The organism is Lentzea chajnantorensis (genome assembly GCF_054300775.1).
Genome location: NZ_JBSDZT010000002.1, coordinates 6060942 through 6522314 on the forward strand (window position 1 = coordinate 6060942; position 461373 = coordinate 6522314).

338 protein-coding genes and 12 pseudogenes (2 of these 350 running past the window's edge) are annotated in these 461373 nt (G+C 71.6%); 167 read left to right on the forward strand and 183 right to left on the reverse strand.

Features of this window, described 5'->3' with window-relative positions:
- Nucleotides 1–1218 carry the 3' portion of a thiopeptide-type bacteriocin biosynthesis protein gene (locus tag ACVDFE_RS29595; RefSeq protein ID WP_458432733.1) on the forward strand. The gene continues 288 nt to the left of window position 1, outside the view, so 1218 of the gene's 1506 nt are visible here — the last part of the coding sequence; its start codon lies beyond the left edge, outside the window; it ends in the stop codon at nucleotides 1216–1218.
- Nucleotides 1219–1428: 210 nt separating this feature from the next.
- Nucleotides 1429–2028, forward strand: a complete 600-nt coding sequence (locus ACVDFE_RS29600; protein ID WP_458432735.1) for a DedA family protein — start codon at nucleotides 1429–1431, stop codon at nucleotides 2026–2028.
- Here the strand turns inward: ACVDFE_RS29600 and ACVDFE_RS29605 are convergent.
- Complete coding sequence (locus ACVDFE_RS29605; RefSeq protein WP_360384646.1) at nucleotides 1991–2710, reverse strand: SDR family NAD(P)-dependent oxidoreductase; 720 nt, start codon at nucleotides 2708–2710, stop codon at nucleotides 1991–1993. The genes ACVDFE_RS29600 and ACVDFE_RS29605 overlap by 38 nt on opposite strands.
- A gap of 111 nt (nucleotides 2711–2821) precedes the next feature.
- Between ACVDFE_RS29605 and ACVDFE_RS29610 the strand changes: the two genes are divergently transcribed.
- The gene (locus tag ACVDFE_RS29610; protein ID WP_360384648.1) at nucleotides 2822–3664 is read left to right on the forward strand and encodes an alpha/beta fold hydrolase; all 843 of its coding nucleotides are present in this window, start codon (nucleotides 2822–2824) and stop codon (nucleotides 3662–3664) included.
- On the opposite strand, the gene ACVDFE_RS29615 is transcribed toward ACVDFE_RS29610, so the two are convergent.
- The 8 genes from ACVDFE_RS29615 to ACVDFE_RS29650 all read right to left on the reverse strand — a co-directional run bounded on the left by ACVDFE_RS29615 (nucleotide 3639) and on the right by ACVDFE_RS29650 (nucleotide 12720).
- Nucleotides 3639–4745 carry a macrolide family glycosyltransferase gene (locus ACVDFE_RS29615; protein ID WP_458432737.1) on the reverse strand — a complete coding sequence of 369 codons (1107 nt, stop codon included), beginning with the start codon at nucleotides 4743–4745 and terminating at the stop codon, nucleotides 3639–3641. The genes ACVDFE_RS29610 and ACVDFE_RS29615 overlap by 26 nt on opposite strands.
- 41 nt (nucleotides 4746–4786) lie before the next feature.
- Nucleotides 4787–5701 carry a Gfo/Idh/MocA family protein gene (locus ACVDFE_RS29620; protein WP_458432738.1) on the reverse strand — a complete coding sequence of 305 codons (915 nt, stop codon included), beginning with the start codon at nucleotides 5699–5701 and terminating at the stop codon, nucleotides 4787–4789.
- Nucleotides 5702–5716: 15 nt separating this feature from the next.
- Nucleotides 5717–6781, reverse strand: a complete 1065-nt coding sequence (locus ACVDFE_RS29625; RefSeq protein WP_458432739.1) for an ABC transporter permease — start codon at nucleotides 6779–6781, stop codon at nucleotides 5717–5719.
- A 1-nt stretch (nucleotide 6782) separates the two neighbouring features.
- Nucleotides 6783–7652 carry an ABC transporter ATP-binding protein gene (locus ACVDFE_RS29630; RefSeq protein ID WP_360384656.1) on the reverse strand — a complete coding sequence of 290 codons (870 nt, stop codon included), beginning with the start codon at nucleotides 7650–7652 and terminating at the stop codon, nucleotides 6783–6785.
- 125 nt (nucleotides 7653–7777) lie between these two features.
- A complete protein-coding gene (locus tag ACVDFE_RS29635) occupies nucleotides 7778–9217 on the reverse strand; it encodes an alpha/beta hydrolase (RefSeq protein WP_458432740.1) in 1440 nt (479 codons plus the stop codon).
- A gap of 331 nt (nucleotides 9218–9548) precedes the next feature.
- Entirely contained in the window at nucleotides 9549–10691 is a 1143-nt protein-coding gene (gene galK, locus ACVDFE_RS29640) for a galactokinase (RefSeq protein ID WP_458432741.1), read from the reverse strand.
- A 125-nt stretch (nucleotides 10692–10816) separates the two neighbouring features.
- Nucleotides 10817–11467, reverse strand: coding sequence for a response regulator (locus ACVDFE_RS29645; RefSeq protein ID WP_458432742.1), 651 nt, complete (start codon nucleotides 11465–11467; stop codon nucleotides 10817–10819).
- Complete coding sequence (locus tag ACVDFE_RS29650) at nucleotides 11464–12720, reverse strand: sensor histidine kinase (RefSeq protein WP_458432743.1); 1257 nt, start codon at nucleotides 12718–12720, stop codon at nucleotides 11464–11466. Before ACVDFE_RS29650 ends, ACVDFE_RS29645 begins: the two co-directional genes overlap by 4 nt.
- Nucleotides 12721–12876: 156 nt before the next feature.
- Between ACVDFE_RS29650 and ACVDFE_RS29655 the strand changes: the two genes are divergently transcribed.
- Complete coding sequence (locus tag ACVDFE_RS29655) at nucleotides 12877–14190, forward strand: alpha-lytic protease prodomain-containing protein (protein ID WP_360384667.1); 1314 nt, start codon at nucleotides 12877–12879, stop codon at nucleotides 14188–14190.
- A gap of 73 nt (nucleotides 14191–14263) precedes the next feature.
- The gene (locus tag ACVDFE_RS29660) at nucleotides 14264–15010 is read left to right on the forward strand and encodes an MBL fold metallo-hydrolase (RefSeq protein ID WP_458432744.1); all 747 of its coding nucleotides are present in this window, start codon (nucleotides 14264–14266) and stop codon (nucleotides 15008–15010) included.
- Here the strand turns inward: ACVDFE_RS29660 and ACVDFE_RS29665 are convergent.
- The 5 genes from ACVDFE_RS29665 to ACVDFE_RS29685 form a co-directional block, all read right to left on the reverse strand.
- Nucleotides 14997–15419: a VOC family protein gene (locus tag ACVDFE_RS29665; protein ID WP_360384671.1), complete on the reverse strand. Its 423-nt coding sequence runs from the start codon at nucleotides 15417–15419 to the stop codon at nucleotides 14997–14999. The genes ACVDFE_RS29660 and ACVDFE_RS29665 overlap by 14 nt on opposite strands.
- A gap of 10 nt (nucleotides 15420–15429) precedes the next feature.
- On the reverse strand, nucleotides 15430–15864 hold the full coding sequence (locus ACVDFE_RS29670; protein ID WP_458432745.1) for a helix-turn-helix transcriptional regulator: 435 nt from the start codon (nucleotides 15862–15864) through the stop codon (nucleotides 15430–15432).
- Nucleotides 15865–15943: 79 nt separating this feature from the next.
- Nucleotides 15944–16837: a helix-turn-helix transcriptional regulator gene (locus ACVDFE_RS29675; RefSeq protein WP_458432746.1), complete on the reverse strand. Its 894-nt coding sequence runs from the start codon at nucleotides 16835–16837 to the stop codon at nucleotides 15944–15946.
- A 55-nt stretch (nucleotides 16838–16892) separates the two neighbouring features.
- Nucleotides 16893–17696: an SDR family oxidoreductase gene (locus ACVDFE_RS29680; RefSeq protein ID WP_458432747.1), complete on the reverse strand. Its 804-nt coding sequence runs from the start codon at nucleotides 17694–17696 to the stop codon at nucleotides 16893–16895.
- Nucleotides 17697–17861: 165 nt separating this feature from the next.
- Nucleotides 17862–20132 (reverse strand): glycosyl hydrolase family 18 protein, encoded by a 2271-nt coding sequence (locus ACVDFE_RS29685; RefSeq protein WP_458432748.1) that lies wholly within the window; start codon nucleotides 20130–20132, stop codon nucleotides 17862–17864.
- Nucleotides 20133–20313: 181 nt separating this feature from the next.
- Here ACVDFE_RS29685 and ACVDFE_RS29690 point away from each other — a divergent pair, with 181 nt between their 5' ends.
- On the forward strand, nucleotides 20314–20760 hold the full coding sequence (locus ACVDFE_RS29690; protein ID WP_458432749.1) for a hypothetical protein: 447 nt from the start codon (nucleotides 20314–20316) through the stop codon (nucleotides 20758–20760).
- A 57-nt stretch (nucleotides 20761–20817) separates the two neighbouring features.
- On the opposite strand, the gene ACVDFE_RS29695 is transcribed toward ACVDFE_RS29690, so the two are convergent.
- The 9 genes from ACVDFE_RS29695 to ACVDFE_RS29735 all read right to left on the reverse strand — a co-directional run bounded on the left by ACVDFE_RS29695 (nucleotide 20818) and on the right by ACVDFE_RS29735 (nucleotide 26709).
- Complete coding sequence (locus tag ACVDFE_RS29695) at nucleotides 20818–21270, reverse strand: DUF4396 domain-containing protein (protein ID WP_458432750.1); 453 nt, start codon at nucleotides 21268–21270, stop codon at nucleotides 20818–20820.
- Between the two features lie 210 nt (nucleotides 21271–21480).
- Nucleotides 21481–22476 (reverse strand): YdcF family protein, encoded by a 996-nt coding sequence (locus ACVDFE_RS29700; RefSeq protein ID WP_360384683.1) that lies wholly within the window; start codon nucleotides 22474–22476, stop codon nucleotides 21481–21483.
- Nucleotides 22477–22498: 22 nt separating this feature from the next.
- Nucleotides 22499–22699, reverse strand: a complete 201-nt coding sequence (locus ACVDFE_RS29705; RefSeq protein ID WP_458432751.1) for a hypothetical protein — start codon at nucleotides 22697–22699, stop codon at nucleotides 22499–22501.
- A gap of 32 nt (nucleotides 22700–22731) precedes the next feature.
- The gene (locus ACVDFE_RS29710; RefSeq protein WP_360384687.1) at nucleotides 22732–22884 is read right to left on the reverse strand and encodes a hypothetical protein; all 153 of its coding nucleotides are present in this window, start codon (nucleotides 22882–22884) and stop codon (nucleotides 22732–22734) included.
- Between the two features lie 40 nt (nucleotides 22885–22924).
- Nucleotides 22925–23656, reverse strand: coding sequence for a phosphotransferase (locus ACVDFE_RS29715; protein ID WP_458432752.1), 732 nt, complete (start codon nucleotides 23654–23656; stop codon nucleotides 22925–22927).
- Nucleotides 23657–23702: 46 nt separating this feature from the next.
- A complete protein-coding gene (locus tag ACVDFE_RS29720; protein WP_458432753.1) occupies nucleotides 23703–24149 on the reverse strand; it encodes a general stress protein in 447 nt (148 codons plus the stop codon).
- A 37-nt stretch (nucleotides 24150–24186) separates the two neighbouring features.
- Entirely contained in the window at nucleotides 24187–24618 is a 432-nt protein-coding gene (locus ACVDFE_RS29725) for a DUF2243 domain-containing protein (RefSeq protein WP_458432754.1), read from the reverse strand.
- Entirely contained in the window at nucleotides 24618–25832 is a 1215-nt protein-coding gene (locus tag ACVDFE_RS29730) for an Nramp family divalent metal transporter (protein WP_458432755.1), read from the reverse strand. Before ACVDFE_RS29730 ends, ACVDFE_RS29725 begins: the two co-directional genes overlap by 1 nt.
- A gap of 13 nt (nucleotides 25833–25845) precedes the next feature.
- Nucleotides 25846–26709 (reverse strand): manganese catalase family protein, encoded by an 864-nt coding sequence (locus ACVDFE_RS29735; RefSeq protein ID WP_458432756.1) that lies wholly within the window; start codon nucleotides 26707–26709, stop codon nucleotides 25846–25848.
- A 200-nt stretch (nucleotides 26710–26909) separates the two neighbouring features.
- Here ACVDFE_RS29735 and ACVDFE_RS29740 point away from each other — a divergent pair, with 200 nt between their 5' ends.
- The 3 genes from ACVDFE_RS29740 (at nucleotide 26910) to ACVDFE_RS29750 (ending at nucleotide 31979) form a co-directional block, all read left to right on the forward strand.
- Nucleotides 26910–27590, forward strand: coding sequence for an AfsR/SARP family transcriptional regulator (locus ACVDFE_RS29740; protein WP_458432757.1), 681 nt, complete (start codon nucleotides 26910–26912; stop codon nucleotides 27588–27590).
- A 36-nt stretch (nucleotides 27591–27626) separates the two neighbouring features.
- Nucleotides 27627–29072: an aminotransferase class I/II-fold pyridoxal phosphate-dependent enzyme gene (locus ACVDFE_RS29745; protein ID WP_458432758.1), complete on the forward strand. Its 1446-nt coding sequence runs from the start codon at nucleotides 27627–27629 to the stop codon at nucleotides 29070–29072.
- Nucleotides 29073–29426: 354 nt separating this feature from the next.
- Nucleotides 29427–31979, forward strand: coding sequence for a glycoside hydrolase family 97 catalytic domain-containing protein (locus ACVDFE_RS29750; RefSeq protein ID WP_458432759.1), 2553 nt, complete (start codon nucleotides 29427–29429; stop codon nucleotides 31977–31979).
- Between the two features lie 23 nt (nucleotides 31980–32002).
- Here the strand turns inward: ACVDFE_RS29750 and ACVDFE_RS29755 are convergent, their stop codons facing one another.
- The 5 genes from ACVDFE_RS29755 to ACVDFE_RS29775 form a co-directional block, all read right to left on the reverse strand.
- The gene (locus ACVDFE_RS29755; RefSeq protein WP_360384697.1) at nucleotides 32003–32191 is read right to left on the reverse strand and encodes a DUF3072 domain-containing protein; all 189 of its coding nucleotides are present in this window, start codon (nucleotides 32189–32191) and stop codon (nucleotides 32003–32005) included.
- Nucleotides 32192–32244: 53 nt separating this feature from the next.
- Entirely contained in the window at nucleotides 32245–32538 is a 294-nt protein-coding gene (locus ACVDFE_RS29760; protein ID WP_360384699.1) for a hypothetical protein, read from the reverse strand.
- A gap of 397 nt (nucleotides 32539–32935) precedes the next feature.
- Entirely contained in the window at nucleotides 32936–33139 is a 204-nt protein-coding gene (locus ACVDFE_RS29765) for a hypothetical protein (RefSeq protein WP_458432760.1), read from the reverse strand.
- A 397-nt stretch (nucleotides 33140–33536) separates the two neighbouring features.
- Nucleotides 33537–34601: a CU044_5270 family protein gene (locus tag ACVDFE_RS29770; protein WP_458432761.1), complete on the reverse strand. Its 1065-nt coding sequence runs from the start codon at nucleotides 34599–34601 to the stop codon at nucleotides 33537–33539.
- Complete coding sequence (locus ACVDFE_RS29775; protein WP_360384705.1) at nucleotides 34594–35181, reverse strand: RNA polymerase sigma factor; 588 nt, start codon at nucleotides 35179–35181, stop codon at nucleotides 34594–34596. Before ACVDFE_RS29775 ends, ACVDFE_RS29770 begins: the two co-directional genes overlap by 8 nt.
- A 174-nt stretch (nucleotides 35182–35355) precedes the next feature.
- Here ACVDFE_RS29775 and ACVDFE_RS29780 point away from each other — a divergent pair, with 174 nt between their 5' ends.
- The 8 genes from ACVDFE_RS29780 (at nucleotide 35356) to ACVDFE_RS29815 (ending at nucleotide 42435) form a co-directional block, all read left to right on the forward strand.
- On the forward strand, nucleotides 35356–36360 hold the full coding sequence (locus ACVDFE_RS29780) for a LacI family DNA-binding transcriptional regulator (protein ID WP_360384707.1): 1005 nt from the start codon (nucleotides 35356–35358) through the stop codon (nucleotides 36358–36360).
- 10 nt (nucleotides 36361–36370) lie between these two features.
- Nucleotides 36371–37969, forward strand: a complete 1599-nt coding sequence (locus tag ACVDFE_RS29785) for an FAD-dependent oxidoreductase (protein ID WP_360384709.1) — start codon at nucleotides 36371–36373, stop codon at nucleotides 37967–37969.
- A gap of 15 nt (nucleotides 37970–37984) precedes the next feature.
- Nucleotides 37985–39178 (forward strand): ABC transporter substrate-binding protein, encoded by a 1194-nt coding sequence (locus tag ACVDFE_RS29790; protein WP_360384711.1) that lies wholly within the window; start codon nucleotides 37985–37987, stop codon nucleotides 39176–39178.
- Nucleotides 39175–40062: a carbohydrate ABC transporter permease gene (locus tag ACVDFE_RS29795; protein ID WP_458432762.1), complete on the forward strand. Its 888-nt coding sequence runs from the start codon at nucleotides 39175–39177 to the stop codon at nucleotides 40060–40062. Before ACVDFE_RS29790 ends, ACVDFE_RS29795 begins: the two co-directional genes overlap by 4 nt.
- Nucleotides 40052–40870: a carbohydrate ABC transporter permease gene (locus ACVDFE_RS29800; protein WP_360384715.1), complete on the forward strand. Its 819-nt coding sequence runs from the start codon at nucleotides 40052–40054 to the stop codon at nucleotides 40868–40870. The genes ACVDFE_RS29795 and ACVDFE_RS29800 overlap by 11 nt, the downstream gene beginning before the upstream one ends.
- Nucleotides 40867–41751 (forward strand): alpha/beta hydrolase, encoded by an 885-nt coding sequence (locus ACVDFE_RS29805; protein WP_458432764.1) that lies wholly within the window; start codon nucleotides 40867–40869, stop codon nucleotides 41749–41751. Before ACVDFE_RS29800 ends, ACVDFE_RS29805 begins: the two co-directional genes overlap by 4 nt.
- A gap of 161 nt (nucleotides 41752–41912) precedes the next feature.
- The gene (locus tag ACVDFE_RS29810; protein ID WP_458432766.1) at nucleotides 41913–42191 is read left to right on the forward strand and encodes a hypothetical protein; all 279 of its coding nucleotides are present in this window, start codon (nucleotides 41913–41915) and stop codon (nucleotides 42189–42191) included.
- An 88-nt stretch (nucleotides 42192–42279) separates the two neighbouring features.
- On the forward strand, nucleotides 42280–42435 hold the full coding sequence (locus ACVDFE_RS29815) for a hypothetical protein (protein ID WP_458432767.1): 156 nt from the start codon (nucleotides 42280–42282) through the stop codon (nucleotides 42433–42435).
- Between the two features lie 14 nt (nucleotides 42436–42449).
- Here the strand turns inward: ACVDFE_RS29815 and ACVDFE_RS29820 are convergent, their stop codons facing one another.
- Entirely contained in the window at nucleotides 42450–42923 is a 474-nt protein-coding gene (locus ACVDFE_RS29820; protein ID WP_458432768.1) for an MSMEG_6728 family protein, read from the reverse strand.
- Nucleotides 42924–43000: 77 nt separating this feature from the next.
- On the opposite strand from ACVDFE_RS29820, the gene ACVDFE_RS29825 reads away from it, so the two are divergent.
- Nucleotides 43001–43279 carry a hypothetical protein gene (locus tag ACVDFE_RS29825; RefSeq protein ID WP_360384725.1) on the forward strand — a complete coding sequence of 93 codons (279 nt, stop codon included), beginning with the start codon at nucleotides 43001–43003 and terminating at the stop codon, nucleotides 43277–43279.
- Between the two features lie 61 nt (nucleotides 43280–43340).
- On the opposite strand, the gene ACVDFE_RS29830 is transcribed toward ACVDFE_RS29825, so the two are convergent.
- Complete coding sequence (locus ACVDFE_RS29830; protein WP_360384992.1) at nucleotides 43341–43736, reverse strand: RidA family protein; 396 nt, start codon at nucleotides 43734–43736, stop codon at nucleotides 43341–43343.
- Nucleotides 43737–43827: 91 nt separating this feature from the next.
- Between ACVDFE_RS29830 and ACVDFE_RS29835 the strand changes: the two genes are divergently transcribed.
- Nucleotides 43828–44793: a helix-turn-helix transcriptional regulator gene (locus tag ACVDFE_RS29835; RefSeq protein ID WP_458432769.1), complete on the forward strand. Its 966-nt coding sequence runs from the start codon at nucleotides 43828–43830 to the stop codon at nucleotides 44791–44793.
- Here ACVDFE_RS29835 and ACVDFE_RS29840 read toward each other — a convergent pair.
- Nucleotides 44784–44909 (reverse strand): annotated as a pseudogene (locus ACVDFE_RS29840) (family 2 encapsulin nanocompartment cargo protein terpene cyclase); the annotation flags it as partial. The gene ACVDFE_RS29835 and the pseudogene ACVDFE_RS29840 sit on opposite strands and share 10 nt — an antisense overlap.
- A gap of 415 nt (nucleotides 44910–45324) precedes the next feature.
- On the opposite strand from ACVDFE_RS29840, the gene ACVDFE_RS29845 reads away from it, so the two are divergent.
- Nucleotides 45325–48039, forward strand: a complete 2715-nt coding sequence (locus ACVDFE_RS29845) for a CHAT domain-containing protein (protein ID WP_458432770.1) — start codon at nucleotides 45325–45327, stop codon at nucleotides 48037–48039.
- 237 nt (nucleotides 48040–48276) lie between these two features.
- Entirely contained in the window at nucleotides 48277–51078 is a 2802-nt protein-coding gene (locus tag ACVDFE_RS29850; protein ID WP_458432771.1) for a right-handed parallel beta-helix repeat-containing protein, read from the forward strand.
- Between the two features lie 74 nt (nucleotides 51079–51152).
- Here ACVDFE_RS29850 and ACVDFE_RS29855 read toward each other — a convergent pair whose 3' ends face one another.
- Nucleotides 51153–51926: an ion transporter gene (locus tag ACVDFE_RS29855; RefSeq protein WP_360384994.1), complete on the reverse strand. Its 774-nt coding sequence runs from the start codon at nucleotides 51924–51926 to the stop codon at nucleotides 51153–51155.
- 64 nt (nucleotides 51927–51990) lie between these two features.
- On the reverse strand, nucleotides 51991–52944 hold the full coding sequence (gene zapE, locus ACVDFE_RS29860; protein ID WP_458432772.1) for a cell division protein ZapE: 954 nt from the start codon (nucleotides 52942–52944) through the stop codon (nucleotides 51991–51993).
- Between the two features lie 124 nt (nucleotides 52945–53068).
- Here zapE and ACVDFE_RS29865 point away from each other — a divergent pair, with 124 nt between their 5' ends.
- From ACVDFE_RS29865 to ACVDFE_RS29880, 4 genes are all read left to right on the forward strand, one after another.
- Nucleotides 53069–54010 (forward strand): pirin family protein, encoded by a 942-nt coding sequence (locus ACVDFE_RS29865; RefSeq protein ID WP_458432773.1) that lies wholly within the window; start codon nucleotides 53069–53071, stop codon nucleotides 54008–54010.
- Nucleotides 54011–54108: 98 nt separating this feature from the next.
- Nucleotides 54109–55725 carry an amidohydrolase gene (locus ACVDFE_RS29870; RefSeq protein WP_458432774.1) on the forward strand — a complete coding sequence of 539 codons (1617 nt, stop codon included), beginning with the start codon at nucleotides 54109–54111 and terminating at the stop codon, nucleotides 55723–55725.
- 63 nt (nucleotides 55726–55788) lie between these two features.
- Nucleotides 55789–56640 (forward strand): helix-turn-helix domain-containing protein, encoded by an 852-nt coding sequence (locus tag ACVDFE_RS29875; RefSeq protein ID WP_458432775.1) that lies wholly within the window; start codon nucleotides 55789–55791, stop codon nucleotides 56638–56640.
- A complete protein-coding gene (locus ACVDFE_RS29880; protein WP_458432776.1) occupies nucleotides 56615–56791 on the forward strand; it encodes a DUF397 domain-containing protein in 177 nt (58 codons plus the stop codon). Before ACVDFE_RS29875 ends, ACVDFE_RS29880 begins: the two co-directional genes overlap by 26 nt.
- Nucleotides 56792–56796: 5 nt before the next feature.
- Here ACVDFE_RS29880 and ACVDFE_RS29885 read toward each other — a convergent pair whose 3' ends face one another.
- The 4 genes from ACVDFE_RS29885 to ACVDFE_RS29900 are packed head-to-tail and all read right to left on the reverse strand — an operon-like array spanning nucleotide 56797 to nucleotide 61055.
- Complete coding sequence (locus ACVDFE_RS29885) at nucleotides 56797–57093, reverse strand: hypothetical protein (RefSeq protein WP_360384745.1); 297 nt, start codon at nucleotides 57091–57093, stop codon at nucleotides 56797–56799.
- 22 nt (nucleotides 57094–57115) lie between these two features.
- Nucleotides 57116–58726, reverse strand: a complete 1611-nt coding sequence (gene glpD, locus ACVDFE_RS29890) for a glycerol-3-phosphate dehydrogenase (protein WP_458432777.1) — start codon at nucleotides 58724–58726, stop codon at nucleotides 57116–57118.
- Between the two features lie 22 nt (nucleotides 58727–58748).
- Entirely contained in the window at nucleotides 58749–60266 is a 1518-nt protein-coding gene (glpK, locus tag ACVDFE_RS29895; protein ID WP_458432778.1) for a glycerol kinase GlpK, read from the reverse strand.
- A gap of 33 nt (nucleotides 60267–60299) precedes the next feature.
- Nucleotides 60300–61055: an MIP/aquaporin family protein gene (locus ACVDFE_RS29900; RefSeq protein WP_360384751.1), complete on the reverse strand. Its 756-nt coding sequence runs from the start codon at nucleotides 61053–61055 to the stop codon at nucleotides 60300–60302.
- 243 nt (nucleotides 61056–61298) lie between these two features.
- Between ACVDFE_RS29900 and ACVDFE_RS29905 the strand changes: the two genes are divergently transcribed.
- Both ACVDFE_RS29905 and glpK (ACVDFE_RS29910) read left to right on the forward strand, forming a co-directional pair.
- The gene (locus ACVDFE_RS29905; RefSeq protein ID WP_360384753.1) at nucleotides 61299–62063 is read left to right on the forward strand and encodes an IclR family transcriptional regulator; all 765 of its coding nucleotides are present in this window, start codon (nucleotides 61299–61301) and stop codon (nucleotides 62061–62063) included.
- A 25-nt stretch (nucleotides 62064–62088) separates the two neighbouring features.
- Nucleotides 62089–63582, forward strand: a complete 1494-nt coding sequence (glpK, locus tag ACVDFE_RS29910) for a glycerol kinase GlpK (protein WP_360384996.1) — start codon at nucleotides 62089–62091, stop codon at nucleotides 63580–63582.
- A gap of 63 nt (nucleotides 63583–63645) precedes the next feature.
- On the opposite strand, the gene ACVDFE_RS29915 is transcribed toward glpK (ACVDFE_RS29910), so the two are convergent.
- Nucleotides 63646–65022 carry an aminopeptidase P family protein gene (locus tag ACVDFE_RS29915; protein WP_458432779.1) on the reverse strand — a complete coding sequence of 459 codons (1377 nt, stop codon included), beginning with the start codon at nucleotides 65020–65022 and terminating at the stop codon, nucleotides 63646–63648.
- A gap of 107 nt (nucleotides 65023–65129) precedes the next feature.
- Here ACVDFE_RS29915 and ACVDFE_RS29920 point away from each other — a divergent pair, with 107 nt between their 5' ends.
- Entirely contained in the window at nucleotides 65130–66071 is a 942-nt protein-coding gene (locus ACVDFE_RS29920; RefSeq protein ID WP_360384757.1) for a LysR family transcriptional regulator, read from the forward strand.
- A gap of 141 nt (nucleotides 66072–66212) precedes the next feature.
- Here the strand turns inward: ACVDFE_RS29920 and ACVDFE_RS29925 are convergent, their stop codons facing one another.
- Nucleotides 66213–67790 carry an MFS transporter gene (locus ACVDFE_RS29925; protein WP_360384759.1) on the reverse strand — a complete coding sequence of 526 codons (1578 nt, stop codon included), beginning with the start codon at nucleotides 67788–67790 and terminating at the stop codon, nucleotides 66213–66215.
- Nucleotides 67791–68217: 427 nt separating this feature from the next.
- On the opposite strand from ACVDFE_RS29925, the gene ACVDFE_RS29930 reads away from it, so the two are divergent.
- The 9 genes from ACVDFE_RS29930 to ACVDFE_RS29970 all read left to right on the forward strand — a co-directional run bounded on the left by ACVDFE_RS29930 (nucleotide 68218) and on the right by ACVDFE_RS29970 (nucleotide 92985).
- Nucleotides 68218–68979 carry an ESX secretion-associated protein EspG gene (locus ACVDFE_RS29930; protein WP_360384761.1) on the forward strand — a complete coding sequence of 254 codons (762 nt, stop codon included), beginning with the start codon at nucleotides 68218–68220 and terminating at the stop codon, nucleotides 68977–68979.
- Nucleotides 68980–69321: 342 nt separating this feature from the next.
- Complete coding sequence (locus ACVDFE_RS29935; protein ID WP_360384763.1) at nucleotides 69322–69702, forward strand: hypothetical protein; 381 nt, start codon at nucleotides 69322–69324, stop codon at nucleotides 69700–69702.
- Nucleotides 69703–69745: 43 nt separating this feature from the next.
- Nucleotides 69746–71395, forward strand: coding sequence for a PPE domain-containing protein (locus tag ACVDFE_RS29940; RefSeq protein ID WP_458432780.1), 1650 nt, complete (start codon nucleotides 69746–69748; stop codon nucleotides 71393–71395).
- Nucleotides 71392–72147 carry an ESX secretion-associated protein EspG gene (locus ACVDFE_RS29945; RefSeq protein ID WP_360384767.1) on the forward strand — a complete coding sequence of 252 codons (756 nt, stop codon included), beginning with the start codon at nucleotides 71392–71394 and terminating at the stop codon, nucleotides 72145–72147. The genes ACVDFE_RS29940 and ACVDFE_RS29945 overlap by 4 nt, the downstream gene beginning before the upstream one ends.
- A gap of 41 nt (nucleotides 72148–72188) precedes the next feature.
- Nucleotides 72189–72566, forward strand: coding sequence for a YbaB/EbfC family nucleoid-associated protein (locus ACVDFE_RS29950; protein WP_458432781.1), 378 nt, complete (start codon nucleotides 72189–72191; stop codon nucleotides 72564–72566).
- Between the two features lie 184 nt (nucleotides 72567–72750).
- On the forward strand, nucleotides 72751–74544 hold the full coding sequence (locus tag ACVDFE_RS29955; RefSeq protein ID WP_458432782.1) for a hypothetical protein: 1794 nt from the start codon (nucleotides 72751–72753) through the stop codon (nucleotides 74542–74544).
- Nucleotides 74545–74730: 186 nt separating this feature from the next.
- Nucleotides 74731–90021, forward strand: a complete 15291-nt coding sequence (locus tag ACVDFE_RS29960) for a hypothetical protein (protein WP_458432783.1) — start codon at nucleotides 74731–74733, stop codon at nucleotides 90019–90021.
- Nucleotides 89972–92131, forward strand: a complete 2160-nt coding sequence (locus tag ACVDFE_RS29965) for a hypothetical protein (protein WP_458432784.1) — start codon at nucleotides 89972–89974, stop codon at nucleotides 92129–92131. The genes ACVDFE_RS29960 and ACVDFE_RS29965 overlap by 50 nt, the downstream gene beginning before the upstream one ends.
- Nucleotides 92132–92136: 5 nt before the next feature.
- Nucleotides 92137–92985, forward strand: coding sequence for an XRE family transcriptional regulator (locus ACVDFE_RS29970; RefSeq protein WP_360384775.1), 849 nt, complete (start codon nucleotides 92137–92139; stop codon nucleotides 92983–92985).
- Nucleotides 92986–93070: 85 nt separating this feature from the next.
- Here ACVDFE_RS29970 and ACVDFE_RS29975 read toward each other — a convergent pair whose 3' ends face one another.
- The 13 genes and pseudogenes from ACVDFE_RS29975 to ACVDFE_RS30035 form a co-directional block, all read right to left on the reverse strand.
- Nucleotides 93071–93799: a hypothetical protein gene (locus ACVDFE_RS29975; protein ID WP_458434419.1), complete on the reverse strand. Its 729-nt coding sequence runs from the start codon at nucleotides 93797–93799 to the stop codon at nucleotides 93071–93073.
- Nucleotides 93800–93999: 200 nt separating this feature from the next.
- Entirely contained in the window at nucleotides 94000–94455 is a 456-nt protein-coding gene (locus ACVDFE_RS29980) for an SRPBCC family protein (protein WP_360384777.1), read from the reverse strand.
- Between the two features lie 55 nt (nucleotides 94456–94510).
- Nucleotides 94511–94741 carry a hypothetical protein gene (locus tag ACVDFE_RS29985; RefSeq protein ID WP_458432785.1) on the reverse strand — a complete coding sequence of 77 codons (231 nt, stop codon included), beginning with the start codon at nucleotides 94739–94741 and terminating at the stop codon, nucleotides 94511–94513.
- 32 nt (nucleotides 94742–94773) lie between these two features.
- Nucleotides 94774–95994: a salicylate synthase gene (locus ACVDFE_RS29990; protein WP_360384781.1), complete on the reverse strand. Its 1221-nt coding sequence runs from the start codon at nucleotides 95992–95994 to the stop codon at nucleotides 94774–94776.
- A gap of 113 nt (nucleotides 95995–96107) precedes the next feature.
- A complete protein-coding gene (locus ACVDFE_RS29995; protein WP_458432786.1) occupies nucleotides 96108–97361 on the reverse strand; it encodes a cytochrome P450 in 1254 nt (417 codons plus the stop codon).
- Between the two features lie 62 nt (nucleotides 97362–97423).
- Entirely contained in the window at nucleotides 97424–99388 is a 1965-nt protein-coding gene (locus ACVDFE_RS30000) for an oxidoreductase (protein ID WP_458432787.1), read from the reverse strand.
- The gene (locus tag ACVDFE_RS30005; RefSeq protein ID WP_458432788.1) at nucleotides 99385–100350 is read right to left on the reverse strand and encodes a thioesterase domain-containing protein; all 966 of its coding nucleotides are present in this window, start codon (nucleotides 100348–100350) and stop codon (nucleotides 99385–99387) included. Before ACVDFE_RS30005 ends, ACVDFE_RS30000 begins: the two co-directional genes overlap by 4 nt.
- 32 nt (nucleotides 100351–100382) lie before the next feature.
- Entirely contained in the window at nucleotides 100383–103697 is a 3315-nt protein-coding gene (locus ACVDFE_RS30010; RefSeq protein WP_458432789.1) for an amino acid adenylation domain-containing protein, read from the reverse strand.
- Between the two features lie 5 nt (nucleotides 103698–103702).
- Nucleotides 103703–105205: an acyltransferase domain-containing protein gene (locus ACVDFE_RS30015; RefSeq protein WP_458432790.1), complete on the reverse strand. Its 1503-nt coding sequence runs from the start codon at nucleotides 105203–105205 to the stop codon at nucleotides 103703–103705.
- A 52-nt stretch (nucleotides 105206–105257) separates the two neighbouring features.
- Nucleotides 105258–108257: pseudogene (locus ACVDFE_RS30020) on the reverse strand (type I polyketide synthase); the annotation flags it as partial.
- 205 nt (nucleotides 108258–108462) lie between these two features.
- Nucleotides 108463–109413: an LLM class F420-dependent oxidoreductase gene (locus ACVDFE_RS30025; RefSeq protein WP_458432791.1), complete on the reverse strand. Its 951-nt coding sequence runs from the start codon at nucleotides 109411–109413 to the stop codon at nucleotides 108463–108465.
- A gap of 47 nt (nucleotides 109414–109460) precedes the next feature.
- Nucleotides 109461–110072 carry a hypothetical protein gene (locus ACVDFE_RS30030; protein WP_360384795.1) on the reverse strand — a complete coding sequence of 204 codons (612 nt, stop codon included), beginning with the start codon at nucleotides 110070–110072 and terminating at the stop codon, nucleotides 109461–109463.
- Nucleotides 110073–110118: 46 nt separating this feature from the next.
- Nucleotides 110119–110964, reverse strand: a complete 846-nt coding sequence (locus ACVDFE_RS30035) for a polysaccharide deacetylase family protein (RefSeq protein ID WP_458432792.1) — start codon at nucleotides 110962–110964, stop codon at nucleotides 110119–110121.
- A 542-nt stretch (nucleotides 110965–111506) separates the two neighbouring features.
- Between ACVDFE_RS30035 and ACVDFE_RS30040 the strand changes: the two genes are divergently transcribed.
- From ACVDFE_RS30040 to ACVDFE_RS30075, 8 genes are all read left to right on the forward strand, one after another.
- Nucleotides 111507–113015: an AMP-binding protein gene (locus ACVDFE_RS30040; protein WP_458432793.1), complete on the forward strand. Its 1509-nt coding sequence runs from the start codon at nucleotides 111507–111509 to the stop codon at nucleotides 113013–113015.
- The gene (locus ACVDFE_RS30045; RefSeq protein ID WP_458432794.1) at nucleotides 112954–113142 is read left to right on the forward strand and encodes a hypothetical protein; all 189 of its coding nucleotides are present in this window, start codon (nucleotides 112954–112956) and stop codon (nucleotides 113140–113142) included. Before ACVDFE_RS30040 ends, ACVDFE_RS30045 begins: the two co-directional genes overlap by 62 nt.
- Nucleotides 113139–113423, forward strand: a complete 285-nt coding sequence (locus tag ACVDFE_RS30050) for an acyl carrier protein (RefSeq protein ID WP_458432795.1) — start codon at nucleotides 113139–113141, stop codon at nucleotides 113421–113423. The genes ACVDFE_RS30045 and ACVDFE_RS30050 overlap by 4 nt, the downstream gene beginning before the upstream one ends.
- Nucleotides 113420–114649 (forward strand): cytochrome P450, encoded by a 1230-nt coding sequence (locus ACVDFE_RS30055; protein ID WP_458432796.1) that lies wholly within the window; start codon nucleotides 113420–113422, stop codon nucleotides 114647–114649. Before ACVDFE_RS30050 ends, ACVDFE_RS30055 begins: the two co-directional genes overlap by 4 nt.
- Nucleotides 114646–115635 (forward strand): beta-ketoacyl-[acyl-carrier-protein] synthase family protein, encoded by a 990-nt coding sequence (locus tag ACVDFE_RS30060; protein WP_360384805.1) that lies wholly within the window; start codon nucleotides 114646–114648, stop codon nucleotides 115633–115635. Before ACVDFE_RS30055 ends, ACVDFE_RS30060 begins: the two co-directional genes overlap by 4 nt.
- A 142-nt stretch (nucleotides 115636–115777) precedes the next feature.
- Nucleotides 115778–116242 (forward strand): nuclear transport factor 2 family protein, encoded by a 465-nt coding sequence (locus ACVDFE_RS30065; RefSeq protein ID WP_458432797.1) that lies wholly within the window; start codon nucleotides 115778–115780, stop codon nucleotides 116240–116242.
- Between the two features lie 46 nt (nucleotides 116243–116288).
- Nucleotides 116289–116900 carry a TetR/AcrR family transcriptional regulator gene (locus ACVDFE_RS30070; RefSeq protein WP_360384809.1) on the forward strand — a complete coding sequence of 204 codons (612 nt, stop codon included), beginning with the start codon at nucleotides 116289–116291 and terminating at the stop codon, nucleotides 116898–116900.
- A gap of 89 nt (nucleotides 116901–116989) precedes the next feature.
- Nucleotides 116990–118009 carry an NAD(P)-dependent alcohol dehydrogenase gene (locus tag ACVDFE_RS30075; protein ID WP_458432798.1) on the forward strand — a complete coding sequence of 340 codons (1020 nt, stop codon included), beginning with the start codon at nucleotides 116990–116992 and terminating at the stop codon, nucleotides 118007–118009.
- A 26-nt stretch (nucleotides 118010–118035) separates the two neighbouring features.
- Here the strand turns inward: ACVDFE_RS30075 and ACVDFE_RS30080 are convergent, their stop codons facing one another.
- Nucleotides 118036–118179, reverse strand: a complete 144-nt coding sequence (locus ACVDFE_RS30080; protein WP_458432799.1) for a hypothetical protein — start codon at nucleotides 118177–118179, stop codon at nucleotides 118036–118038.
- A 100-nt stretch (nucleotides 118180–118279) separates the two neighbouring features.
- Here ACVDFE_RS30080 and ACVDFE_RS30085 point away from each other — a divergent pair, with 100 nt between their 5' ends.
- Both ACVDFE_RS30085 and ACVDFE_RS30090 read left to right on the forward strand, forming a co-directional pair.
- The gene (locus tag ACVDFE_RS30085) at nucleotides 118280–119620 is read left to right on the forward strand and encodes a glycosyltransferase (RefSeq protein ID WP_458432800.1); all 1341 of its coding nucleotides are present in this window, start codon (nucleotides 118280–118282) and stop codon (nucleotides 119618–119620) included.
- Nucleotides 119621–119701: 81 nt separating this feature from the next.
- A complete protein-coding gene (locus ACVDFE_RS30090) occupies nucleotides 119702–120844 on the forward strand; it encodes a hypothetical protein (RefSeq protein WP_360384815.1) in 1143 nt (380 codons plus the stop codon).
- Nucleotides 120845–120909: 65 nt separating this feature from the next.
- Here the strand turns inward: ACVDFE_RS30090 and ACVDFE_RS30095 are convergent, their stop codons facing one another.
- From ACVDFE_RS30095 to ACVDFE_RS30140, 10 genes are all read right to left on the reverse strand, one after another.
- Complete coding sequence (locus ACVDFE_RS30095) at nucleotides 120910–122391, reverse strand: multicopper oxidase family protein (RefSeq protein ID WP_360384817.1); 1482 nt, start codon at nucleotides 122389–122391, stop codon at nucleotides 120910–120912.
- Nucleotides 122300–122950, reverse strand: a complete 651-nt coding sequence (locus ACVDFE_RS30100; RefSeq protein WP_458432801.1) for a hypothetical protein — start codon at nucleotides 122948–122950, stop codon at nucleotides 122300–122302. Before ACVDFE_RS30100 ends, ACVDFE_RS30095 begins: the two co-directional genes overlap by 92 nt.
- Nucleotides 122951–122981: 31 nt before the next feature.
- Complete coding sequence (locus ACVDFE_RS30105) at nucleotides 122982–123932, reverse strand: nuclear transport factor 2 family protein (RefSeq protein ID WP_458432802.1); 951 nt, start codon at nucleotides 123930–123932, stop codon at nucleotides 122982–122984.
- Nucleotides 123933–123973: 41 nt separating this feature from the next.
- Complete coding sequence (locus tag ACVDFE_RS30110) at nucleotides 123974–125008, reverse strand: zinc-binding dehydrogenase (RefSeq protein ID WP_458432803.1); 1035 nt, start codon at nucleotides 125006–125008, stop codon at nucleotides 123974–123976.
- Nucleotides 125005–127236, reverse strand: a complete 2232-nt coding sequence (locus tag ACVDFE_RS30115) for an SDR family NAD(P)-dependent oxidoreductase (protein ID WP_458432804.1) — start codon at nucleotides 127234–127236, stop codon at nucleotides 125005–125007. The genes ACVDFE_RS30110 and ACVDFE_RS30115 overlap by 4 nt, the downstream gene beginning before the upstream one ends.
- A gap of 37 nt (nucleotides 127237–127273) precedes the next feature.
- Nucleotides 127274–127960 carry an O-methyltransferase gene (locus tag ACVDFE_RS30120; protein ID WP_458432805.1) on the reverse strand — a complete coding sequence of 229 codons (687 nt, stop codon included), beginning with the start codon at nucleotides 127958–127960 and terminating at the stop codon, nucleotides 127274–127276.
- A complete protein-coding gene (locus ACVDFE_RS30125; RefSeq protein ID WP_458432806.1) occupies nucleotides 127957–128724 on the reverse strand; it encodes an L-tyrosine 3-hydroxylase in 768 nt (255 codons plus the stop codon). Before ACVDFE_RS30125 ends, ACVDFE_RS30120 begins: the two co-directional genes overlap by 4 nt.
- Entirely contained in the window at nucleotides 128721–130232 is a 1512-nt protein-coding gene (locus ACVDFE_RS30130; protein ID WP_360384831.1) for an HAL/PAL/TAL family ammonia-lyase, read from the reverse strand. Before ACVDFE_RS30130 ends, ACVDFE_RS30125 begins: the two co-directional genes overlap by 4 nt.
- 480 nt (nucleotides 130233–130712) lie before the next feature.
- The gene (locus ACVDFE_RS30135; RefSeq protein WP_360384833.1) at nucleotides 130713–131639 is read right to left on the reverse strand and encodes a LysR substrate-binding domain-containing protein; all 927 of its coding nucleotides are present in this window, start codon (nucleotides 131637–131639) and stop codon (nucleotides 130713–130715) included.
- Nucleotides 131640–132194: 555 nt separating this feature from the next.
- On the reverse strand, nucleotides 132195–133088 hold the full coding sequence (locus ACVDFE_RS30140; RefSeq protein WP_360384835.1) for a LysR family transcriptional regulator: 894 nt from the start codon (nucleotides 133086–133088) through the stop codon (nucleotides 132195–132197).
- A 431-nt stretch (nucleotides 133089–133519) separates the two neighbouring features.
- On the opposite strand from ACVDFE_RS30140, the gene ACVDFE_RS30145 reads away from it, so the two are divergent.
- Nucleotides 133520–134131 carry a TetR/AcrR family transcriptional regulator gene (locus tag ACVDFE_RS30145; RefSeq protein ID WP_360384837.1) on the forward strand — a complete coding sequence of 204 codons (612 nt, stop codon included), beginning with the start codon at nucleotides 133520–133522 and terminating at the stop codon, nucleotides 134129–134131.
- 8 nt (nucleotides 134132–134139) lie between these two features.
- Here ACVDFE_RS30145 and ACVDFE_RS30150 read toward each other — a convergent pair whose 3' ends face one another.
- The 4 genes from ACVDFE_RS30150 to ACVDFE_RS30165 all read right to left on the reverse strand — a co-directional run bounded on the left by ACVDFE_RS30150 (nucleotide 134140) and on the right by ACVDFE_RS30165 (nucleotide 147721).
- Nucleotides 134140–134868, reverse strand: coding sequence for a helix-turn-helix domain-containing protein (locus ACVDFE_RS30150; protein WP_360384839.1), 729 nt, complete (start codon nucleotides 134866–134868; stop codon nucleotides 134140–134142).
- Between the two features lie 201 nt (nucleotides 134869–135069).
- Nucleotides 135070–140262: a type I polyketide synthase gene (locus tag ACVDFE_RS30155; protein ID WP_458432807.1), complete on the reverse strand. Its 5193-nt coding sequence runs from the start codon at nucleotides 140260–140262 to the stop codon at nucleotides 135070–135072.
- Nucleotides 140263–140486: 224 nt separating this feature from the next.
- Nucleotides 140487–146207 carry an SDR family oxidoreductase gene (locus tag ACVDFE_RS30160; RefSeq protein WP_458432808.1) on the reverse strand — a complete coding sequence of 1907 codons (5721 nt, stop codon included), beginning with the start codon at nucleotides 146205–146207 and terminating at the stop codon, nucleotides 140487–140489.
- Nucleotides 146204–147721: an acyltransferase domain-containing protein gene (locus ACVDFE_RS30165; RefSeq protein WP_360384845.1), complete on the reverse strand. Its 1518-nt coding sequence runs from the start codon at nucleotides 147719–147721 to the stop codon at nucleotides 146204–146206. The genes ACVDFE_RS30160 and ACVDFE_RS30165 overlap by 4 nt, the downstream gene beginning before the upstream one ends.
- 1207 nt (nucleotides 147722–148928) lie before the next feature.
- Between ACVDFE_RS30165 and ACVDFE_RS30170 the strand changes: the two genes are divergently transcribed.
- Nucleotides 148929–151820 carry a helix-turn-helix transcriptional regulator gene (locus tag ACVDFE_RS30170; RefSeq protein WP_360384847.1) on the forward strand — a complete coding sequence of 964 codons (2892 nt, stop codon included), beginning with the start codon at nucleotides 148929–148931 and terminating at the stop codon, nucleotides 151818–151820.
- Nucleotides 151821–151881: 61 nt separating this feature from the next.
- Here the strand turns inward: ACVDFE_RS30170 and ACVDFE_RS30175 are convergent, their stop codons facing one another.
- From ACVDFE_RS30175 to ACVDFE_RS30200, 6 genes are all read right to left on the reverse strand, one after another.
- Entirely contained in the window at nucleotides 151882–152667 is a 786-nt protein-coding gene (locus tag ACVDFE_RS30175; protein ID WP_458432809.1) for a thioesterase II family protein, read from the reverse strand.
- 55 nt (nucleotides 152668–152722) lie between these two features.
- A complete protein-coding gene (locus tag ACVDFE_RS30180; protein WP_458432810.1) occupies nucleotides 152723–153040 on the reverse strand; it encodes a hypothetical protein in 318 nt (105 codons plus the stop codon).
- A complete protein-coding gene (locus tag ACVDFE_RS30185; protein WP_458432811.1) occupies nucleotides 153009–159143 on the reverse strand; it encodes an SDR family NAD(P)-dependent oxidoreductase in 6135 nt (2044 codons plus the stop codon). Before ACVDFE_RS30185 ends, ACVDFE_RS30180 begins: the two co-directional genes overlap by 32 nt.
- Complete coding sequence (locus tag ACVDFE_RS30190; protein ID WP_458432812.1) at nucleotides 159118–166488, reverse strand: beta-ketoacyl synthase N-terminal-like domain-containing protein; 7371 nt, start codon at nucleotides 166486–166488, stop codon at nucleotides 159118–159120. The genes ACVDFE_RS30185 and ACVDFE_RS30190 overlap by 26 nt, the downstream gene beginning before the upstream one ends.
- 97 nt (nucleotides 166489–166585) lie before the next feature.
- On the reverse strand, nucleotides 166586–167227 hold the full coding sequence (locus ACVDFE_RS30195; protein ID WP_458432813.1) for a hypothetical protein: 642 nt from the start codon (nucleotides 167225–167227) through the stop codon (nucleotides 166586–166588).
- Complete coding sequence (locus ACVDFE_RS30200) at nucleotides 167227–168453, reverse strand: 2-isopropylmalate synthase (RefSeq protein WP_458432814.1); 1227 nt, start codon at nucleotides 168451–168453, stop codon at nucleotides 167227–167229. Before ACVDFE_RS30200 ends, ACVDFE_RS30195 begins: the two co-directional genes overlap by 1 nt.
- Before the next feature lie 460 nt (nucleotides 168454–168913).
- On the opposite strand from ACVDFE_RS30200, the gene ACVDFE_RS30205 reads away from it, so the two are divergent.
- Entirely contained in the window at nucleotides 168914–169576 is a 663-nt protein-coding gene (locus ACVDFE_RS30205) for a DUF6518 family protein (RefSeq protein ID WP_458432815.1), read from the forward strand.
- An 80-nt stretch (nucleotides 169577–169656) separates the two neighbouring features.
- On the opposite strand, the gene ACVDFE_RS30210 is transcribed toward ACVDFE_RS30205, so the two are convergent.
- From ACVDFE_RS30210 to ACVDFE_RS30220, 3 genes are read right to left on the reverse strand one after another with little or no spacing between them, the layout of a single operon-like run.
- Complete coding sequence (locus tag ACVDFE_RS30210) at nucleotides 169657–170859, reverse strand: beta-ketoacyl-[acyl-carrier-protein] synthase family protein (protein WP_458432816.1); 1203 nt, start codon at nucleotides 170857–170859, stop codon at nucleotides 169657–169659.
- A 32-nt stretch (nucleotides 170860–170891) separates the two neighbouring features.
- Nucleotides 170892–171137: an acyl carrier protein gene (locus ACVDFE_RS30215; protein ID WP_360384861.1), complete on the reverse strand. Its 246-nt coding sequence runs from the start codon at nucleotides 171135–171137 to the stop codon at nucleotides 170892–170894.
- A 52-nt stretch (nucleotides 171138–171189) separates the two neighbouring features.
- Nucleotides 171190–172203, reverse strand: coding sequence for a beta-ketoacyl-ACP synthase III (locus tag ACVDFE_RS30220; RefSeq protein WP_458432817.1), 1014 nt, complete (start codon nucleotides 172201–172203; stop codon nucleotides 171190–171192).
- A 202-nt stretch (nucleotides 172204–172405) separates the two neighbouring features.
- On the opposite strand from ACVDFE_RS30220, the pseudogene ACVDFE_RS30225 reads away from it, so the two are divergent.
- The 13 genes and pseudogenes from ACVDFE_RS30225 to ACVDFE_RS30285 form a co-directional block, all read left to right on the forward strand.
- Nucleotides 172406–173380: pseudogene (locus ACVDFE_RS30225) on the forward strand (carboxyl transferase domain-containing protein); the annotation flags it as partial.
- Nucleotides 173381–173501: 121 nt separating this feature from the next.
- Nucleotides 173502–174077, forward strand: coding sequence for a carboxyl transferase domain-containing protein (locus ACVDFE_RS30230; protein ID WP_458434420.1), 576 nt, complete (start codon nucleotides 173502–173504; stop codon nucleotides 174075–174077).
- A gap of 164 nt (nucleotides 174078–174241) precedes the next feature.
- A complete protein-coding gene (locus ACVDFE_RS30235; RefSeq protein ID WP_458434421.1) occupies nucleotides 174242–175408 on the forward strand; it encodes a cytochrome P450 in 1167 nt (388 codons plus the stop codon).
- A 31-nt stretch (nucleotides 175409–175439) separates the two neighbouring features.
- Nucleotides 175440–175700: an acyl carrier protein gene (locus tag ACVDFE_RS30240; protein WP_360384869.1), complete on the forward strand. Its 261-nt coding sequence runs from the start codon at nucleotides 175440–175442 to the stop codon at nucleotides 175698–175700.
- A 4-nt stretch (nucleotides 175701–175704) separates the two neighbouring features.
- Nucleotides 175705–175962: a phosphopantetheine-binding protein gene (locus tag ACVDFE_RS30245; RefSeq protein WP_458432818.1), complete on the forward strand. Its 258-nt coding sequence runs from the start codon at nucleotides 175705–175707 to the stop codon at nucleotides 175960–175962.
- Nucleotides 175959–177200: a hydroxymethylglutaryl-CoA synthase family protein gene (locus tag ACVDFE_RS30250; protein WP_458432819.1), complete on the forward strand. Its 1242-nt coding sequence runs from the start codon at nucleotides 175959–175961 to the stop codon at nucleotides 177198–177200. Before ACVDFE_RS30245 ends, ACVDFE_RS30250 begins: the two co-directional genes overlap by 4 nt.
- Entirely contained in the window at nucleotides 177197–177940 is a 744-nt protein-coding gene (locus ACVDFE_RS30255) for an enoyl-CoA hydratase/isomerase family protein (protein ID WP_360384875.1), read from the forward strand. Before ACVDFE_RS30250 ends, ACVDFE_RS30255 begins: the two co-directional genes overlap by 4 nt.
- Nucleotides 177937–178728 carry a polyketide synthase gene (locus ACVDFE_RS30260; RefSeq protein ID WP_458432820.1) on the forward strand — a complete coding sequence of 264 codons (792 nt, stop codon included), beginning with the start codon at nucleotides 177937–177939 and terminating at the stop codon, nucleotides 178726–178728. The genes ACVDFE_RS30255 and ACVDFE_RS30260 overlap by 4 nt, the downstream gene beginning before the upstream one ends.
- The gene (locus ACVDFE_RS30265) at nucleotides 178725–179954 is read left to right on the forward strand and encodes a beta-ketoacyl synthase N-terminal-like domain-containing protein (protein WP_360384879.1); all 1230 of its coding nucleotides are present in this window, start codon (nucleotides 178725–178727) and stop codon (nucleotides 179952–179954) included. The genes ACVDFE_RS30260 and ACVDFE_RS30265 overlap by 4 nt, the downstream gene beginning before the upstream one ends.
- Nucleotides 179951–180829, forward strand: a complete 879-nt coding sequence (locus ACVDFE_RS30270) for an ACP S-malonyltransferase (protein ID WP_458432821.1) — start codon at nucleotides 179951–179953, stop codon at nucleotides 180827–180829. The genes ACVDFE_RS30265 and ACVDFE_RS30270 overlap by 4 nt, the downstream gene beginning before the upstream one ends.
- Before the next feature lie 35 nt (nucleotides 180830–180864).
- A pseudogene (locus ACVDFE_RS30275) lies at nucleotides 180865–182082 on the forward strand (beta-ketoacyl [acyl carrier protein] synthase domain-containing protein); the annotation flags it as partial.
- An 82-nt stretch (nucleotides 182083–182164) separates the two neighbouring features.
- A complete protein-coding gene (locus tag ACVDFE_RS30280; protein WP_458432822.1) occupies nucleotides 182165–182626 on the forward strand; it encodes a KS-MAT linker domain-containing protein in 462 nt (153 codons plus the stop codon).
- Between the two features lie 228 nt (nucleotides 182627–182854).
- On the forward strand, nucleotides 182855–183985 hold the full coding sequence (locus ACVDFE_RS30285) for a glycosyltransferase (protein WP_458432823.1): 1131 nt from the start codon (nucleotides 182855–182857) through the stop codon (nucleotides 183983–183985).
- On the opposite strand, the gene ACVDFE_RS30290 is transcribed toward ACVDFE_RS30285, so the two are convergent.
- Together ACVDFE_RS30290 and ACVDFE_RS30295 are read right to left on the reverse strand one after the other, a co-directional pair.
- The gene (locus ACVDFE_RS30290) at nucleotides 183986–185086 is read right to left on the reverse strand and encodes a calcium:cation antiporter (protein ID WP_360384887.1); all 1101 of its coding nucleotides are present in this window, start codon (nucleotides 185084–185086) and stop codon (nucleotides 183986–183988) included.
- A gap of 118 nt (nucleotides 185087–185204) precedes the next feature.
- Nucleotides 185205–185594, reverse strand: coding sequence for an SSI family serine proteinase inhibitor (locus ACVDFE_RS30295; RefSeq protein WP_458432824.1), 390 nt, complete (start codon nucleotides 185592–185594; stop codon nucleotides 185205–185207).
- A gap of 270 nt (nucleotides 185595–185864) precedes the next feature.
- Here ACVDFE_RS30295 and ACVDFE_RS30300 point away from each other — a divergent pair, with 270 nt between their 5' ends.
- From ACVDFE_RS30300 to ACVDFE_RS30310, 3 genes are all read left to right on the forward strand, one after another.
- Nucleotides 185865–186416: a D-alanyl-D-alanine carboxypeptidase family protein gene (locus ACVDFE_RS30300; protein WP_360384891.1), complete on the forward strand. Its 552-nt coding sequence runs from the start codon at nucleotides 185865–185867 to the stop codon at nucleotides 186414–186416.
- Between the two features lie 213 nt (nucleotides 186417–186629).
- Nucleotides 186630–188054 (forward strand): hypothetical protein, encoded by a 1425-nt coding sequence (locus tag ACVDFE_RS30305; RefSeq protein ID WP_458432826.1) that lies wholly within the window; start codon nucleotides 186630–186632, stop codon nucleotides 188052–188054.
- A gap of 249 nt (nucleotides 188055–188303) precedes the next feature.
- Nucleotides 188304–190535 (forward strand): exo-beta-d-1,3/1,6-glucosidase, encoded by a 2232-nt coding sequence (locus tag ACVDFE_RS30310; RefSeq protein WP_458432827.1) that lies wholly within the window; start codon nucleotides 188304–188306, stop codon nucleotides 190533–190535.
- On the opposite strand, the gene ACVDFE_RS30315 is transcribed toward ACVDFE_RS30310, so the two are convergent.
- From ACVDFE_RS30315 to ACVDFE_RS30370, 12 genes and pseudogenes are all read right to left on the reverse strand, one after another.
- Complete coding sequence (locus ACVDFE_RS30315) at nucleotides 190519–191283, reverse strand: hypothetical protein (protein ID WP_458432828.1); 765 nt, start codon at nucleotides 191281–191283, stop codon at nucleotides 190519–190521. The two genes, ACVDFE_RS30310 and ACVDFE_RS30315, sit on opposite strands and share 17 nt — an antisense overlap.
- Complete coding sequence (locus ACVDFE_RS30320; RefSeq protein ID WP_458432830.1) at nucleotides 191280–192665, reverse strand: class I SAM-dependent methyltransferase; 1386 nt, start codon at nucleotides 192663–192665, stop codon at nucleotides 191280–191282. Before ACVDFE_RS30320 ends, ACVDFE_RS30315 begins: the two co-directional genes overlap by 4 nt.
- Before the next feature lie 348 nt (nucleotides 192666–193013).
- On the reverse strand, nucleotides 193014–194138 hold the full coding sequence (locus ACVDFE_RS30325; protein WP_458432831.1) for a glycosyltransferase: 1125 nt from the start codon (nucleotides 194136–194138) through the stop codon (nucleotides 193014–193016).
- Nucleotides 194135–194905, reverse strand: a complete 771-nt coding sequence (locus tag ACVDFE_RS30330) for an alpha/beta fold hydrolase (protein ID WP_458432832.1) — start codon at nucleotides 194903–194905, stop codon at nucleotides 194135–194137. The genes ACVDFE_RS30325 and ACVDFE_RS30330 overlap by 4 nt, the downstream gene beginning before the upstream one ends.
- Complete coding sequence (locus ACVDFE_RS30335) at nucleotides 194898–195158, reverse strand: acyl carrier protein (RefSeq protein WP_065918274.1); 261 nt, start codon at nucleotides 195156–195158, stop codon at nucleotides 194898–194900. The genes ACVDFE_RS30330 and ACVDFE_RS30335 overlap by 8 nt, the downstream gene beginning before the upstream one ends.
- A complete protein-coding gene (locus tag ACVDFE_RS30340) occupies nucleotides 195158–198823 on the reverse strand; it encodes a beta-ketoacyl synthase N-terminal-like domain-containing protein (protein ID WP_458432833.1) in 3666 nt (1221 codons plus the stop codon). The genes ACVDFE_RS30335 and ACVDFE_RS30340 overlap by 1 nt, the downstream gene beginning before the upstream one ends.
- Nucleotides 198811–200805, reverse strand: a complete 1995-nt coding sequence (locus tag ACVDFE_RS30345) for an SDR family NAD(P)-dependent oxidoreductase (RefSeq protein WP_458432834.1) — start codon at nucleotides 200803–200805, stop codon at nucleotides 198811–198813. Before ACVDFE_RS30345 ends, ACVDFE_RS30340 begins: the two co-directional genes overlap by 13 nt.
- A gap of 331 nt (nucleotides 200806–201136) precedes the next feature.
- A pseudogene (locus ACVDFE_RS30350) lies at nucleotides 201137–202828 on the reverse strand (acyltransferase domain-containing protein); the annotation flags it as partial.
- Entirely contained in the window at nucleotides 202713–205316 is a 2604-nt protein-coding gene (locus tag ACVDFE_RS30355; RefSeq protein WP_458432835.1) for a beta-ketoacyl synthase N-terminal-like domain-containing protein, read from the reverse strand. The gene ACVDFE_RS30355 and the pseudogene ACVDFE_RS30350, both read right to left, overlap by 116 nt.
- A 293-nt stretch (nucleotides 205317–205609) precedes the next feature.
- On the reverse strand, nucleotides 205610–206398 hold the full coding sequence (locus ACVDFE_RS30360) for a hypothetical protein (protein WP_458432836.1): 789 nt from the start codon (nucleotides 206396–206398) through the stop codon (nucleotides 205610–205612).
- Nucleotides 206395–207249: a protein-ADP-ribose hydrolase gene (locus tag ACVDFE_RS30365; RefSeq protein WP_458432837.1), complete on the reverse strand. Its 855-nt coding sequence runs from the start codon at nucleotides 207247–207249 to the stop codon at nucleotides 206395–206397. The genes ACVDFE_RS30360 and ACVDFE_RS30365 overlap by 4 nt, the downstream gene beginning before the upstream one ends.
- Before the next feature lie 3 nt (nucleotides 207250–207252).
- Nucleotides 207253–208005 carry a nuclear transport factor 2 family protein gene (locus tag ACVDFE_RS30370; protein ID WP_360384914.1) on the reverse strand — a complete coding sequence of 251 codons (753 nt, stop codon included), beginning with the start codon at nucleotides 208003–208005 and terminating at the stop codon, nucleotides 207253–207255.
- 55 nt (nucleotides 208006–208060) lie between these two features.
- On the opposite strand from ACVDFE_RS30370, the gene ACVDFE_RS30375 reads away from it, so the two are divergent.
- Complete coding sequence (locus tag ACVDFE_RS30375) at nucleotides 208061–208897, forward strand: helix-turn-helix domain-containing protein (RefSeq protein WP_458432839.1); 837 nt, start codon at nucleotides 208061–208063, stop codon at nucleotides 208895–208897.
- On the opposite strand, the gene ACVDFE_RS30380 is transcribed toward ACVDFE_RS30375, so the two are convergent.
- The 8 genes from ACVDFE_RS30380 to ACVDFE_RS30415 all read right to left on the reverse strand — a co-directional run bounded on the left by ACVDFE_RS30380 (nucleotide 208874) and on the right by ACVDFE_RS30415 (nucleotide 215908).
- A complete protein-coding gene (locus ACVDFE_RS30380) occupies nucleotides 208874–209746 on the reverse strand; it encodes an aminoglycoside phosphotransferase family protein (protein WP_458432841.1) in 873 nt (290 codons plus the stop codon). The genes ACVDFE_RS30375 and ACVDFE_RS30380 overlap by 24 nt on opposite strands.
- Nucleotides 209747–209919: 173 nt before the next feature.
- Nucleotides 209920–210357: a winged helix-turn-helix domain-containing protein gene (locus tag ACVDFE_RS30385; RefSeq protein ID WP_360384920.1), complete on the reverse strand. Its 438-nt coding sequence runs from the start codon at nucleotides 210355–210357 to the stop codon at nucleotides 209920–209922.
- 10 nt (nucleotides 210358–210367) lie between these two features.
- Nucleotides 210368–211300: an ABC transporter substrate-binding protein gene (locus tag ACVDFE_RS30390; protein ID WP_458432843.1), complete on the reverse strand. Its 933-nt coding sequence runs from the start codon at nucleotides 211298–211300 to the stop codon at nucleotides 210368–210370.
- Between the two features lie 12 nt (nucleotides 211301–211312).
- The gene (locus ACVDFE_RS30395) at nucleotides 211313–212062 is read right to left on the reverse strand and encodes an amino acid ABC transporter ATP-binding protein (protein ID WP_458432844.1); all 750 of its coding nucleotides are present in this window, start codon (nucleotides 212060–212062) and stop codon (nucleotides 211313–211315) included.
- Nucleotides 212059–212934 (reverse strand): amino acid ABC transporter permease, encoded by an 876-nt coding sequence (locus ACVDFE_RS30400; protein ID WP_360384926.1) that lies wholly within the window; start codon nucleotides 212932–212934, stop codon nucleotides 212059–212061. The genes ACVDFE_RS30395 and ACVDFE_RS30400 overlap by 4 nt, the downstream gene beginning before the upstream one ends.
- A gap of 104 nt (nucleotides 212935–213038) precedes the next feature.
- Complete coding sequence (locus ACVDFE_RS30405; RefSeq protein ID WP_458432845.1) at nucleotides 213039–214310, reverse strand: LLM class flavin-dependent oxidoreductase; 1272 nt, start codon at nucleotides 214308–214310, stop codon at nucleotides 213039–213041.
- Nucleotides 214307–215170, reverse strand: a complete 864-nt coding sequence (locus ACVDFE_RS30410; protein WP_458432846.1) for an LLM class flavin-dependent oxidoreductase — start codon at nucleotides 215168–215170, stop codon at nucleotides 214307–214309. The genes ACVDFE_RS30405 and ACVDFE_RS30410 overlap by 4 nt, the downstream gene beginning before the upstream one ends.
- A gap of 297 nt (nucleotides 215171–215467) precedes the next feature.
- The gene (locus ACVDFE_RS30415) at nucleotides 215468–215908 is read right to left on the reverse strand and encodes an ATP-binding protein (RefSeq protein WP_458432847.1); all 441 of its coding nucleotides are present in this window, start codon (nucleotides 215906–215908) and stop codon (nucleotides 215468–215470) included.
- Between the two features lie 327 nt (nucleotides 215909–216235).
- Between ACVDFE_RS30415 and ACVDFE_RS30420 the strand changes: the two genes are divergently transcribed.
- The 4 genes and pseudogenes from ACVDFE_RS30420 (at nucleotide 216236) to ACVDFE_RS30435 (ending at nucleotide 217639) form a co-directional block, all read left to right on the forward strand.
- Nucleotides 216236–216493 (forward strand): hypothetical protein, encoded by a 258-nt coding sequence (locus ACVDFE_RS30420; protein ID WP_360384934.1) that lies wholly within the window; start codon nucleotides 216236–216238, stop codon nucleotides 216491–216493.
- A gap of 172 nt (nucleotides 216494–216665) precedes the next feature.
- Nucleotides 216666–216752: pseudogene (locus ACVDFE_RS30425) on the forward strand (hypothetical protein); the annotation flags it as partial.
- A 262-nt stretch (nucleotides 216753–217014) separates the two neighbouring features.
- On the forward strand, nucleotides 217015–217392 hold the full coding sequence (locus tag ACVDFE_RS30430; protein ID WP_458432849.1) for an anti-sigma factor: 378 nt from the start codon (nucleotides 217015–217017) through the stop codon (nucleotides 217390–217392).
- Nucleotides 217393–217432: 40 nt separating this feature from the next.
- Entirely contained in the window at nucleotides 217433–217639 is a 207-nt protein-coding gene (locus ACVDFE_RS30435; RefSeq protein ID WP_458432850.1) for a hypothetical protein, read from the forward strand.
- A 42-nt stretch (nucleotides 217640–217681) separates the two neighbouring features.
- On the opposite strand, the gene ACVDFE_RS30440 is transcribed toward ACVDFE_RS30435, so the two are convergent.
- The gene (locus tag ACVDFE_RS30440; protein ID WP_458432852.1) at nucleotides 217682–218338 is read right to left on the reverse strand and encodes a fasciclin domain-containing protein; all 657 of its coding nucleotides are present in this window, start codon (nucleotides 218336–218338) and stop codon (nucleotides 217682–217684) included.
- A 228-nt stretch (nucleotides 218339–218566) separates the two neighbouring features.
- Between ACVDFE_RS30440 and ACVDFE_RS30445 the strand changes: the two genes are divergently transcribed.
- Nucleotides 218567–219031 carry a peroxiredoxin gene (locus ACVDFE_RS30445; protein ID WP_458432854.1) on the forward strand — a complete coding sequence of 155 codons (465 nt, stop codon included), beginning with the start codon at nucleotides 218567–218569 and terminating at the stop codon, nucleotides 219029–219031.
- Between the two features lie 44 nt (nucleotides 219032–219075).
- Nucleotides 219076–219714, forward strand: a complete 639-nt coding sequence (locus ACVDFE_RS30450; protein ID WP_458432855.1) for a carbonic anhydrase — start codon at nucleotides 219076–219078, stop codon at nucleotides 219712–219714.
- Nucleotides 219715–219960: 246 nt separating this feature from the next.
- Here the strand turns inward: ACVDFE_RS30450 and ACVDFE_RS30455 are convergent, their stop codons facing one another.
- Both ACVDFE_RS30455 and ACVDFE_RS30460 read right to left on the reverse strand, forming a co-directional pair.
- Nucleotides 219961–220344, reverse strand: coding sequence for a Sua5 family C-terminal domain-containing protein (locus ACVDFE_RS30455; protein WP_458432856.1), 384 nt, complete (start codon nucleotides 220342–220344; stop codon nucleotides 219961–219963).
- Between the two features lie 73 nt (nucleotides 220345–220417).
- Nucleotides 220418–220939: pseudogene (locus ACVDFE_RS30460) on the reverse strand (L-threonylcarbamoyladenylate synthase); the annotation flags it as partial.
- Nucleotides 220940–221193: 254 nt separating this feature from the next.
- On the opposite strand from ACVDFE_RS30460, the gene ACVDFE_RS30465 reads away from it, so the two are divergent.
- From ACVDFE_RS30465 to ACVDFE_RS30475, 3 genes are all read left to right on the forward strand, one after another.
- Nucleotides 221194–221634 carry a hypothetical protein gene (locus ACVDFE_RS30465; protein ID WP_458432857.1) on the forward strand — a complete coding sequence of 147 codons (441 nt, stop codon included), beginning with the start codon at nucleotides 221194–221196 and terminating at the stop codon, nucleotides 221632–221634.
- Between the two features lie 77 nt (nucleotides 221635–221711).
- Nucleotides 221712–222053 (forward strand): STAS domain-containing protein, encoded by a 342-nt coding sequence (locus ACVDFE_RS30470; RefSeq protein WP_458432858.1) that lies wholly within the window; start codon nucleotides 221712–221714, stop codon nucleotides 222051–222053.
- A gap of 73 nt (nucleotides 222054–222126) precedes the next feature.
- On the forward strand, nucleotides 222127–223263 hold the full coding sequence (locus ACVDFE_RS30475; protein ID WP_458432860.1) for a serine/threonine-protein kinase: 1137 nt from the start codon (nucleotides 222127–222129) through the stop codon (nucleotides 223261–223263).
- 222 nt (nucleotides 223264–223485) lie between these two features.
- On the opposite strand, the gene ACVDFE_RS30480 is transcribed toward ACVDFE_RS30475, so the two are convergent.
- Both ACVDFE_RS30480 and ACVDFE_RS30485 read right to left on the reverse strand, forming a co-directional pair.
- Nucleotides 223486–223914 carry a DoxX family membrane protein gene (locus ACVDFE_RS30480; protein ID WP_360400356.1) on the reverse strand — a complete coding sequence of 143 codons (429 nt, stop codon included), beginning with the start codon at nucleotides 223912–223914 and terminating at the stop codon, nucleotides 223486–223488.
- A gap of 91 nt (nucleotides 223915–224005) precedes the next feature.
- A complete protein-coding gene (locus ACVDFE_RS30485) occupies nucleotides 224006–226855 on the reverse strand; it encodes an AfsR/SARP family transcriptional regulator (protein ID WP_360400359.1) in 2850 nt (949 codons plus the stop codon).
- Nucleotides 226856–226979: 124 nt separating this feature from the next.
- Between ACVDFE_RS30485 and ACVDFE_RS30490 the strand changes: the two genes are divergently transcribed.
- The 7 genes from ACVDFE_RS30490 to ACVDFE_RS30520 all read left to right on the forward strand — a co-directional run bounded on the left by ACVDFE_RS30490 (nucleotide 226980) and on the right by ACVDFE_RS30520 (nucleotide 231435).
- Nucleotides 226980–227438: a hypothetical protein gene (locus ACVDFE_RS30490; protein WP_360400362.1), complete on the forward strand. Its 459-nt coding sequence runs from the start codon at nucleotides 226980–226982 to the stop codon at nucleotides 227436–227438.
- A 283-nt stretch (nucleotides 227439–227721) separates the two neighbouring features.
- On the forward strand, nucleotides 227722–228012 hold the full coding sequence (locus ACVDFE_RS30495) for a peptidase inhibitor family I36 protein (protein WP_458434422.1): 291 nt from the start codon (nucleotides 227722–227724) through the stop codon (nucleotides 228010–228012).
- A 221-nt stretch (nucleotides 228013–228233) separates the two neighbouring features.
- Nucleotides 228234–228665 carry a hypothetical protein gene (locus ACVDFE_RS30500; RefSeq protein WP_360400368.1) on the forward strand — a complete coding sequence of 144 codons (432 nt, stop codon included), beginning with the start codon at nucleotides 228234–228236 and terminating at the stop codon, nucleotides 228663–228665.
- Entirely contained in the window at nucleotides 228662–229897 is a 1236-nt protein-coding gene (locus ACVDFE_RS30505) for a PPE domain-containing protein (RefSeq protein WP_458432863.1), read from the forward strand. The genes ACVDFE_RS30500 and ACVDFE_RS30505 overlap by 4 nt, the downstream gene beginning before the upstream one ends.
- Nucleotides 229894–230166 (forward strand): type VII secretion target, encoded by a 273-nt coding sequence (locus tag ACVDFE_RS30510; RefSeq protein WP_458432864.1) that lies wholly within the window; start codon nucleotides 229894–229896, stop codon nucleotides 230164–230166. The genes ACVDFE_RS30505 and ACVDFE_RS30510 overlap by 4 nt, the downstream gene beginning before the upstream one ends.
- Entirely contained in the window at nucleotides 230159–230830 is a 672-nt protein-coding gene (locus ACVDFE_RS30515) for a hypothetical protein (RefSeq protein WP_458432865.1), read from the forward strand. Before ACVDFE_RS30510 ends, ACVDFE_RS30515 begins: the two co-directional genes overlap by 8 nt.
- Nucleotides 230831–230865: 35 nt before the next feature.
- Complete coding sequence (locus ACVDFE_RS30520) at nucleotides 230866–231435, forward strand: hypothetical protein (RefSeq protein ID WP_360400380.1); 570 nt, start codon at nucleotides 230866–230868, stop codon at nucleotides 231433–231435.
- On the opposite strand, the gene ACVDFE_RS30525 is transcribed toward ACVDFE_RS30520, so the two are convergent.
- Nucleotides 231350–232126, reverse strand: a complete 777-nt coding sequence (locus tag ACVDFE_RS30525; RefSeq protein WP_458432867.1) for a helix-turn-helix domain-containing protein — start codon at nucleotides 232124–232126, stop codon at nucleotides 231350–231352. The genes ACVDFE_RS30520 and ACVDFE_RS30525 overlap by 86 nt on opposite strands.
- A gap of 28 nt (nucleotides 232127–232154) precedes the next feature.
- Between ACVDFE_RS30525 and ACVDFE_RS30530 the strand changes: the two genes are divergently transcribed.
- Entirely contained in the window at nucleotides 232155–232928 is a 774-nt protein-coding gene (locus tag ACVDFE_RS30530) for an ESX secretion-associated protein EspG (protein ID WP_458432869.1), read from the forward strand.
- 10 nt (nucleotides 232929–232938) lie between these two features.
- Here the strand turns inward: ACVDFE_RS30530 and ACVDFE_RS30535 are convergent, their stop codons facing one another.
- From ACVDFE_RS30535 to ACVDFE_RS30550, 4 genes are read right to left on the reverse strand one after another with little or no spacing between them, the layout of a single operon-like run.
- Complete coding sequence (locus ACVDFE_RS30535; RefSeq protein WP_360400389.1) at nucleotides 232939–233253, reverse strand: hypothetical protein; 315 nt, start codon at nucleotides 233251–233253, stop codon at nucleotides 232939–232941.
- Complete coding sequence (locus ACVDFE_RS30540) at nucleotides 233250–233531, reverse strand: YbaB/EbfC family DNA-binding protein (protein WP_360400392.1); 282 nt, start codon at nucleotides 233529–233531, stop codon at nucleotides 233250–233252. Before ACVDFE_RS30540 ends, ACVDFE_RS30535 begins: the two co-directional genes overlap by 4 nt.
- Nucleotides 233528–234562, reverse strand: coding sequence for a CHAP domain-containing protein (locus tag ACVDFE_RS30545; RefSeq protein ID WP_360400395.1), 1035 nt, complete (start codon nucleotides 234560–234562; stop codon nucleotides 233528–233530). The genes ACVDFE_RS30540 and ACVDFE_RS30545 overlap by 4 nt, the downstream gene beginning before the upstream one ends.
- 1 nt (nucleotide 234563) lies before the next feature.
- Nucleotides 234564–235295, reverse strand: a complete 732-nt coding sequence (locus tag ACVDFE_RS30550; protein ID WP_458432871.1) for a transglycosylase SLT domain-containing protein — start codon at nucleotides 235293–235295, stop codon at nucleotides 234564–234566.
- Between the two features lie 234 nt (nucleotides 235296–235529).
- Between ACVDFE_RS30550 and ACVDFE_RS30555 the strand changes: the two genes are divergently transcribed.
- From ACVDFE_RS30555 to ACVDFE_RS30570, 4 genes are all read left to right on the forward strand, one after another.
- Nucleotides 235530–236378 carry a hypothetical protein gene (locus ACVDFE_RS30555; RefSeq protein ID WP_458432872.1) on the forward strand — a complete coding sequence of 283 codons (849 nt, stop codon included), beginning with the start codon at nucleotides 235530–235532 and terminating at the stop codon, nucleotides 236376–236378.
- 89 nt (nucleotides 236379–236467) lie between these two features.
- Nucleotides 236468–236611 carry a hypothetical protein gene (locus tag ACVDFE_RS30560; RefSeq protein WP_360400404.1) on the forward strand — a complete coding sequence of 48 codons (144 nt, stop codon included), beginning with the start codon at nucleotides 236468–236470 and terminating at the stop codon, nucleotides 236609–236611.
- Between the two features lie 49 nt (nucleotides 236612–236660).
- A complete protein-coding gene (locus ACVDFE_RS30565; protein ID WP_458432873.1) occupies nucleotides 236661–236975 on the forward strand; it encodes a hypothetical protein in 315 nt (104 codons plus the stop codon).
- Between the two features lie 11 nt (nucleotides 236976–236986).
- The gene (locus ACVDFE_RS30570; RefSeq protein ID WP_360400410.1) at nucleotides 236987–237211 is read left to right on the forward strand and encodes an Imm1 family immunity protein; all 225 of its coding nucleotides are present in this window, start codon (nucleotides 236987–236989) and stop codon (nucleotides 237209–237211) included.
- A gap of 18 nt (nucleotides 237212–237229) precedes the next feature.
- Here the strand turns inward: ACVDFE_RS30570 and ACVDFE_RS30575 are convergent, their stop codons facing one another.
- The 3 genes from ACVDFE_RS30575 to ACVDFE_RS30585 all read right to left on the reverse strand — a co-directional run bounded on the left by ACVDFE_RS30575 (nucleotide 237230) and on the right by ACVDFE_RS30585 (nucleotide 239929).
- Nucleotides 237230–238297: a spore photoproduct lyase family protein gene (locus tag ACVDFE_RS30575; protein WP_458432874.1), complete on the reverse strand. Its 1068-nt coding sequence runs from the start codon at nucleotides 238295–238297 to the stop codon at nucleotides 237230–237232.
- Between the two features lie 90 nt (nucleotides 238298–238387).
- Nucleotides 238388–239512 carry a hypothetical protein gene (locus ACVDFE_RS30580; protein ID WP_360400416.1) on the reverse strand — a complete coding sequence of 375 codons (1125 nt, stop codon included), beginning with the start codon at nucleotides 239510–239512 and terminating at the stop codon, nucleotides 238388–238390.
- Between the two features lie 84 nt (nucleotides 239513–239596).
- Nucleotides 239597–239929 carry a hypothetical protein gene (locus tag ACVDFE_RS30585; RefSeq protein WP_458432875.1) on the reverse strand — a complete coding sequence of 111 codons (333 nt, stop codon included), beginning with the start codon at nucleotides 239927–239929 and terminating at the stop codon, nucleotides 239597–239599.
- A 98-nt stretch (nucleotides 239930–240027) separates the two neighbouring features.
- Between ACVDFE_RS30585 and ACVDFE_RS30590 the strand changes: the two genes are divergently transcribed.
- The 4 genes from ACVDFE_RS30590 (at nucleotide 240028) to ACVDFE_RS30605 (ending at nucleotide 247769) form a co-directional block, all read left to right on the forward strand.
- Nucleotides 240028–244569: a HAMP domain-containing protein gene (locus ACVDFE_RS30590; protein WP_458432876.1), complete on the forward strand. Its 4542-nt coding sequence runs from the start codon at nucleotides 240028–240030 to the stop codon at nucleotides 244567–244569.
- Nucleotides 244566–246863: a SpoIIE family protein phosphatase gene (locus ACVDFE_RS30595; RefSeq protein ID WP_458432877.1), complete on the forward strand. Its 2298-nt coding sequence runs from the start codon at nucleotides 244566–244568 to the stop codon at nucleotides 246861–246863. The genes ACVDFE_RS30590 and ACVDFE_RS30595 overlap by 4 nt, the downstream gene beginning before the upstream one ends.
- A 16-nt stretch (nucleotides 246864–246879) precedes the next feature.
- Entirely contained in the window at nucleotides 246880–247293 is a 414-nt protein-coding gene (locus ACVDFE_RS30600; protein WP_458432878.1) for an ATP-binding protein, read from the forward strand.
- Nucleotides 247294–247364: 71 nt separating this feature from the next.
- Nucleotides 247365–247769 (forward strand): ATP-binding protein, encoded by a 405-nt coding sequence (locus tag ACVDFE_RS30605; protein ID WP_458432880.1) that lies wholly within the window; start codon nucleotides 247365–247367, stop codon nucleotides 247767–247769.
- Here ACVDFE_RS30605 and ACVDFE_RS30610 read toward each other — a convergent pair whose 3' ends face one another.
- Complete coding sequence (locus tag ACVDFE_RS30610; RefSeq protein WP_458432882.1) at nucleotides 247770–248189, reverse strand: hypothetical protein; 420 nt, start codon at nucleotides 248187–248189, stop codon at nucleotides 247770–247772.
- Between ACVDFE_RS30610 and ACVDFE_RS30615 the strand changes: the two genes are divergently transcribed.
- Both ACVDFE_RS30615 and ACVDFE_RS30620 read left to right on the forward strand, forming a co-directional pair.
- Nucleotides 248179–248334 carry a hypothetical protein gene (locus tag ACVDFE_RS30615; RefSeq protein ID WP_458432884.1) on the forward strand — a complete coding sequence of 52 codons (156 nt, stop codon included), beginning with the start codon at nucleotides 248179–248181 and terminating at the stop codon, nucleotides 248332–248334. The two genes, ACVDFE_RS30610 and ACVDFE_RS30615, sit on opposite strands and share 11 nt — an antisense overlap.
- A 328-nt stretch (nucleotides 248335–248662) precedes the next feature.
- Nucleotides 248663–249136: a hypothetical protein gene (locus ACVDFE_RS30620; protein ID WP_458432886.1), complete on the forward strand. Its 474-nt coding sequence runs from the start codon at nucleotides 248663–248665 to the stop codon at nucleotides 249134–249136.
- Nucleotides 249137–249246: 110 nt separating this feature from the next.
- Here the strand turns inward: ACVDFE_RS30620 and ACVDFE_RS30625 are convergent, their stop codons facing one another.
- From ACVDFE_RS30625 to ACVDFE_RS30650, 6 genes are all read right to left on the reverse strand, one after another.
- Complete coding sequence (locus tag ACVDFE_RS30625) at nucleotides 249247–249816, reverse strand: TetR/AcrR family transcriptional regulator (protein WP_458432888.1); 570 nt, start codon at nucleotides 249814–249816, stop codon at nucleotides 249247–249249.
- 40 nt (nucleotides 249817–249856) lie between these two features.
- Nucleotides 249857–250777: a hypothetical protein gene (locus tag ACVDFE_RS30630; RefSeq protein ID WP_458432889.1), complete on the reverse strand. Its 921-nt coding sequence runs from the start codon at nucleotides 250775–250777 to the stop codon at nucleotides 249857–249859.
- A gap of 17 nt (nucleotides 250778–250794) precedes the next feature.
- A complete protein-coding gene (locus ACVDFE_RS30635; RefSeq protein WP_458432890.1) occupies nucleotides 250795–252090 on the reverse strand; it encodes a GAF domain-containing protein in 1296 nt (431 codons plus the stop codon).
- Between the two features lie 111 nt (nucleotides 252091–252201).
- Nucleotides 252202–253443 carry a PP2C family protein-serine/threonine phosphatase gene (locus tag ACVDFE_RS30640; RefSeq protein WP_458432892.1) on the reverse strand — a complete coding sequence of 414 codons (1242 nt, stop codon included), beginning with the start codon at nucleotides 253441–253443 and terminating at the stop codon, nucleotides 252202–252204.
- Nucleotides 253440–253949: an ATP-binding protein gene (locus ACVDFE_RS30645; protein ID WP_458432894.1), complete on the reverse strand. Its 510-nt coding sequence runs from the start codon at nucleotides 253947–253949 to the stop codon at nucleotides 253440–253442. The genes ACVDFE_RS30640 and ACVDFE_RS30645 overlap by 4 nt, the downstream gene beginning before the upstream one ends.
- A gap of 111 nt (nucleotides 253950–254060) precedes the next feature.
- Nucleotides 254061–254555: a MarR family winged helix-turn-helix transcriptional regulator gene (locus ACVDFE_RS30650; protein WP_458432896.1), complete on the reverse strand. Its 495-nt coding sequence runs from the start codon at nucleotides 254553–254555 to the stop codon at nucleotides 254061–254063.
- A 107-nt stretch (nucleotides 254556–254662) separates the two neighbouring features.
- Between ACVDFE_RS30650 and ACVDFE_RS30655 the strand changes: the two genes are divergently transcribed.
- The 5 genes from ACVDFE_RS30655 (at nucleotide 254663) to ACVDFE_RS30675 (ending at nucleotide 258693) form a co-directional block, all read left to right on the forward strand.
- The gene (locus ACVDFE_RS30655) at nucleotides 254663–255829 is read left to right on the forward strand and encodes a PP2C family protein-serine/threonine phosphatase (protein ID WP_360400458.1); all 1167 of its coding nucleotides are present in this window, start codon (nucleotides 254663–254665) and stop codon (nucleotides 255827–255829) included.
- A 98-nt stretch (nucleotides 255830–255927) separates the two neighbouring features.
- A complete protein-coding gene (locus ACVDFE_RS30660) occupies nucleotides 255928–256362 on the forward strand; it encodes an ATP-binding protein (protein ID WP_458432897.1) in 435 nt (144 codons plus the stop codon).
- Between the two features lie 46 nt (nucleotides 256363–256408).
- A complete protein-coding gene (locus ACVDFE_RS30665; protein ID WP_458432899.1) occupies nucleotides 256409–256795 on the forward strand; it encodes a MerR family transcriptional regulator in 387 nt (128 codons plus the stop codon).
- The gene (gene trxA / locus ACVDFE_RS30670; RefSeq protein WP_360400467.1) at nucleotides 256786–257094 is read left to right on the forward strand and encodes a thioredoxin; all 309 of its coding nucleotides are present in this window, start codon (nucleotides 256786–256788) and stop codon (nucleotides 257092–257094) included. Before ACVDFE_RS30665 ends, trxA begins: the two co-directional genes overlap by 10 nt.
- A gap of 18 nt (nucleotides 257095–257112) precedes the next feature.
- Nucleotides 257113–258693 (forward strand): Na+/H+ antiporter, encoded by a 1581-nt coding sequence (locus ACVDFE_RS30675; RefSeq protein WP_458432900.1) that lies wholly within the window; start codon nucleotides 257113–257115, stop codon nucleotides 258691–258693.
- 37 nt (nucleotides 258694–258730) lie between these two features.
- Here the strand turns inward: ACVDFE_RS30675 and ACVDFE_RS30680 are convergent, their stop codons facing one another.
- The gene (locus tag ACVDFE_RS30680; protein WP_458432902.1) at nucleotides 258731–260023 is read right to left on the reverse strand and encodes a hypothetical protein; all 1293 of its coding nucleotides are present in this window, start codon (nucleotides 260021–260023) and stop codon (nucleotides 258731–258733) included.
- Nucleotides 260024–260250: 227 nt separating this feature from the next.
- Here ACVDFE_RS30680 and ACVDFE_RS30685 point away from each other — a divergent pair, with 227 nt between their 5' ends.
- Nucleotides 260251–261153 (forward strand): DUF1996 domain-containing protein, encoded by a 903-nt coding sequence (locus tag ACVDFE_RS30685; protein ID WP_458432903.1) that lies wholly within the window; start codon nucleotides 260251–260253, stop codon nucleotides 261151–261153.
- A gap of 122 nt (nucleotides 261154–261275) precedes the next feature.
- Here ACVDFE_RS30685 and ACVDFE_RS30690 read toward each other — a convergent pair whose 3' ends face one another.
- From ACVDFE_RS30690 to ACVDFE_RS30710, 5 genes are all read right to left on the reverse strand, one after another.
- The gene (locus tag ACVDFE_RS30690; RefSeq protein WP_458432904.1) at nucleotides 261276–263468 is read right to left on the reverse strand and encodes a discoidin domain-containing protein; all 2193 of its coding nucleotides are present in this window, start codon (nucleotides 263466–263468) and stop codon (nucleotides 261276–261278) included.
- A gap of 102 nt (nucleotides 263469–263570) precedes the next feature.
- Nucleotides 263571–264584 (reverse strand): LacI family DNA-binding transcriptional regulator, encoded by a 1014-nt coding sequence (locus tag ACVDFE_RS30695; protein ID WP_360400482.1) that lies wholly within the window; start codon nucleotides 264582–264584, stop codon nucleotides 263571–263573.
- A gap of 40 nt (nucleotides 264585–264624) precedes the next feature.
- Entirely contained in the window at nucleotides 264625–267717 is a 3093-nt protein-coding gene (locus ACVDFE_RS30700) for a PA14 domain-containing protein (RefSeq protein ID WP_458432906.1), read from the reverse strand.
- A 158-nt stretch (nucleotides 267718–267875) separates the two neighbouring features.
- The gene (locus tag ACVDFE_RS30705) at nucleotides 267876–268706 is read right to left on the reverse strand and encodes a methyltransferase (protein ID WP_458432907.1); all 831 of its coding nucleotides are present in this window, start codon (nucleotides 268704–268706) and stop codon (nucleotides 267876–267878) included.
- A gap of 91 nt (nucleotides 268707–268797) precedes the next feature.
- Nucleotides 268798–269367 carry a helix-turn-helix domain-containing protein gene (locus ACVDFE_RS30710; RefSeq protein WP_458432909.1) on the reverse strand — a complete coding sequence of 190 codons (570 nt, stop codon included), beginning with the start codon at nucleotides 269365–269367 and terminating at the stop codon, nucleotides 268798–268800.
- A gap of 48 nt (nucleotides 269368–269415) precedes the next feature.
- On the opposite strand from ACVDFE_RS30710, the gene ACVDFE_RS30715 reads away from it, so the two are divergent.
- Entirely contained in the window at nucleotides 269416–270402 is a 987-nt protein-coding gene (locus ACVDFE_RS30715) for an NAD(P)/FAD-dependent oxidoreductase (RefSeq protein WP_458432910.1), read from the forward strand.
- A gap of 186 nt (nucleotides 270403–270588) precedes the next feature.
- On the opposite strand, the pseudogene ACVDFE_RS30720 reads toward ACVDFE_RS30715, so the two are convergent.
- Nucleotides 270589–271008, reverse strand: a pseudogene (locus ACVDFE_RS30720) (NYN domain-containing protein); the annotation flags it as partial.
- A gap of 92 nt (nucleotides 271009–271100) precedes the next feature.
- Here ACVDFE_RS30720 and ACVDFE_RS30725 point away from each other — a divergent pair.
- Nucleotides 271101–271664: pseudogene (locus ACVDFE_RS30725) on the forward strand (bifunctional 4-hydroxy-2-oxoglutarate aldolase/2-dehydro-3-deoxy-phosphogluconate aldolase); the annotation flags it as partial.
- 59 nt (nucleotides 271665–271723) lie between these two features.
- Here the strand turns inward: ACVDFE_RS30725 and ACVDFE_RS30730 are convergent.
- Nucleotides 271724–272671 carry an NAD(P)-dependent alcohol dehydrogenase gene (locus ACVDFE_RS30730; protein ID WP_360400506.1) on the reverse strand — a complete coding sequence of 316 codons (948 nt, stop codon included), beginning with the start codon at nucleotides 272669–272671 and terminating at the stop codon, nucleotides 271724–271726.
- 58 nt (nucleotides 272672–272729) lie between these two features.
- On the opposite strand from ACVDFE_RS30730, the gene ACVDFE_RS30735 reads away from it, so the two are divergent.
- Entirely contained in the window at nucleotides 272730–273353 is a 624-nt protein-coding gene (locus tag ACVDFE_RS30735) for a TetR/AcrR family transcriptional regulator (protein ID WP_458432911.1), read from the forward strand.
- Nucleotides 273354–273358: 5 nt separating this feature from the next.
- On the opposite strand, the gene ACVDFE_RS30740 is transcribed toward ACVDFE_RS30735, so the two are convergent.
- Nucleotides 273359–273820: a hypothetical protein gene (locus ACVDFE_RS30740; protein WP_458432912.1), complete on the reverse strand. Its 462-nt coding sequence runs from the start codon at nucleotides 273818–273820 to the stop codon at nucleotides 273359–273361.
- Nucleotides 273821–273933: 113 nt separating this feature from the next.
- Here ACVDFE_RS30740 and sph point away from each other — a divergent pair, with 113 nt between their 5' ends.
- Nucleotides 273934–274866: a sphingomyelin phosphodiesterase gene (gene sph / locus ACVDFE_RS30745; RefSeq protein WP_458432913.1), complete on the forward strand. Its 933-nt coding sequence runs from the start codon at nucleotides 273934–273936 to the stop codon at nucleotides 274864–274866.
- 131 nt (nucleotides 274867–274997) lie between these two features.
- Here sph and lysA read toward each other — a convergent pair whose 3' ends face one another.
- The 5 genes and pseudogenes from lysA to ACVDFE_RS30770 form a co-directional block, all read right to left on the reverse strand.
- Entirely contained in the window at nucleotides 274998–276311 is a 1314-nt protein-coding gene (gene lysA / locus ACVDFE_RS30750) for a diaminopimelate decarboxylase (protein ID WP_458432914.1), read from the reverse strand.
- Between the two features lie 179 nt (nucleotides 276312–276490).
- Nucleotides 276491–276817: a hypothetical protein gene (locus tag ACVDFE_RS30755; protein ID WP_458432915.1), complete on the reverse strand. Its 327-nt coding sequence runs from the start codon at nucleotides 276815–276817 to the stop codon at nucleotides 276491–276493.
- A gap of 257 nt (nucleotides 276818–277074) precedes the next feature.
- Nucleotides 277075–278517: a flavin monoamine oxidase family protein gene (locus tag ACVDFE_RS30760; RefSeq protein ID WP_360400524.1), complete on the reverse strand. Its 1443-nt coding sequence runs from the start codon at nucleotides 278515–278517 to the stop codon at nucleotides 277075–277077.
- 231 nt (nucleotides 278518–278748) lie between these two features.
- Nucleotides 278749–280188: a collagenase gene (locus ACVDFE_RS30765; RefSeq protein WP_458432917.1), complete on the reverse strand. Its 1440-nt coding sequence runs from the start codon at nucleotides 280186–280188 to the stop codon at nucleotides 278749–278751.
- A gap of 295 nt (nucleotides 280189–280483) precedes the next feature.
- Nucleotides 280484–281290, reverse strand: a pseudogene (locus ACVDFE_RS30770) (M9 family metallopeptidase N-terminal domain-containing protein); the annotation flags it as partial.
- 995 nt (nucleotides 281291–282285) lie between these two features.
- Between ACVDFE_RS30770 and ACVDFE_RS30775 the strand changes: the two are divergent.
- Complete coding sequence (locus tag ACVDFE_RS30775) at nucleotides 282286–283374, forward strand: hypothetical protein (RefSeq protein ID WP_458432918.1); 1089 nt, start codon at nucleotides 282286–282288, stop codon at nucleotides 283372–283374.
- On the opposite strand, the gene ACVDFE_RS30780 is transcribed toward ACVDFE_RS30775, so the two are convergent.
- Nucleotides 283336–284574, reverse strand: a complete 1239-nt coding sequence (locus tag ACVDFE_RS30780; RefSeq protein ID WP_360400533.1) for a glycosyltransferase family 2 protein — start codon at nucleotides 284572–284574, stop codon at nucleotides 283336–283338. The two genes, ACVDFE_RS30775 and ACVDFE_RS30780, sit on opposite strands and share 39 nt — an antisense overlap.
- A 478-nt stretch (nucleotides 284575–285052) precedes the next feature.
- Between ACVDFE_RS30780 and ACVDFE_RS30785 the strand changes: the two genes are divergently transcribed.
- The 6 genes from ACVDFE_RS30785 (at nucleotide 285053) to ACVDFE_RS30810 (ending at nucleotide 291985) form a co-directional block, all read left to right on the forward strand.
- Nucleotides 285053–286588 carry an RICIN domain-containing protein gene (locus ACVDFE_RS30785; protein ID WP_458432919.1) on the forward strand — a complete coding sequence of 512 codons (1536 nt, stop codon included), beginning with the start codon at nucleotides 285053–285055 and terminating at the stop codon, nucleotides 286586–286588.
- 219 nt (nucleotides 286589–286807) lie between these two features.
- Nucleotides 286808–288328 carry an RICIN domain-containing protein gene (locus ACVDFE_RS30790; protein ID WP_458432920.1) on the forward strand — a complete coding sequence of 507 codons (1521 nt, stop codon included), beginning with the start codon at nucleotides 286808–286810 and terminating at the stop codon, nucleotides 288326–288328.
- A gap of 1 nt (nucleotide 288329) precedes the next feature.
- On the forward strand, nucleotides 288330–289526 hold the full coding sequence (locus ACVDFE_RS30795) for an RICIN domain-containing protein (RefSeq protein WP_458432921.1): 1197 nt from the start codon (nucleotides 288330–288332) through the stop codon (nucleotides 289524–289526).
- A 115-nt stretch (nucleotides 289527–289641) separates the two neighbouring features.
- Complete coding sequence (locus ACVDFE_RS30800; protein ID WP_360400545.1) at nucleotides 289642–290202, forward strand: EF-hand domain-containing protein; 561 nt, start codon at nucleotides 289642–289644, stop codon at nucleotides 290200–290202.
- Between the two features lie 149 nt (nucleotides 290203–290351).
- Complete coding sequence (locus ACVDFE_RS30805) at nucleotides 290352–290747, forward strand: YciI family protein (RefSeq protein WP_458432922.1); 396 nt, start codon at nucleotides 290352–290354, stop codon at nucleotides 290745–290747.
- The gene (locus ACVDFE_RS30810; protein ID WP_458432923.1) at nucleotides 290744–291985 is read left to right on the forward strand and encodes an RNA polymerase sigma factor; all 1242 of its coding nucleotides are present in this window, start codon (nucleotides 290744–290746) and stop codon (nucleotides 291983–291985) included. Before ACVDFE_RS30805 ends, ACVDFE_RS30810 begins: the two co-directional genes overlap by 4 nt.
- A gap of 51 nt (nucleotides 291986–292036) precedes the next feature.
- On the opposite strand, the gene ACVDFE_RS30815 is transcribed toward ACVDFE_RS30810, so the two are convergent.
- Nucleotides 292037–292603 carry a TetR/AcrR family transcriptional regulator gene (locus ACVDFE_RS30815; protein ID WP_458432924.1) on the reverse strand — a complete coding sequence of 189 codons (567 nt, stop codon included), beginning with the start codon at nucleotides 292601–292603 and terminating at the stop codon, nucleotides 292037–292039.
- A gap of 88 nt (nucleotides 292604–292691) precedes the next feature.
- Between ACVDFE_RS30815 and ACVDFE_RS30820 the strand changes: the two genes are divergently transcribed.
- From ACVDFE_RS30820 to ACVDFE_RS30835, 4 genes are all read left to right on the forward strand, one after another.
- Nucleotides 292692–293636 (forward strand): ketopantoate reductase family protein, encoded by a 945-nt coding sequence (locus ACVDFE_RS30820; protein ID WP_458432925.1) that lies wholly within the window; start codon nucleotides 292692–292694, stop codon nucleotides 293634–293636.
- Nucleotides 293637–293785: 149 nt separating this feature from the next.
- Nucleotides 293786–294082, forward strand: coding sequence for a DUF3040 domain-containing protein (locus tag ACVDFE_RS30825; protein ID WP_360400560.1), 297 nt, complete (start codon nucleotides 293786–293788; stop codon nucleotides 294080–294082).
- Between the two features lie 57 nt (nucleotides 294083–294139).
- Nucleotides 294140–294955: a VOC family protein gene (locus ACVDFE_RS30830; RefSeq protein ID WP_360400563.1), complete on the forward strand. Its 816-nt coding sequence runs from the start codon at nucleotides 294140–294142 to the stop codon at nucleotides 294953–294955.
- Nucleotides 294956–295178: 223 nt separating this feature from the next.
- On the forward strand, nucleotides 295179–295871 hold the full coding sequence (locus tag ACVDFE_RS30835; RefSeq protein WP_458432927.1) for a response regulator transcription factor: 693 nt from the start codon (nucleotides 295179–295181) through the stop codon (nucleotides 295869–295871).
- Here ACVDFE_RS30835 and ACVDFE_RS30840 read toward each other — a convergent pair.
- The 3 genes from ACVDFE_RS30840 to ACVDFE_RS30850 are packed head-to-tail and all read right to left on the reverse strand — an operon-like array spanning nucleotide 295837 to nucleotide 299030.
- Nucleotides 295837–297237 carry a pyridoxal phosphate-dependent decarboxylase family protein gene (locus tag ACVDFE_RS30840; RefSeq protein WP_458432929.1) on the reverse strand — a complete coding sequence of 467 codons (1401 nt, stop codon included), beginning with the start codon at nucleotides 297235–297237 and terminating at the stop codon, nucleotides 295837–295839. The genes ACVDFE_RS30835 and ACVDFE_RS30840 overlap by 35 nt on opposite strands.
- Nucleotides 297230–298477, reverse strand: a complete 1248-nt coding sequence (locus ACVDFE_RS30845) for an ATP-grasp domain-containing protein (RefSeq protein WP_458432931.1) — start codon at nucleotides 298475–298477, stop codon at nucleotides 297230–297232. The genes ACVDFE_RS30840 and ACVDFE_RS30845 overlap by 8 nt, the downstream gene beginning before the upstream one ends.
- Nucleotides 298478–298502: 25 nt before the next feature.
- Nucleotides 298503–299030, reverse strand: a complete 528-nt coding sequence (locus tag ACVDFE_RS30850; protein ID WP_458432932.1) for a hypothetical protein — start codon at nucleotides 299028–299030, stop codon at nucleotides 298503–298505.
- A gap of 117 nt (nucleotides 299031–299147) precedes the next feature.
- On the opposite strand from ACVDFE_RS30850, the gene ACVDFE_RS30855 reads away from it, so the two are divergent.
- The 3 genes from ACVDFE_RS30855 to qcrB all read left to right on the forward strand — a co-directional run bounded on the left by ACVDFE_RS30855 (nucleotide 299148) and on the right by qcrB (nucleotide 302354).
- Nucleotides 299148–299681: a hypothetical protein gene (locus ACVDFE_RS30855; protein ID WP_360400579.1), complete on the forward strand. Its 534-nt coding sequence runs from the start codon at nucleotides 299148–299150 to the stop codon at nucleotides 299679–299681.
- Nucleotides 299678–300454: a hypothetical protein gene (locus ACVDFE_RS30860; protein ID WP_458432933.1), complete on the forward strand. Its 777-nt coding sequence runs from the start codon at nucleotides 299678–299680 to the stop codon at nucleotides 300452–300454. The genes ACVDFE_RS30855 and ACVDFE_RS30860 overlap by 4 nt, the downstream gene beginning before the upstream one ends.
- A gap of 235 nt (nucleotides 300455–300689) precedes the next feature.
- Nucleotides 300690–302354: a cytochrome bc1 complex cytochrome b subunit gene (qcrB, locus tag ACVDFE_RS30865; RefSeq protein WP_458432935.1), complete on the forward strand. Its 1665-nt coding sequence runs from the start codon at nucleotides 300690–300692 to the stop codon at nucleotides 302352–302354.
- Between the two features lie 42 nt (nucleotides 302355–302396).
- On the opposite strand, the gene ACVDFE_RS30870 is transcribed toward qcrB, so the two are convergent.
- From ACVDFE_RS30870 to ACVDFE_RS30890, 5 genes are all read right to left on the reverse strand, one after another.
- Nucleotides 302397–303128 carry a hypothetical protein gene (locus tag ACVDFE_RS30870; RefSeq protein ID WP_458432936.1) on the reverse strand — a complete coding sequence of 244 codons (732 nt, stop codon included), beginning with the start codon at nucleotides 303126–303128 and terminating at the stop codon, nucleotides 302397–302399.
- A gap of 8 nt (nucleotides 303129–303136) precedes the next feature.
- Nucleotides 303137–303724, reverse strand: a complete 588-nt coding sequence (locus tag ACVDFE_RS30875) for a papain-like cysteine protease family protein (protein ID WP_360399921.1) — start codon at nucleotides 303722–303724, stop codon at nucleotides 303137–303139.
- Nucleotides 303725–303893: 169 nt separating this feature from the next.
- A complete protein-coding gene (locus ACVDFE_RS30880; protein ID WP_458432938.1) occupies nucleotides 303894–304805 on the reverse strand; it encodes a hypothetical protein in 912 nt (303 codons plus the stop codon).
- Between the two features lie 97 nt (nucleotides 304806–304902).
- Nucleotides 304903–306060, reverse strand: a complete 1158-nt coding sequence (locus tag ACVDFE_RS30885) for a S8 family peptidase (RefSeq protein ID WP_458432940.1) — start codon at nucleotides 306058–306060, stop codon at nucleotides 304903–304905.
- A 67-nt stretch (nucleotides 306061–306127) separates the two neighbouring features.
- Nucleotides 306128–307033: a tetratricopeptide repeat protein gene (locus ACVDFE_RS30890; protein ID WP_458432942.1), complete on the reverse strand. Its 906-nt coding sequence runs from the start codon at nucleotides 307031–307033 to the stop codon at nucleotides 306128–306130.
- 72 nt (nucleotides 307034–307105) lie between these two features.
- Between ACVDFE_RS30890 and ACVDFE_RS30895 the strand changes: the two genes are divergently transcribed.
- A complete protein-coding gene (locus ACVDFE_RS30895) occupies nucleotides 307106–308095 on the forward strand; it encodes a MerR family transcriptional regulator (protein ID WP_458432944.1) in 990 nt (329 codons plus the stop codon).
- Nucleotides 308096–308182: 87 nt separating this feature from the next.
- The gene (locus ACVDFE_RS30900; RefSeq protein WP_458432946.1) at nucleotides 308183–308725 is read left to right on the forward strand and encodes an ATP-binding protein; all 543 of its coding nucleotides are present in this window, start codon (nucleotides 308183–308185) and stop codon (nucleotides 308723–308725) included.
- A gap of 123 nt (nucleotides 308726–308848) precedes the next feature.
- Here the strand turns inward: ACVDFE_RS30900 and ACVDFE_RS30905 are convergent, their stop codons facing one another.
- The gene (locus tag ACVDFE_RS30905) at nucleotides 308849–309676 is read right to left on the reverse strand and encodes a S1 family peptidase (protein ID WP_458432947.1); all 828 of its coding nucleotides are present in this window, start codon (nucleotides 309674–309676) and stop codon (nucleotides 308849–308851) included.
- Between the two features lie 244 nt (nucleotides 309677–309920).
- Here ACVDFE_RS30905 and ACVDFE_RS30910 point away from each other — a divergent pair, with 244 nt between their 5' ends.
- Together ACVDFE_RS30910 and ACVDFE_RS30915 are read left to right on the forward strand one after the other, a co-directional pair.
- Nucleotides 309921–310163 (forward strand): hypothetical protein, encoded by a 243-nt coding sequence (locus ACVDFE_RS30910; protein ID WP_360399942.1) that lies wholly within the window; start codon nucleotides 309921–309923, stop codon nucleotides 310161–310163.
- 558 nt (nucleotides 310164–310721) lie between these two features.
- Nucleotides 310722–311264, forward strand: coding sequence for an Imm1 family immunity protein (locus tag ACVDFE_RS30915; RefSeq protein WP_360399945.1), 543 nt, complete (start codon nucleotides 310722–310724; stop codon nucleotides 311262–311264).
- A gap of 259 nt (nucleotides 311265–311523) precedes the next feature.
- Here the strand turns inward: ACVDFE_RS30915 and ACVDFE_RS30920 are convergent, their stop codons facing one another.
- Entirely contained in the window at nucleotides 311524–311913 is a 390-nt protein-coding gene (locus tag ACVDFE_RS30920) for an STAS domain-containing protein (protein ID WP_458432948.1), read from the reverse strand.
- A gap of 129 nt (nucleotides 311914–312042) precedes the next feature.
- Between ACVDFE_RS30920 and ligD the strand changes: the two genes are divergently transcribed.
- Both ligD and ACVDFE_RS30930 read left to right on the forward strand, forming a co-directional pair.
- Nucleotides 312043–313038: a non-homologous end-joining DNA ligase gene (gene ligD / locus ACVDFE_RS30925; RefSeq protein WP_458432949.1), complete on the forward strand. Its 996-nt coding sequence runs from the start codon at nucleotides 312043–312045 to the stop codon at nucleotides 313036–313038.
- 248 nt (nucleotides 313039–313286) lie between these two features.
- Nucleotides 313287–313718, forward strand: a complete 432-nt coding sequence (locus ACVDFE_RS30930; protein WP_458432950.1) for an ATP-binding protein — start codon at nucleotides 313287–313289, stop codon at nucleotides 313716–313718.
- An 11-nt stretch (nucleotides 313719–313729) separates the two neighbouring features.
- Here ACVDFE_RS30930 and ACVDFE_RS30935 read toward each other — a convergent pair whose 3' ends face one another.
- On the reverse strand, nucleotides 313730–314095 hold the full coding sequence (locus ACVDFE_RS30935; RefSeq protein WP_458432951.1) for an STAS domain-containing protein: 366 nt from the start codon (nucleotides 314093–314095) through the stop codon (nucleotides 313730–313732).
- Between the two features lie 258 nt (nucleotides 314096–314353).
- Between ACVDFE_RS30935 and ACVDFE_RS30940 the strand changes: the two genes are divergently transcribed.
- Nucleotides 314354–315310: a PrsW family intramembrane metalloprotease gene (locus ACVDFE_RS30940; RefSeq protein ID WP_458432953.1), complete on the forward strand. Its 957-nt coding sequence runs from the start codon at nucleotides 314354–314356 to the stop codon at nucleotides 315308–315310.
- A 33-nt stretch (nucleotides 315311–315343) separates the two neighbouring features.
- Complete coding sequence (locus ACVDFE_RS30945) at nucleotides 315344–315646, forward strand: STAS domain-containing protein (protein WP_360399963.1); 303 nt, start codon at nucleotides 315344–315346, stop codon at nucleotides 315644–315646.
- A 9-nt stretch (nucleotides 315647–315655) separates the two neighbouring features.
- Here ACVDFE_RS30945 and ACVDFE_RS30950 read toward each other — a convergent pair whose 3' ends face one another.
- A complete protein-coding gene (locus tag ACVDFE_RS30950; protein ID WP_458432955.1) occupies nucleotides 315656–317074 on the reverse strand; it encodes an amidase family protein in 1419 nt (472 codons plus the stop codon).
- Nucleotides 317075–317234: 160 nt separating this feature from the next.
- Here ACVDFE_RS30950 and ACVDFE_RS30955 point away from each other — a divergent pair, with 160 nt between their 5' ends.
- From ACVDFE_RS30955 to ACVDFE_RS30965, 3 genes are all read left to right on the forward strand, one after another.
- Entirely contained in the window at nucleotides 317235–319016 is a 1782-nt protein-coding gene (locus ACVDFE_RS30955; protein WP_458432957.1) for an N-acetylglutaminylglutamine amidotransferase, read from the forward strand.
- Nucleotides 319017–319231: 215 nt separating this feature from the next.
- Nucleotides 319232–320083, forward strand: a complete 852-nt coding sequence (gene pdxY / locus ACVDFE_RS30960; RefSeq protein ID WP_458432958.1) for a pyridoxal kinase PdxY — start codon at nucleotides 319232–319234, stop codon at nucleotides 320081–320083.
- 62 nt (nucleotides 320084–320145) lie between these two features.
- Nucleotides 320146–320343: a hypothetical protein gene (locus ACVDFE_RS30965; protein WP_458432959.1), complete on the forward strand. Its 198-nt coding sequence runs from the start codon at nucleotides 320146–320148 to the stop codon at nucleotides 320341–320343.
- A gap of 15 nt (nucleotides 320344–320358) precedes the next feature.
- Here ACVDFE_RS30965 and ACVDFE_RS30970 read toward each other — a convergent pair whose 3' ends face one another.
- Entirely contained in the window at nucleotides 320359–320577 is a 219-nt protein-coding gene (locus ACVDFE_RS30970) for a hypothetical protein (RefSeq protein WP_360399978.1), read from the reverse strand.
- A 340-nt stretch (nucleotides 320578–320917) separates the two neighbouring features.
- Nucleotides 320918–321319 carry an STAS domain-containing protein gene (locus ACVDFE_RS30975; RefSeq protein ID WP_458432960.1) on the reverse strand — a complete coding sequence of 134 codons (402 nt, stop codon included), beginning with the start codon at nucleotides 321317–321319 and terminating at the stop codon, nucleotides 320918–320920.
- Between the two features lie 216 nt (nucleotides 321320–321535).
- Between ACVDFE_RS30975 and ACVDFE_RS30980 the strand changes: the two genes are divergently transcribed.
- On the forward strand, nucleotides 321536–321817 hold the full coding sequence (locus ACVDFE_RS30980; protein ID WP_458432961.1) for a hypothetical protein: 282 nt from the start codon (nucleotides 321536–321538) through the stop codon (nucleotides 321815–321817).
- 139 nt (nucleotides 321818–321956) lie between these two features.
- Here ACVDFE_RS30980 and ACVDFE_RS30985 read toward each other — a convergent pair whose 3' ends face one another.
- Nucleotides 321957–322655 (reverse strand): hypothetical protein, encoded by a 699-nt coding sequence (locus ACVDFE_RS30985; protein ID WP_458432962.1) that lies wholly within the window; start codon nucleotides 322653–322655, stop codon nucleotides 321957–321959.
- Between the two features lie 248 nt (nucleotides 322656–322903).
- On the opposite strand from ACVDFE_RS30985, the gene ACVDFE_RS30990 reads away from it, so the two are divergent.
- The 11 genes from ACVDFE_RS30990 (at nucleotide 322904) to ACVDFE_RS31040 (ending at nucleotide 336380) form a co-directional block, all read left to right on the forward strand.
- On the forward strand, nucleotides 322904–323776 hold the full coding sequence (locus ACVDFE_RS30990) for a hypothetical protein (protein ID WP_360399989.1): 873 nt from the start codon (nucleotides 322904–322906) through the stop codon (nucleotides 323774–323776).
- Nucleotides 323777–324251: 475 nt separating this feature from the next.
- On the forward strand, nucleotides 324252–325427 hold the full coding sequence (locus ACVDFE_RS30995) for an MFS transporter (RefSeq protein WP_458432963.1): 1176 nt from the start codon (nucleotides 324252–324254) through the stop codon (nucleotides 325425–325427).
- 87 nt (nucleotides 325428–325514) lie between these two features.
- Nucleotides 325515–326621: an acyl-CoA dehydrogenase family protein gene (locus ACVDFE_RS31000; protein WP_458432964.1), complete on the forward strand. Its 1107-nt coding sequence runs from the start codon at nucleotides 325515–325517 to the stop codon at nucleotides 326619–326621.
- 106 nt (nucleotides 326622–326727) lie between these two features.
- On the forward strand, nucleotides 326728–327819 hold the full coding sequence (locus tag ACVDFE_RS31005) for a tryptophan 2,3-dioxygenase family protein (RefSeq protein ID WP_458432965.1): 1092 nt from the start codon (nucleotides 326728–326730) through the stop codon (nucleotides 327817–327819).
- Entirely contained in the window at nucleotides 327810–329186 is a 1377-nt protein-coding gene (locus tag ACVDFE_RS31010; protein WP_458432966.1) for a pyridoxal phosphate-dependent decarboxylase family protein, read from the forward strand. The genes ACVDFE_RS31005 and ACVDFE_RS31010 overlap by 10 nt, the downstream gene beginning before the upstream one ends.
- 250 nt (nucleotides 329187–329436) lie before the next feature.
- Complete coding sequence (locus tag ACVDFE_RS31015; protein WP_360400004.1) at nucleotides 329437–330462, forward strand: iron-containing redox enzyme family protein; 1026 nt, start codon at nucleotides 329437–329439, stop codon at nucleotides 330460–330462.
- 40 nt (nucleotides 330463–330502) lie between these two features.
- Nucleotides 330503–331210 carry a 2OG-Fe dioxygenase family protein gene (locus tag ACVDFE_RS31020; RefSeq protein WP_458432967.1) on the forward strand — a complete coding sequence of 236 codons (708 nt, stop codon included), beginning with the start codon at nucleotides 330503–330505 and terminating at the stop codon, nucleotides 331208–331210.
- 5 nt (nucleotides 331211–331215) lie between these two features.
- A complete protein-coding gene (gene dapF / locus ACVDFE_RS31025) occupies nucleotides 331216–332079 on the forward strand; it encodes a diaminopimelate epimerase (RefSeq protein WP_360400010.1) in 864 nt (287 codons plus the stop codon).
- A gap of 9 nt (nucleotides 332080–332088) precedes the next feature.
- Complete coding sequence (locus tag ACVDFE_RS31030; RefSeq protein ID WP_458432968.1) at nucleotides 332089–334206, forward strand: molybdopterin-containing oxidoreductase family protein; 2118 nt, start codon at nucleotides 332089–332091, stop codon at nucleotides 334204–334206.
- Nucleotides 334203–335657, forward strand: coding sequence for a pyridoxal phosphate-dependent decarboxylase family protein (locus ACVDFE_RS31035; protein WP_458432969.1), 1455 nt, complete (start codon nucleotides 334203–334205; stop codon nucleotides 335655–335657). The genes ACVDFE_RS31030 and ACVDFE_RS31035 overlap by 4 nt, the downstream gene beginning before the upstream one ends.
- Before the next feature lie 135 nt (nucleotides 335658–335792).
- On the forward strand, nucleotides 335793–336380 hold the full coding sequence (locus tag ACVDFE_RS31040) for a hypothetical protein (RefSeq protein ID WP_360400019.1): 588 nt from the start codon (nucleotides 335793–335795) through the stop codon (nucleotides 336378–336380).
- A 40-nt stretch (nucleotides 336381–336420) separates the two neighbouring features.
- On the opposite strand, the gene ACVDFE_RS31045 is transcribed toward ACVDFE_RS31040, so the two are convergent.
- A complete protein-coding gene (locus ACVDFE_RS31045) occupies nucleotides 336421–337296 on the reverse strand; it encodes an SAM-dependent methyltransferase (RefSeq protein WP_360400022.1) in 876 nt (291 codons plus the stop codon).
- Nucleotides 337297–337334: 38 nt separating this feature from the next.
- On the opposite strand from ACVDFE_RS31045, the gene ACVDFE_RS31050 reads away from it, so the two are divergent.
- From ACVDFE_RS31050 to ACVDFE_RS31060, 3 genes and pseudogenes are all read left to right on the forward strand, one after another.
- On the forward strand, nucleotides 337335–337802 hold the full coding sequence (locus tag ACVDFE_RS31050) for a hypothetical protein (protein WP_458432970.1): 468 nt from the start codon (nucleotides 337335–337337) through the stop codon (nucleotides 337800–337802).
- A gap of 673 nt (nucleotides 337803–338475) precedes the next feature.
- Nucleotides 338476–340767 (forward strand): tetratricopeptide repeat protein, encoded by a 2292-nt coding sequence (locus ACVDFE_RS31055; protein WP_458432971.1) that lies wholly within the window; start codon nucleotides 338476–338478, stop codon nucleotides 340765–340767.
- A 177-nt stretch (nucleotides 340768–340944) separates the two neighbouring features.
- Nucleotides 340945–341118 (forward strand): annotated as a pseudogene (locus ACVDFE_RS31060) (Lsr2 dimerization domain-containing protein); the annotation flags it as partial.
- Nucleotides 341119–341135: 17 nt separating this feature from the next.
- Here the strand turns inward: ACVDFE_RS31060 and ACVDFE_RS31065 are convergent.
- From ACVDFE_RS31065 to ACVDFE_RS31085, 5 genes and pseudogenes are all read right to left on the reverse strand, one after another.
- A complete protein-coding gene (locus tag ACVDFE_RS31065; protein WP_458434423.1) occupies nucleotides 341136–372461 on the reverse strand; it encodes a non-ribosomal peptide synthase/polyketide synthase in 31326 nt (10441 codons plus the stop codon).
- 64 nt (nucleotides 372462–372525) lie between these two features.
- Nucleotides 372526–375591: pseudogene (locus tag ACVDFE_RS31070) on the reverse strand (amino acid adenylation domain-containing protein); the annotation flags it as partial.
- A 76-nt stretch (nucleotides 375592–375667) separates the two neighbouring features.
- Nucleotides 375668–377107 carry a serine hydrolase domain-containing protein gene (locus ACVDFE_RS31075; protein ID WP_458432972.1) on the reverse strand — a complete coding sequence of 480 codons (1440 nt, stop codon included), beginning with the start codon at nucleotides 377105–377107 and terminating at the stop codon, nucleotides 375668–375670.
- Nucleotides 377108–377286: 179 nt separating this feature from the next.
- A complete protein-coding gene (locus ACVDFE_RS31080) occupies nucleotides 377287–377490 on the reverse strand; it encodes an MbtH family protein (protein ID WP_360400043.1) in 204 nt (67 codons plus the stop codon).
- A gap of 479 nt (nucleotides 377491–377969) precedes the next feature.
- Nucleotides 377970–378236, reverse strand: coding sequence for a UBP-type zinc finger domain-containing protein (locus ACVDFE_RS31085; RefSeq protein WP_360400046.1), 267 nt, complete (start codon nucleotides 378234–378236; stop codon nucleotides 377970–377972).
- Nucleotides 378237–378292: 56 nt separating this feature from the next.
- Between ACVDFE_RS31085 and ACVDFE_RS31090 the strand changes: the two genes are divergently transcribed.
- Together ACVDFE_RS31090 and ACVDFE_RS31095 are read left to right on the forward strand one after the other, a co-directional pair.
- Nucleotides 378293–379960: an NAD(P)/FAD-dependent oxidoreductase gene (locus tag ACVDFE_RS31090; RefSeq protein ID WP_360400049.1), complete on the forward strand. Its 1668-nt coding sequence runs from the start codon at nucleotides 378293–378295 to the stop codon at nucleotides 379958–379960.
- Complete coding sequence (locus ACVDFE_RS31095; protein WP_458432974.1) at nucleotides 379960–381372, forward strand: ATP-binding protein; 1413 nt, start codon at nucleotides 379960–379962, stop codon at nucleotides 381370–381372. The genes ACVDFE_RS31090 and ACVDFE_RS31095 overlap by 1 nt, the downstream gene beginning before the upstream one ends.
- Here ACVDFE_RS31095 and ACVDFE_RS31100 read toward each other — a convergent pair.
- From ACVDFE_RS31100 to ACVDFE_RS31115, 4 genes are read right to left on the reverse strand one after another with little or no spacing between them, the layout of a single operon-like run.
- Complete coding sequence (locus ACVDFE_RS31100; RefSeq protein WP_458432975.1) at nucleotides 381313–382716, reverse strand: glutamate decarboxylase; 1404 nt, start codon at nucleotides 382714–382716, stop codon at nucleotides 381313–381315. The genes ACVDFE_RS31095 and ACVDFE_RS31100 overlap by 60 nt on opposite strands.
- Nucleotides 382717–382746: 30 nt before the next feature.
- Nucleotides 382747–383727, reverse strand: coding sequence for an aldo/keto reductase (locus tag ACVDFE_RS31105; RefSeq protein WP_458432976.1), 981 nt, complete (start codon nucleotides 383725–383727; stop codon nucleotides 382747–382749).
- Complete coding sequence (locus tag ACVDFE_RS31110) at nucleotides 383724–384035, reverse strand: L-rhamnose mutarotase (RefSeq protein ID WP_458432977.1); 312 nt, start codon at nucleotides 384033–384035, stop codon at nucleotides 383724–383726. Before ACVDFE_RS31110 ends, ACVDFE_RS31105 begins: the two co-directional genes overlap by 4 nt.
- Nucleotides 384036–384074: 39 nt before the next feature.
- On the reverse strand, nucleotides 384075–384689 hold the full coding sequence (locus tag ACVDFE_RS31115; RefSeq protein WP_458432979.1) for a sugar phosphate isomerase/epimerase family protein: 615 nt from the start codon (nucleotides 384687–384689) through the stop codon (nucleotides 384075–384077).
- 32 nt (nucleotides 384690–384721) lie between these two features.
- Here ACVDFE_RS31115 and ACVDFE_RS31120 point away from each other — a divergent pair, with 32 nt between their 5' ends.
- Nucleotides 384722–384928 carry a hypothetical protein gene (locus ACVDFE_RS31120; protein WP_458432981.1) on the forward strand — a complete coding sequence of 69 codons (207 nt, stop codon included), beginning with the start codon at nucleotides 384722–384724 and terminating at the stop codon, nucleotides 384926–384928.
- Between the two features lie 54 nt (nucleotides 384929–384982).
- On the opposite strand, the gene ACVDFE_RS31125 is transcribed toward ACVDFE_RS31120, so the two are convergent.
- Both ACVDFE_RS31125 and ACVDFE_RS31130 read right to left on the reverse strand, forming a co-directional pair.
- Nucleotides 384983–386314 (reverse strand): D-arabinono-1,4-lactone oxidase, encoded by a 1332-nt coding sequence (locus ACVDFE_RS31125; RefSeq protein ID WP_458432983.1) that lies wholly within the window; start codon nucleotides 386312–386314, stop codon nucleotides 384983–384985.
- Nucleotides 386315–386316: 2 nt separating this feature from the next.
- Nucleotides 386317–387348, reverse strand: coding sequence for an NAD-dependent epimerase/dehydratase family protein (locus tag ACVDFE_RS31130; RefSeq protein WP_458432985.1), 1032 nt, complete (start codon nucleotides 387346–387348; stop codon nucleotides 386317–386319).
- A gap of 265 nt (nucleotides 387349–387613) precedes the next feature.
- Between ACVDFE_RS31130 and ACVDFE_RS31135 the strand changes: the two genes are divergently transcribed.
- From ACVDFE_RS31135 to ACVDFE_RS31150, 4 genes are all read left to right on the forward strand, one after another.
- Nucleotides 387614–388165, forward strand: coding sequence for an NUDIX domain-containing protein (locus tag ACVDFE_RS31135; protein ID WP_360400073.1), 552 nt, complete (start codon nucleotides 387614–387616; stop codon nucleotides 388163–388165).
- Between the two features lie 53 nt (nucleotides 388166–388218).
- Nucleotides 388219–394476, forward strand: a complete 6258-nt coding sequence (adhE, locus tag ACVDFE_RS31140) for a bifunctional acetaldehyde-CoA/alcohol dehydrogenase (RefSeq protein ID WP_458434424.1) — start codon at nucleotides 388219–388221, stop codon at nucleotides 394474–394476.
- A gap of 569 nt (nucleotides 394477–395045) precedes the next feature.
- Nucleotides 395046–395321 carry a hypothetical protein gene (locus ACVDFE_RS31145; RefSeq protein ID WP_458432986.1) on the forward strand — a complete coding sequence of 92 codons (276 nt, stop codon included), beginning with the start codon at nucleotides 395046–395048 and terminating at the stop codon, nucleotides 395319–395321.
- A gap of 60 nt (nucleotides 395322–395381) precedes the next feature.
- The gene (locus ACVDFE_RS31150) at nucleotides 395382–398240 is read left to right on the forward strand and encodes a helix-turn-helix transcriptional regulator (RefSeq protein ID WP_458432987.1); all 2859 of its coding nucleotides are present in this window, start codon (nucleotides 395382–395384) and stop codon (nucleotides 398238–398240) included.
- 13 nt (nucleotides 398241–398253) lie between these two features.
- Here ACVDFE_RS31150 and ACVDFE_RS31155 read toward each other — a convergent pair whose 3' ends face one another.
- The gene (locus tag ACVDFE_RS31155; protein ID WP_458432989.1) at nucleotides 398254–399498 is read right to left on the reverse strand and encodes a chorismate-binding protein; all 1245 of its coding nucleotides are present in this window, start codon (nucleotides 399496–399498) and stop codon (nucleotides 398254–398256) included.
- A 411-nt stretch (nucleotides 399499–399909) separates the two neighbouring features.
- On the opposite strand from ACVDFE_RS31155, the gene ACVDFE_RS31160 reads away from it, so the two are divergent.
- Nucleotides 399910–400653 carry an IclR family transcriptional regulator gene (locus ACVDFE_RS31160; protein ID WP_360400088.1) on the forward strand — a complete coding sequence of 248 codons (744 nt, stop codon included), beginning with the start codon at nucleotides 399910–399912 and terminating at the stop codon, nucleotides 400651–400653.
- 61 nt (nucleotides 400654–400714) lie between these two features.
- Here the strand turns inward: ACVDFE_RS31160 and ACVDFE_RS31165 are convergent, their stop codons facing one another.
- Complete coding sequence (locus ACVDFE_RS31165; RefSeq protein WP_458432991.1) at nucleotides 400715–401707, reverse strand: hypothetical protein; 993 nt, start codon at nucleotides 401705–401707, stop codon at nucleotides 400715–400717.
- A 272-nt stretch (nucleotides 401708–401979) separates the two neighbouring features.
- Between ACVDFE_RS31165 and ACVDFE_RS31170 the strand changes: the two genes are divergently transcribed.
- The 4 genes from ACVDFE_RS31170 to ACVDFE_RS31185 all read left to right on the forward strand — a co-directional run bounded on the left by ACVDFE_RS31170 (nucleotide 401980) and on the right by ACVDFE_RS31185 (nucleotide 406969).
- The gene (locus tag ACVDFE_RS31170) at nucleotides 401980–403692 is read left to right on the forward strand and encodes an acyl-CoA dehydrogenase family protein (RefSeq protein ID WP_458432992.1); all 1713 of its coding nucleotides are present in this window, start codon (nucleotides 401980–401982) and stop codon (nucleotides 403690–403692) included.
- Nucleotides 403679–404554, forward strand: coding sequence for an alpha/beta fold hydrolase (locus ACVDFE_RS31175; protein WP_458434425.1), 876 nt, complete (start codon nucleotides 403679–403681; stop codon nucleotides 404552–404554). Before ACVDFE_RS31170 ends, ACVDFE_RS31175 begins: the two co-directional genes overlap by 14 nt.
- On the forward strand, nucleotides 404551–405552 hold the full coding sequence (locus ACVDFE_RS31180; protein ID WP_360388308.1) for a zinc-dependent alcohol dehydrogenase: 1002 nt from the start codon (nucleotides 404551–404553) through the stop codon (nucleotides 405550–405552). Before ACVDFE_RS31175 ends, ACVDFE_RS31180 begins: the two co-directional genes overlap by 4 nt.
- Before the next feature lie 61 nt (nucleotides 405553–405613).
- The gene (locus tag ACVDFE_RS31185) at nucleotides 405614–406969 is read left to right on the forward strand and encodes a hypothetical protein (RefSeq protein ID WP_458432994.1); all 1356 of its coding nucleotides are present in this window, start codon (nucleotides 405614–405616) and stop codon (nucleotides 406967–406969) included.
- On the opposite strand, the gene ACVDFE_RS31190 is transcribed toward ACVDFE_RS31185, so the two are convergent.
- A complete protein-coding gene (locus ACVDFE_RS31190) occupies nucleotides 406898–407584 on the reverse strand; it encodes an SDR family NAD(P)-dependent oxidoreductase (RefSeq protein ID WP_458432995.1) in 687 nt (228 codons plus the stop codon). The genes ACVDFE_RS31185 and ACVDFE_RS31190 overlap by 72 nt on opposite strands.
- Nucleotides 407581–409116, reverse strand: coding sequence for an AMP-binding protein (locus ACVDFE_RS31195; protein ID WP_458432997.1), 1536 nt, complete (start codon nucleotides 409114–409116; stop codon nucleotides 407581–407583). The genes ACVDFE_RS31190 and ACVDFE_RS31195 overlap by 4 nt, the downstream gene beginning before the upstream one ends.
- 381 nt (nucleotides 409117–409497) lie before the next feature.
- On the opposite strand from ACVDFE_RS31195, the gene ACVDFE_RS31200 reads away from it, so the two are divergent.
- On the forward strand, nucleotides 409498–411072 hold the full coding sequence (locus ACVDFE_RS31200; protein ID WP_458432998.1) for an HAL/PAL/TAL family ammonia-lyase: 1575 nt from the start codon (nucleotides 409498–409500) through the stop codon (nucleotides 411070–411072).
- Nucleotides 411073–411100: 28 nt separating this feature from the next.
- On the forward strand, nucleotides 411101–411799 hold the full coding sequence (locus tag ACVDFE_RS31205) for an O-methyltransferase (RefSeq protein ID WP_458432999.1): 699 nt from the start codon (nucleotides 411101–411103) through the stop codon (nucleotides 411797–411799).
- Nucleotides 411800–411888: 89 nt separating this feature from the next.
- Here ACVDFE_RS31205 and ACVDFE_RS31210 read toward each other — a convergent pair whose 3' ends face one another.
- Nucleotides 411889–412722, reverse strand: coding sequence for an L-tyrosine 3-hydroxylase (locus ACVDFE_RS31210; RefSeq protein WP_458433001.1), 834 nt, complete (start codon nucleotides 412720–412722; stop codon nucleotides 411889–411891).
- A gap of 405 nt (nucleotides 412723–413127) precedes the next feature.
- Between ACVDFE_RS31210 and ACVDFE_RS31215 the strand changes: the two genes are divergently transcribed.
- Both ACVDFE_RS31215 and ACVDFE_RS31220 read left to right on the forward strand, forming a co-directional pair.
- Entirely contained in the window at nucleotides 413128–413349 is a 222-nt protein-coding gene (locus ACVDFE_RS31215) for a hypothetical protein (protein ID WP_360388288.1), read from the forward strand.
- Between the two features lie 77 nt (nucleotides 413350–413426).
- The gene (locus ACVDFE_RS31220) at nucleotides 413427–414071 is read left to right on the forward strand and encodes a GNAT family N-acetyltransferase (protein WP_458433003.1); all 645 of its coding nucleotides are present in this window, start codon (nucleotides 413427–413429) and stop codon (nucleotides 414069–414071) included.
- On the opposite strand, the gene ACVDFE_RS31225 is transcribed toward ACVDFE_RS31220, so the two are convergent.
- The 3 genes from ACVDFE_RS31225 to ACVDFE_RS31235 are packed head-to-tail and all read right to left on the reverse strand — an operon-like array spanning nucleotide 413963 to nucleotide 417235.
- Nucleotides 413963–414925, reverse strand: a complete 963-nt coding sequence (locus ACVDFE_RS31225; protein WP_458433005.1) for an alpha/beta fold hydrolase — start codon at nucleotides 414923–414925, stop codon at nucleotides 413963–413965. The genes ACVDFE_RS31220 and ACVDFE_RS31225 overlap by 109 nt on opposite strands.
- The gene (locus tag ACVDFE_RS31230) at nucleotides 414912–416105 is read right to left on the reverse strand and encodes a hypothetical protein (RefSeq protein ID WP_458433007.1); all 1194 of its coding nucleotides are present in this window, start codon (nucleotides 416103–416105) and stop codon (nucleotides 414912–414914) included. Before ACVDFE_RS31230 ends, ACVDFE_RS31225 begins: the two co-directional genes overlap by 14 nt.
- Nucleotides 416102–417235, reverse strand: a complete 1134-nt coding sequence (locus ACVDFE_RS31235) for a cytochrome P450 (protein WP_458433008.1) — start codon at nucleotides 417233–417235, stop codon at nucleotides 416102–416104. The genes ACVDFE_RS31230 and ACVDFE_RS31235 overlap by 4 nt, the downstream gene beginning before the upstream one ends.
- A gap of 156 nt (nucleotides 417236–417391) precedes the next feature.
- On the opposite strand from ACVDFE_RS31235, the gene ACVDFE_RS31240 reads away from it, so the two are divergent.
- The 4 genes from ACVDFE_RS31240 to ACVDFE_RS31255 are packed head-to-tail and all read left to right on the forward strand — an operon-like array spanning nucleotide 417392 to nucleotide 422505.
- Nucleotides 417392–418498 (forward strand): methyltransferase domain-containing protein, encoded by a 1107-nt coding sequence (locus tag ACVDFE_RS31240; protein ID WP_458433009.1) that lies wholly within the window; start codon nucleotides 417392–417394, stop codon nucleotides 418496–418498.
- A gap of 34 nt (nucleotides 418499–418532) precedes the next feature.
- The gene (locus tag ACVDFE_RS31245; RefSeq protein ID WP_360388273.1) at nucleotides 418533–419678 is read left to right on the forward strand and encodes an acyl-CoA dehydrogenase family protein; all 1146 of its coding nucleotides are present in this window, start codon (nucleotides 418533–418535) and stop codon (nucleotides 419676–419678) included.
- Entirely contained in the window at nucleotides 419675–421153 is a 1479-nt protein-coding gene (locus ACVDFE_RS31250; RefSeq protein ID WP_458433010.1) for an amino acid adenylation domain-containing protein, read from the forward strand. The genes ACVDFE_RS31245 and ACVDFE_RS31250 overlap by 4 nt, the downstream gene beginning before the upstream one ends.
- Nucleotides 421150–422505 (forward strand): NAD(P)/FAD-dependent oxidoreductase, encoded by a 1356-nt coding sequence (locus ACVDFE_RS31255; protein ID WP_458433011.1) that lies wholly within the window; start codon nucleotides 421150–421152, stop codon nucleotides 422503–422505. Before ACVDFE_RS31250 ends, ACVDFE_RS31255 begins: the two co-directional genes overlap by 4 nt.
- A 27-nt stretch (nucleotides 422506–422532) precedes the next feature.
- Here the strand turns inward: ACVDFE_RS31255 and ACVDFE_RS31260 are convergent, their stop codons facing one another.
- Nucleotides 422533–423165, reverse strand: coding sequence for a helix-turn-helix transcriptional regulator (locus tag ACVDFE_RS31260; protein ID WP_360388266.1), 633 nt, complete (start codon nucleotides 423163–423165; stop codon nucleotides 422533–422535).
- 265 nt (nucleotides 423166–423430) lie between these two features.
- On the opposite strand from ACVDFE_RS31260, the gene ACVDFE_RS31265 reads away from it, so the two are divergent.
- The 3 genes from ACVDFE_RS31265 (at nucleotide 423431) to ACVDFE_RS31275 (ending at nucleotide 427090) form a co-directional block, all read left to right on the forward strand.
- Nucleotides 423431–423958 carry a DUF2017 family protein gene (locus ACVDFE_RS31265; RefSeq protein ID WP_458433012.1) on the forward strand — a complete coding sequence of 176 codons (528 nt, stop codon included), beginning with the start codon at nucleotides 423431–423433 and terminating at the stop codon, nucleotides 423956–423958.
- Between the two features lie 375 nt (nucleotides 423959–424333).
- Nucleotides 424334–424834, forward strand: a complete 501-nt coding sequence (locus tag ACVDFE_RS31270) for a hypothetical protein (protein WP_360388261.1) — start codon at nucleotides 424334–424336, stop codon at nucleotides 424832–424834.
- A 147-nt stretch (nucleotides 424835–424981) separates the two neighbouring features.
- Nucleotides 424982–427090, forward strand: a complete 2109-nt coding sequence (locus tag ACVDFE_RS31275) for an Hsp70 family protein (RefSeq protein WP_458433014.1) — start codon at nucleotides 424982–424984, stop codon at nucleotides 427088–427090.
- A gap of 62 nt (nucleotides 427091–427152) precedes the next feature.
- On the opposite strand, the gene ACVDFE_RS31280 is transcribed toward ACVDFE_RS31275, so the two are convergent.
- The 13 genes from ACVDFE_RS31280 to ACVDFE_RS31340 all read right to left on the reverse strand — a co-directional run.
- Entirely contained in the window at nucleotides 427153–430497 is a 3345-nt protein-coding gene (locus tag ACVDFE_RS31280) for a right-handed parallel beta-helix repeat-containing protein (protein ID WP_458433015.1), read from the reverse strand.
- A complete protein-coding gene (locus ACVDFE_RS31285; RefSeq protein WP_458433016.1) occupies nucleotides 430497–433094 on the reverse strand; it encodes a hypothetical protein in 2598 nt (865 codons plus the stop codon). Before ACVDFE_RS31285 ends, ACVDFE_RS31280 begins: the two co-directional genes overlap by 1 nt.
- A 48-nt stretch (nucleotides 433095–433142) precedes the next feature.
- On the reverse strand, nucleotides 433143–434516 hold the full coding sequence (gene eccB, locus ACVDFE_RS31290; protein WP_458433018.1) for a type VII secretion protein EccB: 1374 nt from the start codon (nucleotides 434514–434516) through the stop codon (nucleotides 433143–433145).
- Nucleotides 434517–434519: 3 nt separating this feature from the next.
- Nucleotides 434520–435923 carry a type VII secretion integral membrane protein EccD gene (gene eccD, locus ACVDFE_RS31295; RefSeq protein ID WP_458433019.1) on the reverse strand — a complete coding sequence of 468 codons (1404 nt, stop codon included), beginning with the start codon at nucleotides 435921–435923 and terminating at the stop codon, nucleotides 434520–434522.
- Nucleotides 435920–439951: a type VII secretion protein EccCa gene (gene eccCa, locus ACVDFE_RS31300; protein ID WP_360388245.1), complete on the reverse strand. Its 4032-nt coding sequence runs from the start codon at nucleotides 439949–439951 to the stop codon at nucleotides 435920–435922. The genes eccD and eccCa overlap by 4 nt, the downstream gene beginning before the upstream one ends.
- Nucleotides 439948–443877 (reverse strand): hypothetical protein, encoded by a 3930-nt coding sequence (locus ACVDFE_RS31305; RefSeq protein ID WP_458433020.1) that lies wholly within the window; start codon nucleotides 443875–443877, stop codon nucleotides 439948–439950. Before ACVDFE_RS31305 ends, eccCa begins: the two co-directional genes overlap by 4 nt.
- Nucleotides 443878–443966: 89 nt before the next feature.
- Nucleotides 443967–444569: a hypothetical protein gene (locus ACVDFE_RS31310; protein ID WP_458433021.1), complete on the reverse strand. Its 603-nt coding sequence runs from the start codon at nucleotides 444567–444569 to the stop codon at nucleotides 443967–443969.
- Nucleotides 444570–444641: 72 nt separating this feature from the next.
- Nucleotides 444642–444944 (reverse strand): WXG100 family type VII secretion target, encoded by a 303-nt coding sequence (locus tag ACVDFE_RS31315; RefSeq protein ID WP_143091682.1) that lies wholly within the window; start codon nucleotides 444942–444944, stop codon nucleotides 444642–444644.
- A gap of 45 nt (nucleotides 444945–444989) precedes the next feature.
- Nucleotides 444990–445310 carry a WXG100 family type VII secretion target gene (locus ACVDFE_RS31320; RefSeq protein ID WP_360388235.1) on the reverse strand — a complete coding sequence of 107 codons (321 nt, stop codon included), beginning with the start codon at nucleotides 445308–445310 and terminating at the stop codon, nucleotides 444990–444992.
- 367 nt (nucleotides 445311–445677) lie between these two features.
- Nucleotides 445678–446328, reverse strand: a complete 651-nt coding sequence (locus ACVDFE_RS31325; RefSeq protein ID WP_360388232.1) for an ESX secretion-associated protein EspG — start codon at nucleotides 446326–446328, stop codon at nucleotides 445678–445680.
- Nucleotides 446329–446433: 105 nt separating this feature from the next.
- Nucleotides 446434–448665 carry an ATP-binding protein gene (locus tag ACVDFE_RS31330; protein WP_360388229.1) on the reverse strand — a complete coding sequence of 744 codons (2232 nt, stop codon included), beginning with the start codon at nucleotides 448663–448665 and terminating at the stop codon, nucleotides 446434–446436.
- Between the two features lie 50 nt (nucleotides 448666–448715).
- Nucleotides 448716–451010 (reverse strand): NB-ARC domain-containing protein, encoded by a 2295-nt coding sequence (locus ACVDFE_RS31335; protein ID WP_458433023.1) that lies wholly within the window; start codon nucleotides 451008–451010, stop codon nucleotides 448716–448718.
- 271 nt (nucleotides 451011–451281) lie between these two features.
- Nucleotides 451282–461373, reverse strand: partial view of a protein-glutamine glutaminase family protein gene (locus ACVDFE_RS31340; protein ID WP_458433025.1) — the 3' portion only. The gene runs 1167 nt beyond the window's last position; the window shows 10092 of its 11259 coding nt (coding positions 1168–11259); its start codon lies off the right edge, out of view; its stop codon occupies nucleotides 451282–451284.

Sequence of the window (461373 nt, forward strand, 5' to 3'; positions counted from 1 at the left end):
GAGACCGAGCGGTACGGCGGCCGGGAGGCGCTGCCGGTCGCTGAAGAGGTGTTCTGCCGCAGCACTGAGGTCGCACTGGCCGTGCTGCGGGCGGCCCGCACGGACAGCGCCCGCCTCACCGCGGCCATCGACCTCACCATCGCCACGGCACGGGCGCTCGACCTGAACCTGCCGCAGGCCGCGAGCTGGTTGCGCAGCCTCGGTGCGGGCTGGCGCAACGTGCAGGAGCAGGCGCCGCCGCCCACGATCGGCTCGCAGCACGCCGCCTACCAGCTCCTCGCCAAACGCGGCCGCGACCTCGCCGCCCGCTGGTACCGCGAACCCCGCGGCGCCGTCTCGCACTGGACCGCGGCGGTCACCGACGCCGGGCGGCGGCTGGGCACCTGGTTGCCGCACGTGTGGGCGTCCCAGCTGCACATGCTGCTCAACCGCGTGGGCGTCACGCCCAACGAGGAGCGGATGATCTGCTGGACCACGGCGGCCGCCGCCCTGTCGCCCACCGGCCTGACCGACTTCCACGAGGACGGCGAGACCGCGCCGGACCGCCGTTACCTGGAGGCGAGCAAGTTCCTGCCGGGCTTCACCGACCAGCTGCCCCGCAAGACCGCCCCGAACCGGCGGGTCTGGCCGGCCACCGCCACGCTGCCCTCCACGGTGGACACCGACACGCTGCGGGCCCGCCGGACCAGCCGCGACCTGACCGGCGACCTCACCTCCGAGCAGCTCGGCACGCTGCTGTGGAACGCGATGTCCCCGAAGGACGGCCGCTGGCCCTACCCGAGCGCCGGGGCCCAGTACTGCGCCCGCATCCGGCTCATCGCGCTCAACGTCGACGGCCTCGCCCCCGGCCGCTACGAGGTGAACGAGGTCGACCGGGCGCTCACCTGGTTCGGCGAGGCACCGCCGGTGCCGGACCTGGAGGCGACCTCGATGTGGTTCGGGCCGGGCACGACCGAGCTCGGTGGCACACCGGCCGTGCTCGCGCTCTACATCCGGCTCGGCTCGCTGCGGCAGACCTACGGCCTGCGGGCGCTGCGGTTCGCGTTCACCGAGGCCGGGCACCTCGCCCAGAACCTCACGGTGACGGCCGCGAACCTCGGCATCCGCACCGGGCTCGTCGGCGGGTTCTACGACGACATCGCCCACGACGTCATCGGGCTCGACGGCGTGGACGACGCGCTCGTGTACTTCCTGCCGCTGGCCTCGGACCTCGACTGACCCCGGCACCGCCTCGCACACCTGCGTCAGCATCGACGCCGACACCGGGGACCGGACCACGGAGCCGGCCGAGATCAGGGTCGGCAGCCCCCGTCCGGGTCCACCGCCCAGCTCGCCCCTGCTTGACTGGCGTGTGCAAGGTGCATAGCTGACCGCTGTCCCGGTCGACGTTCCCGGCGGATTCGGCGGATTCGGGGGAAGATCGCGGACGTGCTGTCCCACTGGCTCCAGACCGTCCCGCCGCTGCTGGTCTACGTGGTCGTGGGCCTGGTCGTGGGTCTCGAAAGCGTCGGCATCCCGCTGCCCGGCGAGATCGTGCTCGTCACGGCCGCGCTGATGGCCTCGCACCACGACGGCGTGAACCCGGTCGTCGTGGGCATCTGCGCGAGTGCGGGCGCGATCCTCGGCGACAGCGTCGGGTACGCGCTGGGCAAGCGGTTCGGGCCGCGCGTCTTCACGTGGGCGGAGGCCAAGTTCCCCCGGCACTTCGACGCAGGAAAGGTCGGCCGCGCCCAGGCGCTGTTCGAACGGCACGGCGCCCGGGCGGTGTTCTTCGGCCGGTTCGTGGCGCTGCTGCGGATCCTGTCCGGTCCGCTCGCGGCCACGATGGGCATGCACTACGGGAAGTTCCTGCTGGCCAACGCTCTGGGCGGCATCGCGTGGGCCGGCGGCACGACGGCGGCGGTCTACTTCGTCGGCGAGGCGGCCGAGCACTACCTGGCCGAGTTCTCCTGGGTGGCGCTCGCCGGCATGCTGGTGGCGGTGGTCGCCTTCAGCGTCCGAGCCCGGCTCCGCCGTTCACGCCGATGACCTGGGCGGTGATGTGCCCCGCCTCCGGTGCGGTCAGGAACGCCACCGCGGCCGCGACGTCAGCGGGCGTGCCCGCGCGGCCGTTGGCGGGGTTGCCGACGAGCTTCTTCCGGCGTTCCTCCGACAGCGTGCCGCCGAAGAACTCGGTGTCCTCGACGACGCCCGGTGACACCACGTTGACCGTGATCCCCCGCGTTCCCAGTGCGAACGCCAGGTCCGCCGTCCACGCCTCGACCGCCGACTTGGCCGCGCCGTAGGCACCCGAGCCGCGCCGGCCCGCGATCGAGCCGATCGTGACGACGCGGGCGTTGTCGGCCAGCCGCGGTTCGAGCGCGGTCGTGACGAGCACCGCGCTGATGACGTTGGACTCGTAGTTGGCGATCCACAGGTCGCGGACGTCGGCCAGGTTCCGCGGCGCGGGCAGGCGCCGGGTCATGTTGCCGCCCGCGTTGTTGACCAGCACGTCCACCTGGGACGGCAGGTCGGCCACCGCGTTCTGGACGGCGTCGGGGTCGGCGGCGTCGAAGACCACCGCCCGCGCGCCGATCTCGTCGGCCGCGGCCTTGAGCACGTCCTCCCGGCGGCCGGTGACCACGACGTCGAGGCCCTGCTCCACGAGCCGCGCCGCCACCGCCCTGCCGATGCCCGTGCCGCCGCCGGTCACCACTGCTGTTCGGGTCATGCACCCGTTGATATCAGCCGGTTTCCCGCACGTCGATCGGCTTGTCGGGGCAGCGCGGTTCACGTCTGTGACTACGCTGCTCAGGGCATCCACAGCACTGGGGAGAACACCATGACGACCCACATCCTGGACACCGAGGGCGCCGCCATCGCCTACGACGTGGAGGGCGAGGGCGGCCGGCCGCTGATGATGATCGGCCAGCCGATGGACGCGAGCGGTTTCACGGCGCTGCGCGCGCAGTTCCCCGACCGCACGGTCATCACCTACGACCCGCGCGGCCTCGGCCGCAGCACCAGGTCGGACGGCCGCACCGACAACACCCCGGAGACGCAGGCGGCGGACGTGCACGCGGTGATCCAGGCCGTCGGCGGCCCGGTGGACCTGTTCGCGTCCAGCGGCGGCGCGGTCACGGCACTGGAGCTCGTCGCGTCCTACCCGGACGACGTCGTCACGCTCGTGGCGCACGAGCCGCCGATGATCGACGTGCTGCCCGACGCGGCCGCCGCCCGGCGCGCGCGTGACGCGTTCATGGCCGCATACCAGGCCAAGGGCGGCGGCGCGGGCATGGCGGCGTTCATCCAGATGAGCTCGTGGCAGGGCGAGTACACCGACGAGTACTTCGCGCTGCCCGCACCGGACCCGGCGCAGTTCGGCATGCCGTCCGAGGACGACGGCAAGCGCGACGACCCGCTGCTCGGCACCTCGTCGCTGGCGATCACCGACTACTACCCGCGCGTCGACGACCTCAAGGCCGCGTCCACCCGCGTCGTGATCGCCGTCGGCGAGGAGACCGGCGACGCGTTCACCGCGCGCACTGCCGTCCACACGGCACGGTTGCTCGGGCAGGAGGCGGTCGTGTTCCCGAGCCACCACGGCGGGTTCATCGGCGGCGAGTTCGGGTACGCCGGCAAGCCGGAGGAGTTCGCCGTCAAGCTGCGCGAGGTGCTCGGCTGAGCACCAGGTCGGCGGCCCGCTGCACACCGCCGCCGCTGTGGACAGCGGCCCGCATCCGGTCGACGTTGCGCCGGATGCGGTCGCTGGTCGCGACCCGGTCGACGACCGCACGCAGGTCCGCGAGGTCGTGCACGCGTTCGCCCAGTCCCAGCGCGGTGATGTGGTCGGCGTTGCTCACCTGCTCGGGCGTCTGCGGGACGACCACCAGCGGCACACCGGCGTGCAGGGCCTCCATGGTGGAGTTCATGCCGCCGTGCGTGACGAACACGGCCGCGTGCCGGAGGACCGCGGGCTGCGGGAACCACGGGCGCACGTCGATCGTGTCCGGCAGCGGGCCGAGGTCGGCGCGGGCGCTCAACGCGACCTGCCACGCGCCGTCGCCGAACTGCTCGACGCACGCCCGGTAGAAGTCCTCGTCGCTGAGCAACGAGCCGAGCGAGACGTAGAGCAGCGGCAGGTCGTGCCGCGGCGTCCACCGCTCGTCCAGGCGGCGGCCCAGCAGGGGTCCGACGAAGTGGCAGGTCTCGTCGAACGTGTCCCCGGCCGGCTGGAACTCCCGTGGCACCAGCACGATGCTGCACTCCTCCGGCGCGTCCAGCGTGCTCGGCACGTCGAGCTCGACGCCCTGCTCCGCCGCGAACCGCGCGCACGGTTCCTCGACCGCCCAGGCGATCGCGGGGTCCATCAGCCGGAAGTGCTCGTTGGACACGAAGTGCGGCACGGTCCGCACCGCCGGGATGTCCAGCTGGCGTGCCACCACCCGTGCGGGCCAGTTCGTGGCGTCGTAGCAGACCACGTCGGGCCGGTCGCGGCGGCAGTGTTCGAGCAGCACCGGGTGGATCGCGGCCATCGCGGCGAAGTAGTGCGGGAACCACTCGTCAACCGGGTTCGCGGTCTTCGGCTCGAACGGCGGCAGCGCGGGCAGTTCCAGCCAGCGCGCGCCCGCCGCCGTGACCGCGTCGGCGTGCTCGGCGGCGGTCGCGTACCACACCTCGTGGCCGCGCCGGGTCACCTCCTCGACCAGCGGCAACGTCGGGGTGAGGTGGCCGTGGCCGAAGAGGGTGACGAACAGCAGCTTCACCCCGCCGATCCTGGCGGGGCGTCATGCGCGCGGCAACGCGATTACCGCAGGAACGCCTCCACGACCTCGGCCACCCGCAGGCCGCTGGCGAAGTCCGCCAGGTCACGCGGGTGCTCCCCGCGCACGGCCTGCGCGAACAGCCCGAGCCGCGCCGAGTCCGAGCCGCGCGCACCGAGCTCGACCGGCTCCCACGGCCCGCCGTCCGAACCGGACAGCTGCGCCCACTGGCTGAGCCGCAACGACCTGCGCGTGCCCCAGACCGTCCACTCGTAGACCTCGGGCCCGGCGAGCCCGGAGAACGCCGACACGTGCACCGGCACGCCATCGCCGCTGCGCAGCACCCCGCGTGCCGCGACCTCGGCGGCGCCGGCCGACGGGAAGTCCGCCGACACCGACTCCACCGCCAGCGGCCCGAGCACCCGGTCGGTGAGGTACACGAAGTGCGACAGCACCTCCCGCACGAACCCGCCCTGCCGCGACTCGGCCAGCCACAGCGCGTCCTTCTGGAACTCCCGCGGCCACTTCGGGAACTGCAGCCGCACCTCGACCCCGCGCAGCTCGCCGAGGGAAGGCAGCTGCCGTTCGACCTCCAGCGTCGCGGCCATGTCCGACAGCGCGAAGTTCACCGCGTTCGGGTGCCCGGCCGCGGCCTCGGCCATCGCCCGCGCCTCGCCGAGGTCGACGGCCAGCGGCTTCTCGCAGAACACCGCCTTGCCCGCAGCGAGCGCCTTGACGGCCTGCTCTGCGTGCACGGCAGGCGGCGTGGCGAGGTAGACGGCGTCCACATCGGACAGGACATCGTCGAGCGACGGCACCACGGGGACGTCCACCGCACGCGGCACGACGTCGACACCGGCGACCACGGTGAAGTCGGGATGTGCCTGCGCCGCCGTCAGCATCCGGGTGCCCATCGCACCCAGGCCGACGACGGCGAGGCGAATCGGATCAGCGACCATGCCGCACAGTCTCGCCTATTCGGCGGGCGCCCACGCACGGGCCAGCTTGACCCGTCCCCCGGTCTGCAGCAGCGATCCGGTGTACAGCCGCGAGGCGACCAGCAGGATCACCACGACGGTGGCGGCGAGGATGCCGAGCGACACCAGCGCCTCCCACGGTGCCGCCTGCTGGGCGAACATCCGCACCGGCATCGCGACGCCGGCCGTGAAGGGCACGAACGACATGACGCCGAGCACCGTGGGGTTGTCGAAGAAGAACTGGACGCCGAAGTACGGGCCCATCACCGCGAGCATCACCAGGCCCATGGTCGAGCCGAGGTCCTCCTGGCGGCTGACCAGCGCGCCCGCGACCGCCCACAGCGACGACACCAGCACGAACCCCAGGCACAGGAACGGCACGAACCACCCCAGCGCCGGTGCCACGACGGCGAGCAGCTCCTGCTGCCCCGCGACCCGCAGCGCGATCGGCGCGGTGAGGGCGAGCACCACCACCTGCCCCATCGTCAGGATGACGTGCCCGACGATCTTGCCGGCGAGCAGCGCCTTGACCGGCACCGTGGACACCAGGATCTCCACGATCCGGGTCTGCTTCTCGGTCACCGTGCTCTGCGCGATCGCGGCGCCGCCCATGCCGAACATGAGGAACACCAGCCCGAACACGAGCACCACGACGAACCGCTGGTCCGAGCTCACCGCCGACGGGTCGAGCAGCTCCACCGGCGGTGCCTGCACCAGCTGCGAGATCACCGCGGTCGGCGGGTCGTTGAGCGCCAGCACCTTGATGCCGGAGCCGTCGGGCACGATCGCCGCCTCGACCTCGTCCGCGCGGACCAGCTCCTGCGCGGCCTGGACGTCGGCGACCTCGCGCACGTCGAGCGGTTTGCCCTGCACGACCTGGGCAGCGGACCCGACCACCGCGACCTTCGGGTCGTCGCCGCCGAACACCGTCGGCAGCACGGTGAGCGCGAACAACCCGGCGACGGTGGCGAGGAAGCCGATCCAGAACCCCTTGGTGCTGACGAACGTCCTCATCTCCCGCTCGGCGACCAGCCACGTCGCCTTCGTGAACGTCTGCGCCACGTCAGCTCACCTCCTTGAAGATCTCGTCGAGCGTGGGCACGACCGGCGCGAACGACCGCACCTCACCGCGTTGCAGGGCCTGTTCGAGCACCGCGCGTGATGCCCCCTCGAACACCACGCGCGGCCCGTCCAGCTCCACGACCGACACACCCGGCACGTCCCGCACCCACCCCGCGTCGGTGTCCACGACGACCTCGTACCGGTCGTTCGCGTGCCGCTGCCGCAGCTCCTCCCGCGACCCGCTGGCCGCGATCCGCCCCTTGGAGATGATCACGACGTCGTCGCACAACCGCTCGACGATCGCGAGCTGGTGGCTCGAGAACAACACCGGCACCCCGTTCGCGGCGCGCTTGCGCAGCACGTCGAGCACCGTGTCCACGGCGATCGGGTCGAGCCCGGAGAACGGTTCGTCGAGGATGAGCACGTCCGGCTCGTGCACCAGCGCCGCCGCGATCTGCACCCGCTGCTGGTTGCCCAGCGACAGCTGCTCCAGCCGGTCGTCGGCCCGGTCGGTCAGCTCCAGGTCGGCGAGCAGCTCGTCGGTGTTGCGCTGCGCGACCTCCCGGTCGACCCCGTGCAGCCGCCCCAGCCACGTGATCTGCTCGCGCACCTTCATCTTGGGGTAGAGCCCGCGCTCCTCCGGCATGTACCCGAAGTGCGGCTTGTTCTGCGGCGTGATCGCCTGCCCCCGCCAGCTCACCGCACCCCCGTGCGCGGCCAGCACCCCCAGCACGATCCGCATCGTGGTCGTCTTGCCGGACCCGTTGGCGCCCAGGAACCCCGTCATGCGGCCGGGCCGCACGTCGAAGCTCACGTCGTCGAGCACCCGGTGGTCGCCGAAGCTCCGGCTGATCCCCGTCACCGTCAACATGCCGGGAACGCTATGCGGCCGGGTTCACGATCGCGTCCGCCGCGCGGCATCATCCTCGCGGAGGACGACCCGTGCCGCGTGCCCGAGCGGGCACGCGGCACGGTTCCGGCCGGTTGTTCAACCACCTAGCACTTCTGGTCGCCCGGCCGTTCCCCGCCGAGGAGGTACGACGTCACCTTCTCGTTGGCGCACGCGTTGCCCGCGAACGGGTAGGCGCCGTGCCCACCGTGGTCGAGGGTCAGCAGCGCCGCCCGGTCCCCGAACGCCCGGCGCATCGTCCGCGCACCGGACAGCGGCGTCGCCGGGTCGCGCTCGTTCTGCACCATCAGCACGTTGCGCGGCCCGCGGTCGGTGGGCTTGACCTGCTTCTCGACCGGGTCCGGCCAGAACGCGCACGGCATGATGTTCGCGCCCGCCGCACCGAACAGCGGGTACCGCACGCGGTCGACGGCCACGTTGCGCTCGTAGGTGCTGACCGCGGTCGGCCAGCGGGAGTCGCCGCACACCACGTAGAACCGGCCGGAGATCAGGCTTTCGACCCGTGCCGGGACCGGCGTGTTGTCCGGCGGCAGCGGGGTGCCGGCGTCGAGGGCCTGCCAGCGGGCGGCCAGCTTGCCGAACGACGCGTCGGTCGTCGAGTACAGGCCGCCGAAGGTCAGCAGCCGGAACAGCTGGCCGGTGACGCCCTCCGGGGACGGCGTGCGGTCGAGCTTCCCGGCGATGGCGAAGTACTTCGCGCGCACCGCCGCGGGGGTGGCGCCCAGGCCCAGTTCGGGGCGTGCGGCGGCCCACCGCGCGAAGTCCGGGAACGTGTCCTCGGTGCCGCGGCCGTAGTTGCGGCTGCCCTCGACGTCCCAGCCGCCCGCGCCGAGGTTGCTGTCGAGCACCACGCGGTCGGTCGTGCGCGGGAACAGCGTCGTGTAGACCGCGCCCAGGTTCGTGCCGTACGAGTAGCCGAGGAACGACGCCTTGCGCTCGCCCAGTGCCTGGCGCACCGAGTCGAGGTCGCGGGCGATGTTCGCGGTCGTGTTGTGCGGCAACAGGTACGCCGTCGACGACGTGGTGCACTGCTGGGCGATCTGGCGGACCTCGTCGGCCCGCTTGCGCACGTCGGCCTGCGTCACCGCGTACGGCGGCACGTTGCCGAGGTACATCTGCTCCTCGGTCAGGTCGCACGTGGCCGGCGTGCTGTAGCCGAAGCCGCGCGGGTCCATGCCGATCAGGTCGTAGCCGTCCAGCACGCTCTGCGGCATCCCGCCGAGCTTGAGGTCACCGGGCAACGTCAGGCCCTCACTGGGCCCACCGGGGTTGGTCAGCAGGATGCCGCGGCGCTTGTCCGGGTTCGTGCTGGCCAGGCGCGAGATCATCAGCTCGATCTTGCGCCCCTCGCGCTTGCGGTAGTCCAGCGGCACCTGCAGGGTGCCGCACTCCAGCCCCGGCCGCGCCACGTCCGCGGGACACTCCCGCCACTGCACGACCGGTGCCGGCGTCGCCGATGCCGCGCCCGGCACCACCAACGCCGTCGCCGCGGCCAGCGCCGCGGCCAGGGACAACGCTTTTCGCATGTCCGAATTCCTCCCCCGACGGCGCGCTGCCGAGCGCGCCCTCCACTGTGGAAACCCGGCCGTTCGATGCGGAACGACCGGGTCCCAGTCGAAACCGTGCCGTAGCGGCACGGTCAAGGCGGGAGGGCCGGTTTCAGCCGAAGGTCGACGGCAGGTGTCGACCTTCGTCGCCCCCGGGGGGTGTCGTTCGTCCTCGTTCGTCGGTACGCACGGCGACCGAGGACGCGTCGGCGTGCTCCGGCAGCCGTTGGTCACGTCGCGTGTCGCTGCCGGCCTTGCCGTGCGACTGCCCTTGCGCGACGACCCCGGCACTGCCGCACGTGGCAACCGGTCAGAGGTCGCGCCCGGCCCCGGCCGACGGCACCGCGACGAACGTCCTGGGTGCGGTGAACCCGTTCTCCGCGAACGCTTCCGCGACCCGCCGCTCGACCTCGCCGCGCACCTCCCGCGGCACCAGCGCGATGGCCGATCCGCCGAACCCGCCACCGATCATCCGCGCTCCGAGCGCACCGGCCTCCTCCGCGGTGGCCGCGGCGACGTCGAGCTCGGCGCAGGACACCCGGTAGTCGTCGCGCAGGCTCGCGTGCGACGCGCTCAGCAGCGGCCCGATCTCCTCGTACCGGTCCTGCCGGAGCAGCGCGACGGTGTCCTCGACGCGCCGGTTCTCGGTGACGACGTGCCGGACCAGCGGCCGCAGGTGCTCGGGCAACCCGTCCCAGCCCCCGGCGTCCCGCAGCGACGGCAGCCCGAGCAGCCGCGCTGCCTCCTCGCACCCCTTGCGCCGCTCCCCGTACCCGGACTCGACCAGCGAGTGGCTCACCCGCGTGTCGATCACGAGGACCTCCAGCCCGTGCCGCGCGGCGTCGAACGGCACCTGCTCCCGCTCCCCCGACCGCACGTCGAGGAACAGCACGTGCGCGTCCGTGCAGCACAGCGACGCCGTCTGGTCGAGCAGCCCGGTCGGCGCGCCCACGAAGTCGTTCTCCGCCACCTGCACCCACTTGGCGACGTCGCTCGCGGACTCCTCCCGCCCGCTCAGCCCCAGCAGCGCCAGCGCGCTCGCCACCTCCAGCGAGTGCGACGACGACAGCCCGGCCCCGCGCGGCACGTCCCCGGCGATCACGAGGTCAGCCCCGCCGGTCACGCCCTGCTGCCGCAGCACCCACGCGACCCCGGCGGGGTAGGCCGCCCAGCCCTGCACGCCGCCCGGCTCGACCTCGCCGACGGGGACGGGCTCGGCGGTCGTGGTCCGGTCGCCCTCCACGGTCGCGAGCGTGAGCAGGCCGTCCTCGCGCGGCGCCGCGGCCACCCACGTCCGCTGCGGGATGGCGAACGGCAGCACGAACCCGTCGTTGTAGTCGGTGTGCTCGCCGATGAGGTTCACCCGGCCCGGCGCGGACCACACCCCGATGGGGTCGGTGCCGTACAGCCGCCGGAAGGCCTCAGCCGCGTTGTTCGATCCTGTTGAGCTCATGCCACCCGATCCCACGCCGTCGTCCGTGTTGCCGCAGAAGTGCTGGCGATGAGGATGACGGGCGAAGGCCGGTCTTGACAATGTTGAATCTTGGTCGACAAAGTTCGATGACGTTCCCGCCCTGGTCACCCGCCGGGCGTGACGATCCCCTGCTCGTAGGCGAACACCACCGCGTGCGTCCGGTCACGCAGCCCCAGCTTCGCGAGCACGCGGGACACGTGCGTCTTCACCGTCGCCTCCCCCAGGTACAGCGCGGCGGCGATCTCCGCGTTCGACGCGCCCTTCGCCAGCTCCACCAGCACCTCGTACTCGCGGTCGGTCAGCTCGGGCGGCCGGGTGCGCGCGGGTTGCCGGGGTGCACTGAAGCGGGCGATCACCCGCCGGGTCACCTCGGGTGAGAGCAGCGCGTCGCCGCGTGCCACCACCCGCACCGAGTCGACGAGGTCCTCCGGGGAGGCGTTCTTCAGCAGGAACCCGCTCGCTCCCGCCCGCAGCGCCTCGAACAGGTAGTCCTCGCGGTCGAACGTCGTGAGGATCACCACGCGGGTGCCGCCGTCGGCCGACAGGATGCGCCGGGTGGCCTCCAGGCCGTCCATGCGCGGCATCTGCACGTCCATCAGCACGACGTCGGGCCGCAGCCGCGCGACCAGCTCGACGGCCGCGGCACCGTCGCCGGCCTCGCCGACCACCTCGATGCCCGGCTCGGTCCCGAGGATGACCCGGAACCCGGCGCGCACCAGGTCCTGGTCGTCGGCCAGCACGACCCGCAGACTCACACCTTCTCCTCTGTCGGCAGCGATGCGCGCACAAGGTAACCCGCCGAGGTGCGCCGCGGTCCCGCTTCGAGGGTTCCACCGTGCACGGCAACGCGTTCGCGCATGCCCACGAGCCCGAAGCCGCTCTCACCGGAGGGGCGCCCGCGCCCGTCGTCGGCCACCTCCAGCTCCAGTGCGCTGTCCAGGTACCGCATCCGCACGTCGACGTGGCCCGCTCCGGCGTGCTTCACCACGTTCGTCAACGCCTCCTGCACCACCCGGTACGCCGAGACGGCGACGGCCGGCGGCACCTCGCGCGGCTCGCCGTAGACGCCGTGCGAGACCTCCAGACCGGCCGACCGGGCGGTTTCGAGCAACTCGGGCAGGTCGTCGAGTCCGGGCGCAGCCTGGAAGTCCTGTTCCGCGTCGGCCCGCAGCACGCCCAGCAGCCCGCGCAGCTCGCTGATCGCGGTCCGCGCCGTCTTCTCCACGGTCTGCAACGCGTCCCGCGCCAGCACCGGGTCCGAGTCCAGCACCCGCCGCGCCGCACCGGCCTGGATGCCCATCACCGACACGTGGTGGGCCACCACGTCGTGCAGGTCGCGGGCGATGCGCATGCGTTCGGCGGCGATCGCGCCCCGCACGTTCTGCTCCTGCGACCGGCGCAGCTCGTCGGCCTGGAACCCCAGCTGCGCCTGCCGCCGCGCCGCCGTCCACGCCATCTCACCGACCACATAGGCGAAGACGAAGAAGAAGATGTTGAATTCGAGTCCATAGAGGACACGGGCGAGCACCGGGTCCAGAAGGCCGGGCACGAGGTCCTCCGGCACGTCCGGGCCGAGCAGGAACTGCACGAGGTTGAACCCGAGCCACAGGAACATGGCGGCGATCACGCCGATCCGCGACCAGCGCGCCAGCACCCGGTTCGGCTCCCACGCGCCGACGGTGAAGATCGCGAGGAACAGCACGGCCGACGGGACCAGGCTGTCACCGGCCTTGTTCACCTGGGCGGCGATGAACAGCGCCGACACGACCAGCATCACCGCGATCGGGTACCGGCGGCGCACGACCAGCGGTACCGCCAGCGCGACCATCCAGGCGAGCTGCTCGCGCAGGCCGGCCGGGTCGGAGAACGCGTACCCGCCGATGCTGTCCACGAGGACGGTGAACTCGACCCCGCCCAGCAGCACGAGCACCGCGACGCCGATGTCCCGCCGCCGCTGGGCCGGGGCGGGGCCGGGCCGGCGCCACTGCAACCACTGGGGTTCGTCCACCGGCCAACCCTATCTTTCCGGCGGGCAGCGGACGGCGTTCGCACCGGGGACCGGGCAGGGCGAACTCCCGATTTTTATGGCCAATTGGTATGTACCTATTGGTCTGGACCTCATCTTAGGGTGTGGCGGCAACCACCCTGCACGCAAGGAGCGGACATGAACCGCAAGCTCATCGCCGCCGCCACAGCGGCGATCACAGCGGCCGGACTGGCCGCCGCGGTGGCGCTGACGACCAGCGCCACCGCGGCCGACACGACCGACCAGGGCATGCTGACCGCGATGGCCCGTGACCTCGGCATCTCCCCTGACCAGGCGCGTGCGCGCCTGAGCGCCGAGAAGGTCGCCGGCCAGACCGACGCCGCGCTGAGGGCGCAGCTCGGCGCGGCCTACGCCGGGTCCTGGCTGGACGGCACCGGCCGCACCCTCACCGTCGCGGTGACCGACTCGGCACTGACGGGCGCGGTGCGCTCACGGGGCGCCGTCGCCGTCGCGGCGAAGCACAGCGCGTCCACTCTGGACAGCGCGAAGACCAGGCTGGACGCCAAGGCCACCACGGCACCTGACGCCGTTCCCGGCTGGTACGTCGACGTGCGCACCAACAAGGTCACCGTGCTCGCCCGCTCCGGTGGCGAGGCGCAGGCGAGGGCGTGGGCGGCCGAGGCGGGGGTGCCCGGCGACGTCGTCACCGTCGAGGCCAGCACCGAGGACCCGAGGCCGCTGGTCGACGTCATCGGCGGCAACGCCTACAGCATCCCGGGCGGCGGCCGCTGCTCCATCGGCTTCGCCGTCGAGGGCGGCTTCGTCACGGCGGGCCACTGCGGGTCCGCGGGTGGGCGCACCTCCAACCCCGGCGGCACCATCCAGGGCAGCAGCTTCCCCGGCAACGACTACGCCTGGGTCCGCACCGACGCGGGCAACACCCCGCGCGGCCTGGTCAACCGCTACCCCGGCACCGTCCCGGTCGCGGGTTCCCAGGAGGCCCCGGTCGGCGCCTCGGTCTGCCGCTCCGGCTCCACCACCGGCTGGCGCTGCGGCACCATCCAGCAGAAGAACGCCTCCGTCACCTACCCCGAGGGCACCATCACCGGCCTGACCCGCACCAACGCCTGTGCGGAGCCCGGTGACTCCGGCGGCTCGTGGCTGACCGGCGACCAGGCGCAGGGCGTGACCTCCGGCGGGTCCGGCAACTGCCAGTCCGGCGGCACCATCTACTTCCAGCCGGTGACCGAGATCCTGCAGGCCTACGGTCTGCGCCTGGTCACCTCCGCCGGCCCGACCACGACCACCCAGCCGACCACCACGACCACGAGCACCCCGCCCGGCGGTGGTGACTCGTGGGCCGCGTACACCTACTACGCCACCGGCGCCCAGGTCACCTACGACGGCGGGTCCTACCGCGCGCTGCAGGGGCACACGGCCCTCCCCGGCTGGGAGCCGCCGAACACGCCCGCCCTCTGGCAGCGGGTCTGACGGCACTCCCCTCCCACCGCCCCCGACGGCCACCCGCCGCCGGGGGCGGCCCGTGTGCGGCTGGGGTCGTCCGGTGGTGAGCCTGCGCCTGACCGTGCTCGGCAGCGCGACCCCGTACCCGGCGGCGGACAACCCGTGCTCGGGCTACCTGGTGTCGCACGGCGACACTCGCGTGTGGATGGACGCGGGCACCGGCACCCTGGGCCCGCTGCAACGCCACACGTCGCTGGCCACCCTGGACGCCATCTGGATCTCGCACCTGCACGCCGACCACTGCGCCGACCTGCTCACCGCGTTCTACGCCCTGCGGTACGCCGACGTCGACCGCGCACCGGTCCCGCTGTTCGGCCCGCCCGGCACCGCCGACCGGCTCGCCGCGTTCCTCACCAACGGCCCGCGGCGCAGCCCGGTCGAGGACGCCTTCGCGATCACCGAGCTCACCGACGGCCACGAGGCACGGATCGGTGGCCTGCACCTCACGTCCAGGGCGGTGCGGCACGGCCTCCCGGCGTTCGCGGTGCGCATCGAGGCGGGGACGTCCCTGACCTACTCCGGTGACACGGCACCGTGCGCCGCCCTCACCGACCTCGCCCAGGACACCGACCTGCTGCTGTGCGAGGCCGACGGCACAGTGCCCGACGAGGCGCACCACACGCCGGAGCAGGCGGGCGAGACGGCGCGGCAGGCGCGGGCGCGGCGGCTGGTCGTCACGCACGTGGGCCGCTCCCTGACCCCGCAGGACGCGGTCACCCGTGCCGGCACCCGCTACGAGGGACCGGTCGGGTACGCCGCGGCCGGCGCCGTGCTCACAGCTGGTTGATGCGCACCAGGTTGCCGGCCGGGTCGCGGAACGAGCAGTCCCGCACGCCCCACGGCTGGTCCTCAGGCTCCTGCAGCACCTCGCCGGCGCCGGTGGACTCGACCCACTTCCGCGCGCGGTCGAAGGTGCCCTGCAGGTCCTTCGTGGCCAGTGACAGCGCCGTGTAGACGCCCTTGGCCATCAGGACGGCGATGGTGCGGCGCTCCTCGTCGCTCACGCCGGGGTCGGCGGCGGGCGGGTGCAGCACGATGCCGGTCTCCGGCTGGTCGGGTGGGCCGACGGTGATCCAGCGCATGGTGCCCTGGCCGACGTCCTGGCGGACCTCGAAACCGAGTGCGTCGCGGAAGAAGCCGAGTGACTTCTCGGGGTCGTCGGCCGGCAGGAACGCCGCGGCGATGATGACGGACATGGCGGTCAACCTAATCGGACGGACCGGCCGCCGCTTCTCGATTCCTGATGGGTCGCATCACGGCCTTCGCGAGGCAGTTCGGGATGCCCTGGCCGTCCTCCGCCGCGACCTTGCGGTACTGGCTCGGCGACATGCCGACGAGCTCGGAGAACCGGGTGCTGAACGTGCCGAGCGAGGTGCAGCCGACCTCGAAGCAGACCTCGGTGACGGACAGGTCGCCGCGCCGCAGCAGCGTCATGGCCCGCTCGATGCGGCGGGTCATCAGGTAGCTGTAGGGCGACTCGCCGAACGCCGCGCGGAACGCCCGCGACAGGTGCCCGGCGGACAGGTGCACCCCGCGGGCCAGCGCGGCCACGTCGAGCGGCTCGCGGTACTCGCGGTCGATGCGGTCGCGCACCTTGCGCAGGAGCACGAGCTCCTGCAGGCGCGGGTCGGAGGCGGTCACGCCGACCAGCGTAAGACCCGCGCCTGACAGATCGCTGACTCTCTCAGCCGGGTGTCCGCGCCCGGTCGCCCGCCGGTCCTCAGCCGACTGTCCGCGCCCCGGTCGCCTGCCGGTCCTGGCCGGCCGCCCACGACGCCAGCAGTGCCAGGCCGTCCGCGGCCGGCGTGCCGGCGGGTGCGGTGTAGACGGTGAGGAGCAGGCCGGGTTCGGCGGGCAGCTCCATCGACTCGACGTCCAGGTCCAGCCGGCCCACCACCGGGTGGTGCAGGCGCTTCCGGCCGGACCGGTGGTGCCGGACGTCCTGGGTCGCCCACCGCTGCCGGAACGGTTCACTGCGCGTCGACAGCTCACCGACCAGGGCGATCAGCTCCTCGTCGTGGGGACTGCGCCCGGCCTCCAGCCGCAGCTTCGCGGCCACGTCGCCGACGATCCGGTCGTAGTCCACGAAGAACGCCCTTGCCGCCTCGGGTTCCAGGTACACGAACCGCGCGGTGTTCGCCGGCCGTCGCGCATCCGCCGGCAGCGGTGCGTACAACGCGCGGGCGAGCTGGTTCGTGGCCAGGACGTCGTAACGGCTGTTGCAGATCCAGGCCGGCGCGTCGGTGATGGCGTCGAGCACCTGCTGGAGCGCCGGACGCACCGTCACGGCGGATCGTCGGCGACGTGGACCGCCGGGGGTCCTGGACTGCCGCGCGAGGCGGAACAGGTGTTCGCGCTCGGCCTCGTCGAGCCGCAGGGCGGCGGCGACCGCGTCGAGCACCCCGTCGGATGCGCCGGCGAGGCCACCGCGCTCCATCCGCACGTAGTAGTCGACCGACACCCCGGCCAACACAGCCACCTCTTCGCGCCGCAGACCTCGGACCCGGCGGTTGCCGCCGCCGTGGGCGGGCAGTCCTGCCCGTTCCGGTGTGAGCCGCGCGCGACGCGAGCTCAGGAACTCCTTGATCTCGGTGCGGAGGCCGGTCGTCGCCATCCCTTCACCGTAGGCGCCGGCCGGACGGTGAGGGAGGTCCTGCCGGTACCCCGCACTACGTGCCTGACGCGGTCGTCGCGATGCCGCCGTCCACCGGGATGACGGCGCCGGTGAGGTAGGACGCGGCCCGGCTGGCGAGGAACACCGCGGTCCCCGCCATGTCGTCGTCGCGGCCCAGCCGGCGCAGCGGGGCCTTCGCCGCGATCCGGTCGCCGGCGGCCTCGATCGTGGACGCCATCATCTGCGACGGGAACGGTCCCGGCGCCACCGCGTTCACCGTGATGTGCTGCGGGCCCAGCTCCCTGGCGAGCACCCTGGTGAGCTGGTGGAGTGCCGCCTTGCTGCTGGCGTAGGAGTAGTTGGGTGCCTCGGCGACGTGGATGGCGGCGATGCTGCCCACGTTGACGACCCGTGCGGGGTCATCGGCGGTGCCTGCCCTGCGCAGTGCCGGGAGCAGTGCCTGCACCAGCCAGAACGGCGACTTCACGTTGAGGTCGAGCACGGTGTCCCAGCCCTCGTCCGGGAACGTCTCCAGCGGCTCGCGCCACATCGCGCCCGCGTTGTTGACGAGGACGTCCAGGCGTTCCGAGCCGGCCTGCACGAGATCCGCGAGACGCCGGCACTCGTCGTGCCGGGACAGGTCTGCGGGGATCGCCCGGACGTCGCCGAACTCGGACAGCCTGCGCTGGGCCTCCGCGCACGCGTCCTCGTTGCGCGAGCTGATGACGACGCGGGCGCCCGCCTGCAGGAGGCCGCGCGCCATCATCATTCCAATGCCCCTGGTGCCGCCGGTGACGAGCGCGTACTTCCCGCTCAGGTCGAAGAGCTCCGCGTGAGTGGTGAACCTGTTGTCCGCCATTGGTTTCCGTCTCCCCTTGGTTCGGCTGCCGCGGACACGCTGACACGCGTCCTAGGGCATCCGGGAGACCCTGCTGTGACCGGTACTGCGAGAGCCCCTGAAGCAGAACGCGGGTCCCGAGCGGTCACACCCGCCCAAGACCCGCGTCCTGACGATCACCGCCTGCTAGCAGGCGCCCTGGTCGCGCCAGACGCCCCACTCACCGGTGGTGCCGGGCTCCTCGCCCTGCGTCCACCACTGGGCCCGCCACTTGCGGCCCTTGTGCGAGACGTCGTTGCCGCCGTTGTAGACCTTGCCCCGCTCCCACGCCGGCAGCGCGCACACCGGCGGGTTGGAGGTGGTCGTGGTGGTGGTCGTGGTCGTCGTCGTGGTGGTCGAGGTGGGCGGGGTGCCGCCGCCGATCCGCGGGTGGTCGGCGGAGATGGCGTAGGACTGGCCGCCGAAGGTGAACACGAAGTTCGACGGCGTCGAGATCGGCAGCTGGTAGCTGACGGTCAGCTCGATCGACGCGCCCGGTGCGAGCGACTGCCACGACGGCAGCGCGAGCTCCGCCTTCTGGAAGTCGCCCTTGAGGCCGCCGACGTTCGGCCCGCTGTGCCCCTTCGACACGACCTTGAGCCCGAACCCGGACTGGTCGGCCATGCTGCCCGGCGCGCTGGTGCCGTAGTCGAACGCGATCTTCGTGCCACCGGGGATGGTGACGTTCGAGCGGTTCGTGAACTTGATCTTCGGCGTGATCGGGTAGTTGTTGTCGCCCAACGCGAAGCCGTGGACGTCGACGTCGACCGCGAGCACCTGCGACTGCTGGGTCGTGGCCTTCGCCGCACCGTAGGGCGCCGCGCCGTTCAGGCCGGTGTCGATCGTCGACAGCAGCGTGTCGCCGATGAAGTACTCCTTCTTGACCGGGTCGTACCGGTAGTCACCGGCGAGCTCCCAGATCATGATGCCGCCGAGGCCCTTGTCGCGGACGTACTTGGCCTTGGCCGCGATCGACTGCTCGTTCTCGGTGGAGAGGAACACCTTCTTGTCGTTGTTCCACAGCCACGGCGACTGCATGGTGGTGTCGTAGAACGGCGCGTAGGTGCCGGTGAGCCGGTCGGTCGGGTCGTTCACCGGGTCGAGGCCGTACTGCGCCGAGTACGAACCGGTGATCTTGTTCTCCAGGTTCTTCGTGTGCCACAACGGGTTCACACCCGACGGGACCTCGGCACCACCGGCGGTGACGTCGTGCCAGAGGTTGTCGATGCCGGTCGCGCCGTTGCCGCACGGCGTGGTCGAGCCGACCGCCGTGCCGGTGCCGGGCGGGCACTGCGACTGGTTGGGCAGGGCCGCGCGGCCCCACAACCCGTTGGTGCCACCGGTGACGCCCTGCCAGCCGCGCGAGTAGAACGGCACGCCGACGTTGATCCGGCCGGCCTGCATGGCACCGCGGTAGTAGTGGTAGGACCAGTCGGTGTTCAGGTAGCCCATGCCCTCGTACTGCGGTGCCGTGTACACGCCACCGGCCGCGAGCTCACCGTCCTTGCCGTCGTCGTACAGCGCCGCGTTCGGGCCCACGAAGTGGTTCCACGAGCCGTGCAGGTCGTAGCTCATGACGTTGAGGTAGTCGAGGTACTTGACCACCTGGTAGGTCTCTTGGCCGCGCAGCAGCCAGCCGGAGGCGGGCACGGCGGCGGTCAGCAGGTAGTGCTTGCCGTCGGCGGCACCGGCGCGGTCGAGCTTCTCGCGCAGCGTCTTCATGATCGCCTGGTAGCCGGCCCACAGCGTGCCGCGGTTGGCGTTGGAGATCCAGAAGTCGTCCGGGTTGCCGGCGTGGTTGTTCGACGTCGCGTACTCGTAGTCGATGTCGGCGCCGTTGAACCCGTACTGGCGCAGGAACGCGACCACGCTGTCGGCGAACGTGTCGATCGCCGCCTGCGACTGGCCGAGCTTGTAGAAGCCGCCGGAGGCGTTGCGGGTGCCGTCGGCGTTGAAGAAGCCACCGGTCTCAGCCCAGCCGCCGACCGAGATCAGCGTCTTGACGTTCGGGTGCTGCTTCTTGTACTTCGTCAGCTGGTTGAAGTGGCCCTTGTAGGGCAGCGACGGGTCCATCTCGGCACCCGCGACGCCCGGCCACTCCATGCCGATCGACGAGTTGTTCGCGTCCGGCGCACCCACGGAGATCTTGTTCTGCGCGTCGATGTGCGCGAACGCGTAGTTGAGGTGGGTGACCTTGGTCCAGGGGACGTCCTTGGCGAGGTAGCCCGGCTGCCCGTTCTTGCCGGTGCGCCAGCTGGTGAAGTACCCGATCACCCGGCGGGACTTGTCGGTCCCCATGTTCTCGCGGCCGGCGGTGTCGTAGACGGTGCAGTAGGGCACGTCGACGCCCGGCGTCTTGTACAGCCCGTCCGGCCGGCAGTCCTCGTGGGCTGCGGCTGCGATGGGCGCGTTCGTCACGGCTATCAGGGTCCCGGCTAGCAGGGCTAGCACCGGGACCACTCTGGCGAGCAGGCGCAAGGGAAGGACCTCCTGGCTAGGGCGGCGGCCACTGCCCCGAACCGTAAAATGGTCCAGACCTTTGCGTCAATACTCGATCACTGACAAGAGGTGTCAGCGGTATCGGTTCAGCATCTCCACCATGACTGCAAACGATTTCGACTTCCTCCACGGGCGCTGGCGGGTCGCCAACCGCAAGATCGCCGACATCGCCGGGCGCGGCACCGAGTGGGTCGAGTTCGGCGCGCGGGCCGACGTGCGGCCGGTGCTGGGCGGCGCGGCGAACATCGACACCTTCGACGCAGGCGACTGGGAGGGCATGACCCTGCGGCAGTACGACCCGGCCGCCGGCCTCTGGCGCATCTGGTGGGCCTCGACCCGCGCGCCGGGCCAGTTGGACCCGCCGCTGGAGGGCCGGTTCACCGGCGGGCACGGCGTCTTCCTCGGCGAGGACGTCGTCGGCGGGCACGCGGTGGCGGTGCGGTTCGACTGGACGGCGGGCCCGGCACCGGTGTGGCGGCAGTCGTTCTCCTACGACGGCGGCGACACCTGGCAGGAGAACTGGGTCATGCGCTTCGAACCGGCCTGACCGGCGAGGAGCGCGGGACGCCGGGGCGGGTACCCGGCGTCCCGCGCCCCACCCGGCTCAGTGGTGGTGCCGGTGCACGACCGCGTGCCCCTTGCCGCGCGCGATCATCCACCGGTTCACCGGCACCGTCACCGCGAACGCGACCGCCAGCGAGAACACCAGCGCCGCCCAGAACACCCAGTCCGCCAGTCCCGCGTCCATCGCACCCGGCACCAGCAGCATCACCGCGTTGTCGACGACCTCCATCACGGCGATCGACACGGTGTCGGCTGCCAGCGCGACGCCCACGGCCGCCTTGAGGGCGAGGCCGGAGCGCAGGACCGGGCGGATGGTGAGCGAGTAGCCGAACAGGAACGCCAGCGCCACGGCCAGCACGACGGTGGCCAGGTTGCCCCAGCCCAGCGCAGTGCCGATGACCATGCCGAGCACCTCGCCGATCGCACAGCCGGTGAGGCAGTGCAGCGTCGCCGAGACCGCCTGGCGGGTCAGGCTCACGGGTGCGTGGTCCATCTCGTCCTCCTCCGTCAGCGCCGAACGGTACCCCTAGGGGGTATGGGTATCAAGGCGGCGGACGGGTACGGTGGCTCACACGACGAGGCGCCTCCTCACGGCTTTCTGCGTGCTCGGGAACTGCCGAGTCCCGTCCACACGGCACCGTCCACAAGGCGCGGAGAACTCAGCCGCGAACAACGCCGCGGACGTCACGTTCGGCGGCTCGCGCTAGCCGATCTGGGTCAGCGCCAGCCCGCCCGCCATCAGCACCGTGCACGCCAGCGCGTGCACGCCCGGGTTCTGCGCCAGCAGCGCCACGAACTCGCGGATGAACGCGCTCGGCACGAAGTACCACGCCGTCGGCGCGCCGATCACCTGCATCCGCAGGCCGTGCGAGCGGGACAGCACGGCGGTGCGGAACACGTGGTAGTTGTTCGTCACCGCCACGACCGACCCGGTGAGCCCGCGTTCGACGAGCAGTTCCTTGCTGTAGCGCAGGTTCTCGTCGGTCGTGCCGGCCTGGTCCTCCAGCACGACGTCGTCCTCCGGCACCTCGCGCTCCAGCAGGTACCGCTTCATGGCGAGCGCCTCGGACACGTCCTCGTCAGGACCCCTGCCGCCGGTCACGACGATCACCGGCGTGCGTCCGGCTGAGCGTTCCCGCAGGTAGAGGCGCAGGGCGCGGTTGAGCCGGCTCGCGAGCAGCGGGGGCACCTGGGAACCGACCAGCCCGGCGCCGAGCACGACGATGCCGTCGAACCCGCTGCGCCGGCCGGTGCGGCCGTAGATCACCGAGTACAGCAGCAGGCTCACGAACAGGAACGCGATGTAGGCGGAGACGAGGAACAACCCGATCGCGCTGCCGCGGACCCAGTCGTTGGGCTGGGTGATGCCCCAGAAGAAGTAGGCCATCTCGCCGAGCAGCGCGAGACCGGCGAGGAACGACAGGAGGTTGCCCAGCGACCGGCCCTCGCGGCGGATCATCACCAGGCCGTTGGCCAGCAACGCGAGCGGCAGCAGCAACAGCCCGAACACCGCCAGCGCGAACGCGAGCAGCAGCGGCAGGCTCACCGCCGGGTTGTCCCGCCCCGCTTCGGCGAGCAGCAGCAGGAACAGCACCAGCGTGATGCCGAGCCAGATGGCGTTGCTCAGCCTGCGCCGGTCACGGACCACTCCGACGAGGAAGAACAAGGCGGGGATTACGACGAGCAGACCTACCAGCACCGGCCAAGGGTAGTACCCGTGATCACGCGCCGCTCTCGGGCAGGGGCTTCCCGGCGCCCTCGGCCTCCTCGGGAGCGGGCTGCGGCTTGGGGCGGGGCCTCAGCTGGACGACTCCGGTGGTGAGGTCGAGGGGACCGGTCTCCTCGAAGTCCTCACCGGTACCGGAGTCGCCTGCTTCGCTGCGGAGCTTGCGTCCGGGGAACAACTCACCCAACTGACCCATGCCCCGACCATACCGCTCGGACCGGCGGCGGGTCAGAAGACGGCGATGAGCAGGATGATGAACAGGACCACGACGGCGATCGGCAACCACGCGTTGAGCGGGCGCCTGCGGTAGTGGCTGCGGACCGTGGTGGAGCGGAACCAGCTGTACGGCGTGCGACGTCGGTGCCGCTGAACCCAAGGCATTTTTCCTCCCAGCGTTTCGTTGCACCAGGAATACCCAAAGTCAGAACCAGCTACTCCGGTTCTTGATGCCTTCCAGGCCGCTGGCGGCCATCGCCGGGTCGCCGTTGTCGTTGCCGAAGAGCACCTCGTACCACGGCCCGATCCGGTGCCACAGCAGCGAACGCTCCCGCAGCTCCGGCGTGACGCCGTAGGTCGCCGCCAGCGCGCCGGCGAACTCCGGCGGCGTCGAGTGCAGCGCCCACGCCAGGTCGATCGCCGGGTCGCCGACGTGCACGTCACCGAAGTCGATCACGCCGGTCAGCACGCCGTCGCGGCCCAGCACGTGCTCGGGGCCGAGGTCGCCGTGCACCAGCACGTCCGCCGGTGCGGCCGCGACCGCGTCGAGCAGGTCGGCCTGGTCGGGCACGAGCGGCAGCACCTCCGCGCGGAACCGGTCGAGCGGCACCGGCGGTGTCCCCACGCCGCGCGCGACCGCCCCGGCCACCGGGACGGCGTGCAACGCCAGCAGGAACTCCCCCAGCTGCTCGCCCTGCACCGCGTTCAGCGTCGCGAGCTCAGCACCGGGCACGAGCTCGTGCCGCACCACGAACGGGTCCACCGAGACCAGCTCCGGCACCGGGACGGGCAGCGGCAGCAACGGCGCGAGCCACGGCATCACGACCGTCTCGCGCCGCAGCACCGCCTCGATCGCGGGGCGCTGCGGCCGCCGTTCCACCCAGCGCTCGTCGACGAGCGTCGCCGTGCTGTCCCAGCCCTGTCCCAAGAACGTCACGGCGCCAGTGTGGCAAGCAGGTCCCGTGCGCCGGAAGCGAATTTCGTCAGAGCACGTACTTGCTCGCCCGGCTCGCGTGCTCGCCGTCGACCAGCACGTCGTAGCGCTTCGCCTCCAGGGTCATGACGCTGGAGAAGTCGCGCTTGCCGCGGGTGGTCCAGTGCGCGGCGAACCCGAACACGGCTCCCCAGAAGGCACCGATCACCAGGCTGAGCACCAGCATCCACACCCAGGCCACACCGGAGGTGAACAGCCCGAACAGCAACCCGATGAGCACGCCGAACCAGGCTCCGCCGGCCGCACCGGAGACCGCGGCCTTCGCGCGCGTCATCCGGCCGGTCACCTGCTCGACCGTGCGCACACCGTCACCGATGATCCGCACGTGCTCGACCGGGAACCCGTCGTCGGACATCCGGTCCACCAGCCGCTGGGCCTCCGCGTAGTCGGAGAAGCTCGCGAGCAGGCTCGACCGCGCCGCCGACTGAGCAGGCACAGGCACGGGGGTGGTCGCCGGTTCCGTCGTTCCAGCCTCAGGAGTCACGGTCTACGACTAACCGGTCCGGCCGCCGCGCAAACACCAGGCCGAGCGCCAGCAGCGCCGCTCCGGAGGCGAGGAACGCCAGGTCGTAGGCGAGCTGGTCGGGGCCGGGCCGGACGTGGTGGATGCCCAGCACCTGGTGGTCGACCACGCCCTCGACCAGGTTGAACACGCCCCAGCCGACCAGGACGCCGCCGAGCAGCACCCGGTCCGGCAGCGGTGCGCGCCGGTTGAGCAGCGCGGTGCCGACGAGCACGAGGACGAGGCAGAGCAGGTGGAACAGCCCGTCACCGACCATCATCAGCCGCATGTCCTCCTCGGGGTACCAGCCGGACAGCACGTGGTGCCAGCCCAGCAGCTGGTGGATCACGATGCCGTCGAGGAAACCGCCGATCCCGAGCCCCAGCACGATCGCCGCGAGCATCAGCCCACCACCGTCCGGACGAGCAGGAACAGGTTCAACGCCGAGATGACGCCGGCGGCCGCACCGCCGGCCACCGTGACGCGGCGCCGGTTCGCGGCCGCGCCCATCACGTCCTTGCGCCGGGCGAGCAGCACCATCGGCACCAGCGCGAACGGGATGCCGAACGACAGCACGACCTGGCTCAGCACCAGCGCCCTGGTCGGGTCGACGCCCAGCGCGAGCACGACCAGGGCGGGCGCCATGGTCACCGCCCTGCGCAGCCACAGCGGCATCCGCCTGCGCAGGAACCCCTCCATCACGACCTGGCCGGAGTAGGTGCCCACGCTGGACGCCGCGAGACCGGAGGCCAGCAGCGCGAGGGCGAACGCCAGTGCCGCGCCGGGGCCGAGCAGCTGCCCGAGCCCGGAGTGCATGTCCTCCAGCGACTCCCGCGGCGCACCGGCCTGGTGGAACGCCCCGGCCGCCACGACGAGCATGCTGACGTTGACCACGCCGGCGACGCTGAGCGCGACGACGATGTCGGTGCGGCTGGCCCTGAGCACCCCGCGGACGTCACCGGTGCCGTGGTGCCGCTGGGTGAGCGCCGAGTGCAGGTAGATGACGTGCGGCATGACGGTCGCGCCGAGCATGCCGGTCGCGAGGAGCACGCTGTCGACCCCGGCGAAGCCCGGCACCAGACCGGCCGCCGCGCCGGTCAGGGGCCCGAGCTGCAGGGTCTGGTAGAGGAACCCGCCGAGGACGACGGCGAGCAGGCCGATGATCACCGACTCGAACCGCCTTCGGCGCAGCGGTGCCAGTGCGAGGATGCCGAACGACACCACCGCGGTGATCAGGGCGGCCGGCAGCAGCGGTACGCCGAACAGCAGGTTCAGCGCCACCGCCGCGCCGACGAACTCCGCCAGCTCGGTGGCCATGGCCACCAGCTCCGCCTGCACCCACAGCAGCCGGGTCACCGGCCGCGGGTAGTGCTCCCGGCAGAGCTCCGGCAGGTTGCGGCCGGTCACGATGCCCAGCTTCGCGGACTGGTACTGGATGAACATCGCGAGCAGGCTCGCGGACACGATCACCCACAACAACAGGAACCCGTGAGTCGCGCCGCCCGCCATGTTCGTCGCGAAGTTGCCGGGGTCGACGTAGGCGACCGCGACGACGAACGCGGGTCCCATGACGACGGCGGCGGTGCGGACGCGAGCTGGCACCGTGATGCCGACCATCGGTGGAGCCTCCTCACGTGAGCTTGCGGATGGCCTTCTCGATCAGCCCGAGGTTCGCGGGGCTGGTGGCGTAGAGCAGCGGGTCGGGCATCGGCGCGGACGCCTTGCCACCCAGCGGTTCGGGGTTCATGACGTAGGAGAACTCGTGCTGGCCGTCCGGTGCGGTGCCCGAGGCCCAGCCGCCCTCGGCGCCCGCGGGGCCGTCGGAGTTGTGCCAGATCGTGCCCGCGTGCTCGGCGTGCTCCTCGTCGAACAGGGTGCTCGGCGAGATCGGGCCTTCGAGGCCGTCCTCCTGCAGCTCCTCGATGGCGGCGAGCCACATGTTCTGGTGGGCGGTGTCGCGCGCGAGGTTGAACTTGAGCATGTCGCGCACGCCGGCGTCGTCGGTCATGTTGTAGAGCCGCGCGGTCTGCAGCCGGCCCTGCGCCTCGGCGGCGACGTTGGCGCGGAAGTCGGCCATGAGGTTGCCGCTCGCGACGATGTAGCGGCCGTTCCACGGCACGCCGTTCGAATCGGACAGCGTGGGCCCGCCGCCGCTCACGATGGCCTGCTGCGGGTCCATGCCGCCGATCACCGCGGCGACCACCGGGTCGTCGGCCACGGCCTTCGCCGTCACCTCGGACGGTGCGCCTTCGAGCAGCCGCGCGACCATCGTCGCGAGCATCTCGACGTGACCGATCTCCTCGGTGGCCACGTCCATGATCAGGTCCTTGTACTTGCCCTCCATCCGGCAGTTCCACCCCTGGAAGAGGTACTGCATCGTGACGGTCATCTCGCCGAACGCGCCGCCGATGAGCTCCTGGAGCTTGCGGGCGTAGTGCGCGTCCGGCCGGTCCGGCTTGGCCTCGAACTGCAACCTGCTGGTGTGCAGGAACATGTCGCCTCCCGTGTGCTTGAGAACTGCACGACGAAGCTAGGAAGCGCATGTGACCCGCACGGTGCGAAGACACCACCCGCACGACACGGCCGCGTCACCGCGGCTGGTCAGGACGGAGCAATTTCTCCGGTGGACGTGTGAGGCGGCAACCACCGGGCACTCGGCGACTCCTGATGTCGGTGGTATGGCGGGTGACTCACATGGCGCAGTTGCACCTCCAACTGCTGGGTGGATTCCGGTTGGACTGCGATCACACGCCGATCCACGTGGTGCCCGCCGCCCGCAGACTGCTCGCGCTGCTGGCGCTGCGGGACACCCCGGTGCCCCGTCCGGTGGCCGCCGCCCTGCTGTGGCCCGCCGCGACCGAACGACGCGCCGGCGCCTGCCTGCGCTCGTCGCTGTGGCGGCTGGTCAAACCGACGACGCCGCTGGTCGTGGTCGCCGAGGACGCACTGGAGCTGAGCCCTGCGGTCTCGGTCGACTTCCGCCAGGCCAGCGCGTACGCCGCGGTCCCCGGAACGCACCCGGAGGTGCTGACGCAGCTCACCGCCGACCTGCTGCCGGGCTGGTGGCAGCCGTGGGTGCAGACCGAGCGGGACTGGTGGCGGCAGGCCCGGCTGCGGGCGCTGGAGGCGTTGAGCGACCGGTTCCGCGTGTCCGGCGACCACCACCACGCCCACCAGGCGGCACTCGCGGCGGTGCAGGCCGACCCGTTGCGGGAAAGCGCTCACCGCACGCTGGTCGAGCTGCACCTGGCCGACGGCAACCCGGCGCAGGCCGTGCGGCAGTACGAGAGCTACCGCCGCCGGCTGCGCACCGAACTCGGCCTCGAACCGTCGGACCACATCCGGGCCCTCGTCCGCCCGCTGCTGCGCGCCTGAGGTTCGAGCCTCGGCCGGACGGGTTACTCCCCGTCCATGGACCACAGCAAGGCACCGGTGCTCGAAGCGCTGCAGGACTTCCGCTCACGCGGCTTCGTGCCGTTCACCCCGCCCGGCCACCGCCAGGGCCGCGGCGTCGACCCGCGCGTGCTCGACGTGCTCGGCGAACAGGTGTTCACCGCCGACGTGGTCGCGCTGAACGGCCTGGACGACCGGCTGATGAGCGGCGGGGTGATCGAGGAGGCCCAGCAGCTCATGGCCGACGCCGTGCACGCCGAGCACGCGTTCTTCTCCACGTGCGGCAGCTCGTTGTCGGTCAAGAGCGCGATGCTCTCGGTGGCCGGCCCGCACGAGAAGCTCATCGTCCCCCGGCACGCGCACAAGTCGGTGGTGTCCGGCCTGGTGCTGAGCGGCGTCAGCCCGGTGTGGTTGAGCCCGCGCTGGGACGCCGACCTGCACCTGTCGCACCCGCCGGGCCCCGACGAGGTGCGTGCCCTGCTGGAGGCCGAGCCCGACGCCAAGGGCGTGCTGCTGGTGACCCCCACCGACTACGGCACCTGCGGTGACATCAAGGCCATCGCCGACGTGTGCCACTCGTTCGGCAAACCGCTGATCGTCGACGAGGCCTGGGGCGCGCACCTGCCGTTCCACGCCGACCTGCCGCCGTGGGGCATGGACGCCGGCGCGGACGTGGTGGTGACGAGCGTCCACAAGTCCGGCGCCGCCGTGGAGCAGAGCTCGGTGTTCCACCTCCAGGGCGATCTCGTCGACCCCGCGGTGCTGAAGTCCCGCGAGGACCTGCTCGGCACGACCAGCCCGACCTCCCTGGTCTACGCCACCCTCGACGGCTGGCGCCGGCACATGGTGGAGCAGGGCGAGTACCTGCTGACGGCCGCACTGGCACTGGCCGGCGCGACCCGTTCCGCGATCTCCGCACTCCCCGGTCTCCAGGTCGTGGACTTCACCGGCCTCACCCACTCCACCGACCCGCTCAAGATGGTCATCGACGTGTCCGGCCTGCACATCAGCGGCTACCAGGCTGCGGACTGGCTGCGCGCCGAACAGCGCGTCACGGTCGGCCTGTCCGACCACCGCCGCATCGTCGCCCAGTTCACCCACGCCGACGACCAGCGCACCGCCGACATCCTCGTCGAGTCGCTGCAGGCGCTGACGCGGGCCGACCTGCCCACGCCGAAGCCGGTCGACCTCCCCTCCCCCGACGACCTGCAGCTGGAGACGGCGATGCTGCCGCGCGACGCGTTCTTCGCCGAGGTGGAACAGGTGCCGGTCGAGAAGGCCGCCGGCCGGGTGGCCGCCGAGATGATCACGCCGTACCCGCCGGGGGCGCCCGCGGTGCTGCCGGGTGAGGTGATCAGCGAGGAGGTGCTGGCCTACCTGCGGAGCGGGCTGGCGGCGGGGATGGAGCTGCCGGACCCGGCCGACTCGGAGCTGGAGACCGTGCGGGTGGTGGCACGGGGCTGACGCCGGGGGAAGTGGGCGGCTCGCGCTGAGGGCGACCGCGCCGGTAGCGGCTCGCGGTGGCGGCGACGACCTGCGTGGAAGACGCGGCTTGCGGTAGCTGGGACGGCTCGCGGCGGCTGGCGTGGCTCGGGTTCGCGGCGCCACCGCGTTCGCGACGCGGCTCGTTCGCGGCGCGGCGCGGCGCGGCTCGTTCGCGGCACGGCTCGTTCGCGGCACGGCTCGTTCGCGGCACGAGCCGCCCCTCCACCGGACAATTCCTGTCCTGCCCGACACCGCCGCCGGCGTTGACCGCTCCTCCTACCCCGCGCCAAGGTGAGAACGTTCTCACCGCCGGACTCCGGGGAGCTGACAACGATGTCAAGGCTGCTGGCCGCCCTCACGACCGCCCTCCTGCTCGCTCCGACCCCCGCCACCGCCGCACCCTCGTCCAGATGGCAGGTCCACGGCCCCTCCGCGCTCACCGCCACGGTCGAACTCACCAACGGCTCGCCGACGCTGGGCGTCACCCGCGACGGCGTCCCCGTCCTCGCCCCCGCCCCGGTCGGTCTCCGGACCACCACCGCCGACCTCACCACCGGCCTGCGCCTGACCGCCAGGAAGGACCGGACGGTCACCGAGCGCTACTCGATGACGACCGGCAAGGAACGGCAGCGGTCCACGACCATGACTGAGACGACGCTGACGTTCGAGGGCGCGGGCCGGTTCGACCTGGTCGTGCGGGTGGCCCCGGACGGCGTGGCCTACCGGTACGTGCTCCCGGCCGCCCACACCGTCACCGGCGAGGCGTCCGCGTTCCGGCTGCCCGCGGACGCGCCGGCCTGGCTGCTCCCCTACAACGCGTGGTACGAGCAGAACAGGGTGCGCACGACGGCGGGCGCGGCCACCGGTGAGTTCGGCTACCCGTCGCTGTTCCGGGCGGACGGCGCGTACGTGCTGCTCACCGAGTCCGATGTGGACGGACGGCACTCGGGCAGCCGGTTGCAGCGCACCACCGGCGACTACGAGGTCGTGCTCGCCGACGCGCAGGTGACGCTGACCAGGACGCCGTGGCGCACGGCGGTCATCGGTGACCTCGCGACCGTCTCGACGTCCACGCTCGTCGACGACCTCGCCTCACCGTCCGAGCTCGCCGACACGTCGTGGGTGAAACCCGGCAAGGTCGCGTGGTCGTGGCTGAGCGAGCACGACAGCCCGCGGTCGTTCGAGCGGCAGCAGCGGTACGTGGACTTCGCCGCCCGGTCCGGCTGGCCGTACGCGCTGGTCGACGAGGGGTGGAGCGCGCAGTGGGTGCCGGAGCTGGTCCGGTACGCCCGCGCCAAGGGGGTCGAGGTCCTGCTGTGGCTGCACTGGACCGACCTCGACACCGCCGAGGAGCGCGACACCCTGCTCCCCCGCTTCAGGCAGTGGGGCGTGAAGGGCGTGAAGCTCGACTTCATGGAGTCCGACTCGCAGGCGCGGTACCAGTGGTACGACGCGGTGCTCGCCAAGACCGCGGAGCTGCGGCTGATGGTGAACTTCCATGGCTCGACGATCCCGCACGGGCTCGCGCGGACGTGGCCGCACATCATGACCATGGAGGGTGTGCGAGGAGCGGAGAACTCGCCGCCTGCGGGCAACAACCCCGTGCAGTTCTTCACCCGCAACGTCGTCGGCTCGATGGACTACACGCCGGTGTCGCTGGAGGTCGGCACGCGGGAGGCGTCAGTCGCGCACGAGGTGGCGTTGCCGGTGGTCTACGAGTCGGGCTGGACGCACTTCGCCGACAAGCCCGAAGCCTACGAACGGCACCCGCAGGCGTTGCGGTTCCTCAACCAGGTGCCGACCACGTGGGACGAGACGCGGCTCATCAGCGGTGACCCCGACACGCACGCGGTTGTCGCACGGCGCAACGGCGCGCGTTGGTTCATCGGTGCGATCTCGGCCGACGCGCGCACGCTCGACGTGCCGCTGTCGTTCCTCGGTGGCGGGCAGTGGCTGGTCGAGACGGTCCGGGACCCGGCTGTCCGCGGTGACGTCACGCGTGACCGGCAGGTGGTGTCGTCGGCTCAAACGCTGGCGCAGGCGGTGCAGCGCAACGGCGGGTTCGCGGCGGTCGCGTGCCGTTACCGGCCCGGTCTGCAGACCTGTGACCAGGTGATTCCGCAGGTGCCGGTGACGTCGTTGACGATCACGCCGACCGAGGTGGACGTCGCGCGGGGTGCGTCGTTCGAGGTGTCCGGGACGTTCACGAGCACCGCGGACGTGTCCGACGTGGTGCTGACGGCGGCCCCTCCCGCGGGCTGGATGGTCACCGGTGCGCCGGTGACCAGGACGAAGCTGCGGGCGGGCGAGACGGTGACCGGCACCTGGACGGTGCGGGCGGGCGGCCCGGTGGGGTTCACGGACGTGCCGGTGTTCGCGGAGTTCCGCGCGCATCAGACCGTGCACGTGGAACGGGCGGTGCGTGCGTTCGTGCCGCCGCCGGTGCCGAGCGGGACACCGTTCGCGAGCGACCTGCCGTTCGTCAGCGAGTCGAACGGCTGGGGTCCGGTGGAGCGGGACCGGTCCAACGGTGAGACCGGCGCCGGTGACGGGCGGCCGTTGCAGATCGCGGGCGTCACCTACGCCAAGGGCCTCGGCACGCACGCCCCGGCTGAGGTCACCCTCTACCTGGGTCGCGGGTGCCGGGCGTTCGACGCGCTGGCCGGCCTCGACGACGAGACCACGTCGCCCGGTTCGGTGAGCTTCCAGGTGTTCGGCGATGGGCGGTTGCTGCACGACAGCGGTGTCGTGCGCGGCGGCGACCCGGCCCGGCCGGTCTCGGTGGACACGACCGGGGTCCGGATGCTGGGCCTGCGGGTCACCGACGGTGGCGACGGCCGCGACTTCGACCACGCCGACTGGGCGGACGCCCGCCTGTCCTGCTGACGCACGGCAACGGCCGGGGCAGGTCAGGTGCCCCGGCCGGTCTTCTCCTGCAACCGGTCGATGAGCTGCGACGCCTCGACCTTCGTGAGCTCGCCCGGCACCTCCTCGCCCGCCTCCTGTGCGAGGGTGTGCAGGTACGACTCCTGCGGCCCGGTCATCGGCTCGTCACCGGTCGTCCAGTCCTGCGGGTCCTTCTCCGGCGTGCGGTTCACGATCGTCCCCTTTCACTCGAACGCCCGTTCGAGATACCCGAGGGGACGCCGGTTCACACCCGGATCGGGGTGGTGGGCGGCACGGCCTGGCTCGGCAGCACCACCGCGGGCTGCCCGGTGCCGGACTGCGCCAGCAGCCGGTGGGCCACCGTCAGCAGCGTCCGCGCCTCCATCAGCTCGCCGTGCGCGAGGTGGTCGTCGGCTGCCCTCACACAGGCCAACGCCTGCGGCGGCACCGCTCCTGCCAGGGACAACGCCTCCCGCAGGTCCTGGACGGCCGGTCCGGGTGCCCCGGTGCGGAGGTGGGTGAGTGCCGAGGTAACGGCATCGTCGAGATGCACGGTCATCGCCGCCTTTGAACAGCCGAAGGTACCGCGCCGACTGCTTGACGCGCCGGACGCGAGTACCCGGTCCGATCCACCTCAAACCACGACTTCACCCGTTCCGGTCACGGTGGCGGACGTGGGTGGTGGCGAACTGGCGCGAGAACAGCATGCCGTGGCGCGGTGAGCCCACCTCCTGCCCCGACATGCGACTGATGGCCGTCTGCCGGCTCGCCCACGCCCACGGCACCCACACTGCCCGCCACCCTCCCTCCCCAACCCCCCGCTTGACCGCACGCGGGGCCCTTTCGTGCGCTCCTGTCGCACGCGGGGACCTTTCGTGCGATGCCCGCGCGCGAGGGCTACCTGCGTGCGCAACGAAAGGGCGCCCTCCGAGGAGGGCGCCCTTGGGGAGCGAGGGTCAGAGCTCGTCGAGCGGGCGGCGGGTCACCGGCGGTGTGACGTCGCCGAGAACCGGGGAGGCGGGACCGGTCGCGGGCACCTGCTGCTCGGCCACGACCCCGGTCGAGGTCTCGGCCGGCACGTGGCCGCGCGCCGTGTCCCCGCGACCGCGCCGGTACGCCTGCGGGAGCACGGCCTCGGCGCGACGAGCCAGCCCTCCCACCGCCACTCAACGCTCACGAAGCCGGCCGCAGGTCCCGATCACTCGCCACCAGGTCGCTCCACGTGCGGCCGCGCTGGCTCGGCGGGGCGGACCCGTCCGCCGCGCAGATCGGGTACACCAGACCGAAAGGAACCGGCTGATCGAACTCGTCACCCGTGTGGACGTCTACCAGCCGACGCACGTGTGCCATCACAACCACTCCTCACGACCGAACAGGGCCGCACGCATCCGGGCAATCGCCGGGGCGGGGGGACCGGGGTTTGGAATCACTGATTACCCCGCGAGCTGCGCGAACATGCGCGCAAACGTTGCTGCATAAGAGTGAAACAAGTGTCCTAAGTGGACAAAGTCACGGCGGGGACACCGCTGTGCCGCACAAGATCACCCCTCGACGCGATCACTTCGGCGCATCCCCCGCGCGGTCGACCACGGCGAAGTCCACCGCGGAGGAGGAGACCTCGGTGCCCGGCTCCAGGCCCTCCCACGCGCCGGTGCCGGGGCGGAGCAACACCCACCGCGTGCCGATGTACCGGCCGGTCGCCGGGTCGATGATGATGTCCTCGCGGGCGTCCGCTCGCGCCAGGCCGAGGGCGGTGCCGGCCTTGCCGTCCAGGTTCGCCGTCTCCTCGGTGACCCGCAGGTCCGGCAGGTGCTGCAGCGCCTGGTAGAGCGCGGACCTCAGCTCCGGCGACGCGTCGGGTGCCGCCAGAACCGTTGCGGCGTGGGACAACGCGTTCGCGGCGTCGTTGCGCGCATCGGCCCACAGTCGGTCGTACAGCGCCTGCGGAGCGGTCGGCAGCGAGGTGAGGAACCGGGGGTTGGGCCGGTACCAGCTGCCCGCGCGCTCGGTGCACGGCTTGCCCCAGTCCGGATCTCCGCCGAGCTCCTCGTTCACGTCGGGGTAGTCGCCGCACGGTCCGCGGCGCTCTTGCACCGGCGGGTTGCCCGCGAACAGCCCCCCGTCGCCCTCGGCCGCGACGAGCTCGTCACTGCCGACCAGCCACCGGCTGCCCAGCGTGGAGCGGCGTTCCAGCCACTCGCCGGTGCGGTCGGCCGGGACCCAGACCTCGACGAGGGTGTGGATCAGTGCCGAGAGGGGCTTGCCCGTTCTGGTCGTCGCACTGCCCAGGTCCCAGGAATGCTTTGCCACGTAACGGTACTGGCCCTCCGACGGCGCGGTGTGCGCGGTCGTGGCCGCGGCGGCGCGGCGCAACGTCTCCGCGGCGCTCGCGGCGGGACCCGAGTCGTCCGACCACAGCGGGGGGACGGCGACGAGGGCGCCGACGACGAGCGTGACCGCCGCCGCGGCGACCAGCCAGCGCTTCCTGCCGGGCCGCGGCGCCTCCGCCGCCAGCATGCGGGCGAGCGCCCGTTCCCGCGCCGCCGCGCTGAACGCCGGACCGGCCGGCTGGTCGGCGATCGCCTGGTCGAGCTCGTCGTCGGTCCACATCTTCTCAGTCATCGTTGTTCTCCAGGACGATGTCGGGACACGCGGTGCGCAGCTGCCGCCGCACGCGGTGGAGCCGGGACCGCACGGTGCCGACGGGGATGTCGAGCGCCTGTGCGACCTCGGCGGAGTCCAGCCCCGCCCAGCCGGTGAGCAGCAGCACGTCGCGGTCACGCGGTTCGAGCCGCTGCACCGCCACGGCGAACTGGCGTGCCCGGACCTCGGCGTCCACGGTGTCCACGACGCGGCTCTCGTGGCTGTCGCTCTCCCGCCCGTGCACGAGGCGCGCGTACGCCTCGCGTTCCCGCCGGCGCCCGCGCAGGTGGGTGTGCAGCAGGTTGGTCGCGATGCCGAAGAGCCACGCTCGCGCCGATCCGCGCGAGGGGTCGAAGCGGGCACGGCTGCGGATCGCCGAGACGAACACGTCCCCGACGAGGTCGTCGGCCGCCATCGGCACCCAGCGGGCCAGGTAGCGGTGCAACTCGTCGGCGTGGCGGGTGAACAGAGCTGTGAAGTCCTCCCCGTCCGAGTGCTCCGCCGAGCGCTCGTCGTCTGGGGGGACTCCGTCCCGCGAACTGCGGTTGATCACGGTCATCACACAGGTACTTAGCCGCAGCCCGCTTCCACGTTCACCGGAGTGGCCCCAGCGTACCGGCAAGCTGGGCCACCCACCGCACCCGTCAGCGTGCTAATTCGAATTATTACAAGGGGTTGACGACACCTGGGCCGCCGCAGCACAATCCGTGCCAATTCGAATTGGCAGGTGGTCATGGCCAAGCGGCTCACCCAGCAGGACATCGCCAGGATGGCAGGCGTCAGCCAGGCCACGGTGTCGCTGGTGCTCAACAACCGCCAGGACGGCGGCGTCCGGATCGCGCCGGAGACCCGCGCACGGGTGCTGGAGGTGATCCGCAGGACCGGCTACGTCGCGAACCCGATCGCGCGCAGGCTGCACGACCGGCGCAACCAGATCCTCGGCGTGTTCACCTACGAGGCGGTCTTCCCGAGCACCCGCGCCGACTTCTACCAGCCGTTCCTGGAGGGCATCGAGGAGCAGGCCGAGGCGGTCGGCTGCGACCTGCTGCTGTTCACCGGCGCCAAGGCCGTCGGCGGGCAGCGGCGGATCTTCAGCGACGACAGCCGGGTGCGGCTGGCCGACGGGTGCCTGCTGATCGGCCGCACGGTCGACCGCGACGACCTGGCCCAGATGCTCGCCGAGGGCATCCCGTTCGTGTCGATCGGCCGCCGCGACGACGCCGGCGCGGCCGTGCCGTGCGTGGGTGCCGACTACCGGGCCGCCGTGCGCGACCTGGTCGACCGGGCCGTCGCCCACGGCCACCGCAGGATCGCCTACGTCGGACCGGGCACCGGTGCCGAGTCGTCCGCCGACCGGTTGCGCGGGTTCCGCGACGCCGTCGCGGCCCACGGGGTCGAGGGCACGCACCTGCCGGCCACCACGCTCGGCCACGTGCGCGGTGCGGGCGTCACGGCCGTGCTCGCCGAGGAGGTCTCCGACGGTGCCGCGCTCGTGCTCGCCGCCCGCGAGCACGGCCTGTCGGTGCCCGGCGACCTGTCCGTGCTCATGCTCGGCGCGGCCACCCGGCCCGCACCGGGCGACGTCGACCTGACCGGGTTCCGCATCCCCCGCCGCGAGATGGGGCGCAGGGCGGTGCAGGCGCTGACCGAGGTGCTCGAACACGGCACCACACCGCGGGAACTGCTGCCGTGCGCGTTCGTCGAGGGTTCGACGCTCGGCGCACCGGTGGACCACTGAGGAGGAAGCTTTGCCGCACCACACGGACGTCGTCGTCATCGGCGGCGGACTCGGCGGAGTCGCCGCGGCGCTCGCACTGCTGCGCGCCGGCCGCCGGGTCGTGCTCACCGAGGAGTTCGACTGGCTCGGCGGGCAGCTCACCAGCCAGGCCGTGCCGCCGGACGAGCACAGCTGGGTCGAACGCTTCGGCGTCACGGCTTCGTACCGCGCCCTGCGCGAGGGCATCCGCGACCACTACCGCCGCAACTACCCGCTGACCCCGCGGGCACGGGCGTGGCGCGAGCTCAACCCCGGCGCGGGCAACGTCAGCCGGTTGTGCCACGAGCCGCGCGTCGCCGTGGCGGTGATCGACGAGATGCTCGCGCCCTACCGCGGCAGCGGCCGGCTCACGGTCCTGCAGCCGGCGCGGCCGGTCAGCGCCCGCACCGACGGCGACCGGGTCGTGTCCGTCACCGTGGAGCACCACGGCAGCGAGGTCGAGCTGTCCGCGCCGTACATCCTCGACGCCACCGAGACCGGCGAGCTGCTCCCGTTGACCGGCACCGAGTACGTGACCGGGTTCGAGTCCACACTGGACACCGGTGAGCCGAGCGCACCGGAGGTGGCGCAGCCGGCGAACATGCAGGCGATGTCGGTGTGCTTCGCGATCGACCACGTCGACGGCGACCACACGATCGACAAGCCCGCGCGCTACGACTTCTGGCGCGAGTACCAGCCGGACTACTGGGGCGACCGGATGCTGTCGTTCCGCTCCCCCGACCCGCGCACGCTCACCACCGCCGAGCGCACGTTCACGCCGAACCCGGACGACGACCCGCTGTCCGTGCTGTCGGACCAGCGGCTCAGCGCGGGCGACAGCAACCTGTGGACGTTCCGCCGGATCGCCGCGCGGCGCAACTTCGTCGAGGGCGCCTACGACAGCGACATCTGCCTGGTGAACTGGCCGATGATCGACTACTTCGAGTCGCCGGTGATCGACGTGCCGGACGCCGACCACCACATCGCGGCGGCACGGGAGCTGTCCAGGTCCGTCCTCTACTGGCTGCAGACCGAGGCACCGCGCCCGGACGGCGGCACCGGCTTCCCCGGCCTGCGGCTGCGCGGTGACGTCACCGGCGGCGGCGCCGACGGCCTCGCCCAGGCGCCCTACATCCGCGAGTCGCGCCGGATCAGGGCCGAGTACACGATCGTCGAGCAGGACCTGTCGCTGGCCGTGCGCGGCGACAAGGGCGCGGTCCAGCACCACGACGCCGTCGGGGTCGGCATGTACCGCATCGACCTGCACCCCTCGACCGGTGGCGACAACTACCTCGACGTCGCGAGCTGCCCGTTCGAGATCCCGCTCGGCGCGCTCATCCCGCAGCGGGTGGAGAACCTCCTGCCCGCGGGCAAGAACATCGGCACCACCCACATCACCAACGGTTCCCACCGGCTGCACCCGGTCGAGTGGAACGTCGGCGAGGTCGCGGGCGCGCTCGCGGACTTCTGCCTCGCGCACAACACCACCCCCCGTGCCGTGCGCAACACCCCCGGCCTGCTCGCGGACTTCCAGCACCGGCTGGACCGCGACGGCGTCGAGCTCCGCTGGCCGGACGTGTCCGGTTACTAGTCCAGGGAGACAACGATGTCCCGACTGCTCGCCCTCATCTGCACCGCACTGCTCGCCCTCACCGCCTGCGGCGGCTCCTCGGCCCAGTCCGGTCCGAAGACGCTGCGCATGACCGTGTGGACCGCCAACGAGGCACATCTCAAGCTGCTCACCGAGATCGCCACCGAGTACAAGGCCGCGCACCCGGACGTCACCGAGATCAAGTTCGACTCGGTGCCGGCCGACGGCTACACCACCACGCTCACCACCCAGATCGCCGGCGGCAACGCACCGGACCTGGCCTGGCTGCTGGAGGAGTCCGCGCCGGACTTCGTCTCCTCCGGCGCGCTCGCCCCGATCCGCGGCAAGGTGGAGAAGGCCGACGAGCTGGTGCCGTCCGCGACCAAGCTGTGGGAGAAGGACGGCGAGCTGTACGCCTACCCGTTCTCCACCTCGCCGTTCGGCCTGTTCGTCAACACCGACCTGGTGAAGGAGCTGCCCACGACCTGGGAGCAGGCCGTGGCGGCGTCGGCGGGCAAGAACCTCGTGCTGCCGGACTTCAAGTACCAGAACTGGGCAGTGCTGTCGACCATCTGGCGCGGCTGGGGCGCCAACGCCTGGAGCGAGGACGGCAAGAGCTGCGGGTTCGCCGGCCAGGAGATGAAGGATGCCATGGCGTTCGTGCACAAGGCGATCTTCACGGACAAGGCGATCCCCGGACCGGGCACGACCGTCGACTTCTTCGCGGGCAACGCGGCGATGGCCGTCAGCCAGATCTCGCGCGCCGGTGCGTTGAAGGACGCCAAGTTCGGCTGGACGCTGCTGCCGCTGCCCCAGGGCCCGAAGGGCGACTACGCGGTGATCGGCCAGGCCGGCGTCGGCGTGCTGAAGCGCTCGAAGAACGCCGACGCCGCCGCGGACTTCCTCGGGTTCCTCACCAACCCCACCAACTCCGCGAAGCTCGCCCAGTTCTTCCCGCCGGCCAGGCAGTCGCTGCTCAACGCCGACACGCTGGCCAAGTCCAACCCGCTGCTCAAGCCCGAACAGCTGCAGTCGGTCGTCATCGACGGCATCAACAAGGGTGTCGTCAAGCCCAGCCACCAGGGCCAGGAGGAGCTGAACCAGACGATCCGGGCGGCGCTCGACCCGCTGTGGAAGCCCGACGCGAACGTCGGCCAGGTGCTCGACGGGGTGTGCGCGAAGATCAAGCCGCTGCTGGAGCGCCCGTGACGTTCTGGACCTACCGCAGGCGCGACAACCTGGTCGGCTACCTGTTCGTCGCGCCCGCACTCCTCGGCAGCATCGCGTTCGTGCTGGTCCCGCTGGCCCTGGTCGGCTGGTACAGCCTGAACGAGTGGAACGTGCTCGGCGGCACCTTCGAGTTCATCGGCGCGGAGAACTACGAACGCCTCCTCGCCGACGAGAAGCTGCGCGACTCGCTGGTGGCCACGGCGTGGTTCGCCGGCGGGCTGGTGGTGCTGAACCTGTCGCTCGCGCTGCTGCTCGCGGTGCTGCTGAACCAGAAGCTGCGCGGCACCACGTTGTTCCGCACGCTGTTCTTCTCACCGGTGCTGGTGTCGCTGGTGGCGTGGACGCTGGTGTGGCAGCTGATGCTGCAACCGGAGGGCAGCGTGAACGGTCTGCTCGGGTTCTTCGGGGTGGACGGGCCGAACTGGCTGCGCGGCGAGTCCACGGCGATGGTGTCGGTCATCGTCGTGCAGGTCGTCAAGAACGTCGGCCTGAACATGGTGCTGTTCCTGGCGGCGCTGCAAGGTGTCCCGGCGCCGCTGTACGAGGCCGCGAAGCTCGACGGCGCCGGGGCGTGGACGCGGTTCCTGCGGATCACGATCCCGTTGATCAGCCCGACCATCCTGCTCACCTCGATCATCACGATCGTCGGCTCGTTGCAGGTGTTCGCGCAGATCGCCGTGCTCACCCAGGGCGGGCCCGGCACCTCGACCACCGTGCTGATCTACTACCTGTACCAGCAGGCGTTCCAGTTCCACCACTTCGGCTACGGCGCGACGATCTCGGTGCTGCTGTTCGCCATCGTCGCCGCGCTGACGCTGGTGCAGTGGCGGATGCGCCGGAAGTGGGTGCTCCATGAGTCGTAAGGTCTGGCTGTACGGGTTGCTGTGCCTGCTGTGCGTGCCGTTCGTGTTCCCGACGTGGTGGATGGTCACCTCGTCGATGAAGCCGATCGGCGAGATCTTCTCCGTGTCGCTGCTGCCGTCCGACTGGACGTTCTCGACGTACTCGCAGGTCTTCGAGCTGCAACCGTTCGGGCAGCAGTACTGGAACAGCCTCTACATCGCGGTGGTCGTCACGATCGGCACGATGGTGGTGGCGGCGATGGCCGGGTACGCGTTCGCCCGCATCCGCTTCCCCGGCCAGAACGCGCTGTTCGTGGTGGTGCTCGTCGGCCTGCTCATCCCGAGCGAGGTCACCATCGTGCCGCTGTTCCAGCTCTTCCAGCAGCTCGGCCTCACCAACACGCACTGGCCGCTGATCATCGTGCCGATCTTCGGGGCGCCGTGCGTGCTGGCGATCTTCATCATGCGCCAGTTCTTCATCGCCCTGCCCGCCGAGCTGGAGGAGGCCGCCCGCATGGACGGCCTGGGCAGGGCCGGCATCTTCTACCGGGTCGCGCTGCCGCTGTCGCGGCCGGCGCTGGGCGCGGTCGCGATCTTCACGTTCCTGCACTCGTGGAACCTCTACCTGGAACCGATCGTGTACCTGTCCACACCGGACATGTTCACGCTGCCGCAGGCGCTGACCCAGTTCGTCGACATCTACGGCGGTCCGATGTGGAACGTGCAGCTGGCCGCCGCGACGATGACCGCCGTGCCGATCCTCATCGTGTTCGTGCTGGCACAACGGCAGTTCATCGAGGGCCTCGCGCACACGGGCGTGAAGGGGTGATCGACCGGGAGATCGCGGCCGCCGCCGACCTGTCCCGGCCGCCGCTGACGCCCGGCGGCATCCCGGAGCGGCGCCGCACCGGCCGGGTGGTGACCGACGCGGAGCTCACGCGGGGCGGTGCGGTGACGTTCTCGGAGGAGGACGCGGACGGGGTGCCCGTGCTCGTGCTGCGGCCCACCGGCGGTGACGGGCCGCCCGTGCTGCACCTGCACGGCGGCGGGATGGTCGCGGGCACCCGCCGCTCCGACCTGCACGTGCTGGCCGAGTGGGTGGAGGAGCTGGGCGTCACGCTGGTCTCCCCCGAGTACCGGCTGGCGCCCGAGCACCCGCACCCGGCACCCGTGCGGGACTGCTATCGGGCGCTGACCTGGATGGACCGGGCGGGTTTCGCCCCACCGGTGGTCGCGGGAACGTCGGCGGGCGGTGGTCTCGCGGCGGCGGTGACGCTCATGGCCCGCGACCGCGGCGGCCCGGCCGTCCGCGGTCAGCTGCTGATGTGCCCGATGCTCGACGACCGGTGCGAGACCCCGTCCAGCCACCAGTTCCTCTCCGGGACGACGTGGGTCCGTGAGTCGAACCTGACCGGCTGGACGGCGTTGCTCGGCGCGGCCCGCGGCGGCCCGGACGTGTCGCCGTACGCCGCACCGGCCCGCGCCACCGACCTCTCCCGCCTGCCGCCGACGTACGTGGACGTCGGCTCGGTGGACGTCTTCCGCGACGAGGCGGTCGACTACGCGGCCCGGATCTGGCGCGCGGGCGGTGACGCCGAGCTGCACGTGTGGCCCGGCGGCTGCCACGGCTTCGACCAGCTGGTGCCGGACGCCGTGCTGTCCCGCAGGGCCCGCGCGGCCAGGATCGAGTGGCTGCGCCGCGTGCTGTAACCGCGGCTTCGGGCAGCGGGGCCCGGCCGGTGCCGGCCAGACGCGTGCCGCGGCGGTGCCGTTCCCGAAGACCGCTGACTAGTGGGCGGATTCTCAGCGGAGAGCATCAATAATCCGCCCGTTGCGGGTACCCCGAGCCCATGACTGCCACCACCCGCACGATGCAAGCCGACGCAGACATCGTGTTCAACACCGCGTCGGACGACACCCGCGCCCTGGCCTGGCTGCCGCCGTCGCTGCGCACCTGCGAGACCGTCGTGCACACGGAGGAACGAGCCCTGGAATGGCGGCGCGACGACGTGCAGCAGGCCTACCTGCGCGTGGCGCCCGGCGGCGCGGGCACGAGCGAGGTCGAGCTGCGGATTCCGGACGACACCGACGGCGACGGCGCGTTGCGCGCGCTGGAGGCCGAGGTGGCGGACAACTTCACGGCGGGCTGAGGGTGCGACCGTCCGCGGGCCAGCCTCGCGGCGGTGTGAACTTCCCCGCGGGCGGCATAGCGCCCGGCCCGCGGGGTAACCGCGCGGCATGACCGATCCCGTGAACCCGGAGGCCCCGCACTCGCCGGGCACCCCCGACCTGGACGACCTCGACACGCCGGAACCCGATGTCACCAGGGGTGGCGCCGACACCGAGCCCGAGGTCCCGCAGGAGAACCCCGACGCCCCCGAACCCCCGGACTGACCGCCGGGACCCGTTCAGACCCGGACCTCCCGGTCCGACCTCGGCCACACGTACGGCAGGTCGTCCGGGACGTCCGGGAAGAACCGCCGGTAGAACTGCGGGTCCTTGCGCACCAGGGCGGACCGGTGGCTGCGGTGCAGTCCCTCGTCACCCAGCCACCACGGCAGGTCACCGGACGCCGCCAGCTGCTCCTGGGTGCGCACGACCGTGATCTCCTTGGCCCGCGCCAGGTCCGCGCGCATGGTGGTCTCGCACGTGTCGCGGTAGCCGCCCGCGCGCCACTGCGCACAGATCTCGATGCCGTACCGCACGAGTGCTTCCTCGTAGCCCGCCCACATTCGCACGGCCGGGTGGTTCCGCCAGCCGTGACCCGGCACGACCAACGCGCGCTGCACCTGCAGGGTCTCGACGCGTTGTTTGCCGAGCCTGCGCTGGTCCAGCACGCGGGCCGTGAAGGTGAAGTCCTCGTAGGGCAAGAAGGTCTGCACGACAAAGGCGTACCCGCACAGCCCCGTCGCAATCCCCGCACAGGTTTTCGGGGTCACCGCACGGGTAGCCGAGCGACATGAGCACGGATGTTCGAGTCATGCCGATGGCCGCCCACGAGTACGCCGCCGAGGTGCGCGAGGGCACCGAGACGACCCGGCACCACGTGGTGCTGTCCGAGGGGTTCTTCGACGACCTCGCACTGGTCGAGCCCGACGAGCCCGTCCTCGTCAGCGAGATCATCCACTACCTGCTCGACCGCGAGCCGAACACGTCGGTCCCGCACGAGCTGGACGCCGCCCGCCTGGTGGCCGAGGACCCGGAGTTCCTCCCGGAGCTGCGCCGCCGCCTCACCTGACCAGCCGAGTGGGGCACCCGGGCTGCTCGTGCCGCACGAGGGCACGAGCAGCCCGTCCACGTCACGCCACCGCGGTCCCCTCCAGCTCCACCACCAGCCCCGGCACCGCCAGCCGCGACACGCCGAGCATCGTCGTCGCCGGCGCCACGCCCGCGGCGCCCAACCGGCCGGCCAGCACGCCGTAGTGCGCGAACAGCGCGTCCACGTCGGTCGTGTACACGGTCAGGCGAACCAGGTTCGCGAGCGCCATCCCCGCGGCGGCCAGCACCGCCTCCAGGTTGTCCAGGCTCAACGCCAGCTGCGCGCCCACGTCACCGGCGTGCTCGGGCTCACCGGAGGCGTTCATCGCGGCCTGCCCGGAGCAGTACAGCGTCCGGGTCTGCCCCGACACGACCTCGCCCTGGTTGTACCCCAGCTCCACCGACCACTCCCACGGGTTGACGGCGGTCCTTTCCACTGCCACTTCCAGCTCCATTCGTCGAATCCGAAAAGGAGCTTCGCAGGCAATACACGACACCCTGTGTCATGTATTGCCGTACGGTTCGGGCATGCGCGCCGATCGCCTGGTGAAGCTGGTACTGCTGCTGCGCCAACGCGGACAGCTCTCCGCCACCACGATCGCCCGCGAGCTCGAGGTCTCCACGCGCACGGTTCTGCGTGACGTCGAGGCGCTGTCGACCGCGGGCGTCCCCGTTTACGCCGAACGCGGGCGCAACGGCGGGTTCGCGTTGCTGCCCGGCTTCCGCACCGAGCTCACCGGGCTCGGCCACGACGAGGCGCTCGCCCTGCTGATCGCGGGCTCACGGCGGGGCGCGCAGGTGTTCGGGCTCGGCTCGGCGCTCGCCTCGGCCGTGCTGAAGGTGGCCGACGCGTTGCCGGCGGGTCACCGCGACCTCGCGGCCGGTGCCGCCCGGCGGCTGCTCGTCGACCCCGACACGGACCTGCTGGAACGCCGCACCGCGACCGAGGAGCTGTCCGACGCGCTCGTGACCGAGGTCCGGCGCGCGGTGGTCGCCGGGCACAAGCTCAAGATCCACTACGCCGCCCGTGACCAGCAGCCGCGGTGGCGGACGGTCGACCCGATCGGGTTGGTCACCGTGCGGGGCCAGGGCTACCTGCTGGCCACGGCGGACGGTGCCGACCGCACCTACCGGCTGGCGCGCATCAGGGCGGCGGAGGAACTCGACGACCCGGCCGACCGCCCGGACCACGTCGACCTCGGCAAGACCTGGCAGGAGCGCGGCACCCGGTTCCGCACCGGCGGCGAGCAGACCACGGTCCTGCTCCTGCTCGACCCGGCGCGGCGGCAGCAGCTCGCCGACACCGCGCTGACCGTCCACTCCGAACACACCGAGGCCGACGGCCGGCTGCGCGTGGAAGCCTCGTTCCAGGACGCCTGGCACGCCGAATGGGCGCTGTGGCAGCTCGCCACGGGCGCGGAGGCCCTGTCACCGCCGTGGCTGCGCACCGCGCTGCACGACCGGGCCGTCGCGATTGCCGGTCGCTACCGGTAGCGCGGGTGCGTGGTGTGCCACTCGAACCCGCCACCCATCCAGGCCTTCACGCCCCTGAGGAACCGGTGCAGCTCCACCGACGGCACCGCCAGCAGCGCCCGGTGCCCGGCCTCGAAACGGCTCGTCGACACCGGTCGCGACGTTCGACTGCGCCCGCAGCTCCCGGTACGGGATGGTGTCGGGCATCAGGGCAGCCTGTTCTCCCACGGCGACGCGGGTGCTCCTGTTCGTTGGAACGCTCACTGCCGAACAGCGACTGACCCTTGCACCTTTCGCAGCAGTCGGCGATACACCGTTCAGGGTTGTTTCGGCCGCGAACGTGTCGGTCGGCTGACCGCGCGGGTAGGTGCCTTAACGCACACTTCAGGTACGGAAGCCCCGCTTCTGATGGTTTGCTGCACCCGTTCGCATGACAACGCTCCGCGTTATTCCACGCGACCTGACAGCACCAAACGGGGGAAACAACGGCAAAGCACCACACGGCGCCCGGTCGGCGCACCAGGCTGTGAGCGGATGACTCTAGGAGAACCGATGGCGGACGCGGTCGCCGTGCACAACCAGGGCGGTGCGCTGATCGAGCAGTACCAACGCACGGGCGACCACCGCCTGCTCGACGAGGGCGTGTCGGTGCTGCGCGACGCGTTGCGGCTGGGCGGTCTCACCGAGACGATCAGCACCCTCGCGTCGTCGTTGCTGCACCGCTACGAGACCGCGCACGACCCGGCCGACCTCGACGAGGCGATGGACCTGCTGACCCGCCTGGTCGACGGGCCGGGCGTGAACCTCACCCAGGCCACCGAGATCGTCCGCATCCAGCGCCACCGCTACGAGCGCGACGGCGACCTGAGCAGCCTGAACGAGGCGATCGCGCTCGCGCAGGGCGTGGTCGGCCAGACCGGTCCCGGCCAGCGCGACTACGACCTGATGCAGCACCTGCTCGGGCTGGCGCTGGCCGAGCGCTACGACCGCACCCGCCACCTCACCGACCTCGAAGGCGCGATCGCCGCGCACCGCATCGCCGCCGACAACGCCCGTGACGAGCTCCGGCCGGGCATGCTGCTGAACCTCGCGGCCACGTTGCGCGCCCGGATCGCGGCGACCGGCGACCTGTCGATGCTGGAGGAGGCGGAGGCGATGGTCGGCGGTGCGCTCGCCGCCCTGCCCAAGACGGACCCCGAACGCGGCAACGCCGAGTGGCTGATCGGCGCGCTGGCGCAGTTCCGCGCCCAGCTCAACCGCGACACCGACGTGCTGACCGACGGCATCGGGGCGTTGCGCAGGTCCGTGGAGTCCGCGCGCGACCCGGAGTCGCTCGGCACCCGGCTCGACAGCCTCGCCGGTGCGCTGCTGCAGCGGTTCGAGCAGGCCGGTGAGCCGGGGGCGCTGGACGAGGCGATCGAGGTGCTGCGCCGCACGCCGCCGACCGCCGAGCACCTGACGAGCCTGGGCAACGCGCTGCGGCTGCGCTACCGGCACCTCGGTGACGTGGACTCGTTGCGCGAGGCGGTGCGGGTCCTGCGCGACGCGGTGGCGGCGGCCGTCGACCCGCACGCGCACACCGCGGCCGCGACCAGCCTGACGCGCGCGTCGACCGAGATGGCCGAGCGGTTCCCCGAACTGGTCACCGACGCCGTCAACGCCGCACGGGCCCTGGTGGCCGCGACGCCCAGCGCCGACGCGAACGAGATGCTCGCCGTCGCGCTGCGGATGCGGTTCGACGTGACCGACGCCCGCGAGGCGCTGATCGAGGCGGGTGAACTGTTCGAGCAGGTGCTGCGGCAGCGCCCGGCCAAGGACCCGCTGCACCCGCGGGCGCTCGCGAACCTCGGCGGGTTCTGGCAGCAGATCTACGAGCTCACCGGCACGCCGGAGACGTTGAACGAGGCGGTCATCTACTACGGCAGAGCCGCGCGCGCCGACCCGCAGCAGGCCTCCTACCAGCACTGCTTCGCCCGGTTGCTGCTGCGCCAGGCCGAGCAGGCCGGTGACTCCGGCCGGCTGCGCGCGGCGGCGCGGGCGCTGGCGGAGGCGGCGGCGAGCGAGGCGCTCGACCCGGTGACGCGGGTGCTGGCCGCGCACACGGCGTCGGTGACGTCGGCGGGGATCAACGACTGGGAACAGGCGCTGCGCGGTGCCGAGCGGGCGATGGCGTTGCTGCTGCGGCTCCGGCGGGCCGACGTCGAGAACGGGCTGGCCGAGCTGACCGGGCTGGTGGCTGACGCGGCGGCGTGCGCGGTGCAGGCGGGACAGCTGGCGCTGGCGGCGCAGTGGCTGGAGTACGGCAGGGACCTGTTGCTGGCGCGGGTGTTCGAGGACGACCGGCAGGTGGCGTTCCCGTCCGTCGGCGACCTGCAGCAGTCCGCAGTGGACGGTCCGGTGGTGCTGGTCAACGTGAGCCGGCTGCGCTGCGACGCGCTCACGCTGTGGCCGGGCCGGGTGGAGCTGCTGCCGTTGCCGCGGCTGCGCTACGACGACGCGGTCGCGCACGCCGAGCACTTCGGCAGCGACGACCGGGCGTTCGCCGAGACGCTGGAGTGGTTGTGGGACACCGTGACCGAGCCGGTGCTCGAAGGCGTGCCCGAGCACACGCACGTCTGGTGGTCGCCGACAGGCCCGCTCGCCGGGCTGCCGCTGCACGCGGCCGGGCGGGACGGGCGGACCGTGCTGGACCGCGTGGTGTCCTCCTACACGCCGACGGTGCGCGCGCTCACCTGGGCCCGTGCCCGCGCCGCCGCACCCGTGGGCGCGCCGAGCATGGTCGTGGTCGCGCCTGCCGACGCGCCGTACGAGGTCGCGGTGCTGGCCGAGCTGTGGGAGGCCGCCGCGCTGGAGGGCCCGCTCGCAACGCGGGAGAACGTGCTGGCGGCGCTGGAGCACCACCCGTACGTCCACTTCGCCTGCTCCGGCTCCCCCGACGACAACCCGGCGCGCAGCGGGCTGCGGTTGCACGACGGGCCGTTGACCGCGCTCGACGTCGCCCGGCTGGGACTGCCGGCCGCCCGGCTCGCGGTGCTGTCGTGCGGGCACCTCGCCGGTGCGTTCCTGCTCGCCGGCTACCCGAGCGTCGTCGACACCCTGTGGGAGGTCGGCGAGCAAGCGGCGGCGGACGTGAGCGTCGCGTTCCACTCGGCCCTGCTCGACCACGGCCTGAGCCTGCCCGCGAGGGCGCTGCACGCCGTCGTTTGCGAGCTGCGCGACCGGTATCCGGCGCGGATCTGGGCGGCGTTCACCCACACCGGAGCCTGAGCCCGGCCGACCGCTCGCTCGATTCAGCAGCGTGAGCTGGCGGTGCCCGCGGGCGGTTTCGGAATTCAGTAATTGAAACCCTTTGCAGGAAGACAATTTCAGTCACGTGAATGTTTGACACATTCCGCGGCTGTCGGCTACAAAGATTTTGCCCCGCCCTGCCGAAGGGTTCCCGCAAAGATGCGAACTCCGATAGCTCTGCTGTCCGCGGTTGTGATAGCCGGTCTCGCCCTACCCGTGACCGCGACGGCCACACCTGCGGTGACCGGCCTGGACGTCTCGTCCGGCAACCGGCGGGCCGCCATTCCCGGCCTCTACGACTGGTCGAAAGCCGGTTATCGCGGCACCGGCGTGCTGCCCGGCGACAATGACGTGAACCCGAGCGCGAGCTGCCGGATCACGTCTGCGGAACTGGCTTCCCGGTTCGGCGTCCGGCCCGATGACGCGGCCGACGACACCGCCGGGCTGCAGGCCGCGATCGACTTCGTCCGCACGTCGTGCTCACCGGGCGCGAGCTACTCCAGGCTGAGCCTGATCACCCTGCCCACCGGGGTGCTGAAGGTGTCGAAGGAGCTCCACGTCGATGCCGACCACCTGGTCATCAGGGGCGCGGGCGCGACCGCGACGAAGATCGTCTACACCCCGGACGCGACCACCCGCTACGACGCGCTGACCCCGGACGGCTCGGACTGGGACGAGGACGGGATGACGTTCGGGCAGGGGAAGGGCGGCTGGCTGTGGCCGGGCCGCGGCCTGTTCCGCGTGCAGTCGCGCGGCGTTCACCCCGGCTACGCGAGCGACCACTCCCAGGCCCCGGAGAACCGCAAGGACATCTTCGAGGGCACGGTGAACGTGCACTGGAAGGCCGGCACGAAGGTCAGCGCCGCCGCGAAGACCGGTGACCGCACGGTGAAGGTGGCGTCCACCACGAACATCACGGCCGGGTCGCTCGTCAACGTGCGCGCGGCGAACTCGGTGAAGTTCTACGAGCAGCAGAACGCCACCGGCACCCCGCACCCGTTGCTGAACATGCACATGCGGCAGCAGATCTTCACCGTCGCGTCCGTCTCGGGCACGACGGTGACGCTGGACAAGCCGCTGGAGTTCGACGTCCCGGTCAACTCCACCTCGGACGGTTCGCCCGCGATCGACGGGACGACGTACGACTCGAAGGTCTCGCCGCTGGTGGACCCGGTCCTCGGCGTCGGGTTCGAGAACTTCGGCTTCACGCAGGAGATACCTGGTCTGGACCCCGCTGCGGCCGTCCACGACTACGGCAACATGGCGCCGGCCGACGAGATGCACGGCATCGTGTTCAAGTGGGCGGCGAACTCGTGGGTGCGCGGTGTCCGCGCGGAGATGACCGGGTCGCACCCGATCGTCACCGAGGAGGCCAAGAACCTGCAGATCGTCGACAACGTCCTCGACGGCGCGTGGAACAAGGGCAAGGGCGGCAACGGCTACTTCCGCGGCTCGCGGGTGTGGGACTCGCTCTACGCCGGCAACACCTCCCGCAACCTGCGCCACTTCACCTTCCAGTGGTCGGCCTCGGGCAACGTCGTGATCGGCAACGACTTCGACTCCGACCTGAACCTGCACGGCGGCTGGGAGCGCAACAACCTGTTCGAGAACAACACGGTCCGCGTCCCCCACGCCCACCGCTCCGGCAACTGCCGCGCGAACTGCGGTGAGGAGGGCGGCGGCGGTCCCGACGACTCGAACTGGTTCCCGATCTGGTGGGGCGCGGGTCAGAAGGCCGTGAAGTGGTCGGGCGCCTCCGGTCCGCGCAACGTCTTCTTCAACAACGCCATGACCAAGCAGCTGTCCGCCGGCGGTGGCTACGAGCCGTTCTACGCCGACCGCCGGCGCGTCTACCAGTTCGGCTGGAACGGCAGCGGGTACCGGCACCTCGACGTGAACGGCACGCCGATCACCGACTGGGCGAAGAACGAGCAGCGCGACTACACCGGCGGCCACGGCGTGGACGCGACCAGGACCGACGCGGCGAAGTCGTTGTTCCTCAAGAACGTCCCCGACTCGACCACACCCGTCGAGGAACCGGCGGGCACGGTCCCGGTGTCGACCGCCGGCCAGCTCCAGGCCGCACTGGCGAACGCCCGGCCCGGTGACGTCATCAGCCTGGCGCCCGGCACCTACCGGGGTTCGTTCGTCGCGCAGAAGGCCGGTACCGCGAGCAACCCGATCACGCTCACCGGCCCGTCCTCCGCGGTGCTGGTCAACGACGGCCCGTCCGGCACGGCACCGACCCCCTGCCCGGTGCCGGCAGCGGGCTGGGACTCCGGTTACGGCCTGTGGTTGTTCGACGCGCCGCACTGGACCATCAGGGGCATCACCGTCGCGGAGTCCAAGAAGGGCATCGTCCTCGACAACTCCCACCACGTGACGATCGACGGCGTCACCGTGCGGAGGACCGACGAGGAGGGCGTGCACTTCCGCCGTTCCTCCGCGGACGGCGTGCTCAAGGGCTCGACGATCACCGACGCCGGTGTCGTGACGAAGGACTACGGCGAGGGCGTGTACATCGGCTCCGCGAACTCGAACTGGAAGTGCCACGGCAACTCCGGCGGCGTCGACCGCTCCGACCGCGTGCAGGTGCTGGACAACCGGATCGGCCCGAACGTCTCCGCCGAGCACGTCGACGTCAAGGAGGGCACGCAGGGCGGCCTGATCGCCAGCAACACCTTCGACGGCACCGGCATCAGCGGCGTGAACTCCGCGGACTCGTGGGTCGACGTGAAGGGCTCCGGCTACCGGATCGAGAACAACACCGGCACGTTCACCGCACCCGGCACGTTCAAGAACGGCTACGAGACGCACAACCCGAGCACCACGCCGTCGTTCGGCAACGGCTGCGGCAACGTGTGGCGCGGCAACCGTTCCGACCTCGGCGGCGTCGGTGAGTACGGCGTCCACGTCAGCTCGACGTCGAAGTGCAAGGACAACCCGAACGTCGTGCACGCCTCGAACACGGTCTCCCGCGCGACGAAGGGCCTCACGAACATCCCGGTCACCCCGTGACCCGGGGTTGAGGTGGTCCGGCCGGTGCACGGCGGCGTCACCGGCCGGACCACGTCGCGGCTCTCAGGCGGGGGTCACACGTTCGCCTTCAACGCTCGCACCTCGTCGCGCAGCGCGCGCACCTCCTGCAACAGCAGGTCGTCGTGTGCGCCGGAACGGGGTGCGGGCAGCGTGACCTCCTCCTGCATCGCGCTGCACACCACCGCGATGAACAGGTTGAGCATCGTGAACGTGCCGACCAGCAGGTAGACCAGGAAGAAGATCCACGCGTACGGCTTCTGCTCCATCAGGTCGCGCATCACGTCGGACCACCCGTCACCGGTGGTGATCTGGAACAGCGTCAGCAACGTCGATCCGAGCCCGGAGAATCGCGGGTCACCGGTGTCGCCGAACAGGTTGCTCGCGATCACGCCGCCCACGTAGACGAGCAGCACCAGCAGACCCGACAGCGACACCAGGCCCGGGATCGACCGCACCAGCGCCGTGACGACGCGGCGCATGCTCGGCACCATCGCGACGAGGCGCAACGCGCGCAAGATCCGCAACGCGCGCAAGACCGACAACGGGCCCGCGGACGGGATCAGCGCGATGGCCACGATCACGAAGTCGAACACGTTCCACGGGTCGCGGAAGAACCTCCAGCCGAACGCGTACAGCCGCGCGCCGAGCTCCAGGGTGAAGATCATCAGCGCCAGGCGGTCGACGAACGTCAGCACGGGACCCAGCTCCGCGTGCAGCACCGTCGTCGTCTCCGCGCCCAGCGCCAGCGCGTTGACGACGATCACCGCGACGATGAACGCCTGGAACCGGTTGCTCTCCACTGCCGACGCGACACGGGCGCGCACCATCTTCACTTGCTCGCTCCTAGCACAGGGGTTTTGGGTGCTATCGGCGGTGGAGGCGCTCCACTGTTCACCCGATGGAGTTGATCAGCTCCAGCCGGCTGGCGGTGCGGGCGAGGTCGAGGGCCCGGCCGCCGACGATCTCGGCCAGCGGGTGGTCGCTCACCAGGGTCAGCCGGGCGTCGCGGTCGACGAGGACGTCCACGACGTTCGCGAACCGCTGCTGCGCCTCCCGGTCGCACGTCTCCAGCCGCGGCACGCCCACGACCACCCAGTCGTCGTGGTGGTCGGCGAGCGCCAGGTAGTCCGCTGTGGACGTCGGCTTCTCGCACAGGTCGCCGAAGTCGAACCAGATCCGCCGCCCGTCGACACCGAGCGCGGTGATCGCCCGGCCGCCCACGTCGAGCACCACCGGGACGGCCGGCAGCTCCACCGCACGCACGACCGCCCCGGTCTCGAACCGCGAGCGGGCCCGTCCGCGCAGGTGCCGGTAGTCGGTCGGGCCGTCGAGCTCGACGGTGTCCATCAGCTCCTCCACGAGCGCGATGCCCGGCAGGAAGTGGTCGTGGTAGAGCGGGTTGGGCAGCAGGCCGTCCGGCGGGTAGTTCGAGGTGGCGATGATCATCACCCGGCGTGCCCGCAGCTCCTCCAGCAGCCGCGTCATCAGCATCGCATCGCCGACGTCGTGCAGGTGGAACTCGTCAAACGCGAGCACGTCACACCGGCCGATGAGCTCCTTCAGCGCGTGGGCCACCGCACCGCGTTCGTGCAGCCGTGACGAGATCCGGGCGTGCAACTCGTGGAAGAACGCGTGGAAGTGCACGCGCCGTTTGTGCCGCACGGGCAGCACGTCGAAGAACGCGTCGGCGAGGAAGCTCTTGCCCCGCCCGACCGGCCCGTGCAGGTAGACGCCCCGGCGCCGCTCCCCCAGCCCTGCGAGCCGCTCGACCGCCCGCACCTGCGCCTCGTCCAGCTCGTACCCGCTGCTCGCCACGCGCGCGAACAACCCGTCCCGAAGATCCACCACCGCTGCCCCCAGCTCTCACCTGCGTGGCCCCATGCTGCCCCCACCGGCCGGACGCCGAGCCCGCCGGGGGTGCTCGGCTCGGGAGCCACGTGCGCGCCGAACCACGCCTACGATCACCGGCGTGAGCAACGTCGAGGTCGAGCCCGCCGAAGTCACCTGCACGCCCACGCCGGGCGGGGTCGAGGTCCTCCAGCCGCGCGACGTGCCGTTGGGTGGCCCGCGGGCGATGTCAGTGCGCCGGACGCTGCCGCAGAAGCAGCGGTCGTTCATCGGCGCGTGGTGCTTCTGCGACCACTACGGGCCCGACAACCACAAGATGGACGTGGCGCCGCACCCACACACTGGGCTGCAAACGGTCAGCTGGTTGTTCACGGGCGAGATCGAGCACCGCGACAGCCACGGCGTGCATGCCTACGTGCGGCCCGGTGAGCTCAACCTGATGACCGGCGGCCGGGGCATCTGCCATTCCGAGGTGTCCACGGCGGCGTCGACGGTGTTGCACGGTGTCCAGCTGTGGCTCGCACTACCCGATTCCAACCGAGATGCGGCACGTGATTTCCAACACTACGTGCCACCCGCCGTTCAGCTGAACAACGCCACCGTCAAGGTGTTCCTCGGTGAGTTGGCGGGTTCGAAATCTCCCGTTCACACGTTCACCCCGCTGCTGGGCGCGGAGATCGTTCTCGCACCGAACAGCAAGATCACTCTTGGTACCAAGACCGACTTCGAGCACGGCGTGCTGCTCGACACCGGCGACGTGAAGATCGACGAGACCGCTCTCACGCCGGGGCAGCTCGGGTACGTCGGCACTGGTCGGAGCACCCTCACCCTCACGACGGAGGCCGGTGCGAGGGTAGTTCTGCTGGGTGGCACGCCATTCGGGGAAGAGATCGTCATGTGGTGGAACTTCGTCGGCCGCACCCACGACGAGATCGCCGCCTATCGCGAGGAATGGCAGGCGGAGACGGACCGGTTCGGCCGCGTCGAGGGCTATGCCGGAAGCCGCCTGCCTGCGCCTCCGCTGCCCGGTGGCCGTCTGCGCCCGCGCGGCAACCCGTCGTGACCAATGTCAAAAGTCATATTCGGACCGCTTGAAAGTCGCGTTGTCATCGATTTTCCTGATGGAGGCATCCAGGGAGGATGTCGCACGTCTTAGGAGGCATGACGAACGTGACACGAGTGGGCGCCGAGTCGGTCTTCGCCTTCATCGCACCGTCCGGGCGCCCCATGCCCGTCGAGGTCGAGCTGGGCTACCGCGCCGACGACCCGCACGCCGTGACGATGACGTTCCGCATGGGACGCCAGGAGACGGTCTGGCTCGTCAGCCGCGACCTGCTCGCCGACGGCCTCATCACCTCGGCCGGCGCCGGTGACGTGCGGCTGCGCCCGCACAACTCCACGACCGCCGTGCTCGAACTGCAGTCCGACGTCTCGCACGCGGTCTTCCACGTGCGCTCGACAGAGCTGCAGGAGTTCCTGAACTCCACCTACGACGTCGTCGCCCCCGGTCGCGAGACCGACCACTTCGACTTCGACGCCGAGCTTCCGCAAGCTGCTCGACTAGAACTGGGTTGGAACTGTGGCGTGACCCTCGACCTCGCCGCGCTCTACCGCGACCTGCACCGGCACCCCGAGCTGTCGTTGCAGGAGTTCCGCACCGCCGGAGTCCTCGCCGACGCACTGCGCCCCCTGGGCTACGCCGTCACGACCGGGGTCGGTGGCACCGGTGTGGTCGGCGTGCTGCGCAACGGTGACGGGCCCACCGTCCTGCTGAGGGCCGACATGGACGCCCTGCCGGTGCGCGAGGAGACCGGGCTGCCCTACGCCAGCACAGCGCGCGCGGTGGACGCCAACGGCGACGAACAGCCTGTGGCGCACGCGTGCGGCCATGACATGCACGTCACCTGTCTGGTCGGCGCGGCCGAAGCGCTCGCGAACACCCGTGACGAGTGGTCCGGCACGCTGCTCGTGGTCGGTCAGCCCGCCGAGGAGCTCGGCCGGGGCGCCCGGGACATGGTCGAGGACGGGCTGTTCGACCGGTTCGGCACGCCGGACGTCGTGCTCGCCCAGCACGTCGCTCCCCTGCCCGCCGGGATGCTCGCCCACGGCAGCGGCCCGTTGATGGCGGCCAGCGACACCGTGAACGTCACCCTCTTCGGCCGCGGCGGTCACGGTTCGTCGCCGGAGACCGCTGTCGACCCCGTGCTGATGGCCGCGCACGTCGTCGTGCGGCTGCAAGGGATCGTCGCGCGCGAGATCTCCCCCAGCGAACGTGCGGTGGTCACGGTCGGCCAGATCCACGCCGGGACCAAGGAGAACATCATCCCGGACACCGCCGAGCTGGGCATCAACATCCGGACGTTCAACGACCACACGAGCGGCATCATCCGCGACGCCGTCGAACGGATCGTGCGCGCCGAGGCCGCGGCCTCCGGTGCGCCGCGGGAGCCCGAGTTCGAGTGGCGGGACGCCATGCCGCCGCTCGTGTCGGACCCGGACGCCACCGCACGGACCGTGGCCGCGTTCACCGAGCACTTCGGCACCGAGCGCCTGATCCCCGGCGCGGTCGTCAGCGCCAGCGAGGACGTCGGCGTGTTCGGCACGGCCGCCGGCGCACCGACGGTCTTCTGGTTCCTCGGTGGAATCGACTTCAACGCGCGCACGCCCGACCCCGTGCCGATGAACCACTCCCCCGCCTTCGCACCCGATATCGAACCAACGGTGAAAACCGGCGTTGAAGCACTAGTGGTCGCCGCGAAAGCATGGCTTGATCACTAGCCCGCTGTTTTCACCCGAATGTGGCTATTACTTGTTCCAAAAACAAGCCATAGCGTATTTGGCATGACCGCGATGACCTCTACGGCCTACAGCCGAGACCTCGGCGACGAACTGCGCCGACTCCGGGAAAAGTACACGACGATGACGGGCCGCGCGCTCGCGACCCAGCTGGGGTGGGACCCGAGCAAGGTCTCCAACGTCGAGAACGGCAAGGCGCGGGCGAGCGAGATCGACCTCGTCCAGTTCCTCACGGCCTGTGGCCAGAGCCTGGACTTCATCGAGACCTTCCGCCGCCGCTACACCAACGCCTTCAACACCTACTACGCGCAGATTCCTGACAACCTGCGCACGCTGGCCATGACGGAGTCCATGGCCACGAAGATCACGAGCTTCGAGGTCCTGAAGGCGCCCGGCCTGCTCCAGACGCGGGAGTACGCGCGCCAGCTCCTCCTCGACACCGCATACCACGAACCGGCGGAAGTCGAGAAATTCGTCGACCTCCGCATCGAACGGCAGACGATCCTCCGACGCCCCTTCCGCCCGGAATGCTTGTTCTACGTCCACGAGCTTGCACTGCAACTAATCCTGGGCGACGCGAAGCTCATGGAGGACCAGTACCTGCGTCTGCTGTTCAACACCCACATCATGCGAATCGTGCCCGACCGCTATCGGGCCGTCGCACTACAGGGAAAGACCACGTTGTACGAGTTCGACAAGGCCGACCCGATCACCTACAGCGAGTCGGACCTGGTGCAGGTGTTCGCGCAAGACCGTGCGGCCGTCGCGCGCACACGGCAGCTGTTCGACCATCTGGATGCTATCGCCTTGGACGAGGAACAATCGAAGAGCATGCTGACGGAGTACATCAGCGCTCTTCGAAAGGACTCCGATGACCCAGGACCGGACGTGGCGTAAGAGCACCTACAGCGGCGGCAACGGCTCGACTGACTGCGTGGAGGTCGCGCTGACCCAGGACGCGCTCGTGCGGGACTCGAAGAACACCGGTGCCGAACTGACGTTCTCCGGTCCCGCCTGGCGCGCCCTGGTCGGCTGGGTCGCCGAGTAGTCCGCTCAGCGGGCCGTGAGACCTGGCTGCAGCGGCAGCAGCGGTGCGACGACCCGCGCGAACGGCCCGCTCTGGGCCGTCGCGCCGGTCGGCACCGCGAACGGTGCGGCGGCGTCGAGCACGTCGGGCAGCCGGGCGTAGACCGCCCAGTGCTCGTCCCACGCCTGGATCACGTCGAGGTGGCCGCCGGGCAGGAACCGGGTCAGGTGCACCCCTGCGACCTGACCGGTGTTCCCGAGCAGTGGCAACAGCCGGAAGCCACCCTCCCGGCGCAACCTCTCGATCAGCTCCGTGCTCTGCATCGCACCGTCACATCTCCTACGCCTAGTGGGCGGCCAACTCTGCACTCTCCCGATAAGCGCGCACGGCGTCATCACGTTCGGCCGTGGTCCACCCGAGCGGACCAGCGACCAGATCGGCCACCCGGTCGACGACCGAGGCGCCGCCGTCGAGGTGTTCCACCGCGATTCGCGTCCGCCTGGCAAGGACGTCGTCGAGCGAGAGCGCTCCCTCGTGCGTCACGGCGTAGACGACCTCGGCGGCGAGGTGGCCGGCCACGTCCTCGGTGAGCACCGGGTCCCGGGAGACCAGCGCGAGCACGTCGGAGATCGCCGAACCGTAGCGGCGCAGCAGTCGCTCCACAGTGGATGCGGACAGGCCGGACTCGGCGGCGACACGGGTCCGGTCTGCCCACAGCTCTTGGAAGCCAACGGCTCCGCACAGCGGCAGGCGCGCGGTCAGCGACGGCGCGACGGCCTTGCCGAGACCCGCGACGGCGGCGTTGACGACGTCGGCGGCCATCACGCGGTAGGTCGTGTACTTGCCGCCCGCGATCACGAAGAAGCCCGGTTCCGGCTGGGCCACGGCGTGTTCGCGCGACAGCTTCGCGGTGTCGCCGGACGCGCCGTCGAGCAGCGGGCGCAAACCCGCGTACATGCCGACGACGTCGTCGGCTGACACGCTGTCGCGCAGCACGGCGTTGACGTGGTCGAGGATGTACGACACGTCCTCGGGGGACGCCGACACCGCGGCCGGGTCGCCGTCGTAGGGCGTGTCCGTGGTGCCGATGATCCAGTACGCGCCCCACGGGATCACGAACAGCACGCTCTTCTCGGTGCGCGTGATCAGGCCGCCGTCGAGCTGGATCCGGTCGCGCGGGACGAGGACGTGGACGCCCTTCGACATCCGCACGTGGAACGGCGGGGTGCCGGGGCTCATCGAGTTCAGCGAGTCGGTCCACACGCCGGTCGCACTGATCACGCGCCGCGCGCGCACCACGTGCGTCACACCGGTCAGCTCGTCGCGCACGGACGCGCCGGCAACACGGCCGCCGTTGCGCAGCAAGGAGGTGACCTTGGCGCGGGACAGCACGGTGGCGCCGTGCTGCGCCGCCGTGCGCACCAGCGTGGTGACGAGGCGAGCGTCGTCCACCTGCGCGTCGTAGTAGCGGATGGCGCCGGCGAACGCCGAGGTGTCGAGCGAGGGCGCGACCTCGGCCATCCGCCTGCGGGACAGGTGCCGGTGCATCGGGACCGCACCGGCACCGCCGATCGAGTCGTACAGCAGCACGCCCGCGCCGACGTAGGCGCGTTCCCACTGCTTCTCCAGCGGGAAGAGGAACGGCACCGGCCGCACCAGGTGCGGTGCGAGCCGGCGCAGCAGCAACCCGCGTTCCTTCAGCGCTTCGCGGACCAGCTTGAACTCCAGCTGCTCCAGGTAGCGCAGCCCGCCGTGGACGAGCTTGCTGGACCGGCTCGACGTCCCCGCCGCCCAGTCGTGGGCCTCGACCAGTGCGACCGAGAGACCTCTCGACGCCGCGTCCAACGCGGCACCCGCACCGACGACACCTCCACCGACGACGAGCACGTCGAACTCGGTGCCGTCCAGGGCAGCCAGCGAGTCGGCACGTCGAGCCGGATCCAGCCTTGCGAACACCTTCAACTCCCTCAGCAGAAAATCAGCGGACGTCGGCGTCGACCCAGTCGAACGACTTGGTCACGGCCTTCTTCCAGTTGCGGTACTGGCGCTCGCGCTCGTCGGCGTCCATCTCGGGCGCCCAGCGCTTGTCCTCGGACCAGTTGGCGCGCAGCTCGTCGAGCGAGGACCAGTAGCCCACCGCGAGACCGGCGGCGTAGGCGGCGCCCAGCGCGGTGGTCTCGGCGACGACCGGCCGGATCACCGGCACGTCCAGCACGTCGGCCTGGAACTGCATCAGCAGCTCGTTGGCCACCATGCCGCCGTCGACCTTCAGCTCGGTCAGCGGCACGCCGGAGTCGGCGTTCATGGCGTCGAGGACCTCGCGCGTCTGGAAGGCGGTGGCCTCCAGGACGGCGCGGGCGATGTGGCCCTTGTTGACGAACCGGGTGAGGCCGACGACCGCACCGCGGGCGTCGGAGCGCCAGTACGGCGCGAACAGGCCGGAGAACGCGGGCACGAAGTACGCGCCACCGTTGTCCTCGACCGACTTCGCGAGCGTCTCGATCTCCGGCGCCGAGCCGATGATGCCGAGGTTGTCGCGCAGCCACTGCACCAGCGAACCGGTGACCGCGATCGAGCCCTCCAGGGCGTAGACCGGGGCCTCGTCGCCGATCTTGTAGCAGACCGTGGTGAGCAGGCCGTTCTTCGACGCGACCTTCTCCGTGCCCGTGTTGAGGAGCATGAAGTTGCCGGTGCCGTAGGTGTTCTTCGCGGTGCCCGGCTCGTAGCAGGCCTGGCCGAACGTGGCGGCCTGCTGGTCGCCCAGGATGCCGGCGATCGGCACGCCCTTGAGGATGCCGCCGGGGCCGCCGTGGCCGTAGACCTCCGAAGAGGACTTGATCTCCGGGAGCATGGACAGCGGGATGCCCATCTCCTCGGCGATCGTGGCGTCCCACTGCAGCGTGTCGAGGTCCATGAGCATGGTCCGCGACGCGTTGGTGACGTCGGTGGCGTGCACACCGCCGTTGGGGCCGCCGGTGAGGTTCCACAGCGTCCACGTGTCGGTGTTGCCGAACAGCAGGTCGCCGGCCTCGGCGCGCTCGCGGGCACCCTCGACGTTGTCGAGGATCCAGCGGATCTTCGGGCCGGAGAAGTAGGTGGCGAGCGGCAGGCCGACCTTGGCCTTGTAGCGGTCACCACCGCCGCCGAGCCGGCCGAGCTCGTCCACGATGGCCTGGGTGCGGGTGTCCTGCCAGACGATCGCGTTGTAGACCGGCTGCCCGGTGTTCTTGTCCCACACGACGGCGGTCTCGCGCTGGTTGGTGATGCCGACCGCGGCGATGTCGCTCGTGTTGAGGTCGGCCGTGGCGAGCGCCTGGCCGATCACGAACCGGGTGTTCTCGGAGATCTCCACCGGGTTGTGCTCGACCCAGCCGGCCCGCGGGAAGATCTGCTCGTGCTCCTTCTGGCCCACGGAGACGATGGAACCGCTGTGGTCGAAGATGATCGCCCTGGTGCTGGTCGTGCCCTGGTCGACGGCGAGGACGTACTGCGTCATCGAAACTGTCCTTTCGGGATGGTCAGAACACGGTCAGAACGCGAGAGCTGCGACGACACCGGCGAGCGCGCCGCCGAGGAGCGGGCCGACGACCGGCACCCAGGCGTACGCCCAGTCGGAGTCCTTCTTGCCGACGGCCTCACCGTCGGTGCCCTTGTAGGACAGCGGCAGGATGGCGTGCGCGATGCGCGGGCCGAGGTCACGGGCCGGGTTGATGGCGTAACCGGTGGGGCCGCCGAGGGAGGCACCGATGCCGACGACCAGCATCGCGACGGCCAGCGGGCCGAGCTGGGTCGGGGTCTTGCCCAGTGCGAGGATCACGAAGACCAGGACGAACGTGCCGATGATCTCGCACACCAGGTTCCAGGCGTAGCTGCGGATCGCCGGGCCCGTGGAGAAGACGGCGAGCTTGAGGCCCTCGTCGGGCGTCTCGTCGAAGTGCGGCTTGTAGGCCAGCCACGCGAGGACAGCACCGAGGAACGCGCCGAGCATCTCGCCGGCGAAGTAGACGAGCGTCGAGCCGACGCCGACCGGCACACCGGGTGCGAACTCGGCCGCACCGCTGGTGAGGATGCCGACCGTCACGGCGGGGTTGAGGTGTGCCCCCGACTTGTACGCGATGTACACACCGGCGAAGACCGCGAGACCCCACCCGAAGTTGATCAACAGCCAGCCGCCGTCGAACCCCTTCGACTTGGCGAGCAGCACGTTGGCCACCACGCCCGCACCCAGCAACAGCAGGATGCCCGTACCGAGCACCTCGCTGAGGAACACTGTCCCGAGACCCACGCTGGCCTCCCATTCGTCCTTGAACGGCTGATCACCCCGTGGTGACTGCCGCGGAACGTAATGACCCGCGTCACGCCTGCTCAACGGGTGCTGTTCGACAATGTCGACACCGACCGGGTGCACTGCTGTGACCGACCGGTCACGCTGCGCTCAGACAAGGTGTTTCAGGCGCGTGTCCAGCGGTGACGCGGGTCGTAGCCGTTCGACATTGCCGACACGGGTCGTCTCAATTACGTTGCTCGCGTGCCGGGACCCATCCAGTCGATCGAACGCGCCGCAGCCGTGCTGCGGCTTCTCGCGCGCGGGTCCGGCCACCACGGTCTCACGGAGATAGCCGCCTCGCTCGGTCTGGCCCGCGGCACCGCGCACGGGATTCTCCGCACGCTGCAACGGGTCGAGTTCGTCGAGCAGGACTCCGCGACCGGCCGCTACCGGCTCGGCGCCGCCCTGCTGCACCTCGGGACGAGCTACCTCGACGCGAACGAGCTGCGTTCCCGATCGATCAACTGGGCCGACACGCTCGCCGCGCGCTCGGGTCAGGAGGTGCGGATCGGCATGCACCACGACGGCGCCGTGCTCGTCGTGCACCACGTGTTCCGCCCGGACGACTCGGTGCAGACGCTCGGCATCGGCGCGATGCTGCCGTTGCACGCGACCGCGCTGGGCAAGGTGCTGCTCGCCTACGACCCGGACCTGTCGGCGGCCGCGCGCAAACGGGAGCTGACGTCGCTGACCCGCCGCACGATCACGCGCACGCAGGCGTTGGAGCGGGTGCTGACCGAGGTGCGCGCGCAGGGCTGGGCGGGCGAGGCGGAGGAGTACATGCCGGGTGAGGCGAGCATCGCCGCGCCGATCCGCATCCCCGGCGGCCTCGTGGTCGGCGCGATCGGCATCTCCGGCGCCGTGGACCGGCTCTGCGACTCCACCGGCCGGCCGCGCACGGCGCTGGTGCGCCAGGTCGTGCAGGCCGCCGACGCGGTCACCACCTCACTGGTCGACGAGAACTGAGAGGACCGGCGTGCAACGCTTCGTGATGGCGATCGACCAGGGCACGACGTCGACCCGGTGCATCGTGTTCGACCAGAACGCCCGCCTGGTCGCGGTCGCCCAGCGCGAGCACCGCCAGTACCGCCCGCGGCCGGGCTGGGTCGAGCAGGACGCCGTGGAGATCTGGCGCAACGTCGACCGGATCATGCCGCAGGCGTTGCGGCAGGCGGGGATCACCGCCGACCAGGTCGTGGCGCTGGGCATCACGAACCAGCGCGAGACGTTCGTGGCGTGGGACCGGCACACCGGTGTCCCGGTGGGACGCGCGATCGTGTGGGAGGACATCCGCACCGAGGAGCTCGTCGCGCGACTGGAGGGGCAGCCGGGCATCGAGGAGGTCCGCGAACGCTGCGGCCTGCCGCTCGCGACCTACTTCTCGGCGCCGTCGCTGCGGTGGCTGCTCGACACCGTGCCGGGCGTGCGCGAGCGGGCGTCCCGCGGTGACGTGCTGTTCGGGACGATGGACACCTGGCTGATCTGGAACCTCACCGGCGGTGTGAACGGCGGCCTGCACGTCACCGACGTGACCAACGCGTCCCGCACGATGCTGATGAACCTCAGCACCCGCCAGTGGGACCCGATGCTGCTGGACTTCTTCGGCGTGCCCGCGGCGATGCTGCCGGAGATCCGGCCGTCGTCGGAGATCTCCGGTGTGACGGCGCGGGTGGTGCCGGGCATCCCGATCACGGCGGCGCTGGGCGACCAGCACGCGGCGCTGTTCGGGCAGACGTGCTTCGAGAAGGGCTCGATCAAGGGCACGTACGGCACCGGTGGGTTCCTGCTGATGAACACCGGCACCGAGCTGGTGCGGTCGAAGCACGGCCTGCTGACCACGATCGGGTACCAGATCGGTGGTGAGCCGACGTACGCGCTGGAGGGCTCGATCGCCGTCGCCGGGTCGCTCGTGCAGTGGTTCCGCGACAACCTCGGCCTGATCCACTCCGCGCCGGAGATCGAGACGCTGGCCCGCACGGTGAAGGACAACGGCGGCTGCTACATCGTGCCGGCGTTCTCCGGGTTGTTCGCGCCGCACTGGCTCGCACAGGCGCGTGGGATCGTCGTCGGCTTGACGTCGTACATCAACAAGGGGCACCTGGCGCGGGCGGTGCTGGAGGCGACCGGGTGGCAGACGCGTGAGGTGGTCGACGCGATGAACGCCGACCTGGGCGCGCCCACGCCGGTGCTCAAGGTGGACGGCGGCATGACCGCCGACCACCTGCTGATGCAGTTCCTCGCGGACGTGCTGGACATCCCGGTGATGCGGCCGCTGGTGGCCGAGACCGTGTCGCTGGGCGCGGCCTACGCCGCCGGGCTCGCCTCCGGCTACTGGCCGGACCTGGAGGGGTTGCGGCGCAACTGGCACCTGGCCGCGCGGTGGAACCCCGTGATGGACGCGGCGCACCGGGAGAACGAGTACGCGAACTGGAAGCGGGCCGTGGAACTGACGTTCGCCTGGGCCCGCTCGACCCCGTCCGCTTAGGCATCTGCAAGTACTGCCAACCACCACGTTGGTAGTACTTGCAGATGCTCCAACAGCAGGGGGCTAGGCGCGGTTTGACCGCACCCAGGCCGCGATCTCGTCCGCGTCGATCGGCAGCGCGTCCGACAGGACGTCGGCGCCGTCGCCGGTCACGACCAGGTCGTCCTCCAGCCGCACGCCGATGCCGCGCAGCTCCGGCGGCAGCGTCTCGTCGTTCGGGTGGAAGTACAGGCCCGGCTCGACGGTCAGCGCCATGCCGCGTTCGAGGATGCCCTGCTGGTAGGTCTCCTGACGGGCGTCGGCGCAGTCGTGCACGTCCAGGCCGAGGAAGTGCCCGGTGCCGCAGACGATGTAGCGGCGGTGGTGCTGGCCGGACGGGTCGAGCGCCTTGTCGACGCTCACCGGCAGCAGGCCCCAGTCGTGCAGGCCCTCGGCGAGCACGCGCATGGCGGTGTGGTGGAAAGCGCTGTAGTCGTTGCCCGGCTTGATTTCCGCGAGCGCGGCGACGTGCGACCTGAGCACGAGGTCGTACACCTGGCGCTGGGCCGCGCTGAACTCGCCGCCGACCGGCAGCGTGCGGGTGACGTCGGCGGTGTAGAGGGTCTTGGTCTCCACGCCGGCGTCGAGCAGCAGCAGGTCGGCGTCGCTCACCTTGCCGTCGCAGCGGGTCCAGTGCAGCACCGGGGCGTGCGGTCCGGACGCGACGATGGAGGTGTATCCGGGCCCGTTGCCCTCCGTGCGCGCGCGGCGGTCGAACGTGCCCTGCAACCAGCGCTCTCCCCCGCCGCGCACGGCCTGGCCGAGCTCGCCCGCGACGTCGAGGAAGCCCCTGACCGTGGCGTCCACGGCCTGGCGGAGCTGGTCGACCTCCCAGTCGTCCTTGATCCGCCGCAGCTCGGACAGCACGGTCCGCAGCTCGTCGCTGTGCGAGCCGGTGAGCGCGTCCAGCAGCGGGTCGACGCCCTTGGCGGTGAGCGTCTCGGGGTGGCGGCCCTGGAGCGCGCGCGGCAGGTCCTCGATCGGGCGCACGGTGAGGTCGAGGGCCTCGGACCACTCCTTCGTGCCCGCCGCGGCACCGATCCAGAATGGGCTGCGGTCCGCGTCACCGAAGAAGTCCACGGTGTGCGGCTCGGACGGCGTCGGCACGAACAGCGTGGCGTCGTCGTTCTCGACCACGACGACCGCGCCCTCGACCTGGCAGCCGGTCAGCCACACGAAGTCGCTGTCCGCGCGGAACTCGTGGAACGTGTCGTTCGAACGCACGTGGGCGCGTCCGGCGGCGAGGGCGATGCGCCGGCCGGGGAGCTGCGCGGCGAGCTTGGCCCGGTGCTGCGCCGCGGCCTCCTTCGCGCCCGCCGGGAGGTCGATGGGGTTGTCCCACTCGCCCCAGCCGTCGCGGATGTAGGTGCGGAAACCGTCCGCGTCCACCAGTTTCGCCATGTCACGGCGTGTGCGGGCCAATTCTCGTCCTTCCGGGGGTCTGTTTTCCCACAGCCTCCGCCGAACGGAGGGCTTCCGCCCATCCGACTTGGAGATAGCCTCGTCCTATGGAACTGGAGATCCGCCACCTGCGGGCCATCTGCGCCATCGGCGACGCGGGCAGCCTCTCCCGCGCGGCGACCCAGCTCGGCATCTCCCAGCCGTCCCTCACCACCCTGCTGCAACGGGTGGAACGCCTGGTCGGAGGCCGGTTGTTCGACCGAGGACGGGCCGGCGCGGAGCCCACACCGCTGGGTGCGCAGATGCTGCAACGCGCGCGGTTGCTGCTGGTGGAGCTGGACGCGTTCGGTGCGTCCGTGGCCGGTCGTGGCGGGCCGGTGCGGTTCGGTTCCGTGCACATGGAGTGCGTCACGAGGTTGTACACGCGCCTGGAGGAAGCGCTGGAGGACGTCACGCTGCACGTCGATCCGTCGTCCACGGGCCTTGCGCTGGCGTTGGCCAACGGCCACCTCGACGCCGCCGTGATCGCGGTCGACGAGGACGGCGACCTGGGCTTGCCACGCGGCGTGGCGCAACGGGTCGTGGTGCCGTGGGTGCCCGTGCACATCGCATTGCCCGCCTCCCACCCGTTGGCCTCTCGGTCCGAAGTCGAGCTGGCGGACCTCGCCGGTGAGGCGTGGGTGGGGCCGCCGGGTGCCGAGGACGGGTCGCTGACGGCGTTGCGCGCGGCCTGCCGGGCCGTCGGGTTCGTGCCGAAGATCCGGTTCGAGGTGCCCAGCGGTGCCGGACGGCAGCTGATCGCGGCGGGCAAGGCGGTGCAGCTGGTCGAGCCGACCTCGCGGGGCGGACAGGGCGTGACCGTGCGGCCGTTGGCGGGGGCGCCGATGCGGCTGAGGGTGGTGTTCTGCTGGCGGCGGGAGCGGCTGACCTGGGACCAGGCCAGCCGCATGTTCACCGACGTGCTGGAGGCGTACGCCGCCGCCGCGCTGGCCAGCCCGGCGTTCCGGCCGTGGTGGGAGGAACGCGGCGCGGCCCTCACAGCGAGCTGAGCCAGCCGTACTGCTCAACGCGTACGAGGCGGCTGATCGCATCGAGGTCCTCCGCAGGGGTGTGAGGTGTTCGGTAGCGTCACACCGCCCGCCGGCCGGGGAGCATCTCTACTCGGCATAGCCTGCCACTATGGGAGCGTCTCACTCCGGCTTCGTGGGCTGCGCGAACAGCAGGTGCCGCACCCGCGGCTCCTCGCGCGCCAGCTCACGGGCGATCCCCTGGTTCTGCTGGTCCACGACGGTCCCGCGCTCCAGGTGCTGCCGCAGGTGCTCCTGCCAGGTGGCCACGGTGAACGTCTCCAGGAACACGTCCGGCTGCTCGGTGTCGCGGAACAGCCCCCACATCGTCGCCCCGGTGCGGCGGCGGGCGCGGCCGACCTTCTGCATGGCGTCGACGAACCGGTCGTGGTTCTCGGGGGCGACGGGCCATTCGACGGTGACCAGGACCGGACCCGCGTCGGTGTCGTCGAGCTGGGGCGGTTCGTTCCAGTAGGTGGCGGGGGTGACGTCGAGCGGGCGGTCGATCAGGGGCCACCAGCGGGTGGCGACCAGTGCCAGCACGGCCATCGCCACCGCGGGGACGATCATGGCGGGGTGCAGGCCGTAGACGTCGGCGACGGTGCCCCACAGGACGGCGCCGAGGGCCTGGCCGCCCATCAGGATCAGCTGGTAGTAGGCGAGCGCGCGAGCCCTGGTCCAGGCGGGGAGCAGGACCTGGGCGATGGCGTTGAAGGTCGACAGGGTGGCGATCCAGCAGGCACCGGTCAGCAGCATCGCGACGATGACCAGCGGGAAGCTGCCGACCAGCACCGAGGTGCTCGTGGCCAGCGCGTAGACCAGCGTGGCGCCCAGCACCATGCTGTTCTTGCTCATGCGCTGCAACAGTTTCGGCACGACGAAGGCGCCACCGATCGCCCCCGCGCCGACGCTGCCGAGCAGGACGCCGTAGCCGCCGGCGTCGAGACCCAGGGGGCCGCGGGCGATGGCGGGCAGCAGGGCCCACAGCCCGCTGCCGAAGACGATGAACACCAGCAGCCGGGTGAGCACCCGGCGGAACAGCGGTGAGCTGGCCACGTAACGGGCACCGGTGCGCACGGCGGTGGCGATGTGCTCGGTCCCGAGTGGACGGTGGTCGGACGGGCGGCGCCAGCGGGCCAGGACGATCAGCACGCCCAGGAACGACACGGTGTTGAACGCGAACGTCGCCTCCGGACCGGCCAAGGCGATCAGCAGACCGCCGAGCGCGGGGCCGATGGCGCGGCCGACGTTCATGTTGACGCCGTTGAGCAGCGCGGCCTGCGGGATCTCCTCGCGGCTGACCAGCTCCGGCTGGATCGCCTGGAACGACGGCATCGACAGCGCCTGGCCCATCGCCATCAGTGCGAGCAGCGCGAGCAGGCTCGACGGGGTCGCCCGGTCGGTGCCGGTGAGCAGCATCAACCCGGCGGCGCCTGCCAGCATGAGCGCCTGGCCCGCGAGCAGGACCCGGCGGCGGTCGAGGATGTCGCCGAGCGCGCCGGAGGGCACCACCAGCAGGAACACCGGCAGGGTGGTGGCCGTCTGGACGAGCGCGACCTGCAGTGCGCTGCCGCCCAGGTCGCCCATGAGCCACTGGGCGCCGACGGTCTGCGCCCACGTTCCGATGTTGCTGGCGAACTGGGCCAGCCACAGGGCCCGGAAGGCGCTGCGGCGCAGGGGCGCCCACGCGGAGACGGTCACGCTCCGATCTTCACACCTGCGGGTGCGGGTCGCCGACCGCCAGGACAACACCTTCGGTTTGCGCTGAAATCATCAAACGCACGAGAAATGAGATTCGGGCACCCCCGTTGTCGCTAACGGGTTCGTATCGGCGACCCCCCAAATGGATGTGATTTGCATCACTACGACTCACCTGAAGCACCCCGCCGGAATCGACGAGCAACCAGTTCGCGTCGACACGGAGCGCGACTTGGCAGCGCTCCCAGACCCTGGTCTCACGCGGGCTTCCCAGGCCTGGCGACACGGAAGCGGGCCGAATGCGGGCAGTGCGGCGGATCGTGAACATTCCGTCTCAACCGGGTACGCAACCCCACAATGATGAACGCCCGAGCCGTTCCTGCTCGATACTGCGCGCAACGCAGGCAGAGCAGAAAGGTTCCGAGCACTCGTGATCACGCCCGAGTACTTGCTGTCGACCCGCGAGTTCGAGGTGCTGTGGCAGACGCTGCGGCTCGGCAGAATGCCGTACCCGCTCGACGTGCCCAGCGAAGGAGCTACCGCGAGCGAGCTCACAGCGTTGCAGGAACGGACGATCGCGGACCTGCGGAGGCGCGGGCTCGCCGATGACGCGCGGCTCGAGGACCTGATGCGCCTGCTCGGCGAGCACGACGTGTCCGTGGACGCCGTCGCCGGGCTCGACCGGACCGTGCGGGCGCTGGCCGCCTCCGACGGCAACGAGGGCGTGCTGGCCGTGATCGACGGTGACGCCGTCGGCCTGTCCGAGATCAGGCCCACCGCGCTGGCCCGCGAGATCGTGCGGGTCCTGCCCCACGGCGTTGCCGGACCCGGCAGCGCGCTGTCGGTGCGGCTGGAGACGTTGCAGCAGGCCGTGGCGCTGCAGGAAGCCGAGCAGGACGAGGAGTCCGAGGACCCGTGGGGTGCGGCGGACGACGAGCTCGACGACCGCCAGGCACTGCTCAGGGCGGGGTTGTCAGCGCAGGACGCGCGCCAGATGGACGAGCTCGCGGCGAACCGCGTGGCAGGCGGCCAGTTCGGCGTGACGCACGGCCGGCACCGCGCCGACGTGGTGATCAACTGGTTCGACACCCACCAGGGCCGCTACCTCATGGTCCGCTCCGACGGGTGGCTCAGCCTGTCCCCCACCGACAACGACCGGATCGCCATGCGGATCGACTCCGTGCTGACGTGACCGGCCGCGGTCTGATCGGATCGGGCAAGTCGGGCTTCCACGGGAACGCCCGCGTTCCGCTAACCTCAAGACAGCCCTAAATCACACATTCAGACCACTGTGACTTCGGTCACACCGGCCCTGTCGAGGGCAGATCCGATGGCGTGGACGGAGATCGAAAGCCCGAGCGGGCAACGTCCCGAGAGCGCTTCCACAACCTGCGGAAACGACATGCTTGTTACAGTCCGTTCATCTGGAGCCGGCGGTTTCCCTCCACTGCAACGCTTTGCGCGGACAAGTCTCAATTGGGACAGGCCTGGAACGGAACGCGCGATGTGCGAAAAGACCCCCGATACTGCCCGCATGTACATCGTCGGTGACAAAGAGGCTGTCCCGCTCGGCGAGACCGTCTCCTCGGGGCAGGTTCAGCTCGACCCGGCAGCGGGTGAGGAGCTCCGCAAGCAGTTCCAGGCCCAGATAGACCAGGTCGACTCCTGGATCGAACGCGCGACCAGCAGCATCGCCCGCCCGGCTCCGCTCGGAGCGAACCCGGTCGGCGACAAGATGCGCGACAAGTTCACCCACCGCGCGGACGGCGAGCAGTACTCGTTCGTCAGCGTCATGACCGCGTACCGCACGGTTCTCGAGCAGACGAAGAACTCGATCGTCGAGGCGATCGAGAACTTCACCCGCCTCGACGAGGACCAGCAGGCCGAACTGAAGAAGCACATGGGCAACAGCTGATCTTGTGGCCAGTTGACCCAACGACGTGAGAGGCGAGCCGGTCATGCCCCCCGAGACCGTCCCGAGCGACATCGAGAACGTCCCGGTCCTCACGGACCCGCAGAACTGGGCGTCTCGTTCGCACCAAGAGCTGTACGCCGCGGTGCACAACAACAACGACCCCGGTCAAGCCGGCCAGATCAGCTCCGACTGGGGCAAGTACGGCACCGAGCTGACCGAGGCGTCGCGCACCATCAACTCGGTCATCGCGGCGTCGGAGTCCAGGTGGACCGGTGACGCCGCCGAGGCCGCCCGAGCCGCGATGAAGAAGCTCGGGGACTGGGTCGACGAGACCGCTCGCACCGCGGTCGAGGTCGGCGCCAAGGTCGCGGACCAGGGCCGCGTCATGGAGAACGCCCGCGCGCAGATGCCCCAGCCCGTCCAGTTCGACTGGAACAAGGCGGCGGCCGCGCTGTCGCAGCCGGGCACGCCCGCGTTCGTGCTGGCCTCAGCGGACATCGCGCTGGCCAACGCCGCCTCGCGCGCGGCGCACGAGCAGGCCGTCACCGTGATGACGGACATGGAGAACAACTCCCGTCAGATCGACTCGACGACCCCGACCTTCAAGCCGCCGTTCAACCCGAACACCGGCCAGGTCGAGCAGCCGGTGATGGCGGTGCGGCGCATGGGAGACGTGCCCACGCTCAACGGCAACGCGGACGCTCTCACGGCGACGCACGCGCAGAGCGGTGCCGGTGTGGCCGCTCCCCCGTCCCCCGCGGGTGCCGGAACCGGAGCCGGCACCACGACCGGGACCCAGCCCGCCGCAGCGGCCTACACGCCGACCGCGCCCGGCTACACCGGTGCCGGAAACGGCGGTGGCGGTGGCGCCGGCGCGAACTACACGCCGCAGATGCCCGGCTACAACCCCGGCAACACGAGCACCAACACCTCGGCGGCGTACACGCCGACCGCGCCGGGCTACACCCCGCAGCTGGGTGGCAACTCCGGCAACACGTACCCGAGCGGCAGCGGTGGCGGCGGCGGCAGCTACACCCCGACCGCGCCGGGCTACACGCCGCAGCTCGGCGGCACCGGCACCGCCAGGCCCGGCGGCGGCCAGAACCAGAACATCCCCAGGACCCCGGTGGTCGGCAGGGACATCGCGAACCCGAACTACACCCCGCAGAACCCCGGCTACACGCCGCAGAACCCCAAGGGTCCCGCGGCGTACACGCCCACCGCGCCCGGCTACAACGGCCCCGGCGGTGCGGGCGGTGGAGCCGGCGGTGGCGGCGGAGCCGGTGGCGGTGGCGGCATGAAGGGCGGCCCGATGCCGTACACCCCGCAGATGGGCGCGGGTGGCGGTGGTGGCGCCGGCGGCGGTGCGTTCGGCGGTGGCGCGGGTGGTACCGCGGGTGCCGGTGGCGCGATGCAGTCCGGTGGCGCGGCGGGTGTCCAGAACGCGGCCCGCGGCGGCATGCCGATGGGCATGGGTCCCGGTAGCGCCGCGGCGGCCGGTGCCGGCATGGGTGCGGGCGCGCCGATGGGTGGCGCTCCGGGCGGCGGCGGCAGGGGCGAAGAGGACAAGGAACACCGCTCCGCCAGCTTCATCATGGGCGGCGACCTGTTCGAGGTCCCCGGTGAGAACCTGCCCCCGTCGGTGATCGGTGCCGCGAAGGTCAAGAAGCCGAAGGGGGCAGAGCCCGCGTGATCACGCCTGAGTTCCTGCTCACGCCGCGCGAGTTCGACGTCCTGTGGCACGCGCTGGACCTCGGCAGCGTGCCCTACCCGCTGGACGTGCCCAGCGAGGGCGCGACGGAGCAGGAACGCCGTGTGCTGACCGAGAGGACGCTCGAGGACCTGCGCTCGCGCGGTCTCGTCGACAACGAGCGCCTCGAAGGTCATCTGCGGCTGCTCGACGACCACCGGGTGTCCGTGGACGCCGTGGCCGGACTCGACCGCACGGTGCGGGCGCTCGCCGTCTCGAACGGCGAGCGCGCCGCGCTCGCGATCATCGACGACGACCGGGTGGGGCTGCTCGGAATCCGGGAGACCGGCATCGCCCGCGAGATCGTCAAGGTCCTGCCCGACGCCGTGCCCGGTCCGGGCACGGCGGTGAACGTGCGGGTCCAGTCGCTGCAGGACGCCGTGGCGCTGCAGGAGACCGAAGGGGCCAAGTCCGCGGACGACCTGTTCGGCGAGGGCGGGGTGGACGACCAGGAGGCGCTGCGGCAGGCCGGTCTGTCCGCCCAGGACGCCAAGCAGTTCGACGAGCTGGCCTCGAACCGCGTCGCGGGTGGCCAGTTCGGCGTCACCCTCGGCCGGGAGCGGTCGGGTGTCGTCATCAACTGGTTCGACACCCACCAGGGCCGTTACCTGATGGTCAACTCGGACGGCTGGCTGAGCCTCTCGCCGACCGACAACGACCGCATCGCAACCCGTATCAACGCTGTGCTCGCGTGATCTGACGCGTCTCAGTTGAACCGCCGCCGCCGGAGGACCGTGTGAACCCCGCGAACCCCACCCAGTGGGTCGAAGAGTACGAGGCCAAGCTGGCCGACCTGAAGAAGAAGTCGGAGGACCTCACGGAGAACTTCGCGGCCGCCTCCGCCACCGTGTCGTCCAAGGACGGCTCGGTGACCGTCACGGTGGGCCCGAACGGAGGCCTGCAGAACCTGCAGCTCGGGCACCGCGCGGTCGAGCTGGGCGCCGCCCGGCTCACCGCGGCGATCCTGGAGACGGCGCGGCAGGCCCAGAAGCAGGCGGCGTTGCAGGTCCTGGAAGCTCTTCAAACCGCTCGGCGAGGGCACCGAGGCCTACCAGATGGTCTCGGACTCCATCCCGGACGACGACGAAGCCGAAGACACCGGCGACACCTATGACGAGATCGACGACGACCCGGAACCGGCCCCTGCGGCACCGCCGGCGTCCCGGCCCGCGGCGGCTCCCCAGCCGCCGCCCGTCCGCGGCAGGCGCCGCGCGGACGACGACGATGACGACGACAACCAGCCCTGGTAAGGAACAGCGATGACCGCGCCGGAAACTCCACTCCCGTCTCCTCCCGGGATGAACATCACCGAGGAGAACAAGCTCAAGGGCTCGCTGTTCATCGAGGCCTACGGCAGCCTGATCGACGGCATCAGCAAGGACGCCGAGAGCGAGACCGAGAAGGCCCTGGACATCACGTTCAACGCCATCGGCGCCGCCTCCGCCACGGTGATGCTCGCGATCGACCCGCTGGGCAGCATCATCGGTGCCGGCGTCGGCTGGCTGATCGAACACGTGTCGTTCCTGCGCGACGCCCTGAACCAGCTGATGGGCAACCCGGAGGAGATCCAGGCCAACGTCGAGGCGACCAAGGCCCGTGCCGCCGAGCTGCGCGTGCTGGCCGAGGACCACAAGAGCGGTCTCGCGACGTTCGACGGCTGGACCGGTCAGTCCTCCGAGCGCTTCAAGACGTCCATGGACTCCATGTACCAGGAGCTCGACGACCTGGCCAACGCCGTCGAGACCAAGGCCAAGATCACCGCGATCATGGGCATGCTGGTCACGGTGCTGCGCGACATCGTGCGCGACCTGATCGCCCAGCTGATCGGTTCGCTGATCGGTGGCGCGATCCTCGCCGCCGCCGCGATGATCCCGACTTTCGGCGCCTCGATCCCGATCTTCATCGGCTTCGCCGTCGGCAAGGCCGTCGCGCTCGGCGTCAACATCGCCTCGCGCGTCGCCCGCGTCGTCGCCGCGCTCGCCCGTCAGATGAAGCGCATCGGCGACCTCGACGAGATCATGAAGAAGGTCAGCAAGGGCTGGGAGCGGTTCGAGAACTCCGCCGACGCCGCCGAGATCACCTACGAGGGCTACAAGGCCCAGGACGGCGTCAACGACAAGATCGACGAGGCGCTCCAGAACAAGCAGGGCGGTGGCAGCGGCACGGCTCCGAGTGCCACCACCGGTGAGACCACCACGGGCACGACCGGCACCGCCACGGCGACGCTGCAGAACTCGGTGCGCCTCGCCGACGCCGAGCCGACGCAGGCCCGCATGGCGGTGCACCAGGCAGAGCAGTTGCAGCCGACCCATGCCGTGCGGGCGATGCAGGCGGAACCGCTCCAGGCGACTCACGCCGTGCGGGCCATGCAGGCGGAGCCGTTGCAGCCGACTCACGCCGTGCGGGCGCTGCAAGCGGAGCCGTTGCAGCCGTTGCAGCCGTTCCAGCACGCCGAGCCGATGCAGCCCCTGCAGCGCGTTGAGGCGATGCACGCCGTCGAGCCGATGCAGGCCGTGCACCGCACCGAGGCGGTTCAGCCGTTGCAGCCCATGCAGCGCGCCGAGGCCGTGCAGGCGCCCATGGCGTTCCAGCGCGGCGAGGCCGTCGAAGCGCCCATGGCGTTCCAGCGCGCCGAAGCGGTCCAGGCCCCGATGGCGTTCCAGCGCGCGGAGGCCGTGGAGGCTCCTGTGGCGTTCTCCCGCGGCGTCGCTTCGGACTCCACGATGGTGTCCGGCGTCAGCATGACCTCGGGCGGCTCGCTGCACGAGGCCGTGCAGCCGATGCAGGCGCGTGAGGCCTACACGAGCGCGGACACGCAGTCCGAGCCGTTGCAGCAGACCACGGCCTATGAACCGCTCGCGCGCACGCAGGTGTCGCACGCGTACGACGGTCTCGAACCGTCGCAGCCGCGTGAGGCCTACTACGCCACGGGCATCGAGGCCGAGTCCGCCGTCTACGAGAACGTCAACCCGCTCGTGGCGAACGAGCCGTTGCGCGCGGTCGCCGCCTACGAGGTGGACGCTCAGGCCAGCGGTGCGGCGGCGGAGCCGGTGCGGCCGACGTTCCAGCGTTCCGTCCGGCCGACCGAGTAAGTCCAGCCAACAGCCGGGATCCGAGGTCCCGCCTTGTTCTGACGCAGTACTGGAGAAGCACCGCCCATGGCCAAGGGGAACGTCAATCCCAACCCGTCGCCGAACCCGGGAGCGAACCCGCCCCCCTCGGCGCCACCGGCCGGCACCGGTACGGGTGGTGGTCCCACCGGCAACAGCGGTTACTCCATGAGCGACTCCTCGATGCAGGGGTTGCAGAACAAGGCAGGCGACCTCGGGTCCCGCCTGGCGAGCATCTCGAGCGGCCTGCGCGGCCTGAGCTTCAGCGGCAACGCGCTCGGCCCCATCGGCCTGTTCGCGGTGCCCGCGCTCAACGCGTCCAACGACAACGCGGTCGCGCAGGCGGACAGGGGCGCCAAGGCGTTCACCGACGTCCAGTCCGGCCTGAAGGCCACGCACCAGACGTCGACCACGACGGACACCAACCAGAGCTCCAACCTCCGCTCGATCGACACGAGCACCAACGCGAAGCCGCCGGCCGGCACGACCGCGCCGCCGCCCTCCGGTCCGAGCACGTCGGGTGGCAAGGTCAGCGACCCGGGGTCGGTCAAGGGAGGCGGCAGCTCCACGCCGGGCCCGAACGGGCAGAGCGGCCCGAAGGTGTCCGGTCCCGGCACGGTCAAGGGCGGTGGCGTCAACCCCAGTTCCACCCCCGGCCCGCAGGGCGGCGGCAAGGTCACCCCCACCCAGGGTCCCAAGGGCGGTGCGAACTTCACGCCCACCCTCGGCTCGGCACCGGGTGGTGGCAAGGTCGGCGACGTCCAGGGTCCCAAGGGCGGCGGCGCCAACCCCGGCTCCACCCCCAACTCGCAGGGTGGCGGTGGCAAGGTCTCCCCCACCCAGGCCCCCAAGGGCGGCGCGAACTTCACGCCCACCCTCGGCTCGGCACCGGGCGGCGGCAAGGTCGGCGACGTCCAGGGTCCCAAGGGCGGTGCCGGCTTCACGCCGACCGCCGGTGCCGCTCCGGCGGGTGGCAGCAAGGTCAGCCCCACCCAGGGCCCCAAGGGCGGCGGCGCGGGTTTCACGCCCAGCGTCGGCCCCACGCCGGCCGGCGGCGGCAAGGTCAGCCCCACGCAAGGCCCCAAGGGCGGCGCGAACTTCACGCCGAGCCTCGGCAAGTCGCCGGGCGGTCCCGCGGCCGGTGCGCCGCCGGTCGTCGGTGGCACGCCCGGTGCTCCCGGCGCCTCCGGTTCGAAGGGCGGCGGGTCCGGCGTCAAGAGCCCTGCGGCCTTCACGCCCTCCGCTCCCGGCAGCGCCGGCGGCAAGGGCGGTGCGACGCCTGGCGCGACCCCCGGCTCCACTCCCGGCGGCAGCGGGACCAAGGGTGGCTCCACTCCCGGCGGCTCCACCCCCGGCGGCGGCGCGAAGACCCCCGCGGCGTTCACGCCGTCCGCGCCCGGCTACAAGGACCCCGGTGGCGCGGCGGGCACCAAGCCGTCCACGGGCGTTCCCGGCTCGCAGGGCGCGGTGACGTCACCTCCGCGCGGCGGCGCGACGCCTCCCCCGATGGCGCCCGGCATGGCCCCGCCGGCGGGTGGCGCGACGCCGGGTGCGACCGGCGGCGAGCGCGGCGGCAGCAAGGTTCCGATCAGCGGTCAGAAGGGCGTGTTCGACGCGCCCAAGCCCTCCACGCCCGACAACACCATCACCAAGGCACCGGGAACGTCCCCCTCGACCCCGCCGCCGGCGCCGAAGCCCAACGCCAACATCCCGCTGACGCCCGGTTCGACGCCCGGCTCCACCCCTGGAGGTTCGACTCCGGGCGGAGCGAACCCCGGTGGCAGCGCGAACCCCGGTAGCGGCGCCAAGGCTCCCGCGGCGTTCACGCCGTCCGCGCCCGGCTACAAGGACCCCGGCAACACCCCCGGCTCGCAGAGCGCCGTCAGCACCCCACCGCAGAGCACGGGCTCGCGCGGCGGCACGGCTCCGAGCGTGACGCCTCCCGCTGCGGGCGCACCCCCCGTGGCCCCGCCGATGGCACCAGGCGGAACCCCCGGCGCGACCGGCGGTGAACGCGGCGGCAGCAAGGTTCCGATCAGCGGTTCGAAGGGCGTGTTCGACGCGCCCAAGGCCCCCACGCCCGACAACACCATCACCAAGGCACCGGGAACGTCACCCTCGACCCCGCCGCCGGCACCGAAGCCGACGCCGACGACCCCGCCTCCCTCCAGCACGCCGTCCGCTTCCCCGGCGGCGAACCCGAACACCGCGCCGCCCGCCCAGTCCCGGCCGGGCACGCCGCCCGTGTCGTCCCCGCCGGCGTCACCCGCGCCCAACACCAACGCGCCGTCGCCGCGCCCGGACGCCACCCCGGCCGCACAGCCGCCGCGTTCCGACGCACCGCCCGCGCAGACCCGTCCGGCGCCACTGACCAGCGCACCGCCGGTCACAACGCCTGCGGCCAACGCTCCCTCGCCGAACCCGGCGACCACCGTGCCGCCGGCCAACACCCCGGCACCGCGCCCGGACACGACGTCGACACAGCCGCCCGCGCAGACGCGCCCCGCACCACCGACCAGCGCACCGCCGGTCAACACCCCACCGGTCAACACCCCACCGGTCAACACCCCGCCGGCTGCGACCACGCCGAAGCCCGAGACCAGCGCTCCGACGACCACGCCGCCACCCGCACAGACGCGACCGGCTCCCCCGCCTCCCACCGGCGTGACTCCAGCTCCTGCCGCGGCCGTGACCCCGAATCCCGCCACCGACTCCGGACGCGGCAGGCCCGAGGACGCGCAGCCCCGTCGTGCACCGGTCAACTTCAGCCGCCCGACGCCGCAGAACCCGGAGGCGGGTCCCGCGGGACAACAGGTCCCGGCGCCGATCAACTTCAGCCGCCCCACGAGGCACAACCCGCAGACGGGTCCCGTGGAGCAGCAGACGGCGGCGCCGATCAACTTCAGCCGCCCGACGAGGCACAACCCGCAGATGGGCCCTGCGCAGCCGCAGACTCCGGCTCCCATCAACTTCAGCCGCCCCACGAGGCAAAACCCGCAGATGGGCTCCGCAGACCCGCAGTCGTTGGCCGACTACGGGGACATAGTGATCGGCTACGACCACGAGATCGCCGTGGCGGAGGGCATCGCCGGCCCGGACCACGACGCGATGGTGGACCACCTCGCCAACCGCGAATCGGCCTACGACCTGCTCGACTCGATCATCGACGACTACACCGGCCCGGTGACGACGCGGGACTACGAGTTCGCCAGTGACGGTGTCGAGCCGCAGTTCGTCTGGCAGGGCACGAAGGTGGTGCTGGAACCGCGTCCGGGTCAGTTCCCGTCCGTGGTGCCGGTGGTGGAGACGGGCGTGGCGGCGAAGCCGGAGATGATGTTCTCCTCGGACAACAGCCTCGCTCTGCCGCTTGCTCGTGGCGGCAACCAGTTCAGGGAGTTCTACGCGACACCGGAGGTGATCGCGGACGCTCAGGCGCGGTTGAAGGAGGTGGGCAGCAAGCTCGAACTGAAGGTGGCACCCGGCAACACGGTGCGTCATGGGGACACAACGCTGGTCATGGTCAAGCCGCACTTCGCGAGCAGGCCGCCCGGAGTGTGCAGCGAATTCTCCCAAGGCATCATCGGTGGCACGCACAGCCAGGCGGTCATGCGGCCACCGGATGGTGCGCCGGTCGTCGCCAAGGTCGGCAACGGTGGTCCGCTGAAGTTCAACGGAATGCACGAGATGGCCTTCGCGCTCGCCCACGCGGCGAGGCAACCCTCGTCACCGTCCACCACGCTCGCCCCGCAGCAGGTGGCCGACGCCATGGTCGCCCCCTCGACGAACCCACCGCCGGTGGGTGCTCAGTACGGCTCCGCGCTGATGCCGGGCACCGAGCAGCGGGCCAAGCTCGACCAGGCGGCCGAACAGCTGGGTGTCAACCAGTTCGCCTGGGCCAAGCCGGGCGAGGCGTACATGATCCAGTCGATCGCGGCCCCCGATCCGGCTGGCGCCAACTACGGTCTGAACTACACCCGCACGGGTGACGGGCAGCAACTTCCGCAGGTGTGGGGCTACCACCTCGGTTCGGTCGTGGTGAACAGCGCCGCGGACGACATGCAGATCAGCGTCGAAACCGTTCGGCAGGGCGGTTACCGCAAGGAGCTGCTGAACCAGGCGATCGGTGAGAACCTGCGCAGGCACCAACACGAACTTCCCGGTATCGAGGCGGAACTTCGCAAGCAGCCACCGGGGACGGTGGACGCGGAACTCATGCTCGCCGAGGCGCTCACGAAGATCCAGGACAGCCGTGCGGCCCTCGACGACCCCTCGGTCCAGGGCGGCGATCGCCAGAGCGCGGAGACCACGCTGAACCAGGCCACGTTCCAGGCGCGGCTGGCGATCAACAAGATCGCGGGACCTCAGCTGCCGCAGCCGGGTGAGATGTGGTTCTTCAACGACTACAGCAAGCAGCCCGGCCAGTCGTTCTTCGACAAGTGGGGCCATGTCGACGACGTGAACACGCCAATGCAGTTGGCGAACCCGTTGGTGGCTGTCACGACGTCTCACCAGAACACGACGAGCTACCAGGTGCCGATGGGCGAGACCAAGGACCTGGACGCGGAGCAGGTCGCGGCCGGCGTGCAGAAGTTGCCCGGAAACGCGACCAGCATGCTGACCGGTCTGGCGCAGCAGACAGTCGAAGCGGCGCTGTGGCGGCATCGCAACGGAATGCCCCTGCCTGAGATCCAGTTGCACGGCTACAGCAACAACCTCCTCAACAGCGACGCGGCAAGTCAGCAACGCGCTGATGTGGCCGCCGCGTGGACCAGGTCCGAGGTCGCGCGTCTGCTGGACGAGCTGCAACGCGACGTGCCGCCCGAGCGGCGGCTGGATGCCGGACAGATCCGCGTCGATCCGATCTCGCACGGTCGCGAGGTCCCTCCGGACTCGAAGAACCCCAAAACCGATCGCCGCAACGTCCGCGCGGAAGTGGTCATCCCGGACACCACGACTGCCGATCGACAGTCGGCCCCCCGCGACGTCCCCGTTGCCGACGCCACGAACACCGCGGCGGACATCAGGGAGAAACCGCTGCCCCCGCTGCCCGCGGAGGCGTTCGCGGCGGAGAGCAGCCGTGGCGGTGCGGACACGAACGCACTCAGGCCTGCTCCGGCCAACACCGGAGTCCCGGGTCAGGGCCGCGACGGCGGTGTGCCGCCGGTCCCGTCCACGTCATCCGCCGGCACGGCCACGAACACCACAGCGGACGGCAGTGGGAAGTCCGTGCCCACGCCGCCTCCGCTGCCCGCGAAGCCGTCCGCGGCGGAGAGCAGTCAGGGCGGTGCGGGGACGAACACGCCCGGTGCTGCTCCGGAGACTTCCACGGAGCCGAAGAAGGTCCGCGGCGGTGGCGCGCCGCCGCGGATGACGCCGCCCACCCCGGAGTCGCACCAGGGCAAGGACGTGCTGTCCGACGAGTCGTGGCGGCACGACCCCGCCCGGACCGCGGAGTGGTCCGAACCGGACAGCCCGGCCGACCGCAGCACGTGGGCCGATCGCCGCAACGACACCGACGTCCGCACCGTCGACCTCGACGTCCGCGACGTGCGCACCGACAGCACGCCGTCGAAGATCGAGGCCTACAAGGGCCTGATCAACTACGACCTGCGCCGCATCGAGACCAGCCCCGGCAAGTTCGTGCAGGAATACACCGTCAAGGTCCACCTCGAACCAACCGGCAAGACCACCGCCGAACAGCTCGCGCAGATCAGGGACAACGCCACCAACGGCGTCAACAACCTGCTCAACCAGGGTTTCCGGCTGCCCAGCGGCGACCAGTTCCACGTCAACCTGGAGTTCACCGACAACAAGGCCGACGCCCACACCACCGTCCAGGTCGACCCGAACGACCCGAAGGTCAACCAGGACCACTGGAACCCCGACACCAGTCCCGAGGTCCTGGCCCACGAAACCCTGCACTACCTCGGCATCCCGGACGAGTACAAGGACACGACCCGGGTCCTGCAGCAGCACGAGACGAACTCCGGCGTGCACGAGAACGACGGCGGCCTCATGGGCTCCGCCGTCCACCTGCCCGACCCCGGCATCCTGCCCCGTCACCTCTGGCTGATCGAACGCACCGCGAACAGCCAGGTCATGGTCCCGGACACGAGGCTGGAACCGCCCGGTCCCGCCACCGTGCCGCCGCCCGCGGGCTGGACGCCCAAGCCACCGTCGAGCGACGGCCCGGTGTCCACGCCCGGCACCGACGGCACCGTCGACACCAAGACGGACTCGGATTCGAGCCTCGACACCGACCTCGACCTCGAAACCAGGCCGGCGACCATGCCCGGCCGGTTCTTCGACTCGGACAGCGACGTCGACGTCGCTGTCGACGCCGCCGCCGCCCGTCCGAACCAGACGCACCTGCCGAACCTGGACCGCGTCGGTCTGGTCGAGTCGGTGCTGCGCAGTGCGGCGTTCCAGAACGCGCCGGTCCCGAACGCCTCGCCGCTGGTCGGTTCCACCGACGTCAAGTCCACTGTGGACACAGTGCTCGGCGATGTCCGGCAGAACCCGCGCAACCACAACCACTCCGGTCTGACCCCGCCCGCTCTGGCGAAGTGGGTGGCGAACCAGGTCAGCCAGGAGACCCTGGCGAAGTTCCACCCCGACCTGGAGCCGAACCTCCCCGGCCTCAGCGCCGACGCCAAGGCCGACCAGTGGCGGGCGAACCTCGCCGACGACCTGGCGAACGGGTCGTCGAGGCGCTGGGACGTCGTGAACGCCGGTCCCAAGGCCGCCGGCACGAACCCCGGCGACGTCGAGGTGATCAACCACCTGACCCAGCAGCTGAAAGCGAACGGCGCGTTGCCGTCGCCCGCCGACCTGGTGGACAAGGCGCTGCAGACGCCGTCGTGGGCCGACTCCCACGTCGGCTCCCACCTGCCGGCGTCGATCGCGCAGGCGTTGGACGTGCAGCTCGTCGTCGACAACAACGGCGTGCAGACCGTGCACGGCCCGGGCGGCGCGACGCAGGTGCAGATCAGCTCGCAGAACGGCACCTTCGGCGCGCTCGGTGCCCCGTCGGCCCAGGAGGTCCGCGCCGGCATGGAGGCGTGGCTCGCGGGCAAGTCCTCGGCGGAGGTCAACCAGACCATCGCCGATCTCTACAAGGGCCGCCAGGACGAGGGTCTCTACAAGGCCGCGCAGACGGTCCAGCTCGTCAAGCGCGCGGCCGCGCACCCCGGTGGCCCGCAGGCGTTCGTGAACGCCCTGCGGGAACGGGCCTCGACCCTCGAGAACCGCATCGCGGAGGTGAAGTCCCAGGCACCCCGCCGGCCCAGCCTGTGGAAGACGCCGCAGCACACCGCACAGCTGGCGCAGATCGACGCGCAGGTCAAAACCCTCACCGACCTCCTCGACAGCACCAACAGCCAGATCGAGACCATTGCCGCGCAGGGGCCCGCGCTGGGCACCACGCACCTCATCGACAAGTTCGTCGCGGGACCGAACGCGGACAAGCTCGAACACGTCCCCGCTGACGTGCTCCCCCGGCTCGACAACCAGCTGACCGCGCAGATCACGGCGGCCGAGAACGCCGGGTTCGACGCCTCGGACCTGAAGGTGTTGCAGGAGCGGGTGCGCAACGAGGCGGACGTGCGCATCGTGATCAACCACGCCTCCACGCGTGGCCTGGACGGCCTGAGCGCCCAGTTGGAGGACGCCAAGGAGGCGTTGCAGAACTACCGCGACGGCAAGTCGTCGGCCACGGGTGTCCAGGGCTTCCTGAACCAGATGCTCGGGCACGAGGTCGACACCTCCGTCGACTTCGACCAGAAGATCGCCCAAGCCGAAGCCCTGGTGCAGCAGGCAGAGCGCAACCTGGCGTTCACGAATGATCCCGACTACGGCAACCGCTTCGAGAAGGCCGCGGAGAAGTACGCGCAGCTGCAGGCGACGATGCAGCGGTTGGAGCGGTTCAACGCCGAGCTCGATGCGCGTGCGGAACGCCTGCGCGATCTCGGGGTCAGGACTCGCGAGTTCCAAGTACGCCAGCTCGCCCGCGCTCTCGAAGAGCAACGCACGCAGCGGGACACCGCAAGCATTCACAGCGCTCCCGGTTTCGACACGCAGTCGGATGTCGACGCGCGGTCCGACGCCGATGCGCAGTCCGACGTGGACGCGCGGCCGGACAACCGCGTGCTGACCCCGCGGCACGAGCACGCGGCGTTCCGGGCCTCGCTGTACGGGAAGTCGCAGGCCGAGCTCGCCGATCTGGCCGCGCAGCACAGCACCCACCCGGACCGCTCGTTCGAGATCGAGCAGATGTCCCGCTACCAGGAGATCGCCCACAAGGAAGGCGGCCTCCAGCAGCACCTGCGGGACCTGCAGAGCGAGATCCGCCAGACCCGCGAGGAGGCCCGTGACCTCAAGCGGACCACCGACGCCCTGCCGGACGTGTTCAAGTCCGAGCTGATGCGCACGGACCAGGCGCAGCGGCAGGCGGAGCAGCAGCGGCTCACCGACCATGCGCGCCAGCTCGACCAGGAGCTCATGCGGCTGCAGTACGACCGCACCGACGCGCTGACCACCTACGCGCTCAACCTGCCCGCCGACACGACGGCACCCGAGTGGCAGGCGGTGACACCGGCCGACGCCGAGATCATCGAGAACCGCGTCACCGACCTGATCCGTGACGCGCGCATCGGCGGTCTCCCGACCCCGGAGCTCGACCGCCTGTACGACCAGATCCGGGAAATCCGGATGATGGAGACGCCGTCGCCGTCCCGGCCCGACACGCCGGTGCCGTCCCGACCCGACACGCCGACGGCCGAGGTGGACGACTCGGCGTCCGTCCGATCGGACGACTCCTCGTCAGCTGGTTCGGACACCGACGCGCGGGACAGCGACACCGCCCCGCCGGTCGAGGCCCGGCAGGAGCAGGCCGCCCCCGCGGCCGAGCCGCGGCCGTTCATGCAGGACCCGTCGGCACGGTCCGCGGCCCCGGACATGGACCTCGTCGTGCCCGGTGGCTTCGGCCCCGTCCACGAGGGCACGCCGCAGCGGTCGTTCGAGGCGTCGCTGTACGGCCTGGACACCGCGGCGCTGCGGGACCTGCAGCAGACGTACGGCCGTGACGCCGCGCGCTCGGCGGCGATCGAGCACATGATCGAGGTGTCCCGGCAGGCGGGCCCGCCCGCGATCCACGACCAGCGCACGCAGATCGCCGAGCAGCGCCTCGACGAGATGAAGACGGCCCGCGACCGGTGGAACGCATCGGACCTGGTGCCCGACCGCCTCAAGACCCAGGCGATGCTCGACGAGCAGGCGGCCAGGCGGGCGGCAGCGGACCGCCAGGTCGAGTACTACCAGCAGCGGGTCGACCAGCTCACGAACAACCGCGACGCCGCTCTCACCACGCACGCGCTGCAGCTGCCGGCCGACGTGGACGCGCCGGCCTGGCGGCACTTCGGCGACGCCGACCTCGCGGCCGTGCGGAACCACGTCGACCAGCAGATCCGGGACGCGCAGGCGGGTGGGCACAACACCGCTCACCTCGAAGCCTTCCTCGACTTCACCACCGAGCTCCAGGAGACGCGTCAGAACGAGAACGCGGACACCCGTCCCGCGCCCGAACCGGACACCCGTCCCGCGCCGCCCAGGCCGACGCCCAACCCCGTCATCCCGATGACGACGATGGCGCCACAGCCGGTCGGCCAGCTCCCGGACACGAACCTGCCGAGCTTCTTCCAGGACAACAAGGCGCTCGGCTCGATCGTGCCGACCGACGTGCGCGGCGCGGACGCGGTGGTGCGGGAGATCAACGGGCTGAAGCCCGACGACGCCGCCCGCATCAAGAACGCGATCGAGAACGACTTCGAGACGTTCCTCGGCGACGGCCGCAACTTCCAGGTGAAGATCGGCAACGCCTGGTTCGAGGCGAACGTCCGCGCCGAGATGCACGCGGACGGGAGCAGCACCACCGACGCCGCGACCACGAAGGTCGACAAGAACTACCAGGCCGCCGCCGCGTCCACGACGACGAACAGCATCTCGACGTCCAACGACGTCGGCGGTGCGGTGACGGCCGGCGTGGCGATGGGACCGTACGGCTCGCTGGGTGGCAAGGCCGCGCTCGCGACACCCGCGGTGTCGCAGGCCACCAGCACCTCCGTCACCGAGCAGCGTGCGATCAAGGGATCGGACTCCGGGTCCAAGAAGATCACCGTGCCGGTCTCGTACGAGATCACGCTGTACGACGCGTCGGGCAACCCCGCGCTGTTCTCGACGCTCAGCACCGGTCCCGACGTGACGCTGCAGGTGCCGACGGACCTCAGCACGATCGTCGACTCCGGCAAGTCCTCCGCGGCGGTCACGCCGTCCGACGCGGCGTGGGGCGTCAAGGCGGAGAACGTCGTGCCGGAAGCCGTGGTGGTCAAGGACTCCGGGAAGCTGTTCAACGACGTCGCGGAGAACCTGCACCCGTCGATCACCAAGATCGGTTCGCCGGGGCGCGAGGCGCTGCAGAACTTCCTGAGCCCGACCTCGATCCGCAACAACCTGCCCGCCATGCTCGGCGGCTTCGTCACCTCGCCGGACCTCATCAGCCCGCACGCCGGCAAGGGCGCCGCGGTGCAGATGAAGGCGACGCTCAAGGACGCGAAGCTCGTCGGCACGCACGCCGACGCGGCGCTGGACCTCAAGGACACCTTCTCCTGGGGCAGCAGCGTGTCCGCGGCCAGCAAGACCGGGTTCGACGTCACCGCCGGCTTCGGGGGCAACATCGGTGTCCCCGGCCAGGTCGGCGGCACCGTCGGCGCGACCGGCGGGTACTCCGCGCGCACCGCGGAGGGCGTCAACGCGGGGACGAGCTCCAGCCGCAAGTCCGGCATAGGGGTCAAGGCCGAGACCGGTCTGTACGAGGTCACCGCCGAGGTCGAGGTCCAGGGACCCGCGGGCAAGCCGGTGACCATGGAGGTCACGACCCACATGCGCATGGGTCTGGGCGAGGCCGGCTCGGTGGGCCTGCCGACCGTGGGCAGCGCCCTCAACACCACGACCGACCCGGCGACCGCGGACACCAGGTTCCTGCCGCCCTACGTCGCCGACACGCTCGCCGCGGGCAACGCGAAGGTGGGTGAGTTCGTGCCCGCGACGCAGGTGCAGGGCCAGGTCGAGACGAAGCTGCGCGAGCTGCCCGGGTTCGAGAAGTTCCTGCCGAAGTGGAACAACCCGGACGCGAACCCCCGCTCCAGCAAGGGCCAGGGGTTCGGTGACGTGGCCGTGCAGCTCGCGAACCAGCGCAAGCTGGACGCCAGCCTGTCCCCGGCCGCGCTGAAGGCGAACATGGACAGCCTGCTCGGTCCGGGCGTCCAGGTGCAGCTGAAGAACTCCGGCAAGACGACGAACACCTACGTCAACGTCACGGTCAAGGCGAAGCTGACCAACCCGAAGCACCTCGGCAAGGCCGAGGGGCGCGCGGTCAGCGACTCCACCACGAGCGGCCCGAAGCTCGACGCCAACACCAGCACCACCAAGGGCTGGACCGGTGGCATCACCGGCAGGGCCAACATCCCGGTGAAGACCGGCGTCGCCTCGCTGACCCCGATGCCGCAGGCCGGTGTGTCCTACAGCCACTCGTGGACGGACAAGACCTCGGCGGGACCGGCGGTGAGCGCCACCTCGTCGAACCCCGGCAGCGCGGACGCGCAGGTGTTCCAGGGCGACGTGGAGTTCGAGGTCGAGATCACCACGTTCACGCGGCCCCGGACGTGGGTCCGCACGATCGTGCCGGGCGCGCCCGGTCAGCACGCGCCGGACGTGAAGACCGTCGCCAAGACCGGCGCCGGCCTGGGCAAGATCGACGGCAAGGTCAACCTGTGGGTGTCGGACTCCTCGACGCTGAAGGACGACCCCGGTGACGGTTTCAAGCCGGGTGATCCGAAGGCCACGCCGATCAACAACTCCCCGACCGTCAAGGACCTGCTGAACCCGGGAGAAGCCCGGCAGAAGTCGCCGGAGTTCCTCAACGTGGAGGCGGTCGCCAACACGACGGAGCTGCGGGACCAGGCGATCGACGCGCTCAACCGCGCGGCCAAGGGCGACTCGGCGCTCACCACGCCGGGCACGGCGTCACGGGCGCAGATCGACAAGATGTTCGCCCCGGAGAACATCAAGGCGAACCTGCAGCGGCTCATCGAGACCGGTGTGCAGGAGCAGGGCCTCAAGTACGACCGCCGCGTCACCGACCGCTCCGGCGCGATCGGCATGTCGGTCAAGCTCGGTGCGGCGAAGCTGGTGTCCATCTCGGACGCCACCGGCACCGACAACTCGGTCAGCGGTGGGTACAAGGCCGGTGGGTCGTCCACGACGAGCCGGTCGGTCGACCTCGTCGCCGGCATCAACGTCCCGGTGCGTCCCAACGTCACCCCGCCGCCCGCCGGCCAGCCGTCGAACCCCAGCGGGTCCGGCGGTGTCGCGGTCACCGGCAGGTGGACGCCGTGGTCGGACAACAAGACCACGTCGAACGAGATCGGCGGCAACGTCGACCGCGGCCAGACCACACCGGACGACGCCAGGACCGTGCTGGTCCAGGTCGACGCCGAGTTCACGATCGTCGGTGAGAGCCGCGCCGAGAACTTCGTGCACGGCGGCACACCGAACGCCGAGGGCGTGAAGGTGGACCTGCCGAAGTCCGTCTTCGTGCGGGTGTCCGAGGACGTCGCGCGGGAGATGGGCGTGCTGCCGAAGGTGGCGCCGAACGTCCCCAAGCCCGAGTTCCCGAAGATGGCGCCGCCGTCGACGGTGGCACCGGGCGAGCCCGGCGCGCTCGGGCTGTCCAACGTGGAGAAGGTCCCCGACCTCTCCGCGGCGGTCAACGAGCTCACGACGAAGCTGTCCACGAACACCAAGAAGTTCGGCAGCGCCCCGCTGATCCCGGACTCCGTGCTCAAGGACTCGATGAGCAACCTGCAGCGCATCGTCGACCTCAACTCGCCGTCGAGCGTCAAGGCGATGATCGACAGCGCCCTGGACGGCGGCGTGCCGCTGCTGGTCCACCAGCCCGGCACGTTCGGCAAGGACTCCTACCAGGTCACGCTGCGGGCGAAGACGGGCGAGCCGAAGTTCGACCAGGTCGTCAACGACGGCGTCGACATGTCCCACAACGACGGCGGCTCCCGCAAGGACGGCGACGGCAAGGGCCGCGGCACCGGCTGGGGCCTCGGCCTGCGGGCACCTGGCCTCGCCGCGCCGGGGAGCGCGAACCCGAACGTCTCCGGCACCGCGGGTCTCAGCGCCATCGCGAACGTCGGCTCCGCCCAGAGCACCTCGGTGACGACCTCGACCAGCACGGCGTTCGGCCACAACCGCACGGCGAGCGGTCCGGCGGCGCGCTACAACGTGCCGGTCGAGTTCGAGCTCGTCGTGGAGAAGGGCGCCAAGGAGGTCGCGAAGGTCCGCAGCGCCGAGCAGGACATGGTCGTCCGCACGCACGCGGACAACCAGAAGGTCTCGGCGCCGACGACCGGTCGCGGCGCCCCGCAGCCCTACATGTCGGCGGCGAGCAGGCGTAGCAGTGAGTTCGGCACGCCGGACGCGACCTACGCGTTCCAGCAGGACAGCCGGGCCACCCAGCTGCCGGCGACCGCGTCGGTGGAGAACCTGCGCGGCGCGGGCGACCTGCGCGACGCCGCCGTGAAGGCGATGACGGAGGCCGGCGCGGGCAAGGGCCTCACCGGCAAGGGCACGGGCTCGCTCAACAGCCTGCTCTCGACCCTCAGCCCGGAGAACCTGCAGCCGCACCTGCCCGCGATGCTGTCCGGACCGCTCGACGTACCTGGCCTCAAGGAGGCGGCGCTGACGTTCGGCCAGGACGCCGACGTGAAGGTCTACGCGAAGCTCGTGAACCCGCAGCTGGGCTCGCTCAGCGACGGCGTCAAGATCGAGACCCCGCTGACCACCAAGACGACCGACGTCTCCAGCGAGGCCAAGGTCGCCGACTCCTCCGACGTGGCCGTGGGCCTCGCCCAGGGCAGCGCGGCGGTCAAGCAGGGCGACCCCGCGGACACCGTCAACGTCGGCTCCGGTGGCGTCGAGCTGAGGCACGCGAACGAGGAGTCGTCCGCGGTCTCCGGCGGCCCGGCGCAGGCGCAGGGCGGCGGTGTGAAGCCCAAGGACCCGTCGCGCACCGGTCTCGTGCAGTTCGACGTCGAGTACCGCGTCGTCGCGACGGTCGGCGGCAAGACCGGCGTCGTCGACCTGACGGTGCCCGGCTCGGCCGGCGTGCGCATGCCCGCCACCGAGGTCGAGTCGATGCTGAACCAGAACTTCAGCGACTCGCTGAAGGACGCCCAGACCGAGGTCAAGAAGACGGCCGACGACTGGCGCGAGGCGGAGAAGAAGGTCGACGAGGCCCGGCACGAGGCCCAGGAGGTCATCAACTCCGCGGCCGCGGTGCTGGCGAGGACCGACCAGCCGCTGGGTGACGCCGCGACGAAGCTGAACACGGCGATCGAGAACCACGTCAACGCCGAGGCCGAGCTCCGGACGCGGCAGACGGCGTTCGACACCGCCGTGGCGGACGTCGCGCAGACCCGCGCGGCGATCCAGGACCTGACGCCGCAGATCTCGTCGCTCAGCCAGGACGCGCTCACGACCAAGGACGCCCTGGACGACGCCCAGATCAGCGGAGCGCCGAAGGCTGAGCTGGACCGGCTGGGCCAGGAGGCCGACGCGGCGCACACCGCGTTGACCGACGCCCAGCAGCAGCTCACCGACGCCCACGCGCAGCTCGACGTGCAACGCAAGGCCGCCGTCGACGCCCGCGAGGAGCCTCCAGGCGCAGCAGAAGGCCGTCGCCGACGCCGAAACCGCCCGCACCGACGCCGAGGAAGCCCACAAGGCGCTCTCGGCCGAGCGCGCCGCGGCCGAGAACAAGATCAAGGAAGCGGAGACCAAGCTCGACGACGCCCGCAGGGCCGCGGACGCGGAGCAGAAGAAGTGGTGGGACGCGAAGGCGGAGGCGGACCGCCAGGTCGACCTCTACAACTCGACCCCGCCCGCACCGCCGACCCCACCGGCGCCGTCGGCACCGCCCGCACCGTCGGGCCCGTCCGCGTCACCTGGCGACGCGAGCACGCCTGGCCGCGACGCGACCACGAACACGCCTGCCCGCGACACGACCACGAACACGCCACCCGGCAACGCGACCACGGACACCCCACCCACCGAGGTCACCAACACCGCAGCGGGTGCGAGCCAGAAGCCGCTGCCCACGCCGCCTTCGCCGCCCGCGGAGTCGTCTGTGGGCAGCGGGGGCAGTCGCAGCCGTGCGGAGACGGGCACACCCAGTCCTCAGGTCGCCGCACCGGCCACCCGCAGCAACGCCGAAGCGTCACTTCCGCGACAGACCACGGTGATCACGGGCCCTGCGGACGTCCAGCCCGCGGCGCCGAGCCCCACCGTGCACTCGACGACCGCTTCCGCCGAGGCCAAGGCCGAGGTCGAGGCTGAGCCGCAGGCCATGCTCGACAACGAGCCCGAGGCCGCAACCACGAACCCCAGGACGAACGAGGCACCACCAGCCACGTCGACTCCTGACACCACCGACAACCCGCACGCCGGCCCAAGCGAACCGCCACGCGAGACCACCGAACCCGGCGCGGCAACGACCGCTTCCGCCGAGGCCGAGGTCGAGGTTGAGGTCGAGGTCGAAGCTGAGCCGCAGACCGTGCTCCACAACGAGCCCGAAGCCGCGACCACGAACCCCAAGACGAACGAGGCACCACCAGCCACGTCGACTCCTGACACCACCGACAACCCACACGCCGGCCCAAGCGAACCGCCACGCGAGACCACCGAACCCGCCGCGGCAACGACACCGGAGCAAAAACCCGAGGCCGAGATCGAGGCCGAGCCGCAAACCGTGCCCGACAACCCGCACGCCGGCCCAAGCGAACCACCGCGCAAGACCACCGAACCCGGCGCGGCAACGACGCCGGAGCAGGAAGCCGGCGCCGCGGCGGTCAGCAGCGCGCTCACCGGCCCCCCGGCGGACCAGGACGCAACCGGGTCCAGCCGTGCCGGTGGTGCGGGTGAGCGGACGACCCCGGGTCAGCCGGTCGAGCCGCAGCTGCCGGAACCGGACCTCGGCAAGCCGTTCGTCGAGGACCTCTTCGACGAGATCGACGCCAAGACGTCCGCCGCGCCGCGTCCCGCGCAACCGCGGGACTCCGTGCAGTGGCGGGTTCCGGACGACGCCGCGCCGCTCACCCCTGACCGGCTCGAAGGGGAGTTCGGCATCCCCAAGCGCAACCAGGAGCGGTTCCAGAACTTCGTCGACCGCTTCAACATCGTGCTGGACGTCCGTCCCACGAACCCGGACTCCGTTCGCTGGCTCCACGACGGCGCGATGCCGAAGCCCAAGGACATCAAGGCGAAGACCATCAACCAGGCCGACGTGCTGCTCGGTGCCGACGCGGAGCACGTCGGGCTCGTCGGGTTCTTCCAGCCGGACCCGGACCCGGACCTCTCCGGCGTGGACCCGGCGATGCGGGACAAGGTCGCCAAGCGCTTCCACGAGCGCACCGCCGAGTTCGCCGAGCTGATCGGCACGATGGAGCAGTACGAGCAGGAGGGCAAGTTCAAGGTCATCGACGGTGTCGTCCACGGGTCGAACTCGCGGGGCGACCTCATCTGGATGACCGGTGACGCCGACATGTACGGCATGTACGACCCGGAGGGCAACCGGCTCGGCGAGGAGGACTACGAGAGCATGGTCTTCCTGCTGGTCAACCGCAACGTGGGGGTCCAGCACGGAGCACACCTGTACTGGGACCCGGCCACCGACTTCGACCGGAAGATCTTCGACACGATCGTCAACAGGCACGTGACCGAGGAACCGCTGGTCCGGTTCAGCCCTGGCCGGTCGGCATCCCTGGTGCTCGCCGACCCGGTGTCACCGCGCGTCGACTCGGTGCCCCCGCTCGCCGACCCGGTGCCACCGCGCGCCGACGCCGACGGCCAGGTCGCGCCGACCGGTTCCGGAGGACCCGAACAGCCCGAGGTGGCGGAGGCCGCCCCGTCGAGCCGGCTCAGCGAGTACGAGGAACACGTCAGCAGCACGCGGCGGCACCTGCGGCACCTGGCGTTCGACGTGCTCAACCGGCCCGCTCCCCCGCCCGTCACCTCGGACGGCCTGTACGCGGCGGTCGCGGAGGTGGTGCGCCAGGACCCGGCCGCCCTGCGTGCGCAGGTGCTGAACCAGGCCGCCACCACCGCGGCGGTGAGCCGGGCGGTCGCGGACTTCACCTCGTTCAGGCCGGCTCACACCGGACACCTGACCGGTGCGCTCGTCGAGAACGCCAACTGGGCGCTGCACCCCGACGCGAACGAGAACACCGGTGCGGGGAACGCGCGCGACCTGCTCGGCCACCTGATCGCCACCCGGCTGGGCACGACCTTGGTGATCCACCAGGGCACGGGCACCGCACCGCTGGTGCTGGCACCGATGGGCGAGCACACCGGAGCTTCCCGTCGAGGTCGACGTGGTGGTGGTCGACGGCCGCGTGACCTACCGACCTCACCAGCCACTTCAGCCGGGCAGGTGAGTGCGTTAGCGTGACCGGCGTGGACGAGTTCGCGCAGGCTCTCCGGACGGCGATCACGAATCGCGGTCTCGGTCTGGAGCGCCTGCGCGAGCACCTCTCGCACAACGGCGTCTCCGTCTCGATGGCGACGCTGAGCTGCTGGCAGACCGGTCGCAGGCGGCCAGAGCGGCAGAAGTCGCTGCAGGCCGTCGTCCACCTCGAGCACATCCTGCGGGTGCCTCCCGGCCACCTGTCGGAGCTGCTCGACCCCCCGCGCTCACGCGGCCGCTGGCTGCGCGGGGCACCGGCGCCGGTGTCCGCGTTCTGGCCGGTCCCCGCGCCCGTCGAGCACGCCCTGCACGACCTGGACACGCAGTGGGACGACCAGCTCCTGCGCGTGAGCCAGCAGGACTTCGTGACGATCGGAGCGGACCGCACCGAACGGGTCTTCCGCTCCCGGCAGGTGCTGTCGGCGTTGATGAACGGGCCCGACCGATGGGTCGTGATCCTGCACGCCGACGACCGCGACCGCCCGCCACCGCTGGTCAAGGCCTTGAAGAACTGCACGGTCGGACGGGTCGTCCAGGAGCCGGCCGAGGGGTTGCTGGTCGCGGAGCTGCTGTTCGAACGGCCGCTGCGCAAGGGTGAGAGCGTCGTGGTCGAGCACGAGATCGTGAACCAGGCGCCCTGTCCTCCCGCGACGAGCTACGAGCGCAAGTTCCGCCTGCCGACGCGGGAGTACGTGCTCGAGGTGACGTTCGAGGGTGCCCCTCCCGCCTCCGCCGTCCAGCTCGCGGACGGGTCCGAGGTGGCTCCCGGGCGCACGTTGCTGGACGTGGCTTTGAACGTGCGGCCCGGTGTGCGCGGGTTCAGCTGGTCGTGGTCCTAGCGCGACATCGCCGAACGCGCGGAACGGCTGTTCCCCCGTGCCTCGGGAGAACAGCCGTCCTGCGTCGACCGTCCGGTGTGGACTCTCAGCCGATCTTCTCGATCAGTGCCCGGCGGATCAGGAACTTGCCGGGCTCCCGCACCTGTTCGAAGGCTGCGTTGTTCAGCAGCGCGCAGCTGCCGGACACCGACGCGACCTTCACGGTGGTGGACTTGTCGTTGTCCAGGTTCGTCACCTTGAGCGTGGTGCCGATCGGGAACTCACCGCTGGACGCGGCGGGCGCGCCACCCTCGCCGGACAGCGTGACGGTCGAGCCGGCGCAGACCTGCTGCCCGGACGCGCCACCGTTGCCCTGACCAGTGCCGGGCTGCTGGGGAGCGGGCTGGGCCTGGTCGGCGTTGCCCGCGCCACCGTCACCCGCGCAGCCCGCCGCCTTGCGCCGCTGCTGGATGAGGTTGACCACGGCCTGCCGGTTCGCGATGCGCGCCTCGGACTGCGCGTCCGGGTTCGCCTTCTGGCCCGCGATGAAGGTCAGGTTGTTCTGCAACGCCTTGGCGAGCCCGCCGCAGTCCTCACCGGACGTGGCGGCCTGGCCCTTCTCGGGTTGCGCCTGGACGTTGCCACCACAACCGGCGGCAGCACGTCGCTGGTTGATGAGGTTCACGACCGCCTGGCGGTTCGCGATGCGGGCGTCCGACTGGGCGTCGGGGTTCGCCTGCTGACCGGCGATGAAGGTGAGGTTGTTCCGCAGCGCCTGGTCCAGTCCGCCGCAGTCCTCGGCCGCGTTCGAGTTGGTGCCGCCGAAGGCGAAGATGCCACCGGCGACAGCGGCGACCGCGAGCACAGCGCCCGCGCCGATCATGGCGGGCTTGCGGTGTCGAGCGCCCATCCTGTGTCTCCTCGGGGTGGATCGGTGTTGTACCGATGACTACGGGGAGATCACGGGGCGGGTTCAGAATTCGGTTGTGGGCAAAGGGTTTTAAATCGGTTTAAGGTCCGTGGAATTCTGCGCGGTCAGCCCGACTCCGCGACCTTCTTCAACCGCTCCAGCGTCGCCTCGATGTTCCGCTGGTTCGTCACCGCCCGGTCCTTCACGCCGGTGGCCAGCCGCGTGATCGGCACGTACCACCCCGGCCGGCGGTCCCAGGTCGACTCGGTCACCCGGCACCCGCCGGCGGTCGGCTCGATGTCGTACTGCCAGCGCGCCACCGCAAGCCCCAGCGACCTCACCTCGAACGCGAACCGGGTCACGGAGCAGTCGGTCACCGTGGAGGTCGTCGGCCACACCCGCCGTCCGCGCCGGTTGACGCCGCGGAACCGCGCGCCGACCGACGGGCCGGAGCCGTCCAGCCACTTGCCGCCCGCGTACTCCTCGGCGACGCCGCTCAGGTTTCGCAGGTCACTGACCAGTTCGAACACTCGCTGCGGTGAGGCGGCGACATCGACGTGCGCGGTGGCGTCCGGGGTCATGCAGGCGAACCTACTACGGGTAGGTTCGCTGCACCAGCAGCTGATCTCCTGCTGATCAGTCCGTACCCCGGACGACCCCCGCTGCCGGGTTTTCTTCCTCGTCGTCGAACCATTCCGGCCGCAGCGGAACACTGCACAGCGTGGGGAAGTCGTCGAGATCCGGTGCACCGCCGCGCAACTGCTCTTGAACGCTCATGGTCACTCCTGGTGAAATCCCCCGCTGGCTTTGTTGAACGATGGCAATGAATGTAGTCGAAAGGGTGTGACCCAGATCGCTGAGTTCCACGGGGTGGAACGCGGGTTCTCCGCCGGCTCGGTTCACTCCGCGGACGGCACGAGGAAGCGCGACACGCTGCGCAGCTTCTCCCGCGTCTCCTCCAGTTCCCGTTCAGGGGTGGACTGGGCGACGATGCCCGCGCCTGCCCGCAGCCAGATGTCGCCGTCGCGGCGGAACACGCTGCGGAGGACGAGAGCCGCGTCGATGGCGCCGTCCTGGTCGACGGTCAGCACGGCGCCGCTGTAGAGGCCGCGCGGCTGCGTCTCGGCGCGCCGGATCAGCTCGCACGCGGAGGCCTTGGGGATGCCGGACGCCGTGACCGCGGGGAAGAGGGCGGCGAACGCGTCCCAGCCGGTGCGGTCCGGTGCGAGCGAACCCGAGAGCTGGGAGGCGAGGTGTTGCACGCTGCCGCGTTCCTTCACGCTCATGAACTCCTCGACGCGGACGGTCGACGGTCTGCACACGGTCGACAGCTCGGTCGCGGCCAGGCGCACCGAGATCGCGTGTTCGAAGACCTCCTTGGCGTCGCGGTAGAGCTCGTCACGCCGCACCCGGTCGGCTTCGTGATCACCGAAGAAGGCGCGCGTGCCGGCCAGCGGCTGGGTGACCACCTCGCCCTTGGAGCTCACGCTGATCACGATCTCCGGGCTGAACCCGAGGACCTCCCAGCCCTGAAGGCGCAGGAGGAACGATCGCGCCGGGTTGTTGGCAAGACGGCCGGTGAGGTACGTCGTGGGCATGTCGATGTCTTCCTGCACCGGCACCACACGGGAGAGGATCACCTTGTCCAGCGCGCCGGAGCGGATCTCCGCGATGCCCGCCGCGACCGCGGCCCGGTAGCTCTCCGCGTCGTGGCCGTCGACATCGACCTCCACGCGCGCCTCCGCCGGCTCGACCCCGCCGGTCAGCACGGCAGCCGCGAGCCGCGACTCCAGCGCGTTCACGTCCGCCGCCGTGAGTGCGCGCAGGAGGGCGATGCCGTTCTCGAAGCGCACCTCACGCCGCGGGATCATCAAGGTGACCGTGTCGGTCGTCGGCGCGTCGTCCAGTCCGTACAACGCGTAGGACAGCTCGAAGGTGGCCCAGCCGTAAGCGCGCCAGTTGTCGACGTCGACCTCCGCGAGCCGGGTGGCGAGCGCCGACAGCGGTTCGCCCGCCCGCGTGGTGACGGTCGCATGGGCGCCCTCACCCCAGCAGATCGAACCTTGGTTCTCGTAGAGCACGTTGTCCTCGGTCGACGTCGCCGCGAGCGTGGCAGCCACGCGAAGAGGATCGGCCGGCAGTGCGACGTGACGTTCCCAGTACCTCAGTGCAGTTCTCCTAGATCGAGTCGGTTCGCAGCTCGCCCGCGTCCGGGCGCGTGGGTCGTGGTGGCTCAGGCCGCGGCCGGGTTGTCCACCCACAGCCGCACGGGGCCGCGGAAGCACGCGTTCTCGTGGTAGCGCACGACTTCACCGTCCGCGAGCCGGAGGTGGGGCAGGCGTGCCGTCAGCTCCTCCAGCACGACCCGCATCTCCAGCCGAGCCAGCGGAGCACCGAAGCAGGCGTGGATTCCCCTGCCGAAGGTGAGGTGCTGCTGGGGGTTGGACCGGTGGACGTCGAACCGGTCCGGGTCGGCGAACCGTGCCGGGTCGTGGTTCGCGGAACCGATGAGGAGCAGGAGCTTGGCCCCCGCCGGGACGGTGACCCCGCCGATGTCGACCTGCCTGGTGGTGATCTTGCGCCAGGTGTGCAGGCTCGGGTCGAAGCGCAGACCCTCCTCGACCGCGTTCGGGATCAGCGACGGGTCGGCGCAGATCGCCTCCCACTGCTCCCGGTGCGTGAGCAGCCGCTGCAGCGTGCTCGACGACGCGTTGGTCGTGGTCTCGTGGCCGGCGAAGCTCACCGCGTGGATGACGTTGACGATCTCCTCGACCGACAGCGCGGCGGGATCCGCGAGGTGCGAGCGGAGCAGGTCGCTGGTGAAGTCGTCCCGCAGGTCCTCCTTGCGCGCGGCGACGAAGTCCGTGCAGTACCGCCAGTACTCGACCATCCTTCCCGCGATCCTGACCTGTTCGTCCGGTGTGGACCGTCCCCAGGTGAAGGCCATGCGGTTGAGGGCGAGCGCCTTGAGCGCTTCCGAGTCCGACTCGGGAAAGCCGATCAGGCTGAACACGATCTTGGCGGGCAGTGGTGCCGTCAGCTCGTGCACCAGGTCGAACCGCGACTTCGAGGCGGCACCGTCGAGCAGTTCGGTGGTGCAGGCGCGGATGACCGGTTCGAGCCCCGCGATCCTCCTGGCGGAGAACGCCTTGACGTTGAAGGCGCGCACCCTGGTGTGCTTGGGCGGGTCGCAGTTGGAGACGGTCGGGGTGGCGTGGAACCCGGCGTCGAGGATCTCCTTCGCTTCCTGTGCAAGCGGGTAGAAGGGCGTCTGGGTGATCGCACCGGAGAAGCTCTCGTGATCGGTGAGGACGCGCTTGACGTCCTCGTGGCGGGTCACCGGCCACATGTCGAGCTGCGGTTCGTAGAAGACCGGGCTTTCCTCGCGCAGGGTGGCGAGCGCCGGGTACGGGTCGGCGAGGTAGTCGGGAGCCAGCGGGTCGAACCGCCCCTGCACAGGGCAACGGCCCGTGCTGCTGTTCAGCATCTCATCTCCACGGAGTTGGCTGGGTGAACCGGAAGCCCGGAGGAACAACCGCTGAGGCGCGCTCACAGCCGCCTGCCGAGCACCTCGGCCTCCCGGATCGACGTGAGCATGGTTCCCGGCGCGTACGCGTCCCCGATGACGTGGACTGGCACCCCGCTCGCCGACAGCGGACCCGACAGCTCGTCGACCGGCTGACGCGGGGTCGACCAGGTGAACAGGGCCACGTCCTCGATCTCGGTGAGCCGCCCGGTGAAGACGTTCGCACAGCGCAGCACGCGGTCCTCGTACAGCAGCGGTTCGGTCGACAACTCGATGCGCACGCCCGCCTCGTGCAGTCTCCGGTGGACACCAAGGCGGCTCACGTACGGCACCGCGTCGCCCAGGGACGCCCTGGGCGTCATGAGCACCACGTCGCGGTACCGCCGCGCCAGGAGGTCGGCCACCGCGTAGGTCCCGGCCGAGTGGTCGAAGTCGAACAGCACCGCTGTGCCGTCGCTGCCTCCGCCGTCGCCGTGGACCAGGTGGTCGCGCACGCTGACGCCGTCCTCGCCGTGGGCGGCCAGGGTGGGCGGTCGCATCATCCGCGCCCCGGTGGCGAGGACGACGACGTCGGGACCGGTCGCGAGGACCATCTCCTCCGTCACGCGCGCACTCCGCTCGACGCGCACGCCGTTGCGTTCCACCAGCCACAGGTGGTGCTCCAGCGTGGTGGCGATGTCAGCACGTCCCGGCAACAGCGACTCCACCCTCGCCTTGCCGCCGAGGTGCGGTCCGGCCAGCAAGGTCACCCGGTGCCCTCGTTCGGCCGCCGCCGCGGCGGCCCGAAGACCTGCCACACCGGCGCCGACCACGGTCACCGCACGCTTCGTCGACGACCCGCGCACCCGGCCGGCGGCTTCACCACCGGTGCCGAGGTCGGGGTTGACCACACAGGCGATCGTGCGGCCACTGGTGACCTCTCCCCAGCAGACGTTGCAGTAGAGGCACGGCCGCACCTCCTGCTCGCGGCCCGCCCGCACCTTGGCCGGGAAGCCGGGATCGGCCACCAGGAGACGTCCCAGGCCGACCAGGTCACCGACCCCGTCCCTGACCACGGCCTCGGCTTCGGCAGCGGAGGTGACGCGGCCGAACGCCACGACCGGGACGTCCACCGCTGCCCTGAGGTCGCGCTGGATCCCGAGGTACGGGCCGGGCGGGTAGTGCATGTCGGGCACGTGGTCGCCGAAGCTGAGCGAGGAGTTGCCCTGGCCGAACGCGAGGTAGTCCGGCGGAGTCTCCTGGCCCACCCGGTTCGCGATGCGAGCCGACTCCTCCGCGGTGATGCCTCCCCGCACCAGCTCGTCACCCGGCATCTTCAAGCCCAGCAGGAAATCCGTCCCGCACACCGACCGGATGCCGGCCAGGACCTCGCGCAGGAACCTGGTCCGCCCGTCCAGGTCGCCGCCGTACTCGTCCTGCCTGGTGTTCGACCACGGCGACAGGAACTGCGTGATCAGGTGACCGTGCGCCGCGTGCACCTCGACGCCGGAGAACCCCGCACGCTGCAGGACGGCGGCCGAAGCCACGAACGACTCGGCGATCATCCGGACCTCCGACGTGGACATCACGTGCGGAACCGTCCAGCTGTACGGGTCCGGCAGGGGCGACACCCCGATCGAACTGTCCGACACCGGACCTCGCACCTGCTGCCTGCCCGAGTGCAGGAGCTGACCGACCATCCGGCAGTCGTGTTCCTCGACCGCGGCCGCGAGGCGCTCGAAGCCCGCGGTGTTGGCGGGTTCGTACGCCGCGAGACCCGTCTGCGGGGGCACCGAGCTCGGGTGGACGAACAGCGCCTCGGACACCACCATCGCCGCGCCACCGGCCGCGCGCTCGGCGTAGAAGGTGACCGTGCGGTCGGTCACCAGCCCCTGGCGCGCGTAGTTGTTCATGATCGCCGGAAACACGATCCGGTTCTTCAGCCGCGCGTTGCCCACCCGCAACGGGGAGAACAGGTGCGGATACCGGTCCTGTTCCTCGGTGGTCACGCCCTGGTGCCTTCGCCCGCCGCGGAGACGATCTCGCGCAGCTCGCGGCCGATCTTGCCGATGTCCGGCTCGGCACCGTCGAACAGCGCGCCGCCGTCGGCGTCCACGAAGACGGTGGTGATCCGGTCGCGGTGGATCGACCGCAGCGGTGCGGCGTAGGGCGACATCGCGTGGATCGCGGTCTCCTGCCGGCTGGCCTCGCCGACGGCGAGGATCGTGATGCTGCCGTCGAAGCCGGTCGGCGGGTCGTAGGTGAGCATCGCCGAGAGGTTCGCCTTGTAGATGGCCATCCGGTTGCGGAAGACGTCGAGGTCCATTCCGGACAGCAGGTCGTGCTCGTCGACGTAGCGGACGACGAACTCGACCTGTGCGTCCTCGTCGAGCTCGTTCAGCTCGTCCCACGGCAGGTCGATCCGCACGGCCAGCAGGCGTTCGATGATGTAGACGTAGTCCATGATCGCCCGCTGCTGCAACGAGGCGCTGTCGACCGGCAGCTCCTTCCAGGGGCGGTTGAAGTTCGGCATCAGGTGCAGGACGAGACCGGTGCGTTCACCCTGCTCGTGGAGCTGGCGGGCCGTCTCGTACGCGGGCAGTCCGCCCATGCAGTTCCCCGCGACGTAGTAGGGGCCCTCCGGCTGGACGCGGCGCATCTGGCGGATGCCGTGGGCGGCCAGCTCCTCGACCGTGCGGTACGGCGCCTGCTCACCGTCCATTCCCGGGGTCTGCAGGGCATACACGCCCCAGGTCTCGGGGATGTGCGGCAGGTAGTTGTTCATGTAGCTCACGCTGCCGTCCGTGGCCGGGTAGAGGAACAGGATCGGGGTGCCCTCCCGCAGCACCTTGACGTTCGACCCCTCCAGGGTGAGCAGCCGGTCGTTCCCGATGTTCTTGTTCTCCAGCAGCCGCAACAGCGCCAGTCGCTTGGTGTCGGACAGCTGCTGGAGCCGGTCGGTCGTGTTCACACTGTCTCCTGGTTCGCTGGTTCGCTGGTTGGTCAGTGGAGGCCGTCGAGCAGGCGGGCGACGTCCTCGTCCGACATCGACTCGAGCTGGTCGAGCGCGGCGCTGATGGCGAGGTCGTCCCGGACACCGCGGGTGAGGTCGTCGTCGATCCGTGCGGCGAGCGCCGACACCGTGGGGTGCGCGAAGAGGTTCTGCAGCTCCACCCGCACGCCGAAGCGCTCCTCGACCTGGAACAGCGCCCTGGTGGCCAGCAGGGAGTGCCCGCCCAGGTCGAAGAAGCTGTCGTGCCTGCCGACCCCGGTCCGGCCGAGGAGGTCGCCGTAGATCTCCGCGACGACCGCCTCGGTCCCGCCGGCCGGCGGTTCGTGCGCGGTGGCGCTCGGAGCCGGCTCCGCGACCATCGACGACAGCGCCGTGCGGTCGACCTTGCCGTTGGGAGTCATCGGAAGCGCGGTGTGCAGGACGAAGCGCTGCGGCACCATGTAGGCGGGGAGGACAGGAGCGAGCAGCTCTCTGAGCCGACCCGCGGAGACGGTGTCGCCGTCATGCGCGGCCAGGTGGGCGACGAGCACTCCGTCCGCCGCCAGGGTGACCGCGGCGTCGACGACCGCGGGGTGCCGGCGCAGCGCGTGTTCGACCTCGGCGGCCTCGACGCGGTGACCGCGCACCTTGAGCTGCTGGTCCGTCCTGCCCAGGAAGGTCAGCGTGCCGTCCGCCGACTCGCGGACCAGGTCACCGGTGCGGTAGACGCGCTCGGGCGCGTCGGCCACCCCCGCCAGGTCCGCGAATCGCCGCTCGGTCTCCTCCGGCCGGTTCAGGTAGCCGTTCGCGACGCCCTCCCCCGCGATGCACAGCTCACCCGGCACTCCGGGCGGCACGAGCAGGCCGCGTCCGTTGACGACGTAGAACCGGGTGTTCTCGATCGGCTCCCCGATGCGCACGGGATCGGTCGCGTCGACCTTCCAGCGGGCGGACCAGATGGTCGTCTCGGTCGGACCGTAGAGGTTCCACACCTCCCGGCACCCGGCCAGGAGCTGGTCGGCCAGGTCGCGGCTCATGGCCTCTCCGCCGCACAGCGCGGTGAGCCGGGAGAGCCCCTTCCACCCGGAGTCGAACAGCATCCGCCACGTGGAGGGCGTCGCCTGCATGACGGTGGCACCGCTGGTGTCCAGCAGGCCGGCCAGGCGAGCCGGGTCCGCCGCCTCCTCCGCGGTGGCGACGACGACCGCCGCACCGGTGACCAGCGGGAGCAGCAGCTCCAGCAGGGAGATGTCGAACGACAGGCTGGTCACCGCGAGGAACACGTCGTCCTGCCGGATTCCCGGCTTCACCGCCATCGCGTGCAGCAGGTTCAGCAGGTTGTCGTGCCGCACCTCGACACCCTTGGGCCGGCCCGTCGACCCGGACGTGTGCAGCACGTAGGCGGGACTGCCGGCGGTGGGCGGATCGAGCGGCCGGTGCGGCGTCGCGTCCGGTGACCCGTCGACCAGCAGCGGCCGGACCCGCTCGGGCAGGCGGGCGGCGAGGTCCGATCGCGTGACCGCAAGGGACATGCCGGTGTCCTCGACGATCCAGGCCATCCGCTCCTCGGGCAGATCGGTGGCCAGCGGGACGAAGACCGCTCCCGCGCGGACCGCTGCCAGCACCGCCACCACCATGTCGGGGCTGCGGTCCAGGAAGATCCCGAGTCGCCGGCCACGACCGCCCGCGGCATCGATGCGGCAGGCCAGCGCCGACACCGCGCGGTCGAGTTCCGCGTAGCCGAGCTCACGGCCGTCGCAGCGGACGGCGACGCGCTCGGGGTCGGCTTCGGCCCACGCCGCCACGAGCCGGTCGACCGTCGTGTCCCGTGCGTGGTCCGATGCGGTGCTGTTGCGCCTGCGGAGGTTCCGGCGCTCCAGCTCGGTCATCAGGGAGACGTCGCCGATCGGCAGGTCCGGGGAGCCGACCAGCAACGCGGCGAGGTGCTGCCAGCGGCGGGCCATGGCCTCGACCGTCGACCGCTCGAACAGTGCCGTGTCGTAGTAGAAGCTCCCCAGCAGTCCCCGTTCGCCGGCGTCGGGGTGGAAGTGCAGTTCGAGGTCGAACTGGACGCTGCCGGTGTCGAACGGGCGCAGCTCGGCCGTGGCGCCGGGCAGCCTCAGCGGGTGGAACGCGTCCTGGAAGGCGAAGAACGCCTGGAACAGCGGACTGCGGCTGAGGTCGCGGCTTCCGGCCACCTCGCTCACCAGCTTCTCGTACGAGTAGTTCTGGTGGTCCCAGGCGTCGGCGCACACGGCGGCGGTCCTGCGCACCAGCTCGCGGAAGCTCAGCTCGGCGGACAGGCCGACGCGCAGCACCAGGGTGCTGACGAAGCACCCCGCGGTCCGCTCGAAGCCGGGGTCCAGCCGGTTGGCGCACGGCGTGCCGATCGAGATGTCCTCGCGCTCGGTGGAGTGCCACAGCAGCACGAGGTACACGGCGAGCAGCGTGGCGAACCGGGTTGCCGCTTCCTCCCTGCCGAGCTCCGTGAGCCCGGTGGTGAGCTCCGGTCGCAGGACGAAGTCGACCCGCGCGCCGACGTGGCCGCGCCGGGGCGGGCGCGGGTGGTCCTGCGGCAGCTCCAGCGGGGTGCTTCCCGACAACGCACCCACCCAGTGGTCCAGGTTCCCGGCCGAGGCGGGGCTGTCGGCGTGTGTGCGTTCCCACTCGGCGTAGTCGGTGTAGTCCAAGCCCGCGTCCGCACCGCTCTCGCCGTTGAGGATCTCGGAGACCTCCCGCACGACGAGCCCGGTGGTCCACCCGTCGGCGACCAGGTGGTGCAGGGTCAGCCCCCACACGTGTTCCCGCTCCCCGGTGCGCACGAGCACCGAACGCGCCAACGGGCCACGAGCGAGGTCGAACGGCGCGATCAGGGCCGCTCGCAGCTCCCGGTCGACTTCCTCGGCATCGGCGCCGAGGAGATCGGCACTCCTCAGCACGGGTGCCGACTCCGGGTCGATGAACTGGACCGGCACTCCCCCGATCTCCTCGAAGGTCGCCCGCAGACCGGGGTGGCGGCGCCAGACGGTCTCCAATGCGGTGGCGAGCGCCGGCGCGTCGACCGGCCCCTCGATCCGGTAGGTGACGGTGAACGTGTACGCCACTCCCGTCGGGTCGAGCCTGTCGAGGAACCAGATGCGGTTCTGCACACCGGTCAGCCGGCAGGCCGAGCGCCCGCCGAGCAGCTCCAGCAGCTCGGACCTGTGCTCCCGCACCGCATCCCGCTCGGCGGGGTCGAGGGTTCCCGGAGCGGCCCGCAGCCGCAGCCGGTCACCGGCCGGCGTCAGCTGCACGCCCCGCCTCAGCAGTTCCACCAGTGAGGTCATCGCGTTCACAGCTCCATCCAGTCCATCGATCCCACGAGCGCCGCCGCGCCGGGCGCCGGCTGGCCGGCACCGGTCGACGGCTGGGCCTCGGCCGCGAGTGCGGAGACCCCGTCCGCCCGCAGCACGCGTGAGACCGGGATCTCCACGGCCAGATCACGCAGGACCAGGTTGCGGAGTTCCATCGCCATCAGGGAGGTCATGCCCAGCTTGCTCAGCTGGACGTCGCGCTGGACCTCGTCCTGCCGCAGGCGCAGCACCCTGGCCACCCGGTTCGCCAGCCGGTCCTCGAAGGCCGCACCGTCGTCGGAGCTGCTCGCGGCCTCCTGCGGGACGACTTCCTCCGGCTCCGAGCGCGAACCGTCATCGATCGCGCTCGTCATCTCGCGGCGAGTGCCACGTACGCGGTCGAGCCAGTACCGCTCGCGCTGCCAGGGGTAGGCGGGCAGCGGAACCGTGCGGCCACCGGCGGGCTGCACCCGGTCCCAGTCGACCTCGCACCCCGCCGTGTAGAGCGCCGCGACGGCTTCCAGCAGGCCTGTCCGCTCACCGCGCTTCCTGTGCGCCTTGGCGACCGTGGTGGCCGTCGCGCCGACCGAGTGGAGCGTCGCGTCGATCGCCGGGCCGAGCACGGAGTGCGGGCTGATCTCCAGGAACACCTGGTGCCCCTGCTCGGCGAGCAGGGCGACGGCCGGGCAGAGCATCACCGGTTCACGCAGGTTCCGCAGCCAGTACGACGTCCCCAGCTCCTCGCCCGCGCTCAGCGCACCGGTGACGCTGGAGCAGAACGGCACCGAGGTCGCGGCGGGCCAGACCCCGCGCAGCTCGGCGCGGAGCTCGCCGAGCAGCGGCTCCACCTGCCGGCTGTGCCCGGCCACGTCGACGACCATGCGCCGTGCGAACACCTCCGTGCGCTCGAGCTCGCCCAGCACCTCTTCCACCGCCTCGGGACTCCCGGCCAGCAGTGTCGAGGACGGGCTGTTGCTCGCCGCGACCTCGACCTGGCCGTCCCACCGGCCGATGAGCTCCCGCGACTCCTCCAGGCCGAGCTCGACCAGCGCCATCGCACCCTGCCCGCGGATCGACGCCAGGAGCGTGCTGCGGCGGCAGATCACGAGTGCGGCGTCCTCGAGGGACAGTGCGCCGGCGGCGTGTGCCGCGGCGATCTCCCCCATGCTCTGCCCCACGACCGCGGCCGGTTCGACGCCCCAGGACCTCCACAGGGCCGTCAGCGCGACCTCCATCGCGAACAGGGCCGGCTGCACCTCCTCGATCAACGGGATGTCCGCTTCCCCGTTCTCCCGCCGCAAATAGTCGAGGACGGAGAACCCGCTGACCCGCCGGATGGCCGCGGCGCAGTCCTCCAGCGCATCCCTGAACACCGGCTCCGTCGCGGCGAGCTTCCAGGCCCATGCCCGCCCAAGCGGCGCCGTGGCCTGGAAAGACGAACACGACGGACGGCTTCTTCCACGTCGGCGCCAACGGCCGTTCCGCGGCTCCTTCGAGTGCATCGGCCAGCTCGGTCCGCGAAGCACCCGCGACGGCCAGTCGTCGCGCGTGCGGAGAGCGGCGGGCGGCCGTGTGGGCGATGTCCCCGAGGTCAGCGGCGGTCCGCACGACCTCGGCGAGTGCCGTGGCTCCCTCGGCGAGCGCGGCCGGGGTGTGCGCGGACAGGGGCAGCACCACCGGTTCCCGCTCCTGCCCGTCCGGTGCGTGCGGGCGTTCCGCCGGCTCTCGGCCGGTCCGGGCGTGCACACGGGACCAGTTCACGTCCTGCCCCAGGCAGTACAGGCGGCCGAGGGAGTCGAGCAGCACCGGGCGGCTCGGCTCCGCCCGCCGGGAGGACGGCAGCACGTGACCTTCGCGGCCCGCCTCCGCCAGGCACTCGGTCACGTTGTGCACGAGGAGCGGGTGCGGGTTCACGTCGATGAAGTCACGCCGCCCTTCGGCGACGAGCAGCCGCACCACCTCCGCGAAGAGGACCGGCTCACGCAGGTTGTCGCACCAGTACTCGGCATCCAGCTCGTCACCGGCCACGTCCTGGCCGACGACCGTGGAGTAGAAGGGGATGACACCGCGGTGGGGACGCACACCGCTCAGCGCCGACCGCAGCTCGGGCAGCAGCGGGTCCATCTGCGGTGAGTGCGACGCGTAGTCCACCTGGATCGGCCGCAGCGTGACGCCCGACCGCGCGAGCTCGGACGAGAGGTCCCGCACGGCGTCAGCAGCTCCGGAGATCACCGTCGCGTTCGGACCGCTGCTGACGGCGATCGAGATCTCGTCCGCGCGGCTCGCGATCACCCGGCGAGCCTCCTCGACCGGCAGGTCGACCACGGCCATCGCGCCCGAGCCGGACGCGGCGCCGTGCACGATCGTGCTGCGGACGCAGACGATCCGCACCGCGTCCTCCAGGCTCAGGCACCCCGCCACGTGGGCTGCCGCGATCTCTCCCAGGCTCTGCCCGGCGACCGCGCCGGGGTGCACTCCCCAGGAGCGCCACAGAGCGGCGAGGGCGACCTGCACGGCGAAGATCGCCGGTTGCACCAGCCTCAGGTCCTCCAGCCAGGCCGGGTCGTCCGCGAGCACCACGTCCAGCACCGACACGTCGAGGTAGGGGCGCATCGCGCGGTCGCAGCGCCGCATCGCGGCCAGGAAGGCCGGTTCGAGCACCAGGTCCCTGCCCATGCCGAGCCACTGCGATCCCTGACCGGCGAACAGGAAGACGGGGTTGCCGCGATCCGCTTCCACGAGGCCGGTCACCGTGCCGGGCAGGGGACGGCCGTCGAGGTGCGCGGTGAGCCGCCTCGCCAGATCGGCGGGGTCCTCCGCGGTGACCGCCAGCCGCTGTCCTTCCCCCACTCCCCGTGCCACGGCACCGGAACGCAGCGCCGGCATCGTCGCACCGGGGCGCTCGCACGCTTCGAGCAGCTCTGCCGCCGCAGCGCGCAGCCCGTCTTCGTCACGGGCCGACAGCGGCACCAGGTGCGGCCCGCCCGTGCCCGCTTCCTCCAGGACCACGTGGCAGTTGGTGCCGCCGAAACCGAAGGCGCTCACCCCGGCGAGCCCGGGACGGTTCCGCCGCGGCCACGGCGTGCGTCGTGCAGCGACCCGCAGCCGCAGGCCGTCGAAGTCGATGTGCGGGTTCGGGGTCTCGAAGTGCAGGCTCGGCGGGATGGAACGGCGGCTCAGCGCCAGAACGGTCTTGATGAAGCCCGCCATCCCCGCGGCCGCTTCGAGGTGGCCGATGTTGGTCTTCGCCGAGCCGAGCAGCAGTGGGCGGTCGGCCGGGCGCCCCGCCCCGTGCACCGCGCCCAGCGCTCCCGCCTCGATCGGGTCGCCGAGCATCGTCCCGGTGCCGTGCGCCTCGACGTAGTCGACGTGCGCGGGGTCGATCCCGGCGTCGGCGCAGGCGTCGCGCAGGACCTCCACCTGGGCGGCCGGGCTGGGGGCGGTCATGCCGTTGCTGAAGCCGTCGTTGTTGATCGCGCTCCCCCGGATGACGCAGTGGACGGGGTTGCCGTCGGCCAGCGCGCGGGACAGCGGTTTGAGCACCACCACACCGCCGCCCTCACCCCGCACGTACCCGTTCGCCCTGCTGTCGAACGCCTTGCACCGCCCGTCGGGCGCCATCGCGCCGAACCGGTCCATCGCGACCATGCTGTCCAGCGCGAGGATCAGGTTGACCCCGCCGGCCAGTGCGAGCGACGACTCGCCGAGCAGGAGGCTCTGCCGTGCCTGGTGGATGGCGACCAGCGCGGACGAACAGGCGGTGTTCAGGGTGATGGCGGGTCCGCGCAGCCCGAGGAAGTAGGAGATCCTGGCGGGGATGATGCTGAGGTCCTGCCCCGTCGCGGTGTGCTGCGTGGTTCCGGCGAGGTCACCTGCGGCCAACTGGGCGTAGTCGTGCCACATGGCGCCGAAGAAGACGCCGGTCCGGGTGTCCCGGAGGCTGTGGGGCGCTATGCCCGCGTCGTCGAGCGCCTCCCACGACAGCTCCATCGCCAGCCGCTGCTGTGGGTCCATCTCGGCCGCCTCACGCGGTGAGATGCCGAAGAACTGCGGGTCGAAACCATCGACCCGGTCCAGGAAACCACCCCGCCAGCCGTCGGTCCCGGCCGGAGCGTCGCCCGCGTGCCACCGCTCCGACGGCACGGTGCCGACGGCGTCGACCCCGTTCGACAGCAGCGACCAGTACGCGTCGAGATCTCCGGCCCCCGGGAACCGGCAGGACATGCCGACGACGGCGATGGCCTCGTCGGAGCGGGCACCGCGCGTGGCCGGAGCGGGAACCGGGCTCGGCTCCCCGTGCCGCACGGAGGCGCTCACCGCCTGGGCGAGTGACCTGACGGTGGGGTTCTCCCACATCATCGTGGGCCGCAGCGGCCTGCCCAGCTCGGTCCCGAGATCGGTCAGGAGCCGGACCATCTGCACCGAGTCGCGGAGGTAGCGGTTGATCCGTTCGTCCACGTCGACGAACTGAGCGGGTGTGCCCGTGAGCTCTGAAAGGCGTTCCACGAGCCGCTCTTCGACTGCGGTGGCGGAAATTTCCAAGTCGGAGGACATCGCTCGGTTCCTCAGCTCTCGATGAGTCGCAGACACTTCCCGCGTGATCCACTCTGGAAGTGGATCATGACTCGGTCAACGAACCGTCCCGCGTACCGGAACGCGGCAGCCCGACCGGGCCGGTCATTCCGCTCGGCGCGGAAATCGTTGTCCTGCCTGGAAAACCAGGCAACGGCGCCGGGGTCGACCGGGACCCGGTGAACCGTCAAGCGGGACCCAGGCTCCTGACGTGCCCAGCAGGATCGTCACCGGTCGGGACCAGTGCGATGATCGGTGTCGTCAGGCCGTTGTCCACATAGGATCGAATTCGCTCGCGGCAGTCTTCGGGCGCGCCGTGCACGACGAGATCGTCCACGACCTCGTCGGAAACCAGCTCCAGCGCCTCACGCCGGTCACCGCGGTTCCAGGCGTCGTGCACCGGCTTGAGCGCCTCGCCGCGGCCGAGCCAGTCCTGGAACGCCGCATAGGCGGGCACGGTCAGGTACTCCGCGACGAGTCGGCGGCCGAGCCTGCGTGCCAGCGCCCTGTCCGCGGTGGGGCAGACGAAGATCCTGGCGGCCAGCTCGACGCCCTGGCCGACCTCCTCGCGCACCCGGCGCACGTCACCGGGAGCGAGCCAGTTGGTGATCACACCATCGGCCTCCTCCGCGGCCAGCCGCAGCATTTCCGGCCTCAGGGCGGCGAGCGCGATGGGAGGCGGCGGATCGACCGCGTTCTGCAGGCGGAAACCACTGACGGAGAACGTCTCATACGCCTCGGTCACCTTCTCACCGCCCAGCGCGGCCCGCAGGAACCGCAGCGTGTCCCTGACTCTGCGGAGAGGGGTGGTGTACTCCGCGCCGTTCCACTGCTGCACGATCACCCGCGACGAGGCGCCGATCCCCAGCACGAACCGGCCGGGGGCCAATCCTGCGAGGGTCGCCGCGTTCATCGCGAGGAGCGCCGGACCACGGGTGTACACGGATGCCACCGCGGTGCCCAGGCGCAGTTGCTCCGCCCACTGGGAGACGAGCGCCAGAGGGGTGAAGGCGTCGGTGCCCGCCTTCTCGGACGTCCAGACGTCGGTGTACCCGAGGTCCGGGAGCTCCTCGACGATCTTCCGGTGGAGCGCGAGAGACATCCCGGGCAGGGGAACGGTGATGCCCCACCGGCTCACAGGCCCTCCTGGAGTTCCACCGCCGGCCATGCCACGCCCTCGCCGCCTCAGGGCTTCGCGCCGCGCTTGCTCGCCTGCGGCCGCCAGATCGGGTACAGCGACGGACCACCTCGCAAGGTGATGGGCTCGCCCAGCCGCACCTGCCCGAGCCGTTCGTACAACGCGAGGTTGCGCAGGCAGCTCGCTTCGCCGTACACGCCCGCGTCCGCATCGTCGGCGATGGCGAACTGGGCGTTCTTGAGCACGGTTCCGAGCCCTTTGCCCTGCCACGCAGGGACTGTCGAGAGGAAGGTGCCGTACAGGTGCGGTGGCACGTTCCGCGGGTGGTTGTCGTTCAGCAGGTCCACGAAGGCCACCGCCCGCTCGGCCTGGTCGCCCAGCCGCTCCGTCAACCGCCTGACGACCTCGGCGTGGTCCTCCGCGGTGGGCAGCACGGACGGCGGGTAGAACAACGAGACCGCGCTGAAGTCCTCGACCTGGAGCGCGAGTCCACCGCCGGCGAACGTCGTTTCCACGATGACGGTGAAGAACTCCCGGTTGGCGTCCATGCGGCGGTCCGGGTCCGGGAAGATCCAGGAGAACACGGGGTCGTCGTGGAAGGCTCGGGCGTAGACCTCGACCAGGGACTCGGCCTGGTCCTCGTGAACCGCGTTGATCATCGACACGGGTGCTCTGTCCTCTCGGTTCGCGACGAACGGGCGGGGCTCAACTCGCTGCGGGCGAACGGTGTGCCGCCGCGTGTCGCGCGATCTCGGCACAGGTGGCCCACCAGACGCCGGTGCGGGCAGCGATGTGCGCCAGCAGCTCGTCCAGCACCTTGACGCGGGAGCGGTGCCCGATGATGTGCGGGTGGAGCGCGAGGGTGAACAACCCGCCTTCGGCGTAGGCCGCGTCGAACTCGTCCTGCCACGTCCGCAGCACTTCACGCGGCGCCAAGACCTGCTTCCCCAGAGCGTCGTCGGGGAAGTAGGGGGCGTCGTCCCGGATCCAGGACACCGGGATCTCGGTCACCCCGGTCGCCTCACCCCGGTGCAGGAGCTCGTAGGGCTGGTCATCGGCCATGAGGGAGGAGTCGTACTCGAGCCCGAGCTCCCTGATGATCGGCAGCGTGTGCACGGTGAAGTCCCAGTACGGCGTGCGCAGACCGACCGGACGGACGCCGGTTGCGGCCTCCAGCCCGTCCGCGCTGCGCAGGGCCAGCTCCCGTTCCTGTTCCGCGGTCAGGTCACCGCACTTCTCGTGGATCCAGCCGTGCAGACCGATCTCGTGCCCGTCCGCCCGCACCGCGGCGAGCCCGGCGGGATCCAGCAGGGTCGAGACGACCGGGTAGAAGAACGTCGCAGGTGCGGAATGCCGGCGGAGCGTTTCGAGAACGCGCGGCAGGCCCACACGCGCACCGTACTGGCCCTGCGAGAGAAGGCCGGGTCCGGTCTCACCACGGGAAAGGGGAAGCGTCTCGTTGTCGACGTCGACCGAGATCGCGACGGCCACCCTCGCGTTCTGCGGCCAGTTCCCCGGGGCCAACCGGGCACCCGCGCCCACCTCGTCCACCGCGGATCGCCATTGCCATTCAGCCCACTCCCAAGGCGAGGAATCCACATCAGGCATTCTCAGAACCCTTCTTGCTCATGCCACAGGGGCGTCGAAGCGCCACTCACCGGCAGGTGATCTCGGGAATCCCTGAATGATGATTTCGTGCTTTCAGGATTTCCACGCTAGTTTGAGCGGAAATCAGCGTCAATGAGACGTTCCGGTGTGCGGAACCTGTCCCGGATTCGCGCACCAGCTCTTCACGATGTGCGCCAAATGTGAACGCAGGCTCCCGCGCGAGCCGCGAATGCCGAGGTTCAGGTGACCGAACTGCGGCCTTCCGCAGCACCGGGGAACCGGTGACCTGCGGCGTGGCGGACCTGCGGACCGCAGCGGCGCTGTGGATGTCCACAGTCACACGACATTGCGCTGCCCCTACACTCGCTCGAAGTTGAGCGACGGCTTCACCGCCGCACTGGAAGCTTTGTGAAAACAGATTCGCCTGTCACCGGTCAGCACCGGTTGCACGACTTGACACCGCACCGCGACAACAGGGACAACGCATGGCGATCGACATTTCCGGCACGCTCGTGGACGCGATCAACTGCGCACCCGGTGACCGCGGTCGGATGTTCTTCCCGGAGTCCACGACCGTCCTGACCCGTGCCGAACTCGGCCCCAGGGCCAACGGCGTCGCCGCCGCACTGCTCGCCGCCGGTGCCGGACCCGGCGAGGTGGTCGGCGTGCTGCTGCCCGCTGTTCCGTCCTTCCCGCCGGCGCTGCTCGGCGTGCTCACCACCGGCGCCGCCGTCAGCGTGCTACCGCTGCCCGCCGTCGCCCACGACGTCGACAGCATGGCCGACGACCTCGCCGCGTTCATCCGCACCGTCGGCATCCGGCACGTCGTGACCGGTGACCTCTTCGCCGCCGCGCTCGAACCGCTGCAGCGCCGGTGCCCCGGACTGCGCGTCGTCAACGCCGACCGGTGCCCGCCGGCCACCCGCGTCCCGACCACGCACACCCCCGGACCGGATGACCGCGCCGTCGTGCAGTTCACCTCCGGCACCACCGCCCGGCCGCAGGGCGTCGTGCTGTCCCACCGCGCCGTCCTCAACGGCGTCCTCGCCCCGGTCGCACGCTGCGAGCTCACCCCGGCCGACGTCGGCTACCAGTGGCTGCCGCTGTTCCACGACTTCGGCATGATCGGTCTGCTGATCTCGCTGTGCGCCGGGTTCGACACCCACCTCGTCTCACCGGCGGCGTTCATCCGGCGCCCGGTGGACGCGTTGCGCTACCTCGGCGAGCACGGCGTCACGATCTGCACAGGACCGAACTTCGCCTACGACCGGCTGGCCGAAGCCGCCCGCACCGCGGAGCTCGACGGGCTCGACCTCGGACGCTGGCGCCTGGCGCTCAACGGCGGTGAACCGGTCTCCCCGGCCACGGTCCGCGCCGTCACCGAGGTGCTGGGCCGGCACGGCCTGCCGGCCAGCGCGATGACCCCGGCTTACGGCATGGCCGAGTACTGCGCCGGCATCACCATCGACCTGCCGGCGCTCGCACCTCGCACCATCACGCTCGACCGGGCCGCGGCCACCGACGGCCGGGTCGTGCCCGTCACCGGGGACTCCGGCTGGACGATCGTGTCGCAGGGTCCCCCGTTGCCCGGCACCGAAGTGAGGGTCGTCGACGCCGGAGGCACCGTCCTGCCCGAGGCCGGCGTGGGCGAAGCTCCAGGTGCGTGGCCCCAGCCTCATGGACGCCTACCTCACCGATGCCCCTGCAGCCACCTCAGGGGTCCTGGACGACGGCTGGCTGCGCACCGGCGACCGGGGCTTCCTGCTGGGCGGGGAGGTGCACGTCGCGGGCAGGCACAAGAACATGATCATCGTGCGTGGCCGCAACGTCCACGCCGAGGAGGTCGAGCACGTCGCCCGGCACGTGCCGGGCGTCTACCAGCGCCACTGCGTCGCGGTGGCCGACCAGGAAAGAGAGCGGGTGGTCGTGGTCGTGGAAACCGTCGAAACCGACCGGGCGGCGGTGGCCGAGGGCGTGCGGCGAGCCGTCGGTGAACGCCTCGGCATCACCGACGCCGACGTGCGCACCGTCGACCGCCGCTGGCTGCCCCGCACCACCAGCGGCAAGTGGAAGCGCGACGAGCTCCGCCGCCGCCTGTTCGGAGAGGAGAACGCGGCATGACCGGACCGGTGCACGGCAACGAGTCCTCCGCGCTGGCCGTGGTGGTCCAGGAGCTCGCCAGGGTGCTGGAGATCCCCGCCGACCAGTTGTCGCCGGACGACCGGCTCGCCTACCTGCCCAACGTCGACTCGCTGCGGCTGCTGGACGCGATCACCGCCGTGGAGAACACGAGCCGCGTCAAGCTCAGCGAGGACGACCTGGTGACCGCGCGGACGGTGGCGCAGCTCGCGGCGCTGGTCGAGTCCGCCGAGGCCGCGGCTGTGGAGAGGGACCGGTCATGAGCTTGCCCACCCTGGTCTCGCTGCCTGACGACGACACCAACACCGCCTACTACGCGCGACTGCGTGAAGCCGCATCCGTGCAGCGGGTGCAGCTGCCCAACGGGTTCCCGATCTGGCTCGTGACCAGGTACGACGACGTGCGGGACTGCCTGCGCGACGAGCGGCTCGCCGTCGACCCCCGGCTGCTGAGCTCGCCCGAGCACAAGTTCGGCGGACGGCGCGTTCCCGAGGACACCCTCAGCTCCACGGGACGGCACATGCTCAACACCGACGGGGCCGAGCACCGCAGGCTGCGGTCGCTGGTCAACGCCGAGCTCTCCAGCGGTGCCGTGGGTCGCTGGCGCGCGACCGTCGACCGCATCGTGCACGAGCAGCTCGACCACCTCGAGCACCAAGGCGCCGCCGCGGGTGGCGGGCCGGTCAACCTGATGACCGCCTTCGCCAACCAGGTCCCCGTCACGGTGATCAGCACCGTGCTCGGCCTGCGCCCCGCGGACACGCCGGTCGCCGCCGCGCTGCTGCGCGAGCTGCTGTCCAGCAAGCCCACCGACAGCCCCGAGATGATCGGCTATTACCACGAGCTCGTCGACCTCGTCCTCGCCACGGTCGAACACCGCAGGAACGACCCCGGCGACGACCTGATCTCCATGCTGCTCGCCCGGTCGGAGTCCGTCGGGGTGCGCGACCTGCTCAGCACGGTCATGGCGCTGTTCGTGGGAGGACCACCCACCACCGCCACCGCCATCGCCCACGGCGCCGCCACGCTCGGCGCCAGGCCGGACCTGCGTGCTGAGGCCCTGGGCAGCGAGGCGTCCACCGCGCGGATCGTGGAGGAGCTGCTGCGCCACCACCCGCCGTTCCAGTTCGCGATCTGGCGGTTCGCCACCGCCGACGTCCGCGTCGGCGACGTCGTCATCCCGAAGGACGCGACCGTGCTGCTGTCGCTTGCCGCTGCCAACCGCGATCCTCGTGTCTACGACGATCCCGACGTGGTCCGTTCCCACCGCGACGGTGAGCCCAGCCACCTGTCGTTCGGCAGCGGCGTACACCGCTGCATCGGCGCGCCGCTGGCCCGCATGGAGATCACCGTCGCGGTCCGCTCGCTGTTCCTCCGCTTCCCGCGGCTGCGGCTCGCCGTCGACCCGCACGAGCTGTGCTGGAGCGACATGGTGTTCGACCGCAGGCTGGAGTCGATGCCCGTCGACCTCGGCGGTGTGCGCGCATGAGGGTGTCCGGACGGGTGCGCATCTCCGCCGCCACGACCTGGCTGCCCGCAGGACGGTCCCGCGCCGCTGATGCGGTCACGGCGGGCACGCTCAGCGACATCGACGCCCGGTCGGCCGTCTGCCACGAGGTCGCGGTCGCCGACGGGCAGCAGGCGTGGCAACTCGGCCTGACCGCCTGCCGAGACGTGCTCCCCACCGCCGGGATCACGCCGGAGGAGATCGGTTTCCTCGCCTACGCGGGCATGTCCGCGACCGACGAGGAACCCGCGTCCCCGGCACACCGGCTCGCCGCCGCGCTGGGGACCACCCACGCCGTCGCCGTCGGCCTGAGCCAGATGTCCAGCGGCGGCGACGCGGCGCTGCACGCCGCCATCACCACCCTGCTCACCGAACCCGACACCCACCACGCTCTCGCGTGCACCGGCACCGACACCCGCGAGCTGCCCTACGACCGCTGGCGCACCGCGCCGGAGGTGGTGCTGGGCGACGGGGGCACCGCCGCTCTCCTGCACCGCGACCGGGGCCCGCTGGCCGTGCTGGCCACCGGCCGGGCCGGCAACCCCCGGCTGGAAAGCGCCTTCCCCCGGTTCCACCCCTTCCGGCCGCTGCCACCCCCGCTCGACAACAGCGCCGCCCTGCTGGAGTTCCGCACGACCGCCCAGGAAATCCGCACCACCGTCGCCACAGCGGTGCAGCGAGCGCTGTCCGACGCCGACCTGCACGACGCCGATCGCATCCAAGTCGTCTGCACAGCGCGGTTGCGTCCGGACACCATCAGGTACACCGTGCTCCCGGTGCTGCCCGAAGCCGTGCGTGACCGTCTCGTGGTGTTCGGGGACACCACAGGTCACCTCGGTGCAGGCGACACGATCGCCAACCTGGACGACCTCCTCCGCCTCGACGGGTTGGCCATCGGCGACTGCGCCCTGCTCATCGGCCTCGGCGCCGGGTTCACCGCGACCGCGCTCGTCGTCGAGCGGTGCTGATCGTCCGTCCACAACAGACAAACGGGCGCACGCTCCGGTCGAACCACGCTCTCCCGTCCTCCCCAGGTTGCTGTTTGCGACAGACTGTCGTAATGTTTGCGACAGATCGTCGTAAACATGCAGACCACGGGAACGGGGACACATGACCACGCTGAACGATCGGGCCGAGCTCATCGAAGTGATGAGCCACTACGCCGACATCGCAGACCTGAAGGAGTTCGACGCGCTGCCCGGCAGGGTCTACACCGACGAGGTCTCGTTCGACTTCTCGTCCGTCACGGGCACTCCGCCGATGACGATCGCCTTGAGCCAGTACGTGGAAGTCCTCCGTGCGAGCTTCGCGGCGTTCAAGGCGACGCACCACGCCATCACCGGTCATGTCATCGAGATCGACGGCGACAAGGCCAGGATTCACGCCCACGTCCGCGCCGAGCACTGGCTGCCGGAAGAGCTCACCGCCGATGGCGCCGGTCCGTGGCTGGTGGTCGGCTTCTACGACAACGAGGCGATCCGCACGCCGGAGGGCTGGCGGCTCACGCACGTCACGCTGACCGCGATCCACCAGGAGAACCAGCCCCGGCTGCCGGACGCCGTGCCGACGGCGTAGGACGAGGTCATCCGGCCGGAGCCGGCTTTCCGAGGAGAACGAGCAGATGCCGCGGATCAAAGCCGCCACCATCGAGGAACACCACGAGGTGGTGTGGGCCGACCTCACCGAGGCGGTGCGGCAGCTGCTGCTCGAACGCGACTACGACTCCATCACCATGGGCCACATCGCCGCGCAGGCAGGACTCGCGCGCAACACCCTCTACAACTACGCCGGCGACAAGCGCGAGCTGGTCCTCGAACTGGCCCGGCGGGCCGGCCGCCCGCTGGCGCACCAGGTGTCCGCGATCGCCGCACGCTCCGCGGAACCGGCTGCCGGCAGGATGCTCACGATCATCGAAGCGATCCTGTCGGCCTCCACGAACCACGCCATGCGCCTGATGTTCCTCCCCAACTCCACACCGCTGGTCGCCGAGCTCCCAGCAGGGCGGGAGAACCCGTTCACCGCCCTTGTGACCGAGGTGGAGAACGTCGTCCGCGACGGCATCGGCACCGGCGAGTTCCGTGCGGTCGACGACGTCTCGCTCACCGTCGACCTCCTGACCGGCGCCGTCCGCGCCGGCATCCACCGGATCAGCAGGGACCCCGGCGCACTTCCCATGACCGTCCACGCGGTGCAGCACGTCGTCCTCGCTGCGATCACCCGCGAACAAGGCTGATCCCGGCTCCGCAGAGAGCACGTCCACCAGTTCCACCGATCACCGCACGGGTGATCGGTCGCCATCGGCTGTCCTGAGAGGAATTCACCATGAAGGTCATCGCCTATGCGGCCCGCACCGCCGGCGGCGCCTTGCAGCCCTACGAGTACGACTCGGGACCGCTGGGGCCCAACGAGGTCGACGTGCGCGTGACACACGGCGGCATCTGCCACACCGATCTCGCCGCCATCGACGACGAGTGGGGCCTTGCGCGGTTCCCGGCCGTGGCCGGACATGAGGTCGTGGGCGAGGTGGTCGCCATCGGCTCCGCCGTCGACGAGGCGGCGTTGCCGATCGGGCGGCGCGTCGGCGTCGGCGCACTCGCCGGGTCGTGCTTCCGGTGCGAGTCGTGCCTCAGCGGGCGCACCAACCTGTGCCCACGTCGCGACGCCCTGGTGCTCCGCGGCGACCGCGGCGGCTTCGCCCACCACGTCAGGGCGAGCGATTGGCGCCACGTCCACCCGATCCCCGACTCGATGCCGTCCGAACACGCCGCACCGCTGATGTGCGCCGGCACCACGGTGTTCTCACCGCTGCTCGCCAACCGGGTACTCCCGACGCACCGCGTCGCCGTCGTGGGCATCGGCGGCCTCGGCCACCTCGCGCTCCAGTTCTTGACCAGGTGGGGTTGCGCGGTCACCGCCATCTCGACCACCAAGGACAAGCAGGCCGACGCCGAACGCTTCGGCGCCACGGACTTCATCGCCTCCCGGGAGCCAGGAGCCCTGCGGGCGGCAGCCGGCTCGTTCGACTTCGTGCTGTCCACCGTCTCCGGTGACCTGCCCTGGGACGACTACCTGGGAATCCTTGCTCCACAAGGCCGTCTCTGCATCGCGGGGGTGCCGGAGCGGCCCATCTCCGTGTCGGCCCTGGGATTGGTGTCCGAGGCGAAGGAGATCACCGGAGGCATCGTCGGGACGGTGACGGAGACCCGGCAGATGCTCGACTTCGCGGCCCGCCACGCCATCCGTCCCCAAGTGGAGACGTTCGCGCTGACCGACTTCGAACAGGCACTCGACCGGGTTCGCAAGGGCAACGTGCGCTATCGCGCCGTCGTCGACTTCACCTGAGAACAGCCCACGCCACTCGTATCACGTCAAAATTGACGGTCTTGTTGTTCCACAAGGCGGAATGACGCCTTGTTCACCACTGACGCGAGGGCAATATTCGGAGAGAGCACACCGATGAGGGAGTTTTGTGAACCAGCAAAGCGCCGACCCGGTTTCTCTTCGCCGGTCACGGCGGTCATCTCCCGGGCGCCCTGCACGAGTCGGCGACCGAGATTCCGGCACCGTCCGCCGACGGGCTTCTCCCCGAAACACACCTCCGGAGGTCAAGGTATGACGCGCGTGGTCATGGCAGCGATTCCCTTTCCCGGACACGTGAACCCGCTGCGCCCCATCGCCGCCCACCTCGTGGCCCGGGGGTACGACGTCACCTTCGTCACCGGCACCAACCTGCGCGACGCGGTTCTCAGCACGGGCGCCACCTTCCACCCGCTCAAGGGGCACGCCGACTACGACGGCCCGAACGTGTACCAGACCTTCCCGCAGCTCGTCGCCGCCGCGCCCGGTGTCGAGCAGATCTCCGTCTACCTCACCGAGGTGCTGGCCAAGCCCATGCGGGAGCAGCACGAGGCGATCCAGGAAGTTCTTGCCCAGCAACCGGACACGCCCACGGTCGTGCTGCACGAGATGTACTTCACCGGTCTGTGGCCGATCCAGCTGGGCGCGCCGGGCATCCGGCCCGCGCGGGTGCTCGGTCTCGGTGTCACGGTGCTTCCCCTGTACAGCGTGGACACGGCGCCTTTCGGGATGGGTCTGCCGCCCGACGCGTCGCCGAGCGGACGGGAGCGCAACGCCCGGCTCAACGCGGAGGTGCGCGCGGCGTTCTCCTCCGCGCAACGCCTCGCGGAGCAGCTGGTCCGCGACTGCGGCGGCACCGGCACGCTGCCGTCCTACTTCGACGCCCAGGTCGTGGTGCCCGACGAGTGCCTGCACCTGTCCATCCCCTCCCTGGAGTACCCGCGCAGCGACCTCCCCGGCTCGGTTCGCTTCGTGGGCGTGCCGTGGGAGGCCGACCACCAGGACGTGCCGCTGCCGCAGTGGTGGGACGACGTGCTCAACGCCGACAAGGTGGTGCTCGTTTCGCAGGGCACCGTCAGCAATGACGACTACTCCGAACTGATGCTGCCCACGATCGAGGCCCTGGCCGGCCAGGACTGCCTCGTGATCGCCACCACCGGCGGCCGTCCGGTGAGCGACCTCGGCGCCCTGCCGGACAACGTGCGTGCCGCGGAGTACATCCCGTACACGCAACTGCTCCCGCACGTCGACGTGTTCGTCAGCAACGGCGGGTTCGGCGGGATGCAGATGGCCCTCAGCCGCGGTGTGCCGCTCGTCCTGGCGGGCGAGACCGAGGAGAAGAAGGACGCCACCGCGCACGCCGCGTGGACCGGCGCGGCCATCAACCTCGCGACGGGCCGGCCGCGCGCCTCTGACATCGGCGCAGCGGTGAACGAGGTGCTGCGCGACAACAGCTACCGCGCCGCCGCGCAACGGCTGCAAGCCGAGTACGCGGAGTACGACGCGCTTCGCACCATCACCGAGATCGTCGACAGTGCGGGTAAATCCCCGATTTCTCAGGAAACCGGTCCGGTCGGCGATCTCCTCCACTCCTGACCTGCGGGACGCCGGGAACGTTCGCGCGGGACCGGCGCACCAGGTGAGGCCTACCGACACTCAGCAGAACGGCATGTGAAGATGCACATCTCGCGCACCAGCGAGCGTCACCGGCAGAACTTGCTGGCGGAACTGCTCTCCGACGACAAGGAGCTGATCACGGCGTTGGAGACGACGCTCACCGAGAGCGACGTCGCGGGCAACGTCGAGAACTTCGTCGGCGCCGTACCGGTACCCCTCGGGCTTTGCGGTCCCGTGCTGGTCAACGGGCAACACGCCGCAGGCGAGTTCGTGGTCCCCATGGCAACGCTGGAGGGCACCCTCGTGGCCTCCTACAGCCGCGGTGCGAAGATGCTCAAGGCGTCGGGGGGCTGCGAGGTCGTCGTGACGGCCGACCGCTTCCTGCGGGGCATCCACTACCGGGTGAGCAGCCTCCGCGCGGCGCAGGACCTCGTGACGTGGTGCCGGACCCAGGAGCAGGTGCTGCTCGCCGTGGCGGAGAGCACCAGCGGTCATCTGCGTGCGCAGCGCCTCAGCTTCGACCACGCCGGCTCCACCGTGCTGGTCTCCGTCGAGTTCACCACCGGTGACGCCATGGGCAGCAACATGGCGAGCAAGGCGATCGCCGCGGTCTCGGAGCACGTCGTCCGGCACAGCGGCATCGAGCTGGAGGAGTTCCTGCCGTACCCGGAGGACAAGAAGCCCATCCCGGCACGCCTGAAGGGCAAGTCGGTGACCGCTCGGGCGGTTCTCCCGGCGGACGTCGTGGCTTCGCAGGGGCGGACGGACGTGCTGCGGCTGGACCGGTACGTCCAGGCCTACCGGAGCACGCTCGCGCTGCACGGCAGCTCATCGCTCAACATCCACGTCGCCAACGGCATGGCCGGCCTGTTCCAGGCGTTCGGGCAGGACATGGCCTACCTGGGCGAGTGCGCGAAGGGAATCGTGGACTCGCGCGTGACGAGCAGTGGCGACTGGGAGGTCTCCCTGACGCTGCCGACGCTCGTCGTGGGGACGGTCGGTGGCGGGACCGGCCTGCCGGCCTTCCAGGCGACGCTGGGAATGGTCGGCTGCGCCGGCGCCGGCAAGGTGGCCAAGCTCGCCGAGATCATCGCCGCGGTGTTGCTGGCGGGCGAGGTCGGTTGCGCGGTCGCCCAGTGCGCGAACGAGTTCGTCTCCGCGCACGAGTCACTGGGGCGCAACCGTCCGGACAGGTCGGACTGAGCTCCCACGTCGAGCTGGACGCGGGTGGTGACCGGCAGTGCGGTCACCACCCGCGTCCAGCTCCCTCATCGTCTCGGCACGACCTCGAACTGGCCCATCATCGAGTGGGTCGCGTGGTCGAGGAAGTGGCAGTGGAACGGGTACCGGCCGAGGTGGGAGTCGAACGTCGCCTGGATGCGGACCACGTCGCCGGGGAACAGGCGGACGGTGTCCTTCGGGTATGAGTCGTAGGCGGGCTCGGGCTTGCCGTTCCGGTCGAGGACCCTGAACTGCACGAGGTGCAGGTGCAGCGTGTGCTGGATGCCGAGAGCGGCGTCGTCGTTCACGACCTCCCAGATCTCGGTCGAGCCGTGCTCGATCGTCGCGTCCACGCGGTCCGGGTCGAACCCCTGGTCGTTGATGACGAACTGGCCGCGCTCGAGGTCGAGCCGCAGGACGAAACGGCGGGTTCTCGTGACCCGGCCGCGCAGCGGGTCGTGCGCCGGCCATCCCGGGATCTGTCCCCCCACCGACGGAACCCGCGCGCGGGACCAGCCGGGGATGGCGATCTCCGGCTTGGCCCACGCACCCCCGTCGCCGACCCGGAACTGCAGGACGTCGCGCTTGTCCTCGGACAGGGCCGCCACGTTCTGCAGCGCGATGGCGGTGCCCGGCGGAACCGACCGGAAGTCCACCAGGACCTCGGCGCGCTCCGCCGGCCAGACGTCGACCTCCTGCCGCGCCGCAGGCACGCGCAGGAAGCCGCCATCGGACGCGATCTGCAGGAACGGCGCTCCGGTGGAAAGCCGGAACTTGAACATCTCCAGGTTCGAGCCGTTGATCAGCCTGAGGCGGTACAGCTTCCGCTTGACCTCGAAGTAGGGCTGCGGCCGTCCGTTGACGAGCACCGTCGGCCGGTTCAGGAAGTCGTCCGGCACGAAGACGAGCTGGCCCCTGCTGTCGAACTTCGCGTCCCTGAGCATGAGGGGAACGTCGAACTCGCCACTGGGCAATGGAAGCAGCGCGTCCACGGGGTCCGACAGCAGGTACGCGCCGGAAAGGCCGCGGTAGACCCGTTCAGCTTCGAGGTGGTGCGTGTGGTCGTGGTACCAGAGCGTCGCGGCCCGTTGGTCGTTCGGGTACCGGTACTCCCTGGACCGGCCGGGTGCGATCGGGTCCATCGGATGCCCGTCACTCGACGCCGGGACGTCCGCGCCGTGCAGGTGGACGGTGGCGGGGCCGGACAGGCCGTTGAACTGCCGGACCACGACGGCGCGACCGCGCCGGGCGCGGAGGGTGGGGCCGGGGAAGCTCCCGTTGAAGGTGAGCGTCCTGGTCCGGATGCCGGGGAGGACCTCCAGCTCGGTCTCCGCGATCCGCATGTCGTAGAAGTCGGTGTCCGCCGTGCTCCGCGTGGGCTTCAGCACCGGGGGGATCGACAGCGGCAGTGAGAAGGGCGGCACCTCCGGCGGATCGTCAGAGAACGCGGAGGCCAGCTGCTTCGCCGGGAAGACCAGGGCCGCGCCGACGACGGAACCGAGTTTGATCGCATCTCTTCTGTTCAGCACGTCGATCACCTTCAGGGAGTCGGGGGGCGATCCGCGGGTGGAGGGCGACCGCGGCCAGCAGGGAGAGCACGAACGAGTGCTGCAACACGGTGATCGCCGCGGACATCGTGTTGCCGCGTGAGATCGCGTTGCCGACGGTGAGTCCCGCGAGGGGGATCGTCACCGAGGCGCTGAGGACGGCCGCCGTCGCCGCGAAGACCAGCGCGGCGGTGATGCGCCTGGTCGCCGCCCACCGCCGGGTGGCGGCGCCGGCCAGCACCACGATCGCCATCGTCACGTGCGCGGCGAGCAGCGTGATGCCGACGAAGTTGGGGACGGCGTGCGCAACGACGGCGGGAGGCGGGGCGAGGGCCCCGCCCCCTGTTCCCGCGTGGTGCCCGGCACCGGCCGGCAGGAGGGACGACTGCCGCGGCCTGACGTCCAAGTAGGACGACCAGTCCCGGATCTGCCAGGCGACGACCGCCGCGAGGACGATCGCGAGCAGAGCCAGTGGAGTCGTGGGCCGGCCACGGCCCGATGATGACGAGGACGCGGGCCGGAGTGCGAGTTCGTCCTGCATGGAGCCGCCTTTCCCGCCCGCGTCCTTCGGATCAGTACATCGTGTTGGGGTTGGCCGAAGTCGGCGGAATCGGCTGCAGGACGGCCCAGTGTTCCAGCAGTTTCCCGCCACGGACGCGGTACAGGTCGACACCTACGCCGTTCTCCATGTCGAACAGCTTCTCCAGGTGGACGAAGACCGCGACCAGGTCTCCCTCTGCGACGACGGTCTTCACGTTGGCGCGGTAGTCCGGCTGCGCGGCGTACGCGGCGTGCAGGAACTGCTGCAGTGCCTCGGTTCCGTTCGGGACGTCCGGGAAGTGCTGGTAGTAGGTGTTGTCCCCGATGTAGCGGTCCAGCGCCCGGAGGCGGAGCTCGTCATCGGGCTGGTTGACGATCTCGGAGAAGGCGGCCCGGCCGAGGCGTTCGCTTTCGGCGTCCGTGGCGAACGGCAGCGACTGGGAGATCTTCGGCGAGCTGAGCGTGGAGAACATGTCGTTGCCGATGCTCACCGGCCGGACCGCCTCGTTGACCTCCCAGTGCTCGGCGATCCTGCCCCGGTCGAGGCGGAAGAGGTTGATCTTGGCGACACCCGCGTCGCCGGGCTTCCCTGCGAAGTGGCTGTGCACCACGACCAGGTCGTTCTGGGCGATGGTCCGCTTCACGGTGAAACGGAGGTTCGGGTTCTGGTTCCGCAGGCCCGCGTGGTACGCCCGGAACGCGGCCCGGCCGTCTGCGATCGCCGGGTAGTGCTGGACGAGGTCAGGGCGCACCACCCTGTCGAGGTGTCCGAGGTCCCCGCGGTTCAGCGCGGAGTAGAGGCCGAGGACGACCGCCCTGTTCGCCCTTTCCTTCGGGGTGGCGATCGACTCGAACGCGCCTTGCCGGTGCTGGGTGGGTGCGGCGGTGACGGCCGGGCTGAAGGCGGCGATCACGGTGACGGAGAGGATGACCGGCACCACCGCACGCCAGCGGGTCCGGGATCGGTAGGTCCTTTTCGGCATCTTGGTTCTCGCTTCCTGCGATTGTGGAAGATGTGACTGCGCTAGGGCCGCACGAGCACCTTGGTGGCCGTGCGTGCGGCCATCGCCTCGTAGCCGGACGCGATGTCGTCCAGGCTCACCGCCTTGTCGAAGATCGAACCGGGGTCGAGCGTGCCGGCCAGCACCCGTTCGGCGAGTTCGGGGAGGTAGGCGCGGGCCGGTGTGAGACCGCCGGTGAGGGTGATTCCGCGGAAGAAGACCGAGGTCACGTCGCCGATCGGCGGGCTGCCCATCACGCAGGCGGTGCCGCCGGTCCGGCACAGCGCGAAAGCCGTGTTCTGCGCCTGCGGACCACCACCGCACTCCACCACCACATCGGCGCCGAGCCCTTGGGTGGCCGCGCGGACGAAATCGACGGACTCGGCATCGCTTTCGGGTCCCTGGGCTCGGAAGGTGTCCGTCGCACCGAAGTCGCGGCCCTTGCCCAACCGGGATTCGTGCCTGCCCACGAGGATGATCCGGCCTGCTCCCGCTTCCCTCGCCGCGAGCACGGCGCACATCCCGACCGGCCCGTCACCGAGGACGGCGACCGACGAGCCCGGCGTGACCCGGCCCGTCCGGACGGCGTGCAAGCCGGTCGCCATCGTGTCGGTGAGGGCGAGGAGCGAGGGCAGCCGTTCGTCGTCCTCGTCCACCGGCACCGCCACCAGGGTGGCGTCGGCGAAGGGGACGCGGACCGCCTCGGCCTGTGCGCCGTCACCGTCCACACCGAACATGCCACCCGCGGCGCAGGCGCTGTGCACACCGGCCTGGCACGCCGAGCAGGTTCCGTCGGCGAAGTTGAACGGCGCGACGACCATCATCCCGGGGCGGAGTGTGGCGACCTCGGTGCCGACGTCTTCGACCACGCCGACGAACTCGTGCCCGCAGCGAGGACCGGTGACCGGACCGGGAAGCCCGTGGTAGCCGTGCAGGTCCGTGCCGCAGATCCCGGCGACGACAACGCGGACGACCGCGTCACCGGGTGCCCGGAGCGCCGCGTCGGGGACTGTTTCCACGGTCAGCTCGTGCTTTCCGCGCAGGACCGCAGCCCTCATGAGCACACCTCTCGTCGGCTTGACCTGATCGAACCCGGCCCTCCCGGCAGCACGTCGTCCGTCCGGACGTACCGGCCCGACAGGTGGTCCGCCGCGCCCGTGACGACGGAGACCAGCGCGGCCGCGGCGTCCTCGGCGGCCGTGAAACGCCCTGACCGCCGGGCCTGCAACGTCCACGTCAGGATGTCGTCCTCCCAGCGGTTCCCCGTCCGGCCGCGGTCGAGGTGGGACCGGGTCATGCCGGCGTCGACCAGGCCGGGGTCGAACGCCACCGCAACCCGTGCGGAGCAGGCCAGCTCCCCGGCCAGGCTCGCTGTCACCGAGATCAACCCCGCCTTGGCGGCCGCGTAGGCGCTGGCGTGCGGCCAGCCGACCGCGCCGGCCCGGCTCACCACGTTCACCACGCGTCCGGTGAGCGAGGGCAGCACGGCCCGCGTCACCCGCACCGACCCGAAGAACCCGACTTCGGAGGCCCGCCGCCACTCAGCTTCATCCACCGTCCACAACGGACCGATCGGCCCTGCCACACCCGCGTTGTTCACCAGCACGTCGAGGCCACCCAGCTCGGCCACGACCTGGTCGACCCCGCGGGCCACCGAATCGTCGTCCGTCACGTCCAGGCACACCCAGGTCGCGGTTCCACCGGCTCGCCGGATTCCGTCGGCGGTCTCCTCCAGGGCGTCCCGGTCGCGGCCGGCGACGGCGACGGACAGCCCGGCGGCGGCCAGCGCCTGCGCGAACGTCCGTCCCAGCCCGCGTCCGCCGCCGGTGACCAGCACCCGCAGCGCCGGAGGCCGCAACCGCTTGCCGGTCGAGGAACGCGGGATCGCCCGTACCCGCTCGATGGCCCGCACCCGTTCGTGCGGTGCGACGCGGTCCGCGACGTGGGCCGTGATGTCCGCGAGGGGCACCGGCTCGGCCAGCACGACGTAGGCCTTCGGGACCTCCCCCGCGACCGGGTCGGGCACGCCCACGACGCAGGCTTCGGCCACCGCGGGGTGGCCGGTGAGCACTTCCTCCAGCGCGGCCGGCGACACCTGGTGGCCCTTGTACTTGATCAGCGACTTCGCCCGGCCGGTGATCCGCAGGAAGCCGTGCGCGTCCCGGCTCACCAGGTCGCCGGTGCGCAGCCAGCCGTCCGCGTCCGCCGACGTGCGGGCGATCTGCGGCCCGCGCAGCCACAGCTCGCCCGACTCCGGCTCCGTGCCGCCGGTGAACCGCACCTCGGTGCCCGGGACGAGCACGCCGGTGGAGCCGGGCGGCACCTCGACGCCGTCCGGGCTGAAGCTCACGCACCCCGCCTCGGTCATCCCGAAGCCCTGCACCACCGGGACACCGAGGACCGCGGCGCAGCGGTCGGCGTCCACCGAGGGCAGCGGTGCACCACCGGAGACGACCAGTCGCAGCGACGGCAGCGGCTGGCCGGTCGCACCGAGCTCGGTCACCACGCTCGGCACCAGGTACGCCAGCGACACGCCGTCCTCGGTGACGTCGCGGGTGAAGTCGGCGGCCGAGAACGGGGTCGCGCCGATGACCAGGGTGGCGCCCGCCCGCAGCACCGGGTTCATCGCCATCTGCATCCCGTAGACGTGCCGCAGCGGCGGCACCGACAGGACCACGTCGTCGTCGCGCACCCGGTGCAGGTGGGCGATCTGCCCGAGGTTGGCGGTCAGGTTGCGGTGCGACACCGGCACGAGCTTCGGTGCGCCCAGCGTGCCGCTGGAACTCATCAGCACTGCCGTGCGGTCGCCTCCGCGCGGAGACAGCGGCAAAGGTGGCGTGGCCACTGCCTCGTCCCACGGCGTGCCGTTCGGTGTGGGGGCGCCGACGCAGACGGTCGGCAGCGAGACCTCCGGCGGTCCGAGGGCCGTCTCCGCGACCAGTGCCTTGGCACCGGTGCCGTCGATCGCGGCGCGCCACCGCTCGGCGGTGTCCCGCGGGTCGAGCGCGAGCACCACGGCACCGGCCGCGAGGATGCCGTGGTAGGCGACCACGAACTCAGCGCTGTTCTCGGCGAGCACCACCACGGTGTCGTCATCGCCGACCCCCGACCGGCGCAACCAGGCCGCAAGCCCGGCGACGGCCGCGCGCAGCCGTCCGTACGTCCATTCGAGACGCCCGCCCCGCGAGCGGTCCACCACCGCGACCCGGTCGTCGTCCGCGGCGCCCGGCCGCAGCACGTGGTCGCCGAGGTGTGCGTCGGCGGGCACCTCCCAGGCCGCCGTCACGGCCGCACCGGCACTTCAGCGGCTCCCCGTCCGGTCCTCACCGCTCCCCCGAGCCCTTCTTGCGGGCCAGGGTGAGTCCGTCCGCGACGGTCAGCAGGACCGACTCGACGCGGTCGTCGTTGCGGACGTGCTCGTTGAACTCGCGGATGGCGCGAGCGTTTCCTTCCGCGCCGGGTGAGGCCGCCTCGCCGGCGTAGAGCACGTTGTCGGCCACGATCAGGCCGTTGGGGCGCAGCCGGGGCACGAGCTCTTCCCAGTAGGTGCGGTAGCCGGCCTTGTCGGCGTCGAGGAAGGCCAAGTCGATGAACGGCTCTTCCGGAAGGCCGCGCAGGGTGTCGGCGGCAGGGCCGAGCAGCGGGTCCACCCGCTCGGCGACACCGGCCCTGGCCCAGGCGGCGGTGGCGATCCCCGCCCAGCGGTCGGTCACGTCGCAGGTGATCACCCGACCGGTCGGCCCCACGCCCTCGGCCAGCGCGAGCGTCGAGTACCCGGTGAACGTCCCCACCTCGACCGCCACGCGGGCGCCGGTCAGCCGGGCCAGCAACGTGAGCAGCGCTCCCTGTTCCGGCGGCACCTGCATCTCGGCCACCTGGCCGAGGGCGAGCGTGGCGTCGATCAGTTCGCGCTGGACGTCGGTGAACGGCGGGAGCTGACCCCGGACGTACTCGAGCACCTGCGGGGTGAGCAGCACCGCCTTGTCGGGCTGTTCCGCTGTTGTCGTCATGCGTGGGCTCCGTCCGCGAGAGCCGCCTCGGCGATCGGGACGAGGCGGGCGATGTGCACCGGAAGGTCGGTCTGGAAGTGGTTCACCGCGTCGCGGTCGTAGATCGCGTGCACCGGCTGCGTCGCGAGGTCCGCCAGCAGCGCCGCCACCCGCGCCCGCAGCGCGGCGGTGAAGACGTGCGCGCAGACCTGGGCCCGGTCGACGAGGAAGAAGTCGTCGAGCAGTGCCTGCTCGTCCTCGGTGGGCGCCTGGTGGACGTCCCGCCCGGCATCGCGCAGCAGCGACCCGCCGACCGGCACGAGCCGGGCGGCCACCGTCATGTGCACGAGGCGGTTGAACTTCACCGCCGCCCTCAGCGCCGACCCCGGTGCGGGCCGCGCTGCGGCGAGCAGCGCAGCGGCGTGGCGGTGGTCGCGCGCCCACGTCCCGCTCAGCGCCGGGTGCCGCGCCGCCATCCGCGGCCGGATGACCGAGAGGTAGACCTCGGGGCGGCAGCTGCCCGAGTAGAGCAGCAGCGCCGAGTAGGTGTCGTGCAGGACGGCGGCCTCGTCGAGGTCACCGCGGCCGAGCGCGGCCGAGAGCAGCCGCCACACGCAGAAGGCACCGTGGTGGCCCAGCAACCAGCGGTACCAGGCGAACTCCGCCTCGCTGTCGGACGGCGGCGGGCCGACGGGTTCGTCGACGTCACCGGGGTGCCAGGCACACGGGGCGAGCGGGTTCTGCGGAAGCGGAACGGTGAGCCGGGGCAGCGGCGGAGCGGTCACGACAGCACCTCCGCGACGTGCTCGTCCAGCGCATCGGCAGCCGCGCGGATGTCCTCGTCGAGCGGACGGTCGTGGGTGATCGGCGCGACCCGCTCGGCCAGCGCCGCGACCAGGCCCGCGCAGTGCGGCGCGGTCGGCTCGCGATCACCGATGTGGGCGGCTTGGCGCACCGCGACGCCGAGGCAGCCGTGCAGCAGCCGCAGGAGGTTGGCCTGCTCGTAGGCGGTCAGCGCGGCTTGGGTGCCGAAGGGGACGACGTCCTGGTTGTGCAGGTTGGTGGGAATGCTCTGCATCGCCGCGGGCGTGCACGCCCGGCGCATCGCCACGACGACCGACGTCGCCAGCACCTGCAAGCCCTGGACCGCGTGCTGCTTGCCCGGCTCGGCCGCGAGCATCGGGGGCCGCCCTCCGTTGCGGCCGGGGTCCACCAGCAGGTCGACCTGCCGCTCCGCGAGGTTGCCGACCTGGGTCATCGCCGAGGACAGCAGGTCGGCGGCGAAGGCGGCGGGCTGGCCGAAGAAGTTCCCCCCGTGCGCGACGAGGTCTTCGTCCGGGAAGAACAGCGGGTTGTCGCTGACCCCGCGCAGGTCGTCGGCGACGGTCCGGGCCGACCACCCGGCCGCCGACCGGGCAGCGCCGAGCAGCTGCGGCGCGCACCTGATGCTGTAGGGCTCCTGCAGCGGCCGCCCCGCCACCGGCGTGGTTCCCCCGAGCCACCACGACAGCTCACGGCCGGCCGCTTCGGCCTCGGGATGACCGAACGCCTCCAGCAGGGACGGTGCCAGGAACGCGGGCGTAGCACCGAGCAGGTCGGCCAGTGCCGCCGTCAGCGCGACCGCGACCTTCAGGGAACGTTGCGCCGACAGCACCGCGAGCCCGGCGGCCGCCGTCGTCACCGACGTCCCGTTGACCAGCGCCAGCGCGTCCCGGCCGTCCAGCTCGAGCGGGGCCAGGCCCGCCGCGCGCAGGGCGTCGCCCGCGGGCATCCGATCGCCGTCGAAGTAGGCGTACCCGTGCCCGCGCAGGCTCTGCACGGCGTGCGCCAGGGGAACCAGGTCTCCGCTGGCTCCGACCGAGCCCCAGGTCGGTATGGCGGGGGCGAAGCCGCTGTCGAGCATCCGGGCCAGTGCGTTCACCGTGGACATCGACGCGCCGGACAAGCCGCGGGCCAGGGACCGCGCACGCACGAGCACCGCCGCGCGGGCGACGGGGACCGGCAGGTCGGGCCCCTGTCCGACGGTGAGGTGCTGCAACACGTTGTCGCACTGCGCGGTGCTGCTCTCCCGGCCGTCGAAGACGACCAGCGGCCCGAATCCCGTGGTGGCACCGTAAACCGGGCGTTCGGACCGCGCCAGGGTCGCCTCGACGAAGCGCCGCCCGCGCTCGACGTCCGCCACGACCTGTGCGGGCAACGTGATGCGCATCGGCCGAGCCGCGGCCTCCAGGTGGGCCAGCTCCACGGGAGCCGAGAGATCGAGGGTGGTGGTCGCGGAATCAATCGGGCTCATCGTGTCATCGCCCCTAGTTCGGCCGAAGTGGGTTGGAGCTCGTCATCAGCCACGTTGGTCAGGTCAGCGGCCGTCCGAAGTGGTCGCGCTGTTCACCGGAAGAGGTGGGCTGCCGTCGAAGCGACTTCCCACCTCGAGAAGCACTCTCACCCTGTCCGCGTAACGATTTTCGTCGCAAGTATGTAGCCGCGGAGCCGTCGCACAACCGGACATTCCAGCTACCGGAACGACGACCGCGAGCCGCAACGGGCCGACACTGTCCACAAGCGACTTCCGCGCGGCACTTCCCACAGTCACCTGTCGACCGCAGGGCGTTCGTCGCCGAACAACCGTTGCGGGAAAACGACTTCGTGGTGTAGAGCGGCCTCGACGCGACTGACCGGAGGGGTTGGCGACGATTCGATCACGTGTTGGTGGTACTTGCAGACGCCTGGGCAGCAACGAAGGGGAAGGGGGCGGACAAGGCTTCTGTCGGGGTGCTCAGCCGGCCGCCCGCGTGTCATCGCACTGCTCGCGCTGCGGCCAGTGCGCGCCGAAGGCCTTGAGCACGTTGGTCATCAGGGGCGAACACTGCGACCTGTGCCACGCCAGGGCGATCCCCACGTTCGCCCCGTCCTCGAGGGACCGGACCGTGATGCCCGACAAGGGGATGGAACGGGCGGACTCCGGCACCACACCGATTCCGAGCCCGGCTGCGACCAGCGCGAGGAGCGTCGGCATGTTCGAGACCACGTGCTTGCGCTTCGGGCTGAAGCCGGCCTTCAGGCACATCTGCAGCACTGCCTTGGCAATCCCTGCCTCCGGCTTCACCTCGGTGATGAAGGCTTCGTCGCGGAGGGCCGCGACGCTCAGCGACTGCCTCTCCGCGAGCGGGTGGTCGACGGGGAGGACGACGACCAACCGCTCGTCGCGGACGGGGAACAGTTCCACGTCCTCGCAGTGCACCGGCGGGTGCACGACCCCGAGGTCGAGCGTCTCCTCCCGGAGCCTGACGCACTGCTCCTCTGTCGAGAGGTCCGAGTGCACCTCGAACTCGACGCCGGGCAACCGCTTCCGGATCGTCTGGACGAGGAACGGCATGTGCGCCAAGGCGGCCGATCCCGTGAGCGCGATCCGGAGCAGTCCCGTCTGACCTTCTCCCAGCAGCCGGACGCCGTCGACCCCGGCATCGATCCGGCTCAGCGTGTTCAGGGTCTCGTCGAGGAAGAACCGGCCCGCCTCGGTGAGCTCCACCCGTCGCGTCGTCCGCGCCAGAAGGCACACGCCGAGCTCGTCCTCCAACTGCCGAATGGCGTGTGACAGAGCAGGCTGGGCCATGTTCAGCTTTTCGGCCGCCTGACCGAAATGACAGGTTTCGGCAACTGCGGCGAAGTACCTGAGGTGCCGGAGTTCCACCCTGCTCGCCATCAACAACCTCAATCACCCGGCCACAACAACGGCTCGCCGACTTCGCACTCCACGACCGGCAACAAAACAGCCTGTTCGAAAGTCTCGAACCGCCCGCGCAACTGCGGTGCGAGCCCTTCCAAACGATGACGTTCAGTTGTCAGCCAGCAACAGTATGTCCACTTCGACCGGGTGCCGCAACCGCTGGAGAATGTTAGCGCTCTCAATTCGGTGCACCGCCCGGCAAGCGGCCGACCTCGACAGATGACACACCTGTGACGAGCGCATCAGCAGACCAGCCGTTCGGAGCATCGACAGCGCAGACCGGCGCAGATTATTCGCGGTCAAACATCCGCTCTGCAGCACCACAGCAGCACACTCATGAATTAAAATCCGAATGATGCAACATCGATAAACCGGTCGAAAACCGGACTTGGACACGAGGGAAACGTGAAATGAAATAGGGACCGAGCCGCACCGCACCTTCTCCGCAGCGGTCACCGCACAGCTCTCCCGCCCGCCGACGAGCGGGGAGGAAAGCCTTGCCGGAGAACGAAAGTGAGGTCGAGTCCGGGACTACACCTTCGACAGAAGGCCCTCGAACGTCCTCACCACGTCGGCGAGCACCGGGGACTGCTTCGACCTGAGCCACGCCAGGGCCACCGGCACCATCGGCGCTTCGCTGAGCGGGCGGAACGTCACGCCCGGGACGGGGACCGAGCGGGCGGCGTCCGGCACCACGCCGATCCCGAGACCGGAGGCGACCAGTGCGAGGAGAGTCGGCATGTTCGAGACCACGTGCTTCTTCCGCAGGCTGAAGTCGGCGTTCAGGCACATCTTCATCACCGCGTTGGCTATGCCCGTCTCCGGCTTCGCCCCGGTGATGAAGGACTCGTCCCGCAGGTCCGCGATGCCGACCGACTTCTTCTCCGCGAGCGGGTGGTCGAGCGGGAGGACGACGATCAAGGGCTCCTCGCAGATCGGGATCAGTTCCACGCCGTCGGGAACCGGCGGGTGCACGACCCCGAGGTCGAGCGTCTGGTCACGGAGCCGGACGCACTGCTCCTCGGTCGAGAGGTCCGAGTGCACCTCGAACTCGACGCCGGGCAGCTCCCTGCGGATCGACTGGATCAGGAACGGCATGTGCGCGAAGGTGACCGAGCAGGTGAGCCCGATGCGCACGAGTCCGGACTGCCCCTCGTTCAGCAGCCTGACACCGTGGATGCCGGCGTCGACGCGCCCCAGCGTGTGCAGCGCCTCGTCGAGGAAGAACTTGCCGGCCTCGGTGAGCTCCACCCGCCGCGTGGTGCGGACCAGGAGGCTGACGCCGAGTTCGTCCTCCAATTGTTTAATCGCGTTCGACAGCGCGGGCTGGGCCATGTTGAGCCGTTTCGCGGCCTGACCGAAATGACACGTCTCGGCCACTGCGGCGAAATATCGCAGATGCCTGAGCTCCACCCTGTTGCCCACGAAGACCACCATTCACGTCGCGGCACCGGGCTGGCCGAAATCGACACCTTCGCATTCGACGACATCACCGGTCGCCAAAAACGCGACCGTCGGTTTCACTCACCCTCCGGTTGCCGGTTCACGACAGTATGTCCGCCACCGGAGGGCTGCGCAAGGTCTGGAACGTGAACGTTCTTGATTGAACTGCCTGGTCCAGGCGTTACGCTGATTCCAATTGACACGGAGATTCACCCTTTAGGGCTATCAAGATTCCGATCCAGAACCCCGTTGCAGCAAGAAACCAGAACGCCGACGTTCCTGACTGATGACGCAGTGCGACGACCGCGCGCGGCTCCGCGGTCCGGAACGCGGGTGGCGCAGATTCGCCGCCGGTGATAGGTACTGAGCGTGAGGACCACTTCGAGCCGGGAAGGACACCGGGCACCGCGCCGATGAAGCCACGAGGAGACTCCTACGGCGGAAGGTCCCGCCTCGAACGGTCAGCTCAGCGACGGGAACGACTGGTCGAGGCCACGTTGGAGCTGTTCTCGGCGCGCGCGTACGACGACGTCACGGTCGCGGACGTGTGCGTTCGCGCGCAGGTGTCGAAGCGCTACTTCTACGAGCACTTCACCGATCGCGGTGACCTGGTGTTCCAGGTGCACACCGAGCAGAACAGGTGGCTGCTCGAAGGCATGGTCGAGGCCTCGCCGCGCAACCCGTCCGGTCCGCGCGAGCTCATCTTCCCGATGATGAAGGCGCTGGTCACCATGCTGTCGGAACACCCGCAGCGGGCGCGGATCATCTACATCGACGTGCCGCGCCTCGAGTCACTGCGCCGGGAGTCCATGCGCAGGCAGGCGGAGTTCTTCGGCCGCCTGGTCCGCGGGGTCGTCGGCCCCCAGCACGACCGGGTGCTGTTCCAGCGGGCCTCGCTGGCGCTCGTCTCCGGGATCTCCCAGGTGGTGACCGAGTGGGTGACCAGGGGGTTGACCGATCCCGTCGACCCCCTGGTCGAGCACCTCACCAGGATCGTCTGCGCCGTGCTGCGCGACCTCGGCTGAGGCCTGGCTCAGCTCGCCAGACCTGCGCACAACGGCTCGTACAAGCGCGCCACGTGCGCCAACGCGGTCTGGACCTCCCCCCGCGCGACGAACGCCTGCGGCCCGGTCACCGACACCGCGGCGAACAGGGGGCCGTCCGCGACGACCGGCACGGCCGAGGTGCGCAGACCCCGGTGAGTGACCCCGTCGTCGTGCGCGACCCGGGAGGCGGGCCGGCCGGAGGAGCTCCGATGCGCCTTCAGCGTCAGCACCGCCTTTCCGGCGGCGGTCTCCAGCGCGGACCACGACCGGCCGAAGTCGACCGGACCGGACAGCAAGCCGGCACCGGGAGGCTCGAACTGCTCCACGCAGCGGACCACGTTGTCCTCCACGACCATGAGCTGCACCAGCAGGTGCGTCAGCTCGTACAGGCGCAACATGCCCTTGAGCGCGTGCCGCCGCAAGAGGGCGTGGTCGTCGCTCGTCAACCCCGCTGTCAGTCGCAGGTCGCCCAGTTCGTACCCGTTGGCGATCCGCCGGACGGCCTGCTCCGCCTCCAGCGTGCGCAGCAGCCGGTGAGCGGTCGTCTTGGCGAGCTGCAGGTCCCGTGCGATGTCGGCCAGGGAGCAGACCCCGCCCTTCCTCCCCAGGTAGCGGATGATCAGCACCGCCTTTTCAACCGCCCCCTGGGACTTTTCCGCGGAACACGTCTCGTCCACCCACGCCGTGCTCACCGAGGAACCGCGCGCAGACGTCATCCGAACCTCCGATGACCGGGATTCTGAAAATATTCATGAACGCGCCGACCCTAACCGGATTATTCCAGTCGGATCAACACGCGGTGCCATATATCGACGAGCCGAATGGACTGATCGGCCTCGACTCAACAATTGGTCTGGGATCATGAACGCACGACACGCACGCCACGGCGCGAGGCAGGGGTGATCGGCTTTCTGAGTTCACCGCGCCGCCGTCGTGACGAGGTAGCGGGTCAGGGCCGCCGGTGTGGGATGGGTCCAGAGGATGCCCGCGGGCAGCTCGACTCCGGTGCCCTGCTGCAGCTTGCCCCGGATCGCGATGCCCATGACCGAGTCCAGGCCGATGTCCGAGAACGGCCGTTCGGGTTCGATCCGGTGCTCCGGCACACCGGTCTCGGCCGCCACCACGCTGCGGATCACGGCCATCGCCGCGTCGGACACCTCGTCCGCGGGCAGGTCCCGCAGCAGGGTGGCCGATTCCGCCGCCGAGCCTCCGCGCGACTCGCCGTTCCGCGGGTCGCGGACGTGTTCGAACAGCGCGCGACGTCCCCCCGGCGGCGGTGTGGTGGGCCTGACCACCAGCGCGTAGCCGTCATCCGTGGTGTGCAGGCAGTTCCACACGCGCAGCGCCTCGGACGGGGTGATGTCACCGAAGCCCTGGGCCTCCATGCTCTGCAGTCCGTCGGCACTGAGCTTGCCCATGCCGGTGTCACGCCAGACCGTCCAGGCGATCGAGGTGGTGTTCCCGCCTCGGTGCCGGCGGTGTGCGGCCAGGCCGTCCAGGAACGAGTTGGCCGCGGCGTAAGCGGTGCAACCGGGCAGCACGACCAGCGGTGCGGTGGAGGAGAACAGCACCATCTCGTCGATGCTCCCCGGCGGGAACAGCTCGTGCAGCACCACCGCACCCAGCACCTTGGCGTGCAGCGTCTCCCGGATCGACTCCTCGTCCAGGTCGTCCACCAGGCGGCCGTGCACGGCTCCGGCCGTGTGGACCACGCCTCGGATGGGCGGCATGCGCAGGAAGTCGGGTGTCAGCACCGCTCGTGCGGCGTCGGCGTCGGTCACGTCCAGGGCGAGCGGGAGGACGTTCACCCCTTGGCCCTCAAGCTCCTCGACGACGCCGATGGCGCGCCGGGTCGCGTCGTCGTGCTGCTCCTCCCAGGTGGAACGCGGCGGCAGTCCACGCCGGCTGGTCAGGACCAGCCGGCGGGCGCCCCGTGAGGCGAGGTGCCGCGCCGCCTCCAGCCCGAGTGCCCCGAGACCGCCGGTGACCACGTAGGTGGCGTCGGGTCGCAGGGGCACCGGTGGGGTCTGGCCGCGGTCCGGGCGGGGAACGACGCGACCGGCGAGCAGTTCACCGTTCCTGACGACCAGCCAGTCCTCCGCGGGGGGTTCGTTGAGGACTCGCGCCACCAGCTCGAACGCGGCGTCGTCGTCACCTCCCTCCAGGTCGAGCACGCCACCGCGCAGCTCCGGGTGTTCGGAGGCGATCACCCGTGCGGCTCCCCACAGGGGCCGATGCGCGAGACCGGAGGACGTGGTGCAGGCCAGGGCTTCCCTGGTGAGGACCCACAACCTGGTTCCCGGCCGGTCGGCCTCGGCCGCGGACCGGGTCACGTCGGCGAGATCGGTCAGGTGGCGGACGGTGGCGTCGTACTCCTGTCCCGGTCCGGAGTACGGGGCCAGGTACACCACGTGGTGCGGCCCGTCGCCCGCGGGCGGGTAGATGTCCTGTGCGGCTTTGACGAGCGTGCACGGCAGACCGGCCCGCACGAGGTGCTCCGCGAGCTGTTCCGCGGTCGCCGAGGGTTCGGTCGAGACCAGCGTGACCGTGGCCGCGGGCGTCTCGACGGCCGGGACCTCCAGCGGCTGCCAGGAAAGCCCGTGCAGGAAGGTCCTCGGGTCGGCGATCAGCGTCTGGTCCGCGTCGAGAACGCCGAACCGGAGCCCGGTGACCCTGGCGGACGACTGTCCGCCGGTCCCCTGGAGGTCCAGGTCGATGGTGTCGGTGGTACCGCTGCGCAGGCGTGCGACCAGGTGGACCGACGACGGAGCGGGACCGGTCCACTCGACCGACTCGATGGAGGCGGGCATGCGGTAGATGCCCTGCCGGGCCAGCGGAAGCGAGGACAGCGTGGTAGCGGCGTCGAGGACCACGGCCCAGTGGGACGCACGGCCGGGCGTCGACACGGTCGCGTGCACCACGTCGTCGTCGTGCCGGAGGTGGTCCACCTGCCAGTCGAAGGCCAGACCTGACACCCCCAGCGGCCGGAGCAGGTCGAGCACCTCGTCGGTGCCGACGGGGAGCATCGGCAGCACCGGGTCTCCGACGACCTCGGCCGCGTCGGCGCGCACGGTGCCGGCACCGCCGTCGCGAGCGGAGGTGTGCGTGGTCCAGGACGTCTCTTCTGACGCCTCCTGCAGACGGGAGGAGAGCACCGCCCTGCCGTCCTGGCGGACGACCTGGACGGCGCGGTCCTGCTCGGCCGGCAGAGGGGTGCGCAGGACGACGTCGCGGAGGTGGCGCGGCTTGTCGGCAGCACCCGTGATCGCGTCGGCGAGCGTGCACAACAGCACGGCGGCAGGAACGATGTCCACGCCGTGCACGGTGTGCGGGGCGTCGTACGGCCTGTTCTCAGGCGACAGGGTCGTCTGCCACACGGCAGAAGGCGGCACGGTGGCAGCGGTCAGCCGGGAACCGAGCAGGGTGAAGGACTCCGGGTCGTGGCCTCCTGTCCCCCGGTCCAGGGGCGCCTCGGGAAGCCAGTACCGGCTGTGCTGCCACGCCGTGCGCGGCAACGCGACCGCTGCCGAGCGGGGCCAGCGGGCTCGCCAGTCGACGTCGACTCCGGCGCAGTGCAGCCTGCCCAGCTGTGCCGTGAGCTCCGGGAGCGCCGGCTGCGCGCGACGCAGCGAGTGCGCCGCGGTGACCGCCGGAACGGCCAGCGACTCCGCGATCTGAGCGATGTTGTGGACGACGACGGGATGCGGTGAGATCTCCAGGAAGTGGCGGTGTCCATCTTGGACCGCTGCTTCCACGGCCGCCGCGAACCGCACGGGGCGCCTGAGGTTCTGCTGCCAGTAACCGGCGTCCCGTGGTGCGCCGGAACGCGGGTCGTCCAAGATCGTGCCGTACAGCCGCAACGACGCCGGGCCGATCGACAGCCCGTGCACAGCGGCGCCGAGGTCGTCGACGAGCCCGTCCATGTGCGAGCTGTGGAAAGCGACGTCGGAAGCCACTCGGCGAACCACGCGGCCCTCTTCGGCCAGCACGGTCGTGCACTCCTCCACCGCGGCCACGTCGCCCGCCAGCACGGACCACCCGCGGGCCGGTTCGATCGCCGCCGTCAGGCCGGACTTGCCCGCGAGCCGTTCCTCCAGCTCGTCGAACGGCACGTCGAGCAGGACCATGGCACCGCGTCCCGCCACGGTCCCGAGCAGTGCCGCGCGGCGGCAGGCGAACCGGGCGGCGTCTTCCGCGCTCCACACGCCCGCGGTCACCGCCGCGGCGATCTCGCCCATCGAGTGGCCGAGTGCCGCCACCGGTTCGACACCCCAGGACCGCCACACCTCGGCCAGGCCCAGGTGCATGGCGAACAACGTCGCCTGGATGCGGTCCGTCCGCGTGCAGTCCCCCTCGTCGATCTCGGTGATCAGCGAGTACCCGGCCTCCTCGCGGAACACCGGGTCGAGCCGCTCGCACAGGGCCGCGAACGGTGTGCTGGACCGGAGCAGCTCATGTCCCATGCCCGCCCACTGGGAACCGTGGCCGGAGAAGACGAACACCGGTCCGGCGGCCTGCTCGGTCGCCCTGCCGTGCACCACCCCCGGCACCTTCTCGGTCGCGGACCACGCCCGGAGGCGGTCGACCGCCTCGCCGCGATCGGTGGCGACCACGGCGGTCCGCCACGGCAGGTGCGACCTGTGCAGCGCCAGCGTGGCCGCCACCGCGTCGACGTCCTGCTCCCCCGTCTCCAGCGCGTCCGCGAGCCTGGACACCGTCGGTGCGAGCGCCTCCTGGGTGGCGGCGGACAGGACGAGCAGGGACGGGGCGTCAGTGGCGTCCCGCTCTCCGTGTGGTTCCAGCGGGTCGCCTTCTGCCAGGCAGACGTGCGCGATGGTGCCCCCGTAGCCGAAGCTGGACACACCGGCCAGCTTCGGCTTTCCGGCGACCTCCGGCCAGGCGGTCGGCTCGGTCACCACCTTGACCGACCGCTCCGCCTCGACCGCGGGGTTGACACCGTCCCGCGCTCCCACCGTGGGCGGCAGGACACCGGCACGCATGGCCAGCACAGTCTTGATGATGCCGACCACCCCTGCACCCGCCTCCAGGTGCCCCACGTTGCCCTTCACCGATCCGATGAGCAGAGGCGAGTCCGGTGCCCGGCCGACTCCGAGGACGGCAGCGGCCGCGGCCGCCTCCGTCGGATCGCCTAGAGGCGTGCCGGTGCCGTGCGCTTCCAGGTAGTCCACAGCGGACGGATCGATGCCGGCGCCGGCGTAGACGGATCGGAGCATCTCCTGCTGTGCGACGCCGTTGGGCGCCATGATCCCGTTGGTGCGGCCGTCCTGCCGCACCGCGCTCGCACGGACGACGGCCAGGACGTTGTTGCCATCACGCCGGGCGTGGTCCAGCCGCTTGAGCACCACGACACCGGCACCCTCGCCGCGCCCGTACCCGTTGGCGGAGGCGGCGAACGGCTTGCTCCTGCCGTCGGCCGCCAACGCTCCCGACGCGCCCAGCGACAGGGTCTGCGCGGGTGCGGCGATCAGGTTCACCCCGCCCGCGATCACGACGTCGCACTCCCCGGAGAGCAGCGCCTGCCGTCCGAAGTGGATCGCCGCGAGCGAGGACGAGCACGCGGAGTCCAGCGCCAGGCTCGGACCGCGCAGGTCGAGGAAGTACGAAACCCGGTTCGCGACGGCGCAGTAGGCGCCGCCGATGCTGCTCCACGGACCGATCCGCTCGGGATCGTTCAGCAGCATCTGCCCGTACTCACCGCCACCCACGCCGATCAGCACGGCGGAGTTGCTGCCGGCGAGCGACAGAGGCGGGATTCCGGCGTGTTCGAGTGCTTCCCACACCACTTCCAGCACCAGGCGCTGTTGCGGGTCCATCAGGACCGCTTCTCTGGGTGTGACGCCGAAGAACTCGGCGTCGAAGCTCGCGGCGTCCTCCAGGTAGGCGGCACGGCTGACCGCCCGGTCCACCGCGGCGGCGGCCGCCGGACCGTGTGCCGGGTACGACGACCACCGGTCGCGGGGGAGGTCCCCGACCTCACTGCGTGCCGCGATCAAGCCGGCCCAGAAGTCCGCCGGTTCGCAGATGCCACCGGCCAACCTCATGCCCAGACCCACGACGGCGACGTCGTTGTCCGGGCTACCAGAACTCAAACGCGTCATTTTGCTACCTCACAGATTTCGGTCAAGCCGCCTCGATCTCACGGGGTCTCCCAGCCAGCTCCGGGAGCCGGCCGCAGGGCGGGTGCGGCCGGGCGATGATGACGAGCGCGGAGCCCACCGGCGCGACGACCTCAGCCGCCGGGCCGGTGGGGCCGGGCATCCGGGTCGGGCCGGATGCCGTGACGGCCCCGACCGAGGTGGTCGGGGCGCCACGCTCAGCTGGTGTCGCCGACGTCGAACGTCTCGCAACCGGAGATGCGGATGAGGACCCGGCCGTCCACGTTCACCGCCTCCTCGACGTTCGCGTCGTCGACGTGGATGAGCAGGATTCCGTCCGGGTTGGACTTGCTCACCGCCGCGTCGCTGCCCGTCGCGAAGAACTCGATGCGGTCGATGAAGCGGGGTACCGCCACCAGGTGGACGCCGTTGCCGTCGGTGCGCAGCAACCGGGTCCGGGCCAGTGCGTCCAGCATCACCGTGGGAACCGGCGGGTTCTCCAGGAGTGCGCGGTCGGCTTCGGTGGCGGGCGGGACCAGCACCCAGCGGGAGCTGGTGCCGTCCGGGCCCTCCCTGCCGTCGGTGCTCGCGCGGTAGACCCCGCGCAGGACCACGGCGCTGTCATCGCGGTAGTAGGGGTCCTCCGACGGCCGGTCGGTGACGACGTTCCTGGCGAGCGGCGGGACCGGAAGGGTGCCCAGCACCACGTCGCACGCGAAGTGCTGGCGGTCCGCGCGCAGCACCCGGCCACGCCGGTCCACCACGTCGCTGGTGATCCGGACGTGCACGCGGTCAGGGCCGTCCAGCCGCGCCGTCACCCGGTAGGGGTTGCCCGGCCCGGCCTTCGGCGCGACGAACGCCGAGAACCGCAGGTTCTCCAGGGTGCGGACGGGCAAGCCGGGTACCACCGCGGTCGCCGCTTCGGCCGCGATGGTGGCCAGACCGGTGCCGTGCATGGTCGGTTTGCCGTTCACCGTGTGGTCGACCAGGAACCCCGCGGTGCGCTCGCCGAGGTCCAGCAGCCACTGGGTGGTGCCGCGGGTGGTGCGGTGCGGGGTGCCGAGCATCCACCGGGTGCGTTCCGGTACCGGGTGCACGAAGCCGGGGAACTGCTCGCCGAAGGTCGCGCGTTCCTTCGCGTTGAGGAACGCCACCAGCGGTTGGGCGACCGACGGCGTGCACAGCTCGGCGGCCAGGTGCCGCACGCCCTCGGTCGGGGCGAGCGGAGCCATGATCCCCGCTCGTTCGTTGTTGCCCTGCATCAGTTCCGATCCGCCCATGCCGATCTCCGCCCAGATCGGCCAGATCAGCGTGCGCTCGTCCGCGCCGCGGACCAGTGCCGCCTGGCGGGCCGCGCCGTGGAGGAAGTCGTTGCCGGGCGCGTAGTCGGTCTCGCCGGGCAGCCCCACGAGGCCGGCCACCGAGCCGAAGTTGCACCACTGGGCGGGCTGGGCGGTGCCGAACGCGGCCTTGAGGTTGCGGTACCCGTCGACCTTGACCCCGCGGACGTGCCGCAGCCCGTCGACCGTCAGCCGGGAGATGTCGCCGCCGTTGTGCAGGCCGGCGCCGTGCACGAGCAGGTCGACGTCCGGGGTGACCTGCCGGATCGTCTCGACGGCCGAGCGGACGGCCTCGGCGTCGGTGAGGTCGCAGGTCAGGTAGTCGACCGCGTCCTCACCGCAGAGCGCGCGCAGTTCCCGCAGGTTCCGCTGCGACTCGCGGGCGTTGAGCAGGCGGTCGAACCGGGCCATGACCTCCCGCACCGTGGCACCGGGGGTGCGGGCGCGTTCGGTCTTGAGGAAGTTCGCCCGCAGGCCGGGAAGTTGCTCGTCGCCCGCGTGCAGCAGGTCCTCGGGCACGTCCTGCAGCCGCGACGAGCCCAGCAGCCACAACCGCAACGGCGTCCGGGAGGCGAGCTCCTTCGCGCAGGCCGCCGTGATGCCCCGCGCGCCGCCGGTGACCACGACCACCGACCCCGGCCGCAGCGGCGACACGTTCGAGCTCAGGTCGAGCGGTGCGGGCACCAGCTTGGTGCGCAGCCGCACACCGTCGTGGTGGAGCACCGCCGGATAGCCGCGGTAGCCGGCCAGTTCCCGGTTCAGGGTGTCCCAGGCGCCGGTCTCCGAGCTGATCACCACGGCCAGCCGCGCCCCGCGGAGGTCCCAGGCGAGGCTGCTGACGATGCCGGTGAACAGGCCGGCGGAGGAGTGCGGGACTCCGCTGCGCAGCTCGTCGACGAGGTGCACGCCGAGCGAGCCACCGGCGTCGATCCGGTCGCGGCAGGACTTCGCCGCGAGGAACAGCGCTTCGTGCGCGCGGAGAGTCCCTTCCGCAACGGTGTCGCCGGGCGCCGGACCACCGGTGGAGGCGAAGAGGCGGACGTGGCTGAACCGGCCAGCGCCCGTCGCGGCGTCGGGGAACTGGGCCTCGACCGGTGCGGTCTCGTCCAGCACGTGGATGTGAGCACCGGACGCGCGCACGTGTGCGGGCACCGACTCCTCGCACCCCGGCTGCACGACGACGAGCCAGTCCGGTCCGGGAGCGGTGGTCCACTCGGCGCCGGAAGCCGGCTCTTCGACGTAGGTGCAGACGTAGCGCTCGTTGCGCGGCGCCGGCCGGGTGGCCCGGTGTGGTGTCAGCACGATCCCGGGCGCCGAAGGGCCGGCGGCGATCACGTGGGGGGCCTTCCCCAGTCGGGTGAGCTCGCCGACGAGGTCGCACGCGCCGTTGGCGCCGAGGTAGTCCAGCGGCCGTGGGGCTCGGGTCCCGGCGCCGCCGGTGGCGACCGAGACCTGGCAGAGCACGGGCCATCCGGCGGCGGCCGCGGTGCTCTCCCGCGCCAAGGCGAACAGGAAGGCGCCTTCGCCGAGGGGGCCGCGACCGAGCAGGGTGCGCAGCTCGTCGGTGCTGTTGCCGTTGAGGCTGAGCACGAGCGCCAGGTCCAGCGCTCCGCCGAGGAGGTGCCGCACCGCCGTCTGGACCGCGTGCGCGGTGGCGTCCGGCCCGGCGTCGGCGAGCTGCACCGCACCGTTGAGGTTGTGGCGGTTGGCGATGCGCGACGCGATGACGTTGCCCATCAGACCGGGCTGGGTGTCCGGGGTGGACTCGGGGGTTCCTGCCCGCACCGCGCGGCCCACGGCTCGCGCGGCCTCCGCGAACTCGTCCGCGTCGAGCTCACCCGGCGTGACGGCGAGCAGGTCGTCGGCGTAGCAGCGCAGCGCCGACTGGTACCAGGACAGGGTCGGTCCGTAGTGCGCGGCGATGACACCGGTGGTCTCCTCGCGGCCTTCCCACAGCTGCCCGTGTTCGGCCAGGAAGCGCTCGGCCACGTCCAGCGCCATCAGCTGGGTGCGGTCGATGGCGTCCGACACCGCGGCGGGCAGCCTGCTCACCTTCCACTCCGGCGCCGGGTAGGGCATCGGGAAGGCCGCGTCGTCAGCGGGCGCACGCCCCTCACCCAGGCGCGTCGCGACTTCGGCCGAGGTCGGCGCACCCGGCAGGTGGGCGCTCCACGCGACCAGGACGACGCGGTCGTCCTTCGCCGGCGGCCGGGAGGTGGGTACGGGCTCGCCGGGGCCGGGCTCGTCACGCAGCAGCAGGTGCCCGTTGGTCCCGCCGAACCCGAACCCGGAGACGCCGACCAGGCGCGGTCCGGCGGGCAGCGGCGTGTCCTGCGCGGGGACGGTGACGTGTTCCGCGGTCGCCGCCGCGCCGGGTCGTGGCCGTTGAGCGGGGACCACACCGTGGCGCAGGGCGAGCAGAGCGTGGATCACCGACACCGCGCCCGCGGCCCACCCCGTGTGCCCGATCAGGGACTTGTTGCTGGTGCACAACACTTCCCGGCCGGCCGACTGGTTCAGCGCGGCCAGCTCGACCTCGTCGCCCGCCCTGGTGCCGGTACCGTGCCCGACCACCCAGACCGGGGCGTGCTCCTGCCCGTGCCCGGCGCGTGCGATCGCCAGTTCCTGCCCGCGGTGGTTGGGGGCGGCGATGGCCTTGCCCCGGCCGTCGGCCGCGGCACCGAACCCCGCCAGCACGCCGAGCACCTGCTGGCCGTCGCGGCGGGCGTCACCCAGCCGGCGCAGCGCCACCACCGCCGCGCCGTCGGAGAAGAGCGTGCCGTCCGCGGAGCCGTCGAACGCGTTGACCGCTCCCCGGTGGCTGAGGCCGCCGAGCTTGCTGAACAGCACGTTGAACCGCGGGGTGACCATGAAGTAGCCCCCGCACAGCGCCAGGTCGGTGCTGCCTTCCAGCAGGGCGGCCACACCCAGGTCGATGGCGTAGAGCGACGAGGAGCACGCGGTGTCCACGATCGTCACGGGCGTGGTGTCCGGCAGCAGGCCGCGCACGGCGTTGCGGACGACCCCGTCCGGCAGGTGGCTTTCCGGGTTGCCCGCGGCCAGCCGGTAGCGCTCGCGCAGCAGGGAGCGCAGCCGTTCCGCGTCCGGGCCCGCGGGCGTCGGCCAGGCCTCGGCGAGCATGCGGGCGTACCCCTCGACCACCATGGCCTGCTCGAAGTGCTGGTCGCCGTCGGAGCAGGCACCGATGAACAGCGAGGAACGGGACGACGGACCGTCCGGCAACGCCTGCCCCAGGGCGTGGCGCAGCCAGGACGACGACAGGCTGGCGTCGGGAGCGACGTCCTCGTGCCGCCCCATCCGCACGAAGCCCGCGGTGCGCGCGTACGTGCGGTCGCGGTCGCCGGGATCGGCGGCCCAGAAGGTGTCGAGCGGATAGCGGTCCCCCGGTTCGCTGAACGCGGGCTCGCCGGCGCGCAGCAGTTCCCAGAACTGCTCGGGCGACTCCGCACCGGGGACGACCAGTCCCATTCCGACGACGGCAATGGCATCGTCGTCACCCTCACGGCCGGGCGTAGGTTCCGCGGCGCGGCTCGAGGTGCGGGCAGGCGCATTGTCGGAGGCGCGGGTAGGCGCACTGTCCGAGGCGCGGACGGACGCACCGTCCGAAGTGCGGGCAGGCACATCGTCCGACGTGCGGGTGGGCGTGGTGTCCGAAGCGCGGGCGGGCTCACCGTCCGAAGCGCGGGCAGGCGCACTGTCGGCGGCGCGAACCGGCACATCGCGAACCGGCACCCCCGACGCGCTGGGCTCGACGACGTCCGCCGCCGGCCGCGGGGCGTCGCCCCACGTGCCGCCGGCGCGGATCAGCGCACCGCCCAGCCGGATCCCGCCGTCGTTGACGACGTTCTCCCCCGTGATCCACGACGCTTCCGGGGAGGCGAGGAAGGCCACGAGCTTCGCGTGTTCCTCGACCGTGCCCAGGCGGCCGAGCGGGGTTCCCGCGGCCGTCGCCTCCAGGACCTCTTCGCTGCGGGGGAACAACTTCACCGTCTCGCTGACGAGCATTCCCGCGGATGCCATGTTCACCCGGATGCCGTGCGGCCCGAACTCCACGGCCAGGTATTTCGTCAGCTGTTCGAGGGCCCCCTTGCACACCGCCACGCAGCTGTAGTTGTCGATGACGACGCTGGTGCCGATCGAACCCAGGTTCACGATCGCGCCGCCGCGGTCCTTCATGAGCGGGAAGGCGGCACGGCAGCAACGGCGCGGGCCGTGCACGTTGGTGTCGATCGCCCTTTCCCAGTCGCGGTCGGTGAGCACGTGACCGGGCTCGAACACTCCGCGGGCGGCGTTGTTGACCAGCACGTCGAGCCGCCCGTGCCGGCGTGCGACGTCGGCGAACATCTCCTCGACCGCGTCCTGCTTGGCCACGCTGGCCCGCAGGTGCTCCGCGGAACCGCCCTCCGCGAGGATGTCCGCCACGGTCTGCCGCGCGGCGTCGATGTCGTGGAACCAGTTCACGATCACATGGCCGCCACCGCGGGCCAGCTCGCGCGCGATGGCCCGGCCCTGCCCCTTCGAGCCTCCCGTCACCAGGCAGATCCGGTCGGCGAAAGCACCGCTGCGTGGACTGTTCACGCCTTCACCCGCCCGGCACCGAGCTGGGTGAGCAGCTCGGCGATCGACTCCAGGGTGGTGTAGTCGGTGATCCGGATGTCGGCCTCGGGGAGGTCGTACTTCTGGCGGGCGCGCTGGAGCAGCTCGGTCTGCCGGATGGAGTCGATCCCCAGGTCCGCCTCGAGCTCGATGTCGGCTTCGAACACTTCCTCCGGATAGCCGACGGCGGAGGCGTAGAGGGTGCGCAGCTCGTCCACCAAGCCCGGAACGTCCGCGCCCCCGGACGGCGCGGGTTCTGCGGGCTCGGGTGCCGTCGTGGGGACGGCAGCGGCGGGAACCGCGGTGTGCTGCACCTGGTGCGTGCCCGTTCGGGCGGGCTCGACCGGTGCCGCGTCCGCTCGGGCGCTCGTGATCGACGACCCGTTCGAACCAGCGCCCGCAACCGGCGACCCGTTCGAACCAGCGCTCGCAATGGACGACCCGTTCGAACCGGCCTGCATGACCGACGATCCGTTCGACCCGGCCTGCGCGACCGGCGCCCCGTTCGACGCGGCCTCAGAGCTGGAGGACGTGGCGAACGCGCCACGCAGCTCGTCGAGGGTCCGGCGCTGTCGCAGCGGTGCCGCGGTCTGCACGCCGGGCAGGCACGCACCCACGAGGTCGGTCAGTGCGGCGCGCGCTCCGCACTCGAGGAAGTGCGCGTACCCGTCACCCCGCACCGACACCAGGGCCTGCAGGAAGCCGACCTCCCGTTCGAGGTGGCTGGTCAGGATCTCGCGGCCGTCCTGCTCGGTCTCGACGTAACGGCCCAGCACCGGCGAGTACATCGGCACTCGCGGTGCGCGCACCCGGACCTCGGCCACCTCCGCCTCGAACAACCGGTTCGCCTCCGCCAGCAGCCGGTTGTGGAACGGGTACGGGACGCGCAGGCGCGTCGCTTCGATCCCGAGCAGGCCGGCCAGCGCCGTCAGCCGGTCCAGCGACTCGTGCGGGCCGGAGACCACGACCTGGTCGTACCCGTTGTGGGCAGCGACCGCCAGGCCGCGGTCAGCGAGAGAGCCGACGACAGCGCTCGCCCGCTGTCGTCCGACGCGCAGCGCGACCATTCCTCCCTCGGTGTCGCGCGAGGCGCGCAGCGCACGGTCACGCGCGATCACGAGCCGGACCCCGTCCGCCAGGTCGAGCGCTCCCGCGGCGGTCAGCGCGGCGAACTCGCCGAAGCTGTGACCGATCACGAGAGCCGGTGTGACGCCGGCGAGCTCACGGGCCAGGTCCAGGACCGCCAGTTCGGTGGCGAAGATGGCCAGGCTCAGAGCAGGGACGTCACTGGCCAGCAGCACGTCCAGGGTCGGCGCGTCCGCGCTCTCCAGCAGGGTGGAGATCGTGGGGCCGCCGTGCCGGAGGGAGATCGCGTCCACCTGACCGACAACGGCCGGCAGTGAGCGGTCGGCGCACACGCGTGAAAGACCACCGGGCAGGTACCCGCCCTGTCCCGGGAACAGGAAGACCGGCGAGGAAGACGACGAACAAGACACGATGAGATCCTTAGCGTGGAGCGGGAAAACGGGTTTCAAAGCACCCGGCGGGGGACCGGGGCAGGCTCCGGACGAAGCCAGGAGGTCGCTTGCTCGACAGGATGTCAGTGGTGCGCGTACCGCCACGAGCGCTCGTTCCGGCAGGCGGGACCGGAGCCCTTCGCGCCGTTGACGCCGGGTACTCTCACCGTCGGCTGCCGTCGTTCCAGCCGAGCACATCGGCGGGAGTCCCGGCGGCCGGTGCGCACCTGCCGGAAATCGGTGAGCACTGCCCATCGTCGCGCAGCAGGAACTCCTCGGACCGGCGCGATGAATCCTTCCACGGGCCAGGGAGGTGCTGGGGCGGGATCGGGCACCCGCACATCTCCGAATTCTTCACGACGGCGGTGTCGCCGCCGCGTCTGTGTTGCGGCATCCCTGCGGACCACATTCACCGTGCACCACAAAATGGTGAACATCGAGTGACTTGCAGTCTTCTGCCGCACCCTCCGGACGACACCCCGCGGGTCGTTCGGCGGCGATTTCTCGGAAGGGGTATCACCCTTCGAACGGCACGCGAATGAGGCTAAACAGCTTCACGACGGCATACCTGCGGAAGTCCACAGGTATGCCGCAGGAGCAGCGATCACCGAAAGACCACAGGCGCTCACCAGCGGTAACGGGGTCGAGGCGCTCCACCCCGAAGGCGGATGAGCTGCGCGCTCACAAACAGAGAGTGACGCACATCGCCGACCGCCCTCAAGAAGACTACGGATGTCCACAGCACAGACCCGCTGGATTGGTGGTCGCGCCCGCCGATCATCTGATGCAGGTCGTCCGACCGGACCACTGACGCGCCTTCCGGTGTCACACCACATCGACGAGCGGGCAGCGGACGAGGCGATCGTTTCACCACAAATACTCATCGGCAGCGCAATTCGTACGGACCCGTTCGAAACCCTACCCGCTTCCTGCCCGATCAGTCCGTCTCGCGGTGTGTGACAAATCTCGGCGCCACTCGCGCCCGGATGCGCAGCCGGCGACTGCCCGAACGGGCGTCCGACCGTTCTCACCTGCGACTTCGGCGCCAAGAAGTCTTTTCGACTCAAGGGATCGAGAACTTGACCCGATGGGTACTCATAAAGTGGAATCGATAGCAGGGCGATATGAACTGATTTGAAGCGAAAGACCACCCGATTGGGCCAGTTGACAACTACGGAGCGCATAAATGGTCGCCGACGCACACCAGCATTCAGGCAGTGCCGACACGCTCGTCGGTCGCGGCGCGGAGTTGGCACGCATCGTCGATGGTCTCGAATCGGCGAAGCGTGCGACACCCTTCACACTCCTGGTCGAGGGCACGCCCGGCGTCGGCAAGACCGCGTTGCTGGACGTGGCGTGCGAGCTCGCCCGCGAGCGCGGATTCGTCGTCTGGCGTGCGAAGGGCTCGCTGATGGAGCGGGACGTGCCCTTCGCCGTGGCCCAGCAGCTCTTCGAGCACCTGCGCGAGGAGCTGCCGCCTGGCCGGAACGGTGAAAGCACACCTCCCGGGTACGACCTCATCGCCGGGCACCTCACCGCCGAGCGGGATGACGTCGGTGAGCTCGAACTCCAGCGGGCCATCCGGGACCTCTACCGCTTCACGGCCGACTTCGCCCAGCGCGCACCGCTGTGCCTGGTGATCGACGACGTGCAGTGGGCGGACGTCTCGTCGTTGCGCTGGCTGAACTACCTCGTGCACCGCGTCGTCAAGCTCCCGGTCGTCCTGCTGATGACCCGCACACCGGGGATCCAGCCGACCGATCCCCTGCTGATAGCGGAACTGGACATCTACTCCGAGCGCATGAGGCTCGCGTACTTCACCGCGCGCAACATCGCGCAGCTCACCGAGCGGATGCTCGGGCAGACGCCGGACGAGAAGTTCGCGCAGGCCTTCGTCGAGGCCACCGGCGGCTGTCCCACGGTGACGCGGCACATCCTGGGTGTGATGCGGGAAAGATCGGTGCCGCCGGAGGAGAGCGCCGCGAACGACCTGCTGCGCCCCGAATGCGAGAAACTCGGTCAGGTGCTGCTCGCGCGGCTCAACCGCCAGTCACCCGAGCTGGTCGAGCTCGCGAAGGCGATCGCGGCCGTGGAGCCGGCGGACCTGGCCCTGCTGACCGCCGTCGTGGACCTCGACACCAGCGAGGCCGCCGATCGGGTGCGGCAGCTGGAAGGCATGGGCGTGCTCACCCCGGACGGCGGGCTGAAGTTCACGCACGCGGTGCTCAAGAACACGATCACGAGCGCGGTCGGGTACCGGGAACGCGAGCAGCTGCACGCCAAGGCCGCGCGGTTCCTGCACTACACGCGGGCACCCGCGGTCGTCGTGGCACGCCACGTCCTGCACACGCCCGCCCAGTCCGGCGCCTGGGCGGTCGAGGTCCTGCGTGCCGCCGCCGACACCGCGATCGCCGACGGCGATGCCCGCTTCGGTGCCCAACTGCTCGCCAGGGCTCTCGACGAGGACCTCTCCACCGCGCAGAGGCAGGACCTGCTGCTGCGGCTCGGTCTGGCCGAGACGTACTTCGACCCGCGGATGGCCGTGGCGCACATCGAGGAGGGAATGGTCGGCCTGGACGATCCGCAGGAGATCCTCGCGGCCGCCTGCCGGCTAGCGGAGATCCTCTACTTCGACGGTGCCTACGACAGTGCCAGCGAGGTGCTGCGCCGGGCCATGGAAGAGATCGGGTCCAAGATCCCCGCGGCCGTCGAGTCGATGCGCCTGCTGGAACGGATCACCGTGCCCTCAGGTGACCCGGAGGCCCGGCAGGTGGACTTCCGCGAGTTCGACGAGCAGCAGTGGCGCCGCGGTGACGAGCACGGCCGCAGGCTGGCCGGGCTGATCGCCGAGGACACCAGCAACCGGGGCGTGGAGCTGGCCCTGTGCCGCAAGGCCGCGCTCGCGGCGCTGTCCGGCGGCGCGACCTCCGCGATGCAGCACCCGCAACGCCTGTTCGGAGTGATCAACGCCCTGCTGCGCGCCGACGAGGCGGAGCTCGCGATGCGCCACTGCGACGAGGTCCTGCTCGAAGCCCAGCGACAGGGGCTGTCGTTGATCACCATGCTCGGTCACTCGCTCCGGTCGCGGGCGCACCACCACCACGGGTCCTTCGCCGAGGCCGCCGCGGACGCGGAGCTCGCGTTGTCCGCGGCACGGACCGCGAAGCTCGCCCCGGACCACCTGGGACACGTCTACGCCACCGACGCCTGGGTTCGCGCTCAGCTAGCCCTGGGCGACCTCGACGCGGCGAAGAACGCGCTGGCGCCCTATGGGCGCTCCAGACAACTGCCGCAGACCTGGCACCACACCGCCCTGCTGCACGTCAGAGGCGCTGTGCGCATGGAGCTCGGCGACCACGAGGCAGCGCTCGCCGACCAGCTCGAATGCGGTGAGCGGTTCCTGGCCTGGGACCGGCGCAACCCGGCGGTGCGCCCCTGGCGGTCCTTCGCGGCGCTGGCACACCTGCGGCTCGGACAGCCGCAGCCGGCCCTCGACCTCGCGTTGCAGGAGCTGACCCTGGCACGGGAGTGGGGCGCACCGACCGTGATCGGTCGCGCGCTGCTGACGGTGGGCATCGTGACCGGCGGTTCCGCCGCCGCCCCGTGGCTGGCCGAAGCCGACTCGGTGCTGCGCCGGTCGACCGCGCGGATGCTGCACGCACAGGTGCTGCTCGAACTCGCCGCGACCCGGTGGGAGAAGGGACAGCACGACGCCGCCCGGCAGCACCTCGCGGAAGCGCAGGCACTCGGCCGGCAGTGCGGCGTCGCCGTGCAACCGGGACAACGGCTCGCCGGACTGAGCTCCGCCGCCACCTCGCACACACCGGTGCCGCACCACCCCGAACCGACCAACGCCGCGCCACCCGCTCCCCGGCTCAGCGCGCTCACGCTGACGCCGCACGAGTACCGCATCGCCACACTGGCCCTCGAAGGCAACTCCAACGAAGAGATCGCCCGCGAGCTCAACGTCTCGCGGCGCACCGTCGAGTTCCACCTGACCAACATCTACCGCAAGCTCGGCGTGCGCCGGCGCATCCAGCTGTCCTCCGCACTGGCGGGCCTCGTCCCACGCGCATGACCCGGAAGCAGGGTCACCGGGCACCGCTGTGCGGTGCCCGGTCTGCACGTGGGCGCACCGTTCAGGCGCCTGCGGCTTCGGCTCGGCCGCTGCGGCCGAGCCCGCTGCCGACGTGGAGCTCGCGCCGCACGAGGTCCGCGACGGTCCCCCAGTGGTCCACCGGGAAGAAGTGGCCCCCTGGGAACTTCTCCAGCACGAAGGACCCGGTGGTGTGACGCATCCACGCGCTCGCGTCCGGCAGTGGCACGATCGGGTCCTCGGTGCCGGCCAGAGCGGTGATCGGCGCGGTGATCACCGCGGAAGGCCCGCACCGGTAGGACTCGATCGCCCGGTAGTCGTTGCGCACCACGGGCAGCACCATCGCGCGGAGATCGGCGTTGCTCAGCACGCCCGGTTGGACGCCACCCAGCGCCTCGATCACGGTGACCACGTCGTCGTCGGACATGAGGTGCACACCCGCGTTGCGGTGCAGGTGTGGCGCCGCTCGACCGGACGCGAAGAGGTGCGAGACGGGCACCGAGGCGGCCTCCAGCCGTCGCGCCACCTCGAACGCCACCACGGCGCCCATGCTGTGCCCGAACAGGGCCAGCGGCCGGCTCTTGTCCAGCACCGCGAACACCTCGTCCGCCAGCACGTGCAGGTCGTCGATCGGCTCGTCGCGGAGCCGGTCGAGGCGGCCGGGGTACTGGACCGCCGACAGCTGGACCTCGCCGTCGAGCTCCATGCGGAGCCGGGTGAACCACCCGGCCGATCCGCCCGCGTACGGAAAGCACACGAGCTGCGGGGCTTCCTCGGACGTGGCGCGGAACTTCCGCACCCAGCGGCCGCCCTGAGCAACGTTCGCCATGATCTCCCTCTTCGGGTCTTGCTGTGGGGTCGACATCGTCGTCGGCGCTGCTCGTTCAGCCGCCCAGCAGGCGGCTCAGGTCGTCCTCCGGGGTCAGGTAGCCGCCGGACAACGCGTCCGCCTCACCGGACACCAGTCGCACCAGCATCTCCGATGACTCCTCGGGCGTGGTGAACCGGCCGCTGTCGCGCTGGTCGGCCATCCACGCACCGACGCCGTCGAGGTGGCGGTCACCGGTCTCGCCGGCTTCCAGCTGCTTGCGGGTCAGGCCGAGGTCGACCAGTCCGGGGTGGTAGCTGAGCACCGACACCCCGGTTCCCGCCAGCTCCGGCGCGAGGTTCTCACCGAGCTTGATGGCGGCGGCCTTGGACACCGAGTAGCCGGAGACGTTGGGCCAGCGGTGCTTGCCCGCCGAGCTGCACGATGTTGATGACCCGCCCGTGCCCGCGCTCCACCATGCCCGGCAACGCCGCCCGGCAGGCCCGCACGGTCCCGCGCAGGTTCACCTCCACCGTCTGCCACCAGTGGTCCTCGTCGACCTCCCACAGGGGGCCGGCCGGACCGCCGACACCGGCGTTGTTGATCAGCACGTCGACCGCGCCGAACTCCTGCTCCGCCCGCTCGACGGCCCAGGTCAGCGCCGTGCCGTCGGTGACGTCGGCGACCAGCGCCAGGGGCGTTCCGCCGATGGAGTCCGCCAGCTCGTCGAGCGCGGCCTGGTCGCGTCCGGTCAGGACCAGGTTCGCCCCGGCTTCGGCGAGCTCCCTGGCGAAGAGCCGCCCGAGACCGCCGGTCGCACCGGTCAGCAGCACCGTCGTCCCGGCCAGCGAAGGACGCTCCACGTCGAGCGGCCGTTCCGCTTCCTGCTCGCCGAGCTGGATGCGCAGGTACTTCGCGAGGGCGCTCGGCGTGGAGTGGTCGAAGATCGCCGTGGGCGGCACCGACCGCCCGGTCGCCTTCTCGACGCGGTTGCGCAGCTCCAGCACCGTGAGCGAGTCGAACCCGATCTCGAAGAACCCGCGGTCGGCCTCCACCTCGTCGGCGCTCGCGAACCCGAGCACACCGGCCACCAGGCTCCGGACGAGGTCACCCAGGAAGGCCTCCTGAGCGCCTTCGTCCTTGCCGGCCAGTTCGCCCGCGATGGACGACACCGGCACCGGCGCCGCTTCCGCCACCGGACGCCGCTTCACGTGCCCGCGCAGCAGCGGGGTCAGCGGCGCCGACTCGCTGTCGACGAGCTGACGGGTGTCCAGCGCGATCGGGGCGAGCATGGGTTCCCCGGTGCGCAAAGCGGTGTCGAACGCGGCCAGTGCGTCCTCGGTCGACAGCGGAGTGACGCCGAGGCGGACCAGCCGGCGCAGGTCCGCCTCGTCGAGGTGACCGGACAGCTCGCTGCGTTCGGCCCACAGCCCCCACGCCAGCGACAGCGCGTGCTGCCCGGCGTCGTGCCTGCGCCGTGCGATGGCCTCGATGCAGGCGTTGGCGGCGGCGTAGTTGGCCTGGCCGGCCGTGCCCCACCAGGCGGCAGCGGAGGAGCACACGACGAACCAGGTGAGGTCCGCGTCCCTCGTGAGCTCGTCGAGGTGCGTCACGGCGTCCACCTTGGCCGGCAGAACGGCCTCCAGTGCCTCGGCGGTCAGCGACCGGATCGTCGCGTCCCGCGAGGTTCCGGCAGCGTGGATCACACCGGCCAGCGGCCGGTCCGACGGAATCCGCGCGAGGACCCCGGCCAGCTGCTCGCGATCTGCCGCGTCACAGGCCTCCACGGTGACGGAAGCACCCAGCTCACGCAGTTCGGCGGACAGCCGGGCCATGCCGGGTGCGTCGGCACCGCGCCGGCTCAGCAGGACCACGTCCCGAACCCCGTGCTCGCGCACCGCGTGCCGGGTCAGCGCGGAACCGACGACCCCGCCCGCACCGGTGACCAGCAGCGAACCGCCACGCCACTCGGTGGGAGCGGCCGGCCCGGCGGCTGCCGCACCGGCCAGCCTCGGCACGCGGACCTGCCCGGCGCGCACGGCGAGCTGCGGCTCGTCGGTGCCGACCAGCTTCCGCCACGCCTTGTCCGACGCGGCCGTGCCGTCGAGGTCGATCAGCTGCAGCACGCCGGGGTGTTCGGTCTGCGCGGAGCGCACCAGACCCCACACCGCCGCGGCGACCGGGTCGCCGTCCACCGCACCTCGGGTGAGCACGACCAGCCGGGCACCGGGCTCGTGGTCGCGCGCCACCCAGCCGCGGACCGAGGCCAGTGCCGCGTCCAGCGCGGTCCGGACCCGCTGCGGCAGCGGCGACGCGGGGTCACCGTTGTCGACGGTCAGCGTCAGGTGCCCGGTTCCCCGTGCCGCGGACAGCCCCTCCGGTGCCTTCCAGTCGATCCGGAACAGCGTCTCCGCCGCCTGGGCGGCGCCGATGACCTGCAGCTGCTCACGCACCACCGGCCGCGCGACGAGCTCTTCGGCGGAGAAGACCGGCATGCCCACGTTGTCCCACGCGGTGACGCTGAACGAGTCCTGTCCCTCGTCGCGCAGGCGAACCCGCAGCGACGCGGCGCCGGGCCCGTGCACCTCGACGCCCGCCCACGAGAACGGCAGGCGCAACGCGTCCGCCAGCAGCGGGTGCAACGCCGAGTCCAGCAGCGCGGGGTGCACCAGGTAGTCACCGGCTTCGCCGTGCACGGTCGTGGGCAGGACTACCTCGGCGAAGACGTCGCCGCCACGACGCCAGGCCCTGCGGACGCCCTGGAAGTCGGGTCCGTAGCCCAGGCCGGCGTCGGCGAGGCGGGGGTAGAGCCCGTCGAGGTCGACCGGCTGCGCGTTCGCGGGCGGCCATTCGGTCAGGTTCTCCCCCGAACCGGGCACGCCGGGAACGAGGCGGCCGGTGGCGTGCGCGGTCCACGGCGCGTCGGCCGAGGCCCGCGAGTGCAGGGCGAGGGCGCGGCTGCCGTCGTCCTCGGGCGCGGACACCTCCACCTGCACGTCCAGGGTGCCCTCGGCGGGAAGCACCACCGCGGTGCGGAAGACGAGCTCCGCCACCCTCGGGCAGCCGACCTGCTCACCGGCCCTGGCGGCCATCTCCAGCAGGGCCGTGCCCGGCACCACGGCGGCACCGCCGACGCGGTGGCCACCGGTCCAGGCCGGGCGCGCGGTGGACAACCGTCCGGTGAGGACGGTGGTTCCGCTGCCGGCCAGGGACATCGACGCGGTCAGCAACGGGTGCCCGACCGCATCGAGGCCGGTGCCTGCGACGCTCCCGGTGGCACGCGGGGTGTCGAGCCAGAAGCGCTGCCGCTGGAAGGCGTAGGTCGGCAGCTCCACGTGCGGTCGTGCGCCGCCGCCCAGCACAGCGGACCAGTCGACGGAGGTGCCGCGGACGAACAGCTTCGCGACGGTGTCCAGCAGTGCTCGTGGTTCCGGGCGGTCCTTGCGCAGCAGCGGCAGCGGCACGGCCGGTGCGGACACGCTCGCCGACGCCATCGCCGAGAGCACGCTGTCGGGACCCAGCTCCACGAAGGTGCTGACGCCACCGGCTTCCAGGGCGCGCACGGCGTCCTGGAACAGGACCGGCTCGCGCACGTGGCGGACCCAGTACTCCGCGGTGGTGAAGTCGCCCGCAGCGGCGGCCTGACCGGTCAGCGTCGACACCATCGGGATGCTCGGCGCCGAGAACTCGATGCGGGACACGACGTCGCGGAACTCCGCCAGCACCGGCCCCATCAACGGCGAGTGGAACGCGTGGCTGACCCGCAGGGCCTTCGTGCGGTGGCCGCGCGAGCGCAGCTGCTCGGTGATCGCCTGCACCGCGGCGGCGGCACCGGACAGGACGGTGGCCCTGGGCCCGTTGACCGCGGCGATCCCCACCTCGTGCTCACGGCCGGCGAGCAACGCGGTCACCTCGGCGGCGGCCGCCTCCACGGCCACCATGACGCCGCCTTCCGGCAGTGCGCCCATCAGCCTGCCCCGAGCGGCGACCAGCGTCGCGGCGTCGCGCAACGACATGACGCCGGCCACGTGGGCCGCGGCGATCTCGCCGATGGAGTGCCCTGCCACGCGGCCCGGCCGCACTCCCCACGCCTCCAGCAGCCGGAACAGCGCCACCTCGAGCGCGAACAGCGCGGGCTGCGCGTGCTCGGTCCGGTCCAGGCCGTCACCGGTGAAGACCAGGTCGCGCAGGCTGACACCGAGCAGCGGGTCGAGCACCTCGGCCGCGTCGTCGAACGCGACCGCGAACGGCGGGTACGCCTCGTACAGCTCCCGTCCCATGCCGGCGCGCTGGCTGCCCTGACCGGCGAACAGGAAGGCGGTCTCGCCCGCGTGCTTCTCGGCCGTGACGACCAGGTTCGGCGCGTCGTCGCCGTGTGCGGCGGCGGTGAGGCCCGCCAGCAACGAGTCCCGGTCACCGCCCAGTACGACGGCGCGCTGGTCGAACCGCGACCGGTTCGTGAGTGCCGCCGCGACGGCGTCGTCGTCGTGGCCGGGCTCCCGGTCGAGGAAGTCCGCCAGCTTGGCCGCCTGTGCCCGCAGCGCCGCCGGTGTCCTGGCGCTGAGGACCCACGGCGTGACCGCCGCTGCTCGCGGCTCCGGCACCGGGGCGGTGGCCTCGGCGGGGTTCTCCTCGGCGGGGCTTTCGAGGATCACGTGGGCGTTCGTGCCGCCGATGCCGAACGACGACACCGCGGCGCGGCGGGTTCCCCCCGGCCACGGGCGTGCCTCCCTCAGCAGCTCGACCGACCCCGAGGTCCAGTCCACGTGCGGGGACGGCTCGCTGACGTGCAGGGTCTTCGGCAGGACGCCGTGCCGCATCGCCATGATCATCTTGATGATCCCGCCTGCGCCCGCCGCGGCCTGGGTGTGGCCGGTGTTGGACTTCAGCGAACCGAGCCACAGCGGGCGGTCGCGGTCCTGTCCGTAGGTGTCCAGCAAGGCCTGCGCCTCGATCGGGTCGCCCAGCGGCGTGCCGGTGCCGTGCGCTTCCACCACGTCCACGTCGGCGGCCGTCAGTCGTGCCTGGGCCAGCGTCTGCTCGATGAGCCGGCGCTGAGCCGGGCCGCTCGGTGCGGTGAGGCCGTTGGAGGCGCCGTCGGAGTTGATCCCGCTGCCGCGGACCACCGCGAGCACCCGGTGCCCGTTGCGCTTCGCGTCGGAGAGCCGTTCCAGCAGGAGCATGCCCGCGCCCTCGGCCCAGCTGGTGCCGCTCGCGTCCGAGGAGAACGCCCGGCACCGCCCGTCGGCGGCGAGTGCGCGCTGGCGGCTGAACTCGACGAACGTGACGGGGGTGGACATCACCGACACACCGCCGGCCAGCGCCATCGAGCACTCGCCGTTGCGCAGCGCCTGCGCGGCCAGGTGCAGTGCCACCAGGGAGGACGAGCACGCGGTGTCGACCGACATCGTGGGCCCCTGCAGGCCGAAGACGTAGGAGATGCGGCCGGACGCGACGCTGCCGTGGCTGCCGAGGGTCATCATCCCCTCCATGCCGTCCGGGAGGTCCTGCACGTCGTGGACGCGGGTGGAGTAGTCGTGGAACATCACGCCGGCGTAGACACCGGTGCGGGAACCCTTGACCGACAACGGGTCGATGCCCGCGTTCTCCAGCGCCTCCCACGAGGTCTCCAGCAGCAGCCGCTGCTGCGGGTCCATCGCGAGCGCCTCGCGCGGCGCGATGCCGAAGAACGAGGCGTCGAAGTCGGCGGCGTCGTGCAGGAAACCGCCTTCACGGGTGTAGCTCGTGCCGCGGTGGGTGGGGTCGTCGTGGAAGAGGGTGTCGAGGTCCCAGCCGCGGTTGTCCGGGAACGCCGTGATCCCGTCCGTGCCGGTGGCGACCAGGTCCCACAGCTCCTGCGGCGAGCTGACCCCGCCGGGATAGCGGGCGGCCATGCCGACGATCACGACCGGGTCGTCCCCGGCCGCTTCGGGTTCGGGTTCTACTCGCTGGACCGCCTGGGTCACAGTGGTGTCCTTCTCGGTCGAAAGTTCTTCCACCAGGTGTTCGACCACGTCCAGCGCGCTGGGCCGGTCGAACAGCAGGGTGGTCGGCAGGCTCAGGCCCGTGGCGTCGCTGAGCTCGTAGCGCAGTTCCAGTGCGGCCAGCGAGTCCATCCCCAGCGCGGAGAACGGCTGCTCCACCTGGTCGTCCCGCAGCTGGGCGTACCCCAGCACGGAGGCGGCGCTGGTGCGGACCAGCCGGGTCAGCTCCGCCCGCAGCTCGTCCGCGGTCAGCTGGTCGAACGCGCCGCCGGAGGTCTCCTGCGCGGTCACGGCCGGTTCGGCCACGACCGGTGTGCGGACGAGGTCGGCCAGCAGGGGCACGGGCTGCCCGGTGACGGAGCGGACGTCCAGGCGGACGGGCGCCAGCACCGGCTCCGTCGAGCGCAGTGCGCCGTCGAACGCGGCGACGGCATCCTTTGTGGACAGTGGTGCGATGCCGGCCCTGGCCATGCGCTGGAGGTCGGCGTCACCGAGGTGCCCGGAGAGCTGCACTGCGCTCCTCCCACAGCCCCCAGGCCAGTGCCAGTGCCGGGAACCCGGCGGCGGCGCGGTCGCGGACGATCGCGTCGAGGCAGGCGTTCGCGGCGGCGTAGTTGGCCTGGCCGGCGGTGCCCCACCAGCCGGCGACCGAGGAGCAGACGACGAACCAGTCGAGGTCCAGTCCCCTGGTCAGCTCGTCCAGGTGGCTGACGGCGTCCACCTTGGACGCGAGGACGGCGTCGACGCCGTCGGTGGTGAGCGCCTCGATGACGGTGTCGGCCACCGTTCCGGCCGCGTGGACGACGCCGCGCAGGTCCGGGACGCGCGCCAGCAGACCTTCCACCTGCGAGCGCTTCGCCACGTCACAGGCCTCGACCGTGACCGAGACGCCCGTGGACCGCAGCTCCCCGGCCAGCCGCGCGACACCGGCGGCCCGTTCGCCGCGACGGCTGACCAGGACGACGTCGCTGATCCCGCGGGTGGTCACGGCGTGCAGCGTCAGTGCCGAACCGACGACTCCGCCCGCACCGGTGACGAGCAGCGTTCCCCTGTCCCACCTGATGTCCGGGGCGGCGGGCGCGGCGGTGTGGCGCACGAGGCGCGGCACCAGCGCGGTGCCTTCCTTCACGGAGACCTGCGGGTCGGGTGAACCGGCCAGTGACGACACCAGCGCGTCGGAGGCGGCACTGCCGTCGACCTCGATCAGCTGGAAGCGGCCGGGGTGCTCGGTCTGCGCCGAACGCACGAGCCCTTGCACGGCAGCGCCGACCGGGTCGGAACCGGTGACGATGCTCAGGCATCCGCCCTGCTCGCCGGACAACCAGTCCTGCACGGTGGTCAGCGCCCAGGCCAGTCCCGCACGCACCCGGTGCGGCAGCGGACCTCCGGACCCGACCGGCAGCCGCCGCGTGGTGCCCGGGGTGGGAGCCACGACGGTGGTGGGCCGCCATTCCACGCGGTACAGCGAATCGGCTGCCACGGCGTCGCGCAGCTGGGCGTCGGACACCGGCCGCAGCACGACCGAGTCGGCGTCGAGGACGGGGTTGCCCTCACCGTCCCAGGCGGCCAGCCGGACGGTGTCGGGACCGAGCCCGGTCAGCCGGGTCCTCAGCAGCGACGCCCCGGCCGCGTGGAGGCGGGTGCCCGTCCAGGAGAACGGCAGTCGCGCCGTTCCCCCGTCGGGCAACAGCTCACCGGCCGCCAGTGGTTGCAGGACGGCGTCCAGCAGTGCCGGGTGCAGCAGGTGGTCGTTCTTCGTCTCGGGCAGCCGGACCTCGGCGAAGAGCTCGCCGTCGCCGCGCCACAGGCGCCGCACGCCCTGGAAGACGGGCCCGTAGTGCAGGTTCCGCTCGGCCAGTGCGGCGTAGAACCCGGCCAGGTCGACCGGCTCGCAGCCGACCGGCGGCCACTGCACCGGGGCGGGCCCGGTGCCGGTGGCGGCGTCGACCTGGCCGGTGACGTGGAGGGTCCACTCCCCCTGCCCCGCGAGGCGTGACACCGTCCGCAGGGCACCGTCCGCCGACACGCGGACCTGGACGTCCAGCGCGTCACCGGCGGGAACGACCATCGGCGCGATCAGCAGCAGTTCGGTGACGGCGGGCCGGCCGACGTGCGCACCGGCGCGGGCGGCGAGTTCGAGCAGCGCCGTTCCGGGAACGACCACCGCTCCGCCGACCCGGTGCTCGGCGAGCCACGGCAGCTCGGCCGGGTCGAGCCTGCCGGTCAGCACCGTGGTGCCGTCGACGGACAGCGCCGCCCTGAGCACCGGGTGCGCGACGGCGTCGAGCCCGGCGGAGGCGAGGTCCGCGGCCTTGGCGACCGGGTCGAGCCAGAAGCGCTCGTGCTGGAACGCGTAGGTCGGCAGCTCCGTGCGGCGGGCGCCGGTGCCGGCGAAGAACGCCGTCCAGTCGACGGTGACACCGGCGGTGTGCAGCCGTGCCAGTGCGGACACCAGCGTGCCGGCTTCCGGCCTGCCCTTGCGCAGGGCGGGCAGGACGAGCTGGTCGGTGTCGGGCAGGCAGTTCTGCGCCATCGCCGCGAGCACGCCGTCCGGGCCGATCTCGACCAGCCGCGTCACGCCCTGCTCGCGCAGGTGGCGGACGCCGTCGTGGAAGAGCACCGCGTCGCGGACGTGCCGCACCCAGTGCTCGGGCGAGCGGAGCTGCTCGGCCGTCGCGAGGGTGCCGGTCAGGTTCGACACCAGCGGGATCACCGGCGCCGCGTAGGTGATCCGCGCGGCGACGCGGCGGAACTCCTCCAGCACCGGTTCCACCAGCGGCGAGTGGAACGCGTGGCTCACGGTGAGCCGCTTGGTCTTGCGTCCGCGTTCCGCCCACCGCGCGGCCAGCGCGAGGACGTCGTCCTCCGCACCGGACACCACGACCGCGTCGGGTCCGTTGACCGCGGCCAGGCCCACGCGGGAGGTCAGCTGCGGGCGCACCTCGTCCGCGGTGGCCTGCACGGAGACCATCGCGCCGCCAGGGGGCAGCGCCTGCATCAACCGGCCGCGCGCGGCGACCAGTTCCGCCGCTCCCGCCAGGGTCAGCACGCCGGAGACGTGCGCCGCCGCGATCTCACCGATCGAGTGGCCGGTCACGAAGTCCGGCTCGACACCCCACGAGCGCACGAGGCGGTACAGCGCGACCTCGACGGCGAACAGCGCGGGCTGGGTGTACTCGGTCCGGTCCAGCACGGCGGCGTCGTCGCCCCACATGACCTCGCGCACCGGCTTGGTCAGGTGCCGGTCGAGCTCGTCGGCGACCTCGTCCAGTGCCGCGGCGAAGACCGGGTAGGTGGTGTACAGCTCCCGGCCCATGCCCAGGCGCTGGGCACCCTGGCCGGTGAACAGGAAGGCGACGGGCTCGTCGAGCCGGGCGTGGTCGCGGGCTCCGCGGCCCTCGCACAGCTCGCGCAGCCCCGCCGTGTCCGTGGCGAGCACCGCGGCACGGTGGTCGAAGTCGCTGCGACCGGTGGCCAGGGTGAACGCGATGTCGGCCGGGTCGAGCCCGGGGTGCTCGGCGAGGTGGTCGCGCAGCCTTCGCGCCTGTGCGCTCAACGCCTGCGGCGTCTTGGCGCTCAGCAGGAACGGGACCTGCCGCTCCTCCCGCGCCCGCTGCTGCGGCTGCGGCCGGTGTTCGAGGACGACGTGCGCGTTGGTGCCGCTGATGCCGAACGACGACACCGCCGCCCGCCGGGTGCCTTCCGGCCACGGCCGTGCTTCGGTCAGCAGCTCGACCGCCCCGGACGCCCAGTCGACGTGCGGCGAGGGCTCGTCGACGTGCAGGGTCTTCGGCAGGACGCCGTGCCGCATGGCCATGACCATCTTGATCACGCCCGCGACGCCGGCCGCGGCCTGGGTGTGGCCGAGGTTGGACTTGAGCGAGCCGAGCCACAGCGGGCGGTCGCGGTCCTGGCCGTAGGTGGCGATGATCGCCTGGGCCTCGATCGGGTCGCCCAGCGACGTGCCCGTGCCGTGCGCCTCCACGACGTCCACATCGGACGCCGAGAGCCCGGCGTCGGCCAGCGCCTTGCGGATCACCCGCTGCTGCGAGGGCCCGTTCGGCGCGGTCAGGCCGTTGGACGCACCGTCCTGGTTCACCGCGGTGCCCCGGACGACGGCGTGGACGGTGTGGCCGTGGCGCAGCGCGTCGGACAGCCGCTCCACCACCAGCACGCCGACGCCCTCCGACCAGCCGGTGCCGTCGGCGGCCGCGGAGAACGCCTTGCACCGGCCGTCTCGTGCGAGACCGCGCTGGCGGCTGAACTCGGCGAACATGCCGGGCGTGCTCATCACCGTCACGCCACCGGCGAGGGCGAGCGAGCACTCCCCGCGCCGCAGCGCCTCGACGGCGAGGTCCAGTGCGACCAGGGACGAGGAGCAGGCCGTGTCGACCGACAGGGCGGGGCCTTCGAGGCCGAGCACGTAGGCGATCCGGCCGGAGACGACGCTTCCGGCGAGACCGGTGAGGAGGTGCCCGGCCACGGCGTCCGGGCTTTCGTGCAGCCTGGTGCCGTAGTCACCGGCCATGGCCCCGGCGAAGACGCCGGTGTCGGTGCCGCGCAGCAGTTCGGGGTCGATCGCGGCCTGTTCGAGCGCCTCCCAGGAGACTTCGAGCAGGAGCCGTTGCTGCGGGTCCATGGCGAGCGCTTCACGGGGCGACACACCGAAGAACTCGGCGTCGAAGTCCGGGGCGTCGTGCAGGAACCCACCCGTGCGGGCGACTTCGGCGCTTCCCGCGAACAGGTCGCGGACGTCCCAGCCGCGGTCGGACGGGTACGGCCCGATGGCGTCGGCCTCCGCGGTGACGAACCGCCAGAGGTCCTCCGGTGAGCGGATGTCACCGGGGAACCGGCAGCCCATGCCCACGATGACGATCGGGTCGTCCTCCGGCTCCTCCTCGGCCGCGGTGACCCGTTCCAGCACGGCGGGAGCCTGCCGGGTGCCGCCGGGGAGGAGCCGGTCGACCTCGGCCGCGAGCGCCGCGGGCGTCGGGAAGTCGAACGCGACGCCGGCGGGCAGCCGCAGCGACGCGGCCGCGTTGATCCGGTTGCGCAGCTCGACGGCCATGATGGAGTCGAAACCCAGCCGCTTGAACGGTTCCCGCACGCTGACCGCGTTCGGGGTCGTGCGCAGCACGGCGGCGGCGTGGGCTCGGACGAGGTCGATCCCGTGCAGCACCGGTCCCGTGTCGATCGCTACCTCGTTCTTGTCACCGATCCAGAACCGCTGCCGCTGGAAGGGGTAGGTCGGCAGGTCGGCGGCACGGACGCGCGTGCGCACCGGCGGCACCACGGCGGACCAGTCGACGTCGATCCCGCCGGTGAAGGCTTCAGCGGCCGAGGTGAGGAAGCGGCGCAGGTCGCCCTCGTCGCGGCGGAGCGAGCCGACGACGACCGCGTCGTCGATGTCCGCGGCGGTCACCGTGTCCTCGACGGCGGCGACGAGAACGGGGTGCGAGCTGACTTCGACGAAGTGGCGGAAGCCCTGTGCCAGCAGCGCTTCGGTGGCCTCACCGAAGCGGACGGGCGCCCGCAGGTTGTGCGCCCAGTACGCGGCGTCCAGCCGGTCAGCCCAGGCGCAGTCCGCGGTGGAGAAGAACGGCGTGCTGCCCTGCAGCGGCCGGATCTCGGCGAGGGCCTCGACGATCTGCCGGCGCACGGAGTCGACGTGCGGGCTGTGCGAGGCGTAGTCCACGGCGACCCGCCGCGCCCGCAGGCCCTCCTCCTTCCACTGCGCCACCAGTGCGTCGACCGTGTCCTCGTCTCCGGAGACGACGGTCGAGCGCACGCTGTTGACCACCGCGACCTCGACGCCGGGGTGGCCGGCCAGGCGCGAGCGGACCTCGTCGGCGGGCAGGTCGACCGACGCCATCGCGCCGTGCCCGGCCAGCTCGGCGGCGATGATCTTGCTGCGCAGGGCGACGACGGTCGCGGCGTCGTCGAGACCGAGCTTCCCGGAGACCACCGCGGCGGCGATCTCGCCCTGGGAGTGCCCCAGCACGGCGGCGGGCCGGACGCCGGCCGACGCCCACAACCGGGCCAGCGACACCATCACGGCCCAGGACGCGGGCTGCACCACGTCGACGCGGTCGAGGCCGTCGCCGGTGCGCAGGACCTCGGTCAGCGACCAGCTCACGTGCGGTGCCAGCGCCTCCTCGCAGGCGGCGACGGAGTCCGCGAACACCGCGGAGACGTCGAGGAGGTCACGTCCCATCCCCACCCACTGCGCGCCCTGTCCCGGGAAGACGAGGACGGGACCGGCGTCCGCCTTCTCGCTGTGGCCCAGGACGACGCCCGCGCCGGGGACGCCCTGCTCGATCCCGGCGAGACCGGAGTCGAGCTCATCGGCGGTGGCGGCGAGCACGACGGCACGGTGGTCGAAGAGCGTGCGCTGGGTGAGCAGCGCACGGGCGAGACCGGCGCGGTCGAGGTCGCCGCCCCGCAGGTTCCGGGCCTGAGCGCGCAGCGCCTCGGGCGTCTTCGCGCTGAGCACGAACGGCAAGGTCGCCTCGACGTGCTCCGGGGTGCCCTCGTCCTCTTCGGACTCAGGCGGTCCGGAAAGGACGACGTGGCAGTTCGCCCCGCCCATGCCGAAGGAGCTGACGCCGGCCAGCCGGGGCTCGGCGCTCCAGTCCGCGGTCTCGGTCTGCACCCTGATGCCCAGCTCGCCGAACGCGATGTCCGGGTTCGGCTCGGTGAAGTTGAGGCTGGGCGGAACCTGTCCCCTGCTGATCGAGAGCACCGTCTTGAGCAGCCCCGCGATGCCGGCCGCTCCTTCGAGGTGGCCGATGTTGGTCTTGACCGAGCCCACGCGCAGCGCGTCGGCCGGAGCGCGGCCGACACCGAGCACCCGGCCCAGTGCCGACGCCTCGACCGGGTCGCCCACCCTGGTGCCGGTGCCGTGCAGCTCCACGTACTGCACCCGGTGCGGGTCGACGTCCGCCGCGCGGTAGGCCGCGCGGAGGACCTCCGCCTGCGCGGTGGCGTCCGGGGTGGTGAGGCCGTCGCTCGCGCCGTCGTTGTTGACCGCGCTGCCGCGGATCACGCAGAGGACGTCGTCCTGGTCGGCCAGCGCCTTCGCGAGCGGCTTGAGGACGACCACGCCGCCGCCCTCGCCGCGCACGTACCCGTTCGCCCTGGCGTCGAAGGTGTGGCAGCGCCCGTCCGGGGAAAGACCACCGAACTTGGCCGCACCGACGGTGCTCTCCGGTGCGAGGTTGAGGTGCACGCCACCGGCCAGCGCGACCTCGCACTCACCGGTGCGGATGCTCTGCGCGGCGAGGTGCACCGCGACGAGCGCGGACGACTGGGCGGAGTCGACGGTGAAGCTGGGGCCCCGCACCCCGAGGGTGTAGGAGATGCGGTTGGCGATGAGACCACGGCTGAGACCGGTGACCGTGTGGTGCCCGACCCCTTCGATCCCCTCGCGCTGCGCGAGCGTGGCGTAGTCGGATCCGAACGCACCCATGAACACGCCGACGGCGTGCTCGCGCAGGGCAGCCGGGACCACGCCGGAGTTCTCCAGCGCTTCCCAGGCCAGCTCCAGCGCGAGCCGTTGCTGCGGGTCCATGTCCGTGGCTTCACGCGGGGAGATGCCGAAGAACGCCGCGTCGAAGCGGTCGACCTCGTCGAGGTAGCCGCCCCAGCGCGAGTTCGCCCTGCCGGGCTTCGACAGGTCGGCGTCGTACAGGGCGTTCGCGTCCCACCGCGTGGCCGGCGTCTCGGTGACGGCGCTCGAACCCGTGACGAGCAGTTCCCAGAAGGCGTCCGGGTTCGCCGCCCCGGGAAGGCGGCAGGACAGGCCGATGACGGCGATTCCATCCCGCGCGGTGGCAGCAGCGTGGTCGGGCGTGGTCATGTGCGACTGAGTTCCTTCGATTGGTGACGACGGCGCGCGGAGGTGATGCTTTCTCGCGGTACCAAGGGGTTCACCGTTGAACGCCACATGGATCGGATCAGGACTCGGGGTAACGGGAACGCAGGTGCTCCAGGTAGGCGGTGGTGTCGCGGTGCGGGTGGTCCTGGGCACCGCGGCGGTGCAGGTCGAGGCTCCCGTCGGGGTGCAGGCGCAGCGTCGTGGTGGCTCGCCGGACCGGCTCCGCCGGTCTGCTGTCCGCGAGGTCCAGCACGGGTGTACCGGGCGGGAACATCGCGAGGGCGTCGGCGGTCGAGGCCACCGGCGGGCGGCCGGTGCGGTTCGCGCTGCTCACGTACAGCAGGGGGAACGAGTCCAGCACCGGGCGCACCGGCGCCCAGCGAGCGCCGAACAGCAACGTCCAGGCGTCCCTGGTGGCGGGCGCCAGCCAGGCGGGAACACCGGGCGACGTCGGTACGAGCAGGGTGACGTGCTCGTCGCCGAGCAGCCGGTGCGCCAGGGCGGCCGCGGCGGGCGCGAGCGTCGTCGCCGAGATGATCTCGGTGAGGACGTCGGGGCTGTGCGCCCACACCGCGACGGCCTGGTCGGCCGGTCGGCCCTTGGCGGCGTTGACCGCGGCCGGGGTCGTGGCGGTGACGACGTGCGTCAGCGGGACCGGGTTCGGCAGGACCACCGCCGCGTTCCTGGCCAGTGCGTCCCGCACGCCTTCGATGTCGGTCATCACCGCTGCAACGCTCCCGCGCGCACGCCGTCGAGGTAGTGGGCGAAGGCTTGGTCGTCCACGACCGCGTGGCCCTGCTGGTAGGCGCGCGACTTGACCCAGGCCATCGCCGCGCGAGCGCCGGTGACGTCGAGCTCGTGCCCGAGGCGGCCGGCGACGGCGGTGACGACACGGGCGCTGGCCAGGTGGGTGAGCACGACGCTCGGGGTGATGCCCAGCTGTTCCGGGGCGAAGGGCTGGAACAGCTCGGGGTGCACGAACGGAGTGCCGGTGGAGATCGTGCCGACACCGGTCCCCACCACCGGGGTCGTCACCCCCAGCGGAACACCGATCTCCTCGGCGACGGCCTGGGCCAGGCCGGGCAGCCGGGTCAGGTCCGGAGGCGTGCACCACGGGTCCGCGTCCTCGCCGAGCAGCACCTTCGCCCGGTCGGCGCGGTAGGCCAGCAGGAACAGCACCTGCTCGGTCGCCACCAGACCGGAGCGCTCGGCAACGCCCAACCAGGAGGAGGACACCACCCGCGCACCGCTGCCCAGGGCTTCCAGCGTGTTGGCCAGCCCCAGGCCGAGGTCGTTGTGCGCGTGCGAAGCGAGCACCACACCTTCGGAGCGCGCGGCCGCGAACATGGCCCCCGCCTCGGCGGGCAACTGGTCTCCCACGGTGTCCGCGAGGAACACCACACCCGCTCCCGCGGCCGTCAGCTCACGCGCGGCGTCCGCGAGCAGACCGTGATCGGCACGGGACGCGTCGGCCAGGCACACGTCCACCGCGACCCCGGCACCCAGCGAGTCGCTCACGAGGGCGGCACCCGCGCGCACGGCCTCAGCGGCCCGCCGGTGCGTCATCACTTCCGACATGGCCTCCGATGCCGGGACCACGAGCATCACCCGTGCGTGCGCGACGCCGTGCACGGAAGAGATCGCTTGTCGCACGTCCGCGACCGTGCCCCGGCACACCGCCGCGGGACTCACCGTTCCCTCGGCCTCCACCGCGACCCGGCGCACGGCCTCGAACTCCTCCTTGCACACCGCGGGGAAACCGGCGGCGAACACGACGTGCCGAGGACCGTCCTCACCGAACACCGCCCCCTGCTCGCGCGCCAGCCACACCCGGAAGTCAGGGCTCATCAGCGTCTTGCCCTGCGCCCCGTCCCGCGCCGACTCCTCCCAGAGCACGACCTTGCCCGCCAACGCCGATTCCCGCACCACATCCGGCTCAGCTGTCATTGCGCACCGTTGCCAATCTCTTCTCGTCAACTCGGACGCCCGCACGCCGCCGTTGCGCGGTGTTCTCCCGGTGAAGCCGACTCTGCTCGGGAGGTATTTCGCGCAGAAAGAACTCCTCACCCGAATGCGGTGAATCGTCGCGGCGCCGACGCCTCGATCCTGAAGCGGTCCGACCGCCCGCACATCACGGAAAGCCGCAACGGCGAGAAGATCCGCCGACCCTCATCTGTGCGGGTGCCGCCCTTCGGCTGATGCGCACCCAGGCTAACCAGCGGCGCATCCGCCCTACTGCGGAACTCCGCAGTACTGGCGGCGAACCTGGACGCCGCGGACCACGACCGTGACGACATGTTCACCCACAAGCGGTGGTGACGTCGGGAAATCGTCACCGGAAGCCGAACGGAAGACCTCGCTTCAGCCGCCGGAGCGTGACACAGATCGCAGATCGGCGAACAAAGCGGTGCGGTCTTCCACGACCTCGACAACGGCTTCCCCTGGCGCGGCGAACTCCGGGCATCGGCCGAAATGCCGATGTCGCCAGTGGACGGTCACCGGCACCCTGAACCGCATGATCTACAGCTTTCCCGCCGGGCTGCTGCTCGGCGTGCTGACCAACCTCGGACAAGGCGTTCTTCCCGGCGGCTTCAACTCGCTGGCCAACTCCGGCGCCATCTGGGTCGTCGCGGCGTTCATCGCCGGCGCTCTGTCCCGGCGCCCGATCCTCGCCGGCACGCTGACGCAGGTCGGCGCGGTCGTCGGCTACTACGGGTACGCCGAACTCTTCCGCGACGGCATGGGCGACCTCTACGCGCCGTCGGTGTGGCTGGCACTGGCTCTCGTCGCGGGCCCGCTCTTCGGGACAGCCGGCGGTTGGTGGCGGCACGGCCGGAGTTGGCGGCACTGGACAGGCGCGGGAGTCCTGGGCGCGGTGTTCGGCATGGAGGGCCTGTGGCACCTGTTCGTGCTGGGTTACCGCGACACCGGGATCACCGCCTGCGCGCTCGCGGTGGTGCTGCCGTTGCTGATCTCGCGCAACCGCCGGCTCGGCCTCGCGGTCTCAGCGGGGCTCTCGTTCGTCGCACTGGGCTGCCTGCTGTTGATCTCGCTCGTGACCGGCCTGTAGGCCGCGCTTCCGCCAGATGGGCACCTGACTGACAGCACGGCCTCGGTGCAGCGCCGCGGGCCCGGTGAAGATCCGCCTCGTCATGGTGCGGTCACGACGAGAACGGCGTTCTGGCCGCCGAACCCGAACGAGTTGCTGACGGCCACCCCGTGCGGCACCAGCCGAGGTGCCTTCGCCACGACGTCGATCTCGATCTTCGGGTCGAGCGTTTCCAGGTTCGCCGTCGGCGGGACGACGCCGTCGCGAAGCGCCAGGACCGTGCACACGGCCTCGATCGCCCCCGCAGCGCCCAAAGCGTGTCCCATGACGCCCTTGGTGGAGGTCACCGCCACGCGGTCGCCGAACACGCGCTGGATCAGCCCGGCCTCCGTGGCATCGTTGATCTTCGTCGAGGTGCCGTGCGCGTTGACGTGGCCGACATCCGCCGCCCCCAGACCCGCGTCGTCCAGTGCTGAGCGAACCGCCCGCTCCACCGCGGCACCGGACGGGTCGGGAGTCGTCGCGTGATGGGCATCCGCCGACGCGCCGTATCCCCTGATCACCCCGTGCACGCGAGCACCTCTGGCCCTTGCGTCGGCGATGCGCTCCAGCACGAGGACCGCAGCCCCCTCCGCCGCCACGAAACCGTCGCGATCGGCGTCGAAGGGCCGCGACGCGGCGTTCGGGTCCGAGGTGCGGCGGGACAACGCGCCCATCCTGGTGAACCCGGTGATCATCGTTCGGCCGAGCGCGGCCTCTGCGCCTCCGGTGATCACGACGTCGCAGCGCCCGCTGCGCAACAGGTCGCGTGCTGTCCCGATCGCCGTGGCACCTGACGCGCAGGCCGTTGCCGTGACGAGGTTCGGACCGCCGGCACCGCACTCCATGGCGAGGTGGCCCGCCACCATGTTGGGTGCGCACATCGGCACGAGCAGCGGGGAGACCGCACTCGGGCCGGCGGAGTCGAGCTGGCGCTGCTGCAGTTCGTAGGTGTGCACACCGCCCAGTGCGTTGCCGAGCACCACGGCGACCCGTGCTCCGTCCCAGGTGGACTGGTCGAGACCTGAGTCGTGCAACGCCTCCCGCAAGGCCACGACCGCGAGCTGTGCCGACCGGTCCAGCCTCCAGGCCGCGCTCCTGCCCAGCACGGCATCCGGGTCGAATCCCGGCACCCGGCACGAGAAGTCGACGGGCAGGCCCGCGAGAAGCGGGTCGTGGCTTCCTGCCGCCTCCGCCGCGAGAACGCGTCGCCAGGAGGGCTCGACACCGATGCCCGCCGGCGTCACCAGGCCGAGCCCTGTCACAGCCGCTGGGAAACCCGCACCCGGCCACGACATCAGGCGGTGACCGCCCTCGCGTCGATCAGCTCCGCGACGCTCTGGACGGACTGGTCGGGGGTGATCTCCTGCTCGTCCACCTCGACGCCGAACTCCTTCTGGGCGACCATCGCCAGCTCCACCAGTGCGAGCGAGTCGAAGTCCAGCTCCTCGAAGGTGATCTCGCCGTTGACCCGCTGTTCGGACGCGCCGAAGTGCAGGACGAGCAGCTTGGTCAGCCGGTCCAGCGTGTCGTTGTTGCTCATGATGCGGTTCTCCAGGATGTGAGTGGAACTCGGTGGTGGGGTGGCGTCCGGGTCAGCCGAGGTCGACGTCGGGCCAGGTGATCACGGTGGAGCCCCAGCTGAGACCCGCGCCGAAGGAGGTGATGAGGACGCGGTGGCCGGGGACGACGTCACCTGCCGCGGCCGCGTCGGCGAGGACGAGCGGGATGGAGGCGGCGACGGTGTTGCCGACCCGGTCGACGTTCCTGACGACACGGTCTTCCGGCACCTCGAGGTTGCGCGCCACCGCCGAGAGGATTCGCGCGTTCGCCTGGTGGCAGGCGAACCGGTCCACGTCCTCGATCCGCCAGCCGGCGTGGGCGAGCACCTTGGTGGCGGACTCGCTCATCCTCGTGACGGCGTTGCGGAACACCGGCGGACCGTCCATCCGGAAGTAGACGTCCTCGGGGTCGGGAGGCCGCCCGGAACCGCGCTGTCTGGATCCACCGGCAGGCACGATGAGCAGGTCCGCGTTCGTCCCGTCCGAGCCGAGGTCGAACGGGCCGAGCGCGCCCGGCTCGTCAGCCGTCCCCGCACGGAGGACCACCGCGCCCGCGCCGTCTCCGAAGATGGCGGCGGTCGTGCGGTCGTGCGGGTCCAGCACGGTGGTGAAGGTGTCCGCGCCGATCACCAGCACGCGCTCGGCGGTCCCCGCGGCGATGTGCCCGGCGGCCGTTGCGAGTGAGTACACGAACCCCGCGCACACCGCGTTCAGGTCGAAGGCGGGCACCCCGGCCATTCCGAGACGGCTTGCGACTTCTGGGGCGGTCGACGGGCACGGGTGGTCCGGTGTCGTGGTGGCCACGACCACCAGATCCGCGTTCGCACCACCCGCGGACTTCAGCGCGCGAGCCCCCGCCTCGACCGCGAGGTCCGAGGTCGACGTGCCCGGCTCGATCACACGGCGCTCGCGGATTCCCGTCCGGGACCGGATCCACGCGTCCGACGTGTCGAGTTGCCGAGCGAGGTCGTCGTTCGTCACCACCCTCGGCGGCAACCACGTCCCGATCCCGCACAGAACTGCGGCACGGCGGTGATCCGCTGTCATGCGTTCTCCCGTTGGTCCACGGGGTCAGGCTAGGTCGGAGCCGAGCCGACCCGGCCTGCGGAAATCCGCAACCTCGTTCGCGAATCCAATCCTCGACGCCCTCACCTGCTGAATCGGAGCTCATTGGAAATCAAATGACGTGGGCAAGTCCCGAATGGACCTCAGCGCGAGCCGCTCACCTTGGACCGAAAGGATGAAAACAATGCCGCAACCTTGCATTTGGACGAAAACCCTGCCGCTCGGACCTGCGGGGCAGAGCACTGCGGTACTCCGCAGTGCGAGATCTCCCGCCCCGCCGCACTGTCGTCCTTGCTCCGGCCGCTCAGCGCACCCGTGGCGGTGCTGCACAAGGCTCGCCTGCCTTGTCACAAGATCGAGGAACGTCGCTCTCCCCGAAGTCGACAGGAACAGGAATTCCGTGACAACGACGCACACGACCGCCGCGCTGACGCCGGTCAAGCTCGGTGCCCGCAACGCACTGGGCGCACTCGTGGATCCTGGCAGTCTGCTGGAGTTCGGTGCCGAGGCGACGCACCAGTGCACCGCTTTCGGCATGCAGGAGAAGCGACCCGCCGGTGACGCCGTGGTCACCGGCACCGCCGAGATCGACGCGCGGCCGGCGGCGGTGTTCGCGCAGGACGTCTCCGTGCTCGGCGGCACCCTGGGCGCCACTCACGCGCAGAAGATCGTCCAAGTGCTCGACCAGGCGCACCGGGCCCGGTGCCCCGTGGTGGGCGTGCTGGACTCCGGCGGCGCGCGCATCCAGGAGGGCGTCTCCGCCCTGGACGGGTACGCGTCGATCTTCCGCCGCAACGTGGCCCTGTCCGGCCGCGTCCCGCAGATCAGCGTGATCCTCGGCGCATGTGCCGGTGGTGCGGCCTACTCCCCCGCGCTGACCGACCTGATCGTGATGGACCGCCGGGCCCACATGTTCCTCACCGGCCCGAAGGTGGTGCGCAGCGTGACGAGCGAAGAGGTCACCGCCGAGGACCTCGGCGGCGCCCACGTCCACTCGGCGATGTCAGGTCTCGCGCACCTCGTGACCGAACGTCCAGAGGACGCGTTCCCGTTGGTCCGCAGGGTGCTGTCCTACCTGCCCAGCTCCTGCTGGGACGAACTGCCGCTGCACCTGGCACGAGACCCGGAACTGGTTCCCGAGGTCCCCGCGGAGCAGCGCAAGACCTACGACGTGCGGCAGGTCGTCCGCGGGCTGGTCGACGCGGACAGCTTCCTCGAGCTTCCAACCGCACTACGCCCCGAACATCGTCATCGGCTTCGCGCGCCTCGACGGGATGCCGGTGGGCGTGGTGGCCAACCAGCCGAACACGTTGGCCGGCACGCTCAACACCCGTGCGGCCGAGAAGGGCGCGCGGTTCGTGCGGATGTGCGACGCGTTCGGCCTCCCCCTGGTCACCCTGGTCGACACACCGGGGTTCATGCCGGGGAAGGCGCAAGAAACCGACGGCGTCATCCGCCGCGGAGCCAAGTTGTTGTACGCCTTCGCGGAAGCCACGGTGCCGCGGGTCACCGTGATCCTGCGCAAGGCGTACGGCGGGGCGTACATCGTGATGAACTCCAAACAGCTCGGTGCCGACCGCGTTTTCGCTTGGCCCACGGCGGAAATCGGGGTGATGGGCGCGGAAGGTGCGGTGGAGATCGTGTTCCGCCGCGAGCTCGCGGCGAATCCGGACAGGCGCCAGGAGCTGCTCGACAACTACCGCGCGGAGGCACTCTCACCGGCTCTGGCGACTTCCCGCCAGGCGGTCGACGCCATGATCACTCCTGCGGAGACCCGCGACGCGATCATCAAGGTCATCCGTCCGCTGATGCGCGCCCGGAAACCTGGTCACAGTCACGACAACATGCCGCAGTGACGACACCCGAAGCCTCGGCGACCACGAGCCCATCTGGAGGCAACGTGCTTTCGCAGCAGGATGCTGCCCTTTCCGCGAAAGCGATTTCATGCTGCACCGAATGTGCTGCCGGAGCACCTGACTTCGGTTCCGCCGAGCTCTTCTCCCACGGACAGCCGCACGCCGTGCTGAGCCGGTTCCGCGAAGCCGCGGCTGTGCACAGGCTCGCGTCCGCCGCTGTCGGCGACGAGTTCTGGGGCGTCTTCCGCGCCGAGGAGGCGAAGGTCGTCCTGGGAGACGACGACGTCTTCCTCTCCGGTCAGGGTGTCTTCCCGTGGAACGGGCCCGCCAACCCGGACCCGTTGCGCGGCAGCATCCTGATCGCCACGGATGGCGAACATCGAGCCGTCGTGCGCTCCGCCATGAAGGACCTGTTCACCAAACGGCGCGTCGAGACGCGTACCGCAGCTTTGACCGATGCGCTCGAACGCCTGGTGCGGCCCCGCATCGACACCGCGGCGTTCGACTTCAACGCCGACATCGCATGGCCGCTCGCGCTGGCGTCCATGGCCGATCTCCTGGGGCTGGACGAGATGCGGATGTCCGAGGTCGGCGACCAGGTCGCGGGCATCCTCGGTGACACGGGCCCGGAGGCCTTCACCGGCACCGACCGGGAGACGGCACGCCAGGCCCTCGCCAAGGCGGCGGGCATCTTCAGCGATCTGCTGGTGGGACACCGCAACGCCGGGCAGAACAACCTGATCGGCCACCTGCACGAGGCAGAACGCGCCGGCCGGATCTCGCGCAAGGACGTGCTCTCCAACCTGATCGGTGTCGTCGTCGGAGGCACCGTCGCACCTCGTCTGGCCTTCACGGGGCTGGCCGTGCTGCTCGCCAGGGAGCCGCACTGGCACCCCCGCCTCGCCGCCGCGCCGGAGCTGGTGCCCGGTTTCGTCGACGAGGCGCTGCGCTGGACCGCACCGACCACCACGATCGGCAGGACGGCGGGTCGTGACGTGGAGCTGGGCGGACGGCACATCCGCCGCGGCGACACCGTGCGGGTGGTGCTCGGCGCGGTTCTGCGGGATCCGCGCTGCTACCGGAGTCCGGACGTGTTCGACCCGCTGCGCGGGCAAGGCACGGGCATGGCCTTCGGTTTCGGGCCGCACCACTGCCTGGGCGCCGTCGTCGCCCGGTCGCAGCTGACCGCGCTGCTGGAGTTCTTCGTGGAGAACCGGCTTCGCGTCGTCCTGACCGGACCACCGACCACGACCAGGTCCAACACCTTCACCGGCTACCGGACCGCACCTGTGCGGCTGCTGCAGGACGGACCGAACCCGGTCTCCCGCTGACCGCCACCACCACCGAACAACGGAGATCGACATGAGCGACCGCCTCGCCGGAACGAACACCGAAGCGGAGAACGTGATCATCGACGTGCTCGCCGAGCTGCTGATGCTCGCGCCCGAGGACGTCCCGCTGGACCGGTCGTTCGCCGACGTCGGCGTGGACTCGATCCTCGCCGTCGAGTTCGTCAGCATGCTGCGCACCAGGTTCGACGGTGTCATCACGGTCGACACCGTCTACGACAACGACAGCGTGCGCCTGCTGGCGGCTGCTCTCAAGCCCGTCGTCACGGGGTGACGGGGTGGGAAACCGAACCGGTCGCGAGGAGGTCTTCGCCGTGCTGAAGGAGCAGCTGCTCGAGGTGCTGCCGGACCTCGACCCCGCCGCGGTCGTGCCCAGCGCCAGCATGAGCTCGCTCGGTGCCGATTCGATGGACCGGATGGACGTCGTGGTCGGTACCGTCGAGGCACTGGGCATCGACGCGGCGTTGCACCGGTTCGGTGACGCCGCGAACCTCGGCGAGCTGACCGAGCTGCTCCTCGAAGAGGTGCCGTCATGACCGCGGTCGGCGTCGAGGACATCGGCGCCTACTTCGGCACGGCCCGGGTCGAGGTCGACGAGCTGTTCCAGGCCCGCGGCCTGGAACCGGCGAGGCTCGCGAACCTGTTGATGCGGCGCAAGAGCGTTGCGCTGCCGTGCGAGGACATAGTCACGATGGCGGTCAACGCCGCTCGACCGGTGCTCGACCGCCTCGGCGCGGAGGGCAGGGCGACCATCGAGACAGTGGTCGTGGCAACCGAGAGCGGTGTCGACCTCGCGAAGTCCGCCGCGGCGTTCGCCCACGCCTTTCTCGACCTGCCGAAGACGTGCCGGGTGTTCGAGGTCAAGCAGGCCTGTCACGGCGGAGCCGCCGCTCTCCAGATGGCGGCCGCTTCGCTCGCCGCCTCGTCGAGGCGCGGCAGGGCGCTGGTCATCGCCGGTGACGCGCCGATTCCCGTCCAGGGCAGTTACGCGGAACCCAGCCAGGGCGCCGGAGCGATCGCGGTCCTGCTCGGCGAGCCACGCCTCGCCCGGTGGCACGCGGACCGCTATGGCCTGTGGAGCTTCGACAACACCGACTTCCGCCGACCGGCGGTCGACGTCGACGTGATCAACGTCGACCTGTCCATCATGTCGTACATCGACTGCCTCATCGGCTCGTACAAGAACTACTCCGAGCACACCGAGTCCGATTTCGGCACGTCGTTCGACGCGCTGGCAATGCACACCCCGTTCCCGGGAATGGTGCGCGGAGCACATCGCACCGCGGCACGGCGACTGTCCGGGATGGACGCCGCCGAGATCGACCTGGACTTCAAGAAGCGGGTCAGCGCCTCGCTGGAGGTCCCGGCCGAGGTCGGCAACATCTACTCCGGCTGCACCCTGATGGCACTGGCGAGCTCGTTGCGCCACCATTCGACGACGACCGGTCACGAGCTCGGCGTCTACTCCTACGGGGGCGGGTGTTCGTCCGAGTTCATCGGTCTCACCGCTTCCGCGGACACCGAGGGCACTCCGGCGGCAGCACAGCTCGACACCGCGCTGTCCGCGCGAACGAAGATCAGCGTCGAACGCTATGACGCCGTGCTCGACGTTGCTCGCCGCACACTGCCGGGCACACCGGACGCCGATGACTGCCTCCGCGGCGTCAGCGACCTCGTCACCGCGGCCGCACGCACCACAGGGCCGTTGCTGATGCTCGGTTCGATCAAGGATCACCACCGGGAGTACCTGTGGTGCGACAAGGACATGACATGACATCCGACGGTCTTCGAGTGGTCCCCAAACCGGGTCACCTCGTGCTGGAGCTCAACGACGCCGAGTCCCGCAACGCGCTCACGCCGGCGTTGATCGCCCGGCTGCACGCCGCGTTCGACCAGGCAGAGGCCGACCCGGGCTGCCGCGCCGTCGTACTCCTCTCCGACGGCCCGGTCTTCTGCGCCGGCGCGCACATCACCGAGCTCGGCGAGGCCGAGTTCACGGGGTTGACCACCGGTCTGTGGCACCTGCTCACCCGGATGAGCTCGGGACCGGTGCCCACCATCGCCGTCGTGCAGGGCTGGGCCAGTGGCGGTGGGGTCGGTCTGGCCGCGGCCTGCGACGTCGTGATCGCCTCGCCCGAGGTGACGTTTCAGCTCACGGAGGTGTTCTTCGGCATGCTGCCCACCATCATCATGCCGTGGATCGCCCGCCGCGTGGGACAGCACAGGTCGCTCCGGCTGGCGATGCTCGCGGATCAGCTCACCGCCGCCGAGTCCGAGCGGATCGGGCTCGTCGACGTCGTGAGCGACGACCCGCGGGCGGCGATGCGCAAGGTGCTGCTCTCGTTGCGCCGCTCGGACCGCGACACCCTCGCGGACCTCAAGCAGGCGCACCAGGTCCTGTTCCCGGCCGACAACCGGTACGGGTTGATGGCCGAACGGATGTTCGGCGCGCGTCTGAACGATCCGAAGGTCTCCCAGCGGATCACGGCGCTGGTGGCAGAGGGGTTGTTGTGAGCGACGACAGCGCGGTTCCCGAGCAGGTGTTCGGACCGATCTCCGTGGAGTTCGAAGCGCCGATCGCCACGGTGCGCTTCGCCGATGCCGAGAACGGCAACACGTTCCGCAGGGAGTGGCTGGACCACCTCTTCCAGGCGGTGGAAGCGGCGACCGGCCACCCGGACACCCGTGTGGTCATCGCGGCCGGCATGCCTTCCGTGTTCTGCGCGGGAGCGACCAGGGAGACGCTGGTCGGGATCGCCGACGGTCTGCCGCTGCCGGAGTACCGGCGTTTCGCCAGGGTCTTCGCGACGTGTCCGCTGCCGGTGGTCGCCGAGATGCAGGGCCACGCGCTGGGCGGCGGACTCGTGCTCGGGCTCTACGCCGATGTCGCCGTGCTGAGCGAACGCTCCTACTACGCGGCCAACTTCATGCAATACGGCGTCGCACCGTACGTCGGAGCGACCTACGTCGTCCCCGCCAAGATCGGGGAGGCGCTGGGCACCGAGATGTTGCTGACCGCACGCGGTTACCGCGGCATCGAGCTCAGGCAACGCGGCTGCGGTGTGCAGGTGGTCGCGCACGACGAGGTGCCGGCCACGGCCCGGAAACTGGCCCTGATGATCGCCCGTTCGCCGCGTGCCAGTCTCGAACTGCTCAAACGCGAGCTGATGGGCAAGTGCCTCGCGGGATCGGACGCGGCGATGGACAGGGAGCTGGAGCCCCACATGACCTCCCGCGAACTGCCCGATGTCGTCTCACTGACCGAAGAGGGTTACGGCTTGCTGCGGACCACGACGTCATGACCGCGCCGGCGGCCCGGGCTGCGGTCGCGGTGCGGGCCGCCACCGTGCTCACCCCTTCGCTCAGCGGCCTCGACCAGCTCGCGGACGTGCTGCTGTCCGACGGCGAACCACCTCCGGTGCACCGGGGTTGGGTGGGTCTTCTCGACGATCCGGAGGTCCACCACCTGGATGCAGGGGACGCCGCGCGGGTGCGCCGCGCCACGAGGTGCAGCGCCGATCCGGCCAGGACGGCGGCGGTGGCCGCTGTGCGGTGTGCCCGCGAGGCCGGGCTGACGGCGTCCGAGCTCGCCGGGTGCGCGCTGATCGTGGCAGGCAACAACCTGGCCATGGACTACCAGGCGCGCACGGTGCTGGACGAGGTGCGCGGTGTCCGTCGGGTGCGTCCCACCCATGCCGTGGCCTACCAGGACACCGACACCGTGGGTGTGGTGAGCGAGCTGCTCGGCCTGCGTGCCGAGGGGTGGACCGTGGGCGCCGCGTCGGCCAGCGGAGCGGTCGCGGTCATCCAGGCGATGCGCCTGCTGCGCGCCGGCGACGCGCAGCGGTGCCTGGTGGTCGCTCCCGCAGGCGAGCTGTCGCCGACCGAAACACGCGCGCTGAGCACCAGCGGCGCACTCCACCCCGGCCCGGAACCGGTGTGCCGGCCGTTCGACGAGCACCGGGAGGGTTTCGTGCCGGGAACGGCCGCGGCGGCGGTCGTCCTGGAACCAGCCGGCCGGACGGCACGGGAACCGCTGGCGGTTCTGCTGGGTGCCGGGCAACGGCTCGACGCCCGGCGTGGTGCTGCTCCCGACCCGGCCGGGCAGGTCGAGGCCATGCGCGCCGCGATGCTCGCCGCCGGGATCGAACCCGCCGATGTCGGTTATCTCAGCGCGCACGCCACCGGTTCACGGGTCGGAGACGAGTGCGAGGCCAGCGCCATCGCCCAGGTCTTCGGCGTCGGTGCGGGGCCACTCGTCAACTCCACCAAGGCTTTCCTCGGCCACGCGCTCACCGCGGCGGGCTTGGTCGAGCTCATCGCCACCGTGGTGCAGCTGCGGAGCGGCCGGGTGCACGGCAACCCGAACACCAGCAGTCCCATGCCCGGTGTGGGCGGACGTCTGGCGGGGCGCACCTCCAGCCAGCTCGACCGGCGGGTGGCGCTCACCAACAGCTTCGGTTTCAGCGGCATCAACACCTCCATCGCACTCACCACCGAGACCATCCAGACGGGGGAAACCCGATGACCGTCGTTTTCCTGTTCCCAGGACAGGGCGTGCAGCGTCAGAACATGGGGGTCGAGCTCTTCGCGCGGTTCCCCGCCCTGACCGGAGCCGCCTCGGCGACGCTCGGCTACGACCTGCGTGAGCTCTGCGCCGATGAGGAGCGGCTCGCCCAGACCCGCTACACCCAGCCCGCAACCTACGTGGTCAGCGCCCTGGCACTGCGCGCCGCCCGCGAGGACGGGCTGAGCCCCGATGTCGTGCTGGGGCACAGCCTCGGTGAGTACAACGCCCTGGAGGCAGCGGGGGTGTTCGGCTTCCTCGAAGGGCTCGAGCTGGTCCGGCTGCGCGCCGAGATCACTTCCAAGGCGGCTGCCGGCGCGATGACGGCCGTGCAGGGGCTGGCGGAGGAGACCGTCTGCGGAGCACTGGGCGAGCCGCGGTTGCGGGGCGTCGAGGCCGTCAACTTCAACTCGCCGACGCAGACGGTCCTGGCAGGTCCCGAGAGCGCTCTCGCCTCGGCGGAACAGGTGATGCGCGACCTCGGTGCCGCGGACGTGCGGCGACTGGCGATCACCGGGGCGTTCCACAGCGGTCACATGCGGGACGCCGCGGCTGACTTCGGGGCGCAGCTGGAGCGGTTCTCCTTCGAGGAGCCCGCCATTCCGGTCGTGTCCAACGTGACCGCGCGTCCGCACAGCGCGGCGGACGTCGCCGATTCCCTGGTCCGGCACGTGCACAGCCCGGTGCGCTGGCACCAGTCCGTGACGTGGGTGGCCGAGAACTTCCAGGACGTGTCCTTCCACCAGCCGGGCGTCAGCCAGGTGCTGGTGAGGATGTTGCGGCAGATCCCCGCCGCGGCGACCCTGCTCTCCGTCACCACGGGAGGTGCGCGGTGAGCGCCGGCGGAGCAGCGCCGGTCGCCATCATCGGCATGGCCGCGCGGGTGCCCGGTGCGGAGGACGCCGACGCGTTCTGGCGCCTGCTCGCCGAGGGCAGGTGCACCTCGGCCCCCGCGACTCCCGGCCGGTTGCACGACTACCGCGCCGACCTGGGCGGCACACCGGACCCGGTGGTGTCCCTGCTGCCGGACGTGGGTGACTTCGAGCCGGGACTGTTCCAGATCACGCCGCGGATGGCCGTCTGGATGGACCCCCAGCAGCGCCTGATGCTCGAAGCCACCTGGCACGCCTTGGAGAGCGCCGGCCTGGCACCCGACTCGCTCGCCGGCCGCGACGCCGGGGTGTTCGTCTCCACCACGAGCTCCGACATGCGCGACCGCGCCGCAGACCTGCACCTCGTCGACCGGTACAGCGCGATCGGGCTTCTGCTGACCTTCGCCTCGGCACGGATTTCGCACCAGTTCGACCTGCGGGGCCCCAGCATCACGCTGGACACCGCCTGCGCGGGCGGTCTGACGGCGGTGGCCCAAGCGGTGTCGGGGCTTCGTGCGGGTGAGTTCGACCTGGCGGTCGCCGGGAGCCCGAACATCTACCTGCACGGCCACATGCAGGCCGTGATGCACCGGTTCGGCGCTCTGTCGCCGACAGGGCAAGCCCGGTGCTTCAGCGCGGACGCCGACGGCTACGTCCGCGGTGAAGGGGTGTTCTGCTTCGTCCTCAAACGCCTGGAGGACGCGGTGGCCGACGGTGACCCGGTGCTCGCGGTCATCAGGGGGAGTGCGCTGAACCACGACGGCCGGCGTGGCACGCTGACGCGTTCCGACGCCGAGTCCCAGGTGGAGCTGATGAGCCGCGCGCTGGCGCAGGCAGGTCTGCCTCCTTCCGCACTGGGGTACATGGAGTCGCACGCAGCAGGCACCGGCAAGGGCGACCCCGTCGAAGTGCAGGCCGTGGTCGATCTGCTGCGGTCGGAAGAGGGACGGACGACCGCAGCCGGACCCGGCGGCAAGCTGTGGATGGGGTCGGTGAAGGGCAACATCGGTCACCTCGAAGGCGCGGCGGGGGCGGCGAGCCTGGCCAAGGCGGTGCAGGTCCTGCGTTATCGCACGATCCCGCTCACCGCCGGTTTCACCACGCCGCACCCCGACATCCCAGCGGACCGCGATCCGGTGGACATCGCGGCACGAGCGGTTCCCTGGCCTGACGGCCCACCCCGCAGGGTCGGCATCACCGCACTGGGAGTCGGTGGAGCCAACGCCCACATCGTGCTGGAAGAAGCGCCGGAAGCTCGACAGCCGCGGCCGGCACCGGTCCGGCCGCCTGCCCGTGCCGGTGAGCGCACGCACCGAGCGCAGCCTGCACCGGTTGCTCACCGAGCTGGCCGACCTGCTCCCCCACGGCAGGCAGGACCCGTCGGGCGGACCGGGGCTCGCGCCACCGGACTTCACCGCCGCCGTGTGGACCCTCCAAACGGGACGTGCCCAGTTGGCCCAGCGGGTCGTCATCCTCGCCGAGGACGCGGGTGAGTTCGCGGTCGCGGCCCACGCGTTCCTGCGCGGCGAGCCGCATCCGTTGGTGCTGCACGACACAGTCGACCCCGCGGAGTTGGCCGCCGCTGACCACGACGTGCCGGAGCCGGAGCTGCGGGTCGCCGCTCGCTGGCTCACCGGCGAGCGCGTCGAGTGGGCCGTCCTGTGGCCGGAAGAGCAGCGCCCGCGCCGAGTTCCGCTGTCCGCCTACCCGTTCGACCGGATCTCGTGCTGGCACGAGTCCTTCGGCTCACTCGGCTCTTGAGGAGAGTGCTCTGGAACGTAGTATGAGCACGCTTCCACCGAGCGACGGCGCTGCCTCCACCGGCAGTCCACCCACAGCCTTGTGTTGACGTGACCACTGCCACCAGTGACCCCTCATCAGCCACCGGGTTCCGCCACTGCGGGCGGTCACCACGATCGGAGCACGACCTTGCGGATCCTCTTCACCGTCGCGAACTCACCGTCCCACATCCGGGCGCTGGTACCGGTCATGAGAGCCGCTCAGGCTTCAGGGCACACGGTCGGGATCGCCACCGCCGCGACCTCCGCCCAGGACATCACCGCCTACGGGTTCGACCACCTGCCGGCGGGGGTCGACATCCTGGACCTCGTCGAGCGGACGCTGGCGGAGTCCGGTGGAACGTTCGCGGAGCTCTCGGCGATGGAGAGGACGGTCGACTTCTTCATCGGCCCTCCGGCCGAGGCGATGGCGAAGGACGTCATCGCCTCGGGGTGGAACCCCGACGTCATCGTCCGCAGCACGCTCGAGTTCGGCGGTGTGCTCGCCGCGGAGGTGCTGGGCGTGCCGCACGCCTCCGTCGCGATCGGTGGCGCGATCAACGTGATCTCGCCGCCTTCCACGCTCGCGCCGCTGATGGCCCCGCTCCGGGCCTCGTTCGGCCTGCCGCCCGATCCCACCGGGGAGGCCGGCTTCCGGCACCTGCACGCCTGCCTGATGCCCGAGACCTACGACCCGGCGGAGGCAGCCGTGCCCCGCTCCAAGTCCTACCGGCACGAGCACCCCGGAAGGCGGGGCGAGGCGTTGCCGCCTGTTCTGACGGGTCTGCCCACCGACAAGCCGTGGGTGTTCGCGAGCCTGGGCACGCTGTCCGCGTTCGCGTCCGACGGCCTCTCGCTGCTCAAATCCGTCGTCACGGCCTTGGCGCAGCTGGACTGCGTCGCGGTGGTCAGCACAGGACGCGGCGTCGCGCCCGAGGCGTTCGGCTCCCTGCCGTCCACTGTGGTCCTCGTGGAGTCAGTTCCCCAGCCGCTCCTGCTGGAGTGCTGCGATCTCTTCGTCACGCACGCCGGTCACAACAGCGTCCGTGAAGCGATGCGATGTGGCGTCCCGCTCGTCTGCATGCCCATGTTCTCGGAGCAGCCGTACAACGCAGGCAGGTGCGCGGAGGCCGGCGTCGGCGAGCAACTGCGCACGGACGCCATGAGTGCCGACGACATCTTGGCCGCCTGCCGGGCAGTTCTGGAGGACCCGCGGTACCGGGGCAACGCCAGGCGGATCCAGCGCGACATGCTGGCCCTGCCGCCACTCGAGACGTTCGTCGCCGACCTGCAGTCGTTGGTGGAAGACGAAAGCGGGCGTTCGAACCGCTCCCGGTCCTGACTACGGGTTCACGGCGAGGAACAGGAACGCCGCCAGCAGCACCAGGTGCACGCCGCCCTGCAGCCGGGTCGCGCGTCCTGGCACCACGGTCAGGACGCTGACCAGGACGGTGAGCAGCAGCAGGATCATCTGCGTCGAGCCGAGACCGAGCAGCAGCGGGCCGTCGAGCCACACGGTCGCGAGCGCGATGGTCGGGATGGTGAGGCCGATGCTCGCGATGGCCGAGCCGTAGCCGAGGTTGAGGCTGGTCTGGATGCGGTCGCGCAGTGCGGCGCGTGCGGCGGCGATGGTCTCGGGCAGCAGCACCAGCAGTGCGATGACGACACCGACGAACGACTGCGGGAAGCCGACCGCGCGCACGCCGGCCTCGATCGCGGGTGACTCGATCTTCGCGAGGCCGACGACGGCGACCAGCGCGACGAGCAGCAGGAACAGCGACATCAGGGCGGCTTTGCCGGACGGCGCCTCGGCGTGCTCGTCGGCCTCGATCACGCCGTCGGCGTCGACGGGCAGGAAGAAGTCGCGGTGCCGGACGGTCTGGGTGAAGACGAACATCCCCCACAGCGCGAGCGAGGCGAGTGCGGCGAACGCGAGCTGCGGGCTGGAGAACTCGGGGCCGGGCGTGGTGGTGGTGAACGTCGGCAGCACGAGCGTGAGCGCGGCGAGGGCGATCACGGTGGCGAGCGCGCCGCCGCTGCCCTCGGCGTTGAAGAGGGTGGTGCCGTGCTTGAGCGCACCGAGCAGCAACGCGATGCCGACGATGCCGTTCGTGGTGATCATGACCGCCGCGAACACCGTGTCGCGGGCGAGTGATGCCGCCTCCGGGCCGCCGGACACCATCAGCGTGACGATCAGGGCCACCTCGATGACCGTCACCGCGACCGCGAGGACCAGAGAGCCGAACGGCTCCCCCACTCTCAGCGCCACGACCTCGGCGTGGTGCACGGCCGCGAGGACGGTCACGGCGAGCACGACGGCGATCAGGACCACGAACACGGGCCCGAGGTCGCGCCCCCACGTCACAGCGAGGAGCAGCACGCCGAGAGCGGGGGCGATGGTCGTCCAGGAGAGCAGGGGGAAGCGCGAGGTGGTGGCGGCCATGATCACACCCTCGCACACGGGCGCGACCCCACGCCATCCGAAGCGACCCCCATTCCGATGGCCGAAAATGTGAGGTGGGACGCCCCTGCCGCGCCCCACCCCACATTCTCAGTGGTGCCTAGAAATCGAACAAGGCACCGGTGTGCGCCAGCATGACGCACGAGTTCGGGAACGTGCGGACCTGGTGAACGGGCGCACCGCGCCAGAATCCGAACATCGACACCTCGACGGGTGCGTGCTCGAACGTGCACGCCCGGTCGTCCGCCGCCATCGCACCGAGGTCGGCACGAGCGGCGGCCAGTGCTGCGCAGGCCTGCGCCCCGCGCGGGTGGTCATCGGTCCTCCCGCAGGTCAGGACGGTTGCCCGGTGGGCGTTGTCCGCCACGTCGGAGTGCTGGACCTCAAGCACGAGAGCGGTGCCACCGGCCTGCGGTGCCGCCTGTGCGGTACCGGCGGTGATGAAGAGCGAGACGAGCAGTGCGGCGAACGCGAAAATGCGCGCGGACATCGGAACGGGTCCTCCTGAGACCTTCTGCAAAAACCGGGCCGGTTCTCGGCCGCCGCAGATGTTGCCACCCGGAATCAGCGTGGTGAAAGGGGCCAGGATGCGTTCACCGATCACATTTCGACGTTGCGCCGAAAGCGTGGTTGGGCCGAACGGCTGTGTTCTGCGCCACGCCGTCCGGGACGCGCCTGTCGACCGGTTGTCACCGGACGATGACGGGCACACCGTATTATCGAAATCATGTCCAAGACCTCCAGACGCGTCGTGTTCGGCGTGTTGCTGATCGTCACACTCGTGGTTTCCGCCGGCGGCGCGCTGGGTCACCTGGGCAGATTGACGCTCGTCTTCGACCGGCACGCCGGAAAGCCGCTGGCGATTTACGAGGAGGTGCCGGGCCCGCCTTCCGGGCCGCCGTGCCCGATCGACGCCCGCTACCTCGACGAAGCACCCGACGGCCTGCGCGGTGACGTGCTGCAGGCGTGGAAGTCGTTGCGCACCAAGGCAACCGAGCAGGGCGTGACGCTCTGCCTGAACGACGGCAAGCGCAGCCGAAGCCAGCAGCAGAAGGAGTTCGACGACGCGGTCGGGAAGTTCGGCAACGCGGAGCTCGCCGGCCGGTACGTGCTGCCGCCGGACAAGTCGATGCACGTGCTCGGATACGCGATCGACATCCAGCCGATCGAATCCGCAAAATGGATCGAGAAGAACGGCAGCACCTTCGGCTGGTGCCGCCGTTACGAAAACGAGCAGTGGCATTTCGAGTACAACGCCGCCTACCCCACCGGCGGCTGCCCCGCTCTGGTTCCGAGCGCGACGGGCAGCTGACTCCCCGGTAAAGGTCTAGACGCCTGGTGCGCGCGTGAGGTTGCGTCACCGCAATCCGACAACGCCCGTTACCGGATCAGAGCACCGCACGGCTCGCACCTACGCCGTCGTCGGCGTCGCTCCTGAACAGCGCCCCACCCCGGCGCTGGGCGGTTCGGGCTATCCGCGTTCATTCCCGAACGACCAGGCCCGCCCACGTGATCGGATCGGGCCGTGCGCACCTGGAACAAGATCGTCACCGCCGTGGCCGTCGTCCTCGGCTACGTCGCCCTGATGCTCGCGATCAGCGCGGGCATCGACCTGCGCAAGAGCGTCGCGTTCGAGGACGCGCCCGCCAAGGCGGCGGCGTTCCGGGCCGCGATCGACCGCAAGGACGTCGTCGAGGCGCGGTCGATCGCGAGCTGGTTCGACGTCCACCACCCCAGCGGCGGCCACTCCTACATCTCAGCCGAACTCGGGGCCGACGTCGCCGCGGAGGGCCGGTTCGAGCGGGCCAGGAGCCACGCCAACGACCTGCCCGAGGAGATCCCGGAGGACCAGGCCAAGCTCGACGCGGAGTTCGACCGGACGAGTGCGCGCGCCGTGCCGTGGCTGGTCGTGGCGGCGATAGCGGCCGTGGGGGCGTTGGCGTTCCGGTATCAGCGGCACAAGGCCAACGCCGATGTCGTCGAGGTGGTCACCCGGTTCATGCCGAAGCGGCCGGTGTGGCGGCGGCCGGTGTTCCTCGTCGTCACCGGTGCCGGGTACGTCCTGCTGACGGCCGGGTTCATCGCCGTGGTGGCCGCGACCAGGGCCAACGAGCTGCCGTGGGGGGTGCGGGGGATCTTCCTCGCCGGCGGTGTCATCGGGTTGCCGATCGCCTACTTCGTGCTGCGGTACTCACGGCCGCGGGCGGTGCGGGGTGCGGCGCAGGCGTTGCGGGCCGACTGGCGGCGGCCGGTGCTGTACCTGCGCGACTTCGGGGACGACCAGGCCGCGTCCGTGGTTGACGGGCAGGAGGAGATGGCGTGGACGGGGATGGTCAGCATCCTCTCGCGCGAGGAGCAGCTCATCGGGGCGTTGGGGGCGTACGGGCCGGTGGTGGCCGTCGGGATTCCCGGCGAGGACGTGCCACGGCTGGGCGCGGCACGGTTCTACCTGCCCGGTGACGACTGGCAGAGCGGCGTGCTGCGGCTGATGGACCAGGCGCAGCTCATCGTGCTGCGACTGGGTGATGGCGACGGGGTGTGGTGGGAGGTCGACCAGGCGTGCCGCACGCAGCCGCCGGGCAAGCTCGTGCTGCTCGTCCCCGGTGGGCGGCCCGACCTGGCGCAGCGGCTGGAGACGCACCTGCCGACACCGCTGGGTGTGCCGGTGGACGAGAACCGGTGGACCTCGGCCGTCGTCGCGTTCGGGCCGGACTGGGAGCCGCACGTGCAGCGGGTGGGGCCGTTCGCCGGGGAGAAGCGGCGCACCAACCAGCCGGCGTTCTTCGTCGCCCGCGCGTTGCAGGAGGCGCTGAAGGCGATCGGGTCGTACCGGCACGGACTGCACATGCGGACCAACGCGCACCTGCTCAAGATCTACGGCAAGGTCCTGCTGCTGGTGCCGGGACTGGTGCTGATAGTGAGCTTCCTGCGCATGGTCTTCCTCTGGTGAGCTGCCCCCGTGGTCGCCGACCGGCGGCACGAGGGCCGCTCGCCGGCCCGCGGGAGCGCGACACGCCGAAGGCGCCACTTTGGTCAGGACCAAACGGGCGCCTGAGCGGTCGGTTTGTCCAGTTCGGCTGCTCCTGGACCGATCCGTTTGTACCGGAATCCCGAAAACCGCTTCCACGCGGAACCGGTTCCATATACTTGTATGAGAGCGCTCCCACGCCGCTGCAGCACGAGCCCTTCCGGAGACCACATGGATCAGGACGAGTCCTACCTCGACGCCACCCTGCCGATCGCCGCGCGCGTCGCCGATCTGCTCCAGCGCATGACACTGCCCGAGAAGGTCGGGCAGATGATGCAGCTGGACTCGAGGGAGGACCTGGACGACCACGTGCTGCGCAAGCACGTGGGCTCGATCCTGCACACCTCTCCCGAACGGGTGCTGCGCGCGCACGACCTCACCTCGCAGACCAGGCTGCGCATCCCGCTGCTCATCGCCGAGGACTGCATCCACGGCCACTCGTTCCACGAGGGCGCCACGATCTTCCCGACCCAGCTCGGCATGGCCGCGAGCTGGGACCCCGAGCTGGTCGAACGGGTCGCGCGGGTCACCGCGGTCGAGGCCGCGGCGACCGGTGTGCACTGGACGTTCTCGCCGGTGCTGTGCATCGCCCGCGACCTGCGCTGGGGCCGGGTCGACGAGACGTTCGGCGAGGACCCGGTGCTGATCGGCGAGCTCGCGGCGGCGATGGTCCGCGGCTACCAGGGCGACGGGCTGACCGACGAGACCGCGATCCTCGCGACCGCCAAGCACTTCGCCGGGTACTCGGAGACCCAGGGCGGCCGGGACGCGAGCGAGGCCGACCTCAGCAGGCGCAAGCTGCGGTCGTGGTTCCTGCCGCCGTTCGAGAAGGTCGCGCGCGAGGGTTGTGCGACGTTCATGCTCGGCTACCAGACCACCGACGGCGTGCCGATCACCGTCAACTCGTGGCTGCTCGACGAGGTCCTGCGCGGCGAGTGGGGCTACCGGGGCACGCTCATCACCGACTGGGACAACGTCGGCCGGATGGTCTGGGAGCAGAAGGTCCAGCCCGACCACGCGCACGCCGCCGCTGCCGCCGTGAAGGCCGGCAACGACATGATCATGACCACCCCGCAGTTCTTCGAGGGCGCGCTGCAGGCCGTCGAGTCCGGGTTGCTGGCCGAGTCCGACCTCGACAGCGCGGTCACCCGCATCCTCACGCTCAAGTTCGAGCTCGGCCTGTTCGAGAACCCGCGCCGGCCCGACACCGAGCGCCAGCGCACGATGATCAACCACGCCGACCACGCCGCCCTGAACCTCGACGTGGCCCGCCGGTCTCTCGTGCTGCTGCGCAACGACGGCGTGCTGCCCGTCCGCAAGGGCAGGATCGCGCTCGTCGGCCCGCTCGCCGACGACGCCCAGACCCAGCTCGGCGACTGGGCCGGCTCGTCCGGTCAGGCCGACTGGCTGCCCGACGGCCAGCCGCGCGACATGATCACCACGGTGCTGGACGGCCTCAGGGAGTTCTCCGAGGTCACCTACGCGCGCGGGGCGGACATCCTCACGCTCGAAGCCGACCCCGAGGGCGACACGTTCCCGGACGGCCAGCCGCGCCCGCAGGTCGTCGCGCCGTGCCCGCCGAACCCGGAGCTCATCGCCGAGGCCGTCGCCGCCGCCCAGGACGCCGACCACGTCGTGGCCGTCGTCGGTGACCGCATCGAGCTGGTCGGCGAGGGCCGGTCCACCGCCACGCTCGACCTGATCGGCGGTCAGATCGCGCTGCTCGACGCGCTCGCCGCGACCGGCAAGCCGCTGATCGTGGTGCTGCTGGCCTCGAAGCCGCTGGTGCTGCCCGACAGCGCCCGCAACGCCGCCGCGGTGATCTGGGCGGCGAACCCTGGCATGCAGGGCGGCCGGGCGATCGCCGAGCTGGTGCACGGCCTGATCGAGCCGAGCGGCCGGCTGCCGATCTCGTTCGCGGCGCACGCGGGCCAGCAGCCGACCTACTACAACCAGATCCGCGGCCAGCACGGCACCCGCTACGCCGACCTGACCCAGGAGCCGGCGTTCGCGTTCGGCGAGGGCCTGTCCTTCACCACCGTCGAGTACACCGACCTGCACGTGGACACGTCGGTGCTGGGCCCGGACGAGACGGTCCAGGCCTCGATCACGCTGCGCAACACCGGGTCGCGGCCCGCGCGCGAGACCGTGCAGGTCTACGTGAGCGACGCCGTGACGTCGGTCAGCTGGGCCGACAAGGAGCTCAAGGCGTTCCGGCAGGTCGACGTGGCGCCGGGCGAGAGCGTGACGGTGCGGCTGGAGGTCCCGGTCTCGGCGTGCTCGATCGTCGACGCGCTGGGCAACCGGGTCGTCGAGCCCGGCGACTTCGTGCTGCTCGTGGGGCCGTCGTCGAAGGACTCGGCCCTGCGCAGGGCCGAGTTCACCGTCAAGGCGCCGTGCTGATCGTCAGGTAGCGGGGCGGGAGCGCCGCCGCAGCGGTGACGGCCCGCTTCACGGCCGGCACGAGGTCCGCGTCCACCAGCGCGACCGCGGGCCGGCCGGGCGGGTCCACCAGCAGGCTCGCTCCACGGGCACCCGCCCGCACCGCCGCACGCACCACCACGTCCTGCTCCTGATCGGGGTCCTGGGCGTGGTGGTAGGCGGTCAACGCGGCCCCGAGGTCGTCGGTGTCGCGCACGAAGGGCCGTTCGCGCTGCGGTTCGGCCCGGCGCACCCGCGTGTCGACGACCAGCAACCGCTGCCCCGGCAGGTCGAGCGGCACGACGGGCTCGTCCTCGAACGCCACGCCGGCCAGCTCGCGCAACGCCAGCCCCACGGCCGTCCGCAACGCCGGCCCCGCCGACAGCCCGCTCCCCTGCGGCAGGTCCACGCTGCACATCAGCGTCGCCCCACCACCGACGCCCCGCACCGGCGAAGCCCACGCGGGCACCTCGTCCGACGGCAGCAGCGCCCGTTCGGCCGGTCGGTTCACCGACACCAGCTCCAGCAGTCCGTCGTCGCGCCGGTCACCCGCGACGATCGCACCCCACCTGCCCGGCACCCGCACCAGGCCACCCAGCAGCCGCAGCACGCCGGGCGCGTACCAGACACCGGCCGCGGACCGGCCGAAGGTGCGCCGGAACGCGTGCGGCACGAGCCTCAGCTCCGGTGCGACGTCCGGCCGGTCCGCGAGGTCGACCGGGGCGTTCATGCCTTGAGCGCCAGCAGCCGGTAGGCGTTGCCGCCGTCGCTGCGCGCGGCCAGGAACCGGTTCACGGTCTGGTCCAGCGCCATCGCCACGAAGAACGCCGGAATGCCCAGCGCCCACACGCCGAAGCTGCGCAACCGGCGCAGCCGCACCCGTTCCGGCCGCCACGGCGCGGGCGTCCGCGGGGCCTTGGCGCCCAGCCACAACAGCAGCGCCAGCGTGAAGTCGTTGCACAGGTGGGCTTTCGACCGTTCCCGCGCCACGGTCACGAGACCGCGGTCGGCCAGTGCGTGCTCCAGGTTGCCGATCGGCATCATGTGCTGGTGCTGCGGCTGGAACCACGGCATCCAGTACTGCCCGAACAACCGCCCGAGCCGCCACTCCGGGTCCGGCAGCTCGATCAGCAGGTAACCGCCCTGCGGCAGCACGTCCGCCGCGATGTCCAGCTCCTCCCACGGGTCCCGCACGTGCTCCAGGTAGTGGTGCATGCTGATCACGTCGTAGCGGCCCTTGAGCTCGCCGGCGAAGTCCTTGAAGCTGCCCCGGTAGGCGTGCTCGATCCGGCCGAGCCGGGCGGCGTCCTCGATCGCGGCACCCTGGTCGAGCCCGTCGAACGCGGTGTCCGGCAGGACCTCCTTGGCGCCCAGGCAGAAGTGCGCGTGCCCGGAGCCGACGTCCAGCCACCGCTCGGGTTTCACGAACGGCTCCACCATGCGCGCCCGCCCGTAGTACGGCGAGGTCTTGCCGGAGAACACCGCGTCGGCCGACGACTCGCCCAGGCCGTCGTAGAAGTCGCGGTAGTAGAAGCCGAGGCCTTCCTCGGTCAGCCGCGGGTTCTGCCAGACGTGCGCGCACCGGACGCAGCGGTCCATGGTGAACGTGCCGGGCTTGCGCTGCACCAGGTCGTGCGCGGTCACCCACCGCCGCAGGTCGCTGCTGCCGCAGGACGGGCAGGTGTCGCGCCGGGTCTCGTGGAAGTCGCGCCCGAGTCGTTCGGTGTACCAGGGCGCGGCCTGCTCCAGCGTCTCGGCCTGCCGGAGCTCGGCGGTGGACTTCTTGCCACCGGCCGTCTTGAGCCACAGGTAGGGCGTGCGCAGGAACCGCGGCACCCACAGGTCCCTGGGCCGCAACGGGGTTCCCGCGAACACGAGGAGCGGGTGCGCCCAGTAGGCGGCCAGCGCGGCCAGGCCCCACGGCCAGTCGACGACCACGGCGGCGGCCACCACCGCGTAGCCGATCATCGAACCCGCGATCCACAGCGACGGCCGCTTGCCGATCTGCCGCAACGTCGCCGCGCGGTACCCGAGGTCGTAAGGCCCGGCCTTCAGCCCCGGCGCGACCGCGAGGTCGACCTCGGCGGGCACGTGGTCCTTGACGCGGCGCACGAACGCGACGAAGCTCGGTCGGGTCGTCCGGGTCGACCTCCTCGGCGTACCTCTCGCGCACCAGCACGGCCTGTGCCGCGCTCGCCCCGCGCACCCACCGGTCGGCCCGGTACCGCGCGGGGTCGACCGCGCCGAGCAGGTCCAGCGCTGCCGCGGTCGGCAGGTCGCGCGGCACCAGGTCGACCAGGTCGGCGTCACCGGCGTCCCAGGAGCCCTCCGGGTGGACACCGGTGGCAGTGACCAGGGCGTGCCCGCTCACGCCCGGCGCCAGCACGCGCAGTTTCGCCGCACGGGAACGCAGGCGCACGACGTCGACCAAGACGACCAGCACCACGAGCACGGTGAGGATCACCCCGCCACCACCTTCTCCAGTCGATCGGCGGCGGCTGCGGCGCCGCCAGCCGCTGTGAACGACTTCCGCACGAGCTCCGCGGCGGCCGCGTACTCCGGCTCGCCCAGCACGGATTCCAGTGCGCTGCGAATATCCGTCGCGCGGGCCCGCGAGTAGGTCAGCCGGACGCCCGCTCCGGCCGCGACGACCTGGGCGGCGACGGTCGGCTGGTCGTCCCGGATCGGCGCCACGACCAGCGGCAACCCGTGTGCCAGCGCCTCGCAGACCGTGTTGTGGCCGCCGTGCGTGACCACCGCGCTCAGGTGCGGCATCAGCGCGAGCTGCGGCACCGAGGGCTGCACCAGGACGTTGGCCGGCGCCGGTCGTTCGGGCGCCACCATGACGACCTGGACGTCGAGGTCGGCCACCGCCTCCACGGCCTGGGTGAAGAACCGCTCCCCCGCGGGGCCGTTCAGCGTGCCCAGCGAGATCAGCACGGCGCGGTCGCCGAGCCGGTCCCACGGGAACCGCGCCCGTTCCACGCGGTGGGCGAGCGCCGGCCCGACGAACGCCACCTCGTCACCGAAGTCACCGCGCACCAGCGCCTTCGAGCTGTAGACCAGCACCAGCAGGTCGGAGAACCGGACGTCGCCGCCCGCGAAGTCGTGCAGCAGACCCCGCACCCAGGCGTCGACCTTCGGCATCGTCCGCAGCGGGTTGACCAGCTCGGCCGAGGTCGCCGCGGACGTCGCCCACGGCACCCCGGCGTTCTTCGCCACGCACGGCCCGGCCAGCGCCTGCTGGTCCGCGACCACCACGTCCGGCGCGAAGTCCCGCACCGCCGCGGCGACGCCGGGCACCATCGCGTGGCCGAGCGGGATGAGGAACTCCTCCCAGAAGAACTTCAGCACCGCCATGCCGCGCAACGCGAGCCACCGCTCCCGCTTGGCCCGGATGCCGGTCTCCAGCACGTCGTCGATCGCCGGGTACACCACCGCGCCGTCGGGCAGCAGCGGTGCCAGCGTGCCGGGGTGCCCGACCCACGCGACGGCGTGGCCGCGGGCGAGCAGCTCACCGCCCACGGACGCGGTCGGGTTGACGTGACCGGTCAGCGGCGGCACGACGAACAGGAACCGGCTCATGACGGCAACCATTCGCAGAGGACGTCGAGCAGCTCGCCGGTGGCCTCGCGCAGCACGGTGTGACCGAGGCCGGTCACGACGTGCAGCCGGCAGGACGGAATCCGCTCCGCCAGCTCGGCCGCGGCGCCGACCAGCTCGGACTCCGCGCCGAACACGCCGAGCACCGGGCAGCGCACCTCGGTGAGGTCGAGCTTGGCACCGGAGCCGAGGTCGTCGATCAGCGTGGTGCCGTTGAGCAACGCGTTGGCGTTGACGGCGAGCTTGGCGATCTTGCGCTGCCCGAGGGCCATGAGCTGGTCCTGGGTGCGGTCGAACTCCAGGCCGAGTGCGGCCACGGTCAGCGTGTTCGTGATGTCCTCGAACCACGCATCGCCGACCACTCCCCCGACCGCCGACTCGACCAGCACCACACCGGCCACGCGGTCCGGCGACCGGACCGCGGCGTGCATGGCGACCACACCGCCGTAGCTGTTGCCCAGCAGGAACACCGGCTCGGTCACGCCGATCTCGTCCAGCACGGCCACGAGGTCCAGCGCGCTCTCCTCGGGCGTGTACCCCGACGGCGGGCGTTCGGACAGGCCGTGGCCGCGCAGGTCGAACAGCACGGTGCCGAAACCCCTGGCCGCCAGCGGAGCCGCCAGCGTGTAGTAGAAGCTGGACAGGTTGTCCATGACCAGGCCGTGCACGAACACGATGGTCGGCACGTTCCCCGTGGGCCCGAGCCGCTGCACGTGGAACCGCAGCCCGCGGGCGTGGACCTCAGACACGGGCCGTGATGTGGTCGACGAGCCGGCCCACGGACATCGCCATGATCTCGTCGATGTCCATGTCCGCGAGGAACGCCACGAGGTCGACGCCGTAGTGGGCGTTGAGCTTGTCGGCCAGCGCCACGAACTCGATCGACTCCAGGCCGAGGTCGTCGCTGAACGTGGTGTCCCTGGTGATCTCCACGCCCAGCAGGAAGTCCGGGCCGACCACCTCGGTGATGAGTTCCGCTACCTGCTGCAGCACCTCGTCCATCACTTCTCCGTCTTCACGCGTGCGGCGGCTTTTCCCTGTTCGGCAACGACTTCGAGCTGCGGCACCGCGAACGCCCCGCGCACCCGCGCGTCGGCGGACACGGTCAGCTCCGCGGGGTGGACCGGTCCGGCACCGCGGTTCCACAGCCACGAGCGCACGGCGTCCTTCACCGCGATCACCCGCAGCAGCCAGTCGCGTTGCGCGGGCACGTCGAGCCCGGCGTAGTGCGCCCGTTCCGCGGAGTTCAGGTAACGGCGCATGATCAGGTCGCGGGTGGCGCTGTCGGACCAGTTCTCGGTGACGCGCAGCCACCCGCCGTCCGGAGTGGACAGCATCTCGGTGCCGGGACGCAGCTTGACCCGCCAGATCCGGTCGTCGGTGGTGAACCGGCGGGTGGTCCAGCCGGTGATGCGGCACCACAGCGCCCCGGCCGCGGTCAGCTCGGCGTCGGCGACCATCGTCTGCGCGGTCACCTCGCGGATGCGGGCCGTGCAGCGGACGTCGCCGGTCGGCGCCGGGCCGTGGAACGACACCCGCTCGATCCCGGTCGGCAGCACGGTCTGGTCGACGGTGTGCACCACCTGCATCCAGTGGCCGATCAGCTGCCCGGCGCTGTCGAGCAACGCCCCCGGTGCGGGCAACGGCGTCAGCACGCCCGCGATCCCGTTGTCCGCCAGCGAGTCGATCCGCGTGACACCCGCGTACGCCGGACCGTGGAACATCCAGTTGTCCCGGTACAGCTCCTCGGCGCTGACCGGTGGCACGCGGGTGCCGTGCAACGCGATCTCCACCGGCTGCGGTGCCACGGGTGCCATCAGCACCACGCCCTCGGCGTAGTCGCCGACCTTCACCGCGACCCGGTCGGGCCCTTCGGAGCGTGCGCTGATCTTCACGGTCGTCGCGGGCAGCGCCGTGAGCCAGCGCTTGGCCTTCACGTCGGCGAACCCGTGCACGGTCCCGCCGGTGAGCCTGCGGGCGGCGTCGGCGAAGACCTCCAGCAGGCCGGTCGCCGGCACGATCGGGAACCCGTCCGCGAGGTCGGGCCACCCCGGTGCCTGCGGGAACACCGAATGGTCCACCAGCTCCGGCATGGTGCGCAACGAGAACTCGCGGGTGAACCCGGCCTCGCTGGGCCGCAGCGCACCGGCCACCTCGCGGGCGACGGCGTTGGTGTGGGCCAGGAGCTTGGTGACCGCGGCCGACACCGGGCTGTCGTCGGCGACCACGACGGGATCGGTGCCGAGCGGGTCGACGGTGATCTTCGGGGTGCCCAGCCGCAACCGCACCCGGTGGGAGGTGCCGCGCTTGAGGCCGAACGCCCACAGCGCTTCCGGGGCGATGTCGGCGTTCACGGCGAGGTGCGGCCGGTCGGACAGGGTGTCGGCGACGAACCCCGGCAGGCTGCCCTGGCCGACCTGGACGAACGCGCGGAACCCGGCGGAGTGCAGGCGGTGCAGCAGCGGCCGGAACCGGACCGGTTCGACCAGGTGCCGCAGCACCAGGTCGCGGACGTCCTCCGCGCGCATCGGTTCCAGTGAGTTGGCCGACCACACCGGAACGTCCGAGGTGCGGACCGGCAGCTGGTCGAGCATCTCCTTGGCCCGGCCCAGGTAGGGCGCGAGCGCGGGCGTGTGGAAGCCGGTGCGGAACGGCATCAGCTGCGCCATCACGCCGTTGGCCTTCAACGTCTCCAACACGGGTTCGAGCAGCTCGATCGGACCGCAGACCACCGACTGGTGCGGGCAGTTGTCGTGGCTGATCGTCACACCGTCGACCAGGTACTGCTCCGCGGTGTCCGCGGAGCAGCCCAGTGCGGCGTAGGCGATGTCGACCACCGCGACGGCGCCGGGACCGAGCGCGTCGACGAACCGGTCGATCGTCGGGTAGATGCCGCCGACGACCATCGCGGTCCACTCGCCCATGCTGTGCCCGGCGAGCGCTCCGGGCGTGATGCCCTGCGCCATCAGCTCGCGCGCCGCACGGCGGCCGTCCTGCAGCAGCTGCACGGCGTGGTCGACGACCTCGCCGGTGAACTCGCGTTCGAAGCCGGGGAACACGAACGCGACCTGGTCGGTGCTGCTCAGCAGCGGCTGCGGGGAGAACCAGATGTCGTGCCTGCCCGGCCAGGCCTTGCCCTGGGCGATGACACGTTCGGCGAGCTTGAGCCTGCGGTCGTCGGGGTTGCCGACGGCGAGCCGGAACGCGCGGTCTGCGGTGGAGGGCCTGCGTTCCCGCACGGCCTCGGCCAGCTCCGCAGCGGTGTCGGCGGCGAAGGTCATGACGGGCTTGCGCGGCCGGGCGACCGTGTGGCCGTCGAGCACGGCGTGGGCGTTGATCCCGCCGAACCCGAAGGCGTTCACGACCGCGCGGTGCGGGCCCTCCCAGTCGCGGGCCTCGGTCACCGGCGCGAAGCGGGTGCCGGTCAGCGCCGGGTGCGGCCGCTCGACGTGCAGGGTCGGCGGCAGCGTGCGGTGGTGCAGCGCGAGAGCGGCCTTGATCAGCCCGGCCATCCCGGCGGCCGGCATGGCGTGGCCGATCATCGACTTCACCGTGCCGATGCCGATCTCGTCGCCCTCGGCACCGAAGGCGTTGATCATCGTGGCGAGCTCGGCGGCGTCACCGGCGGGCGTCGCGGTGCCGTGCGCCTCCACCAGGCCGGGTGCGTCGGTGCGCGGGTCGAGCCCGGCGTTGGCCCAGGCCCGGTGCACGGCCAGGAGCTGGCCCTCGGGGTTGGGCGTCATCATGCTCGTCGCGCGGCCGTCGCTCGCGGTGCCGATGCCGCGGATCACGGCGTAGACGCGTTCGTCGCCGACGTCCTCCAGGCGCTTCAACAGCACCATGCCGACACCCTCGGACAGCAGCGTGCCGTCGGCGTCCGCGTCGAACGGCCGGATGCGCTCGCTCGGGCTCAACGCGCGGAGCTGCGTGAACACGCTCCACAGCGTCGGGTGGTGGCAGACGTGCACCGCCCCGGCCAGCATGGCGTCCGCGCGGCCCTCCTGGAGCTCGCGGACGGCGTGCTCGACGGCGACCAGACCGGACGCGCAGGCCGCGTCCACCGTGTACGCGGTGCCGCGCAGGTCGAACCGGTTGGCGATGCGGGAGGCGGCGAGGTTCGGCACCAGGCCGATCGACGCCTCCGGCTGCTCGGGGCCGAACCGGTCGCGGACCGCCTGCCGCACCGTGCCGAGATCCGCGCCGCCCAGTCCGGGGAACAGGTCGCGGACCACCGACAGCACCTCGTCGGCGAGCCGCACGCGCTGGTCGAGCCGGGCGCAACCGGGCGTGAGGTAGCCGCCGCGACCGACGACGACACCGATCCGCTCCCGGTCCGGCAGGGCGGTCTCGCCGCCGGCGTCCGCGATCGCCTCCGCGGCCGTGGCGAGCGCCAGCAGCTGATCGGGCTCCGCACCATCCACTGTGGACGGCATGATGCCGAACCTGGTCGGGTCGAACTCGGCCAGGTCGTCGACGAACCCGCCCCTGCGGCAGTAGAACCGGTCGCCGCTGGTGCTGTGCTGGTCGTAGTAGGTCGCCGGGTCCCACCGGCCGGGCGGGACCTGGCCGACGGCGTCCACCCCGGACGCGATGTTGCGCCAGAACGTCGTGGCGTCGGGCGCTCCCGGGAAGACCGCGCCGATGCCGACGATCGCTACGCCTCCCATCGGTAGACCACCTGCACGTCGTTCCCGGCGGCGATCTCGTTCAGCAGAGCGGCAACGCCTTCGTCGGGCTGGATCAGCGGGATGCCGCGGCGCTCGTACTCCGCGGTGAGCCCGACCGCCATGCCCGCGCCGGCCCAGGGCCCCCAGTCGACGGCGACCACCCTGCGCTGGGTGCCCCAGAACCGGGCCATCCGGTCGAGCGCGTCGTTCGCGGCGCTGTAGTCGGCTTGGCCGCGGTTGCCGAACACGCCGCTGACGCTGCCGAACAGCACGAGGAAGCCCTCGTCGAACGCCTTGGCACCGTTGACCTTCGTCGCCCAGACCCGGTCGAACGACTCCTGGGTCTTGTCCGCGATCAGCCTGTCGTCGAGCACACCGGCGCCGTGGACCACGCCGTCGAGCCGGCCGAACCGGGCGCGGACGTCGTCGAGCACCCGGCCCACCGCCTCGACGTCGGTGACGTCGCATTCGTGGTAGCGCACGCTCGACGCCGTGGCGCGCAACCGTTCCAGCGTCGCGCGCACCTCGCGTTCGGCGAGCACCCCGCGCGCCTTGGCGGGCACGTCGTCGGTGACGCCGAGCTCGAACAGCGCCTTGACGACCTCGGGTTCGGTCGTGGCGTGCGCGAGCCGGTGGTCCTCGGGTGCGATCGGGGTGCGGCCGATCAGCTCGACGTGGCAGCCGGTGCGTTCGGCGAGCGCGACCGCGGCCAGTGCGGTGATGCCGCGGGCGCCACCGGTGAACAGCACCACGCTGTCGGCGTCCAGCGACAGGGTCCCGCTGGGCAGCTCGGTCGCCACGGCGTCGAGCACCTGCCGGCGACCGGCCTGGTGGCCGACGACCGCCGGGCCGGGACCGAGCTCGGCGAGCAGCGCGGTGGCGATGTCGCGGTGGCTCTCCTTGGGGTTCACGTCGACCGCGCGCACCACCAGCTCCGGGTGCTCCAGCGCGGCGGTGCGGACGAGCCCGTGCAGGCCGATGTCCGCGGGCAGCTCGTCGGCGGTGTGGTCGAAGCCGAACGTGCCGCCGCCGGTGGTGACCACGACCAGGTGCACACCGGTGGTGACGCAGGCCTTGACCTCGCTGAACGCCTCCGGCAGCCGGGCGCCCAGCCGCACGACGACGTCGACGCCGGTCAGGTCGGCGGGGAACGACGGCTCGACGCGCGGGCGGGCGGTGTGCTTCTCCAGCAGGTCGGCGAGCTCCAGGCCGATGCCGTTGTCGTCGACGACCAGGACGGTCCTGCCGGTGAGGTCGACCGGTTCGGCCGGTCCGGCGGGGACGACCTGCGGGACGCGCCGGACGAGCTTCCCGCCGGTCACCGTGCGCGCGGGCCGGTCCGGCACGGGCTGCGGGGTGGCCTCGCCGAACCAGCCGACGATCCCGTCGATCGTCTTGAGCTGCGCCAGCTCGTCCACCGAACCCGCTGCGCCCAGCTCCTGCACCAGCTCGCCCACGATCTCGGCCCGTTTGATCGAGTCGATCGACAGGTCCGCTTCCAGGTCCAGTCCCGGTTGCAGCATCTCGACGGGGTAGCCGGTCCGCGTGCTGATCGTCCGCAGCACCACGGCCCGCACGTCCTTGCCCGGCACGGCCACCGGGGCGGCGGCACCGAACCAGCCGACGATCCCGTCGATCGTCTTGAGCTGCGCCAGCTCGTCCACCGAACCCGCTGCGCCCAGTGCCTGCACCAGCTCACCGACGATCTCGGTGCGCTTGATCGAGTCGATCGACAGGTCCGCTTCCAGGTCGAGGCCCGGTTGCAGCATCTCGACGGGGTAGCCGGTCCGCGTGCTGATCGTCCGCAGCACCACCGCGGCCACGTCTTCCTGCTGCGGCACCACGAGTTCCGGTGCCTTGACCACGGCGTCGACCACCGGCATCGGCGGCGGGACGGCCGCGGGCACGGTGCCGAGGTAGCTCAGCAGCACGTCGCGCTGCGCGCTGACGGCGTCGCGCATGCCGTCGAGGAACTTCTCCACGATCTCGTCCCGGCCCAGGCCCGGCCCGAGCCGCAGGGTGGGGAAGCTCGGTCGCGGGCCGCAGCCCACCGGGCAGTGCGTCTCCGTTCGCGTCCCGCACGAGACCTCCGTCCACGTACCACTTCGGCCGCGGCGGCACGGCCGTGGCGGGTTCGGCCCTGTCCTCGAACAACGGCGCGGCGTCCACCTCGACACCGGCGACCGCGAGTGCGGCGAGCGTGCGCAGGAACGTCACGTGGTCGTCGCAGCGCAGCGCCCGGTGCGGCCGGTCGCCGAGCGTCCGGCCGACCAGCGCGGTCAGCACCCCGCCCGGCCCGGCCTCGACGAAGATCCGCGCGCCCGCCGCGTACATCGACTCGACCTGCTCGGCGAACCTGACCCGGCCGGCGAGCTGGTCGGCCAGCCCGGTGCGGACGTCGGTGTGCGGTGCGGCGGTCACGTTCGACCACACCGGGAACCGCGGCTCGCCGACCGGCACGGCCGCGAGCTCCTCGGCGAACCGGTCCCGCGCCCCTGCCATCAGCGGGCTGTGGAACGCGGCAGCGACCGGGATGGGTTTGACGGTCAGGCCGGCGTCCCGCAGCAGGGCGACGGCGTTCTCCACCGCGGCCGTCGGCCCGGAGACCACGACCTGGTCGGGCGCGTTGTGGTTGGCCACCACCACGTCCGGCGGGAGCAGTGCCTCGACCTCGGCCACCGGGGCGGTCACCGCGGCCATGGTGCCGGGGTCGTCGCCGGCCGCGTCGAGCATCGCCCGCGCCCTGGCCGCGCTGAGGTCGAGCAGGTCGGCGTCCTCGACCGCCCCGGCGGCGGTCAGCGCGACCAGCTCGCCGTAGCTGTGACCGCCGGCCAGGTCCGGCCGCACGCCGACGGAGTCGAGCAACGCGGTCACGGCCAGCCCGGCGATCCCGAGCGCCGGTTGGGCGTTGCGGGTGTCGGTGAGCTCCGCGCGCTGGCGTGCCACGTCGTCCGCGGTCAGTGCGGCCAGCGGGAACATCACGCGTTCGTAGCGCGGGTCCACCAGCTCCTGCAGCCACGGGAACGCCGTGACCAGGTCCAGCAGCATGCCCGGTCGTTGGCTGCCCTGGCCGGGGTAGAGGAACGCGACCTTCGGCCGTTCCCCGTTCCGCAGCAGCACGACGTCCGACGCGCGCCACGCCTCGACGTCCGCCAACGCCCGGCTCAGGCCGTCGTGGTCGCTCACCACGAACGCCGCCTGCACCGTGCCGTTACCGCAGGCGGCCGCGAGGTTCCGCAACGGCGTGCGGTCGTCGACCAGTGCCCTGAGCCGTGCGGCTTCCCGTTGTGCTGCTTCGGGGTTCTCGCCGCGCACGAGGAACAGCTCGGCCGGCCACGCGGTCAGCCCGTGCCGCGGCTCGTCCGCGCCGGTGTACCCGGTGAGCACGGTGTGGAAGTTGGTGCCGCCGAAGCCGAACGCGCTGACGCCCGCGACCCGGTCCCGCGCGGCCCAGGTGCGGTGGCCGAACGCGAACGGGCTGGTCCGCGCATCCCAGAAAGCGTTGGGCCGCTTGACGTGCAACGTCCCCGGCCGGATTCCGGTGTGGACGGCCAGTGCCGCCTTGATCACCCCGGCGAGCCCTGCCGCGCACTTGGTGTGCCCGATCTGCGACTTCACCGAGCCGATCGTGCAGCTGCCCGGTTCGACGCCGGCGAACATCTCGGTGAGCGCGGCGAGCTCGGTCCGGTCGCCGACGACGGTCCCGGTGCCGTGCGCCTCGACCAGGCCCACGTCCCGCACGGACACACCCGCCGACGCGTACGCCCGGCGCAGTGCCCGTTGCTGGCCTTCCGGTCGTGGCGCGGTGAGCCCGAGCGAGCGGCCGTCGCTGGACGCGCCGATGCCCTTGACGACCGCGTAGATCCGGTCGCCGTCGCGTTCGGCGTCCTCAAGCCGTTTGAGCACCACGCACGCCACGCCCTCGCCGAGCGCGATGCCGTCCGCCGCCGAGTCGAACGTGGCGCAACGGCCCTGGGCCGACAACGCCTTGACCGACGCGAACATCTGGTAGTCGTGGGCGCTGTTGTGCAGGTCGACGGCACCGCACAGGACCATGTCGCTGGTGCCGCCGACGAAGCTCCTTGCACGCCACGTCGAGCGCGGCGAGGCTGGACGCGCAGGCCGCGTCGACCGTGTAGTTCGCGCCGCCCAGGTCGAGCCGGTTCGCGACCCGGCCGGCGATCACGTTGCCGAGCACGCCGGGGAACGAGTCCTCGGTCAGCGCGGGCAGGTGGTCGTCCAGGCCCTTGACGCCCAGCGCGGGCAACGCCGTGCGGACCGTGTAGGCGTTCGCGAGGTCCGCACCGGCCTCGGCGCCGAAGATCACCGAGGTGCGTTCGCGGTCGAACACCCGCGTGGCGTACCCGGCGTCCTCCAACGCCCGCGCGCTGACCTCCAGTGCCAGCAGCTGAGCGGGTTCGATCGAGGTCAGCGACGCGGGCGGGATGCCGTAGGCCAGCGGGTCGAACGCCGTGCGCGGGAGGAACCCGCCCCAGCGGAACGGGCTGCCGTACCGCTCCGGCGACCACCGGTCCGGCGGGACCTCGGTGATGGAGTCGGTGCCCGCGAGCACGTTGGCCCAGAACTCGGCCACGTCCCGCGCACCCGGCATGATCGCGGCCATGCCGACGATGGCGACGTCCAGCGGCTGAGCCGTCCCGTCGGCGCGGGTGTGCTCCGGCAGGACGCCGGAGACGATCTCCTCGTGCAGCGCGGCGATCGTGGTCCGCTCGGATCGCAGGGTCGCGACCTGGCCGATCATGAACATGCCCTCGCGGCGCTGCTCGTCCTCGCCGACCTCGACGAGCCCGTCGCCGGAGCGCACGAGCCCTCGGCTGGCCAGCCGCAACCGGCCCAGGTTGAGCTGTTCGAGCCGTTCCCAGCTCTCCTGCCGGGGCAGGTCCGCCAGCTCGGCCCGCGCCTGCTCGAACGTGTCCACATAGGACGTCTGCGCGCACCGGACGGCGTGACCGGGCGAGGTCTCCAGCAGCGCCGTGTCCGCGCACTCCAGCGCGACCTGCTGGAACACCGGCTGGATCGCGCCGTGCTCGACGGCCTCCTCGGTGAACAGGTAGGCCGTGCCGACGAGCACGCCGATCGCGGCACCGCGAGCGGCGAGCGGGGCCGTCAGCGCGTCGACCATCGCGGCCGACCGGGCGTCGTGGACACCGCCCGCGAACAGCGCGACGACGCCCTCCTCCCGCCCGCGCAGCACGTCGATCTGCTGCTGCCACAACGTGAAGCTGGTCCGCGGCCCGGTGTGCCCTCCGCACTCGGAGCCCTCGAAGACGAACTTGCGCGCACCCTCGTCGAGGAACCGGCGCAGCAGAGCGGGTGACGGGACGTGCAGGAACGCCTCGATCCCGGCGTCCTCCAGCTCCCGCGCCTGGGCCGGGGTGCCGCCGGCGACGATCGCGTACCTCGGCCTGGTCCTCAGCACCGCCGCCAGCTGCCGGGCCCGCAGCTCCGCGGGCGCGAAGCCGAGCAGACCCACGCCCCACGGCCGGTCGCCGAGCTTCCCGGCGGTCGCCACGAGCAGCTCGTGGACCTGCTCGCCCTCCATCAGGGCGAGCGCGAGGAACGGCAGCGCACCGCCTTCCGCCACCGCCGCGGCGAACGCGGGCTGGTCGCTGACGCGGGTCATCGGCCCCTGGGCGATCGGGTAGCGCAGGCCGGGAACGCGGTCGCAGAACGGCCCGCCGACGCGGATCGAGCGGTGTTCGCCCGCGTGTGCGAGATTGTCGCCGATCGCCCGGTCAATGGCCCCGACGACGCCTCCGACGGTGCCGAACGAGGTGCGGTTGAATTCCGCGAACGCACCTTCCTGGCCTATTTCGAGAGCGTTCTGCCGAACATGAACACGCACGCCTTCACGGACAACGGTGTCGGCGCCGTCCATCACGCTGATCGCGTTGACAAATTCGCCGGAAATATGTTTTCGCGCTTCGCGCACGAGTGCCAGCTGGCCTTCCAGCACCACCCCGCGCGCACCGCCGGCGACGGCCGCGGCAGCCGTGTCCGCACCGATGCTCCCCCACAGCCAGACCGGCAGATCGGTCAGCGCGATCACCTGCTGGAGCAGCACGAACGCGGGCGAACCACCCACTCGGCCGCCCGCCTCGGCACCCTTCGCGACCAGGCCGGTCGCACCCCACCCGATCGCCGCAACCGCCTCCGCCACCGAGGTGACGACCACCAGGACACGGCGTTCGCCCAGTTCAGAGCGGTCGGGAACGGGGTCGGCCAGGTCCACCACGACCGTGTCGGCGGCCTCGGGCAACGCGGCGGTCAGCGGCCCGCGCACTCGCACCCCGAACGTGCCGGAGTGCCGTGCGCGGACCCGGGAGAGGTCTCTGACCGCGTGCGGCCCGAGGTCGAGCACGCCGAGGCCACCCGCCCGTTCGGCGGCGACCACGAGGGCCGGGTTGGGGGTGCCGAACGGACTCAGGCACAGCACCCGTTCAGGATCCGACAGCATGTCCACTGCGCTCACTTCCTCACCCTGCAGGGTGGGGAGAAAGGAATTCAGCTTGCGTTCCTACTGGCCGGTACGGTTACTTCGTGATCACCGTACGCACAAACCACAGGTGCCGTCGAGGGGGGTGCTGAAACTTTCTCACGTACGTAACCTGGCGAATGAAGCCGAACGGCCGGGTCTGGTACTCCGGATCGGTGATGGTGCGACGTGCTATGGCCTCCGAGGTACCGGTCCGACCGCTCGTCCGCGCGAAACACCCGCGTGATCCCGGTCGATGCCGCCAGTTCGTCGAACGGGAGCCGAGCTCCTCAGGCCAGCACCTCCGCGACGTCGGCCCGGATCGACGCCGCCCGCCCGGCCAGGTCGCCGGGCACCTCCGCGTGGTCGCGGTTGATCCGCACCAGCCGTGCGTGCGGAAGACCGCGCACCAGCGACTCCACCGGCCGGCGGATCACGGTGGGCGTGCTGAACCCGGCCCCGATCTCGACGACGACCAGCTTCCCCGCCGCCGCCAGCCACTCGCGCAGACGGGTGCCGTCCGGCTCGTAGTGGTCGGGCACGTACTCGGGTCCCTTGTGCACGTTGAGGAACACCGCACCGCCACATCGCGGGCACGCCGGGACCGCCGAGGTCTCCCCGGTGTCCGGGTCGTACGCCGCCAGTGCCGCCTCCACGACCGGCCGGCTCTCCCAGGTTTCACGGGTGCACGGCGTTTCGCACTGGTAGCGCCCGTAGTCGCCCTGCGGTGACCAGACGTCGGCGAAACCGTTGCGCGCGAACAAACCGTCCACGTTGGAGGTGAGGACGAAGTTGTCCTTCCCGCCGACGACCTCGCGCAGCCGGGTGTAGACCGGGTTCGGTGCCGGGGCGAAGCGGATGTCGTCGACGTGCACCGCCCAGTAGCCCCACAGCAGCCGTGGCGGCAGCGGCAACCCGATGAGCTGGTAGCGGGCCCGCAGCCCAGTGCGGTGCAGCACGGGGAACAGCTCGGCGAACCGTTCGGTGTCGGAGTAGTCGTACCCGGCCGCCGCCGACAGCCCCGCACCCGCCGCGACCAGCACCCGGTCCGCATCGTCGAGCCAGCGTTCCCAGGTCATCGCAACGCCTTCCGGTAGGCCGTGTCGTCGTCGCCGCTGAAGGTCGTGAAGACGACGCGGTCGAGTCGCCCGGGGTGGGCGGCGAGCCAGTCGCGGACGACCTCGACGGCGATGTGCGCCGCCGGCTGTTTGGGGAAACCGAAGATGCCGGTGCTGATCGCGCAGAACGCGAGCGTGCGGATCGTGCCGACCTCGGCGGCCAGGTCGAGGCACGACCGGTACGCGTCGGCCAGGGCCTGTTCGTGCGCGGGCTTGACGGTGCCGCGCACGATCGGCCCGACGGTGTGCAGCACGAACCGCGCCGGCAGGTGGTAACCGCGGGTGATCTTCGCGAGGCCCGTGGGTTCCGGTGCGGCCTGCGCGGCCATGATGCGGTGGCAGTCCTCGCGCAGCCGCGGGCCGGCGGCGGCGTGGATCGCGTTGTCGACGCACGGGTGCATCGGCTGGAAGCAGCCCAGCAGGGCGTCGTTCGCGGCGTTGACGATCGCGTCGGCCCTGAGCAACGTGATGTCGCCGCGCCACACGGCGATCGGTGCGGCCAGCCCGCCCGCGTCGGCAGGCGCGCTCTGCTCGCGTTCACCGCCGAGGACCGCGTCGAGCACCGCCTGCAGGTCGGGAGCGACCGGGGCGGGTTCGCGCACGGTCAGCAGCGACCGCAGCAGCAGGCGGCGTTCGGCGGGACCGCGCGGGAGGGTGGGGCGACCCACCCGCGGGTCCTCGCCGAGCAGCCGCAGCGCGAGCCCGGTCAGCTCGTCGAGGTGACGGGCCGGTGCGGGCGGGCGGAGCGGGTGGAACGGTTCGTCGAGCGCGACCGCGTCCCGGTAGTCGCGCAACGGCAGTGCGGTGATCACGGCTCAGAACAGGCCGTTGCCGTGCGGGAGCTCCGCGGGCACCGGGGTGATCACGTCCCAGTGCTCGACGATCCGGCCGTCCGCGACCCGGAAGAGGTCCCAGTACGCGACCGGCTCGCCGAACTCGCCCTCGGACTGCAGCAGCACCAGGTCGCCCTCGGCCACGACCCGGTGCACGGTCTTGTAGACGAGGTGGCGGCCCTGCTCGGCCCACCGCGCGGCGGCGGCGCCGAACCCGTCGAGCCCGTCGGCGGCCTCGGGGTTGTGCTGCAGGTAGGTCTCGGTGGAGATGTAGTCGGTGAGCACGGAGTAGTCGGCGTCCTGCAGCACGCGCTGCGCGAACTCGGCGACCAACGCGCGGTTGTGCTCGGTGCCGGTGCCGGCGGGCCCCGCCGGACCGTCCGTCTGGGACCGTCCGCTCACCGTCGGATCGACGACCGGCGTGAGCGCGTCCCAGTGCTCGGCGAGCTTGCCGTCCTCGACCCGGAACAGGTCGAACGCGACCAGCGGCTGCGGCCCGAAGCCGTGGTAGACGCCGTGCAGCGCAACGAGATCGCCGTCGGCGACCACACGGGCCGGTTCGTAGCGGAAGCCGTCCGGCAGGCTCGCGACGAGCCCGCGCAACGCCTCGGGTCCGTCGCCGATGAGCGCGCTGTGCTGGCGGTAGTCCGGTGCGACCCAGCGGTCCACAGCGGACGGGTCCCTGTCGCCGAACAGCTCGCCGGTGGCCTTGAGCACGAGTTCCTTGGTGTCCATGCGGAGAACTCTGCCGCTCCGGCAGCCGCCGGACGAGGTAGGATCCGGCTTCACCATGGTCAGAAGTGGACAGCTTGCCGAGTTCGGCTTCAGCAACCCCGACCGGCCGAGGCTGGGGCTGGAGGTGCTGGAACTCGCGCAGCTTCGCGGCAGGCTCAGCGAGAAAACCCTGCTCCAGGTGCACAGGACCGACTTCCACCAGCTCTTCGCGATCACCGCCGGGCGGGGTTCGTGCATGGTCGATTTCGTGGACCACCCGTGCGCGCCGGGCACCGTGCTGCACGTCAGCCCCGGCCGGGTGCTGCGGTTGCCCGCCGGGGCGTTGAAGGCGCACGCCGTGCTGTTCACGCCCGCGTTCCCGCCGCCGCTGGACGGCGCCCGTCCGCTGCTCAGCCCGTTCGGCCCGGTGCGGTGGCAGGTGCCGGCCGGTGACCGGGCCGCGCTGGACCGGTCGGCCCGCGACCTGCGTGCCGAGTACCGGCGGGTGGTCGGGTCCGGTGAGCCGGTCGACCTGCTGCGTCAGCTCGCGGGCGTGCTCCTGCTGCGGGTCGCCCGGCTGCCCGCGGACACCGGCGGACCCGGCGACCCGCGGTTCGAGCGGTTCCAGCAGGAGCTGGAGCGGTCGTTCGCCCGCAGCCGCAACGCCGCCGACTACGCGGCGCGGGTCGGCTACTCGCTGCGCGGCCTGAACCGGATCTGCGTCGCGGCGACCGGCCGTTCGGCCAAGGCGCTGATCGACGCGCGGGTGGCGTTGGAGGCCAAGCGCCTGCTGGTGCACACCGACCTGTCGGCGGCGGCGATCGGGCACCGGCTGGGGTTCAGCGAGGCCACGAACTTCGCGAAGTTCTTCACCCGCGAGGCGGGCGTGTCACCCGGCGCGTTCCGCCAGTAGCTGCTCGATCGTCCTGCTCGCGATCCCGGCGAGGAACGGGTTGGTGTCGCGGTAGTACGGCAGCGCGAGCACGGCCAGGTGCAGCGCCCAGCCGCGTGCGCGGGCCCAGGTGGCGTCGTCGAACTCGGCCAGCTCGCGCCGGAACGCCCTGCGGCCGCGGTCGTCGAGGTAGAGCCAGGCCGTCATGAGGTCCGCCGCGGGGTCACCGACACCGGCGGCGCCCCAGTCGATCACGCCGGTCAGCACCCCGCCGGTGAACAGCAGGTTGCCCTCGTGCAGGTCGGCGTGCAGCCAGCGGGCCGGCCGGTCCCAGCGCGGCGCGGCGAGCGCCTCCTCCCACAGGGCGACCAGCCGCGGGTCACCGCCCAGCTCCGCGATGCACCGGCGCACCGGTTCGTCGTCACGCGCGGCGTCCGTTCGTCCGCGGTAGTCGGTCCACGGCCGCCCGGTGGCTTCGACGTCGTGCAGCGCGTGGACCAGTTCGGCCAGGCGGAACGGGGTGTCGCGGGCGACGGCCTCGACCGGTGCGGTGGTGCCGCCGAGCCAGCGCACCACCGACCACTGCGCCGGGTAGCGCTCGGTGGGTTCCCCGAGTGCGAGCGGTTCCGGCACGGCGACCGGGAGGTGCGGTGCGACCACGGGAACGGTGGCAGCCTCCTTGACCGCGTCGTCCCTGGACCACTCGCGCCGCGGCAGCCGCACGGCCAGCTCGTCGCCGAGCCGGTACATCGCGTTGCCGGTGCCGCCGTCCCCGACCGCGCGGATCGGCAACCCGTGCCAGTGCGGGAACTGCGCGCGGACCAGTTCGTCCACGAGGGACACGTCCGTGGCGATCACGCCGTCGAGCATCGACCAACTCCCCCAGCGACCCGGTGTGCCGATGCAACACCGGGGCCGCCGGGGAGAGCAACCGATTTAGCACCGGAACCAGAGCGCGCCCCCTCTGGAACCGGCGATTCGTGGTGGCCGGGTGAACGGCGAAGCGGTGGCCTCCCGCAGCGGCACCGGGAGGCCACCGGGTCTCATCCCGCGCGGCGGTCGGCCAGCCGCACGACGTCCGCGGCGCGTTCGACCCGCACCCGCCCCGCGGCCACCAGGTAGCCGACGCCGCGCACGGTCTGGACCACCTCACCGGCGGCACCGAGCTTCTGCCGCACGCGGCGCACGTGGACGTCGACCGTGCGGCCACCGCTGTGGTCGTCGTCGACGCCCCACACCGCGGACATCAGCTCGCGGCGGCGGTGCACCCGGTCGGGGTGCTCGCACAGGTGCAGCAGCAGGTCGAACTCCAGCCGGGTCAGCTCGATCGTCCTGCCCTGGAAGACGACCTGCCGGGCGTGCGGCAGGATCCGCACGTCGGGGTCGGGTTCCGCGGTCACCAGGCCCACGTCCTTCAACGCCCCGAGCAGCCGCGCCGCGGCCTGGTCGTCGTCGGTCTCGATGGTCAGCACAAGTCGCACGACAGCCCTCTCACGACGTCTTCGGCAGGCCGGGAGGGTTGACCTCCGAGGTCGGCACCGCCTCGTCGGCCAGTCCCCAGCGCTTCAGCACCTCCGCGTACTTGCCGTTCGCGATCAGCTGGTTGAGCGCCTCCTGCACGGGGACGACCAACCCGTTGCCCTTCAGCGTGGTCACCGCGATCTTGCCCTGCACCGCGGCGCCGCCGGAGAAGGTGCCGATCACCTCGGTCTGCCCGGACACCGCCGCGTGGTAGGCGGCGGTGGGGTTCGGGCCGAGGTAGGCGTCGATGCGGCCGGACTGCAGCGCCAGGTAGTAGTCGGAGGAGTTCTGGAAGTACTTGACGTCGGTGGCCTTCAGGCCGTCCGCCACGTTCCTGGTGCTCCAGTCGACGAGGATCTTCTCCTGGTTCGTGCCGGAGGTCACCGCGATCACCTTGCCCGCGACGTCCTTGGGCTCCCGCACCTTCCAGGTGCCGCCCTTCTTCGCCTCGAACGCGAGCGTGTCGAGCCGGTAGGTGGCGAAGTCGTACTTCTCCTTGCGGGCCTCGGTCACCGTGATGTTCGACAGGCCCACGTCCACGGCACCGCTGTCGATGCCGACGAACAGGTTCTCCCACGACGAGGTCTCCAGCCGCGGTCTGAGCCCCAGCACGTTCGCGACGAGGTGGGCGATGTCGGTCTCCACCCCGATCACCGTCCGGTCGTCGGTGGCGTAGAACCGCAGTGGCGGCGCTGTGCCCGTCGATCCGCCGACCACCAGCTCACCCCGGGAGCGGAACTCCTCCGGCACCTTGGCGGCGATCTTGTCGTCCTTCGCCGCCGTGACCCGGTTCTGGTCGGGACCCAGGCTGACGCTCAGGCCCGACACGGTGGCGGGCTCGCTCTCCGCCGTTCCACAGGCCGCCAGCACCAGCACCAGACCGGCGAGAAGTGACTTGCGCACAACAGACTCCCTTCACAGCACCTTGGACAGGAAAGCGCGGGTGCGCTCGTGGACCGGGTGGTCGAGCACCTGCGCCGGCGGGCCCTCCTCGACGACCACTCCCCCGTCGAGGAAGACGACGCGGTCGGCCACCTCGCGGGCGAAACCGACCTCGTGGGTGACGACGACCATCGTGGTGCCGGAGCGGGCCAGGTCGCGCAGCACGTCGAGGACCTCGCCGACCAGCTCGGGGTCGAGCGCGGAGGTGGGTTCGTCGAACAGCACGACCTTCGGCCGGGTGGCCAGCGCGCGGGCGATCGCGACCCGTTGCTGCTGGCCGCCCGAGAGCTGCCGCGGGTACGCGTCCTCCTTGTCCGCCAGGCCGACCCGCGCGAGCAGGGCGCGTCCCTCCGCGTGGATCTCGTCGCGCGCCCGGCCGTGGGCGAGCGGCGCCTCGACGACGTTCTGCAGCGCGGTCAGGTGCGGGAAGAGGTTGAAGTTCTGGAACACGAACCCGATCTGCGCGCGTTGCCGGAGCACCTCGCGCTCCTTGAGCTCGTACAGCCTGCGCCCGGAGCGCCGGTAGCCGACCAGCGCGCCGTCGATGCTGATGAACCCGCGGTCGACCTTCTCCAGGTGGTTGATCGTCCGCAGCAGCGTCGACTTGCCGGAACCCGACGGGCCCAGCACCACCACGACCTCGCCGGCCGCGACCTCCAGCGACACCCCGCGCAGCACCTCGGTGACGCCGAAGCTCTTGTGCACGCCCAGCACCTCGATCACCGGCGGGCTCCTCGCGCGAAGTACCGCTCGACGTGGTGCTGACCGATCGAGAGCAGCGTGGTCAGGACGATGTACCAGACGGTCGCGACCATCAGCAGGGCCACGACCCGCGCGTTGCGGCCGTAGATCACCTGCACCTGGTAGAACAGCTCGCCGATCGCCATCACCGAGACGACCGAGGTGCCCTTGAACAGGCTGATCACCTCGTTGGCCGCGTTGGGCAGGATGGCGCGCATCGCCTGCGGCAGAACGATCCTGCGCAGCTGCCGGGACCTGGGGATGCCCAGTGCGGCCGCGGCCTCCAGCTGGCCGGGCTCGACCGAGATCACGCCGGAGCGCACGATCTCGGCGGCGTAGGCGGCCTGGTGCAGCGCGAGCCCGAGGACGGCGGCGCCCATCGGGCTGATCAGCTGCACGGTCTCGAAGGAGTACAGCTCCGGGCCGAACGGGATGCCGACCGACAACCGCTGGTAGAGGTAGGAGATGTTGAACCAGAACAACAACTGCACGATCAGCGGGATCGACCGGAACGCCCACACGTACGTCCAGCCGACGCCCTGCAGGAACGGGCTGCGGGACAACCGCAGCAGCGCCACCGCGATGCCCAGCGCGAAGCCGAGCACCGTCCCGAGCACGGTGAGCACGATCGTGGTGCCCACCGCGCGCAGGACGGACTCGGCGGTGAAGTAGCGGGCGAACGTCGGCCAGTCCCAGCCCGGGTTGGTGACCAGGCCGTGCACGAACTGGGCGACGAGGACCAGCACGACCGCGACGCCCACCCACCGCCACGGGTGGCGGGCCGGCACGACCGACAGGGCAGCCAGATCGTCCGATCTGTCCTTTGTGGACGGTGGAGCGAGAGCAGAGGACATGGCGGGTCCTTGTCGGCCGGGTGGGTCAGAACGGGGCGCGTGGCGCGGAACTCACCGTAGGTACCGGCCGATCAGGGGAGCAAGGGCGTCCACGTGGTGAACAACTATCGGACACCGAGGTGATCGCGCAGTGTCGGGCCGGTGTAGTCGGTGCGGAAGACACCGCGCTCCTGCAACAGCGGCACCACCGTGTCGGCGAACTCGTCGAGCCCGCCGGGGGTCACGTGCGGCACCAGGATGAAGCCGTCCGCCGCGTCCTGCTGCACCAGGTCGTCGATCTGCGTGGCGACGCTCGCCGCCGACCCCGTGAACGTCTGCCGCGCGCTCACGTCGATCACCAGGTCGCGGATCGACAGGTTCTTCGCCGCGGCCTTCTCCCGCCACTCGCGCACGGTGGCGGCGGGGTCCTTGAACATCCGCACGCTGGCCCGGCCGCGCGCGATGGTGTTCTCGCCGACGAGCGGCTCGACCTCGGGCAGCGGCCCGTCCGGGTCGTAGGAGCTCAGGTCGCGGTTCCAGACCTGTTCGAGGAACCGGATCGCGGTCGCGCCGCTGACCTGCTGACGCCGCACCACGGCGGCCTTCTCCTGCGCGTCGGCGTCGGTGTCGCCGAGCACGAACGTGGCCGCGGGCAGGATCTTGAGCTGCTCCGGTGACCGCCCGTACCGCGCGAGCCGCCCCTTGACGTCGCGGTAGAACCGCTGCCCCTCCTCCAGGGTGGCGTAGCGGGAGAAGATGGCGTCCGCGGTGGCGGCGGCGAACTCGCGGCCCTCCTCCGAGTCACCGGCCTGCAGGATCACCGGACGGCCCTGGGGCGAGCGGGGCACGCCGAACGTGCCGCTGATGTCGAAGTGCCGGTCCCGGTGCTCGAACGTGCCGACACCGGTGTCGAAGAGCTTCCAGGCCGTGCGCAGGAACGACTCGGCCCTGCTGTAGCGGTCCTCCTGGGCCAGGAAACCGCCGCGGCGGAAGTTCTCGCCGGTGAACGCGTCCCACGACGTGACGACGTTCCACGCCGCCCGCCCGTCCGACAGGTGGTCGAGCGAGGCGAACTGCCGCGCCACCTCGTAGGGTTCGTTGAACGTCGAGTTGATCGTGCCGGCAAGCCCGAGCCGGTCGGTGACGGCCGCGAGCGCCGCCAGCACGGTGAACGTGTCCGGCCGGCCGACCACGTCCAGGTCGTGGATCTGCCCGCCCTGCTCGCGCAGCCGCAGTCCCTCCGCCAGGAAGAAGAAGTCGAACTTCGCCCGTTCCGCCGTCTGCGCCAGGTGGACGAACGACGAGAACTCGATGTGGCTGCCGGCCTGCGGGTCGCTCCAGACCGTGGTGTTGTTCACGCCGGGGAAGTGCGCGGCGAGGTGGATCTGCTTGGTCATCGCGCGCTCCCTGCGGCGTAGCGGTTCTCCGGACGGGCCAGGCCGAGGTGCCCGCGCAGTGTCGTGTGCTCGTACTCGGTGCGGAACACCCCGCGCTCCCGCAGCCGCGGGACCAGCTCGCGGGTGACCGTGTGCAGGTCGCCGTGCAGCCGGAACCCGGCGAAGCCCTCCTCCTGCCAGCGCAGCAGCTCGTCGGGCGTCACCGTCGCGTCGACGTCCCGGTACACGAGCCGGTCGGACGCGGAGGCGTTGTCGGAGAACACGATGTCCGCGAACCCCGGCTCGGTCGCGGCCACCGGCGGGTGGCCCTGCGGCGGCCGCGGCGTGATCGACGGGCCGCGGACGCTGAACCACCTGCCCTCGAAGTCGATGTGGTGCAGCTTCTCCCGGTCGATGAACCGCCCGGTGGCGACGTCGCGGATCTCCGCGTCGTCCTCCCAGCTGTCCCACAACCGCCGCAGCACCTCGGCGTAGTCGGCGGCCTCCTCCCACAGCTCGTCAGCCGTGCCGACGTCCCGCCGCCCGAAGTGCCCGGCGTGCACCGGATCGGGCGCGACGTCGAGCAACACGCCGCCGCGTCCGCCGCTCACGTGGTCCAGCGTCGCAACCGCCTTCGACACGTGGAACGGCTCGGTGTGCGTGACGACCGCGGTGGGCAGCAGCCCGATCCGGCTGGTCAGCGGTGCGACCCGAGCGGCGATCAGCACCGCGTCGAGCCCCGGTGCGCCACCGAGCGCGTCGTCGAACGTCACGAAGTCCAGCTTGGCGTCCTCCGCCTCGCGCACGAGCCCCGCCCAGTACCGCGCGGTGAGCTCGCCGGTCACGGGCAGTGCGACGGCCAGGTGCAGTGGTGCGACCACCGGTCCCCCTCTCGTCGGGTCCTCGCAGTCTGGCCGCGCGGGAGGGGGCCGCGCTGTGACGGCCACCAGGTGAGAAGGATCGCGTGATCGGGAATATTTCGACGCTTGCGCGCTCCCCGTCCGGTGTCGCGGTCTTGCGCATGTCGACTCGAAAGGGCGTGTGCGCCCTCGCGCTGGGAGCGGGCTTGCGGCTCGCTGGGCGGAAGTCGAGGCGCACAACGACAAAGGTTTCGCGCCGACGTTCGCGGTCGGCACCAACGGCGTGCGGAGCCCGCTCGCCGACCGGGTGCGCGGCGACTACGGCGCCTGGCCGGGCCGGGGGTCCTGGGCGGTGTCCCGGCCGGCGGGAACGGTGGCGAACACCGTCTTGCCCCCGGCGGCCAGCGGCCTGGTGCCCCACTCGCCGGCGAGCCCCTCGATCATCACGATGCCCCGGCCCCGGTCGCCGGCCAGTCGTGAGGACCCGTGCACGGGCGGCAGCGCGGAGTCGTCGTCGACCTCGACGACGACCTCGCCGGACGTCTTGTCGAGGAAGACCCGCAGCCGGCCGGTGCCGGACGTGTGGTCCAGGACGTTGCAGACCAGCTCCGTCACGACCAGCAGGACGTCGAAGCGGTGCCGTTCGCCGAGGTCGGCCAGGACCTCGGCGACACTCTCCCGCAGCTCCGGGGTGGCGGTCTCGGGCGTGACGGGCAAGTCCAGGACGAGCAACAGCGGATCTTCGTCGGCGGGCGCCACGGAAGCCTCCAGATGACCACGCTCGGAACCACCGGAGGACTCCGTCGCGCTACCTGCGACCAGCGGCAAAGCCAGACGACCCCACCCTAGCCCCCGTACGGCCGTCCGGCCGATCGCACGCGGTTGCGCGGAAGTCCGCGGCGCGTGGGGTAGGGTCGGGATCGTTGGGGTTCCAGTTGCCGGCATCCAGCCGCCGCGGACCCCTCCTGCCCGGTCCGGCGCTGTACCTCCGGCCGGAGATTGGAGCACCGGCTTGTCGCCGGATCGCCCGCACGACCTGCTCGCACCGCTCCTCCCGGGTACCTCGTCGGTCGGGCAGGTGCGCTCATGACCCGACCCGACAGCACCAAGGGAGCAGCCGTCTGCTTCGCCGAGGCCCGCGTCGCCGCGGAACACGCGGAGGCCGCTCAGCAGCGCCAGGCCGCGCGCCGGGTGGCGGAGCACTCCCGTGACGTGGACGACTGCCGCGACCTGCTGCTGATGCTGGGCCTGGCGGCCGCCGCCGGCTCCCGTTCCGCTCGCCAGGACCGCGTCCAGGCGTTCCCGGGCGTCTCCTCGGAGGCGTCCGCGCTGACCAGCCCGTGAAATTCGAGGTCTGGTCCGGCCTGAAGGAACCGCAGGCCGTGACCGTCCACGTTCTCCAGGGCTGACCACAGGGCGGTGCACCTCCCGGGGTGCACCGCCCTCGTGCTCACTCCACTTCGGACTCCGGTGCGGCGGCAGCAATCCGATCACCGGACGGCTTCGAAGAACGGTCGTGAAACCGGGACGACCACGTGCGATCAACCCGCACCTGCTGACCGGTGCTCACGCACTCGGCGCGCTGCCCGACGCCGAGCGGGCCTCGTTCGAGGCGCACCTGGACCGGTGCCCGGCCTGCACGGACGAGGTGACCGGCCTGCGGGGCACTGCCGCACGACTCGGCCTCGCCGCAAGCCAGACCGTCCCCGTCGCCCTGCGGCCACGGGTGCTGGACGCGGTCGGCCAGGTCCGGCAGGTGCCGCCGTTCTCCGAGGTCAGGTCCGAGCTTCTCCCGGCGCCAAGGCCTGCGGCGGGCCGCGGCGATCATCTCGGTCGCGTGCGCGGCCGCCGCCGTCGTGGGCGGTGTGCACGGTGCGCTGACCCCGGAGACCACCACCGCCGTCGCCGTGTCGCCGCACTCCGCGACGGGCGACCTGCTGGCGGCACCGGACCTGCGGCTCGTCACCGCACCGGCGTGCACCGCGGCGATCTCGCAGAGCCGTGACGCGATGCTGTTCATGGTCGATGACCTGCGCACCCTGCCCCGCGATCGGGCGTACCAGCTGTGGCTGGTCGACCGCCACGGGCCCCGATCGGCGGGCGTGCTGCGCGCACCGGCTCGGTCGGCGTCGATGCTCGTCACCGGGATCGCGGGAGCCCGCGAGGCCCTGCTCACCGTCGAGCCGGCCGGCGGGTCACCGAGCCCGACCAGCGCCGCCGTTCTCACCGTCGACCTGGCCTGACCCGCCAATCCGGTGCGCTCGGCGCACCGAATCCCGGGGCGTGACCGATCGCGTCCTCGCCGTCTTCGACGACCTCGACGCCTGCGTCATCACGAGGTCGGTGCGGCTGCTGAACCACGGCGCCGTGATCGTGGTGCACCTGCGCGAACCGGCGAACCGGCCGCTGTTCCGGCTCTCCGACACGACGACGGTCCACATCGGACCGTTCGACGAGCGGACATGGGGGAACTCCGGGAACCGCCTGTGACAGCGCGGTTCCCGGAGTCGCGGTACTGCTGCTCTGGAGATGTCAGGCAGGCAGCAGGACCGTGTCGATGAGGTACACGGTCGCGTTCGCGGTCTTCACGCCGCCGCAGATCACGTTGGCGTCGTTGGCCTTGATCGCGTTACCGGAACCGGACACCTTCACCACGCCACCCTCGACCGTCTTCTGGTCGCCGGCGATCTTGTCGGGCGCGATCTGGCCGGGCACCACGTGGTAGGTCAGGATCTTGGTCAGCAGGGCGTCGTCGGTCTTGAGCTTCTCGATCGTCGCGGCGTCGATCTTCGCGAACGCCGAGTCGACCGGCGCGAACACGGTGAACTCGGCGCCGTTGAGCGTCGAGACCAGGTCGACCTTCGGGTTGAGCTTGCCGGACACGGCGCTGACCAGCGTCGTGAGCAGCGGGTTGTTGCTCGCGGCGACGGCGACCGGGTCGGCGGCCATGCCCGCGACGGAACCGGCACCCGACGGCACCTGCTTCGCGTAGTCGGCACAGCCGGGGCCGACGAGGTTCGAGGCGGGGTCGGCCATCGCCGACGAGGACGGCGGTGCCATCGAGGTCGCCGACGTGGTCGCGGTGGTGGAGCTCGAGCTGGCCATGTCACCCGAGCCACAGGCCGCACCGAAGAGGGCGAGCGAGGCGGCGCCGACGGCCAGGACGGTCTTGCGGACGGTCTTGTTCATGACGGGACATCTCCAAGGGGTTTCGAGCAGTTGATGTGAGTAGTTCGCACCGCATGGCCGATCGGATGGGTGCGGTTATCGGTTCGTTACCGAAGAATCCGCAAATCGCGCGCGACCTGCACAAATGAGTTTTTCGTCCACAGTGGACGCACAACCGGCGTGGAATCCCGTCTGTCATGCACTCTTCCGTGGACCAATCCATACTCGGTACGGACCCGAAGACCCCGGGTGGAACAAGGAGACATCGCACCCGACTTCACCCTCACCGACGACAACGGCGAACCGCGCACCCTGTCGGCCTTCCTGGCCACGGGCCCGGTCGTGCTGTTCTTCTACCCCGCGGCGATGACCGGCGGCTGCACCGAGGAGAGCTGCCACTTCCGCGACCTGGCGGCGGAGTTCGGCGAGGTCGGCGCACACCGGATCGGCATCAGCCCGGACACCGTGTCCAAACAGCGCACGTTCGCCACCACCTACGGCTTCGACTACCCGCTTCTGTCCGATGCGGACGGTGCGGTCGCGAAGCAGTTCGGCGTGTGGCGGCGGTTCAGCCCGCTGCGCGCGAAGCGGCGCACGTTCGTCATCGACATCGACCGCACGGTGCTCCGCCTGATCAAGGGCGAGCTGAACTTCACCGTTCACGCCGACGAGGCCCTCGCGGTCCTGCGAACGCGCACGGCCGAAATGTCTTGACCCGGCCAGTCGGCACGGCGCCGGATTTCACCTAGTCTGTGATCATGGCCGAGCTGACCTCCCCGACGCCCCAGGAAGCCTTCGAGTTGCTGCTGTCGGGCAACCACCGGTTCGTCGCCGGTACGCCCGAGCACCCGAACCAGGACGCGACCCGCCGCACCGAGATCGCACCGGCGCAGCGCCCGTTCGCCGTGCTGTTCGGGTGCTCGGACTCGCGACTGGCCGCCGAGATCATCTTCGACCGCGGTCTGGGCGACCTGTTCGTGGTCCGCACAGCGGGCCACGTCGTCGGTGCCGAGGTGATCGGCAGCGTCGAGTACGGCGTGGACGTGCTGGACTGCCCGCTCGTCGTGGTCCTCGGCCACGACGCCTGCGGTGCGGTCGCCGCCGCCTGCGCGGCCCTCGACGAGGGCGCGGTGCCCGCCGGGTACATCCGCGACGTCGTCGAACGGGTGACCCCCAGCGTGCTGGCGGCACGCGCCGCCGGCCGCGTGGAGGCCGACGAGGTCCTCGCCGAACACGTCAGCCGCACCGTGGACCTGCTGCTCGACCGCTCCCGCCTGCTCGCCGACCGGGTCGCCGCAGGCAAGGCGGCCGTCGTCGGCCTCTGCTACCGGCTCGCCGACGGCAGCGCACGCCTGGTCGCGGCGCGTGGGCTGGACGTTCCGGTCACGGCGGACTAGCCACGACCGCCGGTGGGACTCCTGCAGTTGGGGCGTCCTGCTGTCGGCGGGAGTCCTGCGGTTGGGGCGTCCGTCACGACGGCATGGCCTGGTGTCGGCGGGAGTCACGCGACCAGGGCATCCCGCCACCGACCGGACTCACGCGGCCCGGGGCGTCCCCGTCACAGCGGACATCCGCCGCCGACTGGACGCCCCGCCATGAGCCGAACTCCCGCCACGTCCGCGTCCACCCCCGGCCGCGCCGCCTCAGTCGGTCGGCCGGGGTCCCGCGGCGCGGTGCAGCCGGTTGGCGATGGCGAGCCCCAGCCCGGCCTCCTCCGGCGGCGAGGCCACGACGACGTCGCAGTCCCGCTGGTCGAGCTCCCGCAGGAAGCCGTACAGCCCCCGCGCGTAGGCGGCGTCCGAGTCGGGGACGCGCACCACGGCGTGCACGTCCGGCTCGGCACCGGCGTAGGACGCGGGCACCAGCACCCCCACCCGGTGCCCCATGCCCTGCACGAGCTCCGCCTCGGCGACGACCTGCTCCGGCTCGACGAGGACGACCCGTGCCCGCGGCGCGTAGTGCGAGGGGTGCTGGCCCGGCACCCGGACGCTGCTGGTCGAGTGCACCGCCACGGGCACGCCCAGCACCTCTTCGAGGCTCCTCCCGGGTCACGCCGCCGGGCCGGAGCACGCTCGGGACGTCACCGGTGGCGTCGACGATGGTCGACTCGACGCCGACCGCGCAGGGGCCGCCGTCCAGGACGAGGTCGACGGCGTCGCCGAGCTCCGCGCGGACGTGGTCGGCCGTGGTGGGGCTGACCGAGCCGAAGCGGTTCGCGGAGGGGGCCGCCACGCCGCCGCCGAACGCCGAGAGCAGCGCCAGCGCCACGGGGTGGTCGGGCACGCGCAGGGCCACCGTCTCCAGGCCGCCCGTCGCCTCCAGCGGTACTCGGGCACCGCGGCGCAGGACCAGCGTCAGCGGTCCCGGCCAGAACCGCTCCGCCAGCAGCCGCGCGGTGGCGGGCACGTCCTCCGCCCAGTCGGCCAACTGGCCGGCGCTGCCGATGTGGACGATCAGCGGGTGCGTGGGCGGGCGGCCCTTGGCCTCGAACACGCGGCGCACCGCGGCCGGGTCCTCGGCGTTCGCGCCCAGGCCGTAGACGGTCTCCGTGGGAAGGGCCACCAGGCCTCCGGCGCGGAGCACGCCGACCGCCTTCTCGATGTCGTTGGTTCCTGCTGACACCGGACGATCCTCCCACCCGGCGCGACCTCACCCCGCGGCACGGGTGGAGGCGGGGGGCGCGGCCTGCCGGTCACGCCCCCGCCGATGTCGACCGCCCGACGCCCCGGTCCACCGGCGCCTGACGGGACTCCTCTCACCGCACGCGGCGAGAATGCCCGGACCGCACCCGGCCAACCACGCTCCGGTACACACTTTCGTGTGCGATCAGTGCTGCTCAGGCCTGTGAAGGCGGTGCCGTTCGTATCGTCGCCGGAGTGGGAGACGAACGGTCAGCCGGGCAGGACGTGTCGGACCTGGGCATCGAGATGCTGCCCGTCGCGCTGGCGAACCTGCGCGCCGAGCTCGCCGAGGCCCGCGGCTTCATCAGCGACCTGGCCGGGATGGCACCGGAGCAGGCCGACAGCTCGTGGTGCGACCGGCTCGACGACGAGTACCGCGACGCGGGTGCCGGGCAGGCGGCGATGGCGCGGCAGCTGGAGCGGTGGCGCCGGGACCACCCGGACGCCGCCGGGCTGGACGAGCTCGCCGCGCTCGTCGCCGACGTCGAGCCCGTCCGCCAGGAACTGCTGCGGCAGCTCGCACGGCTGCGCTGTGCGCGAGCCGTCCCCGATCCGCGCCAGGCCCCCGATCCGCGCCAGGCCCCCGACCCGCGCCTAGCCCCCGACGCACGTCTGACCGCGCCGGACGAGGCCTGACCCACACCGCCCGTTGATCGACAACCCGTGCCCGGCGTGACAGGCTGGAAACGGGGATCTCGGGAGGAGTGACACCAGTGGAAGCCAAGACCGACCTGCGGGACAACGCAGTGGTCCTCCAGATCACCGGCGAGGTCGACACCTACACCGCGCCGCTGCTGCGCGAGCACCTGGACGAGGCGTTCGCCCAGGCCGCGGACCGCCGGCTCGCGGTGGTGCTGAACGTGACGGACGTGTCGTTCATGGCGTCGTCCGGGCTGTCCGTGCTGGTCGAGTACCACCTGCGCGGCGTCGACAAGGGCACACCGCTGCGGGTCGTGGCACCGGCCGGGAGCGTCCTGCGGGCCCTGCGCGCGACCACGCTGAACGAGATGATCGAGCTGCACGCCAGCGTGCCGGAGGCACTTTCCGGCCGCTGAGGCCGAAAAAGATGTTTGCGCTCGAAGAATGCGGGAACCAGGCAGGCAGCCGACAGCCGACAGGAAGGCCGCCATGCCGCCGGACCGCCTCCTCGCCGATAGGTACGTGCTCGCCGAGTTGCTGGGCACGGGTGGCATGGCCGACGTCCACCGCGCCTGGGACACCCGGCTGCAACGGCACGTGGCGGTCAAGCTGTTCCACAACGGCTCCGAGGTCTCCCACGAGCGGAGGTTCGACAACGAGGTCAGAACCCTGGCCTCGCTGTCGCACCCCAGGCTCGTGGACGTGCACGACGCCGGGACGAGCGACGGCACACCGTTCGTCGTCCTCCAGCTCATCGACGGCTGCACGCTGCGCGAGCGCATCAACAGCGCCCCGCTGACGGTCGGTGAGGTCCGCCTGCTCGGCGCCGACCTGGCCGAGGCGCTCGCCCACGTGCACGAGACGGGCGTGGTGCACCGCGACATCAAGCCGTCCAACATCCTGCTCGACGAGGACGGCAACGCCCACCTCGCCGACTTCGGCCTCGCCCGCCTGGTCGGCACGACCCGGCTCACCAGGTCCGACCAGGTCGTCGGCACCGCCGCCTACCTGGCACCGGAACAGGTGCGCGGCGAGGACCCCGGCAGCGCCGTCGACGTCTACGCGCTCGGCCTGGTCCTGCTCGAATGCCTCACCGGCCGCCGCGAGTTCGAAGGCAGCGAGATCGAGTCGGCCGTCGCCCGCCTGCACCGCCGGCCCGCGGTCCCCGACGACCTCCCCACCGACCTGCACCGCCTGCTGACGCTGATGACCTCGCTGTCCCCACGTCGCCGCCCGACCGCCGCGGACTGCGCCCGCATCCTGCGTGCTTCTGACGACTCGGCCACGCACATCGCCCTGCCGCAGCCCCGGCGCCGCCTGCACCACGTCCTCAAGGCCGCGGCCGTGGCGATCCTGGTCGCCACGGCCGGTCTGACCGCGGTCGTGCTGGCACCGCAGCCGCCCGTGGAGTCCGCACCCGCCCCGTCCACGCCGTCGGCTCCCGCCGCGACGACCACCGCTCCCCCCGCAGCGGTTCCGGTGCCGGTGGCGGTGGCGGTGGAGCAACAGGCCGAGGTCACCAGCCCGCAGCAGGTCCAGCCCGTCCCCCAGCCGAAGGCGGGCAAGCCCGCGTCGCCACCCGGCAAGAAGGCCGAGAAGGCCAAGGGCCCGCACGGCAAGCGCTGACGGTCACCGCTGCCGCTGGCGCTCCTTCCACCAGTTCACGGCGAACCCCGCGGCCAGGAGGGCGACGGGGACGAGGAGGATCCAGGGGCTGTCCGGAACGTGGTCGTACCGTCCGGAAACTTCAGCAAGGATGACCATGGACCCGGCGTACCCCCGTGCCGCGAACCGGCAAACACGGGGGCGTCCAGGTGGCCGAACGGACTGCTCCGCCCGGCCACCCGGCTACGACCTGGCCGACGACGGCGCTACCCGCGGAGCCGTGGGTCGCAACATCGGCACGAACGCGTCCCGGTGCACCCAGGCCAGGTGGACCTCGGCCGCCGCGAGCACCACGGCGAGCACCGCACCACTGGGCTCCAGCAGCACGTGGAACCCGAAGATCCCGACCACCAGCGGCGCCAGCAGCGCCAGTGCGAGCGGCACGAACCTGTTGACCAGCAACATGATCCCGGCCACCAGCTCGACGACCTTGGTGACGGGCACGATGAACCCGCTCTCCCCCAGCGCGGTGGCGAACGCGACCGCCTCGGCCGACATGCCGTCGGTCGACTGCGACCCGATCCCGAACAGGCCGGTGAACCCGGAGAACGCGAACAGCGCTCCGAACAACACCCGCACGACAACGTTGATGTACTTCACGGTCTTCCCCATGCGGATCATCCTGGAACCTCCACGAAACTGGAGGTAAAGGCCTGTTCGCCCGCAGCAGAAGGCACTGGCCGGGCGCACGGGGGGTCAGGACTCATCCGGTTCCCGTCAGCACCTGCCTGTCCAACGTCCGCACCAGGTCGTGTGCGCGGCCGAGGTGGCGTTCGGCGGCGCCGGGAGCACCGTGCCGCAGTTCCAGCTCCCCCAACGCTTGCAGGCACTCGGCCTCGTTGCGGCGGTCGCCGTTGCGGCGGAAGACGCCGGCGGCGCGTTCGAGGGCGGGACCGGCCCTGGTGGGGTCGTCGAGGCCGGCGTACACGCTGCCGATGCGCTGCTCGGCGTAGGCGGCGCAGCGCTCGTCTCCGATCTCGTTGAAGATGGTGAGCGCCTGGACGAGGCAGCGCAGCGCCTCCGTGCTGTTGCCGCAGGTCTGCCGGTACTGGCTCATCGTCCGCAGGATCACGGCCTCGCGGTGCCGGTCGCCGAGCTCCCGCGCGATGCGCAACCCGTCCGCGATCACGGCGCCGGCGTGGCAGCCGTGGCCCTGCTGGAACCACATGAAGCCGATCGAGCTGCGCAGCTGGGCCTGCATGGGCGGGTGCCCGACCCGGTCGAGCAGGGCCAGCGCGTCACCGGCGCAGCGCAGGGCGAGGTCGGTGCGGTCGAGCACGCGCCACACGGTGGACAGGCCGGCCAGTGCGAGCGCCTCCCCGCGCCGGTCGCCGAGGTCGCGGTACAGCCGCAGGGACTCCTCCAGCGCCGTCCGCGCCTCGTCCAGCTCGTCGAGGTAGACGTGGACCTGGCCGATGCCCTGCAGCAGCGCGGCCTGGCCGTGCGCGTTGCCCGCGGCACGGGTGGCGTCGAGCGCGATCCGGTGGCTGCGCCGCCAGTCCTGGTAGAGGCTGCGGTGGTCGTAGTACGGCACGAACGCGAGTGCGAGCTCCCACACGAGCTCGTCGAGTCCCCATTCGGCGCCGAGCTCCACGGCCCGCAGCAACGTCGCCCGTTCGACGTCGAACCACGCGACCGGGTCGGCCACGACGTGGTCCGGCTGCCAGCGGTCCGACCGTCCGGGGGTGTGCTGGAACAACGCGGGGTGGAACAGGTCGCGGGCCTGCTCGGCCAGGGCGAGCCAGGCGCCCAGCACCCGCCGCACGGCGGCACGGCGTTCGGTCTCGCTGTAGTGGTCGGCGGCGGCGCGGGCGGCGTAGGTGCGCAGCAGGTCGTGCAGCCGGTACCGGGGTTGGCCCGCCGCGTCGGTGCCGACCAGGCGGAGCAGGTTGGCGTCGACGAGGGCGTCCAGCACGTCCTCGGCGTCGCGCTCACCGGTGAGCGCGCCGACCACCCACCCCGGCAGGGTCTCCGCGCCGAGCAGGCCCATCAGCCGGAACGCCCGTCCGGCCGCCTCGGGCAGCTGCCGCACGCTCAGCTGGAAGCTGGCCCGCACGTCGAGGTCGCCCACGCGCAGCTCGGCCAGCCGGCGGGACTCGTCCTCCAGCCGTTCGCGCAGGAGCCCCAGCGTCCACGCGCCGCGGCTGGCGAGGCGTGCCCCGGCGATCCGGATGGCCAGCGGGAGGTACCCGCACAGGCGGACGATCGCGTCCGACGCCTCCGGTTCGCGGTCGATCCGGTCCGCGCCACCGACCCGCGCCAGCAGCGTGCGGGCGTCGGCGGGAGGCAGCACGTCCAGCTCGACGTGGTGCGCGCCCTCCAGGTCGGTGAGCCACCGCCTGCTGGTCACGAGCACCGCGCACCCGTCGGACGGCGGCAGCAGCGGCCGCACCTGACCCGCACCGGCGGCGTCGTCGAGCAGCACCAGCACCCGGCGCCCGGCGAGCCGGGAGCGGTACAGGCCGGCCCGCTCGTGCAGGCTGTCCGGCATCACCGCGTCGGTGACGCCCAGCGCGCGCAGCAGCTCCGCGAGCAGCGCCGCGGGATCTCTCGGCACGGCGGCCGTGCCCGCCAGGTCCAGGTACAGCTGGCCGTCGGGGAACCGCTCGCGCGCACGGTGGCCGGCCTTGACGGCGAGCATCGACTTGCCGGTGCCGGGAGCGCCGACGACCACCGGCACCCGTCCACCGGTGAGCAGCCCGAGCACCGCGTCCAGTGCCGTCTCCCGGCCGGTGAAGTCGGCGATGTCGGCCGGCAGCTGGCGCGGCTGCCGGGTCTCCGGCTCGCGGATGGCGCTCACCAGGTCGAGCGCCGGGTCGGCCCGCAGCACCTGGGCGTGCACGCGTTGCAGGCGGTGGCCGGGGTTGGCGCCGAGCTCGTCGGCGAGGAGCCGGCGGACGTCCTCGTACACGGCGAGGGCGTCGGCTTGGCGTTCACCGCGGTACAGCCCGATCATCAGCAGTTCGCGCACCCGTTCCCGGTACGGGTGCTCGGCCGCGAGGCGGGACAGCTCGGCGACGGCGAGGCCGTGCTCACCGCGCAGGAGGTCCAGCTCGGCCAGGTCTTCGAGGGCGGCCAGGCGGTACTCCTCCAGCCGGATGCGCTCGGTCTCCGCCGCGGGCGTGTCGATGCCGCTGAACGCCGGTCCCCGCCACAGCGCCACGGCCTGCGACAGCCGTTGCCACGCGGAGGCGAGGTCACCGTCGTTCCTGGTCGTCCGCGCCTGGGCCAGACCTCGGGCGAACACGGCGCTGTCGAGCTGTTCGGGCGCCACCCGCAGCCGGTACCCCGAGCCCACCGTCTCCAGCACGCCGCCGTCGTCACCCAGCGACCGGCGCAGGTCGCCGACGCACTTCTGCACGAGGTTGAGCGCGCTGCGCGGCGGTCTCGTCCCCCAGGCGCACTCGATGATCCGGTCGCGGTCCACGCAATCGTTCGCGTGCAACAACAACAGCCCGAGGACCTGGCAGCTCTTCCCGGGCCTGAGCCCTACCGCGTCCGATCCCCTCCACACGACCACGGGTCCGAGGACCCCGAACCGAAGATCTGGCATCGCGCTGTCCCTCCCCGTCGCCAACGGTACGCCGACCAGTGACTTTCCGTGAGATTTCCGTGACGGTGCAGCACCGCCCTGCACAGTCCTGAGCAGACCGGAAACCGTTGCGAAGGGGACAGCGATGAGCTTCGTCGGAAGAGCAGCACGATCGGTGATGACCGCACTGCCGCTGGCCGCCGTGGTGGTGGGCGCGGGGGTCGTGTCGGCGGCACCCGCGAACGCGGCGGTGTCGTGTTCGGGCACCATCAGCTACAGCGACACCATCGGCGGCGTCGGTGAGCTGACGATCTTCTACAACAGCTCCGACGGCGGCACGAACAGCGCCTGCTTCTACCACCGGGGCGCGGCCTACGGGGTAGCCGCACCGACCTACGTCCGGACCTTCCGCTGCGTCGAGAGCAGCGGCGAGGGCCAGCCCTGCACGATCGACCGCTCCTCCACCCCGGACCTGGACAACTACCGCTACTACGCGGGGCCCAGGGGCGTCACGGGCACGGCCAGCCGCTGCGTGGCCGCCGTCGGCTACATCGACTGGCACGGCTTCCGCTACCAGATCAGCAGCGGCCGGCAGGGCTGCTGACCGGCACCGGGTCCGCACGTCACGTCCGACCACCAGCGAGGAGAGATCATGTTCGGGAAGTCCATTCGCAACTGCGGGATCGCCGCCGCCGTCATCGGGCTCATCGCGGCGGTCCCCGTCCAGGCCGGCGCGGCACCGGGGGTGCGGGCGTCGTTCGAGGGGCGGACCATCAACCTGGCCCGGAGCTGGGACGGCGCGCAGGTCTGCGCCGAGCTTCGCCCTCGGCGACGTCCGCTGTTTCCGGACGCCGCAGCAACTCGCCGCCGCCACGCGCGAGGCCGGCATCGCGGCGGCGGAGGACTGCAAGAACACGTGGGTCTGCCTCTGGGCCGACATCAACCACACCGGCAGGCGGCTGCAGTGGAACCTGCCGGGCAAGAAGAAGCTCGCCGACTGGGGGTTCCGCGACCAGGCCAGCAGCGGGGCGCTGCACCGCATCCAGGGCGGGGCGACGCTGGTCAACTACCGCACCGCGCTCCCGAACCAGGAGGCGTTCCTGCGCGCGGGCGGCATCTACTCCGACTTCCGCGAGTTCGGCTGGAACGACAAGGCCGACGAGATCCAGGTCGGATAGGTCGCGGTCGCTTTCGCCGGCCATCGGGAGAACGTCGGCCCGCGGTGCTCCCCGGCCCTTTCCTGAATTCGCCATTCGACATCCTTGGCGGCAGTTTTGCCCACGCGCGCAGCTTTCGTGCCGATCCGCGCACCCGGTACTGGATCTTCCGGCCGCATCCGGACACCATGTACCGAACCGTCGGAACGAGGGAGTGTGCGCCCGTGGTCAGGGTGGGCAGCATGGACGAGGCCGAGCGCCTCAAGAATTCGCTGCGGGACGGGAGCGTCGCCGAGGTCGTGGGGTCGGCCGCCGGCATCGGTGTGGGCGGCCTGGTGGGCGTCCCGACGACCGGTGCGGACCGCATCGAGGTCGACCCCGCCGACTTCGACCAGGCCATTCGCCAGCTGCACCGGCGCAGGGACGAGCTGGCGGGGCACCTCGCGGACAGCGCCGTGCTGGCGGCACCGCTGCCGGACGGCAAGGGGCCGGTCGCACGGCAGATGCGCAAGGCGTTCGGGCTGCGGGCCCGCGACGTCGAGGGTGGCGTGCGGGCCGCGTTGCAGTCCTACGTGCAGCAGCTCGACCTCGTGATCGACGCGCTGGAGAACGTGAAGAAAATGCACGTTGCCGTTGACGAGAACACCGCGGCGGCATTCAAGGGGCAGGCATGAGCGGGCGCGACAAGGGTTACCACTCCGAGGAGCACAAACCCACCGCGAAGCAGCTCAGGCGCGAGCGGAGGCGCAGCAGGGAACGCCGCGCGAACCTGCGCGAGGAGGCGTTCGACTCCGGGACCATCCGCTGGGAGGTCTACACCCACCAGCAGATGTGGAACATGGTGCACTCGGCTGACCTGCCGGGGATGTCCGTGCGGACCGCTCAGTGGCAGGAGCTCGCACCGCAGCTGCGCCACACCTCGCGCGCCGTGCAGGAGGTCGTCAACCGGCTGACCGCGTCGTGGCGCGGGCCCTCGGCCGAGCTCGCGGCCCAGGCGGCGACGGCGCTGACGTCGTGGGGCGAGACGGTCGGCGACTCCGCCGAGCGGGTCGCCAGGGGCATGGACACCTACACGACGGTGCTCCAGGAGACCAAGCGGCGGCTGCCTGAACCCGTGCACTACTGGGCGGAACGGCACTTCCGGGAGGGCTACGACGTCAAGGTGGCCGACGGGCCGCAGGGGCTGAACCTGCTCGAACAGCTCACCGACGACCACATGCCGACCAAGACCGAGGCGCGCAACGCCAAGGCCGAGGCGGTGGCCGTCATGCAGGTCTACGAGAACGAGAGCCGGCACACCCGCTCCACGCTGCCGGTGTTCGACACGGCACCGCCGACCGCGCAGCAACCGGGTCCCACCACACCGCCGCCCACGGTGGTCCTGGGGCCCGACCCCGTCCCGCGCCCCGATCCGGCGCCGAGGCCGGGGCCGACGCCCACGCCGCAACCACCGGAGCAGGTACCGGACGTTCCGGTGCCGCCCGCCGCCGACGACGACACGGGTGTGGCCTCGGTCGGCCCTTCCGCCACGGGAACGCTCAACGGCACGACGACGTTCGGTGGACCGTTCGGCACCTCTGGACCTCAGGGAACGCACGGGACGCACGGCTTCCTCGGCGGCGCGTCCGGCGGCACGTCCGGTGGCACCGCGCCGGGGACGCCGGGCGCCGGACCGGGAGTGCCCGGCGGCGCCACCGGTGTGCTCGGCCAGCAGGCCGGCCGGGGCACCGCGGCGGGCTTGGGCGGCCGCGGATCGGCCGGTGTCCCCGGAACGCCGGGGTACGGCATGGCGCCGCCGTTCGGTGGCGGCAACGACGAGGAACGCCACCACACCAACCGGTACGCGGAGAAGATGGACCTCCTCGACGACATCCCGCCGGGTGCGCCGCCGGTGCTGGGCGAATGAGCGACGGCTACGTCACCGACGTCGCCGCGGTGCGGGCCGCGGCGACCCGGCTGGACGGCACGGCCGCCGAGGTCGAGGCGGTGACCACCGCACTCGGCCAGGGCTCCGGCGGCGACCTCGGCCCCGGCGTCACGGCGGCGGCGGACGAGCTGCTGCGGTCGTGGGCGGACCGGACCGCGGCGCTGCGCACCGAGCTCGCCGAGGCCGCCGACGAGCTGCGCGCGGCCGGTGCCGCCTACCGCGACGCCGACGAGCTGCACCATGGCTGACTACCGGGGCCTCGGGTTCGACCCGGTGCCGGGCGATCCGGGCGCCGTCGCCGCGGCGAGCGACCGCTGCCGCCACCGCGTCGAGGTCCCGCCGCCGCCCACCGGGTGGACGGGCGCGGCGGCGGACGCGTTCACGGCACGGCTCGCGCAGGTGCGCGACGAGCTCGAAACCGCGCAGCGCACCCTCGGGGCGGCTGCCGATGCGTTGGACGACTGGGCGGGGACGGTGCTGGCGAACCAGCGCAGGGCCGAGGAGCTGGACCGGCGCGCACGCGCGCTGCGGGGTGCGGTCGACGACGCGGACAACGCCGTGGTGATCGCGTCGTTCCGCGGCGGACCGGAGCACGTGGCCGCCGCCGCGCGGCTGGAGGAGCTGCGCGGCGAGCTCGACGGCGTGCTCGCGGCCGCCCGCGACCTGGAGGCCGACCACCGCAGCGCCGCCCGGCGGGTCGAGGAGCGGTTGCGCCGCCTCGTCTCCGGCGGTGTCGAGGCGGCCGGGCACGTGCCGAGCCGCGCCGACCTGTTCGACGGGATCGTCCGTGCGTTGAACGACCACTCGGCGCTGGCCGGTGCGCTGGCCGGTGTGCTGGTCACGACGCCGCGCACCGCAGGCACACCGGCGGGCGGGGCGGCCGCCTTCGCGTCGGCACTCGGTCAGCGGTGAGACTCACGCCGGTACGGGGCGTCATCCCGGTCGCAGTGGGCTCGGTCGAGACGACCTCCGCCGAGCTGTTGGCGTTGCTGCGGCAGCTGCGCGGCCCAGACCGGGCACGTGACCCCGGCCTGGAGGTCGCGGCGACGCAGGCCGCCGAGCTGGCCCAGCGCCACCACGCGAGCTTCGTGGCGGTCGTCGAGCACCGCGACGCCGACCCTGCGGTCCTGGTGGCCGGACTGGTCGCGGTGGAGCGCGCGCTCAGCGCGGAGGCCGCGGAGGAGCTGTGCTTCCACCTCGCCGACGCCGGTGGCCCCGGCATCAAGGAGCTGACCACCGCCACGACCGGCACCGGCTACCCGGTGGCGATCGTCGAGCGGGTTCCGGTCGACGGCGTCGGGGCGCAGCTCCAGATCGTCGTGCCCGACCCGGCGCGCCCGCGGATCGCCGTGTTCACCCTGCACTCCCCCAGCGGGCGCGGGTGGCTGGAGCTGGCGGGCATCACCGGGCGGTTCGTGAACGGGGTGGAGTTCACCTCGCCAGAGCGCGCCGGCGGTACTCCGTCGGCGGCTGCCCGACCAGCGCGCGGAAGGCCCGGGAGAAGTGCGTCGCACTGACGAACCCGCAGTCGCGGGAGATCTCACCGACACCGCGGTCGGCCTTCGCCGGGTCGGCCAGCAGCGCCTTGGCGCGGTCGATGCGCAGCACCTTGATCCGCTCGGCGACGTTCGGCTCCCCCTCGAACACCTGGTAGAGGCGGCGCAGCGAGATGTTCAGCGCCTTGGCGACCTGCCCCGGCGTCAGGTCCGGCTCACCGAGGTGCGCGCGGATGTGCTCGAGCGCGGCACGCCGGTGCCCGGTGGCGATGTCGGCGCGTTCCAGCTCCTCGCGCAACGCGCTGCGCAGCACCAGCTCCGCCAGCCCGACCAGGTGGTGCGCCGCGCCCACCGGGTCCAGCACGTCGCGCGCGGTGACGAGGTGCCCGACCGCGCTCGCGAACGCGCTGCGCAGACCGGCACCGACCGCGACGGGCTGGAACATCAGCGGCCGCAGCTCGCGCACCCCCGTCGACAGCCGGGTCTCCGGCACGGTCAGCATGATCGCGCCGACCGGCAGCACGTGCAGCGAGCAGTCGCCGAACACGTGCACGGCCTCCGGCAGCGACCGGTGCACCGGGCACCTCATCAGCAACTGGACGGCCGCCGGCGTCCGCGCGGACGGCGCACCGGTGAACGCGGCTTTCGCCGCGGCGGCACCGGAAGCACGCACGACCAGCACACCGCTCGCGACCTCTGCGTCGTGCTGCACGCGGTCAAGACTAACCACGGGAGTCCTCATGGCACGGCGTTTGCCCGCAACCGGCACGGTGGTCCTGTCCCACCTGGAGTTCGACCTGGTGTGGGAGGACCTCGGCTTCGGTGACCTGCCCGCCGCGCTCGACGTGCCGTCCCACGGCGCCACCGAGGACGAGCGCGACCAGCTGGCCGTGGACGTGTTCGCGGAACTGGCCCGCGCCGGCCTGGCGGACGACCACGGCGACGTCGTCCCCGAGCTGGAGGAGCTGCTCGGGATGCTGCGCCACCACGCGGTGTCCGTCGACGCCCTGGTGTTCGGCGACCAGCCGTGGCGCGTCCTGGCCGCGGTCAGGGGCAGCCGCGGCGTGCTCGCCGTGCTGAACAACGAGGAGCTGGCCCTCGAACCCATCGCGCGCACCGACCTCGTGCGGGCGGTGGCGAAGCTGCTCGGCGACCACCCGGCCGGACCGGGCGACCAGGTGCGGCTGCCGCGCCCGGCGTACTCGGCGGCCCTGCGCGGACACGTGGAGAGCGGGTACCACGGCCTGGAACGGGCCCTGGCCGACGCGGGTGTGCGCGGCAGCGCGATGCGCCCGCTCATCACCATCGCGGAGGCGGGCCGGCTCGGGGCGGGGCAGCTGGCCGTGACCGGCAGTCGCGGGCGCTCTCCGGTGCTCACCTGGTCGGACACCAGGGCGGGCCGGTACGTCATCACGACCGAGGCCATCCGCGACGAGCAGTGGGTCCGGGTGGTGCCCGCCGACCTGGCCTGGATCACCCGGCGCCTCACCGACATGCTGGCCGAGGCCTCGTAGTCCGGTCCGGTCAGACCGGCACGAGCTCCGCCAGGACCGCCTCGTCCAGCACGGCCGCCAGCACCGCCTCCCCTTCCTGCAGCGCCTCCTGCGCGGCGCACTCGACGAGCCGGTGGATGCGCGCCGCCAGCGCCGCGGGCCGCACCGCCATCGCCCGCGGACCGAGGTCGAGCCCGACGAGCTTGCCGTGCAGGTCGACCGTCACCACCACGTCGTCCTCCCGCGCGGAGCAGGTGATCGCGTCCAGCGCGGCACGGACGCCGAGCGGTTCGCGGTCGTCGTCCTCGGCCAGCATCTCCTCGACGGTCTGCGGTTCGTGCGTCATCGGACCATCCAGCTCTCGGGTGTCGTGGACTCGATCTCCTCGACGAGCGCGGGGTCGGCGTGGATGCCGAGCGCCTCCAGGTGCTCGCCGCCGAGAACGTGCCTGGCGCGTTCGCCGGCCCGCGCGGTCGCCGTGCGCACCAGGGTCAGGATCTCGTCGGCGAGCGCGGCGCGGCCCAGCCGCATCGACCGCTCGGTCAGCGTGATGGCGCGCAGCCCGCCGCCCACGCCGACCTCGATCGCGATGCCCGTGGCGTGGTGGGCGTGTCCGGTGGTCACGGGTGCACTCCTCCGTAGAACTTGGTGCTGCTGAGCTGGTGGGTGTTGCGGCGCACCTGGTCGCCGGAGTTGCCCTCGATCAGGGTGACCGTGTTCCCGTCGACCTTCTCGACGATGCCGATGTGCTTGCTGGTGGCGGGGCTCTGCGGCCCGGTGCCGAACAGCAGCACGTCGCCGGGCCGCACGTGCTGCTTCAGGTCGCCGTTGCCGTAGGCCTTGCCGTTTCGCTGGCCCCAGCGGTAGACGTCCCCGGTGAACGGCAGGACCGGGATGTCCACACCGGCCCTGCGCCACATCGCCGTGGCGAACGACGAACACCAGAAGGTCGTCGGCCCGTACGGGTTGCGGTTGCTGCCCGGCGGGTTCTCCCGCGTGCCGATCTCGCCGCGGGCGGCGGACACGATCTTGCGCACCTTCGCACCGGACAGCTTCGTCGCGCCACCGCCACCGCCACCGCCGCCGCGTCGTGCCGCGCGCGGATCGGCGATGCCGTCGTCCTGGATCTCCTTGGTGAGCGCGCGCAGCTTCCGCCCGGCTTCGTCGAGTTCGGCCTTGACCTGTCGCACGGTGCGCACCGACTCCCGCGTGTACTGCGGCTCCAGGTCGGCCGCGGCGGCCACCGCCTTCATCAGCGCGGCCCGCGATCCGCTCGCGACCCCCGCGTCGAGCAGCGCGGCGGCCTTGGTGACGTACTCGTCGACCAGCCGTTGTGCCGCGGTGTGCCCGGTGAGCAGCGCGCTGCTCGCCCCTGCCACCACCTTCTCGGCCTCGGTGCCGGCCGCCGCCGTCATCCTGAGCTGCTTGCCCAGCCGGTCGGACCGCCGTTCGAACTGCTCGGAGTTCGCCCCCTGCCAGTGGCCGAGCGCGGTCCCCGCGGCCTTGCGCACGGCGTCGCGCTGGTCCTCCAGCGCACTGCCCGCCTGGTGCAGCGCGAACTGCACGCGCATCGCGTCGTCCGCCTTGCCCGCCAAGGCGTTGCGGTGCCCGACCATCCTCCTGGCGAACTGCAGCGCCATCGCTCGCGTGTCCACGTCATCCTCGCTTCAAGTCGTCGGCGATCGCGTCGTCCTGCGCCCGGTAGGCCCCCGCCATGCGCCCGGTGGAGCGCGCCAGCCGGTCGGCGTTGCGGCCGACCCCGTCGACCTGCCGGTGCAGAGCCGCGCCGAACGCCTCCAGCGCCGACGCGAACCCGGTCTCCTTGCCGATCCGCCCGAAGCTGTCGTCGGCGATCTTGCCGACCTGCCGGACGTGCCGGGTGCCGATCGCCGCGATGTCGTCGGCGATGCCCCTGCCCTGCCGCACATAGCGGTCCAGCGCCTCCGGGTCCACCGCGAACCCGCCACCGCCCCCGCCACCGCCCCTGCCCCCGCGCTCCGGCCGTGCCGGCGCCCGCCGCGGGCTGTCCTTCGCCGCCCGGCGCGCGATGTCGAGGTACTTCCGGTAGGCGCCGTTGGTGTAGGTCGACCACGGCGTCCACGACTTTCCGTCGCCGGAGATCGCGTTGGCCACCTTGGCATTGGTCCGCGGGTCGAACAGGTCGCGGTTCGAGTCGAGCCCGTGCTGCCGGCGCCGCTCGGGCCCCATCGCGCCCAGCATGTTGATCTGCCACAGCCCGTAGGAGTCGTCCGGCGGCCGGCTGTTGTGCGCCCGCGGGTCCCCACCGGACTCCGCGAGGGCGACGGCGATCGCGATCGTGAGGCCCTGTCCTTCGAACCCGGCGGCACGGGCGTGCTGTGCGATCTGCTCGGGGCTCAACCTGCTCATGCCGGTGAGCTTGGCCGGTGGCCGATCACCGCGACAGGGGCGTTGCGCGCTGGGACAGCTCCAGTGCACGGCTGGACCAGTGGCCGTGCACCGGAGCCGTGCGACCGCCGGTTGATCCAGATCACACAAGTCGTTGCGCCCCAACGCCTCCCTCCCGGGAACATTCGCCAGCCCCGCTTCGTCTTCCGGGTGAGTGTTGCTGCGACTGGAGAGGAGCAGGGGGAAGTGGAGCTGTTGCCGCTGCGAACCGACTTCGACGTGCGCTGGCGCGGCTACGACCAGGACCAGGTCCAGCACTACGTGCACGCGGCGGAGAGCGAGACGACAGCACTCACCGCCGACCGCGACGCCGCCCTGGCCCAGGCCGAGTCCCTTGCCCGGCAACTGGAAGCCGCCCGCACGGAGATCGCCGAGCTGCGCGCCCGCGTCGACCGGATCTGCCGGACACCGATCGACCCCGAGGCGCTCACCGAACGCACCCGGCGCATGGTCGAGCTGGCCCACGCCGAAGCCGAGGAGATCACCACCCGCGCCCGCAGCGCCGCCGAGCAGGACTGGGCGAACGCCCACCGGGCCGCCGAACGCCTGCGCCAGCGCGCCGAGCACCTCGTGACCGACCTCGACCGGCGCCGCGCGGACGTGGAGACCGAGCACCGCGAGCTGATGACCCGCGCCCACGCCCAGGTCGAGACGATGACCCGGCACGCCGAACGGCGCCGCCGCCAGCTCGACGACCAGGCCGCGCAGCTCCGCCGGCAGGTCGAGGCGGACTTCGAGCAGGCCATGGCCCAGCGCCGCGCCGAACAGATGCGTGCGCTGGAGGAGCAGCAGCGCTCCGCTCAGGCCCGCGCCGAGAAGACCGTCCGCGACGCCACCGAGCACGCGCGGCGGATCGTCACCGAAGCCGAGCACCGCGTCGAGGTCCTGCGTCAGCACCGCAAGCGCATCGGCGACCAACTGCTCGCCGCACAGGCACTCCTGGCCGACATCGAGCCCGTGCTGGCGGCGTTGCCCGAGGAGAACCTGCTGAAGATGGACGTCATCCACCCCGATCGGCGCGCTCGCGAACCCGTTCACCGCTGAGCACTCCGGATCGTCGCCTCAAGCATCGCCACGGACGGGTCGGCACCTTCCTCCAACCGCTGGGGTTTCCGCGAGGAGGGCGAGGCCGGGTGGCAGCCGCTGAGCACGTCGAGATCAAGGTGGCCTGGCGACAGCGCAACGCTGGGATCTCCCACACCGAACCAGTGGTCAACAACGAGCTCTACTCATGCGCCAACCTGTTGCCGTATGTGCTTTACCTGGGCAAACGATGACAGTTCATGGTCCGGCAGACTCCGAGACCTTCACCGGAAGGAGCCTGCCGTGAAACATGTTCTCGACGCGTACTACTTCTCTCCCGAGAACCGCGGCCGGACCCCTGTGAGGGTGGACTCGGAGGCGAAGCTCGACCAGGTGCTTGCCGATGTCCTGGCCAACGAACAGCCCCACCCGACTGTCGTGTACCTGCGGGATCGCCCGAAGGTCGGTGCGCTCAAGCTCCCGGACCACCAGCTGAAGTTCGACATCGATGTGCCACACCGGGTCGCGGCCATGCACGCCATGGACCACCGAGTTTCGCGGCCGACGATGATCCGGTGTCACGGCCCGGATCAGGCCGTCCTGTCTCGTCCGAGATGAAGGACGACGAAATGTGTGCGTGGGTCACCCGCCGGACCGATGAACACCCACACGGGAATTCGGCCACCCGTCCCGATGATCGGGACATCACGCTGTACGTCGACGTGGACACGCGCACCCGGTTCCCCGCGGATGCCCTCATCCCGTTGGCAAAGCTCAGAGAGGCGCTGCTGGAGCTCGCGGAAACAGGTCAACGCCCCACCTGCGTGCACTGGCAGGAGTCGGACGTCTCCTGATCCACCCCGGGCCGGAGCTCAGAACGCGTACCGGACCCGCAGGTACGGAGCCTGCTCCGCGACCAGTGCGAGGAACGAGTCGAGCAGTTCCCGCTTGAGCCCCCGCCGGTACCGCACGTTGACCCCACCGCCCTCGCTGCGCTTGACCTCCTGCAGGTCCGGGCGCCACAGCAGGTCCTCCGCCCGCGGGTGCCAGCGCAGGTTGACCTCGTGCAGCGGCTGGTTGTGGGTGAGCATGATGACCTCGGCGGCCAGCTGCGCGCGGGTGGCGGGTGAGACCGCGTCGCCGAGCGACTGGAGCAGCTGCCGCCAGTCCTCCAGCCAGCCGTCGTGCACAACGACCGGGCTGAGGTTCACGTGCACCTCGTAGCCGGCGGCGCGGAAGTCGTCGAGGGCGGCGAGGCGGTCGGCGACGGGGGTGGTGCGGATGTCGAGCAGTTTCGCGGTGCGTTCGGGCATCAGCGAGAAGCGGACGCGGGTGCGGCCCCGCGGGTCCCAGTCCAGCAGGTCGCGGTTGACGTACTTGGTCGCGAAGGACGCCTTGGCGGTGGGCAGGCCGCGGAACAGCCGCACCAGGTCCCGCACGTTGTCGCTGACCAGTGCGTCCGCAGAGCAGTCGGAGTTCTCGCCGATGTCGTAGACCCACGCGTGGTCGTCGATCTGGCCGGGCTCGGTCAGCGGGCCCTGCCGGGCGACGTGGCGGGCCAGGTAGCCGGTGATCTGGTCGATGTTCGCGAACACCGTGATGGGGTTGGAGTAGCCCTTGCGCCGCGGCACGTAGCAGTAGGCGCAGGCCATCGCGCAGCCGTTGGCGGTGGACGGGGCGATGAAGTGCGCGGAACGGCCGTTGGGGCGCGCGCTCAGCGACTTCTTCACCCCGAGCACCAGCGCCTCGCGCTTGATCCGCACCCACCGCTGGGCGTTGGCCTCGTCGCCGTGCAGCTCGGGGATGCGCCAGTGGCTGTCGACCTCGACCCGCTGCGCGTCCGGGAACCGGTCGAGCACCTCGCGGCCGCGCGGCAGCAGCGCGGCCGCGGGCTCCACGTAGATGCGGGTCGGGTTCAGCAGCGGTGTCGAGGTGCTCACCCCTGCAGTGTCCACACGGCACCGACAAAAACCGCGCGCATGCGCGCTACCAGGGTGAACACGTGGCGCAACTCTCCTCCGGCGACCCGGTCACGTCTGCTGGATCTCGGAGATCTGCAGGTGCCGGGCGCCCTGCAGGGTCAGCGGGATGTTCAGGTAGTCGGCACCGGAGCGGGCCATCCAGATCCACCCCCGCAGCACGCTGTTCGGGTCGAAGACGTGGCAGTCGTGCCGGGTCCAGGCCAGGCTGCGGCTGAAGCCGTTGTACTCCTCGACGTCGAGCAGGTCGATCTTGAGGCTGTCGCCCTCGGTGCCGGCGACGCGGCCGGTCTCCCAGCTGACCTCGGAGAGCACGGTCGGGCAGCACTCGACGGTGACCAGGCCGAAGCGGGCGGTGTGCAGGCGTCTGCCGAACGGGGCCAGCGCCACCTTGCACGCGAAGACCAGGACGCTGGAGGCGTCGGTGTGCTCGCCGAACAGCAGGCCGGTGTGGAAGCCGGCGATGTGCACGTCGCGCAGGTAGACGACCGCGTTGTTGCCGCCGCCTGGCAGGACGACGCCGGTGGACCACGGGATCTCCGGCTCGACCACCGCGGGCAGCGGGTCCGGGGTGCACACGCGGACGCCGCGCAGGCGGACCTGCGGTGCCCACAGCAGGTTCAGGCCGGCCAGCGACGGGTTCGACGGCACCTGGACGGCGATGTTCGTGACCGCCACGGCCACGCGGTTGAAGCCGCCCCACACGTTGCCCTTCGGCGAGGCGATCACGGCCGGGGGCATGCCGGTCGCGAGGCCGTCCCAGGTGGCGGTGACCGTCGACTTCAGCATGGTGCCCGCCGCCGTCTGCCGGCCGTCCGGGATGAACTGCAGGCCCTGCTGGGTGCCGGCGCCGGCGAGCTCGACCGTGATCTGCGGGCCGGAGGTGCGCTCCGGGAACAGCAGCTGGCCGGCCGCGTGGGTGGGGCCGGGGCGGGGTCGGGCCGGTGGTGTGGCGAGCAGGTAGGTCCTGGCGTCGAACTCGACGCGTGCGTAGCCGTTCGCGCGTGCGGCGAAGGCGCAGGCCGCGTCGATCGCGCGCTGCACGGCGGCGGTGTCGTCGGTGCGGCCGTCTCCCCTGGCGCCGAAGTGCGCCACCCGGAAGACGTGCGAGCCGGTGGCGGCCTCGGCGGCGGGGGTGGTCGCGGCCAGCAGGCCCGCACCACCCGCGGTCACCACGCCGGCACGGAGGAAAAGGCGACGATTCGTGTGATCGCCCGTTTCGATCATGAATCTGATCATGATCGAAACGGGTGATCAGCGTCAATTTGCGACAGCCCCGCACGGGGAAAGCATCAACTCATCGAGTGAACGAATCCCATTCTCCGCACATTCGCCCGATCCGGTGAGCACCATTGACGGCCACCTCACGAATCGGCCCTCGCGGGCACCGGCGTCACGGCCCAGGGCGGTCTCCACCGAGCCGCCGCCGATGTCGAGCAGCAGCAGACGCCCGCCCAGACGCGTGCCGGTTCGAGGCGGGCCGTCGCGGCAGCGGCGTGCCGGACGGAAATCCGAAGAACATTCCCGGCCGATCGAATTCGCCGCCGCGCACGGGACCGGCGCGACCGCCGGGATCGTCGCGGAGAAGGACACCACCGGGCTCCAGTAATGTCATTCGCGTTCGCTGAGGTGAGCTTGAGCAGACAGGTGCCCACCTCCACGTGGTTTCGCCGTGCAGTGGAGGATTCTGGATGAGTGGCACGAGTGCGCCGGCCGATGTCCTGGCCGGTCAGGACGCCGCGCGAAGAGCGGCGGAGCTGCCGGAGCTGCGGCAGCTGCTCGCCGGGCTCACCGCCGTGCGCGACGGCGACTTCGGGATCCGCCTGCCCGACGACTCCGACGGGCTGCTCGGCGAAATCGCCACCGTCTTCAACGGCATGGTCGACCAGCTGTCGCTGTTCACCTCCGAGGTCACCCGCGTCGCGCGCGAGGTCGGCACGGACGGGCGCCTCGGCGGACAGGCCGAGGTGCCGGGCGTGTCCGGCACGTGGAAGGACCTCACCGACTCGGTGAACGCCATGGCGGGTAACCTGACCAGCCAGGTCCGCGACATCGCCCAGGTCGCCACCGCGGTCGCCCGCGGCGACCTCAGCCAGAAGATCGACGTCGACGCGCGCGGCGAGATCCTGGAGCTGAAGAACACCGTCAACACGATGGTCGACCAGCTCTCCTCGTTCGCCGACGAGGTCACCCGCGTGGCCCGCGAGGTGGGCAGCGAGGGCCGGCTGGGCGGTCAGGCCGAGGTGCCCGGCGTCGGCGGCGTGTGGCTGGACCTCACGAACTCCGTGAACTTCATGGCGGGCAACCTGACCGACCAGGTCCGCAACATCGCCCAGGTGACCACCGCCGTCGCGCGCGGCGACCTCAGCCAGAAGATCACGGTCACCGCGCGCGGCGAGATCCTCGAACTGAAGAACACCATCAACACGATGGTCGACCAGCTCTCCTCCTTCGCCGACGAGGTCACCCGCGTCTCCCGCGAGGTCGGCACCGAGGGCGCCCTGGGCGGTCAGGCCGACGTGAAGGGCGTGTCCGGCACGTGGCGCGACCTCACCGACTCGGTGAACTTCATGGCGGGCAACCTCACCGCGCAGGTGCGCTCCATCGCCCAGGTCGCCACGGCGGTCGCCCGCGGCGACCTCAGCCAGAAGATCACCGTGACGGCCCGCGGCGAGATCCTGGAGCTCAAGGACACCATCAACACGATGGTCGACCAGCTCTCCTCCTTCGCCGACGAGGTCACCCGCGTCTCCCGCGAGGTCGGCACGGACGGGCGCCTCGGCGGCCAGGCGGACGTGAAGGGCGTGTCCGGCACGTGGAAGGACCTCACCGAGTCCGTCAACGTCATGGCGGACAACCTCACCGCGCAGGTGCGCTCCATCGCGCAGGTGACGACGGCGGTGGCGCGCGGTGACCTGAGCCAGAAGATCCGCGTGGACGCGCGCGGCGAGATCCTGGAGCTGAAGGAGACCATCAACACGATGGTCGACCAGCTGTCCGGCTTCGCCGACGAGGTCACCCGCGTGTCCCGCGAGGTCGGAACCGAGGGCAACCTGGGCGGCCAGGCGACCGTGCGCGGTGTCTCCGGCACGTGGAAGCACCTGACGGACAACGTGAACGTCATGGCCTCCAACCTCACCAACCAGGTGCGGTCGATCGCCCAGGTCGCCACGGCGGTGGCCCGCGGCGACCTGTCCCAGAAGATCACCGTCGAGGCCAAGGGCGAGGTCGCCGCGCTGGCCGGCGTGATCAACACGATGGTCGACACGCTGTCCGCGTTCGCCGACGAGGTCACCCGCGTGGCCCGCGAGGTCGGCACCGAGGGCATGCTCGGCGGTCAGGCACGGGTGCCGAACGTGGCGGGCACCTGGAAGGACCTGACCGACAACGTCAACTTCATGGCGAACAACCTGACCAACCAGGTCCGCAACATCGCCCAGGTCACCACCGCCGTCGCGCAGGGCGACCTGACCAAGAAGATCGACGTCGACGCCCGCGGCGAGATCCTGGAGCTCAAGACCACGATCAACACGATGGTCGACCAGCTCTCCTCGTTCGCCGCCGAGGTCACCCGCGTGGCCCGCGAGGTCGGCAGCGAGGGCCGGCTGGGTGGTCAGGCCGAGGTCGAGGGCGTGTCCGGCACGTGGAAGCGGCTCACCGAGAACGTCAACGAGCTGGCCGGGAACCTGACCCGCCAGGTGCGCGCGATCGCCGAGGTGACGAGCGCGGTCGCCGAGGGCGACCTGACCCGGTCGATCACCGTCGAGGCCTCCGGTGAGGTCGCCGAGCTCAAGGACAACATCAACTCGATGGTGGAGTCGTTGCGCGACTCCACGAAGGCCAACGAGGACCAGGACTGGCTGAAGTCCAACCTGGCCCGCATCTCCGGGCTCATGCAGGGCCGCAGGGACCTCGCCGTCGTCGCCGAGCTGATCATGGACGAGCTGACGCCGCTGGTGTCGGCCCAGTTCGGCGCGTTCTACCTGGCCGACGACACCGAGGACCGCCAGGAGCTGCGGCTGATCAGCTCCTACGGCCACCCCGACGACGGTTCGCGGACCACCCGGTTCCGGTTCGGGCAGTCGCTCGTCGGGCAGGCCGCGCGCAGCCGCCGCACGATCGCCGTGGACGAGATGCCGGCCGACTACGTCGCCATCACCTCCGGTCTCGGCCGCACCGCACCGGTCAACCTGCTGGTGCTGCCGATCGTCGTGGAGGACCAGGTCCTCGGCGTCATCGAGGTCGCGTCGGTGCACCGCTTCACCGACATCCACCGCGACTTCCTCGACCAGCTGATGGAGGCCATCGGCGTCAACGTCAACACCATCATCGCCAACGCCCGCACCGACGAGCTGCTCACCGAGTCCCAGCGGCTCGCGGAGGAGCTGCAGTCGCGCTCCGGTGAGCTGCAGGCCCGCCAGGAGGAGCTGCAGCGCTCCAACAAGGAGCTGGAGGAGAAGGCGGAGCTGCTCGCGATCCAGAACAGCGACATCGAGACGAAGAACCTGGAGATCGAGCAGGCGCGGCAGCAGCTGGAGGTCCGCGCGCAGGAGCTGACGCTCGCGTCGAAGTACAAGTCGGAGTTCCTGGCCAACATGAGCCACGAGCTGCGCACCCCGCTCAACAGCCTGCTGATCCTCGCGCAGCTGCTGGCCCAGAACCCCAGCCGCAACCTCACCCCGAAGCAGGTCGAGTACGCGGGCATCATCCACTCCGCCGGCTCCGACCTGCTGGGGTTGATCAACGACATCCTCGACCTGTCCAAGATCGAGGCCGGCAAGATGGACATCACGCCGGAACGCGTGTCGCTGCGGCGGCTGCTGGACTACGTCGAGGTCACGTTCCGCCCGCTCACCTCGCAGAAGGGGCTGAGCTTCCAGCTGAGCACCTCGCCGGGCACGCCGCCGGAGCTCGTCACCGACGACACCCGCCTGCAGCAGGTGCTGCGCAACCTGCTGTCCAACGCGGTCAAGTTCACCGAGACCGGCGGTGTCGAGCTGCGCATCGGGCTCGCCGACCAGGACGAGCTGCCGCACGCGGTCCGCGCGCACGGCCAGGCCATCCGGTTCCAGGTCAGCGACACCGGCATCGGCATCGCCGAGCACCAGCTGGAGTCGATCTTCGGTGCGTTCCAGCAGGCCGACGGCACCACCAGCCGCAAGTACGGCGGCACCGGGCTGGGCCTGTCGATCAGCCGCGAGATCGCCTACCTGCTCGGCGGGTCGATCACCGCGGAGAGCACCCTGGGCAGGGGCAGCACCTTCACCCTGTACCTGCCGGTGCACAGCAGCGAGTTCGCCGAGCCCGTGCAGGAGGCGGCGACGGCGGCGGCGGCCGAACCCGCTGTCACGGCGGAGGAACCCGCACCGGCCGCCACGCACCAGCGGCGGCTGCTGGTCGTGGAGGAACGGCCGCAGGGCCTGCTCTCCCTGGTCGCGCAGAGCGCGGTGACCGACCTGTCGGCGAGCAACGACCCGCGCGGGCCGGTGGAGGTGGTCACCGCCGTCGGCCGCGAGGAGGCGGCGGCCGCGCTCGCGACCGAGCCGTGCCACTGCGTCGTGCTGGAGCTGGACATGCCCGACGGTGCCGCGCTGCGGTTCCTGGAGGCGCTCGACGGCGACACCGCCACCCGCACGATTCCCGTGCTGGCGCACAACAACCGCAGGCTGCCGGCGCAGTACGAGCAGCAGCTGCAGACGCGCAGCAGCACCCGCCCGCTCGAGCTGCTGTCCAGCCTGGACGAGCTGCGGGAGCGGATCGCGTTGCACCTCAACGCGGACGGCCCCGAGGACGTGCTGCCCCTCGTACGTCCCGAGCAGCCGCGGCCGCCGGCCGCGCACCGGGTGAACGGGCAGCTGGCCGGTCGCACGGTGCTGATCGTCGACGACGACGCCCGCAACCTGTTCGCGCTCAGCAGCATCCTGGAGCTGCACGACGTGCGGGTGCTGCACGCGGAGAACGGCAGGGAGGGCATCGAGGCGCTGGTCAGCCACCCGGAGATCGACCTGATCCTGATGGACGTGATGATGCCGGAGATGGACGGCTACGCCGCCACCGCCGCGATCCGCTCCATGCCCGACCACGCGGAGGTCCCGATCATCGCCGTCACGGCGAAGGCGATGCCGGGCGACCGGGACAAGAGCATCTCGGCGGGCGCCAACGACTACGTCACCAAACCGGTCGACGCCGACGACCTGGTGGCCTGCGTGCACCGGTGGATGCGCACCCGGTGACCGCCGACGAGGCCGGTGTCGGCCGGCTCGCGGGCACCGTCGCCCGCCTGCACCGGGAGATCGAGCAGGCACGGGCGGCAGCGGACGGCCGGGCGCTGGTGGAGCTCGCCAAGGGCGTGCTCGTCGAACGCCTGCGCTGCGGTCCCGCGCAGGCGGCCGAGCAGCTCGCCCTGCTCGCGGACCGGGCGGGCACCACCCAGTTGCAGCTCGCCGTGGAGATCATCAACGAGGTTTCCGGCGACGAGCTCACCGCGGTCCCCGCCGCGGCCGGCGACCACACCGCCACGACGGCGATCCGGTTGCGGACGGCGGAAAGCGGCGCTCTGCACGCCGACGACACGCAGTCGGTGGCCCAGTCGCTCTTCGACCACGCGCTGGCCCCGCTGGGCGCGAGCGCCGTGGCGATCTGGCTGGCCGGGGCTGACGCCTCGCTCACCCTCGCCGGGCACGCCGGGTTCGGCACCGGTGAGGCGCACCGCTGGCGCTACGTCCCTCCCGGCGTGCCGACACCCGCACGCCGGGCGCTCCTGGAGCGGGAGGCGGTGTGGATCGGCGACCTGGGCGCGTCGGGGCTGCCGTCGATCGGTGCCGGCCTGCTCGGCCGCGTCACCGTCCCGGCCGGCACCGGCGGCCGCATCACCGGCGTGCTGGAGATCTGCTGGCCCACCGGGTTGGCGCCGCAGCCGTTGAGCGTGCACAAGCAGGTGGAGGCGCTGGCGGAGCTGTGCGCCGCCACCCTGGACAGCACCGCGGTCGTGCGCATGGCCGACCACGCGGCACCCGCGCCGGCGGAGCTGGTGGACCTCGCCGACGGGCTGCTCGACCCGGCGTTCGTGCTGGGCCCCGAGGTCTCGCCGGAGGGCACGATCACCGACTTCCGCATCCACCACGTCAACAGCCGGTTCGTGGACCTCGCCGGACGGCCGCGGGCCGCGGTGGCGGGCCGGTTGTTGCTGGAGGCCTACCCGCTGGCCGCGACCGAGGGCGGCCTGTTCGACAAGGTCGAGCACGTGCACGCCACCGGTGAGCCGTTCCGCGCAGAGCACATGAACCTCGCCGCGCTGATCGACGAGGTGCCGCTGACTGTGACCGCCGGGGTGAGCATCACCCGGCACGGGGTGCTGGTGCTGGTCGTGTGGCGGGTGCAGGACGAGACGACCCGCCTGGCGAACCTGCTGCAGCACGCCCAGCGCCTCGGCCGGGTCGGCGGCTTCGAGGAGGACCGGCTCACCGGCGCGATCATGTGGAACAGCCAGCTGCACTCGCTCTACGGACACGCCCCCGGCGCCGATCCCGTGCCGCTGGCGCAGATCGCGGCGCACGCCCACCCGGACGACGTGCCGGCGCTCAACGGGTTCGTGCAGACCGTGCTGCACGACCACCGGCAAGCGTCCGCGGCGTTCCGCCTGCAGCGCACCGGCGGTGTCACCCGACACGTCCGCGTGATCGCCGAGCCCGTGCTCGACCCGCACGGCACGCTGCTCGCCGTCCGCGGTGCCTACCAGGACGTGTCCTCCCAGCACTGGACCGAGGTGGCGCTGTCGGCCACGCAGGACCAGCTGGCGATCACCGCGCAGGAGGCCGCGGAGCGCAACAGGCTGACGCTGCAGCTCCAGCAGGTGATCATGCCGCCGACGCACCCCACGCTGGAGGCGTTCGGGCTGCGGGTCGCGGTGCGCTACCGGCCCGCCGCGCAGGAGGAGCTGGTCGGCGGCGACTGGTACGACGCCGTCGTGCTGCCGTCCAAGCAGATCCTGGTGTCGGTCGGCGACATCACCGGTCACGGCATCAAGGGCGCGACCGGGATGGTGGTGCTGCGCAACGCGTTGCGCGGGCTGGCCGCCACCGGCGCGGGACCGGGCCAGCTGCTCACCTGGCTGAACCTCGTGGCCCACCACCTCGCCGACAACATCTTCGCCACCGCGATCTGCGGCGTGTACGACCCGTTGACCCGCGTGCTGCGCTGGGCCCGCGCCGGTCACCTGCCGCCGGTGCTGATCAGGGACGGGGAGGGCGAGCTGCTGCCGATGCTGCCCGGCACGATGCTCGGCGCCCTGTCCGAGGCGACCTACGTGGAGGGCGAGGTCGTGCTCGAACCCCGTGACACGCTGCTGCTCTACACCGACGGCCTGGTCGAGCGCAGGGACCTGCCGCTGGACGAGTGCCTGGAGCAGCTGTGCGCCGCCGTGCGGGAACCGCGGGCCGACCTGGACGACCTGCTGGACCACCTGCTGACCCAGAGCCGGTCCGACACCGACGACGACACGTGCGTCGTCGGTGTCCAGCTGCCGTGACGAGGAGGTGCCGACCGTGTCGCTCAGCCACCCCGGCCACCAGGCCTTCTTCCGCAGCTTCGACCTGGAGGACTACCACGACGACGTCGCCGGAATCCGGGCCCGGGCGCGGCTCGCGCTCACCGGGTTCGGCGGCGACGACGTCGGGGACGTGCTGCTCGTGCTCAGCGAGCTGGTGTGCAACGCCTTCGACCACGGCCGGGGCCCGCGCCGGTTGCGCCTGCACGTGGCGCCGGACCCGTGCGTGGTGCGCTGCGAGGTCGACGACACCGCGCCTGAGCTGCCCGTTCACGGCCGGTCGCGACTCGGCGGCTGCCGCCGCCGCGGGATCGTGACGGTCGAGCGGCTGGCCACGTCCTGGGGCACGAGCCCCGGTGACGGCTGCAAGACGGTGTGGGCGGAACTGCGGTGTGAGCTGGGTCCGTCCTGACGGTGCCGGGTTTCGCCGCCCCCGGCCGAGGTACTCCAGTCGTGCAATGCCAACAAGGAGGAGGCCACGAAGTGGCTGCCGAGAGCTCTGTTGACGGATGGCACACGCTGGAGCTCGTCAGCGCCGTACCCGACACGGCCAAGATCCGCAGGTGGACCAGGTCGATCCTGGGAGACCTGGGCGAGGACGACCTCCTCGACGTGCTGATGGTGATCACCGAGCTCGCCGCCAACGTCTTCGACCACGCACGTCTGCCCGCCCGCCTGCGGTTGCGGCGGTCGGACGAGCCGTGCGTCGTCAACGTCGTGGCTGAGGACGCCTCGCCTGACTCGCCTCTGCTGCGGCCGTCCACGCCCGACTCGGTGCGCGGCCGCGGCATGGTGATCGTGAACCGGCTGGCCGAGCGCTGGGGCGTGGTGCACCGCACCGTCGGCAAGGCCGTGTGGGCGGTCATCCCCTGCGCGCCGGCGCGGTGATCAGCTGACCAGCCGCAGGTTGCGCTGGTCCAGCAGCCGTTCCAGCGCACGCCGGCTGCGGCTCACCGGTTCGTCGATCAGCAGGCGTTCCGCACCGTAGGCGCGCACCAGCGGGTGCAGCTCGTAGAGCCCGTACCCCTTCTGCTCCACCAGGTGCGCCTCGACCAACGCGTCGAGCAGGCCGCGCGTCGGCCGCCCGCTCAGGTCCGCCAGCGCCGCCACCGCGTGCACGTCGAAGGTCGTGCAGGGGTGCAACGTCAGCAGGCGCAGCAACCGGCGCGCGTCCGGGGGCAACGCGCGGTCGGAGAGCGCCAGCGTCGCCCGCAGGCCGCCTTCGAGGGCCAGCGCGGTGAGCGGTTCCAGGTAGTCGGTCAGCGTCCAGCCGGGGTGCTCGCGCAGGTGGCGGCCGATGACCGACACGGCGAGCGGGTGGCAGCCGAGGAAGCTCGACGATCGAGCCGACCGGGCCGGCGTCCGCGGTGCGCGGCGCTGCGCTGAGGCGCAGCAGTTCCAGCGCCTCCCCGGCGGTGAGCGGGGGCAGCGTGGTGGAGCCGAGGCCGGGTAGAGCGGTGCGGCTCGTGATGAGCGCGTGGCAGCCGGGTGGGGGCAGCAGCGGCCGCACCCGGGCCGCGTCGGCCGCGTTGTCGAGCACGACGAGCGCGGAGGTCTCCGCGACCTTGGTGCGGTACAACCGGATCCGGTCGTCGAGGCCGGGTGGGATCAGATCGCCCGGTACGCCGAGCACCCGCAGGAACGACTCCAGTGCGGCGGCGACGGCCACGGGCGGGCGCACGGGGTCAAGCCCGCACAGGTCCAGGAACAGCACCGGGCCGCGGACCAGACCGCGGCGAGCCCACGAGTGTCCCAGGTGGACGGCCAGCGCCGTCTTCCCGATGCCCGGCATCCCGGCGAGCGCCACGACACCGCCGGAGGCGAACCGCTGGAGCAGGTCCCGCCTGCCGACGAACGCGGGAAGGTCCTCCGGCAGCTCGGTGCGCACGCGGGCACAGCCGGTCGCGTCGGTCTCCCCCAGCACCCGGCGCAGCGCCTGCCGCCACTGCCCCAGCAGCGCGACGTCGCCGTCGACGAGCACCTCCACGACGGCAAGAACCAGGTCGACGTTCGGCCGCCGCCGCCCGGTCTGGAAGCAGTTGCCGACGGTCGAGCGGGCGGGCCACTCGCTGCGCGGGCGACCGGCCCCGTGCCACGACGCGTGGATGCGCCGGGTGATCTCGGTGATCGACGGACTGCCCGCGTCGACCTTCAACCCGCGCAGCTGCACGACGTACTCGTCGAGCGTGCGCGGTCTGCTCGGAGTGAACACCGAACGCCCCCTCAGCGAACTTGGAACACTCGTTTCAAGATAGTCGGGCTGTCAAGCACCTCCCGTGCACCGCACTCGGGAGCCAAGGGCTGGACCTTGGAGGGATCAGGGAGCTCCTGGACGACATCAAGGAGGTCGCCGTCCAGCAGGGGTTCACACGAGAGCGCTGAGTGCGGCCTTCACGGTCGCGTTCAGCGCTTTCCGGTCGGCACCGGCACGAGAACGCAGGTTCACCCCGTAGGCGAGCATGGCGAGCATGTCCGCCGCCTGCGCGGGAGCGAGCCGCAGCCCCGGCTCCCGTTCGAGCGCCGCGCGCAGCGCCTTGCTGAGCTGGTCGTGGTGCTCGTGCAGCACCGCACTGATCTCCGGGTCGTCGTTCTCGCCGTTGGCGTGCGCGTTCGCCACCATGCACCCCCACCGGGCGTGCGGACCCGTGCACCGGACCTGGACGAGCCGGGCGAAGAACACCTCGACCGCCGCGAGCCCTGCCTCCTCGCCGGCCAGCTGGTCGAAGACCGGCTGGGACCGCTCGCGGACGTACCGGCGCAGCGCCGCCAGGTAGAGGTCGTGCTTGCCGCCGAACGTCGAGTACAGGCTCGACCGGTTCAGGCCGGTGGCGGTCACGATGTCCTGGATGCCGGTCGACGCGGCACCTCGCTTCCAGAACAACGCCATGACCTCGTCGAGCACGGCGTCCGGGTCGAAGTGCTTCACGTCGGGCATCGTTGCCACCTCAGAGCCAACTTGAACCAACCGTTCCAAGTTAGTCCTGTCGGCGGGCCCGCGCAACCGCCGTCCAGAGTCGTCCACGAACCCCGGCGCGCGACCGGTCCCGGCAGAGCATCGAACCATGATTCCTCAGCTCTGGACCTCGGCCTACGGTCGCCGAGGCAACGCCCTGACCAGGTTCGCCGCGCGGCTCGCGGTGCGCACGACCGAGTTGCTGCGCGCTCTGGCCCGCCACGACCGCAACACGTTCATGTCGCTGTAGGAGGCCGGTCAGCGTCCGAGGGGCTTGCGGAAGCTCGGTCGCCTTCGCGGGCCCGTACATCGCGACCAGCGTCTGGTCGAGCAACTGCTCCGGGGTCAGGTTCCGCTGCTTCGCCACCTCGGCCAGCCCGGTGTCGGCCAGGTCCAGCAACGGGCGCAGGTCGATCTTCCAAGCCCCGTCCTCGCGCGCGAACTCGAACCGGTACGGCGCCTGCTGCCCGCGGGCGATCACCTCGGTCGACGCCTTGTCGCCGTCGACCTCGACCTCGCCGACGGCGAGGTTGGACACGCCCTGCTCCCCGACCAGCCCCCGGTCGACCGCCGCCTTCACCACGTCCTTCGACGACGCGGTGCGCAGGACCGCGAGGTCCAGCGCGCCCCGCATCACGTAGACCGCGAGGCGCACGCTGAGCAGCGAGGTGGCAAGCTGCTGCTCGGTGGCGGTGAGCGCCAGCGTCCGGTAGTTCTCGTAGACGTCGAAGATCGGGCCGGCCAGCACCGACACCGCCGCGGCGCCGTCCTTGGCGAGCACGGCCTTCTGGTAGGTCTCGAAGGCGGCGCGGACCGCCGCCGACTCGTCGGCGGAGGGCCGGGTGCTGGTCGAGCCGGACGCCGCGGTGGGGGCAGTGGCCGGTGCTGGGGTGCCGCAGGCGGCCACGAGCAGGCACAGCGCGGCCAGCAGGAAACGCTTCACCCGAAGAGCCTAGTCGGTCAGCGGTGCACGTAGGCCGCCAGCCCGCCGAGCTCCTCGCTCGCGATGAACACCGACCGCACGTTGATCAGCGCCTCCTCGACGTGCGCGGCGCAGCCCCAGGCCGCGTCGCCCCACGAGTCGGCGACCTTGATCTCGGCCGGCGCGCCGCACCCGGCGGTGCCGCCGAGCTGGCACTGCTCCGGGCGCGGCGTGCGGGCCTGGTTCTCGGCGGCGGCGCGCATCCTGGCGTTCAGCTCTGCGGCGGCAGCGGCTCGCCGTTCGGCGTCGGCACGCAGCTCGCGTTCCGCCTCGACGGCCTTCGCCAGGTCCTCCAGTGCCGCTTCCGCGCGGGCCTCTGCGGCGCGTTTGGCCTGGTCGTCGTGGTGGCGTTCGATGGCGAGGGCCGCGGTGCCGGTGAAGACCTGGATGAGGGCGAGGTCGGTGTCCTGCGGCACCCTGGGCGTGCGGTGGTACAGGGCGAAGGTGCCCAGCAGGCCGCCGTCGCGGGCCAGGATCGGCGTCGACCAGCAGGCCCCCAGCCCGGCGCGCTCGGCCAGGTGGCGGAAGTCGTCCCAGAACGGGTCGGTGGCGATGTCGGCGACCACGACCGGTTCCCGCCGGTGGGCCGCGGTGCCGCAGGAACCGACGCCCTCACCGGTGGCGATGCCGTCGATGGCCTCGTTGTAGAAGCCGGGCAGGCTGGGCGCGGCACCGTGCCGCAGGTGCAGGCCGTCGGGATCGGCCAGCAGGACGGACACGAACAGCTCCTGCGGCACCAGCTCCTCGATGGAGCGGGCCATCCCGTCGAGCACCTCGGTCAGCGGCGCCTGCCGGGCGATCTGCTCCAGCAGGGCGCGGTGCTCGGCCATCAACCGCTGGGCGTGCTTGACCTGCGTGGTCTCCACCCCGATGACCCGCACGCCGACCACCTCGCCGGACCGGTCGCGGCGCGCCTCGCAGGTGACGTCGAAGAACGCCTCCCGCGCGTCCGGGCCGTCACCCAGCACGACCCGCACGTCACGACCGGTGCGCGCCTCGCCGGTGCGGTGGACCTCGTCCAGCAGGGCGCGCAGCCCCTGCTCGGCCGGCTCGGGCAGCACGTCCGCCAGCGGCTGCCCCGGATGGGCCCTGCCCTGGCCGATGGACGCCGTGAACGCGGGGTTCGCCGTCCCCAGCACGTGCTCCGGTCCCGAGAACGACGCGAAGATCGCCGTCGACTGCCCGAACAACGCGCGCAGGTCTTCCTCCGCGCCACCGCCACCTGCCGCCACCCGCGACACCTCGACCTGGTCCCGACCGTCCAAAGCGCTCACGCCCGCATTCCCACCCTCATGCGTCGCAGGCACGCTGCTGGACCTCGGACGCTGTTCCACTGTTACCGCACTCCTGTGAGCGGTGCGATCGTACGCACCGCCGGTGTCCCCTCAGGTCATCGCACCTCGGAACCGGACACCGAGGAGCACGGTGTCGTCGGTGTACAGGACGATGTCGTGCATGTCCGCCACGATCGTGGACAACGCCAGGTCGAGCGGCTGGTCCGCGTACGCCTTGGCGGCAGAGGAGAGCCGGAGCTCGCCCTCGTCCACGTCGCCGCGGCTCTCGACCAGCCCGTCGGTGTAGAGCAGCAGCAGGTCCCCCGGCGCCAGCACCGTGGTGTTGATGCCGGTGCTGCCGGGCACGGGGAACCCGACACCACGGCCCTTCGCGGGCAGGTAGGCCGTGTCGCCGGTGCCGGGCACCAGCAACGCGGGCGGGTGGCCGCCGCCGGCCAGGCGCAGCGCGCCCGTGCGCGGGTCGAGCCGGGCGACCAGCAGGGTGGCCATCAGACCCTCGTTGATCTCGGCGGCCCGCCGGACCAGGTCTTCGAGCGGGTAGCCGTCGAGGGTCAGGGTGCGGATGGTGTGGGTGACGTTGAGGGCGTTGCGGGTACAGGTGACGCCGTGGCCGACGGCGTCGACGACGGTGATCTGCAGGGTGCCGTCGGCGAGCACGAACCAGTCGTAGAGGTCGCCGCCGGTGGGGGCGTCGCGGTCGGCCGGCCGGTAGTGCACCCCGAGCTCGACGCCGGGCACGACCGGGGGCGGTGGGCGCAGGGCGTCCTCCAGCTCGCGGAAGATCACCGCGTGGGCCCTGCGCAGCTGTTCGTCCCGCTCCTCCAGCTCCACGTACATCGCCACGACGCCGCTGTTGGTCTCCGCCAGCTCGTGCTTGAGCTGCAGGTGCTCGCGCTCCAGCGAGTCGGTGTGGGCCAGGAGGGCGCACAGTTCGAGGTCGGTCGCGGCCTGGTCGTCCGTCGGGTCCGCCCGCCTGGCGACCTGCGGGTCCACCTGTGCGGGCAGGTGCCACACGGCGGCGGGCGCGTCGACCGGTTCGGGGAGCAGGGGCAGGTTCAGCGGCCGGGTGCGGTCGAGCGGCTCGACCAGCGGCAGGGTCACGACCAGGGTGGCCGTGCCGCCCGGCTCGGCCCTGAGCTGCCCGTCGACGGCGGCGCGGTCGGCGGGGTCGGCGGCCAGGTGGTGCTCGCGCGCCAGGATCGTCGCGCTCTGCACCAGGCGGGCGCGCAGCTCGATGGACACGCCGTGCTCGTCGCACAGCGAGCGGAGCCGCGCGCGCAACGCGAGGACGCCGTCGGTCGTGGCGGAGGTGACGGGCTGTTCTGCGGTCACGACGCCCATCCCACCACGGTCACGGTGGTGCCCTCGCCCACGGCGGTGTCGAGGGTGAACTCGTCGACGAGCAGGCGGATGCCACCGAGCCCGTGGCCGAGTCCCGCGGACGTGCTGAAGCCGTCGGCCAGCGCCGCCGTGACGTCGCTGATGCCGGGCCCGTGGTCGCGGACCTGCAACCGGAGCCCGCGCCGGCCGTCGAGCCCGACGAGCCGGGTGATGGTCATCGCCCCACCACCGCCGTGGACGTAGGCGTTGCGCACGAGCTCACTCGCTGCCGTCACGACCTTCGTCTGACTGACGAGGTCGAACCCCGCCGCGAGGGCCGCGGCACGCACGGCGTGCCGGGCGGCGAGCAGGTCCGACTCAGAACGGATGGGGTGGACGGTCTCGCCGGTCGGCGCAGACCGGTCCCCGGCTGGGAGGTCGACGTGCACCTCACCTGGCCGCACGGGGCCGGTTCCGGTGCGGTCGCGCAACCTCGCCAGTCGCCACTGCAGCCCCAACCGCCGGATGTTCCCGTCACTAAACTATTGTCGCACGACAAAAGTTAGCAGAAGACGCCGACACGTGGGCGCGGTTGTGGCACGGGAGCACCGATGGGGGGACGACGGTGGTCAGGCGGTCTGCGTTCCCGGCTGGTCGTCGCCGTCGTCGACGCCTTGGACGGACGTGGCCGCGTCCCGCAGCTGCCGCAACCCGCTGACGAGCGTGGACCGGGCGGACGGCGGCAGCGTGTCCACGACGTCGCGCAGGTGCTCACGCCGCCGTTCACGCAGGTCGTGCAGGTACGCGCGGCCGCGGTCGCTCAGCGAGAGCTCGACCTCGCGGCGGCTGGTGGCGCTCAGGCCGCGTTCCAGGAAACCGACCGCCTCCAGCCGGTCGCACAGGCGGCTGACCGAAGACGGTGCGGCGTCCAGCGCCTCGCCGAGCGCGCGCAGGTTGGCGCCCTCGGACTTCTCGAGCACGAACATCACGCGCAGCTGGGACACCGACAGCGGAGCGGGCGACACGTCCTTGCTCCGTTCCCACATCACCTCGATCTGCTCGACCACCTGGGTGAGAACCCGGAGCACGTCGTCGACGGAGGCGTGTGGCCGAATCCGGTTCACGTCCCCCACTGTCGCATCCTTAGTGTTCCCGTGTCATGTCCGGCCGCGCCCGCGACACGGGATCGACACCCGGCGCAGAAGGCAGGCACCCCGTGACCGCACAAGCGGTGAACAGATACCTCGTCGTCGAGCAGGCCCTCCGGGCCGCGGCACCGCACGAGCTGCTCGACGTCACGCGCACCCAGCTGAGACAGCTGTACCAGGCCGAGGCGGTGCAGCTGCTGCTGGCCGACTACGCGCTGCTCATGCTGCAACCGGTCGCGGAGCTGCCGTACACGAGCAGCCCGATCCCGGTGAACGGCAGCACGCCCGGTCAGGCGTTCGGCGCCCAGCAGCCGTTCGTCGAGCACCGCGAGGGCACCGCCGTGACCACCTACCTGCCGGTCACCGTCCGCGGCGACCGGCTCGGCGTGCTCGCGGTCGACCTGGCGGACGTGCCCGGCCAGGACGACGTGGCGGAGCTGGGCCGGATCGCGCAGACGCTGGGCCACGAGATCGTGGTCGCCGAACGCGACACCGACCTGTACCTGCAGGCGCGGCGGGCGACGCGGCTGACCCTCGCCGCGGAGATGCAGTGGCAGCTGCTGCCGGGCCGGTCCTGCCGCCGGTCCGAGTACGACCTCGGCGGCCAGCTGGAACCCGCCTACGCCATCTACGGCGACAACTTCGACTGGTCGACCAACGCCGAGCACCTCACGCTGACGGTCACCAACGGCATGGGCGAGGGCATCGACGCCGCCCTGCTGACCAACCTCGCGGTCAACGCCCTGCGCAACGCCCGCCGCGCCGGCGTCCCCCTCGCCGACCAGGCGGCGCTGGCCGACCAGGCGATCTACGGCCAGCACGGCGGCCGGGTGCACGTCTCGGTCCTGCTGCTGCAGTTCGAGCTGAAGACCGGCAGGGTCGAGGTGATCGACGCGGGCTCGCCCAGCATGTGGCGCCTGCGCGGCAACACCGCCGAGCGCGTCACGTTCGAGGACCAGCTGCCGCTGGGCATGTTCGAGGACACCCAGTTCTCCCCGCAGGAGTTCCACGTCCGCCCCGGCGACCGGCTGATCTTCGCCAGCGACGGCGTCTACGACGTGGCCTCCCCCGCCGGCGAGCGCTACGGCGAACGCGCGCTGGCCCGCGCGATCAACCTGACCCGCCTGCTGCCCGCCGCGCAGGTCCCCAGGGAGGTCCTCCAGCAGCTCGCCGGGCACCGCAGCGGCCTGACCGTCGACGACGACGCGATGGTGCTGTGCCTGGACTGGCACGGCGCCGACCGTTCCTGACCGAAGGGCCCGCGCCGACGAGGACCTTGGCCTCCTGCCGAGATCGCGAACGGGCCCTAGCGTGATCAGGAGACCTGTCACCGGCACGAGGACCGAACTTGAGCGACGCCACGCCGGACGTCACCGCACCCGGTGGTCAGTGGGCCACCATGCGGCTGATCCACCCCGCCCCCAGCCTCGCGCAGGTGCGCTGGTGGGTGCGCCGCGCCCTCGCCGACGAGACGACCTTCAGCTCCGAGGCCGTCGTGCAGGTCGTCAACTCGCTGGTGAGCAACGCCTACCGGCACACCTCCGCGCCGCGCGCCACCACCCTGATCCGCCACCGCACCAGCCCGTACGTCCGCATCGAGGTGGAGGACGGTGAGCGCACGGCTGCCCTGGTGCCGACCGCCCCCGTCCGGTTCCACCTCGGGCTGCGGCTGGTCGCGGGGCTGAGCACCGCCTGGGGCGTGCGGGCCCGGCACAACGGCAAGGTCGTCTGGGCCGACGTGACCAGGACCGGACCGGTGCGCATCCCGGTGCAGCGCGGCTGACGCGGCCTTGCCTTGACGTGGGCGTCAAGGTTTAGCGTCTGCGGTCATGAGGATCGGCGAACTGGCCAGGCGAGCCGGCACCACGACGCGGGCGCTGCGGTTCTACGAGTCGCAGGGTCTCCTGGAGGCGCACCGCAGCGCCAACGGCTACCGCGAGTACGACGAGCACGACCTCCGGCTGGTCGCGGAGATCCAGTCGCTGCAGTCGATCGGGCTGTCGCTGGAGGACACCCGCCCGTTCGTGGCGTGCCTGCGCGCCGGGCACTCCTCCGGCGACTCGTGCCCGGACTCGCGGGAGGTCTACCGGCGCAAGCTCGCCGAGCTGGACGCGTGCCTGGAGCGGCTGGGCGCGGTGCGCGCGTTCCTCGTGGACAAGATCGAGGCCTTCGACCCGTGCCGGGTGGACGAACCCAGGGAGTTCAAGTGCAGCTGACCGACGCCACGTTCGGCGAGAGCGTGCGGACCGGGACCGTGCTGGTCGAGTTCTGGGCGCAGTGGTGCGGGCCGTGCCACATGCTGTCGCCGGTGCTCGACGAGATCGACCGGGAACGCGACGACCTGACCGTTCTGCGCATCAACGCCGACGAGAACACGGCGACCGCCCGCGACTACCAGGTGATGTCGCTGCCGACGATGCTGCTGTTCCGCGACGGGGTGCCGATCCGGTCGATCGTGGGAGCGCGACCCAAGTCGCGGCTGCTCGCGGAGCTGGATGCCGCCCTGACCGCTTGAGCGTCCTAGATTGGGCACATGCTCGGTCTGGAACTCGTGGTGGTGCTGGGCGTGTGCGTGCTCGTGAGCAGCGTCGCGGCCGGGCGGTTGCGCGTCGCCGCACCGGCCCTGCTGGTCGTGTGCGGCGCGGTGCTCGGGTTCGTGCCGGCCCTGGAGTCGGTGACCCTGCCGCCGGAGGCGATGCTGCTGATCTTCCTCCCGGCCCTGCTGTACTGGGAGAGCCTCACCACCTCGTTGCGCGAGGTCAGGTCGAACCTGCGGGTCATCGTGCTCACCAGCACCGTGCTGGTGATCGCGACGGCCGCGGCGATCGCGTGGGTGGGGCACGCGCTGGGGCTGCCCTGGGGACCCGCGTGGGTGCTCGGCGCGGCGCTGGCCCCGACCGACGCGACGGCGGTGGCGGCGATCGCACGTGGGCTGCCGCGGCGCACCACCACGATCATCAAGGCCGAGTCGCTGATCAACGACGGCACCGCGCTCGTCATCTACGGCATCGCGGTCGCCGTCACCGTCGGCGAGGCGCAGTACAGCGCAGGGCTGGTCGGGTGGCGGTTCCTGCTGTCCTACGCCGGTGGCGCGGCGGCGGGTCTGCTGTGCGCGTGGCTGGTGGTGCTGGTCCGGCGGCGGCTCGACAACCCGGTGCAGGAGAGCGTGGTCAGCGTGCTGACGCCGTTCGCGGCGTTCCTGGCGGCCGAGGTCGTGCACGGCTCCGGCGTGATCGCCGTGGTGGTCGCGGGGCTGACGCTGAGCCAGATCGGGCCGCGGCTGGTGCGAGCCGACGCGCGGCAGCAGTCCGAGGCGTTCTGGCGGTTGTCGACGTTCCTGTTGAACGGGTCGTTGTTCGTCCTGATCGGACTGCAGGCCCACGGTGCCGTGCGCGCGTTGGACGGCCCGGAGGTGTTGGCGGCGTTCGGCACCATCGGTCTGGTGGCGCTCACGGTCGTGGGCTCGCGGGTGGTGTGGAGCTACACCACGCCGTACATCATCCGTGCGCTCGACCGGCGCCCTCAGCAACGCGCGCGACGCGTCGGCGCACGGCAGCGCATGGTCACCACGGCAGCCGGTTTCCGCGGTGCCGTGTCGCTGGCGGCGGCGCTCGCGGTGCCGGAGACGACCGCGTCCGGCGCGCCCTTCCCGTTCCGCGGGGAGATCATCCTCATCACGTCCGGTGTCGTGGTGCTGACGCTGGTCGTGCAGTCGCTGCTGCTGCCCGTGATCGTGCGGGCGTCGCACCTGCCCGAGGACACCGCGCTGGACGAGGAGCTCCGGCTCGCGCAGTCCACGGCGTCCGAGGAGGCCTACGAGGCGTTGCCCCGGCTCGCGGACGAGGTCGGCGTCAGCGACGTCGTCTACAAGCGGGTGCTCGCCGAGTACGACCACCACCTGGAGGTGATCCGCTCTACCGCGAGCGGTGACGAGGAGGCCACCCGGGCCGAGGCCGAGTACGCGGCGCTGCGGCTGGAGCTGATCGCGCACAAGCGGGCCACCGTGGTGCGGCTGCGCGACGAACGGGCGATCGACGACATCGTGCTGCGCACGGTGCAGGCGCGACTGGACGTCGAGGAAGTCCGGTTGTCCCGCCGCGAGGTCGAGGACTGACCAAAAACCCCCTGCTCTTCCGGCATCTGCAAGGGGGTTAGTTGAACAGGGTGCGGGACAAAGTGCGCACGGACGCCATGAGTGAGCGGTCCGGTGGGGACGGGGGTGGTGGCGGCAGCATCGCCAGCGCCTCCTCGTCGGTGGCGGAACGGGCGGCGAGCGCGGCCGTGCGCAGGACCTCGCGGTCAACGCCGGGACCGCCCCTGACCTCGAACTCACGGCCGCCCTCGGTGCGCACGTAGGTCTGGCCATCGGCGAAGCGCTCGTAGCGCAACGCCGGCGACTCGGTCTCGCACACCTGCGCGCCGAAGGTGCACTCGCCGAAGCCCGCGCCCAGCCGGGGTCCGACCGAGACGTACCGGGCGCCGGGCAGCAGTGAGCGGTCATCGGGGGTGAAGTGGGTGCCCTGCGGCGAAGCGGACCCGGCCGAGTAACCGGGCACCACGGCGGTCGCCACGCCGTCGGTAACCCGTGCGGTGAGCACCGCCTCGCGCAGCACGGCCCGGTCGAACGACGGCGGCGCGGTCAGCAGCAGGCGCGTGGTGCCGACGCGGTGGGCGTAGCCGATGCGGACCGGCGTGCCGTCCAGGAAGAACAGGCCGGGGCGCTCGACCTCGCAGCGGTCCGTGAACGGGTAACGGGAGTCGTGCGGCTCGAACCGGCAGTCCGGGCCGTCCGGCAGCGCGTGCAGGGAGACGTCGGGCGACGGCGCGTTCGGGTCGAGGTCGTCGGGCACGAGGTGCCACACCCCCTGGGCCGGCACCAGGTGGTAGCCGGGCACCGCGGTCACCATCATCGACGTGCGCGGCACCTGGCTCGCGGCCAGGCGTTGCTCCACATCGGACGGCAACGCGCCCGCGAGCGCGCGCAGCATCAGCAAAGCCACCGCGACGAGCACCGCGAACGAGGTGAGCGCCAGGTACCAGCGGCGCAGCAACACCCCCGCCACCAGCGCGAACAGCAGGGCCGTGGCGGGCCACCACAGCCACGGGGACTCGCTGAGGCCCAGGCGTGCCTCGTCGGACACGCTCCAGGCGAGCAGCCACGCACCGGTTCCGGCGCCGCCGACGAGCAGCGCCCAGCACACCCGCCCACCGACGTCCCCGGTGAGCCACGACTCCCCCGGCGCCACGGACGCCGCGGCGGTCAGCGCGGCGACGAGCACCACGACCAGGACCACGCCGACGACGACCGCCACCACCGGGCCACCGAACAGCGACACGACCACGGGCCCGATCCCGCACGAGACGACCAGCGCACCGGCCACCCCCGCCAGACTCACCTGGGCCAACGCCGGGCCCACTCCGTGCCGTTCCCCCATGTGCACCACGCGGTCACCCTGTCAGCTCCCCGGCGCGACGGGAACCGCAGAACTACTCAACCGGTGGAACCTGAGGCCGCGTGCGGGGAGAGCGCTCTCACAGCCTTCCTGTCGCACGGTACGACCAGACGTCCGCACTGTCAAAGAACCGGTCTTGACACCTCGCTGACCGGAGCGGGAACCTGAGTGGGAGAGCGCTCTCCAAGCCGGTACCCACCATCGGCAGGAGGACACAGTTGTCCAGAAAGCTCAGCGCACTGGCGGCAGCGGCCGCCCTCGTGGCGGCAGTTGTCGTCGTGCAGCAAGCCCAGGCCGACGACCTGGTCACGCACCACGAGTTCCAGGCGAACTGCTCGGTCACGCACCACCTCCCGGACGACCCGATCGTCTTCCCGGGGCTGGCGGGGGCGTCGCACCTCCACACGTTCCTCGGCAACCCGTCCACCAACGCCCGCACCACCACCGACTCGCTGCGGGCCGCCCAGACCAACTGCAGGACGCCCGACGACAGGTCCGCGTACTGGTTCCCGTCGGTCTACAACGGCGACCAGGTGGTGCCGCCGAACTTCCCGCAGGTCATCTACTACAAGTCCGGCATCCTGAGGTACCAGGACGTGGTGCCGTTCCCGCCGGGCATCCGGTTCGTGGTCGGCAGTCCCGGTGCCACCCAGGAGCAGTTCCGCACCGCGCCCGGCGCCGTGGAGGGCTGGGAGTGCGGTGACAGCTCCCACAACTGGGACATCCCGGCGCACTGCCCGCCCGGCACCCAGCTCAACATCCGCTACCAGGCACCGAGCTGCTGGAACGGCCGCGACCTCGACTCGGCCGACCACAGGTCGCACATGGCGTACCCGGACCGCGCGACGCTCGTCTGCCCGTCGTCGCACCCGGTGGCGGTGCCGATGATCGAGTTCAAGATGGCGTTCCCGGTGTCCGGTGACATGTCGCGCGTCCGGCTCTCCAGCGGCCGCGGCTACACCTGGCACTACGACTTCATGAACGCCTGGGACGCGCCCACCCAGGCCGCGCTGGTCCGCCACTGCATCAACGGTGGTCTCCAATGCGACCCGCGTGGATATGACCTGTACAAGCCGCAGAGGGGTGCCGCCCTCGGCCCGGACTACCGGTTGCCGAGGTAGCGTTCTCCCCTTCCCCGCACCCCGGGGCGGCGCGTGCCCTGGGGTGCTCCCCTTCCACCGCGGAGCAGGACGGGCGCCGCGACCGGGGTGGCCGCGGCGCCCGTCAGGTGCTCATCCCGCTGTCAGGGGTAGCTCACGACGTAGCGGACCTGGTTCGCGAGGTCCGCCTGCCCGCCGGTGCCGTTGATGACGTTGGCGATCGTGCCCACACCACCCAGCGACACCGCGACCAGGTGCGTGAACCGCACACCCGTCCGGTTCGGCGCCTCGAACGCGTTGTCCGTGACCACGCCCGGGTTGGCCTGGTTGAAGCAGTACACGCCGACGCCGAACGCCTGGTGCGTGGTCACCGAGTCGGCGACCTTGTAGCCGGCCCAGCCGCGCTTGGAGCCGTTCATCCACGCCGCCTGGTTCGGCGGGTCGTACGGCAGCTCGTTCTGGTAGAGGTACACCCGGCCGCCGTTGCCGTTCCAGATCAGGTTGTGCTGCTGGTAGTGCTCGACGAACAGGCCGTAGGCGATGACGTTGTCGCCGTTGACGACCACACCGTTCTGGCCGGGGTTGGCGGTCCAGCTGACGCCCTCGCCGTGGTCGGCGCGCCAGACCCAGGTGTGGTCGATGATCGTGTTGCGGCTGTTGACCCGCATGCTGACCGTCGCCTTGCCCGCCTGGGAACCGCCGACGCGCAGGTACACGTCGTGCAGCGAGGTCGGGTTCGCCGAGTGGTCCGCGGTGCCGGCGTCACCGATCTCCAGCAGCACCGGGGAGTTCTGCACGCCGGCGTCGACCAGGAAGCCGGCCAGCCGCACACCGTCCACATCGGACGTGGTGAGCGCGGCCCTGCCGGTGGTCGGCGTCAGCGTGGCGAGGCCCAGGCCGAGCACGACGGTGTTCGGGCGGGTGATGCGGATCGTGTCGTCGACCTGGTGCACACCGGGCGTGAGCAGCAGGTGCTTGCCCTGGGCCAGTGCGGCGTTGGTGGTCGCGACCGGGGTGCCGGGCTTGACGATGAAGAAGTCCGCCAGCGACACCGACGTGCCGGGGTTGCCGTTCTCCCAGCTGGTGCCGCGGGAGTTGGTGCGCAGCGCGGGCAGGAAGACCCGGTACTCACCGGAGCCGTCGAGGTACAGGTACGGCTTCTCGCGCGTCACCGGAGAGGTGTCCACGGTCGTGTGCGACGGGTTCGGGAAGTGGTCGGCAGGGGCGCCCTGCGTGCCGGCGAACACCATGTTCCACACCGAGCCGGACCAGCCGCCCGCGAGGTTGCTGTTGCGGGTGAGGAACTGCTGCTGCGAACCGGAGACGACCACGCCGTCGATCTTGCTGTCGACGATCAGGCCACCGCTGGCCCAGCCGTCGTAGCCGTTCCACAGGTGCGCCTGGCCACGCAGGTGCATCCGCCGGTACGCCGTGGCCTGCGACACCGCCCAGCGTTCGATCTGGTTGGCCGGCAGCGTCACCGACAGGTTCTCCGCACCACGCCAGAAGTTCTGCGTCGCGTTGCCGAGGTTGTTCGGGTCGTCGCCCTGCTGCAACCAGTCGGCCTCGACGCGGATGTGGCCGTTGATGTTCACGTCGTCCGGGTTCAGCCCCAGACCCGCGACCTGCGTGTAGAACCGCAGGTTCACATCGGCGTTGTAGCTGCCCGGCTTGAACAACACGGCGTAGCGCTGCGGCCCGAACTGGTTGGTCTTCATCTGCGCGGAGATCGCGTCCAGCCGCGACTGCATCTCCGACTGCGACGACCCCGGCCCGTACACGAACACGTTCGGCCCGAAGTCCGGGTTCCGCGGGTCCGTCGGCGGCACCCCGGTCGAGTCGGTCACCGCGTTGACGCTCAGCTCCCACAACGAGTAGCCGTACCCGGTGCCGCGCTGGGTGCCCAGCACCCGCACGTACCGGCCGGACCCGGTGACGTCCAGTGCCTGCGTGCCGCCGGTACCGGTCGTGGTCGAGTACAGGGTGCTCCAGGAGCTCGCGTTGTTGCTCACCTGCACCTGGAACGCCTTGCCGTACGCCCCCTCCCAGGCCAGGGTCACCCGGCAGACCTGCTGCGTGGAGCCGAGGTCGACCTGCAACCACTGCGGGTCGGAGAACTGCGACGACCACCGCGAACCCGCGTTGCCGTCGACGGCGGCGGACGCCGGGGTGCCACCGTTCTCGGTCGAGGACGCCGTGGCGGTCTTGTTGAGGGCGACGTTGGCGGTGCCGCACGCGGCGGCACCGGCGGAGGTCGAGGTCGTGGCGCTGACGGTGGTCACGAGACACAGGGCGGCGGCGGAGAGCGCGGCCACCCTGGACAGGGGTATGCCCATGATCCTGCCTGACACGAAGGGGCGTTGAGCCCGGGACGGGTGGCGACCGGTCGCCGTGAGAGCGCTCTCCCGAACGTTAACCCCGTGTGTCGGACAGGTCAATCAAGCAGAGGCGCGGACGACGAGTTCCGGTTCGAAGATGACGGATCTCGGGCGTTGTCCCGGTTTTTCCAGGTCGGTGAGCAGCAGCTCGGCCATCGCGGCGGCCATCTGCTCGACCGGCTGCCGCACGGTCGTGAGCTGCGGGCGGCACGCGAGCGCGGGCGTGCTGTCGTCGAAGCCCACGACCGCCACGTCGTCGGGGACGCGCAGCCCGTGCTCCTGGATGACGAACACCGCCGCCTGCGCCATCAGGTCGTTGGCGGCGAAGACGCCGTCGAGGTCGGGGTGCTCGGTGAGCAGCCGGGTCATCGCGGCCCCGCCGCTCTCCGCCGTGAACCCGCCCTCCGCGCTCGGCACGTACGGGAAACCGTGGCGGGCCATGGCATCGCGGAACCCCGCGAGCCGGTCCTGGCTCGCCAGCACGTCGAGCGGGCCGGAGATGGTGACGACGTCCGTGCGCCCGGACGCCACCAGGTGGTCGGCCGCGAGCCGCCCGCCCGCGCGGTGGTCCATGTCGACGTAGCTGACGGGCGTGGGCGCGCCGGGCCGGGCGTAGAGCACCGAGGGCACCCCGGCGGCCAGCAGCCGGGCCGGCAACGGGTCGGCGGGGTGGGTGGTGACGAGCAGCGCGCCGTCGGCACTGCCCTGCCGCAGGAACTCGACCACCTCGGTCCTGGCCGGTTCGGAGTCGGCGAGCATGAGCACCGGGTGCACGCTGTGCGGGCGCAGGAAGTCGACCACGCCCGCCGCGACTCGGCCGAAGAACGGGTCGGTGAACACGTCCGACCCGCCGCCGGCACCGGAGATCACCAGCGCGACCGTGCCGGTCCTGCGGGTCACGAGGGACCGGGCCGCCCGGTTGGGCGAGTACCCGGTCTGCTCGATCGCGCTGCGCACCGTCTCCTGGAGCTGCGGGTCGACGTTGCGGGTGCCGTTGACCACGCGCGACACGGTCGCGCGCGAGACACCCGCAACTCTGGCGACGTCCTCCAACGTGGGTGCGCTCTTGCTCATGCCACCGGTTGTACCACGCAGGGAGAGCGTTCTCCCAACATCAGGACGTGACGCGCACGTCCTTGATCGCACCAGGCCAGAAGTCGACGTTCTGGCCGTTGTACTTGGCTCGTCCCACCGTGAACGCGCCGGTGCTCACGACCGCCGGACCCGCCGCCGCGGTGGCGACCAGCGCGCCGTCCACGTAGAGCCGGATCTCGCCGCCCCTGCGCTCGCCCTTCAGCTCGTACCAGCGGCCGATCTCCGGCGTGGTCTCGAACCGGGCTCGGTTGCCGCCCGGCGTGCTGAACGCGAACGCGCCCTGCCCGTACTGCAGGTAGAAGGGGTTCTCCCGCTCGCGGCCGTCCTGGCTGACGGCGGTGGCGTAGTTGCCGGGCACCTCGTCGAGCCGCACCTTCGCGGACACCGCGTAGTCGCCGGTCGTGTCGACCACCGGGCCGTAGGTGTCCGCCGAGCCGTTGTGGAACTGCAGCGCGCCGTCCTTCCAGGTGGCGCCGGTCGGGCTGAGCGTGAGCGGGTTCTTGCCGGTCGAGTCCTCGGCGACGGCTCCCCTGGTCTCGTCGAGCTTCCACTCGCCGCTGCCCGCGTACGGGTACGGCTTGCCCGCGTTCGCCCCGGCCTCGATGACGCGCCGGTTGATCTCGCGGACGGGACCGGGGTCGACCTTGATGCGCTTGCGGTCGTAGGTCCACAGGCCGTTGAGCTCGCCCTCCAGGTCCGTGACCTGGGTGTAGACCGACGCGGACAGCTCGGCGCGGGCCTGGCCGAGGTAGAACGTGCGGGTGTTGTCGACGTACTTCGCCGTCAGCGCCGCCTTGTCCGCCACACCGCTGTAGATCGCGATCGGCGCGCCCGGCCACTGGTGCCCCGGCGTGCGCAGCGTGAAGCCGCCGTGCTCGCCGTCCACCACGACGCGCTTGCCGTCCGGGCGGGCCGGGTCGGTGTTGTTGTAGTCGTGGTGGTCGAGCACGTCACCCCTGCCGCTGTCGCCCTTGGACGCACAGCAGTTCACGCCGCTGTGGGCGTTGACGATCCGGCTCGGGTCCGCGGCCTTGACCTGGTCGGTGATCTGGCCGGTGACCGTGCGGTCCCACTCGCCCCAACCCTCGTTGAACACGATCCAGGCGTAGATGGACGGGTAGTTGTGCAGCTGCTCCATCAGCTCGCGGCCCTGGCTGACGAAGGCCTGCTGCGCGCCGGGGTCGTTGCCGTCCTCCAGCGACACGAAGTCCTGCCACACCAGCAGTCCGAGCCGGTCCGCGTGGTAGTACCAGCGGGCGGGCTCCGCCTTGATGTGCTTGCGCACCGCGTTGAAGCCGAGGTCCTTCTGCGCCTTCAGGTCGAAGACCAGCGCCTCGTCACTGGGCGCGGTGTTCAGGCCGTCCGGGTAGAAGCCCTGGTCGAGCTGCATGAGGTTGAAGACCGGCTGGCCGTTGAGGGTCAGCTTGGGCGTGCCGCCGACGTTCGCGATGCCGGTCGAGCGCATGCCGAAGTAGCTCTTGACCTTGTCCTTGCCGAGCGTGACGTCGAGCTTGTAGAGGTACGGGTCGTCCGGCGTCCACAGGTGCGCGTTCGGCACGGGCAGCGCCAGGTCCGCGTTCGCCGGCCCGGTGACGGTGCCGACCTGCTTGCCCCTGGCGTCGCGGGCGACGGCCGTGACGGTCCCGGTGCCGGCGGACCGCACGTTGACCGTGAGCGTGCCGGTGGCCAGGTCCGGGGTCGTCTTGATCCCGTCGATGCCCTTGTCCGCGACCGGTTCCAGCCACACGGTCTGCCAGATGCCCGACGACGGCGTGTAGAAGATGCCGCTGGGGTTGGGCGACTGCTTGCCCTTGGGCTGGTGCGGGCCGGTGGTGTCGGTGACGGCGACGACGATCTCCTGCTCACCGCGCTTGAGGGCATCGGTGATGTCCGCGCTGAACGCCGTGTAGCCGCCGGTGTGCTCGGCGACCAGCGTGCCGTTCACCCAGACCTTGGCCTGGTAGTCGACGGCGCCGAAGTTGAGCTTGAGCCGCTGCCCGCTGCCGATCCGCCAGTCGTGCGGCACGGTGAGGGTCCTGCGGTAGAACATGTGGTCCTCGTGCCGTTCGAGGCCGGAGAGCTGCGACTCGACCGGGTACGGCACGATGATCTTCTCCGGCAGCTTCTTGCCGAACCGCGGCTGCTCCCCGGCCTTGGCGCCCGCGAACTCCCACGGCCCGTTGAGGTTGAGCCACCGGTCGCGTTCGAGCTGCGGCCGCGGGTACTCCGGCAAGGGGTTGCGCGCGTCGAAGTTCTCGCCCCACGGCGTCCTGAGCCGCTCGGCCGAGGTGTTCTTCACCGTGCGGGCCGTCTTCTCGACCTTCCGCCCGTCCACGGCGAGCGCACCGGCACCGTCGTAGTAGATCTTCACCCGCTGGCTCTTGAGCACTTCCTCCGCGAGCCTCACGGTCACCCTGCCGCGGCTGGCCGTGACGACCGAGACCGGCATCGGCGTGGCGTCGACCTCGACCCGCAGGTGCTCCCTGAGGTCGGACGTCCCCGTGACGCGCCCGTCGAAGTCCGCGGTGAGCGTCCGCCCGTCCTTCGAGACCTGCGCGCTGCGCGGCACGACCCGGAAGTCCGCGGGCGGCGTGAACGCGGACTCCGGCACGATCTGCTTCGGCGTGGTCGCGCTCGACCAGCGCAGGTACATGTTGGCGCCGCCGACGTCCTGGAACATCTCCAGCCGGAAGTCGTACTGGCGCCCCGCGGTGAGCGCGACCGGCGCGCTGGTCTGCTCGCGGTCCCAGTCCCCCACCCAGTGGTCGATGACCGGCTGCCCGTCCACGAAGAGCCGGAACCCGTTGTCCCCGATGGCGTGGAACGTGTAGTCACCGGTCTGCGGCACCGCGATCTGCCCGGTCCACCGCGCCGTCGTGTGCTCGGTGCGCCCGGCCAGGAACCCGAACGTCGAGGTGAGGTCCGAGTGGTTGACCTCGGCGTCGAGCACCGTGCCGGCGAGGTTCGCGAAGTCCCTGGCCCCCGGCGCCGACATGCTGAAGTACTCGCCCTTCAGCCCGTGCACGGGCTCGGCGGCGCCGGCCGGTGGTGTTCCTGGCATGACGCCCAGTGTGAGCAGCAGGGCGAGGAGTGCGGGGGCGGCTTTCCTCATCGGCGAGATTCCCCTTCGAATTTACAACGTTGTAAGAGCGCTCCCATACATCCACGCACAGGGTTCGGAGTCCCTGCTACGGCCGTTCGGAGGTATCAGGCATGTCAGACCGGACAAGTTGCCGGACAGGCAGCGGCGCCGATCGTCACCCCCGTGAGCTATGCCTTCCGTGCGGCCCATACGGAACGTTCGGTGCGCACGGCCAGATCGGTGCGGTGCAGCAGACCGGTGGGGCTGTGCGGGTCGAGGAGGTCGTCGAACGCGGCCAGGTCCTCCGCGGACAGCACGTTGTCGACGGTGCCGCGCATGCGCCGCAGGCCGGCCAGTGCGTAGCGACCGACCACTTCGGACTGCGGGAGGTGGATGGCGAGGGTGCGCTCGGCCTCCACGGTGAAGCCAGCGGCGGTCAGCTTCGGGCCCCAGTCGGCGCCGCGGTGCGGGACGAGGTCGGCGTGGCGGCGGTCGCTGGCGGCGTGGATGCGGTCTTCGAGGTCGGTGCCGAGGAAGCGGGGGAAGCCGGCGAGCTCGACGACCGCGAACAGGCCGCCCGGAGCGAGGACGTCGTGGACCTGGCGCAGGGCGCGTGCGGGGTCGGCCATGTGGTGCATCGAGGCCGATGCCCACACCAGGTCCGGGGTGCCGAGGTCGGGCCAGGTGGTGTCCAGGTCGGCCTGGACGGTGGTCACGCGGTCGGCGAGGCCGAGCTCGCAGGCCTTCTCGCGCAGGCGCCGCAGGTGGTCGACGTCCGTGTCGACTGCGGTGACGTGCGCCTCCGGGAACTCGGCCAGCAGCGCGAACGTGCCGGCGCCGGTGCCGCAGCCCAGGTCCACGACCTGGCGGGGGCGGTCGACGGGCAGCCACCGGATGAGGTCGGCGGTGTGCTCGGCGACCACCTCGGCGTCGAGGTCGAGGATGTCCGCCATCCCGTGGTCGTGGCTGTGGCTGTGGCCGTGACCAGCGCCGTGTCCGTGTCCGTGCTCGTGGTTCATGCAACCCAAACTAGGACCGCCGTGCGCCAGATGCACGGCGTCTTGCGCAGGAAGCAAACAGGTCGTCCTCAGCCCTGCCGGAAGCGCAAGATCAGCCCGTTTTCCGCTCGTTGTGCCCCCGCCGCGCCTCGCGGTCGAAGATGCCCATGACCTCGCACGGCCCGCCCGCGGTGCCGATGGCGTGCGGCAGCATCGTCGGGAACTCGGCGGCCTGGTTGGTCTCCACGCGGTACCGGCGGTTGCCCAGCAGCAGGATCGCGGTCCCGGACAGCACGACGAGCCACTCGTGCCCGGAGTGCGCGCGCAGGCCCGAGGGGCTGTCCGGCGGCGGGGTGGTCATGCGCTGGCGGATGACGGTGATGCCGGGCTCGGCCCTGATCGGCCAGCGCATCTGGCCGTGCGCGCCGTCGATCAGCGGGCTGACGATCACGTCCTCGGTGTCGGTCTCGACGAGCTGGTCCAGCGAGGTGTCCAGCGCCCGCGCGAGCACGACGAGCTGGTCGAGGGCGAGGCGGCGCTGACCGTTCTCGATGCGGCTGAGCGAGGACGGGCTCAGCCGCGCGCGGGTCGCCAGCTCCTCCAGCGACCAGCCCTGCGCGAGCCGCAGCGCGCGGATCCGTTTGCGCACGAGGCTGTCCAGCTCGCCATTTTCTTGCGTCATGCGCACGATCGTATGCTCGATCCGCAAGGCGCACCTACCGTCGGTGCCATGACGAAGAACTTCGACGCCGTGGTGATCGGCGGTGGTGCCGCCGGACTGAGCGGCGCCCTCGTGCTGGCCCGTTCCCGCCGCACCGTTGCCGTGGTCGACAGCGGCACGCCCCGCAACGCGCCCGCCCACGGCGTGCACGGCCTCCTCGGCCACGACGGCATCCCGCCCGCCGACCTGCTCAAACGCGGCCGCGAGGAGGTCGAGGGCTATGGCGGGCAGATCATCGCCGGCGAGGTCGCGGCGACCGCACGGGTGCAGGACGGCTTCACCGTCACGCTGAGGGACGGCCGGGTCCTGCACGCCCGTCGGCTGCTCGTCGCCACCGGGCTGCGCGACGTGCTCCCCGACGTGCCCGGCCTGGCCCGCCACTGGGGCCGCGGCCTGGTGCACTGCCCGTACTGCCACGGCTGGGAGGTGCGCGACGAACCGATCGGCGTGCTCGCGGTCGGCCCGACGTCGGTGCACCACGCGCTGCTGTTCCGGCAGCTCACCGACGACCTCGTCTACTTCGCGAACGGCACGGGGCTCGACGCCGAGACCCGCGCGAGCTTCGCCGCGAAGGGCATCCGGGTCGTGGACACGCCCGTCGCGGAGGTCGAGTCCGACGGCGACGACATCAGCGGCGTCCGGCTCACCGACGGCGAGGTCGTGCCGCGCCAGGTGATCGCCGTCGTCACCAGGATGCTCGCCCGCACCGAGGGCGTAATCATGTGCTGTGTCACAGCCATCTCACTTGGCGGGTGGCGGGACGTCGCCGAGCTGTACGAACTGCGCCCGCGGGTACTTGCGGCCCGCCATCGGCACCGGCGATCCGGTGAACGACACCGGTGTTCCCGCCAGCAGCAGCGTCAGCCCCTCCGGCAGGTCGTCGCGCGAGACGAACCACGACCCGCCCTTGGAGTCGGTGATGAAGCCGTGCGACTGCCCGGACTTCCAGGTCGCGACCGTGCCCCTGCGGCGGCCGCGCGGTGCGCCGACCGGTGACGCCACCGCCTCCGACGAGCGCACGAACGCCCGGCGCAGCGGGTAGTCCGGCTGGTCACCGGGCGCGAACAGCTCGTCGAACCCCGGCGTGAACGGCGTCGCGGCCCGCAACGGCGCGGCGGTGCGCGGGGTCCACGAGGGCATGTCCTCCCCCGACCGCACGTCCACCACCGGCAGCACCACGTGCACGCCGCGCGCGGTCAGCCTGGTCACCAGCGGCGCGAAGTCCGCGTCACCGGTGAGCAGGACGACCCAGTCCAGCGGCACGGTGGTCGCCCGGTCCCAGGCCTCCAGCGCGAGGTGGACGTCGACGCCCTTCTCCTTGCCGCCGTGCAAGGGCATGTCGTGCCGCGTGATCCCGGCGGCGTTCAGCACCGCGTCGAACGACGCCGCCGGGGTCTCGATGCGGCCGCGCACGTAGTGGGCCTCCGCGACCACGCACTCGTCGAGCGGCCGGCCGGTCTCGGCGTGGACGAACCAGCGCACGGCGTCGTGCAGCCCGTCCACCGAGATCCGCGCCGCCCGCCGGTGCGCGGTGGCGTAGAAGTCGCTGAGGTAGGCGAACCACGTGCCGTCGTAGAACACGCCGATGCGGACGATCCCCATCGGACAGACATTACCGACCCGGTCAGGGCCTGCGGATCGCCCGACCCCGGCAGCGCGCGTCCCGGCTCCGCGCCGGGAACAGTCCACAGTTGATGGTCAGTAGGGTGGCGAGCGTGAGCTACCGCTACGAGATCACGCAGGCGGTCGTGCGGCAGGGCATCATCGCGATCGTCCGCACCACCGACGCCGAGTCCGCGGTGAAGGCCGCCGTCCCGTTGCTGGACGCGGGCCTCACGTCGCTGGAGCTCCCGCTGACCAACCCCGGCGCGCTGGACGCCATCCGCGAACTGCGCGCGAGCCACCCGGACGCCACCATCGGCGCCGGTTCCGTGCTGGACGAGACCTCCGCCGTCGCCGCCGTCCGCGCGGGCGCCCGGTTCCTGGTGGCGCCCAACCTCGAACCGGCCGTGATCCGCGCCGGTCACCGCTACGGCGCCGCCGTGCTGCCCGGTGCCGCCACCGTCACCGAGGTGGTCCAGGCGCTGGAGGCGGGCGCGGACGCCGTGAAGGTGTTCCCAGCGCCCACCCCGCGGTGGGTCGAGGACGTGCTCGCCGTGCTGCCGCACGCGCCGCTGGTGCCGACGGGCGGTGTCGCACCGGCCGACGTGCCCGCGTGGCTCGCGGCGGGTGCGGTGGCGTGCGGGGTCGGGTCGGCTCTCGCCCGCACGCCGTTGGCCGAGCCTCCAGGCGCTGCTGCGGCCGTAGCGCCACGGGTTCAGTCGATCTGCACGACCACCTTGCCCCGCACACCGCCGTGCTCCAGCGCACCGTGCGCGGCAGCGATGTCGGCCAGCGGGAACACCCGGTCGACCTGCGGGCGGATCGCCCCGGTCGCGACCAGGCGGCCGAGCTCGGCGATCAGCGGGGCGGTCGGGTTGCCGCTGAAGAAGCGGGTCCAGCGGGTGCGGTGCAGCGCGTGCGCCGCGATGTAACCCAGTGAGCGGACCGGGCGGTCGAGGTCGAACGCGATCGCCACCAGCCGCCCGCGCGGGGTGAGCAACCGGCGGAAGGCGGGCAGGTCGGTGCCGACGGTGTCGAGCACGACGTCGAAACGCCCCAGATCGCCGGGCGCGCGGTAGTCGACCGCCTCGTCCGCTCCGAGCCCGGTCACCAGGTCCAGGTTCTTGGCACTGGCCAACCCGGTGACGTGCGCCCCCATCGCCTTCCCGAGCTGCACGGCGATGTAGCCGACGCCGCCCGTCGCTCCCCGGACGAGCAGCCGCTCACCGGGCGCGAGCGCGGCCAGGTCGCGCAACGCGGTGATCGCCGTGGTCCCGACGGGCAAGGCGGCGGCCTGCACGGCGTCGAGCCCGGCGGGAACGTGGTCGAGCCGCTCGGCCGGTACGGCCACGTACTCCGCGGCCGAGCCCATCCGCCGCCCCAGCACGCCCCAGACCAGGTCACCCGCCGCGAACCTGCTGTTCTCCGGCGCGACGACCTCGCCGACCAGGTCGATGCCCACCCGCTTGGGAAAGCTCTTGCCGCTGAACGGGCGCAGCCGCCCGGCACGCATGGCCAGCTCGCCGCCGTTGACCGACACGGCCCGCACCCGGACCAGGACCTCACCGGGGCGTGGCCGCGGGACGGGCCCGGTGGTCACGGACAGGACCTCAGCGGGCCCGTACCGGTCATACGTCGCGAGCCGCATCGAAGTGGAAACCATGCTCCAGTTCTACGACCGGAACCGGACGGTGTCATCCACTTCGCCTAAAGTGAGAGGGGTGTCGACGACATCGCCTCGCTTGCGCACGGACGCGGCCGCCAACCGGACCAGGATCCTCGACACGGCACGGGAGGTCTTCGCGGCGGAAGGCCTGGCGGTCCCGATGAGCGAGATCGCACGCCGCGCCGGCCTCGGCGTCGCGACCCTCTACCGCCGGTTCCCGACCAAGGAGGACCTGGTCGCGGAGGCGTTCTCCGAGCAGATGCACGAGTGCGTCGGCCTGCTCGACACCGCCCTCGCCGACCCCGACCCGTGGCGCGCGTTCTGCCGGGTGATCACCCAGGTGTGCGCGATGCAGGCCAGGGACCAGGGGTTCTCCAAGGCGTTCATCACGGCCTTCCCGCACGCGGTGGAGTTCAGGACGCTGCGCGAGCAGGCCGAGCGGGGCTTCGCGGAACTGGTGCGCCGCGCCCAGGCGGCCGGTGCGCTGCGCCACGACTTCGACCCGGCCGACCTCGCCCTCGTCCTGCAGGCGAACGGCGGAATCCGGGCCGGTACGCCCGAGGCGACCGCGGACGCCTCCCGCCGGCTCGTGGCCTACCTGCTGCAGGCGTTCCGCGCAGAAGGGGCCGGCCCGCTCCCCCGTCCCGTCACCATCTCGCTCGACGCGGCACTGCGCTGAGCCGGTTACCGGGCCGAGTACGTCACGCCGGACCAGTACACCGGCGTGAGGCCGGCGAGCCGCCCGTCACCGGACCGCACCACGGCGAAGTCGCTCTCGACGACGGACCGGTCGGCGTTGGTCGCCCGCAGGCGCAGTACCGCTACCCGGGAGCCACCGATGGAGCCAGCGCCAGGCTCGAACGACACGACGACAGGCCGATCACCGCCCGGCGCCTGCCCCGACGAGCGCGCGTCGTCCACCAGCCCTCTGCAGATGCCGGGCACCTGCGCGACCGACTCGCAGAACCGGCCGTGGTCACCCGCCGGGGCCAGCCGCACCGCCTCGTCGAGCAACGCCTCCGCCTCAGCCCGTTCGATCGCGGGCCCGTCGGACGGCATGGCCGCGACCACTCCGGCCAGCACGGACGCGAACACCACCGCCCCGACCACCACACCGGCTCGCCTGCGTGCCTGCAACTCTCCCATCGCACCAGCGTAGTGACCACGCGCAGCGGTCGGCTGGACTTAATCGATACGACACCATCGGGCCATGCGCCAGCAGTTGTGAAGGGGTTTCATGTCCTGCACCATCGGCCCTCATGCGCCTGATCACGCTCGCCGCCGCCGTCGCGCTCGCGATCACCGCGGCACCGGCGACCGCCGCCCCCGCCGCGGCCGCCCCGAAGATCGCCACCTACAACGTCTTCATGCTGTCGCGGAACCTCTACCCCAACTGGGGCCAGGTCGCCCGCGCCGACCTCATCGACAGCACCGGCACGCTGAACGGCCAGGACGTCGTGGTGCTGCAGGAGGCCTTCGACAACACCGCCTCCGACCGGCTGCTGGGCAACCTGCGCGACACCTACCCGCACCAAACGCCGGTGCTGGGCCGCAGCCGGGCCGGCTGGGACGTCACGAGCGGCGCCTACCGCGACGAGACGCCCGAGGACGGCGGCGTGGCGGTGCTGAGCCGGTGGCCGATCACGACGCGGGTCCAGCACGTCTACCGCGACGCGTGCGGTGCGGACTGGTTCTCCAACAAGGGGTTCGTGTACGTGCGCATCGAGTCGCCGAGCGGGCCGCTGCACGTGATCGGCACCCACCTGCAGGCGGAGGACTCGGCCTGCACCAGCGCGCCGGGCGGGTACCGGGCCAAGCAGCGGGCCGAGATCAGGGCGTTCCTCACCGCACGCGCCATCCCCGCCACCGAACCCGTTTACGTCGCGGGTGACCTCAACGTCGTCCGGGCGAGCGCCGAGTTCGCGAGCATGGTCACCGAACTGGGCGCGCGGACGCCGGCGATCACCGGGCACCCGTACTCGTGGGACTGCGCCGACAACAGCGTCTGCCGCGACCAGTACGGGCCCGAGTACGCCTCGGAGCACCTCGACTACGTGCTCACGGTCCAGGGACCTCCACTGGTCAACGAGACCCGGCGGGTGAAGAGTCCGGAGTGGACGATCTGGTCGTGGGGCCGCAAGCACACCTACACCGACCTGTCCGACCACTACCCCGTCTTCGCCACGGGCTGAGCGCCCGCCGCAACACAGCCGCTTCGCTCACGCAGGTTGCCAGCTGTTGTGCCTTCGCCGCCCCAAGTCCCCCGCCCCTTGCTCTGCTGGCGTCTGCAAGCAGGGAGCGGGCAAGGCTTCTGGCCAGGTGCTCAGACGTACCGGCGCAGCAGGTCTTCTTCGGTCTCCCGCCGCACGACCGGCCGCGCCACACCGTCGCGGACCGCGACGACCGGCGGCCTGCCGACCTGGTTGTAGTTCGACGCCAGCGCGTGGTGGTACGCACCCGTCACGGGCACCGCCAGCAGGTCACCGGCGTGCACGTCCGCGGGCAGCGGCACGTCCTGCGCGAGCACGTCACCGGCCTCGCAGTGCCGCCCGACCACGGTCACCGGCGCCCGGCGGCCACCTCGCCCGACGAGCCGCACCGCGTACTTCGCCCCGTACAACGCGGGCCGCGGGTTGTCGCTCATCCCGCCGTCCACCGCCACGAACGTCCTCGCCGCCGACCGCTTCACCACGCACACCCGGTACAGCGTCACCCCGGCGTTCGCGACGATCGACCGGCCCGGCTCGATGAGCAACCGCGGCACCGGCACCCGGTGCACCCCGCACTCGTAGCTCAGCGCCACCCGCACCCGGTGCGCGAACCCGGCCAGGTCGAACGCCGGCTCCCCCGGCAGGTACGGCGCGCAGAACCCGCCACCCAGGTCCAGCTGCTCGATCCGCACCCCGCACGACGCGATCAACCCGACCATCCGCCGCACCGCCTCCTCGTACGCCGCCACGTGCCGCACCTGCGACCCGAGGTGGCAGTGCACCCCGACCAGCCGCAACGACGGCTGCTCCGCCACCCGCTGCACCGCCTTCAGCGCCGCACCGGACGCCAGCGAGAACCCGAACTTCTGGTCCTCCACCCCGGTGGCGATGGCGGCGTGGGTCTGCGCGTCCACACCGGGCGTCACCCGCACCATCACCTCCTGCCCGTGCCGGGCGAGGGAGCCGAGCTGGGCGATCTCGTCGAACGAGTCGACCACGACCCGCGACACCCCGTACGCGAGCGCGGCTTTGAGGTCCTCACCGGTCTTCACGTTGCCGTGCAGGACGATCCGCGCGGCCGGAAACCCCGCGACCCGCGCCAGCGCCAGCTCCCCCGCGGACGACACGTCCAGCGAAAGCCCTTCGGCGGCCATCCACCGGTACACCTCGGGACACGGCAGTGACTTCCCCGCGAACACCACCTCCGCCTCGGGCAGCGTGCTGACGAACGCCCGTGCCCGCGCACGCACCGTCGCCTCGTCCAGCACCTGGCACGGCGTGCCGAACTGGGCCGCCAGCCGCGAGACGGGCACTCCACCGATGACGAGGTCAGCGCCGTCGAGCCGGGTTCCGTCCGGCCACAGGCCCTGTTCCAGCACCGGTCCGGTGGAGCATCCGGTGCTGGGCAACAACTCCGCGAGTGTCATGCCGGTGATTGCACGCCGGTCACCGGTGCGGTGTCAGGGCCCGCGACGAGTCCCTGACACGGTGGGGGCCCGCTTTGACGCGATCCTGACGGGCCGGGTGGCCCGGACCACATCGATGACCGGTTGCGCAGGTGGTACCGCACGACTCGGCGCCCAGGTGCTCCCGCCCGCCGTGCAGTTCATCGAGCCGCGGCGACCGGAGCGAGCACCGGACGTGGTACGCGCACCACGCGGTGTGCGCAGGCCTCCAACCTGGCAGCGACCGGCTGGCCCTCCCAGATCAGGACGTCGAACTCGCCGTAATCGGCCAGCGCGGTGAACGCACGATCAGCCGACGCCACGGCGAAGCTGCGGCAGCCCTGCTGGTGGGCATACCGCGCGTGGCGCAGCAAGGCGTGTTCGGCGGCGTTGGCGTGCTGCGGCACCCGGCACGCGGCGATCCCGAGCTCCGCCAGCACGCTGAGCGTGAGGTCCTCGTGCGTGTCCGGATGGCTGTAACCGGCCATCACGTGATGAACCGGCCCGGCCGTCGACGCGCTCCGGCTCGCTGCCGTCCCGACCGGGTGACACCAGTCCACATGCAGCACCGCGTCGCACAGCGTGCCCGCCCGCCGAAAGGGCCCCTGCCCACACCGGTTTCACCGGCATCCTGCAAGCTGAAGCCCTTGGCAGCGATCTTCCTCGACAGGAAGAACGATCGACCAAGGGCTCCATCCGCGATCAACCAAGGCCCGCACTTCGCCGCCCCGGGCTGAAACTCGGGCTAGTCCTTCCAGGGCACCTCGTCGCGCAGCCCCTCGTTGATGGCGAAGGCGTTCTTCACCGCGGCCTTGAGCGCGCCCTCCACCCAGCGGCGGTGACGGCGGTCGCACGCGTCGTTGGCGAACCACACCCGGCCCACCGGCCGAATCACGTCCTCGTAGAAGCCCTCGCTCATCTCGAACGCGCGGAACAGCGGGCCGATGCCGCACGCGTACCAGTCGAGCGCCCAGTCCTTGTAGACGCCGAACTCGAAGGTGTCCCGCGCCTCCGGGTGGATCTTGACCAGGTCCTCCAGCGCCTGCTGCACGCTCTCCTCGCCGGCCAGCGGCGTGTAGGGCATGCTGTCCTGCTCCCAGCAGTAGGACGCGATCATCACACCCTTGCGGTAGCGGGGGTCCTGGCCGGCCGGCGGGTAGACGATGTTGCGGATGGCCAGGTCGGTCACCGTGAGCCCGTGCGTGATGCCGTACGCGCTCTCCCACCACCGCTCGCTGAACTGCATGAACAGCTTGTGCGCGCGGCCGTAGTAGGTGTTGCGGATCGCGTACCACTTGTCCGGGTCGAGGCCCTGGATCTCCATGTGCCGCAGGGCCGCGAACGGCACGGTCACCACCACCTCGTCCGCGACGACGGTGTGCGATCGGCGACCCGAGCGGTAGTGCACGCGCACCCCGTTCTCGTCCTGGTCGATGCCGTGCACCTGCGCGCCGAGCCGGATGTCGTCCATCAGGTACGGCTCGAACGCGCGGGGCAGCGACTCTGCTCCGTCCACTATGTACGTGAGATCGCCGAAGACGTCCTCGTAGTAGTGGGAGAACCACTCGACGAGCGAGAAGTGGTAGCGACCCTCCAGGTTGAACAGCGGGCCGAGCATGGACAGCGCGCCGTCACCGAGCCCGCGCTCCTTGAGGTAGCCCAGCAGCGTGTACTTGTCGTAGTCGACGAGGATCTTCTGCCAGGCCTTGTCCGGGCCTTCGCTCTCCATCAGGTCGATCAGCGGCTGCACGGTGTGCCGGAGCAGTTCGTGCGGTGCCTTGTCGGCCTCTGCAGTGGACAGGTCGAAGTTGAACGAGGTCGCGTCGAAGTCGCGCCGCCGCACGCCTTTGCCCTGCAGGTAGATGAACGTGTCCTCGTCGTACATCGGGAAGGGCTTGGTCGCGAGGCCGAACTTGTCCTTGATGAGCCACTGCACCAAGGGGTGCTGCTCCGGGAAGCGCATCGCGCCGAACTCGCCGTACATGTCGCCCGCGAACCCGCGGTGGGTGAGGATGCGCCCACCCAACCGGTTCTGCCCCTCCAGGACGGTGACCTCGTGCCCGGCTTCCTTGAGCAGCAAGGCGGCCGTCAAGCCCGCCATCCCGGCACCGACCACCGCGACCCGGCGCTTCGGCGCCGAACTCTCCGGCAACCCGTCCTTCAACAGGTCGAGCACGTCCAAAGCCATGACCGAACCCCTCACTCACCGTCTTCGTCCTGAGCTGGTAGGAGAGGCGGCCGTCCTCGGTTCGACCGTACTGCCGAATCAAACACCGGACTACGACACGATGGGGTGGTGTTGTCCTGGAACCACTCGACTTCGCCGTTCTTCCCAGGTGGTGGAGGTGCGGCTCGACGGAACGTGGCCCCGCCGAGCCGCAGCCTCAACCGGTGAAGATGTCGGGCAGGTGGTGATCGGTCAGTACTGGGTTGCCACGGTGACGCCCGAGCAGCCGGTCTCACCCTTCAGGCTGATGTAGACGTAGCCGGAGGACGGGTTGCTCACGGTGATCGCTTCGGTGTTGTCGCCGCCGGCCGAGCGCTGAGTGGCGTTCGCGGTCGTCGCCCACGAGCTGGGGCTGAAGAACAGGTCGCAGTTGCCGGTTCCGCCCGAGGCCGTGATCCGCAGCTGCGGCGTGCCCGCGGGCAGGGACAGGAAGAGGTAGTCGTAGTCGCCGTTGCTGACCGACCTGTTGGAACGCTGGCAGTTCTTGCCGAGCGCACGCAGGTCGCTGCCCGTGCATTCGGCCGTGCCGCCGCCGTTGCCGATGACGACCTGCCTGGAGGTCGTCGCCGTCGAACCGCTGTTGTCGGTGACGGTGAGGGCGATGGTGTAGGTGCCGTCGGCGGTGTAGGTCTTGGTCGGGTTGGTGGCGGTGGAGGTGGTTCCGTCGCCGAAGTCCCACCGGCGGGAGGCGATGGTGCCGTCGGCGTCGGTGGAGCGGTCGGTGAGGGTGACCGTGCGACCGGTGACGGTGCTGGTGAACTCCGCCACGGGGGCCCGGTTTCCGCCGCCGCCTCCGCCGCAGTTGCCGGCCGCGCAGGCCGACAGCCAGGTGTACCAGTCGGTGTCGTACCGGGTGCCGATGGTGTTCTTGAGCAGGGTGCGCGCGGCGTTCCAGTTGCCGGCGCGGTAGTGGTTGAGCACCGCGGTCATGTCGGCGGGGTGGGACTGGAGCATGTAGCGCACGGCGAGGTAGCCCCACCGGTACACGCGTGTGGTGTCGTGGGAGTAGGTCGTGTCGAACAGGGTGCTCAGCGCGTAGGTGCGCCGCCCGGCCTCGGTGATCGCGGCGTCGTAGTTGATGCTGCGGTAGTGGTAGGAGATGTACTCGGCGAACCCTTCGATCCACCAGATCGTCGGCGTGGTCGTTCCGGCGCCGAAGTCGCCGTACATGTTGAACCGGCCGTCGAGGTAGTGGGTGTACTCGTGGTTGAGGTTCCAGATCGCGAACTGCGGGCGCAGCCACTCCGCCTCGTAGGCGATGAACCGCGGCTGGTTGCCCGACGCGGCCGGATTGCCCTCCAGGTACATGCCACCGTTGTTGGTGTCGATGCCGAACTGCGCACCCGCGTAGGTCTGGTAGTCCGTGCTGGAGTCGTACACCACGACCTCGAGCGTCGTGTTGTAGTCGTTGGCCACCGGACCTGGGTCCCTGACCACGTTGTGGAAGTAGGCGTCCTGGTTCGCCAGACTCACACAGGTGTCACGCAGTTGCGCGCTGGTCATCTCCTGGGCCCGGATGTTCAGCGACGCACTGCACCGGTGGGTGATCGGCAACACCGCGGCCATCAACCGGGCCTGCAGGTCGCAGGTGTCGTAGTAAGCGCAGTTCGGCTTGTCGTAGGCATCGGTCATCTCCGCCACCCCGACCCACAGCGGCGCGGTCGGACCCGTGATCGACGACATGCCGAGCAAGCCCTTGACCTTGGGCTGCACGGTCACGCGCAGCGAGGAGTACTGCGAGAACCGCCCGAGCTTCCCGGCCCGCGTTGGACGTGAGGTAGCCCTGCTGCCCGGAGAGCAGCCCCAGGTGGCTCGACGCGAAGTTGTACAACGTGTCCAGCACGCTGGTGTCGCGCTGCACCGCCGACACGAACTCCGGAACCTGATGCCCCCGGAAGAGGACGGTGTACACGTTGTTGACCGCGTTCAGCATCCACCAGGAGGCGTCGTACGAGGTGTTGTAGCCCGTCAACATCCGCTTGACGACGTTCAGGTAGCGCGCGTTCTGCTCGGCGCTGTCGATCAGCGTGATCGCCTCGGCCAACACCTCACCGTTGGCGTCGCTGACCTCGAAAGCCCGCGAACTGCCGAAGAAACCGTCCAGACCGGCCTGGATGGCCGTCTGCAGGGCCGGGCCGTACGTCCCGACCGTGGACTGGTTGTACCAGTGCACGTAGTACCCGGCCCGCAAGTACAGGACCAGTTGCGCCGTGCCCGTGGAGTTGTTCCCGGGATACGTCGTTCCGTTGTCGCGCAACCCATGGGCAACGCTGGCCATCTGTGCTTCACGGAACGCGTGGTAGGCATCCGACCCGGTGAGGTTGAACAGGGAGTTCACGCAGTCGGTCGTCGAGCTCCGGATCTTGTCGACCAGCGCCACGCCGGTTCGGCTGGTGAAGTCGGCGACGCTGCACACGGCCGCCGCGGATCGGCGATCGCGCATGGACGGCGGCTCAGGAGCGCGGACTTCCTCCGGCGCGTTGTAGTCGCGCCGTGACTCGGCCTCGAACGCCGGCCTCGGTGCCCGTCCATCGACCGGCAGCGGGGTCTTCGCGACATGTCGATCACCGGCCGCCAGCGGGCGGCCGACAGGGGCAGGCGCTCGGTTGCTGCTTTCCGCAGTGCCGGAAGCCGGCGCCGCACCGGCAGATCCGGCACTGGTGCTGCAACCCAGCGTGACGAAGACGACGAGCAGGGTCGTCCACACGCATCGTCGAATTCTCAATGATGTCATGGCTTGTCCTTCAACATCGGTCGCTCGAGCACGACCGTGACGGCTATGGCAGGGACCGTTCCGTGTGCGCAGCGTCACACAGCGCGATGGCCAACGTTCATGCCGAACACCGATAGGACCGTGCTATGAGGACGGCTTCCAGGGCAGACCTGGCAGCCGTTGGAGCCGGAGCAGGTGCAGCGGTTGGTGCCTGGGGACACGCTGTGGACAGTTACAGGACAAATTCGGCGTTTCGTCCAGTTCGTGCCTGACGAGGGGCAGACTTGCTTCGGTCCGCTAAAAGGCGGGACGACAAGGCGACGAGATGGGGCTGACGTGGGTGTACGGAAGTGGTTGAGCGCAGCGGCCGTCACGGTCGTGGTCACGTCAGGATTGGCCGGCATGGCTCCGTCGGCGTCGGCGGCCACTCGCCTCGGCGGCATCGACCTGGGCGCCTACTGTCAGAGAACAGTCAATCCGGGGGACGCCAGCATCGCCTACCTGGTGGAGAACCACGCGAGGGGATGGCGCTGCGTGGACTCGATGTGGGTGGGCCCGCCCTTCGGCTGGGCGACCTACGCCGTGCGGGACATGGATCTCAACCACGCCTGCAGGTTGCAGTACGGCGGAGAGGCGTATGCGGTACTTGAGCAGAACCACGCGCAAGGCTGGGCGTGTTACCGATAGCGTACACATCGACTGGCTGAGGCTGACCCGACTTGACCGCCTTCTGAAAGCTCCCTCACTGCCGCACTTTCCGCAGAGGGAATTCAGCTTGAGACGCCCACGCAGGGCGGATCGCCCGCTCAAGCAAGGCTTCCGCCTCTCGGGTGATCGGCCACGCGCCGGAAGTCGCCACCCGGCGGTAGCGGCATGCCTGTTCCGTGTCGTTGTCGCCGTCCTGCCCACCGATCGAACCCGGTTGGCGTGTGGGCGAAAGCAGAGGGTGAGCGGTGCGCATGGTGCGGTGGCGCCGAGGGCTGCCGGAGCCGGCCGGAGTCGTTACGGTGCCGATCGTGCCGTTCATCGACATCGTTCCGATCGGTCCGGCCGGCTCCGGCAAGACATGTCTGCTGGCCGCGATGAAGCAAGGGCTCGACACGCACTCGTCTGACGCGATCCCCGTGCTCAGCGCGGATCCGACCACCACCTTGAGGTTGGACCAGACGTGGGGCTTGGTGCGGGCCGACGGGTCGGGGTGGCCCGCGGCCACCGACCGCGACGCGTGGGCGGAACTGTGCTTCGAGGCGTGGTGTGACGACGGGGAGCCGTTGTACGAGGTGGGACTGGTCGACTACGACGGCTCGTGCGTCACGGTGGACGGGCATCCGGTGAGCCGGACGTTGGCCGCGCGCGTCCGCAGGGCTGATGCGGTGCTGTGCGTCCTGGACGGCGCGCGGGTCGCGGCCCTGCTCGGCGGTGAGCGCGCGTTCTTCGAGCACACCATGTCCGGGGTGTGGAAGCTGGCCGCCGGCCGGGGCAAGGTCGTGCGGTTCGTGGTGACCAAGTGGGACCTGCTGGAGGGGCGTGCCACGTTGGAGCAGGTTCGTGACGCGCTGGCGGAGGTGCCCGGTTTCGCGGCGGCGGCACGGCGGTCATCGGGGTGGCGCAACGCGCCCGGCTCGGTTGGGCTGATCCCGGTCAGCGTCGTCGGCGAGGAGCCTGGGCGGCAGGCGGTGGTGCCGTTGTGGTCGGCGCTGGCGCCGGTGCTGCAGGTGGCCGCCGAACGGGCCCGGCGCACGGGGCGGGGTGGTTCGGCGGCGGCCGAGGTCGGGGTGAACTGGTTGGCGCAGGCGGTGACGGCGGAGGCGGTGCGGCGGGTGCTGCACCGCGTGGTGGGCGAGGTGCCGGAGGGACGTGGCGCGCGGCGGTACGCGGGCTTCGCGGCGGCGGGGGCATCGATGCTGGCGGAGGCCGCGGTCAGGACCTGGTCCGACCGGGCCACGCGCCCTGCTCACGGACAGGCGGGGCGGGCGAGGTTGCTGCGGCGTGCGGCCGAGGCGTGCCAGTGGGAGCTGGACGGCTTCCGCCACAGGTTCCCGGCCTCCGCCCTGCACGGTGTCGTCTCATCGCTGCCGACGCCGTTGCGGCGCCGGGTCGGTTGAGCGCCGCCAGGACCGCACGCCGAGCAGCGCGCCGGCGACGGCGGCCGCGATCAGCACTGCCTTCCGACGTGTGGTGACCGGGGTCAGCGCGGGTCGTCGGCCGTGGCGGCCGGTCCAGGTGGTCAGGCTGCGGCCCAGGACCCACTCGCGGAACAGCCACCAGGCGTTCAGCGGTCCGGTGAGGTTTTGCAGGACGATCCAGCTGGGCAGGCATTTCACCGTGGTGCGCCATCCGAGCTGCCGGACCGCGACCGCGACCGAGGCGACGGTGACCACGATCCACAGTGGACTCCACCAGCTGCGCAGCCCGCGCACCACGCCGTGGCGGGCCACGTAGAGGGGCAGGGTGCAGATGGCCATGCCGCCGACGAGGGAGTCGACGACCTGGGAGGCGACGATGATGAACGCTCCGCCGTCCATGACGGGAGCACGGTGTTTGACCATGGTCTGGGCGAACCCGGCGGTCCAGCGGTGCATCTGGGAGAGCAGCTCGGACAGTGAGGTGGGTTCGCCGGTGTAGACGAACGCTTCGGGGGTGAAGGCGACGCGGTGACCGAGGCGGTGCAGGGTCCAGGTGAGGTTGAAGTCCTCGGTGATGTTGTCGTCGGGGTAGCCGCCGACCTCGCGCAGCACGTCGGTGCGGTGGCAGTTGGCCATGCCGCTCAGGACCAGCTGCCGGTGGAACACGTCTTGGAGTGGCCGGATCCAGCCGTTGGCGATGGCGTGGTAGAGCGTGCGGTAGCGGCTGTAGGGGGTGTCGGTGTCGCGGGGCATGGCCGAGGGGCAGGTTCCGGCGTAGCCGCGGCGCAGGGTGGCCATCATCTGCTCCACCGCGCGAGGGGACAGGGTGGCGTCGGCGTCGAGCGCGACGACGGCGTCGCTGGTGATCCTGGGCAGGGCCATGTTCTGCGCCGCCGCCTTCGACCCGCCTTTGCCTTCGATGACGACCACGCCCAGACCGCGAGCGATGTCGGCGGTGCGGTCGGAACAGTTGTCCGCGACCACGATGATCTGGTCAATCGGATGGCTCTGTGCGCGGCAGGATTTGATTGTCCCCGCGATTGACGCCTCCTCGTTGTGTGCCGGGATCACCAACGACACGCTGCTCGGGAAGTGCGACCACGCCCTTTCCCCGAAATGGCCCGTGACCGTCTTCCGTTCGCCTTCGGTCAGCTTCAGGTGTGCGTCTTCCGCCCTCATTCGAGGGTGTCCCCAATCCGATTCGAACCAATGCCGACACCGTCAACAGGACCGCACCGATGCCGGTGCTGGCCAGCAAGGACATAACCCTCCCCACGTCGCGTCCTACTACACAGCATTGCTGGTTCAGCCGCTGGGTAGCGATACCTCGATCAGGTAGGACCGCGATCGGAAAGCGCCGTCACCAACCGTGACCGCGAAGCGGGACGCCGCAGCTCAGGCTCACCGAATGCGACACCGAATCACCTGCCCGGCCGAGGGAGATCAGACCACCGGCGTGTTCCCGGGAGCGTCCGGAGCGTTGTCGATGCCCTGCACAGGTGATTCCCGCGGCAGGGTGTTGCAGATGACGGAAACGCACACCTTCGGGTTGACCGGCCGGTTTGCCTATTCCTTTGTGAGATCGACGTTGTAATCCTCGGTCAGAGGTCCGCAGTCACGAAGCGGTCTCAAGGCCTGGTCGAGGAGGCACTACGCCATGCCCGTCACCACACCGGTTTCCCCGTCCGACGTCGAACTGTCGACCAACCCCGACTCACCGGACAGCCACCGTGAGCAGGTGCTGGTGCAGCTGCCCGGCTCCGGGGTGGTCCCGAAGATCGACGTGTACTTCCTGACCGACAGCACCGGCAGCATGGGCGGCATCATCGGCGCGGTCAGCGCGCGGGTGGAGGAGATCCTGAACAGGCTGATCACCGCCGCGAACGCGGTCGGCGCGGACGTGAACTTCGGTGTCGGGAACTACAAGGACATGGAGGACCCGCAACCCGATCGCTTCCGCAGTCAGGTCCCCCTGGGCACGAGCACCGCGGCTGCGGCCAACGGCATCCGGGCCTGGAGCGCCGCCGGTGGTGGTTGGAGCCACGCGGAGGGCCAGTTCTACGCGCTGGACCAGCTCGCGCAGCCCCCCGGCGGGTCGATCGGTTGGCGTGCCGGCACCAAGCGGATCGTCGTCTGGATCGGCGACATGCCGGGGCACGACCCGATCTGCCAGGGGTTGTCCGGCCTGACCTACGACATCACCGAGGCGTCGGTCACCGCCAAGCTCCAGGCGCAGGGCATCTTCGTGCTCGCGATCAGCACCGGCCCCAGCGGGCCGGGTTCGGGGTTGAACGCGGATCCGGTTCCCCTGTCCTCCGGTGGAGGCGTGTACGAGAGCTTCTGCGGCGCTTTCGGCGGTCTGGCCGGCCAGGGTTCGCGCATCGCCGCCGCGACCGGCGGCACGTACACCGAGGGGATCACCCCTGACACCGTGGTGCAGACGATCATCAACCTCGGCACCGCGGGCATCTCCACGCTGGGCAACGTCAGCCTCGTGCCGGGCACGGCGATCGCGCCTTTCGTGCGCGTCCACCCCGCCGGCGGTCACGGTCCCTTCACCGGCGCCCATCCCGGCACGCTGGACTTCGAGCTGGAGTTCCCCGCCGTGACACCCGTCTCCGGTACGCCGGTGACCCAGGAGGTCGCGGTGGAAGGCGATGTCGACGTGGTCGTGGACGGGGTGCGGACCGGCTCGACCCGGGTGAAGATCACCGTGCCCGACCTGGCCGGGCAGTACAAGATCCAGAGCACGCTCAGCGGCCTGTACCTCCAACTCGACGACCCCGGCTGGACCGGTGACGGTGCCAACGTCGACCAGAACACCTACACCGGCCTGGCCGCTCAGCACTGGGAGCTGATGCCGGTCTCCGGCGGCGGTTACCGGATCAAGAACTGCGACCCGGCCCGCGACCGCTACCTGGAAGTGGTCGGCATGTCCTTCGACGACGGCGCCGAGGTCCTCACCCGGTCCGACCCCAGCGGCCCGCACAAGGAATGGCTGCTCATACCGGCGGGTTCCTCCGGTGCGGGCGGCCTGGTGTTCCGCATCCAGAACCTGCACACCGGCAAGGTCCTCGACATCCAGGGCGGCAGCACGCAGCAGGACGCGCCGGTGTTCCAGTACTTCTACTGGGGCGACTACCCCGCCTACCACGAGAACCACAACCAGCACTGGCGGCTGGAACGCCTCTGACACAGCGCCTCCCGCGCACCACGCGCCGGACCGGTGCGGCCGCGGACCGTGATGCCCACCGGCTCCGGCCGCCCTCCGGAGAAGGACCGCCGACGGTCGACACGCCGACATCCGGGTTGGCCGACCGAACTCACGGTCCCCCTCAACCGAGACCGCGCCGCCGATCACGGATCTGCGACCACCTGACGACCCGACAGCGGAAGAAGGAGCAGCCCCAGCATGCCCATCACCACACCGCCGACCCCGTCCGACATCGAGCTCTCGATCAACCCGAACTCGTCGGACAGCCATCACGAACAGGTCCAGGTGCAGCTGCCCGCCACCGGCGCGATCCCGAAGATCGACGTGTACTTCCTCGCCGACAGCACCGGCAGCATGACCGGCATCATCGACGCGGTCCGCGCCAGGGTGGAGGAAATCCTCACCAGGCTGGTCACCGCGGCCGGCCAGGTCGGCGCGGACGTGCAGTTCGGTGTGGGCAACTACCGGGACCTGGACTACCCCGTCACCCAGCGCTTCCACCACCAGGTCTCGCTGACCTCCAGCTCCCCGGCCGCCGCCGGCGCCATCCACGCCTGGACCGTGGCCGGCGGCACCACCGTCGCCGAAGGTCAGTTCTTCGCCCTGGACCACCTCGCCCAGCCTCCCGGCGGCACGATCGGCTGGCGTGCTGATGCCAAGCGGATCATCCTCTGGGTCGGCGACGCCCCGGGGCACGACCCGATCTGCCAGGCCGTGTCCGGTCTGACCCACACCATCACCGAGCACTCGGTGATCTCCAAGCTGCAGGCCGAGGGCATCGCCGTGCTGGTGATCAGCACCCCCTCCGGGTCGAGCGGACCAGGGCTCGACGTCGACCCGGTGCCGCTGTCCAACGGCGCCCCTTACCAGGGCAACTGCAGCATCGGCGGCACCTCCGGGCAGGGCAGCCGGGTCGCCGCCGCCACCGGCGGCACCTACACCGACGGCATCACCCCCGCCACGATCGTCGACACGATCATCACCCTGGGCACCACGGGCATCACCACCATCGGCAGCGTCAGCTTCGTTCCCGACACCACGATCGCGCCGTTCGTGCACGTCTCGCCCGCCGGCTACGGCCCCTTCCCCGGCACACAGCCGCAGACCCTGGACTTCGCGCTGGAGTTCCCCAGGGCCACGGCAGCTGCCGCCGCCCCGGTGACCCGGGCGATCACGGTGCAGGGCGCGGTCGACGTGGTCGTGGACGGCGTGCGGACCGGCTCCACCCAGGTGAAGATCACCGTGCCGGACCTGACCGGCAGCTACAAGATCCGCTGCACCCTGAGCGGCCTGTACCTGCAGCTGGACGATCCGAACTGGACCGGTGACGGCGCCAACGTCGACCAGAACGTCGACAGCGGCATCCCGGCCGTGGGATGGCAGCTGGTGCCCGTCCCCGGCGGCGGTTACCACATGAAGAACTGCGACCCGGCCCGTGACCGCTACCTGGAGGTGGTCGGCATGTCGATGGACAACGGCGCCGAGGTGCTCACCCGGTCCGATCCCAGCGGCACGCACAAGCAGTGGCTGTTCATCCCCGCCGGGGCGTCCCAGGGCGGGTCGGTGTTCCGCATCCAGAACCTGCACTCCGGCAAGGTCCTCGACGTCCGCAACCAGAGCCTGGACCCCGACGCACGGGTGACCCAGCAGAGCTACTGGGGCGACTACCCCACCTACCACGAGCACCACAACCAGCACTGGGTCCTGGAGCGCATCTGAGATGACTCCCCAGGACGACGCCCACCTCGCGCTGGTCAACGGTGCCAGCGGCAAGGCCCTGACGGCCGATGGCCCGCGGATCCGGCAGACCTGGCCCGACAACACCGCACCGGCGCAGCGGTGGAGGCTGCGCCGCACGGCGGAAAGCCGTCACACCGTCGTGGTGGAGAACACCGCGAGCGGGCTGGTGTTGTCCGTGGCCGGCGCCGCCGGGCACAACGGCGCCGAGGTGGTGCTGGAGGAACGACGGGAGAACGGTCAGCACCAGCTGTGGCGGCTGGTGCCGCTGCGCTCGGGCTGCCACGCCCTGGCGAACCTGGCCAGCGGCAAGTACCTGGACCTGTGGGACGCCGACTCCGGTCACGAGCCCCGGCTGGCCCAGTTCGACTTCTGGCACGGACCACAGCAACGCTGGTGCCTGCGCCCAGTCGCACACCGCCGCAACAGCCGGGCCGTGGTCACCCTGGTCCGCGACGAACCTGACTTCTTCCCGATCTGGCTCGACTACTACTCCCGGTTCTTCGCACCGCAGGACATCCACGTGCTGGAACACCAGCCCGCACCCGGCCTGCCGCCCGACGACCGGTTCACGCGCATCCCGATCCACCACGACGAGTTCAGCAGCGACTGGCACCGCGACATCGTCCAGCAACACCAGCACGACCTCGTCGACCGCTACGACGTCGTGCTCAGCACCGACGTCGACGAGATCGTCACCCCCGACCCGCGCTACGGCGACCTGAGCCGCTACATCGACCAGTTCGACCAGGACTTCGTCAACTGCACCGGCTGGGAGGTCCTGCACCAGCACGACAGCGAAGCACCCTTCGACGCCGGACGCGGTGTGCTGGAGCAGCGCTCGACCTGGTTCTCCAACCCCCTGTACTCCAAGCCCCTGCTGGCGCGGATACCGATGACCTGGCTGGGCGGCTTCCACGAACGCGCCGACCAGGCCACCAACCCCGACCCGAACCTGTACCTGATCCACCTGCACCGCATGGACTACCAGCTCTGCCTCCGCCGTCACCAGCTGCGCACCACCCACAGGACCGCGCAGGACGACATCGACAACCACCGCGGCTACCAGAACCGCATCGTCGAGCCCGACGAGTTCCACCGCTGGTTCTACCGGGACAGGGTCTGCGGCGAGCCGATCCACCCCGAACCCATACCCGAGCACTGGCGCGGCACCGTGTGACCGCGCCGGCACGGGCAGTGACCCGACCCGACCCGATCGGGGCTATCCGGCTGTGCCCGACTTTCCGATGTTCTGAACGAGCTCAAGTACCCACCACACCAGTCCGGAGGATGCAGTGCCTCTCACCGACCTGCTCAAAGCCAAGATCGACCACGGCTTCGCCCAGCTGGACGTGGACGGCGACGGTCTGTTGACCGAGCAGGACCACGTCCTGATGGGCCGCCGCACCGCCGAGTCCCTGGGCCACGCGTCCGGCTCGGCGGAGGAGCAGCGCATCGTGGACGCCTACCTGGGCATTTGGCGCGAGCTGCACGCACCCCACATCCCCGGCGGCGGCCAGGCCATCAGCCGCGAGCAGTTCCTCGCCTCCACCGGCAGTCTCGCCGATGACCCGCAGGCCGCCTCCGCGACCGTGGGAGCGCTTGCCAAGGCGTTCCTGGCGATCGCCGACACCGACGCGGACGGCAACGTCAGCCCGGAAGAGTTCCGGAAGTTCCAGCACGGGCACTTCCCGGACCTGACCGACGAGGAGTCGGCGCAGGCGTTCCACCACCTCGACCTCGACAGCGACGGGGTGCTGACGGCGGAGGAGTTCGTCCGGGCGTGCGTGGACTACTGGACCAGCACGGACCCCGACTCGCCCGGGAACTGGTGGGCGGGCCGCGCCCTGGGCTGAGGATTCGCGACGAGTGAGGTCGACGGGCAGGTCCTCCGTCATCCCGGAAGATTTTCTCCGACGGGATGTCGACACAGCGCGCACGGCTCCGACGTCCCAGGCGAGGATGGGGCCGACCGGCTGCGTCCACGACGAAGACCAAGGGGCCGATGGTGAAGTACGTGATCATGATCCACTCCAACCCGCAGCCGTGGGGGCACCCGACCTCCGACCACCTGCCCGAGTACCGGGTCATGTCGGACGAGCAGCGGGAACGGATGAACGCCGACTTCGCGGCCATGCTCGCGGACCTGCAGGAGAGGGGCGAGCTGCTGGGCGGTGAGGCGCTGGGAGCGCCCGAGTCGTCACGGCTCTACCGCTGGAGCGACGGCAAGCCCCTGGTCACCGACGGCCCGTACTCGGAGGCCAAGGAGCACCTGGCCGGGTTCTTCCTCGTCGACGTGGAGAGCCAGGAGCGCGCGGAGGAGATCGCGGCGCGGTTCAGCGGTCCTGGTGAGACCGTCGAGCTGCGTCCCGCGATGGGGCCAGGGGGTTCCGACCAGTGACCGCACAGGTGGTCGAGGACGTGTGGCGGCAGGAGTCCGCGCACGTCCTCGCCGCCCTGCTGCACCGGTACGGCGACCTGGGCGACTGCGAGGACGCGGCGCAGGAGGCAGCCGAGGCGGCGGCGCGGCAGTGGGACCGGGACGGCGTGCCCGGCAACCCCCGCGGCTGGCTCATCAGGGTCGCGTCCCGGCGGCTGATCGACCGGATGCGCACCGACGACGCGCGGACAGCGCGGGAGAACGCCCTCAGCGCCGCACTTCCCGCCGACGCCCGCCTCTCCCCCGCCGCCGACCGGTCACCGCACGACGAAGCCGACGACACCTTGCGGTTGTTGCTGCTGTGCTGTCACCCGGGCCTGAGCCGGTCCTCGCAGGTCGCGTTGACGTTGCACGCCGTCGGCGGGCTGAGCACGGCGCAGATCGCCGCCGCCTACCTGGTTCCCGAACGCACGATGACGCAACGCCTCACCAGGGCGCGCTCCACGTTGCGGGCGGCAGGTGCGGTGTTCCGGCTCCCGGCCCCAGCCGACCTGCCCGCGCGCGTCGCCGCCGTGCTCGACGTCTGCCACCTGATGTTCACCGAAGGGCACACGCGCTCCACCGGTGACGCACTGGTCGACTCGCCGCTGGCCGAGGAAGCCATCCGCCTCACCCGGCAGCTGCACGCGGTCGTACCCGACCACGACGAGGTCGCCGGCGCACTGGCGTTGATGCTCCTGACGCACGCCCGCGCGGCTGCCCGGACCGAGAACGGGAACCTCGTGCCGCTCGCGGAGCAGGACCGGTCCCGGTGGGACCGCCGGCGGATCGCCGAAGGCGTGCGAATCCTGGAACGGGTGCTGCCGCGCGGGCACGTCGGCAGGTTCCAGCTGCAGGCCGCGATCGCCGCCGTCCACGCGGAGGCCGAGAGCTGGGAGGACACCGACTGGCGGCAGATCACCCTGCTCTACGCCATGCTGGCGCAGGTGGCACCCAGTCCGGCCGTGACGCTCAACCAGGCGGTCGCGGTCGGGATGGCGTTCGGCCCCGAGGACGGCTTGGCCCTCCTCGGTCCGTTGCTCGACGATCCCGTGACGAGGCGGCACCACCGCACTCACGCCGTACGCGCGCACCTGGTGGAGATGACCGGCGACCTGCCCGGTGCGCTCGACAGCTACCGCCAGGCGGCCCGTCTCACGGCGAGCCAACCCGAGCAGCGCTACCTCAACGCGCGGATCGGCCGTCTCGACGCGAAGTGAAGCCGGACGTCCACAAGAGGAAATGACACACGGCAGCCACCTGGCACAGCACTACCGGGGCTTCAGGCCGGCGAGCACGACGGTGACCACGCTGTCGGCTTCGGCACGCCAATGAGGACGGTCGTGCGCCGCGGTGATGCCGTGCAACGCCATCATGACGGCGCTGGGCTCGACGTCGTCCCGCACGGTGCCCTCCGTCACCCCGGCCCGCACGAGCTCGACGACGGCCTGTTCCAGCGCAAGGCCGCCTTCCGCCAGTGCGCCGGAACGGGTGGCCATGAGCGTGGCCAACGTGCGGGCGAGGCCCCGGTGGGCGTCCACGTACTCGACCATGCCGCGCAGGAACGCCGCCAGCGCGTCCGCCGCGGGGAGCTGGGACCGCAGGTCGCGGACGCGGTCGCAGAGCGCGGCGACCTCGCCGCGGTAGACGGCCTCGGCCAGTGCCTCCCTGGTCGGGAAGTGGCGGTACAGCGTGCCGGTGCCGACGCCGGCGAGGCGGGCGAAGTCGTCGAAGCGCAGGTCGAAGAAGCTGCCGTCGGCGAAGAGCTCCCTGGCCTTGGCGACCAGGGCGTCCCGGTTGCGCCGGGCGTCGGCGCGCAGCGGCTTGGCGGTGTTCACGCGGTGCCTCTCGTTGACAAGTGGAGACCATCTCCATATCGTCGAAGTGGAGATCGTCTCCGTTTTATCGTACTCCACGGGGTGTGCAGTGAAGATCCTCATGTTCGGTCGTGGCGCGATCAGCACCGGCTGCGGCTGGGCGCTGGAGCAGGCGGGCCACGACGTGGAGTTCTACGTGCGGCCGGGGCGCGCGGCGCAGTACGGGGACGCGGTGCGGCTGGAGCTCGTCGACGCGCGGCGGCGGCCGTGGGGGCGGCGGGTCGAGCAGCGGTGGCCGGTGCGCCTGCGGGAGGAGCTGGCGGCCGATCACGACTACGACCTCGTCGTGCTGAGCGTGCCCCACCACCGGCTGGCGGAGGCCGCCGAGTTCCTGGCACCACGCGTCGGCGGCGCGACCGTGCTGGTGCTCGGCAACGTCTGGGCGGAACCGGAGGAGGCGGTCGAGCCGCTTCCCCTCGACCGGCTCGCGTGGGGCTTTCCCGGCTTCGGCGGCGCGTTCGGCGCGGACGGCGTGCTGCGCGGGGTGCTACTGCCGCCGGTCGTCTTCGGCACGCTCGGTGCGCCGCCCACCGAGCGTGAACTGGTTGTGCGCCAGGTGTTCCGCGCGGCCGGGTTCCGCCCGCGGGAACGGCAGGACCTCCGCGGCTGGCTGTGGTTGCACTTCGCGGTGGACGCCGGTCTGCACGCGCAGGCGCTGCGCAGGGGCGCGCTCGCCGACCTGGTCGGCGTGCCGGGTGCCTTCCGCGAGGCGCTGCGCACCGGTCGCGAGCTGCTGCCGGTGCTGGAGGCGCGCGGGATCGACCTGCGCCGGCACCGGGCCGCCGTGCTGGGGCTCCGCGCGCCCGCCTGGCTGACGGGAAGCGTCCTCGCGTGGCTGGTCGCCCACTTCCCGCCGGCCCGTGCCAGCTTCCGGACCCAATGGGACGCGAGCGCCGCCGAGCCGCGGGAGATCGTCCGCGACGCCGTGGCGGAGGCCCGGCGGTGGGGTGTCGCGGCGCCCCGGCTGGAGGCGGCCCTGCTCGGAACTTCGTGAGCCCGCACGGGCCGTGCCCGCCCTGACCAGCGCACGAGCCGACTCGTGTACACAGGAGGGTGGTTGCCGGAACAAGTTCCACCGCGAGCGGTCGGCACGGACCCGGCCGCCGAGCGCGCACAGCACCTGCGAGAACAGGAGGTGTCCCGGTGGAACTCCCCGAGAAGGAGAGGCTCCAGCTCAAGGAGATCGAGAGGCAGCTCGCCGAGGAGGACCCGCGGTTCGCCGCCAGGCTGACCCGCAAGCCCCCGCCGCACCAGCGGCTGTCCCGCAAGGCGATGTTCGCCGTCCTGCTCGTGCTGGCCGACGTCGTCGGCCTGGCGGTGCTGGTGGGTGGTGTCACGCTCGGGTCGGTCGTGCTCATCGTGCTCGGCGTCGCCGTTCTCGCCGTCTTCCCCGTGCTGGTCGTCGTCCGCGCCTGGCAGGGCACGCGCGGGAAGCGGTGACCCCGCCCGCACCGCAGTCCGGTAGCCGCTGACGCCCCACAGGAGCCGACAACTTCCATGATCATCCGACCGGGACACCCGTGCTGGGTGGAGCTGGCCACGACCGACACCGAGCGCAGCACGGCCTTCTACGGGTCCGTGTTCGGCTGGCGGTACCACTGGATCAAGGACGGCGCGGGCGAGGACTACGCGATCGCCCTCCTGGACGGCGAACCGGTGGGCGGCGTCCGGCCGCTGGAGCGCGCGACGCTGGACTGGACGCCCTACCTGGCCGTCGCGGACCTGGCCGCCGCGGGCGAACGGGTGCGGCGGCTCGGTGGCACGGCGCTGGAGACCCGGCAGCACGTCCTGCCCGGTCTCGTGGCCAAGGTCCTGGCCGACGACCCGAGCGGGGCGACGGTGGGGCTCGCCCAGCCCGTCGCCGACGGCTGGGGGTTCACCGCAGGGGTGCCGGGAGCGCTCGTGTGGCTGGAGTTCGTCACGCGCGCGCCCCGCCAGGCCGATCCGTTCTACGGCGCGCTCTTCGACTTCCGGCAGCGGCAGGTCGGGGACGGCACGGCCGTCGACCACGTCGTGTACTCCACCGGCGGGGACACGGTGATCGGCCGGGTGCGGATGGCGCCGGACACCCCGGCGACCGTGCCGCCGCGGTGGATCGCGCACTTCGCCGTGCCGCCCGGTCTGGACTTCGCCGAGACGCTGCACCGGGCCCGCACGGCCGGGGCGCGGCTGCGGTTCCAGCCCTACCCCTCGCCGCTGGGTCAGGTCGCGGTGCTGGCCGACCCGCTCGGCACCCGCTTCGCGATCATCGACCCGGAGCTGGCCTCGGACTGGGACGACCACTCACCGGCCGACGACCCCTACGACGACTGACGTCCGAGCACGGGCCGCAGGTGTCGACCGGGCAGATCACCGACCCGGACGTGTCACTTCTTCACCTGAACGACTGAACGCACAGGTCAACGCAGCGAGAACGCGACTCGGTCACCACTACAGTCGTGTGGTCCCCTACTTCTTGATTCACCCTCACGGCCTAGGCGGAACCACACTGAACGGCCTACCGACGCGTGCGCTCGGCGAAGCTCACGTGACGTCGATGCACACCACCGCCGCCATCTGCCGGGTCTTGGCCGCCGACGCGACCCCGGTGTTCCGCGAAGGCCTGCGCACGGTCGTGCAGCGCACGATCGGCCTGGAGTGGGCCGGCGGCACGGACCACCCCGACGTCATCCGCGACAGCGTGCGCACCACGCTCCCGCACGTGGTCCTGCTGGACAGCGCGATCGACCCGCAGGGGCGGCTGACCGAGGAACTCGTCACGACCAACCCGAGGCTGCGGGTGGCGGTCCTGCTCCGCGAACGCGACCACACCCCCGCCTCCGTGCGCATCGCCCAGGCGGCCGGGGCGCACTGCCTGCTCAGCAGGGAGACCGACGCGTCGAGGATGGTCCGCGCGATCCTCCAGCCGGCGCCGGCCGGCCACTACATCGACCCCGGGCTGCTGCTGGCCCTCAACGCGCCGGGCCCGCACCCGTCCGGCAGCGGGCACGACGTGCTCACCTCACGGCAGTGCCAGACCCTCGCACTGGTCGCCGAGGGGAAGGTGGACGAGGACATCGCCCACGTCCTGGACATCGCCGTGACCACGGTGCGCACCCACGTCCGGGAGATCCGGCGGCGGCTCGGCGCCCACGACCGCGCCCACGCGGTCGCACTGGCCTACCACGTGGGCATCCTGCCGCTGCAACCGTCGCTCAGGACCTCCGTCCGGCGGCCTCGATCGCGGTGAGCACGGCGTCGAGGTCGGCCCGGGTGGTGCGCGGGTTGATCGTGCACAGCCGCACCGCGAGCCGGCCGTCCACAGTGGTCGTCGTGACGAACGCGCTGCCGGACTCGTTGACGGCGGCGCAGATCGCCGCCTGGAGCTCGTCGGAACCGCCGCGGTGGCGCAGGCAGACGATCCCCAGGCTCGGGCCCGCCACCAGTTCGAGGTCCCTGCTGGCGGTGACGCGGCGGGCGACGTGCTCGGCCTGGTCGAGGCCGTGGTCGACGGCGGCGCGGAAGGCGGCCACGCCGAAACCCTTGAGGGACAACCACAGCTTCAGCGCGCGGGCGGCGGTGGTGAACTGCACGCCGTGGTCGGACAGGTTCGTCTCGGCGGCTGCGGGCCGGGAGACGCTGAGGTAGTCGGCACCGGCGCGGTAGCGGTCGACGGTGAACGCCCTGCGCAGCACCTCGGGGTCGCGCACCAGCACGCAGCCGATCTCGTAGGGCTGGAACAGCCACTTGTGCGGGTCGACCACGACCGAGTCGGCCTCGTCCAGGCCGCGCAGGGCGGCGCGGCCGCGGTCGGTCAGTGCCGCGGCGGCACCGTGGGCGCCGTCCACGTGCAGCCACAGGTCTTCCGCCCGGCACAGCGCGGCGAGCTCGGGCAGCGGGTCGATCGCGCCGGTCGCGGTCGTGCCCGCCGTCGCCAGCACCAGGAACGGGCGCAGTCCGGCGGCGCGGTCGGCGTGGACCGCGTGCCGCACGGGCTCCGCGCGCAGCGCCGGCAGCAGCCGCACCTGGTCCCGCCGCAGCCCGAGGACGTGGCAGGCGCGCAGCACGGCGGGGTGGGTCTGGTCCGAGCAGTAGAGGACGCCGCCCGTCGCGTTCGTGCCGAGGCGGTCGTCGCGCGCGGCGGCGATCGCCGTCAGGTTGGCGAGCGCACCACCGGGGGTGAACACGCCGCCCGCACCCGCCGGCAGTCCGAGCAGGCTCGCGAGCCACCGGGCGGTCACCAGCTCGACGGCCGCGGGTCCGGCGCCGACCGGCCACGCACCGGGCGAGGTGTTGAAGCCGGAGGCGAGCAGGTCGCCGAGCACGCTGAGGAAGTTGCCGGCGCTGGGGATGAACGCCAGGCAGCCGGGGTGCCCGAGCCGCAGCGAACGCGGCAAGACCTCGTGGGCGAGGAACTCGACGAGCAGGCCGGGGTCGGACGGGTGCTCGGGCACGGGGTCGTCCAGCACGTGCCGCAGCTCGTGCGGTGTCGCCGGTGTTCTGACCGGCTGGGCGCGCAGGCCGGTCAGGTGGTCGACGACGAGGTCGACCACCCGGTGCCCGAGCTCGCGCATGCGCTCCGGTGGCAGGTCGAGCCAGCCCGCCTCGTCAGCCATCGTTGACCACCACCGCGCGGCGCACGGCCCTGACCCAGTCCCGCGCCTCGGCCGTGAGCTCCGGGGCCGGCCGCACGGCGGCGGCCGGTCCGCGCCACTGCAGCAGGACGAGCTCCTCCCCCGGCCGGACCCGGTCACCGGGACGGGCGTGCGGCCACAGCAGCGCCTCGCCGGGCCGCAGGCCGACGAGGTCGCCTTCGCCCTGGTGGTGCGGCACGCCGCCGTCGAGCCGGTGCACCCCCGCCTCGACCCCCTTCCGCAGCACACCGCTGCGGTCGGCGGTGACGACGAGCTGGCTGAGCTCCAGGTGCGGCACCTGCACCTCCTCGACGGGCAGTGACGGCGCCACCGCGGCGAGCACGTGCGTGCCGAGGGTGGGCAGCAGTCCCGCGGCGCGTTCCTGGGCCTGCACCAGCGACACGACCGTCTGGAACCTCGGGTTGATCTCGATGGCCAGCACGGCCGCAGCGGGTGTGACGAGCAGGTCGAGCCCGAACGCGCCGAGGAACTTCAGCCCGCCGAGCTGGTCGCCCACCAGTGCGCCCACCTCGCGGCACCGCGCCGCGGCACCGGGTGGGAGGTCGTCGTCGGCGATCAGCTGGTTGCCGCAGTGCGCGCCCCAGTACGGCGTCAGCTCGGGGATGCCCACCAGCTGGTGGGACAACGCGGACACCACCGTGCCGTGCCGCGTCACGCATCCGCTCACCGTCACCGGGACTCCGTCGACGTGGACCGACACCCGCAGCGCCTCACCGGCCCACTCGCGCAGCACGTCGGCGCGCTGCCGCGGTGTGGTGACCAGGCGCGTGCCCTTGCCGGTGAGGTTGTTCGCCCGGCGCTGCACGACGAGCGGACCCGTTGCGGCGTCGGGGATCTCGCCCTCGACGACCCACGTGCGCGGTGTATCCGCACCGGCCGCCGCGAACAGCTCCAGCGAGGTGATCTTGTCGGCCGCAGTGGCCACGGCGGCCGGGTCGGCGGCCAGCAGCCGCAGGCCCGCCGCAGCCGCCCAGGCGTGCGCGCCGATCCCGTCCTCGGGTGCGAAGCTCACCGCGAGCCCGTGCGGTTCAGCCGGTCGCGCGGGCGGCGGGAGGTCCGCCTCGCGCCGGTGGTCCCGGTGGGCGATGCGCAGCCACGGGATCACGGGCGCGGCCACCGCACCGAGGAACGGCGACCGGTCGTGCCACGTCAGGTGCGGCGCGTGCGCGCGTAACAGCCGCACGCCCTCGTCGAGGGGCACGCCACTGATGGTCGGCACGGCGTGCTCAGAGGACGGTGAAGGTGCCGGCCGACGACTGCCGGGTGATGCCTTCCGCGGTGAGGCACCGCGCGAGGTCGACTGCGGGGGCCACCTGCACGGCCTGGGCTGACCGCCCGGCGAACACGCCGCCGGTGATCGTGCCGGTCTTGGTGACCACGTCGGCGCCGGGGGCGGACGTGACGGTCACGGTGTAGGTGAACGTGCTGGTCCGCCCGTCCGCCCACCTGATCACGCGGCTCTCCTGCACGGCGGCGAGCGGTTCCAGGCACCCGGCGGTGCGGTCCACGGTGAACTCGCTGGTGCCGCCCGTGACCACGCCGGTGCACGAGGTGTACTCGTCCCGCACCGACGTGCGCAGCGGTCGCGGCACCAGCACGACGCCGGGCGAGTACGTCCAGGTCGACGTCGTCGTGCACGCCACGACGGGCGTGTCCGCGACCGCGGCCGCACCGGGAACGGCGGGCACGAGCGCCGCGACGACGACGCCGAGGGCGCGGCAGGACTTGGCGAGGTGGCTCATTCGGTCACGCATCCTGATCTCGAAGCACCGGGGGGGGTGAGCGGATCGTATTGATCACGAGTCGATCCGGGTGATCACCGGATCGGGTACACCGTGCGACACTGCGGTCCCCCTACGAGAGGTGCGCAGATGGTTCCCGAAGACCTCGTCGTGTGGCGCCGCCGGCAGGACGCGGGTCAGCCCAACCCCTGGTCGGAGGGCCTGCGGCTGCTCGCGGACGACGAGCGGCCCGCGGCGCTGGACACCGGTTACCTGACCGCCGCGGACCTCGCGAACCCCGACGTCGCCGCCAACACCAGGGCGATCGAGGAGACGGCCGCGCTGGTCACCTGGGTCGCCGAGGACGAGGACGAGGGCAGGGCGTTCGGCTACTGGCGCGGACCGGGCCACCTCCCGCTCACCGCGGCGCCCGTCGTCGTCCTCGACAACGAGGGCCAGTTCGAGCTCCTCCGCGGCAGCAGCCTCAGCGAGGCCCTCAGCGACGAGTACGGCCAGTGGGCCGACGACGGCTACGCCGGTGTGGTCGCGCGGTGCCGGGCGGAGGGCGTCCCGATCAGCGCCGACGACCCCGACGACCTGCCGGAGCCGGCCGTGTCTCCGACCCCGGACGAGCACCACGGCGCCCGGTACCGCGCGCTGCTCGCCGAAGGCGCGGCTGGATGACCGGTGTCACCGCCGGGCAGCTGGTGGCCGCGGTCGAGCAGATGACCGGGCTGCCGTGGCCGGACGACGGGCGGCTCGACTGGGAGGTCGACGGGCTCGCCGGGCACACGGACGTCCACCGGCACGTGCTGCCCCTTGCGGCCGTGCCGTCGTCCTTCCTCGACCTGGCCGACCGGAGCTGGGGCACGCGCCACCGCGCCGGTGCGAGCCGCTTCATCGACTCCGAGGTGGTGTGGTGGCGGTCCGGGGACGACGCCGTCGCCCTGGTCGGCACCCCCGCCGCCGTGGTGGTGCTGCCGGCGCGGTGGCTGGCAGAGCCACCCGCCGGAAGTGACGTGTCGCCGGTCGTCGCGGACTTCCTCTCCGGTGACGGCGAACGCGTCCTGTCCTCGGTGTGGGCGGTCTTCGGGACCCGTGACCCCGAGGTCCTGGCCCCGCTGGTCCCCGCGCTGCGCGCCGTCGAGGAGGCGACCGCGGACGTCGAGCTCGGCGGCCTGCTCGTGTCCAACCACTCCAACCTGGAGCACGCGCTCGACCGGGTCCGGCTCTTCGCCGCCGGGACGTGCCTGTGCGCGGCGTACCCCGCGCACCAGTTCTACGACCCGGCGAAGGAGAGCGGGCGCCGGCACGTCCGGGTCGTGCGGACGGTTCCCAATGACCGGCAGTGGGTGCCCGACCGCGTCTGCGAGTGCCTCGACTGCGGCCGGCGGTTCCAGGTCGAGCAGGGCGAGTACCACTACCCCTGGTGGAAGTGGACCCCGGTCGCCGGGTGACCGGGCAGACACGAACCGCTCCCGGACCCCGCTCCGAACACCAGGTGGAGCGTGCGGCCGAAGCTGAGAGCCGGGGTCTGCGATGAGCGGCTGTTCTCAGCGGCGACCGCGTGCTGCGGACCCACCGTTGAGCGTTCGGCGGGGTGCCCGCTTACGGTGGGTCGAGGAACGAGAGGTCCAACGCCCGCAGCGTCGTCGTGGCTGCTGCGGGTTCGGCGTTCTGGGAGCGTGAGTCATGAGTGCCATCACCACGCCGACGAAGCCGGCCAACGCGGCCGCGCGCGTCGCAGGGGCGGCGGCCAACGCTGCCGATGAGCGGTTCCACGCGGCCTCCGGGCTGCGCAAGCAGCTGAACAAGGTGTTCCCGACGCACTGGTCGTTCCTGCTCGGTGAGATCGCCCTGTACAGCTTCATCGTGTTGTTGTTGTCGGGTACGTACCTGGCGTTGTTCTTCGACCCGTCGATGACGGAGGTCACCTACAACGGGGCGTTCGAGAACCTGCGGGGGATCGAGATGTCGCGGGCGTTCGCGTCCACGCTGGACATCTCGTTCGAGACCCGTGGCGGGTTGTTCGTGCGTCAGGTGCACCACTGGGCTGCGTTGCTGTTCATGGCGGCGATCGTGGTGCACATGTTCCGGATCTTCTTCACCGGTGCGTTCCGCAAGCCGCGTGAGATCAACTGGGTCATCGGCATCGTGTTGTTCATGCTCGGTGCGATCGAGGGTTTCCTGGGCTACTCGCTGCCCGACGACCTGCTCTCGGGTACGGGCCTGCGGGTGATGGCGGCGCTGCTGATCTCGTTCCCGGTGATCGGCACGTGGCTGAACTGGTTGATGTTCGGCGGTGAGTTCCCGGGCACGGACATCATCCCGTTGCTCTACACCGCGCACATCCTGCTCATCCCGGCGATCATCCTGGGGTTGATCGGCGCGCACCTGGGTCTGGTGTGGTACCAGAAGCACACCCAGTTCCCGGGTGTGGGCCGCAAGGAGACCAACGTCGTCGGTGTGCGGATCATGCCGGTGTTCGCGGCGAAGGGTGGCGGGTTCTTCGCCGTCGTCGTGGGTGTCATCGCGATCATGGGCGGGGTGTTCCAGATCAACCCGATCTGGAACATCGGCCCGTACAACCCGGCGCAGGTCTCGGCGGGGTCGCAGCCGGACTGGTACATGGGCTGGACCGACGGCCTGGTGCGCATCTGGCCGGCGTGGGAGTTCTACCTGGGCAACTACACGATCCCGGCGCCGTTCCTGCCGTTCATCCTGGGGTTGCCGTTGCTGACCGGGATCGCGGCGGTGTACCCGTGGATCGAACGGCGGATGACCAAGGACTACGCGCATCACAACCTGTTGCAGCGCCCGCGTGATGTTCCGGTGCGCACGGCGCTGGGGTGGATGGCGATCACGTACTTCATGGTGTTGCTGCTGATGGGCGCGAACGACATCTTCGCTTACCAGTTCGACATCTCGTTGAACCTGACGACGTGGATGGGCCGCATCGGCATGCTGGTCCTGCCGCCGATCGCGTACTTCATCGCGTACCGCACCTGCATCGGGTTGCAGCGGGCGGACCGTGAGGTGCTGGAGCACGGTGTGGAGACCGGCATCATCAAGCGGTTGCCGCACGGTGAGTTCATCGAGGTCCACCAGCCGCTGGGCCCGGTGGACGACCACGGTCACCCGATCCCCCTGGCCTATCAGGGCGCGTCGGTGCCGAAGAAGATGAACAAGCTCGGTTCGGCCGGTCACCCGGTCGCGGGCAGCACGTGGTCGCCGGACCCGGTCGAGGAGACCGTGGCACTGGAGAACGCACGCCGCAGGGCGCACGTCTCCGAAGGCATCAGCGCCGAGGACACCGCGGGCGAGCTGGCCGGCAAGCCCTCCGACCCCAAGGCGTGAGGAACGGGGTGCCGCGGCTGCGCGGCACCCCGTCAGCCCGTGTCAGTCGCGCCGGGCCACGCGCAGCGCGAACGCCGCCGATCCCAGCAGTGCCAGCGCACCGAGGCCGACGAGCGGCAGCACGGAGTCCTCACCGGACTGCGACCCGAAGCCACCCGCGAGGCCCTGGGCGGCGTAGTCGGACCCGCTCTGCTTGCCGCCGTACGCCTTCGCCACCGCCCGCTGGTACTCGGCGACCGTCAGCCGCTCCCCCGCACGACGACCGCTGCCACCGGCGTCGAGCACGGTCAGCCGCGTGCCCTTCTGCGCGTACCAGGCGTTGACCTGCGGTTCGTGCAGCAGGGTGGCACCGGCGGGCAGCTTCGCGGCCAGTGTGGACTCCTGGTCACCGGAGGCCAGGTTGGCCACGGACCACCGGCCGTCCGCGCCGCGCACGGTCTGGATGGTGGAGGTCTGACCGTCGCTCGACGACGCGGGCACCGCCACGTAGGCGAGCTTGCCCGGTTGCGCGTCCCTGGCACCGGAGACGAACTCCGGCGAGAGCGTGTACACCGGGACGACGCCGTCCCGCACGGCAACGGTCGCCGCGCCCTTGCCGCGCAGGTCACCGAGGAAGTCCGCGACGGCGTCCACGGTGGACTGCTCGGTGGCGGCCGCCCGTGCCGCCTGGAGGTCGGCGGCCGACACCGCCTCGTCCGCGTGGGCCGACGGTCCCGCGGCGAGCAGGACGACGACCGACAGCACCGCCGCGGCCGTGAGGTTGCGGGTGTTCATGGCCGTCCTCACCGGTTGATGCCCGTCAGCGTGTGCGTCCAGGTGAACGAGGTGTTCGAGCGGTAGCTGCTGTAGGTGGAGCGGTTGTAACGGGTGTTGCTGCCCCACGGGTCGGCCCAGTTGACCCACTGGCGGTTGCTGCTGTCGACCTCGTAGCCGTAGACGGCGTGCATGTGGCCGCCGCCGGAGGACCACAGGATGCGGGTCTCGATCGGCTGCTCGCGGTCGATCTGGTCGCGGATGGACGCGAACGTGACGGTGCCCGACAGGTAGCTGCCCGGCGAGGAGTAGCCGAGGTCGTAGAACGCCTCGCGGACCTCGCCGAGGTCGCCCTGGTTGTTGCGGCAGCTCGTGCCCGACTCGTCGTGGGCGAGCTGGCAGAACCGCGTCTGGGTCACCGAGGTGCCGTGGTAGCGGGCGATGCTGGTGCCGGCGGCGGCCCAGCACCACTGGGTCTGCTCCTGGGCCTGCATGGTGAAGTTGAGACGGCCGAGGGCGGAGACGTCGGGCGCCGCGGTGGCGACGGGCTGCACGAGCAGCCATCCCGCCGCCACCGCCGCGACCGCGGCAAGAGCTCGTGGGCGCAGGGTGCTCACGGGCCCTCCTTTCGTGGACGTCGAGGGTGTTCCCCGGTGAGTTCCGGGCACAGCCGAACGATGGCCACGAGGCAGGGACGGGCACAAGATCGGTGCGCGGGCGGGGCGACCGTTCACAACGCGAACGTCGGCTTCCGCCACGGCGGTGTGAATGTTTCCGCGAACCCGGTCAGCGCCACTCCAGGGCGATGCCGGCGACACCGCGGTGGACGACGGGAAAGAACGCGCTCGCGACCAGCGCGCGGTCGCAGATCAGGTCGGTGACCTCCACCGGCGGCTGGTGCTCCCGCGTGCCCAGCACCCGCGTGCACCTGCTCGGCAGAGCCTCCGCGGTCATCGCCACCTGCAGCAGGTACGGACCGGCGCCGTCGCGGAACATCCGCGTGTAACCGGGACACGGCGTGCCCGACCGGTCGTTGACCGTGTAGCTGACGACGGCCGTCTCGCCCTCGTCGAGGCTGCGGTCGAACAGCAGCTCGAACACCATCGAGCGGTCGGCCCGGCGCACCCGCCCGATCCGGCACCCGTCCCCGGCGACGACGCTCGCGCGATCGATGTCGCAGTCGTCGTCGCCGTGGTAGATGGCCAGGTACCGGGTCGGGCCCGGGTTGCCGGCGGTGAGCACGATCCGGGTCGTCACGTCCTGCTGCTCACCGCGGTCGCCCAGCACGACCCGTTCCTGGGTGAGCGCGACCTCCAGCCCCGCGTTGCACCGGGCCGGGTCGTCGAGCAGGCTCGCCAGCAGCTCGGTCGTGGTCGGCCCGAGCGGTGACAGCTCGATGAACGACGTCGTCGGCACCCGCACCGGGTGGTCCCGCGGGCCCACGAGGGTCGTCAGCGAGTCCGGGGCGAGGTCCAACACGGACTCGAGCCCCCTGATCAACGCGAACGCACGCGGTCCCTCCGGCCGGCGCATCCCGCGTTGCCAGTAGCTCAGGGTCGACTCGGCGACGGCCAGGTCCATCCGCGCCAGGTGCGCGCGCAACCGGGACAGCGACAGGCCGCGGCGGTCGATCGCCACCCGCAGCGCTCGGTGGAACGGCCCGTACCTCAGTGCGTCGCCGAGTTCGTCCACACCCATCAGAACCCCCGTTCCGATGCGGCCCCACCCGGCGTGGCAGCCGTGACCGGCCACCGTAGTGGGCGGGGACCGGCACGGGGAAGGGCAGGCGGTCCGATCAGGACCCGGCGTAGAGCAACCGGTTCGGAGAGCCGGTGCCGACGTCGGTCAGCACGCCCTTCGTCGACCGGTCGACGACCAGCCGCACGGCCTGCTCCAGGGTGAGGTCCGGGTCGGCCTCCTTGGCGATGGCGACCGCGCCCGCGGCCAGCGGAGCGGCGAACGACGTGCCGTACCAGCCGCTCAGCACGGCCGTGTCACCCGAGCTGCCGGCGCCGGTGACGTCGGCACCCGGCGCGAACGCCGTCACGCAGCTGCCGTAGCTGGACGCGTTGGTGCCGGTGTTGCGCGAGTCGGTCCGCGTGGTGGCGCCCATGGTGATCGCGCGCGGGTCCTTCGGCGAGTTCCGGCAGTCGCCCCTGGCGAAGTTGCCCGCGATCAGCACCACCAGCATCCCGTTGTCCACCAGCTTCCCCGCCGCGGCGTCGAGGACGGTGTCGGTGTTGCCGTGCGAGCTCTGCAGGCTGACGTTGACCACCGAGCCGCGCGGCGCGTTGAGCGCCGTCCAGTTCATCCCGTCGGCCATGTCCTCGGTCGTGCCGGAGTTGTCGCACCCGAGGACGCGGACCGCCTTGATGTTCGCCTTCTTGGCCACGCCGTACGTCCGGCCCGCGACGTGGCTCGCGACGAACGTGCCGTGGCCGGCGCAGTCGGTGTCGCCGTTGCCGTCCGCGACCGCGTTGTACGCGCTCTCCGCGCGTCCCTCGAACTCGGCGTGCGTGGTGCGCACCCCGCTGTCGACGACGTACACGTCGACGCCGGCTCCCGTGCCACCGGGGGCGAAGGTGCCGTCGAGGGGCAGGCCGCGCTGGTCGACGCGGTCGGTGTGCCACGGCACGGCGGCGGGAGCGGCCGCGGGGGCGGTCTCCACGCGGTGCACCCGGTTCTCCTGCACCAGCGCGACGGCCGGGTCCCGGCGCAGCCGGTCGACGTCCGCGGGCGTCAGATCGGCGGAGAACGCGCCGAGGGCGTCGAACCGCCTGTGGACCACTCCCCCGAGGACGGTCGCCGTGTGCACGACGCCGGGCAGCGCTGGCGTGTTCCTGAGCAGCACCACGTAGCGCGCGGTGTCCTCGTCCGCGACCGCGGTGCTCCCGAGCGCGCTGGTGACGCCCAGCAGACCCGCGAGTGCGGTGCGGGTGAGTCGCCTTCGCATGGTGGCTCCGATCAGGACGGCAACAGGGGTGCCAGAACCGTAGGACCGACCGCGCCGGCCCGCCGGGTCAGGCGCGGGACAGGCCCATCGCGTCCAGGTGGTCGTCCACGTCGACGCCGAGCTCCTCGGCCAGGTCGAAGAACTCCGCCGCCCGGCGCTCGTCCACGGGCAGGCCCCCGTCGCCGGTCAGGCACATGACGCCCGCGGTGTAAGCGCTCTTCCCGTGGCCCGCGTCGGCGGCCTTGCCGTACCAGTCGAGGGCCTTCGCGGGGTCGTGCTCGACGCCGCGGCCGGTCGCGTAGTAGTAGCCGAGGTTGCCCATGGCCCGCACGCTGCCCAGCTCGGCCGCGCGCACGGTCCACCGCATCGACTCGTCGTCGTCCGCCGGCACGCCCGTGCCCGTCGCGTGCAGCACGCTCAGCTCGAACGCCGCGTCACCGCTGCCGTGCTCGGCGGCCGCCCGGTGGAACGGCACGGCTGCCGCGGGGTCGGCCGGGTGACCGTAGCCGCGGAAGCGCAGGTAACCGGACAGCAGCAGGACGTCCGGGTCCGCAGGGTGCTCCGCCAGCAGCTCGTCGAGCCGCCGGGCCGCGTCCTGCTCGTGCTCGGCGCTGGTCGCGAAGTACGCGATCCGGACCCATCCGAGCGCACCGGCGAGCGAGCCCGCGCGGTCGGCCTCGCGGTACGCCTCGATCGACGCCGGGACGTCCTGTTCTGGGTACGGCGCCCACGGTGCCGCGCCGTGCGCGAGCAGCCGGCCGAGCTCGAGCCACGCCTCCACCACACCGGCGCGGCCCGCCCGCGTGAGTCCCGCCGTCAACAGCCGCGGCGCGTCCGCGGGCAACAGTCCGATGAGGTGTTCGCTGCGCACGAAGCACTCCCGCACCTCGCACGCGGCGGCGTACAGGTCCGCGCCGCTCGCCTCCTGGTCGCGCAGCAGACCGGCCAGAACCTCGTAGGGGCTGTTCGTCATGCAGCGGACCTTACGGACCGGTCCGGGCGCGGGGTTGCACCTCAAGCCGCTTGAGATCGCATAGTGATCGTCATGGACATGGACGAGCTGTACCCGATCGGTGACGTCGCACGGCGGACGGGCCTGAGCGTCAGCGCGGTCCGGTACTACGCGGACGCCGGTGTCGTCTCCCCCGCCGCGAGCACGCCGGCCGGGCACCGCCTGTACGACGTGTCGGCCATCGCCCGCCTCGAACTGGTCAGGACGCTGCGCGAGCTCGACGCGGGCCTCGACGAGATCCGCCGGGTGCTGGCCGGCGAGGCCACGTTGCGCGACCTGGCCGCCACCCACCTGACCCTGCTGGAGGGGCACGAGGCACGGCTGCGCAGCCGGCGCGCGGTGCTGTCGGCCATCCTGCGGCAGGACTCGACCGCGGAGCAGGCGACGTTGATGCACCGGCTGGTGGGGATGTCGGACGAGGAGCGCGACCGGCTCGTGGACGAGTTCTGGACCGAGGTCACCACGGGCTGGGAGGCACCGGAGCGCATGGTCGAGTGGTGGCGGGCGGCCCGGCCGGTGCTGCCCGACCACCCCACCGCAGCCCAGCTGGAGGCGTGGATCGAGCTGGCGGAGCTGGTGCGCGACGGTGACGTCCGGCAGGCCCTGCGCCGTGAGCTGCACGAGGTCTGCACCACCGGCGCGGGACCGGTGATGTCCTCGGCGCCGATGCTGGAGGCCTTCGAGGAGGCCACGCCGATCGGCCAGGCGGCGATGGACGCCGCACGGGAGGGCGTGCCACCGGACTCGCCGCGGGGGCTGGACGTCGCCGACCGCTGGATCGAGTGGCTGACCGGCGTCTTCGCGGTGGCGGACGTCCCCCGCACACCGGACACGCCGGAGTTCCGCCTCCAGACCGCCGACCACATGCTCGCGGGCGCGGAGTGGGAGCGCACCCCACCGGACCCGGAGGGGCCGTTCGACCGGTACATGGCGCTGGTCGGCACCGTGAACGGCGCGGAACCCGAGCAGTTCCCGTTCGAATGGCTGGCCGCGGCCCTGCGGGCCTCCGCGGCACCGCGCTGATCTCAGTCCATTGTGGACTGTACCGGGATGTCGCCCGTTCGAAGTGCTCGCCGTGTAACCGGCCGCCGCTGTGGGCATCCGGTCGGGGTGACCGAGCAACGTACCGCGCACGCCGATGCCAGCCGACGCCCCGACGAGGGCCGGGCCAAGCCGTACACGTCGGCGATCGCGACGGCGAACCTCGCCCACCAGGCCGCGGCTGGCACCCGCGGGGAGAGCCACGCCACCCCCGGCGAGACCACCGGTGAGGTGGCCATCGACACGTCGTTGAGCTGCGACAACCTGTCGGTGGTGCGGGAACGCATCGCCGAGGCGCTGGCCGCCCACGACGAGGACTTCGTGGTGGACGTGCAGCTGGTCGCCACCGAGCTGGCGGCCAACGCGTGCGACCACGCCGACGACCCCCGCCGGCTGGTGCTGCGCAGGGAGGAACACCCCGAGCGCGGCGCGGAGCTCGTCGTCGAGGCCTGCGACGCCACGGTCAGCCGCACGCCGGTGGTCGGCATGTCCAGCATCGGCCCGTACCGCGGGCACGGCATGCAGATCGTCGAGCGGCTCTGCACCGACTGGGGTGTGCGCGTCGAGGACGACCTCAAGATCGTCTGGGCGCGCCTCCCCATCCCGGCCTGAGCGTTCCCCCTGCCGTCCGGGCTGCTGGAGCCGTTGCAGCTCTTGCACTTCAGCGCGGCAACGCCGGCCGCGGAGCACCGGGTGCCACCGTGTGAGGGGACGGTGGCGGCACCCGGTGCCGGATCAGCGGTTGGCGCTGATCGTCTTCTGGATCCAGCCCGCGTACGCGGTCGCGTTCGTGTACAGGCCAGGACCGTTGGCGCAGGGCACGTCCTCGTCACCGGGTCCGGAGGTGACGCCGATCAGCTCCCACCGCCCCCACTTGCCGCGCTGCACCTGCGGCCCACCGGAGTCGCCGGAGCACGCCATGGCACCCGGTTTGCGGCTGACCGTGCACAGCCGGGTCCGGTCCGCGAAGCCGGGCGTGCACTCGGACTCGGCACCACGACGGGTGTCGAGCTGCTGCAACCGTTCAGCGAACTTCCACTCCGCCGGACCGGCTCCCTCGACCGTGGTGCCGAACCCCAGCAGCCGGGTCGGAGTGCCGGGCGCACCGGCGCGGTCGGCGATCCGGATCGGCCGCTGGGTCACGGGCCGGTCGAGGCGGATCAGCGCGATGTCGTTGCGGTTGGGCCGCATGCCCGGCGCCACCTCGTAACCGGGGTGGCGCACCACGCGCTCGATGTTCCGGACGGTGCCCCCGGACGTCCGCCGCTCGCTGCCGACGCGCACGGTCCCGTCCAGCACCGCACCGGTGTCCTGGTCGACGCAGTGCGCCGCCGTCACCACCCACCGCGGGTGGACCAGCGACGCCCCGCAGACCCCCTTGATGTTGCCCGCACTGGGCACCGACAACGGGATCGAGGCCATGAACGGGTACCTCTCGGTGGAGTCCTTCCCGTTGATGATCGCGCCGGCGGTGCCGGTCATCGCCGTCGCGGCGAACGCACCCATCAGCACGACCCCGGCCACCCGGACCGCTCCACGGCGCACGGACTTCAGTCTCGACATGCTCTTCCTTCATCCGAGTAACGCGAACAAGGACAATCCTGTCCGTTCACAGTGGACTCGAACCATGCAGACAGCCTGATCGTTCGTGGTGGAGCCTGCTCCACCGGCTCCGATCGCCGCACTGCCCCACCCCATCGGACTGAACCTGCCGCAGCAACGCCCTGAGGCCCGCTCGGTGGTGTTCACCCCGTGCTCGCGGTGGGACCCTGCTGGGAGGGAAAACGTCAGGGGGAGGGATGCGATCGTGATCCGTCGCATGCTGCTGGTCGCCGCTACCGCGCTCGGTGTCGTGCTGGTGCCCACCGGACAGGCGCAGGCGATTCCGATGTGCAAGAGCGGGTACGCCTGCCTCTACCAGTACTGGGCCGACAGCGAGCACACCGTGTTCAACGGGTTCCGGTCGATCGACTGCCAGGGTCGCGTGGACAGTTCGGGCAAGCTGTCCGGGTACCTGCAGTTCACGCAGGCGCGGTGCAACGACGTGTGATCTGACTGTCGGCCGCATCTTCTTGAGGAAGGACCCGCGCGGAGTCCGGGTGGCGTCCCAATGCCCGACGACCAAGCCCGATCAGCTCTTGAGGTGAGCCGACTGCCGGCGCCCCGTGCCACGATGCCAGAAAGGGAACGGGGCACACGTGGCGAAGTTGGACGAGGTCGCCGCCGAGTTGGATCGGGTGGTGAGCAAGGCCGACGAGGTGACCGCGGCTTTGGTGCAGGCGAGCCAGCTCGCTTACGGGGCGGCGGAGTCGCTGACGGAGGTCACGCAAGGCGGTGCCCGTTCACGGCAGCCGGCGCCTCCAGGCTCGTCAACGGCCACGACTTCGGCTACACGCTCGGAGTCGTCGTGGGCCGACCGGCAGGGAGAACGGCTGCCGACCTACACCGGGACCAGGACGGCAACTCCGACGTGGTTCAAAGCAGCTCGGACGCGCAGGGCGAGCATCAAGCGATCGCTGAGCACCTGCGAGCCGAGGGTTCCCACCGACTGGCCTGGATAGGGTCGCCACCGGCGAGCACGTCGACCTTTCCACGGCAGGAGCTCAGGGTGAGGCACGCTCTCAACTTCTGGTACTTCACCGACACGAACGACGCGGACGATCCCGTCACCGTGGAGTCGAGCGCTGATCTCGAACGCGTCTTGGACGAGGTGATCGCGCACAGGCAGTTCCACCCGACGGTGGTCTGCGTGAAGGACCGTCCCACGCTCGGCGGTCCCCTGGACCTGCCGGACCACCAGCTCAAGTTCGACCTCGACGTGCCCCACCGCATCGCAGCGATCCACACGATGGGAACGACCGACTTCCTGCCGACCGACAACCGAGCACACGAGCTCCCCCGGCGGTACGACACCGCTGGCGGAACAGCTGAAGGTGTGATGCGAGCCTGGGTGACGAAGGGCTCGTACGCACGGGCTGCCCGTTCGGTGAACGATCACGAACCCGAGCTGTTCGTGGACTTCGACACCCGAACGCGGTTCCCGGCCGACGCTGCCATCGCGTGGGAGCAGTTGCGCGAGGCACTGGAGGAACTCGCTGAAACCGGCATGCGCCCCACCTGTGTGCAGTGGCAGGAGTCGGACGTCTTCTGAACCACGACCACCGATCTCCGGCCCAGATGGCCTGGGGGCCACAACGTGGTCGCCTTCGCGTTCAAGATCGCCCGGTTCAGCGGGTCATCGGCAGGTGACGCGGAGCCTTCCGCGCGAGTCGGCTGTTCGTACGCATGCCCGAGCAGCTGAGCGTCGGTGAAGCGCGTCCCCAGGGCCGAGGTTCGAGGCCCTCCACCGCGTCAGCCACCGGGACGGAGGTGGACCCGGCTCCACCTCCGCGGCGACGTGCGGCGCCGGGTCACTCGCCCGGCTGGCTCGGCTGCGGTTCCTTGCGCACCATCTTCAGGGCCTCCTCCGTCGACTGGGCCATCGGCAGCACCTGGCTCAGCGCGCTGGCCATCAGCGGACGCTGTGCCGCTGCCTGTGCGGCCACGATCGCGAAGCCCACCCCGTCGCTCTGCGCCCGTGCGTGCAGCTTGAGCAGCACCGACAGCGCGGACGAGCCCATGAAGTCGACGGCCAGCTCCACCACCATGCCGGCCGGGCGCTTGTCCAGGTGCTCGAACAGCTCCGCGCCCACCTCGTCGACGCTGACCATGTCGAGCTCGCCGGTGATGACAGCGACGAGCACACCGTCGTGGTCGCTGGTCTTCATGCTGGCCGTCGACGTCGTCTCGTCCGATGTCACTGAACACCTCACCTGGTCATTCGCAGTCGTTCCGTTCCGCCGATCTTACGAAGCGCGGCGTCGCCCTGCGAGCTGGGCGATTCTCACCGACCATGACTACGGCAGTGGGCGGACCGAGGAGGTGGCCGGGTGGGAAGCGCCGCACCCGCGGGCGAGCCGCTGGAAGTCATCCGCCCGATGCTGGCCACACCGGGCGACCCGCCCGGCAGCGAGGGCTGGGCCGTCGAGTTCAAGTGGGACGGTTACCGGGGTGTCGCGCACTGCCAGGGCCGTGACGTGCGGGTCTACAGCCGCAACGACCTGGACTTCATCGGCCGGTTCCCCGAGCTGACCGTCCTGCCCGATCTCCTTCAGCACCGGACGGCCGTGCTCGACGGCGAGATCGTGGCACTGGACGACGAGGGGCGGCCCAGCTTCGGGCTGCTCCAGCAGCGGGACAAGGTCGCGCCCGGCGTCCGTGAGCTGCGGCACACCCGGCCGCGGATCGCCTACTTCGTGTTCGACCTGCTCCAGCTGGACGGCCGGTCGCTGCTGGCCACGCCCTACCACGTGCGGCGGGCGAAGCTGACCGAACTGGCCCTGCCCGGCAACCACGCCGTCCAGGTGCCGCCGACGTTCATGGACACCGAGCCGGCGGACGTGCTGCACGTGGCGAGCCAGTACGGGTTCGAGGGGATCGTCTCCAAGCGCGTCAAGTCCACCTACGAGCCCGGTCGCCGGTCCCCTTCCTGGGTGAAAACGCCGTTCCGCCACACCCGGGAGATCGTGATCGGCGGCTGGCGGGTGGGTCAGGGCAACCGCGCGGGCCGGATCGGGTCGCTGTTGCTCGGCGCCCACGACGAGCGCGGTGACCTGGTGTACGTGGGGCACGTGGGCACGGGCTTCAGCCAGGCGGTCCTCGCCGACCTGCAGCGCGAGCTGGAACGACGGGAACGGTCCACCAGCCCGTTCCCGGCCGGGGTGCCGCGCGAGCACGCCCGCGACGCCCGCTGGGTCGAACCGGACCTGGTCGGCGAGGTGGAGTTCCGGCAGTGGACACCGGACGGCCGCCTGCGGCACCCGGCGTGGCGCGGGCTGCGCCCCGACCGGGACCCGTCCAGCGTGGTGCTCACGTCCGAGGAGTGAGCACCGGCACCGATGTGACAACCCGGGTTTTGCGCCGACTGCGCGGAGGTACGCCTCCCGTCGGGCGCACCGGGCCTGATCGGACCGGACCAGCCCCTCGACCGCGGTAGCGGTGGGTGGGAGCTGCGCTGCGCGACACCGCGCAGATGCTCCGAACGGTCGTGCTGGGCCGGGTGATCGGGGGGATGATGGACGTTCCGAGGCTGAGCGGGTCGAGACGCCGGACGAGCGTCCCCTGTCACGAGGACGTGAGGCACGTGGGGCACAGCGAGCAGACCGACGACGGCCCGAGATCCTCCGAGATGCCGCTCACCGGTCAACGAGGTGAGCTGGCGTCCGCCCGGCGCTGGACGCGTGCCGTGCTGCGCGACGTCACCGAGGACGAGCTGGGGGACATCGAGCTGATCGTCACCGAGCTGGTGGCCAACGCCTTCGACCACGGGCGCATCCCCTACGTGCTGCGCCTGCACCGCTCGGAGGAACCCTGCCTCGTGCGCGTCGAGGTCGACGACGCCTCCCCCGAGCTCCCCGTGCTCGGCACCTCGCGGCTGGGTGGTGACAGGGGCCGGGGCATGGTCATCGTGAACCGGCTGGCCAAGGACTGGGGCGTCACCTCGGGCGAGCACGGCAAAACGGTGTGGGCGGACATCACCTGCGAGCCGCCGTTCCGCTCCGCCTGAGCCGGCACGCGTCAGGCGCGGTGCAGCGGCTCGGGGAACACCGGGTGCAGCTCCAGCACCTGGTCCAGCCGGGTGATCTTGATGGGGCGCAGCACGGCCGAGTGGTCGGCGACCACCACGAGCCGGACGCCCATGTCCTCCGCCCGCTGGTTGTTCTCCACCAGGACCCGCAGGCCCGCTGAGCCCATGTAGCCCACGCCGCGCAGGTCGAGCAGGACAGCGGGCGAACCCGATTCGAGCTGAGCGCCGATGCGCGCGCTGAGCGAGTGCTCGTTGCTGAGGTCGATCTCGCCGCAGAGCACGAGGACGGGAACGCCGTCACGGGTGTGCGCCTCGACGGTGAGGGGCGCGGCATCGTCGTGGGACGGAGCAACCATGGGTGTGCTCTTCCTGCTGGCCAATGCTGTGCGGCCCCGGCTGCCTGTTTCAGTCCGAACCACTACCCGAAGAGCAGGCACATTGTGTGTGTAAATCCCACAGTAGGCGCATACCCGGTTACCCACAACTGAAACAGGCGGACCTGCGAGATCACGCGTCGCTCCGGCGGCGGTTAGCCGGGCGTGGCGCGGGAAGACCACCACTGACCGGCACGCCTGGCCGGTCGAGGTGTTCGCGACCGACGAAGGGCGGGGCCCGTGGCCTTCACCGGACCAGCCGACCAGCACACCGGGAAGCGCTCACGGCCGTGGCTGCGCATGTTCGCGGTCGGGCTGGCCCTGTGGGTGGCGACCGTGGTGATCACGCTCGGCACCCGCAACACCAACCTGATCCCCACGATCGTGCTGCTGGGCAGCTTCCTGGTACCGGCCACGTTCGTCTCGTGGGCCTTCGGGCACCGGCACTCCGGCGAGGTCACCGGTGAGCTGGTGTTCCGCACGTTCGCGGTCGGCGGTGTCCTCGGCGTGCTGGGCGCCTCGCTGCTGGAGAGCTACCTGCTGCACCCGTCGCCGTGGCTGTTCGCCGGTGTGGGCCTGATCGAGGAGGCGGTGAAGCTGGGTGCGCTCGCCCTGCTGACCCGGCACCTGAGGGAGAAGTCGTTGCGCGACGGGCTGGTGCTGGGCGCGAGCGTCGGGTTCGGGTTCGCCGCCTTCGAGTCGGCCGGGTACGCGTTGACGGCGTTGTTCACCCAGAACGGCCTGTCGGTGCTGGACCTCGTCACCACCGAGCTGCTGCGCGGCCTGCTCGCCCCGTTCGGGCACGGGCTGTGGACCGCGATCCTCGGTGCCGTGCTGTTCTCCCGCAGCACCCGCGACCACTTCCTGCTGACCGGGCGCCTGCTCGCCGCGTACCTGGGTGTGTCGTTGCTGCACGCCCTGTGGGACTCGATGAACACCATCGCCGTGCTGATCACGCTGGTGCTGACCGACCAGCGGGTGCTGGCGGAGGGGTACCTGCCGCAGCCGACGCCCGCGCAGGTGCAGCTGTTCACCGTGGTCACGTGGACCGGGTTGGCGGTCATCTCCGCGATCGGGTTGCTGTGGCTGGGTCTGCTGGTGCGCGCGTCGCGCCGGCAGGTCGCGCCCGTGGTCGTGCGGGGTTACCCCATGGCCACCGACGCCCGGTGGTGGCCGACCGGCCGGTCACCGCGCTGAGCGAAGGTCCACTGTGGAGGGAGGTGGTGCACCGTGCAGATCCGGGTCACCGGAACGGCTGCGGCGCAGACCTTCGTGGAGGTCGCGGGGCAGCTCGACTCGGCCGGGTCGGCGGCGCTGCTCGCGAAGCTGGACCGGTTGATCGACGAGGGGCGGCACCACCTGGTCGTGAACGTCGCCGCGGTCACCTACTGCGACTCCAGCGGCCTGAGCGCCCTGGTCCGCAGCAGGGCCAGGGCCGTCGAGATGACCGGTTCGCTGCGGCTGGTCTCGGCGAGCCCGCCGGTGCAACGGCTCCTGCGCCTCACCGGCCTCACCCGGATGTTCGAGCACTGAGCACCGCCGTCACGGCACCGTCGGCAGCAGCCCCGGTGCCCGGCGGGCCTTCGCCGCCTGCTCGAACGCCGCCGCGAACCGCAGCACCGCGTCGTCCGCCCCGCTGCCGCCGGTGAACGACACCCCGATCGGCAACGGGCCCGCGAACCCGGCGGGGACGGAGATGTTCGGGTACCCCGCCACGGCCGCGGGCAACGCGGTCCGCAGGCCGCCGGGGTCGCTGCCGCACGGCTTCCACGCGGGGCCGTTGGTGGGTGCCATGACCACGTCCAGGCGTTCTGCGGTGAGCACCTCGTCGATGGACCGGCGGGCCCACTCCGTCGCGGCGCGCCGCTGGTCGAGGTAGGACGGGTCGGTGAGCGAGCGGGTCTTCTCCGCCTCGTGGAAGATCTCCTGCCCGAACCCGGACAGCTCGACGGGATCGGTCTCGTTGAACTCGATCAGCTCGTGCACCGTGCGCGGCCCACCGGGCCTGGTCCGCAGGTACCGCTCCAGGTCGTGCTTGAACTCGACGACCATCGCGGGGCGGTCGGCGCCCTGGATGCGGTCCTGGTGGAGCAGGTCGACCTCGACGACGGTGGCACCGCCGCGGCGCAGCACGCCGGCCGCGGCGGCCACGACCCGGTCCACGTCGGCGTCGAAGCCGGTCCTGCGCCACACGCCGACCCGAGCGCCGCGCAGGGTGCCCGGGGTGAGGTCGGCGGTCGTGCCCGCCATGGCCGCCATCAGGATCGCGGCGTCCACGACGTGCCGCGCCATCGGGCCCGCCGTGTCCCTGCGGGCGGTGATCGGCACGATGCCCGCGGTGCTGACCCGGCCCGGAGTGGGCTTGAACCCCACGACACCGGCGTGACCGGCCGGGGACACGATCGAGCCGTTGGTCTCGGTGCCGACCGCGACCTGCGCCAGCGAGGCCGCCACCGCGACGGCCGAGCCGGACGACGAGCCGCACGGGGTGCGGTCCAGCACGTGCGGGTTGGCGGTCTGCCCGCCGGCCCCCGACCAGCCGGACGTCGCCCACGGGGAGCGGAAGTTGCCCCACTCCGTCATGTTCGTCTTGCCCAGCACGACCGCGCCCGCCGCCCGCAGCCGCACGACGACCTCGGCGTCGGCGGCGGGTGGCACGCGCAGGGCCCGCGAGCCGGCCGTGGTCGCCAGGCCGCTGGTGTCGATGTTGTCCTTGAGCAGCACGGGGATGCCGTCCAGCAGCCCGCGCGAGCGACCGGCCGTTCGCCTGCGGTCGCTCTCCTCCGCCTGCCGCACCGCCGTCGGGTCGACCGCGAGCACCGAGCGCAGGAGCCGGTCCACGTCGGCGATGCGGCTCAGGTAGGCGCGGGTCAGGGCGGCGGAGGTGAGCTCTCCGGCCGCCATCCTGCGTGCGAGCAGCGGGATGGTCGCCTGGTCGAGGTCGGCGGCCGGGAGTTCCATGGGTCCATTGCCGACCCCACCGCCTGCCCGCGTCAACCTGCCAACGGGCGACGGGCTCGTGCTCTTGCTCACACGCGAGCCGTGCCACAGCCGGATCATGATCAGCGGCATTCGGGGTATCCGGCAGACACCTTGTCAGCGGAACACCCGAGGAGTGGCCATGTGCGGAATCGCCGGTGAGATCATCACGGACGAGTCGGGCCGGCCGGACCTCGGCGCGGTGGAGCGCATGACGCGGGCCATGTGGTCGCGCGGGCCGGACGGTGCCGGGCAGTGGTCGGAGGGCAGGGTCGCGCTCGGGCACCGCAGGCTGTCCATCATCGACCTGTCCGACCTCGGCGCGCAGCCCATGGTGGACGACGAGCTCGGGCTCGCCGTGGCCTTCAACGGGTGCGTCTACAACTACGAGCAGCTGCGCGAGGAGCTGTCCGGCCGGTACCGCTTCACCTCCACCAGCGACACCGAGGTGATCCTCAAGGCCTACCACCACTGGGGCGAGGAGTTCGTCGACCACCTGGTCGGCATGTTCGCCATCGCGCTGTTCGACCGCCGCCGCGACCGGGTGCTGCTGGTCAGGGACCGGCTCGGCATCAAGCCGCTCTACGTCTCCGAGATGCGCGGGCGGACCCGGTTCGCCTCCAGCCTGCCCGCGCTGCTCGCCGGCGGCGGGGTCGACACCGAGCTGGACCCGGTCGGCCTGCACCACTACCTGACGTGGCACTCGATCGTGCCCGCACCCCGCACCGTCCTGCGCGGGGTGCGCAAGCTGCCGCCCGCCACGATCCGCGTGTTCGAACGCGGGCAGCAACCGCGTGACCGCGTCTACTGGCAGCCGTCGTACACGCGGCGCCCCGAGCACGCGGACTGGACGGCCCAGGACTGGCGGCAGGCGGTGCGCGAGGCGCTGCAGGTCGCGGTGCGCCGCCGCACGGTGTCCGACGTGGAGGTCGGCGTCCTGCTCTCCGGCGGTCTCGACTCCAGCCTGCTGGTCGCCCTTCTCGCCGCGGAGGAGCAGCGGCCGAGCACGTTCAGCATCGGGTTCACCAGCCGCGGTGACGTGGAGGGCGACGAGTTCGCCTACTCCGACGCCATCGCGCAGAAGTTCGGCACCGACCACCACCAGCTCCGCGTCGGCGACGAGCAGATCGCCGCGGCGGTGCGGGACGCCGTCGGGTCGATGAGCGAGCCGATGGGCAGCCACGACGTCACCGCGTTCTACCTGGTCTGCCGCGAGGTGTCGCAGCACGTCAAGGTCGTGCAGTGCGGTCAGGGCGCCGACGAGGTGTTCGCCGGCTACCGCTACCACCAGCCTGCGGCCGGCGCTCCCCGGCGGCAGGCGGCGGACGTCCTGCGCGAGGCGTTCCACGACCTCGAGCACGACGAGCTCGCGGACGTCCTGGAACGGCAGTGGCTCCTGGGCCGTGACGTCAGCGGCGACCTGGCCGCAGCCCACCTCGCCGACCCCGGCGCGGACACCGCCCTGGACGCGGTGCTGCGGACGGACACGCACCTGCTGATGCCCGACGACCCGGTCAAGCGCGTGGACAACATGGCGATGGCGTGGGGTGTCGAGGCGCGGGTGCCGTTCCTCGACCAGGACCTGGTGGAGCTGGTCGCCGCGTGCCCGCCGGAGCTGAAGTCCGACCAAGACGGCAAGGGCATCCTCAAGGACATCGGCCGCGACCTGCTGCCGCACGACGTGGTCGACCGGAAGAAGGGCTACTTCCCGGTGCCGGCCCTCATCCAGCTCGACGGTGAGGTCCTCGACCTGTTGCGCTCGACCATGACCTCCCCCGCCGCACGCGGACGCGGTGTGCTGCGCCGCGAGTACGTGGACGGCCTGCTCGCCGACCCGAACGGGCAGGCCACCAAGGCCGGCGGGAACGAGCTGTGGCACCTCGGCGTGCTGGAGATGTGGTTGCAGCAGCACGGCATCGGGTGATCAGCCCGACGGCCGCGGTGACGTCTCCCCGCGCAACGGCAGCCGGGATGGAGCTGCCCGACCCCGTCGACCCGAGCTCAGGTCCTCCCGGGTCGTTGCCCGCAGGCCGCGGCCGGGGCGGAGGCGTTCGTCGTGAGACCGACGTCTCGCCCGCAACACCGTCTCGGCCAGGCCGGAGCCCCGCGCTGGTCAGGTGGCCGTTCTAGAGTGGGCGGATGAAGGTTCTGTCCATCCAGTCGGTCGTCGCCCACGGCCACGTCGGCAACTCCGCCGCCGTGTTCCCGCTGCAGCGCCTCGGGGTCGAGGTCGTCCCGATCCCCACGGTGAACTTCTCCAACCACACCGGGTACGGCGCGTGGCGCGGTCCGCTCCTGCCGCCGTCGGACGTGGCCGAGATCCTCCTCGGCGTGGAGGAACGCGGGGTGTTCGGGCAGGTCGACGCCGTGCTGTCCGGTTACCAGGGCGGCACGGGCATCGCCGACGTGATCATCGACGCGGTGCGCAGGGTGAAGGCGGCGAACCCGGCGGCGCTCTACGCGTGCGACCCGGTGATGGGCAACGCCAAGTCCGGGTGCTTCGTCGCGCCCGAGATCCCCGTGCTGCTGCGCGACCGGGTCGTACCGGTGGCCGACATCATCACCCCGAACCAGTTCGAGCTGGGCTTCCTCACCGGCACCGAGCCGGCGAGCGTCGAGGAGACGCTGGCGTCGGCCGACCTCGCCCGCGCGATGGGCCCGTCGACCGTGCTGGTCACCAGCGTCGAGCGGCCCGACCGGGAGGAGGGCACGATCGAGATGCTCGTCGTGGACACCGCCGGGTCGTGGCTCGTGAGCACCCCGCACCTGCCGTTCAAGGCCAACGGGTCCGGTGACGTCACGGCCGCGCTGTTCACCGCCCACTACGTCCAGACCAAGGACGCGGCGCTGGCGCTGGAGCGCACCGCGTCGAGCGTCTTCGACCTGATCGACCTGACCTACCGCTCCGGTGAGCGCGAGCTGCGCCTGGTGCAGGCCCAGGAGTTCTACGCGACGCCGCGGATGCAGTTCAAGGCCGAGCAGGTGCGCTGAGCCCGGCGTCCCGGGCGGTCAACTGCGTCGCGACCGCCCGGCGGAGTTGCAAGACTGTTCCGATGGTCGACCAACCACCACGGCAGCACTCCGCGCGCTACTACGTGATCGTCGGTCTGCTGCTCGTGATCGCGAACGTGATCGGCTTCGTGTTCATCGAGGAAGCCTCCTGGGCGTTGATCCTGGCCGGCTGCTTCACCGGCGGGTTCGTCGCGGAGGGCATCGCGGACCTGGTCCGGCACAAGCGGTCCCGGCGCTGACCACGGCCGGCCTGGTCAGGGAAGTTCGGGTTCCTGCACGGCGACGATGTTGGCGATGTCCAGGACCGAGATGGTGCGGTCGGGCCGCAGGACCGGCACCCACACGTGTGAGGTCTGCGGATCCACCACGTGCGGTCCGACCACCACACCCCGCAGGTAGACGGTCGGGTGCAGCACGTCGGGGTTGAGGTAGGTGACGACCGCTCCGCGGCCTGGGCAGGACTTCGTCGCCATGGCGACTCCCGTGGGGTGAACGCACGCCTCGGTCGAGGCGGTCTCGATGTCGCCGGCTGCTCGACGTCCCGCACGGATAACCCGTGCCAGGACAGCGAAACCACCTGTCCGGCGGGCGTGGCGGTGAGGGCGGACAACGCGCCGGGAGGGCCTCTGCCGGTCGAGCAGCGAGCCGACGCCCCGAGGTGACCGCTGCGCGGCGGCAGTCGTGGTGGACCACCACAGCGTGCTGCGGCCGTTGCGGTTCAGCCAGGTGTACGGCGTGCTCACGACGTGCTCGCCCCTGGACCAGGCCGTGCGGCCGGCCGTCACCTGAGCACGGCGGTCGAGATCGGCGCCGTCAGTGTGCGAGGTCGGTCCGCTCGGCCACCGCCGCCGTGCGCAGCGCCTCGACCGCGTGCGGAACGGACTCGTGCACGAGCAGGACGCTGTCCATGCCGGCGACCAGCAGAGAACGCCGCGCCGAGTGCGCCGCCGCGACGACCGCGAACCCGACCCCGGCCTGCTGCGCCCGGCGGCTGGCCTCACCGAGCGTCGACAGCCCCGTCGACGCGAGGAAGCCCACCGCCAGCCACACCACGATCCCGACCGGGTGGGTGTTGAGCTGCTCTTCGAGCGCGGTGCGCACCTGACTGGCGTTGGTGATGTCGATGTCGCCGTTGAGCGCCACGACCAGCACGCCGTCGTGGTCGACGGTCTCGATGGTGAGGTCTGAGATCCCGTCGCGTCGAGCGTGCGTCACCGTGCACCGCCGGCCATGCTGGACCACCCTTCCCCGGACGGGCTGTCGACCTCGTCACCGGGACCCAGGTTCGCACTGATCAGCGGTTCGCGCTGGCCCGGCCCACCGCAGGTACACGATGGTGGAGGGCAGGTGTCCGCGGTGTTCAGGCCGCCTGGTTCGCCCGTCCCGGTGACCGAAATCGGACTTCCCACCGATCTGGTGGATGCTCGCGGTGTGCGGCAACACGAACCCCGCTGTGACCTGTGCGATGACACGGGCACGATCACCTGGCAGCAACCGGTGCCCGGTGAGGACGGCGCGTTCGTGCTGACGGAGATGAACCACCCGTGCGTCAACGGTTGCTCGGGCTGGCGCCGGCTCCCCGCCGCCGAGAGCGGCACCGTGGTCGATCCAGACGGCGGCGGGCCGGCCGCCGGGAACGTCGCCGACGCCAACCGCACCCACCGCACGGAATGGTTCCGGCCCACGTCCTCGGGCGACGACGACCCGCCCTGACCGCCGATCCCCTCGCTCACATCGCCAGGTCGGCGACCTCCGACCGGACCGCCAGGTGGACGAACTGGTCTCGGTGGCCCAGCCCCGTGCCGCGGTGGGCCGGTACCACGACGGTGTGCAACTGCTCGGCCTTGGCCGGTCAGCCGATCTCAGCGGCTCCCACCGACTGCGTGAAGTTCCCGGTCAACGGTGCTCCGGCGACGAGGCGCGGCCCGAGGACGAAGCTCATCGGATCGGTCGGGATCACCGAGCGGTCCGTGATCCTCATCAGGTGCCGTCCGTCGAAGAGCAGGTCGACGTACGACGAGGTGTACCGCAACGTCGCGATGTGGTACTTGCCGTCGTAGAGGTCGACGCCGGTGTCGACCTTGAGGGAGACGGCCTTGCCGCGCTTGGCGCTTTCGAAGCGCAGCTGGGTGTTCGTGTAGCTCTGGTCGGTCGTGTAGCCGAAGTTGATCTCGTTGAACTGGCTCCCGTCCGCGGCGGGACCGTTGTCCCACAACGCGGCGCCCCACCAGACCTGCTGCCGGGAGCGGTGGCTGAGCGCGAACCGGGTCGTGAACTCGCCCGAGGTGAAGCGCTGCGGCCGGTACCGGACCTTGGACCAGGAGCCGGCGGTGCGAGGCGGGGCGCCGGCCTTCAGCTCGAACCTGGCCACACCGTCGGTGACGGTCGGGCAGCTGTGCTCGCACTGCCAGATCGCCGGGTCGAGCGAGTCGAAGTTCTCGACGTACCCCGCTCGCGCGTCGACCGGGGACGGCGCTGCGGCTGCCGACCCCGTCCCGAGCACGAGGCTCATCGCCGCCGCGGTGAGCGCTCTCCAACGCTTGTTTGCCATGGAGTCTCCTCTACCGCCATCGCAGCACAGGTGTCGCGGAACCGGTCGACCTGTTCACGAACGGCCACCGGATTCGGCACGACCGGCCACCTGAGGAGCACCGCCGGGGTTGCCCGAACCGTCACGGTCATCGGTCCGAAGGTGACGCGGCGCGGGTCAGGACTTCACCGCCGGTTCATCGCGTGTTGTGATGCACGCCGTCGGCGGCACTGACCGTTCCCCCTCCAGTCGAGCAGTCGGGATCCACCATGCCCATCACCGAGCACCGTTCCCGGCCTCCACTCGGCAACTTCGCCAAGACCCTGCGCATCGCCGTTCGGTGCGTTGACGCGGACCTGCGGCTCACGAACGACCACCGGGCTGCCCCGTCGAGCGCCGAGCTCCTCAAGCAGGTGGAGTCGCCGCTGGTGTTCGCCCGGCTGTTCGCGGTCGTCACCGCGGCGGCAGCGGGAGGTTCTCCGCACAAGGCCATGCCGGTGTCGGTCATGTCGTCGTTGTGGTGGGCCGGTGCGGAAACGCGCACGGGCGCGGCGGCGACCCGGTTGCCGTTGTCCTACCTGCGTTCTCTCGACATCACCGAGGAACTTCGCCGGACGTGGACCGCCGACCTCGAAGAGGCGGCGGCCGATCCCGGTTCGACGTCCAGTGCCCGGAGCAACGCGTACGCGCGCGACGCGGTGATGGCGGTGCGGACCTGCGCAGCCGCGGACGGGCCGCGGTGGCGCGAGTTCGGGAGGCTGTACGGGCTGCTGGCCGATCAGGCCGCCGCGAACTCCGCGGGAGACGACCGCACACCACCGCTGTTGCTCGCCAACGCCTGCAAGATCGCGAGCACGCACCTCAGACAGCACATGATCCGGCTCGGCGAGGAGGCCGGCGGCAACGCCCACGCCAGGATGGTGCTGCGGGACCTCTCCAGCACCCCCGGTGCCGTGCGGCTGTACGCCCGCGAGGTCCGCGACCTGCACTCGCTGGCCGTGACCACCCTGACGGACCTGTGCGAGCCGAACCCGTACCGCTCGTTCCTGCGTTCCCGGCTGGACGGGCTGGTGCAGCACTCGCTCGTGCACCCGCGCGAGATGGTGGGCTCGCCCGTGCCACAACGCCCGGTCGCACCCTAGGGCCTGTGTCGAGGTCCCGTTCGATGAGAGTCGCGCCTGAGGTGGTTCCTGGCGGTGCGGGCGACCAGCCCGCATACCGGTGTTGTACGTGGGCTGGTCGCCCGTGCCCCCAGGGGCCGCCTCAGGCCCGGCTGTCGCGAACACGGACCTCGACACAGGCCCTGGTTCCCGTGCGGGACTGACGGACGCCGGCCGTCAACGTCGAACCGGAGAGGTGTGCCCGTTCGCTTGGGCGGGCTTCCCGATCGGACGCGGGCGGCGACATCGCCGGCCGGTTCCCCGACAAAGCGTCCCGCCAGGCGAAACGCGGCTCGCATTCGCGGGCTTCCGCGCTGCACAGTGTCGAAGCGCTGCGGCGACCCGATCTCCACGAGCGCGGTGAACTGCCGCTGTCCCGTTCAGCAACTCGTCCGAACGCCGTTGGAGGTCCGCTGTGTTCGCAGGCTATCGCAGCGCCTTCGCCAGACGAGGGGCCGTGTCCTTCTGCATCGCGGGCGTGCTGTCGCGTCTGTTCGTCGGGATCTACCCGCTCGGCCTGCTCCTCCTGCTGGCCTTGCCCACCGGTCAGTACGGGAAAGCCGCGTTGGTGAGCGGCTGCTGGACGATCGGCAACGCGCTCGGCAGTCCCGTCGCCGGAATCGTCGCGGACCGCTTCGGGCAGCGCAGAACGCTGCTGCTGTCCATCTTCGCGCATTTCGCGCTCGCCACGATGATGCTCGGATCGGTCGCGCTGGACGCGCCGCTTCCGGCCACGCTGCTCCTGGCTCTTCTCCTGGGCGTCTCAGCGGTCAACACCGGGCCGATGACGCGGGCGCGCTGGGCGACGATGTGGCCGGACGGCAGCACCGAGAGATCCGCCGCCTACTCGGTCGAAACGGTTCTGGACGAGGTCGTCTTCGCGATCGGTCCTTTGCTGACAGCGGCTCTCGCGATCCAGGTCTCGCCGTACCTGGCCGTCGCCTCGGCCGTTCTCCTCACCGCCTGCGGCGCGACCTGGCTGCTCTTCCAGCGGCACACCGAGCCGCCCAGGCAGCCTCCCGTCGCTCGCGTGCACCGGCGCCTCGCCGCACGGTATCCGGGCATGCCGCTGCTGCTCGTTCTGCTCCTGGCGCTGGGAGCCACCTGCGGCGCGGCGGAGGTGCTGCTCGTCGCGCGTTCCGCTGAACTCGGTCAGCCGGGTGGCGCCGGCCTCGTCCTCACCTGCTTCGCAGTGGGCAGCGGAGTCTCGGCCGTTCTGTACGGCTCACGGACGCGGAGCGGGCCGACGTCGCTGCGGCTCGCCTTGAGCGCCTCGGCGTTCGGCCTGCTCCCCGCCCTCTACCTGACCGCGGACAGCCTGCTCGTCCTCATGGCCTGCTCCGCGGTCAACGGTCTCAGCATGGCGCCGACCATCATCAACGCCTTCCACCTGCTCGACGAGCTCGTTCCGGTGGCGATCCAGACCGAGGGGATGAACTGGGTGTGGTCCAGTCTCTCGCTCGGTTTCGGTGCGGGCACCGCCACCGTCGGCAGGATCGCGGACGAACTGGGCGCCCGGTCGACCTTCTCCCTCCCGGTCGTCTGCGCGTTGTCCGCTGCCGCAGCCGCACATCTGCTGCATTCGCGGTTGAAGCTCCGAACGAAGACAGAAGTACCAAACACTTCACGATGAAGGACCACTCACATGGTGAACGATGTTCTTGAGCAGATCGAGGGTTCACGTGTGCAACTCGGGGCCCAGACTGCGGAAGCAGAAGAGATGGGAGCACTCCCCGCGCACACCGCGGACATCTTGCGCAAGACCGGTGTGGTGAGAATGCTGCAACCCGCGAAGCACGGTGGTTTCGAGGCCGATCCGCGGGAGTTCCTCGACGCGGTGATCCTGACCGCCGAGTCCTGCAGCGCCGCGGGCTGGGTCGCGGGCGTCGTGGGGTCGCACCCGTGGCAGCTGGCCCTGATGCCGGAGTCCGTTCAGGACGACGTGTGGGCGGCTGACCCGGACACCTGGGTGGCGTCGCCGTTCTCCCCGTTCGGCAAGGCGCGCAAGGTCGAGGGAGGCTATCTGCTGAGCGGCAGGTGGGCGTTCTCGTCCGGCACGGACCACTGCGAGTGGGCCTGGCTGGGTGCGACCGTGGTCGATGCCGAGGGCGATCGCGTCGGGTCCGAGGGCACGCTGCACATGCTGCTGCCGCGGAGCGACTACACGATCATCGACGGGTCGTGGAACGCGGTCGGGCTGCGTGGCAGCGGGAGCAAGGACGTCGCGGTGAGCGGCGCGTTCGTGCCTGTCGAGCGCGTGATCGCTGAGCAGGACGTCGTCAGCGGCGTCGCGGCCAGGGAGGCAGGCAGGAGCGAGACCCTCTTCCGCATGCCCTGGTCGGCCATCTTCCCCAACGCGATCACGGCGTCCATCATCGGCATGTGCCGTGGCGCTCTGGCGGCGTCCTTCGACTACCAGCGCGATCGGGTCGACGAGTCCGGCCGGCTGGTGCGTGAGGACAACTTCCTCCTGGCACAGCTGAGCGAGTGCTGCTCCGAGGTCGAGTCCGCACGGGTCCAGATGATGGCCAACGTGGGCCGCATGTGGGACATCGTCGACTCCGGCAAGGAAGTGCCGTTCGAGCTCCGTGCGGCAGCCCGCTGCGACCAGGTCCGCGGCAGCCGGCGCGCTGTGGAGGCACTCGACCGCCTCTACAGCCACTCAGGCGGAAACGCCTTGCGGTCGGATCGGCCCATGCAGCGCTTCTGGCGCGATGCCCATGCCGGGTTGAACCACGCCATCAACGTCTACTCCGGACCGTATCAGGCCTACGCGCTGAGCAGGATGGGCGCGGCAGTTCCGCCCGGTCTCCAGCGTGATGTCTGAGCCACGGGGGACGACAGTGGACGAGCACGCGACAACAACCTCCGCCATCGACGCACAGCAAGGCGGCCCGACACCGGACCTGGCGAGTTCGATACGCCTGCGGATTTTGCGGCACGGCAAGGACCGGCTCGGGGACGACGCCCTGGAACAGGCCAGAGCGGGCCGCGCCGACGCCGCGACCGGACCGGTGGTCGCGGAGTTCTACAACTGCGTTCTGGACAAGGCGGAGGACCGGTACTCCTACCGCAGCTACCTGGCCCTGGACGTCCTGAAGCCCCTCCTCCCGACGGCCGAGAACGTCCACACCGGACGGACCCTCGTCGCGCGCCTCCTGCGCGACCTGGCCGAGTTCGAGTGGATGACGATGAAGGACGACGACGAGAGCGAGCTCCTCCCGAGCGGCCGGCCACGCCGTCAGCTCGCACTCAAGAGGATTCGCAAGGCGGCCTCCCTGGGCGAGCACTTCGACCCGCTGGGAACAAGACCCGGGCTCGTGGCGGAACCGGTCGAGGACGTGATCCGCTTCAGCGTCCTCCCCGTCTCCGACCACCACGACGAGTACCTCTTCATCCGAGTTCTGCAGTGCTACGAGACGGTGTTCACGATGATGGCGGCCACGCTGGAGGAGGCGGCAGCGGTCGCGCAGTCCGGATGCGCCTTCGAGGTCGCCGCCCGGATCGAGTCGGCTGCGACGACGCTGGACCAGGCGTCGGGGTTGTTCAGCCTGCTGGCCACCATGTCACCGGCGAACTTCCAGGCCTTCCGCATGCAGACCGACGGGTCGAGCGCGATCCAGTCGGAGGCGTACAAGCTGGTGGAGATCTTCTGCGCGTTGCCGAGGAAAGGTCGCCTCGACTCCCCCGCCTTCCTCTCCGTTCCGCGCGTGCGGCTGCGCGCCCTGTCCGGGCTCGACTCCTTGTCCGCGTGGCACCGTCGCCGGCAGAGCAGGTGGAGTGACGCGGAGAGCGCGGTGGTGACGAACGCGGTGCACCTGCTGGAACAGAGTCATCAGAAGTGGAAGCGCACCCACCACTCCATCGCGCGATCGATGATCGGCGACAGCAACGGCACCGGCGGCACGGACGGCATCGAGTACTTGCGGCAGTGCACGGAGAACCGGCTCTTCTGGCCGATCGGCGAGCAGCGCCCTCAGCACGATTCTTCCTTCGACGGAGGCCGAGGCTACCCGTGGACCTGACCAAGTGGATGATCCGGGCACAGGAGGAGAACGCCAGGTGGCAGGACTCCTTTCCGCCGTTCTCACCCCACCCGTCGATGGAGGTCGACGATGACGTGTTCGCGGCGGCCTTCCACGACTTCACGGAGCGGCTCGGGAAGAACTACCCCTTCTTCCACCCGTCGTACGCCGGGCACATGGTCCGCCCGCCGCACTCCGCCGCCACCATCGGCTATCTGGCGGCCATGCTGGTGAACCCGAACAACCACGCGTTCGACGGCGGCCCGGCCACCGTCGAGATGGAGCAGGAGGTCGTCGCGCAGCTGTCCGGCATGTTCGGGTTCGAGGCCCCGCTCGGTCACCTGACCACCAGCGGCACGATCGCGAACCTCGAAGCCCTCTACGTCGCACGAGAGCTCCGGCCCGGCCAAGGCGTCGCGTTCAGCGAGGAAGCCCACTTCACGCACAGCCGCATGTGCCGCGTCCTGGGCATCGAAAGTCATGCGGTGCGGGTCGACGACCGGGGCCGGATGGACGTCGAGGCACTGGAGGAGCTGCTGCGGACACAGCGGATCGGCACGGTCGTCCTGACCGCCGGCACGACCGGTCTCGGCGCGGTCGACCCGATCCACGAGGTCCTCGCGTTGCGGGAGCGCTACGACGTCCGCATCCACGTCGATGCCGCTTACGGCGGTTTCTTCACGCTGCTCGCGGGATCGGACACCGCGGAGGCGCTGCCGCCGGAGCCGTGGCGGGCGATCTCCCGGTGTGACTCCGTGGTGGTCGATCCGCACAAGCACGGGTTGCAGCCCTACGGTTGCGGCGCGGTGCTCTTCAACGACCCGGACGTCAACCGGTTCTACGCCCACGACTCCCCGTACACCTACTGCGCTCCGGCCGGGTTCAACCCCGGCGAGACGAGCCTGGAGTGCTCACGGGCCGGTGCGGCCGCGGCGGCTCTCTGGCTCACCTTCCGGGTCCTGCCGCCGACCCCGTCAGGACTGGGCCGGGTCCTGGGCGCCGGCAGGCGGGCCGCCCTGGACTGGTCGGCCAGGATCGCGTCGTCCGAGGCCCTCGAGCTGTACCAGGAACCCGAGCTGGACATCGTCACCTACTTCCCGGTCGTCCGGCCCGCGAGCATGCGGCTGGTGGACCAGGTGTCGGCCAGGATGCTGGAAAGCGGTGGCACAGAAGCAGATCCCGTGTTCCTGAGCACGGTGAAGGTGCGCTCCGACGCACTCGTCCGCCGGCATCCCGGTGTCACCGCCGATGCCCCCGAGGCGCGGATCATCCGCAGCGTGCTGATGAAGCCGGAGTTCGAGGACTTCATCCCGCGACTGCACGACCGGGTGGAGGCGCTGGCCGTCTCCCACTCCGGGCTCAGGTGAGCGTGCTCCCGGCCGGCGCGGCGGAGATCCGGCCGCTCGACCGCACCGCGGTTGAGCATTTGGTTCCGCACGTATTCCACGTGGGTGTTCGGGTCGATCGGCTGGTGCGCGGGGGCAGTCGGGGTGTGCGGCACACCACTCCGGCCTGTGCGGGTGATTCTCTGTCCTCGCTTGGGACGGCGGTCGAGCTCCGTCTACATCGGAGGGACACTCGCAGTCGTTCAGACCTGGCCTCCGGAAAGGGTTTCCAGTGAGCGATGCAGTGGAGCGGGTGTCGGAGTGGCTCGGCCGGCCCGCGGACGAGGTCGACCGGCTGGTGCACCCGGCGGAGCTGGAACGGGTGCTCGGTGCGGTCCACGAGCTCAACAGCCGAGCCGCCGCCGGTGACCGGGAGATGTTCTACCGGCAGCAGCTCCTGCTGTCGCGGATCTACGGCATGCAGCTGCGGGTGGCGCCCGGTGAACCGTCTGCCGAGGGTTCCACCGCGGTGCACCGGGTGACGCGCTCGCTGGAGCGGGCGACCGCGGCGGCGGAGGACGCGCGGATCGAAGCGGGATCGCTCGACGACGCGCCCGCGGACCCCGCCGAGTTCGTGTCGTGGCTGAAGAAGCTGGCGCGGGGGCACACCGTCTTCAAGCACCCGTACTACACCGACTTCATCCGCGACCACGCCGACGCGGAGGCGATCCGCCGTTACATGATCCAGGAGTCGGTGATCGACGGGCGTTTCGACGACCTCCTCGCGCTGATGCAGGTGGGCACGAACGGTCCGGCCAAGATGGAGATCGCGCGGAACTTCTGGGACGAGATGGGCAACGGGAACCCGGCGGAGGTCCACACCCACCTGTTCAAGCAGATCTTCGAGGTCTTCGACATCACCGACGACGAGCTGGAGAGCGCCCTCACCGCCAACGCGCTGCTGTCCGGCAACCTCGCGGTCATGCTGTGCCGCTACCGCTCCAGCTACCCGGAGGCGGTCGGTTTCCTCGGCATGACCGAGTGGCTGGTCCCTGACCGCTTCGTCCAGGTGGTGCACGCCTGGGAGCGGCTCGGCCTGCCGGACGTGGGCATCGTCTACCACCGCCTGCACATCACCGTGGACGCCCAGCACGCCGCCGGCTGGTTCCACAACGTCATCAAACCCGCGGCCACGTCACCGGCCATGCGCAGGGGGATCGCCCGCGGCACGCTGTGGCGGCTGAACTCGTCGCAGCGCTACCTCGACGAGCGCATGTCCGAAGTGGACCTGTCCGCGAGGCTCACGACCGCCGGGTGAGCGGCCGTCCCGCATCTTCACGAGGAAGGGGTTCCCGGACGTGGCACTCAACGAAGCAGGCTTCAGCATCATCGACCTCCCGGCGGCGTCAACCGAGCTGCTGGCGAGCTACGACGACCTGCCGGTCGACGAGTACATGGGTCACGGCACGAGGTTCAAGCGGTTCTGCCAGTACCGGCTGTCCCAGGACCAGGACTCCGGTTGCTCGTTCGAGCTGCTGCCGCAGCGCGACTACACGACCTTCGTCAAGTTCAACCCGGTGGCGGGCGGTATCCGGCGCCGGTACGAGCCGGTCGAGGCCGACTTCACCGACCTGCTCCGCGCGGGCGTGCAGGGGTTCCCGCTCGACCTCTCCGAGGACTGGTCGATCAACCTGCACCAGAACCGGTCGCAGGCGACCAGCGCGGTGACCGCGCCGCTCACCCCGGAGGGCGTGCACCACGACGGCCACGACTACGTGATGATCGGCGTGCTCCGGCGGGCCAACGTCGGGGGCGCGCTGACCAGGCTGTGGAAGCCGGGTGCGGACGAACCCTTCTGGAGCGGCACCATCGAGGAGGGGCAGGCGGTCCTGCTCGACGACCGGGCCATCCAGCACGACGTCACGGACGTGGAGTCGATCGACGGCCGCCCGGCCAACAGGGACATCTTCATCGCGGCGTTCTCCCGGTGGAGCCGGAAGTGGTACGGCGACGAGCACGACGCGCAGGCGCTCGCCGGCGGCGCGTCCGCTGCCGCGGCGGATTGACCGGCATGGTGGCGTTCACCAAGTACCACGCGATGGGCAACGACTACCTGCTCGTCGAGCCGCAGGACGGCGTGGCCGCGGGTCCGCTCGCCGCACGCGTCCTGTGCGACCGCCACTTCGGGGTCGGCGCTGACGGGGTGGTGTTCGGACCGTTGGGACGACCGGCCGCGGCGGGCGTGGTCGAGGTGCGCATCCACAACGCCGACGGTTCGGCGTGCGAGCGGAGTGCGAACGGGTTGCGCGCGTTCGCACTGGAACACGCGCGCCGGCACGGGACGCGGCAGCTGGTCGTGGACACGGGGTTCTGCACGTCCACGGTCTTCGTCGACGACGTGGACGCCGGGATCGTGTCGATCGAGCTCGGCCGCCCGGACTTCTCCGCGCAGGCGGTGCCCGTGCTGGGCTGCGCCGGTGAGGCCGTGGACGTGCCGATCGAGGTCGGCGGCGGCCGGTGGCAGGTCACCGCGCTGAACAACGGCAACCCGCACGCGGTGCTGGTCCTGTCCGCTGTGGACGATCAACTGGCCGACTCGGTCGGTCCCCTGCTGTCCGCGCACCCGCGGTTTCCCGGCAGGGTGAACGTCGAGTTCGCCGCAGTCTTCGGCCAGGACGTGCTCGGCGTGGTGGTGTGGGAACGGGGCGCCGGCCGCGTGCTGGCCTCCGGCAGCGGTGGCTGCGCGGCCGCCGCGGCCGCACGCCGCCTCGGCCTGGTCGGGGACCGGGTCGAGGTGGTCATGAGCGGCGGTGCCTTCACCGCGCGGTTCGACCGCCGGGGCTCCGTGCTCATGACCGGTGAGGTCGAGCACGTCGCCACGGGCCGGGTGGCGGCCGGCCTCACCTCGCGGCTGGAAGAACTGCAACCGTCCTGAGGGAGTGTCGTGCCACGCCAGAACCTGCCCATCACCAGCGCCACGAGCGAGGTCGCCGGAGCGTGCCCGCTCGACTGCCCCGACTGCTGCAGCTGGCTGGTCACCGTGGAGAACGGGGTGGCGACCGGGCTGCGCGGCAACCGGGAGCACCCGGTCACCAGGGGCACCCTGTGCGTCAAGGTGAACCGCTACCTGGAGCAGGCCTCGCACCGGGACCGGATCCTGCACCCGATGCGCCGGGTGGGGGCGAAGGGCGAGGGCCGGTTCGAGCGGATCGGGTGGGACGAGGCGCTGGACGAGATGGCCGACCGCCTCTCCCGCATCGTCGACGAGCACGGCGGTGAGGCGCTGTGGCCCTACCAGGGCACCGGTGCGCTCGGGTACCTGCAGGGGGTGCAGGGGCGAGCGGGCACCAGGTTGTGGAACGTGCTCGGCGCGTCCCACCACGACATGACGATCTGCTCGATCGCGGGCCTGACCGGGTTGACGTACGCGCTGGGCACCAGCAGGGGCATGGACCCGGAGGACTTCGCGCTCTCCAAGCTGACCCTGCTGTGGGGCACGAACACGTTGACGTCGGGGCACCACCTCTGGAGGTTCATCGAGGCGGGCCGCAAGAACGGTGGTCACGTCGTCGCCATCGACCCGATGCGCACGCGGACCGCGGCCGCCGCGGACGAGCACCTGGCGCCGATGCCCGGGACCGACGGCGCGCTCGCACTCGGCCTGATGCACGTCATCGTCGCGAGTGGCCGGGAGGACGACGACTTCCTGTCGCGGTACTGCTTCGGCTGGGAGGACTTCCGCGAACGCGTGCTGGCCTTCACGCCGGAACGCGCCGCGTCCATCACCGGTGTCCCCGCGGAGCAGATCCGGGACCTGGGTGAGCGGATCGCGCGCACCAGGCCCACCGCGATCCGCACCTCTCAGGGGGTTCAGCGGCACGCCGGTGCGGGCGCGACGCTGCGGACGCTCGCCTGCATCCCCGCGGTCACGGGCGACTGGCACCGGCCCGGCGGTGGGCTGATGTTCTCCACCGACACCTACTTCGGCGGCAACCGCGAGGCGCTGTTCCGCGACGACCTGCGCCCGAAAGCGGTGCGCACGCTGTCGATGACGCGGCTCGCCGAGGGGCTGCTGGAGGCGAGCGACCCGCCGGTGATGGGGCTGGTCGTGTACGGCGCCAACCCGGTGGTCAGCACCAGCGACCAGAACCGGGTCCGCGCGGGTCTGTCCAGAAAGGACCTGTACACGGTGGTCCTCGAACACTTCCCGACCGACACCGTCGACTACGCCGACCTGGTCCTGCCCGCGACGATGCAGCACGAGCACACGGACCTGATGGACGCGTACGGCCACCTCTACCTCGCGTGGAACGAACGTGCCGTCGAGCCGCCGGGCGAATGCAGGTCGACCACGGACACCTTTCGCGACCTGGCCGCGCGGATGGGGTTGCGCGAGCCCAGCCTCTACGACTCCGACGAACGGCTCGCCGAGCAGCTCCTCGACTCCGACCACCCCTCGCTGCACGGGATCACGCTCGACGGGCTGCGGGCCGGCGGGTGGGCCCGGCTCAACTACCCCAGCCCGCTCGCACCGTTCGAGCACGGGTTCCCCACCCCGTCGGGGAAGTTCGAGTTCGTTTCGGCCACAGCGGCCGCCGACGGCCTCGACCCGATGCCGGGCTACACCCCGCCGCTGGAGGTCGTGGACGACGAGATGGCCGCACGCCATCCGTTCGTGCTCATAGCGGGCGCGTCGCACTTCGCCATCAACACGATCTTCGGCAACAACGACGAACTGCGGAGGAGAGCGGGCTCGCCGACCGTGGTCGTGCACCCCGACGACGCCCTCGCGCACGGGCTCGCCACCGGCACCCTCGTGAGGGTGTTCAACAGACGCGGTGAGTTCACCGCGGACGTGCTGGTCGACGCACGGGTCCGCCGCGGTGTCCTCAGCACCACCAAAGGCCATTGGCTCAAGCTCACCGGCGGCGCGACGGTCAACGCCACGGTGGACGAACGGGATGCGGACATGGGTGGTGGAGCGGTGTTCCACGACAACCGGGTCTCGGTCGAAGCCGTCGAGGTCCCGGCAGCGCAGATTCGAGGAGGAGCGTCGACATGAGCGCACACAACGGTGTCCAGCTGGCGAGCGGACCGCAGGGCGCCGAGCAGTTGGGCGCCCTGCTCGGGGTGGCCCTGCGCGGCATGGAGGCCGGCATCCTCGAACGCGGCGGCCCGCTGCCGGCGGGAGGGCCCGCCGTCGTCTCGGCCGCCCTCGCGGCAGCCGGCGGCGGAACGGGCCGCCTGCCCCTCGAGGGCATCGGCGAGGAACGCGCGCTGGAGGAGATGAGCAGGCTCCTCGGCCTGGACTCCGCCGATCCCGCCCACCCGCACTGCGCGGCCCACCTGGTCTGCTCGTCGCTGGCGGTGTCCGTCGCCGCGGACGTCGTGGCGAGCGCGCTCAACCCGTCCATGGACGTGTGGGAGCTGGCGCCGATGGCCAGTGAGATCGAGCGGGACTTCACCGCGGGCATCGCCGGGCTCTGCTACCCGGCCGAGCCCTCCCCCGACGCCGTGGTGACCTCCGGCGGAACCGAGTCGAACCTCCTGGCGCTGCTCCTCGCGCGCACCCTGCTCGGTGCCGGCCTCCAGGTGGTGTGCGGCGCGAACGCCCACCACAGCGTGACGAGGGCGGCCTGGCTCCTCGGACTGCCCACCCCGGTCGTCGTCGCCTGCGAGGACGACCGGATGGTCCCGGCGGCACTGGAGGCCGCTCTGGAGCGGCTCGGCCCGGCCACCCTCGTCGTCGCCACGGCGGGCACCACCAACACCGGCCGGATCGACCCGCTCCACCAGATCGCCGGGATGTGCCGCCGGTTCGGGGTGCGCCTGCACGTGGACGCGGCCTACGGCGGGCTCGCGCTGTGCAGCGAGGAGTGGAGCCGGCACCTGCACGGCGTCGAGCTGGCGGACTCGGTGACGCTGGACATGCACAAGTTCGGCTGGCAGTCCATCGCGGCCGGTCTCCTCGCGACCCGCAACGCGGCGGACCTCGGTGCGCTGACGATCAGCGCCGACTACATCAACGCCTCCGACGACGTCGACGCCGGCCTGCCGGACCTGCTCGGCAGGTCGATCTGGACCTCGCGGCGCGCGGACGCGTTCCGGATGGCGGTCACGCTGATGGCGTTGGGCACCAACGGGCTCGGTCGCCTGGTCGAGCACTGCTGCGCGACCGCGCGGGAGGTCGCGGCGGAGATCGACTGCCGGTCCGACCTGAGGTTGTGGCAGAGCCCGTCCTTGTCCACCGTGCTCTTCCGGCCGACCGTCCTCGACGACCTGCCGATCGCCGCGGGGGACGCGCTCGTCGGCCGCGTCCGGCGTGAGCTGCTGGCCAGGGGGACCGCGATCGTGGGGCGGGCCGCACTTCCGGACACAGTGGACGGTCAGCGGAAGCTGTGGCTCAAGCTCACCCTCCTGCACCCGAACGCCTCGGGCGCCGACTACCGCTCCCTGCTCGACCAGGTCGTCGCCGTCGCGGCGGAAGAAACAGGGCTGGTGGAGTCCCGGTGAGCCGCACGGGGCGGACCTCCTGGCGCATTCGAGCGGGAGGTCGTGGACGGGTCAGCGGGCCGACCGTGCCCGCTGTGACGATGCACCGCGCGGCGGTCCCCACCGGCCGCCCGGTTTTCACCTAGGAGTTCTGCCATGCAGATCGTGCTCGCGACAGAGTCGGACGCTCCGGCGCTCGGCGAACTCATCACGGAGTCGTTCCGCGACCTGGACCTCACCGGCTGGCTGGTGGACGACCTGGAGGACTGGTGGAAGATCGGTCCGCACTACCTCGAACGGGAGGTTCGGGACGCCATCGCCTGCGGTGTGGTCTACACCCTCCCGGACCTGTCCGCCGCCCTCGTCGCGTTCGACCACGCGGTCGAGCCAGAGCCGACGCCGGAACGGGAGAGCTGGCTCAGGGACCTCACCGGTCCGTACTTCGAACGGTTCGCCCGGTTCGAGGCGGCCTTCCTCTCCGCGCACCCGCACCAGTCCCACTACTACGGCGCCTACCTCGCCGTGCGCCCGACCGAGCAGAACAACGGTGCGGCCACCCTGCTGCTGAACCACCACCACCAGGTCCTGGACGAGCTGGGCCGGGACGCCTACGGCGAAGCGTCGAGCAAGCGGCTGGTGGGCTTCTTCGGTGCCCGCGACTACACGCCGCTCGGTCCGCCGGTCGTCCTCGACGGCCAGGAACTGCTCCAACCGATGTGGCGCACGGCCCGTCGCCCCGGCTGACCGGCTTCGGCGCCGGACCGGCCCACTCCGGTCCGGCGCGTCACTTCCGAGCGGTGCCGACCAGGAGCAGCGACCCGCTCGGATCGCTGAAGTCCACCACCTGGTCGTGCTCGCTCGCCTCCTCCGGATGCCAGTCGGGCGCCCAGGTGACGCCGGGCTCCAGGAGGGTGAAGTCCCCGAAGAGGGCGGTGACCTCCCGGCGGTCGCGGAAGATGGCCGGGCTGACCGAGTTCGCGTACATGCTCTTCAGCTCGCCCAGCATCGCGGCGCTGCGCGGTGAGACCTCCGTGTCGGTGACATGGGACAGGGAGAGGTACGACCCCGGCACGAGCAGGTCGCGGTAGGTGGCGACGAGGCGGGGGCCGAGGTCCTCGGTGTCGCCGCTGCCCGGTGCGGGTGGTTGCTGGATGTGCAGCACCGCCATGAGGAGCACCGCCACCGGTTCCCGCAGGTCGATCACCCCGGTGTCCGAGATCCGCGACCAGACCCGGTCCGGGTCGCGCAGGTCCGCGTGGACGGCCGCGTGCCGGCTCGGGTCACCGTGCTCTTGGAGCAGCAGGTTCGCGTGGTCGACGGCCACCGGCTCGTGGTCGACGTAGGCGACCCGCACCTCACCCGGCGCGACCTGCTCGCCCACCTCGTGCACGTGCCCCATTGTGGGCACCCCGGACCCGATGTCGATGAACTGGCGGATGCCCAGCCGGACGAGGTGCCGCACCACCCTGCGCTGGAACATCCGGTTGGCGTACGCGACCGACCTGATCACCGGGTAGTCGCGCAGGACGCGTTCGGCGAACTGCCGGTCGACCTCCCAGTTGGTGGTCCCGCCGAGGTAGTAGTCGTAGATCCGGGCGACGCTCGGTCGCGTCAGGTCGACGCCCGGCAACGGGAAGGGCTCGTCGTTCGACTCGGGCACGTCAACTCCTCCGGGTACTGCGCGGACCTGACTCCACTGTGGACCGCAGCGGCTCGCTGCCGATTCCACACCGGTACGACTTCACGGCGCTGCAGGAGATTCTGGCACACCGGCGGTACCGGATGATCACCCGGAACAGGCTTTGTCCGTGTTGTCCGACGGGCAGGAGGTGGTTCATGAAGATCGAACGGCGCGAGTGGGTCCGGACGGTGGGCGAGGACGCCGCTCCCGCGCTGCTCACGTTGCTCGAAGCCGGGGACGTTGCCTTCGACCCGGTGGAGGAGCAAGTTAACCCGGTCTACCGCGAGTACACCGACGAGTTGCCGGAGGAGGACTACCGCGAGGTCGTGGTGCCGAGCTGCACCGATGTCGGCACGGTGCGCGTGAGCGAGCCGGGGAACGCGTCAGCGACGCGGCCGGGATCGGTGACCAACCCCGGCGTTCGTCACCCGCCTCGCCCGTGTCCGTCGAGGAGCCCCAGTCGGCCGGGACGGAGACAGCCGTGATCGAAGTTCAGGGCTCAGGCCAGGCCACCGCCGCACACCAGGGCGTGGCGAACTCAGGTTCCATATGCGACGTTCATGTCGAGTGCCACTACAACGCCGCAGCAGGGTCGGCACCGTCCTGGCCGATGATGGTCGTCGGCAGAGGTATACCTGCCGCTCAGGTGTGCCGAACAGGCGCTTGGCTGTGCAGAACATCTTGCCCGCGGGTCAACCAGCCGCCGGAGTTCGTGACATGTCAGGACGGTCGTGCCGTTGCTCCAGCCGGATAGCCTGCCCCGCTGCAACGGCAACGCGGGAACAGTCAGTGTGATCGCGACGACCGCCGTTACCACGACCGCAGCCCAACCCACGTAGTTGCAGCGTTAGCGCTCTCACCACAAAGATTCGCGTCGCCGTGGCTGAACCGTGTCTGGGCTGCTTCTTCGCTCGTTCTCGCGCCATGGTCCCGGTACTGCCCGACGCTGGCCCATCGAGTGCGTGGTTGCCGACGATCTGTGCAGGCCAGTGCGCCGTTACCGAATGCTATTTATAGCTGATACATCACCCGTTCGGCTGCTATACCGCTTTGCTGTCACAGCAGGCCCAAGAGTTCCGAGGCAGCACCCGCCACCTCTTGTCATGTGGAATTACGGACCTGCCTAAACTTCGTAGCTTTGATCAAACCAAAATCGGGGTGTTCAGCGAGATGGACGACTTGGGCGACCGTCACACTCATAACGTGGTGGGCGGCGATGTGCATGGCCAGACGTTGATGGCCGGCACGATCAACGGCGACGTGCACATGAACCAGCGCCCGCAACAGGTGGTCGAATTGCCGCACCGGGCGGGAGCTTCTCCTGTGAGGGCGGGCTTCTTCCAGCCGCGCCAGGTGGAGCTGCCAGTGGAACCGGAGACACGGACGATCGTGTTGACCGGTCTTGGTGGCGTGGGCAAGACACAACTAGCGCTCGACCATGCCGAACGTGCGTGGGAGGCAGGGCAGGTGGACCTGCTCGTATGGGTTACCGCTGACTCCAGGGACGCGGTGGTGAGCGCTTACGCGTCTCTCGCCCGCGATCTCACCGGTATCGAGGACGTCGACCTCGAACGAGGCGCGGTCCGACTGTGGGAATGGCTGGCTCGCACGAGCGCGCGGTGGCTCGTCGTGCTGGACGACGTGATGCGTCCAACCGACTTGAATCGGCTCTGGCCTCCCAAATCGCCGAACGGACGCACGGTGGTCACCACCCGGCGAACCGATGCGGCGATTCGAGGCGATGGGCGCAAACTGATCAACATCGGAGTTTTCCACCCTGCGGAGTCGCTGTCCTATCTGGAAAGCGCGCTGGAAGACCACACGCACCTCCTGTCCGAAGCTGCGGAGTTGGGGCCTGATCTGGGGCACCTACCACTGGCGCTCGCGCAAGCGAGCGCATACATGGTCGACCTCAATCTTCCCTGTGATCGCTACCGCGCCCGGTTCGCGGACAGGCAACGGACACTCGCGACGCTGTTCCCCGATCGCGAACATCTGCCCGATGGGCACCAGCGAACCGTCGCAGCTACCTGGTCCTTGTCCGTCGAACTCGCCGACCAGCTGGTTCCTGCCGGACTTGCCAGGCCGTTGTTGATGGTGGCGAGTCTCCTCGATCCCAACGGCATTCCGCTCGACGTCTTCTCCACGCCGTCCGTGCTGGAGTGGTTGACACGGTCGGCAGGCCGCCGGGTGAGCGCTGAGGAAAGCCGTGACGGGTTGTGGTGCCTGCACAGGTTGAGCTTGATCAGCTCCGCCCGCAACCCGGATGACCAGGCCGTCCGGGTGCACAGACTGGTTCAGCGGGTCACCAGGGACACGATCACAATCGAACAGCTCGAAGAACTCACTCATGCCGGCGCAAAGGCGTTGGTGGAGGTGTGGCCGGAGGAGTTCAAAGACGCAGTGCTCGGGCAGTCGTTGAGGGCGAACACAGATGCACTCGCAGCGTCGACAGGAGAGTTGCTCTGGCGGTGCTCCTGCCGTGAGGTGCTGTTTCGAGCGGCAATCAGCCTGGGGCACAACGGTGGAGTGGTGGCTGCGCGTACAGCGTTCCTCAGCTTGACGGCGTCCGCCGAACGTCTCCTCGGACAAGATGCCCCAGCCACCTTGCAAGCACGGAAGTACCTGGCGCGGTGGACCGGCGAGGCCGGGTATCCCACGCAGGCGGTCGAACAGATGGAGACCTTGTTGTCCGACGTCGTGCGTGCAAAGGGTGGAACAAGCCGGGCCGTCTTGGAGGCACGCAGCGATCTCGCACACTGGCGTGGACAGGCGGACGACCCACACGGCGCACTGTTCGATTTCGTGGCCATGGTGCCCGATTTCATCGCTGAACTGGGAGAGGACGACCTCCTCACGCTCACGGCAAGGGGCAACGCTGCCCGCTTCTACGGTGAGGCCGGCTATCCGTGTGCCGCGGTCTCCGCATATCGGGAACTGCTACCCGACCTGCGCCGGGTGCTGGGCGAGGACCACGCCGCGACGCTGACCGCTGCCCACAACTACGCGCACTGGCGAGGAATGGCCGGGGATCCGGTCGGAGCAGTAGCCGCCCTGCGAGCGGTCTTGGAAAACCGGGCGCGAGTGCTTGGAGATAATCATCCGCACACCCTCTCGACGCGGGGAGTCATCGCACGATGGTTCTGGCGGACCGGAAACCCCGATGAGGCGGCGCAGCAACTTGAAGGAGTTGTCCTCGACCGCACTCGGGAATTCGGCGCCGAGCACCCCACCGTCGTGATCGATCTGGTCGACTTGGCCGTCATCTGGGCGCATGCCGGCAATCGAGCAAAGGCTCAAGCCGCACTGGACGCCGCACTCGCCGCAGACGAAAGCAGCCAGAGTTTGGACCTTGATCTCACGAGGTTCGTGCAACGGGAGATCTCGCAGTCCCAGCCGTTCCCTCGGACTCACACCACCGCAACGAGCCCCGCTCACAACAGGCCGTAGCGGCTTCCTGGGGTTGCGAGACCCGCGGGTTCATCGACGAGGCATCGCGGACCACATGCGGCACAAACGCTGCGCACAACCAGCGTGCTCACCATGCGGGAAGGTTCGCGAGCAGCTCGAGCGGCTGCTAACTTCGAGCAGACCGCCGATCACTCGTCGAACATTGCGAGCCGATGAATGGCGCATGAATTCCTCGTCCAGCTGACCGACGACCTGGACGGCACCACCGCGGACGACATCGAGACCGTGCAGTTCGGCCTCGACGGCGTCACCTACTTGATCGATCTGAACGGCTACAACGCCGACACGCTGCGTGCGTTGCTGCGGGAGTACGTCACAAAGGCACGTCGAAACAGTCGGTGAGCGAGCTATTTCGCGCTTTCCTCCTGGGAGAACCGGCGCAGCGTGCGATTCGTCGTCGCGAAGACGGTCAACAATGCCGTGCCCACCGTGCACGTGAGAATGGCCTGCGTCGGTGTCAGGAAGTCCACTAGCAGGCCGCCGACCGCGGGGCCGGCGATCGCCGCGACGCCCAGGGCCACACCCATCACGCTGCTGAGCCTGCCGCGCAGCTCGTCGGGCGTGAGCAGCAGCTGGTAGGTGGTGATGGTGGTGTTGGCGGTGGGGGCCAGGAACGCGGCGGCCGCGAACAGCACGCCCATGGGCAGGCCGGGGTCGAGGAACAGCGCGACCGGGATCAGGGCGGTGATCACCCAGAACACGCCGACGATGGCGCGGTGCGGGCGCAGGGTGCGGTGCAGCCGCGGGGCCACCAGGGCGCCGAGGATGCCGCCGACGCCGAGCATCGCGCCCATGAGGCCGATCTGGCCCGCGGGCACGCCCTCCTGGTGGGCGATGGCGATCATCAGCAGGTAGAACGCCTGGAAGAACAGGTTGAGGCCCACCGCGCAGAACGCCACCACGCGCACCACCGGCTGGGTCCACACCCAGCGCAGACCCTCGGCGACCTCGCGGTGGAACCGGCCCAGGGGTGCGGGTTCCCGTTGGCGCGGGGGGACGCGGACGAACAGCAGCGCCAGGAACGTGGCCACGTGGGTCACCGCCTCCACCGCGAACGGGAGCCAGCGGCCCAGGCCGAACAGCAGGCCGCCCAGCGCGGTGCCGGAGAGCTGGCCGAGGTAGCCGCGGGCGGTGTTCATCGCGACGGCGTCGGAGAGGTGGCGTTCGGCCACGATGGCGGGCAGCACGGCGTCCTCGGCCGGTTCTGACAGTGCGCGGCAGACGCCGAGCACGATCACCACCAGCACGACGTGTTCGACGCCGACCGCCTGCCACCACAGGGCGGCGACCAGGAACGCCACGGCGAGGGCCTGCACGGCCTCGCAGATCAGCATCACCGTTCTGCGGTTCCAGCGGTCGACCAGTGCCCCCGCGGGCAGGCCGACGACGAGCTGGGCCGCGGCGGAGGCGCCGAGGACGAAGCCGGAGGTCGCCGCCGAGTCGGTGAGGGTCAGGACGAGCAGGGGCAGCGCGATGACCGACGCGCTCGCCCCCGCCTCGGAGAGCGCCTGGCCGACCCAGAGGAGCCGGTAGTTGCGGTTGCGCGACAGGGACGTGGTCATCGGGTGCTCCGGCAGTCGGCGGCGATGCCGCGCAGGGCTTCGAGGAAGTCCTCCGCGACGCGGCGCACGGTGGTCTCGTCGTGCCGGTCGGGTTGGTGGTGCCAGGTGAAGCGGAAGCTCACCGCCCGCGACACCGCCGACGATCTCCAGCAGGTGCGGTCCGCGGTCGGCCGGGGAGCTGTCCTGCCCGATCGCGTCGAGGACGGTCCGGAAGAGACCGCCGTCGGCCTGGTCCGCGGTGCTGCCGGACTGGCCGAGGTAGTTGAACACCACCTGCGGGCCCTGGCCGGCGAGACGGTCCCCTGCTCCCAGGTGTTTCAGCGCGCCGAAGCCGAAACCGTTGCCCGGCACGGTGCGCAGCTGCCTGCGGACCGCCTTGACCACGTCGCGCCACGACGCGTCCTCGCCCGGCAGTGTCAGGCGGACCGGGTAGAGGGTGGTGAACCAGCCGACCGTGCGGGACAGGTCGGCGCCCAGGACGTCCTCGCGGCCGTGGCCCTCCATGTCCAGCGACACGGTCTGTTCGCCGGTGAACCGCGACAGCGCGCGGGCCAGTGCGGCGAGCAGGACGTCGTTGATCCTGGTGCGGTAGGCCGTGGGGGCGTCGTGCAGCAACGCGTCGGTGTCCGCGGCGTCGAGGACCACGTGCACCTCGCCCGGCGGTGTGCCGGGTGTGGGCTCGTCGTGGTCGACGGGCAGCGGTGCCGCGTCGAGTGCCGCCTCCCAGTGGTCGAGCTCGTGGTCGAGCGCGCCGTCGGCGACGTGCTGCGCCAAGCCGTTCGCCCAGTCGCGGAACGACGTCGACTTCGCACCCAGGTCCACGTCCTCGCCGCGGACGGCCTGCCGGTAGGCGGTGTCGAGGTCGTCGAGCAGGATGCGCCAGGACACGCCGTCGACCACGAGGTGGTGCACGGTCAGGAACAGCAGTGGTGAGGGCATGTCGTCGGCGTGGAACAGCACGACCCGGTACAGCGGGCCCGTGGCGAGGTCGAAGCCCGCGTGCGCCTCGTCGGCGATCTTCTCCAGGTGCGCCTGGCGTTCCGGCTCGGCGGTGGAGCTGAGGTCGCGGCGTTCCAGCACGGTGCCGTGCTGCACGGGGGCGTTGTGCTGGCGCCATTCGCCGTCGACGTGCTCGAAGCGCATGCGCAGCGCGTCGTGGTGCGCCACCACGGCCGCGAGTCCCTTCTCCAGCGCGTCCTCGGCCACGTCCGGGGTGAGCTCCAGCAGCATGGACTGGGCGTAGTGGTGCGGCGCGAGCGTGTGCGTCTCGAAGAACCAGCGCTGGATCGGGGTGAGCGGGACGTCGCCGACGACCTCGGCGGTGTTCGCCGGCGCGGTGTCGATCTCGGTGACGAACGGCGCCAGCGCCTCGATGGTCTGGTTGCGGAACAACGACTTGGTGGTCAGGGCGAGTCCTGCCTTCCGCGCGCGGGACACCACCTGGATCACCAGGATGGAGTCACCGCCCAGCTCGAAGAAGTTGTCCCGCACCCCGACCCGGTCGGCGCCCAGCACGTCCGCCCACACCTCGGCGAGCGTGGTCTCCACCGGTGTGCGCGGTGCGACGTGCGCGGTCGTGTCGGTGATCGGTTCGGGCGCGGGCAGTGCCGCCTTGTCGAGCTTGCCGTTGGGCGTCACCGGCAGGACGGGCAGCGCCACGAACGCGGACGGCACCATGTAGGCGGGCAGGCGGTCCGTGAGGAACGCGCGCAGCTCCGCCGACCCCACCTCGCCACCGGCGACGTGGTACGCGACCAGGCGGGCGTGACCCTGGCCGGTGTCGGCGGCGATGACGGCGGCCTCGGTGACGAGCGGGTGGTGCAGGAGCGCGGACTCGACCTCGCCCGGTTCCACGCGGTGGCCGCGGATCTTGACCTGGTCGTCGATGCGGCCCAGGTACTCGACCACGCCGTCGGCGCGCCTGCGGACCAGGTCGCCGGAGCGGTACATCCGCTCCCCCGGCGCGCCGAACGGGCACGCCACGAACGCGGCCGCGGTGAGGCCGGGCCGGTTGAGGTAGCCCCTGGCGAGGCCGTCGCCCGCGATGCACAGCTCACCGGGCACGCCGAGCGGCACCGGCCGCAGCTGGTCGTCCACCACGTAGAGGCGGGTGTTCCAGGCCGCGTGGCCGATCGGCACGGGTCCGGGGTCCAGTGGCGCGCCGGGTTCGACGCGGTGCTCCATGCAGCCGACGGTCGCCTCGGTGGGGCCGTACTCGTTGATCACCACGGCCGTCGGGTGCGCACGCCGCCACTCGTCCACGACCGCGCCGACGAGCTGTTCGCCGCCGACGACGAGGTCACCGGTCGGCGACAGCTGTGCCGGCACCGTACCGAGCAGGGCCAGGTGGCTGGGCGTGGCCTTGAGGAACGCCGCCTGCTCCACCGGCGCCGCGTCCTCCTCCAGGTCGCTCACGACGATCCGGCCGCCGGCGAGCAGCGGGCCGAACAGCGTCGTGACGGTGAGGTCGAACGAGACCGGCGAGTGCAGCACCGCCGCACCGCGCAGGCCGCCGTAGACCTCGCTGGCCCAGACGAGGTAGTCGACCACCGAGCGGTGCTCGACGACGACGCCCTTGGGCCGGCCGGTCGACCCGGACGTGTAGATCACGTACGCGGGGTCGCGAGTGGACAGTGGTGCGATCCGGTCGTGGTCACGGGGGTTGTCGTCCCTGCCGTCGGCGCGCAGGAGGTCCCGGTCGTCGAGCACCAGGACGGGCCGGGCGTCGTCGAGCACGAACGCGACCCGGTCCGCGGGCTGGTCGGGCTCGACCGGCACGTACGCGGCGCCCGCCTTGAGCACCGCCAGCACGGCCACGAGCAGGTCGGCGGAGCGCGGCAGGGAGATCGCGACGTACCGGCCGGGGCCGACGCCCTGCGCGATCAGACCGTGCGCCACCCGGTTGGCACGGGCGTTGAGCTGCGCGTACGTCCACGTCTCGCCGCCGTCCACCACCGCGGTGGCCTCCGGCGTCCGCACCACCTGGGCCTCGAACAGCTCCGTGATGGTGGCGTCCGGCACGGCGTGGGCCGTGTCGTTCCACTCGTGCAGCACGGCCCGCTGCTCGTCCTCGTCCATCAGCGGCAGGTCGGACAGCGGCCGGTCGGGGTCGGCGACGGCGGCGGTCAGCAGCACGCGCAGGTGCCCGGCCATCCGCTCGACGGTCGCGAGGTCGAACAGGTCGGTGTTGTAGTTGACCGCCGCGTGCAGGGCGTCGGAGTCCTCCTGGAACTCCCAGGTGAGGTCGAAGTTGGCCGCCACCACGGGCAGCGGCAGGTCTTCAACCTGCAGACCGGGCAGGTCCGGTGCGGCGTCGGGGGTGTTCTGCAGGATCACCATCGCCTGGAACAGCGGGGTGCGGCTGGTGTCGCGCTCGGGCCGCAGCTCATCGACCACGCGCTCGAACGGCACGTCCTGGTGAGCGAACGCGTCCAGCACACCACCGCGGACCTGTCCGAGGAACTCGCGGAACGTGGTCGCGCCGTCCACTGTGGAGCGCAGCACCAGCGTGTTGACGAAGAACCCGACGAGGCCCTCCAGCTCGGCGCGGTCGCGGCCGGAGGCCACCGTGCCGACCGCGATGTCGTCCTGCCGCGACCAGCGGGCGAACAGCACCTGGCACGCGGCGACCAGCGCCATGAACAGGGTGCCGTCCTGGTGCCGCGCAAGCGCCTTGAGCTTGTCGGCGACCTCGACGGGCAGGCTGAACAGGTGCACCGCGCCGTGGTTCGTGCGCTCCGCCGGGCGGGGCCGGTCGGTCGGCAGCTCCAGCGGGGGGACGCCGGCGAGCCGGTCCCGCCAGAACGCGAGCTGCTCGTCCAGCAACGCCCCGGTGAGCCGGTCGCGCTGCCAGGCCGCGTAGTCCGCGTACTGGATCGGCAGGTCGGGCAGCGTGCCGCCGCGGTAGAGGTGGTTGAGCTCGCTGGTCAGCACGCCGTTGGACCAGCCGTCGGTCACGATGTGGTGCGCCAGCAGCAGGAGCACGTGGTCGTCGTCGGCGACGCGCAGCAGCAGCGGGCGCAGCAGCGGGCCGCGGGAGAGGTCGAACGGCCGGGTGCACTCGCGGGCGAGCACCTCGTCGAGGTTGCCGGGGACGTCGAGCACCGGCACCTCGACGACGTGCGGCGGGTGCACGACCTGGACGCCGTGGCCGTCCACGCCGTCGAAGGTGGTGCGCAACGACTCGTGCCGCGCCACCAACGCGGTCAGCGCCCTGTTCAGCGCGCCGACGTCGAGGTGACCGCGCAGCCGCAGGATCGACGGCGACAGGTAGTCGGTGCTCTCCGGTTCGAACTGGTCGAGGAACCACAGCCGCTGCTGCGCGAACGACAGCGGCAACGCGCCGTTGCGCGGCGTCCGCGGGATGACGTCCTCGGCCGCACCCGTCCCGGCTCCGATCTCCTCGACCAGCCGGGCGACGGTGGGCGAGGTGAAGAGCACGCGCGGTGACACCGGTGCGTCGAGCTCGGCGCGCAGCCGGGACACGACCCGGATGCTGAGGATGGAGTCGCCGCCGAGCTCGAAGAAGTTGTCGTCGAGCCCAACCCGCGGCACGCCCAGCACGTCCGCCCAGATGCGGCAGACGTGTTCCTCGGCCGGGGTGCGCGGGGCGCGGTACGCCGAGGCGGCGGCCTGGAGGTCCGGTGCGGGCAGGGCGCGGCGGTCGACCTTGCCGTTGGCGTTGAGGGGGATCGAGTCGAGCTCGACGAACGCCGAGGGCACCAGGTAGTCGGGCAGCCGCTCGGCCAGCCACGTGCGCAGGTCGGTCGCGGCGCCGGTGACGTAGGCGACGAGCCGTTGGTGCCCGTCGACCGCACGGGCGACCACCACGGCTTCGCGCACGCCGGGGTGCTGGGACAGCACGGCCTCGACCTCGCCGGGTTCGACCCGGTGGCCGCGGATCTTGACCTGGTCGTCGGTGCGGCCGAGGTAGTCCAGGGTGCCGTCGGGCAGCCACCGCGCCCGGTCACCGGTGCTGTACATCCGCTCCCCCGGCTCGCCGAACGGGTCGGCGAGGAACCGGTCCGCGGTCAGGCCGGGCCGGCCGAGGTAGCCGCGGGCGAGCTGGTCGCCGGCCAGGAACAGCTCTCCCGGCACGCCGACGGGCACCGGCCGCAGCTGCTCGTCCAGCACGTAGGCGCGCACGTTGCGCAACGGCCGGCCGACCGCGACCGGAGCGCCGGTCGTGATCCGGCAGGACAGCGCGTCCACAGTGGACTCGGTCGGGCCGTAGAAGTTGTAGCTCGCGACCCCGGGGACGTCGGCCAGCCGCCGCCACAGGTCGTCGCCGATCGCCTCTCCGCCCAGCATCAGCACCTGCGGGCGGTGCTCACCGTCGAGCAGGCCGGCCTCCAGCAGCTGGCGGGCGTAGGACGGCGTGAGGTCCAGGAAGCCGATGCGCTGGTCCACGACGTACCGCACCAGTGCGGGCGGGTCGAGTCGCACGTCCTCGTCCAGGACGTGCAGCTCGTGGCCGTCGGCCATCAGCACGATGCCTTCGAGCGACGTGTCGAACGAGAACACCGCCGACAACGCCACCCGCAACCGCTTGCCGGCGGCGAAGTCCTCGCGGTGGTTCACCAGCAGGTTCACCAGGCTGCCGTGCTCGACCACCACGCCCTTGGGGCGGCCGGAGGAGCCGGAGGTGTAGATGACGTAGGCGGCGTGGTCGCGGCGCACCGGTGCCAGGTTCGAGGTGTCCTGGTCGTCGGCGTCGGGCAGCGCGTCGCGCACCACGAGCACCGGATCGGCGTCCTGCACCAGGAACTCCACCCGGTCCGCCGGCAGCGACGGGTCGACCGGCAGGTACACACCACCGGCCTTCCAGATCGCCAGCAGCGCGACCACGAACTCCACGGACCGCGGCAACGACAACGCCACCAGCCGCTCCGGGCCGACACCCGAGGCCGCGAAGGACCGGGCCACCCGGTTCGCCCACGCGTTCAGCTCCGCGAACGACAGCAACCAGTCGCCGACGACCAGTGCGGTGGCGTCCGGGGTGGCACGCACCTGGTCCTCGAACACCTCGACCACCGAGGCCGCGGTCACCTCACCGGCCGTGGCGTTCCACTCCACGAGCACCTGGTGCCGCTCGTCGCCGGTCATCAGCGGCAGCTCGCCGAGCGACCGGTGCGGGTCGGCCGCGATGCCTTCCAGCACCGACGCGAGCCGCGCGGCGAGGCGTTCGACGGTGCCGGTGTCGAAGAGACGCGGGTCGTAGTCCAGCTCCAGGCGCAGCCGGTCGCCGAGGTTGGCGCTGAGGGCCAGCGGGAAGCTGGTCGTGTCGGCGCCCTCGACCTCCAGCACCCGCACGACCTGGGCGTCGTCGAGCAGCTCGTCGATCGGGTAGTTCTCGAACACCACAGCGCTGTCGAACAACGCCGACCCCGCCGGAACATCGCTCCACGACCGCAGGTCGGCCAGCGACACGAAGTCGAACCGCCGCGACTCGGTCTGCGCGGCCTGCACGTCCCGCAGCCACGGCAGCACCGCGGCGGCCGGGTCCACCTGGACGCGGGTGGGAACGGTGTTGATGAACATGCCCACCATGGACCCGATGCCCGGCAGTTCCGCCGGACGTCCGGAGACCGTGGTGCCGAACACGACGTCGGACTCACCGCTGTAGCGCGCCAGCAGCAACGCCCACGCGCCCTGCACCACCGTGTTGGCGGTCAGGCCGGCGGCGCGGGCGACCCGGTTCAGCGCGGCCGACCGGTCGGCGTCCAGTTCGACGTGGACGGACGCGCTGGACTCCGCGCGGTGGGCCTGCACGGGTGACCGGTCGTAGGGCAGCGGGGTCGGTGACTCGACGCCGGCGAGGACCTGCCGCCAGTGCTGTTCGGCCGCGGCGGTGTCCTGATCGGCCAGCCACCGCAGGTAGTCGCGGAACGGCCGGCGCGGCGGGAGCTCTGGCTCCGCTCCGCGGGCGAGGGCGGTGTACTGCTCGCACACCTCGGCCAGCACCTGCGCGAAGCTCCACCCGTCGAGCAGGACGTGGTGGGCGGTCCAGAACAGCACGACCTCGTCGTCGGTGAGCCGTGCGATGGCCAGGCGCAGCAACGGTGGCGTGGTGAGGTCGAGCTCCTCGCCGCCGACCGCGGTGTCGTGCTCCTCGACGGGCAGGTGGCGCCAGTCGTGCACGGTGATCGGCACGTCGACCCGGTGCCGCACGACCTGCACGGGGGTTTCGACGCCCTCCCACACCACGCCGCCGCGCAGCACCGGTGTGCGGTCCACGACCCGGCGGCAGGCCTCGGCCAGCGCGTCCGGGTCGGTCACCCCGGACAGCCGCAGCCGGAACCGGTTCGAGTACGCCGTCGAGGTGTCGTCCACGAGCGTGTGGAACAGCATCCCGGTCTGCAACGGCGTCAGCGGGTAGACGTCCTCCACCTCGGCGCCGGTGCCGACCAGCCGGTCCACCGCCGCCTGGTCGAGTCGTGCCAGCGGGAAGTCCGACGGCGTGCGGCCACCGGCACCCGGCTCGGCGCAGTGCTCGACGATCTCCGCCAGCCCGTGCACCACGGCCTCGGCCACGGTCCGCACGGTCGACTCGTCGTGCAGGTGCTCGGAGTAGAACCAGGACAGCACCAGTTCGCCGTCCTCGACACCGCCGACGACGTCGAGCTGGAACGGCCGGGTGCTGTCGGCGGCCGCGTCGGCTCCCCTGTCCTCCAGCCGGCCGCGGACCAGACCTTCCCCGGCAGCCGCCACGTCGAACCGGCCGTGGTAGTTGAAGCTGACCGGCGGCAACGCCGATCCGGCCAGGGAGCTCGCGCGGAGCTGGCGCAGCGCCTCGAACCCGAAGCCGCGGCCGGGCACGGCCCGCAGCTGTTCCTTGACCGACTTGAGGGCGGCACCCCAGTCGCCGGCGGGCACGGTGAGCGCGACCGGGTACTGCGTGGTGAACCAGCCGACCGTGCGGGAGATGTCGGCGCCGTCGAGGACGTCCTCGCGGCCGTGGCCCTCCATCGTCACGGCGACGCGGTCCCGTCCGGTCCACGCCGACAACGCCCGGCCGAGCGCGCTGAGCAGCACGTCGTTGACCTGCGTGCGGTAGACGTCCGGGACGCGGTGCAGCAGGGCGTCGGTGTGCTCGCGGTCCAGCCGCACCGACACCACGCGCGTGGAGCCCGCGGTGTTGGGGCCGTCGCGGTCCATCGGCACGTCACCGGGCACGTCGAGCGCGGCGGTCCAGTGCGGCAGCTCGCCGTCGAACGCACCCGACCGCACGTGCTCGGCCAGCCGGTGCGCCCACTGGGTGAACCGGGTGCCGACCGGGTCGAGGGCGATCCGCTGTCCCGCAAGCGCTTGGCGGTACGCGGTCTCCAGGTCGCCGAGCACGATCCGCCAGGACACGCCGTCCATGACGAGGTGGTGGACCACCAGGCTCAACCGCTTGCCGGAGAACAACAACGCGCGCACGACCGGACCGTGCTCGATGTCCAGTCCAGCCTGGGCGGCCGTGACGAGCGCTTCTTCCTCCACTGTGGACACGTCGTGGCCCTCCAGCTCGACCGCGGAATCGGCCGCGTCCTGGACCCACTCGCCGTCCACGCGGGTGAAGCGGGTGCGCAGACCCTCGTGGTGCGCCACGACCGCGGCCAGGGCTCGTGCCAGCGCGCCGGTGTCGGCGTCGTCGGTGAGCTCCAGGTGCGCTGACATGGTGAAGTGGTGCGGGGCATCGCCGCGGGAGTCGAGGTACCAGCGCTGGATCGGCGTGAGCGGCGCCGGGCCGGCGATCTCCGGGAGCGCGGTCTTCTGCCCGCTCGTGCGGACGACGGTCGCCAGCTCGGCGATGGTCTGGTGGGTGAACAGGTCCTTGGTGACCAGCTCCAGGCCGGCCTGGCGGGCCTTGGACACGACCTGGATGCTCAGGATCGAGTCGCCGCCGAGGCCGAAGAAGTTGTCGTGCACGCCGACGCGCTCCACGTGCAGCGCCTCGGCCCAGACCCGGGCCAGCTCCCGTTCCACGGTGGTGCGCGGTGCCACGTGGTCCTGCGAGCCCGCGGCGTCGGGGGCTGGCAGGGCGCGGCGGTCGACCTTGCCGCTGTCGGTGGTGGGCAGCTCGTCGAGCAGCACGAACAACGAGGGCACCAGGTGGTCGGGCAGCTGCCGCTTCAGCTGCGCGCGCAGCGAGTCCGCGTCGGCCGCACCGACGACGTAGCCGACGAGTCGGTGGGTGCCGGGTTCGAACTCCTGGGCCACGACCACGGCCTCCGCCACGCCGGGCAGGCCGGCCAGTGCGGCCTCGACCTCGCCGGGTTCGACGCGGTAGCCGCGGATCTTGACCTGGTCGTCGGCGCGGCCGCGGTACTCCAGCACGCCGTCGGCGGTCCAGCGGACCAGGTCGCCGGTGCGGTACATCCGGCTGCCGGGCGGCCCGAACGGGTCGGCGACGAACCGGTCCGCGGTCAGGCCGGGCCGGTGCAGGTAGCCGCGGGTCACCTGGTCACCGGCCAGGTGCAGCTCACCGGGCACGCCGACCGGCTGGGGGCGCAGCCCGTCGTCGAGCACGTAGGCGCGCAGGCCCTGCCCCGGCGTGCCGATCACCGGCCGGTCGCGGTCGGTGACCTCCGTCCAGACCGAGTCGACCGTGCACTCGGTGGGGCCGTAGAGGTTGATCGCGGTGACGCCGTCGGCCTCGGCCAGCGCGCGCCACAGCGGTTCGCTGATGGCCTCACCGCCCAGTGCGAGCAGCAGCGGCCGTTCGAGCACGCCTTCCGGCAGGAGCTGGTGCAGGTAGGACGGGGTGCAGCTGAGGAAGTCGATGCCGTGCAGGGCGATGTGCTCGACGACGGCTCGCGGGTCGAGCCGGACGTCGTCGTCGAGCAGGTGCAGCTCGTGGCCGCCGGCGAGCAGGAGCAGGCCCTCCCAGGAGGCGTCGAAGGTGTAGGCGGCGGTGGCGATGCCGCGCAGGACCGTGCCGTCCTGGGGCAGCAGGCGTGCGTGGTGGTCGGCGACGAGCGCGGCGAGGTTGCGGTGCTCGACGACGACGCCCTTGGGGCGGCCGGTGGAGCCGGAGGTGTAGATGACGTACGCGGCGTGCTCCGGGCGCAGCGGTGCCGTGCGGTCGGCGTCGGTGGGGTCGGTCGCGGGGCGCGCGGCCAGGGCGGGGTCGTCGAGCCGCACGTGCGGCAGGTCGCCGCCGACGTCGGTCCCGGCCACCACGAGCACGGGCCGGGCGTCGTCGAGCACGAACGCGATGCGCTCCGCGGGGTGCTCGGGGTCGACCGGCAGGTACGCGCCACCGGCCTTGAGCACGGCGAGGATCGCGAGCACCAGCTCGGCGGAGCGGGGCAGCGCCAGTGCCACCACGGACTCCGGCCCGACGCCCGCGGCGATCAGGTGGTGGGCGATCCGGTTGGCGTCGGCGTTGAGCTCGGCGAAGGTCCACGACCGGAGGCCGTCGACCAGCGCGGTCGCGTCCGGGGTGCGGGCGGCGCGGTCCTGGAAGACCTCGTGGTAGGCCGGTGCCGGGCCGGCGGTGCCGGTGTCGTTCCACCGCTCCAGCACGTCGAGCAGCTCGTCGTCGGTGAGCAGCGGCAGGTCGGCCACGGGGAGGCCGGGTTCGGCGGTCGCGCCGTCGAGCAGCACGCCGACGTGCGCGACGAGCCGTTCGGCCGTGGAGGTGTCGAACAGCGCGGTGTCGTAGGTGAGCACCGCCTCCAGCCGGCCGTCGACCTCCTGGAACTGGAACGACACGTCGAACCCGGCCGCGACCGACGGCGGCGGCAGCTCCTCGACGCGCAGGCCGGGCAGGCGCGGTTCGTCGCCGCCGGTGTTCTGCAGCACGACCATCGCCTGGAACAGCGGGGTGCGGCTGGGGTCGCGCACGGGGTGGACCTCGTCCACGACCCGTTCGAACGGCACGTCCTGGTGGGCGAAGGCGTCCAGGACGGTCTCCCGCACCTGGCCGAGCAGCTGCCCGAAGCCCTGGCGCGGGTCCACGTCGCTGCGCAGCACCAGCGTGTTGACGAAGAACCCGACCAGGCCCTCCAGCTCGGTGCGGTCGCGGCCGGAGACGACGGTGCCGACGGCGACGTCGCGTTGCCCCGACCACCGGGCGAACACCGCCTGGCAGGCGGCGACCAGTGCCATGAACAACGTGCCGTCGTGCTCGCGGGCCAGCGCCCTGAGCCGTTCGGTGACCTCGGCGGGCATCTGGAAGTGCACCAGCGCGCCCTGCTTGCCGCGAACGGCCGGCCGGGGCCGATCGGTGGGCAGCTCCAGCGGTCGCACGCCGTCGAGCGCGTGCCGCCAGTGCGCCAGGTGCTCCTGCAACACCTCCTCGGTCGCGGCGGTGCGCTGCCACACCGCGAAGTCGGCGTACTGCACGGGCAGGTCGGGCAGCTTCGCGTCCCGGCCGCACGTCGCGGCCTCGTAGCAGGCGCCCAGCTCGCCGAGCAGCACGCCGTTGGACCAGCCGTCGGTGACGATGTGGTGCAGCACCAGGGAGAGCACGTGGTCGTCCGCACCGAGCCGCGCGAGCAGCACCCGCACCAGCGGGCCGTGCCGCAGGTCCAGCGGCGTGGTCGTCTCGCGGGTCAGCACGTCGGCCAGCTCGTCCTCGGTCACGTCGACCACCGGCACCTCGACGGGCTGGGGCGGGTGCACGACCTGCACACCGCGCCCGTCGACCGTCTCGAACGTGGTGCGCAACGACTCGTGCCGCGCGACCAGCGCGGTGAGCGCCGCGGCCAGCGCGCCGACGTCCAGGGGTCCGCGCAGCCGCAGGATCGACGGTGACAGGTACTCCACACCGCCGGGTTCGAACTCGTCGAGGAACCACAGCCGCTGCTGCGCGAACGACAACGGCAGACCGCCGTCGCGCGGCACCACGGGGATCTCGTCCAGCCGCGCCTGCGCCGACTCCGCGACCAGCGCGGCGATCCCCGCGACGGTCGGGTGGCTGAACAGGGCCCGCGGCGACATCTCCACGTCGAACGCGGCCCGCAGCCGGGAGATCACCCGGATGCTGAGGATGGAGTCGCCGCCGAGCTCGAAGAAGTTGTCCCGCACGCCGATGCCGGGCACGCCCAGCACCTCGGACCAGATGTCGGCCACGTCGCGTTCGACGTCCGTGCGCGGTGCCACGTGCTCGGTGCGGGCCTCGGTGAAGTCGGGTGCGGGCAGGGCCCGGCGGTCGACCTTGCCGTTGGCGTTGAGGGGGATCGAGTCGAGCTCGACGAACGCCGAGGGCACCAGGTAGTCGGGCAGCCGCTCGGCCAGCCACGTCCGCAGGTCGGTGGCGGCGCCGGTGACGTAGGCGACGAGCCGTTGGTGGCCGTGGTCCTGCCGGGCGATGACGACGGCCTCGCGGACGTCGGGGTGCCGGGACAGCACGGCCTCGACCTCGCCGGGCTCGATCCGGAAACCGCGGATCTTCACCTGGTCGTCGGTGCGGCCGAGGTAGTCGAGGGTGCTGTCGGCGAGCCACCGGACGCGGTCGCCGGTGCGGTACATCCGCTCCCCCGGTCCGCCGAACGGGTCGGCGAGGAACCGGTCCGCGGTGAGCCCCGGCCGGTCGAGGTAGCCGCGGGCGACCTGCACCCCGGCCAGGAACAGCTCTCCCGGCACGCCGACGGGCACCGGGCGCAGGTCGTCGTCCAGGACGTGGGCGCGGGTGTTGAGCAGCGGGCGTCCCACGACCGGGCGCCCGTGCCCGCTGACCCTGGTGGACAGCGCGTCCACCGTGGACTCGGTCGGGCCGTAGAAGTTGTAGCTCGCGGTGCCCTGGGCGTCCGCGAGGCGCCGCCACAGGTCCTCGCCGATCGCCTCTCCGCCCAGCATCAGCACCTGCGGGCGGTGTTCGCCGTCGAGCAGGCCTGCTTCGACCAGCTGCCGTGCGTAGGACGGGGTCAGGTCGAGGAAGTCGATCCGGTGGCCGGTCACGTACCGGACGAGGGCGGGCGGGTCGAGCCGGGTGTCGTCGTCGAGGACGTGCAGCTCGTGGCCGTCGGCCATCAGCACGATGCCTTCGAGGGACGTGTCGAACGAGAAGACCGCCGACAAAGCCACCCGCAACCGCTTACCGGCGGCGAAGTCCTCCCGGTGGTTCACCAGCAGGTTCACCAGGCTGCGGTGTTCGACCACCACGCCCTTGGGGCGGCCGGTCGAACCGGACGTGTAGATCACGTACGCCGCGTGCTCGGGTCCCACCGGTGCCAGGTCGTCCGAGCGGTCGGCCTCGGGCAGCGCGCCGCGCACCACGAGCACCGGATCAGCGTCCTGCACCAGGAACTCCACGCGGTCCGCCGGCAGCGTCGGGTCGACCGGCAGGTACACGCCGCCGGCCTTCCAGATCGCCAGCAGCGCCACCACGAACTCCACCGACCGCGGCAGCGACAACGCCACCACGCGCTCCGGCCCCACACCGGCGGCGACGAAAGCGCGCGCCACCCGGTTCGCCCACGCGTTCAGCTCCGCGAACGACAGCGACCGCTCCCCCACCACCAGTGCGGTGGCGTCCGGGGTGGTCCTGGCTTGGCTTTCGAACACCTCGACGACCGACTTCTCCGGCACGTCACGGGTGGTCGCGTTCCACTCGGTGAGGACCTGGTGGCGTTCGTCGCCGGTCATCAGCGGCAGGTCCGCCACCGGTCGCGCGGAGTCGGCGGCGATGGCGTCGACGACCAGGAGCAGGCGGTCGGCGAGGCGCCGGGCCGTGTCGGCGTCGAACAGGTGCGGGTCGTAGGCGAGGTCCAGGCGCAGCCGGTCGTCGAGGACGGCGCTGAGGGTGAGCGCGAAGGTCGTCGTGTCCCGCGCCTGCACCTCGGTCGCGCGGATGCCGCCGACCTCGGTGACGTCGTTGAGCGGGTAGTTCTCGAACACCACGGCGCTGTCGAACAACGCCGACCCCGCCGGCACGTCGCTCCACGACCGCAGGTCGGCCAGCGACACGAAGTCGAACCGCCGCGACTCGGTCTGCGCGGCCTGCACCTCCGCGAGCCAGGTCGCGACCTCGGCGTCGGGGCGCACGGACACCCGGGCCGGCACGGTGTTGATGAACAGGCCGATCATCTGCTCCACACCGGGCAGCTCGCCGGGGCGGCCGGAGACCGTCGTGCCGAACACGACGTCGGACTCGCCGCTGTAGCGCGCCAGCAGCAACGCCCACGCGCCCTGCACGACGGTGTTGACCGTGAGGCCGTGGCGGCGGGCGGTGTGGCGCAGCCGGTCGGTCTGCTCGGCGGTGAGCGCGACGGGCACCGCCGTGGAGGACTCGGTGGCGTGGTCGCGGGCGGGCGGCCGGTCGTAGGGCAGGGCGGTGGGTGCGGAGAAGCCCGCCAGCACGGCACGCCAGTGGCGTTCGGCCTCGGACCGGTCCTGGGCGTCCAGCCACCGCAGGTAGTCGCGGAACGGCCGCCGCGAGACGACCTCCGGTGCGCTGCCCGCGGTGATCGCCCGGTACTGCTCGCACACCTCGGCGAACACCTGGGCGAGGCTCCAGCCGTCCAGCAGCACGTGGTGGAACGTCCAGACCAGCAGCACCTCGTCGCCGGGCAGCCGGGCCAGGTCGATCCGCATGAGCGGTGCCCGGCGCAGGTCGAGGTCCTGTGCCGCCAGTGCTTCCAGCTCGCGTGCGCGGTCCTGTTCGGACAGTGAGCGCCAGTCGTGGTGCGCGGTCGGCAGGTCGACGTGCGAGCGGATCACCTGCACGGGCCGCTCGACGCCTTCCCAGACCAGCGCACCGCGCAGCACCGGCGTGCGGTCGACGACGCGCTGCCACGCGGTGGCGAGGGCCCGTTCGTCGGTGACGCCGGTCAGCCGCAGGCGCACCTGGTCGAAGTAGGCCGTGGACGACGGGTCGGCCAGGCCGTGGAAGAGCATCCCCTCCTGCAACGGCGTCAGCGGGTAGACGTCCTCGACCTCGGCACCGGTCCCGACCAGCCGGTCCACCGCGACCTGGTCCAGGTGTGCCAGCGGGAAGTCCGACGGCGTGCGGCCACCGGCACCCGGCTCCGCGCAGTGCTCGACGATCTCCGCCAGCCCGCGCACCATCGCGTCGGCGACGCCCCGCACGGTCGACTCGTCGTGCACCTGCCCGGAGTACAGCCAGGTGAGCTCGAGCCGGCCGTTCTCCACCAGCCCGACGACGTCGATCAGGTACGCGCGGGCGTTGCCGGGGGCGCTGTCGCGGCCGAGCGGGGCGCAGCGGGCCCGGACGAGCCCGTCGGCGTCGGCCGCGACGTCCCACTGGCCGTGGTAGTTGAAGCTGATCAACGGGTGCGGGTCGTCGCGCAACGCGGCGGCCGGCGAACCGGGTGCGGCCAGGTAGCGCAGCGCGGCGTAGCTCTGGCCGCGGCGCGGCAGTGCGCGGACCTGTTCCTTGACCGACTTGAGCACACCGCCCCAGCCACCGGCCGGAACGTGCAGGGCCAGCGGGAACTGGCTGGTGAACCAGCCGACGGTGCGGGAGATGTCGAGGTCGTCGGGCACGTCCTCGCGGCCGTGGCCCTCCAGTCCGATGAGCACGCGGTCGTGGCCGGTCCACCCGGCCAGCGCGCGGCCGAGCGCGCTGAGCAGCACGTCGTTGACCTGGGTGCGGTAGACGCCGGGCACCTGGTGCAGCAGCGCGTCGGTGTCGGCGGGGCTGAGTCGCACGGTGACCGACCGGACGTCCTCGGCGGGGTCACCGTCGCCGTGGTCGACCGGCAGCTCGGCGGGCGCGGAGGCGGCGAAGCCGGTCCAGTGGTCGAGGTCGGCGTCCAGCTCTCCGGCGCGCACCCGGTCGGTGAGGCGGCGGGCCCAGGTGGCGAACGCGGTGGGCACCGGTTCCAGCGCAACGGGTTCGCCGCGGACGAGCTGCTGATAGGCGGTGTCGAGGTCGGCGAGCAGCACGCGCCAGGACACGCCGTCCACGACGAGGTGGTGCACGGTCAGGAAGAGGCGGGAGCGGCCGTCGGCGAGGCGGAACAGGATGGCCCGCAGCAGGGGGCCTTCGGTGAGGTCGAGGCTCGACTGGGCGGCGAGTGCGGCCTCGTCGCAGGCGTGGTCGTCGAGGCCGGTCAGCACCTGGAGGACGCCGGTCGGCGGGGTGGGGGCGAGGTCCTGGACCCAGCGGGCGGTCTCGGGGGTGGCGCTCGCGTTGCCGGGCTGAGTGGCGTCGGGCTGGGTGGCGCCGGGCTGGGCGTTGCCGGGCTGAGTGGCGTCGGGCTGGGTGGCGCCGGGCTGGGCGTTGCCGGGCTGGGCGTTGCCGGGCTGGGCGTTGCCGGGCTGGGCGTTGCCGAGCTGACCGGCGTCGTCGCGGCGGAAGCGGGCCCGCAGGGCGTCGTGGTGCGCCACCACGGCGTCCACGGCGGTGGCCAGCGCTCGTTCGTCCACCTCGGGCGCCAGCTCCACGTGCGTGGACATGGTGAAGTGGTGCGGGCTCGCGGGCGCGGTGTCGAAGAACCACTCCTGGATCGGCGTCAGCGGCGCGGGCCCGGACACCACCGCGTCCGCCACCGTGTCGGCCACCGCGGTCGCGGTCGCGGCCAGCCCGGCGACGGTGGGGTGCAGGAAGACGTCCTTGGACGACAACCGCAGACCGGCCCGGCGGGCGCGGGCGACGAGCTGGATGCTGAGGATGGAGTCGCCGCCGAGCTCGAAGAAGTTGTCCTCGATGCCCACGCGGTCGACGCGCAGCACCTCGGCCCAGACGCGCGCCAGCTCCCGTTCCACCGGCGTGGTGGGCTCGACGTGGCGGTCGGCTGCGGTGCGGGCCTCGGGTGCGGGCAGGGCGCGGCGGTCGACCTTGCCGTTGCCGCTCAACGGGAGCGCGTCCAGCACCACGAACGCCGAGGGAACCATGTAGTCGGGCAGCTCGCGGGTGAGCCACGTGCGCAGCTCGGCGTGCGCCGGGGCGGCGTCGGCCACGAGGTAGGCGACCAACTGCTTGCGGCCGTCGTCGGTGCGGGCGACGGTGATCGACTGGGAGATGCCGGGGTGGCGCACGAGCAGGGCGTCGATCTCGCCGGTCTCGACGCGGAAGCCGCGGATCTTGACCTGGTCGTCGGTGCGGCCGACGAACTCGACCACGCCCTGCACGCGCCACCGGCCGATGTCACCGGTGCGGTACATGCGGGAGCCGGGCGGGCCGAACGGGTCGGGCACGAACCGCTCGGCGGTCAGGCCGGGCTGGCCGAGGTAGCCGCGGGCCACGCCGGCGCCCGCGAGGAACAGCTCCCCCGGCACGCCGACGGGAACCGGGCGCAGGCCTTCGTCGAGCACGTAGACGGCCATGCCGTCCAGCGGCCGGCCGATGGGGATGACGTCGGGCACGGTGTCGGTCATGGGGAACGACGTGGCGAACGTCGTGGTCTCGGTCGGGCCGTAGCCGTCGACCACGGTCAGGCCGGGGCACGCTTCGAGCACCCCGCGCACGGCCGCGGCGGGCACGACGTCACCGCCGGTCCACACCTCCCGCAGTCCGGCGAACGCGTCCGGTGCCTCCTGGGCGACGAGCCGGAACAGTCCTGCGGTCAGCCAGATCGCGGTCACACCGCGACCGGCGGCGGCCCTGATCACGTCGGCGTCGACGTCACCCGGCCGCGCCACCACGACCTGGCCGCCACGCAACAGCGGGACCCACAGCTCGTAGGTCGAGGCGTCGAACGCCGACGGCGAGTGCAGCAGCACCCGGTCGTGCGCACCGCCCGCGAAACGGGAGTCCAGCGCCAGCGCCACGACGTCGCGGTGCCGCACGGCGACACCCTTGGGCACGCCGGTGGAGCCGGAGGTGTGCATGACGTACGCGAGCTGGTCCGGGTGCACCGCGACAGCGGGATCGGCGGCGCCGGTCCGCTCGCCGTCGAGCAGTACGGTGTGGACGGACGCGACCGCGTCCCGGTTGCGCGCATCGGTGAGCACGACCGCGATCCCGGAGTCGGCGATGACCCGCCGGGTCCGTTCGGCCGGTGCACGACCGTCGAGCGGGACGTACGCCGCGCCGGCCTTCACGATCGCCAGCTCGGCCACGACCAGGTCGGCCGACCGCTCCACGAGCAGCCCCACCGGGTCCTCCGGCCGCACACCGAGGTCGACCAGTTCCCGAGCGAGCGCGTTGGCCCGCGCGTCCAGCTCGGCGTAGGTGAGGACCTCGTCGTCGGAGAGCACGGCGGGTGCGTCCGGCGTCCGGCGCACCTGCTCGGCGAACAGGCCGGGGACGGTGGCGTCGACCGGTGCGCGGGAGGCGTCGTTCCAGCCGGTCAGCACCTGGTCGCGTTCGGCGTCCGACAGCCACGGCAGCTCGCCCAGCGGCCGGTGCGGGTCGCTCGCCAGGCCGTCGAGCAGCCGCACGAGGTGGTCGCAGAAGCGGGCGACCGTGGCGGCGTCGAACAGGTCGGTGTTGTACTCGACCACGCCGTCGAGCAGGCCGGCGCGCTCCTGGAACTCGATGGTCAGGTCGAAGATGGCGGCACGGCGGGACAACCCGACCTGCTCGACCGCCAGGCCGGGCAGCCGCGGCGGGGTGCGATCGGCGTTCTGCAGCAGCACCATCACGTCGAACAGCGGGTTGCGGCTGACGTCGCGGTCGGTGCGCAGCGCGTCGACCACGTGCTCCAGCGGCACCTCGTCGTGGGCGTACGCCTCCTTGACGTTGTCCTTGACCTGGTCCAGGAACTCGGCGAACGTGGCACGTGAGTCCACTGTGGACCGCAGCACGACGGTGTTGACGAAGAACCCGACCAGCCGCTCCAGACCGGGGCGGCCGCGGCCGGTGGTCACGGTGCCCACGGCCACGTCGTCCTGCCCGGCGTAGCGGGCCAGCAGAGCCTGGCACCCGGCCATCAGCACGGAGAACAGGATCGTGCCGCGTTCCTGGGCGAGCGCCCGCAACGCCGCGGTGGTCGCGGCCGGCACGGTGAACGCCTGCACCGCGCCGTTCGTGGTGCGCACCGCCGGTCGCGGCCGGTCGGTGGGCAGCTCCAGCGGGGTGGTGCCGCTGAGCCGCCGAGTCCAGTGCTCGACCTGGCCGCGCAGCGCCTCACCGGAGAGCCGCTCCCGTTGCCAGGCCGCGAAGTCGGCGTACTGCAGCGGCAACGCGGGCAGCACGGCGTCCCGTCCGGCCACGGCCGCGCCGTACAGCTCGCCCAGCTCCTCGGTGAGCACGCCCATCGACCAGCCGTCGGTGACGACGTGGTGCGCGGTGACCAGCAGCACGTGCTCGTCCGGCGCCTGCCGCACCAGCACCGCCCGCACCAGCGGTCCGCGCCGCAGGTCGAACGGGCGGGAGTACTCCTCGACCAGCAGCTCGTCCAGGTCGCCGGCCGGCTCCACCACGGGCAGGGCGAGGTCGAACGGCGGGTGCACGACCTGCACACCGACCCCGTCGACCTCGTCGAGCGTCGTGCGCAACGACTCGTGCCGCGCCACCAGACCGGTGAGCGCCGCGGTCAGCGCGGCCACGTCGAGCTGTCCGGTCAGGCGCAGCGCCAGCGCGCTGTTGTAGCCGGAACCGCCGGGCTGGAAGCGGTCGAGGAACCACAGCCGCTGCTGCGGGAACGACAGCGGCAGCGGCTGGGTCCGGTCGGCCGGTCTGATGGCGTCGGCCTGCTGCGAGCGGCCGGAGAGGCGGCGGCGCATCTGCTCCCGCAGGTGCGGGGGCAGCGCGGCGATGCGGTCCTCGATCGACGACGACATGGTGTGGTGTCTCCTCACAGTTCCTGGTTGGCGCCGTCTTCGAGGGCGAGTCGTTCGAAGCTCGAGCAGGATCTTCTCCTCGACCAGCCCCGCCAGGTCGGCGACCGTGCGGGCGGTGAGGACGTCATGCGGGGTCAGCGGTACGTCGAAGGCCGCGCGGCACCGGGACGTGATGAGCAGGCTGCGCATCGAGTCGCCGCCGAGTGCGAAGAAGTCGTCCTCGGCGCCGACGCGCTCCACGCCCAGCACCTCGGCCCAGATGCCGGCCATGACCTCCTCGGTCTCCGTCCTGGGCGCCACGTACGGCGCGGCGGACGCGGTGGCCGACGGTTCCGGCAACGCGGCCCGGTCGACCTTCCCGTTGGTGCTCAGCGGAAGCGCGTCGAGCACCATGAACACCGAGGGCACCATGTAGTCGGGCAGGGTCCGTCCCGCGAACGCGGCCAGCTCCGCGGGTTCCGGTGCACGGGCGGGGTCGGCGGGCACCAGGTAGGCCACGAGCTGCTTGCCGCCGAGGGAGTCCTCGCGGACCACCACGACCAGCCCGCCCACGCCGGGGTGCCGGCCCAGGACCGCTTCGACCTCGCCGAGCTCGATGCGGAACCCGCGCAGCTTCACCTGGTCGTCGGCGCGGCCGGCGAACTCCAGCACGCCGCCGGGCAGCCACCGCACGATGTCGCCGGTGCGGTACATCCGCTCCCCCGGCGCACCGAACGGGCAGGCGACGAACCGGGACGCGGTCAGGCCCGGCCGGTCGAGGTAGCCGCGGGCCAGGCCGGCCCCGGCGAGGTACAGCTCGCCGGGCACGCCGACCGGAACGGGCCGCAGCCGCTCGTCCAGCACGTAGGTGGCCATGCCGTCGAGCGCGGAGCCGATGGGCACGGTGTCCGGCACGTCGTCCTGGCCGGTCATCCGGTGGGAGGTGGCGAACGTCGTGGTCTCGGTGGGTCCGTAGCCGTCGACCACCACCAGTCCGGGGCAGGCCGCCATGACCCGGCGAACCGCGGCGGCGGGCACGACGTCACCGCCGGTCCACACCTCGCTCACGCCGGCCAGGCAGTCCGGCGAGTCCTGCGCCAGCACCCGGAACAGGCCCGCGGTCAGCCACAGCGCCGTCACGCCGTGCGCGGTGATCTGCTCGCGCAGCGCGGCCGCGTCCAGGTCCTCCGGCGGCGCGACGACCATCCGGCCGCCGCGCAGCAGCGGCACCCACAGCTCGTAGGTGGAGGCGTCGAACGCCATCGGCGAATGCACCAGCACGGTCCGGTGGGCCGGGCCGTCGAACCGGGAGTCGAGCGCGAGCGCCACCACGTCCCGGTGCCGCACCGCCACACCCTTCGGCGTGCCGGTGGAGCCGGAGGTGAACTCCACGTAGGCGAGGCCGTCGGGGTGTCCGGTCACCGCGGGCCGTTCGGCCGACGTCTCACCGCCGGGGACGACGACGTGCCCGTCGAACGGGACGGTGTCGGAGTCGGTGATCAGCACCCGGCTCCCGGCCTGGTCGAGCACGAGCCCCTGGCGTTCGACCGGCGCCCGGCTGTCCAGCGGCAGGTAGGCGCCGCCCGCCTTGAGCACGGCGAGCACCGCGACCACCACGTCGGCCGATCGGCGCAGCAGCAGCCCGACGCGTTCCTCCGGCTGCACACCGAGCGAGATCAGCCGCTGTGCCAACGCGTTCGCGCGGGCGTCCAGCTCGGCGTAGGTGAGCGACGTGCCGCCCGCGACCACCGCGGTCGCGTCCGGGGCCCGGTCCGCCTGGGCGGCGAACAGCTCGGCCACGGTCGCGTCCGGGACGCTGCTCCGCACGCGCTCCGGGAGGACGAGCCGGCGTTCGGCGTCGTCGAGGAGGTCGACCTCGCCCAGCGCGCGGCCGGGGTCGGCGGTCAGACCGCGCAGCACCGCGGTCAGGTGACCGGCGATGCGCTCGACCGTGGCGAGGTCGAACAGGTCGGGGTCGTAGCTGAGCCGGAACTCCAGCTCCGCGCCGGGCCGGACGCCCAGGCTGAGCGGGAAGTTGGTCGTCTCGACCGCGTCCAGGTCGCGCAGCACGACGCCGTGGGCCGCGGCCTCGTCGATCGGGTAGTTCTCGAACACCACGATGCTGGCGAACAGGTCGACGCCACCCGGCACGTCGCTCCAGGCCTGGAGGTCGGCGAGCGCCACGTGCTCGAACCGCCGCGCCTCCGCCTGGTCGGCCTGCAAGCGCCGCAGCCACGCCGCGACCGGTTCGTCCGGCACGACCTCCGTGCGCACCGGCAGGGTGTTGATGAACATGCCCGTGATGGCGTCCGCGCCGGGCAGGTCGGCCGGGCGGCCGGAGACCGTGGAGCCGAAGCACACGTCGTCCTGGCCGCTGTAGCGCGCCAGCAGCAGCGCCCAGGCGCCCTGCACGACGGCGTTGAGCGTCAACCCGTTGCGCTGGGCGAACTCGCGCAGCTCACCACCGGGCAGGGTGACCGTGGTCCAGGCGGCGGTCCGGGTGGCGTGACCCGGTGCGGCGGGGCGGTCGAGCGGCAACGGGGTGGGTGCGGCGAACCCGCCGAGCACCCGCCGCCAGTGCTCCTCCGCCTCGGTCGCGTCCTGTGCGGCGAGCCAGCGCAGGTAGTCGCCGAACGGCCGGCGGGCCGGCAGGTCCGGCTCGCGACCGGCGGTGAACGCCGCGTAGCAGGTGAAGACGTCGGTCAGCACCTGGAACGTGCTCCACCCGTCGAGCAGCACGTGGTGGAACGTCCAGCCGACCCGCACGGAGGTGTCCGACTCGCGCGTCAGCTCCAGCCGCAGCAGCGGCGCGGTGCCGAGGTCGAGCTCGCCGCCGGTCCCGTCGTTGATCGGCACGTCGACCGTGCGGCAGACCACCTGCACGGGCCGGTCGACGCCCTCCCACACGACGCGGCTGCGCAGGACCGGGGTCCGTGCGACGACCTCGCGCCACGCACGGGCCAGCGCCTCGACGTCCGTGACGCCGTCGAGGACGAACGAGATCCGTTCGGTGTACAGGCCTTCGTGGCCGTGGGACAGGCTGTGGAACACCATGCCCGCCTGCATCGGCGTCAGCGGGTAGACGTCCTCGACGGCGCGGCCGTCGCCGACGATCCGGTCCACCGCGGCCTGGTCGAGGCCCGCCAGCGGGAAGTCCGACGGTGTCCGGCCGCCCGCTCCCGGCCGGGCGCAGTGCGCGACGATCTCCCGCAGCGCCACCGCCATCGCCTCGGCCAGCACGCGCACGGTCGGCTCGTCGTGGACCTCGTCGCTGTAGTACCAGGTGAGCTGCAACCGCTTGTCCTGCACCGCGCCGACGACGTCGAGCAGGTGGTGGCGGGGCGTGTCCGGTGCGGCGTCGGCGCTGATCCCACCGGCCGTGCGCACCGCCGTGCCCGCCACGCCGTCGAACTGCCCGAGGTAGTTGAACGCCACCGCCGGCTGCACCCCGCCGTACCGCGCGCCGAAGCCGATGCCGCGGCGGGGCACCGCGCGCAGCCGTTCCTTGGTGGCCTTGAGCACCGCGCCCCAGTCCCCCGCCGGCACGTCGAGCGCCACCGGGAACACCGCGGTGAACCAGCCGACCGTGCGGGACAGGTCGACGCCGTCGAGGAAGTCGCCGTCGCGGCCGTGGCCCTCCAGGTCCACGAGCACCCGGTCGCGGCCGGTCCACCCGGCCAGCACCCGTCCCAACGCGCTCAGCAGCACGTCGTTGACCTGCGTGCGGTACGCGGCGGGCACGTCCTGCAACAGGGCCCTGGTCTCCTGGGCGTTCAGCTCGACGGTGACGCCCCGCACGGAACCGGTCGTGCCGGTGCCGGTGCGGTCCACGGGCACGCTCGGGTCACCGGTGACGCCGGCCCAGTGCCCGGCCTCGTCGTCGAACCCGCCGGCCGCGGTGTGCTCGGCCAGCCGCAGCGCCCAGTCGCGGAACGACGTGGTCCGCGCCGGGAGGAGGACCCGTTCACCGCGCACGGCCTGGAGGTAGGCGGTCTCCAGGTCCTCCAGCAGCACCCGCCACGACACGCCGTCCACGACGAGGTGGTGCGCGGTGAGCCGGACCCGGTGCGACGTGAGCGGCGTGGCCCGCAGCAGCGGTCCGCGTCCCAGGTCGAACCCGTCCACCTCGGACAGGACGTCGACGGGTCCGACCGGCGGGTTGTGCTGCTGCCAGCCGGTCGCGGTGTGCTCGAACCGCATCCGCAGCGCGTCGTGGTGCTCGACCAGTGCCGCCAACGCCGTGCGCAACGCCGTGCGGTCGACCTCGTCGGTGAACTCCACCTCGACGACCTGGTCGAAGTGCTCGGGGTGCGGCGGTTCCGCGTCGAGGAACCACCGCTGGATCGGGGTCAGCGGGACGTCGCCGGTCACCGGGCCCCGCGGCACGTCCTGTTCCGCGGCGACCGCGGGCACGGCGGCGGCGAGCGCGGCGACGGTCGGACGGCTGAACAGGTCGCGTGGCGCCAGGGCGTACCCGGCCTGCCGGGCGCGGGACACGACCTGGATGCTGATGATCGAGTCACCGCCCAGCTCGAAGAAGTCGTCCTCGACGCCGACCCGGTCGAGCCCCAGCACCTGCGCCCAGATGCCGGCGAGCACGCGCTCGGTCTCCGTGCGCGGCTCGACGTGCCGGGTGCCGGTCGTCTCCCACTCCGGTGCGGGCAGCGCCTTGCGGTCGAGCTTCCCGTTGCCGGTCAACGGGAGCCGGTCCAGGTGCACGAACGCCGAGGGCACCATGTGCTCGGGCAGCGTCTGCGCGAGGAAGCCGCGCAGGTCGGCGCCACGGCCACCGACGACGTACCCGACGATGACCTTGCGCCCGGCGTGCTCGCGGACGTCGGCGACGGCGGCGGTCACGTCCTCGTGCGCCTCCAGCGCGGCCTCGATCTCGCCGAGCTCGATGCGGAACCCGCGGATCTTGACCTGGTGGTCGGCGCGGCCGAGGTAGTCGAGCCGGCCGTCCTTCCAGCGCGCCAGGTCGCCGGTGCGGTACATGCGGGAGCCGGGCGCGCCGAACGGGTCGGCGACGAACCGGGACGCGGTCAGGCCGGGCCGCTTGAGGTAGCCGCGCGCCAGGCCGGCGCCGGCGACGTGCATCTCGCCGACGACACCGGGCGGGACCGGTCGCAGGTCCTCGTCGAGGACGTACACGCGCAGGTCCGGGATGGGTTCGCCGACGGTGCCGTCTGCGGGCGTCCACGTGACGTGCACGGTGGTCTCGGTGATGCCGTACATGTTGATCAGCTCGCCGGGGCCGTTCCAGGCCGCGAGCTTGCGCACGTCCAGCGCCTCACCGCCGAAGACGACGTAGCGCAGGCTGAGGTCTCGCGGCTGTTCGGCGATGAGCTGGTAGAACGCGGACGGCGTCTGGTTGAGGACCGTGACCCGTTCCCGTGCCAGCAGGTCGGCGAACTCGCGTGGCGAGCGCGACACCTCGTGCGGCACGACGACGAGCCGGCCGCCGTGCAGCAGCGGTCCCCACAGCTCCCAGACGGAGAAGTCGAAGGCGTAGCTGTGGAACAGGGTCCACACGTCGTCGGCGCCGAACCCGAACCAGGCGTCGGTGGCCGAGAACAGCCGGGCCACGTTGGCGTGCGGGACGACGACGCCCTTGGGCTTGCCGGTGGAGCCGGAGGTGTAGATGACGTACGCGGGGTTCTCCGGCCGCAGCACGACGTCCGGTGCGGTGGAGGGCAGCCCGGACAGGTCCGGCAGCTCGGTCAGCACGGTCACCGGCCGGGTGTCCTCGACCATGCCCGCGATCCGGTCCTCCGGGTAGGACGGGTCGATCGGCAGGTAGGCCGCGCCGGACTTGAGCACGCCCAGCACCGCCACGACCAGGTCGGTGGACCGCGGCAGCCGCAGCGCGACGTACTCCTCCGGTCCCGCACCGCGGTCGGCGAGCAGGTGTGCCAGCCGGTTGGCGCGGGCGTCCAGCTCGGCGTAGGTCAGGTGCTCGTCCCCGCAGGTGACCGCGACGGCGTCCGGGGTGCGCGCGGCCTGCTCGGCGAACAACCGCGGCAGCGTCGCCACCGGGTAGTTCCCGCCGGTGGGGTTCCACTCGACCAGCACCTGCTCGCGTTCGGCGTCGTCGAGCAGCCGCAGCTCGCGCAGCGGCCGGTCCTGGTCGGCCAGCAGGTCGTCCAGGAGCAGCCGCAGGTGCCCGCCGAGCCGCTGCACGGTGGCCTCGTCGAACAGGTCGGGGTCGTGGTCGAGCTCGACGACCAGGTGCCGGCCGGGCGAGACCACGACGGTGAGCGCGTAGTTGGTGGGCTCGTGCGCGTAGACGTCGTGCAGCCGCAGGCCGTGCTCGGCCATGGCGTCCTCGTCGAACGGGTAGTTCTCGAACACGAGGATGCTGTCGAACAGGTTCGCGCCGCCGGGCAGGTCGCTCCACCCGCGCAGCCGCGACAGGGGCACGTGCTCGAAGCGCCGCGCCTCCGCCTGGTCGGCCTGCAGCTCGCGCAGCCACGACAGCTGGTCGCGGCCGCGGTCGACGGCGACCCTGGTCGGCACGGTGTTGATGAACATGCCGACCGTCGACTCGACACCGGGCAGGTCGGCGGGCCGGCCGGACACGGTGGTGCCGAACACGACGTCGGACGTGCCGGCGTAGCGGGCCAGCAGCACCGCCCAGGCGCCCTGCACCACGGTGTTCACGGTCAGGCCGTTGCGCTGGGCCGCTTCGCGCAGCCGTTCGGTGCTCTCGGCGCTCAGCTCGAACCGGACGGTGCCACCGGACTGGGCGCGGTGCGCGTCCACGGGGCAGCGGTCGAACGGCAGCGGCGTGGTCTCGGCGAAGCCGTCGAGCACCCTCCGCCAGTACCTCTCGGCCTCGGCGCCGTCCTGGCGGTCCAGCCAGTGCAGGTACTCGCGGAACGGCGGGCGGGCCGTGGCCGGTCCCGCGGTGCCGCGGGTGATGGCCGCGTGGTGCTCGCAGACCTCGGTGAACAGCTGGGCCGCGCTCCACCCGTCGAGCAGGACGTGGTGGAACGTCCACAGCACCAGCACCTCGTCGTGCGCCAGGCGGGCGATCGCGACGCGCATCAGCGGTGCGGCGGTCAGGTCCATCCCGGCCGCGCGGTCGCTCTCCAGCAGCGCGTGCAACTCGGCGTCCTCGTCGAGGCCGGTCCAGTCGAGGTGGGTGACCGGCAGGGTCACCTCGGGCCGCACGCGTTGCAGCGGTTCGGCGAGCCCGTCCCACACGACCTCGCTGCGCAGCACGGCGTTGCGGTCCACGACCCGTTGCCAGGCCTCGGCCAGCGCGTGCGGGTCGGTCACGCCGGTGAGCCGGAAGCGGACCTGGTTGAAGTAGGCGCCGGAGGTGGTGCCGTCGACCAGGCCGTGGAACACCATGCCGGCCTGCATCGGCGTCAGCGGGTAGAGGTCCTCGACGTCGCGGCCGTCGCCGGCGAGCCGGTCCACCGCCGCCTGGTCCAGGCGTGCCAGCGGGAAGTCCGAGGGCGTGCGACCGCCGGAACCCGGCCGGGAGCAGTGGGCCACGACCTCGCGCAACGCCGTGGCCAGTGCCTCGGCCAGGCGCCGCACGGTCGTCTCGTCGTGCACCTGGTCGCTGAAGTACCAGGTGAGCTCCAGGCAGCCGTGCTCGACCGCGCCGACGACGTCGAGCAGGTGCGGGCGCGGCGCCCGCGGTGCGCCGTCGAGCTCCAGGCTGCCGCGCACGGCGTGCAGCACGCCGCCCTCGACGCCCGTCCAGTCGAGCCGGCCGAGGTAGTTGAAGCTGATCTGCGGGCCACCGGCGCCGGGCTCGTGCAGGGCACCGTGGCCGATGCCCTTGCGCGGCACCGCGCGCAGCTGTTCCTTGACCGACTTGAGGACCGGTCCCCAGTCGCCTTCCGGCACGTCGAGGGCGACCGGGAAGATCGAGGTGAACCAGCCGACCGTGCGGGACAGGTCGACGCCGTCGAGCACGTCCTCGCGGCCGTGGCCCTCCAGGTCCACCGGCACCCGCGAGCGGCCGGTCCAGTCGGCGAGCACCCGGCCGAGTGCGCTCAGCAGCACGTCGTTGACCTGCGTGCGGTACGCGCCGGGCACGTCCTGCAGCAACGCCCTGGTGGTGTCGCCGTCGAGCCGCACGGAGACGGCGCGGGTGGACCCGGCGGTGTTGGGGCCGTCGTGGTCGACGGGCAGGGACGGGTCCACCGCCGCGGTCGCGGTCCAGTGGTCGCGTTCGTCGTCGAACCCGCCGTCGGCGGTGTGCCGGGTGAGCCGGTGCGCCCAGTCGCGGAACGACGTCGTCTTGGCGGCCAGCCGGACGGGCTCACCGCGGGCCGCCTGGTCGTAGGCCGTGACGAGGTCTTCGAGCAGCACGCGCCACGACACGCCGTCCACGACGAGGTGGTGGATCGTCAGGCGCAGCACCGACTCGTGCAGCTGGGCGTGCAGCAGCGGCCCGGTCGCGAGGTCGAAACCCGTGCAGGGGCTCGTGGTCAGCAGCTCGGCCGGTTCGGCCGCCGCGTTGTGCTGGCGCCAGCCGGAGTCCGTGCGCTCGAACCGCATCCGCAGCGCGTCGTGGTGCTCCACCAGCGCGGCCAGGGCCGTGCGCAGGGCGTTGACGTCCACATCGGACGCCAGCTCGGCGGTCAGGACCTGGTTGAAGTGCTCGGGGTGGTCGGGGTTCGTGGCGAACAGCCAGCGCTGCACCGGTGTGAGCGGCACGTCCCCCACGACCCGGCCCTGGTCGGTCTCGGCCGGTCCGGCGACGGTCGCCACGGTCGCGAGCGCCGCCACGGTGGGGTGGCGGAACAGGTCGCCGGGGCTCAGCGACAGCCCGGCCTGCCGGGCGCGCGACACCACCTGGATGCTGAGGATGGAGTCGCCGCCCAGCTCGAAGAAGTTGTCGCCGGCGCCGACGCGGTCGACGCCGAGCAGCTGCGCCCAGATCTCGGCCAGCACGGCCTCCGGCCCGTCGGCGGGGGCGACGTGCGCGCCGGTGGCGGTGGCCCACACCGGGTCGGGCAGGGCGTGCCGGTCGACCTTGCCGCTCGCGTTGAGCGGCAACGCCTCCACTACGACGAACGCGGACGGCACGAGGTAGTCGGGCAGCACGCGGCCGAGGAACTCCCGCAACGCCGCCGCTTCGGGTGCGGTGTCCACGGCGGTCAGGTAGGTCACCAGCCGTCTGCGACCGGTGTCGTCGACCCGCACGACCGTCACCGACTGGCCGACCGCCGGGTGCGCGGACAGGGCGGTGTCGACCTCGCCCGGTTCGACGCGGAACCCGCGGATCTTGACCTGGTCGTCGGTGCGGCCGACGAACTCGACGGTGCCGTCGGGTCGCCACCGCACCAGGTCGCCGGTGCGGTACATCCGCTCCCCCGGCGCTCCGAACGGGTCGGCGACGAACCGGTCCGCGGTCAGCCCCGGCCGGCCCGCGTACCCCCGCGCGAGGCCGGAGCCCGCGATGAACAGCTCGCCCGGCACGCCGACCGGGGCGGGCGTCAGGCTCTCGTCGAGCACGCGCAGCCGCATGCCGTCCAGCGGGCGGCCGATCGGCACCACGTCGTCCACTGAGTCGGCGTCGGCCATGCGGTGCGAGGTCGCGAAGGTGGTGGTCTCGGTGGGGCCGTAGCCGTCGACCACGACGATGCCGGGGCAGGCGCGCAGCACCCGGCGGACCGCGGGAGCGGGCACGACGTCGCCGCCGGTCCACACCTCGCGCAGCCCGGCCAGGCAGTCGGGGTCGTCCTGCGCGATGACCCGGAACAGGCCGGCGGTCAGCCAGAGCCCGGTCAGCCCGTGCCCGGTGACGAGGTCGCGCAACCGGTCCGCGTCCAGGTCCTCCGCCGGGGCGACCACGACGGTGCCGCCGGAGAGCAGCGGCACCCACAGCTCGTAGGTGGTGGCGTCGAACGCGGGCGCGGAGTGCAGCAGGACCCGCTCGTGCGCGCCGCCGGTGAACCGCCGGTCGCGGGCGAGGTCGGTGACGTCGCGGTGCCGCACGGCCACGCCCTTGGGCACGCCGGTGGAGCCCGAGGTGTGCATGACGTACGCCAGCTGGTCGGGGTGCACGACCACGTCCGGCGCGGAGGTCGCCCCGTCCTCGTCACCCAGCACGACGACGTGGCCCTCGTGGACCTCCTGCGCGGTGGCCTGCCAGGTCCGGTCGGTGAGCACGACGACGACGCCGCTGCCCGCCAGCAGGACGGCCAGGCGTTCGGCGGGTGCCCTGGTGTCGAGCGGGACGTACGCGCCGCCCGCCTTGAGCACGGCCAGCTCGGCGACCACGAGGTCGGCCGAGCGGCCCAGCAGCACCGCGACCGGTTCCTCCGCGCGCAGTCCGTGCCGCAGCAGGTGGTGCGCCAGGCGGTTGGCGCGGGCGTCGAGCTCGGCGTAGGTCAGCGTGGTGCCGCCGGCGACGACGGCCTCGGCCTGCGGCGTGCGGCGGACCTGGTCGGCGAACAGGGCCGTGATCGTGGCGGCGGGCCGGCCGACGGCGGTGTCGTTGAACGCGTCGAGGACCTGGTGGCGTTCCTGCCGGTCGAGCAGCGGGAAGCTCGCCCAGCGGCCGGCCGGGTTCGGTGGCCACGGCCTCCAGCAGGGTCCTGAGGTGACCGGCCATCCGCTCGATCGTGGTGGCGTCGAACAGGTCGGTGTTGTACTCCAGGGTCAGCTCCAGCGCGCCGTCCCGCGGCCAGAACTCGACCAGCAGCTCGAACCGCGCCCGCGGCCGGGGCAGGTGGTGCTCGGTGACGTCCAGGTCGCCGACCGCCGTGGACCGCACCATCTCCTGCTGCAGCACCACGAGCGCCTGCACGAGCGGGGTGCGGCTCGGGTCGCGGTCGGGCCGCAGCTCGTCGACGAGCCGGTCGAACGGCACCTCGTCGTGGGCGAACGCGTCGCGCACGGTCTCGCGCACGTCGGCCAAGAAACGCTCGAACGGCACAGCCGGGTCCACTGTGGACCGCAGGACGAGGGTGTTGACGAAGAAGCCGACGAGGTCGTCGAGCTCGGGCCGGCCACGTCCGGCGGAGGCGGTGCCGACGGCCACGTCGCGGCGGCCGGTGTAGCGGGCCATCAGCAGCTGCACGGCGGCGGCCAGCGTGGTGAACAGGGTGGTGCCACCGGTGTGCCCGACCTCGGTCAGGCGCTGCACCAGCTGTCCCGGCAGGGTTTCGCGGTGCACGGCACCGCGGGTGGTGCGCTGCGCGGGGCGGGGCCGGTCGGTGGGCAGGTCGAGGGGTTCGAGGCCCGCGAGGGCGGTGCGCCAGTGGTCGAGCTGGCCGGTGACGGCCGGGTCCTCGACGCGGCGGCGTTGCCAGGCCGCGAAGTCGCCGTAGCGGACGGGCAGCGGCTTCAGGTCGGGTGTTGTTCTTCGAACCGCGGCCCGGTACAGCTCCAGCAGGTCGTCGACCTGGACCCGGACCGACCAGCCGTCGGTGACGATGTGGTGCTGGTCGAGCAGCAGCACGTGGTCGTCGTCGGCGAGCGTGGCCAGCACGGCGCGCACCACCGGGCCGGTGCTCAGGTCGAACGGCGTGGTCAGCTCCTCCGCGCACAGCCGGTCGAGCGCCTCGTCCCGGTGTGCGGCAGCGGAAAGGTCCTCCACGCGCAGCGGTACCACCGCGGCCGGGGTGATGACCTGCACGCCGCGGCCGTCGACCTCGGCGAAGGTGGTGCGCATGGTCTCGTGCCGTTCGGCCAGGCCGTTCAGCGCGGTCCGCAGGGCGTCGAGGTCGAGCGGGCCGCGCAACCGCAGGGCGACACCGGTGTTGTAGTCGGTGCCCGTCGGGTCGATCTTGTGCTGCAACCACAACCGTTGCTGCGCCGGGGACAGCGGCAGCACGGCGTCGTGCGGCACCGCGGTGATCCGGTCGTCCGCCGCGATGGGCAGGCGGTCGGCGAGCAGGTCGGCCAGACCGGCGACGGTGCGCGCGTCCAGCAGGTCGCCGGTGGACAGCGGCACGTCGAGCGCCGTGCGCAGCCGGGACACGACCCGCAGGGCCTGGATCGAGTCGCCGCCCAGGGACAGGAAGTCGTCCTGCGCGCCGACGCGGCCGGGGTCGACCGCGAGGACCTCGGCCCAGGCCTGCGTGATGGCGCGTTCGGCGGGGGTGCGCGGTGCGACGTGCGCGGTGCGCCGGTCGAGGCCCCAGTCGGGGGCCGGCAGCGCCTTGCGGTCGACCTTCCCGTTGGTGTTGAGCGGAAGGCGGTCCAGTGCCACGAACGCCGACGGCACCATGTAGTCGGGCAGCGTCCGCAGGAGGAAGTCGCGCAGCTCGTCGTCGGACGGTGCGGTGCCCACCACGTAGGCGACCAGGCGCTTCACGCCGTTGTGGTCGAGCTGCGCCTGCACCGCGGCCTGCACGACGCCGGGGTGCTTGGCCAGCACGGCCTCGACCTCGGCGGTCTCGACCCGGAAGCCGCGGATCTTGACCTGGTCGTCGACGCGGCCGACGAAGTCGACGGTGCCCTCCGGCGTCCAGCGGACCAGGTCGCCGGTGCGGTACATGCGGTCGCCCGGCGCACCGAACGGGTCGGCCAGGAACCGGTCCGCGGTCAGGCCGGGCCGGTTGAGGTAGCCGCGGGCCAGTCCCGTGCCCGCGATGAACAGCTCGCCGGTCGCCCCGTCCGGCACCGGGTCCAGGTCGTCGTCCAGCACGTGCAGGCGCATGCCGTCCAGGGCCGTGCCGATCGGCAGGACGTCGGGCACCGAGCCGAGGTCGGGCAGCGGGTGGCTGGTGGCGAACGTGGTGGTCTCGGTGGGGCCGTAGACGTCCACCACGGTCGTGCCGGGACACGCCTCCAGCACCCGCCGCACCGCCGCCGCGGGCACCACGTCACCGCCGGTCCACACCTCCCGCAGACCCGTCAGGCACGCGGGGTCGTCCTGCGCCAGCACGCGGAACAGGCCGGACGTGACGAAGATCCCGGTGACGCCGTGCTCACCGATCGCCTTGCGCAGCACCGGTCCGTCCACGTCACCGGGAGGCGCGATGACGGCGGTACCTCCGGAGAGCAGCGGCACCCACAGCTCGTAGGTGGACGCGTCGAACGCCATCGGCGAGTGCACCAGCACGCGATCGTGCGCACCGCCGCTGAACCGCGCGTCACGGGCGAGGTCCACGACGTCGCGGTGCCGTGCCGCCACGCCCTTCGGCACGCCCGTGGAGCCGGAGGTGAACACGACGTACGCGAGGTTGTCCGGGTGGACCTCCGCCAGCCCACCCGTGCCCTCGTGCGCCTCCTCGTCGCCCACGACCAGCACGTGGCCGATGTGCACGCGGTCGGCGACCGCCTTCCACGTGGTGTCGGTGAGCAGCAGCGACGCACCGGCTTCCGCCAGCACGGTCGTCATCCGCTCGTCGGGCGCACGGGCGTCGAGCGGCACGTACGCGCCACCGGCCTTGAGGACGGCAAGCAGTGCCACCACGAGCTCGGCCGACCGCTCCACCAGCACGCCGACCGGCCGCTCCGGCCGCACCCCCAGCGCCGGCAGGCACCGGGCGAGCCGGTCCGACCGCGCGTCCAGCTCCGCGTAGGTGTGCTCGCCGTCCTCGGCGACCACCGCCACCGCGGTGGGCGTGCGCCGGACCTGCTCGGTGAACAGGCCGACCACCGTGTCGCGCGACTGGGAGCAGAGCGGTGTGCCGGCGGGCACCGTCTCGTGGAGCGTCATCGCCGTTCAACCTCTTTCGGGCGCGCAGCAGCGCCACGGGTACTGGGGGAAGGGGGTGCGGGGACCTGCGGCGGGGTCAGGCCACGTCGCGGTCGCGGCCTCGCCGGCCGGCGACCCGGCCGCCGATCTGGATGCGGTCGATCCGGCCGCTGCGCGGATCGCGCAGGAAGCGGCCGGGGTGGCCGGTCGCGCCGCCGGCGAGCTCGGTCACCGAGAACACGAACCCGTCGTGGACCGCGAGCCGCGCGGCCGGTTCGTCGTCGACGACCAGGTGCAGCTCGTCGCCCTGCACGACGACCGAGAAGGCGGTGTCGCCGTTGACGTACGTGCCGGTGCACTCGCCCGGGATGGACGCGCGCGGTTCGGCGTTGATCGTCGCGGCGCTGTCGGCGAGGTCGATGCCGGCCGCGCGCAGCTCGGGCAGCAGGTCGCGCCAGAGGGCGGCACCCGTCGAGGAGTTCGCGGTCAGCGCGACGACCGTGCCGGACGCGGGGTTGAGCCGCAGGTGGCAGGACGTGCCGTCGGCGGTGCCGTCGTGGCCGAACCAGCCGGTGCCGTGGCTGCGGAACAGTGCGAGCCCCAGCCCCCAGCCGTCGGCCAGGCCGAACGGGTCCGCTCCGGGCACCGGCCTGCGCATCTCGGCGAGGTGCTCGGGCGTGACCAGGCCGGGGTCGATGCCGCCGTGCCGCGGGTCGAGGTGCATCCGCGCGAGCTCGACCAGGTCCGCGGCACTCGCGGTGAGCCCGCCCGCCGGCGCCTCGACCGGCGTCAGCTCCTGCTCGACGGGCCGCACCAGCCGCAGCGCGCGGTTGACGGTGTGCCCGCTGGCGGCCGGGGTGACGTCCTCGGCACCGGCGATGAACCCGAGGTCCAGACCGAGCGGCTTGAGCAGCACGGCGCGGAGCGCCTCCGCCCACTCCATGCCGGTGACCGCCTCGATCAGGCGTCCGACCAGGGCGTAGCCGGTGTTGGAGTAGGAGAACCCGGCTCCCGGCGGCTGCACGACGTCCCGCACGGAGGCCGCGAGCGCCGCCCGGTCGTCGGCGGCGATCAGCTCCGACTGCAGGCCGCCGGTGTGGCTCAGCAGGTGGCGGGCGGTGAGGACGTCGGCATTGGCGCCGAGGGCCTGCCGCAGCTCGGGCAGGTACTCCACGACCGGCTCGTCCAAGTCGACGTCACCGTCGGACACCAGAACCATCAACAGCGTCGCCGTGAATGTCTTGGTGATTGACCCGATGGGCACCTTGCTGTCCCGCCGGACCGCGCAACCCGTACCGTGCCGCTCTTCTCCGAACTCGAATTCAAAGGCCTCACCGCCGCACCGGACCACGAGCTGTGCGCCCGGTACGTCGTTGGCGAGAGCCGCTCGTTCGAGCACCCCGCGTAAGTGGTCCACCATCACCCTTCCGTAGAACTCCGCAAAAAGCTGAATACCCGGGCACATATAACCCGTGACAAACCTTGGTACCCGCCGCAACCGCACCTCACACAAATTCCACGCTGTCCCGAATAACATTCGGAATCCATGCACACGATCGACAGCAGGACAGCGTCGAACAACTCCGCAGATCAATGCCTGCGGAGTCCCGAAGTGAGTTCTGCGGTGTACGGCGAACTGTGCGCCGGGCCCTGCCGCAGCGGGCGCCGTTCACCTGGCCGTCGACTCCGGCCGCCCCTGCGGACAACGGCGAGTGATCAGCCGTTCTGTTCGGCCGCCATCTGTTCACGCAGGCTACGGGGCCGCATGTCGGTCCAGACGGTGTCGACGTGGTCCATGCACTCCTGCCGCGACCCCTGCTTGCCCTCGGCACGCCAGCCGTGCGGGACCTCTTTGCCCAAAGGCCACAACGAGTGTTGCTCCTCGTCGTTCACCAGGACCTGGTAGGTGTCGTCGGTCACAACTTTCTCCTTCTTCTGTCGATCGTCAGCAGCGGATGCGGACGTGCCGGAGCCCAGCCGAATCCCGATCATCCGAGGGAACCCGCGCAGAAACCAGCCACGAACGCAATCCGAGGACAACAGTGTCTCCCCGACACTGCCGCAAACACCGCCGAAAGGAGCATTCTTGATATGTCCACATTCCGACATCAAAAGTTCATATGTTTAGGAATCTGCGACATCGGGAAGCGGGGCGTTACCCGAGAGTTCCTTGCTTTTCCCGCAGGCAGGACGGCCAGGAGCTGCCCATCGGATTCGACCCGTCAATGCGGGTAGGAGCGGTACGTGGCAAGACAACCCGCACCACAAAAGGACTTCGACGGACTGTCCCGTGAATCCCCGCGGCGGAGACGTCGCCGCGGCGTTCTGTCCATCTGGAGTGGAATGACGAGCGCGGTGCCTCGGCCGACGCGAACTCAGCCGGCCGGGCACCGCGCGGCTCACACGAGCGTGCTGTCCACGAAGCACCAGCGCCAGGCCTCGCCCGGCTCGAACGAGCGGATGATCGGGTGCCCCTCCTCGGCGAAGTGCTTCGAGGCGTGCTTGGCCGGCGAGGAGTCGCAGCAGGCGACCTTGCCGCAGCCCAGGCACAGGCGCAGGTGGACCCACCTGCCTCCGGTGGCCAGGCAGTCCTCGCAGCCCTCCGTCGTGCTGGGGGTGGGCTCCGGGCCCAGGTCGGCGACGTGTTCGCAGGTGGTGGTGGTCACGGCCCGACGGTACCTCCATTGCAGCTTTCAACAACTTCTGGTGTTTGACTGGGCGCATGACGACTGCCGGTCGCGTCGCGCGGCCTTCGATTCTCACGGTGGACGACGACCCGGCCGTGTCCCGGTCGGTGGCGCGCGACCTGCGGCGGAAGTACGGCGAGCAGTACCGCGTGGTGCGGGCGGAGTCCGGGCCGCAGGCGCTGGAGGCGCTGCACGAGATCAAGCTGCGCGGTGAGGAGGTCGCGGCGCTGCTGGCCGACCACCGGATGCCGCAGATGAGCGGCATCGAGTTCCTCGAACAGGCGATGGACGTGTTCCCGCAGGCACGGCGGGTGCTGCTGACCGCCTACGCCGACACCGACGCGGCGATCCAGGCGATCAACGTCGTGGACCTCGACCACTACCTGCTCAAGCCGTGGGACCCGCCGGAGCAGAACCTCTACCCGGTGCTCGACGAGCAGCTGCGGGCGTGGGCGGTGAGCGACCGGCAGCCGCCGCAGCGGGTGCGGGTGGTCGGGCACCGCTGGTCGCCGCGGTCCTACGAGGTGCGCGACTTCCTGGCGCGCAACAACGTCCCGTTCCGCTGGCACGCGCTCGACGAGCCGGAGGCGCGCTGCCTGCTGACCGCGGCGCACCAGGACGGGACGACGCTGCCGGTCGTGGTCACGGCTTCGGGCAAGGCACTGGTCGACCCGTCCGACGCGGAGCTCGCCGCCGAGGTGGGCCTGAGCACGCAGCCGTCGGCCGACTTCTACGACCTGATCGTCGTCGGCGGCGGTCCCGCGGGCCTCGGTGCCGCGGTGTACGGCGGGTCGGAGGGCCTGCGGACCGTCCTGGTGGAACGGATCGCGACCGGCGGCCAGGCCGGTACGAGCAGCCGCATCGAGAACTACCTGGGCTTCCCGGACGGCGTGTCCGGCGGGCAGCTGACCGAACGGGCCCGCAGGCAGGCGGTGAAGTTCGGCGTGGAGCTGCTCACCACCCGTGACGTCGTCGCGCTCGAACGCCGGGGTGCCGCGCGAGTCGTGCGGTTCGGCGACGGCACCGAGCTCTCCGCCCACACCGTCATCCTCGCCACGGGGGTGTCGTACCGGTTGCTGAACGCGCCCGGCCTCGGCGAGCTGACCGGCCGGGGCGTGTACTACGGCGCCTCGACGACCGAGGGCCCGAACTGCGCGGGCCAGGACGTGTACCTGGTCGGTGGCGCGAACTCAGCGGGCCAGGCGGCCGTCTACTTCTCCGGGCACGCGCGCAAGGTCGTGATCCTGGTGCGCGGCGACTCGCTGGAGCAGTCGATGTCGCGGTACCTGATCGACCAGCTCGACGCGATCGGGAACGTGGAGGTCCGCCCCCACACCGAGGTCTGCGGCGGCGCGGGTGAGGGCCACCTGGAGACGCTGACGCTGCTGAACAACAAGACCGGCGAGACGACGGCGGTCCCGGCGACTTGGCTGTTCGCGTTCATCGGCGCCGCCCCGCGCACGGACTGGCTGGACGGCACGCTGGAGCGCGACGAGCACGGCTTCCTGCTCGCCGGGCCCGACCTCGGCACCTCCCCGCCCGGCTGGGACCTGGAGCGGGCGCCGTACCACCTGGAGACGAGCCTGCCCGGCGTGTTCGTGGCGGGCGACGTCCGCGCGGAGTCGGTGAAGCGCGTCGCGTCCGCGGTCGGCGAGGGCGCCATGGCCGTCACGCTGGTCCACCGCTACCTGGAGAGGTCCTGATGCAGCGGCTCACCCCGGCGGAACTGCGCGAGCTGTTCCTGTTCGAGGAGCTCGACGAAGCGCAGCTGGACTGGCTGGCCGCCCACGGTCACGTCGAGACCCGCGCGGCGGGCACCCCCGTGCTCACCGAGGGCGAGCCGGCGACGTGCTTCTTCGTGCTGCTGGGAGGAACCGTCGCGCTGTGCCGCACCATCGGCGGCCAGCGCATCGAGGTGAGCCGCAGCGACCTGCGCGGTTCGTACTTCGGCGCCACCCAGGCCTACCTGGAGCTCGACCAGCCCACCTACCAGATGACCGTCGAGTCGATCACGGCCACGTCGATGCTGCAGTTCGACGCCGACGAGTTCGGCCCGATGGTCCGCACGTGGTTCCCGATGGCCATGCACCTGCTGGAGGGCCTGTTCTGGGGCATGCGCAACACCCAGGCGACGGTGGGCCAGCACGAACGCCTCACCGCGCTCGGCGCGTTGTCCGCAGGCCTGACCCACGAGCTGAACAACCCGGCCGCGGCCGCCGTGCGTGCCACCGCGGCCCTGCGCGAACGCGTCGCGGGCATGCGCCACGAACTGGCCCTGCTCGCCCAGGGCGCGCTCGACCCGTCCGAACTGCCGGCGTTGGTGAAGCTGCAGGAGAAGGCGGTCGAACGGGTCGCCAAGGCACCGAAGCTCAGCCCGCTGGAGACCAGCGACGCCGAGGACGAGGTCTCCGACTGGCTCGACGACCACGGCGTCAGCGGCGGCTGGGACGTGGCACCGGTCCTGGTCGCGGGCGGCCTGGACGTCGAGTGGCTGGAGACCTCGCTGCTGCCGTGCCCGGCGGCCGTCACCGGTTCGGCCGTGCACTGGCTGCGGTACACGGTCGAGACCGAGATGCTGATGAACGAGATCGAGGACGCCACCACGCGGGTGTCCACCCTGGTCGCCGCCGCGAAGCAGTACTCGCAGATGGACCGCGCACCGTTCCAGGTGGTCGACGTGCACGAGCTGCTCGACTCCACCCTGGTCATGTTCGGCGGCAAGTTCGGCGACGTGCGGGTGGTCGAGGACTACGACCGGACGCTCCCCTCCGTCCCCGCCTACGCCGGCGAGCTGAACCAGGTGTGGACGAACATGATCGACAACGCGCTGAGCGCAATGGGCGGGTCGGGCACGCTGACCTTGCGGACGTTCCGGCGGGACCGGCACCTCGTGGTGGAGATCGGTGACACCGGCCCCGGCATCCCGGCGGCGGTGCGGAGCCGGATCTTCGAGCCGTTCTTCACCACCAAACCGGTCGGTGAGGGCACCGGGCTCGGGCTGGAGATCTCCTGGCGGATCGTGGTGAACAAGCACCACGGCGACATCCGGGTGGAGTCACAGCCGGGCGACACGCGGTTCCAGGTCCTCCTCCCGCTGGAAGCCGTAGGCGCCTGACCCTCCCGCGGCCGTCAAGGTGATCTCCGCGCTCCGCGGCACCACGTCGTTGCCCCGCTGGACGGGCAGTACCGCATCGGCGCGCAGCGCGGTGACCGCGTCGGCGATGTCGTCCGCGAGCCGGCGGGCGAGCACGTCGGAGAGGTCGTTGCGGCAGACGATCCGCGCGACCGTGACGTCCGCCTGGTCGGCCGGGAGTGCGTAGGTGGGCACGAGCCAGCCGCGCCGGCGGAGGCGGTCGGCGAGGTCGGTGACGCTGAAACCGGCGTCGTGGTGGGTGGTGAACGCGACCAGGGGCAGGTGGTCCGTGCGGGAGACCACCCGCAGCTCGGGGAACTGGCCGAGGTGCGCGGTCAGCGCCAGTGCGAGGTCGCGGCAGCGCCGCATGACGGCCCGGTAGCCCTCCGCCCCCAGGCGGAGGAACTGGTAGTACTGCGCGATGACCGGTGCGACGGGCCGGGTGAACGACAGCGTCTGGGTGGACATGCGGCCACCGGTGTAGTCGGTCGAGAACCCGATCTCGGCGGGCACCACGCTCGGGTCGCGCCACACGATCCACCCCAGCCCCGGAGCGACGAGGCCGTACTTGTGCCCGGACGTGTTGATCGAGCTCACCCTGGGCAGCCGGAAGTCCCACACCAGCGCGGGGTCGAGGAACGGTGCCACCATCCCGCCGGAGGCCGCGTCGACGTGCACCGGCACGTCCACGCCGTCGCGGGCGCACCGCCGGTCCAGCGCGGCGCACACCTCCTGCACCGGTTCGTAGAAGCCGTCGTAGGTGGTGCCGAGCACGGTCACCACGCCGATGGTGTCGCTGTCGCACAGGTCGGCCGCGGTCTGCGGGTCGATGCCCGAACCGCCTTCCCGCACCGGGACCTGCCTCGCCTCGACGTCCCAGTAGGCGCAGAACTTCGCCCAGCACACGTGCACGGCGGTGCTCATGACCAGGTTGGGCCGCCTGCCGGAGCCACCGGCGCGGGAGCGCCACCGCATCAGCATCGCGAGCCCGCCGAGCATGCAGGCCTCGCTGGAACCGCCGGTCGACGTGCCGACCGCGCTGTCCGGGTCGGCGGCGTGCCACAGGTCGGCGAGCGCCGCGACGCACCGCTGCGCCAGGTCGGCCGTGTGCAACGGCTGCACGCCGTCGACGGTGTTGTGGTAGAGGAAGTCGGCCATCAGCCGTTCGGCCTCCGGCTCCATCCCGGTGGTGATGAACGTCGCCAGGTTCTGCTGTGGCCGCACGTCCGGGCGCAGCTCGTCCTGCACCGCCTGGTACGCCGTGCCCGCCGCCGTCGGCTCCTGCGGCAGCCGCCAGCCGGTGGAACTTCTCTGCAGCTCAAACATCACACACCTCAACTGGAGATCGGAGGAACATCAGCCGGCCGCCTTCTCGAAGCTCTTCGGCAGCGGTACGGGAACGGTCGGGGAGAGCAGGTTCTCGGCGCGCAGGTCGGACCAGACGCCGGCGGGCACCTCGCCGGCGGCCATCGCGACGTTCTCGGTGACCTCGGCCGCCGACCGGGCACCGACCACGACCGCCCGCACCGCCGGGTGCCCGAACGGGAAGTGCAGCGCCGCCCGCGGGAGCGGGACGCCGTGCCGGCGGCAGACTCCGGCGATCCTGCGGGCGCGCTCGACCAGCGCGGGCGGTGCCGTCGTGTAGTCGTGCGTGGCGTCGGCAGGGACCTCGTGGCGGGCCAGCAACCCGGAGTTGAAGACACCGGCTGCCACGACGGAGACGTCCCGTTCCGCGCACAGCGACAGGAAGTCCAGGGTCGCGGCGTGTTCGAGCACCGTGTACCGGCCGGCCAGCATGACGTGGTCCAGGGGATGCGCCAGCACGAACGGCTCCGCCACCTCCCACCGGTTCACGCCCACGCCGATCCCGCGGACCACGCCCTGGGCCTTCAGCTCCGCCAGGGCCGGCAACGCCTCGCGCAGGACCTGCTCGGCGTGGTCGTCCGGGTCGTGGACGTAGACGAGGTCGACCCGGTCCAGGCCGAGCCGCGTCAGCGAGGCCTCCAGCGAGCGGCGCACCCCGTCCGCGCTGAAGTCCCACACCCGGCGGTGGGTCGCGGGCACCGCGAAGCCCTCGGCCAGGTCGTCACCGCCGCTGTCACGGGGTTCCAGCAGCCTGCCGACCTTGGTGGAGATGACGAACTCCGACCGGGGCCGGTCCGCGAGCGCTGCCCCGAGCCGCCGTTCCGACAGGCCGAGGCCGTAGTGCGGGGCGGTGTCGAAGTACCGGACACCGGCCTGCCACGCGGCGTCGACGGTGGCGCGGGCGTCCACATCGGACACGGGGCGGTACAGGTTCCCCAGTGCGGACCCGCCGAGGCCGAGGCCGTGGATCACGGCAGCTCCCACACGAACTTCGCGGTCGAACTGCCCGAGTCGTAGTCGAGCGGGGCGTCGAGGAACTCGTCCATCCTCTTCTGCCACGGGATGTCCGCCGGGTGCCCGTGCATCTTCTCCATCATGGCCGCGTAGTCGTCCACCTCGACGACGTGGAACAGGTCGAGACCGCTGCGCCAGATCCGCCACGACCGCACCCCCGCCGCGCGCAGCGCAGCGTCGAGGTCGTCGGGAATCCGGGCGTGCGCGGCCTCGTAGGCGGCTTCCTTTCCCGGCTTGAGCCTGGTGTGCAGGGCGACTGTCTCCATGGTGCCGGTACCTTCCGATCGGGTTGCCGGGGACGCGGGTCAGGGTGCCGGGGTGGACGCGGCGCGTTCGGCGAGCTTTCGCTCCACCAGCGGTTTGAGGAACGCGAGCCCTGCCCGCGCGTCGTGGTCGGGGTCGATCCCGCGGCGGTGGAACCCCGTCTCGGCCGTGAGGTAGCCGTCGAAACCCGTGTCGAGCAGGGCGTCGACCAGGCCCTCCCAGTCCTCGTCCCCGGAACCGGCCGGCAACCGCGTCTGCGTTCCCCTGGTGTCGGCGATGTGGATCTGGTGCAGGTCGGCGCCCATCAGGTGGACCTGGTCGGTGAGCGACTCCCGCCGGTAGCGGACGTGGCTGCAGTCGAACATCACCTTGACGTTCGGCCGTGCGATGTCCTCCATCAGCTCCATGGCGTCCTCGCCGCTCTCGCACAGGTTCGAGTTCTCCGCGAGCGGCTCGACCACCACCGTGAGGCCGTACTGCGCCGCGTCGTCGGCGACCAGGGCCAGGCATTCGCGCGACCACGCCCAGGCTTGCCGCCGCCGGGTGCCGAACACGACCCAGCCGGGCAGGTAGACCACCGCTCCGGCGCCCCACTCGGCGCACAGCTCGTTGATCGCGCGGTAGTGCTCCACGGTCGCTTCGCGTTCCTCGGCCATCGGAGAAGCTCGGGTTGTAGCCGGGTCCCCCGGTGGGCGCCGGACCGATGCCGGAGACCTCCACGCCGTGGTCGTCGAGCAGGCTGCGCACCTCGCGCCGCCTGGCCGGGCTCAGGTACGGCGGAAAGGCGTGCGGTGCGGCGGCACCGATCTCGATGCCGTCGAAGCCGATGCGCGCCAAGCGCTTGACGGTCTCGTCCAACGTGTACGCGGGGACCCAGCTGCCGAAGCTGGAGTAGGACCAGGTGTGGTAGCCGAACTTGATCGCCATGAGCTTCCGCCTCTCGAAGGGGTCAGCGTTCGAAGAGCTCTCGGAGGTGCCCTCCGAGGAAGACGCCGTCCGGGTCCCAGGCCCTGCGCAGCTCCTGGAACCGGTCCCACTCCGGGTAGCGCGCGGCCAGCTCCCCGCCCGTGCGGAAGTGGACCTTGGCCCAGTGCGGGCGGCCGTCGAAGTCCCACAGCACCGAGTCCACGGCGCGCAGCGGTGCGACCCACCCCTCGGGGTCCCGTGCTGTCACGGGGTGCGTCACGCCGATGTGGCAGGTGGTGGCCTGCCTGCTCGGGCTGAGCCAGGCGGTGTCCGCGGCGGTGAAGCGGATGTCCACGGGTGCGCAGACGCGCAACCTGCCTCGGCGCACCTCCCCGGCCAGGGCGCGGACGGCGTCGGCCGCCCGGTCGAACGGGACGCTGTACTCGGTGCCCTGCACGGGTGGCGGCAGGTGGTGCAGGAGCGCGTCGTCGCACCGCATGACCTGCGCACCGCCCCGGCCGGCGGCCACAGCGGCCGCGTAGTGCGCGGCACCCGCGACCCGCGACGACCAGGAGTTGTTGCACAGGGCCGAAAGCAGGGCACCGGGCGGTCCCGGCGGCTGGGTCGGTGGCTCGTCCGTCGGCGCCGCCTCCCAGACGATCGCCTGGGAGGTGTGCGGGTACCACCAGAAGCCGCCGAAGTGGACTCCGCGGAACTCGTCGAGGTTCGCCAGCACCTCCGCCAGCGGCCTGCGCCGGACCACCTTGCGCAGCCGGTGGCCGGGCACGACGGTGAAGGTGAGGTCCAGGACCACGCCGAGGCACCCCAGGTGCACGCGGACGCCGTCGAGCTCCGGGTCGTCCCGCGTGATCGTGCGCACCCGGCCGTCCGCGGTGAGGATCCGCGCCGCCACGACGTGGCTGGAGAGCGTGCCGAGCCGGGGACTGCTCCCGTGCGTGGCCGTGGCCACCACGCCGGCGACGGTCTGCTCGTCGATCGCGCTCTGGTTCGGCAACGCGAAGCCCGCCGCGGCGAGCTCCCGGTTCAGCTCGCGCATCGTCGTGCCCGCCCTCACCGTGACCGTCATGGCCGCCGGGTCGACGGCGACGACACCGCGGTGGTGGCGCAGGTCGACCAGCGTCCGGCCGGTCGGTGCGACGAGGTTCGCGTAGGAGTGCCCGGAGCCCACCACGCTGATGCCGCGTGCGCGTGCGGTGTCGTCGAGCACGATGTCGCGCAGCTGGTCCGCGGTGTCCGGAGCGAGGAGGCGGTCCGCGATGCCGCGGACCGCCCCGCTCCAGTTGGACCACGCCGTGCGCCGGTGTTCCCCGGTGGTGATCTCCGGTCCTGGTGTCACCCGCGGTGCGTCGGTCATCTCTACCTCGTGGTCAGCCGCTCGGCGAACTCGGCCGTCGTCATCCGCTCGGCCTGGCGCGACTCGAAGTACCACTCGGTGAGCCGCTTGAGGCCGGTGTGGAACGGCACCTCGGGCGCCCAGCCGAGCCGCTCGAACGCCATGGCGGCGGACGCGACCCGGTTGTAGGGGCCGGTCGGCTTGTCGGGCAGCGGCTTGATCTCCGTGCCGGCCTGGCCGGTGAACTCCAGGATCATCCTGGCGGCTTCCTTGACCTGGATCGGCTCCTCGGTGCCGAGGTTGATCGCGCTGCCGTCGTGGACGCGCTCCCCGGCGAGCACCAGGCCGCGCACGATGTCCGTGACGTAGGTCCAGTTGCGGATCTGCGTCCCGTCACCCCAGACCTCGAAGGGCTTCTGCTGGATGAACGCCCGGCCCACCATGGCGGTCAGGGCGTGGCTCTCCGGGCAGCGCTCCCCGTAGACCGTGAACAGGCGGCACGACACCGACGGGAACCCGAGCTCGGCGTGGAGCGCGGCGAGCCGCTGCTCGGTCATCAGCTTGGCCCAGCCGTAGATCCCGTCCGCGTGGAACGGCGGCCCCACCTGCGGTTCCGAGAGCCGGACCTCCTCGTTCACGTCGGCCTGCAGGTCGACCGGGTAGACGCAGCCGGAGGAGGCGAAGACGAAGTTCTCCACGCCCGCGTCGACCGCCGCCTGCGAGACCACGCCGTCCAGGACGAAGTTGCGCGAGCACGCGGCCTGGTGCAGCTCGATGAACCCCCGTCCCCCGTGGATCGCGGCGAGGTGGAAGACGACGTCGATGCCGCGCATCACCTCGGCGGCGAGCCGCGGGTCGCAGAGGTCGCCCTCCACGAACTCCCAGGCGGACTCCGGAACGTCGCTGAGGTTCTCCAGACGTCCCGAGCTGAGGTCGTCGGCGACGCGCACCCTGGCACCGGCACCGACGAGGTGCTCCACCAGGTGCGATCCGATGAACGAGCAGCCACCGGTGACCAGCACTCTTTTGCCGCGCCAGAATTCCTGCTGGGTCATGAGGAGATTCCATTCGTGAGATCGGGGTGACGGGTATTTCTGCGCAGCTGCCGGTGGGAGTTCTCGCCCGGCAGCCGGCCGTCGGCTGAAGGGAGTGTGTGACAGCCGGCATCGATCATCCAGAGCCCGTTCCAGTGTTCGGGACGGAATTCCGACCAGGCCCGGCGGAGCGGAGTTCGTCCCACCGAACGGGACGGGAGGTGGTCCGGTGCGCAACAGGTCCATACCTTCCAGCGCGAACGCGATCACCGGAAGGCGGAGGACGATGCCTGGACCGCTCAACCCCGTGCAGTCGGACGCACTGCCCGCGGCACCCGTGCTCGACTGGCGCGACGGCCCCGGCACCGGAGGCCACGCCTGGGTGCCCGAGGAGCTCTACCGCGAGATCCTGGAACGGATGCCCGTCGTCTGCGTCGACACGCTCGTCGTCCGCGCCGGCGAGGCGCTGCTCACCCGGCGCAGCCAGGAACCCCAGGCGGGCTCCCTGTGGTTGCAGGGCGGGCGCATGCGCAAGGGCGAGCAGCTCGCCGAGGCCGCGGTGCGCACGGCCGAGCAGGAGTCAGGGCTGAGCGTGACCCTGTGCGGTGTGCTGGGGACGTTCTCCACCGTCTTCGAGGCCTCTGCGCACGGCGACTCCCCCACCCACACCGTCAACGTCACCTTCCTCGCCCTGGCCGAGCACGACGCCCGGCCGCGGGTCGACAGCACGCACGACGCCTTCGTCTGGTGGCCGCTGACGGAGCCCACCGGGAACGCCTACCTCGACCAGCTCCTCGCGCTGGCGGCGGAGCAGCTGGGCGTCGCCGGGCGGAGCTGAATTCACCCGGTGTCGCAATTCTGTGAATGTGCGCGGCATTCCGGTATTCGGCAATGGCGATTTCCTCGGACGACCCAACGGTTGGAACGCGGGCTTCTGGCATTGCCGCGACGTCATTAGCTTGGACTTCAATCCCTGCTCTGCCCGATGACGGGCGCGTCGAAACGGAGTCCTCGGTGTTCGCAGTGCATGTCCTTCCTGATGATCTCGGCCGATTCGCTGGATCGAGCGGCGATCTCAACCCGTTGCACCTGGACGCGGACTACGCGTCCAGGAGCGGGTTCGGCGCGGAGGTGGCGCAGGGCGCGCTCACCGTCCTCCACGCGGTGGCGGGCCTGCCCCCGCAGGACGCTGCGGCGGTGCGGCGGGTCCGGGCGCGCTTCCACGCCGCGGTCTACCCGGCGCAGTCGTACTCCCTGGACGTGGCGCGCACCGGGAACGGGGGTGTGCGGCTGGAGGTGTCGGACGGCGGGCAGCCGGTCGCGACCGTGGACGTCGAACTGGGCGGCACGGTCGGCGCCGGGGTCGGCGCGGTGCGCGTGGGATCGGGAGAACGCAGGCAGCAGGCCGCTGACCGGGTCCCGGCGGAGCTCCGGGTGGGACAGCGCATCCCGGTGTCCTACCGCAGCGATCCCGGTGACTTCACGAGCCTGCTCGACCGCATCGGCAGCGGTGTGCGGGAAGAGGTCGCGCGACTGCTCGGCTGGGCGAGCTACCTGGCGGGCATGGAGGTCCCCGGCCGGCAGTCGCTCATCTCCTCGCTGACCGTCGAGCTCGACCCGGCCGCGACCGGCGACGGCTCGATCCACGTCACGGCCGTGGACGAACGCCGTGACATGGTGCGGTTCGGCGGTGCCCTGCCCGGTCTGGGGCGCGTCGAGCTGGCCGTCGTCGCCAGGGCCGTTCCGGCCGAACCGGACGCGCACGTCCTCGCCGCCGCCCTCGCCGGCCAGGACGTCGAGCTGGAGGGCAAGGTCGCCGTGGTCACCGGTGGCAGCCGCGGCTTCGGTGCCGCGTTCGCCGCCGCACTGGCCCTGCGCGGTGCGCACGTGTACGTCACCCACCGCCGGGACCCCGGTTTCCCGCCGGAGCTGCTGGCCGGTCTGGGAACGGCCGCCGAGCGCGTGCACGCGGTGCGTTCCGACGCGGCCGACCCCGCCGGGTGCGCACGGCTGCGCGACCACGTGCTCGCCCGGGAGGGCAGGCTGGACCTGGTGGTGCTCAACGCGTTCCCGAGCTTCCAGCCGCTGTTGCCGGGACCGGACACCGCCGAGCGCGCCGCCGAGTACGTCGCCACGGCCGTCACCGCGGTGTCCACACCGCTGTCCGCTCTGGCCGAGCCGCTGTCGGCGGCCGGTGGTCAGGTCGTGCTCGTGTCCAGTGACGTGGTCGCCGGTGCCGCGCGGACCTGGCAGCACTACGTGGACGCCAAGCTCCGCTGCGAAGAGCTGCTGCGCACGACCATCAGCGGGCACCCCAGCCTCGGCGGGCTCGTCCTGCGGCCCCCGAGGATGGACACCGGGTTCTCGCCGACCGTTCGCGGGGTCGTCGACGGGCTCGCCGTCGAAGCGGTCGCCGCGGCCGCTGTGGGTGGGCTCGGTCAGGTGAGCGCCGGCCGGGTCGAGGTGCTGGAGTCCTTCGCACCCGCAGGCGCACCTGCGGCCCCTGGTGTGCCGCCGACGGCGAACGCCGCCGCACCCCCGCCCGAGTCGACGACGGACCCCGCGGCGGACGGTGCCGTGCTCGCCGTCGCCGCGACCTTCACCACCGACCCGCTGGCGGCGCCCCTCACCGCGTGGTGCCGCGACCTCGGTCTCGGCCTGCGCCCGGTGCTCGCGCCGTTCGGCCAGGTGTTCCAGGAGCTGCTCGACCCCGCCGGCACCCTCGGGTCCGCGCGGTCGGGATGTGCGGTGGTGCTGGTGCGCTTCGACGACTGGCCGGCCGAGGAGACCGAGCGCACCCTGGGCGAGCTCGCGGAGGCCGTGCGGTCGTTCGCCGCCCGGGCCCGCGTCCCGCTGCTGCTCCGCGTCTGCCCCAGCCCGTCGGTCACCGGCGCGGACCCGCGCCAGCACCGGCTCTTCGCCGACCTGGGCGACACCTCCGGGGTGCACCTGCTCGGCGCCGAGGACTGGCACGGTGGCACCGATCCCGGTGACGTGCACGACGAGGCCCGCTACCGCATGGCGCACCTCGCCTACACGCCGGCGGGGTACGACGCCCTGGCCACGGGGATCGCCCGCTCGGTGCACGCCCTGCTCGCCCGGCCGTTCAAGGTGCTCGTCCTCGACTGCGACAACACCCTGTGGGCTGGTGTGGCCGGCGAGGACGGCCCGGAAGGGGTCCGGCTCACCGGCGGTCACCGCCACGTGCAGGAGTGGGCCGTCGCCCTGCGCGAGCAGGGGGTGCTGCTCGCCCTCGCCAGCAAGAACGACCCGGAGACCGTGGACGCGGTCTTCCGCGCCCGCCCCGAGTTCCCGTTGCGGTCCGACCACGTCGCCGCGCGGGCGATCGGGTGGGACCCCAAGCCCGTCGGCCTGGCGCGGCTGGCCGCGGAGCTGAACCTCGGCCTCGACAGCTTCGTCTTCCTCGACGACAACCCGGTGGAGGTCGCTCAGGTCCGTGCCGCGTGCCCCGGCGTGCTGGCGCTCACCGTGCCCGCCGACGAGGAGGAGATCAAGCCGTTCCTGGACCGGGTGTGGGCCTTCGACCGCCTGGTGGTGACGGAGGAGGACCGCGGTCGCGCGGCCGCCTACGACGCCAACCGGGACCGCGGTGAGCTGCGCCGGTCCTCGCTGACCTTCGCCGACTTCATCGCGGGCCTCGACCTGGTCGTGGACATCACGCCCGCGGCGGAGGCGGACCTGCGCCGGGTCGCGCAGATGACCCAGCGCACCAACCAGTTCAACTTCAGCACCGTGCGCAGGCAGGAGAACGAGCTGCGCGCCCTGCTGGCGGAACCGGGCGTGCGCTGCCAGGTGGTGCGCGCCACCGACCGCTTCGGCGACCACGGCGTCGTGGGCGCGGTGATCAGCCGGCAGGACACCGACGAGCTGGTCGTGGACACGTTCCTGCTCAGCTGCCGGGTGCTCGGCAGGGGCGTGGAGCACCAGGTCCTGGCGTCGCTCGGCTCGGGCACGGCCGTGAAGATCCGCCTGCCCTACGTGCCCACGGCCAAGAACGAGCCCGCCCGGCGCTTCCTCGACGGCGTCGCCGACGGGGCACCGACGGCCGGGGGCACCGACTACCTGCTGACGGCGGAGCAGGCCGCCGGGGTCCGCTTCGACCCGGAGTCGGCCGTCCTGGCGGACGACGCCCCCGCGGCCACCGCGGTCGCGGTGGTCGACGCGGGACCGCGGCTGAGCACGCTCGCCGCACTGGCCGAGAACCCGGCAGGCGCCCGTGAACCCGGCGAGGTCGCGGGTGTCGAGCAGCACGACGCCCTTGCACTCGTGATCGACGCGCTGACCGACGTGCTCGCACTGCCTCGGGGAGCGGTGACGGCGGACAGCGCGCTGGCCGGTCTCGGTGCCTCGTCGCTCGCCCTGGTCGAGGCCGCGGTCGCGTTGCAGGCGCACTTCGGTGCCCTGGAGCTGGAGGTGTTCTACGAGCACCGCACCGTCGGCGACCTCGCCGCCTCCCTCGGCCCGGTCGTCCACCGGCCGCAGTCGTCCGCCGCCGCTCCGGCGGAGGACGTGGAGCCCCTCGTGGACGGCCTGGTCCGCGGTGCGCAGCAGGCGCTGGAGGCGTTCCACGCGCTCGGACAGGAGCAGGTCGACCACATCGTGGCGAAGGCGGCGCGTGCCGCCGCCGCGAGCCACCTGGACCTCGCCGTGCTGGCGGTCGCCGAGACGGAGCGCGGCGTCGTCGAGGACAAGGCGGTGAAGAACCTCTTCGCCGCGGAGCACGTCACCAACAGCATGACCGGCATGCGCACCGCGGGAGAGGTCCGCCGCGACGAGCTCACCGGCTTGGTGGAGATCGCCGAACCCGTCGGTGTGGTGTGTGCGATCACGCCCGTCACGAACCCGACCTCGACCGTCGTGTTCAAGGCCCTGATCGCGCTCAAGACCAGGAACCCGATCATCTTCGCCTTCCACCACCTGGCGCCCCGCTGCGGTGCCGAGGCGGCCCGCATCGTGCGCGACGCCGCCGTCGCGGCCGGTGCGCCCGCGCACTGCGTGCAGTGGGTGGAGACGCCCAGGCGTGCGGTCACGCAGGCGCTGATGAACCACGACGGCGTCTCGCTCGTGCTGGCCACCGGCGGCAACGACGTCGTGCGCGCCGCGCACTCGGCCGGCAAGCCGGCGATCGGCGTGGGAGCGGGCAACGTGCCCGCGTTCATCGCCGCCGACGCCGACCTGGCCCGCGCCGCGCACGACGTCGTCCTGTCGAAGAGCTTCGACAACGGCATGACGTGCGCAGCCGAGCAGACGCTGCTGATCGACACCGGGGTGTGGGACCAGGCTGTGGACAGCCTGCGGACCCGGCTCGCGCACGTGCTGACCGCGCAGGAGAAGCGCGCGCTGGAGGACTTCCTGTTCGGCCCGGACGCGCGCAGGGAGGGCAAGGTGTCCGTCAACCCGGCCGCCTCCGGCCGTTCGGCGCACTGGATCGCCGGCCGCGCCGGGTTCAGCGTCCCCGAGCACACCACGCTCCTGCTCGCCGAGGTCGGTGACATCGGCCCGGACGAACCGCTGACCAGGGAGAAGCCGTGCCCGGTGGTCGCGCTGCTGCGCGTGGCAGGAGCCGAGGAGGGCATCCGGCGGGCCGCTGAGGTCGTCGAGTTCCACGGCAGGGGCCACACGGCGGTCGTGCACACCGCCGACGAGCGGCTGGCTGAGCGGTTCGGCAAGGGCGTCAAGGCCGTGCGGGTGGTGTGGAACTCACCGGCGGCGCAGGGCGGCATCGGTGACCTCTACAACGCGTTCCTGCCGTCGATGACCCTCGGCTGCGGCAGCTACGGCGGCAACTCGGTCTCCGGCAACGTGACCGCGGCGAACCTGCTCAACATCCGCCGCATCGCCCGCCGCAACAACAACATCCAGTGGTTCAAGGTGCCGCCGAAGATCTACTTCGAGCCGAACTCGATCCGCTACCTCGGCGAGATGACCGGGGTGCACCGGGTGAGCATCGTGACCGGTCGCACGGTGGCCAAGCTCGGCTACGCGGACAAGGTGCGGTCCGTGCTGGCCGGCCGCTCCGAGCCCGTGGCCGTCCAGCTGATCGACTTCGTCGAGCCGGAACCGTCGCTGCAGACCGTGCAGCGCGGTGCGGAGATGATGCGCGAGTTCCAGCCGGACACCATCGTGGCCATCGGTGGCGGGTCCTCTTTGGACGCCGGGAAGCTCATGTGGCTGTGGTACGAGCACCCCGAGGTCGACTTCGCCGAGGCGAGGGGCCGGTTCGCCGACATCCGCAAGCGCCTCTACCGCTTCCCCGAACCGGAGCGCGCCAAGCTCGTGTGCGTGCCGACGACGTCGGGCAGCGGTTCGGAGGTCACCCCGTTCGCGGTGGTCACCGACCGGGAGACGGGCCGCAAGTACCCGCTGGCTGACTACGCGCTGACCCCGAGCGTGGCCATCGTCGACCCGGTGCTCGTGCGCTCGCTGCCCGCCGGGCTCGCGGCGGACTCCGGGTTCGACGCGCTCACCCACGCGACCGAGGCGTACGTCTCCGTCTACAGCAACGACTTCACCGACGGGCTGTGCCTGCAGGCGATCAAGCTGATCTTCGAGAACCTCGAGGACTCCGTGCTGCTCGGAGCGGAGAAGGCACAGGAGGCCATGCACAACGCGGCCACCATCGCCGGCATGGCCTTCGGCAGCGCGTTCCTGGGCATCGTCCACGCCATGTCGCACACGCTCGGCGCGACCTTCGGCCTGGCGCACGGCCGGACCAACGCGCTGTTGCTGCCGCACGTGATCCGCTACAACGGCCAGCCCCCCGCGAAGCTCACCGGCTGGCCCAAGTACGAGAACTACCAGGCACCGCAACGCTTCCAGCACATCGCCCGCACCCTGGGACTGCCCGCGGCCACGCCGGAGGAGGGAGTGCGCTCCTACGCCGCCGCGATCGAACGGCTGCGCTCGGCCGTCGGGCTGCCCGCCTCGTTCGCGGAGGCGGGGGTGCCCGAGGCGGCGTTCCTGAGCTCGCTGCCGCAGCAGGCCCTCAACGCGTTCGACGACCAGTGTGCTCCGGCCAACCCCAGGCAGCCGGTCCTGGCCGACATGGAGGAGCTGATGCGCACCGCCTACGCCAACGGGGCGGTGGACCTGGAAGACGTGCGCGCCGCGGCCCACAGCGGTCGCTGATCCGGTCCCGGTGGGTCCGCCCCGCGCGGACCCACCGGGATTGTGGCGTTTCGAGACGTGACTCTCCGGGTCACGTCTCGTTTGGGGTGCCCGGGACGTGATCGCGGAGGCAGACCCCGGGGGCCAGGCGGGCAGTGCGCAATCGGGCGCACTCCTGCCCGCCGTGCCGAAGTCGCGCGGCGAACTCGCCTTCCGCACGCGGTGCCCCGGCGCGCCCGGCACCGCTCCCGCGGTGCCGACGGCCGTCACCGCGGAGACCGCCAGGGGGCATGGCGACCGGTCCGCTGTGGAGTCCGGGCTCCCCCGGCTTGCCGAGCAACGTCGTCGCTGGTCACGGCCTTGATGCGCAGTCAAACGCACACTTCCGGCCATTCCACCCGCGCGGGCTCACCGGCTGCGCTGAACCACCGCGCGACCGGATGGTGTGGACACGCCCGACGACACCTCGCGCACAAGCGTTCCGGCACCGCACGCGCACCGCCGGAGCCCGGTGACCACGGCCTGTTCGCCGCCGATGTGGACGCGACGGCGACTGGCGCGGCTGTCGTACTGTTCGCCTCGAAGCGCTGGTGGACGTCGAGGCAGCCGGAGGCAACGTGCTCAAGGAACCCGAGGGCCTGCTGTGGCCGGTGGCACCCGCATCCACCCCGCGGGCCGAGCCGGGCGGGATGGACGGCGGCCTGGTCGCGCACTCGCACTGGCAGCGGCTCGACCACGCGCTGAGCAGGGTCACCAGCGGGTTGACGGCGACTGGCCCCTGCCGCAAACTCCCGTCCAATTCGAATTTGCACGCGGTCATGGCCGAGGGGTTCACCCGGCGCGACAGGGCGGCGCAGCAGGCCTGAGCCAGGCCGCGGCGTCGCTGGTGCTCACCAACCGGACCGACTCACGACGGAGCTCCGCAGATGGCTCAGCAGCGCAACGAACCGCACAGGACTTCCTCTGACGCACCCCGGTCGGTCCACCGGGGCAAGGAACTCGGCCGGTTGCTCAGCGCGCTCACCGCGGCGGAGACGAACAGGCCGGCGGTGGTGCTGGTGGAGGGCACCACCGGCGTCGGCAAGACGACGCTGCTGGGCGAGGTGGCGGACGCCGCCAGGGCGCGCGGGTTCCAGGTGGCCGGTGCCGCGACGTCCACTCTGGACGGTTTCATGTCGTTCTCCGTCGTCCGGCAGCTGTTCGAGAACTTCACCGCGGGGCCGGAGGCCGGCGCCCTGGAGTCGATCCTCGGTGTGGACGGTCAGCCGGAAGCCGACAACCGCACCGCGGCGGGGTTCGACGAGCTGGCGACCCACCAGACGTACCACGAGCTCTACCGGCTCGTGAGCGGCCTCGCCGACCGCGGACCGGTCTGCTTCGTCGTCGACGACCTGCAATGGGCCGACGCCTCGTCGTTGCAGTGGCTCAACTACCTCATGCGGCGGGCGACCAAGCTGCCGCTCGCCGTGCTGCTCAGCTGCACGACCGGCGTCTACCCCGCGGACCCGCTCCAGGTCGCGGAGATGCAGATCTACGCCACCCGCGTGCGGATCGGCGGTCTCACCGCGGACGAGGTGTCGACGTTCGCCGAACCGGTGCTCGGCAGCCGGCCGGAACCTGAGGCAGTCACCGCCCTGCACGCGGCCACGGGCGGCAACCCGCTGCTCCTCCACTCCCTGCTGGAGACGACCGGGGAGTTCTCCGTGCAGGAGATCCCGTCCTCGTACGGGGTGGAGGAACTGGGCGAGTCGGTGCTCGCACGGCTGCACGGCGAGCCCGAACCACTGCTCCGGCTGGCCAGGACGATCGCGGTCGTGGAACCCCCGGACCTCGGGCTCGCCGCCGAGGTCGCCGGGATGACGGTGCCGGAAGCCACCGACGGCGCCGACCGGTTGACGCGGATGGGACTGCTGACCGGCGCCGCCAAGCCGGCGTTCACCCACTCCGTGTTCACGGACGCGATCACGAGCTCGATCACGCGCGCGGTCAGGGACGACCTCCACGCACGGGCCGCCGCGAGCCTGCACGCGTCCGGGGCACGAGCGGCGCTCGTCGCGCGGCACGTCCAGTGCACCTCCGCGAAGCTCGGCCGGTGGGCCGCCGACGCGCTCCACCGGGCAGCGGACCAGTTGCTGCACGACGGTGACGCGACCACCGCCGCGAGCTTCCTCACCAGGGCGCTGCAGGAGCACGTGCCGGCCGAGCTCAGGACGAAGCTGCTCGTGAAGCTCGGTCACGCAGAGTCGTTCTTCGACCCCTACCAGGCGGCCACGCACCTCAAGCAGGCGTTGGAGGACATCGAGGAACCCGAGCTCCTCCTCGACGTCACCTCGCTGCTGTCCAGGACGCTCTGCCTCGACGGGCGCTACGAGGACGCGCGCGCGGCGTTGAGCGAGTCCATCGCCAGGACGTGCGCCTCCGCACCGGAGTTCTCCGCTCAGCTGCGCCTCGCGCTCCGCGTCACCCTGCCAACCGAGCAGTCCGAGCAGTCCGAGGAGCCCGACGCCGCTCCGGACCGCGTCGCGGTCGACTGGCGGCGCCGTGACGCCCGTGGCCGCGGGCTGGCCGCGCTGGTGGCGGAGGACCTGAGCAACCGGGGAGAAGACCTGACGACGTCCCGTGAGGCCGCGCTGACCGCGTTGTCCGCGGGCGCGGTGTCGATCATGCAGGACCCGCAGCGGCTGATGGCCGCCATCAACTCGCTGATCAGGACCAACGAACTCGACCTGGCCCTGCGGTACTCCAGCGAGGCGATCCTGGAAGCCCACCGCCAGAAGCTGGACCTGGTCTTCGTGCTGGGCCACACGCTGCGGTCGCGGGTGCACTTCCACCGCGGGGCGCTGGCCCAGTCCGTAGTGGACGCCCGGCTCGCACTGGCCAAGGCGCACCGGATGAACCTGCACCAGCGCCACCCCGGCCGCATCTGGCCGATGGACGCGCTCCTGTCCGCGCTGCTGCACCTCGGTGACGTCGAGGCGGCACGGGAGCTGGTCGAGCCCATCGGCCTCACCAGCCCGCTGCCGAACAGCTGGCACCACACCAGCCTCCTGCAGGGACGCGGTCACCTCCGCATGCGGCTGGGGGACGACGCCGGCGCGCTCACGGACCACCTGGAGTGCGGGCGGAGGCTGAAGTCGTGGGGTGCTCCCGGCCCCGCTGTGCTGCCGTGGCGCTCGTACGCGGCCGTTGCGCACCTCCACCTCGGTCAGTCGCTGGAGGCGGTGCAGCTGGCCCTCGAAGAGCTCGAACTGGCCAAGAAGTGGGCCTCCGCACCGAGTCTGGCCCGCGCGATGCTCACCGTCGGCATGGCGACCGGTGGCGCGGCGGCACTGCCGTGGCTCATGGAGGCCGAACACGTCCTGCGCAACACGCAGGCGTTGCTGCTGCGCGCGACGGTCCTGGTGGAGCTCGGGACGACGAGGTGGCGCCACGGGCAGCAGAAGCTCGCCAGGGAGGAGCTGGCCCAGGCGAAGGTGGCCGCGGAGCGGTGCGGTTCGCTGCCGTTGCTCACCAAGCTCGCCGAACTGCCGGCGGAGGCGGTGGGACGGTCCGGCGCCGGGCCGGCCGCTCCTGTTTCCGTTTCCGCGGGCTCTCCTTTGACGCCGCAGGAGCACCGCGTGGCGAGCCTGGTCGCCACGGGCTCCTCGAACGACGAGGTCGCCAGGAAGTTGTCCGTGTCGCGGCGGGCCGTCGAGTTCCACCTCACCCATGTCTACCGCAAGCTCGGCATCCAGCGGCGCACGCAGCTGGCGGCGATGTTCCACTCGACCGGCAGCAGCAGGTAGGGAACGGCTTCCCTCACGCGGGGCCCGCCACGAGGTGCGTCGAGATGCTGCGCAGCTTCGCGCAGGTCTCCTCGATCTCCCGCTCCGGCCGCGAGGACGCCACGATCCCGGCGCCCGCGCGCAGCCACCGCCGTCCCTTCCGCTCGTACACCGCGCGCAGGACCAGGCCCGCGTCCAGGAACCCGTTGTCCGACGCGAACAGCACGGCACCCGAGTAGACGCCCCGCGGCGCGGCTTCCGCCCGGGAGGTGAACTCACAGGCCGCTTTCCCCGGCGCACCCGAGATCGTGACGCCGGGGAACAGCAACTCCAAGGCGTCCCAGGAGGTCTTGCCCTCGGTCAGCCGGCCGCACAGTCGCGACGCCGGCTCGTCCACCACCACCGAGCCCGGCTCGCACACCTCGGTCAACCCGGCGAACGCGCACTCGACGGCGATCGCGTGGTCGTGCGCCTCGTCCGGGTCCGGCACCAGCTCGTCCACACGGGACTCCAGCCGCGGCCGCGTGGCGACCTTCCCGTCCGACCCGGCCTCCAGCACCGTCTGCGCGCAGAAGCCCGTCGTCGTCAAGCCGCCGATCGACAACAGGAACGACCGCTCCGGTGCGGTGGCCGCGCGCCCGGCCAGGTACGTCTCCACGAAGTCGACGGGCTCGTCCACGGGCACGCTGCGGGACAGGGTCACCTTGCGCAGCCCGGTCGAACGGATCTCCTCCACCGCCGCCAGCACCGCGTCGCGGTACCGGCCGCTGCCCGCGTCCAGGTCCACCGGCACGGTCGCGCGCCCCGGTGCCGGCGCGTCGTCGACCGGTGCGGTGCGCAGGTGTTCGAGCAGTGCGCCGAGCCGCGCGTCGCCGCCCCGCACCACGCTCGCCCTCCCGTCCTCGATGCGCACCTCCACCTCGGGCACCACGAGGTGCACGACCTCCGAGTCCCCGGCGAGGTCCGAGCGGTCGTTCAGCACGTGCACGGCCTCGAACGCGATCCAGCCGCACACCGTCCACTCGCGCAACGACAACCGCTCCAGCGCCGCACGTGCCGCGCGCACGGGCCCGCCGACGACCGGCCACGACTCCTCCACCGAGTCACGCCGAACCCGCACACGGGTCGCGTTCACGACGATCTCCACGCGCACGCCCCAGGTGACCGTCCACACGTCGCCGTGCTCGTAGACGAAGTAGGTGTCGAAGAAACCGGTGCGGATCAGTGCAGCGGCGAGCTCGGCGGACGACATCGGGGAGGGTTCCGTGAGAACGGCCATTACCAGCTCCTCGGGTGTCGCGGAGCAACCGCGACTCGGCGATCGGTCTTCCTGTCCACACCGGCCACCGCTCTTCCCCCAGCTCCACGGTGGTCCCTCGGTCCGGCAAGACCAGAATTGGCCCCAAACGAATCTATTCACGTCCGATCCACCCGGTCAAACGGCCGTGCCAACCGATGGAACTTTTCGGACATCAACCGGGCAGTAACACCGAGTATTCGCAACATTCACTCTTTCGCGTACGGGTTTGTGGAACTCCGTAGCTACACGACGCGACGCCCTCAATACGGTGTGGTGGAACCCACAGGCGAAAGAAGATTAACCGTGATCACCAGCCAGAACACCGCCTTGGAAGCCCCCGCGACCGTGCCGGCACCGCGAGACCCTTCGCGACGCACTGCGGCCACGAAGGTGTTGTCCGTGCTCCAGGCCTTCGGTGCGTGCGACGGCGCGGCGTCGCTCACCGAGCTCACCCGCTACTCGGACCTCCCGAAGTCCACAGTTCACCGCATGGTCGGTTTCCTGCGCGCGGAGGGACTCGTCGAGATGATCGACAACCGGTTCCTCCTCACCACCAAGATCACCGAGTTGTCGACCGCCGTTCCGCTGGAGATCTCCGACCACACCAGGGAACGGCTGCTGCCGGTGCTCGCGGACCTCTACGAGTCCACTCGCGAGGCCGTCCAGCTCTCCGTCCTGTGCGGCACCACGGCGCGCGTCGTCGAACGCCTGCACGGCAGGCAGTCGAGCGAGCTCGCGACGCGGCTGCGCGGTCCCCTCCCCCTGCACTGCACCGCACCGGGGAAGATCCTCCTGGCCGGCGACCCCGGTCTGCTCCCCGTGCTGTGCGCCCACGGGCTGGAGGCGCTCACCCCCGCTTCCATCACCTCCGCGGGGGTGCTGCAGTCCGCGCTGACCGGTGTGCGCAAGCACGGCGTCGCCTTCGACCGCAGCGAGTGGCTTCCCGGCTTCACCGGTGTCGCAGCCCCGGTGTGGGGACCCGGCCCGACCCTCGTCGGCGCGATCTCCGTGTTCGGGCCCGTGCAGCGCCTCAGCCCGGACGCCGTCGCGCGCCGCGTCCACCACGCCGCCGAGACCGCGTCCAGGGAGCTCCACTCCGCTCCCCCGTCCGCGGGTCACCGACTCGCCGGATGAGCACGACCGCCCGTCGACATCAGCCGTTCCACAAAGGAGTGGCCGGTGGTGCCGACCGGCGTCAGAGCGCTCGTGCGATGGCGATGTTGCCCGCGAGCCGGTCTCCTGCTTCGTAGATCATGTACTCGTGGCCCTGGTAGGTGCCGAACGAGGGTGCGGCGGAGCGGCCGTTGTCGGGTGCGCCGGTGAGGGAGTCGTGGAAGACGCCGAGGTGGCGGCGCTGGGTGAAGTCGCGGCCGAGTTCGGTGATGAGGATGTTGCCGCCGCTGCCGATGTCGGTGTTGTAGACGACGTAGGCGCTGTTGTTGCGGAAGAGCAGGTGGGGTCCGCCGATGTTGACGGCGCCGACGTCCTGGTGGCGGATGAGCGGGGTCTGGGAGAAGGTCCAGTCGCGGGCGTTGGGTGACCAGCCCCAGCCGATGTCGCGGTGGTTGGTCTTGTTGTTGGTCATGAAGACCATGACGTAGCGGGCGCCGCGGGCGGGCAGGTCGTGGCGGAAGACCCTGGCGTAGGAGGTCTCGGTGGTGCCCGCGGGCATCAGCCGGGTGGACAGGACCTCCTTCTCGTAGCGGAAGTTGATGCCGTCGGCGGAGCTGGCCAGCCGGGTCACGGTGTTCTCGCCGTGGAAGTACAGGTACATGCGCTTGACGTCGTCGTTCCACATCGCGTGCGGGGACGACACGTGGCTCACGCTGTACTCGCCGGGCCAGCTGCGGGTGATGATCGGGTTGCCCGGGTACTCGGTGAACTCCTCGTCGAGGGTGTTGGCATAGGCCAGGCAGATCCCGCCCGGTGCGTCGTGCGGCGCGTAGTACAGGTAGTAGGCCGCCCTGGCGCCGGGGATGCGGTCCTTCGTGCCCCGGATCGTCGGGAAGATCAGCTCACCGGTCGGGTTGTACCGCAGCTTGCTCTTGACCAGCGCGAGCCTGCGGTAGCGGTAGTCGGGAAACCCCGCCGGCGCCGCGGCGGCGGTACCGGCCGCACCGGTCGCACCCGCGGTGCCCGCCAGCAAAGCCGCACTGCCCAGCAGAAGACGGCGACGGTTGACTGTCATGGAACGCTCCTCGACGCTGAAGAATCCATTGTGGACCGGACAGTGCCGGCGAACGGCGCGTTCGTCGGCAGTGGAACGACGGTACGCCCGCGACTTCGAGGTCACAGCGGAGGCATACCAGGCGGTGGGACGAGGGCGTGATCAACTCGCGGATCACCGCTAGCTTCGCCTCGGACGCTCCACCGCTCATCGGTCAGCCGCAGACCGAAGACTTCTCACCGGTACCCGCCCGTCGTGCCGCGCGTACCCGCAGATCGAGAGGATTCGACCACATGACCGCGACAGCAGGTCCTCACGAGCACCAGCTCCTCACCTCGACCGACCGCCGGCAGACGATGCGCGCCCTGTTGCGGGAGGACCTGTTCGATCCGCGGCTGCGGGACGACCTGCCCCTGCGCGACTACATGGACCTGACCATCGAGCGGATGAAGGCGATCTTCCGGGAAGGCCTCGTCGACAACGACATGTGGATGGGCCGGCCGGATGAGCACGCGTTCCGGTCCATGTGCGACGTGATGGGCCTGACGGGTGCTTTCGACTTCGCGCTCACCTCGACCATCACCGACCACCTCATCGCGGGCAGTGCGCTGTTCAACCACGGCTCTCCCGAGCAGGTCGACCGCTACCACGCCGAGATCACGCAGATGCACCAGGTCTACGCCTTCTGCTGCACGGAGATCGGGGGCGGCACCAACCTGCGGGAGATCCGCACGACGGTGACGTGGGACCGCGCGGAGCAGTGCTTCACGCTCGACACCCCCTCGGACGCCGCGTGCAAGTTCTGGATCGGGAACATCAAGCACGCCGCGACCGTCGGCATGGTCCTGGCCCGCCTCGTCATCGACGGCGAGGACGTCGGCCACCACTGGTTCCGCGTCCCGCTGCGCGACGAGGAGAACGGCCCTGCCCTGCCGGGCATCACGATCCTGTCCTGCGACCCGAAGGGCGGCATCCAGGCCAACCAGGTCGGCGGTGCCCGCTTCACCGGCGTCCGGCTGCCCCGCGAAGCGTTGATGGAGCGGTACTCGCGCATCGACGAGGACGGGCGTTTCTCCAGCACCCTGCCCGATGCCGGCACCCGTTTCGTGAGGTCGATCGAGACCTTCGTGCAGGAACGCATCTTCCCGCTCAGCGCGGGGGCGCGGGCCGCCGAGCTCGCGACCCACCTCACCTGGCGGTTCGCCGATCACCGCGAGACCCGCGGCGCGCCCCGGCGCAGGACCCTGCTGGACGAGCCGCTGTTCCGCGACCGCCTGTACCAGGTCCAGCTGCGCAGCCTCGCGCTGCGGCTGCTGGAACGCGCTGTCGTCAGGAGGGTCGAACGCGACTGGCACACCGACCCCGGCCGCAAGAACATGCACGTCCTCACCGCGACGGGCAAGTGCGGTTCCTGGCTGGCCCTGGAGGTCCTGGGCGCGTGCCGGGAGATGTGCGGCTCGCAGGGTTTCCACGGCCACAACCAGATCGTCACCCTGCGGACCGACTTCGAGGTCAACGTGACCTTCGCGGGCGACAACTCCGTGATGGCCTACCAGGTGGCGCGCAGCGCGCTGAGCTCCGACCGGTTCGCCTCCCGCCCGCCGGTGACGTTGCCGGAGCGGGTCGAGAAGGCGCTGACCGAGACGTGGCGCAGCCGCGCGGACGGGTCGTTCACGCACGCCGAGGCCGTCGTGCTCGTCCACGCCCGCATGCTCGACCTCATCCTGACCGAGCACGACGCCGAACCGCTGGTGCCACAACAGGTCATGGACGACCTGGTCGCCGACTTCGCCGCGCACCGGCTGCGCGAGCCGCACCGGGCCGTCTCGCCCGACGGGGAGAAGATCGACCTCCTGGCCGAGCTGCTCGCACCCCTGCCGGAGCTCGTCACCGCCCCCATGGTCGACGACCGCTACCTGGCGGAGTTCACCTCCTCCGCGCGGGCCCTGGGCGTGCAGATCCCGGTGCAGGGCAAGGTGAACCGCCGTGGCGATGCGCGTTCATGAGGAGACGCGTGCGGCGGGCGGGCTGCGGTTCCGCCTGCGGCGCGCCGGAGAGGGTCCGCTGGTCCTCCTGCTGCACGGCTGGCCGCAGACCGGCCACGCCTGGCGCCACGTCCTCCCCGCACTCGCGCGGGACCACCAGGTGGTCGCGCCGGACCTGCGCGGCTACGGGGCGTCCAGCCGGCCGCGCAGCGGGTACGACAAGCGGACCATGGCGGCCGACATGAGCGGGCTCATGCGCGAGCTGGGACACGAGCAGGCCGTCGTGGTCGGCCACGACCGGGGTGCGCGCGTCGCCCACCGGTGGGGACTGGACCGGCCGGACGAGATCAGCCGCCTGGTGTTGCTCAGCGTCGTGCCGACGCGGGAGATGTGGCGGCACATGGACGCACGCGTCGGGACCGCGTACTGGCACTGGCTCTTCCACCTCGTTCCCGACCTCCCCGAGTTCCTCACCGAGGGGAAGGGCGGGGAGTACGTGCGGTTCATGCTGGCGGCCGGGGCGTTCCGGCACGAGGCGTTCACCGAGGCGGACCTGCGCCACTACGCGGAGACCTACGCCCAGCCGGGGGCGCTTCGCGCGAGCTTCGACGACTACCGCGCCGCCCGCCACGAGGACCTGGAAGCCGACGACGCCGACGCGGAAGCGGGTCGTCGCCTGACGATGCCCGTGCGGCTGGCGTGGGGCGCCCAGGGACTCGTGGGGAGCATGCCCGTGCTCGACCTGTGGCGCGACTACGCCACCAGCGTCGAGGGGGCCCAGATCGACTCCTGCGGGCACTTCCCCGCCGAGGAGCAACCCGACGTCCTGGTCGAGCGGATCCGGGCGTTCCTCGCCGACGAGAAAGCTGTGGTGGAAGAATGAGGGCGCTGGTCGTCACCGAGGAGCGCGGGCTGAGCCTCGCGGAGGTCCAGGACCGCGAGCCGGCGCCCGGCTGGGTGCGCGTGGACGTGGCGTTCTGCGCCATCTGCGGCTCCGACCTGCACCTGCGGGCCATGCCGCACGTCGTCCCCGCCGGGGCCGTGCTCGGGCACGAGATCTCCGGCCACGTCGCCGCACCGGGCGGGCAGCGGCTGGCTGCGGGACAGGCCGTGGTGGTGTGGCCGAAGGCGGGCTGCGGGGACTGCGACGTCTGCCGCACGGGCGACAACCACCTGTGCGCGGTACAGCCGTGGCACCTGAGCTCCCTCGGCCTGGGCACCCGTCCCGGCGGCTACGCCGAGAGCATCGTGGTCCCCGAGCACACGGTCTACGCGGTACCGGACGGCGTTCCGCTGCAACACGCCGCCCTGACCGAACCGCTGTCCTGCGCGGTCCACGCCGTCGACCGTTCCGGGGTGTCGGCGACGGACACCGTCACGGTCCTCGGCGGCGGCACGGTCGGCTTCCTGCTGGCGCACGTGCTGCGGCTGCGCGGAGTCGAGGACGTGTGGGTGGTGGAACCGAGCGCCGTGCGGCGCGCACGCCTGGCCGCCACCGGGATCACCGCGGTGGACGTCGACGAGCCGATGGCGGCCGCGGACGTGGTGTTCGAGTGCGTGGGTTCGGTGACCGCGCTCGCGGAGTCGGCCCGGCGCGTGCGGACACGGGGAACGGTCGTCGCGCTCGGGGTGAACGAGCGGCCCACCGAACTGGACTCGGTCGCCCTCATCACCAAGGAGATCCGGATCGTGGGCAGCTTCGCCCAGAACAGGGGCGCGTTCGAGGCGGCACTGGGCCTCCTCGCGGGCGGCAGCGTCCCGGTCGACCAGATCATCACCGACGTCGTGCCGCTGGCCGACGGGCCGGTCACGGCGATGATGGACGCCCTCAGCGGACGGCCGGGCGACCACCAGGTGGTCATGATCGCTCCCGGCGGGTGACGCGGCCGAACGCGGTCGTCCTCCACGTGGTCGTCCGCCGGCCAAGACCGGCGGGACGCCGATGAGCCACGTCGGCCTGATCGACCTCTCCCCGGAGAACCGCCCGCCACGACTGCGGTGGCATCAGCCGTCCACTCACGCCGAGATCGCCGGGGTGCCGGGTGCGTCCGGTCTGTTCCACACCACGAACGCCGCCGGCACCGGCAGCACACCGCTCCGGCGTGCTGCCGGCAAGGTCCGGGAGCTCGTCGAGCTGCTGGGGGTCGAGGGCGTCGCGGTGCGTTCCGACGCCTACGTCGAGGTTTTCGGCCACGGCTCCAGCGTCGTCCACCCGCAGGTCGAGGTGGGCGGCAACGTCTTCGCGGTCCACGTCAAAGCCGTGCGGAACCGCCTGTGCGACGGCGCCGAGCGCATCGACGTCGTTTCCGGTGTCTGCCTGTTCAGCAACCGGCGGCTGCGGGTCCTCGACGCGGCAGGACGCGACGTGGGCCTGCTGCGATCGAACGCGCAACCGCTGAGGGAGAAGATCGTCAGCCTGCGTGTCGACGACCGGCTTTCGCTCTACGAGTACGAGTCGAGCCTGCGGCAGACGGCGTTGGTCCGCGGGGTCCTGGCAGGTCTGCCGGCATCGACTCCGGTCTCGGTGCTGCTCGACCTCCCGCGGGCCCAGTACTACCTCTTCCTCGCCGATGCGCTGAGGCACGGCATGGTCGGCGCTGAGCTGGCTCTCGGGTGGTTCGACGAGGTGGACACGCGCAGGCAGCGCGTTGCGCAGCTGATGACCGACGAGCTCCACCGTCCCGGCACGGGGCCTCGGCGCAGCCTCACGGTCCGGCTGGCGACCGCGTTCGACGACCTCGCCGAGCACGTGCGGTCGGTGGTCGCCACGGGCGGCGTTCTCGAGCTCGCAAACTGCGTGACCGTCTTGGACGCCGGCGGAGATCACGTGTGGCAGCTGCTCAGAACGGTGTGGAGCCCGCGCACGTTCCACGAGCTCGGCCACGCCGGTTACACGATCGAGAAGCTGCGGGCCTCGCTGTCCGTCGAGGGGATCTCCCCCGGCCTGGGCTTGGTGGTCGACAGCGCCTCCGAGCGGCGCGGCCACGCCGCTGCCGAGTCGGTCCAGCGAGACCTCGCCCGCCTCCACCCCGGGCTCTCGTTCACGATGGCCGGTCTGTACTCGCTGGAGAAGCTGGTGGTCGCCGGAGACTCCCGGCGGTCGAGATCCCTGTTCTTCAACGACCCCGGCACGGTCGCCGTCGATGCCACGGGCGACGAGGTGGACCTCTTGGAAGCGGTGGAGGAGCGCTACGGCCGAGCGGAACCCGGTGAGGTCCGGGTCCCGCTACCAGCTGAGCGGCATCGGTTCCCACGCGGTGCGCACCAGCGGGTCCTCGGCGGTCAGGTGCTCGCCTGACCGGTGGTCCGCCGTGCCCTCGACGATCCGGCGCAGCACGGCGGCCGCCTCGGCAGCCGCCGGACCGGCGGCACCGGGGTCCACCGGTCCTGGGTGGTAGCTCAGCACCGTGACGCCGTGTTCGCGGGTCTCCGCCGCCAGTCCCTCCGTCAGCCCGACCACCGCGGCCTTCGCCACCGAGCAGGCGGTCGCACGGGCTCCGGTCGCGTGGCTCACGACGGTGACGATCCGGCCGTGCTTGCGCGGCACCATGCGCGCGAGCACCGCCGCGGTCGTCACCGCCGTGCCGCGCAAGGCGACTTCAACCGCCCGCCACCAGTCGTCCTGGTCGACCTCCCAGGCCGGACCGACCGGGCCAGCCACGTCGACGACGTGCACCAGCGCGTCGAGCGGTCCGGACGCGGCTTCCGCGGCGGTCACCGCCGCCTCCACCGAAGCCCGGTCGGTGCTGTCCATGGTCACCGCGCAGACGCCGGGCAGCTCGTCGCGGGCCTGCCGCAGCGCCCCGGAGTCCCGGCCGGTGATGACGACCGCCGCTCCGGCGCGGCACATCTCCTCCGCGAAGACGCGACCGAAACCCGTGGCTCCGCCCGTGACCAGCACCCCCGGTCTCATCGCGTTCCTCCGGCAGGGACGTCGGTCAACCGGTGCACGAGCGCCTTGCCCATGGCGGAGCGCGGAATCCGGTCGACCGCGGTGATCGACCGGATCTTCTTGTACGGCGCGACCCGGCCCGCCACGAAGCCGGTCACCTCGGACAGCTCCACCGGCTCGCTCAGCACGACGAACGCGACCGGGATCTCGCCCGCGACCTCGTCCGGTGCCCCGACCACCACGGCGTCGGCGACGGCGGGGTGGCTGAGCAGCACGGACTCCAGCTCGGCCGGTGCGATCTGGTGGCCCTTGTACTTGATGAGCTGCTTGATCCGGCCGATGATCGTGACGTGCCCGTCCCGGTCGCGCCGGGCGATGTCCCCCGTGTGCAGCCAGTGTTCGTCGTCGGCGAGGCCGTGCACGGTGCCGTCCTCGTCCAGGAAGCCCGGTGACACCTGCGGGCCGCGGACCCAGATCTCCCCGGTCTCGCCGTCCGCTCCGGTCGCCGGGTCCACCAGCCGGATCTCGGTGCCGGGCAACGCCTTGCCGATCGAGGTCGGCACGGACGGGGTGCCGTCGGGCGGGGCGAAGGTGCACCCGGCCTCCGTCATGCCGTAGCCCTGCACCACCGGTACGCCGAGCATGCGGGCACAGCTCCGCGCGACGTTCGCGGGGAGCGGAGCGCCGCCGGAGTAGACCAGGCGCAGGCTGCCCGTGTCGCGGTCGCCGGTGTCACCGCGCCGGGCGAGCTCCGCGAGGGTGCTCGGCACCAGGTACGCGACGGTGACCTTCTGCGTCTCGATGACCTCCAGGAGATCGTCGACGTCGAACGGGGTGCGGACCGTGACGAGCGTGCCGCCGGCGCGGAGCGTCGGGTTCATCGCCATCTGCATGCCGTAGATGTGCCGGAACGGTGTCGTGGCGAGCACGACGTCGTCGGCGGTGAGCCGGTGCACCGCGTCGATCTGGTCCAGGTTCGACACCAGGTTGCGGTGCGTGAGCACGATCTGCTTCGGGAGCCCGAGGGACCCGCTCGACGTGGCGAGCAGCGCCGGTCGTCCGTCCCCGGTGGCTGCGGGCGCGGCGACGGCCGGCCCGTCCAGCCACTCCTGCCAGCCGGTCGTCCTGTCGCCGGAAGGGATTTCGTCGAGCACGATCACGGTGCGCACCGACGCGGCGGCCGGGAGCGCGGACAGCTGCCGCCACGCCTTCGCCGAGGCGACCACGTGGGCGGCACGGCACCGCTCCAGCACCGGCTGCCACTCGTCCGGGGTGCCCAGCGGTTCGAGCGGGAGCACGACGCCACCGGCCAGCAGGGTGCCGTGGTAGGCCACGACGAACTCGGCCGTGTTGTCGCACACGAGCGCAACGACCTCGTCCGGGCCGCGGAACCGGGACCGCAGCGCGGCGGCGAACCGTTCAGCTGCCTGCTTCAGCTCCGGGTACCGGTAGGAGCGTCCGCTGCTGTGCTCGATGAGCGCTGTACGCCGGGACGTGGCGTCCTGCCAGACCGACTCGGCGAGGTTGGTCGACCACTGCCCATATGCCGTCATGTCTTCTCCTGCCGCTCGCACGCGCCACGCCGAGGAACCCCGCCGCTGCGGAACGCGGCCCGGTAGGACGCTCCCGACAGTAGGGGCAGAGCCGAGCAGAACACTGCTGTGGAGTTCCGCAATTGTCGCTCGCACGTGGAGGGACCAGGGCCGGCTGTCACCCGGATGCAGCAGAGCCGGCGCACCGGCCTGCCGAACCGGTTGCGCTGCCGGCCTGTGCGAACGACGTTCCAGCGCTTGGAACGAGCGGCAGACAGCACGCGTCCACCGACACACAATCAGCCGGTGGACGTCGAAGACGCGGCAGGCGCGCACCGGTGACCACGCACGAGCCGCTGGTGCACCCGTTCACCCGGCCCACCACCACCCACTGGAGCCCGCATGTCGACGGTTCACGACATCGTCACCCACGACGTCACCCTGCCGGGCCGGCTCGACGCGGCCATGCTGGAGCGGGCGGCCGGGGTGCTCCACGTCGGGTTGTCCGAGACCGCCCGCGCCGAGCTCGAACGCTGCCGCCGGTTCGTCGACACGGTCGTCGCCGACGGCCACGAGGTGTACGGCGCCACAACGGGTTTCGGTCCGCTGGTGACCTACGCCGGCCGGGACACCGCGGCCGGGCAGTGCGACAACACCCTGCAGCACCTCACCGCGGGACAGGGCGCCGACCTGCCGGTCCCCGTGGTGCGGGCGACGGTCCTGGCTCGGCTGGCGTCGCTCACGAGGGCCAGGTCCGGTGTCACACCCTCCGTTGTGGACGGTCTGACCGCGATGCTGCGCACGACGTTCACCCCGGCGGTGCCGACCTACGGGTCGGTCGGCGCGAGCGGCGACCTCGTCCCGCTCGCCTACGTCGCCCAAGCGCTGCGCGGCACCGGTCATGCCTATGTGGACGGTGTGCGGCTGCCGGCGGCCGAGGCGCTGCGGGCGGCGGGCCTCACACCGCTGGAGCTCGACGGGCGCGACGCGCTCGCGCTGGTCAACGGCACCTCGCTGACCGCGGCCACCGCGGGTCTCGCGTGGCGGTCGATCGGCCGGTCGCTGCACACCGCCGCCGCGTTGAGCGCGCTGCTGGCGGACGTGCTCGGCAGCACCACCGCGTTCCTCGACCACCGGCTGCTCGCCGCGTTCGGCCACGCCGCCGCCGGTGAGGTCGGTGCGCGGATGACCGCGATGCTCGACGGCACCCGTCCGACCGGCCTGCGGCCCTTGCAGGAGCCCTACAGCGTCCGGTGCACCCCGCAGCTCCTCGGCGCCGCGACGTCGGCGCACCGGTACGCGGGCGGGGTGGTGCACGACGACCTCAACGGGGTCAGCGACAACCCGCTGTTCTTCGTGGACGACGAGGCCGTCGCGCACGGCGGCAACTTCTTCGGCCAGCCCTGCTCGTTCGTGAGCGACCTGCTCACCACGGTCGCGGTGCAGGTCGGCAACCTCGCAGAGCGGCAGCTGGACCTGCTCGTCGACCCCAACCGGAACACCGGGCTCCCGCCGATGCTGTCACCGCGTCCCGGTGTGCACCACGGGGTCCAGGGCGTGCAGCTGGCGTCGACGGCGATCGTGGCGGCGATGCGCCGGCAGGCGGTGCCCGCGAGCGTGCAGAGCCTCCCGACGAACCTGCACAACCAGGACATCGTCCCGTTCGGCACGCAGGCGGCGCAGAACGCGTGGGAGACCGCGCGGTTGCTGCGGCACCTGCAGGGCGGGCTGGCGGTCGCGTTGCGGCAGGCGGTGCACCTGCGCGCCGACCGGCCGACCGCGCCGTTCTGCGCCGGCCTCGCCGACCGGCTGGCCGAGGCGATCCCGCCGATCGAGCAGGACCGGCCGCTGGACGCCGACGTGCGCCTGGCCGCCGACGTCGTGGACGCCCACGTCGCCGGCGCCGGGATGGCCGAGCCCTGCGACCCCGGGGGTTCCGGGGACGTCACGGCCGCCGCGTGGAACCAGGGCCTCTGAGCCGCCGCACCGACCGAGGAGGTCTGGCATGAGCGTGACCCTGAACGGCACGACCCAGGTGGACAAGCGGATCCGGTTGACCCCCGAGATCCTCGACTACGTCCTCGCCTGCACCGAGCAACCGGTGCCGGTGCAGCGGTGGCTGATCGACGCCACGACCGCGCTCGGCCAGGTCGCCGAGATGCAGATCGCCCACGAGCAGGCGGTGCTGTTCACCCTGCTCGCCGCTGCGAGCGGGGCGCGCCGGATCGTCGAGGTCGGCACGTTCACCGGCTACTCCGCGCTCGCCTTCGCCAGGGGCATGCCGGCGGACGGCACCATCGACACCTACGACATCACCGACCGGTGGGCGCCGACCGCGCGCCGGGCCTGGCAGGAGGCCGGGTTCGCCGACCGCATCCGCCAGCACATCGGCCCGGCGGCCGACCTGCTGGACCGGCTGTCCCCGGAGCCGGCCGTGGACCTCGTGTTCATCGACGCGGACAAGGTCGGCTACATCGGGTACTGGGAGCAGCTGCTGCCGCGGGTCGTCGACAACGGACTGATCATCGCCGACAACGTGCTGTACGCGGGCGAGGCGACCAGCGCCCACGCCGAGGGCAACGCCGCCGCGATCCGCGCGTTCAACGAGCACGTGCGGGCCGACGACCGGGTGCAGGCGGTCATGCTGCCGCTGGCCGACGGGCTGACCATCGCGCGGAAACTGCCCGCCGGGTACCGACGATGAGGTGACCAGGACGGTTTGAGCGGGGCACGAGAATCGAGCTGACCGAGTCGGTCAGCTCGATTCCGCTTTCACGAGGACAGCGGGGACGGTCACGGCAGTGCGGCCCCGACGGGTGCCTCGGCGAGCAGGGGCCCGGCGACGACGGCGATCAGCTCGTCGACCATGCCGGGGAGGCCGGTCGGCAGGAGGGCGAACACCTCGGCCCGCGCGTCGACCGGGTCAGCGGCGAGGTCGTCCCGGATCGCGTCCAGCCGCGTCAGCATCGCGGCGGTGAAGCCCGCTTGCGTGACCACTCCGCGGTGCACCAGGAAGAACTCGTCGAACAGGTCGCGTTCGGCGTCCGTGATGTCGTTGCCCGCGCGGCCTCCGTGGCCCTTGAACAGCGAGGCCCCCTCGGGCACCAGCATCTGCGCCACGGTCATGTGCACGAGGCGGTTGCGCTTGAGCGCTCGCTTGAGCACGCCGTCGCGGGGCACGCTCAGCGTGCCGAGCAGGCGGGCCACCCGCTCGTGGTCGCGGGCCCACAGGCCGCTGAAGGCCGGGTGCTTCGCGGCCATCCGCGGGCGGATGGACCGGGCGTAGACCTCCGGGGTGCAGCTGCCCGCGTAGAGCAGCAGTGCGCTGTAGCAGTCGTACCACCACGCCGCTCGCGCCGTGCCGGCCTCGGACAGGCCGCCGGTTCGTCCCGCGTCGGCGAGCAGGTCCGCGAGCATGCGCCACACGCCGAACGTCACGTGGTGGCCGATCATCCAGCGGTAGAACGCCCGATCCGCGTCGTCGGCCGCCACCCTCGCGACGGGCGCGGACAACTTCGGCGCCACCGGACCGGCTTCGAGGACGGGGTCCGGCTCGGCCAGCGGCTCGCCGGGCATCGGCAGGCACAGGACGTCGAGCCCGAGCGGTCGCTCCCACGCGGTCGTCATCAGGCGGTCCGGAGTCCATCGGGCGGGTTCGCGGTGAACGGAACACCGACGTACCGACACCCGGACAGAGGGGAAATGCTTTGTGCGCACATGGTCAATCGCCTTCTTGGGCCCGATGACGGAATGTCCCGACCGGCGGAACGCCTGGTGTGCCGGCTGGCCGCGCCCTCCCGTCGTCGCCGGTGGAGCCATCGAAACCTGCTGTGCGGCAACGGCGGAAGTACGCGTTCCACCGTCCGGGACGAGGACGGGGGCGCGCCATTACCCGTGGGCGTAAAGGAAAGCAAGTGTGCGCCCAATGCCCTTGTCGTCGGCTTTCCCTTGGCACCACCACGTCCGTTCGTCAGGCTGTGCGACACATCGCCCCACCCCGGGCACGCTCATGGACTTTTCGAGAGGAACAGCATGGTGAAGAAGCTGATCGCCGGCGCCGCACTCACGTGCGCGTCGCTCGTGGTGGTCGCCCCGGCCGCGCACGCCGCGTCGTTCGCGGGCGTCTACCCCAGCCACAACGCGGCGGTCAAGGCCTGCAAGCAGGGTGTCGCCCAGGGCCGTTGGTACGACACGTGCAGGTACCAGGGCTACGCCAACTCCAGGCAGGTCGGTCTCTGGGTCCAGCCCCGGTAGTTCCCCCTGATCCCCCTGTCCGCGGGCGTGCCAGAGCCGGTTCGGCTCTGGCACGCCCGCACCGGTTGGAAGCCCTCATGACGAGCTCGGTGGAAAACCTCGGGATCGAGTGGCCGGACGATCCCGCGGCGTTCTTCCGCCGCCACGCCGAGGTGCTGGCGGGCATCGGCGCCGGCGCTTTCGCCCAGCCTGAAACCGTGATGAGGCACCAGGTCGCAGACCGGTTCGCCAAGGCGGCGCTCGCGCAGATCCTGCGGGTCGACGGCGAGATCGTGGGCTTCGGCCTGTTCGACCGGCTGGACGTCCCCGGACGGGAGCAGGGGCTGTGGGTCGTCGAGGGCCGGGCGATCACCCCCGCTCACCAGCGGGGAGGGCTGGGAACGCGGTGCTTCCGCGAGTTCGTGGACACGACCGGGGCGAGCGCCGTCGCCACGGTCACGCGCAACCCGGCGGTGTGCCGGATGATGGCGGCCGAGTTCCGCACGGTGCTCCCGGACCTGACGTCCGACCGTCCACTGCGGACGCTGCACCACCCCGGCGTCGCCATGGCCGTCCGCACTTACGCCGCACACCTCGGCGCCGACGGCGCGGGACTGCCATTCATCCGCAACCGCTACCCCGGTGGGCTGTACGGAGTGCGCGATCCCGGCCTGCGCATGCCCCTGCCGGAGATCAGCCGTGACCCGTCGTGCGGGGTCATCACCGTGGGAGTGGCGTGCTGACGCGGTCGTCCGGCGCGGTCACCAGCGCGCGCACCGCCGAGGCGACCCCTGCGGGATGGGTCAGGAACCCCTCGTGGCCGCCGGGCAGGACGGCGAGGTCTTCCCCGAGCACGTCGGCCAGTCTGACCGTGGTGCGGCGCAGGAACGCCGAGGCTCACCGTTCCGACCGCCGGCCGCACCCTCGCCGTGCCGGACCGCAGGGCGGCCCAGCCCTCCTCGCCGATCCGGTAGGCCCACGTCATGCCCGCCTCGACGGCGAGGAACGAGTTGATGTTGGCGATCGTCCGTCTGCTGGGCGGTTCCCAGCCGACGTCCGGCTCCCGGTCGAGCGGGTCGCGCGCCTCCGCGCCGAAGCCGACGTGCAGCAGCCTCGCTGCCCTGCGCCAGCCCGACTTCCCGTGGACCCGCCGAACCTCGTCGTGCAGCGCGTCGAACTCGACGCGTTCCGCCGCGTTGGCGAGACACCGCAGCGGGGGTTCGTGGGCGACGAGCACGCTCACCCGCTCCGGTCGCTGCCGCGCCAGCTCCAGACCGATGACCGCGCCGGTGCTGCACCCGAACACCGCGACCGGGGTGTCCCCGTGGACGTGCGCGGCCAGCGCCGCCACGTCCTCGGCGTGCTGCTCGATCGGCACCGGGCGCAGCGGGTCGGCGACCGAGGTGCGGCTCTGCCCGCGCCGGTCGTACGTCAGCACGGAGTGCGTTGCGGCGAGCCGGACCGCCAGCGGGGCGGCGCTGTGCGCGTCACTGCCGCCACTGGGCAGCACCAGGACCGGCGGACCACCACCGCGGACGGTGAAGCTGATGTCCGCGCCGTCGACCCGGAGCGTGCCCGTTCGTTCAGCGATCGCCACGGCCGGCTCCGCCGCCCCCGTGGAACCGTTCTGCCAGCGCGAGGTCGCCGTTGGACAGACCGTGGCGCCGGAAGAACATGCGGGGGTTGAAGTACACCGCGACGCGCGCCGGACCGTCGGCGGAACGCTGTGCGCTGAGGAAGGAGTGCGCGTACATCTCGCCGCTCGCGTCACCGCCCAGGAAGAACTGGGCGCACCGCTCGTAGGCCGCACGGCTTTCCGGTGACACGTCGTAGGCGTCGAGCACCTCCCGGACCATCCACTGCGCCTCGGCGTCCGAGCGGCTGCGCGGGGTGAGCCCGAACTGGTGCATGACGGACTCGATCGGGCGGGCGCGCCCCGGCAGGAACGAGACGTACGTCCCGTACGACCAGAAACGGCGGTGGTTGGAGCGCCATTCGAGGCGGGTGCGCGACGGCACGTCCTGCCGCCAGGCCGACCGTTCCCAGGCCCTGGCCGCGATCCGGGCCATCGTGGGGCCGTCGTCCAGCTCGGCCGACGGCCCGAGCCGGTCCCAGCGGGCGAGCCGGTCCGGTGTGAGGGACCCGCGGTGCTGCACGTAGAGCTTCGTCCTCGCCGACGGTCCCGCGGCGAGGTCGAGGCACAGGTAGGACACGGTGTCGTCGTCGTCCATCACGTCCGCGACGACCTTCCACTGACCGGGGAACCCCAGGGTGGTGAGCACCGCGTCGGTGCGCTCGGCCGTGGCCGACCGGCCGCCACCGGCCAGCCACAGGTGGATCTTGCCCTCCGGTGGCCTGCCCCGCACCCACCCCAGGGTGTGGAAGGCCGCCATCGGCGGACGGTCGGCCGGCCGTGGCGCCACCAGGTGCTCGATCTGCCGCAGCCTGCGCAGGTCGAGGCCGTGGACGGAGGACAGGCGCTCGCTGAGCCGGAGGGCGCTCTCCCAGTAGGACAGCGGGCTTCCGGGTTCGGCCTGCGCCTCGACCGAGGCGCGCAGCCCGAGCGGCCGGTCGCCGAGCACGACGGAAAGCTCCAGCGGTGTGCTGTCGGCGGTGAGCGTCGACCAGGCGGGCGGCGTGCCGGGTGAGCGGTGTCCCCACGACTCGCCCATGAGCCGCACGTCGGCTGCTGCCCGGTCGGCGAGGTCGGTGAGACCGCTGGCCCGGCACAGCCCGCGCACGGCGGCGTCGGCGAGGTCGGCGCACGTCGTGCTCATCGGCTGAACCTCATCGGCAGGCCCGTGATCCCGTTGACCACAGTGGACACGAGGTGGCGGGGCGGACCGGCGAGCTCGAACCGGACACCGCTGTCGGCCAGTTCGCCCACCAGTGCGGCGAGCAGGGTGCGACCGGCCGCCGCGCCGACGCAGAAGTGCGGACCGAGCCCGAACGCCAGGTGCGGGTTCGGTGCGCGCCGGGGGTCGAACCGGTCCGGGTCGGCGAACACGGTCTCGTCCTGGTTCGCCGACGCGAGCCAGGCGACGACCCAGTCCCCCGCGCGCAGGTGCGCACCGGCCAGCTCCGCGTCAGCGGTGACCCGGCGGACCAGCTGACGTGCCGGGGTGCTCCAGCGCGCTGCCTCGTCCACCAGTCCCGGCACCAGCGAGCGGTCCTCGACCACCTCCCGCCACAGCTCCGGTGTCCGCGCGAGGTGCAGCAGGAGGTGCAGCGCCGTGCTCAGCGTGGCGGTGGTGCCCCCGATCAGTGCGCTGTGGACGTTCGCCATGACCTGGCGGCGGGTGAGGGCGGACCCTTCGACCGAGACCTCCGACAACGTCCCCGGCAACGTGTGCGGCATCGTCAGCGACGTGGTCAGCGCTTCCCTGATGGCACCGAACAACCGGGTGCTCGCCCGCAGCACCGTCTCGGTCCCGTCGCCGTCGGCGTGCAGCGGGTCGTGCGGCGCGATGGTCGCGGTCGAGGCGGACACCGCCATCTCCCACGACTTCTCCGGCAAGCCGAGCATCGGCCCGGCGGCGACCATCGGCAGCCGGCGCAGGACGACGGCCAGGTCGTGGACACCTCCGGCGAGCACCGGTTCCAGCAGTTGCCGCACACCGCGGTCGATGCCGTCGGCGTGCGCCCGCACGGCCACCGGACCCAGCGCGCGTGTGGACGGTCTGCGCAGGGCGGCGTGCCGCGGCGGGTCGGTCGTCGCCAACGTGTGCCCACCGAGCGGGTCGGGTGTGCCCACCGAGGTGAGCAGGGTGCCCGAGGTGGAGCTGAACAGAACGGGATCACGCAGGATCGTCCGGCAGTCCGCATGGCGGTAGAACGACCGGAACGGCACCCCGCCCTGGCTGGTCTCCTCGCGCACCGGACAGGTCCGGCGGAGCTCCCGCCACACGTCGCGATCCTCTTCCACACCCACCCGCAGATCTTCACCGCCACCGCGGTCGTCGTCCAGGGCAGAGTTGGCTGCCCTTCCGGTCAACCAGTCCCGCCGACCCACCGGACGAGGATGACCATGTGTCCCATCAGCACCGAACCCCGGGGGTCCGCAGTGGACGATGTGGAACGCGCGATCAAGGACTTCGTGGCGGAGGTCCTCCTCGAAGGCGAGCACGTCGAGTTCGACGAGCACACGCCGCTGCTGGAGCACCGCCTGATCGACTCGCTCAACGTGGAGGAGCTGCTCGTCCACGTTGAGCAGACCTTCGCCGTGTCACTCAGCCGTTGGCCGCACTCGGACTGGAAGACCATTCACGCCATGGGAGAACTCATCCGCACCCACGCGCCCGCCGATCACGCACAGGCTCCCGACGAGGAGCCGGCGGCCATCGTCAGCGACTACGAGAAGTGGGTGGCCGGTTACTGGAACGAGAAGCAGAACGACCCCATCAACCTCCTCCTCGGCGAGGAGGACGGGCTGGTCCACCACCACTACGGCCTCGGCGAGTACGACCCCGCCGTGCTGACCGCGCCCGACCGGGAGGCCGCGATCATCCGCGAGCTGCACCGCCTGGAGTGCGCGCAGATGGACGTCGTGCTCGACGCCCTGGGTCCCATGACCGCGGACGAGCGGTTGCTCGACGCGGGGTCGGGCCGGGGCGGGGGTTCGTTCAGCGCACACCTCAGGTTCGGCTGCCGGGCGGACGGCATCACGCTCTCGCAGTACCAGGTGGACTTCGCGACGAAGCTCGCGGCCAGGCACGGCTGCACCGACAAGGTGAGCTTCCACCTGCAGAACATGACGCGCACGGCGTTCCCGGACGGCCACTTCGACCGCATCCTCACCAACGAGACGACGATGTACGTCGAGCTGGCCGACGCGTTCAGCGAGTTCGCGCGGGTGCTCAAGCCCGGCGGGCGGTACGCGTGCGTCACCTACTGCGTCAACGACACGCTCGCACCGACGAGCGAGGCCTGCGAGGCGGTGGACGCGCACTACGGCACCCGCATGCACAAGCGCAGCGAGTACCTGGCCGCGCTGTCCGCGGCCGGTTTCTCGCCCAGCCGCGTCAGCGTCCTCAACGCCGACACGATCCCCTACTGGGAGCTGCGCACCCGGTCCGAGCACAGCACCGGCGTCGAGAAGGCGTTCCTCGACGGCTACCGGTCGAACGTCCTGCAGTACGTCCTGATCGTGGCGGACAGGCTGCCCGCCTGACCTGCCGGCACCCGTTCACCTGGCCGAGGAGCCCATGGACTTCGCACCGGACCCGGACCAGTCGTTGCTCGCCCGGCGCAGCCACGAGCTCGGCCTGGCGCTCAACGCACCCGACGAGCACGACCGTTCCGGCGACCCGTGGTTCAGCAGGCGGAAGTGGCGGCGCTGCGCGGAGTTCGGCCTGCTGGGCCTGAGCGTTCCCGAACGGTGGGGAGGTCTCGGGCTGGACTCCGTGAGCACCTGCACCGCCGTCGAGGCCTTCGCCAGGGGTCATGCCGACCTGGGGTTCGTGTTCTCGGCGTGTGCGCACACGTTCGCGTGCGGGATGCCGATCGCCGAGCACGGAACGCAGGCGCTGTGCGACGAGGTGCTGCCGCGGCTCGTCTCGGGCGAGTGGGTCGCGGCGAACGCGATCACCGAGTCCGAGGCGGGTTCGGACGTGTACGCGATGCGGTCGACCGCTGTCCGCGACGGCGACCGCTACCTGCTCAACGGCACGAAGAACTACGTGACGAACGCACCTCTCGCGGACGTGTTCGTCGTGTACGCGAGCACCGACCCGAGCAGCGGCTACCTGGGCATCAGCGCGTTCGTGGTCCCCCGCGACACCCCCGGCGTCACGGTCGGGGCTCCCCTCCCGAAGACCGGGCTGGCCTCGTCCCCGCTCGCACCGGTCTACTTCGACGACGTCGTGGTGCCGGTGGAGAACCGGCTGGGCGAGGAGGGCGACGGGCGAGCGATCTTCACCGGTTCGATGGACTGGGAACGCACGTGCCTGTTCGCCGCCTACGTGGGCGCGATGGACCGGCAGCTCGCCGCGACCGTCGCGCACACCGGTGAGCGCCGCCAGTTCCGCCGTCCGCTCGCGCGGCACCAGGCCGTCGCGCACCGGCTCGCGGACATGAAGCTCCGGCTGGAGGGCGCGCGGTTGCTGCTGTACCGCGCGTGCTGGCGCCGGGACCGGGGGCAAGCCACCCCGCTCGACGTCTCCCTCGCGAAGCTGGCGGTGAGCGAGGCCGCGAAGCTCAACGCACTCGACGCGGTGCACCTGCACGGCGCGATGGGGGTCATGGCCGGGTCAGGGGTCGACCAGGCGATCGCCGACGCCGTTCCCGCGGTCATGTTCTCCGGCACGTCCGAGATCCACCGCGACATCATCGCGGCGCAGCTGCGGTCATGAGGCTCGAACAGCACGTCTCCGGCTTCGCGAAGGCCACACCGGAGGCGTTGGCGGTGTGCGGGCCGGACGGCGACCTGACCTACCGCGAGCTGGACGTGCGAGCCGACGTGCTCGCACGCGAGCTGGCGTCGCTCGGTGTGGCGGCGGGTGACAGGGTGGTGCTGTGGGCGCCGAAGTCGGTGTTCGCCGTCGCGGTCACCCAGGCCGTCCTGCGGCTGGGCGCGGCCTACGTCCCGGTGGACCCGAGCGCTCCCCCGGCACGGGTGGCCGCGCTGATCGCCGACTGCGGGCCCGCCGCCGTGGTGACGACCGGAAGCCGGATCTCCGCGCTGCCACCCCTGCCCGCGCTGGTCGCCGAGGACGACCTCAGCGGGTGGGCGGCCAGACCCGCCGCGCGGCCGGCGGTGGAGCGTTCGCCCGACGCGGACCTCGCGTACGTGCTCTACACGTCCGGCTCGACCGGCACGCCCAAAGGGGTGTGCGTCAGCCACTCCGCGGCCTCCGCGTTCGTCACCTGGGCGGCCGCCGAGCTGGAGGTGACCCCGTCGGACCGCCTGTCCAACCACGCGCCGCTGCAGTTCGACCTCTCCGTGTTCGACCTCTACGCGGCGTTCCGGTCGGGCGCGTCGGTCCACCTCGTCCCCGAGCTGTCGCTCCCGCGGGACCTCGTGCGGTTCGTCGTGGACCACGCCATCACCGTCTGGTACTCGGTGCCGTCCGCGCTGACGATGATGATGGAGTTCGGCCACCTGCTCGACGTGCCCCGGCTGCCGCTGCGCGCCGTGGTGTTCGCGGGAGAGGTGTTCCCCGTCGCCCACCTCAGGGTCCTGCGCGAACGCCTGCCGTCGGCGGCCCTCCACAACTTCTACGGCCCCACCGAGACGAACGTCTGCGCCAGCCACCGCGTCGGGGACATCCCGGCCGACCGGTCGGAACCGGTCCCGATCGGCACGGCCGCGGCGGGCGACGAGATCTGGGCCGTGCGCGAGGACGGCACCATCGCGGCGCCAGGGGAGGAGGGCGAGCTCGTGGTCTCCGGTCCCACGCTGATGACCGGCTACCTCGGCCACGAGCCGTTGAAGGGCCCGTACTCCACCGGTGACGTCGTGCGCAGGCTGCCAGAAGGCGGGTTCCTGTACCTCGGGCGGCGCGACGGCATGGTGAAGGTCCGCGGCTACCGGGTGGAACCGGGTGAGGTCGAGGCGGTGCTGCACACCCACCCGGACGTCCTCGAGGCAGCGGTGACCGTCACCGGCTCCGGGCACCTGGCACGACTGGTCGCGTGGGTCAGCACCCGCTCCGGGCAGCCACTGCGCGCAGGCGAGGTCAAGCGCTTCCTGGCGGCGCGGCTCGCTCCCCACCTCGTTCCCGACCTCGTGCGCACTGCCGGCCGGTTGCCCAGGACGACCAACGGCAAGGTGGACCGCCGTGCGTTGAGCGAGCAGGACAACCGTTCAGAGAGGCTCCAACCGTGACAACGGATGTCTACGACGTGTGCATCATCGGTGGCGGTCCCGCGGGCTCCACCACCGCGTCCTACCTGGCGATGGCGGGCATGCGCTGCATCGTGCTGGAAGGCGACTCGTTCCCGCGCGAGCACGTGGGTGAGTCCCTGGTGCCGAGGTCCACGGTGGCACTGGACGAGATCGGCGTGCTGGACAAGATCGACAAGGCCGGTTTCGCCCGCAAGTACGGCGCAGCCTGGACGGCCTCCGCGGACGACCTCCCGCTGCCGGACGGCGTGCAACGGCGCCGGCGGGCCCGCTTCAGCATCCCGCAGGTCGAGTTCCGGTTCGCGGAACGCGAGCAGACGGGTGTGGCGTTCGACTACACCTACCACGTCGACCGGGCCAGGTTCGACACGATCCTGCTGGAGCACGCCGCCGAGCTGGGCGCGGTCGTGCGCCAGCAGGCCAGGGTGCTGCGGGTGGACCTCGACGGCGAGACCAAGCGGGTGGTGTACCGGCACAACGGGGTCACGTCGGAGGTGCGCGCGCCGATGGTGGTCGACGCGAGCGGACGCGGCACGTTGCTCGGCCGCCAGCTGAAGCTCAAGGTGCCCGACCCGGCGTTCAACCAGTACGCCGTGCACAGCTGGTTCGAGGGCCTCGACCGGGAGGCCGCGAGCGGCACCACCGGCATCGGTGACTACACGATCATCCACTTCCTGCCGTTCGCCGGTTCGTGGATGTGGCAGATCCCCATCTCCGACACCGTCACCAGCGTCGGCGTCGTCACCGAGAAGTCGCGCCTGCGCGGCGCGAGCGCCGACCTGGAGAAGTTCTTCGACGAGTGGGTGGGCACGCGCCCGCCGCTGGCGCAGGCACTCCGCTCGGCACGGCGGCTGCGCCCGTTCAAGGCGGAGGGCGACTACAGCTACTCGATGCGCGAGCTGTGCGGCGACGGGTGGGTGCTGGTCGGTGACGCGGCCCGGTTCGTCGACCCGATCTTCTCCAGCGGCGTGGGCATCGCGCTCAGCAGCGCACGGCTCGCGGCGAGCAGCATCATCGCCGCCGCTCCGACCGGGTTCTCCAAGGCCGCGTTCGCGGAGTTCGAGCGCAAGAGCCGCAACGCGACCCAGTGGTGGCGCAACTTCATCGTCCTCTACTACCGGCTCAACGTGCTGTTCAGCTCGTACATCCGCGATCCGGAGCACCGGCTCGACCTCGTCCGGTTGCTGCAGGGCGACTTCTTCGACGACGACGAGGAACCGGCGGTGCTCGGCAAGATGCGGGAGAAGCTGGAGCTGGTGGAGAACAACCCGAACCACCCGTGGCACGACGCCCTCCGCTCGCTGCAGACGCAGGCGTGGATCGACAGCAGGTGACAGCGGGCCGTTCCCGGTGTCGTCACGTCACCAGATGAGCCCCCGGCGCAGGGCCTGCAGGACCATCGCCGCCCGGTCGCCCGTGCCGAGCTTCCTCCCGATGCGTTCCAGGTGGGACTTGACCGTCATGGGGGACAGTCCGAGCTGCCTCGCGGCCCCGCTGTTGGTGCAGCCCGCCGCCACCAGCCGGATGACCTCGACCTCGCGCGCCGTCAGGTCGCCGGGGCACAGGTCCCCCGACAGGACCCGGCCGGCCCAGCCACCCCGCGCAGGGTGGGTGTCCGGCCGGACCAGCACACCGTCCACGCCCGCGTCGAGAACCGCCGCGTGCGCCTGTTCGTCGTGCTGCGGCACCACCGCCAGCACGCTGCTCCACCCCAGCGTGCGCAGCGCCCTGATCAGGTGTGCACCCCGCCGCCCGGTGGCCGCCAGGTCGACCAGGGCGAGCCTTCCCGGCGGTTCGTCGAGGACCAGGCGGCGCAGCGACTCGAAGCCGGGCGCCGGGTGCACCACCCGCACGTCCACCGCGTCCAGCGAGTCCGCCACCAACGACGTGACGTGCGCGTCGACGCTCACGACCAACGCGGAACCCCCGCGGTCGCCCTGGAGAGGCGGCCAGAACATCATCCCCACCTTCGCCGCGCAGCAGGTCGCGGTCATCGAACTCCGTTGTCCGGACGGCCTTCCGAGCTCCTCGGGCGGGCCCCTCCCACGGTGACACGCCCCGACGAGGTCGTTCCGCCCGAAACGGCACCTGATCACACCCGGTCCGCGACCGTGGCCCCCGCACGGCCCGGGGAGGGGTGTTCGCGCACAGTTCATGCCCAAACGGACTCGAAAGCCCAGGTGAAGTCGAGAACCTCCGGCCGTCGGACGAGCATCCTCACTCGACCTGGTGAACACCCGACGACCCGGAGGAGTCCCGATGATCAGCTGGGACCGTTGCGGCGACTCCACCTACGTCGGAGTGCTGAGCAGGTACGAGATCGAGGTGCTGCGCAGCTACGCCGACGGGCTCGTCTCGTTGCTGGACCACCACCTCGCCCTGTTCGACACGACACCGGACGGGTGGGCCTGGCCGCACCCCTCGCTGCACAGCGACGTGAGGGCCACCGCGATCCTCCTGGCCGAGATCGGAGGACAGGAACCCGACTGGGTCCACTCCCTCTCAGCGGCCACGTGCCTGCGCGACGTCTCGTCCCGCGCTCGCCTCATGGGGTGCGCGCTGTCGTCCACGACCGGCGTCGTCCACCTCGCTTCCCGCGCGGAAGCGGAAGCCTGGCTGGGCTGCATCCGGCTCGTCCTCGTCATCATCACCGCGGTGGCGGACGAACGGGGAGAGGTGCGCGGCAACGCCTGTGAGCCGACGGTGTCCTGGTTGACCGAGGTGTCAGCGGGGCTCAGCGCGGTGCTGGACGGCACCGCCAGCCCGACGATGACGATCGGCCGCTGACGCCTGTTATCCATTGTGGACGATTGTTCGCCCGCTTCTCACCGATCGCAGTGGCGGTTGCCGAAACCTGTCCTAATTGGACACCACACCCGACGGCTGCGTCCCGGGCCCGGCCTGCTGGCACGAACCCGGGACGGGTACACCGTGGCGCGGCGTACAACGGCTGGATCAGCCGTCGGCCACTGTATTCCGATCACACCGGCCGCGGTCGGGTTCTGCCTGAACGCACACGAAACGGTGTCGGCGAGTACACCGGCCGGTGGACCGCAAGGGAGAACCGCGCTGCCCCTGAGCACCTGTTCCCACACCGGAGCGGAACTGGCTCCTAACCTCGGAACCGCACCCGCTCACGGGTGCTCAGCGAGGAGGTGGCCGATGGTGCTCACCAAGCCGGAGCCGGCGCAGGCCGGCGCGCGGTGGTACCGCGAACGCATGCTCTGGAACACGGCGGTCGCCGGCAGGTCGATCGTGTTGTCGCTCGGCGGAGGACTGGTCGCGTTCGAGACCACCGCTTCCCTTCTCCTGCGGGCGCGGAAGGTCATGGAGCACAGCGGGATCGAGATGCCTCCCACTGTGCTGGACCGGCGCGGGAGGACCGCGGTGGTGCTCGCCGAGTCCGACGGTGCCGTGCTCGGGCAGTGCCAGATGCCCGGTGGCGTCCGCTACCTGATGGCACCCAGCACGGTCGAGCTGCCGGTGGTGCACGTCGCCGCGACCGCCCAGGACAGGAGCTGGGTGCGCTGCCCGAAGGCCGACGACCGCCGGCTGCCGTCCGCCAGCTCGGTGCTGGCGGCCTTCATGGCGGTGGTTCCGCCCGGCCTGCGCCCGGCGAGGTCCGTCACCGCTGCCGTGCGAACGCGGACGCTCATCGGCTGAGACCGCTCCGGCTCCGCGGTCACCGGGACGCGTGGGCCGGTCGAAGGCAGACATGTCTGCCTGTTCGGTTCGAGTTCCGGCTGGGTGCCGCGATCTCCAGTTGACTGGGATGTCACCGCAGTGCGGCAAACACCATGGAGTACTCGCATGTCTTACGGTTTGGGTGTCGACATCGGCACGACCTACACGGCCGCCGCGGTGTCGGACGCCTCGGGCACCCGTGCCATCCCGCTCGGCCGCGACGTCGTCGTGTCCTCCGTCGTGTTCGCCACCGAGGGCGGCGAGCTGATCACCGGTGACGCCGCGGACGGGGAGTCGAGGAAGCAGCCGCTGCGGGCCTCCCACTCCCACAAGCGGCGGCTGGCCGACCCGACGCCGTTGAAGATCTGCGACGTGGTGCGGTCCCCCGCGCTCCTGATGGCCGCGCAGCTGCGCGACGCGGTCTCGCTGGCGACCGCGATGCGGGGACGGCCACCGGAGTCGGTCGTGCTGACCTGCCCCGCGGTGTGGGGGCCGTACCGCCGGGAGCACTTCTCGGAGGTGCCGCGGCTGGCGGGCGTGCAGGACGCCGTCATCGTCACCGAACCAGAAGCCGCTGCCATGCACCACTCGGTGGAACGCAGGCTCGGCGAGGGCGAGATCGTCGGTGTCTACGACCTCGGCGGCGGCACCTTCGACGCCACCGTGCTGCAGGCGCGGCGGCACGGCATGGAGATCCTCGGCACCCCGGAAGGGGTCGAACGGCTGGGCGGCATCGACTTCGACGACTCGCTCCTCGCGCTGGTGGACCAGCGCGTGGACGGCGAGATCACCCGGCTCGACGCGGCCGACGCCGAGCAGGCCCGCGTCCTGCTGTCGGTGCGGGAGGCGTGCCGCAGCGCGAAGGAGGAGCTGTCCGCGGCCACGGACACCGTGCTGCGGCTGGACCTCCCCGACGGCACCCGCGAGGTGACCGTGACCCGCGCGGACTTCGAACGTGCCATCGCACCCCAGCTCGCGCTCACGACGGACGCGTTCCGCCGCACGATCTCGTCGGCCGGTCTGCGCGCGGACGACCTCGCGAGCGTGCTGCTCGTCGGTGGGTCCTCCCAGATCCCCCTGGTGGCCGACACGCTGTCCAAGGCCGTCGGCAAACCGCTCCGCGCCGGACTGCACCCCAAGCTCTCCGTCGCCCTGGGCGCCGCTGCCCTGGCGCGCAACGCGCTTCAGCGCTCCCCTGCCGTGCCGGCCGCTGCTCACCGGTCCGCCGTGCCTGCTCACGCGGTGCCCGGACACCCGGCGGGGCCGCAGGCTCCTGCGGTCGGGCCGGTTCCCGTGGGCGCGCCGGTGCACGCGACCCCGCCGACTCCCTCGGGTCCGTCGGTGCCTGCGGGCGCCTCATCGCCCGCAGGCCAGCCACCGTACGCAGGCCCGTCGCCCGCAGGCCCGTCGTTGCCCACAGGCCCGTCGATGCCCGGCATCCGGCCCGTCGCCTCCGTCGACGAGCTCCCGGTGCGGCGTCGCAACGTCACGACTACACCGCCCACCAGGTCCGCGCGCAAGCGGAACACCGCGGTGATCGCGGCAGCGGCCGTGACTGTGCTGGCCGCCGGCGCCATCACCGCGGCGGTGGTGCTGACCTCGGGAGAGGACTCCGGCGAACCGCCGGCCCCGGCCGCGGCGAACGGCACCAGCGCTCCCCCGGCGTCCTCCGGTCCCCGGTTCCTGCACGACGGCCGCGACGTGGCGCCGTTCCACAGCATGGTCGGCTCCGAGGCCAACTGGGCGGGCACCGCGCTGACGGCGGACGGCAAGGCCTCGCAGCAGGCGGTCGCGGTCCGCCCCGCCGACGTCAACGGCTCGAAGGACGGGCGGCAGGTGACGTGGACCGGCAAGGGCGCGGCGCAGTTCTACGTGCAGAACCCGCAGGGCCGGCTGGACGCGACGTCCTACCTGAAGTCGGGCACCCTGACCTTCGACGTGGTCGTCGTGAAGGCGCCCACCGCCGAGGTGTCGCTCGCCGCCCACTGCGGCTACCCGTGCGCGGCGCAGCTCAACGTCACGAAACCGTTGCAGCGGCTGCCGGTCGGGCAGAAGACGACGATGCGCATCCCGTTGAGCTGCTTCGCGGGCAAGGGCCTGGACACGGCCGCCGTCGACGTGCCGTTCCTCGTGCACACCACCGGCGCGTTCGAGGCCAAGTTCGCCGAGGTGCGGTGGGAACCCCTGGGGACGACGGGTTCGGCGCCGGTCACCCCCTGCGCCGACCTCTCCTGAGCTTCCCCCTGACGTGACCAGCGGTTCCAGCCCGGGCTGGAACCGCTGGTCGCGTTGGCTGCTCAGCCCACGGAGGCCAGCCCCTCCTCCGCGGCGACCCGCGGCGTCCCGCTCCTCATGAGCAGTTCGAGGTCGGCGGCGGTGAGGGTGCGGGAGGCCGCCGTGGTGGCGAGCCGCTGGGCGAGCCGGTGCACGTCCCTGGCCGTCCGGCCGCGGGTGTGCGGCAGGAGGTCGCGCAGTGCGGTCGTCACCTCCTCGGGCACCTCGTGCCCGCGGCGGGTCAGGTGGCGCACGACCAGTGCCGCCAGCTGGTCCACGTCGTAGTCCTCGAAGTCCCACCGCTGCGCGAAGCACCCGCTCAGCTCGGAGGAGAACTCCAGCAGACGGGCCAGCGCGAGGTCCTCACCGCTGAGCAGGACGACGGGTCCGGCCGGGTTGCGCCGGGTCACCTCCACCAAGGCTTCCAGCACCTCGATGCGGCGTTCCGCCGAGTCGGCGGCCCACTCGTCGTCCACGTCGAGCAGCAGGACACCGCCGCGCGCGTCGTCGAAGGCCGTGGCCATCAGGCTCATCGCCTGTCCGGGCCAGCGCGGGCACAGGTCCGTGCCGAGCGACAGCCGCGTCACGTGACCGGAGTCGACCAGCCGCAGCTCCGCCAGTGCCTGCGCGTAGTGCGCGGCCACCGCGCGCCGTCCCATGCCCTTGCTGCCCGACAGCACCACGTTCGCGTGCCGGCCGACGCCCTTGTTGCGCGCCTTGAGCCCGCACAGCTGCACCAGGGTGCGGCCCAGGGCTTCGCGGACGCCGGTGAGCCCGGACATCGCGACGACGCGTTGCCAGCCGAGCGTCGCCTCCACGGCGGCGACGGGGTTCGTGGCCGAGTCCGGTCCCGCGGTCCTGGGCGCCACCTCGCCGAGCGCGGTGACCTCGGCGGCGAGGTCCTGGCCGGTGAGCCGGTTCAGCTCGGTGTCCTTGTCCGGTGGGGCCAGCGCGAGCCGGGACGCCTGGTTGTTCACCATCGACTCGAACAGCTTGCGGGCCACGCGGCCGTTGCCGAACGTGTCGTTCTTGGGCACGCGCTCGAAGTAGTCGGTGAGCGCGTCGACCGCGTCGTCGGTCAGCTCGTAGTAGTGCTTGCGGCACAGGTTGGTGGTGATCGTGACGAGCTCGTCGACGCTGTAGTTGGGGAACTCGATGGTGCGGGAGAAGCGGGACGCCAGACCGGGGTTGGAGGCGAGGAACTGCTCCATCAGCTCGGAGTAGCCCGCCACGATCACCACGATCTCGTCGCGGTGGTCCTCCATCATCTTCATCAACGTGTCGATGGCCTCCTGACCGAAGTCGGGGCCGCTGCCGCCCGACCCGCTCGACAGGGTGTAGGCCTCGTCGATGAACAGGACGCCGCCCATCGCCTTCGTGACGACCTCGGCCGTCTTGATGGCCGTCGCACCGATGTACTGGGCCACCAGGTCGGCCCTGGCGACCTCGATCATGTGTCCCTTGGCGAGGATGCCGAGCTCCGCGAGGACGGAGCCGTAGAGCCGTGCGACCGTCGTCTTGCCCGTGCCGGGAGGGCCGGCGAAGACCAGGTGGCGGCTCATGGGCGGCATCGGCAGGCCCATCTGCTGCCGCCGCTGGGACATCTTGATGAGGTTGATCAGACCGAGCACCTCGTGCTTCACGCCGTCCAGGCCGATCAGCGAGTCGAGCTCGGCCAGCGGGCCGTCCAGCTCGGCGCCCATCGCACCGCCGAGCGCGGACGACGCCGGGGACGCGGTGCCGGAGGGGTGTTCCGGCGCGGCCGGCCTGGGCGCGGGAGCCGCGGGCTGCGCGGGCCGCTGGGAGGCCTGTTCACCCGTGGTGATCCCCGTGACGGACAGCCGTTCGTGCTCGACCGCGCGGCGCACCGGGCTGCCGCCGCTGCCGGTGACGGTGCAGTCCGCGACGGTCACCGCCTCCTCGGTGTCCAGCAGGACGCCGTCGCCCGCGCTGTCGGTGATCTCGCACCCGCGCACCTCTCCCCGCGCGCCGCTGAGCAGGTGCACGCCGTGCCGCCGGGCCGACCTCACCCGGCACCGCACCGCCTGCAGGACGCTGCCCGCACCGGCGCTGAGGCCGTCTCCCGCCGCCGCGATCACCTCGCTGTCCTTCATGGACAGCGAGGCGTCGTTCGCGTGGACACCGCCGCCGCGGACCAGGGTGGAGGCGAACTCGCCCCGTGCTCCGCTCAGCACGGTGACCAGGTGCTCCGCGGACCCGGTGACGCGCACGTCCGTCACCTCGGCCTGCGCCGACTCCGCCAGCGAGATGCCCGCCGCGTCACCGACGTCGATCACGGCGTCGGCGAGCACCAGCCGGGACTGGCCCTTCACCAGGACGGCGGGACCGCTCGCCGGGGTGGTGCGGAAGCCCTTGAGCTCCACCGTGGACCCGGAGTCGACCAGCACGGCGCCGCGGTCGCTGCCCTCGACGGTGAGCTTGCCGAACACGGCCTTGGACGCCGTGTCGACGACCACCCCGACCGGGCTGGCGCCGACGCGGCAGTCGTCGAACCGGGGTGAGGCCCCGCCGGTGACGTAGACGGCGTTGCGGCCGGCCGAGGTGAAGTGACAGCCCCGCAACCGGGGGGAGGCACCGCCCGCGATGTGCGCGGACTGCACGCCCGCGCCGGTGAACACGGAGTCGGTGACGGTGACGTCGCCGGTGCTGCGCACGTAGAGGTCGAGGCTCGCGCTCCGGCTGATCTTGACGCCCCGGACGTCCGCGTTCGCCTCCTGCTCCACGACGAGCGCGGGCTTGTCCGCCTCGACGATCTCGCAGTCCTCGACGACCAGCCGTGCGCGGCCGTTGGCGCAGATGCCGTTGCCACCGGCCTTGCGCACGGCGACCCGGCGCAGCACGAGGTTGCCGTCCTCGGTCACCACGACGCCGGACGAGGCGTTGCCGACCACCTCGGTGTCCTCGACCGTGCTGAGCACGCTCGACGTGACGACGATGCCCGCGCCACCGGTGCTGGTGATGGCGCACCCGCGCAGGACCAGGCTCCCCCGCCCCTGCACGAGCACCGCCCACGAGGACGCCGAGACCCGGCAGTCGTTCAGCGCGACCTCACCGGCCCGGATGTCGACGGCCGGCACACCGGAGTCGGTGCACGTGAGCACCAGGCCGGAGAACTGGGCCGCCGCGGCGGCCACGACCGCGACGCTGCCGGTCTGGGCGACGAGTTCCACCGTGCCGGCTCCGTCCTCGGCGGTGATGGTGACCATCCGCTCGATGACGAGGTTCTCCTCGTAACGGCCGGGCAGGACGCTGATGGTCGCGCCGTCGCGGGCTTCCCGCAGCGCGGCGCCGATCGTCGGGTAGGCGCCCGGCCGGTCGGTGGCGACCACCAGAAGTTGCCGGTTCATCAGCTCTCCTCGTGGGTCGTGGTCCTGGTGAGCCCCGGCCGCTGGACGAAGCGCGCCAGCGACGACTCGGGGACCCGTGCCTCCTGCGTGCCCGCCCCCCAGGTCTGCACGCACCGCCGCAACGAGTTGAGCGCCAGCTCGTCGAGCGCCTCGCGGTTGCGGTCGACCTTGCCCGTCGGGTCGATCTCGCCGGCGGCGAGCTCGCGCAGCAGCAACCGGCCGCGCGCACCGTCAGCGGGAGGGGTCAGCTCCAGCACCTTGAAACTCGTCCCCGGCACGAAGAGCACGCGGTCGGCGACGGCGTCGACGTCCGGTTCCAGCAGCTTCGTCCGCCGGGCCGTCATCGACCAGACGAGCACGTCGACGTCGTTCTGCTCGGACTGGCGCGCACAGGGCGCGCTCAACGCGTTGATGAAGCCCCACTCCGTGACGAGCTTGCGACCGCCGTAGAAGTCGAGCTCCTGCTCGGTCAGGGAGGTGGAGAACACCGCCGGTCCCCGGTGCGACGGCAGCCTGCTCAGCCCCGACACGACGCAGCGCGCGAACGGCACGTGCGGGCCGACCCCGCCCGAGCGCAGGGACTGGTCGAGGCCGTCACCGCTGGGCGACAGGTACAGCCGGATCGCGACGGCGTCGGTCAGCACCGCGCCGGACGACCGCTCGATCGCGCCCTGGAACCCCGGGTGCTCCGACAGCACGCGGTTCACGGAGTTGGCCACGGCCGCGTACTCCTGGCTGAGCGTGCGGCGCAGCCAGCCCCGTTCCTCCTCCAGCCCGCGCTGCGGAACGAGCGCCGCCGCGGCGGCCGCCGGGGTCGGTTGCACGACCGTCACCACCGGGCGTGCCGCGGCCTGCGGCGGTGCCGGTTCTTCTGCCGCAGGCGGTTCCTCGGCCGGGGTCGCGGCAGGCGCGGTGACCGCGGGTTCGGTGACCGCGGGTTCGGCCGGACGCTCCGGTGGCGGAGCAGCAGCGGGTTCGGCGACGGTCAGGTCGGGTGCCGAGGGCGGGAGCAGCGGTGGCGTGCTCGCCGGAGGCGCGGAGACCGGTCCGAAGTCCAGCACTGGCGCGGAAGACGCCGGCGCTGGCGCCGACTCGGAGATCAGCGGTGACTGCGCCGGCAGCGGGTCCGCGACCAGCTGCCCGTTCTCCAGGCGGACCGTCGCCGTCTCGAACGACGGCTCCAGGGCGAACGGCGCGTCGGTCGGCGCCGTGGTGAACTCGCGCGGCAGGTGCGGTGCGGGGGCCGGCAGCGACGGGACAGCGGGCTCGGCCACCGGCAGCGGCAGCGGCGCGACCTCGGTGGCCGGGGTCAGCACCGGAGCGGCGACCGGCTCGGCCGGCTGCTGTTCCACGACGCCCCACGCCTTGCCGCCGACCTGGTTGCGCTGCCGCGCGACCGCCAGTGCGGGCACCAGCTCGCTCACCCGGCGCGTCTGCGAGTCGAGCCTGCCCAGCAGGTCCTGGGCCGCGCGCCGCACCTCCGGTGCCACCGCGTCGACGCCCTCCTCGAACAGCACCAGGTGCCGCTCGCCGTCCGGTTCGGCCGTCCTGACCGCCGGAGCGTGGGCGACCTCCTGCTCCAGGCGCACCCAGAGCCCCGCGGGGACGACCTCCAGCAGCACGTCCTGGGTGTACCGGTAGACGGCCGGTTCGACCTCCTCGATGCCGAACAGCGGGTCCCGGTAGCTCAGCAGGGCCGGCAGCGGTGCGGCCTGCCCCTGCTGGGCGGGGAAGTAGGCCACCTCCAGCGCGAACGGCTGCCAGCCCGGCGTGCCGTCGGAGCGCAGGGTCACGATGCGGGGATCGGTGCGCGACCCGACCGGCAGACCGTTGTAGCAGGTGATCTGCTCGCCCAGCGCGTCGGCGACGTGCTGGCCGTACGGGCCGCTGTCGGGCAGCGTCATCGGGCCGAACCTGACCACGCGCAGCTTGGCCCGCAGGTCCTGGGGCAGCCAGCTCCAGAACCGGGTGATGTCGTAGAGCGTGATCGGAGGGGCGCCGGGGCAGCCCAGCACGATCGTGCAGACGTCGGGCTGGCACGGCATGGTCTCGATCAGCCGCTGCCGGTGCTGCATCAGCAGGCTCTCCGACCCGCGCGGACGCAGCCACACCCCGCCGGGCAACGGCTCGCTCACCGCGCTCGCGCTGGTCGGCATGACCTCGGCGAGCGCGGACACGGTCTCCCAGGTGGGCCTGGGGAAGCGCTTGCCGTCCCGCTTGGGGGGCTTGCCCGGCTGGAACCGCACCCATCCGGTGCCCCAGCCCGCGTCGACGAAGAGCGAGCCGCCGACGCCCGGCATCACCGTGCCGTCGGGTGCGATCACGGTGCGGCCGAGCCGCTCGGAGAACCACTGGCCCGCGAGCACCGTCGTCTCCCTGGTGCGGCCACCGATGACGAGCCGCACGCCACGTCGCTTGCGGGGCAACAGCTTCGCCGCGGACTCCCACGTCGTGAACGTGCTCGACGGTGGCAGGTCGACCACGACGAGCTCGTGGTCGGGGTCGGCGGCGAGGTTCAGCGCCATGTCGCGGACCTCGTCGCGCAGGACATCGCGCGGGTGCACCACGAGGGCGTTGCCGATCGTGTGACTGGTCATGTCCCGGTCACCACCGCGGTGATCCGGCCTCCTGGTCAGCAGGCTCACTCAGCCACGTCCTTTCCCACTCACGCCCACGGCGGCCCGGCTGAGGCCCGGACCGCTGGGAATCTGCGCCAGCACCCCGGCGGCGACCGGTACCGGTGCGACACCGCCGAACCCGAGTGCGCTGATGCTGTCGTCGTCGGCCAGCCGGTACTTCAGGCCGCGATCGGTGATGAGGTAGCGGTCGGGCTTCGCACCGGCACCCTTCGGGGCGGGCACCGACGCGGCGAGCACCCCGGTGCCGGGCTTCGCGCGCACCCCGACCCGTTCGTTCATGCCGAACCCCGCGTCCGCGCGGTCGACCGTGACGGCCTGGCTCACGACCTCCGCGCCGTCGGGTTGCTGGCGCAGGCAGAACGCGCGCTCCCCTGCGGGAACCGGCTTCGCGGCTAGCAGGTCGGGAACGCGCTTCACGAGCGAGTCGTCGTCCGAGTGCGGTGCGCTCGCCAGCGCCTCGGACCCGATCTCGACGGCGGCGCCGCCGTTCTTGGCCTGCAGCAGCACGGCCTCGGTGCGCGACACCGGGGCCAGGCCGTCCTCGCGCAGGACGGAGAAGTTCTCGACGCCGTTGCCGGCCACGTGCCGGAACACCGTGCCGACCGGCCGCGCGACACCCCCGACGTCCACGTTCTTCTTGCCCTGCTGGGGAATGACCGCCGGTCCCACTTCGGGGCCGTCCGGCAGCGCGGAGAGCCACACGGGCGGCGCGACGGGCGGCTTGCCCCCGCCGAGCCCGAGCGCCAGGGGGACGAGCGGGTCGGTGAGCCGCAGCTTCCGGTTGCCCCACACCACGTACTGCTGGCCCTCGGTGGACGCCACCCAGAGGTACTCGGTCCCGGCGACGGGAGCCGAGGGCACGTCGGGGTCGACGGTCATGCTCATCAGACCGGTGCCCTCCACCTCGACGCCGGCGCTGCGCGGCAGGCACAGCAGCCAGTGCCCGGCCACCAGCGAGGAGGCCGGGGGCACCGGGTCGGGCGCGTCGGGGATGCCGACCGGCTGGCCGCGTTCCAGAGCGGCGAGCGACGCCCGCGAGATGGACTCGACCTTGGCACCGGCACCCTTGAGGAGCATCGCGGACGCGTGGTTGAGCACGGGCACGAGCTGTCCCCGCTCGTACACGAACCGCGCGCCGCTCTCCTTCTCCACGAGGATGGCGTTGGGCTTCTTCCACGCCATGTTGCCGCCGGGGTTGATCAGGCCGTACACCCAGAACGCCACGCCGATCAGCAGCGCCAGCACCACCCCGAACACCAGGCCCATGAGGGCGCGCCGCGCGGGTGCCTCGCTGTAGTTGGTGTCCCCCAGCAACAACGCCGAGCTCATCCGGCCGACGAGCGTCTGGTAGGCGTGGACGTGGTCCTTCTTGGTCTGCACCGCTCACCCCGCCAGTCCGCGGGCCCAGGCGAAGAGGCCCAGTGCGTGCAGGACGAACGGCACCAGCGCGAGGCAGAGCAGGTTCTCCACGACGTCGCTCAGGTGCGGCCAGATCGGCAGCACCCGGCGGTAGGACGGGCGCAGCGCCGCCAGCACGAGCAGCAGAGCGGCGGCGAACAGCATCAGCACGCCGAAGAGGCGCTCCAGGTCGCTCATACCGGACAACATGTGCAGAGCGGGCAGCACCGCGCCCCAGGTGCCGGCCAGCGCGAGGGACGTGCGCTGGCCGACGTTCAGGAACTCGCGGGAGCGCAGCAGCACCAGTGCCGCGAAGAGCCCGCTCAGCGTGTAGTCGAGCCAGCCGGGGTCCGCCACGAGGTAGACGAACCCGACGGCGAGCACCGCGGACGCCCCCGTCGCGAGCACGCTCAGGTAGCGGTCGGCGGTCCCGGTCTGCTCGATCACCTGCGCCGCGGGCATGGGCTCGACGTCGATCTTCATCTCGTCGGCGTTGCGGGGCAGCTGCGGGCCGCGCAACCGGGCGACCCTCGTCGCGAGCTTCGGCGCGAACAGCAGCAGTGCGAAGAAGGCGCTCATCAACGACGCCGCGATCTGCAGGCGGGTCAGCTCCAGCCCGAGGTGCAGCCACACCGCCAGCACCATCGCCACGCCCACGACCGCCGCGCACCCGAACGGGACGATCGGCAGCTTCGGTGCGAGCAGCCGTTGCACCACCAGCAACACCACCGACGTCGCCATGAGCACGACGCCGCAGATCAGCACCCCGTGCGGGTCCAGGGCGAGCGCCCCGTCCACGCCGGCGACACCGATCAGGCCGGCCAGTCCGGCGTACCCGCAGCCCGCCACCCCGATCAGCCCGGCGAGCACGCCGTCCTCGATGGTGCGCGCGACGAGCACGGAGGCCAGGCACAGCACCAGCGCCAGGACACCGGCCGTGATCGTCGCCGCGACCGCGCTCGCGTTCTCGAACAGCGAGACGGCGATGGCGAGGAGCACGAACCCGCTCAGGCTGAGGAACAGCTTCCGGTTCACCGCCTCGTTCCAGCGGTTGCCCTGCCGGTTCACCGCCGTGGCCATGCCCTCGGCCACGTCGTCGAAGTCCAGCTCCGGCAACGGGTCCTCGGCGCGGGAGAGGTGGAACTGCTCGCCGTCGAGCCAGTCCAGCGTCTCCGGCGTGCCCTCCGGGTCGAACGGGGCGCCGCCGAGCCGTTGCAGCACCCACGAGCCGTACAGCTCACCCTCGTGACCCCGGTCGTGGTCGCGCACCACGTGCCGCACCAGCGTCGGCAGCAGCACCGCCACCGTCGTCGAGACCGGCACGGAGAGGTCGGCCTTGCCGCTGGGACCGTGCACGGTGATGCGACAGAGTTCGGAGGTCGTCGTCACATGCCCTCGTTCCGCGCGAACGCGCCGACACCGGCCGGCTCGTCCTGCGACTTGTCGACCGGCACGAGACCGGTCTGGATCAACTTGACGCCGCGTCGCGTCACCAGCTGGGCGCGGCCCTGCGGCAGGGTGCGCGGAGCGGCCTCGCCGAGGAACTTCCCCTCCTCCTTGGGGTAGGAGAAGAGCAGCGCGGGCGAACCGAGCTCCCACAGCCGGCGCATGACCGGGTCCATCATGCCGCGCAGGGCGTTCGCGCTGCTGCGCGCGACGATCAGGTGGAACCCGATGTGGACGCCCTGCGCCAGCAACGGCAGCAGCGTGTCGAGCGGGGTGCCCATGCCGGTGCCCGAGGTCATCAGCTCGTAGTCGTCGACGACCACGAACAGCTGCGGTCCCTCCCACCAGTCGCGCCGGCGCAGCTGCTCGGACGAGATGTCCGGGCCCGGTACCCGCTTGTGCAGCGACACGGCGGCCTTGGTCGCGAGCTCGGTCAGCGCGTCCGAGCTGACCACGTGGCCGATCCTGTACTCGTCCGGCACCATGTCGTCGAGGTCGCGGCGCGAGTCCGCGACGAGGATCTTGGCCTCACCCGGCGGGAAGCCCTCGACGATCGACCGGATCACCAGTCGCAGCGCGTTGGTCTTGCCGGTCTCCGCGTCGCCCATCACGAACAGGTGCGGGATGGCGTTGAAGTCGTGCCACACCGGGTTCAGGCGCTGTTCGTCGAGGCCCAGGCACACCTTCAGGCCGCCGTTCTGCGGCTTCGGCAGGTCGACGATCGGCAGCCGGGTCGGCAGCAGCCGCACACCGGGCGCGCTGCGGCCCGGCCAGAAGGTGCGGACCTCCTCCACGAACGACTTGGTGGCGCTCGCCAGGTCCTCGGTCGCCGAGGACCCGTCCAGCCGGGGCAGGGCGGCGAGGAAGTGGAAACCGGAGCTGGTCAGGCCGCGACCGGGCTGGTTCGGCACGGTGGCGGCCTTGCGGCTCTGCACCTCCGACTCCATCGAGTCGCCGAGGCGCAGCTCGAACCGCGTGCCCAGCACGTCGCGCAGCCACGGCCGGATCTCCGACCAGCGCGTCGAGGACACCACCAGGTGGACACCGAAGGAGAGGCCACGGGCGGCGATCTCGGTCAGCTTCGTCTCCAGGTCGCCGAAGTCCTGGCGCAGGGTGAACCAGCCGTCGATGATCAGGAACACCTCGCCGTGCGCGTCCTCGACCCGTCCGGCGCGCCGTGCGGCGCGGTAGTCGGCCATCGACTCGAAGCCGTGCTCGGCGAACGCCGCCTCGCGCAGCTCCATGACCTGCACGACCTCTTCGAGGGTGCGCACCACGCGGTCGCGTTCCATGCGGGTCGCGACCGAACCGACGTGCGGGAGACCGCTGATCGACATGATGCCGCCGCCACCGAAGTCGAGCCCGTAGAACTGGACCTCCTCGGGGGTGTGGGTCAGCGCCAGGCCGAGGACCAGCGTGCGCAGCAACGCGGACTTGCCGCTCATGGGGGCGCCGACGACACCGACGTGCCCGTCGGCTCCGGACAGGTCGGCCACCAGCAGCTCGCGCAGCTGCTCGTAGGGCAGGTCGACGACGCCGACGGGCACCCGCAGGCGTCCTCGGGTGCCGGGGTCGTCCACGCACATGCCGAGCTCGGGGTGCGGCACCACGCTGGGCAGCAGTGCGTCGAGGCTCGGCGACGCGGACAGCGGCGGCAGCCACACCTGGCGGGCGGCGGGTCCCGCACCGGCGAGCCTGCCGATCAGCACCTCCACCACGCTCGGGGCGTCCTCCGCGGGCGTCTCCGCCTTCTCCTGCTTGGCCTCCGGTTCCGCGGGCTCGCTCTGCCGCAGCTCGTGCACGCGCGGGCTGGGCTGGGTGTAGAACGGCACGATCTCGCCCGCCGCGCGGTCCTCACCGCTGATCGCACCCTGCTCGGGCGCGCTCGTGAGGCAGGGACCGGACACGTACGCGCCCTTGAAGCGCGTCAACGTCGTCGTGTCGAACTTGAGGTACCCGTTGCCCGGACCGGGAGGCAGCTCGTAGGCGTCGGCGACACCGATGACGCTGCGCGACTCCATGGAGGAGAAGGTGCGCAGCGCGATGCGGTAGGACAGGTGGCCCTCGACGCGGTGGATCCGCCCCTCGTCGAGGCGTTGCGAGGCGAGCAGCAGGTGCACGCCGAGGCTGCGGCCCAACCGTCCGATCGAGACGAACAGGTCCATGAACTCCGGCTTGGCGCTCAGCAGCTCGGAGAACTCGTCGACGATCACGAGCAGCGTCGGCAGCGGCGGCAGCTGGCCACCGGTCATGCGGGCCTTCTCGTACTCGAACAGCGACGAGTACCCGCTCTCGCGCAGGATCTCCTGGCGCCGCGTCATCTCACCGTTGATCGAGTCCTGCATGCGGTCGACCAGCGGGAGCTCGTCGGCGAGGTTGGTGATCACCGCGGAGGTGTGCGGCAGCTTCTCCATGTTGAGGAACGTCGCGCCACCCTTGAAGTCCACCAGGACGAAGTTCAGGGTCTCCGACGAGTGCGTGGCCGCGAGCCCGCACACCAGGGTGCGCAGCAGCTCGCTCTTGCCGGAACCGGTGGCGCCGATCAGCATGCCGTGCGGTCCCATGCCGCCCTGCGCCGACTCCTTGAGGTCGATCTCCACGACCTCGCCGTCCTCGGTGACGCCGATCGGCACCTGGAGGCGGGCGCGCTGCGGCGTCTTCTGCCGCCACATCGCGTTGACGTCGAACGTGTGCAGGTCGCGGATGCCCAGCAGCGAGGGCAGCTCGAAGTCCGTCTCGAAAGGACGGTCCACGACGTCGACCGTGCCACTGGTGCGCTTCGGCGCGATCAGCCGGGCGAGGGCGTCGGCCTGCACCACGCCGAACGAGTCGTGCCGTGCGGTGCCGGTCTCGTCGCCGACCGGGTAGGTGACCTCACCGTCGCGGCAGGTGAGCCGCAGCACCTTCGCACCACCGGGCAGCGCGCCGGTGGCGTCGAGCAGCACCGTGTTGCGCAGGCCGGGGCCGAGCAGCGGGGAGTGCTCGGGGATCGACGCCAGGTGCGCGACGACCACCACGAACGGTTCCACCACACCGGGCAGGACGGACTTGTCGTGGTCGCCGCGGTCCGTGACGTCCTTGCCGAGCAGGTCGACCAGCTCGTCGTGGTCGCAGGTGAGCATCCGCAACGGGCCGGCGGCGTCGCGGGCGGTGGGGTGCGCGAGGTGCGGCAGCCACTTGACCCAGTCCCAGTCCGCCTGGTTCGAGGGCGCGGTCAGCACGGCGATCCGCAGCTCGTCGGGCGCGTGGAAGGTGACCAGCTGACCGATCATCGCGCGCACCAGGCCGACGACGGCGTCCGGTTCGCCGGCGAGCTCGATGCTCGTGAAGCTGCGCAGCCCCACCGAGATCGGGATGCCGGTGACGGTCCGGTAGGTCTCGCTGAAGCGCCGCAGCGAGATCGCCGACAGCGGTTCGAGGTCCTCGATCGGCTTGGTCGACGGCGGCAGGAACTCCATGGCCGCCTGCTGGGTGCCGAGCCCGATCCGCACGCGGGCGAAGTCGTCGTGGCTGCCCCGCCGTTCCCACAGCCGCGGTCCGGTGGCGACCGACCACAGCCACGACGGGTCGGGGTTGTCCCACGCGACGGCCGCACGCTGCTCGTTGCTCGTCTCCCTGGCCCGCCGCCGCAGCTGCCCGATGTAGCGCAGGTAGTCGCGGCGTTCCGCGTCGAGCTTGCGCTTGCGCTCCCCCGCGTTGCGGAAGAGCTGGTTGATCGCCATCGCGACCATGCCGATCGACATCGCGCCGGCCATGATGAAGATGAACGGCGACCCGCCGCTCGATCCCATGGAGGAGAAGATCAGGATCATGGCGATCGGCCCGAGCGCCATGGGCAGGAACATCAGCACCGAGCTGAAGTCCCGCACGGCGGGTTCGGGCATCACCGGTGGTTCCTGCAGTTCCTCCTGACCCTCCGGCATCGGGGGCCCTTCGGCACGCGGCCCCCGCTTCGCCGTGACGGTGCTCATTCGATCACCCCCGGCGCCGCCTTCTTCCTGCCGCTGTCCGCCCACACCCCGGTGTCCTGCTTGAGCAGGTCAGCCGACGTGCGCTCGTCCTCCTCGTCCTGCTCGTCGTCGGTGTTGTCCACCGGCTCCTCGTCCTCGGGGGCGTCGAGACCGGCGCACCCCAGGCCCGACACGTGCGGGTCGAACCGGGGCAGGTAGGACGACATCTCGATCGGCCGCGCAGCCGTCTCCTCCTGCACCCGCACAACCCCCTCGCGTCCCGCGCTGTGCCCCCACGCCGTCGAGTCGCGCAACGTGTAGTCGGGCTTCTCCGGCGCGCTCTCCTCCCGCAGTGCGGCGGCGGTGGGCAGCCAGGGCAGCCCACCCGACGCACCGGCGTCCCACGCGCTGAAGTCCTCTTCCCCGCCGGCGTGGACGAGCGCCACGCGGTCGTCGTCGAACGGGGCGATCAGCGGCTCGGTCAGTGGTGCTCCGGCCGGGGTGTCGGTGATGGGCAACGGCACGCCCACGAGGGCGTCTTCGCGGCGCCTCTCCCCCGGACCTGCCGGGGCTGCCGGAGTCGCCTGTGCCGCCGGGGTTGCCGGAGCCACCGGGACCGGCGGAACCGCCGGGATGATCGGCAGCACCGGTACCTGAGACGCCGGTGTCTGTGGCGCCGCCTGGGGTGCAGACGGCTGGAGTGCCGGGGGCTCGGGCGCGGAGGGCTGAGCCACCGGGTGCTCGGAGGCAGGGGCTTGGGGCACCTGGGCCTCGGCCGCCGGAACGTGAGCCGCCGGAACGTCGAGCGCCGGAACCTGCGGCACCACGCCACCGGCCGCCGGAGCCTGTGGCACCAGGGACTCGGCCGCCGGAACGTGGGCCGCAGGAACCTCGGGCGCCGGAGCCTGTGGCACCAGGACCTCCGACCCCGGACCGTGGGCCGCGGGAACGTCGAGCGCAGGAACCTGCGGCACCGACCCGTCCTGCGTCCACGGCTCCGGCCGCCCACGCGGCGCCTCCGCACCACCCGGATCACCGGTGGGCACCGCGGACGCGTGCTCCCACGGAGCCGTCTCACCGTTCACGAGACCGGACGCGTCCGAGCGTTCGGCCGCGCCGGCACCACCCGCCGCGCCGCCCTGTCCGGGCGCCATCGGCATGGGCGGCATCATCGGCGAGCCGGCACCAGGCTGAGCAGCGCCCTGCGGTGCCGCACTCCACTGCTCCGGCGTGCTCTTCTCCTGGCCGGGCGTGTTCGGCTCACCGACACCGGGCAGCTCGACGCCCTCCCACGGCTTGGCCTCCCCGCCGATGAGCCCGGAGGCGTCCGGACGCTCCCCAGCACCCGAACCACCACCGGTACCCGCACCGGGCGCACCCGACGGCATCATCGGCATCCCGCCACCGGGCATGCCGGCACCGGGCATGCCGACACCGGGCATCGCAGAGCCGTTGTGCTGGGACGAAGCCCACTCCTCCGGCTTACCACCGACCTGGCCGATGGCCTGCGGCTCACCGACACCGGGCAGCTCGACGCCCTCCCACGGCTTGACCTCGCCACCGATCAGTCCGGCAGCGTCCGGACGCTCCCCAGCGCCCGAACCACCGCCAGTGCCCGCACCGGGCGCACCCGGCGGCATCATCGGCATACCGCCACCGGGCATGCCGGCACCGGGCATCGCAGAGCCGTTGCCCTGGGACGAAGCCCACTCCTCCGGCTTACCCCCCACCTGGCCGATCGCCTGCGGCTCACCCAGACCGGGAGCGTCGACGCCCTCCCACGGCTTCACCTCGCCACCGATCAGCCCCGAGGCGTCCGGACGCTCCGCAGCACCCGAGCCACCACCGGTACCCGCACCGGGCGCACCCGGCGGCATCATCGGCATCCCACCGGGCTGCCCGCCACCGGTCATGCCGCCGGGCAGCAAAGGAGTGTTGTGCTGGGACGAAGCCCACTCCTCCGGAGTCGACGGCAGCTCGGGGACGCCGCCGTGCGGGTCGCCCAGGCCGGGGGCCTTGGAGCCCTCCCACGGCTTCACCTCGCCACCGATCAGCCCCGAGGCGTCCGGACGCTCCCCAGCACCCGAACCACCACCGGTACCCGCACCAGGCGCACCCGGCGGCATCATCGGCATACCGCCGCCGCCGAGGGCGTTGCGGTCGTCGTTCGACGCGCCCGAACCCTTGCCCGCGGTCCAGTCCTGGGGGCTCGGCACCTCGCCCGGCTTGAACTCACCGGGCTTGAAGTCACCCGGTTTGAACTCGCCCGGCGTGAAGTCAGCCGGAGGCGCACCTTGGCCAGCACCGGGCGACACCTTGCCGCCGGGGAACTCGCTCGGCTTGAAGTCACCGGGCTTGAACTCTCCCGGCTTGAAGTCACCGGGCTTGAACTCACCCGGCTTGAGCTCACCGGGCTTGAAGTCGCCAGGAGGCGTGACCTTGCCACCGGGCGGCGTCTTCCCACCGGGGAGCTCGCCCGGCTTGAAGTCACCCGGCTTGAACTCACCGGGCTTCGGCACGTTGGGAACAGGCGTGTTCCCGCCACGACCGGACGCCGGCGGCTTGGAGCCCACGAACGAGCCGACGGGCGGCGGAACCGCCCCCTGACCACCGGGCAGGCCACCGCCACCGGGACCGTTGCCGGGGGTGAACTCACCCGGCTTGAAGTCGGGCGGCGGCACGTTCCCGCCGGCGGACTTGCCGCCGGGAAGCTGGGAGGCGTTGAAATCGCCCGGTTTGAACGAGTTCGGCGAAGGCACGCCGCCACCGCCGGGGAGGCCGCCTTGGCCTGGGCCCGCTCCAGGGGTGAACTCGCCGGGCTTGGGGATCTCCGCGCCGGAGCCACCGAGTCCGGAACCGGGACCGCCGAGGCTGCCGGGGTCGAACTTGCCCGGCGGTGGCGTGGCGGAGAAGTCCCCGGGACCACCGGCACCGCCGAAGGCGTTCCCACCGGGCATGTCCGACGGCTTGAAGCCGGGAATCTCCGGGGACTTGACCTCGGGGATCTGCGGGGACTTGACCTCGGGGATCTCCGGCGTCTTGATCTCGGGGACTTCCGGGACCTTGCCCTTGGGCGGCGGCGGGATCTCGGACTTCGGCGGCGGCGGGACCTCGATCTTGGCCGGCGGCGGGACCTTGGACGGTGGCGGAACCTTGATGTCCGGCGGCTTGAAGCCGGGGACCTTGATCTCCGGGACCTTGATCTTGGGAGGCTTCGAGTCGGGCCCACCGCCCAACGGGTCCGGCTTCGGGATGGTGGTCAGGGTGGTGTCGTAGGCCTGCTTCTCGTACTCCGCCGCCAGGGTCTTCAGCACCTGCCGCATGTCGCGGTCGAGCAGCTTGACGATCTCGGGGAACTTGCTGATGTGGACGAGGTTTCCCTTGTCGCTCTCGATGATGACGTCCTCGCCCTTGATCGCGGCGATGCGCTGCGCTTCACGGGCGTAGAACTGGTCGATGTCGTGGACCGTCTTGATGGCCCACGCGAGGTAGTTGCCCGCCGCCCACAGCTGTTCGGGCACCGGGGCGAGCCGGGCCGCGCCGCCGTCGATCTGCGTGGCGTGGGCGGTGAACGACTTGGAGAACTCCTCCATCAACCCCATGAAGGCCTTGGACGCCTCGCCCTGCCACGGGCCGCCCTCGCCACCCAGCGCCTTGGCCTGCTCGGCGATGCTCCTGCCCGTGGAGGCGAGGATCTCCTTGACCATGCGGAAGCTCAGCGCGGCGTCCCACAGCGTCTGCGGGTCCGAGGCGGCGCTCGCCCCCAGCTCGGAGCGCTCCTCGGCACCGATCGCGGCCGACCCGGTGATGCGGGCCATGATCTCTTTCCAGCCCCACGAGTCGTAGTCCGATGTGGACGAACCCGACCCGTCGCCGGTCGCCACCACGGCACCGTTGTCCTTGACTTCGACTTCTTGGCCGCCGGGCTTGGGCGGATCTTCAGCCATGGTGGTGCCTTCGTGTTGCGCGGGTGCACTGCCCGCAGGGCCGACAGGGGTGGACGCGACGCCGGGGAGGCCGTTGCTCGGACGACGCCCTAGGAGGCGGGGGTGGCTCCGGAGATCGCCTTGCTGACCTCGGCCCTCGCACCCGCGATGTGCTCGTTGAGGTCCTTGCCGGTGGCGGCGTTGAGCTCCTCGGCGGTGTCGTAGGCGCGCGCGAGCTTCTCGAGCTCGTCGGCGACCGTCGTGATCGCGTCGATGCTCCTGCGGAGGAACTCGCGGGTCGTGGGCTGGATCGCCGTGCCCTCACCGCCGCTGACGACCTTCACCTGCAGCTGGTGCGCGTCGTAGAAGATGCCGGGAGCGACCTTGACCTTCTCGATCTGCTCCAGCGCGGTCTTGAGGGTCGGGATCAGCGAGCGGATGTTGGTGGCGAACGTCTTCAGCGCCTCGGTGCTGACGCGGATGCCGCGGCCGGAGTGGTCCTTGTTGCGCGGCACCTTGGGCGGCGGGTACTTGTTCGCGAAGTGCTCCCCCTCGGGACCGCCCCAGTCGCCGAGACCGTCCCTGGGCCCCTCGGCGTCGTACTCCTCGGGGTTCTTCTTGGCCTCCTCGTACGACTCCTTCTTCTCGATGCGGTCCGCGATCGTCTTCTTCTCGTCCTCGGTCAGCTGCCGCGTGGTACCCGGCATGGTCACAGCCCTTTCTCTTCGATCGGTGTCACAGCGGAACGGGGGCGTCGCCGGGACGTCCGGCGACGCCCCGGGGGTTTACTTCACGCTGTAGCCGCCCCAGGCGTTCATGCCGGTGTGCTCGATCTTGAGGTAGCCGCCGGTGATGTTGTTGAGGGCGACCTCGGCCGAGTTCAGGCTGTGCGGCATGCGCGCGGCGGCGGCGTCCCACTGGGACTTCGCCACCATGTACTGGTCCTTGGCGCCGTCCTGCCAGTCCCCCAGGCTCTGGAGGATCTGCTGGTGCATGCTCTCCAGCTCGGTCTGCAGGCGCTTGGTGACCGCGGCCATCTGGTCGCGGACCGAGTCCGCCATGCCGCGGTCAAAGGTGTAAGTGGGCAAAGCACTGTCCTTTCGATGGCTGAGCGGGGTGGGGTGTGGCGGCGATCAGAGGCCGGCCAGGCCCGGACCCACGGGGATGCTCGACGCGGTCTCGGTGTTGGAGCTCTCACCGGCGGTGATGACCTGCCGGTTGCCGTTCATGACCTCGATCATCTCGCCGAGCTTGTTCACGATGAACGTGCAGTCGTCCATCCAGGCCCGCATCGAGGTGTCGAAGGCCGCGGACGCGTCACCGGTCCAGGTCGACTTCAGCGTTCCGAGCGCGTCGCCGACGGTCTGGACACCGCTCTTGGCCACGTTCTGCGTGTTGCCGAGGTGGCCTGCCGCCGCCTGCATTCCCGGGGTAGTAGTTGACACTCCGGCCATTGGCTGTCTCCCTATGTGAACGAGCTAGTGGTCGCTGACAAACGAAGCTTGCTCAAGCAGCGCCCCGCCGCAGAAGAGCTTGCTCCCACTCGCCGGACCGATCAGCACTCTGCGGACGTTCTTTCCCTTCCACACACCTTTGGTGGCGCGTTCGCCCTCGCCTCCGGTGAACCGCAGGTGGCAGGCTTGTCCGGATTCGGACAACAGCGTTTGCGGTCAACCGACCGAGGCCACCGGACGCGCGACATCGCCATTCGCCGAAGATCGCCAATGCGAATGCGCGAAAGCAATGAGAACAACGAAAGATCACGCACGGCCGAAGAACGCCGAATCCGGCGCTCTTCTCACCGGACGCCCAGGACAGCGCCTAGGACGTCACCGGTGCGGGTTCGTCGACGTCGCACGACGCGAGCAGCTCACCGACCCTGCGCGTGACGTGGTCGTGCGCCATCAGCTCGGCCTCGCTCGACCCGGTCTCCGTCACGAGGTAGTGCTCGCCGTCCGTGCCGCACCACGTGAGAGCGGGGAGGGCGGAGGACCGGCCAGCCCCGGAGAACCCGATCCGGCCGGTCGCGGGAGGTCCGTCCGCGGCACCCGACCGAGCAGCGGACCAGCGGCCCTCCGACAACAGGTCGGTGATCGCCACGGCCAGCTCGTCGGGTCTGATCGAGGACAGCCACAGCTCGCCGCCGGCGAGCACGGCGAGGACGGCGTCGTCCGCACCGCGGGCGGCGAGCGCCTGCAGCGGATATCCCACGAAGGCGACCAGGTCGACGGCCTCGCGGTAGTTCCCGAGCAGGTGCAGCATCCGGGTGAGGCGGGCGTCCGCGCGGCGTCCGCGGTCGGCCAGACCCCGGTTGACCAGCTCTCGGTAGACCTCTTCGACCAGCACGGCGCCGCATTGGGACCGTCCCCCGGTCTTCGGCACCATCAGGGGGTACGGCATCGGGCCGGGGCAGACGTCCGCCCACAGCACCTCGAAGTCGTACGTCGACAGCGGGAACTGCGGCATGCGCATCCCCCGAGTCAACACCGCAGCGGGCCGCCGTGCAGCCCGCCGCCCGTGTTTGAGCCCGTTCGATCGCCCGGTCCTTCCCACTCGGTCAGAAAACGGGCGATGAGGTCACGAAATCCGGGCCAGCTCGATCTCCACGTTGGCGCAGCGGGTCGGCATCGCCATCTCGTCGAAGACGGTCCACGCGTACTCGAGCAGCTCGCGCGCCTCGTCGAGCGCACCCGCGTCGATGCAGCACCGGCCCTCCCACAGCGCCGCGTCGGCCGCGAGCCCCGTGGCCCCCACCTCCTGCTGCATGACGCGGGACCGCGCGAACAGCGGCACGGCCTGGTCGCACCGGCCCATCGCGTGCAGGCAGCGGGCCATCCCCTCGACGAGAATGGCCGTCAGGCGGTTGCGGGACTTCGTCTCCTCGCCCGCCTGGCCGCGGCGCACCGCTTCCTCGTGCAGCGCCTCCTTGAGAGCAAGCGCCTGCTCGTGCTGTCCGTCGAGCAACAGCAGCGCACCGAACCGGTATCGGACCGGCAGCTGCACGGCCCAGAAGTCGTAGGAGGCGGCGAGCTCCACGGACTCCCGTGCGTGCTCCATCGCCGTGGCGCGGTCGACCTGGGAGTACTCGAAGTAGGAGGCGTAGGCCAGCGCCCACATCCGTTCCAGCCGGTCGCCGGCCACCTCGGCGCGGCCCAGGGCGAGCAGGTGCTGTTCCAGCGCGGCCTTGGTGTCGGCCACCATGGAATGCGCCCACCCCAGGAAGTTGAGCTGCTGCGCCTCGGCGGTCACGTCGCCCAGCGCCCGTGCCGCCTCGACACCGGCGCCGAAGACCTCGACCCACTCGACCACCTGCCAGCGGTCGTCGGAGTACCAGTGCATCGCCTGCGCGAGCGTCAGCACCTCGCTGTGCCAGCCCGTGCGCACCGCTTGCCGGAACGCGGCCAGCCAGCTCGACCGCTCCTGCTCCAGCCACGACCGCGCCTCGTCCAGCGTGTCGAAGACCTCGTTCGCGGGTTCCTCCGGCGAGAACCTCCTCCCCGCCGCGATCGCCATGTCCAGCAGGTGCTCCACCACCGCTTCGGTCGTCAGCGCGCGGTCGGCCTCGTCGTGCTCGGCCTCCCAGCGCTCACGCGCGAACAGCCGCAGGAGGTCGTGGAAGCGGAACCGGCCCTCCGCCGGACCGGCCAGCACCATGCTCGCGTCCACCAGCTCGTCGAGCTGGCCGAAGGCCTCCGACTCCGTCAGGCTTCCGACGACCTGGGTCAGCTCCACGCCGAAGTCCGCGCCCGGCATCGCCGCCAGCCGCCGGAACAACATCCGGCCCTCCGGTGACAGCCCCCGGTAGGACACCTCGAACGCCGATCGCACCTGCAGGTCTCCCGCGGACAACGACGACAGCCTCGTCCGCTCGTCCCGCAACTGGCCCACGAGGTACCTCAACGTCCAGTGCGGCCGGCTCGCCAGCCGGTTCGCCGCGATCCGCAACGCCAGCGGCAGGTTCCCGCACAGCTCGATCAGCTCACCAGCCACACCGGGCTCGGCCCGCACCCGGTCCGCCCCGACGACGGCCTCCAGCAACGCCTCCGCGTCCCCGTCGTCGAACGGTTCCAGGTGCAACCACCGCACACCCTCCAGGCCCGCCAGCGTCCGGCGGCACGTGACGAGCGTCCGGCAGCCCGGAGCCGCCGCGAGGAACGGCCGGACCTGCGCCTCCGAGGCCGCGTTGTCCAGCAGCACCAGCACCTTCCGCTTCTCCAGCAGTGCCCGGTACCGGCTCGACTGCTCGTCCACCACCGCGGGGACCTCCCCCGGTCCCACGCCCAGCGCCTGCAGCAGCCGGTCGAACACGACCTCCGCGGGCAACGGCAGCTCGTCCATCCCGCGCAGGTCGACGGCCAGGCACCCGTCGGGGAAGTCCTCGCGCCTGAGGTGCGCCGCGTACGCCGCCAGGACGGTCTTGCCCACGCCGGGCTGTCCCACGATCGCCACCGTCGGGTTCGCCTGCAACAGCCGTTGCAGCTCCGCGAGGTCCGCTACCCGCCCGACCGGGTGGGAGGGCAGCGGCGGCATCTCGGCCGAGCCTGCGGCCGACACCGCGGGCCGCCGCCTGCGCCCCTGTTCCGCGACCCGCAGGAACTCCTCGCGTTCCTCCGCGCCCAGCTCGAAGGCGTCCGCCAGCACCTCGGCCGACCGGCGCTGCGCCGCACGGGCCCGGCCCTGCTCCAGCTCCCGCAACGCCCGCACGCTGATGCCCGACCGCTCCGCCAGGCCCGCCTGGCTCAGCCCAGCGGCACGCCGGTACCCCAGCAACAGCTCACCGAAAGTCGTCTGGCCATCCGAGTCGCGCACGAGGCAAACGTAACCGCCCGCTCCGGGCCGATCGAGACAGCGACACCCGTTCAGCCCAATCCGTTTCCATCACACCCTGGTGCGTGGTGCTCCGCCAGGGCGGTCAGCGCGGCGTCCACCCGCTCGCGATCGGTGCGGTAGACCGGACCGTCCAGCAGCTCGCGCGCGGAGAGCAGGCAGCGCCGCGCCCGGTCCGGCTCCCCCGCCGCGCGCCACGCGAGCCCCTCCCTGACCGCCTGGTCCGCCTCGTGGTGGGCCGACTCGTTCTCGACGGCCAACCGGCGCGCCTCGTGGTGGCTCTCGGCCGCCTCCCGCCACCGGCCGAGACCGGCGAGGCAGAGGCCGATGTTCTCCGTCATCAGCATCATCACCCAGCGCACCACCTCCTGGCCGGCCTCGTGCCGGTGCTCGTGCGCCTCGGTGAGCAGGGTCTGGTGCACCGCCAGCGCGTCCTCGTAGCGGCCCGCTTCCTGGAGAGCCACACCGAGGGTGCTGCGCATCCAGTACCGCATCTCGAAGAAGCCGTACTCCGCCGACAGCTCGTGGGCCACGCGGAGGTGGGCCAGACCCTCCTCGGCCTTCCCGAGCCGCGTCAGCTCGACGCCGAGGTAGCAGTGCGCGAACGCCTTCCCGCGGTGGTCGCCGATCTCCTCCGCGAGCGCCAGCGCACGCGAGCTGGTGCGGAGGGCGAGCTCGTTGTCGTTGCGGCACATGTACTGCGCCCAGCCGAGCTGGTTGAGCATGTCCACCTCGGCCACCTGGTCGCCGAGCCGCCGCGCGGCCTCCAGACCGAGCCGGTAGACCTCGTCCCAGCGGTAGTCGAACTCCTGGCTGTCCGCGAACCAGTGCATGGCCTGCGCCAGACCGAGCACCTCGGCGTGCCGGCCGAGCGCCGCCGCCTCGCGCTGCGCGGCCGACCAGTTCGTGCCCTCCCGCACCAACCAGTCCCCCGCGCTCTCCTGCGAGGGGAACGGCGAGCCGTCCGCGTCGGCCGGGCTGCGGAACACGGACGCCCCCGCGGCCGTCGCCGTGTCCAGCAGGTACCGGAGGGTGTGGTCGCGCAGCTGCTCCCGCACGTCCTCCGGTTCCTCCTGGGCCAGTCGCTCGGCGGCGAAGAGCCGGAGCAGGTCGTGGAACCGCAGGCGTCCCGGCGACCGCGCGGTGTCCAGCAGGGACGCCTCGACCAGTTCGTCGAGCAGTGCGCCGACCTCCGGCCGCGGCGCACCCGTGGCCACCGCGGCGAGCGCCTCGTCGAAGTGCTCGCCGGGGATCACCGCGAGGCGCCGGAGCACCCGGCGTGCGAACGGGGACAGCCGCCGGAACGACACCTCGAACGCGGACCGCAGCTGGAGGTCGCCCGCCGACAGGGAGCTGAGCCGCATCCGTTCATCGCGCAGCTGCGACACGAGGTAGGACAGCGACCAGTGCGGGCGCGTGGCCAGCCGGTTGCCCGCGATGCGGATCGCCAGCGGCAGGTTCCCGCACAGCGCCACCAGCTCGGCGGCCACGTCCGGTTCCCCGCGCACGACGTCGTCGCCCACGATCGAGGCGAGCAGGGCCACCCCGCTCTCCGCCGTCAGCGGCGCGACCGAGATCCAGCTCGCGGTCGTCAGGCCGGCCAGGACCCGGCGGCAGGTCACCAGGGTCACGCCGCGGTGGCCCGTGCCGAGCAGCGGCCGCACGTGCGCCTCGTCGACCGCGTTGTCCAGCAGCACGAGCACCCGCCGGTCGCGCAGCAGTGCCCGGAACAGCTCGACGCGGTCCGCCTCGGCCTCGGGAACACCCCTGGCGGGCACGCCGAGGGCTCGCAGCATCCGCTCCAGCGCCTCGTCCGCGCCCATCGGCCGGTCGCCGGAACCGCCCAGGTCGACCGCGAGGCAGCCGTCGGGGAAGTGGGCGGCCAGCCGGTGCGCCGCCGCGACGGCGAGCGAGGTCTTGCCGACACCGGGCGGTCCGGTGACCACGACGACGCCGGCGGGCTCCGCGGTGCCGAGGCCGATCAGCTCGCACAGCTCCCGTTCCCTGCCGACGAGCTCGGTGACCGCGGGCAGCGAGTGGAGCATGGTGGGGTCGACGGGCTTGGCCGTGCGGCGACGGCCCTCCCTGGCGAGCGTCAGGAAGACCTCCCGGTCCTCGCCGGACAGTTCGAGGGCGTCCGCCAGCACCGCGGCCGAACGCTCCTGGGCGGAGCTCGCCCTGCCCCGTTCCAGGTCCCGCAGGGCGCGCACGCTCATCCCGGACGAACGGGCGAGATCGACCTGGGACAAACCGGACTCCCGCCGGAGTCTGAGCAGCACCTGACCGAAGGCGGGAATCGCATCATCCGGGACGCTCACGGTCAGCATTAGACCTAGAACAGCGGCTTGATAATTCCTTGATGTTCGCGCGGATGACGACTACCGGCGAGATCGGCACCGACTCGGGTAACGCTTCCCACCAGGCAAAACACCGCTGACGTCAGTTCCGCGAGGGCACCGTGGCACCTCATGGGGTGAATTCACTCTGCACGTCCACACCATGATCGATGTACGTTCGGACACTCTTTCCAGCGCCGCGTTACTCCCTTTCAGTGAATTTCCCGGAAGACCACGCAGAATCTCCCCCGCCGTTCTCGGGTTACCGCCTGGGCTGCTGAACCGGAACAGCCGCGTCCTGCGGTGCGGGGAGCCCGAACCGCTCCGCGACCTCCTCCGGCACCTCCAGCGCACACGTGCCCGCCCTTTGCTTCCCGTCCGGCCAGTACCAGCGCCAGCCGTCGGCGGTGGGCCGGGTCACCGCGACGCCGAGCCGCGCGGCGAGGTCGGCGGCATCGATGCCGGGGTTCACGTCGTCGTGCGCGGTGAAGAGCCGGACCGCCTCGTCGCCGTTCCACCCGGCGGCCCGCAGCACGCGGCGCACGTCGTCCGCGCCGAGCGCGACGCCGCGGTCGAGCACCAGCGCCACGACGTCGTCCTCGGCGGGCAGGTACCGGGCCGCGGTGGAGAGCGGGCCGTCCGGGTCGGCCCCGACGAACACGCCCGCGTCGACGCGGACCGCGCTCGCCGCGGGCAGGTCGACGCTGAGCCGCTCGTGCCGGTGGAACGCGGCGTCGCCGGCGAACACCGACTCGGGCGCGGACCAGCCGTGGCGGTGGGCGAGGTCGCCGAACTCGGGCAGCGCGTGCAGGCGCTGTTCCGCCCGCCGCGGGTCGCCGAGCGCCACCAGGTTCCTGCCGTCGAGCCGGACCGCCCTGATGTGCACGGCGCTGCTCCCGCCGTGCAGCACCTGCCCCGGTCCCGCGGCGAGCCACGACCAGAAGCCGTACTGCGACCGGGCGGTCGTGAGCTTCGTCGAGACCGGGACCATGCGCTCCCCCGCAGCCGCGGCGAACCCGCCCCCGAAGGCCGTTCCGCCCGGCTCGGGTGCGAGCACGGCGCCCAGCGCGGCGAGGTACCCCGCCAGCTCCGGCTGCTGCCTGCGGCGCACCGGCAGGTCGACGAGCTTCAGCGCCGCGCCGAGCCCGCTGACGTGCGGGCGACCGGGCGCGGCGGTGGGGGTGAGCACGGGCAGCCGGGGCCCGGTGAGGTCCGTGGCCGCGAGCTTCTGCATCGTCCTCGACCACCGGTCGGTCAGTTCGCGCCAGGCCGCCGGGTGCTGGTCCGCGGCGGCGGCGAGTTCCCCGGCGCGCGTCCGGATGCCCGCGAACTCCTCTCGCGCGAAGGCGATCCGGTCACGCACGCGGCTGCCCTGCACGCGGCCCAGTGGCCGGTCCCGGTGCGTGCGGAAGTCGACGGACGTGGCGGGCAGCGCGGCCGCCATGGCACTCACGACGGCGTCGCCGGCGTGCAGCATCGACACGATCGTCAGCGCCCGGTCCCGCACGGCGATGTTCACCGCGGCGGGACCGCCGGTCGTCTGGAAGTGCCGGGGCTCGTGCCCGGCCGAGGCGAACAGCGACTCCGCGAGCGCGTCCGGGTTGCCGAGCAACGCGGTGAACAGCGGGTCGCCGAGCACCTTCGCGCGGGCCGGGCCGGTGAGGTTCACCGTCGCGAGCACCGCCAGCCGTGACTGCACCGGGGCGCCCACCGGGTAGGAGATCCCGTGCAGGAGGGACCCCTCGGTGGTGAAGGGGTTGTGGCCCTGTTCGAGGTGCCGGGCCACGTCGGTCAGCAGGTGGACGAGCCGGTCGGGGCTGAGCGGCCGGACCGCCCGGTGGTCACCGGACCGGGCACCACCGGCACGGACCGGTACGACCGTGGCGGCGAGCACGGCGTCGTTGAGCACCGCGCGCACCTGGTCGCGCAGAGCCGTGTCGGACACGGTCCCCAGCGCGTCGTCCAGGTTCCGCAGCAGCTCCGCCGTGCCGTCCGCGAGGTCGTGCTGTTCGACCGCGCCGGACGACAGCGCGACCACCTCGCCGGCCCAGTCCGCCAGATCGGTCTCGGACAGGGACAACCGGGCACGTCCGCGGGTCGCGTTGCGGTACGCCGAGGTCAGCCTGGTCCGGTGCCGCGGGTCCGCGTCGGGCTGCGGGCGACTGGTCGCGGGCGAGATCTGACCGGCGGGCGGAGCGCTCTGGCCGGTGCCGGCGCCGGGTGGTGTGAAGCCGAGTGCGCGCGCTCCCGCCAGGTCGACCTGCAACCAGACCTCGCCGTCCACGCCGTCCACGCCGTTCTGCCCGGTCGCGACGGCGGCGGAGGTCCTCCCGTCCCGGTACCCGAGCGTGAGCGTGGGGCGCAGCTCCGCCAGCACGAGGTAGGCGCTGTCCTGCCGCACCTCGGCGGGAACCGGCTCGGCCTCGCGGGAGGCGTACCGCGAGGCGGCCAGCGTCCGCTCGACCTCTCCCGTGCCGATGAGGTTCTCCGCGATCGGACCGGCGAGCAGGGCGGCCTTCCCGGTCACGTCCTCCTCGGTCGTGACGACCGGGCCGGTCCCCTCCGCCGTCGTCTTGCGCAACGACGCACCGGGGATCGGGCCGAACAGCTGCCGCCTGCCCAGGTCGAAGGTGATCTTCGCCGTGGACACGGTCCTGCTGCCGACGTCGACCTGGTAGCCGTCGGGCGACAGACCCGCCACGAAGCGGGCGGCCAGCTGGGTCGCGGTCGTGGACACGAGCAGCCCGTTCGCCCGGCCCGCGTTCAGCTCCGGCAACAGCTCCGCGAGCCGGGCGTGCAGCCCCTCGGCGTGGAACGGCGTGGCGTTGATCGTGGCGTCGACGGGCAGGCCGGTGCCGTGCGTCAGCTCGCTCAACGGGGTGTCGATCGTCTCCAGCGGCGTCCTGGCGAGGTCCAGGACGGACGGCACCGGCGTCTGGACGGCCGACTCCAGCGTGAAGCCCGGCAGCACCTGCATGTCCCGCACCGGTGTCTGCCGCAGCCCGGGCAGGTGCCTGCGGTAGACGCCCGACCGCGCCCAGGGCCGCACCTGCACGGTCACCCGCATGCCGTGGCCGTGCCGTCGCGCCTGACCGGACCACCGGTAGCCGACGGTGGTCCGGGACAGCACCCGGTCGTCCTGCCCGCGGCGGGCCGCCGCGGCCAGCTCGACCGCCGGGTTGACCAGGCCGCTGGTCACCACCGACCCGATCCACTTCGGAATGGACGGCGGCAGGGCCACGCCCGCGGACCCGGTCCACTCCGACCGCTCGCCCCCGCTCGACCGCCGGGTCGTCGTGACCTCGGAGTCGACCAGGAAGGCCTCCTCCACGCCCAGGTCCGCGCCGTCGACGCGCTGCGCGCTCACGACGACCAGCTGTTCGAGCTTGCCCGACTCCCCCAGCCGCTCGCCGAAGATCGGCGAACCACCGTTGAGGACGTTGGCCAGCACCTGGTCCCCGCCGAGCTCCAGCCGCCTGCCGAACGCCTGCACCATCTCGTCGTGCAGCCCGGCGAACTGCTTGCGCACCTTGGGATCGGTGATGGTCTGCTCGTAGTCGCGCAGCAGGTCCCGGAGGTCCCGCACCATCCGCAGGGCCAGGTCCGGCCGCAGCGGCTCCGGCATCCCCAGCTCGATGCCGGCCTCGCTCGTCGAGGTCGCGGGCGGCGTCACCGCGTCCGCGTTGTGCGCGGCCTCGTATGCCCGGAGGTCGTCGGGCAGCAGGACGTGGTCGAGGTCGTGCCGGCTGAGCTCACCGATCCTCGGCACCTCGCTCGCCGGAATCCACAGCGTGACGGCCCGCGGCACGTACTTTCGCCGGTCGCCGCCGGTCACCGGACCGTCGTGCTGATCGCCGAACGGACCGGTCCACGTGTGCCGGGCCGACGTCGTCAGCCGGTGCCGCGCGTCGAACTCGACCAGGTAGCCGCGCTCGACCCAGGCGACCTTCGTGCGCGCGTCCACGGTGGTGGTCTCGGTGGTCTCCGGTCCGCGCAGGTAGGAGGCCGCGGCTTTCGCCTCGGCCGTGGCCACCTCCCCCAGCTTCACCTTCGCGGTGAGCCCGGCGTTCGGTCCGGTGCGCCGCTGCCGGTGCGACTCGACCGTCGTGTGGGTGGCGTTCGAGCGGGTGAACTCGTGGGCTTCGTCCACACCGATGATCCGGGCGTTGCCGTAGGTGCTCGTCAACGTCGCCGTGCCGGTGATCCTGCGGCTGCCGAGCTCCAGCGGCGCGAAACCGCTGTCGCCGTTGTAGTTCTCCAGCCGCAGCTCGTCGCCGGGTCCCTCGGCGAGCCCCAGCCTGCCCTGCCGCGACTGCCAGCTCACCCACTGCTCCAGCGCCCGGCGCGACACGTCCTGCGCGTCGTCCTCGCCGGAGCTGCCCAGCTGTGCCGGACGCGCGCCGACGAGCCGGCTCTTCGCCAGCTCCTCGGCCCTGGCGCGGGAGCCCTCCGGTTCGGGAACCGCCAGCAGCCCGGCGGTCTCGGCGCCCAGGCGGGTGATCGCGGCCATCGAGTCGACCTCGAACCGCTTCGGCAGGTCCGCGGCCCGCTCGAACTCCGCGGCACCGCCCGGTCGGGTCCCGGCGTCGACCCAGTCGCTCTCGGTCCCTGGCTCGACCGGTCCGGCGTCCACCGCACGACCCGGTCGCTGGGCGACCGCGATCTCCAGCTCCGCCGCGATGCCCGTCCGGAGCTCCGCGTCGGCCGCGGGGTCCGGGCGCTCGGACCACGTCATCGGCGGGTCCAGGTCCGACCAGTCGGTGCCGGTCCGCACCTCGATCTCCGCCGGGTGCCGGTAGAGGTGGACCGGGACGTCCTCCCCTGTCCAGGCGCGCTCCTCCTCCATCGTCTCGCTGATCTGGCCGCGCCGCTGCTCTGACCGCGTCACGCCGGCCGTGCCGCCGAGCTCGACCGGCCCGGCGTCGCCCTCGACCGCGACCTTGAAGCCCTTCGACCGCGTCCGCTCCGCCGTCAGCTTCGTCGTCTCGCTGGTCGCGACGAACCCCTGCAGCTCCTTCGTCGACGCCTTCTTCACGTACTCGCCACCACCAGGGGCGACCACGCCGCCGAGGAACAGGTCCTTCTCGGCCCCCGGCAAGGAGATCCGCTTCGGGTCGCCGCCGAAGAGCGCCCTCGGGTCGTCGACCAGGGCGTCGCGCAGACTCCGCTGAACGTCCCGTGCGTCCTGCGCGCCGAAGACCACCCCGTCGGCGTAGAGCCTCCGCACGACCCGGCTGATGACCGCCTCACGGGACACGTCGCTGAGCTTCCACCGGCTCCGCGCGTAGCCGGCGACCTCGTCCGCGCTCAGCCCGGACCGGTCCCGCGCGCCGGCGGCCCGAACCGTCCCCGCGGGCGCCGGCTCCTCACGGGCACCGACGTTGTTGCCGCTGTCGCTGTCCACAGGGGAGAAGAGCAACACCGCAGCGGCTTCGACGTGCAACGCCACCAACGGTTTGTCCTCACGTCGGAGGAACCCGAACGAACGGTGCGCGTCGTCGGATGACAACGTTGCCAGCCGGTACCTCTTGCCCTCCTCCGCCATCACCACCAGGAACGGGAAGCTGATCGTGTCGTCGACGAAGTCGCCCTTGATCCGCTCGGTCAGCTCGTGCCGCACCTGCGACACCCGCTCGGAGAGGTTCTGGTTCACCCGGCTGCAGGACACACCGGCCCCGATCTTCACCCCGACCAGGCCGGCGAGCTCCTCACCGGCGTTCACCCCCAGCTCGAACCCGGCCTCGTGGGTGCCCGCCGCGACCACCGAGTGCCGGTGACCCGCCGCCACGGTGCGTCCCAGCGACCGCGCGGCCGTCTGCGCCAGACCGGTTGCGGACGACTGCCCCTCCAGCGCTTTCCCCTGGCGCACCACGATCTTCACGGGCTTGTGCCCTGGGAAGCTGAACGTCTCCTCGACCTGCTCGCCGGTGACGAGGCGCTTGCCCTGCTTCGGTCCGAGGTCGTCGAGCCACCTCTCCAGCCGGGTGATCTCCTGGTGCGACCCCGACAGCCGCAGCGAGGACTTGACCGCGCTGAAGACCGTGTCGATGCCGACGAACCGGACGTGTTCGAGCGCGTCGCGCGCACGTTCGAAATCAGCGTGGCTGCGCGCCCTCGCGAGGGCGTCGGGGGTGGCGGCGAGGTCCGGGTAGCTCAGCGCGGGGCTCGCCGTCAGCGGGCTCTCCGGCGGCGGGTCGCCCTGCTCGCTCGGGGCGGAACCGAGCTGCGGCCACGACAACGTCATCGTGACCGACTGCTTCCACTCCACCGGCTCCGGCCGCTCGCGGTGGAGGTGCCGCTTCGGTGGCTGGATCCGCAGGCGGTGGTGCACGTCGTGCGACGTCCGGGTCACCCTGGCGCCCGCCTGGGTGATCTCCACGGTCTCCCGTGTCGTCGCGGTCGTCGAGGTGCGCCGCTCCGACGCGGTGCCGAGCACGCCCTGCACCGAGAACGACACGGTCACCGGCCCGGCCGGCACCGATCCCTGCACCGGGTTCACCGGCGTCGAGACCACCTCGGCCGACGTGACGTCCTCCACCTGCCGGACCGTCTCGGACCTCGTCAGGTCCGCGGTCGTGCTGACGGCGTGGTGGTGGGGTGCTCCGATGCCGAGCGCGTGCACCTCGACCTCGAAGTCCTCCCACACCTCGCGGATGCCTTCGAGCGAGCGGTCCAGCTGCTTGAGCTTCGCGTCGGAGAACGTCACGTCGACCCACCGGCCCAGCTCAGCGGAGTCCTCGCCGAGCTCCCGCAGCTGGTCCCGCAGCGCGCTGCGCAGGTGAGCGAAGTCCGGTTCCCCGTCGACCTGCGGCTGGTCGACCTGCGCCCGCCAGGCGCGCGCCTCCTCCGCGGCCGTCACCCAGGAACCGGTCGTCGACAGGCTCGCGCCACGCCGGTGCCGCACCGACCTCCGCCTGCCCGGTCCCGCCGGACTGCCAGGACCACCGGGTGCCCGGTGCACCTCCGCGGGGCTGAGGAGGCTCGTTCCCCGCCGCGGCCTCGACGCTCCGCCTCTCAGCGCGGGCTTCAGCCCGGCCTCGCGCGCCAGCTGTTCGGCGAGTGCACGGACCGGTTGTCCCGGGGGCAGGCCCTCCTCCAGTTGGTACAGCCGGTACGCGACCAGCTCCACCACTTCGTCGTAGGCCAGCTGGAACCGCGACCCCGGCACCGCGAACTGGTTCACCGTCAGCGCCGCCAGGGTCCGCAGTGACGCGACCCGTTCCGGTGGCAGCTGCCGCCACTGCTGCGGCAAGCGGTCCACCTCGGCGACGCTCGACAGCACCGACGACGACGGGACGAGCGGGTGCGGTGCCGCGGTGTGGCCGCCCTGCTCGGGCAGGGCGCTGCGAAGTTCCGCGCCGGCATCCTCCCCTTCGGACTCCGGCCGCGGCGCCGCCGGGACGACGGTGTGCCGCGGCAGGCCGGCGACGGGGCGGTCGGGGAACACCGTGGCGAAGTCGTCCAGCGGCACGTCACCGATGAACAGGTCCAGCACGTCGGTGAACCGCCGCGGCATGCGCAGACCGCCCGCGGGCACCGCGTCCGGGCTCCACCGGCCCATCAGCGTTCCGCTGACGTCGAGCCCGCCACCCTGGTTCGTGGTCTCGTCGACGAGCCCCAGCATGTGGCCGAACTCGTGCGCGCTGTGCTCCTGCGACTGACCGGGGTGCCAGTTCGTCTGGTCGACCAGGCGGCCGGGGTCCATCGTCACCACGTGGTGGACCGCGGACGTCCCGTCGGCGGGCAGGAGGCGGAACCACAGCGGCTCACCGTCCGGTCTGCGCAGCGGCCCCCCGTCGCGTCCGCTGTTGAAGTAGCGGTCCACACCGGCCTGAGCGCTGCGCAGCAACGCCTCCCGCGTCGCCTCGTCGTGGCGCCCCTCGGGGTCGAGCGCGACGCGGACGGTGACCTCGGTGACCGGCCCGTCCCCGGTCGCGAACCGGCGCACCTCGAACGCCGACCTCTCGACCGCGTCGTGGCCGGGCAGCGCGCGGATGCGGCCCCGCTGCACCACGCCCGTGCGCTCCGGCTGCGCTCCGGCGTCGAGTGCCCCGCCGGGCGTCACCGCGTCCTCAATGGCGTCGGCGTGGTCGGGCAGCAGGTGGAGCAGTCGCCGCAGCGGCTCGGGTTCCCGGTCGAACAGACCGCTCACGCCGACGGGTTCGCGTTCCGCGAGAGCGGACAGGGCGTCGTGGACCAGGTCGATGGACACGCCGGCACCGGAGGCTGTCTCCAGGTCGACGCGTGCGGCGATGTCGGCGAGCGCGCGGTCCACCCGCCGTTCGGCGGCAAGGGCGTAGAACTCGCGCATCTCGACGATGGCGGCCCGCGACTCGGCGTCGGCGTGTGCCCACGAGGTGTCGTACGGGCCCACCAGGTCGGGGAAGCCGTACACGTGCGAGTCGGTGAGCACCAGCACCGGCACGTCGACGGGATAGCCGTCGTCCCACCTCGCCGGGAAGTTCCGCTGGTCGTCCACCAGCTGCTGCTGCACCGCCTCGGCGGTGCCCTGGTACCGCCGAACCCTGTCGGCGCCCGCGGCACGAGCCCAGTCGTCGATGCTCAACGGCCGTTCGGCGTTCACGGACGGGTCGAACACGACCCACTCGCGACTGTTCGACGTCACCACGGCGACCGCGACGGCGATGTGGAAGTCCCACTCGACCTCGGCCGTACCCAGCCCCGGTCCCCCGATGACGACCTTGCGCGGGTCGGCTCCCCGCTGCTGGAGCGCGACGGCCATCCGGTGGGCCCGGTAGGTGCAGCCGTCGTCCGCGTAGTCGTGGGGCAGGCGCCGCTCGCCGAAGAGGTGGTCGTCGAAGGTCAGCTCGCGCAGCTGCGCGAACCACGCGTCCGCCTGCTCCCGCGACACGGGGTCCGTGATCACGTCGCCCAGCAGGTGGTCGACGTAGGCGGACTCGTCCGGCCGCAGCCGGCGCAGCTCGGTGCCGAGGTCCTCGCGGAACTCGTCCCAGTAGGCGTCCTCGACGACCCTGACCGTCTGGGGGTCCCTGCTCAGACCGTCCAGCAAGGTCACCGCACCCTCGAAGTCCTGGCGCTGGACACGGGCGTCGACCTCCCGCACCAGCTCCCGCACCGACGGCAGCTCGGCCGGGTCGGCATCCGGGCCCACCGCGATCGAACCGAGGGGCATCTCGGCGGCGGGGTCGGCGAAGAACGTGGTCACCCGCCCCATGACCTGCAACGCGCGCTCGTAGTCGGCGCCGGACAGCCGCCCGTCCTCGTGCGCGGCGGACAGCGCCTGCGCCAGCTGGTACGACCTGTCCTGCGCGCCCGGAACCTCCATGAGCCGGTGCAGCTCGACCAGCAACCGCCTGCCGTTGACGGCGGGCTGCTCCAGCGTGGAGACGACGGACCGGTGTGCGATGTCCGTGGCCTGCTCCGGTGCCACGGGCGTCTGGGCGCGCACGACTTGGCTGACGGCGTCCGGGGCCTGGCTGACGGCGTCCGGGGCCTGGCTCACGACGTCCGAGGCCTGGCCCGGTGCCTGTGGCACCTCCGTGCTCGGAGGCAGTGCGGCGGTGACCCTGCCGCCGGAACCCGTGGACGTTGCCCCGGCCTCGACGGGTGGTGTCTCGTTCGCGGAGACCTGCCCCGCGTCGACGCGGTGGTCGTCGCCTGGGCGCGACTCGTCGCTGTACTGCCGGGAGGGATCAGCACCTACCGCGACGCCGTCGCGTCCGCTGGGCCGGTCGTCGCTGGTCTGCTGGGCCGACGGCGCGGACTGCGGGTCGTTCACAGCCGCCGGGTGGGTGGCGGAGGAGTCCGCAGCCGGCTGCCCGGACGGCGGGGAGGCGGTGAGCCCGTGCTCGGCACGCGGCTGCGCTCCCAGCGGAGCGTCCTGACCACCGGTGATCGGTGCCGTCTGCACCTCGTCCCGCACGGCGGGCGACGTCTGCGGGGTGAACGGCACGCCCGCGGCGGAGGACTCGGCTGCCGGAGACACGACCGCTGGAGAGGAACCCGCCGCCGGACGCATCACCGCCGGAGTAGACCCGGTTGCCGGAGCCACCACCCCCGCAGAGGGCCCGGCCACCAGAGGCACCACCGCCGAAGGCGAACCCGCCACCGGACGCACCACCGCCGCAGAAGAACCGGCCATCGGAGCCACCACCGCCGAAGGCGACCCAGTTGCCGGAGGCACCACCGCCGAAGGCGACCCGGTTGCCGGAGCCACCACCGCCGAAGACGACTCGGCCGAAGAAGACCCGCTGGCAGGTCCGGCCTGCGGCCCGTTCCCGGTCCCCGGCACGGCGGGAGGCCCACCGGCGGGAACATCCCGCGGAACCTCGACCGCAGCGGGAACACCGCCTCGTACAGGCGCCACCCGCCC

Excerpts from the sequence above, each read along its gene's own strand:
- ACVDFE_RS31135 (WP_360400073.1), top strand. The coding sequence starts at position 387,614 with ATGCCTGGACCGCTCAACCCCGTGCAGTCGGACGCACTGCCCGCGGCA.
- ACVDFE_RS30030 (WP_360384795.1), bottom strand. The coding sequence starts at position 110,072 with ATGATCAACGCGGTTCACGAGGACCAGGCCGAGTCCCTGGTCGAGGTC.
- ACVDFE_RS30895 (WP_458432944.1), top strand. The coding sequence starts at position 307,106 with ATGGACATGGACGAGCTGTACCCGATCGGTGACGTCGCACGGCGGACG.
- ACVDFE_RS31000 (WP_458432964.1), top strand. The coding sequence starts at position 325,515 with ATGGGAGCACTCCCCGCGCACACCGCGGACATCTTGCGCAAGACCGGT.
- ACVDFE_RS30120 (WP_458432805.1), bottom strand. The coding sequence starts at position 127,960 with ATGACGACAACAGCGGAACAGCCCGACAAGGCGGTGCTGCTCACCCCG.
- ACVDFE_RS30505 (WP_458432863.1), top strand. The coding sequence starts at position 228,662 with ATGAGCGGGCGCGACAAGGGTTACCACTCCGAGGAGCACAAACCCACC.
- ACVDFE_RS30400 (WP_360384926.1), bottom strand. The coding sequence starts at position 212,934 with ATGTCCTCTGCTCTCGCTCCACCGTCCACAAAGGACAGATCGGACGAT.
- ACVDFE_RS29705 (WP_458432751.1), bottom strand. The coding sequence starts at position 22,699 with ATGGGTCAGTTGGGTGAGTTGTTCCCCGGACGCAAGCTCCGCAGCGAA.
- ACVDFE_RS31250 (WP_458433010.1), top strand. The coding sequence starts at position 419,675 with ATGAGGCTCGAACAGCACGTCTCCGGCTTCGCGAAGGCCACACCGGAG.
- ACVDFE_RS29770 (WP_458432761.1), bottom strand. The coding sequence starts at position 34,601 with ATGACTGAGAAGATGTGGACCGACGACGAGCTCGACCAGGCGATCGCC.
- ACVDFE_RS29735 (WP_458432756.1), bottom strand. The coding sequence starts at position 26,709 with ATGTTCCTGCACACCAGCAGGTTGCAGTTCGAGGCCAAGCCGGACCGG.
- ACVDFE_RS30785 (WP_458432919.1), top strand. The coding sequence starts at position 285,053 with ATGCCCGTCACCACACCGGTTTCCCCGTCCGACGTCGAACTGTCGACC.
- glpK (WP_360384996.1), top strand. The coding sequence starts at position 62,089 with ATGGCGATCGACCAGGGCACGACGTCGACCCGGTGCATCGTGTTCGAC.
- galK (WP_458432741.1), bottom strand. The coding sequence starts at position 10,691 with ATGAGCTCAACAGGATCGAACAACGCGGCTGAGGCCTTCCGGCGGCTG.
- ACVDFE_RS30110 (WP_458432803.1), bottom strand. The coding sequence starts at position 125,008 with ATGAGGGCTGCGGTCCTGCGCGGAAAGCACGAGCTGACCGTGGAAACA.
- ACVDFE_RS31195 (WP_458432997.1), bottom strand. The coding sequence starts at position 409,116 with ATGACGGCATATGGGCAGTGGTCGACCAACCTCGCCGAGTCGGTCTGG.
- ACVDFE_RS30490 (WP_360400362.1), top strand. The coding sequence starts at position 226,980 with ATGAGCTTCGTCGGAAGAGCAGCACGATCGGTGATGACCGCACTGCCG.
- ACVDFE_RS30090 (WP_360384815.1), top strand. The coding sequence starts at position 119,702 with ATGCACATCTCGCGCACCAGCGAGCGTCACCGGCAGAACTTGCTGGCG.
- ACVDFE_RS31165 (WP_458432991.1), bottom strand. The coding sequence starts at position 401,707 with ATGACAGTCAACCGTCGCCGTCTTCTGCTGGGCAGTGCGGCTTTGCTG.
- ACVDFE_RS30765 (WP_458432917.1), bottom strand. The coding sequence starts at position 280,188 with ATGACCGATGCCTACGACAAGCCGAACTGCGCTTACTACGACACCTGC.
- dapF (WP_360400010.1), top strand. The coding sequence starts at position 331,216 with ATGGTGGCGTTCACCAAGTACCACGCGATGGGCAACGACTACCTGCTC.
- ACVDFE_RS29885 (WP_360384745.1), bottom strand. The coding sequence starts at position 57,093 with ATGCAGAGCACGGAGCTGATCGAGAGGTTGCGCCGGGAGGGTGGCTTC.
- ACVDFE_RS30170 (WP_360384847.1), top strand. The coding sequence starts at position 148,929 with ATGGTCGCCGACGCACACCAGCATTCAGGCAGTGCCGACACGCTCGTC.
- ACVDFE_RS30325 (WP_458432831.1), bottom strand. The coding sequence starts at position 194,138 with ATGAGCCGGTTCCTGTTCGTCGTGCCGCCGCTGACCGGTCACGTCAAC.
- ACVDFE_RS31275 (WP_458433014.1), top strand. The coding sequence starts at position 424,982 with ATGTCTTACGGTTTGGGTGTCGACATCGGCACGACCTACACGGCCGCC.
- ACVDFE_RS30190 (WP_458432812.1), bottom strand. The coding sequence starts at position 166,488 with ATGACCACGCCCGACCACGCTGCTGCCACCGCGCGGGATGGAATCGCC.
- ACVDFE_RS29825 (WP_360384725.1), top strand. The coding sequence starts at position 43,001 with ATGAGCACGGATGTTCGAGTCATGCCGATGGCCGCCCACGAGTACGCC.
- ACVDFE_RS31265 (WP_458433012.1), top strand. The coding sequence starts at position 423,431 with ATGATCAGCTGGGACCGTTGCGGCGACTCCACCTACGTCGGAGTGCTG.
- ACVDFE_RS30905 (WP_458432947.1), bottom strand. The coding sequence starts at position 309,676 with ATGTCGAGACTGAAGTCCGTGCGCCGTGGAGCGGTCCGGGTGGCCGGG.
- ACVDFE_RS30860 (WP_458432933.1), top strand. The coding sequence starts at position 299,678 with ATGACCGGTGTCACCGCCGGGCAGCTGGTGGCCGCGGTCGAGCAGATG.
- ACVDFE_RS29730 (WP_458432755.1), bottom strand. The coding sequence starts at position 25,832 with ATGGTCGGCATCACGGTGCCAGCTCGCGTCCGCACCGCCGCCGTCGTC.
- ACVDFE_RS29610 (WP_360384648.1), top strand. The coding sequence starts at position 2,822 with ATGACGACCCACATCCTGGACACCGAGGGCGCCGCCATCGCCTACGAC.
- ACVDFE_RS29870 (WP_458432774.1), top strand. The coding sequence starts at position 54,109 with ATGACGAACGTGACACGAGTGGGCGCCGAGTCGGTCTTCGCCTTCATC.
- ACVDFE_RS30970 (WP_360399978.1), bottom strand. The coding sequence starts at position 320,577 with ATGGCGACGAAGTCCTGCCCAGGCCGCGGAGCGGTCGTCACCTACCTC.
- ACVDFE_RS31035 (WP_458432969.1), top strand. The coding sequence starts at position 334,203 with ATGAGCGCACACAACGGTGTCCAGCTGGCGAGCGGACCGCAGGGCGCC.
- ACVDFE_RS30740 (WP_458432912.1), bottom strand. The coding sequence starts at position 273,820 with ATGGGAGAGTTGCAGGCACGCAGGCGAGCCGGTGTGGTGGTCGGGGCG.
- ACVDFE_RS31130 (WP_458432985.1), bottom strand. The coding sequence starts at position 387,348 with ATGACCCAGCAGGAATTCTGGCGCGGCAAAAGAGTGCTGGTCACCGGT.
- ACVDFE_RS31335 (WP_458433023.1), bottom strand. The coding sequence starts at position 451,010 with ATGCTGACCGTGAGCGTCCCGGATGATGCGATTCCCGCCTTCGGTCAG.
- ACVDFE_RS30625 (WP_458432888.1), bottom strand. The coding sequence starts at position 249,816 with ATGCCCGACGTGAAGCACTTCGACCCGGACGCCGTGCTCGACGAGGTC.
- ACVDFE_RS30795 (WP_458432921.1), top strand. The coding sequence starts at position 288,330 with ATGACTCCCCAGGACGACGCCCACCTCGCGCTGGTCAACGGTGCCAGC.
- ACVDFE_RS30715 (WP_458432910.1), top strand. The coding sequence starts at position 269,416 with ATGACGAAGAACTTCGACGCCGTGGTGATCGGCGGTGGTGCCGCCGGA.
- ACVDFE_RS30515 (WP_458432865.1), top strand. The coding sequence starts at position 230,159 with ATGGCTGACTACCGGGGCCTCGGGTTCGACCCGGTGCCGGGCGATCCG.
- ACVDFE_RS31305 (WP_458433020.1), bottom strand. The coding sequence starts at position 443,877 with ATGGCTGAAGATCCGCCCAAGCCCGGCGGCCAAGAAGTCGAAGTCAAG.
- ACVDFE_RS30145 (WP_360384837.1), top strand. The coding sequence starts at position 133,520 with ATGAAGCCACGAGGAGACTCCTACGGCGGAAGGTCCCGCCTCGAACGG.
- glpK (WP_458432778.1), bottom strand. The coding sequence starts at position 60,266 with ATGACGCAGTACGTCCTCGCCGTCGACCAGGGCACGACCAGCACCAGG.
- ACVDFE_RS31215 (WP_360388288.1), top strand. The coding sequence starts at position 413,128 with ATGGTGAAGAAGCTGATCGCCGGCGCCGCACTCACGTGCGCGTCGCTC.
- ACVDFE_RS30485 (WP_360400359.1), bottom strand. The coding sequence starts at position 226,855 with ATGCCAGATCTTCGGTTCGGGGTCCTCGGACCCGTGGTCGTGTGGAGG.
- ACVDFE_RS30805 (WP_458432922.1), top strand. The coding sequence starts at position 290,352 with ATGGTGAAGTACGTGATCATGATCCACTCCAACCCGCAGCCGTGGGGG.
- ACVDFE_RS30850 (WP_458432932.1), bottom strand. The coding sequence starts at position 299,030 with ATGCGTGACCGAATGAGCCACCTCGCCAAGTCCTGCCGCGCCCTCGGC.
- ACVDFE_RS29800 (WP_360384715.1), top strand. The coding sequence starts at position 40,052 with ATGAGTCGTAAGGTCTGGCTGTACGGGTTGCTGTGCCTGCTGTGCGTG.
- ACVDFE_RS29725 (WP_458432754.1), bottom strand. The coding sequence starts at position 24,618 with ATGCTCGCGGCGATCGTGCTGGGGCTCGGGATCGGCGGTTTCCTCGAC.
- ACVDFE_RS30265 (WP_360384879.1), top strand. The coding sequence starts at position 178,725 with ATGACCGCGCCGGCGGCCCGGGCTGCGGTCGCGGTGCGGGCCGCCACC.
- ACVDFE_RS29605 (WP_360384646.1), bottom strand. The coding sequence starts at position 2,710 with ATGACCCGAACAGCAGTGGTGACCGGCGGCGGCACGGGCATCGGCAGG.
- ACVDFE_RS31115 (WP_458432979.1), bottom strand. The coding sequence starts at position 384,689 with ATGGCCGAGGAACGCGAAGCGACCGTGGAGCACTACCGCGCGATCAAC.
- ACVDFE_RS31110 (WP_458432977.1), bottom strand. The coding sequence starts at position 384,035 with ATGGAGACAGTCGCCCTGCACACCAGGCTCAAGCCGGGAAAGGAAGCC.
- ACVDFE_RS30665 (WP_458432899.1), top strand. The coding sequence starts at position 256,409 with ATGAGGATCGGCGAACTGGCCAGGCGAGCCGGCACCACGACGCGGGCG.
- ACVDFE_RS30075 (WP_458432798.1), top strand. The coding sequence starts at position 116,990 with ATGAAGGTCATCGCCTATGCGGCCCGCACCGCCGGCGGCGCCTTGCAG.
- ACVDFE_RS30070 (WP_360384809.1), top strand. The coding sequence starts at position 116,289 with ATGCCGCGGATCAAAGCCGCCACCATCGAGGAACACCACGAGGTGGTG.
- ACVDFE_RS30830 (WP_360400563.1), top strand. The coding sequence starts at position 294,140 with ATGATCATCCGACCGGGACACCCGTGCTGGGTGGAGCTGGCCACGACC.
- ACVDFE_RS30200 (WP_458432814.1), bottom strand. The coding sequence starts at position 168,453 with ATGACAGCTGAGCCGGATGTGGTGCGGGAATCGGCGTTGGCGGGCAAG.
- ACVDFE_RS30055 (WP_458432796.1), top strand. The coding sequence starts at position 113,420 with ATGAGCTTGCCCACCCTGGTCTCGCTGCCTGACGACGACACCAACACC.
- ACVDFE_RS29780 (WP_360384707.1), top strand. The coding sequence starts at position 35,356 with ATGGCCAAGCGGCTCACCCAGCAGGACATCGCCAGGATGGCAGGCGTC.
- ACVDFE_RS30790 (WP_458432920.1), top strand. The coding sequence starts at position 286,808 with ATGCCCATCACCACACCGCCGACCCCGTCCGACATCGAGCTCTCGATC.
- ACVDFE_RS31100 (WP_458432975.1), bottom strand. The coding sequence starts at position 382,716 with ATGTTTGAGCTGCAGAGAAGTTCCACCGGCTGGCGGCTGCCGCAGGAG.
- ACVDFE_RS29760 (WP_360384699.1), bottom strand. The coding sequence starts at position 32,538 with ATGACCGTGCATCTCGACGATGCCGTTACCTCGGCACTCACCCACCTC.
- ACVDFE_RS29695 (WP_458432750.1), bottom strand. The coding sequence starts at position 21,270 with ATGGACCACGCACCCGTGAGCCTGACCCGCCAGGCGGTCTCGGCGACG.
- ACVDFE_RS31040 (WP_360400019.1), top strand. The coding sequence starts at position 335,793 with ATGCAGATCGTGCTCGCGACAGAGTCGGACGCTCCGGCGCTCGGCGAA.
- ACVDFE_RS30950 (WP_458432955.1), bottom strand. The coding sequence starts at position 317,074 with ATGGAACTCCCGGCCGCCGACCTCGACCAGGCGACCATCCCGCTGCTC.
- ACVDFE_RS29835 (WP_458432769.1), top strand. The coding sequence starts at position 43,828 with ATGCGCGCCGATCGCCTGGTGAAGCTGGTACTGCTGCTGCGCCAACGC.
- ACVDFE_RS31280 (WP_458433015.1), bottom strand. The coding sequence starts at position 430,497 with ATGAACCGGCAACTTCTGGTGGTCGCCACCGACCGGCCGGGCGCCTAC.
- ACVDFE_RS30405 (WP_458432845.1), bottom strand. The coding sequence starts at position 214,310 with ATGACCAAGCAGATCCACCTCGCCGCGCACTTCCCCGGCGTGAACAAC.
- ACVDFE_RS30195 (WP_458432813.1), bottom strand. The coding sequence starts at position 167,227 with ATGACCGACATCGAAGGCGTGCGGGACGCACTGGCCAGGAACGCGGCG.
- ACVDFE_RS29960 (WP_458432783.1), top strand. The coding sequence starts at position 74,731 with ATGAGCGACTCCTCGATGCAGGGGTTGCAGAACAAGGCAGGCGACCTC.
- qcrB (WP_458432935.1), top strand. The coding sequence starts at position 300,690 with ATGAGTGCCATCACCACGCCGACGAAGCCGGCCAACGCGGCCGCGCGC.
- ACVDFE_RS30255 (WP_360384875.1), top strand. The coding sequence starts at position 177,197 with ATGACATCCGACGGTCTTCGAGTGGTCCCCAAACCGGGTCACCTCGTG.
- ACVDFE_RS29845 (WP_458432770.1), top strand. The coding sequence starts at position 45,325 with ATGGCGGACGCGGTCGCCGTGCACAACCAGGGCGGTGCGCTGATCGAG.
- ACVDFE_RS30015 (WP_458432790.1), bottom strand. The coding sequence starts at position 105,205 with ATGCACTCGAAGGAGCCGCGGAACGGCCGTTGGCGCCGACGTGGAAGA.
- ACVDFE_RS29775 (WP_360384705.1), bottom strand. The coding sequence starts at position 35,181 with ATGACCGTGATCAACCGCAGTTCGCGGGACGGAGTCCCCCCAGACGAC.
- ACVDFE_RS30675 (WP_458432900.1), top strand. The coding sequence starts at position 257,113 with ATGCTCGGTCTGGAACTCGTGGTGGTGCTGGGCGTGTGCGTGCTCGTG.
- ACVDFE_RS30620 (WP_458432886.1), top strand. The coding sequence starts at position 248,663 with ATGCCCGGCATCCCGGCGAGCGCCACGACACCGCCGGAGGCGAACCGC.
- ACVDFE_RS30375 (WP_458432839.1), top strand. The coding sequence starts at position 208,061 with ATGGTCAGAAGTGGACAGCTTGCCGAGTTCGGCTTCAGCAACCCCGAC.
- ACVDFE_RS31150 (WP_458432987.1), top strand. The coding sequence starts at position 395,382 with ATGGCTCAGCAGCGCAACGAACCGCACAGGACTTCCTCTGACGCACCC.
- ACVDFE_RS29680 (WP_458432747.1), bottom strand. The coding sequence starts at position 17,696 with ATGGCGGACAACAGGTTCACCACTCACGCGGAGCTCTTCGACCTGAGC.
- ACVDFE_RS29620 (WP_458432738.1), bottom strand. The coding sequence starts at position 5,701 with ATGGTCGCTGATCCGATTCGCCTCGCCGTCGTCGGCCTGGGTGCGATG.
- ACVDFE_RS30440 (WP_458432852.1), bottom strand. The coding sequence starts at position 218,338 with ATGAACAAGACCGTCCGCAAGACCGTCCTGGCCGTCGGCGCCGCCTCG.
- ACVDFE_RS30705 (WP_458432907.1), bottom strand. The coding sequence starts at position 268,706 with ATGAACCACGAGCACGGACACGGACACGGCGCTGGTCACGGCCACAGC.
- ACVDFE_RS31185 (WP_458432994.1), top strand. The coding sequence starts at position 405,614 with ATGAGCCACGTCGGCCTGATCGACCTCTCCCCGGAGAACCGCCCGCCA.
- ACVDFE_RS30510 (WP_458432864.1), top strand. The coding sequence starts at position 229,894 with ATGAGCGACGGCTACGTCACCGACGTCGCCGCGGTGCGGGCCGCGGCG.
- ACVDFE_RS30870 (WP_458432936.1), bottom strand. The coding sequence starts at position 303,128 with ATGAACACCCGCAACCTCACGGCCGCGGCGGTGCTGTCGGTCGTCGTC.
- ACVDFE_RS29940 (WP_458432780.1), top strand. The coding sequence starts at position 69,746 with ATGCCCCCCGAGACCGTCCCGAGCGACATCGAGAACGTCCCGGTCCTC.
- ACVDFE_RS30700 (WP_458432906.1), bottom strand. The coding sequence starts at position 267,717 with ATGAGGAAAGCCGCCCCCGCACTCCTCGCCCTGCTGCTCACACTGGGC.
- ACVDFE_RS31095 (WP_458432974.1), top strand. The coding sequence starts at position 379,960 with ATGCAGCGGCTCACCCCGGCGGAACTGCGCGAGCTGTTCCTGTTCGAG.
- ACVDFE_RS29740 (WP_458432757.1), top strand. The coding sequence starts at position 26,910 with ATGGCGCAGTTGCACCTCCAACTGCTGGGTGGATTCCGGTTGGACTGC.
- ACVDFE_RS29935 (WP_360384763.1), top strand. The coding sequence starts at position 69,322 with ATGTACATCGTCGGTGACAAAGAGGCTGTCCCGCTCGGCGAGACCGTC.
- ACVDFE_RS30290 (WP_360384887.1), bottom strand. The coding sequence starts at position 185,086 with ATGGCCGCCACCACCTCGCGCTTCCCCCTGCTCTCCTGGACGACCATC.
- ACVDFE_RS30215 (WP_360384861.1), bottom strand. The coding sequence starts at position 171,137 with ATGAGCAACAACGACACGCTGGACCGGCTGACCAAGCTGCTCGTCCTG.
- ACVDFE_RS30250 (WP_458432819.1), top strand. The coding sequence starts at position 175,959 with ATGACCGCGGTCGGCGTCGAGGACATCGGCGCCTACTTCGGCACGGCC.
- ACVDFE_RS29880 (WP_458432776.1), top strand. The coding sequence starts at position 56,615 with ATGACCCAGGACCGGACGTGGCGTAAGAGCACCTACAGCGGCGGCAAC.
- ACVDFE_RS30040 (WP_458432793.1), top strand. The coding sequence starts at position 111,507 with ATGGCGATCGACATTTCCGGCACGCTCGTGGACGCGATCAACTGCGCA.
- ACVDFE_RS30695 (WP_360400482.1), bottom strand. The coding sequence starts at position 264,584 with ATGAGCAAGAGCGCACCCACGTTGGAGGACGTCGCCAGAGTTGCGGGT.
- ACVDFE_RS30985 (WP_458432962.1), bottom strand. The coding sequence starts at position 322,655 with ATGGCAAACAAGCGTTGGAGAGCGCTCACCGCGGCGGCGATGAGCCTC.
- ACVDFE_RS30530 (WP_458432869.1), top strand. The coding sequence starts at position 232,155 with ATGGCACGGCGTTTGCCCGCAACCGGCACGGTGGTCCTGTCCCACCTG.
- ACVDFE_RS30175 (WP_458432809.1), bottom strand. The coding sequence starts at position 152,667 with ATGGCGAACGTTGCTCAGGGCGGCCGCTGGGTGCGGAAGTTCCGCGCC.
- ACVDFE_RS30780 (WP_360400533.1), bottom strand. The coding sequence starts at position 284,574 with ATGAGGGCGGAAGACGCACACCTGAAGCTGACCGAAGGCGAACGGAAG.
- ACVDFE_RS30130 (WP_360384831.1), bottom strand. The coding sequence starts at position 130,232 with ATGAGCCCGATTGATTCCGCGACCACCACCCTCGATCTCTCGGCTCCC.
- ACVDFE_RS31170 (WP_458432992.1), top strand. The coding sequence starts at position 401,980 with ATGACCGCGACAGCAGGTCCTCACGAGCACCAGCTCCTCACCTCGACC.
- ACVDFE_RS31180 (WP_360388308.1), top strand. The coding sequence starts at position 404,551 with ATGAGGGCGCTGGTCGTCACCGAGGAGCGCGGGCTGAGCCTCGCGGAG.
- ACVDFE_RS31285 (WP_458433016.1), bottom strand. The coding sequence starts at position 433,094 with ATGACCAGTCACACGATCGGCAACGCCCTCGTGGTGCACCCGCGCGAT.
- ACVDFE_RS30480 (WP_360400356.1), bottom strand. The coding sequence starts at position 223,914 with ATGGGGAAGACCGTGAAGTACATCAACGTTGTCGTGCGGGTGTTGTTC.
- ACVDFE_RS30990 (WP_360399989.1), top strand. The coding sequence starts at position 322,904 with ATGCCCATCACCGAGCACCGTTCCCGGCCTCCACTCGGCAACTTCGCC.
- ACVDFE_RS29810 (WP_458432766.1), top strand. The coding sequence starts at position 41,913 with ATGCAAGCCGACGCAGACATCGTGTTCAACACCGCGTCGGACGACACC.
- ACVDFE_RS30060 (WP_360384805.1), top strand. The coding sequence starts at position 114,646 with ATGAGGGTGTCCGGACGGGTGCGCATCTCCGCCGCCACGACCTGGCTG.
- ACVDFE_RS30710 (WP_458432909.1), bottom strand. The coding sequence starts at position 269,367 with ATGACGCAAGAAAATGGCGAGCTGGACAGCCTCGTGCGCAAACGGATC.
- ACVDFE_RS31175 (WP_458434425.1), top strand. The coding sequence starts at position 403,679 with ATGCGCGTTCATGAGGAGACGCGTGCGGCGGGCGGGCTGCGGTTCCGC.
- ACVDFE_RS29690 (WP_458432749.1), top strand. The coding sequence starts at position 20,314 with ATGACTGCAAACGATTTCGACTTCCTCCACGGGCGCTGGCGGGTCGCC.
- ACVDFE_RS30955 (WP_458432957.1), top strand. The coding sequence starts at position 317,235 with ATGTGCGGAATCGCCGGTGAGATCATCACGGACGAGTCGGGCCGGCCG.
- ACVDFE_RS29980 (WP_360384777.1), bottom strand. The coding sequence starts at position 94,455 with ATGACCCCGGACGCCACCGCGCACGTCGATGTCGCCGCCTCACCGCAG.
- ACVDFE_RS31320 (WP_360388235.1), bottom strand. The coding sequence starts at position 445,310 with ATGGCCGGAGTGTCAACTACTACCCCGGGAATGCAGGCGGCGGCAGGC.
- ACVDFE_RS30150 (WP_360384839.1), bottom strand. The coding sequence starts at position 134,868 with ATGACGTCTGCGCGCGGTTCCTCGGTGAGCACGGCGTGGGTGGACGAG.
- ACVDFE_RS30310 (WP_458432827.1), top strand. The coding sequence starts at position 188,304 with ATGGATCAGGACGAGTCCTACCTCGACGCCACCCTGCCGATCGCCGCG.
- ACVDFE_RS29995 (WP_458432786.1), bottom strand. The coding sequence starts at position 97,361 with ATGCTGAACAGCAGCACGGGCCGTTGCCCTGTGCAGGGGCGGTTCGAC.
- ACVDFE_RS31245 (WP_360388273.1), top strand. The coding sequence starts at position 418,533 with ATGGACTTCGCACCGGACCCGGACCAGTCGTTGCTCGCCCGGCGCAGC.
- ACVDFE_RS31230 (WP_458433007.1), bottom strand. The coding sequence starts at position 416,105 with ATGAGCACGACGTGCGCCGACCTCGCCGACGCCGCCGTGCGCGGGCTG.
- ACVDFE_RS31155 (WP_458432989.1), bottom strand. The coding sequence starts at position 399,498 with ATGGCCGTTCTCACGGAACCCTCCCCGATGTCGTCCGCCGAGCTCGCC.
- ACVDFE_RS30340 (WP_458432833.1), bottom strand. The coding sequence starts at position 198,823 with ATGGGAGGCGTAGCGATCGTCGGCATCGGCGCGGTCTTCCCGGGAGCG.
- ACVDFE_RS30935 (WP_458432951.1), bottom strand. The coding sequence starts at position 314,095 with ATGGTTGCTCCGTCCCACGACGATGCCGCGCCCCTCACCGTCGAGGCG.
- ACVDFE_RS30010 (WP_458432789.1), bottom strand. The coding sequence starts at position 103,697 with ATGACCTCACTGGTGGAACTGCTGAGGCGGGGCGTGCAGCTGACGCCG.
- ACVDFE_RS30065 (WP_458432797.1), top strand. The coding sequence starts at position 115,778 with ATGACCACGCTGAACGATCGGGCCGAGCTCATCGAAGTGATGAGCCAC.
- ACVDFE_RS30835 (WP_458432927.1), top strand. The coding sequence starts at position 295,179 with ATGCACACCACCGCCGCCATCTGCCGGGTCTTGGCCGCCGACGCGACC.
- ACVDFE_RS30420 (WP_360384934.1), top strand. The coding sequence starts at position 216,236 with ATGACCCGACCCGACAGCACCAAGGGAGCAGCCGTCTGCTTCGCCGAG.
- ACVDFE_RS30615 (WP_458432884.1), top strand. The coding sequence starts at position 248,179 with ATGACCGACACGGCGAGCGGGTGGCAGCCGAGGAAGCTCGACGATCGA.
- ACVDFE_RS30880 (WP_458432938.1), bottom strand. The coding sequence starts at position 304,805 with ATGGGTGTGGACGAACTCGGCGACGCACTGAGGTACGGGCCGTTCCAC.
- ACVDFE_RS30315 (WP_458432828.1), bottom strand. The coding sequence starts at position 191,283 with ATGAACGCCCCGGTCGACCTCGCGGACCGGCCGGACGTCGCACCGGAG.
- ACVDFE_RS29635 (WP_458432740.1), bottom strand. The coding sequence starts at position 9,217 with ATGCGAAAAGCGTTGTCCCTGGCCGCGGCGCTGGCCGCGGCGACGGCG.
- ACVDFE_RS30295 (WP_458432824.1), bottom strand. The coding sequence starts at position 185,594 with ATGTCCGCGCGCATTTTCGCGTTCGCCGCACTGCTCGTCTCGCTCTTC.
- ACVDFE_RS29665 (WP_360384671.1), bottom strand. The coding sequence starts at position 15,419 with ATGTCCGTCATCATCGCCGCGGCGTTCCTGCCGGCCGACGACCCCGAG.
- ACVDFE_RS30370 (WP_360384914.1), bottom strand. The coding sequence starts at position 208,005 with ATGGACACCAAGGAACTCGTGCTCAAGGCCACCGGCGAGCTGTTCGGC.
- ACVDFE_RS30500 (WP_360400368.1), top strand. The coding sequence starts at position 228,234 with ATGGACGAGGCCGAGCGCCTCAAGAATTCGCTGCGGGACGGGAGCGTC.
- ACVDFE_RS30105 (WP_458432802.1), bottom strand. The coding sequence starts at position 123,932 with ATGCCGAAAAGGACCTACCGATCCCGGACCCGCTGGCGTGCGGTGGTG.
- ACVDFE_RS30085 (WP_458432800.1), top strand. The coding sequence starts at position 118,280 with ATGACGCGCGTGGTCATGGCAGCGATTCCCTTTCCCGGACACGTGAAC.
- ACVDFE_RS29815 (WP_458432767.1), top strand. The coding sequence starts at position 42,280 with ATGACCGATCCCGTGAACCCGGAGGCCCCGCACTCGCCGGGCACCCCC.
- ACVDFE_RS30335 (WP_065918274.1), bottom strand. The coding sequence starts at position 195,158 with ATGGACGAGGTGCTGCAGCAGGTAGCGGAACTCATCACCGAGGTGGTC.
- ACVDFE_RS30240 (WP_360384869.1), top strand. The coding sequence starts at position 175,440 with ATGAGCGACCGCCTCGCCGGAACGAACACCGAAGCGGAGAACGTGATC.
- ACVDFE_RS30885 (WP_458432940.1), bottom strand. The coding sequence starts at position 306,060 with ATGCGAAGGCGACTCACCCGCACCGCACTCGCGGGTCTGCTGGGCGTC.
- pdxY (WP_458432958.1), top strand. The coding sequence starts at position 319,232 with ATGAAGGTTCTGTCCATCCAGTCGGTCGTCGCCCACGGCCACGTCGGC.
- ACVDFE_RS29745 (WP_458432758.1), top strand. The coding sequence starts at position 27,627 with ATGGACCACAGCAAGGCACCGGTGCTCGAAGCGCTGCAGGACTTCCGC.
- ACVDFE_RS29955 (WP_458432782.1), top strand. The coding sequence starts at position 72,751 with ATGAACATCACCGAGGAGAACAAGCTCAAGGGCTCGCTGTTCATCGAG.
- ACVDFE_RS31260 (WP_360388266.1), bottom strand. The coding sequence starts at position 423,165 with ATGACCGCGACCTGCTGCGCGGCGAAGGTGGGGATGATGTTCTGGCCG.
- ACVDFE_RS30535 (WP_360400389.1), bottom strand. The coding sequence starts at position 233,253 with ATGACGCACGAACCGCAGACCGTCGAGGAGATGCTGGCCGAGGACGAC.
- ACVDFE_RS30285 (WP_458432823.1), top strand. The coding sequence starts at position 182,855 with ATGAGAGCCGCTCAGGCTTCAGGGCACACGGTCGGGATCGCCACCGCC.
- ACVDFE_RS30135 (WP_360384833.1), bottom strand. The coding sequence starts at position 131,639 with ATGGCGAGCAGGGTGGAACTCCGGCACCTCAGGTACTTCGCCGCAGTT.
- ACVDFE_RS30380 (WP_458432841.1), bottom strand. The coding sequence starts at position 209,746 with ATGCTCGACGGCGTGATCGCCACGGACGTGTCCCTCGTGGACGAACTG.
- ACVDFE_RS30570 (WP_360400410.1), top strand. The coding sequence starts at position 236,987 with ATGTGTGCGTGGGTCACCCGCCGGACCGATGAACACCCACACGGGAAT.
- ACVDFE_RS30450 (WP_458432855.1), top strand. The coding sequence starts at position 219,076 with ATGGCCGAGCTGACCTCCCCGACGCCCCAGGAAGCCTTCGAGTTGCTG.
- ACVDFE_RS30475 (WP_458432860.1), top strand. The coding sequence starts at position 222,127 with ATGCCGCCGGACCGCCTCCTCGCCGATAGGTACGTGCTCGCCGAGTTG.
- ACVDFE_RS31210 (WP_458433001.1), bottom strand. The coding sequence starts at position 412,722 with ATGACGACCGCGTGGGAGCGACCGCTCGGGCTCGACGTCCTGTGCCTG.
- ACVDFE_RS31125 (WP_458432983.1), bottom strand. The coding sequence starts at position 386,314 with ATGACCGACGCACCGCGGGTGACACCAGGACCGGAGATCACCACCGGG.
- ACVDFE_RS30360 (WP_458432836.1), bottom strand. The coding sequence starts at position 206,398 with ATGACCTGGGAACGCTGGCTCGACGATGCGGACCGGGTGCTGGTCGCG.
- eccCa (WP_360388245.1), bottom strand. The coding sequence starts at position 439,951 with ATGAGCACCGTCACGGCGAAGCGGGGGCCGCGTGCCGAAGGGCCCCCG.
- ACVDFE_RS30755 (WP_458432915.1), bottom strand. The coding sequence starts at position 276,817 with ATGGCCGGTTACAGCCATCCGGACACGCACGAGGACCTCACGCTCAGC.
- ACVDFE_RS29710 (WP_360384687.1), bottom strand. The coding sequence starts at position 22,884 with ATGCCTTGGGTTCAGCGGCACCGACGTCGCACGCCGTACAGCTGGTTC.
- ACVDFE_RS29855 (WP_360384994.1), bottom strand. The coding sequence starts at position 51,926 with ATGGTGCGCGCCCGTGTCGCGTCGGCAGTGGAGAGCAACCGGTTCCAG.
- ACVDFE_RS31205 (WP_458432999.1), top strand. The coding sequence starts at position 411,101 with ATGAGCGTGACCCTGAACGGCACGACCCAGGTGGACAAGCGGATCCGG.
- ACVDFE_RS30100 (WP_458432801.1), bottom strand. The coding sequence starts at position 122,950 with ATGCAGGACGAACTCGCACTCCGGCCCGCGTCCTCGTCATCATCGGGC.
- ACVDFE_RS30550 (WP_458432871.1), bottom strand. The coding sequence starts at position 235,295 with ATGAGCAGGTTGAGCCCCGAGCAGATCGCACAGCACGCCCGTGCCGCC.
- ACVDFE_RS30840 (WP_458432929.1), bottom strand. The coding sequence starts at position 297,237 with ATGGCTGACGAGGCGGGCTGGCTCGACCTGCCACCGGAGCGCATGCGC.
- ACVDFE_RS31090 (WP_360400049.1), top strand. The coding sequence starts at position 378,293 with ATGACGACTGCCGGTCGCGTCGCGCGGCCTTCGATTCTCACGGTGGAC.
- ACVDFE_RS31270 (WP_360388261.1), top strand. The coding sequence starts at position 424,334 with ATGGTGCTCACCAAGCCGGAGCCGGCGCAGGCCGGCGCGCGGTGGTAC.
- sph (WP_458432913.1), top strand. The coding sequence starts at position 273,934 with ATGCGCCTGATCACGCTCGCCGCCGCCGTCGCGCTCGCGATCACCGCG.
- ACVDFE_RS30690 (WP_458432904.1), bottom strand. The coding sequence starts at position 263,468 with ATGGGCATACCCCTGTCCAGGGTGGCCGCGCTCTCCGCCGCCGCCCTG.
- ACVDFE_RS30220 (WP_458432817.1), bottom strand. The coding sequence starts at position 172,203 with ATGACAGCGGATCACCGCCGTGCCGCAGTTCTGTGCGGGATCGGGACG.
- ACVDFE_RS29750 (WP_458432759.1), top strand. The coding sequence starts at position 29,427 with ATGTCAAGGCTGCTGGCCGCCCTCACGACCGCCCTCCTGCTCGCTCCG.
- ACVDFE_RS29675 (WP_458432746.1), bottom strand. The coding sequence starts at position 16,837 with ATGGCGACGACCGGCCTCCGCACCGAGATCAAGGAGTTCCTGAGCTCG.
- ACVDFE_RS31190 (WP_458432995.1), bottom strand. The coding sequence starts at position 407,584 with ATGAGACCGGGGGTGCTGGTCACGGGCGGAGCCACGGGTTTCGGTCGC.
- adhE (WP_458434424.1), top strand. The coding sequence starts at position 388,219 with ATGGCGATTTCCTCGGACGACCCAACGGTTGGAACGCGGGCTTCTGGC.
- lysA (WP_458432914.1), bottom strand. The coding sequence starts at position 276,311 with ATGACACTCGCGGAGTTGTTGCCCAGCACCGGATGCTCCACCGGACCG.
- ACVDFE_RS30050 (WP_458432795.1), top strand. The coding sequence starts at position 113,139 with ATGACCGGACCGGTGCACGGCAACGAGTCCTCCGCGCTGGCCGTGGTG.
- ACVDFE_RS31200 (WP_458432998.1), top strand. The coding sequence starts at position 409,498 with ATGTCGACGGTTCACGACATCGTCACCCACGACGTCACCCTGCCGGGC.
- ACVDFE_RS30855 (WP_360400579.1), top strand. The coding sequence starts at position 299,148 with ATGGTTCCCGAAGACCTCGTCGTGTGGCGCCGCCGGCAGGACGCGGGT.
- ACVDFE_RS30760 (WP_360400524.1), bottom strand. The coding sequence starts at position 278,517 with ATGGCTTTGGACGTGCTCGACCTGTTGAAGGACGGGTTGCCGGAGAGT.
- ACVDFE_RS30965 (WP_458432959.1), top strand. The coding sequence starts at position 320,146 with ATGGTCGACCAACCACCACGGCAGCACTCCGCGCGCTACTACGTGATC.
- ACVDFE_RS29920 (WP_360384757.1), top strand. The coding sequence starts at position 65,130 with ATGGAACTGGAGATCCGCCACCTGCGGGCCATCTGCGCCATCGGCGAC.
- ACVDFE_RS31075 (WP_458432972.1), bottom strand. The coding sequence starts at position 377,107 with ATGTTATTCGGGACAGCGTGGAATTTGTGTGAGGTGCGGTTGCGGCGG.
- ACVDFE_RS29790 (WP_360384711.1), top strand. The coding sequence starts at position 37,985 with ATGTCCCGACTGCTCGCCCTCATCTGCACCGCACTGCTCGCCCTCACC.
- ACVDFE_RS31325 (WP_360388232.1), bottom strand. The coding sequence starts at position 446,328 with ATGCGCATGCCGCAGTTCCCGCTGTCGACGTACGACTTCGAGGTGCTG.
- ACVDFE_RS29655 (WP_360384667.1), top strand. The coding sequence starts at position 12,877 with ATGAACCGCAAGCTCATCGCCGCCGCCACAGCGGCGATCACAGCGGCC.
- ACVDFE_RS30270 (WP_458432821.1), top strand. The coding sequence starts at position 179,951 with ATGACCGTCGTTTTCCTGTTCCCAGGACAGGGCGTGCAGCGTCAGAAC.
- ACVDFE_RS30590 (WP_458432876.1), top strand. The coding sequence starts at position 240,028 with ATGAGTGGCACGAGTGCGCCGGCCGATGTCCTGGCCGGTCAGGACGCC.
- ACVDFE_RS31220 (WP_458433003.1), top strand. The coding sequence starts at position 413,427 with ATGACGAGCTCGGTGGAAAACCTCGGGATCGAGTGGCCGGACGATCCC.
- ACVDFE_RS30890 (WP_458432942.1), bottom strand. The coding sequence starts at position 307,033 with ATGACGAACAGCCCCTACGAGGTTCTGGCCGGTCTGCTGCGCGACCAG.
- ACVDFE_RS30730 (WP_360400506.1), bottom strand. The coding sequence starts at position 272,671 with ATGGTTTCCACTTCGATGCGGCTCGCGACGTATGACCGGTACGGGCCC.
- ACVDFE_RS29875 (WP_458432775.1), top strand. The coding sequence starts at position 55,789 with ATGACCGCGATGACCTCTACGGCCTACAGCCGAGACCTCGGCGACGAA.
- ACVDFE_RS29915 (WP_458432779.1), bottom strand. The coding sequence starts at position 65,022 with ATGGCGAAACTGGTGGACGCGGACGGTTTCCGCACCTACATCCGCGAC.
- ACVDFE_RS29630 (WP_360384656.1), bottom strand. The coding sequence starts at position 7,652 with ATGTTGACGGTGACGGGGATCAGCCGGAGCTTCGGCGACCACCGGGTG.